This is a genomic window from Leptolyngbya sp. NIES-2104, assembly GCF_001485215.1.
Taxonomy (GTDB): domain Bacteria; phylum Cyanobacteriota; class Cyanobacteriia; order Leptolyngbyales; family Leptolyngbyaceae; genus Leptolyngbya.
Window position 1 is genome coordinate 4,812,862 of sequence record NZ_BBWW01000001.1, and the last position, 461,373, is coordinate 5,274,234.

434 protein-coding genes, 2 tRNA genes and 1 riboswitch (2 of these 437 cut by a window edge) are annotated in these 461,373 nt (G+C 47.3%); of the genes, 232 read left to right on the plus strand and 204 right to left on the minus strand.

Annotation, left to right across the window (positions count from 1 at the left end):
- Positions 1-565 carry the 3' portion of an aminoacyl-tRNA hydrolase gene (pth, locus tag NIES2104_RS23145; RefSeq protein WP_059000603.1) on the plus strand. Its footprint begins 50 nt before the window's first position, so the window shows 565 of its 615 coding nt (coding positions 51-615); its start codon lies off the left edge, out of view; it ends in the stop codon at positions 563-565.
- Complete coding sequence (locus NIES2104_RS23150; protein WP_059000604.1) at positions 559-822, plus strand: DUF3146 family protein; 264 nt, start codon at positions 559-561, stop codon at positions 820-822. Before pth ends, NIES2104_RS23150 begins: the two co-directional genes overlap by 7 nt.
- A 192-nt stretch (positions 823-1,014) precedes the next feature.
- Here the strand turns inward: NIES2104_RS23150 and pyk are convergent, their stop codons facing one another.
- On the minus strand, positions 1,015-2,796 hold the full coding sequence (gene pyk, locus NIES2104_RS23155; protein WP_059000605.1) for a pyruvate kinase: 1,782 nt from the start codon (positions 2,794-2,796) through the stop codon (positions 1,015-1,017).
- A 382-nt stretch (positions 2,797-3,178) separates the two neighbouring features.
- Between pyk and NIES2104_RS23165 the strand changes: the two genes are divergently transcribed.
- The 6 genes from NIES2104_RS23165 (at position 3,179) to NIES2104_RS23190 (ending at position 9,814) form a co-directional block, all read left to right on the plus strand.
- The gene (locus NIES2104_RS23165; protein WP_059000607.1) at positions 3,179-5,440 is read left to right on the plus strand and encodes an amylo-alpha-1,6-glucosidase; all 2,262 of its coding nucleotides are present in this window, start codon (positions 3,179-3,181) and stop codon (positions 5,438-5,440) included.
- A gap of 277 nt (positions 5,441-5,717) precedes the next feature.
- Positions 5,718-6,632 (plus strand): macro domain-containing protein, encoded by a 915-nt coding sequence (locus NIES2104_RS23170; RefSeq protein ID WP_059000608.1) that lies wholly within the window; start codon positions 5,718-5,720, stop codon positions 6,630-6,632.
- A gap of 69 nt (positions 6,633-6,701) precedes the next feature.
- Entirely contained in the window at positions 6,702-7,982 is a 1,281-nt protein-coding gene (locus NIES2104_RS23175; protein WP_202815109.1) for a hypothetical protein, read from the plus strand.
- A gap of 77 nt (positions 7,983-8,059) precedes the next feature.
- On the plus strand, positions 8,060-8,398 hold the full coding sequence (locus NIES2104_RS23180) for a DUF433 domain-containing protein (protein WP_059000609.1): 339 nt from the start codon (positions 8,060-8,062) through the stop codon (positions 8,396-8,398).
- On the plus strand, positions 8,392-8,742 hold the full coding sequence (locus tag NIES2104_RS23185) for a DUF5615 family PIN-like protein (RefSeq protein WP_059000610.1): 351 nt from the start codon (positions 8,392-8,394) through the stop codon (positions 8,740-8,742). Before NIES2104_RS23180 ends, NIES2104_RS23185 begins: the two co-directional genes overlap by 7 nt.
- Before the next feature lie 283 nt (positions 8,743-9,025).
- Complete coding sequence (locus NIES2104_RS23190) at positions 9,026-9,814, plus strand: DUF1028 domain-containing protein (RefSeq protein WP_059000611.1); 789 nt, start codon at positions 9,026-9,028, stop codon at positions 9,812-9,814.
- Positions 9,815-9,818: 4 nt separating this feature from the next.
- On the opposite strand, the gene NIES2104_RS23195 is transcribed toward NIES2104_RS23190, so the two are convergent.
- From NIES2104_RS23195 to NIES2104_RS23210, 4 genes are all read right to left on the minus strand, one after another.
- Positions 9,819-11,114, minus strand: a complete 1,296-nt coding sequence (locus NIES2104_RS23195; RefSeq protein WP_059000612.1) for a response regulator — start codon at positions 11,112-11,114, stop codon at positions 9,819-9,821.
- A 72-nt stretch (positions 11,115-11,186) separates the two neighbouring features.
- Positions 11,187-12,305, minus strand: a complete 1,119-nt coding sequence (dprA, locus tag NIES2104_RS23200) for a DNA-processing protein DprA (RefSeq protein ID WP_059000613.1) — start codon at positions 12,303-12,305, stop codon at positions 11,187-11,189.
- 35 nt (positions 12,306-12,340) lie between these two features.
- Positions 12,341-12,982 (minus strand): DUF2301 domain-containing membrane protein, encoded by a 642-nt coding sequence (locus tag NIES2104_RS23205; protein WP_059000614.1) that lies wholly within the window; start codon positions 12,980-12,982, stop codon positions 12,341-12,343.
- A gap of 94 nt (positions 12,983-13,076) precedes the next feature.
- On the minus strand, positions 13,077-13,424 hold the full coding sequence (locus NIES2104_RS23210; RefSeq protein ID WP_059000615.1) for a single-stranded DNA-binding protein: 348 nt from the start codon (positions 13,422-13,424) through the stop codon (positions 13,077-13,079).
- A gap of 73 nt (positions 13,425-13,497) precedes the next feature.
- On the opposite strand from NIES2104_RS23210, the gene rfbB reads away from it, so the two are divergent.
- Positions 13,498-14,523, plus strand: a complete 1,026-nt coding sequence (rfbB, locus tag NIES2104_RS23215; protein ID WP_059000616.1) for a dTDP-glucose 4,6-dehydratase — start codon at positions 13,498-13,500, stop codon at positions 14,521-14,523.
- 93 nt (positions 14,524-14,616) lie between these two features.
- Positions 14,617-15,291, plus strand: coding sequence for an FHA domain-containing protein (locus NIES2104_RS23220; RefSeq protein ID WP_059000617.1), 675 nt, complete (start codon positions 14,617-14,619; stop codon positions 15,289-15,291).
- Here the strand turns inward: NIES2104_RS23220 and NIES2104_RS23225 are convergent.
- From NIES2104_RS23225 to NIES2104_RS23240, 4 genes are all read right to left on the minus strand, one after another.
- On the minus strand, positions 15,288-16,766 hold the full coding sequence (locus tag NIES2104_RS23225) for a CoA-acylating methylmalonate-semialdehyde dehydrogenase (RefSeq protein WP_059000618.1): 1,479 nt from the start codon (positions 16,764-16,766) through the stop codon (positions 15,288-15,290). The two genes, NIES2104_RS23220 and NIES2104_RS23225, sit on opposite strands and share 4 nt — an antisense overlap.
- 77 nt (positions 16,767-16,843) lie before the next feature.
- A complete protein-coding gene (locus tag NIES2104_RS23230; protein ID WP_059000619.1) occupies positions 16,844-17,155 on the minus strand; it encodes a hypothetical protein in 312 nt (103 codons plus the stop codon).
- Positions 17,118-18,713, minus strand: coding sequence for a cryptochrome/photolyase family protein (locus NIES2104_RS23235; RefSeq protein ID WP_082690068.1), 1,596 nt, complete (start codon positions 18,711-18,713; stop codon positions 17,118-17,120). Before NIES2104_RS23235 ends, NIES2104_RS23230 begins: the two co-directional genes overlap by 38 nt.
- A 63-nt stretch (positions 18,714-18,776) precedes the next feature.
- Entirely contained in the window at positions 18,777-19,718 is a 942-nt protein-coding gene (locus NIES2104_RS23240; RefSeq protein WP_059000620.1) for a transglutaminase family protein, read from the minus strand.
- Positions 19,719-20,021: 303 nt separating this feature from the next.
- Here NIES2104_RS23240 and NIES2104_RS23245 point away from each other — a divergent pair, with 303 nt between their 5' ends.
- From NIES2104_RS23245 to NIES2104_RS23265, 5 genes are all read left to right on the plus strand, one after another.
- Positions 20,022-20,507 (plus strand): allophycocyanin subunit alpha-B, encoded by a 486-nt coding sequence (locus NIES2104_RS23245; RefSeq protein WP_059000621.1) that lies wholly within the window; start codon positions 20,022-20,024, stop codon positions 20,505-20,507.
- Positions 20,508-20,661: 154 nt separating this feature from the next.
- The gene (locus NIES2104_RS23250) at positions 20,662-20,994 is read left to right on the plus strand and encodes a hypothetical protein (protein WP_059000622.1); all 333 of its coding nucleotides are present in this window, start codon (positions 20,662-20,664) and stop codon (positions 20,992-20,994) included.
- Positions 20,995-21,007: 13 nt separating this feature from the next.
- Positions 21,008-21,394 (plus strand): hypothetical protein, encoded by a 387-nt coding sequence (locus tag NIES2104_RS23255; protein ID WP_059000623.1) that lies wholly within the window; start codon positions 21,008-21,010, stop codon positions 21,392-21,394.
- Between the two features lie 222 nt (positions 21,395-21,616).
- Entirely contained in the window at positions 21,617-22,174 is a 558-nt protein-coding gene (locus NIES2104_RS23260; protein ID WP_059000624.1) for a DUF924 family protein, read from the plus strand.
- Positions 22,175-22,197: 23 nt separating this feature from the next.
- A complete protein-coding gene (locus tag NIES2104_RS23265) occupies positions 22,198-23,370 on the plus strand; it encodes an esterase (RefSeq protein ID WP_059000625.1) in 1,173 nt (390 codons plus the stop codon).
- Positions 23,371-23,577: 207 nt separating this feature from the next.
- Here the strand turns inward: NIES2104_RS23265 and NIES2104_RS23270 are convergent, their stop codons facing one another.
- Both NIES2104_RS23270 and NIES2104_RS23275 read right to left on the minus strand, forming a co-directional pair.
- Positions 23,578-25,464, minus strand: a complete 1,887-nt coding sequence (locus NIES2104_RS23270) for an ABC-F family ATP-binding cassette domain-containing protein (protein ID WP_059000626.1) — start codon at positions 25,462-25,464, stop codon at positions 23,578-23,580.
- 130 nt (positions 25,465-25,594) lie between these two features.
- The gene (locus tag NIES2104_RS23275) at positions 25,595-25,915 is read right to left on the minus strand and encodes an HU family DNA-binding protein (protein ID WP_225895278.1); all 321 of its coding nucleotides are present in this window, start codon (positions 25,913-25,915) and stop codon (positions 25,595-25,597) included.
- Between the two features lie 89 nt (positions 25,916-26,004).
- Here NIES2104_RS23275 and NIES2104_RS23280 point away from each other — a divergent pair, with 89 nt between their 5' ends.
- The 4 genes from NIES2104_RS23280 to NIES2104_RS23295 are packed head-to-tail and all read left to right on the plus strand — an operon-like array spanning position 26,005 to position 29,507.
- Positions 26,005-26,568, plus strand: coding sequence for a Uma2 family endonuclease (locus NIES2104_RS23280; RefSeq protein ID WP_225895279.1), 564 nt, complete (start codon positions 26,005-26,007; stop codon positions 26,566-26,568).
- Between the two features lie 31 nt (positions 26,569-26,599).
- Positions 26,600-27,964, plus strand: a complete 1,365-nt coding sequence (locus NIES2104_RS23285; RefSeq protein WP_059000629.1) for a glycoside hydrolase family 76 protein — start codon at positions 26,600-26,602, stop codon at positions 27,962-27,964.
- Positions 27,961-28,641 carry a GDSL-type esterase/lipase family protein gene (locus tag NIES2104_RS23290; RefSeq protein WP_059000630.1) on the plus strand — a complete coding sequence of 227 codons (681 nt, stop codon included), beginning with the start codon at positions 27,961-27,963 and terminating at the stop codon, positions 28,639-28,641. Before NIES2104_RS23285 ends, NIES2104_RS23290 begins: the two co-directional genes overlap by 4 nt.
- Entirely contained in the window at positions 28,638-29,507 is an 870-nt protein-coding gene (locus tag NIES2104_RS23295; protein WP_059000631.1) for a 50S ribosomal protein L11 methyltransferase, read from the plus strand. Before NIES2104_RS23290 ends, NIES2104_RS23295 begins: the two co-directional genes overlap by 4 nt.
- Here the strand turns inward: NIES2104_RS23295 and NIES2104_RS32475 are convergent.
- A complete protein-coding gene (locus tag NIES2104_RS32475) occupies positions 29,485-29,631 on the minus strand; it encodes a hypothetical protein (RefSeq protein WP_192843621.1) in 147 nt (48 codons plus the stop codon). The genes NIES2104_RS23295 and NIES2104_RS32475 overlap by 23 nt on opposite strands.
- Before the next feature lie 135 nt (positions 29,632-29,766).
- Between NIES2104_RS32475 and NIES2104_RS23300 the strand changes: the two genes are divergently transcribed.
- The 5 genes from NIES2104_RS23300 (at position 29,767) to murI (ending at position 37,147) form a co-directional block, all read left to right on the plus strand.
- Complete coding sequence (locus tag NIES2104_RS23300) at positions 29,767-30,747, plus strand: ABC transporter ATP-binding protein (protein WP_059000632.1); 981 nt, start codon at positions 29,767-29,769, stop codon at positions 30,745-30,747.
- Positions 30,748-30,884: 137 nt separating this feature from the next.
- A complete protein-coding gene (locus NIES2104_RS23305; protein WP_059000633.1) occupies positions 30,885-32,036 on the plus strand; it encodes a WD40 repeat domain-containing protein in 1,152 nt (383 codons plus the stop codon).
- A gap of 369 nt (positions 32,037-32,405) precedes the next feature.
- Positions 32,406-33,785, plus strand: a complete 1,380-nt coding sequence (locus NIES2104_RS23310) for a cation:proton antiporter (RefSeq protein ID WP_059000634.1) — start codon at positions 32,406-32,408, stop codon at positions 33,783-33,785.
- A gap of 519 nt (positions 33,786-34,304) precedes the next feature.
- Complete coding sequence (locus NIES2104_RS23315) at positions 34,305-36,161, plus strand: N-acetylmuramoyl-L-alanine amidase (protein WP_202815110.1); 1,857 nt, start codon at positions 34,305-34,307, stop codon at positions 36,159-36,161.
- Between the two features lie 143 nt (positions 36,162-36,304).
- The gene (gene murI / locus NIES2104_RS23320) at positions 36,305-37,147 is read left to right on the plus strand and encodes a glutamate racemase (RefSeq protein ID WP_059000636.1); all 843 of its coding nucleotides are present in this window, start codon (positions 36,305-36,307) and stop codon (positions 37,145-37,147) included.
- Between the two features lie 20 nt (positions 37,148-37,167).
- Here murI and NIES2104_RS23325 read toward each other — a convergent pair whose 3' ends face one another.
- Positions 37,168-38,094, minus strand: a complete 927-nt coding sequence (locus NIES2104_RS23325; RefSeq protein ID WP_059000637.1) for a DUF4351 domain-containing protein — start codon at positions 38,092-38,094, stop codon at positions 37,168-37,170.
- A 181-nt stretch (positions 38,095-38,275) separates the two neighbouring features.
- On the opposite strand from NIES2104_RS23325, the gene sds reads away from it, so the two are divergent.
- Positions 38,276-39,247 carry a solanesyl diphosphate synthase gene (gene sds, locus NIES2104_RS23330; RefSeq protein WP_059000638.1) on the plus strand — a complete coding sequence of 324 codons (972 nt, stop codon included), beginning with the start codon at positions 38,276-38,278 and terminating at the stop codon, positions 39,245-39,247.
- A gap of 234 nt (positions 39,248-39,481) precedes the next feature.
- Complete coding sequence (locus tag NIES2104_RS23335) at positions 39,482-40,744, plus strand: glycosyltransferase family 1 protein (protein ID WP_059000639.1); 1,263 nt, start codon at positions 39,482-39,484, stop codon at positions 40,742-40,744.
- A gap of 59 nt (positions 40,745-40,803) precedes the next feature.
- Here NIES2104_RS23335 and NIES2104_RS23340 read toward each other — a convergent pair whose 3' ends face one another.
- The 3 genes from NIES2104_RS23340 to hpxZ all read right to left on the minus strand — a co-directional run bounded on the left by NIES2104_RS23340 (position 40,804) and on the right by hpxZ (position 41,930).
- Positions 40,804-41,160 carry a DUF86 domain-containing protein gene (locus NIES2104_RS23340; protein ID WP_059000640.1) on the minus strand — a complete coding sequence of 119 codons (357 nt, stop codon included), beginning with the start codon at positions 41,158-41,160 and terminating at the stop codon, positions 40,804-40,806.
- A complete protein-coding gene (locus tag NIES2104_RS23345) occupies positions 41,141-41,479 on the minus strand; it encodes a nucleotidyltransferase family protein (RefSeq protein ID WP_059000641.1) in 339 nt (112 codons plus the stop codon). Before NIES2104_RS23345 ends, NIES2104_RS23340 begins: the two co-directional genes overlap by 20 nt.
- 85 nt (positions 41,480-41,564) lie before the next feature.
- Positions 41,565-41,930 (minus strand): oxalurate catabolism protein HpxZ, encoded by a 366-nt coding sequence (gene hpxZ, locus NIES2104_RS23350; protein ID WP_059000642.1) that lies wholly within the window; start codon positions 41,928-41,930, stop codon positions 41,565-41,567.
- Positions 41,931-42,030: 100 nt separating this feature from the next.
- Between hpxZ and NIES2104_RS23355 the strand changes: the two genes are divergently transcribed.
- A complete protein-coding gene (locus NIES2104_RS23355) occupies positions 42,031-43,116 on the plus strand; it encodes a DNA topoisomerase IB (protein WP_059000643.1) in 1,086 nt (361 codons plus the stop codon).
- Positions 43,117-43,189: 73 nt separating this feature from the next.
- Positions 43,190-44,383 carry a bifunctional sterol desaturase/short chain dehydrogenase gene (locus NIES2104_RS23360; protein ID WP_059000644.1) on the plus strand — a complete coding sequence of 398 codons (1,194 nt, stop codon included), beginning with the start codon at positions 43,190-43,192 and terminating at the stop codon, positions 44,381-44,383.
- A gap of 55 nt (positions 44,384-44,438) precedes the next feature.
- Here NIES2104_RS23360 and chlG read toward each other — a convergent pair whose 3' ends face one another.
- The 3 genes from chlG to NIES2104_RS23375 form a co-directional block, all read right to left on the minus strand.
- A complete protein-coding gene (gene chlG, locus NIES2104_RS23365) occupies positions 44,439-45,431 on the minus strand; it encodes a chlorophyll synthase ChlG (protein ID WP_059000645.1) in 993 nt (330 codons plus the stop codon).
- A gap of 7 nt (positions 45,432-45,438) precedes the next feature.
- Positions 45,439-46,536, minus strand: a complete 1,098-nt coding sequence (locus NIES2104_RS23370; RefSeq protein ID WP_059000646.1) for an ArsA family ATPase — start codon at positions 46,534-46,536, stop codon at positions 45,439-45,441.
- A 94-nt stretch (positions 46,537-46,630) separates the two neighbouring features.
- Positions 46,631-46,885 (minus strand): cytochrome b6f subunit family protein, encoded by a 255-nt coding sequence (locus NIES2104_RS23375; RefSeq protein WP_339375194.1) that lies wholly within the window; start codon positions 46,883-46,885, stop codon positions 46,631-46,633.
- Positions 46,886-47,131: 246 nt separating this feature from the next.
- Here NIES2104_RS23375 and NIES2104_RS23380 point away from each other — a divergent pair, with 246 nt between their 5' ends.
- Positions 47,132-47,872, plus strand: coding sequence for an SH3 domain-containing protein (locus NIES2104_RS23380; protein WP_059000647.1), 741 nt, complete (start codon positions 47,132-47,134; stop codon positions 47,870-47,872).
- 497 nt (positions 47,873-48,369) lie between these two features.
- Here NIES2104_RS23380 and NIES2104_RS23385 read toward each other — a convergent pair whose 3' ends face one another.
- Complete coding sequence (locus NIES2104_RS23385) at positions 48,370-48,990, minus strand: superoxide dismutase (RefSeq protein WP_059000648.1); 621 nt, start codon at positions 48,988-48,990, stop codon at positions 48,370-48,372.
- 271 nt (positions 48,991-49,261) lie between these two features.
- Positions 49,262-50,464, minus strand: coding sequence for a M20 family metallopeptidase (locus tag NIES2104_RS23390; protein WP_059000649.1), 1,203 nt, complete (start codon positions 50,462-50,464; stop codon positions 49,262-49,264).
- Positions 50,465-50,600: 136 nt separating this feature from the next.
- Here NIES2104_RS23390 and NIES2104_RS23395 point away from each other — a divergent pair, with 136 nt between their 5' ends.
- The 4 genes from NIES2104_RS23395 to glgP all read left to right on the plus strand — a co-directional run bounded on the left by NIES2104_RS23395 (position 50,601) and on the right by glgP (position 54,014).
- Positions 50,601-50,861 (plus strand): hypothetical protein, encoded by a 261-nt coding sequence (locus tag NIES2104_RS23395; RefSeq protein WP_059000650.1) that lies wholly within the window; start codon positions 50,601-50,603, stop codon positions 50,859-50,861.
- Positions 50,854-51,192: a type II toxin-antitoxin system PemK/MazF family toxin gene (locus NIES2104_RS23400; RefSeq protein ID WP_059000651.1), complete on the plus strand. Its 339-nt coding sequence runs from the start codon at positions 50,854-50,856 to the stop codon at positions 51,190-51,192. The genes NIES2104_RS23395 and NIES2104_RS23400 overlap by 8 nt, the downstream gene beginning before the upstream one ends.
- A 77-nt stretch (positions 51,193-51,269) precedes the next feature.
- Entirely contained in the window at positions 51,270-51,584 is a 315-nt protein-coding gene (locus tag NIES2104_RS23405) for a helix-turn-helix transcriptional regulator (protein ID WP_304608009.1), read from the plus strand.
- Between the two features lie 210 nt (positions 51,585-51,794).
- Positions 51,795-54,014, plus strand: coding sequence for an alpha-glucan family phosphorylase (gene glgP / locus NIES2104_RS23410; RefSeq protein ID WP_059000653.1), 2,220 nt, complete (start codon positions 51,795-51,797; stop codon positions 54,012-54,014).
- A 194-nt stretch (positions 54,015-54,208) separates the two neighbouring features.
- Here glgP and NIES2104_RS23415 read toward each other — a convergent pair whose 3' ends face one another.
- Together NIES2104_RS23415 and NIES2104_RS23420 are read right to left on the minus strand one after the other, a co-directional pair.
- Positions 54,209-55,033, minus strand: a complete 825-nt coding sequence (locus tag NIES2104_RS23415; protein ID WP_059000654.1) for a hypothetical protein — start codon at positions 55,031-55,033, stop codon at positions 54,209-54,211.
- 110 nt (positions 55,034-55,143) lie between these two features.
- Positions 55,144-56,001: an MBL fold metallo-hydrolase gene (locus NIES2104_RS23420; RefSeq protein ID WP_059000655.1), complete on the minus strand. Its 858-nt coding sequence runs from the start codon at positions 55,999-56,001 to the stop codon at positions 55,144-55,146.
- A gap of 136 nt (positions 56,002-56,137) precedes the next feature.
- Between NIES2104_RS23420 and NIES2104_RS23425 the strand changes: the two genes are divergently transcribed.
- Together NIES2104_RS23425 and NIES2104_RS23430 are read left to right on the plus strand one after the other, a co-directional pair.
- Positions 56,138-56,371, plus strand: coding sequence for a hypothetical protein (locus NIES2104_RS23425; protein ID WP_059000656.1), 234 nt, complete (start codon positions 56,138-56,140; stop codon positions 56,369-56,371).
- Positions 56,358-56,786 carry a type II toxin-antitoxin system VapC family toxin gene (locus NIES2104_RS23430; protein WP_059000657.1) on the plus strand — a complete coding sequence of 143 codons (429 nt, stop codon included), beginning with the start codon at positions 56,358-56,360 and terminating at the stop codon, positions 56,784-56,786. The genes NIES2104_RS23425 and NIES2104_RS23430 overlap by 14 nt, the downstream gene beginning before the upstream one ends.
- A gap of 6 nt (positions 56,787-56,792) precedes the next feature.
- Here NIES2104_RS23430 and NIES2104_RS23435 read toward each other — a convergent pair whose 3' ends face one another.
- A complete protein-coding gene (locus NIES2104_RS23435) occupies positions 56,793-57,644 on the minus strand; it encodes a DNA adenine methylase (protein WP_059000658.1) in 852 nt (283 codons plus the stop codon).
- Positions 57,645-57,778: 134 nt separating this feature from the next.
- On the opposite strand from NIES2104_RS23435, the gene NIES2104_RS23440 reads away from it, so the two are divergent.
- The 3 genes from NIES2104_RS23440 to NIES2104_RS23450 are packed head-to-tail and all read left to right on the plus strand — an operon-like array spanning position 57,779 to position 60,026.
- Positions 57,779-57,979 carry a DUF751 family protein gene (locus tag NIES2104_RS23440; RefSeq protein ID WP_059000659.1) on the plus strand — a complete coding sequence of 67 codons (201 nt, stop codon included), beginning with the start codon at positions 57,779-57,781 and terminating at the stop codon, positions 57,977-57,979.
- 45 nt (positions 57,980-58,024) lie between these two features.
- Positions 58,025-58,411, plus strand: a complete 387-nt coding sequence (rbfA, locus tag NIES2104_RS23445; protein WP_059000660.1) for a 30S ribosome-binding factor RbfA — start codon at positions 58,025-58,027, stop codon at positions 58,409-58,411.
- Positions 58,383-60,026 (plus strand): glycoside hydrolase family 3 N-terminal domain-containing protein, encoded by a 1,644-nt coding sequence (locus NIES2104_RS23450; protein ID WP_339375195.1) that lies wholly within the window; start codon positions 58,383-58,385, stop codon positions 60,024-60,026. Before rbfA ends, NIES2104_RS23450 begins: the two co-directional genes overlap by 29 nt.
- Here NIES2104_RS23450 and NIES2104_RS23455 read toward each other — a convergent pair.
- Positions 60,003-60,476, minus strand: coding sequence for a Tab2 family RNA-binding protein (locus NIES2104_RS23455; protein WP_059000661.1), 474 nt, complete (start codon positions 60,474-60,476; stop codon positions 60,003-60,005). The two genes, NIES2104_RS23450 and NIES2104_RS23455, sit on opposite strands and share 24 nt — an antisense overlap.
- 251 nt (positions 60,477-60,727) lie before the next feature.
- Here NIES2104_RS23455 and NIES2104_RS23460 point away from each other — a divergent pair, with 251 nt between their 5' ends.
- The 3 genes from NIES2104_RS23460 to NIES2104_RS23470 are packed head-to-tail and all read left to right on the plus strand — an operon-like array spanning position 60,728 to position 64,716.
- Positions 60,728-61,384: a hypothetical protein gene (locus tag NIES2104_RS23460; protein ID WP_059000662.1), complete on the plus strand. Its 657-nt coding sequence runs from the start codon at positions 60,728-60,730 to the stop codon at positions 61,382-61,384.
- A gap of 49 nt (positions 61,385-61,433) precedes the next feature.
- Positions 61,434-63,335: a P-loop NTPase fold protein gene (locus NIES2104_RS23465; protein ID WP_059000663.1), complete on the plus strand. Its 1,902-nt coding sequence runs from the start codon at positions 61,434-61,436 to the stop codon at positions 63,333-63,335.
- A gap of 4 nt (positions 63,336-63,339) precedes the next feature.
- The gene (locus NIES2104_RS23470) at positions 63,340-64,716 is read left to right on the plus strand and encodes a DUF1802 family protein (RefSeq protein ID WP_059000664.1); all 1,377 of its coding nucleotides are present in this window, start codon (positions 63,340-63,342) and stop codon (positions 64,714-64,716) included.
- Between the two features lie 114 nt (positions 64,717-64,830).
- Here the strand turns inward: NIES2104_RS23470 and NIES2104_RS23475 are convergent, their stop codons facing one another.
- From NIES2104_RS23475 to NIES2104_RS23495, 5 genes are all read right to left on the minus strand, one after another.
- Positions 64,831-66,165, minus strand: coding sequence for an ABC transporter substrate-binding protein (locus NIES2104_RS23475; RefSeq protein ID WP_059000665.1), 1,335 nt, complete (start codon positions 66,163-66,165; stop codon positions 64,831-64,833).
- Between the two features lie 83 nt (positions 66,166-66,248).
- Positions 66,249-66,965, minus strand: a complete 717-nt coding sequence (pgl, locus tag NIES2104_RS23480) for a 6-phosphogluconolactonase (RefSeq protein WP_059000666.1) — start codon at positions 66,963-66,965, stop codon at positions 66,249-66,251.
- Positions 66,966-67,043: 78 nt separating this feature from the next.
- Positions 67,044-67,418 (minus strand): HEPN domain-containing protein, encoded by a 375-nt coding sequence (locus NIES2104_RS23485; protein ID WP_059000667.1) that lies wholly within the window; start codon positions 67,416-67,418, stop codon positions 67,044-67,046.
- On the minus strand, positions 67,415-67,738 hold the full coding sequence (locus NIES2104_RS23490; RefSeq protein ID WP_059000668.1) for a nucleotidyltransferase domain-containing protein: 324 nt from the start codon (positions 67,736-67,738) through the stop codon (positions 67,415-67,417). The genes NIES2104_RS23485 and NIES2104_RS23490 overlap by 4 nt, the downstream gene beginning before the upstream one ends.
- 35 nt (positions 67,739-67,773) lie before the next feature.
- Positions 67,774-67,956: a hypothetical protein gene (locus tag NIES2104_RS23495; RefSeq protein ID WP_059002035.1), complete on the minus strand. Its 183-nt coding sequence runs from the start codon at positions 67,954-67,956 to the stop codon at positions 67,774-67,776.
- A gap of 227 nt (positions 67,957-68,183) precedes the next feature.
- Here NIES2104_RS23495 and NIES2104_RS23500 point away from each other — a divergent pair, with 227 nt between their 5' ends.
- From NIES2104_RS23500 to NIES2104_RS23540, 9 genes are all read left to right on the plus strand, one after another.
- Positions 68,184-71,252 (plus strand): AAA family ATPase, encoded by a 3,069-nt coding sequence (locus tag NIES2104_RS23500; RefSeq protein ID WP_059000669.1) that lies wholly within the window; start codon positions 68,184-68,186, stop codon positions 71,250-71,252.
- Between the two features lie 70 nt (positions 71,253-71,322).
- Entirely contained in the window at positions 71,323-71,499 is a 177-nt protein-coding gene (locus NIES2104_RS23505; RefSeq protein WP_059000670.1) for a 50S ribosomal protein L32, read from the plus strand.
- 91 nt (positions 71,500-71,590) lie between these two features.
- A complete protein-coding gene (locus NIES2104_RS23510; protein ID WP_059000671.1) occupies positions 71,591-72,190 on the plus strand; it encodes a sulfite oxidase-like oxidoreductase in 600 nt (199 codons plus the stop codon).
- Positions 72,191-72,234: 44 nt separating this feature from the next.
- Positions 72,235-72,798 (plus strand): 3'-5' exonuclease, encoded by a 564-nt coding sequence (locus tag NIES2104_RS23515; protein ID WP_059000672.1) that lies wholly within the window; start codon positions 72,235-72,237, stop codon positions 72,796-72,798.
- Positions 72,799-72,916: 118 nt separating this feature from the next.
- On the plus strand, positions 72,917-73,177 hold the full coding sequence (locus NIES2104_RS23520) for a YkvA family protein (RefSeq protein WP_059002036.1): 261 nt from the start codon (positions 72,917-72,919) through the stop codon (positions 73,175-73,177).
- A 36-nt stretch (positions 73,178-73,213) separates the two neighbouring features.
- Positions 73,214-73,756 carry a hypothetical protein gene (locus NIES2104_RS23525; protein WP_059000673.1) on the plus strand — a complete coding sequence of 181 codons (543 nt, stop codon included), beginning with the start codon at positions 73,214-73,216 and terminating at the stop codon, positions 73,754-73,756.
- Between the two features lie 36 nt (positions 73,757-73,792).
- Positions 73,793-73,975, plus strand: coding sequence for a YqaE/Pmp3 family membrane protein (locus NIES2104_RS23530; RefSeq protein WP_059000674.1), 183 nt, complete (start codon positions 73,793-73,795; stop codon positions 73,973-73,975).
- Between the two features lie 24 nt (positions 73,976-73,999).
- Positions 74,000-74,371 carry a phage holin family protein gene (locus NIES2104_RS23535; protein ID WP_059000675.1) on the plus strand — a complete coding sequence of 124 codons (372 nt, stop codon included), beginning with the start codon at positions 74,000-74,002 and terminating at the stop codon, positions 74,369-74,371.
- Positions 74,372-74,584: 213 nt separating this feature from the next.
- Complete coding sequence (locus NIES2104_RS23540; RefSeq protein ID WP_059000676.1) at positions 74,585-75,622, plus strand: aldo/keto reductase; 1,038 nt, start codon at positions 74,585-74,587, stop codon at positions 75,620-75,622.
- Position 75,623: 1 nt separating this feature from the next.
- On the opposite strand, the gene NIES2104_RS23545 is transcribed toward NIES2104_RS23540, so the two are convergent.
- From NIES2104_RS23545 to NIES2104_RS23570, 6 genes are read right to left on the minus strand one after another with little or no spacing between them, the layout of a single operon-like run.
- Entirely contained in the window at positions 75,624-77,126 is a 1,503-nt protein-coding gene (locus NIES2104_RS23545; protein WP_059000677.1) for a GMC oxidoreductase, read from the minus strand.
- A gap of 10 nt (positions 77,127-77,136) precedes the next feature.
- On the minus strand, positions 77,137-77,745 hold the full coding sequence (locus NIES2104_RS23550; RefSeq protein WP_059000678.1) for a heme-copper oxidase subunit III: 609 nt from the start codon (positions 77,743-77,745) through the stop codon (positions 77,137-77,139).
- Positions 77,742-79,430: a cytochrome c oxidase subunit I gene (ctaD, locus tag NIES2104_RS23555; RefSeq protein WP_059000679.1), complete on the minus strand. Its 1,689-nt coding sequence runs from the start codon at positions 79,428-79,430 to the stop codon at positions 77,742-77,744. Before ctaD ends, NIES2104_RS23550 begins: the two co-directional genes overlap by 4 nt.
- Positions 79,431-79,442: 12 nt before the next feature.
- Positions 79,443-80,387: a cytochrome c oxidase subunit II gene (locus NIES2104_RS23560; protein ID WP_059000680.1), complete on the minus strand. Its 945-nt coding sequence runs from the start codon at positions 80,385-80,387 to the stop codon at positions 79,443-79,445.
- Positions 80,384-80,986 (minus strand): DUF2231 domain-containing protein, encoded by a 603-nt coding sequence (locus NIES2104_RS23565; RefSeq protein WP_059000681.1) that lies wholly within the window; start codon positions 80,984-80,986, stop codon positions 80,384-80,386. The genes NIES2104_RS23560 and NIES2104_RS23565 overlap by 4 nt, the downstream gene beginning before the upstream one ends.
- Positions 80,983-81,483: a DUF2231 domain-containing protein gene (locus NIES2104_RS23570; RefSeq protein WP_059000682.1), complete on the minus strand. Its 501-nt coding sequence runs from the start codon at positions 81,481-81,483 to the stop codon at positions 80,983-80,985. The genes NIES2104_RS23565 and NIES2104_RS23570 overlap by 4 nt, the downstream gene beginning before the upstream one ends.
- Positions 81,484-81,817: 334 nt before the next feature.
- Between NIES2104_RS23570 and NIES2104_RS23575 the strand changes: the two genes are divergently transcribed.
- Positions 81,818-84,091, plus strand: coding sequence for an S-layer homology domain-containing protein (locus tag NIES2104_RS23575; protein WP_059000683.1), 2,274 nt, complete (start codon positions 81,818-81,820; stop codon positions 84,089-84,091).
- Positions 84,092-84,199: 108 nt separating this feature from the next.
- On the opposite strand, the gene NIES2104_RS23580 is transcribed toward NIES2104_RS23575, so the two are convergent.
- The 3 genes from NIES2104_RS23580 to NIES2104_RS23590 form a co-directional block, all read right to left on the minus strand.
- Positions 84,200-85,342, minus strand: coding sequence for an IS4 family transposase (locus NIES2104_RS23580; RefSeq protein ID WP_059000684.1), 1,143 nt, complete (start codon positions 85,340-85,342; stop codon positions 84,200-84,202).
- 144 nt (positions 85,343-85,486) lie between these two features.
- Positions 85,487-87,040, minus strand: coding sequence for a bifunctional pantoate--beta-alanine ligase/(d)CMP kinase (locus NIES2104_RS23585; RefSeq protein WP_059000685.1), 1,554 nt, complete (start codon positions 87,038-87,040; stop codon positions 85,487-85,489).
- A gap of 40 nt (positions 87,041-87,080) precedes the next feature.
- Entirely contained in the window at positions 87,081-87,467 is a 387-nt protein-coding gene (locus NIES2104_RS23590) for a hypothetical protein (RefSeq protein ID WP_059000686.1), read from the minus strand.
- A 158-nt stretch (positions 87,468-87,625) separates the two neighbouring features.
- On the opposite strand from NIES2104_RS23590, the gene NIES2104_RS23595 reads away from it, so the two are divergent.
- From NIES2104_RS23595 to NIES2104_RS23615, 5 genes are all read left to right on the plus strand, one after another.
- On the plus strand, positions 87,626-88,723 hold the full coding sequence (locus tag NIES2104_RS23595; protein ID WP_059000687.1) for an alkene reductase: 1,098 nt from the start codon (positions 87,626-87,628) through the stop codon (positions 88,721-88,723).
- Positions 88,724-89,415: 692 nt separating this feature from the next.
- On the plus strand, positions 89,416-90,276 hold the full coding sequence (bchL, locus tag NIES2104_RS23600) for a ferredoxin:protochlorophyllide reductase (ATP-dependent) iron-sulfur ATP-binding protein (protein ID WP_059000688.1): 861 nt from the start codon (positions 89,416-89,418) through the stop codon (positions 90,274-90,276).
- Between the two features lie 88 nt (positions 90,277-90,364).
- Positions 90,365-90,772, plus strand: a complete 408-nt coding sequence (locus NIES2104_RS23605; protein WP_059000689.1) for a DUF5331 domain-containing protein — start codon at positions 90,365-90,367, stop codon at positions 90,770-90,772.
- Between the two features lie 12 nt (positions 90,773-90,784).
- A complete protein-coding gene (locus NIES2104_RS23610) occupies positions 90,785-92,188 on the plus strand; it encodes a ferredoxin:protochlorophyllide reductase (ATP-dependent) subunit N (protein ID WP_059000690.1) in 1,404 nt (467 codons plus the stop codon).
- Positions 92,189-92,528: 340 nt separating this feature from the next.
- Positions 92,529-94,190 carry a transglutaminase family protein gene (locus NIES2104_RS23615; protein ID WP_059000691.1) on the plus strand — a complete coding sequence of 554 codons (1,662 nt, stop codon included), beginning with the start codon at positions 92,529-92,531 and terminating at the stop codon, positions 94,188-94,190.
- On the opposite strand, the gene NIES2104_RS23620 is transcribed toward NIES2104_RS23615, so the two are convergent.
- On the minus strand, positions 94,191-95,057 hold the full coding sequence (locus NIES2104_RS23620) for a phosphodiester glycosidase family protein (RefSeq protein ID WP_263971021.1): 867 nt from the start codon (positions 95,055-95,057) through the stop codon (positions 94,191-94,193).
- Positions 95,058-95,142: 85 nt separating this feature from the next.
- On the opposite strand from NIES2104_RS23620, the gene NIES2104_RS23625 reads away from it, so the two are divergent.
- Genes NIES2104_RS23625 through NIES2104_RS23635 form a run of 3 tightly spaced genes read left to right on the plus strand, consistent with a single transcriptional unit; the run spans position 95,143 to position 97,017 of the window.
- A complete protein-coding gene (locus tag NIES2104_RS23625) occupies positions 95,143-96,054 on the plus strand; it encodes a pentapeptide repeat-containing protein (RefSeq protein ID WP_059000693.1) in 912 nt (303 codons plus the stop codon).
- 25 nt (positions 96,055-96,079) lie between these two features.
- Positions 96,080-96,364, plus strand: coding sequence for a hypothetical protein (locus tag NIES2104_RS23630; RefSeq protein WP_059000694.1), 285 nt, complete (start codon positions 96,080-96,082; stop codon positions 96,362-96,364).
- Positions 96,365-96,393: 29 nt separating this feature from the next.
- On the plus strand, positions 96,394-97,017 hold the full coding sequence (locus NIES2104_RS23635; protein WP_059000695.1) for a hypothetical protein: 624 nt from the start codon (positions 96,394-96,396) through the stop codon (positions 97,015-97,017).
- Here NIES2104_RS23635 and NIES2104_RS23640 read toward each other — a convergent pair.
- Positions 97,014-97,787, minus strand: a complete 774-nt coding sequence (locus NIES2104_RS23640; RefSeq protein WP_059000696.1) for an ABC transporter permease — start codon at positions 97,785-97,787, stop codon at positions 97,014-97,016. The genes NIES2104_RS23635 and NIES2104_RS23640 overlap by 4 nt on opposite strands.
- On the minus strand, positions 97,788-98,696 hold the full coding sequence (locus NIES2104_RS23645) for an ABC transporter ATP-binding protein (RefSeq protein ID WP_059000697.1): 909 nt from the start codon (positions 98,694-98,696) through the stop codon (positions 97,788-97,790).
- Between the two features lie 199 nt (positions 98,697-98,895).
- Here NIES2104_RS23645 and NIES2104_RS23650 point away from each other — a divergent pair, with 199 nt between their 5' ends.
- Together NIES2104_RS23650 and NIES2104_RS23655 are read left to right on the plus strand one after the other, a co-directional pair.
- Complete coding sequence (locus tag NIES2104_RS23650; protein ID WP_059000698.1) at positions 98,896-99,432, plus strand: phycobiliprotein lyase; 537 nt, start codon at positions 98,896-98,898, stop codon at positions 99,430-99,432.
- A 128-nt stretch (positions 99,433-99,560) separates the two neighbouring features.
- On the plus strand, positions 99,561-99,806 hold the full coding sequence (locus NIES2104_RS23655; RefSeq protein WP_059000699.1) for a hypothetical protein: 246 nt from the start codon (positions 99,561-99,563) through the stop codon (positions 99,804-99,806).
- A gap of 94 nt (positions 99,807-99,900) precedes the next feature.
- Here NIES2104_RS23655 and NIES2104_RS23660 read toward each other — a convergent pair.
- The 9 genes from NIES2104_RS23660 to NIES2104_RS23700 form a co-directional block, all read right to left on the minus strand.
- A tRNA-Leu gene (locus NIES2104_RS23660) sits at positions 99,901-99,982 on the minus strand.
- A 63-nt stretch (positions 99,983-100,045) separates the two neighbouring features.
- Positions 100,046-100,381 (minus strand): hypothetical protein, encoded by a 336-nt coding sequence (locus tag NIES2104_RS23665; protein WP_339375199.1) that lies wholly within the window; start codon positions 100,379-100,381, stop codon positions 100,046-100,048.
- Between the two features lie 63 nt (positions 100,382-100,444).
- Positions 100,445-101,929, minus strand: coding sequence for a 2-succinylbenzoate--CoA ligase (locus NIES2104_RS23670; RefSeq protein WP_059000700.1), 1,485 nt, complete (start codon positions 101,927-101,929; stop codon positions 100,445-100,447).
- Complete coding sequence (locus NIES2104_RS23675; RefSeq protein WP_059000701.1) at positions 101,914-102,846, minus strand: o-succinylbenzoate synthase; 933 nt, start codon at positions 102,844-102,846, stop codon at positions 101,914-101,916. The genes NIES2104_RS23670 and NIES2104_RS23675 overlap by 16 nt, the downstream gene beginning before the upstream one ends.
- Positions 102,843-103,742, minus strand: coding sequence for a 2-carboxy-1,4-naphthoquinone phytyltransferase (gene menA / locus NIES2104_RS23680; protein WP_059000702.1), 900 nt, complete (start codon positions 103,740-103,742; stop codon positions 102,843-102,845). Before menA ends, NIES2104_RS23675 begins: the two co-directional genes overlap by 4 nt.
- A 103-nt stretch (positions 103,743-103,845) precedes the next feature.
- Positions 103,846-104,571 (minus strand): triose-phosphate isomerase, encoded by a 726-nt coding sequence (tpiA, locus tag NIES2104_RS23685; protein WP_059002038.1) that lies wholly within the window; start codon positions 104,569-104,571, stop codon positions 103,846-103,848.
- Positions 104,572-104,685: 114 nt separating this feature from the next.
- A complete protein-coding gene (locus NIES2104_RS23690) occupies positions 104,686-106,956 on the minus strand; it encodes an FG-GAP-like repeat-containing protein (protein ID WP_059000703.1) in 2,271 nt (756 codons plus the stop codon).
- A gap of 383 nt (positions 106,957-107,339) precedes the next feature.
- Positions 107,340-108,140, minus strand: a complete 801-nt coding sequence (locus NIES2104_RS23695) for an SWIM zinc finger family protein (protein ID WP_059000704.1) — start codon at positions 108,138-108,140, stop codon at positions 107,340-107,342.
- A gap of 4 nt (positions 108,141-108,144) precedes the next feature.
- The gene (locus tag NIES2104_RS23700) at positions 108,145-111,213 is read right to left on the minus strand and encodes a DEAD/DEAH box helicase (RefSeq protein WP_059000705.1); all 3,069 of its coding nucleotides are present in this window, start codon (positions 111,211-111,213) and stop codon (positions 108,145-108,147) included.
- Positions 111,214-111,568: 355 nt separating this feature from the next.
- On the opposite strand from NIES2104_RS23700, the gene NIES2104_RS23705 reads away from it, so the two are divergent.
- On the plus strand, positions 111,569-113,719 hold the full coding sequence (locus NIES2104_RS23705; protein WP_059000706.1) for a polyribonucleotide nucleotidyltransferase: 2,151 nt from the start codon (positions 111,569-111,571) through the stop codon (positions 113,717-113,719).
- A gap of 199 nt (positions 113,720-113,918) precedes the next feature.
- Here NIES2104_RS23705 and NIES2104_RS23715 read toward each other — a convergent pair whose 3' ends face one another.
- Complete coding sequence (locus tag NIES2104_RS23715; protein WP_059000708.1) at positions 113,919-114,605, minus strand: Nif3-like dinuclear metal center hexameric protein; 687 nt, start codon at positions 114,603-114,605, stop codon at positions 113,919-113,921.
- Positions 114,602-116,152 (minus strand): metallophosphoesterase, encoded by a 1,551-nt coding sequence (locus NIES2104_RS23720; protein WP_263971022.1) that lies wholly within the window; start codon positions 116,150-116,152, stop codon positions 114,602-114,604. Before NIES2104_RS23720 ends, NIES2104_RS23715 begins: the two co-directional genes overlap by 4 nt.
- 306 nt (positions 116,153-116,458) lie before the next feature.
- Between NIES2104_RS23720 and NIES2104_RS23725 the strand changes: the two genes are divergently transcribed.
- The 4 genes from NIES2104_RS23725 to NIES2104_RS23740 all read left to right on the plus strand — a co-directional run bounded on the left by NIES2104_RS23725 (position 116,459) and on the right by NIES2104_RS23740 (position 120,586).
- Positions 116,459-118,177, plus strand: coding sequence for an iron uptake porin (locus tag NIES2104_RS23725; RefSeq protein WP_059000709.1), 1,719 nt, complete (start codon positions 116,459-116,461; stop codon positions 118,175-118,177).
- Between the two features lie 135 nt (positions 118,178-118,312).
- The gene (locus NIES2104_RS23730) at positions 118,313-118,759 is read left to right on the plus strand and encodes an Rrf2 family transcriptional regulator (protein ID WP_059000710.1); all 447 of its coding nucleotides are present in this window, start codon (positions 118,313-118,315) and stop codon (positions 118,757-118,759) included.
- Between the two features lie 35 nt (positions 118,760-118,794).
- Positions 118,795-119,763: a cysteine synthase A gene (gene cysK, locus NIES2104_RS23735; protein WP_059000711.1), complete on the plus strand. Its 969-nt coding sequence runs from the start codon at positions 118,795-118,797 to the stop codon at positions 119,761-119,763.
- A 106-nt stretch (positions 119,764-119,869) separates the two neighbouring features.
- Positions 119,870-120,586: a J domain-containing protein gene (locus tag NIES2104_RS23740; protein ID WP_059000712.1), complete on the plus strand. Its 717-nt coding sequence runs from the start codon at positions 119,870-119,872 to the stop codon at positions 120,584-120,586.
- 68 nt (positions 120,587-120,654) lie between these two features.
- On the opposite strand, the gene NIES2104_RS23745 is transcribed toward NIES2104_RS23740, so the two are convergent.
- Positions 120,655-121,560 carry an aldo/keto reductase gene (locus NIES2104_RS23745; protein WP_082690070.1) on the minus strand — a complete coding sequence of 302 codons (906 nt, stop codon included), beginning with the start codon at positions 121,558-121,560 and terminating at the stop codon, positions 120,655-120,657.
- Positions 121,561-121,655: 95 nt separating this feature from the next.
- Positions 121,656-122,000 carry a hypothetical protein gene (locus tag NIES2104_RS23750; RefSeq protein WP_263971023.1) on the minus strand — a complete coding sequence of 115 codons (345 nt, stop codon included), beginning with the start codon at positions 121,998-122,000 and terminating at the stop codon, positions 121,656-121,658.
- Positions 122,001-122,089: 89 nt separating this feature from the next.
- On the opposite strand from NIES2104_RS23750, the gene NIES2104_RS23755 reads away from it, so the two are divergent.
- Positions 122,090-123,310, plus strand: a complete 1,221-nt coding sequence (locus tag NIES2104_RS23755; RefSeq protein ID WP_059000713.1) for an FGGY-family carbohydrate kinase — start codon at positions 122,090-122,092, stop codon at positions 123,308-123,310.
- A 100-nt stretch (positions 123,311-123,410) separates the two neighbouring features.
- Here the strand turns inward: NIES2104_RS23755 and NIES2104_RS23760 are convergent, their stop codons facing one another.
- Together NIES2104_RS23760 and NIES2104_RS23765 are read right to left on the minus strand one after the other, a co-directional pair.
- The gene (locus tag NIES2104_RS23760; protein ID WP_059000714.1) at positions 123,411-124,280 is read right to left on the minus strand and encodes a 6-carboxytetrahydropterin synthase; all 870 of its coding nucleotides are present in this window, start codon (positions 124,278-124,280) and stop codon (positions 123,411-123,413) included.
- A gap of 69 nt (positions 124,281-124,349) precedes the next feature.
- Positions 124,350-124,940 carry a Uma2 family endonuclease gene (locus NIES2104_RS23765; protein WP_059000715.1) on the minus strand — a complete coding sequence of 197 codons (591 nt, stop codon included), beginning with the start codon at positions 124,938-124,940 and terminating at the stop codon, positions 124,350-124,352.
- Here NIES2104_RS23765 and NIES2104_RS23770 point away from each other — a divergent pair.
- The 4 genes from NIES2104_RS23770 to NIES2104_RS23785 all read left to right on the plus strand — a co-directional run bounded on the left by NIES2104_RS23770 (position 124,932) and on the right by NIES2104_RS23785 (position 128,446).
- A complete protein-coding gene (locus NIES2104_RS23770; protein WP_059000716.1) occupies positions 124,932-125,120 on the plus strand; it encodes a hypothetical protein in 189 nt (62 codons plus the stop codon). The two genes, NIES2104_RS23765 and NIES2104_RS23770, sit on opposite strands and share 9 nt — an antisense overlap.
- A 262-nt stretch (positions 125,121-125,382) precedes the next feature.
- Positions 125,383-125,697, plus strand: a complete 315-nt coding sequence (locus tag NIES2104_RS23775) for a hypothetical protein (protein ID WP_059000717.1) — start codon at positions 125,383-125,385, stop codon at positions 125,695-125,697.
- Between the two features lie 18 nt (positions 125,698-125,715).
- Positions 125,716-126,489: a HEAT repeat domain-containing protein gene (locus NIES2104_RS23780; protein WP_339375201.1), complete on the plus strand. Its 774-nt coding sequence runs from the start codon at positions 125,716-125,718 to the stop codon at positions 126,487-126,489.
- Between the two features lie 127 nt (positions 126,490-126,616).
- Positions 126,617-128,446 carry a polysaccharide deacetylase family protein gene (locus tag NIES2104_RS23785; RefSeq protein WP_059000718.1) on the plus strand — a complete coding sequence of 610 codons (1,830 nt, stop codon included), beginning with the start codon at positions 126,617-126,619 and terminating at the stop codon, positions 128,444-128,446.
- Positions 128,447-128,735: 289 nt separating this feature from the next.
- On the opposite strand, the gene NIES2104_RS23790 is transcribed toward NIES2104_RS23785, so the two are convergent.
- The 4 genes from NIES2104_RS23790 to NIES2104_RS23805 all read right to left on the minus strand — a co-directional run bounded on the left by NIES2104_RS23790 (position 128,736) and on the right by NIES2104_RS23805 (position 133,090).
- Complete coding sequence (locus tag NIES2104_RS23790) at positions 128,736-130,844, minus strand: TIGR00300 family protein (protein WP_059000719.1); 2,109 nt, start codon at positions 130,842-130,844, stop codon at positions 128,736-128,738.
- Positions 130,845-131,335: 491 nt separating this feature from the next.
- Entirely contained in the window at positions 131,336-131,812 is a 477-nt protein-coding gene (locus NIES2104_RS23795; protein WP_059000720.1) for a hypothetical protein, read from the minus strand.
- A complete protein-coding gene (locus NIES2104_RS23800) occupies positions 131,809-132,186 on the minus strand; it encodes a nucleotidyltransferase family protein (protein WP_059000721.1) in 378 nt (125 codons plus the stop codon). Before NIES2104_RS23800 ends, NIES2104_RS23795 begins: the two co-directional genes overlap by 4 nt.
- Before the next feature lie 37 nt (positions 132,187-132,223).
- Positions 132,224-133,090 carry a D-alanyl-D-alanine carboxypeptidase gene (locus NIES2104_RS23805; RefSeq protein WP_225895280.1) on the minus strand — a complete coding sequence of 289 codons (867 nt, stop codon included), beginning with the start codon at positions 133,088-133,090 and terminating at the stop codon, positions 132,224-132,226.
- 99 nt (positions 133,091-133,189) lie between these two features.
- On the opposite strand from NIES2104_RS23805, the gene NIES2104_RS23810 reads away from it, so the two are divergent.
- The 7 genes from NIES2104_RS23810 to bioF all read left to right on the plus strand — a co-directional run bounded on the left by NIES2104_RS23810 (position 133,190) and on the right by bioF (position 139,432).
- The gene (locus tag NIES2104_RS23810) at positions 133,190-133,864 is read left to right on the plus strand and encodes a Uma2 family endonuclease (protein WP_339375202.1); all 675 of its coding nucleotides are present in this window, start codon (positions 133,190-133,192) and stop codon (positions 133,862-133,864) included.
- A 102-nt stretch (positions 133,865-133,966) separates the two neighbouring features.
- A complete protein-coding gene (alaS, locus tag NIES2104_RS23815) occupies positions 133,967-136,588 on the plus strand; it encodes an alanine--tRNA ligase (RefSeq protein WP_059002045.1) in 2,622 nt (873 codons plus the stop codon).
- A 32-nt stretch (positions 136,589-136,620) separates the two neighbouring features.
- Positions 136,621-136,851, plus strand: coding sequence for a hypothetical protein (locus NIES2104_RS23820; RefSeq protein WP_263971024.1), 231 nt, complete (start codon positions 136,621-136,623; stop codon positions 136,849-136,851).
- 22 nt (positions 136,852-136,873) lie between these two features.
- The gene (locus tag NIES2104_RS23825; protein WP_059002047.1) at positions 136,874-137,713 is read left to right on the plus strand and encodes an alpha/beta hydrolase; all 840 of its coding nucleotides are present in this window, start codon (positions 136,874-136,876) and stop codon (positions 137,711-137,713) included.
- Positions 137,710-138,057 (plus strand): DUF1823 family protein, encoded by a 348-nt coding sequence (locus NIES2104_RS23830; RefSeq protein ID WP_059000722.1) that lies wholly within the window; start codon positions 137,710-137,712, stop codon positions 138,055-138,057. Before NIES2104_RS23825 ends, NIES2104_RS23830 begins: the two co-directional genes overlap by 4 nt.
- A 12-nt stretch (positions 138,058-138,069) precedes the next feature.
- Positions 138,070-138,285: a hypothetical protein gene (locus tag NIES2104_RS23835; protein WP_059000723.1), complete on the plus strand. Its 216-nt coding sequence runs from the start codon at positions 138,070-138,072 to the stop codon at positions 138,283-138,285.
- Positions 138,275-139,432, plus strand: coding sequence for an 8-amino-7-oxononanoate synthase (bioF, locus tag NIES2104_RS23840; protein ID WP_059000724.1), 1,158 nt, complete (start codon positions 138,275-138,277; stop codon positions 139,430-139,432). Before NIES2104_RS23835 ends, bioF begins: the two co-directional genes overlap by 11 nt.
- On the opposite strand, the gene NIES2104_RS23845 is transcribed toward bioF, so the two are convergent.
- From NIES2104_RS23845 to NIES2104_RS23865, 5 genes are all read right to left on the minus strand, one after another.
- Positions 139,402-140,895, minus strand: a complete 1,494-nt coding sequence (locus tag NIES2104_RS23845; RefSeq protein ID WP_059000725.1) for a gluconokinase — start codon at positions 140,893-140,895, stop codon at positions 139,402-139,404. The two genes, bioF and NIES2104_RS23845, sit on opposite strands and share 31 nt — an antisense overlap.
- A gap of 60 nt (positions 140,896-140,955) precedes the next feature.
- Positions 140,956-141,744: a superoxide dismutase gene (locus NIES2104_RS23850; protein ID WP_059000726.1), complete on the minus strand. Its 789-nt coding sequence runs from the start codon at positions 141,742-141,744 to the stop codon at positions 140,956-140,958.
- Between the two features lie 468 nt (positions 141,745-142,212).
- The gene (locus tag NIES2104_RS23855; protein ID WP_059000727.1) at positions 142,213-142,602 is read right to left on the minus strand and encodes a DUF2267 domain-containing protein; all 390 of its coding nucleotides are present in this window, start codon (positions 142,600-142,602) and stop codon (positions 142,213-142,215) included.
- A gap of 76 nt (positions 142,603-142,678) precedes the next feature.
- On the minus strand, positions 142,679-143,854 hold the full coding sequence (locus tag NIES2104_RS23860; protein WP_059000728.1) for a hypothetical protein: 1,176 nt from the start codon (positions 143,852-143,854) through the stop codon (positions 142,679-142,681).
- Positions 143,855-143,870: 16 nt separating this feature from the next.
- Positions 143,871-144,068 carry a hypothetical protein gene (locus NIES2104_RS23865; protein ID WP_059000729.1) on the minus strand — a complete coding sequence of 66 codons (198 nt, stop codon included), beginning with the start codon at positions 144,066-144,068 and terminating at the stop codon, positions 143,871-143,873.
- A 177-nt stretch (positions 144,069-144,245) separates the two neighbouring features.
- On the opposite strand from NIES2104_RS23865, the gene NIES2104_RS23870 reads away from it, so the two are divergent.
- The 3 genes from NIES2104_RS23870 to NIES2104_RS23880 all read left to right on the plus strand — a co-directional run bounded on the left by NIES2104_RS23870 (position 144,246) and on the right by NIES2104_RS23880 (position 148,233).
- Positions 144,246-145,481 (plus strand): alpha/beta fold hydrolase, encoded by a 1,236-nt coding sequence (locus tag NIES2104_RS23870; protein WP_263971025.1) that lies wholly within the window; start codon positions 144,246-144,248, stop codon positions 145,479-145,481.
- 59 nt (positions 145,482-145,540) lie between these two features.
- Positions 145,541-147,352: an aspartate kinase gene (locus NIES2104_RS23875; RefSeq protein ID WP_059000730.1), complete on the plus strand. Its 1,812-nt coding sequence runs from the start codon at positions 145,541-145,543 to the stop codon at positions 147,350-147,352.
- 545 nt (positions 147,353-147,897) lie between these two features.
- Complete coding sequence (locus NIES2104_RS23880) at positions 147,898-148,233, plus strand: hypothetical protein (protein ID WP_059000731.1); 336 nt, start codon at positions 147,898-147,900, stop codon at positions 148,231-148,233.
- A gap of 48 nt (positions 148,234-148,281) precedes the next feature.
- On the opposite strand, the gene NIES2104_RS23885 is transcribed toward NIES2104_RS23880, so the two are convergent.
- Positions 148,282-149,400 carry a sensor histidine kinase KdpD gene (locus tag NIES2104_RS23885; RefSeq protein WP_082690071.1) on the minus strand — a complete coding sequence of 373 codons (1,119 nt, stop codon included), beginning with the start codon at positions 149,398-149,400 and terminating at the stop codon, positions 148,282-148,284.
- A gap of 886 nt (positions 149,401-150,286) precedes the next feature.
- Between NIES2104_RS23885 and NIES2104_RS23890 the strand changes: the two genes are divergently transcribed.
- The gene (locus tag NIES2104_RS23890) at positions 150,287-152,215 is read left to right on the plus strand and encodes a nucleoside-diphosphate sugar epimerase/dehydratase (protein ID WP_225895281.1); all 1,929 of its coding nucleotides are present in this window, start codon (positions 150,287-150,289) and stop codon (positions 152,213-152,215) included.
- Here NIES2104_RS23890 and NIES2104_RS23895 read toward each other — a convergent pair whose 3' ends face one another.
- Positions 152,216-153,154, minus strand: a complete 939-nt coding sequence (locus NIES2104_RS23895; RefSeq protein ID WP_339375205.1) for a universal stress protein — start codon at positions 153,152-153,154, stop codon at positions 152,216-152,218.
- Here NIES2104_RS23895 and NIES2104_RS23900 point away from each other — a divergent pair.
- Positions 153,142-153,933, plus strand: coding sequence for an IS5 family transposase (locus NIES2104_RS23900; RefSeq protein WP_058997871.1), 792 nt, complete (start codon positions 153,142-153,144; stop codon positions 153,931-153,933). The two genes, NIES2104_RS23895 and NIES2104_RS23900, sit on opposite strands and share 13 nt — an antisense overlap.
- A gap of 148 nt (positions 153,934-154,081) precedes the next feature.
- Here the strand turns inward: NIES2104_RS23900 and NIES2104_RS23905 are convergent, their stop codons facing one another.
- Entirely contained in the window at positions 154,082-156,358 is a 2,277-nt protein-coding gene (locus tag NIES2104_RS23905; RefSeq protein ID WP_263971026.1) for a DEAD/DEAH box helicase, read from the minus strand.
- Between the two features lie 183 nt (positions 156,359-156,541).
- On the opposite strand from NIES2104_RS23905, the gene NIES2104_RS31945 reads away from it, so the two are divergent.
- Positions 156,542-157,654 (plus strand): hypothetical protein, encoded by a 1,113-nt coding sequence (locus NIES2104_RS31945; protein WP_156427031.1) that lies wholly within the window; start codon positions 156,542-156,544, stop codon positions 157,652-157,654.
- On the opposite strand, the gene NIES2104_RS23920 is transcribed toward NIES2104_RS31945, so the two are convergent.
- On the minus strand, positions 157,651-158,646 hold the full coding sequence (locus NIES2104_RS23920) for a glycosyltransferase (protein ID WP_059000736.1): 996 nt from the start codon (positions 158,644-158,646) through the stop codon (positions 157,651-157,653). The two genes, NIES2104_RS31945 and NIES2104_RS23920, sit on opposite strands and share 4 nt — an antisense overlap.
- Positions 158,647-158,764: 118 nt before the next feature.
- On the opposite strand from NIES2104_RS23920, the gene der reads away from it, so the two are divergent.
- Positions 158,765-160,129 (plus strand): ribosome biogenesis GTPase Der, encoded by a 1,365-nt coding sequence (der, locus tag NIES2104_RS23925; protein WP_059000737.1) that lies wholly within the window; start codon positions 158,765-158,767, stop codon positions 160,127-160,129.
- Between the two features lie 3 nt (positions 160,130-160,132).
- A complete protein-coding gene (locus NIES2104_RS23930; protein ID WP_059000738.1) occupies positions 160,133-161,113 on the plus strand; it encodes an energy-coupling factor transporter transmembrane protein EcfT in 981 nt (326 codons plus the stop codon).
- Here the strand turns inward: NIES2104_RS23930 and NIES2104_RS23935 are convergent.
- Both NIES2104_RS23935 and cutA read right to left on the minus strand, forming a co-directional pair.
- A complete protein-coding gene (locus NIES2104_RS23935; RefSeq protein ID WP_059000739.1) occupies positions 161,110-161,592 on the minus strand; it encodes a GNAT family N-acetyltransferase in 483 nt (160 codons plus the stop codon). The genes NIES2104_RS23930 and NIES2104_RS23935 overlap by 4 nt on opposite strands.
- Positions 161,589-161,921: a divalent-cation tolerance protein CutA gene (gene cutA, locus NIES2104_RS23940; RefSeq protein WP_059000740.1), complete on the minus strand. Its 333-nt coding sequence runs from the start codon at positions 161,919-161,921 to the stop codon at positions 161,589-161,591. The genes NIES2104_RS23935 and cutA overlap by 4 nt, the downstream gene beginning before the upstream one ends.
- 45 nt (positions 161,922-161,966) lie before the next feature.
- Between cutA and NIES2104_RS23945 the strand changes: the two genes are divergently transcribed.
- Genes NIES2104_RS23945 through NIES2104_RS23955 form a run of 3 tightly spaced genes read left to right on the plus strand, consistent with a single transcriptional unit; the run spans position 161,967 to position 164,313 of the window.
- A complete protein-coding gene (locus NIES2104_RS23945; protein ID WP_059000741.1) occupies positions 161,967-162,641 on the plus strand; it encodes a hypothetical protein in 675 nt (224 codons plus the stop codon).
- Complete coding sequence (locus NIES2104_RS23950; RefSeq protein WP_059000742.1) at positions 162,638-163,345, plus strand: 4'-phosphopantetheinyl transferase superfamily protein; 708 nt, start codon at positions 162,638-162,640, stop codon at positions 163,343-163,345. The genes NIES2104_RS23945 and NIES2104_RS23950 overlap by 4 nt, the downstream gene beginning before the upstream one ends.
- Positions 163,342-164,313, plus strand: coding sequence for an aromatic ring-hydroxylating dioxygenase subunit alpha (locus NIES2104_RS23955; RefSeq protein ID WP_059000743.1), 972 nt, complete (start codon positions 163,342-163,344; stop codon positions 164,311-164,313). The genes NIES2104_RS23950 and NIES2104_RS23955 overlap by 4 nt, the downstream gene beginning before the upstream one ends.
- 399 nt (positions 164,314-164,712) lie before the next feature.
- On the opposite strand, the gene NIES2104_RS23960 is transcribed toward NIES2104_RS23955, so the two are convergent.
- Together NIES2104_RS23960 and NIES2104_RS23965 are read right to left on the minus strand one after the other, a co-directional pair.
- Positions 164,713-165,687 carry a cysteine synthase A gene (locus tag NIES2104_RS23960; protein ID WP_059000744.1) on the minus strand — a complete coding sequence of 325 codons (975 nt, stop codon included), beginning with the start codon at positions 165,685-165,687 and terminating at the stop codon, positions 164,713-164,715.
- A gap of 93 nt (positions 165,688-165,780) precedes the next feature.
- Positions 165,781-166,422: a bifunctional 4-hydroxy-2-oxoglutarate aldolase/2-dehydro-3-deoxy-phosphogluconate aldolase gene (locus NIES2104_RS23965; protein ID WP_059000745.1), complete on the minus strand. Its 642-nt coding sequence runs from the start codon at positions 166,420-166,422 to the stop codon at positions 165,781-165,783.
- Positions 166,423-166,568: 146 nt separating this feature from the next.
- Between NIES2104_RS23965 and NIES2104_RS23970 the strand changes: the two genes are divergently transcribed.
- Positions 166,569-167,561, plus strand: coding sequence for a DUF2382 domain-containing protein (locus tag NIES2104_RS23970; RefSeq protein ID WP_059000746.1), 993 nt, complete (start codon positions 166,569-166,571; stop codon positions 167,559-167,561).
- Positions 167,562-167,806: 245 nt separating this feature from the next.
- Here NIES2104_RS23970 and NIES2104_RS23975 read toward each other — a convergent pair whose 3' ends face one another.
- Genes NIES2104_RS23975 through ntrB form a run of 3 tightly spaced genes read right to left on the minus strand, consistent with a single transcriptional unit; the run spans position 167,807 to position 170,925 of the window.
- The gene (locus tag NIES2104_RS23975; RefSeq protein WP_082690073.1) at positions 167,807-168,649 is read right to left on the minus strand and encodes an ABC transporter ATP-binding protein; all 843 of its coding nucleotides are present in this window, start codon (positions 168,647-168,649) and stop codon (positions 167,807-167,809) included.
- Positions 168,650-168,671: 22 nt separating this feature from the next.
- Positions 168,672-170,066, minus strand: coding sequence for a CmpA/NrtA family ABC transporter substrate-binding protein (locus NIES2104_RS23980; RefSeq protein WP_059000747.1), 1,395 nt, complete (start codon positions 170,064-170,066; stop codon positions 168,672-168,674).
- A gap of 10 nt (positions 170,067-170,076) precedes the next feature.
- Entirely contained in the window at positions 170,077-170,925 is an 849-nt protein-coding gene (gene ntrB, locus NIES2104_RS23985; protein WP_059000748.1) for a nitrate ABC transporter permease, read from the minus strand.
- Between the two features lie 19 nt (positions 170,926-170,944).
- A riboswitch (cyclic di-AMP (ydaO/yuaA leader) is annotated at positions 170,945-171,101 on the minus strand.
- 447 nt (positions 171,102-171,548) lie between these two features.
- Between ntrB and NIES2104_RS23990 the strand changes: the two genes are divergently transcribed.
- The 3 genes from NIES2104_RS23990 to NIES2104_RS24000 all read left to right on the plus strand — a co-directional run bounded on the left by NIES2104_RS23990 (position 171,549) and on the right by NIES2104_RS24000 (position 173,649).
- A complete protein-coding gene (locus NIES2104_RS23990; RefSeq protein ID WP_059000749.1) occupies positions 171,549-172,379 on the plus strand; it encodes a hypothetical protein in 831 nt (276 codons plus the stop codon).
- Between the two features lie 68 nt (positions 172,380-172,447).
- Positions 172,448-173,407, plus strand: a complete 960-nt coding sequence (locus tag NIES2104_RS23995; RefSeq protein WP_059002052.1) for a DUF1350 family protein — start codon at positions 172,448-172,450, stop codon at positions 173,405-173,407.
- Positions 173,408-173,430: 23 nt separating this feature from the next.
- Entirely contained in the window at positions 173,431-173,649 is a 219-nt protein-coding gene (locus tag NIES2104_RS24000; RefSeq protein ID WP_059000750.1) for a hypothetical protein, read from the plus strand.
- Here the strand turns inward: NIES2104_RS24000 and NIES2104_RS24005 are convergent.
- Complete coding sequence (locus tag NIES2104_RS24005; protein ID WP_263971027.1) at positions 173,606-174,487, minus strand: ion channel; 882 nt, start codon at positions 174,485-174,487, stop codon at positions 173,606-173,608. The two genes, NIES2104_RS24000 and NIES2104_RS24005, sit on opposite strands and share 44 nt — an antisense overlap.
- Positions 174,488-174,648: 161 nt before the next feature.
- Positions 174,649-176,016 carry a glycoside hydrolase family 76 protein gene (locus tag NIES2104_RS30975; RefSeq protein WP_072218124.1) on the minus strand — a complete coding sequence of 456 codons (1,368 nt, stop codon included), beginning with the start codon at positions 176,014-176,016 and terminating at the stop codon, positions 174,649-174,651.
- A 158-nt stretch (positions 176,017-176,174) separates the two neighbouring features.
- Here NIES2104_RS30975 and NIES2104_RS24015 point away from each other — a divergent pair, with 158 nt between their 5' ends.
- The 4 genes from NIES2104_RS24015 to NIES2104_RS24030 all read left to right on the plus strand — a co-directional run bounded on the left by NIES2104_RS24015 (position 176,175) and on the right by NIES2104_RS24030 (position 180,193).
- Positions 176,175-177,131: an esterase family protein gene (locus tag NIES2104_RS24015; protein ID WP_059000752.1), complete on the plus strand. Its 957-nt coding sequence runs from the start codon at positions 176,175-176,177 to the stop codon at positions 177,129-177,131.
- A gap of 5 nt (positions 177,132-177,136) precedes the next feature.
- Positions 177,137-178,867: a phosphatidylglycerol lysyltransferase domain-containing protein gene (locus NIES2104_RS24020; RefSeq protein ID WP_059000753.1), complete on the plus strand. Its 1,731-nt coding sequence runs from the start codon at positions 177,137-177,139 to the stop codon at positions 178,865-178,867.
- A gap of 57 nt (positions 178,868-178,924) precedes the next feature.
- Positions 178,925-179,416, plus strand: coding sequence for a pentapeptide repeat-containing protein (locus NIES2104_RS24025; RefSeq protein ID WP_263971028.1), 492 nt, complete (start codon positions 178,925-178,927; stop codon positions 179,414-179,416).
- Between the two features lie 474 nt (positions 179,417-179,890).
- Positions 179,891-180,193 (plus strand): hypothetical protein, encoded by a 303-nt coding sequence (locus tag NIES2104_RS24030; protein ID WP_059000755.1) that lies wholly within the window; start codon positions 179,891-179,893, stop codon positions 180,191-180,193.
- Here NIES2104_RS24030 and NIES2104_RS24035 read toward each other — a convergent pair.
- Together NIES2104_RS24035 and NIES2104_RS24040 are read right to left on the minus strand one after the other, a co-directional pair.
- Positions 180,176-182,473 (minus strand): hypothetical protein, encoded by a 2,298-nt coding sequence (locus tag NIES2104_RS24035; protein ID WP_156427032.1) that lies wholly within the window; start codon positions 182,471-182,473, stop codon positions 180,176-180,178. The genes NIES2104_RS24030 and NIES2104_RS24035 overlap by 18 nt on opposite strands.
- An 18-nt stretch (positions 182,474-182,491) precedes the next feature.
- Complete coding sequence (locus tag NIES2104_RS24040) at positions 182,492-183,256, minus strand: Uma2 family endonuclease (protein ID WP_059000757.1); 765 nt, start codon at positions 183,254-183,256, stop codon at positions 182,492-182,494.
- Positions 183,257-183,410: 154 nt separating this feature from the next.
- Between NIES2104_RS24040 and NIES2104_RS24045 the strand changes: the two genes are divergently transcribed.
- Positions 183,411-185,819: an S-layer family protein gene (locus NIES2104_RS24045; RefSeq protein ID WP_059000758.1), complete on the plus strand. Its 2,409-nt coding sequence runs from the start codon at positions 183,411-183,413 to the stop codon at positions 185,817-185,819.
- Between the two features lie 115 nt (positions 185,820-185,934).
- On the opposite strand, the gene NIES2104_RS24050 is transcribed toward NIES2104_RS24045, so the two are convergent.
- From NIES2104_RS24050 to NIES2104_RS24065, 4 genes are all read right to left on the minus strand, one after another.
- Positions 185,935-186,231, minus strand: a complete 297-nt coding sequence (locus NIES2104_RS24050; RefSeq protein WP_202815112.1) for a HigA family addiction module antitoxin — start codon at positions 186,229-186,231, stop codon at positions 185,935-185,937.
- 100 nt (positions 186,232-186,331) lie between these two features.
- Positions 186,332-186,577: a type II toxin-antitoxin system HicA family toxin gene (locus NIES2104_RS24055; RefSeq protein ID WP_059000760.1), complete on the minus strand. Its 246-nt coding sequence runs from the start codon at positions 186,575-186,577 to the stop codon at positions 186,332-186,334.
- A complete protein-coding gene (locus tag NIES2104_RS24060) occupies positions 186,570-186,803 on the minus strand; it encodes a type II toxin-antitoxin system HicB family antitoxin (protein ID WP_059000761.1) in 234 nt (77 codons plus the stop codon). The genes NIES2104_RS24055 and NIES2104_RS24060 overlap by 8 nt, the downstream gene beginning before the upstream one ends.
- A 55-nt stretch (positions 186,804-186,858) precedes the next feature.
- A complete protein-coding gene (locus NIES2104_RS24065) occupies positions 186,859-187,677 on the minus strand; it encodes a carbohydrate ABC transporter permease (protein ID WP_059000762.1) in 819 nt (272 codons plus the stop codon).
- A 175-nt stretch (positions 187,678-187,852) separates the two neighbouring features.
- Here NIES2104_RS24065 and NIES2104_RS24070 point away from each other — a divergent pair, with 175 nt between their 5' ends.
- The gene (locus NIES2104_RS24070) at positions 187,853-188,548 is read left to right on the plus strand and encodes an aldehyde oxygenase (deformylating) (RefSeq protein ID WP_059000763.1); all 696 of its coding nucleotides are present in this window, start codon (positions 187,853-187,855) and stop codon (positions 188,546-188,548) included.
- Between the two features lie 144 nt (positions 188,549-188,692).
- Positions 188,693-189,712, plus strand: coding sequence for a long-chain acyl-[acyl-carrier-protein] reductase (locus NIES2104_RS24075; RefSeq protein ID WP_059002053.1), 1,020 nt, complete (start codon positions 188,693-188,695; stop codon positions 189,710-189,712).
- 106 nt (positions 189,713-189,818) lie between these two features.
- Here the strand turns inward: NIES2104_RS24075 and NIES2104_RS24080 are convergent, their stop codons facing one another.
- Positions 189,819-190,217, minus strand: coding sequence for a hypothetical protein (locus NIES2104_RS24080; RefSeq protein WP_059000764.1), 399 nt, complete (start codon positions 190,215-190,217; stop codon positions 189,819-189,821).
- A gap of 187 nt (positions 190,218-190,404) precedes the next feature.
- Here NIES2104_RS24080 and NIES2104_RS33590 point away from each other — a divergent pair, with 187 nt between their 5' ends.
- On the plus strand, positions 190,405-191,292 hold the full coding sequence (locus NIES2104_RS33590; protein ID WP_072218125.1) for a cyclopropane-fatty-acyl-phospholipid synthase family protein: 888 nt from the start codon (positions 190,405-190,407) through the stop codon (positions 191,290-191,292).
- Here NIES2104_RS33590 and NIES2104_RS24090 read toward each other — a convergent pair.
- The 3 genes from NIES2104_RS24090 to NIES2104_RS24100 form a co-directional block, all read right to left on the minus strand.
- Positions 191,272-192,258 (minus strand): hypothetical protein, encoded by a 987-nt coding sequence (locus NIES2104_RS24090; RefSeq protein WP_059000765.1) that lies wholly within the window; start codon positions 192,256-192,258, stop codon positions 191,272-191,274. The genes NIES2104_RS33590 and NIES2104_RS24090 overlap by 21 nt on opposite strands.
- 84 nt (positions 192,259-192,342) lie before the next feature.
- The gene (locus tag NIES2104_RS24095) at positions 192,343-193,797 is read right to left on the minus strand and encodes a glycosyltransferase family 2 protein (protein ID WP_059000766.1); all 1,455 of its coding nucleotides are present in this window, start codon (positions 193,795-193,797) and stop codon (positions 192,343-192,345) included.
- Between the two features lie 317 nt (positions 193,798-194,114).
- The gene (locus NIES2104_RS24100; protein ID WP_059000767.1) at positions 194,115-194,543 is read right to left on the minus strand and encodes a peptidylprolyl isomerase; all 429 of its coding nucleotides are present in this window, start codon (positions 194,541-194,543) and stop codon (positions 194,115-194,117) included.
- A gap of 70 nt (positions 194,544-194,613) precedes the next feature.
- Between NIES2104_RS24100 and NIES2104_RS24105 the strand changes: the two genes are divergently transcribed.
- The 3 genes from NIES2104_RS24105 to NIES2104_RS24115 all read left to right on the plus strand — a co-directional run bounded on the left by NIES2104_RS24105 (position 194,614) and on the right by NIES2104_RS24115 (position 196,626).
- A complete protein-coding gene (locus NIES2104_RS24105) occupies positions 194,614-196,128 on the plus strand; it encodes an NAD(P)/FAD-dependent oxidoreductase (RefSeq protein ID WP_263971029.1) in 1,515 nt (504 codons plus the stop codon).
- Positions 196,129-196,219: 91 nt separating this feature from the next.
- On the plus strand, positions 196,220-196,420 hold the full coding sequence (locus tag NIES2104_RS24110) for a type II toxin-antitoxin system HicB family antitoxin (protein ID WP_059000769.1): 201 nt from the start codon (positions 196,220-196,222) through the stop codon (positions 196,418-196,420).
- Complete coding sequence (locus NIES2104_RS24115) at positions 196,417-196,626, plus strand: type II toxin-antitoxin system HicA family toxin (protein ID WP_059000770.1); 210 nt, start codon at positions 196,417-196,419, stop codon at positions 196,624-196,626. The genes NIES2104_RS24110 and NIES2104_RS24115 overlap by 4 nt, the downstream gene beginning before the upstream one ends.
- Before the next feature lie 52 nt (positions 196,627-196,678).
- On the opposite strand, the gene NIES2104_RS24120 is transcribed toward NIES2104_RS24115, so the two are convergent.
- From NIES2104_RS24120 to NIES2104_RS24130, 3 genes are all read right to left on the minus strand, one after another.
- Positions 196,679-197,155: a TspO/MBR family protein gene (locus NIES2104_RS24120; protein ID WP_263971030.1), complete on the minus strand. Its 477-nt coding sequence runs from the start codon at positions 197,153-197,155 to the stop codon at positions 196,679-196,681.
- 72 nt (positions 197,156-197,227) lie between these two features.
- A complete protein-coding gene (locus tag NIES2104_RS24125) occupies positions 197,228-199,156 on the minus strand; it encodes a hypothetical protein (protein WP_059000772.1) in 1,929 nt (642 codons plus the stop codon).
- 132 nt (positions 199,157-199,288) lie between these two features.
- Positions 199,289-200,209: a glycosyltransferase gene (locus NIES2104_RS24130; RefSeq protein WP_059000773.1), complete on the minus strand. Its 921-nt coding sequence runs from the start codon at positions 200,207-200,209 to the stop codon at positions 199,289-199,291.
- Positions 200,210-200,378: 169 nt separating this feature from the next.
- Here NIES2104_RS24130 and NIES2104_RS24135 point away from each other — a divergent pair, with 169 nt between their 5' ends.
- Positions 200,379-202,265 (plus strand): PAS domain S-box protein, encoded by a 1,887-nt coding sequence (locus tag NIES2104_RS24135; RefSeq protein ID WP_059000774.1) that lies wholly within the window; start codon positions 200,379-200,381, stop codon positions 202,263-202,265.
- A 19-nt stretch (positions 202,266-202,284) separates the two neighbouring features.
- On the opposite strand, the gene NIES2104_RS24140 is transcribed toward NIES2104_RS24135, so the two are convergent.
- Positions 202,285-205,509: a glycoside hydrolase family 15 protein gene (locus NIES2104_RS24140; RefSeq protein ID WP_059000775.1), complete on the minus strand. Its 3,225-nt coding sequence runs from the start codon at positions 205,507-205,509 to the stop codon at positions 202,285-202,287.
- A gap of 290 nt (positions 205,510-205,799) precedes the next feature.
- Here NIES2104_RS24140 and NIES2104_RS24145 point away from each other — a divergent pair, with 290 nt between their 5' ends.
- From NIES2104_RS24145 to NIES2104_RS24165, 5 genes are all read left to right on the plus strand, one after another.
- Positions 205,800-209,933, plus strand: coding sequence for a filamentous hemagglutinin N-terminal domain-containing protein (locus NIES2104_RS24145; RefSeq protein WP_059000776.1), 4,134 nt, complete (start codon positions 205,800-205,802; stop codon positions 209,931-209,933).
- Positions 209,930-212,347, plus strand: a complete 2,418-nt coding sequence (locus tag NIES2104_RS24150) for a CHAT domain-containing protein (protein WP_059000777.1) — start codon at positions 209,930-209,932, stop codon at positions 212,345-212,347. Before NIES2104_RS24145 ends, NIES2104_RS24150 begins: the two co-directional genes overlap by 4 nt.
- A 40-nt stretch (positions 212,348-212,387) precedes the next feature.
- Positions 212,388-213,086, plus strand: a complete 699-nt coding sequence (locus NIES2104_RS24155; RefSeq protein WP_059000778.1) for a DUF928 domain-containing protein — start codon at positions 212,388-212,390, stop codon at positions 213,084-213,086.
- Complete coding sequence (locus NIES2104_RS24160) at positions 213,083-215,557, plus strand: CHASE2 domain-containing protein (protein ID WP_059000779.1); 2,475 nt, start codon at positions 213,083-213,085, stop codon at positions 215,555-215,557. Before NIES2104_RS24155 ends, NIES2104_RS24160 begins: the two co-directional genes overlap by 4 nt.
- 82 nt (positions 215,558-215,639) lie before the next feature.
- Positions 215,640-216,758 (plus strand): response regulator, encoded by a 1,119-nt coding sequence (locus tag NIES2104_RS24165; protein ID WP_059000780.1) that lies wholly within the window; start codon positions 215,640-215,642, stop codon positions 216,756-216,758.
- 4 nt (positions 216,759-216,762) lie between these two features.
- Here NIES2104_RS24165 and NIES2104_RS24170 read toward each other — a convergent pair whose 3' ends face one another.
- Complete coding sequence (locus NIES2104_RS24170; RefSeq protein WP_059000781.1) at positions 216,763-218,064, minus strand: AAA-like domain-containing protein; 1,302 nt, start codon at positions 218,062-218,064, stop codon at positions 216,763-216,765.
- A gap of 422 nt (positions 218,065-218,486) precedes the next feature.
- Here NIES2104_RS24170 and NIES2104_RS24175 point away from each other — a divergent pair, with 422 nt between their 5' ends.
- A complete protein-coding gene (locus NIES2104_RS24175) occupies positions 218,487-219,779 on the plus strand; it encodes an AAA-like domain-containing protein (protein ID WP_059000782.1) in 1,293 nt (430 codons plus the stop codon).
- Positions 219,780-219,954: 175 nt separating this feature from the next.
- Positions 219,955-222,651: a methyl-accepting chemotaxis protein gene (locus NIES2104_RS24180; protein ID WP_072218240.1), complete on the plus strand. Its 2,697-nt coding sequence runs from the start codon at positions 219,955-219,957 to the stop codon at positions 222,649-222,651.
- On the opposite strand, the gene NIES2104_RS24185 is transcribed toward NIES2104_RS24180, so the two are convergent.
- Positions 222,648-222,908 carry a hypothetical protein gene (locus tag NIES2104_RS24185; RefSeq protein ID WP_059000784.1) on the minus strand — a complete coding sequence of 87 codons (261 nt, stop codon included), beginning with the start codon at positions 222,906-222,908 and terminating at the stop codon, positions 222,648-222,650. The genes NIES2104_RS24180 and NIES2104_RS24185 overlap by 4 nt on opposite strands.
- Positions 222,909-223,041: 133 nt before the next feature.
- Here NIES2104_RS24185 and NIES2104_RS24190 point away from each other — a divergent pair, with 133 nt between their 5' ends.
- Positions 223,042-223,671 carry a nitroreductase family protein gene (locus tag NIES2104_RS24190; protein ID WP_059000785.1) on the plus strand — a complete coding sequence of 210 codons (630 nt, stop codon included), beginning with the start codon at positions 223,042-223,044 and terminating at the stop codon, positions 223,669-223,671.
- 33 nt (positions 223,672-223,704) lie between these two features.
- Complete coding sequence (locus NIES2104_RS24195; RefSeq protein ID WP_059000786.1) at positions 223,705-225,216, plus strand: FAD-dependent oxidoreductase; 1,512 nt, start codon at positions 223,705-223,707, stop codon at positions 225,214-225,216.
- On the opposite strand, the gene NIES2104_RS24200 is transcribed toward NIES2104_RS24195, so the two are convergent.
- The 7 genes from NIES2104_RS24200 to NIES2104_RS24230 form a co-directional block, all read right to left on the minus strand.
- The gene (locus tag NIES2104_RS24200) at positions 225,213-225,599 is read right to left on the minus strand and encodes a DUF3037 domain-containing protein (protein ID WP_059000787.1); all 387 of its coding nucleotides are present in this window, start codon (positions 225,597-225,599) and stop codon (positions 225,213-225,215) included. The genes NIES2104_RS24195 and NIES2104_RS24200 overlap by 4 nt on opposite strands.
- The gene (locus tag NIES2104_RS24205; protein WP_156427033.1) at positions 225,577-226,359 is read right to left on the minus strand and encodes a HipA family kinase; all 783 of its coding nucleotides are present in this window, start codon (positions 226,357-226,359) and stop codon (positions 225,577-225,579) included. Before NIES2104_RS24205 ends, NIES2104_RS24200 begins: the two co-directional genes overlap by 23 nt.
- A 72-nt stretch (positions 226,360-226,431) precedes the next feature.
- The gene (locus NIES2104_RS24210) at positions 226,432-227,022 is read right to left on the minus strand and encodes a class I SAM-dependent methyltransferase (protein ID WP_059000788.1); all 591 of its coding nucleotides are present in this window, start codon (positions 227,020-227,022) and stop codon (positions 226,432-226,434) included.
- Positions 227,022-227,753: a PIG-L deacetylase family protein gene (locus tag NIES2104_RS24215; RefSeq protein WP_059000789.1), complete on the minus strand. Its 732-nt coding sequence runs from the start codon at positions 227,751-227,753 to the stop codon at positions 227,022-227,024. The genes NIES2104_RS24210 and NIES2104_RS24215 overlap by 1 nt, the downstream gene beginning before the upstream one ends.
- On the minus strand, positions 227,741-228,940 hold the full coding sequence (locus tag NIES2104_RS24220; RefSeq protein ID WP_059000790.1) for an acyl-CoA dehydrogenase family protein: 1,200 nt from the start codon (positions 228,938-228,940) through the stop codon (positions 227,741-227,743). The genes NIES2104_RS24215 and NIES2104_RS24220 overlap by 13 nt, the downstream gene beginning before the upstream one ends.
- Positions 228,941-229,151: 211 nt before the next feature.
- The gene (locus tag NIES2104_RS24225) at positions 229,152-230,447 is read right to left on the minus strand and encodes a glycosyltransferase family 2 protein (protein WP_072218126.1); all 1,296 of its coding nucleotides are present in this window, start codon (positions 230,445-230,447) and stop codon (positions 229,152-229,154) included.
- A 280-nt stretch (positions 230,448-230,727) separates the two neighbouring features.
- Complete coding sequence (locus NIES2104_RS24230; RefSeq protein WP_059000791.1) at positions 230,728-231,000, minus strand: GlsB/YeaQ/YmgE family stress response membrane protein; 273 nt, start codon at positions 230,998-231,000, stop codon at positions 230,728-230,730.
- 339 nt (positions 231,001-231,339) lie between these two features.
- On the opposite strand from NIES2104_RS24230, the gene NIES2104_RS24235 reads away from it, so the two are divergent.
- Together NIES2104_RS24235 and NIES2104_RS24240 are read left to right on the plus strand one after the other, a co-directional pair.
- Positions 231,340-231,786, plus strand: a complete 447-nt coding sequence (locus NIES2104_RS24235) for a response regulator (protein ID WP_059000792.1) — start codon at positions 231,340-231,342, stop codon at positions 231,784-231,786.
- A gap of 121 nt (positions 231,787-231,907) precedes the next feature.
- Positions 231,908-235,183, plus strand: a complete 3,276-nt coding sequence (locus NIES2104_RS24240; protein WP_059000793.1) for a PAS domain S-box protein — start codon at positions 231,908-231,910, stop codon at positions 235,181-235,183.
- Here NIES2104_RS24240 and NIES2104_RS24245 read toward each other — a convergent pair whose 3' ends face one another.
- Complete coding sequence (locus NIES2104_RS24245; protein WP_059000794.1) at positions 235,184-237,151, minus strand: amylo-alpha-1,6-glucosidase; 1,968 nt, start codon at positions 237,149-237,151, stop codon at positions 235,184-235,186.
- A 159-nt stretch (positions 237,152-237,310) separates the two neighbouring features.
- On the opposite strand from NIES2104_RS24245, the gene NIES2104_RS24250 reads away from it, so the two are divergent.
- From NIES2104_RS24250 to NIES2104_RS24260, 3 genes are all read left to right on the plus strand, one after another.
- Entirely contained in the window at positions 237,311-238,054 is a 744-nt protein-coding gene (locus tag NIES2104_RS24250; RefSeq protein ID WP_059000795.1) for a sucrose-phosphate phosphatase, read from the plus strand.
- Positions 238,055-238,063: 9 nt separating this feature from the next.
- Positions 238,064-238,687, plus strand: coding sequence for a Holliday junction branch migration protein RuvA (gene ruvA, locus NIES2104_RS24255; RefSeq protein ID WP_059000796.1), 624 nt, complete (start codon positions 238,064-238,066; stop codon positions 238,685-238,687).
- A gap of 170 nt (positions 238,688-238,857) precedes the next feature.
- Positions 238,858-239,466: a hypothetical protein gene (locus NIES2104_RS24260; RefSeq protein WP_059000797.1), complete on the plus strand. Its 609-nt coding sequence runs from the start codon at positions 238,858-238,860 to the stop codon at positions 239,464-239,466.
- Positions 239,467-239,541: 75 nt separating this feature from the next.
- Here the strand turns inward: NIES2104_RS24260 and dnaG are convergent, their stop codons facing one another.
- Positions 239,542-241,446, minus strand: a complete 1,905-nt coding sequence (gene dnaG / locus NIES2104_RS24265) for a DNA primase (RefSeq protein ID WP_059000798.1) — start codon at positions 241,444-241,446, stop codon at positions 239,542-239,544.
- Positions 241,447-241,580: 134 nt separating this feature from the next.
- Here dnaG and NIES2104_RS24270 point away from each other — a divergent pair, with 134 nt between their 5' ends.
- Positions 241,581-242,183, plus strand: a complete 603-nt coding sequence (locus tag NIES2104_RS24270; protein ID WP_059000799.1) for an HD family hydrolase — start codon at positions 241,581-241,583, stop codon at positions 242,181-242,183.
- Between the two features lie 169 nt (positions 242,184-242,352).
- Here NIES2104_RS24270 and NIES2104_RS24275 read toward each other — a convergent pair whose 3' ends face one another.
- The gene (locus NIES2104_RS24275) at positions 242,353-243,891 is read right to left on the minus strand and encodes a SagB/ThcOx family dehydrogenase (protein ID WP_059000800.1); all 1,539 of its coding nucleotides are present in this window, start codon (positions 243,889-243,891) and stop codon (positions 242,353-242,355) included.
- Positions 243,892-244,141: 250 nt separating this feature from the next.
- Here NIES2104_RS24275 and NIES2104_RS24280 point away from each other — a divergent pair, with 250 nt between their 5' ends.
- On the plus strand, positions 244,142-244,675 hold the full coding sequence (locus NIES2104_RS24280; RefSeq protein WP_059000801.1) for a pentapeptide repeat-containing protein: 534 nt from the start codon (positions 244,142-244,144) through the stop codon (positions 244,673-244,675).
- Here the strand turns inward: NIES2104_RS24280 and NIES2104_RS24285 are convergent.
- The 4 genes from NIES2104_RS24285 to NIES2104_RS24300 form a co-directional block, all read right to left on the minus strand.
- Positions 244,672-245,517: a hypothetical protein gene (locus NIES2104_RS24285; RefSeq protein WP_156427034.1), complete on the minus strand. Its 846-nt coding sequence runs from the start codon at positions 245,515-245,517 to the stop codon at positions 244,672-244,674. The two genes, NIES2104_RS24280 and NIES2104_RS24285, sit on opposite strands and share 4 nt — an antisense overlap.
- A gap of 100 nt (positions 245,518-245,617) precedes the next feature.
- Positions 245,618-246,955 (minus strand): ATP-grasp enzyme, encoded by a 1,338-nt coding sequence (locus NIES2104_RS24290; protein WP_059000803.1) that lies wholly within the window; start codon positions 246,953-246,955, stop codon positions 245,618-245,620.
- Positions 246,956-247,157: 202 nt separating this feature from the next.
- Positions 247,158-247,970 carry an O-methyltransferase gene (locus NIES2104_RS24295; protein WP_059000804.1) on the minus strand — a complete coding sequence of 271 codons (813 nt, stop codon included), beginning with the start codon at positions 247,968-247,970 and terminating at the stop codon, positions 247,158-247,160.
- Positions 247,971-249,200, minus strand: a complete 1,230-nt coding sequence (locus NIES2104_RS24300) for a sedoheptulose 7-phosphate cyclase (protein ID WP_059000805.1) — start codon at positions 249,198-249,200, stop codon at positions 247,971-247,973.
- A 268-nt stretch (positions 249,201-249,468) separates the two neighbouring features.
- Here NIES2104_RS24300 and NIES2104_RS24305 point away from each other — a divergent pair, with 268 nt between their 5' ends.
- Positions 249,469-251,094 (plus strand): gamma-glutamyltransferase family protein, encoded by a 1,626-nt coding sequence (locus tag NIES2104_RS24305; protein WP_263971031.1) that lies wholly within the window; start codon positions 249,469-249,471, stop codon positions 251,092-251,094.
- Positions 251,095-251,297: 203 nt separating this feature from the next.
- Here the strand turns inward: NIES2104_RS24305 and NIES2104_RS32480 are convergent, their stop codons facing one another.
- Positions 251,298-252,647, minus strand: coding sequence for an N-acetylmuramidase family protein (locus tag NIES2104_RS32480; RefSeq protein WP_059000807.1), 1,350 nt, complete (start codon positions 252,645-252,647; stop codon positions 251,298-251,300).
- 239 nt (positions 252,648-252,886) lie between these two features.
- Positions 252,887-253,750 carry a tRNA (5-methylaminomethyl-2-thiouridine)(34)-methyltransferase MnmD gene (locus NIES2104_RS24315; protein ID WP_059000808.1) on the minus strand — a complete coding sequence of 288 codons (864 nt, stop codon included), beginning with the start codon at positions 253,748-253,750 and terminating at the stop codon, positions 252,887-252,889.
- 55 nt (positions 253,751-253,805) lie between these two features.
- On the opposite strand from NIES2104_RS24315, the gene NIES2104_RS24320 reads away from it, so the two are divergent.
- On the plus strand, positions 253,806-254,078 hold the full coding sequence (locus NIES2104_RS24320; protein ID WP_059000809.1) for a hypothetical protein: 273 nt from the start codon (positions 253,806-253,808) through the stop codon (positions 254,076-254,078).
- Positions 254,079-254,091: 13 nt separating this feature from the next.
- On the opposite strand, the gene NIES2104_RS24325 is transcribed toward NIES2104_RS24320, so the two are convergent.
- Positions 254,092-255,153 carry a fatty acid desaturase gene (locus NIES2104_RS24325; RefSeq protein WP_059000810.1) on the minus strand — a complete coding sequence of 354 codons (1,062 nt, stop codon included), beginning with the start codon at positions 255,151-255,153 and terminating at the stop codon, positions 254,092-254,094.
- A gap of 157 nt (positions 255,154-255,310) precedes the next feature.
- On the opposite strand from NIES2104_RS24325, the gene NIES2104_RS24330 reads away from it, so the two are divergent.
- Positions 255,311-255,562: a hypothetical protein gene (locus NIES2104_RS24330; RefSeq protein ID WP_263971032.1), complete on the plus strand. Its 252-nt coding sequence runs from the start codon at positions 255,311-255,313 to the stop codon at positions 255,560-255,562.
- A 196-nt stretch (positions 255,563-255,758) separates the two neighbouring features.
- Here the strand turns inward: NIES2104_RS24330 and NIES2104_RS24335 are convergent, their stop codons facing one another.
- A complete protein-coding gene (locus NIES2104_RS24335) occupies positions 255,759-256,010 on the minus strand; it encodes a hypothetical protein (RefSeq protein ID WP_059000812.1) in 252 nt (83 codons plus the stop codon).
- Between the two features lie 168 nt (positions 256,011-256,178).
- Between NIES2104_RS24335 and NIES2104_RS24340 the strand changes: the two genes are divergently transcribed.
- Complete coding sequence (locus tag NIES2104_RS24340; protein ID WP_225895282.1) at positions 256,179-256,400, plus strand: helix-turn-helix transcriptional regulator; 222 nt, start codon at positions 256,179-256,181, stop codon at positions 256,398-256,400.
- A gap of 209 nt (positions 256,401-256,609) precedes the next feature.
- On the opposite strand, the gene NIES2104_RS24345 is transcribed toward NIES2104_RS24340, so the two are convergent.
- Both NIES2104_RS24345 and petH read right to left on the minus strand, forming a co-directional pair.
- The gene (locus NIES2104_RS24345) at positions 256,610-257,257 is read right to left on the minus strand and encodes a restriction endonuclease subunit R (RefSeq protein WP_059000814.1); all 648 of its coding nucleotides are present in this window, start codon (positions 257,255-257,257) and stop codon (positions 256,610-256,612) included.
- A gap of 87 nt (positions 257,258-257,344) precedes the next feature.
- Positions 257,345-258,583, minus strand: coding sequence for a ferredoxin--NADP reductase (petH, locus tag NIES2104_RS24350; RefSeq protein ID WP_059000815.1), 1,239 nt, complete (start codon positions 258,581-258,583; stop codon positions 257,345-257,347).
- A gap of 511 nt (positions 258,584-259,094) precedes the next feature.
- Here petH and NIES2104_RS24360 point away from each other — a divergent pair.
- The 4 genes from NIES2104_RS24360 to NIES2104_RS24375 all read left to right on the plus strand — a co-directional run bounded on the left by NIES2104_RS24360 (position 259,095) and on the right by NIES2104_RS24375 (position 265,307).
- Positions 259,095-260,105 (plus strand): phosphoribulokinase, encoded by a 1,011-nt coding sequence (locus tag NIES2104_RS24360; protein WP_059000817.1) that lies wholly within the window; start codon positions 259,095-259,097, stop codon positions 260,103-260,105.
- Positions 260,106-260,620: 515 nt separating this feature from the next.
- The gene (locus NIES2104_RS24365; RefSeq protein ID WP_059000818.1) at positions 260,621-261,340 is read left to right on the plus strand and encodes a hypothetical protein; all 720 of its coding nucleotides are present in this window, start codon (positions 260,621-260,623) and stop codon (positions 261,338-261,340) included.
- A 121-nt stretch (positions 261,341-261,461) separates the two neighbouring features.
- Positions 261,462-264,530, plus strand: a complete 3,069-nt coding sequence (locus tag NIES2104_RS24370; RefSeq protein WP_059000819.1) for a valine--tRNA ligase — start codon at positions 261,462-261,464, stop codon at positions 264,528-264,530.
- A gap of 318 nt (positions 264,531-264,848) precedes the next feature.
- On the plus strand, positions 264,849-265,307 hold the full coding sequence (locus NIES2104_RS24375; protein WP_059000820.1) for a hypothetical protein: 459 nt from the start codon (positions 264,849-264,851) through the stop codon (positions 265,305-265,307).
- On the opposite strand, the gene NIES2104_RS24380 is transcribed toward NIES2104_RS24375, so the two are convergent.
- Positions 265,304-266,533 (minus strand): O-antigen ligase, encoded by a 1,230-nt coding sequence (locus NIES2104_RS24380; protein ID WP_059000821.1) that lies wholly within the window; start codon positions 266,531-266,533, stop codon positions 265,304-265,306. The genes NIES2104_RS24375 and NIES2104_RS24380 overlap by 4 nt on opposite strands.
- A gap of 209 nt (positions 266,534-266,742) precedes the next feature.
- Complete coding sequence (locus NIES2104_RS24385) at positions 266,743-267,621, minus strand: YaaW family protein (RefSeq protein WP_263971033.1); 879 nt, start codon at positions 267,619-267,621, stop codon at positions 266,743-266,745.
- Positions 267,622-267,676: 55 nt separating this feature from the next.
- Between NIES2104_RS24385 and NIES2104_RS24390 the strand changes: the two genes are divergently transcribed.
- The 10 genes from NIES2104_RS24390 to NIES2104_RS24435 all read left to right on the plus strand — a co-directional run bounded on the left by NIES2104_RS24390 (position 267,677) and on the right by NIES2104_RS24435 (position 278,224).
- Complete coding sequence (locus tag NIES2104_RS24390) at positions 267,677-268,720, plus strand: NAD(P)/FAD-dependent oxidoreductase (RefSeq protein ID WP_059000822.1); 1,044 nt, start codon at positions 267,677-267,679, stop codon at positions 268,718-268,720.
- A gap of 107 nt (positions 268,721-268,827) precedes the next feature.
- A complete protein-coding gene (locus NIES2104_RS24395) occupies positions 268,828-270,540 on the plus strand; it encodes a ShlB/FhaC/HecB family hemolysin secretion/activation protein (protein ID WP_059000823.1) in 1,713 nt (570 codons plus the stop codon).
- A 42-nt stretch (positions 270,541-270,582) separates the two neighbouring features.
- Positions 270,583-271,746 (plus strand): DUF4336 domain-containing protein, encoded by a 1,164-nt coding sequence (locus NIES2104_RS24400; RefSeq protein WP_059000824.1) that lies wholly within the window; start codon positions 270,583-270,585, stop codon positions 271,744-271,746.
- Between the two features lie 526 nt (positions 271,747-272,272).
- Positions 272,273-273,697 carry a protein translocase subunit SecD gene (gene secD, locus NIES2104_RS24405; protein WP_059000825.1) on the plus strand — a complete coding sequence of 475 codons (1,425 nt, stop codon included), beginning with the start codon at positions 272,273-272,275 and terminating at the stop codon, positions 273,695-273,697.
- On the plus strand, positions 273,694-274,656 hold the full coding sequence (secF, locus tag NIES2104_RS24410) for a protein translocase subunit SecF (RefSeq protein WP_059000826.1): 963 nt from the start codon (positions 273,694-273,696) through the stop codon (positions 274,654-274,656). The genes secD and secF overlap by 4 nt, the downstream gene beginning before the upstream one ends.
- Positions 274,657-274,667: 11 nt before the next feature.
- Positions 274,668-275,075: a hypothetical protein gene (locus tag NIES2104_RS24415; RefSeq protein ID WP_059000827.1), complete on the plus strand. Its 408-nt coding sequence runs from the start codon at positions 274,668-274,670 to the stop codon at positions 275,073-275,075.
- A 37-nt stretch (positions 275,076-275,112) separates the two neighbouring features.
- Positions 275,113-275,883 carry a hypothetical protein gene (locus NIES2104_RS24420; RefSeq protein WP_059000828.1) on the plus strand — a complete coding sequence of 257 codons (771 nt, stop codon included), beginning with the start codon at positions 275,113-275,115 and terminating at the stop codon, positions 275,881-275,883.
- A 50-nt stretch (positions 275,884-275,933) separates the two neighbouring features.
- Positions 275,934-276,389 (plus strand): DUF4385 domain-containing protein, encoded by a 456-nt coding sequence (locus NIES2104_RS24425; protein WP_059000829.1) that lies wholly within the window; start codon positions 275,934-275,936, stop codon positions 276,387-276,389.
- Between the two features lie 29 nt (positions 276,390-276,418).
- Positions 276,419-277,333 (plus strand): phosphorylase, encoded by a 915-nt coding sequence (locus NIES2104_RS24430; protein WP_059000830.1) that lies wholly within the window; start codon positions 276,419-276,421, stop codon positions 277,331-277,333.
- Between the two features lie 24 nt (positions 277,334-277,357).
- Entirely contained in the window at positions 277,358-278,224 is an 867-nt protein-coding gene (locus NIES2104_RS24435) for a polyphosphate kinase 2 family protein (RefSeq protein ID WP_059000831.1), read from the plus strand.
- Positions 278,225-278,343: 119 nt separating this feature from the next.
- Here NIES2104_RS24435 and NIES2104_RS24440 read toward each other — a convergent pair whose 3' ends face one another.
- A complete protein-coding gene (locus NIES2104_RS24440) occupies positions 278,344-278,814 on the minus strand; it encodes a hypothetical protein (RefSeq protein ID WP_059000832.1) in 471 nt (156 codons plus the stop codon).
- A 311-nt stretch (positions 278,815-279,125) separates the two neighbouring features.
- Here NIES2104_RS24440 and NIES2104_RS24445 point away from each other — a divergent pair, with 311 nt between their 5' ends.
- Positions 279,126-279,911, plus strand: coding sequence for an RNA polymerase sigma factor SigF (locus NIES2104_RS24445; protein ID WP_263971034.1), 786 nt, complete (start codon positions 279,126-279,128; stop codon positions 279,909-279,911).
- 68 nt (positions 279,912-279,979) lie between these two features.
- On the opposite strand, the gene NIES2104_RS24450 is transcribed toward NIES2104_RS24445, so the two are convergent.
- Genes NIES2104_RS24450 through NIES2104_RS24460 form a run of 3 tightly spaced genes read right to left on the minus strand, consistent with a single transcriptional unit; the run spans position 279,980 to position 281,795 of the window.
- Complete coding sequence (locus NIES2104_RS24450) at positions 279,980-280,696, minus strand: hypothetical protein (protein ID WP_059000834.1); 717 nt, start codon at positions 280,694-280,696, stop codon at positions 279,980-279,982.
- Between the two features lie 15 nt (positions 280,697-280,711).
- Positions 280,712-281,038 (minus strand): MgPME-cyclase complex family protein, encoded by a 327-nt coding sequence (locus NIES2104_RS24455; RefSeq protein ID WP_059000835.1) that lies wholly within the window; start codon positions 281,036-281,038, stop codon positions 280,712-280,714.
- A gap of 34 nt (positions 281,039-281,072) precedes the next feature.
- Positions 281,073-281,795, minus strand: coding sequence for a pyridoxine 5'-phosphate synthase (locus NIES2104_RS24460; protein ID WP_059000836.1), 723 nt, complete (start codon positions 281,793-281,795; stop codon positions 281,073-281,075).
- Between the two features lie 420 nt (positions 281,796-282,215).
- Here NIES2104_RS24460 and NIES2104_RS24465 point away from each other — a divergent pair, with 420 nt between their 5' ends.
- The 5 genes from NIES2104_RS24465 to NIES2104_RS24485 all read left to right on the plus strand — a co-directional run bounded on the left by NIES2104_RS24465 (position 282,216) and on the right by NIES2104_RS24485 (position 289,588).
- Positions 282,216-282,893 (plus strand): cytochrome b N-terminal domain-containing protein, encoded by a 678-nt coding sequence (locus NIES2104_RS24465; RefSeq protein ID WP_059000837.1) that lies wholly within the window; start codon positions 282,216-282,218, stop codon positions 282,891-282,893.
- Positions 282,894-282,958: 65 nt separating this feature from the next.
- Entirely contained in the window at positions 282,959-285,565 is a 2,607-nt protein-coding gene (locus NIES2104_RS24470) for a chloride channel protein (RefSeq protein WP_059000838.1), read from the plus strand.
- A gap of 173 nt (positions 285,566-285,738) precedes the next feature.
- Positions 285,739-286,980: a BMP family protein gene (locus NIES2104_RS24475; RefSeq protein WP_059000839.1), complete on the plus strand. Its 1,242-nt coding sequence runs from the start codon at positions 285,739-285,741 to the stop codon at positions 286,978-286,980.
- A gap of 61 nt (positions 286,981-287,041) precedes the next feature.
- Positions 287,042-288,553, plus strand: coding sequence for an ABC transporter ATP-binding protein (locus tag NIES2104_RS24480; RefSeq protein ID WP_059000840.1), 1,512 nt, complete (start codon positions 287,042-287,044; stop codon positions 288,551-288,553).
- 9 nt (positions 288,554-288,562) lie between these two features.
- A complete protein-coding gene (locus NIES2104_RS24485; RefSeq protein ID WP_059002056.1) occupies positions 288,563-289,588 on the plus strand; it encodes an ABC transporter permease in 1,026 nt (341 codons plus the stop codon).
- Between the two features lie 46 nt (positions 289,589-289,634).
- Here NIES2104_RS24485 and NIES2104_RS31005 read toward each other — a convergent pair whose 3' ends face one another.
- Positions 289,635-290,747, minus strand: coding sequence for a M23 family metallopeptidase (locus NIES2104_RS31005; RefSeq protein WP_072218127.1), 1,113 nt, complete (start codon positions 290,745-290,747; stop codon positions 289,635-289,637).
- 449 nt (positions 290,748-291,196) lie between these two features.
- Between NIES2104_RS31005 and pgeF the strand changes: the two genes are divergently transcribed.
- Both pgeF and NIES2104_RS24500 read left to right on the plus strand, forming a co-directional pair.
- Positions 291,197-291,952, plus strand: a complete 756-nt coding sequence (gene pgeF / locus NIES2104_RS24495) for a peptidoglycan editing factor PgeF (protein ID WP_059000841.1) — start codon at positions 291,197-291,199, stop codon at positions 291,950-291,952.
- Positions 291,953-292,210: 258 nt separating this feature from the next.
- Positions 292,211-292,957, plus strand: a complete 747-nt coding sequence (locus tag NIES2104_RS24500) for a hypothetical protein (protein WP_059000842.1) — start codon at positions 292,211-292,213, stop codon at positions 292,955-292,957.
- A gap of 46 nt (positions 292,958-293,003) precedes the next feature.
- Here the strand turns inward: NIES2104_RS24500 and NIES2104_RS24505 are convergent, their stop codons facing one another.
- A complete protein-coding gene (locus NIES2104_RS24505) occupies positions 293,004-293,732 on the minus strand; it encodes a hypothetical protein (RefSeq protein ID WP_156427035.1) in 729 nt (242 codons plus the stop codon).
- A gap of 320 nt (positions 293,733-294,052) precedes the next feature.
- Here NIES2104_RS24505 and NIES2104_RS24510 point away from each other — a divergent pair, with 320 nt between their 5' ends.
- Genes NIES2104_RS24510 through bcsA form a run of 5 tightly spaced genes read left to right on the plus strand, consistent with a single transcriptional unit; the run spans position 294,053 to position 304,282 of the window.
- Positions 294,053-295,627: a carbohydrate porin gene (locus NIES2104_RS24510; RefSeq protein ID WP_156427036.1), complete on the plus strand. Its 1,575-nt coding sequence runs from the start codon at positions 294,053-294,055 to the stop codon at positions 295,625-295,627.
- 41 nt (positions 295,628-295,668) lie between these two features.
- Positions 295,669-297,984 (plus strand): tetratricopeptide repeat protein, encoded by a 2,316-nt coding sequence (locus NIES2104_RS24515; protein ID WP_059000845.1) that lies wholly within the window; start codon positions 295,669-295,671, stop codon positions 297,982-297,984.
- Between the two features lie 17 nt (positions 297,985-298,001).
- On the plus strand, positions 298,002-299,228 hold the full coding sequence (locus tag NIES2104_RS24520) for a glycosyl hydrolase family 8 (RefSeq protein ID WP_059000846.1): 1,227 nt from the start codon (positions 298,002-298,004) through the stop codon (positions 299,226-299,228).
- A gap of 50 nt (positions 299,229-299,278) precedes the next feature.
- Positions 299,279-301,720 carry a cellulose biosynthesis cyclic di-GMP-binding regulatory protein BcsB gene (locus tag NIES2104_RS24525; protein WP_225895283.1) on the plus strand — a complete coding sequence of 814 codons (2,442 nt, stop codon included), beginning with the start codon at positions 299,279-299,281 and terminating at the stop codon, positions 301,718-301,720.
- Between the two features lie 6 nt (positions 301,721-301,726).
- Entirely contained in the window at positions 301,727-304,282 is a 2,556-nt protein-coding gene (bcsA, locus tag NIES2104_RS24530; protein WP_059000848.1) for a UDP-forming cellulose synthase catalytic subunit, read from the plus strand.
- A 49-nt stretch (positions 304,283-304,331) separates the two neighbouring features.
- Here the strand turns inward: bcsA and NIES2104_RS24535 are convergent, their stop codons facing one another.
- The 3 genes from NIES2104_RS24535 to NIES2104_RS24545 are packed head-to-tail and all read right to left on the minus strand — an operon-like array spanning position 304,332 to position 307,617.
- On the minus strand, positions 304,332-305,567 hold the full coding sequence (locus tag NIES2104_RS24535; RefSeq protein WP_059000849.1) for a sugar ABC transporter permease: 1,236 nt from the start codon (positions 305,565-305,567) through the stop codon (positions 304,332-304,334).
- Complete coding sequence (locus NIES2104_RS24540; RefSeq protein WP_059000850.1) at positions 305,564-306,391, minus strand: ATP-binding cassette domain-containing protein; 828 nt, start codon at positions 306,389-306,391, stop codon at positions 305,564-305,566. The genes NIES2104_RS24535 and NIES2104_RS24540 overlap by 4 nt, the downstream gene beginning before the upstream one ends.
- A 47-nt stretch (positions 306,392-306,438) precedes the next feature.
- Positions 306,439-307,617, minus strand: coding sequence for a sugar ABC transporter substrate-binding protein (locus NIES2104_RS24545; protein ID WP_059000851.1), 1,179 nt, complete (start codon positions 307,615-307,617; stop codon positions 306,439-306,441).
- 489 nt (positions 307,618-308,106) lie between these two features.
- Here NIES2104_RS24545 and NIES2104_RS24550 point away from each other — a divergent pair, with 489 nt between their 5' ends.
- Positions 308,107-308,481, plus strand: a complete 375-nt coding sequence (locus NIES2104_RS24550; protein ID WP_059000852.1) for a DUF4870 domain-containing protein — start codon at positions 308,107-308,109, stop codon at positions 308,479-308,481.
- 190 nt (positions 308,482-308,671) lie between these two features.
- Here the strand turns inward: NIES2104_RS24550 and NIES2104_RS24555 are convergent, their stop codons facing one another.
- Positions 308,672-309,406, minus strand: a complete 735-nt coding sequence (locus NIES2104_RS24555) for a DUF561 domain-containing protein (RefSeq protein ID WP_059000853.1) — start codon at positions 309,404-309,406, stop codon at positions 308,672-308,674.
- A 79-nt stretch (positions 309,407-309,485) separates the two neighbouring features.
- Here NIES2104_RS24555 and NIES2104_RS24560 point away from each other — a divergent pair, with 79 nt between their 5' ends.
- From NIES2104_RS24560 to NIES2104_RS24570, 4 genes are all read left to right on the plus strand, one after another.
- Positions 309,486-310,007, plus strand: coding sequence for a GNAT family N-acetyltransferase (locus NIES2104_RS24560; RefSeq protein WP_059000854.1), 522 nt, complete (start codon positions 309,486-309,488; stop codon positions 310,005-310,007).
- A 75-nt stretch (positions 310,008-310,082) separates the two neighbouring features.
- Positions 310,083-310,283, plus strand: a complete 201-nt coding sequence (locus tag NIES2104_RS31960) for a hypothetical protein (RefSeq protein WP_156427037.1) — start codon at positions 310,083-310,085, stop codon at positions 310,281-310,283.
- A 245-nt stretch (positions 310,284-310,528) separates the two neighbouring features.
- Positions 310,529-311,761 (plus strand): efflux RND transporter periplasmic adaptor subunit, encoded by a 1,233-nt coding sequence (locus tag NIES2104_RS24565; RefSeq protein ID WP_059000855.1) that lies wholly within the window; start codon positions 310,529-310,531, stop codon positions 311,759-311,761.
- An 11-nt stretch (positions 311,762-311,772) separates the two neighbouring features.
- Positions 311,773-314,970: an efflux RND transporter permease subunit gene (locus NIES2104_RS24570; protein WP_059000856.1), complete on the plus strand. Its 3,198-nt coding sequence runs from the start codon at positions 311,773-311,775 to the stop codon at positions 314,968-314,970.
- A gap of 72 nt (positions 314,971-315,042) precedes the next feature.
- Here NIES2104_RS24570 and NIES2104_RS24575 read toward each other — a convergent pair whose 3' ends face one another.
- The 3 genes from NIES2104_RS24575 to psaK form a co-directional block, all read right to left on the minus strand.
- A complete protein-coding gene (locus NIES2104_RS24575; RefSeq protein ID WP_059002057.1) occupies positions 315,043-315,855 on the minus strand; it encodes a Uma2 family endonuclease in 813 nt (270 codons plus the stop codon).
- 53 nt (positions 315,856-315,908) lie between these two features.
- Entirely contained in the window at positions 315,909-317,108 is a 1,200-nt protein-coding gene (locus NIES2104_RS24580) for an acetate/propionate family kinase (RefSeq protein WP_059000857.1), read from the minus strand.
- A gap of 134 nt (positions 317,109-317,242) precedes the next feature.
- On the minus strand, positions 317,243-317,503 hold the full coding sequence (gene psaK / locus NIES2104_RS24585) for a photosystem I reaction center subunit PsaK (RefSeq protein WP_072218128.1): 261 nt from the start codon (positions 317,501-317,503) through the stop codon (positions 317,243-317,245).
- Positions 317,504-318,446: 943 nt separating this feature from the next.
- Between psaK and NIES2104_RS24590 the strand changes: the two genes are divergently transcribed.
- The 6 genes from NIES2104_RS24590 to NIES2104_RS24615 all read left to right on the plus strand — a co-directional run bounded on the left by NIES2104_RS24590 (position 318,447) and on the right by NIES2104_RS24615 (position 329,258).
- Positions 318,447-319,505 (plus strand): response regulator, encoded by a 1,059-nt coding sequence (locus NIES2104_RS24590; RefSeq protein ID WP_059000858.1) that lies wholly within the window; start codon positions 318,447-318,449, stop codon positions 319,503-319,505.
- Between the two features lie 41 nt (positions 319,506-319,546).
- Positions 319,547-319,924, plus strand: a complete 378-nt coding sequence (locus NIES2104_RS24595; protein ID WP_059000859.1) for a response regulator transcription factor — start codon at positions 319,547-319,549, stop codon at positions 319,922-319,924.
- A 3-nt stretch (positions 319,925-319,927) separates the two neighbouring features.
- Positions 319,928-320,437, plus strand: a complete 510-nt coding sequence (locus tag NIES2104_RS24600) for a chemotaxis protein CheW (RefSeq protein ID WP_156427038.1) — start codon at positions 319,928-319,930, stop codon at positions 320,435-320,437.
- 75 nt (positions 320,438-320,512) lie between these two features.
- The gene (locus NIES2104_RS24605) at positions 320,513-323,299 is read left to right on the plus strand and encodes a methyl-accepting chemotaxis protein (protein ID WP_059000861.1); all 2,787 of its coding nucleotides are present in this window, start codon (positions 320,513-320,515) and stop codon (positions 323,297-323,299) included.
- Positions 323,300-326,191: a hybrid sensor histidine kinase/response regulator gene (locus NIES2104_RS24610; protein ID WP_059000862.1), complete on the plus strand. Its 2,892-nt coding sequence runs from the start codon at positions 323,300-323,302 to the stop codon at positions 326,189-326,191.
- A 196-nt stretch (positions 326,192-326,387) separates the two neighbouring features.
- Entirely contained in the window at positions 326,388-329,258 is a 2,871-nt protein-coding gene (locus NIES2104_RS24615; RefSeq protein WP_059000863.1) for a methyl-accepting chemotaxis protein, read from the plus strand.
- A 145-nt stretch (positions 329,259-329,403) separates the two neighbouring features.
- Here NIES2104_RS24615 and NIES2104_RS24620 read toward each other — a convergent pair whose 3' ends face one another.
- Complete coding sequence (locus NIES2104_RS24620; protein ID WP_059000864.1) at positions 329,404-329,910, minus strand: pyridoxamine 5'-phosphate oxidase family protein; 507 nt, start codon at positions 329,908-329,910, stop codon at positions 329,404-329,406.
- Positions 329,911-330,044: 134 nt separating this feature from the next.
- Positions 330,045-331,466 (minus strand): NADP-dependent isocitrate dehydrogenase, encoded by a 1,422-nt coding sequence (locus NIES2104_RS24625; RefSeq protein WP_059000865.1) that lies wholly within the window; start codon positions 331,464-331,466, stop codon positions 330,045-330,047.
- 287 nt (positions 331,467-331,753) lie between these two features.
- Here NIES2104_RS24625 and NIES2104_RS24630 point away from each other — a divergent pair, with 287 nt between their 5' ends.
- The 5 genes from NIES2104_RS24630 to NIES2104_RS24650 all read left to right on the plus strand — a co-directional run bounded on the left by NIES2104_RS24630 (position 331,754) and on the right by NIES2104_RS24650 (position 336,768).
- Positions 331,754-332,434, plus strand: a complete 681-nt coding sequence (locus NIES2104_RS24630) for a response regulator transcription factor (RefSeq protein ID WP_059000866.1) — start codon at positions 331,754-331,756, stop codon at positions 332,432-332,434.
- On the plus strand, positions 332,431-332,922 hold the full coding sequence (locus NIES2104_RS24635) for an adenylyltransferase/cytidyltransferase family protein (protein WP_059000867.1): 492 nt from the start codon (positions 332,431-332,433) through the stop codon (positions 332,920-332,922). Before NIES2104_RS24630 ends, NIES2104_RS24635 begins: the two co-directional genes overlap by 4 nt.
- 16 nt (positions 332,923-332,938) lie before the next feature.
- Positions 332,939-333,655 (plus strand): GUN4 domain-containing protein, encoded by a 717-nt coding sequence (locus tag NIES2104_RS24640; protein WP_059000868.1) that lies wholly within the window; start codon positions 332,939-332,941, stop codon positions 333,653-333,655.
- 191 nt (positions 333,656-333,846) lie between these two features.
- Positions 333,847-335,274: a GAF domain-containing sensor histidine kinase gene (locus tag NIES2104_RS24645; protein ID WP_059000869.1), complete on the plus strand. Its 1,428-nt coding sequence runs from the start codon at positions 333,847-333,849 to the stop codon at positions 335,272-335,274.
- Between the two features lie 84 nt (positions 335,275-335,358).
- Positions 335,359-336,768, plus strand: a complete 1,410-nt coding sequence (locus NIES2104_RS24650) for an IctB family putative bicarbonate transporter (RefSeq protein ID WP_059000870.1) — start codon at positions 335,359-335,361, stop codon at positions 336,766-336,768.
- A gap of 219 nt (positions 336,769-336,987) precedes the next feature.
- Here NIES2104_RS24650 and holA read toward each other — a convergent pair whose 3' ends face one another.
- A complete protein-coding gene (gene holA / locus NIES2104_RS24655) occupies positions 336,988-337,974 on the minus strand; it encodes a DNA polymerase III subunit delta (RefSeq protein WP_059002059.1) in 987 nt (328 codons plus the stop codon).
- 130 nt (positions 337,975-338,104) lie between these two features.
- On the opposite strand from holA, the gene NIES2104_RS24660 reads away from it, so the two are divergent.
- The 3 genes from NIES2104_RS24660 to NIES2104_RS24670 all read left to right on the plus strand — a co-directional run bounded on the left by NIES2104_RS24660 (position 338,105) and on the right by NIES2104_RS24670 (position 341,944).
- The gene (locus tag NIES2104_RS24660; RefSeq protein WP_059000871.1) at positions 338,105-338,887 is read left to right on the plus strand and encodes a DUF1868 domain-containing protein; all 783 of its coding nucleotides are present in this window, start codon (positions 338,105-338,107) and stop codon (positions 338,885-338,887) included.
- A 116-nt stretch (positions 338,888-339,003) separates the two neighbouring features.
- Positions 339,004-341,046, plus strand: a complete 2,043-nt coding sequence (locus NIES2104_RS24665) for an iron uptake porin (protein WP_225895284.1) — start codon at positions 339,004-339,006, stop codon at positions 341,044-341,046.
- Position 341,047: 1 nt separating this feature from the next.
- Positions 341,048-341,944, plus strand: coding sequence for a hypothetical protein (locus NIES2104_RS24670; RefSeq protein WP_059000872.1), 897 nt, complete (start codon positions 341,048-341,050; stop codon positions 341,942-341,944).
- A 33-nt stretch (positions 341,945-341,977) separates the two neighbouring features.
- Here the strand turns inward: NIES2104_RS24670 and trpD are convergent, their stop codons facing one another.
- Complete coding sequence (gene trpD, locus NIES2104_RS24675) at positions 341,978-343,015, minus strand: anthranilate phosphoribosyltransferase (protein WP_059000873.1); 1,038 nt, start codon at positions 343,013-343,015, stop codon at positions 341,978-341,980.
- A 243-nt stretch (positions 343,016-343,258) separates the two neighbouring features.
- Here trpD and NIES2104_RS24680 point away from each other — a divergent pair, with 243 nt between their 5' ends.
- Positions 343,259-344,368 carry an EAL domain-containing protein gene (locus NIES2104_RS24680; protein WP_082690076.1) on the plus strand — a complete coding sequence of 370 codons (1,110 nt, stop codon included), beginning with the start codon at positions 343,259-343,261 and terminating at the stop codon, positions 344,366-344,368.
- Positions 344,369-344,414: 46 nt separating this feature from the next.
- On the opposite strand, the gene NIES2104_RS24685 is transcribed toward NIES2104_RS24680, so the two are convergent.
- Entirely contained in the window at positions 344,415-344,594 is a 180-nt protein-coding gene (locus NIES2104_RS24685; RefSeq protein WP_059000874.1) for a hypothetical protein, read from the minus strand.
- Between the two features lie 334 nt (positions 344,595-344,928).
- The gene (locus NIES2104_RS24690; RefSeq protein ID WP_059000875.1) at positions 344,929-345,633 is read right to left on the minus strand and encodes a DUF4230 domain-containing protein; all 705 of its coding nucleotides are present in this window, start codon (positions 345,631-345,633) and stop codon (positions 344,929-344,931) included.
- Between the two features lie 155 nt (positions 345,634-345,788).
- On the opposite strand from NIES2104_RS24690, the gene clpS reads away from it, so the two are divergent.
- Both clpS and NIES2104_RS24700 read left to right on the plus strand, forming a co-directional pair.
- Complete coding sequence (gene clpS, locus NIES2104_RS24695) at positions 345,789-346,112, plus strand: ATP-dependent Clp protease adapter ClpS (protein ID WP_339375214.1); 324 nt, start codon at positions 345,789-345,791, stop codon at positions 346,110-346,112.
- A complete protein-coding gene (locus NIES2104_RS24700) occupies positions 346,109-346,396 on the plus strand; it encodes a DUF2103 domain-containing protein (RefSeq protein WP_059000876.1) in 288 nt (95 codons plus the stop codon). Before clpS ends, NIES2104_RS24700 begins: the two co-directional genes overlap by 4 nt.
- On the opposite strand, the gene NIES2104_RS24705 is transcribed toward NIES2104_RS24700, so the two are convergent.
- Positions 346,397-346,717, minus strand: a complete 321-nt coding sequence (locus tag NIES2104_RS24705; RefSeq protein WP_059000877.1) for a hypothetical protein — start codon at positions 346,715-346,717, stop codon at positions 346,397-346,399. It abuts the gene before it with no gap.
- Positions 346,718-346,856: 139 nt separating this feature from the next.
- Here NIES2104_RS24705 and NIES2104_RS24710 point away from each other — a divergent pair, with 139 nt between their 5' ends.
- Both NIES2104_RS24710 and NIES2104_RS24715 read left to right on the plus strand, forming a co-directional pair.
- Complete coding sequence (locus NIES2104_RS24710; protein WP_059000878.1) at positions 346,857-347,774, plus strand: histone deacetylase; 918 nt, start codon at positions 346,857-346,859, stop codon at positions 347,772-347,774.
- Between the two features lie 50 nt (positions 347,775-347,824).
- Positions 347,825-348,340 (plus strand): hypothetical protein, encoded by a 516-nt coding sequence (locus NIES2104_RS24715; RefSeq protein WP_059000879.1) that lies wholly within the window; start codon positions 347,825-347,827, stop codon positions 348,338-348,340.
- A gap of 182 nt (positions 348,341-348,522) precedes the next feature.
- Here NIES2104_RS24715 and NIES2104_RS24720 read toward each other — a convergent pair whose 3' ends face one another.
- On the minus strand, positions 348,523-349,224 hold the full coding sequence (locus tag NIES2104_RS24720) for a response regulator transcription factor (RefSeq protein WP_059000880.1): 702 nt from the start codon (positions 349,222-349,224) through the stop codon (positions 348,523-348,525).
- A gap of 334 nt (positions 349,225-349,558) precedes the next feature.
- Between NIES2104_RS24720 and NIES2104_RS24725 the strand changes: the two genes are divergently transcribed.
- The 8 genes from NIES2104_RS24725 (at position 349,559) to NIES2104_RS24760 (ending at position 356,337) form a co-directional block, all read left to right on the plus strand.
- Positions 349,559-350,176: a CPP1-like family protein gene (locus NIES2104_RS24725; protein WP_059000881.1), complete on the plus strand. Its 618-nt coding sequence runs from the start codon at positions 349,559-349,561 to the stop codon at positions 350,174-350,176.
- Between the two features lie 6 nt (positions 350,177-350,182).
- Positions 350,183-350,794 (plus strand): DUF4129 domain-containing protein, encoded by a 612-nt coding sequence (locus NIES2104_RS24730; RefSeq protein ID WP_059000882.1) that lies wholly within the window; start codon positions 350,183-350,185, stop codon positions 350,792-350,794.
- A complete protein-coding gene (locus NIES2104_RS24735) occupies positions 350,794-351,858 on the plus strand; it encodes a DUF4350 domain-containing protein (protein ID WP_063270215.1) in 1,065 nt (354 codons plus the stop codon). The genes NIES2104_RS24730 and NIES2104_RS24735 overlap by 1 nt, the downstream gene beginning before the upstream one ends.
- 40 nt (positions 351,859-351,898) lie before the next feature.
- On the plus strand, positions 351,899-352,270 hold the full coding sequence (locus NIES2104_RS24740) for a hypothetical protein (protein WP_059000884.1): 372 nt from the start codon (positions 351,899-351,901) through the stop codon (positions 352,268-352,270).
- An 87-nt stretch (positions 352,271-352,357) separates the two neighbouring features.
- The gene (locus tag NIES2104_RS24745; RefSeq protein WP_059000885.1) at positions 352,358-352,609 is read left to right on the plus strand and encodes a hypothetical protein; all 252 of its coding nucleotides are present in this window, start codon (positions 352,358-352,360) and stop codon (positions 352,607-352,609) included.
- 84 nt (positions 352,610-352,693) lie between these two features.
- Positions 352,694-353,455, plus strand: a complete 762-nt coding sequence (locus NIES2104_RS24750) for an Rpn family recombination-promoting nuclease/putative transposase (RefSeq protein ID WP_059000886.1) — start codon at positions 352,694-352,696, stop codon at positions 353,453-353,455.
- A 104-nt stretch (positions 353,456-353,559) separates the two neighbouring features.
- Positions 353,560-354,966 carry a Rieske 2Fe-2S domain-containing protein gene (locus NIES2104_RS24755; RefSeq protein WP_059000887.1) on the plus strand — a complete coding sequence of 469 codons (1,407 nt, stop codon included), beginning with the start codon at positions 353,560-353,562 and terminating at the stop codon, positions 354,964-354,966.
- A gap of 69 nt (positions 354,967-355,035) precedes the next feature.
- The gene (locus NIES2104_RS24760; RefSeq protein WP_059000888.1) at positions 355,036-356,337 is read left to right on the plus strand and encodes a hypothetical protein; all 1,302 of its coding nucleotides are present in this window, start codon (positions 355,036-355,038) and stop codon (positions 356,335-356,337) included.
- A gap of 39 nt (positions 356,338-356,376) precedes the next feature.
- Here the strand turns inward: NIES2104_RS24760 and NIES2104_RS24765 are convergent, their stop codons facing one another.
- The 8 genes from NIES2104_RS24765 to NIES2104_RS24800 all read right to left on the minus strand — a co-directional run bounded on the left by NIES2104_RS24765 (position 356,377) and on the right by NIES2104_RS24800 (position 365,542).
- Positions 356,377-358,029, minus strand: a complete 1,653-nt coding sequence (locus tag NIES2104_RS24765; RefSeq protein ID WP_059000889.1) for a WD40 repeat domain-containing protein — start codon at positions 358,027-358,029, stop codon at positions 356,377-356,379.
- A complete protein-coding gene (locus NIES2104_RS24770; RefSeq protein WP_059000890.1) occupies positions 358,029-358,961 on the minus strand; it encodes a hypothetical protein in 933 nt (310 codons plus the stop codon). Before NIES2104_RS24770 ends, NIES2104_RS24765 begins: the two co-directional genes overlap by 1 nt.
- Positions 358,962-358,966: 5 nt before the next feature.
- The gene (locus NIES2104_RS24775; protein ID WP_059000891.1) at positions 358,967-359,227 is read right to left on the minus strand and encodes a hypothetical protein; all 261 of its coding nucleotides are present in this window, start codon (positions 359,225-359,227) and stop codon (positions 358,967-358,969) included.
- Between the two features lie 11 nt (positions 359,228-359,238).
- Positions 359,239-361,398, minus strand: a complete 2,160-nt coding sequence (locus tag NIES2104_RS24780) for a peptidase domain-containing ABC transporter (RefSeq protein ID WP_059000892.1) — start codon at positions 361,396-361,398, stop codon at positions 359,239-359,241.
- Between the two features lie 5 nt (positions 361,399-361,403).
- The gene (locus tag NIES2104_RS24785; protein ID WP_072218244.1) at positions 361,404-362,687 is read right to left on the minus strand and encodes an HlyD family efflux transporter periplasmic adaptor subunit; all 1,284 of its coding nucleotides are present in this window, start codon (positions 362,685-362,687) and stop codon (positions 361,404-361,406) included.
- Positions 362,688-362,760: 73 nt separating this feature from the next.
- Positions 362,761-363,030 (minus strand): CTB family bacteriocin, encoded by a 270-nt coding sequence (locus tag NIES2104_RS24790; protein WP_059000894.1) that lies wholly within the window; start codon positions 363,028-363,030, stop codon positions 362,761-362,763.
- A 172-nt stretch (positions 363,031-363,202) separates the two neighbouring features.
- Positions 363,203-364,006 carry a glucose 1-dehydrogenase gene (locus NIES2104_RS24795; protein ID WP_059000895.1) on the minus strand — a complete coding sequence of 268 codons (804 nt, stop codon included), beginning with the start codon at positions 364,004-364,006 and terminating at the stop codon, positions 363,203-363,205.
- A 138-nt stretch (positions 364,007-364,144) separates the two neighbouring features.
- Positions 364,145-365,542 (minus strand): DUF2252 domain-containing protein, encoded by a 1,398-nt coding sequence (locus tag NIES2104_RS24800; protein ID WP_059000896.1) that lies wholly within the window; start codon positions 365,540-365,542, stop codon positions 364,145-364,147.
- A gap of 136 nt (positions 365,543-365,678) precedes the next feature.
- Between NIES2104_RS24800 and NIES2104_RS24805 the strand changes: the two genes are divergently transcribed.
- Positions 365,679-368,177: an HAD-IC family P-type ATPase gene (locus tag NIES2104_RS24805; RefSeq protein WP_059000897.1), complete on the plus strand. Its 2,499-nt coding sequence runs from the start codon at positions 365,679-365,681 to the stop codon at positions 368,175-368,177.
- A 132-nt stretch (positions 368,178-368,309) separates the two neighbouring features.
- Here the strand turns inward: NIES2104_RS24805 and gmk are convergent, their stop codons facing one another.
- The 3 genes from gmk to NIES2104_RS24820 form a co-directional block, all read right to left on the minus strand.
- Positions 368,310-368,876 (minus strand): guanylate kinase, encoded by a 567-nt coding sequence (gene gmk, locus NIES2104_RS24810; protein WP_059000898.1) that lies wholly within the window; start codon positions 368,874-368,876, stop codon positions 368,310-368,312.
- A gap of 119 nt (positions 368,877-368,995) precedes the next feature.
- On the minus strand, positions 368,996-369,259 hold the full coding sequence (gene remA / locus NIES2104_RS24815) for an extracellular matrix/biofilm regulator RemA (RefSeq protein WP_059000899.1): 264 nt from the start codon (positions 369,257-369,259) through the stop codon (positions 368,996-368,998).
- Between the two features lies 1 nt (position 369,260).
- Entirely contained in the window at positions 369,261-369,932 is a 672-nt protein-coding gene (locus tag NIES2104_RS24820; protein ID WP_059000900.1) for a Uma2 family endonuclease, read from the minus strand.
- A gap of 119 nt (positions 369,933-370,051) precedes the next feature.
- Between NIES2104_RS24820 and NIES2104_RS24825 the strand changes: the two genes are divergently transcribed.
- The 4 genes from NIES2104_RS24825 to NIES2104_RS24840 all read left to right on the plus strand — a co-directional run bounded on the left by NIES2104_RS24825 (position 370,052) and on the right by NIES2104_RS24840 (position 373,923).
- On the plus strand, positions 370,052-370,300 hold the full coding sequence (locus tag NIES2104_RS24825; protein WP_059000901.1) for a hypothetical protein: 249 nt from the start codon (positions 370,052-370,054) through the stop codon (positions 370,298-370,300).
- Positions 370,301-370,365: 65 nt separating this feature from the next.
- On the plus strand, positions 370,366-371,175 hold the full coding sequence (locus NIES2104_RS24830; RefSeq protein WP_059000902.1) for an A24 family peptidase: 810 nt from the start codon (positions 370,366-370,368) through the stop codon (positions 371,173-371,175).
- 34 nt (positions 371,176-371,209) lie between these two features.
- Positions 371,210-373,642, plus strand: a complete 2,433-nt coding sequence (pheT, locus tag NIES2104_RS24835; protein WP_059000903.1) for a phenylalanine--tRNA ligase subunit beta — start codon at positions 371,210-371,212, stop codon at positions 373,640-373,642.
- Between the two features lie 11 nt (positions 373,643-373,653).
- A complete protein-coding gene (locus tag NIES2104_RS24840; RefSeq protein ID WP_059000904.1) occupies positions 373,654-373,923 on the plus strand; it encodes a YciI family protein in 270 nt (89 codons plus the stop codon).
- A gap of 211 nt (positions 373,924-374,134) precedes the next feature.
- Here NIES2104_RS24840 and NIES2104_RS24845 read toward each other — a convergent pair whose 3' ends face one another.
- Positions 374,135-374,863, minus strand: a complete 729-nt coding sequence (locus tag NIES2104_RS24845; protein ID WP_059000905.1) for an SDR family NAD(P)-dependent oxidoreductase — start codon at positions 374,861-374,863, stop codon at positions 374,135-374,137.
- An 88-nt stretch (positions 374,864-374,951) separates the two neighbouring features.
- Here NIES2104_RS24845 and NIES2104_RS24850 point away from each other — a divergent pair, with 88 nt between their 5' ends.
- Positions 374,952-376,076: an AbrB family transcriptional regulator gene (locus NIES2104_RS24850; RefSeq protein WP_059000906.1), complete on the plus strand. Its 1,125-nt coding sequence runs from the start codon at positions 374,952-374,954 to the stop codon at positions 376,074-376,076.
- Here the strand turns inward: NIES2104_RS24850 and NIES2104_RS31010 are convergent.
- From NIES2104_RS31010 to NIES2104_RS24935, 19 genes are all read right to left on the minus strand, one after another.
- On the minus strand, positions 376,011-376,292 hold the full coding sequence (locus NIES2104_RS31010) for a hypothetical protein (protein WP_156427040.1): 282 nt from the start codon (positions 376,290-376,292) through the stop codon (positions 376,011-376,013). The two genes, NIES2104_RS24850 and NIES2104_RS31010, sit on opposite strands and share 66 nt — an antisense overlap.
- A gap of 4 nt (positions 376,293-376,296) precedes the next feature.
- Complete coding sequence (locus tag NIES2104_RS24855) at positions 376,297-376,572, minus strand: hypothetical protein (RefSeq protein ID WP_059000907.1); 276 nt, start codon at positions 376,570-376,572, stop codon at positions 376,297-376,299.
- A gap of 157 nt (positions 376,573-376,729) precedes the next feature.
- Positions 376,730-377,422 carry a response regulator gene (locus tag NIES2104_RS24860; protein WP_059000908.1) on the minus strand — a complete coding sequence of 231 codons (693 nt, stop codon included), beginning with the start codon at positions 377,420-377,422 and terminating at the stop codon, positions 376,730-376,732.
- Between the two features lie 102 nt (positions 377,423-377,524).
- Positions 377,525-378,640 carry a peptide chain release factor 1 gene (prfA, locus tag NIES2104_RS24865; protein WP_059000909.1) on the minus strand — a complete coding sequence of 372 codons (1,116 nt, stop codon included), beginning with the start codon at positions 378,638-378,640 and terminating at the stop codon, positions 377,525-377,527.
- A 91-nt stretch (positions 378,641-378,731) separates the two neighbouring features.
- Positions 378,732-378,965 (minus strand): 50S ribosomal protein L31, encoded by a 234-nt coding sequence (rpmE, locus tag NIES2104_RS24870; protein ID WP_059000910.1) that lies wholly within the window; start codon positions 378,963-378,965, stop codon positions 378,732-378,734.
- 36 nt (positions 378,966-379,001) lie between these two features.
- A complete protein-coding gene (gene rpsI / locus NIES2104_RS24875; RefSeq protein WP_059000911.1) occupies positions 379,002-379,409 on the minus strand; it encodes a 30S ribosomal protein S9 in 408 nt (135 codons plus the stop codon).
- A gap of 3 nt (positions 379,410-379,412) precedes the next feature.
- A complete protein-coding gene (rplM, locus tag NIES2104_RS24880; protein WP_059000912.1) occupies positions 379,413-379,868 on the minus strand; it encodes a 50S ribosomal protein L13 in 456 nt (151 codons plus the stop codon).
- Between the two features lie 153 nt (positions 379,869-380,021).
- Positions 380,022-380,843: a tRNA pseudouridine(38-40) synthase TruA gene (truA, locus tag NIES2104_RS24885; protein WP_059000913.1), complete on the minus strand. Its 822-nt coding sequence runs from the start codon at positions 380,841-380,843 to the stop codon at positions 380,022-380,024.
- Position 380,844: 1 nt separating this feature from the next.
- Positions 380,845-381,195, minus strand: coding sequence for a 50S ribosomal protein L17 (gene rplQ / locus NIES2104_RS24890; protein WP_059000914.1), 351 nt, complete (start codon positions 381,193-381,195; stop codon positions 380,845-380,847).
- An 8-nt stretch (positions 381,196-381,203) separates the two neighbouring features.
- The gene (locus NIES2104_RS24895) at positions 381,204-382,142 is read right to left on the minus strand and encodes a DNA-directed RNA polymerase subunit alpha (RefSeq protein ID WP_192843623.1); all 939 of its coding nucleotides are present in this window, start codon (positions 382,140-382,142) and stop codon (positions 381,204-381,206) included.
- 96 nt (positions 382,143-382,238) lie between these two features.
- Positions 382,239-382,634: a 30S ribosomal protein S11 gene (rpsK, locus tag NIES2104_RS24900; RefSeq protein WP_059000915.1), complete on the minus strand. Its 396-nt coding sequence runs from the start codon at positions 382,632-382,634 to the stop codon at positions 382,239-382,241.
- 64 nt (positions 382,635-382,698) lie between these two features.
- Positions 382,699-383,082 (minus strand): 30S ribosomal protein S13, encoded by a 384-nt coding sequence (gene rpsM / locus NIES2104_RS24905; RefSeq protein WP_059002062.1) that lies wholly within the window; start codon positions 383,080-383,082, stop codon positions 382,699-382,701.
- 93 nt (positions 383,083-383,175) lie between these two features.
- Positions 383,176-383,289: a 50S ribosomal protein L36 gene (gene rpmJ / locus NIES2104_RS31015; RefSeq protein WP_071596180.1), complete on the minus strand. Its 114-nt coding sequence runs from the start codon at positions 383,287-383,289 to the stop codon at positions 383,176-383,178.
- A gap of 80 nt (positions 383,290-383,369) precedes the next feature.
- Complete coding sequence (gene infA / locus NIES2104_RS24910; protein ID WP_059002063.1) at positions 383,370-383,603, minus strand: translation initiation factor IF-1; 234 nt, start codon at positions 383,601-383,603, stop codon at positions 383,370-383,372.
- Positions 383,604-383,710: 107 nt separating this feature from the next.
- Positions 383,711-383,914, minus strand: coding sequence for a hypothetical protein (locus NIES2104_RS24915; RefSeq protein ID WP_059000916.1), 204 nt, complete (start codon positions 383,912-383,914; stop codon positions 383,711-383,713).
- 59 nt (positions 383,915-383,973) lie between these two features.
- On the minus strand, positions 383,974-384,639 hold the full coding sequence (locus tag NIES2104_RS24920; RefSeq protein ID WP_059000917.1) for a hypothetical protein: 666 nt from the start codon (positions 384,637-384,639) through the stop codon (positions 383,974-383,976).
- A 6-nt stretch (positions 384,640-384,645) separates the two neighbouring features.
- A complete protein-coding gene (locus NIES2104_RS24925) occupies positions 384,646-385,383 on the minus strand; it encodes a DarT ssDNA thymidine ADP-ribosyltransferase family protein (protein ID WP_072218130.1) in 738 nt (245 codons plus the stop codon).
- 151 nt (positions 385,384-385,534) lie between these two features.
- On the minus strand, positions 385,535-385,795 hold the full coding sequence (locus tag NIES2104_RS24930) for a type II toxin-antitoxin system ParD family antitoxin (RefSeq protein ID WP_059000919.1): 261 nt from the start codon (positions 385,793-385,795) through the stop codon (positions 385,535-385,537).
- A gap of 89 nt (positions 385,796-385,884) precedes the next feature.
- Positions 385,885-387,582, minus strand: coding sequence for an ATP-binding protein (locus NIES2104_RS24935; protein WP_059000920.1), 1,698 nt, complete (start codon positions 387,580-387,582; stop codon positions 385,885-385,887).
- Positions 387,583-387,710: 128 nt separating this feature from the next.
- On the opposite strand from NIES2104_RS24935, the gene NIES2104_RS24940 reads away from it, so the two are divergent.
- From NIES2104_RS24940 to NIES2104_RS24960, 5 genes are read left to right on the plus strand one after another with little or no spacing between them, the layout of a single operon-like run.
- Complete coding sequence (locus NIES2104_RS24940) at positions 387,711-388,001, plus strand: type II toxin-antitoxin system Phd/YefM family antitoxin (RefSeq protein WP_059000921.1); 291 nt, start codon at positions 387,711-387,713, stop codon at positions 387,999-388,001.
- Complete coding sequence (locus NIES2104_RS24945) at positions 387,994-388,263, plus strand: type II toxin-antitoxin system RelE/ParE family toxin (RefSeq protein WP_059000922.1); 270 nt, start codon at positions 387,994-387,996, stop codon at positions 388,261-388,263. The genes NIES2104_RS24940 and NIES2104_RS24945 overlap by 8 nt, the downstream gene beginning before the upstream one ends.
- A gap of 55 nt (positions 388,264-388,318) precedes the next feature.
- A complete protein-coding gene (locus NIES2104_RS24950) occupies positions 388,319-389,629 on the plus strand; it encodes an aminopeptidase P N-terminal domain-containing protein (protein ID WP_059000923.1) in 1,311 nt (436 codons plus the stop codon).
- A gap of 4 nt (positions 389,630-389,633) precedes the next feature.
- Complete coding sequence (locus NIES2104_RS24955) at positions 389,634-390,269, plus strand: Uma2 family endonuclease (RefSeq protein WP_059000924.1); 636 nt, start codon at positions 389,634-389,636, stop codon at positions 390,267-390,269.
- 5 nt (positions 390,270-390,274) lie between these two features.
- Entirely contained in the window at positions 390,275-390,532 is a 258-nt protein-coding gene (locus tag NIES2104_RS24960; protein ID WP_059000925.1) for a TIGR03643 family protein, read from the plus strand.
- Here the strand turns inward: NIES2104_RS24960 and NIES2104_RS24965 are convergent.
- Together NIES2104_RS24965 and NIES2104_RS31965 are read right to left on the minus strand one after the other, a co-directional pair.
- A complete protein-coding gene (locus NIES2104_RS24965; protein WP_059000926.1) occupies positions 390,527-394,951 on the minus strand; it encodes a PAS domain S-box protein in 4,425 nt (1,474 codons plus the stop codon). The two genes, NIES2104_RS24960 and NIES2104_RS24965, sit on opposite strands and share 6 nt — an antisense overlap.
- A 61-nt stretch (positions 394,952-395,012) precedes the next feature.
- Positions 395,013-395,162, minus strand: a complete 150-nt coding sequence (locus NIES2104_RS31965) for a hypothetical protein (RefSeq protein WP_156427041.1) — start codon at positions 395,160-395,162, stop codon at positions 395,013-395,015.
- Positions 395,163-395,200: 38 nt separating this feature from the next.
- Between NIES2104_RS31965 and glpX the strand changes: the two genes are divergently transcribed.
- On the plus strand, positions 395,201-396,238 hold the full coding sequence (glpX, locus tag NIES2104_RS24970; protein WP_059000927.1) for a class II fructose-bisphosphatase: 1,038 nt from the start codon (positions 395,201-395,203) through the stop codon (positions 396,236-396,238).
- 309 nt (positions 396,239-396,547) lie between these two features.
- Entirely contained in the window at positions 396,548-397,834 is a 1,287-nt protein-coding gene (locus NIES2104_RS24975) for a glutamyl-tRNA reductase (RefSeq protein WP_059000928.1), read from the plus strand.
- A 256-nt stretch (positions 397,835-398,090) separates the two neighbouring features.
- On the opposite strand, the gene NIES2104_RS24980 is transcribed toward NIES2104_RS24975, so the two are convergent.
- The 3 genes from NIES2104_RS24980 to NIES2104_RS24990 all read right to left on the minus strand — a co-directional run bounded on the left by NIES2104_RS24980 (position 398,091) and on the right by NIES2104_RS24990 (position 400,664).
- A complete protein-coding gene (locus NIES2104_RS24980) occupies positions 398,091-398,831 on the minus strand; it encodes a hypothetical protein (protein WP_059000929.1) in 741 nt (246 codons plus the stop codon).
- Between the two features lie 76 nt (positions 398,832-398,907).
- Positions 398,908-399,585, minus strand: a complete 678-nt coding sequence (surE, locus tag NIES2104_RS24985) for a 5'/3'-nucleotidase SurE (RefSeq protein ID WP_059000930.1) — start codon at positions 399,583-399,585, stop codon at positions 398,908-398,910.
- On the minus strand, positions 399,585-400,664 hold the full coding sequence (locus tag NIES2104_RS24990; protein WP_059000932.1) for an ATP-dependent 6-phosphofructokinase: 1,080 nt from the start codon (positions 400,662-400,664) through the stop codon (positions 399,585-399,587). Before NIES2104_RS24990 ends, surE begins: the two co-directional genes overlap by 1 nt.
- A 79-nt stretch (positions 400,665-400,743) precedes the next feature.
- On the opposite strand from NIES2104_RS24990, the gene era reads away from it, so the two are divergent.
- Positions 400,744-401,676 (plus strand): GTPase Era, encoded by a 933-nt coding sequence (gene era / locus NIES2104_RS24995; protein ID WP_059000934.1) that lies wholly within the window; start codon positions 400,744-400,746, stop codon positions 401,674-401,676.
- A 256-nt stretch (positions 401,677-401,932) separates the two neighbouring features.
- On the opposite strand, the gene murA is transcribed toward era, so the two are convergent.
- Positions 401,933-403,318: a UDP-N-acetylglucosamine 1-carboxyvinyltransferase gene (gene murA / locus NIES2104_RS25000; RefSeq protein WP_059000935.1), complete on the minus strand. Its 1,386-nt coding sequence runs from the start codon at positions 403,316-403,318 to the stop codon at positions 401,933-401,935.
- Positions 403,319-403,488: 170 nt separating this feature from the next.
- Here murA and NIES2104_RS25005 point away from each other — a divergent pair.
- A tRNA-Leu gene (locus NIES2104_RS25005) sits at positions 403,489-403,572 on the plus strand.
- A 96-nt stretch (positions 403,573-403,668) separates the two neighbouring features.
- Here the strand turns inward: NIES2104_RS25005 and NIES2104_RS25010 are convergent.
- Positions 403,669-404,325, minus strand: coding sequence for a hypothetical protein (locus NIES2104_RS25010; RefSeq protein WP_059000937.1), 657 nt, complete (start codon positions 404,323-404,325; stop codon positions 403,669-403,671).
- 102 nt (positions 404,326-404,427) lie between these two features.
- The gene (gene mdh, locus NIES2104_RS25015) at positions 404,428-405,390 is read right to left on the minus strand and encodes a malate dehydrogenase (protein ID WP_059000938.1); all 963 of its coding nucleotides are present in this window, start codon (positions 405,388-405,390) and stop codon (positions 404,428-404,430) included.
- Between the two features lie 263 nt (positions 405,391-405,653).
- Here mdh and glgX point away from each other — a divergent pair, with 263 nt between their 5' ends.
- The 3 genes from glgX (at position 405,654) to NIES2104_RS25030 (ending at position 408,484) form a co-directional block, all read left to right on the plus strand.
- Positions 405,654-407,780, plus strand: a complete 2,127-nt coding sequence (gene glgX / locus NIES2104_RS25020; RefSeq protein WP_059000940.1) for a glycogen debranching protein GlgX — start codon at positions 405,654-405,656, stop codon at positions 407,778-407,780.
- 104 nt (positions 407,781-407,884) lie between these two features.
- On the plus strand, positions 407,885-408,112 hold the full coding sequence (locus NIES2104_RS25025; protein WP_059000942.1) for a DUF433 domain-containing protein: 228 nt from the start codon (positions 407,885-407,887) through the stop codon (positions 408,110-408,112).
- Positions 408,113-408,115: 3 nt separating this feature from the next.
- A complete protein-coding gene (locus NIES2104_RS25030) occupies positions 408,116-408,484 on the plus strand; it encodes a DUF5615 family PIN-like protein (protein WP_156427042.1) in 369 nt (122 codons plus the stop codon).
- A gap of 10 nt (positions 408,485-408,494) precedes the next feature.
- On the opposite strand, the gene NIES2104_RS25035 is transcribed toward NIES2104_RS25030, so the two are convergent.
- A complete protein-coding gene (locus NIES2104_RS25035) occupies positions 408,495-409,535 on the minus strand; it encodes a D-alanine--D-alanine ligase family protein (RefSeq protein ID WP_059000946.1) in 1,041 nt (346 codons plus the stop codon).
- 307 nt (positions 409,536-409,842) lie between these two features.
- On the opposite strand from NIES2104_RS25035, the gene NIES2104_RS25040 reads away from it, so the two are divergent.
- Positions 409,843-410,808: a TauD/TfdA family dioxygenase gene (locus tag NIES2104_RS25040; RefSeq protein WP_059000950.1), complete on the plus strand. Its 966-nt coding sequence runs from the start codon at positions 409,843-409,845 to the stop codon at positions 410,806-410,808.
- A gap of 7 nt (positions 410,809-410,815) precedes the next feature.
- Here the strand turns inward: NIES2104_RS25040 and NIES2104_RS25045 are convergent, their stop codons facing one another.
- Complete coding sequence (locus NIES2104_RS25045; protein WP_059000952.1) at positions 410,816-411,676, minus strand: alpha/beta hydrolase; 861 nt, start codon at positions 411,674-411,676, stop codon at positions 410,816-410,818.
- Between the two features lie 435 nt (positions 411,677-412,111).
- Between NIES2104_RS25045 and NIES2104_RS25050 the strand changes: the two genes are divergently transcribed.
- The 6 genes from NIES2104_RS25050 to NIES2104_RS25070 all read left to right on the plus strand — a co-directional run bounded on the left by NIES2104_RS25050 (position 412,112) and on the right by NIES2104_RS25070 (position 416,271).
- On the plus strand, positions 412,112-412,810 hold the full coding sequence (locus tag NIES2104_RS25050) for a DUF1003 domain-containing protein (RefSeq protein ID WP_059000954.1): 699 nt from the start codon (positions 412,112-412,114) through the stop codon (positions 412,808-412,810).
- Positions 412,811-412,821: 11 nt separating this feature from the next.
- Complete coding sequence (locus tag NIES2104_RS33595; protein ID WP_263971035.1) at positions 412,822-413,097, plus strand: cadmium resistance transporter; 276 nt, start codon at positions 412,822-412,824, stop codon at positions 413,095-413,097.
- Positions 413,098-413,302: 205 nt separating this feature from the next.
- Complete coding sequence (locus NIES2104_RS33600; RefSeq protein ID WP_263971036.1) at positions 413,303-413,548, plus strand: cadmium resistance transporter; 246 nt, start codon at positions 413,303-413,305, stop codon at positions 413,546-413,548.
- A gap of 239 nt (positions 413,549-413,787) precedes the next feature.
- Entirely contained in the window at positions 413,788-414,726 is a 939-nt protein-coding gene (locus tag NIES2104_RS25060) for an XdhC family protein (protein WP_059000955.1), read from the plus strand.
- Positions 414,727-414,747: 21 nt separating this feature from the next.
- Entirely contained in the window at positions 414,748-415,329 is a 582-nt protein-coding gene (locus NIES2104_RS25065; protein WP_059000957.1) for an L-threonylcarbamoyladenylate synthase, read from the plus strand.
- A 126-nt stretch (positions 415,330-415,455) separates the two neighbouring features.
- Positions 415,456-416,271 carry a DUF2993 domain-containing protein gene (locus tag NIES2104_RS25070; protein WP_059000959.1) on the plus strand — a complete coding sequence of 272 codons (816 nt, stop codon included), beginning with the start codon at positions 415,456-415,458 and terminating at the stop codon, positions 416,269-416,271.
- Here the strand turns inward: NIES2104_RS25070 and pstB are convergent.
- The 4 genes from pstB to pstS form a co-directional block, all read right to left on the minus strand.
- Positions 416,268-417,074: a phosphate ABC transporter ATP-binding protein PstB gene (pstB, locus tag NIES2104_RS25075; protein WP_059000961.1), complete on the minus strand. Its 807-nt coding sequence runs from the start codon at positions 417,072-417,074 to the stop codon at positions 416,268-416,270. The genes NIES2104_RS25070 and pstB overlap by 4 nt on opposite strands.
- Before the next feature lie 42 nt (positions 417,075-417,116).
- The gene (gene pstA / locus NIES2104_RS25080) at positions 417,117-417,992 is read right to left on the minus strand and encodes a phosphate ABC transporter permease PstA (protein ID WP_059000963.1); all 876 of its coding nucleotides are present in this window, start codon (positions 417,990-417,992) and stop codon (positions 417,117-417,119) included.
- Between the two features lie 27 nt (positions 417,993-418,019).
- Complete coding sequence (gene pstC / locus NIES2104_RS25085) at positions 418,020-418,976, minus strand: phosphate ABC transporter permease subunit PstC (RefSeq protein WP_059000965.1); 957 nt, start codon at positions 418,974-418,976, stop codon at positions 418,020-418,022.
- A gap of 106 nt (positions 418,977-419,082) precedes the next feature.
- Positions 419,083-420,198 (minus strand): phosphate ABC transporter substrate-binding protein PstS, encoded by a 1,116-nt coding sequence (pstS, locus tag NIES2104_RS25090; protein WP_059000968.1) that lies wholly within the window; start codon positions 420,196-420,198, stop codon positions 419,083-419,085.
- A 466-nt stretch (positions 420,199-420,664) separates the two neighbouring features.
- Here pstS and NIES2104_RS25095 point away from each other — a divergent pair, with 466 nt between their 5' ends.
- A complete protein-coding gene (locus tag NIES2104_RS25095) occupies positions 420,665-421,015 on the plus strand; it encodes an RNA-binding protein (RefSeq protein ID WP_263971062.1) in 351 nt (116 codons plus the stop codon).
- Positions 421,016-421,322: 307 nt separating this feature from the next.
- Here the strand turns inward: NIES2104_RS25095 and NIES2104_RS25100 are convergent, their stop codons facing one another.
- Complete coding sequence (locus NIES2104_RS25100) at positions 421,323-421,832, minus strand: DUF937 domain-containing protein (protein ID WP_263971037.1); 510 nt, start codon at positions 421,830-421,832, stop codon at positions 421,323-421,325.
- Between the two features lie 167 nt (positions 421,833-421,999).
- On the opposite strand from NIES2104_RS25100, the gene NIES2104_RS25105 reads away from it, so the two are divergent.
- The gene (locus tag NIES2104_RS25105) at positions 422,000-423,601 is read left to right on the plus strand and encodes a GTP-binding protein (RefSeq protein WP_059000971.1); all 1,602 of its coding nucleotides are present in this window, start codon (positions 422,000-422,002) and stop codon (positions 423,599-423,601) included.
- Positions 423,602-423,885: 284 nt separating this feature from the next.
- Here the strand turns inward: NIES2104_RS25105 and NIES2104_RS25110 are convergent, their stop codons facing one another.
- The gene (locus NIES2104_RS25110) at positions 423,886-424,377 is read right to left on the minus strand and encodes a rhodanese-like domain-containing protein (protein WP_059000973.1); all 492 of its coding nucleotides are present in this window, start codon (positions 424,375-424,377) and stop codon (positions 423,886-423,888) included.
- 108 nt (positions 424,378-424,485) lie between these two features.
- Positions 424,486-425,334 carry a M23 family metallopeptidase gene (locus tag NIES2104_RS25115; RefSeq protein WP_263971038.1) on the minus strand — a complete coding sequence of 283 codons (849 nt, stop codon included), beginning with the start codon at positions 425,332-425,334 and terminating at the stop codon, positions 424,486-424,488.
- 74 nt (positions 425,335-425,408) lie between these two features.
- Here NIES2104_RS25115 and NIES2104_RS25120 point away from each other — a divergent pair, with 74 nt between their 5' ends.
- From NIES2104_RS25120 to trpB, 3 genes are all read left to right on the plus strand, one after another.
- The gene (locus NIES2104_RS25120; protein WP_059000975.1) at positions 425,409-426,110 is read left to right on the plus strand and encodes a class I SAM-dependent methyltransferase; all 702 of its coding nucleotides are present in this window, start codon (positions 425,409-425,411) and stop codon (positions 426,108-426,110) included.
- A 256-nt stretch (positions 426,111-426,366) separates the two neighbouring features.
- Positions 426,367-426,975 (plus strand): hypothetical protein, encoded by a 609-nt coding sequence (locus NIES2104_RS25125; RefSeq protein ID WP_059000977.1) that lies wholly within the window; start codon positions 426,367-426,369, stop codon positions 426,973-426,975.
- A gap of 41 nt (positions 426,976-427,016) precedes the next feature.
- Positions 427,017-428,252 (plus strand): tryptophan synthase subunit beta, encoded by a 1,236-nt coding sequence (gene trpB, locus NIES2104_RS25130; protein ID WP_370561224.1) that lies wholly within the window; start codon positions 427,017-427,019, stop codon positions 428,250-428,252.
- 70 nt (positions 428,253-428,322) lie between these two features.
- Here the strand turns inward: trpB and NIES2104_RS25135 are convergent, their stop codons facing one another.
- From NIES2104_RS25135 to NIES2104_RS25160, 7 genes are all read right to left on the minus strand, one after another.
- On the minus strand, positions 428,323-428,796 hold the full coding sequence (locus tag NIES2104_RS25135; protein WP_059000980.1) for a hypothetical protein: 474 nt from the start codon (positions 428,794-428,796) through the stop codon (positions 428,323-428,325).
- A gap of 76 nt (positions 428,797-428,872) precedes the next feature.
- The gene (locus NIES2104_RS33725; protein ID WP_304608010.1) at positions 428,873-429,904 is read right to left on the minus strand and encodes a hypothetical protein; all 1,032 of its coding nucleotides are present in this window, start codon (positions 429,902-429,904) and stop codon (positions 428,873-428,875) included.
- Positions 429,834-431,609, minus strand: a complete 1,776-nt coding sequence (locus NIES2104_RS33730) for a hypothetical protein (RefSeq protein WP_304608011.1) — start codon at positions 431,607-431,609, stop codon at positions 429,834-429,836. The genes NIES2104_RS33725 and NIES2104_RS33730 overlap by 71 nt, the downstream gene beginning before the upstream one ends.
- Positions 431,610-431,651: 42 nt before the next feature.
- On the minus strand, positions 431,652-432,218 hold the full coding sequence (locus NIES2104_RS25145) for an HdeD family acid-resistance protein (RefSeq protein WP_059000982.1): 567 nt from the start codon (positions 432,216-432,218) through the stop codon (positions 431,652-431,654).
- 166 nt (positions 432,219-432,384) lie between these two features.
- Complete coding sequence (locus NIES2104_RS25150) at positions 432,385-432,849, minus strand: hypothetical protein (RefSeq protein ID WP_192843624.1); 465 nt, start codon at positions 432,847-432,849, stop codon at positions 432,385-432,387.
- A 242-nt stretch (positions 432,850-433,091) separates the two neighbouring features.
- Entirely contained in the window at positions 433,092-433,700 is a 609-nt protein-coding gene (locus NIES2104_RS25155) for a DUF3611 family protein (RefSeq protein WP_059000984.1), read from the minus strand.
- A gap of 7 nt (positions 433,701-433,707) precedes the next feature.
- Positions 433,708-433,908: a hypothetical protein gene (locus NIES2104_RS25160; protein ID WP_156427043.1), complete on the minus strand. Its 201-nt coding sequence runs from the start codon at positions 433,906-433,908 to the stop codon at positions 433,708-433,710.
- Between the two features lie 82 nt (positions 433,909-433,990).
- On the opposite strand from NIES2104_RS25160, the gene NIES2104_RS25170 reads away from it, so the two are divergent.
- Positions 433,991-435,147 (plus strand): IS3 family transposase gene (locus NIES2104_RS25170; protein WP_156427044.1). Its coding sequence is split into 2 segments (ribosomal slippage): positions 433,991-434,255 and positions 434,255-435,147, totalling 1,158 coding nucleotides; the frame shifts between segments, so codons are not numbered across the junction.
- A 91-nt stretch (positions 435,148-435,238) separates the two neighbouring features.
- Here NIES2104_RS25170 and NIES2104_RS25175 read toward each other — a convergent pair.
- From NIES2104_RS25175 to NIES2104_RS25195, 5 genes are read right to left on the minus strand one after another with little or no spacing between them, the layout of a single operon-like run.
- The gene (locus NIES2104_RS25175; protein WP_082690079.1) at positions 435,239-435,637 is read right to left on the minus strand and encodes an alpha/beta hydrolase; all 399 of its coding nucleotides are present in this window, start codon (positions 435,635-435,637) and stop codon (positions 435,239-435,241) included.
- A 15-nt stretch (positions 435,638-435,652) separates the two neighbouring features.
- Complete coding sequence (locus NIES2104_RS25180) at positions 435,653-436,261, minus strand: alpha/beta hydrolase (RefSeq protein ID WP_082690080.1); 609 nt, start codon at positions 436,259-436,261, stop codon at positions 435,653-435,655.
- A 56-nt stretch (positions 436,262-436,317) separates the two neighbouring features.
- Positions 436,318-437,379 (minus strand): lipase family protein, encoded by a 1,062-nt coding sequence (locus tag NIES2104_RS25185; RefSeq protein WP_082690081.1) that lies wholly within the window; start codon positions 437,377-437,379, stop codon positions 436,318-436,320.
- A 26-nt stretch (positions 437,380-437,405) separates the two neighbouring features.
- Entirely contained in the window at positions 437,406-438,332 is a 927-nt protein-coding gene (locus tag NIES2104_RS25190; RefSeq protein ID WP_059000995.1) for a YihY/virulence factor BrkB family protein, read from the minus strand.
- 10 nt (positions 438,333-438,342) lie between these two features.
- Entirely contained in the window at positions 438,343-441,975 is a 3,633-nt protein-coding gene (locus NIES2104_RS25195; RefSeq protein WP_059000997.1) for a hypothetical protein, read from the minus strand.
- Between the two features lie 214 nt (positions 441,976-442,189).
- Here NIES2104_RS25195 and NIES2104_RS25200 point away from each other — a divergent pair, with 214 nt between their 5' ends.
- The 4 genes from NIES2104_RS25200 to NIES2104_RS31970 all read left to right on the plus strand — a co-directional run bounded on the left by NIES2104_RS25200 (position 442,190) and on the right by NIES2104_RS31970 (position 445,358).
- Entirely contained in the window at positions 442,190-442,717 is a 528-nt protein-coding gene (locus NIES2104_RS25200) for a response regulator (RefSeq protein WP_263971063.1), read from the plus strand.
- 195 nt (positions 442,718-442,912) lie between these two features.
- A complete protein-coding gene (locus tag NIES2104_RS25205) occupies positions 442,913-443,305 on the plus strand; it encodes a response regulator (RefSeq protein WP_059000999.1) in 393 nt (130 codons plus the stop codon).
- 63 nt (positions 443,306-443,368) lie between these two features.
- Positions 443,369-445,051 carry a mechanosensitive ion channel family protein gene (locus tag NIES2104_RS25210; RefSeq protein ID WP_202815113.1) on the plus strand — a complete coding sequence of 561 codons (1,683 nt, stop codon included), beginning with the start codon at positions 443,369-443,371 and terminating at the stop codon, positions 445,049-445,051.
- 151 nt (positions 445,052-445,202) lie between these two features.
- Positions 445,203-445,358 (plus strand): hypothetical protein, encoded by a 156-nt coding sequence (locus NIES2104_RS31970; protein WP_156427047.1) that lies wholly within the window; start codon positions 445,203-445,205, stop codon positions 445,356-445,358.
- A gap of 309 nt (positions 445,359-445,667) precedes the next feature.
- Here NIES2104_RS31970 and NIES2104_RS25215 read toward each other — a convergent pair whose 3' ends face one another.
- The 3 genes from NIES2104_RS25215 to NIES2104_RS25225 form a co-directional block, all read right to left on the minus strand.
- Positions 445,668-446,729, minus strand: a complete 1,062-nt coding sequence (locus tag NIES2104_RS25215; RefSeq protein ID WP_059001004.1) for a response regulator transcription factor — start codon at positions 446,727-446,729, stop codon at positions 445,668-445,670.
- 313 nt (positions 446,730-447,042) lie between these two features.
- The gene (locus NIES2104_RS25220) at positions 447,043-447,408 is read right to left on the minus strand and encodes a ferredoxin (RefSeq protein WP_202815114.1); all 366 of its coding nucleotides are present in this window, start codon (positions 447,406-447,408) and stop codon (positions 447,043-447,045) included.
- A gap of 59 nt (positions 447,409-447,467) precedes the next feature.
- Entirely contained in the window at positions 447,468-448,586 is a 1,119-nt protein-coding gene (locus tag NIES2104_RS25225; RefSeq protein WP_059001006.1) for a GTP-binding protein, read from the minus strand.
- A gap of 91 nt (positions 448,587-448,677) precedes the next feature.
- On the opposite strand from NIES2104_RS25225, the gene cysS reads away from it, so the two are divergent.
- The 4 genes from cysS (at position 448,678) to NIES2104_RS25245 (ending at position 454,831) form a co-directional block, all read left to right on the plus strand.
- Positions 448,678-450,102 carry a cysteine--tRNA ligase gene (cysS, locus tag NIES2104_RS25230; protein WP_059001007.1) on the plus strand — a complete coding sequence of 475 codons (1,425 nt, stop codon included), beginning with the start codon at positions 448,678-448,680 and terminating at the stop codon, positions 450,100-450,102.
- A gap of 94 nt (positions 450,103-450,196) precedes the next feature.
- Positions 450,197-451,636 carry a TldD/PmbA family protein gene (locus NIES2104_RS25235; protein ID WP_059001010.1) on the plus strand — a complete coding sequence of 480 codons (1,440 nt, stop codon included), beginning with the start codon at positions 450,197-450,199 and terminating at the stop codon, positions 451,634-451,636.
- Entirely contained in the window at positions 451,633-452,964 is a 1,332-nt protein-coding gene (locus NIES2104_RS25240) for a TldD/PmbA family protein (protein ID WP_059001012.1), read from the plus strand. The genes NIES2104_RS25235 and NIES2104_RS25240 overlap by 4 nt, the downstream gene beginning before the upstream one ends.
- A gap of 184 nt (positions 452,965-453,148) precedes the next feature.
- A complete protein-coding gene (locus tag NIES2104_RS25245) occupies positions 453,149-454,831 on the plus strand; it encodes a hypothetical protein (protein ID WP_059001015.1) in 1,683 nt (560 codons plus the stop codon).
- Here NIES2104_RS25245 and NIES2104_RS25250 read toward each other — a convergent pair.
- Positions 454,815-455,183: a hypothetical protein gene (locus NIES2104_RS25250; protein ID WP_059001017.1), complete on the minus strand. Its 369-nt coding sequence runs from the start codon at positions 455,181-455,183 to the stop codon at positions 454,815-454,817. The genes NIES2104_RS25245 and NIES2104_RS25250 overlap by 17 nt on opposite strands.
- 201 nt (positions 455,184-455,384) lie before the next feature.
- Here NIES2104_RS25250 and NIES2104_RS25255 point away from each other — a divergent pair, with 201 nt between their 5' ends.
- The 4 genes from NIES2104_RS25255 to NIES2104_RS25265 all read left to right on the plus strand — a co-directional run bounded on the left by NIES2104_RS25255 (position 455,385) and on the right by NIES2104_RS25265 (position 458,899).
- The gene (locus tag NIES2104_RS25255) at positions 455,385-455,636 is read left to right on the plus strand and encodes a TM2 domain-containing protein (RefSeq protein ID WP_059001019.1); all 252 of its coding nucleotides are present in this window, start codon (positions 455,385-455,387) and stop codon (positions 455,634-455,636) included.
- Between the two features lie 65 nt (positions 455,637-455,701).
- A complete protein-coding gene (locus tag NIES2104_RS31025; RefSeq protein ID WP_072218132.1) occupies positions 455,702-455,884 on the plus strand; it encodes a hypothetical protein in 183 nt (60 codons plus the stop codon).
- Positions 455,885-455,939: 55 nt separating this feature from the next.
- On the plus strand, positions 455,940-458,285 hold the full coding sequence (locus NIES2104_RS25260; protein WP_059001021.1) for a cation-translocating P-type ATPase: 2,346 nt from the start codon (positions 455,940-455,942) through the stop codon (positions 458,283-458,285).
- A gap of 185 nt (positions 458,286-458,470) precedes the next feature.
- A complete protein-coding gene (locus NIES2104_RS25265; RefSeq protein WP_059001024.1) occupies positions 458,471-458,899 on the plus strand; it encodes an FHA domain-containing protein in 429 nt (142 codons plus the stop codon).
- Between the two features lie 68 nt (positions 458,900-458,967).
- Here the strand turns inward: NIES2104_RS25265 and NIES2104_RS25270 are convergent, their stop codons facing one another.
- A complete protein-coding gene (locus NIES2104_RS25270) occupies positions 458,968-459,330 on the minus strand; it encodes a type II toxin-antitoxin system RelE/ParE family toxin (protein ID WP_059001026.1) in 363 nt (120 codons plus the stop codon).
- Entirely contained in the window at positions 459,320-459,532 is a 213-nt protein-coding gene (locus tag NIES2104_RS25275; protein ID WP_059001027.1) for a hypothetical protein, read from the minus strand. Before NIES2104_RS25275 ends, NIES2104_RS25270 begins: the two co-directional genes overlap by 11 nt.
- 331 nt (positions 459,533-459,863) lie before the next feature.
- Here NIES2104_RS25275 and NIES2104_RS31030 point away from each other — a divergent pair, with 331 nt between their 5' ends.
- From NIES2104_RS31030 to NIES2104_RS25300, 5 genes are all read left to right on the plus strand, one after another.
- Positions 459,864-460,043 (plus strand): HNH endonuclease, encoded by a 180-nt coding sequence (locus NIES2104_RS31030; RefSeq protein WP_263971039.1) that lies wholly within the window; start codon positions 459,864-459,866, stop codon positions 460,041-460,043.
- A 34-nt stretch (positions 460,044-460,077) separates the two neighbouring features.
- A complete protein-coding gene (locus tag NIES2104_RS25285) occupies positions 460,078-460,494 on the plus strand; it encodes a type II toxin-antitoxin system HicB family antitoxin (RefSeq protein WP_156427048.1) in 417 nt (138 codons plus the stop codon).
- 11 nt (positions 460,495-460,505) lie between these two features.
- A complete protein-coding gene (locus NIES2104_RS25290; protein ID WP_263971040.1) occupies positions 460,506-460,850 on the plus strand; it encodes a type II toxin-antitoxin system VapC family toxin in 345 nt (114 codons plus the stop codon).
- Positions 460,851-460,938: 88 nt separating this feature from the next.
- Complete coding sequence (locus NIES2104_RS25295) at positions 460,939-461,148, plus strand: type II toxin-antitoxin system HicB family antitoxin (RefSeq protein WP_059001031.1); 210 nt, start codon at positions 460,939-460,941, stop codon at positions 461,146-461,148.
- A gap of 132 nt (positions 461,149-461,280) precedes the next feature.
- Positions 461,281-461,373, plus strand: partial view of a PH domain-containing protein gene (locus tag NIES2104_RS25300; protein WP_192843625.1) — the start only. 330 nt of this gene lie beyond the right edge of the window; the window shows 93 of its 423 coding nt (coding positions 1-93); it begins with the start codon at positions 461,281-461,283; the stop codon falls past the right edge of the window.

The following is a 461,373-nucleotide window of genomic DNA, read 5'->3' on the forward strand; positions in this document are numbered from 1 at the left end:
CGGCAGCAAATACGAAAATACTCGTCATAACATCGGATTTCTCGCAGTCGATCGCTTGTCAAAACTTTGGCAAATTAACCTTTCTGAAGCCAAGAAGTTTCAGGGAATTTTCGGAGAAGGCATGAGTCCGGCGGGTAAGATTCGCTTGCTCAAACCGACAACTTATATGAATTTGTCTGGGCAATCGATTCGGGCTGTGATCGATTGGTACAAGATTCCGCCCGAATCGGTGATGGTGATTTATGACGATATGGATTTGCCCGTCGGACGTTTGCGAATTCGATTATCTGGCTCAGCCGGTGGGCAGAATGGCATGAAATCCGCGATCGCACATCTCGGAACACAGAATTTTCCCCGATTGCGAATCGGGATCGGAAGCGCCAAAGCCAGCGAGAAAGATGCGGTATCTCATGTATTAGGCACGTTTGCGCCGCAGGAAAAGCCTGTGATTGATGAAGTGCTCGACTTGACCGTAAGCGCGATCGAACTCAGTCTGAAGCAGGGGGTTGAAAAAGCGATGAGTCTTTATAACAATCGAAACGTAGAGCCGAAGTCTGAATCGTGAGCAAACGTTTACCAGAAACTACTGCCCATGTCCGCATTCTCCGTCAGTCCTGGCAGCAGGGCAGCATCGAAGGAGAAGTGCGGGCGAATGAGTATGAGTGGCAGTTTCACTGGCATTTTCGACGCGGATTATTAAGCATTCAGCCGTCTTTGGGGCGGGCGTTGATCAAGGAACCGCTGGGACGATTTCTTGAGGCGAAGGACTATCAGCTTGAACCGGGTGGAGATTATTCCTTTACGATTCGGGCGGATTTGTAAGGCGGTATGAATGCGAACACCGAGAGTGCAGCGAAGCTTGCAATTTTGTGTTGACCCGATGATGTAGAGCAATTATGGAAGTTGCCAAATAAAAACAGGGAATAAACTGTGGGGCAGGCATCTCGCCTGCTTTTGGCGGCGGGCAGGATGCCCACCCCACAATGATTCAACTATTTCAGCAACCTACATTTTTTACACAGACAATGCCGCATCGGTTTGATTGGCTCCGCTGCTGCCAGAGTAAACCAATCCTCGCTGCATATCGAGTGTCACAATCTCACCATCGCGAATCACACCCGTGGCATTTTTCACACCAACCAGCACGGGAATTCCTAACCGAAGACCAATCACTGCCGCATGACTCGTTAGACTGCTATCTTCAGTCACGATCCCCGCTGCCTTGCGAATCGCGTCAATATGTTCTGCATTCGTACTCGGCGCAACGAGGATTTCGCCCGAATGGAATTGACGAATTTCTTTCAATGTCGAAGCGAGTCTTGCCCGACCGCTCACTGACCCTTGACCGATCCCCACACCCTTTCCACGAACCGCAGTCACTACTTCTACTTTGATCAAGTCTGTTGAACCTGCAACCCCTTGAAGTGTTCCAGCCGTTAAGACCACAAGATCGCCTTCAGAAACTAAGCCTTTTTCTTGTGCAACATTCAGCGCGGCTTGGAAGGTCTGACCTGTAGATGGCAGATCCAAAACTAAGAGCGGTTTCACACCCCATACGAGTTGAAGCTGGCGGGCAACATCGACGTGCGGCGTAATTGCCAGAATCGGAGTTCTTGGACGGAATTTCGACACGTTACGGGCAGTCGCTCCGGTTTTCGTCAGCGACATAATTGCAGAAGCATCAAGTTGAACGGCAATGTTTCCGACCGCTTGACTGATCGCATTTGGAATCGATCGACCATTATTTTCCAGCAGTTGCTTGGAATGTTCCTGCTCGATCCGAACCGCGATCGATGCCATTTGCGAAACGGCTTCGATCGGATATTTCCCGACTGCTGTTTCATTCGACAGCATCACCGCATCGGTGCCATCTAAAATCGCGTTTGCCACATCGGAAATTTCTGCACGAGTGGGGCGCGGACTGTGCACCATACTATCGAGCATCTGAGTTGCGGTAATGACCGGAATTCCAAGACGATTCGCGGTTTTGATTAGTCGTTTTTGCAGAATTGGCACATCTTCGGCAGGCAGTTCCACACCGAGATCGCCACGCGCCACCATCGCGCCATCGGAAATCGATAGAATCGCTTCCATTTGTTCGATCGCTTCGTGCTTCTCGATTTTGACGATCACCGGAACCGACTTTCCAGCACTCGAAATCAGTTCTTTAATCTCTAAAACGTCTTGAGGATTGCGGACAAAGCTGAGAGCAACCCAATCGACACCTTGATCGAGTCCGAAGACCAAATCTTTACGGTCTTTGTCGGTGAGAGCTTTGATCGATAGATAAACACCGGGGAAGTTTACCCCTTTATTGTTCGAGAGCGGACCTCCAACGACGACCCGGCAATGGAGCGATTTCGTCGCCCGATCGATTTCTTCGACCTTCATTTCTACTCTGCCATCATCGAGCAGAATCGTCGCACCTTCGGGCACTTCTTCGGAAAGCAGATCATAAGTGACCGAACTCATCTCTTGATTTCCGGGAACAGGGCGGCTTGTGAGCGTAAAGCGATCGCCTTTATTTAAAATAATCGAGCCGTTCTCGAAGCGTCCCAAACGAATTTTTGGACCTTGTAAATCCTGCAAAATTGCGACGGGTTGATTGAGTTCAAACGAGACTTGGCGAATCAGACGAATGCTGCGGAGATGATCATCGTGGGTGCCGTGAGAGAAATTCAGGCGTAGCGTGGTTGCCCCTGCTTCGATGAGATCGCGCAAGACATCCGGGCTGCTCGTAGCAGGTCCGATCGTGGCAACAATTTTCGTGCGACGGTGAGAAGATGGCAGTGGCATTACTGTGAACAACCTAGAGTCAAATAGTGATCGAACCTGCATTCAAAGCAGCAAAGCGACGACCAGCCGACTGCTGATCGCGGGCATTTGGGATACTACCACGTTTGGGCACAGGGCAGAATCGTTTTTGGATAGAGATTATCGCAGCTTTGTAAGCAAAATGTTACGCGAATTGGCACTCGAAGATCGAGGGGTGAATGTAAGAGAACTTTGACTTATGGATTCGACTTAAAAAGAGATCGATCGTAATAAAAGAAAATCAATCAGAATCGTTTGGAACCTCCAAAATACTGAGCGCATCATCGTTAAAATAGTTACGATTTATATTTCGTTTGAATTGTTTAAACTTCTCAACCCCGCTCCTCTAGTCCCCATTTGACCAATGACTTCAGATCTGCTTGAACTCGACGGAAGAAAGTTTGTCCCAGCCGACCAGATGCCCATTCCCGATTGGGCTTCGGTTTTGAATGAGCGCCCTCAGCCGATTTTGACGCTCAAAGATGATGATATGTTTTTGCTAACCGATACGTTTGGCAATATCGGTGGCTCGTCAGATGAAGGACGCAGCAGCGGTTTAGGACTGTTTTGCAACGATACCAGATTCCTCAATCGCTTGGAATTGCAGCTTGATGGACGATCGCCAATTTTGCTCAGTAGTACGGCGGAGAAAGGGTTTGTGCTGTCGGTGCTGTGTACCAATCCGAGACTTGACGATCGCATTCCCGCAGAAACGATCGGGATCAAACGCGAGTTAGTTCTAAATGGCGGATTGTTTGAAGAGATCGAAATCGCGAACTATAGCACTGAGCCTGTCGAATTTGAACTCAGTCTGAGCTTTGGAGCCGATTTCATTGACCTATTTGAAGTGCGTGGATTTGGGCGAAGTCAACGAGGCACGATTCTGAGACGATTGCCCTCAGAGCCAAATGATGTTGATGATGTCGATTCGTTTGTGGCGGTTGATGAATTAGGACAATCGCCAATGGAATTAACATTGGCTTATCAAGGGTTAGATGGTTCGATTCTGGAAGCTCGTATCGATTTTGTTCACTATCAGCCGGACACGCTAAAAGGTTACACCGCTGTTTGGCGGCTCAAGTTTCAACCGCACGAAAAACAGACCTTTGGCTATCGATTGCAGCCTTTAAGCAATGGTCGCCCAGTTTCTAAAGTGAGTGCGCCGATTACGTTATCTCAAGCGAAAGCAGCAGAATTTGCAGAAGAGCAACATTGGCGGCAACAAGTGACGCAGATTCGATCAGATAAAACAACGTTCAACCGAGTGATCGAACGTGCAGAACAAGACGTTTACCTGCTGCGGCAAACTTTCGGAAAAAATAAAGCCTTGTCTGCGGGAGTTCCTTGGTTCTCAACTTTATTCGGGCGAGATTCGATCATTGCTGCCTCGCAAACTTTGTTACTTGATCCGCAGATTGCACGAGAAACGCTGACAATTTTGGCACATTATCAAGGCAAGATTGACGACGAATGGCGTGAGGAGCAACCCGGCAAGATTCTGCACGAAATTCGATTCGGAGAAATGGCGCGTTGTCAGGAAATTCCACATACGCCGTATTACGGAACCGTCGATGCAACGCCACTTTGGTTGATGCTGTATGCGGAATATTTCTCTTGGACAGCGGACTATGAAACGCTCGATCGATTGTGGGGTAATGCCCTCGCTGCAATGGATTGGATCGATCGCAATCTGAAAGAAACCGGATACCTGAGCTATCAGCGTAAGTCGAAGCGCGGATTAGATAACCAGGGCTGGAAAGATTCTGGGAACTGTATTGTCGATCGCAAAGGCAAACTTGCTCAAGGTGCAATTACACTTTGCGAAGTTCAAGGCTATGTCTATTCAGCAAAAGTTCGATTGAGCCAAATTGCTCGAATGAAAAAGCGGATTGATCTTGCCGATCGCTGGGATGAAGAAGCTCGCGATCTCAAAGTTCGATTCAATCGCGATTTCTGGATGGAAGATCAGGATTTCTGCGCTTTGGCGCTCGATGGTGATGGAAATCCGGTCGATAGTATTACCTCGAATCCGGGACATTGTTTACAGCTCGGAATTTTTACGCCAGAGAAAGCTTACAGTGTGGCGGAACGGTTACGTGCTCCAGATATGTTCAACGGTTGGGGCATCCGGACATTGAGTAGCTTATCGCCTGCATACAATCCGATGGGCTATCACGTTGGATCAGTGTGGCCTCATGACAATACGTTAATCGCGATCGGGCTTCGTTCTCTCGGTCTAATCGATCAAGCCTTGGAACTGTGTAAAGGCTTGATTGATATGACGCGACTCCAACCGTATCAGCGCCCGCCCGAATTGTTCTGCGGATACGATCGCACCGATGACAATGAACCTGTCCAGTACCCAGTTGCTTGTACTCCGCAAGCTTGGGCAACGGGCAGCGTTTTCCAACTGGTTCACATGATTGTGAATTTGGTGCCCGATGCACCGGGGAACTATCTACGGGTGATTGATCCAGCTTTGCCGGAATCGATCAACTATCTTGCGTTGAAAAATCTGCGAGTCGGTCCGACATTGTTGGATCTTGAATTTGAGCGATCGGGGTCTTCAACCTCCTGCCGCGTCTCGAAAAAACGGGGAAATCTGCGGGTCGTTATTGAAGCGTAGGTAACAGTTCCAAGGGAGCGGTAGAAAATAGGCTGAAGTTTTCCGTATATTCATCCACCTGAGCGTACTATACGGAAAGATTTCCACATATCATTCCAAAATCGTGTAATATGCCGAAAATATTCTGTGTATTATGCCGATTTGGAACGATATGTAGAAAGTTTCCGTGTAATAAGAGTTAGACCGCCCGTAATCCTTTGAAACATTTTTTACAGTCATCTTCTGGTAGTAAAAATGAGATTAGTTTATTATTTAGTCGAGCAGCACTTTAAGCAGTGTGTATAATTTAGAACAAATTCTCAAAACCCACGCAGTTGCAATGGTGAAGCGCGGTCTTTTTCATAGAGTTATTTTAGGATGCAAGAAAAAGCCATTTAAAGTTTTCGTTAGTACATTCATTGCTTATGCCGCTATCTGGACTCTTCTAGATCCCCTTCTCAGTATGGTGTCATCAGCACAAAAATATTTTTCAGGAGAACTGAAGTTTTTTATTCTAGTACTTGTCAGCAGTTTAATTGGGCTAGGTAAAACCGCATTGCCAGGAGAAATAACGCTCCAATATGCTAACTCAACAATAAAAGTAGTTTTTGATGACTTATTTGCATCTGATGGGTTCAAGGTAGTTCCCGTCAGCAGATACTTTCATGAAATAGAGGTGATACCTACAAGTTTACAGAACAAGATTATCCAAATGTTTGTACAGTCTGCGGAAGGCTCAAAAGGCTCTGAGGCTTATGAAAAAAGCTTGTCTTCTGCTCTCCAAAGTACTAAATATGAAGAAATATATAGACCTGCTACAAATAGAGAAGAAAAGTACTATCCACTCGGTACAACAATACCTCTTGGGCTTAATGGAGATGACTATCTACTATTTGCTCTCACTGACACCGAATTGAAAGGTTATATTCCTCATGACAATTGTAGTGTTTCTAAAATGTGGGTCGCTCTAGAGATCTTTTGGCAGAATGCAAGAATTCATTCGCGTGGTAGCTCTTTGAATATACCGTTGATAGGCAGTGGAGTAACTGGTATTAGATTAAACCAAAATCAAATTCTTGAGCTAAATCTACTATCGATCGCAAATGCTATTGAAGAAGGAGGCAAGATAACTACTGAAGAAATCAGAATAGTTCTTCATTCTAAATATATGGAAATTATTGACTTAAACGATTTTCAAGATTTATGGAAGTGAAACATATTATACTGATTCGCTTTTCTAAAAACTGCTCATCATCAATCTAGAAACTGTGTCAAAAGTATCATGATGCCAACCGAAGATCCTTGGGAAGAAAATAGCTTTCAGGCAAATATGTTCGCGGACAACGCTGAAAATGGCTCCACAAATGCTGATGATGAAGAAATAGTTGAAGAAGAACTGCTAGAAGACGAAGAGCCATTAGAGGATGAAGATTTATTGGAAGGAGCCTCTAAGGAAAGGAAACGTTCTCGAACCTCAAGAACTTACCCTGCTGGATCGTTCGCTGATTCACTGGAGCTTGGCGCAGCAATCTACGAACATGCTGGAAATAGAGTCCGCCGTTTAACATTGCTTGAGAAGATCGGACGTTCTCCGACAAGTGGTACTACTCGGCAAATGATCACAACTTCGGGTAAGTATGGGATCACTAAAGGATCGTATAACGCCGAATACTTAGAATTGTCTTCAGAGGGTCAGATAATCTTTGATAATTCCAAGTCTCCTCGAAATGTTCTTCAGGCGAAATTTACTCTCGCAATTGATCAGATTCCTCCCTTAAAGAAGCTATATGGTGAATATGTTGGAAAGCGCTTGCCAGCACAGGAGGTAATGCGAGACTTCCTTAAAGAATCTGGAGAGCAAATTGATGATTTCAAGGAATGCATTGATTTCTTTATTGTTAACGTTAAGGATTTAGGTCTTCTCCGAACTATAGGAGGAGCAGAAACACTGATTCCAATAGAACAGGCACTTGAAGAGCTTCCAGGTCAATATATTGAGCGTAATTCTCAGCCTGTCATAACTCAGAAAATGGATTCGGCTTCTGAATCAGAAAATGCAGAAATGCCTCATTCTTCTGTTTGGGATAGCATTTGCTTCTACATTACTCCGATTGGAGATGAAGACAGCGAACAAAGAAGGCACTCTGATCTATTTCTTAGTTCGCTAGTAGAACCAGCGGTTTCTGAACTTAACTTGCGAGTCATTCGTGCTGATAAAATTGGTCAGCAAGGGCTAATTACAACGCAAATTATAGAACACGTAAGAAGATCTCGTCTCGTAATAATTGACTTATCTTTTTTGAATCCGAATGTGTTCTACGAAATGGCTCTTCGTCATGCATGTAAGCTGCCAGTTGTTCACATTATTAGAAAAGCTGATCAAGTACCTTTTGATGTGAGTCAAAGCCGCTGCATCATAATTGACAATACTGACATATATTCCTTCGTTCCAAAAATCCAGACTTATCAAGCAGAAATTGCGACTCAGGCTCGGAAAGCTCTTGAAGATCCTGAGCATCGCGGGAATCCTATTACGGTCTTTTATCCTGAATTCTGGAAGTAGCGTGGATAGGGTTGATCGATATGCTTTGAAGTAGACGAGGGTTTGTTACTATCGAAGTATTGAACTCAATTATGCTTATGACATTGACAATAGTGGCTGAATCTGCTCCTCTACAAGCGAATGAAGATGGTGTAATTCTTATTGGAGGAACTCGTGTAACCCTAGATACTGTGGCTGCTGTCTTTAATCAAGGTGCAACAGCAGAAGAGATTACTTACCGTTATCCCTCTCTGAATCTAGCTGATGTCTACGCTACGATCGCCTTCTATCTGAAGCATCAATCGGAAGTAGAATCCTACTTACAACAACGACAGCAGAAATCGCAAGAAATTCGGGAAATGAATCAAGCCAGGTTTGACTCGCAAGGCTTGCGTAATCGTCTTCTTGCCCGCAGAACTGAGCAGGAAGCATGTTGAAATTTCTGGCTGATGAAAACTTCGATAATATGATCGTTCGAGGATTATTTCGGCGTAATCCAACACTTGATATCATTCGTGTCCAAGATGTTGGACTGTCAGGCAAAGATGATCCAGCAATTTTGGAGTGGGCTGCACAAGAAGGGCGAGTTCTACTTACTCACGATGTCGCTACGATTACTCGCTATGCCTACGATCGAGTTAGGGAAGGGCAACCCATGCCAGGAGTTATCGAAATTAGCACAGATGCTCCCATCGGTCGGGTTATTGAGGATGTTCTTGTATTGATAGCGTGCAGTCAGGAGGGAGAGTTGGAAGGGCAAGTTCAGTATCTCCCGTGGTGAAGCGGTCTAACAATCCCAATGCAGCGGACGAGCAAAGTCTTCGCGCTTCGTTTCTAGCTCCCTCATCGCCGCTGATTGGGAACGTTATATGATGTTGAAAATTTTTCGTGTGAACCTCACTTTGCTCGATCGCTCAAATTCGAGATCCTCAACTTCCTGGTGCGTCTCAGAAAAACCGGGGAATTTTCGGGTCGTAATTGAAGCGTAGATAACAGTTCCAGGTGCGCGATCGATGATATCAAGGGGTAATATCTCCACATTATTCTTAGTGATTTAGGACTCTATGACATTCTCGATCGTAGCTTGGGACTCACAAACGCAAATGACCGGGATTGCTGTAGCGACGAAACATCTAGCAGTCGGATCGCTTGTGCCTCATGTGAAAGCTTCTGTGGGTGCGATCGCAACACAAGCTCAGACTAATCCCTTACTCGGAATTCACGGCATTCAACTGTTAGAACAACGAATCGCCAGTGAAGGAACAGCGAACGAAATCACTGTCGAAGACATTATCTATTTACTGCTAGAGAACGATCTAGAAGCAGACGACCGCCAACTGCATTTAGTCGATCACAATGGGCAAACCGCCGCTTGGACTGGGAAAAACTGCGTGGATTGGGCGGGACATTTGACCTTTCCAGAGTTTTCGGTAGCTGGAAATATGCTGGTTGGTGAGCAAGTGCTCACCGCAATGGCACAAGCGTATCAAGCAAAAGCAGGCATGGAGTTTTCAGAGCGACTATTGCAAGCGTTGGAAGCGGGAGAACGAGCAGGCGGCGACAAACGCGGCAGACAGTCGGCGGCAATTTATGTGATGAATCAAGACGTGTATCCACATCTTGATTTGAGAGTGGATCATCATCAAGACCCGATCGCACAGCTACGATTTTTGTTTGAAGAGTCCCGCAAAGATTACTATCAATCGTTCCGTCAAACGATGCCGTCTCAATGTCTTCGTACGCATTCAGTTACGGCGAATGAATTGGCGAAACGCATTCAAGATGTAATTCGCAAAAAGTCGAACTTTAAAGCGATCGAATCCCCTTTAGAAATCACAGAGCCGCGTCGTTAAAACATTACAGGGGAAGCTCGATCATGAATTCTGTGCCCTGACCTGGAGCAGAATTGCAGGTGAGGCTTCCTCGATGTCTTTCCACAATGATTTGATAAGCGATCGCGAGTCCCAGCCCGGTTCCTTTTCCGACTGGCTTTGTGGTAAACGAGGGCTTGAACATTTCCTGCTGTACTGCTTCGGTCATTCCAATTCCGTTATCTCGAATCCGAATCGCGATCGCTGCTGATTTCAGTTCAGTCACGACATGAATTTGATTTGGATTGGTGACGATTTCAGCGTAAGGTTTTCCTCGATTGGATTCATCGATCGCATCGATCGCATTCGCTAACAAATTCATAAATACCTGATTTAGTTGCCCTGGGTAACATGAAATCGGTGGTAAATGTGCATAGTCGCGAATAATCTGAATCGCGGGACGATGCGAATTCGGTTTAATTCGATGTTGTAGAAGCAGGAGAGTACTATCTAAACCGTCTTGAATGTGAAGTTCGATCGTATTTTCATGATCACTCCGGGAAAAAGTTCGCAGCGATCGACTAATGTGAGCAATCCGATCCGTTGCCACTTTCATCGTCGCGAGCAGTTGAGTTAAATCCTGTGTGAGAAAGGGTAGATCGATTTCTTCAGCATCTTGAACAATCTCAGCAACCGGATCAGGATAATAACGGTGATACAAATGCAAATGGCTGATTAAATCCTGAACATATTGGTCTGCATGAGCGAGATTACCAGAGATCGAATTCAGTGGATTATTGATTTCGTGCCCGATTCCCGATACCAATTGACCGAGCGTAGACATCTTTTCTTGGTGGATTAATTGCAATTGAATTGCTTGCAAATCATTTAGCGATCGAGACAGTTGCTCGGTTCTTTCTGCTACTTGTTGTTCTAGCTGATCATTGAGGTTTTTTAGCTGTCGAGTTTGTTGGCGCAGCTTTAGATGAATTTGCACACGAGCAATCACTTCAGTCTGCTGAAAAGGTTTAGTAATATAGTCAACCGCGCCCAGGTACAAACCTTTGGCAATATCTTCGACATTAGAAAGCGCACTCATGAAGATGATTGGAATGTCTTGAGTTTTGGGATTGGACTGAATGCGATCGCAAATCTCAAACCCATCCATTCCCGGCATTACCACATCTAATAGAATCAAATCCGGTGATACTGTCTCTAGTTGGCTTAATGCTTCTTCGCCGCTTTTTGCAACTAAGGTGTTGTATCTCGCCAACACCTCGACCAAAACCTGCGCGTTGGTTGCGTTGTCGTCCACAATCAAAATGAGACTTTGTGCTGTCATGCCACCCAAAAAGGAATAGAGCAACGTCAAAATTGTTTGAGCGTTGAAAAACTGTGCCTATTGTAGAGGGACTTACTGGATTTGGTAGCGCATTCCTGGAACTTGTGTGACCAGTCCGAGCAATTCCAACTGCATTAAGGAACTGGATACCGCTGCCGTTGGCATTTCTGCGGTTTGCACGATTAGATCGAACGGAGCGGAGGGATGATTCGATTGCTGAGCGATCTCATAAATTGCTTCTAACACGGTTGCAAGTTCGGGCGCTAAATCGATCGTCGGGATCGATAGCTGATTCGCCTGATCTAACTCTGGAATCGTTCCCAAGTGTGCCATCAATTCGGATTCGCCCAAAATCATCTGCGCTCCTTTGCTAATCAAGTCTAAACATCCTGCCGATCGCGGATTATCCAAACTTCCTGGAAGTGCATACACGTCTCGCCCGTATTCGTTTGCTAGAGTTGCCGTGATTAATGCTCCTGATTTCGTCGGGGCTTCGATGACTAGAACAGCGCGAGACAGAGCCGCGACGATGCGATTCCGACGAGGAAAGTGAGTGCGATCGGGCTGTGTTCCCGCTGGATATTCGCTCAATGCTAATCCCGTTTCTAGTAGCTGCTGATACAAACAGCGATTCTTCGCAGGATAGACCAAATCAACTCCGGTTCCAAGAACTGCGATCGTATTACCTCCAACATCTAAGCAACTCCGATGAGCTTCCGCATCAATCCCATCTGCTAACCCAGACATCACCGTAAATCCATGTTGTGCCAGCGTTGTACTAAGTTTGCGGGTCCAACGTCTGCCATAGTCTGAAGGTTCGCGAGTGCCCACGATCGCAACGGCGCTTTGGCGATCGAGATCTCGCAGTAATTCAACTCGTCCGCGATAGTAAAGCACCGGAGGCGGATCAGGAATTTCAGCGAACAACTGAGGATAATCAGAATCAGCCGGAGTGAGAAAATTCTGGGATTCGTGGTCTTTGAAAACGCGATCGACGTTGAGCTTATCTCGATGCTGACAGATTGCAATCGCGCTTTGCTGACCAATTCCTTCAACGATTGCAAGTTCTTCCGGTGTGACTGTCCAAGCTGCTTTTAAGCTACCCAATTCAGCGTGAATTCTTTTTTGTAAGATGGCTCCGACACCGGGAATTTTTGACCAAGCCAACCAAAATGCGCGATCGTCACTCAAAGAACTATCCTCAAAGCAATAGTTTTAGTATTCCCTTATGTCGTAGCTTTTGATTTAGCGGTTGTTTTCAAATACTCAAACACACTCTTATCACCGATGTCGGGTGGAATCGGTTGAATCAGTTTTCGGATTGCAAACACCAGAAATAAAGCTGACCAAGCTGCTAATAAAGCTTTTTCCCATAAAATCGGCAACCATCCGACCAGATGCCCAAGGAGTAATAATGGAACGATCGGAGTGAGTAACTTTGTCTCAAATCGATCGGAACAAAACGCCTCTTTGAAAAAGATTCCGGTCAATGAGGCAAACGTAAATCCAGTTCCAAGAATCCAAATCGGATGCTGATAAACATACAAAGCCATTGGATCAGAACTTACAAATAAAAGCGCGATCGAAGCGAGTCCCCCGATCATCCAAAATGCTTGAAGGGCTAAATGCAGTGGTTTCACATAGATGTGAATGGTAAATAAACTCACTCCTAACGCCGTCCAGAACACGAAGTAGAGCGGCGTGATCCAAAACGTATTTTGTAACAGAACGAGTCCGGTTGCGATCGCAAAACTCAAAGCTGCGATCGCTAAACCCCCTCGATAAAGGAGCACACCTTGGCGATCGTGATCATCGATCGTGAATGATCCGAATTGTCCTTGATATACGATCGGCTCTTGAGTTTGCATAGAACAATCGAAAAAGCGACTCTTCTATGCTACTCCTCAGCCTTCTAATCTTCGAGTGCTTGAATTGCCAGCAACAATTCTTCTCAAACATTTTCTAACGCAAACTTCGCACCACATAATCTGGTAGTGATTCCGCATCAGCCGAATCTTTGAAGGTGATTAACTTGAGATAATTCGTTTCATCTCCTTCACCTTTGCCATTCGCCCGCGAGAACCAGATCGCCGCTCCAAACTTGCGATTCTCCCCGCTCCGACGAGTGTAAACATGACCACACCAAACCACTTTAGTCACGCCATGTTCATCCTGACTAATCGGAGTTGCCCCAATCTTTGACCAGTCGAATTCCTTGTAGTTTTTTAAGGGGCGCTGCCAGTTCGGGGGATTGCTGCCTGCTAGCACTTTAAGGACAATCAGCAACTCTTTCAGGGTGTCATCGTTCATGGGAGTCAATTAGTAAGTTTGATCTATAGATATTATGCTACAAATCTTCGAGCAGTGATTCTAAATCGATCGTATGACACATTCAAAACGGTTGCTCGTGACAGGTGGCGCGGGATTTATTGGCACGAATTTTGTTCAGTACTGGTGTGGAAAGTACCCAGACGATCGCATTGTCGTTTTAGATGCGCTTACGTATGCGGGAATTCGAGGGAATTTAGCTTCATTAGAAAAACGAGAGAACTTTCGATTTGTGCATGGGAATATTTGCGATCGCGCTTTGGTCGATTCGCTGTTAGCAGCCGAGCAGATTGATACGATCGTGCATTTTGCAGCAGAATCACATGTCGATCGATCGATTTCTAGTCCTGCTGCTTTTGTGCAAACCAATGTCATCGGCACGTTTACCTTACTTGAAGCCTTTCGCCACCATGCAGAAACATGCTCTACAGCAAAATTTCTCCATGTTTCAACCGATGAAGTTTATGGTAGTTTAAGCGCGAACGAGCCAGCTTTTACAGAACAAACTCCATACGCCCCGAATAGTCCTTACTCTGCATCCAAAGCAAGTAGTGATCACTTTGTTCGCGCATTTTTCAAAACTTATGGTATTCCAGCTTTGATCACACATAGTTCTAATAACTATGGAGCTTATCAGTTTCCTGAAAAATTGATTCCGTTGATGTGTATCAATATGCTGACGGGGAAGCCTTTACCGATTTATGGTGATGGGTTAAATATTCGCGATTGGCTCTATGTTGAAGATCATTGTCGTGCTTTAGATGCTGTGATTCAACGCGGTCAAATCGGAGAAACTTACAACATTGGGGGCGGGAATGAAATTACGAATCTTGAGTTAGTCAACGTGCTATGTGAGTTGGTGAATGAACTTGCAGCGGCATTACCTGTGCGTCCTTGTCAGAAATTGATTACCTCTGTGCCGGATCGACCCGGACACGATCGACGATATGCGATCGACATCACCAAAATCAAAACCGAATTGAACTGGGAGCCGATCGAGCAAATCGAAACCGGATTACGAAAAACGGTTTTGTGGTATCTCACGCATCAAGATTGGTGGCGATCGCTGCGTTGTGATTGAGATCAAGATCTTCACAGTCGCAGAATCTATCTTTTGAGGGAAATCTAGGGGCAATACATAGCCCCGATTGCATCCTGATTTGAGGAAATCCTCATGAAGCAAGAATTTTACAGCCCCGATGACCGCGCCTCGATTCTTTCTGCTGCAAGTCAATCCCCCGATGCGCTGGCTGGTTTTTGGGAAGAACTCGAAGTCGAACTCGATGCGGAAAATCCTGAAGAACAGCAAATCGCAAAAAGTTCGACTTTAACGATCGAGCGCGATGCCCAAGTCACGATCGAACCGCCGCCCGGAATGCCCGATGCTAAACCCCGCTACGTTCAAGGGGTCGTGGTGGGCAAGCAAGTCTATTTAGTGACGAACTTGCTCAAGCAGGAATCGATTACGCTAAGACAGCCGCAAATGGTTTGGACGATCGGACGAAATCGATCGGCGGCTCTTCCCTTACAAGACCGTAAGCTGTCCCGTCGTCATGCGGTGATTCTTCATCAGCCAGATGGGTTTCACTTTATCGATCTCAACAGTATGAACGGGTCTTATATCAATGGCGTAAGAGTTCAACAACGCCAAAAACTTCAGGATGGAGATTGTATCTGTGTGGGTAGCACTCGCTTTTTCTTCTTTTTCAGCGCTCAAGAACGAGTGACCGAAGCCCTGCATCCTGAAGTATTGGCGCGATTGAATAATGCAGAAACGCGGAACGGCGAATTTATTGACTTCTCAGAACTAAACGAAGAGATTTCATTCAATCTGAATAAAGTTGATTAGAACTGTCGTGTCCAATCATGCCAGCGTTCGACAATCACTTTCGTTTGCGTGAAAAACTCGATCGCGTGCCATCCCTGCCCGTGTAGATCTCCGAAAAAGCTTTCTTTCCACCCACTAAACGGAAAGAACGCCATCGGAGCCGCAACCCCAATATTGATGCCGATGTTTCCCGCTTCAGCTTCGTAGCGGAATTTTCTCGCGGCTGCACCACTGGACGTAAATAAAGATGCCATATTGCCGTATTGACTGCGATTCACAAGCGCGATCGCATCGTCGATCGTTTCTAAATGAATCAAGCTTAGCACCGGACCAAAAATCTCAGTATTCGCAATCTCTCCTACTGGATCAATGTTCTGCAAAATTGTCGGGCGAACAAAATAACCGTTTTCATAGCCCGAAACTTTCGGCGATCGACCATCCACTAAAACGGTCGCTCCTTCGGTTTCAGCTTGTCCGATAATCGTTTCGATTCGCGTCTTACTTTGATCATTGATCACCGGACCCATTTGCACCCCAGAATCAAGCCCGAATCCGACTTGTCGAGTTGTTGCTGCTTCTGCGATCGCATCCGTAAACGTCGTCTTTGCACTTCCGACCGTAATCGCCACCGATGCCGCTAAACAACGCTGCCCAGCACATCCAAAAGCACTATCCGCCATGATCTTCGTGGTCATCGTAATATCCGCATCCGGCAGCACAATCACCGGATTTTTGGCTCCCCCTTGACACTGCGATCGTTTCCCATTCGCCGCTGCCCGACTATACACATATTTCGCCACCGGACTCGATCCGACAAAGCTAATGGCTCGAATCGTTGGGTGATCTAGTAAAGCATCAACGACTTCTTTTGCACCATTGACTAAGTTCACCACACCTTTCGGTAAGCCTGTTTGTTCAAGTAGGTGAAAGATTTTCTGCATGGTTAAAGGAACACGTTCAGAAGGCTTGATGATGCAAGTGTTACCACACGCGATCGAATACGGCATAAACCAAAACGGAATCATACCCGGAAAGTTAAACGGCGTAATGATTGCCGTCACGCCTAACGGTTGGCGGATCATGTGTTCATCAATGCCACGGGCAATATCTTCGGAGTTGTAGCCCTGCATCAAGATTGGAATTCCACAGGCAACTTCAACATTCTCGATCGCTCGTCTCATTTCGCCTTTTGCTTCTGCGATCGTTTTTCCACATTCGAGCGTGATTGTTTGGGCAATGTCTTCAAAGTGTTCTTCGAGCAGAGCTTTGAGCTTGAACAGATATTGAACGCGCTCGGTAGCGGGAGTTCTTCTCCAGGTAGAGAAAGCCGTTTGAGCGGCAGTGGTAGCACGATCGACTTCAGTGGCGGGAGAGAGCGGAACTTTGCTGAGAACTTCGATTGTGGCGGGATTAATGACTTCTAGATAGGTTTCAGCAGTTGGAGTAGACCATTCACCGTTGATGTAGTTTTGAACGATCGAAGCAGGTTGCGTCATGGGATTTCCTCACTCTGATATCGATCATAATGTGCCGAGTCAAATCTCTACATCTGACACACGATCGTTTACCAGTGTCAGACATTCTGATGTCCGCGCCACTGGAGACTGTTTTGGTTAAGCTGCTCTAGATAGGAATCGGGTTGAGCGATGATCAGATTGGCAAGTGCGATCGCATTTTCTAACTGTTCTTCGCTTAATTGTTGGTAGGCTGGAATGCGTTTGCGCTCTAGAACTTCATACCAGCAGCGATCGAATAGATTATCCAGAATAATCCGCTGAAAACAATGATTGTATCGAACCGGAAACTTTCGAGAGCTTGCTAAATCTGGAAGCACCCGGTTTGTTAGTTCAAGATACTGATTGCGAAGCTGTGTCAGGCGATCCATGAGCAACGGGAGTCGAAGGAAGACGATATTCAGTATGTAGATTCTCGCTTCTCCATTGTTCTGCCTGTTGACGGATTAGTCCTAGCTCTTCGGACGAGATACGCTCTAAGTTCGCCATGATTTGAAACATTCGATGATTCTGTTTTAGCTTGTCATAGTGACGCGCTAGAAAGTCCCAATACATCAAGTTAAACGGACAAGCATCTTCGCCGGTGCGACGTTTCGGATTGTAGGCGCAAGACTTACAGTAGTTGCTCATGTTATTGATGTAATTTGCGGAAGCTGCATAAGGTTTTGATGCCATCATTCCTCCATCTGCAAACTGTCCCATGCCAATCACATTCGTTTGCATTACCCAGTCATAGCCATCAATAAATGCAGTGTGAAACCAATCCTGTAATTCTTGTGGTGAAATGCCTGCAATCAAAGCAAAGTTATTGAGCACCATCAATCGCTGAATGTGGTGAGCATATCCCGTTTCCTTCACTTGCTTCAAAATGTGGTTGAGACAGTTCATCTTAGTTTCACCTGTCCAATAGAAACCCGGAAGCGGATTTGTGTGATTGAAATAATTACGATCGGGATAATCCTCACCCATGTAAACATAGACCCCGTGCATATATTCACGCCATCCGATGATCTGTCGCACAAAGCCTTCAATGCTATTCAGTTGCCACTTGTCGCGATTGTTGTAGTAAGCTCGCTCGGCAGCTTGCACCACTTCTAACGGATGGATTAACCCAATATTGAGATAGGGCGATAACATTGCGTGCCACATCGTTTGTTCACCTGTGACCATTGCATCCTGATACGGACCAAACTCAGACAATCGAGTTTCGATGAAAAAGTCTAGAACTTGCAAAGCTTGTTTGCGAGTGACTGCCCAGGGAAAGGGTTCAATCTCCCAATAGCTTTGACTTTCTTTGAACAATGGAGAGTTTTTAATCCAGTCAATCACTTCTTGAGTGATGCTATCTGGCTCAAACCAGAGTGCTTCAGGCAAAGTGAGCTTACCTTTTGGGGGTTTGCGATTTTCTCGATCGAAGTTCCATCGCCCCCCAATCGGTTGATCACCTTCCATCAGAATGTTAAATCGCCGCCGCCCCTCGCGATAGAAATCCTCCATCACAAGCCGTTTACGAGTTTTCGCCCAGTCTTCAAACTCTTGATCTTCCCAGATGAATCGATTGTTCTGCGTGAATGTCACTTTGCAAGGAAATTCGATCGATTGAATCAGTTTTTTAAACGGTCGATCGACCGGAGACATGATTCGCAGTTCTGTAATCTGATGCTGTTCAATCCAATGCAGTAGCGGCGTTTGGAAATCGATCGAGGCAGTGTACTCAACAATCCAGCCCACTTGCCGCAGTTCTTCGGCAAAATGACGCATTGCTGACCAAACTAAAACCAGTTTTTGCAGATGATACGGGAGCTGTTGAGCGTGATTCAGTGACTCAACGAAAAAAACAGGCGTATTTTCTCGATCGCTCTCACAACTTTGTAGTGCCGATTGTCCCGTCCAAAGGTGGTCGCCCAGTACCCAAACTCCAGTTTTCATCTTCTGCCTTGTCAATTGCCACAGGTCATCCTATCGCAACAATTACATCAAGCAAAGAAATAACTATCGTCCCTCTTGAGATACAACCATCGGAACAGAGGGTGTTGCTTCAAATTCAGGCACCATTCCCAGCTTGCGAATCGAAACGTTTACATCCATTCCTAGATAATCATCCGATTCCCCAAACCAAGAGCCAGACAGGGGAATCACTTGTCCGGGATGACGTGCGATCGCAACTCGAATCAGATCAAATCCTGCTGTGATTCGATTCGTCGGGTCGTACGCTCTCCACCCTGCTCCTGGTAAGTAAACCTGCATCCAAGCATGAGTCGCTCCCGATCCGGTCATGCCAACATCTCCGCCATCGAGTGCCGAATCATAGAGGTAGCCACTAACAAACCGACACGCTAACCCCAATCGGCGTAACGCTTCGATCATCAGCCAGGCATAATCTCGGCAAGTTCCCGACTGTAAGCGTAAAGTTTCCGCTGGATTCTGTGTTCCTTCGGCTTCGCGTGCTTGATACGTCAAGGTTGTATTAATGCTATCCATCATGCGTTGCAGAACATCCAGCGTATTATCTTGATCGCCTGCAACAAAGCGTTTTGTCCAAGCAGCAAGGCGACCTTCTGGATCTTCGCTGTGGGGACGGATGAAGCCTGAAAGATCATTCCATTCGTCGGGCGTGTACTGGACGGGGATTTCTTCAGCGCGGAGATCGAGGGGAAAATCTGCGATCGCAGGAATGCCAAAGTGCTCTCCTCGAACTTGATAGGTCACGATCAATTCTTTCGCAGGTTCATTAAATTCCAGCAGTGCCACATTGTTCGAGAGCGTATCCATCATCCAGCGGGTTTTGCAGGGAATGTTCGTCTCTAGCGAATAGTTCAAGATCCGTCCACCGTAGCCGCTACTGGGTAAGAAAATGGCTCGATGTTCGCCAAAAGTAACAGGATTGCGATACCGATAAGTCGTGATGTGCTCTAAATCGTAAATAATACTCATCTCTTATACGGTGAATAACGCCTGTAATATCTGGAGTTTAGCGAAATTTTTCAGACTCAGATTTCCCAGTTGTCCAGAAATGATGAACATTTGAACCTCGATCGAGGTCGTATCCATCTGTCATTTGCTGCTCTGCGCTTCAAACGATCACCTGGTTCGGCTCAAATCGTGCTGACCCTAGCAAAATCACCGAAACACGACGAAATGTAACAATTTGTCAAGACAAATGAGAAAACCCCCTTTCGCATCGTGCCCGAAACTCGGTAAACTACAGAAGAATTCTGAGATACCGCAATTAACAACATGAGCGTAGTTAGCCAAGTTATCCTACAAGCCGACGACGAGCTTCGTTATCCAACGAGCGGCGAACTTACCGGGATAAGAGAATTTTTTCAAACCGGAGAACAGCGGACTCGTATCGCTGGCATTCTGTCTGAGAGCGAAAAGAAAATTGTAGAACAAGCCAGCAAACAATTGTGGAAGAAGCGTCCTGACTTTATTTCTCCAGGCGGTAACGCTTACGGAAATCGAGAACGGGCGTTATGTCTGCGCGATTATGGCTGGTATTTGCGTTTGGTGACGTATGGGGTACTGTCTGGCAGTACAGACGTGATCGAGAAAATTGGTCTGATCGGAGCGCGGGAAATGTATAACGCGCTCGGTGTTCCGGTTCCGGGAATGGCTGAAGCAATCCGCTGTCTCAAAGAGGCTTCGTTGGGTCTGCTGAGTGAAGCAGATGCGGCTGAAGCGGCTCCGTATTTCGATTTCATTATTCAGGGAATGTCGTAGGGCATTCAATTCAAATCGATTCCCCGTAGTCTACGGCAGACGATCGTGAAATTCTCGCGGCGTTTTCGTAGACTACGGGGAATTTTGTATTTCAGTGATCGCACGAATTCGGTTCTGTTAAAATTTCGACCACTCACCTTATGTAGCTTCAAAGATGAGCGATCAAGATTTTCCCGAATTCCCAGAACTACCGAATCGTTGGCAAGCGATCGACATCGACAAAATCTACCGCTCCAATGAAGGTCGGCTTGTCTCTTTTAGCCAAGCTCAAATCGAACTGGGTCTTCTGTACGATGCGCTCGGCAAGCATTTGAGAGCAATCAATAAAGGATTAGTTCCTACCAAGGGAAATAATGGGCTGGTTCCCTCAGAAGAACAAGATTACGATTTCAAGTTCAAAATTTTGGGTAAAGGTGGCGACCGCAGATTTCACGCCAAAATTGTAGAAGACATTCTTCATTTTTCAGGCAAAATGACCACTCATTAATGAGAGAACGATCGTGACGACTACACTTAAAGCTCATCCAATTTGGCAAACGCTTACCGAAGCCCTCACACAAATTGACCCTCACCAAGTCGCTCACCAACACCTACAAGATTGCGAAGCCGAAATTCACGGCTACTGGGACGAAGCCGATCAACTCTACGAAACCATCCGCTTCAAACAGCTTCCCATTCCTCAACTCATCAGCAGTTCTCTTGGCATCACTTCCAACTTAACCGCTGATCAACACTGGCTTCAACTCAAATACGCTCTAACCATCCCACCCGCCTCAACTGTGGGAGAGCTTGTTTTGATTTTGGATGACACTCTAGAAATCATTGATGAGAATTGGCTGATTGATGTGCAATCTCCCTACGTGATTGCGATCGCGCAAAACGATTAGGATTGTGCGATCGAGCTGACCTCGAAGCGATTACGCAGCGATACTGAAGCAATTCGCACCTTTGCTACTTCGGTCGTTTGCTTACAGTTCATTTCCAGATCGTGCCTTGTCTCCGCAAAATAACGCAAGATTCCCAGCCTCTGAGGATTGTTAACCTTTTCCTAAAGACTCTCGCTGATCATTATTATCCGAAATTTCTCGGAGAGAATTTGGAGTAAAAACATGAACGCTACTGAAGTTTTATCGTTTTGGTTCGGGGACAAGTTAGAGATGCGGAAAGTGTGGTTTGTCAAAAATTCGGACTTTGATACAGAAGTTCGATCGCGTTTTCTCCCCCTTTACGAGCAAGCCGCATCCGATCAATTCGATGGCTGGATCGATTCACCCGAAAGCTGTTTAGCGTTGATCATTGTGCTCGATCAGTTTCCGCGCAATATGTTTCGGGGAACTCCTCGATCGTTTGCCACTGATTCCAAAGCGTTGAAGATTGCGAAACGTGCGATCGCCCAAAAATTCGATCAACAAGTTCCCCCAATTCAGCGGTTCTTTTTCTACCTGCCGCTCGAACACAGTGAAAATCTGGATGACCAAAACGAATCTGTCCGGTTATATGAGCAATTTAGGGACAGCCCTGAATTAAAAGAAACTTACGATTACGCGATCCGACATCGAGATGTGATCGAACGATTTGAACGGTTTCCACACCGCAATCAAATTCTCGATCGACCCTCGACCCCGGAAGAAATCGAGTTTCTGAAGCAGCCTGGATCGTCGTTTTAACCCCGTTCTAAGTAGAAAATCCCATGAATATCGCCGCTGAAACGATCCCCACACTTGAGCAAATCAATCAGACTAAATCTGCGATCGATGCTCACATTCAATCTCTCAATCAAAATCCCGATCGTAGAGATGGTGCACTTCCGTATTATTTATTTCACGAACCCGGTCGCCCGATTCGCGGCACTGTGATGATTTTCCACGGATTTAGCGCCAAGCCTCATCAAATGTGGCGATTAGCGGATTACCTCTTTCAGAATGGGTTCAATGTGTATCAACCCTCGATCGCGGGACACGCTTTGATCAATCCCGCGAAAAACTGGTGTCAAGTCGATCTCAAACCTGAATATGCAGAACCGTTAAAAGCGAAAGTTCAACAAGATCCGGTGCTGCAAACATTTATCCGAAATTTTGCAAATAATCCAGCAGCGACAAAACCTGGATTCATGCAGCGGATGAGCTTAATGGCACGATTGGTCATGATTGAGCCGCAATTGCTCGACATTGTGAAATCGATGGAGATGAGTGACGATCCAGACTTCGATCGCTATTTCATTTCTTCCCATTTACGCTATCTCACCGAAGCTCAAGCCAGATTAACCGAACTCGATGCCATGCCCGGAAATCTTTACACGGTTGGGTTATCGGTTGGGGGTGCGGTGGCATTGGGATTAGCGGCATCACGTCCCGATCGCATTCGGGGAGTTGTCGCGTATGCGCCGCTACTGAAAATTTACGGTGAAGAGCGGCGGCGATATGTGAATCTGGCGGGTCCGTTAGACATTAGCGAGTCGGGGTGGGACCCGAATCTGAGATTTCCGATCGGATGCTTGACCGCTGCCGATCGCTTTGGAAGTAGCGTTGTATTGAGTGATGAATCGGTACGATCGCTCTTTAACATTCCATCTTTCTTAGTCCTGACTGAGAACGAAGATGCAGCGGATATTGATACCACGGTGGACTTTTATCAACGCATTGGCGGAGAAGGTGAAGGGCATCGATTCTTTCTGTATCCCAAAGAAGATCTGGTGCCGCATCCGATGGTTGATCCAACTGAAGTGAGTCAGAACATGAGCAATCGATTTTGGCAAAGCTTGTATCAGGAAACGTTTCGGTTCTTGAGTTCTGGACGGGTGAATACGAGCAATTTAGGCAACATTGAACAAGACTTGAATTTACCGATCGTGCCTTCGGTTTAAGAGAATGTTTGAAAAGTACAAAAAGTTTCTTCGCTTCGATTGCGTCCCGCCCTGAAATGAATTTCGGGCTAACCGTGGAAAGTCTACTGAAGTAGACTGAGAGCAAGTTTCAAGCTCTTAGTCCATTTCTAATGGACTTTCGCCGATTAGCCCGAAATTCATTTCAGGACGGGTAATGCAACGGACGAAAACTTTTCAAACCCTCTTTTATCCATCAATTTCAGAGAGTTCCATCCATCGAATCGTCGAAGTTTCGATCTGTTCCTCTAAGTTAGCTAACTGCTCAGAAAGTTTCTGAACTTCACTAAATCCGGAAGGCGGATTGCGGTAGAGCTTTTGCTCGATCGAACTCTTTTCCGATTCCAATTCAGGAATTTTCACCTCTAATGTTTCTAATTCACGTTTCTCTTTAAACGATAATTTCCGAGGCTTATTAGAAACAGATTTCACTGCCACAGGTTTCGATTCTGCGGGCTTTTCTACGGCAACTTCTTCATCTTTCTTGTAATCGAGATAGACCGAATAATTTCCGGGATATTCGCGAACGTTTCCGCCTTCTTCAAGCGCGAAAATTTTATCAACTGTTCGATCGAGAAAATAGCGATCGTGCGACACCACAATCACACAGCCGTTAAAATCCTCCAAATATTCCTCTAACACTGCCAACGTTTGCACATCTAAATCATTTGTCGGCTCGTCTAGAATCAGAACATTTGGCGCACTCATCAAGACTCGAAGTAAGAATAAACGCCGTCTTTCTCCACCCGATAATTTATTAATCGGCGCATATTGTTGATTCGGTGGAAATAGAAATCGCTCCAACATTTGAGAAGCAGTAATCACTTCACCATCCGCAGTTCTAACGAGTTCTGCAACATCTTTTAAGTATTCGATTACGCGTTGATTCTCATTCACGTGGAGATCTTCAGAATGCTGATCAAAATAGCCGAAATGAATCGTACTACCCGTGTCGATCGTTCCAGCATCTGGCTCCAATCTTCCGGTAATTAAATTCAGTAAGGTTGACTTTCCTGCACCATTTCCGCCGATAATTCCAACGCGATCTTCGGGATTGAAATTGTAGGTGAAATCTTTGATCAAAATGCGATCGCCAAATCCTTTCGTCACATGATCCAATTCAACAACTTTCTTTCCAATGCGCCGTCCTGCGGTTGAGATTTGCACCTTAGTCTGAGATTGTTTGAACTCAGTTTCCTGCATTTCATGAACGCGATCGATTCTCGCTTTCTGTTTAGTGCTTCGAGCTTTTGCCCCTCGTTTGAGCCATTCTAATTCTCGTCTCAGAACACCTTGATGTTTTCGCTGTGAACTCGCTTCAGAGGCTTCTTGAGCGGCTTTCTTTTCCAAATAGTAGGAATAACTGCCGTTGTAGCTGAACAAATCGCCTCGATCGAGTTCGATAATCCGATTTGTCACACGATCGAGAAAATAGCGATCGTGCGTCACCAACAACAACGCGCCTCGAAATCGGTTGAGATAGCTTTGCAACCATTCGATCGAGAGTGCATCTAAATGGTTCGTCGGCTCATCCATCAACAAAACATCAGGCTCTGACAGCAATGCAGTCGCGAGTGCAATTCGCTTTCGATAGCCGCCTGATAACTGTTTCACCTGAGCGCTCAGATCCTGAATTCCTAACTTGCTTAAAACAATTTTGGCTTTTGTTTCTAATTCCCAAGCATTCAGCGAGTCCATTTTCTGAGTGACTTGAGACAATCGCGCCATTGCTGCGTCTGAATTGCCGTGTGCCATCTGTTCAGAAAGTTGCTCATACTCCCGCACGAGTGCCATCTGTTCACCGCTATCAACGAAAACCTGCTCTAGAACGGTTTTCTCTGGGTCGAGATCAGGGTCTTGCGGTAAGTAAATAATTCGGCTGCCAGACGCTTTCGTGAGTTCACCACTATCGATCGATTCCAGTCCGCCGATCATTTTCAGCAACGTTGACTTACCCGATCCATTTGTGCCAATCAGTCCGACTTTCTCGCCTGCTTCTAGAGTGAAACTGGCATCGTGCACAATTTCCTTGATGCCGAAATCTTTTTTAACCGATCGTAGCGTTAGAACACTCATGATTGATGAAACGAAACCCGCTCATCAACGGTAGCACTGATTGAGAGTAGGGAGTGGGGAGTGGGGGGATGGGAAGAAATACTAGAAATCTCTCCCTATCCCAGTTCTTGACTCCCTACTCCCCACTTTCTTACTCTTCTGGTGCAACTCGGTCTTTGAATCCTTTTCCGGGCGCAAACACGGGCACTCGTGTTGCCGGAATTTGGATCGCGGCTCCGGTCGCTGGGTTACGACCTTCACGGGCTTGACGTTCCCGCGCTTCAAAGCTGCCAAATCCCACGATCGTCACTTTATCCCCACTTGCCACCGTTTCCAAAATTGTATCGACCATTGCGGTCAGGATAGCGTCTGCTTCTTTCTTGGTGACGCTTGCTTTAGAAGCGATCGCGTCTACTAATTCACCTTTGTTCATCTGTGTGTCCTCACAATGATTCGCTGCATTGTAGTGCAAGATTTTCCAAAGTTCAATCGTACTATGCGAATTTCCGACACAGCGTATGATTAAAAAGTGGCATTTAGCGATCGACGATGCTCCTTGCAATGTTCGACCTTAAACCGATTATCGATTTGACCGATGACCAGTTCTACCAACTCTGTCAGATCAATTCTGATGTCAGATTTGAGCGCGACGCAGCAGGAAAAATCTTGATTATGTCTCCCGCTGGTGCAATCATTTCAAATCGTAATTGTGAGATTGGCTCAGAGCTTGAACTCTGGAATCGTCAAGCACAATTAGGCATTTGTTTTGGTGCTTCGACTGGCTTTGGACTGCCCAATGGAGCGGTTCGAGCGCCTAGTCTCACTTGGCTCAAACAATCTCGCTGGGATGCTCTGACACCAGAGGAACAAGAAAAATTTCCGCCCGTTGCCCCCGATTTTGTTCTTGAATTGATGTCGTCCTTCGATTCACTCGAAGAAACCCAGGCACGACTGCGAGAGTATATGGAAAATGGTGTTCGGTTGGGATGGTTGATCGATCGTAAAACCCGACGAGTTGAAGTTTATCGATCGAATCAACCCGTAGAAGTCTTAGAAAATCCAGTTTCGCTCTCAGGCGAAGATGTTTTGCCCGAATTTGTGTTGAATTTGGCGATCGTTTGGTAGTGTCGATCCTGGAACATTCAAGGATTCAAAAATGGTTGTACCCGCAACTTGTTCTCCAGGAATTGCCGCAGGTATGGCGGCGTTGCAGATGTTTTACAACCCAGGAACGGGACTCTGGGACACCACAAACTGGTGGAATGCAGCAAATGCACTCGAAGCCACGATCGAATATTCACGCATCACCGATTCACGCACGTATCGCAGCAATATTTACAACACGTTTTACCAAAAGCCGAGATATAAGAATTTCATCAATCCGTGGTTTCGCGATGATGACGGCTGGTGGGCGATCGCTTGGATTCGGGCATATGATCTCACAAGCGAACAGAAGTATCTAGACCAAGCCAAGCTGATCTTCTGGGACATGACCACAGGTTGGGATAATGTTTGCAGTGGGGGTCTGTACTGGCACAAGCGCGAATTAAATTATAAGAATGCAATCACGAATGGATTACTACTATCGGTTGCAGCGAAGTTAAATCTACGTGAACCGAATGATAAACGCTATCTAGAATGGGCGCAAAAGATTTGGAAGTGGTATCAGCAAAGCGGAATGATTAATGATGACAATTTAGTAAATGATGGTTTAGATAGCAATTGTCGCAACAATGGAAAAACAATCTGGACATACAATCAAGGAGTTTTGATTGGTGCTCTGGTGGATTTGTATCAAGGGACAAAAGACCCGGAATTATTGAAACAGGCGGAAGCGATCGCAGATTCATCGATCACAAAACTCGCCCGCAATGGAATTCTCCGCGAACCCTGTGAAGAGAACAACGATTGCGGCAATGATGGACCCCAATTTAAGGGAATTTTTATCCGAAATTTGGCAGATTTATATCGTGTCAGTCCGAAGTCAACCTATCGCGCATTCATCGAAAGAAATGCAGAATCGCTCTGGGCAAATCGGAATGAACAAAATCAATTCGGTTTGAATTGGGCAGGCTCGATCGATAAAGCGGATGCCACTCGACAAACGAGCGCGATCGATGCGTTGAATGCTGCGATCGCGCTTTCCACTGCCAATACATTTTCTCCCTCAACTTCATTCATTCAACCAGTCGCTTCTTCGCTCTCTGGAATTACTCAAACGAATGAGGATTTTATTCAGTTCAACGTTCCAGTTGGATGCTCTGGTCGATATGATCTATCGTTGCGATATGCAGCTCCAACAGGTGCGAATCGGTATGTTTACGTGAATGGGCGGAGTTTAATCGATCAAGAATCGTTTCCGGCGACGGGCGGATGGGATCAGATGCGATCGCTAAAAATCGAAAATGTCTGGCTCAATGCCGGAGAAAATTCGGTTTCTGTGATTTTTAATTCGAGTAAAGGTAGCAAGAATCCTTTATTTCTGGATACTTTATCGATCGATGTTTCTCGCAAAAGATGAACGTAATTAAAAAGCTTGGAAAACGTTTAGATCAATTCAAATCTTTGAGCATTTACGGATTTGAATTGATTCAAGAGCGAATGACGGATTGGGCACAGTTGCATCGTTATCATCAAGCGAATGCTGAATTGAGAGAAGAAGTCGATCGCGTTATTTTTTTCGGTGATTCGATTACTGATTGTTGGGATTTGCCCGCTTATTTCCCGAATCAATCTTATGTGAATCGTGGCATTTCAGGGCAGACAACTCCTCAAATGCTGATTCGGTTTCGTCCAGATGCGATCGCGCTTCGTCCTCAAATTGTCGTTCTTTTAGCTGGAACGAACGACATCGCAGGCAATACAGGTCGAATGACAATCGAGCAAATCCAGGATAATTTAATGTCGATCGTTGAACTCGCAAAATATCATCAAATCCGCATGATTCTGAGTTCAATTCTTCCAGTTAGTGAATTAAGTTCTGTGACTCGTTCTCCTAAAAAGATTCAAACACTGAATCATTGGATTGAGCAATATTGTGCAGCGAATGACTGTATCTATTTGAATTATTACAGCCAAATGGTGAATGATCGAGGATTTTTACAGTCTCATTTATCCGATGATGGTTTGCATCCGAATGAAGCGGGTTATAAAATCATGACTCCACTCGCAGAAGCCGCAATTCAAAAAGCAAAATGATCGAACTTAGCTTAAATGCCACCGAGGAAGCGATCGATTGGATTCGCTCTTTGTTGGCGACTGTCAATTTCATAGGCGATCTTCAACTCGAAAAAGCAGAATTACCTTGGGCGTTTCAAGTTCGATTCTATTTAAACGATCGCTCAAAAATCAACCAGATTGAATCTGCATTGTCATCGTTATACCGAACAGGAATGACAACAGAGTTAGAAATGTCGATCGTTGAAGAAACGAAACATTCAAGCACGATTCACCAAGTCGGTAATTTCGTCATTTCAAATGGAAACTATCAAACTCAACCGAATGAGATTTTTCTAAATATTCAAGAAAGTTTGGCATTTGGAAGCGGATTTCATCCAGCAACAATTCTCAGTTTGCGCTTAATTGAACGTCACGTTACGCCAAACTTAGAAATTCTCGATCTCGGTTGTGGCTCTGGAATTTTAAGTATCGCGATCGCAAAATTAGGAGCACAAGTTTACGCGATCGATAATGATGCGATCGCCGTTGAAGCCACTCGAAGGGCAGTTCGTAAAAACTCAGTAAATGTCCGAGTCGAGCAAGCCAGCCTTGGAAAAGGAAGCGAACTCGGTCACTGGATGGGCGGCGAAGTTGGAGAAATTCAATCGATCGAACCTGCTGAAAATTTCGATATCATCGTCGCGAATGTATTCGCTCGAATCATCCTTGATCTGAGCCAAGATTTAACTAAAGCACTTCGATCAGATGGACGATTAATTCTCGCAGGATTCACGATCGAATACGAAGCAGAACTCATCGAAACGCTTTCAGAATTTGAACTGATCGATCGCGAACAAACCGAAGACTGGATCGCACTGGTTTTTAGAAAAAGAGCGGCGGGATAACCTCGATCGGAGCCGGAAGCATTTCACCCCGAAAATCGAGCAGTTGAACCAGGAGCAAATACCCCAAACCCAACGCTAAAGAAATAATTCCAGTCAATATCGCAACGAATTTTGAACGAGTCATAAACGAGAAAACATAAAGCGCCTAACCAAAGTTTACAGAATTTTAGAATCGGTGCGAGAGAACGATCGCAAAAAATGCTGATGCGGGAATCGTAAGGAGTGATTAAATGGCTACTCAGTAGAGATCGAGGTACTTATGGATTCTGCTGTTGCATCTCGCCTTCAACTTCCGGTATTCGATCGTTCGATCGCGCTTCAAACTTATGAACTCAGTAAAACCTATCGCACTGGGTTCTGGATGAACAAAAAAGTAGGATCGCTCAATGGTGTCAGTCTCACCGTATACGAGGGCGAAACCTTCGGCTTGCTCGGACAAAACGGAGCCGGAAAAACTACATTGCTCAAAACCTTGCTGGGAATTGTCCGCCCAACTTCTGGACGCGCAACCGTTCTAGGCGAACCGTTGGGCGATCGTGCTGTAAAACAACGAATCGGATATCTGACCGAAAATCCCTATTTTTACGATTACCTTACAGGTTGGGAAGTCCTGAATTTCACCGGAGACCTATTTGGAATAGCGCGATCGCAACAACGTAAGCGCATTCCCGAACTGCTCGATCTAGTCGGTCTTGCTCAGTCCGCTGCGAAGAAAAAACAACTGCGGCAATATTCCAAGGGAATGCTGCAACGAATCGGACTCGCTCAAGCATTGATGAATGATCCGGATCTCGTCTTTCTCGATGAGCCGATGTCAGGGCTTGATCCGCTCGGACGTTACCAAATGCGGGAGATTATCCTATCGCTTAAATCACAGGGCAAAACGATTTTCTTTAATAGTCACGTTCTATCAGATGTGGAAAAAATCTGCGATCGCGTGGCTCTCCTCGCCCAAGGTAAACTAATCGCGATCGGCTCAATGCAAGACCTCCTTGGAACCGCTGAGCATTACTGCGTCACGGTCAAAGGTGGAAGACCAGAGATGCTGCATCAGTGGATTCCGAACTTAGAATTTCAGGACGGACTCTGGACAGGACAGCTTAATGGACAGCCAGAAGATCTGCTGGGAAGTCTGCGATTGATGAATGCTCAACTGATCTCGATCGAGCTTGCCCGTCCATCGCTCGAAGAATTCTTCGTGCGCCAATTGAAAGAGCGCGGCATTCAATCCAGTAGCTGATCGCGGGCTTTCTTGATGATCTCAGTGAATCTAAGGAGCATTCACAGAAACTTTATCTAGAGATCATCAAGAATACCGTGGAGATAATGAGGCTCAAAGTGAACACTGACAGTGATCCCCACTGGTGAGGGCAAGCCATGTTCCACAATGCCTCGATCGATGAACTGCCTGTTTTGTTGGATCGCATTCCAGCTTCTCCCGATTCGCTTCGTGATGCTGATGATTGGCTCGATGATGAGATTCTCCCTTTAGAAAAATCCCTTGATGCAGACTGGATTGTCCAGCCCTTTCAAAAACCGATCCCAAGCCTGCGATGTCTTCAAACGCTAAAGTTTGATCACCCAGTGCGACGGATTTTAATTCATCAAGAAATTCTTTTCACGGTTGGTTCTCCAACGCGAAACAGTCCCCCTGAAGCCACAAACACCATTCAGGGTTGGAACTGGCAGACGGGCAATCACATTTTTGCTTTCACAGGTCACACGGCTCCGATTCGCATGATCGCACTTAGCCAAGACGGAAAAACTTTAGTCAGCGGCAGCGAAGATCAGACGATCAAGGTTTGGAATGCGCTCACAGGCGAAGAATGGATGACGCTTGAGGATCACACCAGTCCGATCACAGCGATCGCACTCAGTCCCGATGGCAAAACTTTAGTGAGTAGCGGCTGCAATCAATACGAGAATCGCGATCGTCAATTGCGGATTGTGAATCGCGATCGTGCCCTCCGAATTTGGAACCTGTCTGAAGGCAAAGTGACTCATACATTGCCCTGTATTACTGATGTTCCGATGTTGAGCATGGGAGCCAGTGGAAAAGTGCTTCTGAAGTATGAACAGCAACTAGAAGCGGTGAACGTGGAAACGGGAAGACCGATTCCAAGACTCAATACTTTGAAAGAGTGCGAACAGATTTTGGCGATCGCTTCAGATTGGGAAAACGTGGCAACGATCGTCGATCGACAAGTCACCATTCGCCAACTTACAACCGGTGAAGTGCTGTCTCGAATTCCGCTGAACTTATACGATCGTTCGATTCAAGTGTGTGCACTGAGTCCTGATGGAAAATGGTTCGCGGCTGGATTTGCGCGAACCGAGATTCATTCGAGACACAATAGCTATCTCACTCGGCGGAATATTTTGCGTATTTGGGATACACAGACTGGACATCAGGTGATTTGTCTCGACGAATCAGAGTTAGGACAAGGAATGTGGCAATCGATCGGGTTTGGTCAACAAGGACTGTTGATCACGAGTGTTGGAGCTTGTCTAAAAGTTTGGCGGTTTTGATTCGATGTCTAAGAGGGTGTTTGAAAAGTATATAAAGTCTATTCGCTTCGATTGCATCTCGCCCTGAAATGAATTTCGGGCTAACCGACGAAAGTCTACTGAAGTAGACTGGGAGCCAGTTTCAGTCTTTTAGTCCTTTTCAAAGGACTTGCGCCGATTAGCCCGAAATTCATTTCAGGGCGGGATGTGGCAACGAACGACAACTTTTCAAACATCCTCTTAGAGTTCTCGAACTCTTTTACAAGCGGCACCGTTCAATCGATTCACAGTTGATTGAACGGTGCGATCGAGCGATGAAACTTGATCGCTTTGTAATAAACGTTAAGAAGTTTGTACGATAGGGAGGATTTTCGGTGACTTCCCCTACGTATGATCAATTCCCTTTCTTGGTTTTATCTTCCGCCGCCACTGTTAGCAGCCGCAGAAGCGGAGAATAGTTCGCTTGTCCTGGCTGGCGTTCTGCTCAGTCTCGTCGTGGTTTATTTCGCGAGTAAGATCGGCGGTGAAATTTGCGCTCGGCTCGATTTGCCCTCGGTTTTGGGTGAACTTGTTGCGGGTGTAATTGTCGGCGTGTCGGCACTGCATTTACTCGTATTTCCCAGTGCTGATTTTGATGCCAGTCGATCGCTGGTGATGCAAGCTTTACAAATGACCGCTCATCTTAGCCCCGAATCGCTCAATCTCGTGTTTGAAACGCAGAGTGAAGTGATCTCCGTCTTAGCAGAAATCGGTGTAGTGATTCTGCTGTTTGAGATTGGCTTAGAGTCGGATTTGAAAGAACTGATGCGAGTCGGTTGGCAAGCTGCGATCGTGGCTTGTGTCGGGGTAGCAGTTCCGTTTGCGCTTGGTACAGCCGGATTGATGACGATCTTTAATGTGCCACCGATTCCCGCAATTTTTGCCGGGGCAGCCTTGACCGCAACTAGCATCGGAATTACGGCGCGAGTGTTGTCTGAATTGCAGCAAATTAGTTCAAAAGAAGGGCAAATCATTATCGGTGCAGCGGTGCTCGATGATGTTCTTGGCATTATCGTGCTGGCAGTCGTCGCAGGATTGGCAAAGACAGGAGAAGTGCAAGTCTCTGAGGTGGTTTATCTCATTCTGAGTGCTGGCGTGTTTCTGATCGGAAGCTTGTGGCTGGGACGGTTGTTGAGTCCGTTGTTTGTGACACTGGTGAATGAGTTGAGAACTCGTGGGCAGTTGCTCGTGAGCGCTTTGATTGTGGCGTTTGTGCTGGCGGATATTGCAGCGGTGATTCAGTTAGAAGCGATTCTGGGTGCGTTTGCAGCGGGATTGATTCTAGCGGAAACCGAGAAGCGGGCAGAACTCGAAGCACAAATTAAGCCGATCGCAGATATGCTCGTGCCTGTGTTCTTCGTCGTCGTGGGTGCAAGAACCGATGTCAGTGTCTTAAATCCGTTTGATCCAGCGAATCGCGAAGGTCTGATTATGTCGGCTTTCCTGATCGTGGTTGCGGTCTTGGGGAAAGTCGTGACAGGCTTCACTGTGTTTGGTCAACCGGGACTGAATCGATTAGCGATCGGGGTTGGCATGATTCCACGGGGTGAAGTGGGTCTTGTCTTCGCGTCGTTTGGGGCAAACACTGGAATTCTCTCGGATGCGTTGCAAGCGGCGATTATCGTCATGGTGATTCTGACCACGTTTCTCGCGCCGCCATTATTGCGAGTAGTTTTTCCTCAGACTGACTCCGTACCTGTACCGGAGCTAAGTAGCGTAGATGACCTCTGAGCAAAAAAGTATGTTGAAGTTCAGGCATCCGTACTAGAATGCTCTAGCCCAAACTCAAAAAATATTCGATTCTTTGGGTTTGGGATGCCGTTGTTTTACGTTCTAAATTTTATGCAGCCGCTATTCCTAAGAAATTCGATCGCAGAATTGAGAAACTCGATCGCGTTTTTTTACGTCCCCGACATCAAAGGACATGACATTTTTCTCAAATAAATCGAGCAAATTTTCCAGATATCAGGAACGAGCTTGCGGAGATTAGGTCAGTCGATCCAATACGCTTGATTTTGCTTCGATTCTTTGAGAAATAACTGTTGAATATTTGTGATGAATATCAGCTCAAATCCTTGTGATTAGCTGAACGGATATTCATCGATCGTGGGTGAGAGAGGACGTAGATTCGGTTTTGATATCTAGATTCACGGGGCAAAATCCAATCATTTTGCTGCCTGAATTTGATTATCAAACGGCTTGAAATGAATGCCGAAAATAGCGGCTTGACGCATAACAAGGAGAGAAAAGTTGGAACGCGGTCTTCATTCTACCAGTGCAAAAAAGACGAATAAGAAATTTAATTTGCGATCGTACTTTTTGCTCTGCTCATTCTATTTTTTACTCTTTACTTTTCCGGCTCAAGCGGCTCGATTACAGTCTTGGCGATTGAGTCCCACCCAAAATCAGCTAGAGTTCTTCACCGATGATGGAGTCCAACCGAGAGCGCAGCTTCTCAGTGATCCGACTCGCTTAGTAATCGATTTACCCGGTGTCACCTTCGGACGACCCCAAGTGATCGAAAATTACAGCGGTGCAGTGCGGGCAGTTCGTGTCGGACAGTTCGATCGAGAAACGACCCGAATTGTAGTTGAGTACGCGCCCGGATACACCGTTGACCCCAGTCGCATCCAGTTTCAAGGTAGAGCAGCGAATCAGTGGGCAGTTCAATTGCCATCTCCGAGTTTTTCCGGCGTTGGAACTCCTCCCGTAACACAACCGCCTGTTACACAGCCCCCGCTGACAAGACCCCCGATCACGCAACTCCCGCCCTCGACTGGAAGAACTTTCGTTCAGAGCCTTCAAGCGACTGGAGATGGTTTCTTTCTCAGAACCACGGGCGGCACTCCAGAAGTGCGATCGCTTCGATCCGGCGATCGTCGCCAAATGATCATCGATATTTTCAACTCGACTCTTTCCCCGAACCTATTCCCGCGTGATCTTCCGGTCAACGTAAACGGCGTTTCTCGTGCTCAGATTACTCAATTTGATCCGAACACGGTTCGATTAACATTGACGCTCTCACCGGATGGCGGAAATTGGCAAGCCAGCGCAAGTCCGTCTGGCGGCTTGATTGTTCTGCCACAAACTGTCGGAGGCACTCCAGGAACACCGCAACCGCCAACGGGACAAACTGCGATCGTGCAATCGGTTGAACTTGATGCCAATCGTCAGTTAGTCATCCGAGGAAATCAGCCGCTGAACTATACCACGGGCTGGGATCGGGCGACGAGTTCATATCGCGTGTTGATTCGATCGGCACGCACCGATGCCAACTTTAGAGGACCCCAACTTCCCGCAGGCAGTCCATTAATCCAAGCGCGAGTCAGACAAGACGGAAACGATGTCGCGATCCTGCTCACGCCTGCTTCTGGAGTCCAGTTTGGCGAAATTGTGCAAACCGCTCCGCAGCAATTGACCCTACCCTTACGCCGTGGATTGTTCCCCGTCGTTCCTCCCACGACTCCAACCCCAATTCCAAACCCAATTCCAAACCCTACGCCTACTCCGGTTCCCGTCCCCCCACGCCCCACTCCCACTCCGGTTCCGCGTCCTCCCATTCCGAACGGTCGGCTTGTGGTTGTGATCGATGCTGGACATGGCGGACCTGATCCGGGAGCTGTGGGCATTGGTGGCATTCAGGAAAAAGAAATCGTGCTCGATATCAGTCGGCGCGTACAAGCGACGCTAGAGCGATCGGGTGTAACAGTCGTGATGACTCGGAACGCAGATATCGATTTGGATCTCCAACCGCGTGTGGACATTGCCCAGCGTGCGAATGCTACCGTTTTTGTAAGCATTCACGCGAATTCAATCAGCCTAAGTCGTCCAGACGTAAATGGATTAGAAACGTACTATTTCCAAACGGGATTAGAATTAGCGCGAACCATTCACCGGAATGTTCTACAAGGAACAGGTATCGAAGATCGAGGCGTTCGGAGTGCGAGATTCTATGTCTTGCGTCGAACGACCATGCCTTCGGTTCTCGTCGAAGTGGGATTTGTCACCGGGCGCAATGATGCCGCTCGTCTGAGAGACTCTTCCTATCGTCAACGCATGGCAGACTCGATCGCTCGTGGCGTTCTCGAATACTTGGGACGACGTTAACCCTGACATCCTCCAATCTGGTCTTGAGCCACTGAGCAAGAGCGCATAGACTGTAGTGAATGTTAGAAGACTGAAGCTGAATGTCAGGGTGCGAATCGCTTCAGTCTTCTGACTTCTAACGTTCTGGTGTGAGGATGGAAAAAATGATCAATTCAGCAGAGAACTTCGGTACCCCGAATGGCTCCGATCCGATCGGGCTTTTCGATAGCGGAGTCGGTGGCTTGACGGTGCTGCGAGAAATGTATCGCCAACTGCCGAATGAATCCCTGTTGTATTTCGGAGATACTGCCCGTGTCCCGTATGGAACGCGATCGCAAACTGAGATCGTCCAATTCGTGCGGGAGATTCTGCATTGGATGGTCGAACGCCGCGCCAAAATGGTGATCATGGCGTGTAATACGAGTTCGGCTTTAGCGATCGAGATCGTGCGCCAAGAATTTCCCGACTTACCAATTTTGGGCGTGATTCTTCCGGGTGCGAGTGCTGCGGTCAGACAAGGAAAACGAATTGGTGTAATTTCGACTCCTGCAACTGCTGCGAGTGATGCGTATCGTCAGGCGATTCTTGAAGTTGATCCGACGGCTGAGGTGTGGCAGGTCGGCTGTCCTGAATTTGTGCCCTTAATCGAGCAAGGCAGAATTCATGATCCCTATACGATCGAAGTCGCTCAAAAGTATCTCAAGCCGCTACTCGATCAAGACATTGACACGCTGATTTACGGCTGTACGCACTATCCACATTTGGCTCCGGTGCTCACCTCGATCGCGCCAAAATCATTACAGTTCATCGATCCCGCCGTGTCTGTTGCGAAAGCTGCCGCTCAAGAATTGGAAATCTTGGGATTACGCAATCTGAAATCTCCCACACCAACTCAGTTTTATGTCAGTGGTGATCCTCAGCCGTTTGTAGAAGTGGCAGAACAATGGCTTGGATCTCGCCCGATCGTGCAACAAGTCGCACTCTCCGAATCTGTAGCGGTGGGATAAGAATGATTGGAGCAGTGCGATTATGAATGCGTTTGTAGCCACTGTTCCAGATCTTCTGGATTGTTGAACTGAAGAAGCGCGATCGCTAATTCATCGAGTTTCACGATCGATAGCTGTTGAATTTGGGCTTCGACAGACTGAGGCAGCGTTTCAAAGCGGGATCTCAGAAGCATCAGAATAAGAGACGCTTTTCCACGCCGTTCACCCTGTTCAATGCCCCGTTCAATGCCCTGTTCAATGCCCTGTTCAATGCCTTCAGCGCGGGTTCTGCGCTCCCATTCTAGATAGACCTGCGAAAGTGCCACTAAAAAGCGCTCCTCTTCTGCTTCAACGTTTGCGGTTACTTCTATACTAATCCGCCATCGCACTAACAAATCGAGAGCAGCCGCTCGTTTTGGGGTCGTCTCAGGCAATAGAAGCAATTCTTCAATGGCTTGCTCTTGAGTGGTTCCTTTTCCCAAAAGTCTGAGCCACAAAGTTTCTTCTGTCACTGGAAGTTCAGCGATATTAATTATGCCTGTTCGCCAACCCCGATCGAACGTATAAATTCCGTCTTCTCCCGCCAGTTCGCCACCAAAGTCATCGAGGAGTCGATCGGACACTGAAGATGCCAAAATCCACAATTGCGGCAAATCAGCATCGGGAAGAATGCGATCGACAGTACGATTTAGGTCAGCATGAAGCAGATAGAGTTTCATTGCACAAGTCCTTACATCGTGACTGGATGGCGGATTGCGGAATGGCTCAAACAGGGATTTTGTCGTACTTAACTGTGCGAGTTGTCCGAGTTCAGCGGGATTGAGTTGACTTGGATCACTTGGCTCAAAGTAGATATCGATGCGGCGGGCTTCTCCGGGGACATTTCGATCGATCGTGACTCGTCCATAAGGTGATAACAGCGTCTCGAATAGCTGTTTAGAAAATTCGTCGAAGGGCTGGCGGGTCATGAATCGAATCAGAAAAACCGCTCTCTACTTTATCGTGATTCGAGAAATTGATTGAATCTGCTTGAAATGCCTCAATCTGAGAACGCGGAATATTTCCTCCCCTAGAATTGCGGATTTATGAGTAAAATAAGGTCACAAGCCGTAAAAAAACTTAACCTATAGCTTCTGAGTCGGCAATTACATGACCTCAGCCACATCCCTCTTTTCTCCGGTAGAAGCGGATCTACGTTTACTTGCCGAGAATCTTAAAAATCTCATCGGTGCGCGTCATCCCATTCTTTACGCTGCCGCAGAACACCTGTTTAGCGCCGGAGGAAAACGCATTCGTCCCGCGATCGTTCTCTTAGTTGCCCGCGCCACGATGCGAGGACAGGAAATCACTCAACGCCATCGCCGCCTTGCTGAAATCACGGAAATGATTCACACGGCGAGTTTGGTACACGATGATGTGATTGATGAATCAGAGATGCGGCGAGGATTGCCTGCGGTACATAGTCGATTTAGTACTCAGGTGGCGGTCTTAGCCGGAGATTTTCTATTCGCTCAATCCTCTTGGTATCTAGCGAATCTCGAAAACATTGAGGTGATTAAACTTCTGTCCGAAGTGATTAAGGATTTTGCTGAGGGAGAAATTCAGCAGGGTTTACTTCGGTTTGATACGGGATTAACGATCGAGTCTTATCTCGAAAAAAGCTATTACAAAACTGCTTCTTTGATCGCGAATAGCTCGAAGGCGGCGGCGATTTTAAGCAATGCGTCTGATGCTGAGGCACAAAAGCTTTATCAATACGGACGGCATTTAGGCTTGGCATTTCAAGTGGTCGATGATATTTTCGACTTTACGAGTTCGGCGGAAGGACTTGGAAAGCCTGCGGGATCGGATTTGAAGAGCGGAAATCTTACGGCTCCGGTGCTGTATGCCTTAGAAGAGAAGCCGTATTTGGAAGAGTTAATCGATCGAGAATTTGCCCAAGAAGATGATCTTGAACAAGCTTTAGCACTGGTTCGAGATAGTAAAGGCATTCAGCGAGCAAGAGACTTGGCGACTTATCATGCCAAAGCAGCGATCGATTATCTTTGTGATCTGCCTCCTTCTGAGTCAAGACAGGCGCTAATTAAGCTGACCGATTATGTGTTGAATCGATCGTACTAAGATTCAGAGTTAGAATTTATGACTTTAGGCAGGAAAACCTGCCTTTTTTATTGCCAGAAATCTACCGATAGATGGAGTATTTTTTGCTTCATCACTGTCTAGTTATACAAAATTGATGTGCGATTTATAACTCGTGAAGGATGAGAATTGCTGAGTTTACTTTTACAGTTAATATAACAGTTGTGAAACTTTACATTTCTTAGCACTCATTTATCGTGATTTGGTAATCGAAATATGGCTATCTCAGGTCAGCGTCCTCGGATCGCATTAATTTCAGTACATGGTGATCCCGCGATCGAAATCGGTAAGGAAGAAGCGGGCGGACAGAATGTGTATGTGCGTCATGTGGGTGAAGCGCTCTCGCGTCAAGGCTGGCAAGTGGATATGTTCACTCGCAAAGCTGATGTAGATTTGCCTGAGATAGTTCAACATACGCCAAATTGCCGCACGATTCGCTTAGTTGCAGGACCTCAAGAATTTATTCCACGCGATGATTTGTTCGGATACTTGCCTGAGTTTGTCAAAAATTTCCAACAGTTCCAAGCGGAATTAGGCCATCAATATCCGTTAGTGCATACCAATTATTGGATGTCGTCTTGGGTCGGAATGACGTTGAAAAAGCTCCAAGGCTGCAAGCAAATTCATACTTATCACTCATTAGGGGCGGTTAAATATCAAGCGGTTTCTGCAATTCCAATGATTGCAAAAACGAGACTGGCAACTGAAAAACTATGTTTAGAAACAGCAGAACGGATTGTCGCTACCAGTCCTCAAGAACAGGAACATATGCGATCGCTGGTTTCCCAATACGGCAACATTGATATCATTCCTTGCGGCACAGACATTGAGCGATTTGGCAGAGTTTCTCGTGCGGAAGCTCGTCAAGCTTTGGGATTGGATCAAGATGCAAAAATCGTGCTGTATGTCGGACGGTTCGATCGACGAAAAGGAATCGAAACGACTGTCCGCGCTGTGGGGCAATTAAAACACGAGAATTTGAAGCTGATTATCGGTGGCGGTAGTCGTCCGGGGCACAGTGATGGAATGGAGCGCGATCGCATCGAAGGCATCGTGAACGAATTAGGATTACAAGACATCACGCTGTTCCCTGGTCGGTTAGGACTGGAAGATCTGCACTTGTACTACGCAGCCGCAGATGTTTGTACTGTACCAAGCCACTATGAGCCGTTTGGACTCGTCGCGATCGAAGCAATGGCAAGTGGAACTCCGGTTGTCGCTTCAGATGTCGGTGGCTTGCAGTTTACGGTGATTCCTGAAGTGACTGGATTGTTGGCTCCACCGAAGGATGAGGATGCGTTTGCGATCGCGATCGACCGAATTTTGGCAGATTCAGCGTATCGCGATCAATTGGGGCAAGCGGGACGCGATCGAGTCGAAGAGATGTTTAGCTGGGATGGAGTCGCTTCTCAGCTAGGTAAGCTGTATCAGCAAGTCTTGAAAGTGCAGACAAAAGCGCCTGCTGCTGTGAGTGCGTAGTCACTAAATCGCTTCAAACATTGGAAACTCTAACCTTGAAAAGTTGGAGTTTTCAGCGTTTATAGCTCATCTGGTACTGGAGGGATCAATTGCTCTAGCTGAATCAATAGGGGCGGCAGTTCTACATGAATAATTGCCCACAATCTTTCTTGATCGACCTCATCGTATCGATGAATCACAATACTGCGTAAACCGACAATTTGCTGCCAGTTGATTTGTGGATGAGCTTGTCGAAATTCATTAGAAAGCCTCCGGGTTGCTTCTCCCAAAATTTCAAATTGCCGCTCTACTGCGCTGATGAACAGGACGCTGCTGAAGTATTCTTCGGGAGTTAGATTTTCGGTAAAGGATTGAATATGGCGAATTGCCTGAGCCATGTCCCAAACTGATGCGATATCACGATTCCCTGATGGCATAAATCACTTGTTGAGTTTTCAAAATTTCATGTCGTCTGAACGGATTTTTCAGATATTGCTTATGAACAAGATCAACATCACGTTTAAATAAAGCTTCAATTTCCTCCTGCATCTTGATGTAGCTATTCAGAGTCAAATCACGATCGAGCGCAAAGGTGACTAAAACATCAATATCGCTGTCTGGACGAAAATCGTCGCGCAGCACTGAACCGAATAGCGCGAACTCGGTAATTTTCCAGCGATCGCAATACTCAGCAATCTGCTCCGGAGTTGCTTTAATGCGATCGCTGATCCAATCCTGCAATTTGACCTTTGACATCGCCTTGTCTATTCGTGAATGTATAGTTCATCTCTATCCATTTTAGAAGTTTAAGAAGAATTATGATGCTCTAAAATGCTTTGGTTCAAATCGATGAAACGTGAGCAGCAACCACTCGCCAGCCGTCCGAAGTTCGCATCCAAGTTTGGCTTTGTCTTCCAGTTTTGTTTGCTCGTACAAATTCTGTATTCGCTGTAGCAAAATCTCGCCCGTAAGTGGTGATTACTGTATTTTTCAAAATCCGATCGAGTCCAATCGCCGATCGACTGGCGCGAAATTTTACGATCGCGTCATATCCATATAAATTCTCAGTCGCGCCATATCGAATCGTGTGCGGACTCTGCCAAAAAAGCTGATCCAACACCGCAACATCATTACTTATTAACGCTTTCTCATATTGTTCAAACACAGCGATCACTTCTGCTAATACTTCAGGAAGATTGATTTCCATAGCCTTTTCTTCTCAACCTTAAAGACTATACTCTCCTGTAGATTTCAAACGACGTGAAATTCGATACGGTTTAACTCATTAGAATCCGTTAATTGAAATTATGAATTTAGCTGTCGAAGAGCTTCCGATTGAAATTCCATCTGATCCGATCGAGTCGGCTGAAGCGGTCGGGTTGCAGTATGTTTCCGATGAAATGCCGGGAATTCAACGAAAGCGATCGGGCAAAAGTTTTCTCTATTTTGCGCCAAATGGCGATCGGATTAAAGACGAAAAAACCATTCAACGAATTAATTCTCTTGCGATTCCGCCTGCTTATCAGAAGGTGTGGATTTGTCCGCTAGAGAATGGACATTTGCAGGCGACTGGACGAGACGCGAAAGGAAGAAAACAATATCGCTATCATCCACTTTGGCGATCAATGCGGGATCAAACGAAATTCTCTCGAATGATCGCGTTTAGTCAAGCATTACCTGAGATTCGCCGTCGCATCGAGCATGATTTAGCGCTACCTGGATTGCCAAAGCAAAAAGTGTTAGCGACGATTTTAAAACTCATGGAATTGACGCGAATTCGAGTCGGAAACGAAGAATACGCGAAAACGAATGACTCTTACGGCTTGACAACGTTGCACGACGACCATGTGAATGTTTCTGGCTCAAAAGTTCACTTTGAATTTCGGGGAAAAAGCGGAGTTGATCACGCGATCGACATCAAAGATAAACAACTTGCAAAGATCGTAAAGCGCTGTCAGGACCTTCCAGGACAAGAGCTTTTTCAATATTTAGATGAGAACAAACAACCGCAAGATATTAAGTCAAACGATGTTAATGATTACCTAAAAGAAATCACTGAACAAGACTTCACCGCAAAAGACTTTCGCACATGGTCAGGTACAGTTTTAGCCGCATCTCATCTAGCAGAGATTGGAAAATTCACGTCTCAAACTGCTGCGAAGAAAAATGTCACTCAAGCGGTTAAAACAGTTTCATCTTATCTAGGAAATCGTCCTGCGACTTGCAAAAAATATTACATTCACCCGAATGTTTTAGAAGCCTATCTTGATGAATCGCTACACGACATTGCAGAAAAACATAGCTCGATCGTGATCGATGACTGCCATGCGCTCCGAGTCGAGGAACTGATCGTCGTCGCTCTATTGACTGAAACCGCAGACGATTCCAACTAAAACTCGATCGATTGAAACCCCAGAGTCACGGTAAAGTAGGAAAGGTTTTATTAAGAAGCATTACATCGGGTTCATGGATTTGCGATTTCTGGACAATCAGCTACTCGTTCAATGCCTCCTCGGAATCTCTGCGATCGTCTTAGCAGAACTGATACGGGACGCTTATCACCTTGCCGGACACTACTGGCAACCCTTGAGAAAATTCCATAATCTGCACCACAAAGCGTATCGCCCCGATTTGACGATCGCGAATTTAGAAACGTATCAACGAGCGCAGCTTTACAATGATGTTCCAGAAGCGATGGCGATGTTTAGTGCGACCACGCTAATGGCAGGACTCACTCAAATGCCGGGATTCTGGCTTGGATCGCTCTATTCGCTGGTGTTTCTGATTCCTGCACTGGCGCGATCGCAAGGTCTGTTACTGCAAACCGATGTCACGCACAAACAGGGTGATTTAGTCGATTTGCCCAAACCCTGGATTGTGAATCGCACTTATCACTGGCGACATCATTTCGATGAGCCGAACGCTTACTTCTGCGGTCATTTTACGATCGTCGATAAAATGCTAGGAACCAGTTTGTCGCTCAAAGATAAGACGGTGGCGATTACGGGCGCGTCGGGTGCGCTCGGTCAGGCGTTAGTGGCAGAGTTGACCAAACAAGGCGCGAGAGTGGTAGCACTAACGACCCGCGATGATGCCCAATTTGGGTCTAAGGTCGAGGTGTTACAGTGGCGAATTGGAGCCGAGGAAGAACTGCGATCGCGCCTTCAGAAAGTCGATATTTTTATCCTTAATCATGGCGTGAATGTGTACGGCGATCGTTCTCCTGAAGCCATTCAAAAATCTTATGAAGTGAATACATTTTCGACTTGGAAACTAGCGGAACTGTTCTTAGAAACGGTGACCGAATCTTCGCACAAAGCACTTAAAGAACTTTGGATTAATACCTCAGAAGCAGAAGTTAATCCTGCATTTAGTCCACTGTATGAACTTTCAAAACGGACGCTAGGCGATCTCATTACGATGCGTCGATTGGATGCGCCTTGTATTATTCGGAAGTTGATTCTGGGTCCCTTTAAGAGCCAGTTGAATCCTTACGGGGTGATGTCTGCACCGGGAGTGGCTTGGGCGATCGTATCTCTTGCAAGACGCGATTTTCGTGACATTATTGTGACGATTAATCCGATTACGTATGCCCTGTTTCCGATTAAAGAGGCGTTGCAATCCTTGTATTTTCGGATGTTTACTCGATCGAGTTCCTGACAAAAAAGCCCTCAGAATTCTGAGGGCTTAAAAGTTTTTCAATTTCAAAAAAACTCTACACACCTGCATGTCCGAGTGCCAGAGCAGTTACGAGCATTCCAAATACCAAGAACGGTTGGGCACTCGCTTGATACTTAACATCGTTTTGAATGGGGTTACGCAGAAAATACATATCCTGAAATGTAATCTGCGGAATAATCAACAAAATCAGCAACGTTGCATAGAGATTTTGTCCGATCGACATCAAATAAGCCGCAACGCCCCCCTGAAAGACATCAATCATCGCAACACAAATCCAAGCCGCTGTGGAAACTCCAAAGATGACAGGCAAAGATTTCAAGCCCAATGCTCGATCGCCTTCCACGCTCTTAAAGTCATTGACGATCGCAATTCCCAATCCGGAGAAACTATAGAACAGCGTCAATAAAATAATCGTTGGGGTCAATTCCCCAAACAGCGCATGACCCGTCCACCAAGGAATCGCGATATAGCTTGCACCGAGCGCATAACAGCCCAGCCAACCGTTCTGTTTCAGCTTCAGAGGCGGCGCAGAGTAGATGTAAGACAGGAATGAACCGACGATCGCTAACACGGTAATCGTCGGAAACTCATGACCCGCCCAGCGATCGAGCACATACGCTAATCCAATTCCACTCAGGAGCAGCAGCCAAATCTGTACCACTACTTGCGGTAAGGAAATTGCACCAGAAGGAATCGGGCGATAAGGTTCATTGATTGCGTCGATTTCTCGATCGTAGTAATCGTTCAGAATCTGCGTATAACCCGTCAGCAAGGGACCCGCCAACAGCATACAGGCTGCCGATTTTAGCACATCCTCTAAAGCCCAGTGATAGTTACCCGATGAAGCCGCACCGCATAAAATTCCCCACATCAGCGGAATCCAGGTAATCGGCTTCATCAGTTGTAGGCGAATCTTCCAAATCGAGGATTCCTTCACGTCAGCCCCTTTCATACCGAGAAGCTGACGAGTTTTGGCAGAACGGTTTTCTGCTTCGGAGTTCGTTGTGAGGTCAGGAGAATCTGTCATAAACCTGTTAAAAAGAAATAATGAGATAGCCGTCTTGGAATTTTGCGCCGGTCACAGGTTGTCCCCGCAGTGCCGCAGGTAAGTCGATGTTTCGTCGCTGATCGCCCGCTTCGATCGTGATTTCAGTTCCGTATTGGGTGAGCTTGACTTGCTTTTTATCAAATCCTGGCAAGAACAAGCTGACTTTTCTTTCAGCTACGTTGATCGCGATCGGGCGAGGCGCTTCAGTGGTTCGATCGAAGTCTGGCAGGGCATCGATCATCGGTTGCCAATCGTTCACAGGCTGAGTCGGAATCGTAGAAACGCTTAACGGTTGGAACGTTTCATCTAATCCAGCCGCATCCGTCGATCGATTCAAAATTACGCCCGCTACGGTTAATCCGACTTGTTGAGCGCTGCCCCAAAGAAATTTCGCGGATGCGATCGCGCTTTCATCCTCAGTGGTGACTAAATAAGCCGCCATCTGTTTCGGATCGTTGACCGCTCGTTTACCTTGTTCTAACAAGTCATTCACTTGTCCAGTCGGTTGAGCGAAGTTATCTCCAGCAAAATTCACATTGTTGAACACTGCCGCCGCCACAGGTTGAATGAATGGCGAAATCGTTTTGCCTAAATCCGAATCGATGAACAATTGACGGAAGCGACGAATATACCAGCTTGCGACTTCAGCCGTTCCGATCATTCGCAGCGTGTTTTGATCGCCTGTTCCATCGTAGACGATCGCATCATAGCGATTACTCTGATTGAATTCCCGCAGTGCATTCAACGCCAGTAATTGATCCAATCCTGGAAAAATGCCCAATTCCTGACCGAACACATTCTTGAAAAAGGGAGTCCGGAGATATTGCGCCTCCAGCTTTTTCACCTCATCCCAACTGCGCTCTAGTAGCGTGGTCGTCTGTAGCTGAGCTGCGCTTAAATTGGGCGCGATCTCTTGTGGATCAACTCCGACCGAAGTTCCTAATACCAAATCGAACGCTGGACTTGAATCCTGTCCAACGAGCAACACCCGCTTACCCTGGCTTGCCAACTTTTTCGCGGCTGCGATCGCGATCGTGGTTCGTCCAGTGCCGCCTTTACCCAGAAACGTCAATATAAAAGCCATATCCAATATCTGATCAATTGAGGGAGTCAGAACGCGACAAATCAAGAACGAATCCTTGATTCTCGAATCCTCACTCCCCTATGGTATCGACCGATTAGTCGTACTGTTCGAGTTCGTCTTCAAAAAACCAAGTTGAATACTTGTCATCAAACTGAACGAGCATTCCGATCCCCTTACCGTCAACCACTTTGAATTGACGCACCACGCCGACCGCACCGAGCTTTTTAATCACTTCTTGAGACACACGATCGCGCAACCGACGAACGCGAACTTTTTGACCGATTTCCATTACCATTTCTGCTACTTGACCATCCTGAAGTGTACCAGAATGTTGCAGCGTATTAAGCACACGTCAAGCTAGAACACCGCGATCGAGGGGTGATCCCCCGCATGGGTCAGCCCTCAATCGAACTGTCAAGTGTAAGAACACGATGAAATTCAAAGGCTGACTGTCACCGGATTGTTAGGACTTCTGAACGCAAATCGGGGAACGTTAGGGCAAGCTACAAGAGTAACGATGGAAGTACAGAAATTTGAAGCTTCCTTGATCACCTGCCTAAATTAGCCCTGAACTGGATCAGCGTGAGGCATCACCATGTCGGTTGACATTAAATCTTTTTTAAGTTCTCCTCTCAAGGTTGGGGCTTGTCTCACCGCAACCGTCACCCTAGTTGGCACTGTGTACGCGCTGACGTATCCTCGATCGATGGTCAAACGTGCAGAGTCGGCTCAGATGGTTCAAGCAAACCGCTGTACGACGGTGGTGTTCGACGACAAACCCCCGCTGAATGTGCGACAAAGCCCGATCGAGCAACCGGGTAACGTTGTTGCCTCACTGAATAACGGCGAAGTGCTGACCGTGGTTGCAGAACAAGACGGTTGGCTGAGAATCAGTGCTCCGACCGTGGGCTGGGTCTATGAGAAATTGACGCGAAAAACCTGTGACAGTGATCCACCTGCGGCAACGCTGGTTCGGAGACGAATTAATGATCCCGTGTTGGCGACGCTTCCCGATGAGCCAGGAACTCAACTGTATCGAGAGGCAATATCTCAATATCAGAGCGGCAATTTAACCGGTGCGATCGCGTTAATGCGATCGATTTCAGCCGATAGCGCTGCCTATCGCCATGCCCAAACTGCTTTGAAGACAATGCCTCAAAGCTGGGATCAGGCAGAAACGAAATATGAGACGGCTCGTGCCGCCGAGAAACAAAGTCGCTGGGGTGAAATTCTCGTCATTGCCACTGATTATCCAGATATTCGGCATTGGCGAGAGAAGTTAGCGCCGATCGTGAAAAAGGCAACCCGAATGCACCATTTCACGACGAATAATTAATTCAGAATCAATCTCATTTAGATGTGCCAGTCGTATTTACAGCGGCTGGCACATTGCTTTTAGAGAGTATTTGAAACGTCTTTGTTTGTTGCAACACCCCGCCCTGAAATGAATTTCGGGCTAACTGTGGAAAGTCTACTGAAGTAGACTGGGAGCCAGTTTCAAGTCTTAGTCCATTTCTAATGGACTTTCGCCGATTAGCCCGAAATTCTATTTCAGGGCGGGGTGTTGCAACGAACGACACTTCTCAAACATCCCCTTAACAGCATGAGTCACCGTCAATCATTGAACGGGGCGCTTTTTGTCTTATTTGCTATTCCGCACCAGTTCGTAATTTAAATAATAAAAACCGACAGTCTTCCTGAGAAATCTGTCGGCCAGTCGTGTGTTCCCTGTTGATGACTCGGCTAAAGTTGAGTCTTCTACAGTATGTCTGTGGTTAATGATACCTTGAGTGATCGAGATCACACAAGTCTGTGATTCTGATCACAGCCAGCCTAGTTTCCGCTCATAGCAGCATCAAAGCGGCGATTAATTTCTTCCCAATTCAAGACATTCCACCAAGCATTGAGATATTCCGGACGACGATTCTGATATTTCAGATAGTAAGCGTGTTCCCACACGTCGTTCCCCATAATCGGCGTATGTCCTTCTGTAAGCGGGCTATCTTGATTCGGAGTGGAAACCACTTTGAGATCGCCTTGATTGGCGCGAACTAACCAAACCCAACCGCTACCAAATCGCTTTGTGCCTGCGTCGTTAAATTGCTGCTTGAAAGCATCAAAGCTACCGAAGGAATTATTAATCGCTTCGGCGATCGCGCCATTCGGCTCTCCGCTGCCATTCGATCCCATAATTTCCCAGAACATGGTGTGATTGACGTGACCGCCTGCATTATTGCGAACTGCCGTCCGAACATCTTCAGGCAATTGGTCGAGGCTGGTGACGAGTTCTTCAACCGACTTGCTTTGCAGATCGCTGTATTTCTCGATCGCAGCGTTCAAATTGTTCACATAAGCAGCATGGTGCTTATCGTGGTGAATCTGCATCGTGGTCGCATCAATGTACGGCTCTAGAGCGTCATAAGCATAAGGCAGCGGTTTCAATTCAAAAGCCATGAAAAATCTCCCAAATGAGTTATCAGAAAACTTGTTTGCTGTTTGTGTCGTTTCAGCTTTGATTCTTAAATCATAATCAGAATGACTATGAGTTGCATTAGTGTTAACCGTACAAAAACCGAATTAAAGGTACGATCGCTCTGTTCTAATGCTTCTTCAATACTGGAAAAACTCAGCAGAGCTTTTCTCTACACTTGGGCTTAAATTATTGATTTCTGTTCTCATTAAGTGAAATGCAATAAAAAAGGGGCTTTTCGCCCCCGTCATCGTTCTAATTCTGTTCTACACATCGAACGAAAATTTCTACCCCCATACCAAGCGCTGTTTCATCAAAATCAAACTTGGGATGATGATGCGGATAGTCGAGTCCGATTTGAGAGTTTGCGGAACCGAGGAAAAAGTAGCATCCTGGAACTTCCTGCAAAAAGAAGGACATATCCTCGCCGCCCATCGTTTGACAGTTGGGAACCACACCGATCGGGGATTCGACCACGGTTTCAGCCACCAATCGCACTAAATCCGCGATCGCGCCATCGTTAATCACAGGCGGATACAACGATTGGTAATCCAACTCATACGATGCGCCATGTGCCTGACAAATGCCCGCTACAATCTGCTCAATCCGCTGTTTGAAGTATCCGGCATAATTCGGGTTGAAATAGCGTACCGTCCCTTTTAACTGCGCTGAAGCGGCAATCACATTACAAGCGTTTCCAGCGTGAAATGCACCGACGGTTACAACCGCAGATTCGATCGGGTCAACATTTCGAGCCACGATCGTTTGCAGCGCGTTCACGATTTGAGAACCGACGACAATCGAATCGATCGTTTGTTGTGGAATTGCACCGTGTCCACCTTTACCGAGAATCACTAACTCAAACGTTTCGACTGCTGCCATTAATGCCCCCGTCCGAACGCCAACGGTTCCGAGCGGCAAGTTATTCCACAAATGCAGTCCGATAATCGCATCAACATCAGGATTTTTCAGCACCCCTGCTTCGATCATCGGTTTCGCGCCGCCCGGACCTTCTTCGGCAGGCTGAAAAATGAATTTGACAGTGCCGGAAAAATCGCGATGCTGAGACAAATAATATGCGGTTCCAAGCGCGATCGTAATATGCCCATCATGTCCGCAAGCGTGCATCATGCCGTCATGCTGCGACTTATACGGCACATCATTCTGCTCTTGAATCGGGAGCGCGTCCATATCGGCTCGAATCGCCAACACCCGACCCGGACGATTTCCCTCGATCGTGGCAACAATCCCAGTTTTAGCAATCCCTGTTTCGTGCGGAATCTGCCATTGTCGCAGCTTTTCAGTAATAAACTCAGCCGTTAACGCTTCTCGAAAGCCGAGTTCGGGGCGTTGGTGTAATTGTCTGCGCCATGTAACCAGTTGGGCTTGCAGCGATCGAATTTCTAATCGAATCTGCGATAAGTCAACCGAAGGCGAACTAATAAACGTTGAAACCATAGTGATTAGACCCTTTGCAATGCGTCAATCTATTGTGTGATCCCAAAGAATTGATGTCGATTCAACTTGTGAGATCTCCACTATCGCAAATTTGACCACAAGAGCGAAAATGGAGTTAATGCGTTCTATCGTTACTATGACCATTGAACAGATTTTAGAGACTTTGCCTCATCTAAGTTTTGACGATCGCAATAAGGTGCTCGATAAGTTGTCTGAGATTATTCAATCAGAATCAATCAAATCGAAAGAACTTCAAAAACAGCAGATGAGACTTGCTGCTCTAGAAGCGATCGAGGATTATCTGCCAGGAAGCGATCTTCTAGCGTTTGATGAGATTGAAGGAGAAGACTTCTACGATTACGAGAATAAAGGTTCTGAGTTAACTAATCATGCGTAGAGGCGAGATTTGGATTGCGAGACTTTCGCCCACAGAAGGTGCAGAAATTGGTAAAACTCGTCCGGTTGTAATTGTCAGTGATGATTTAGTTGGAGTGCTTGACCTTAAAGTTGTTGTGCCAATTACCGATTGGAAAGAGCGTTTTGCCAAGCGAAATTGGATGGCTCGATTAGAGCCTTCTACAGAGAACGGACTAACGAAAGTCTCAGCGATCGATGCGTTTCAGATTCGCTCAGTTTCACAAACAAGATTAGTAAATCAAATCGGCATTCTTTCTAACATCGAAATGGATGCGATCGCGAATGCCCTGATCGCCGTACTCAGTCTGTAACCTGCAAGAATTCTTCACATCCTTCTCTGAACAAAGCGCAGTAACGATCTCGTCTTTGAAAGCTACGTGATTTACCGATGTTGCTATCTACAACCATTTACGAACGCGATTCGCTTTGCCAAAATCTCCACATGGGAAAAGCAGGAAAGGCACTACGGCAAGTACTCTCGACCTATGGGATCAGCCAAAATCGATTGGCGGTCACAATGGGAATCAATCGATCGACTGTGCATCAGTGGGTCAACGAAATCAGTGATCCCCTGGCTGAAGCGGTCACACACATGATCAAAGCATTGCGCGAAATCAACAGTACCGCTGCGGAAGACTTTATCGATTTGTATTTAGAACGGCAATCGTCACAACCCGCCTCGGAGCCTGAAGACAATCTGTAATTCTCCGTCATCTATCGTTAAACAGTGCTAGAAAACGATAGGACAGGACTTGTGTAAAACGGGTTACAATCCAATCGATCGCAGTTTGAGCATTAGTCTCTACTCTGTACACCTGCGGATTCTGATCGTTTCGGGATCAATTAAGCTGCAAAATACGCCCCTGAATGCTCAGAATTCATCGTTTAAGAAAAGCAAAGAGATCTTCAACCTATGACCTATATTTCAACTGTCAATCCGGCTGACAGACTGAGTGCACGTTTACCCCAAGCGCTTAAACCTCTGGCTGAAATTGCTTATAACTATTGGTGGTGCTGGACTCCGGATATGATTTCGCTGTTTCAGTCGATCAATCCTGACGAGTGGGAGCGATGCGGGCACAATCCAGTTGCACTCTTGGAAACGATTAGCTTCGATCGCTTAACTCAATTGGCTTCTGAACCGAACTACATGGGTCGGCTCAAAGCACTTTCTGAACAGTTTACCCAGTATGTGAATTCAGCTGATACTTGGTCGAGTCGTGTTGCGCCTCAGATTACACGAGAGCACCCGATCGCGTATTTCTGCGCTGAATTTGGACTGCATGAATCGCTGCAAATCTACTCCGGTGGTCTTGGTATTCTTGCTGGGGATCACTTGAAATCCGCTTCAGATTTGGGCGTTCCTCTGGTCGGTGTGGGGTTGCTCTATCGCCAAGGCTATTTCCGCCAAAAACTAAACCAAAGCGGTTGGCAAGAGGATTACTACATTAACAATCCGTTCGATCGCTTACCGTTGCAATTGTTAACCGATGCGAATGGACAGCCGCTCGTGTTTGAAGTGCTGGTGCGGCATCGGAACGTCAAAGTGCAGGTTTGGAAAGCGCAAGTTGGGCGAGTCAGCTTGTTCTTGATGGATACCGATCGAGAAGATAATGATCCCATCGATCGCTGGCTCACGGGTCACTTGTACGGCGGTAATCAAGAAACCCGGATTGCTCAAGAAGTGATTCTCGGAATTGGTGGCGTTCGGGCACTCGAAGCAGTTGGAATCGAGCCAGCCGTTTACCACTTGAACGAAGGACACGCGGCATTCTGTCTGCTCGAAGTGTGTCGTCAAGAGATTGAGAAGACGGGCAAATCGTTCTATGACATCGAAAAGTCGGTGCGCGATCGCTGTGTGTTTACGACTCATACGCCTGTTCCCGCAGGTCATGACGTGTTCTCAGCCGACTTGATGGATTCGTTCTTTGCGAAGTACTGGGGACAATTAGGACTCTCGCGTGAACAATTCTTAGCATTGGGCGCACGTCGATTAGGTGATCCTTGGGAACCGTTCGGGATGACGGTGCTGGCACTCAGATTATGTCGATCGGCAAACGGGGTGAGTGAACTTCACGGAGAAGTGTCACGCAAAATGTGGACTGTTCTCTATCCCGAAAAGAGCGAAGATAATGTTCCGATCGGGTACATCACGAATGGTGTTCATGCTTCGACTTGGACTTCTGCGATGATGGCAGATCTCTATCGCAAGTATTTAGGCGAAGACTGGACAACAAAAGTTCTTGATCCCCAAACTTGGGCGAAAATCGACAATGCTCCCGATGAGGAGATTTGGTGGAGACATCAGATTCTGAAAGAAAGATTAGTCGCGCACACTCGTCAGAAAGTGAAAACTTCGCGGCAGAATCGTGGGGAAGATTGGGGCATGATCGAAGCGGCTGATCATCTGCTTGACCCGAAGATTTTAACGATCGGCTTTGCTCGTCGTTTTAGTCCTTACAAACGCGGTGATTTGCTGCTGAGAAATGTTGAAAAAGCATTACAAATCTTCAGCAATGATGAACATCCCGTTCAGATCATTTTCTCTGGTAAAGCTCACCCTGCCGATGAAGAAGGCAAGCGGATTATTCAGCGAATTATGGAATGGTGTAAGACTCACTCCAATGTTCGCGATCGCGTTGCATTCATCGAAGATTACGACATGCACACGGCTCGAAAACTCGTCCAAGGTGTTGATGTGTGGCTGAACAATCCGCGCCGACCTTTGGAAGCGTCTGGAACCAGTGGGCAAAAGGTTTGCTTTAATGGCGGACTGAACTGTAGTGTGCTCGATGGTTGGTGGTGTGAAGGGTACTTAACTGATGCCAATGGAAAGCCGTTAAATGGTTGGGCGATCGGGGAAGATGCTCACACGAGTGATCAAGCGTTGCAAGACAAGATTGATTCTGATTCACTGTATGACCTGTTGGAGAACCAAATCATTCCGCTCTACTATGACCAGGATGAAAATGGTGTTCCGCATGGTTGGATTCAGATGATGAAAGCTTCGATTAAGACCAATTGCCCCGCATTTAATACGCATCGCATGATCGCGGATTATGTGGCACAGGTCTATGCTCCAGGAATTCAGGCGAATGTGCCGCTGACTTTGGCGAAAGTGCCTCAGAGTTAGTTCGATCATTATTGACTTAAACCCGCTCAACTCCTATTAATTTAGAGTTGAGCGGTTTCTTTTGCAGAATATGAAGCAAGCCAAGGGAACACAGAGTAAAGTTCTGGCGTGAATGCCTGAGCGAATAGAAGGCGGTGGTCATTCACGCCAGAGATCTAGTACTAAGTGTGACTAAGCAGCAAGTAGCAAAAACGCTAATTGCACCAGTCTTTTGAGTTTCCAAGAACAGAATAATTGACAGCAAGAGTAGTGAATTCCACATCAGGGTATTGATTGTCACCAAGAACAATCGATTTTCCGGATCTTTTTAGCGAGATATTTCTTTGAAGCTCCACGTTAAGCTGAGAGCCTTTTATACGTATACCTTCTTTTCCTACTAAGAGGTTGTGCCCGTTCGCCAATTTCATCTTTAGTTTATCAATAGAAATAACGTTATCGCTAGGACGGAAAGAGACTTGAGCAACAACCTTGCGAGGTCCGCTGCGTACTGTTAATGTTGTTCCTTCCATTGTGAAATCCCAAGAGCCACGATGAATTTGTACTTCATTATCGCAAAATTGAAGAGTACCCGTTCCATAGGGATCATTGAAAGCTCCAGCCAAAAGCCATTGCCCGTCCGACGTTGCAGGTGCTTTCATTCCAATAATCACAGTACCATTGATGGACAACCCAACACTATGACCATGCAATATATTGCCCCCTACATCCAGAAATAGAATATCTTCGGTTAGATGATGAGTCCAAATTGCAGATTGTCCTTGATTGTACGGTTTAGATCTTCGCTTCTTTATAGTTTGTACACTAAGACGACCAGCACTTTTGTCAGTGTGATGCGATGAGCAGAGTAATGCAATTCCCTCGGCTTTATGCTCACAAGCATCTTTATATGGAGGATCAAAGTGTTCATATTCGTACGGCAGCTTCCCGCAAATTACACAACCATTGCCGCATTCTTGCCGCACTACTCGTTTAACGGAATCTGGAATATCTCGCTCAAGACCATATTGATTCACACTCATGAATATGCTCGTTTCTCTATAGCATCACGTTAGCTATTCATGAGTTTATCGGGAATTTACGTAAATTGACGTATGATACTGTATCAAATAATAGAGGCTTTCAAGCTCATTCACCTTTTCATTTCGTTCACGTCTTTGTACGCCAACTTTTCCTCAGAAAGCATTTTAAGCTCGATCGCATCATGACTACAAAATAATCGAACTTCATTCTGATGGTTCGATGCTAATTTGCGAAGTCGGTCTTGATTGAGCAATCGCGCTTTACGATCGACTTCCATCATCCATTGATACGCTTTCAGTCCCGGAGTACATTTTGGATTCGGCTGCATTTCATCGCGGTAGAAGTAAGCATCACCTGCATGAAGGAGCCAACCTTCGAAAGTGTTGATCGCAATTCCTGCATGACCTTGTGTATGTCCAATCAGCGGAATAAATAAAATCTCTGGCGGCAGTCCTTCTAGCTCTCTGACCGCTTCAAATTCAAACCACGGTTCGCCATTCGGAGTGTAAAATTTCCAAGATTTTACTTCATCCCATTGTTTCGGACGATAGCGACGGTGTGAGATAAACCCTTCTCGATGTTGCACCGCATCATATTCACTCTGCATCACATGAACGGTTGCATTGGGAAAGTCTTCTAAGCCGCCTGCATGATCAAAATCAAGGTGAGTGAGAACAATGTGTCGGACATCTTGAGGGGAGAATCCTAGCTCTTCAATTTGGTTGATCGCGCTATATTTGCGATCGAATTGAATGTTATTAAACGTGACAAAAAACGGACTCAGGCGATTAAACGGTGCTTCAATATCGCGCAACCCGAAGCCTGTATCAACTAGAACTAATCCTTGATTCGTTTCAATCAGTAAACAGTGACAAACCAGATGCGATGTGATGCCACGACTGAAGCCATCCATCAATGCGCCCCCGACCGGACACATACAGCCACAGTTGAGATGATGAATTCGCATATCAGCCCTCTAGGTCACAACTGATCGAATCCTAGAGAGAATGCGATCGCTTTCCGTCTTTCTTATGAGAGATAACAAATGTTCAGCGCATTAAGTGATATCATTGCTATCATAATTGCAAAGTTAAAGAAAACGTATGGCAAATTTGATTGTCCGAAATATTGATGAAGCGATCGTGAAAGCACTCAAAAAACGAGCTAGTCGCAATGGTGTGAGCGCTGAAGCTGAACATCGCAAAATTCTAGAACAAGCATTGCTGCACCCTCAGAGAAAGTCTTTCTCAGAAGTACTGCATCAGATTCCGGAGGTAGGCAATGATTCAGATTTCGAGCGAGTTCAAGATGTGCCGATCCGCCATGTATTTGATTGATACAAACGTCATTAGCGAACTACGCAAAAAGAGCAAAGCAAACCCTAGTGTCCTGAGATTTTTTCGCCAAGCTGTTGACCAAGAAGCGTATCTCTACCTCAGTGTCATCACGATCGGTGAACTGCGTCGAGGCGTTGAACTGATTCGACATCGAGGCGATCAGCGTCAAGCAGAGATGCTAGAAGCCTGGTTGCAGACCGTTGTAGAAGACTATGCCGATCGTATTTTGGATTTTACTGAACTTGAAGCTCAGGTCTGGGGAAGATTGTGTGCGCCCAATCTTCACAATGTGCTAGATAAGCAAATTGCTGCAACTGCTCTCACTTGTAGCTTAACCCTGGTCACTCGCAATCTAAGCGACTTTGCAGATGCAGGAGTTCCACTACTCAATCCTTTTGAATCTATTGAGAATTGATTTCAATCAGTAATTGGTCACTAGCACTTCTGTAATTTTGCCGCGCTTCTCTGGGTTGCAGTTAATGTTGCGAGTGGCATAGATAGTATGAATGTTGAATTCCTTGTATAGCTCTTGGATAAACGGACAATCTGAGTTTGAAAGCATCACTTTCACACCTCGATCGCTCAGTTCTCGCATTACATCGCGCAATTGAATCTGCTGAGCTTCACTAAATGAGTAACGATTGTAAGCAGTAAAGCTACTGGTCGGACTCAGCGGATAATAAGGGGGATCAAAGTAAACGAAGTCTTCGGAGCTTCGAGCATATTGCAGCACTTGATCAAACGCTCCGGGTTCAATTTTTGCCGTTTGAAGCGCGATCGAGTCTGCTTTTAAAATTTGTGGATCATAAATTGCGGGCTTTTTGTAGCTCCCGATCGGTACATTAAAATGCCCTTTAGAATTCTCGCGGTACAGTCCGTTAAAGCAAGTTTTATTTAAGTAAATCAATCTAGCAGCGCGATCGATATTGTTCCCTTCGTAGAACCAATCATCATTTGGCGCAAGCTGGGCGCGGACTTGATAGTAATGATCAGGGCTATGGTGTTGATGATGGTGCTCTAATCGATCGATGAGTTCCTCAACGCGATCGCGTACACAGCGATAGACATTCACTAGCTCTAAATTAATATCAATTAATAAAGACTGTGAAGGCTGGAGATGAAAGAAAATTGCTCCACCTCCCACAAACGGCTCATAGTAATTTTGGTAACGTTCCGGGAAATGAAAAACGTACTGCGCGATCAACTGACTTTTTCCGCCCGCCCACTTAATAAACGGACGCGGTAACACCGGGGACTGTACTTGAGTAATCATGTTTTTATTTAACACCTAAAATACATTTGATCTGATCAGTTTAAGTATTACAAAAATTACAGTTTGATCAGGTTTCATAATTAATCGGCTCCCAGTTCTCGATATGATGGAATGGCGTTTAGAAAATAACCCTTATGATTCAAGACCTTTGGAACACCGTTTCTAAATATCCCAAGTTTGTCATCGGTGTCGTGCTGGGTGTGATTTTGAATGCGTTTGCGCCTCTGGTGCCGATGTTCAAACGTCCTTTAAGCGCGATCGCACTCGTCGGAATTCTCGTCGGGAGCTTTGCGTTTGTGTCTTTTACCTTAAAGGCAATGCTGGGCTTGAATTAGCGCCTGTTAGAATAAATCTTTTGTACTGAATAGGACGGGCAAGGTATGGCGACAGATCGAAGACAGGCTCGTGTCGCAGAATCGATTCGACGCGAAGTGAGTCAGATGCTATTGAATGGCATCAAAGACGATCGCGTAGGAACCGGAATGGTGAGCGTCACGGATGTTGATGTTTCGGGCGATTTGCAGCACGCCAAAATCTTTGTCAGCATCTACGGTGACGACGCAGCCAAAGCCGAAACAATGGCGGGTTTGAAGTCGGCGACGGGTTACGTTCGGAGCGAACTGGGTCAGCGAATTCGATTACGCAGAACACCAGAAGTGATCTTCATTGAGGATAATTCGCTGGAGCGAGGTGATAAAGTTCTAGGGTTAATTAATCGCCTCAGCCAAGAACGTAAACATGATGAAGACGTTTCTCCCGAATCTTGATGCGTTGACGTTACCGCAGCAAGTGGCTCAAATGGTCGTTGTGAGAGCTTCAGGCTTTTTGTTTGACCATGAGATTCAGTATCCAGTCTGGGAGCCACCTGCGGCGAGGTTACGTCACTGGGTCGAAAAATTGGGAGTGGGAGGTGTGATTCTCCTGGGTGCAAGTGCGGGAGAAATCGCGCTCAGAACGCAGCAGCTTCAATCCTGGGCAGCGGTTCCTTTATTAATCTGTGCCGATGTCGAAGAAGGAGTCGGACAGCGATTTTCTGGGGCAACTTGGTTTCCACCGCCCATGTCGATCGCTGAAATTGCCAAACGCGATTTACCCCTCGCCTGTCACTACGCGGAACAGATGGGACGGATTACGGCAGAGGAAAGTTTAGCGATCGGCTTAAATTGGCTCTTGTCTCCTACCGTTGATGTGAATAACAATCCAGACAATCCGGTGATCAATGTCCGGGCATTTGGCGAGACTCCAGAGATTGTCAGCGAACTTGCAGTGTCTTTTATCCGAGGGGCACATCAGCACCCGATTTTAACCACTGCAAAACATTTTCCGGGTCATGGTGATACGTCGATCGATTCTCACCTCGAATTGCCTGTGATTTTGCACGATCGCGATCGCTTAGAGAAAATCGAATTTCCTCCGTTCAAGGCTGCGATTTCAGCGGGTGTCGATGCCGTGATGAGCGCTCATCTGCAAATTCCTGCACTTGATCCGAACTATCCCGGCACACTCTCTCAGAAAGTTCTCACCGATGAACTAAGACACAATCTTGGGTTTGAAGGATTAGTCACAACGGATGCGCTGGTAATGGGCGCGATTACGAATCGATACGGAACCGAAGAAGCCTGTGTGCTGGCAGTCGAAGCGGGAACCGATATTTTGATGATGCCACTAGAGCCAGAGAAAGCGATTACAGCCGTATGTGCAGCGGTGGAAAGTGGGCGGATTTCTCGCGATCGCATTCAAGCCTCAGTTGAAAGAATTTGGAGAGCAAAACAGAAAGCTTGTGCGATCGAGATTCCCTCCAAAGAAGGTCACGCCTGGGAAAATCCACCCGAACCCGTTTTACAAACGAGCAACTTAACTGATTCGATTGCTCAACCGGAAGCTTTATCTATCAATGCTGATTTGTTGAGACAATCGATGAGATTCCACCATCCCAACCCGTCTCGATTAGCTTCTCTTAAAAGTGTTGGTCGCAATTTAGTGATTGTCGATAGCATTCTCGATTGTGATTTTCTCGGTCGAACCGCTCCTGCGATCGCATTTCCTACACAGTTTGGATTTACTCAGGTTGAAATCGTCGATCGACATACTCCGTACATTGATTTAAACAATCGCGATTCAAGCCCAACGCTATTACAGCTATTTATTCGAGGAAATCCCTTTCGCGGCATTGCTGGATTAACTCAAGCGGCACAAGATTGGTTTACCTATCTATTGAACACCGATCGATTATTTGCGATCGCGCTTTACGGCAGTCCTTATGTGCTCGATCGATTTATTCCCAGTTTGCCGTCTGATGTTCCTTATGTCTTCAGCTATGGACAAATGCGATCGAGCCAAGCGATCGCATTAGAAACACTATTTCAATCCCGGACTTCTTAACAACCAAAATCCGGTGTAAGTCATTCCCGAATCATCCGGCTCAACTAATAGAAAGTGGAGTCGATCGCTTTCTTTTTTGCGCTGTTCAAACAACTGAGCAGCGCTTCGCACTTCCGGATCTTCAAACGTTGCGACAATCCAGCGATCGACTTCTCCTGCATTCAAAATCAATCCATCGGGCGCACCTGCGATCGCATCAAGTGACACGGGCTGATTTGCCTTCAACCATCGTGCTAACTGCATCGATCGTCGTCCCCCATCGATCACGACTCCTGGAATCTGAACTGTCGATGCGATGCCTAAATTGATTGGGTAGAGGGCTTCGGGCATTTCGACGATCGGGATCGTGCGATTGGCGATCGACTCGACTAAATCACTCGATCGAAGCGATGCAAAGCGCCATTGTTCTCCCCACAAATTTTCGGGCAACGGCTGAGGAGGATTTCGCATAAATTAGCAGAATGCAGAACGAACTCTATTCTATGAGATTTACGGTGTCAGCAATGTTGCGGAGATGCGATCGTGAAACCACGCAATTCTCAAAATCGGTGCAGACACTTTTTCTCTACTTGATAATTTCCATACGATCAAACATGAGTTTTTTACGTTAATTCCTTTTTTTGACCGGGCATTCTGGGAAAGAACAATCAATCTTTCGCTTAATACGTAAGTACTCTGCTTAGCCTCGAAGGAGACAGACGATGGCGTTACAAGAAACGGAAGCCCAGGCAAAAACTCGCTTTTTGCTGGCGTTGTGGGATGCAAACGATCGACAATCCGAAATCAAAAAAAGCGCGTTGTTCGGAAAGTTAAAGCGTGCAAAAGAAAAGCCTTCTGACTATGAGCCGATTTATCAAGCATTGATCGAGGCAAAGGCGATCGAGGTCGTCAGCACTTCGGTTAAACTCACTTCGATCGGTCAGCAACTTTTAGCAGACGGCTTGAAGGCAGAGGATTTTAAATTTGACGATCGTGCAACCAGCGTAAAAACAGCGAATCCTTTACTGAGATGGATTCGACGAAATTGTTTGGCAAGTGCGCCTGTTACGAATGGCAACGGGAAGAAAAGCGCGATCGCATCGTACGAGGAATTCAAGCCTGTGGCGTTGGAAATCTACGATCGATTGAATCGTGATTACAACCTCGATAACTTAGTGCCAATTTATCGAATTCGGCGGGAAATTGGGGAACGAGTTGAGCGATCGGATTTCAATGAGTGGCTTTTAGACATGCAGGCGAATGACATTCTTCAGTTATTGATAGGCAGCGTGGAAGACAGCGCCCCAGACAAAATTGAAGATTCCATAACGACTAAAGTGAACGGGCTTCGCTGTTATGCCAAGCTTCTTAACACCTGATTTAAGCGTTTCGATTTCTAGTTTCTCATTCTTCAGTGTAGGTATTGAAATGTCCGTAACAGACTTAGCAAACCATTCGCCCTCCGCATTGTCCGATCTCCACAACCTGATTGCAAGCCACAATCCATTTGATCGATCTCCTGTTGTCAGAACTCACGATGTCTGGGAGCAAAAATTCCCTGATGTTCCTTCGATTAATGGTCACATTTCTGATGCAATTTTTCAGGGAATTGAGCAGATTCGTCTAGGGCAACGCTCGGTTTTGGGGGTCACGATTACCGCTGAGAAAGGTCTCGGCAAGAGTCATCTGATTAGCCGATTGCGGCGACGCTTCAAAGAGGAAGGCACATCCTTCTTCGTTTACATGAGTGAAACAGACTACAGTGATTTAAACCGGATCAATAGTCAATTTCTCAGCACACTTGCCTACAGCCTTAAGCAGTCTGGCAGTCAAGGCGTGATGCAATGGCAAGAGATAGCAACCTTCTTGGTTAACCAGGCATACAACACTGATCGCTCACCAGAGTACATAATCAAACAATTTCCCGGTGCGATTGCAAAGCGTCCTGCTTTAGTTGACCAGTTGACAGCTAAAATCTGTCAACTGAAACCAGACATTCGCGATCCGTATGTTGTCCAAGCCATTCTCTGGACGCTCTCGCCAGACCGCGGTATTTTTGCCATTAACTGGTTGTCTGGCAGTGAATTGACCCAAACCCAAGCAGATGCAATGGGCTTACCTGTTGTTAGAGAAGAAGATCGAGAATCTAGAGCCTTGAATATTGCTAGTCAAGTTCTTGATCTCGTTGGCGACTATCAAACGACTGTTATCTGCTTTGATGAAGCAGAACCGAAGAACACAAACGCCAAGGGTCTTTCAACACCACAAGTCGTTGCATTACTAGCTAAGGATCTTTACAGTAAGCTCAAACGTGGCATTCTGATGCTGTCTGTTTTGCCAGACACATGGACGCAACAAGTGAAAGTAATGCCTCAAGCCGAATCAATTGCAGATCGAATCGGAGAAAAGTATTTTGATTTAAAGTATCTCAATTCTGATCACGTAATTGATTTAGTGTCTACTTGGTTGAAGCTGTTCTACGATGCAAAAGGCTTCACTCCACCTACTCCAACTTATCCATTTGACGAAAACGAACTTCGCGATCTTGGCAAAGAACGTCCGATCGCACGTAGGGTTTTGAAATGGTGCTGCGAGAACTGGGAAGTGCCCGGAGCGGGCAAACCTCCTATTGATCCGCCTGATTCTCTTCATCAAGTCGAAGTTGCTTTCCAGGAGCAGATGTTGGCTCTAGATCGCGATCTTGATGACTACTTAGAAGACAGCGGGCTAATTGGTTATGCGCTGCTCGTCGCCTTTTGGAGTTTAGAGGGTCAGAAAGTCGGACAGGTAATGGTCGAAGAAGTTCAAGATATTGAGGTAACTTCTGCCGACCAAGGATATCTTGACTTCAGAATCGTAGGTCAAGACAACGGAAAGACTGTGAAAATTGGAGTGTGTGTCCTTCAGGAATCTGGAGCAAGGTACGTCAGCGCTGCTCTAAAACGGTTGATTGACTACAAGAAATTTGATTTGACTCGTGGTTGTCTTGTTCGCTCAAAAGCTGTAAGGGAGAATACACATGGTCATCAGCACCTAAATAGACTTTTAACAGAGCTAGGCGGAGAGTGGGTACTTCTGAAGCCAAAAGACATTCAAGCACTTCTCGCGGTCTCATTTGTCTTTGCCGCTCATGAAGAATATGAGTTCGAGCAAGAGCAAGTCTTTGAATTTATGAGACAGCGAAAAATTGCTGAGAGCAGTTATCTCGTTCAAGAAATTCTCAGTGATCCATCTGGTCAGATTCCTCATGATGCGATCGACGAAGACCAATTCATCACCTCCGGTAGCCCATTTGCTGAAAGCAGTGTATATAGCGAGGTATTCGCGTAATCTCATGATTGGAACTACACTTCTCGCAACTGCGCTACGCCTGCCTCATGAGGACTGGCAAGCATTGACACAAGGACGAGCCATTGCAACAATGCCCTGGAACTTTATATCTCCTGGACAATCTTTTGCCCTCTGTTCTGATGACTTTCTAAGAGCAAATAATTTCAAAGCAAGATTTTGGGCGAGATGTGAACTGTGTCAGAGCATTGATCGCCTTGATCAACTAGATATGTTATCTAAGTTGACGATGTGGACAAAGCAAACCGTAGAGAGCAAACTAGCAGAACGAGGTTTCTTTTTTCTCGCCTACTTGCGGGTTTATGAATTATCCGAACCTAGCGAAGTAAGCACAACAACTAAAGGTGATTTCTTACCTTTGAGAACGCCAATCACACTGGTAAATTCTTTACCTGTTATTAGCGATCGCACTTTTGCCCAACGCAAACACCAACTCGAAAACCTAGAACCGCCAGAGCATCCAGAACTAGAAGCCTTACATTCCGCGATCGCTCAACTCACTCCAACCAATTCAGCCGCCATTCATCTCGAACAAGATTTGAAATGCTTTTTAGGTTGGGCAGACAGCGCGACCAAGGATTTCCTGAACTCAGACAAGACATGGATTCGGGAAATTGCTAGGGCGGGTAACTCTAGTGATGGTGACTATTTCGAGAAACTTGTCCGCAAAAGCTTTATTGAATTAGGCTTTACCAACTCTCGGAACAATCCAAAAATGAGCCTTGATCCAGACGTTACTGGAGGAGCAGGCGGCATTGATTTCTTCTGCGATGCACCTTATCTCATTATTGGTGAATGCAAAGCTAGTAAACACAAAAAAGTAAACGACAACAAAGAAGGAGCGCCTGCACAACTGATGAAATACGGAGGCACATATCTAAGCACTGCTGAGTTTGACAATTGCATCAGAATTATCATGGCTCCGGGAGAACTAACCGAGTACGCTGATCGAACAGCAAACGGAAACAAAATGAACGTTTTACAACCAGAAACACTACAGCGATTAGTAGAACTCAAGCAAGCTTATCCGGGAGCAATTAATCTTTGGGAACTAAAATCATGTTTGGCTCAGGCTCCCTTTAGTCAAGCAGCAGATGACAAAGTAAACGAATTTATTGATCGGATTCAACTTGAAATCAAAGTACGATCGCGCATCGTTCAACTTCTACAAAATAGAGCACCCCAAGAATTAGGGCTTGAATTCATCTGGGGCATTTACGAAGCAATTGATCCGCCTCGATCGCTGACTCAAGACCAATTAAAAGAAATCCTGATTGAACTGTCTTCGCCGTTAACTGGATTCATTGGACGTAAAGAGGGCGATCGCTTTTATTTTCTCCGTCCGCTGATGCTCGAAACCTGATTCGCGATCGCCCTCTCAACGCAGTTAACAGCGGCAACTCCGTCCAATCTCTAAAATCTGAGCGTGGAAGGTCTACCGCTGTTGCAGCTATGAAGTCGAAGACGCAAAAATCGACTACCTCGGATTCACTTTACCGATCGTTTTCAGCTTGCCGTCTGGTTCAACCGTCCAGACATCATAACTACCGATCACATCGCCAGCTTCATCGATATCAACATTTCCACTTGCACCTTGATAGTTAATGTCCTTCCCTTGCCGCAGCAACTCTAATCCTTTGCACACATCCGAAACTTCCTCACCAGGACCATTCGTGACCTCGCGCAATTTATCCTTGATCGCTTCACCCGTATTTGCTTTTGCGGCTTGGGCTGCTAAAACCAAGATTGCTGCTGCGTCCCAAGCGTGAGAAGCATACGCCGCTAGTGGGCGTTTTTGCTTTTCTTGCCACAGTTTGGTGAACGCCGCTAACCCTTCACCACTCGCACCTGGAACCGTTCCTAGTGACCCTGCAAGAATCGATTGTCCATTTTGTCCCTTTCCGACTTTATCGACAAAATCTTGAGAGTACACGCCATCGGTGAGTAAGAAAGTAGAATTCTGGCTTCTTCCTTGTTCATACGCTGATTTCACAATTAAGCTTCCAGTGTCCGCATAGAGAACGGCTGCAACGGCTTGAGGATTTCCGGTAAATGCAGCGGCGGCTTCGGTCTGAAAGGTCGTTGCTTTGGGATCATACCGAGTGGGTTTTCCTGCATTGGTGACCTTGCCACCTAGCCCTTCAAACGCTTTGACAAATTCACGCTCAAACCCGACTCCGTAATCGTTGTTAATCACGATCGTGCCTGCGGTCTTCAAATTGCGCTCACTTGCTAATTTTGCCAACGCTTGCGCTTGATAGGTATCGGGTGGCGCAGTTCTTGCCCAGTAGCCTTGGAACTTGCCTTCTTTCGCTTGTTGTGTAAATACAGGACTCGTACTTCCGGGCGAAATCAGCACGACTTTGTTGCGAACTGCGATCGGTAAAGCAGCAGTCGAAACACTACTTGCGAATGATCCGACGACACCCGCAACTCGTTCGCGTTCTGCCAGTCGAGTCATGCCTTCTGCGCCTGCGGCAGGATCGGTCTGATCATCGACTTGGACGAGCGTTACAGGTTCACCATTGACACCACCGCATTGATTCACGGTATCCACCAGGATCGGAACAGCGGCGACCATTTGCTGTCCGATCGAGGCGAGATCTCCAGTCGAAGGGAGGAGTGACCCAATCTTTAAGCCTTTGGTGGCAGTGGGGGAGGCGTTGCCAGCGGGCGTGCTTGTTCCGCCTTGTCCGGTGGGGGGAGCAGCTTCTTGACAAGCAGCCGCCAGCAATCCCACTGTGAGAGTCACGACTGCGAGAGACAAAGCGCGTCCGATTTTCAGACGAGTTGGGGAAGCCAGGTTACTCATTAAAGGTCAACTCCTTTAGAACGATCGAGAAATCGAGGGACAGTAAGAGCAGATTGTAAACCTAAGTCTCTCGATTTTTTGCATTATTTCGCAAAGTTTGTCGATCGTTCGAGTAACCACCAGAGTTCGCCTTGCGGGTTGATTAGTCTTGCGGGGTAAGTCTCTGTGTCTGCTTCGTCTGCAAAAATCTGAGTGAGTGCATGGTATTTATTTGCACCCGCTACGAGGAAAATTACGGCATGAGCAGTGTTGATTAGCGGCACAGTGAAAGTGATACGGGGATTTCCGTCTTTGTCGCCCACGGTGATGAAGCGATCGCAGACTTGCAATGCTTCAGTGTGCGGAAACAGCGAGGCAGTATGAGCATCATCGCCAATTCCGAGCAAGATCACGTCAAATGCGGGAAATTCTCCAGGCTCTGATTTGAAAAAGGATTGCAATTCGGCTTCGTGTTTTTGGGCGGAAATGGCTGGATCACCGTCATCGGTTGGCATCGGGTGGATATTTTCAGGAGGAATCGGAACACGATCGAGCCAAGCGAGTCGAGCCATCCGTTGATTGCTATCAGGATGATCAGCGGGAACATAGCGTTCATCGCCCCAGAAAATGTGTAGTTTGTCCCAGGGTAAATTTTGCTGTGCCAGCTTTTCGTAGAGCGGTTTTGGAGTGCTGCCGCCCGCGAGTGCGATCGTGGCAATGTTGCGAGATGCGATCGAGCTTTGGAGTTTTTCGAGGACGAGATCGAGAGCGCGATCAATCAGGGTAGGCAAATCAGCGAGAACTTCAACGTGTGGATTCATAGGAGGCTTGTAATTCTTCTCCGTCAGAATAAGGGAAGAATCTTGAAATCTCTGCTGTCTTTAGATCGATGTAAGAAATCAGCCAAGCCGACTTTTTGCCATTTCTAAAAATGCTTCTGCTTGCTGAATTTGTTCGATCGCGTCTGCTTGTGTCAACTCCTGATCGATGTCGTAATCACCCTGAATTCGAGCGTGTTCTGCTGTGATTAAAGCCTGATGAAATTCTTTTGGAACTTCACCGGATCGAACAAACTGCTTGCCAAATGCTGACAGAACTCCTGCATGAGTTGAAAACGATAGCCCTCTTTCGACTAGCAGCGCTTGAGCAGCGTAAAACATCGCGTAGTAGGCGCGTGAAATTGCAAAATCAGACAATCCTTGCTGTTGAAGAACTTGAGCAGCTTGAAGACTTCGGTCTGCTTTGTCTAAAAATTTCTGTTGCTCAGGAATCATACTAAAATCCCCTCGCGGCGAACAGTTAGGAAAAATGGCGATTTCTCCTGTTCGTAGCGATCGAGAGAGACAAACCCTAGGGAAACTAAAACTGTCTTTTCCAGACAAAGATCAGTGATAAATTCGCTAGTCCGTTGAATCTCTTGCATCACGTTTAATGGCGCTTTGAGAACAACGAGAACATCAATGTCTGATTCATCTGTTGCACTGTTTCGAGCTTGCGAACCGTACAGGACAAGACGGGCTAATCGATCGCCGTATTCCTGCTGCAAATACTGTCGAAGCTGCGCCAAAATTTCGGGTAAATCGGGGTGAGTCATAAACGTACGATCGACAACCGCACCCCAATTTTAGGCTAATCAGTCGAAGGCAGACCAACAGGCGGACGCTCGATTTCACCCTCGCTGTAGCCGAGATCGTAAAAGCTGGCGGCTTCTGGATCATGCTCTGGGGGTTGCTTCGATCGACCCGCCCAAGCATCTTCTTTTCCACGATCGAACCATTCTTGTTGCAGCATCAATGAATCAGTTTCGTTCATTAGAAGCGACTCCAGAAACGCTAAATGATACACTTTAGAGCCTGTGAGTCTTTGCAGCATCTCTCGATAGGCTCATGTGATCGAGTTGAAACTAGGGCGAAAAACTTCTGGTAAACAGTCGATCGAGCAAATCTTTTTAGCAAAATCGTTCATCTTGCGATTACACTCAATATACGAGTGCTAGTGTACTTTCGTGCATCAGTACTGACCGTTTCGCCATTGTCGCGATGATTCCGCAACGACTCACACTCCGCCATTTTTTAAGCTACCGGGAAGCCACACTCGACTTCCAGGGGCTTCATACTGCGTGTGTGTGCGGGGCGAATGGAGCAGGAAAGTCTTCGCTGTTAGAGGCGATTTCTTGGGTGCTTTGGGGCGAAAGTCGCGTCTCTTCAGACGATGATGTCATTCACATGGGCGCGAAAGAAGCTCAGGTAGAATTCATTTTTCAGATGCACCAGCAAACGTATCGAGTGTTACGAACTCGGCAACGGGGGCAAGGCGTATCGCTCGAATTTCAGATTATGCAGGGCAATGGCTTTCGATCGCTAACCGCAAAGGGGATTCGATCGACGCAGCAACTCATTCTCACGCACCTGAAACTCGATTACGAAACTTTCGTGAATTCTGCCTATTTGCGTCAGGGTCGAGCCGATGAATTCATGCTGAAACGTCCCGCTGACCGCAAACAGATTTTAGCGGACTTATTGAAGCTACATCAGTACGATGAACTTTCTGAGCAAGCGAAAGATAAATCGCGCCAGTTCAAAGGACAAGTCGAACTGTTAGAGCGGAATCTAGAATCGATTCGGGAGCAGTTACAACAGCGAGACGCGATCGCACAAGAACGCACCGAACTCGAAACCGTTCTTGAACAGATGCAGGCTCAGCAATCGGCAAATCAACATCAACTGCAACAATTCCAAGCCGTTCAACATCAGCGACAAACTTGGCAACAACAACTCAGTTGGCAGCAACAACAACAGCGCAATCTCAACCAGGACTGTCAGCGATTGCAAAAAGAGCGATCGCAAACCGACGAACAGCGCCAAACTTTAGAATATCTCTTACAGCAAGAAAGTAAGATTATTGCTGGTTATCAGCACTGGAAAGCGCTGCAAGCTCAAGAAGAGCTATTTTCAGCAAAGTTTCAATCGCATCAAGTCGCCCAATCTCAGCGGCAACAATTCGAGCAGCAGTATTCTGAGAAATTACAGCATCTACAAAATCAGCTTCAGAAAGTTCAAGCGCAAGAAATTACGCTGCAAGAACAATTACAAGAGTTGCAGAAAGCATTGAGCAAAGAAGCCGATGTTGAATCTGCGATCGAGCAATTGAACACAGCACGACAAGAACTTCAGAGATTGGAGCAACTCCAGTTACAAGCCTCACCGCTTCTTCAGCGTAAACAACAAATTCAGCAAAAGCTCGATCGCTCTTTTACACGTCTTTCTGCTCGATTGGAAGAACTCCGCACGTCCGCACGTCAACTACAAACCCAACAGCAACGTCAGCCCGTTTTACAAAAAGCTGCGATCGAGGTTGCAGTCAAAATCGATGAACTCGAAAAGCTCAGAGCCTATCAAGATCAAGTCCGCGAAAAAGGCTTAGAGCGTCGTAGCTTTATGGAACAGTTGCAAGCTCACCAACGGAACTATGAAGCTCAACTCGCAGAGATTGATCACAAGATTCGGATGCTCGAACAAGAACGAGCAGCAACACTCACCCAAGCCGTTGAAGGAAATACGATCGTTCAAATCAAGCACCACGATTTTCCGCCTTGTCCACTGTGCGATCGACCTTTAGACGAACATCACTGGAGATTAGTTTTAGAAAAACAACAGTCTCAGAAAGAAGAAATTCTCTCTGAAATCTGGGTGATTCGCGAACAGTTAACGACTTCAGAACGTGAGATTCAAGTCTTACGAGATGAATACACCAAAATTGAAACCCGATTGGCTCAATACGGAGATACCTTAGAACGACGCGGACAGCTACAGGAACAGCTACAAAATACTGCGGATGTTCAAACACAGTTGCAGCGAATGAACACTGAAGCGCTCAAACTCGATGAGCAACTGAAGACAAGAGCCTTTGAGCCAGAATTGCACGAAGAACTCAGCATTCTCGATCGCAGTTTGCAGCAATTGAACTACGATGAGCGCGATCATGCGTTGGCTCGTGGAAGTGTCGATCGCTGGCGTTGGGCAGAGATTCGTCAAGCAGAAATCAAACAAGCCAAACGCAGACAGGCGAATATTCTGCACCGTCAGCCGACTGTGAAAGCGCAGATCGAACAATTAGAACAACAGCACGATCGCTTTACCGCCGATCTAGCACGAGGATTGCAGCAGTGCGATCGACAAATCGAAGAAATCGGCTACAACCTAGAGCAACATAACGCAATTCGATCGGCACTCCGACAAGCGCAACCCTGGCAACTTCGCTATCAAGAACTTCAGCAAGCAAAACAACACTATCCACAAGTTCAACATCGCTTACATGAACTGACACAAACCTTGCAAGCCAGATTCACTGATCTGCAAACAAGCACGCATCACTGCCAAGAACTGATTCGCGCTCTAGAGAAAACTCCAGATCTCAGCACCCACATTCAAACACTAGAACAGCAAATTCAGCACCATCGAACAAAACTCGATGAACACCTCGCAAAACTTGGACGACTCCAACAGCAGCAACAACAACAAGACCTGCTCAGCCAACAATTCGAGGAGATTAATGCTCAACTCAAAACTGCTCGTCAACAATGCCGTATTTATCAAGAACTCGCTCAAGCTTTCGGTAAAAATGGCATTCAAGCATTGATGATCGAGAACATTCTGCCGCAGCTTGAAGCGACCACAAATCAAATTCTGTCCCGCCTCAGTGCCAATCAGCTTCACGTTCAATTCGTCACCCAGCGCAATCGCAAATCAAAAACGGCGAAAGCGATGGAAACGCTGGATATTCTAATTGCAGATGCGTATGGGACTCGACCGTATGAAACGTATTCGGGTGGCGAAGCGTTTCGGGTGAATTTTGCGATTCGGTTAGCACTCGCGAGATTGTTAGCTCAACGATCGGGAACTGCACTTCAAATGCTGATCGTCGATGAAGGCTTCGGCAACCAAGATCAAGAAGGATGCGATCGCTTAATTGCCGCGATTAATGCGATCTCGTCTGAGTTCGCGAACATTCTCATCATCACCCACATGCCGCACTTCCGAGAAGCCTTTCAAGCCCGCATCGAAGTCACCAAAACCGAAAACGGCTCCGAATTAATGCTGTGTTTATAATCAAATTCTTGCAATCTACGCGGACTCCTTTAGAATAGAAAAGCTGTTTAAATTGACGATTGCCGAAATTATGGCTGTTCCTAAGAAGAAAACTTCCAACGCCAAGCGTGATCAGCGCAAAGCAACCTGGAAGCGTAAAGCAAACCTGCAAGCTCAACGCGCTCTGTCGCTGGGCAAATCGATTCTCACTGGACGGGCGAAAGGTTTCGTCTACCCAACCGAAGAAGAAGACAGCGAAGAAGAGTAATGAAAATGCGTGATTCCGTCGCATGAGAGAGTCACGCATTTTCTTTCTCCTGATCCATACTTAAAGTGAAGCCTTCTAAGGAGTCACTGGAATGATAGGCAAGTTTTTCAAAAAGCCAGGAGCGGAATATGGCGATCGTGTTCCTCCGGGTCAGAAATTAGCAACCGGATTTCCCGTTCTGACCTACGGACCTACGCCAGACATCGATCGTGCAACTTGGCAGTTTCGCGTCTGGGGACTCGCTCAGGAGAAGACTTTTTCCTGGGATGATTTTATGGCGATGCCTCAGAGCGAATTCACTGCTGATTTTCACTGTGTCACTACCTGGTCAAAGCTCGATGTGAAGTGGATCGGGGTGAAAGTGACTGATTTCATGAAGTCGATCGATGTCGATCCGAAAGCGGTGCACATCATGGAGCATTGCTACGGAGGGTATACGACAAACATTGCACTGGATGATTTTGTGCGCGAAGAGAACTTTTTTGCTCATACGTTATTTGGTGAACCTTTGCCCGCTGATCATGGGGGTCCGCTACGGTTAGTTGTGCCTCACTTGTACGCTTGGAAAAGTGCAAAGTGGATTAATGGCTTAGAGTTTCTATCAAAAGAAGATTTGGGATTTTGGGAGCGCAATGGTTATCATCACCGAGGCGATCCCTGGAACGAAGAACGCTACAGCGGCAGATTTTAAGCAATTTGTGGGGCGGGCATCTTGCCTGCTCCTAAACTAAGACGATGAATCTCACTCAATTTGACTACTATTTAGTACTAGATTTAGAAGCGACTTGCTGCAACCAAGAAACAATCAAACGCCATGAGATGGAGATCATCGAAATAGGTGCGGTGATGGTTGAAGCAAAAGATCTCACAACGATCGATGAATTTCAAACCTTTATTAAACCTGTCCGAGTGCCGATTCTGACGGAGTTTTGTCGATCGCTCACTTCAATCACACAGTCCCAAGTCGATCAAGCACCGGGATATGTGGAAGCGATCGCACTTCTGAAAAAATGGCTCTCGAACTATCCCAATGGTGTGTTTGGCTCTTGGGGCGACTTTGACAATACCCAATTCAAGAAAGATAGTCGATATCACAATGCACCTTTTCCAATTGCTTATCCGCACATCAATCTCAAAAAGCAATTTAGTAAAACTCAAGGCTTATCTAAACGATACGGAATGTCAGAAGCTTTGGAGCTTGCCCGAATCAAACTAGAAGGAACACATCATCGCGGCATTGATGATGCTCGGAACATTGCGAAACTACTTCCATTTATTTTGGGTAAAGAACCGATCTAACCGTAATTCGGGTGAGTGCATCAGAGGCGTAGAACCGCACCGAAATAGAGGTTTCCCACACCAGACAGCGCTACCTGGATTTGCGATGATGAATTTGTCGATTGAAAGCGCACCTCAAATGAAAAAGTTCATCGGTCAACCCCTCTTCAACTGGTACCGCAAGCTGTTACGGAACTCGAAATATCGCTGGATTGTGATTGTGGGTAGCTTACTTTATCTGGTAAGTCCGATTGATTTTGCGACTGATATGATTCCGGTTTTGGGTTGGATTGATGATGGTGTGATTGTGAGTATCCTTGTGGCTGAAGTTTCTCAGATGGCTGTTGAGAAATTGAAGCAGCGCAAAGCAACTTCAACCGAAGAAGCGGTTACTCCCTAAGTCGATCGTCAATTCTCATTTTCAAACAGGTGAATTATGTCTAATCCGATGAAAGACCGCCTCAAAACAGATTTTCAAACGATCAAAACTGAAGGCGGAACTCGCACCAGTCGCATTCGCGAAATCATTCAGACTGCTGCAGCTCAGACCTTGACCGAACTGAAAGAAGGTGCGACTGAAATTCGATCGACTGCCAGTCAAAGTGTTTCCTCGGTTGCTCAAACGCTCAATGATTCAGAGTCTTCTGAAGCTCCCAAATCAGTGTTTAACTCGCTGCGGACTCGATTGATGGTTCAGCTTTTGAATCTTGATACCAAACTCTCGATTCAATATGGCGATGCCTTTGGCACACGGGTACGTGACCGTTATTCCACAATCAAGCAGCGCTTCGGATTGTTCCAAACCTGGTACAACAACACTAAAGCGAATGCAGAAACCGTTGGAAGTACCCCGATCGAGCAAAAGCAAGCTGAGATTGCACTGAAAGCCGCAGAGCAAGGAACGATTGTTGCCCGCAAAGAACAGCAAATCCGGCAACAAGTGAAAGAACTGATCAGTGCAGCAGTTTCAAAGCGCTAAAGTCTGAATTTTACCAATTATCAAGAGGTCAAACCTATGTTACTTCGATACCTTCTCGCGATTCTTCTGCCTCCCGTTGCGATTTTCTTTACCTATGGCTTCAGTTTTACGTTACTCGTTAGCATCGGTCTGACGCTGTTAGGTTGGGTTCCGGGCATCATCCACGCAGTTTGGGCAGTCTCGAAGCACCAAGAAAAACTCAACGAATCTGCTAGTTAACTTATTCACCACGGAGAAAACACTATGCTTAGCTATCTGTTAACGATTTTCACAACGGCGCTCGCGCTCTTGGTTACTGATATTGTCATTCCTGGAGTCACGATCGCATCTTTTCCCGCTGCTTTGTTAGCTGGTGTCTCGATCGGATTGGTCAACGGCTCGGTCAAGCCTGTGTTGTCGTTGCTGTCGTTGCCGATTAACCTCTTGACGCTTGGAGCATTCTCTCTGATCGTGAATGGACTGTGCTTCTGGTTGGCTTCTGTGTTTGTTCCAGGGTTTGCCGTTCATGGTTTCCTGGCATTCGTTCTGGGTCCAGTAGTGCTGTCGTTTGCAACCACGTTCCTGAGTAAGTACTTTGCTGAGAAAGGAATGGGTCAGTTGCCTGCTAAACAGTAATTTGAGTTAAATCAATTGAGCGATCGTACTTTTTGTACGATCGCTTTTTTACTGCAAAAATCTCAGTAGACAATTGCTTAAGCTTTTCGTTCATTGCATTCACCATTATGAGATTGTTTCAAGAGGTTCGATGGTACACTAGTAGATCAGTTTTTTATCTGCTTGTACCGCTCGGATAATTAAATTTCTTCGTCAGATAAAGCAGCAATTCCTATGCAATATCATTCTCTTGGTGAAAGTAATCTCAGCGTTTCTGAAATCTGTCTTGGAACAATGACTTTCGGACAGCAAAACACGATCGAAGAAGCGCACCAACAGTTAGACTACGCGATCGACCAGGGTGTGAATTTCATTGATACCGCAGAAATGTATCCGGTTCCACCGCGTGCTGAAACTTATGGAATTACAGAGACTTATATCGGAGAATGGTTGAAACATCAGCAGCGCGATCGCGTCATTGTTGCGACAAAAATCATTGGAGCAGGGCGCGGCTTCAAATGGGTTCGCAGCGGAAACAATCACGTCGATCAATCCAATATTTTGCAAGCTGTGGATGATAGCTTAAAGCGGCTCCAAACCGATTACATTGATCTCTATCAAATTCACTGGTCAGATCGATATGTTCCAATTTTTGGTCAGACTGTCTTTGATCCAGAACGAGAGCGAGGAACAGTACCGATCTCTGAACAGTTAGCAGTGTTTGATGAATTGATTAAAGCAGGCAAAATTCGCTACCTCGGTGTGAGCAACGAAACGCCTTGGGGCATTACCACATTTAGCTATCTAGCAAAACAGCTTGGACTTCCTAAAATTATCACGGTTCAAAATGCCTACAATCTACTCAATCGGGTGTTTGACTCTGCTTTAGCGGAAGCCTGCTATCGAGAGAAAGTGAGCTTGCTGGCTTATAGTCCACTCGGATTTGGATTATTGTCTGGAAAGTATGTTCAAGGTGATCCAGGACAAACTCGGATCACACTGTTCGATCGCTTTGCTCAACGTTATCTGAAACCCAGAGTCAACGAAGCAGCAGAAGCATATGCAAAAGTGGCTCAGCGGTTTGGTTTGAGTCCGGCTGAGTTAGCGATCTCATTTGTTCGCAGTCGCTGGTTTGTAGGAAGTACGATTATTGGAGCAACCACGCTAGAGCAGCTAAAAGAGAATATCAATGCGGCTCAGGTCGAACTCACACCAGAGATGTTAAAAGCGATCGACGAAGTTTTTACAGCATTTCCGAATCCTGCGCCTTAATTTATTTCAGGCGTTCAATTAAATGCTCTCCCACTCGTAAAGCATTTGCAATCACTGTAAGTGCAGGACTGATACTAGAATTCGATGGAAAGAAACTACTATCAACGACATAAAGGTTGTCCACTTCATGAGCGCGACAGTTCAAATCTAACACCGAAGTTTTTGGATCTTCTCCAAATCGGCAAGTTCCGCATTGATGCGCTACCACTTGAACAGGCATATCACTTCGAGGATGTGACACGCGATTGAACATACCAGGATGCAGTGATTCAACTTGTTTCAAGGTATCAATCCATCGATAAACTAATCGATCGTGCGCTTCGACATTACTTTGCGTAAAGTCAATGTGCAGCTTATCGCCCACAAATCGGATACGATTGTTCGGGTTTGGTAAGTCTTCCGTTTGCAGCCACCAACCGAGCGATCGAGTTGCCAATTGTCGAATTCCTACACTCGGTAACAATCGCGAAATCGCAGAAAACACCGGAGGCGCTTCAGTAAAGATTACATCGCGCAAAATGCCGCCCGCATTCTGGACGTGTCCCATTGGATAGTGATAGTGCTTGTCACCCCAATAGAAGTCATTGACGCTAACTGTTCGCTGAAACAATGCAGAATTTGGATCGGTGGTCAGTTGTACAACGACTGATAATTGCTGTTTCATTAAGTTGCGACCGACTTGATCCGAACTGTTAGCGATACCGTTCGGGTGCTTTTCGTTTTGCGATCGCAATAATAACGCCGCTGAGTTAATCGCTCCACAAGATAGAACAACGATATCACCCAAAAATAGATAAGACTGATCGCCGATTTTAGCTTGAACTGCTTTAATCGCTGTTCCTGAAGGATTCGTGTGCAGACAAACCACATGAGCCGAGGTTTTCAGCGTCACGTTCTCGTATTTCAGAGCAGGTGTGATTCCGGTATCTTCTGCATCGGTTCGACCTTGATCGCCTAACCCGATCGGTAAATAAGCCGGATGAATGTCCTGCTTTGAAAGTCCATCGACGACGGTTTGAATGTGCGATTCGTGTTCAACTGGGGGAAAGGAATAGTCTTCGCTGTGAGCGGGTTCGGTGGGATCATCGCCTAGCTTGCCGTGAACTTGATAAAGCTTTTCGGCTTCTGTATAGTATGGCTCGAAATCAGAGTACTTTAAGCCCCAAGCGGGAGAAATGCCGTCTTGATGTTGAACTGTCTCGAAATCTCGATCGCGCATTCGCATCAACACGCCGCTATAGATTTTCGTATTCCCCCCGACACAATAGCTAGTTTGTGGGCGAAATGGCTCTCCGTTCTCGTCGTACCATTGTTCTGGCGCGTGAAAGGTTTCTTTCTTGAATAGTTCAATATCTTGAGCTTCAGAACTTTCTCGCAGCGGAAAAACTCCTCGTTCTAGAATCAAAATCTTTTTACCCGTAGGAGCAAGCTTACGCGCTAGAGTTCCGCCTCCTGCGCCTGTTCCAACAATAATCACGTCATAGTACTGATCATCGACAATCATTGCACTGCTCCTACTGCCAAACGTAGATCAAAACGTACAAAATAATCCAAATTACATCCACAAAGTGCCAAAACAATGATGTTGCTTCGACTCCAAAATATCCGCTGTCATAGTTACCCGGAATAAACGATCGACCTAACATGATCGTTTGCAGCAGGATTCCGGTGAACACATGCAAGCCATGAAATCCAGTTAATAGATAAAACAGTCCGCCAAAAATACCGGATGTGAATCCAAAACTCAGATTGCTCCATTCGATCGCTTGACCGTACAGGAAGTAGCCCCCCATTGCCATCGTCGCCAGCAGAAAAAATCGGAAGCCCCAAAGCTTTTTATCGTGCAAATAGCGCTCAGCGACATAGATCACAAAGCTACTGGATACTAAAATGATCGTATTAAATTGCGGATCTTTCGTATCTAGTCCGCTGACTCCAGGCGGATACCAATCAGGAATCGTGGTTTTGTAGACAATGTAGCCTGCAAAAAAGCTCAGAAAGATAACGGTTTCCGATAGCAGGAACACAATAAAGCCGAACTTGCTATTTTCTGCGGCTTCATGTGCTTGTTCTTCACGAATATCAGCTTCTCTTGATTGAGCGATCGAACTCTCTGTCGTCATGTCGTAACTCCATCAGCAGGAACAGCTTCAGACTGATTTTCGATTAACGGTTCATTTCTGCCATATCCATACGGCGGCGAAATCACCGTCGGAATCTCTTCAAAGTTCTCGACCGGAGGCGGCGAAGTCGTCAGCCATTCAAGCCCGATCGCTTTCCACGGATTGTTCGGTGCTTTTTCGCCCTGAATCCAAGAACTCACCATATTGAGAATAAACGGCAGCGTGGACATTCCGAGCAAGAATCCACCCAAACTTGCCAATACATTCCACAGCGCAAACTCTGGATCATACGAAGACACCCGACGCGGCATTCCCATCAATCCCGAAAAGTGCATCGGCAGAAAGCACAACCAGGTTCCAGCTAGAGTCAGCGCAAAATGAACTTTCCCTAGTCCTTCGTAATACATTCGCCCGGTCATTTTCGGGAACCAATGATACAAACCCGCATAGATTCCAAAGACGATCGCGCCATAAATCACATAGTGAAAGTGCGCGACGACAAAGTAAGTATTGTTGACGTGAATATCGATCGGCACTGATCCCAACATTACCCCAGTAATGCCAGCAAATACGAAGTTCACTAAGCCACCCATAGCAAACAACATTGCTGTATTCAGTCGTAGTTTTCCGCCCCAAATCGTTGCTACCCAAGCAAATACTTTGACTCCGGTTGGAACCGCCACGAGCATCGTTGTGAACATAAACAGCATTCGCATCCATCCAGGAGTTCCACTCGCGAACATGTGATGCACCCACACCGTTGCACTCACAACCGTGATCAATACTGAGGAAACAGCAACGACGCGATATCCAAACAATGGCTTCCGAGCATAAACTGGAAACACTTCTGAGAAAATCCCGAACACAGGCAGCACCATCACATACACGGCTGGATGCGAATAGAACCAAAAGAAGTGCTGATACAACACAGGATTACCACCGCGCTCTGGAGCAAAGAAACTCGTTCCAACGGTAAGATCGAGCAATAACATCACTGCACCAGCAGTCAAAGCAGGCAATCCATAAAGCTGAATCAACTGGGCGGCTAACACTGACCAGACAAAGGCAGGAGTCCTAAACCAGGTCATACCCGGCGCACGCATCCGAAAGATTGTGGTGACAAAGTTCACTCCGCCCATAATCGAAGACACACCGGAAATCGCGATCGCTAAAATCCAGAGCACCTGACCATTGATCAAATTTCCGGTTGGATTCTGTAAGCTCACAGGTGGATATGCCCACCAGCCCGATTGGGACGGACCACCAGGAACGAGAAAGCTGGCTAACATCAGAATTCCAACAACTGGAATCAGCCAAAATGACACCGCATTCAATCTAGGAAACGCCATATCTCGTGCCCCGATCATCAACGGCACGAGATAGTTACTGATTCCTACTAACACCGGAAATGTCCAGAGAAACAGCATGATCGAACCGTGCATCGTGAACAATGCGTTATAGATAGTCCGATCGACTAAATTTGCCTCCGGTGTAACCAGTTCCCCGCGCATAATCATCGAGAGCAATCCCCCGATCAAGAAGAACACAAACGCAGTCACAATGTACTGAATCCCAATCACTTTGTGATCAGTACTAAAGGTGAAAAATCGTTTCCAGTTGTCAGGCGCACCGGGATAGGGTTGCTGGCGAGCGACATCGATCGCTTCAGTGGGAGCATTCGTCATAACGGATCTTTCCTATGCGGGAGGGCTGCTTGGTTCTTGTTTCGGTGCAAAATTCACCACAGGCGGCGGAGCAGGCGGAACCGATTTCCAACCTCGAACTAAAGTTTTTTCACTGGCTCGGTTGTATTCCGCTGAAGCTGGGTTAAAAGCTGGTGTTGGTGTTTGTTTTGCGGCGTTAGCTAACCAGCGATCGTAGTCTTCTGCGGACTCCACGACCACATCCGCTTGATTCGCTGCAAAGTAAGTTCCACTGTAGAGTGAATCGCGCAATCGATACTTACCAATCCGAATTGGAGTGAACTCGAAGTCGATCGTTTTATTCGGAATTACATCTTGCTTTAATCGAAACGCAGGCACATAAAAGCCATGTAGCACATCATCTGAATGTAGAGCTAATCGAATTCGATGATCGACTGGCAAATGTAGCTCTGTGCTTGTTACATTTTCGGGATAGCGGAACACCCAAGCCCATTGTTTTGCAGTCACATCAATTTCTTCGGTGGGTAGCTGCGGTTTGACTTCATCGAGTGGGACTGCCAGAGCCGATTTCATCTCGATCGGGTTGTGTAGATGTACTAGCTCCACCGGACCTCGGATCGCCATCGTATCGTAGATTTGATAGCTATACGTTGCGATCCAAATCACTAATCCAAGCGGAACCAAAGTCCAGATAATCTCGATCGCAGTATTTCCCTCGATCGACGGTCCATCCCCGTCATCATACTTTGCGGCACGCTGGAACAGCACCGCATACAGCAGCACTAACGTAATTCCCAACAAAATAAAGGTTCCAATGCCGCTTAGAATGCTGAACAGTTCATCGTAGAGTTTCGATTCTGCCGAAGCTTGAGGCGGCAACCAAGAGGGAGCTTGTCCTGCGACCCAAAAACTAGCGATCGTCAAAAAAGCAACAAAAAGGCTAATCGTCAGAACTGCGCGAATGTTGATTGTTCTCATAGCCGAAGATCCGGGTTTTCGCCTGCTTGAATCAATTGATCAGCGGTCGTATGAATCCCAAATTCACCGCCCAAATGTGCGCCTAAAGTTCCCTGCAAGAACATAATGCCAAAAATGACTAGTCCAACTGCGACATAGCCCCATTGCACCTGACGCGCCATATCTTTACGCCAAACGAATCGCTGAAATCCCCGCCAAACGGTCATTCCCACAATTAAAGTTAGCAGTACGATACCCCCAATACCATGCCAGACCATCGTATCAAGCGCCTGCAATCCCCAAGCACTTTTCGCATCGGGAATCGGATCAGCCAGAATCATTTCATAAAACCCTGAAGCGACTGTGAAAAACGTCACCACAGCCGCACCTAGCATGTTGTACCAACCGACATCGAACAATCCCGATCGCGTTGCTGGAATGGCGAGATACTTGAACACAGGCTTTTCCACCGGGAACAACACCGCAACGATATCAAATCCGATCGCCACAATGAACAATCCCAAAGTCAAATGCACTAAATTCGGATGAATCGGAATCACATACGGCAAATGATTTGCTCCTAGATCCATCTGTTCTAGCAACTTAGTTTCAGGGGTCATAACGTTCCTCCTCTCGTCGCTTCGACAACTGGAACAGAATGCAGCCCATACACCCAGACTAATAAATCACCCAGATAAGTCTGAACAATCACCAATCCCACCAGCGCCACACTTGCAACTAAGTACGGCACCGGTAATCGAGGTTTGTTCTGCGATCGGATCACATACCGCCATCCGGTGATCCCCGCCAGAATTCCAGACAGTGACCAGCCGATCAGCGTATGTAAATTAAGTGTCGAAACTGCTGAGCTATAAGGTTCAGCCAGTCCCGCCTCCACCTGACCAAAGATTACGGCAATAAAAATCGCGATCGTTGCAAAAAAGAGATTCCACCAACTTACCTCAGCGAGTTTCGGATTGCGGGTAAAGTAGCCGACAATATCGCACACAAACGCGAACAACACCATTGCAATCACAAAATGCACCACGATCGGATGAATTGTGTCGGGATACGGGAGATTATGCTCATTGAGCGCGGGTAAAAGTGAATCAAACATGAGTCATTAAAGGGGGCAACTACGACTAAGTTAGGGGATGATTCAGAGTTTGGAGAGCGCTCTACAGTAATGTTTTAATCTTTGATGCTCTGTAAAACTGACTGAGAAACTACAATTCACCTAGAGTGTACCGCAGGGAATAGAGCCAGAAAATCCATCTAGAGAAAGGAAGAAAAAATCGATCGAAAATATTCCTCCGTTCAAACTTTTCTCACAGATTGATGCCCGATTCGATCGCGAATGAGTATCATGAATTACTTTTATTAGACACTTCCTGGAATCGCACGCTGATTTTCTGTTGCATTCGTAGATTACCTATTCACGTTCAAACGTTATGGTTCAAGCAGGCTCTCCCATTCTTTTTGTCAATCCCAGTAGCGGCAACGATAGCGCGAATGGTTCTCAAGCATCTCCCCTCAAAACAATCACTCGTGCCCTTCAACAAGCGCGATCGGGAACAACAATTCAATTGGCTTCTGGAACATACGACACCACGAGCGGCGAAGTTTTTCCGCTGACCGTTCCCGCAGGGGTCGTGATTATCGGAAACGAAGCCAGTAAAGGCAGCGCGATCATCATTCAGGGTGGCGGCAGCTATCTCAGTCCCACTTGGGCAGGGCAAAATATCACTCTGCGAATGGAAACGAATGCTCAATTGCGCGGTGTGACCGTAACAAACCCGAATACACGCGGAACGGGCGTTTGGGCAGAGTCAACCGCGCCTTCGATCGCGAATTGCACTTTCACAAAATGTAATCGCGAAGGCTTTTTCGCCACCGGAACTGCAAACCCAATCATCACCGATTCTGTTTTCACTCAAAACGGTGGCAACGGCGCTTCATTCTCTCGCAATTCTAAAGGTGAATTTCGGCGCAATCTGTGTCAAAACACTGGATTTGGTCTTGCTATTAGCGACAATGCTGCACCTTTAGTGATTGAAAACAATCTCACCCAAAATCGATCGGGCATTGTGGTCAGTAATGCCGCTCGTCCGGTGTTGCGGGGAAATACGATCGCTCAAAATACCGAAAGTGGTTTAATTGTGCTGGCGAGTGCCGCTCCGAATTTGGGTAGTTCTCAAGATCCTGGCGGCAACACGTTCCGCGACAATGGCACGCTCGATGTCGAAAACGCAACGAATCCCCAAATTACGATCGTTTCCGTCGGCAATCAACTCAATGCGTCGCGAGTTCAAGGTGCGGTTGATTTTGTGGTAAGCCAGGTTCCAACCCCCACTCCGACTCCAATCCCCGCACCGACTCCAACACCTGCACCCATTCCAGCCCCAACACCTACACCTGTTCCAGCCCCTAGTCCAACACCTACACCCATTCCAACCCCCACCCCGACTCCTTTACCGCCTCCGATTCCGGTTCCGCTTCCCACTCCGACCCCTACGCCCACTCCAGCCCCAACTCCGACTCCTTCCCCTGCACCGACGGCGGGTCTAACAGATATTCGCGGACATTGGGCAGAAGCATTTATTCAATCCCTAGTCAGTCGCAATCTGATTACAGGATTTCCAGACAATACCTTTAAGCCAGAAAACTCTTTAACTCGCGCTCAGTTTGCCGCAGTCGTCGCGAAAACCTTTAATCTCCCGCTCAAACAACCCGCGACGAATTTTTCTGATGTGCCTTCAAACTTTTGGGCAGCCGAAGCGATTACGAAAGCGAACCGAATGGGCTTTATCACCGGATTCCCAGATGGCACGTTCCGCCCTGGATTGAATCTCACTCGGACTCAAGCGATCGTGGCTTTAGTCAACGGCTTAGGACTCACCGGAGGAACGCCACAACTATTGGGACTGTACAGCGATCGCGCTCAAATCCCCAGTTTTGCCACCGAGAAAGTCGCGACCGCAACCCAACGCCGTTTAGTCGTGAACTATCCGAACGTGTCGCAACTTCGACCACTACAGGAACTGACTCGCGGCGAGGTGACAGCGTTTATCTATCAATCGCTGGTCGCACTGAATCAAGCACAAGCGATCGCATCGTCTTACATTGTGAATCCAGATGCAGCGAATACTGCATTCGTTGATGTGACGAATCACTGGGCAAAAGATTTCGTTCTGGGTCTATCCGGTCAGAACTTTATTCAAGGATTTGCAGATGGCACCTTTAAGCCGGATGCTCCGATGACTCGCGCTCAGTATGCGACCTTGATTGCGCGGGCGTTCAATCCAGCAGCGAGACGACCCGGAATCAGTTTTCCGGATGTTGGGAATGATTTCTGGGCGAGAACTGCGATCGATCAAGCGTATCGTGCGGGTTTCATTTCGGGCTTCCCGGATGGCACTTTCAAGCCGAATCAGAATGTGACTCGATTGCAATTGGTACTATCGCTGGTGAGTGGATTTGGTTTGACTCCTGCAAATTCTAGTTTGCTGGCAGTGTTAGACGATCGCAATGCGATTCCGCAGTCCTTTCAAGATCGCGTTGCAGCAGCAGTTCAGGCGGACATTGTGGTGAACTATCCGAATCAGAAACAGTTCAATCCGAATCGGGAAGCGACTCGTGGCGATGTTTCAGCGATGGTTTATCAAACTTTGGTGCGCGATGGACGAGTTGCAGCGATTAATTCGCCGTACATTGTGACCGCTTAAAAAGTCGATCGAGCAGCGATCTAATCACTGCTCGTATCGATAAACTCAGGAATTCTTTGATTCAAAAAAACCGCAGAAACAAAACTGGCTTAAGGGGTGACAACGAAGCTAGAGAGCAGACTGAATCAGGGAAATGGCGTTGAGACCTCGCTGAAAGAAAAGGCGTTTTTGCGGCTTGAGTGCCATCAGTTGACCTGCCAAGGTTGACCACAAATTCAAGGGTTCAATCCATAACTTGCCATACAAGCCAATCCAGAAAGCACTGTGACGCTTTGTTGTCCGCTTTGGCTCAGTCACACGAGCGACGTAACGCTGCACTTGTTTTTTGCGAATGCGCCGCCCTTGTAGGGTCGAGATCGAGTAGGCAATGGCAATCAGGACCAGCAGGGCAGTAAAACGCCCGAAATCGGCATGACAATCTTCGAGGTGATAGCCGCCGGATTTGTAGTCTTTGAACAGGGGTTCAATCGAGAAGCGAGTGGCATAAGCGTTGAGCGTTTGTTCGGCATCGACGAGATTAGTCAGAAGATACCAAGCATCCGAACTCGATTGACGGTGGGCACGCTTTTGGCGCAAGACTAAATTGTGCTTGCCGAACCCGCGATTTTGCGTCACTTGAATTTGCAGATATTGCTCGGTGATTCCGGGCGTTTGCGGCAAGTCATCAAGGCGCGTAAACCTGCTGCTGTCGTCTGGTTTGACGGTCGTACTCTTCGGTAAACGGAACACGAATTTGACTCGCTTTTCTACACACCAAGCCGCCAGTTCAATGCTGTGAAACTCACGGTCTCCGAGCAGAATGAAGCGATGCTTTTTCAACAGATGAAACACAGGGCGTAACACTCTTCGTTGTTCAACAAGTGAACTCTGTCCTTGCTTGTTCAGCCACATCCAGTGCAATGGAATCGCTCGCTTATTGTACACAAGACTCACCATGATCAAGTTATGGTCTTGCCATTGGGTACGGTCAATCACCAGATGAAGTGGTTTGCTCCGGGGATGATGTCGCTTGACCCACTGCTTGACAATCGGAAACCAGATCGCTTGCGGAGTCAGTTGCGGCAAGCTCAAGAATCGTTGAATGTTTCGTCGTCTGCTCTCAAATAGAATCGGTTGCGGAAATAGAGTGGCTAAGCGTTCAATCGTAATTCTGCGCTCTTTGTGCAACAGTTCGACCAAGATTTCTAGCGTCACAAATTGCGTCTGGGTTAATTGCGATTGTAAACAGGTTTGATAGAATGAGGGCAACATATTTTAGATCGATGAGGTGAAACAATTGGAATCACCTCATTTTTTCTGTCTCTCGATACTGCTATCCGGCATCTTCTCTACGGTTCAGCTGCGTTGTCACCCCCTAAGCAAAACTGGTTTCTACGGGTTTTAATGATTCTGAAATTACATCGAAACCGGAGCCGTTTTTTCTTGATACAAGCTAACAATCCGATCGAGCACTTCTGTCACACTCAAATCATCTGATTGAATCTCGATCGCATCTGTCGCCTTCCGCAATGGTGAAATTGCACGAGTACTATCTTTACGATCGCGCTCGAAAATCGCTTGCTCTAATTCCGCTAAACTCACTTCAGCCTGTCCGAGATGCTTCAAATCAAGCTGTCTCCGCCGCGCCCGCTCTTGAATTGATGCCGTGAGATAAATTTTCACCTCCGCATCCGGGAACACATGAGTGCCAATATCGCGACCATCGACCACGATCCCGCCCCGACGACCGTAATTTTGCTGCTGTTTCACCAGCGCTTCTCGCACCGCAGCTTGAGCCGCGATCGTTGAAACATGCGCCGTCACCTCCGGAGTGCGAATCGCTTGTGTCACATCTTGACCGTTCACAAACACGATCGGAGTCGCAGTATCGGTCTGAAAATCGATCTCACATTGATGTGCTAATTCTGCGACTGTCGGTTCATCGTTGAGATCCGCGCCCGATTGCAGCACAAACCAAGTGAGCGCTCGATACATTGCACCCGTATCGAGATAAAACAAATTCAATTCAGTCGCGACCGCTCGTGCGACCGTGGATTTTCCCGCACCCGCAGGACCATCGATCGCAATCATCGGACGACGATCGCGCAAGGTACAGTTATCAATCAGGCGGGTTGAACCTAGCCGCGCAGCTAGAGCCAACAACCCTTCATCGGTCACAGTTTCTAATGATTTCAACGTCATCGGATCAACAAGTTCGATATACTCTGGTCGCAGGTCAGGCACTTTTTCGAGTTCCTGCTTCACTGCCTGAACTAAGGTAGCACTTACACGCTCTCCGGATCGAAACAGTTTTTCAGCTTGTGACAATCCTCGATAAAGCGCAGTCGCCTTTAATCTTTCTTCATTAGAAAGATACTGATTCCGGGAGCTTAGTGCTAAACCGCTTTCTTCCCGCACAATCGAGCAAGGAACGATCGCGATCGGCAAATTCAAATCTTTCACAAGTTGCTGAATAATCGCCAATTGTTGCGCGTCTTTTTGCCCAAAATAAGCGCGATCGGGCTGCACAATATCGAGCAGTTTGGTGACGATCGTAGCGACCCCTTCAAAATGTCCCGGACGAAATGCGCCACAGAGTCCAGACGTTAGATCTTTTGGGGGCTGAACTCGCGTCGGAGTGGGGGGATCAACGCCTATTTCTTTCGGGCTAGGGGAAAAAATCGCATCGACTCCCGCCTGTTCACAGAGAATTCGATCGCGTTCTAACGTCCGAGGATAACGATTTAGATCTTCATTCGGTCCAAATTGCAGCGGATTGACGAAAATACTTACAACCACGATCGCATTTTCCTGACGCGCCCGGTCAATCAGGCTCAGATGCCCCTTGTGCAAGGCACCCATCGTGGGAACAAAGCCGATCGACGATTCCACCGTATCCGTCGCGATCGAGTGTTTCCGCTGTAACTTCAAATAGCACTGCAATCCCGCGACAGTCGTAAACAGGCGCACAAGTCATCCATCCCTTTAATACAATCTACTTAAGTTTAGATTAGGGATCGAAAATCTTCTCCTGCATCGGCTGACAAAACGGTTCGACTCCAGTTTGAATCACATAGATCGCGACCGGAACCGCTAAGCGCATTGGCAGATCGGTTTTCGCCACGATCGCATCCATTAATTTCCCAGACAAGCCATCCTCTAAGTCTTCTTTGATCTCCGCCTCACACAAAATATGTCGCCATCGTTTCGCTAGTCCCACGATCCAGCCTTCATTTTCTTCGGGAAGCTGTCCCGATCGGATCGCTAGAGAAATTGCGGCATCTTCAAGATCGCCATCGCAATCCTCAATCACATCCAAGGCTGAAAGTGCATTCGGATGATCTCCAAGCTGTTCGCGAAACAGTTCGAGGTCTTCGGGTGACACGATGATCGACATGAGACAAACCTGAAACGTACAGATTGTTCGATCGTATCACTCCAGGAAATCTGGAGCGACAAAACGCAGCATCAGTAGTCAAAGAAATTCTGAGATTTTTCACCGTCAAAAATCGTTTGTCCTAGAGTGAAAGGCAGTTGTTTCAAACTTTGGAAATTATGACCCCTTCACCGATGTTGCTTAGCCCTTTTCAGCTTGGCGATCTCACGCTAAAAAATCGTGTAGTCATGGCTCCAATGACGAGAGCGAGAGCCGGAACAGACCGCATTCCGAATGCGCTGATGGCAGAGTACTACACGCAGCGATCGACGGCTGGACTCATCCTGATAGAAGCGACTTCGATTTCTCAACAAGGACTCGGCTGGCTCAATACTCCAGGAATTTACACCGATGCTCAAACCGACGGCTGGAAATTGGTGGTTGAGACCGTTCAAAATCAAGGCACTCCGCTATTTTTGCAGCTTTGGCACTGTGGACGGTCATCTCATAGTAGTTTTCAGGAAGGAGGACAGTTACCCGTCGCACCGTCTGCGATCGCGATTGAAGGCGAGGAAATTCACACTCCGAATGGCAAGCAACCGCATGAAGTGCCTCGCGCTCTTGAAACCGATGAAGTCCCGCAGGTGGTTGAGGACTACCGTAAAGCCGCAGAGCGAGCGAAACAGGCTGGATTTGCAGGAGTCGAGATTCATGCGGCAAATGGTTATTTGATTGATGAGTTTCTGCAATCCAAATCGAATCATCGCAGCGATCGCTACGGTGGCAGTATCGAGAACCGCTATCAGTTTCTCAAAGAAATCGTGGAAGCGATTCTTACGGTGTATCCATCGGAACGAGTCGGAGTCCGGCTTTCACCGAATGGAGCTTATAACAGCATGGGTTCTCCTGACTATCGAGAAACCTTTCTCTATGTTGCAAGCCAATTGAACGCTTACAAGTTGGCTTATTTACACCTTTTGGATGGGTTAGCGTTCGGCTTTCATGAACTGGGAAGCCCGATGACATTACCGGAGTTTCGACAAGTGTTTGATCAGCCGTTGATGGGAAATTGTGGATATACTCAGGCAGATGCTGAAACTGCGATCGCGAATGGCTCAGCGGATTTGATTTCGTTTGGACGACCGTTTATTAGCAATCCAGATTTAGTTGATCGCTTTAAGAACGGCTGGGAGTTAAATCCATCATCGGATATGAGTCAGTGGTATTCGTTTGGCGCAGAGGGCTACATCGATTTTCCAGCTTATTCAGCAGCTTAGAGAGAAGGTCTAGAGTCGCGCTTTCCCCGTGAGGCGCGATTTTTTGTGCAAAAGTTTGATGATTCTTAATAGATCATTCCTTCAACCCAGATAGTTCAGTTTCATTCAAAGTCCCCCAGAATGGAGGATTTAGGAGGCACAAGCCGACCAAAATGAAGCGACTGATTTCCATCGATCGAGCCAAATCAACAACCACAACCCGCACAAAACACCCATTTCAAAGGCAATACAACGTCAGTTCGATGAATTCCTTCGCTCCGTTGTTCACTCGCCCCGAAATAGAATTCGGGGCTGACAGTGCGAAGTCCCTTCAGGACTGCAAGCTCTGATTTCATGCGCCTTTAGCCCACTAAAGGGGGCTTCGCACGATTAGCCCCGAATTCTATTTCGGGGCGAGGGTCGAATCGAAGCGGAAAGACTGCTCGAACTTACGCCAATACTGAAAATTTTTGTTTGTTTTTTGTTCTGTTTTCTATAAAGTTCAAAACCTAAATTCATATCTAACTGTTTCTTACTCGTTGAGCAGCGATCTCATTCAATTCCTATTCAAAAACATTTTTTTCGCCTACCTCTCTTTATTTATCGATGTAAACTCTTCTTTCAACCCCTAGGCAGAACTCTCAAGATCAACAACAATGCAAACAGAGACGTAACCGCGCTCATCCCTTCAGAAGACGACAGGAGACCCCAGAGTGAAACTCGCAGTTTACGGAAAAGGCGGCATCGGCAAATCAACCACAAGCTGCAACATCTCAGTTGCCCTTGCCAAACGCGGTAAAAAAGTCCTGCAAATCGGTTGCGACCCGAAGCACGATAGTACTTTTACCCTGACCGGATTTTTAATTCCCACGATCATCGACACGCTGCAAGAAAAGGACTATCACTACGAAGATGTCTGGGCAGAAGATGTTATCTACAAAGGCTACGGCGGAGTAGATTGCGTTGAAGCCGGAGGACCGCCAGCGGGTGCGGGCTGCGGTGGCTACGTGGTTGGCGAAACCGTCAAACTACTCAAAGAACTCAATGCCTTCGATGAGTACGATGTGATTTTGTTTGATGTCCTTGGTGACGTGGTTTGTGGCGGATTTGCTGCGCCGTTGAACTATGCAGACTACTGCATGATCGTGACGGACAATGGCTTCGATGCGTTGTTTGCCGCGAATCGGATTGCCGCTTCGGTGCGCGAAAAAGCTCGAACTCACCCGCTGAGACTGGCTGGACTGATTGGAAATCGCACCGCAAAACGGGATTTGATCGATAAATATGTCGATGCGGTTCCGATGCCTGTGTTAGAAGTGTTACCGCTAATCGAAGACATTCGAGTATCGCGGGTTAAAGGAAAAACATTGTTCGAGATGGCGGAATCTGATCCTTCACTGAACTATGTGTGTGACTACTATCTGAACATTGCTGATCAGATTTTGGCGAATCCTGAAGGGGTCGTGCCAAAAGATGCTCAAGATCGCGAACTGTTCTCGCTGCTGTCAGACTTTTATCTCAATCCGCCACCGACGAAAACGGCTGACCAAGAACTCGATCTGATGATGGTCTAAAGAAACTCTGAAGGGTAATCGATAAAGCAGTCAAATCGCGTTATGTGATTAGATTGAGGCTGACTTTATCGTTATCTTGATTTGACTTGTGAACATTGATCAACTGCGTCGATCGCTTAAAGATCGCTGGCTCGATTACTACGAAGAAAACCGCGCTTGGATTACTCGTTTATCGATTTGGGTGAGTTGTGACGGACAACGGCGACCGTCATCGAGCTTTATTCTGGGCGCACTCTCCACGCTAGAACCCCGACTGATCGATCTCTTGCCGCTGATTGTCGATTTGAGCAGTCATCCCGATCGCATTGTGGTCGCCCTTGGACTGAACTTTGATCCTGACCAAGAACTTGCCCAGATCAAACAGTTAAAAGCCGACACTCCGAAATACCTCCCGGCAAGCGCCACCCCTGAAGTAAAACCGCGTCGTCCGGCTGAAGTCGATGAAGCCTGTGAAGGACGCATCCGCACTGATCGATCGCCTCGTCCACCTCGTTAAAAATCTCTAATTATGACCCTCGCTGATTCTCAACCCCAAGCTTTGCAATTCGAGTGTGAAACCGGAAACTATCATACGTTTTGCCCGATTAGCTGTGTCGCTTGGCTTTATCAAAAAATTGAAGATAGCTTTTTCTTAGTCATTGGCACAAAAACCTGTGGTTATTTTCTCCAAAATGCAATGGGGGTGATGATTTTTGCTGAACCTCGATATGCAATGGCGGAACTCGAAGAAGGCGATATTTCTGCTCAGTTGAATGATTACAACGAATTGAAGCGACTGTGTGAGCAGGTGAAACGCGATCGTAATCCGAGTGTGATTGTGTTCATCGGAACTTGCACCACTGAGATCATCAAAATGGACTTAGAGGGCTTAGCTCCGAAACTCGAATCAGAGATTGGAATCCCGATCGTGGTTGCGCGGGCGAATGGTCTTGATTATGCCTTTACTCAAGGTGAAGATACGGTTCTTGCAGCAATGGCGCAACGCTGTCCCACCAAGGCTCCAACTGGTGAAACCGAGAAAGAAGAACGCAATGCGATTCAGAAGTTGATGAACTTTGGACGCAAGCAGGAAGAGATTAAACAAGAAGAATCGGAATACGTCGATCACACGCCGCTGGTTATGTTTGGATCGGTACCTGATCCGATCGTGACTCAACTCACTTTAGAACTGAAAAAACAAGGTGTGAAAGTCTCTGGTTGGCTGCCCGCAAAACGCTATACAGACCTTCCAGTGATCGAGGAAGGCTACTATGTTTCGGGTGTGAATCCGTTCTTATCGCGAACGGCGACGACCTTAATGCGGCGACGGAAAACGAAACTGATTGGTTCACCATTTCCGATCGGTCCTGATGGCACTCGTGCTTGGATCGAAAAAATTTGCTCGGTGTTGAACATCGAGCCGAAAGGATTAGAAGAGCGGGAAGCGAAAATTTGGGAAAGTGTCGAGGACTATTTGAAGCTCGTTCGCGGTAAATCTGTGTTCTTCATGGGCGATAACTTGCTGGAAATCTCTCTGGCGCGGTTCTTAATTCGCTGTGGCATGACTTGTGAGGAAATTGGGATTCCTTACATGGACAAGCGCTATCAAGCCGCAGAACTCGATTTCTTAGTGAAAACCTGTAACGAAATGGGCGTAAAGGTTCCGAAGATCATTGAGAAGCCAGATAACTACAATCAGCTTCAGCGCATTCATGAGAGCAAGCCTGATCTGGTGATTACTGGAATGGCTCACGCAAATCCGTTGGAAGCTCGTGGAATCAGCACGAAATGGTCAGTCGAGTTTACCTTTGCCCAGATTCATGGGTTTAGCAATACTCGTGACATTCTAGAGCTTGTGACTCGTCCGATGCGGCGTAACACTGCGCTGCAAAGTATGGGATGGGAAAAGCTTGTAGAAGAGGCGAAGGTTTAGAAACCGTTTTAAACCTCCGCTCAGATCAAACACGGAATGTTTAAAATAAACTCTGTTCCTTGTCCGGGAGCAGGGTTTATTTCGATCGAGCCTTAATGTTTCTCCACAATGATTTGATGAGCGATCGTCATTCCTAGTCCTTAAGCCAACAGCCCAAAAACGGGACAACGAGGATCAAACGCAGAGGCAGTCTCCTAAAAATCGTCGTCTGCCTTAAAATTTCCTCAACTTTTTTCTACCTAACCGGGAATCTCACGAATCTCGCTGGATGCGATACATTCATCCGTGCAGAGTTTTACTAAGATCAGAGGTATTGATTTTATGGCGATTGATACTCTGAATGTTTGACTCTGGCAATTCCGTCTTGACAAAACCACGATCGATTCGACCGATCGGAGCCTATGCGCTTTATGGTTTAGCTGTTTGGTACGATCGCATTGTGGCACTCGATACGGTGCGCGGCTTCCTGCTGCAAATCAATCCAACCAATGACAATACGATCGTGCTCAATCCCTGTCACACCGATCAGTTCATTGATGCGAAAGGCTTTGCGATTTGGGAAGATACGATTTGGTTTACAAAAGACAATAGCGTTTACTTCTGTACGTTTGATCAATTAGAGCCGCAGTTATTCATCTCTCTGCCTTATGATGCCGATGGTGTTGGCGTTTGGAATTCTACGATTTATGTGACTTCTCAAAAGTTAGGCTATATCGTCATTTACGAGCGGCAAACCAAACGGAAGATTACTCAATTTCCATTGCCCGGAGTGGGACCCACGAATCTGACAATCCGTGGAGAAGAATTGTGGTTATGCGATCGCATTGAAGAAACCGTCTATTGTCTTGATCGTGCAACCGGAGAACTTCAGTTTAGTATGCTGACTCCATTTGTGAATCCAACCGCGATCGCTTTCCTGAACGAACCAAATACAGATCAATCAACGCTGTATGTATCGTATTCAGGCGAGGAAGCTTACATCCGCGACAATCCAAATGCTGATCCGAATTTAGAGTTAACGTATCGCGATCGTACTTTTATTCATCCGCTGTATTTTCGCTATTATCCTGAAGAGCGCTACACGTTATCGAGCGGCTATTTACTCGAAATGTCATACGTTGAGGAATTACTACCGCTCGATGAAGTGGAAGTTCAGGATTTAGAATGGCGCATTGCACTACCGACAGAAACACATCGTCAAAAGATCCGCAGTGTCGAATCGATCGGGCTTCCGTTTACTGAAGAGATCCAAGAAGGTCAACGAGTCGCCGTGTTCAAATTTCCTTCGCTTAAGTCTCAAGAGCGACACGTTTTCGGCTGGAAAGCTCTGATCGAAGTTCGAGGCATTAAATATCAATTTGACTTTGATGATGTCGATAAAGCTCCGCCGCTGACTTCTGAATTTCGCGATCGCTATCTGGTCGATGATGATGAATTAGCGATGGATACTCCTGCCATTCAGCAAGCGGCAAAAGAAGCGATCGGAACCGAGACGAATCTACTGAGGAAAATGCTCAAGATTCGGAATTATGTTTACGATCGTTTATCCTACGGCATTAAACCGCACATTGATTCACCTGATGTTGTGCTTGAGCGCGGAACTGGATCTTGTGGTGAATACGTCGGTGTGTTGTTAGCGTTGGCGCGATTGAATGGCATTGCGTGTCGAACGGTTGGACGATATAAATGTCCGGCATTTGCCGATCGTCAAAATGTGCCGCTCGAACCCGATTACAATCACGTTTGGATTGAGTTCTACGTTCCCGGATATGGTTGGTTGCCGATGGAATCCAACCCCGATGACATTGTTGAACGCGGACCGTATCCGACGCGGTTCTTCATGGGCTTACCTTGGTATCATGCCGAAATTGGTAAAGGGATTTCATTTGAATCGTTGAGGCAGAACGGCGTTCCGTTAGGGGATGTGATGGATATCTCGATCGGGGATCTCGCACTCAATCACATTCGATTCATGATTCTTGAAGAACTACCACCGTTATAGTTAGTTCTTTGGCGCAAAGAATCCCAACTGAGCCGCGATCGGGCGTTCCCGCATCGGAATTCTTGATTGAATCGGAGCATTGAGCACCTTTGCGCCAGTTGGTGTCTGAACTGCCAACGTCACTGATCCGCCACCGTCCAGGTTCAGAGCAGTTTCAGCACCTAATCTCTCCAGATACTCTGACATTTCCACATAGGTTAATCCCTCGCTGTACTGCAACTGTTTGCCATCGACCAGGATGAGCCAAAGTGTTTTGCCGGATTTATCGATCGCAATCACCGTTCGAGAATAGGGCTTATCTTTGGGCGCAATGTGCGGCGGTGGCGGTACAGGTTTTCCATCTTTCATCAAGAAATCATTGCCTGCTACCGCTTGCTCAGTTTCCTTGGGACAAAATCCACTTTGCTCAAATCGCACCCGATTCTGCGGCAGAAAACAGACCGTTGACCAGCCTGCCTGCGGTGGCGAGTAGGTATTTCCGTTTGAAGTGACTTGTCCTAGATTGTTCACAGATTGACCGATGTGCGGGTAAAAATCCCAGGGCGTTTCTTCACGAAAGGGATTGAAAAAATTCGCGTTAATTCCAATTTGAAGATCAAATTCATCCACGAATTCGGTCACAGTTCGGGCAACGGTTTCTAAACCTCTCGGAGACAGAGCAACAACACCGGGAGTCACAAAAGGACGAATACCAGGAGTCGCAAGATCGATCGCGATTTGATGTACCATCAGCGGACGCGGATCAGATAAAGCTTTCCGTTCGTATACGATTCCCGGAAACAACGATCGCATTTCATCGGTTCGGGGCGGTCGAGAAAATTGCGATCGACTATAAAGCGCGATTGGAATCATCAGCAGAACCAACACAAACAGACTCACTATTTTTCTAAAATTTGCTCGATCGCGTTGCAGCATCGCTATAACTTAAGTGTGCGCGACAGTTTTCCTGAGTATGACCCATTTTATTAATCGTGATCTAAGAAATCGATCGTTTCGGAAAAAGAATTTTGCATTAACGAATTTTCGCGGTGCAGATATTCGCGGCTGTGATTTTACAGGTGCAATCCTCAGCGGCTCTGATTTTGCAAATGTGAAAGCAGGCTTATCGATGCGGCAGAAAATTTATTTAGGAGTGTTGATTAGCGCGATTCTCCTGTTTGCTGGGGATGTGATGGCGCGATTGTTCTTTAACACGATCGGGCAATCGCCTTTAGATTTCACCACCCCGTACGTTCCCCTGTTTTATGGACTGGTGAATCTAGCTGGAATCACTTCTGCGATCGCTGCACTTAATCCCAAAACTAACTTAGGCAGAATTCTGACGATCGCAACAGGTGTCTTAATCGGTGCGATCTTAGGATTTGGGGTTGGATTCTTTTATCCTGGATTGCTATCACACGTCATCTTTCCACCCAATCGATTCATTCCCAGTAACCAAGAATGGTTCAATCAGATTCTGTCGTTTCTCGACGAGCGAAATACAACCGTTGCAGGCTTCATCGCAGTATTCGGTGCCGCAATCATGTTACTGTTTTCGCGCAGTCAAAGACGTAACAGTTTCAAAGTTGGGGTGAGTGTTTTAGGAGCGATCGCGAGTTACGTTGCGACATTTTTTTGGGTGACGATCGCGAATGCGTTCCTGATAAATCAAAATTCTACACTTGGCATTGTATTTAGCGTTGTTGCAATTATTTATCTAGCATTAACATTTATATCCATCAACCGAATCATCTATGAATTACAACATGCAATCGGAACTTCGTTTCGTGGGGCAGAACTGACTCATGCTAGATTCGAGTATGCAGATTTACGAAATACGGACTTTTCTCAAGCGATCGGATTTTCACCGTATGAGATAAAGTAAGAAAATTCAATCTCCACATTGAACAATGGAACTTTTGCTTTTAGCGGCTTCTATCATCATTACAGGTATGGTTTTCCTCTGGCTTGTACGGGTAATCAAAGCCACCTTGAGAACTGCTTTATTGATTGCCGCGATCGTCTTTGCACTGCAATTTTTTGGCATCGGCAGCGATCGTATATTGGCTCAAATGCAGCAAATCTTTCAGTCTCTTTGGCGTTTGATTCCTGGACAGCAATCTTTTAATCTCGATCGCGCAGTGTATCAAATCACTCAGGCTGCACAGTCTATCTTAGAACAATTTTCGAGCTAGAACTGACTAGAAGATCGTCTTTTCAAACCATGATTCAAGCAATCTCTAAACAAATCAATAACCTGAACCAAGTTCGTGAGAAATTCGGATTGCAGCGGACACAGAGCGACCAATTTTTTACAGAATGGACAGAGCATTTACCCGGACTGTCATCTGCTGAAAAAGAGCGACTCGACCAAATTAAGCAGCGCTATGAATATCAGCGATCGAATAATCGTCTACTTGAAGAAACAATCAAATTGCTCGTTGTTTCTCCGCTGTTGGATCTTGCTGGATTCTATGAACCGCCTTTTCAACTGAGTACTGAAACTCCAGTCAGCTTCGAGCTAGAAGATAGACAAGAAATATTACAAGGGCAAATAGATATTCTTGTGCTGCAACAACGATTCTGGGTACTTGTCATCGAAGCGAAACATACCAAGATCGAAATCGAAGTTGGGATTCCACAAATGCTGACTGATATGATGGGAAATCCGAATCCCGATCGCGCTGTTTTTGGACTGGTCACAAACGGGGTCAGCTTCGCTTTTGCAAAAACACGCCAACAAGAATATGACTTGTCACGAGTCTACTCATTGTTGCCGTGTCGGAATGAATTGTATGAAGTGCTGCAAATTCTCAAAACGATTGGTTCAGCGATTCAGCCCGATTAATACCCGCCCAACTTGCCGCGTCGTTTGGTTTCGCGTTCTGACCAGCGAAACAGCACCATCCCGATCGCGAAATACACAATCCCGTTCAAAAACGCCGCACCAAGCGCGACCCAATCTAATCCCGACTGCCGCGCCATCAAATCCCGCATCACGCCCGCGCCCGTCGTCATCGGAATCAAATATCCCAAATATCGCTGCAAACCTGTCCAAGTCTCAGTTGGAATCGTCAACACAAACAGCAATGAGAAGTTAAGAATTCCGGCAAGCTGTTGAGCGGTTTTAAAGATCAGAGTGAGACTCCCGATCGCGAATGCTAACCCATACGCACCCAGAATCACAGTGATTAATGGCAGAACTAATACTGGAGAAAAAGCAAGCCATCTTCCAGTGATTGCCATGATGAATAGAAGTACGATTCCAATCACAACAAATTGAAAAACAAGATCAGAAACGGCTCTCAGTAGTAAAGTCTTTCTAACATTGAACGGCGAAATGAATAATTGCTCTAACGTTCCGACCTGTGCTTCTCGCTGCAACGTTGCATTCACACCATTCATGATGAAAATGATCAGCGACCATAAAATATAGCCAACAATTACAGCATCTAAGCGATCGCCAAATCGAACCGTTCCACCTGCAATATATCCAACGCTGAGAAATAGTCCATAAAAGGTCACGGTCAACGCAATCACACCACCAAAAATCTCATGTGCGTACCGTTTATACTGAATCCAACTCCATTTGAGTTGTGCCAAAAATAATTCAAACATCTATTTCTTCACCAACTTCAAGAACACATCGACCAAATTCGCCTGATCCTTTTCGACTCGGATGATCGTCATCGGCTTCAGAATTTCTAACGCTTGATACAGCCATTCAGTTTGTCGAACAAAAACCGTTTTGCCTTCGATCGCAGCATCGATCGCGCTTAATTTACTGATGCGATCGCTGTCTAATTCCTGCTCTAAGTCAATCCGATAAGCATCTCCAGAAAACTGCTGAATCAATGTCTCTGTTCGCTCTTGAACAACAATTTCACCTTGCTTGATAATGGCAACGCGATCGGATAACTCCTCAGCAATATCTAATTGGTGCGTGGTTAACAAAATTGCCCGTCCTTCTGAAGCAATTTCTCGCACAAGTCGTTTCACTGTTTGAGTCGCTTCCACATCCAAACCTAATGTCGGTTCATCAAGTAAAAGTAACTGCGGTTCGTGAATCAGTGCAACTGCGATCGCTAACTTCTGCTGCATTCCGCGAGAAAGATTTTGCACGATCGTATTGCGTTTCGGGATTAATTCAAATCGCTCTAACAAACTCTTGGCTCGTTGTCGTGCGACATAGCCACTCAATCCCCGCAGCACCCCAAAATACTCTAAATTCTCCTCCGGAGTGAGTCGCCAATAGACATTTCGATTGCCTTCGAGAACGGCTCCGACTGACTTGAGCGCGATCGAATGACGATGCGGATCGCGTCCGGCAATTCTCACCTGTCCTCGATCGGGCAAAATCAACCCCGCAATCATCTTAATCGTGGTCGTTTTCCCCGCTCCATTCGCACCCAAAAACGCCAACACCTCGCAGTTAGCGATATTAAATGAAACATTTCTCACTGCCTCAACGGTCTTTCCCCCGCTTCGGTACGTCTTTTGTAACTGCTCAACTTCTAGAACTTGCATCAATCTACACACTGCAAACTGTTTCCATGATGACAGACCGACTCTTCTATCTGTGGTCTGTTGCTCATCGCCTCATTTCTCAGTATATTAAAATTTGTTAACTTGTTCTTGATTAATTCCTAGGGAAGTGTTTCAAACTCCATCTTCCAACGTATAAATTTTGTAGCTACTATTTACTCTCTCGAAGGAGCGGTGTTCTGTGACTGTATCTGTACTTTCCTCCAAAGCGGACGACCAGTTGATTGCAGCATTTTTCCAGCAATCCGAAGGGCAATGGCGATCGGAGCGTCGCTATTACACACTGCCTGACGGTGAAGCAAAGGAAATGGTCAGCCTCATTACCATCCAGTTTTTGGAGCAAGGCTCACCTGAATTGATCGAACTTGCACGCCTGCATGGACTCGAAGACGAAACTTCGATGACCTGTGGTGCAGCCGTGACTTGGGACAGCGAGAATACCGTCTCCGGTCGCACAGAATCCAAAGGATCGACTTTGTTTGGCGTAATTGGCTCGGTGTTGTATCGCGATCGCGGTTTCGCCACGTCCAAACCTGTAACCGCAGGCTTCTACTTCAACAACCCCGATACGCTCTGCCTCAGAACCGAATACAAAGGCTCAGTGTTTGAAGAAGAGTTAAAACTCATCGGTGGCAAATATCGGACTCGTCAAACAATCATTTCTCGCGCTGGCGAACAACAAATGATCGGACAGTACCTCGAAAAACGGATTGCTTAAGCAGTTCAGCAAAAGTAAAGAGCGTTTTTCTCAGCGAAAGGGATGTAGTTTGCATCCCTTTTTGACGTTTTAGGCTCCTTTAGTGCAATAACAGCTACAGTGAAATTAGCTTCAATCCAAACGCAGCGATGAAAACAATCGAAACGATCATCACTATTACCCCAAACCAGGAATTCAAGATTCAGCTACCTGAGAATTTACCTGTTGGAACGTTCAAAGTACTGCTCGTGATTGATGAAGCATCTGTTATTCCGACTGAACAAACTGAAGCAATCTCGTTTTTAGAAGCGGCTGGAGATTTGATCGGATCTCTAGAAGGATTGCCCTCTGATTTATCGACGAACAAAAGCTACTTTAAGGGATTTGGTCAGTGATAAAACGTCCCTTGTTGTTAGATACAGGCGTTTTAGTTGCATTATTGAGTCAGTCTGACCAGTTTCACCAACGGGCGATCAAAGCGGTTAAAAATGCGGATGAAAGGACTTGAACCTTCACTTCTTGCGAAACCAGAACCTAAATCTGGCGCGTCTACCAATTCCGCCACATCCGCGAACGATATTCATCATAACAGGAGAAAGGAGAATTGCTTCATCCTTTCTCCGGGGATTTCGAGTTAGGGCAGACTGCCGAGACTGAGGGGGATAAGATTGCCTTCGACGGTAAAGCCGAGCAGCATCGGTTCTCCAGAATGAATCGGTTTTCCAGTGAGGGCGCAGCGATCGTCGGTTTGAGCCGTTGCGGACAGAGTTGCTCGGACATCGGCGGCTGAAAGTTCGGGGGAATAGCTGCCCGATCGCTGTTGCACATAGTTCCACAAAATATCGCGAATGAGCGCTTGATAGCCTTGATTGCCGGAAAGTGCTTTAAGCTCCTCCTTCAACTCACGTTCTAAACGGATGCTCGTCACTTCCATTTCCGTTGTGCTGGTGCGAGTTAAGGTGTGCATCATGAGTCTCCTTAGATAAAGTGGACAGGTTTATAATACAAGTGTAGTATGTGTGCCCGTCAACTGTCACAGATGTTCGGATAATTTGATGATTTCTTCGATGCGATCGCGAATAATTTTTCCCTGAGCCGTTCGCGGAATTTGGTTGACTTTGATCCAGCGCTTCGGATGTTTGAAGGAGGCGAGACGCGATCGCAGTTCGGTTTTAATCTGGTCGATCGTAATCGTTTCTTCACCCGGCACAAAAATCGCTGTAACGCTTTGCCCCCAGACTGGATCGAGCGTTCCTAAAACGTGAATATCTTGAATTAAATTAGTCGATCGTACTGCTGCTTCAACTTCGGACGGGAAAATATTTTCACCACCGCTGATGATTTTATTGCTGGCGCGTCCGATTAGGTGCAGGAATTGTCGATCGTCAAAATAGCCCAAGTCATCGGGATCAAACGTCGGCTCAGGTAAAAAATTTGGATAGTAACCAAGCATGAGTGATTTTGCTTGAATCCTCAGTTTTTGATTGGCGATCCGGGACGGATCAGCTTTGCTGCACGTAATCTCCGCATGAGGCAGAACGCGCCCACAGCCTTCGATGCCGCTCAAGAAATCCGCAGGTTTGAGGGTGGCAATTTGAGAAGCGGTTTCCGTCATGCCGTAGGTTGGGGCGATCGGTAAGTTTCTCGATCGAGCCTCTTCAAGCAAATCAGACCACGCAGGCGCACCCCCTAACAAGATTGTTTTGAATTTCGCTAACCAATCCGCATGATTCATCAATTGTTGTAGTTGAGTCGGAACCAGCGAAATGAAAAAGTCTTGAGGATCGAATTGAGTGTCTAAGGTTTTCCAGGATTGCGTGATGAATCTGCCATCGGTGAGGAACGATCGCATAAATTGCATCAGACCGCTGACGTGATAGAGCGGCAGAACACAGTAGGAATGAATGCGATCGGTTTCAAAATATTGGCGAAATCCTTGCACAGATGCGCTGAGTGTTTCCCAATTGTGCATGGCAAATCGAACGTTTCCCGATGTGCCACCTGTTGGAATCATGATCAAATTTGAAGCGAACAGATGACTACTGAGGTTCTGTGAAATTCTCCGCTCTAGTTCATCTTCAGTCCCCTTCAGTGGACTTCGCACTGTTAGCCCCGAATTCCATTCCGGGGCGGGTGAATGCGATAAACGATCCGTCTCAAACAACCCTGGAACCAATTCCAATGAACGATCGATCTCAAACAACCCCGGAACAGATTCCAACGAATGATCGATCTCAAACAACCCCTCAGATTCACCCCAAACCAAACTCGGTTTAACGAACTCCAAAACCTGCCGCCACTCAGACCCACCCCAATCGGGATTACATAAAAACACATGACACGGAGCCGAACAAGCCGCAACAAATCCCGCCAAAAACTGAACCGGATCGCGATCGCACAACACAACATTCGGCTTCTCAAACTCCAACACTTCCCGATACCGAAGTTTCGCCAACTTCACTAATCGATCGCGCTCAGCAAAATCAAACTTCGCTAACCGACTTAGAAGCTGTTCCATAACTTCTCAAAGTCTTCACTGTTCAACTCATCAAACCAATGATTTGTTCCATATCCCACGGCTCGTTTACTCAATTCTGCCGCAAGTTGCAATCCCATTTGTCGCCCGATCGCAGTTTCAAACACAGTCGAAAAAACGGTATCAATCTGATTTTGCTGACAGAATTCACGCAGCTTTGAAGGAAATCCAGCGATCGCAGGTTTAATCACAAAAATTCCGCGCCATCCTCGATCGTAACAATCTCGCAGTTGTTCCAGACTTGCAACCGATTCATCTAATGCGATCGAAGTTCGATATTGCTGACTCAATTTCAGCATTGTTTCAAATTGATCGACTGGCATTGGCTGCTCTATAAATTCAATGTTGTAAGAATCGCAAAACTCTAACCACTGATGCGTTTCAATTTCATTTAATCCCATGTTTGCATCAAGTCTAAGAATTGCTCCTTCTGGTAATTCGTTTAACAATGATTCAACCGTTGCAATTTCGATTTCGATTGGTGCAACTGCAATTTTCACTTTAAACGTTCGATACCTCTGCCCCCAAAGCAATTCCCAATCCTCTACTTTTCCCAATAATCCACTGTGTCTTTGCTCTTCAAAGTCCCCCACTCGTGAGGGATTTAGGGGGCTTTCCAGAGCAGTCTCAAATCCAAATTGACACGCCGGAAAAGAAATCGATCGAATCCACTCGAAATCGATCGTTTCTGGAGCATTTCGGCAAAATGCGATCGCATCCCCGATCGACTCTGACCCGAACCATTCAAGCGGCGCAATCTCTCCAAATCCAACGCGCCCAGATTCATCTTCCAATCGTACTAAAATCCCCTCTCGTACCACCCAAATGCCGTGATGTGTTTTGAGCGGTTGACGAAATTTTCGTTGATAAGGACGATACTCAAATCGAAACTTTGTCACGCTAAGAGAAATCCTAATCCAAACAGCAATCCATACCAGAAATGTAATTTGACGGCAATTAATCGACACCGTAAAAGTTTATGTGGCTGATCATACTGTGAACCAATCGTATGACATAACTGTTTCGCAATTGGAAGACTCAGTAGTGATAATAGAGTCCAGAACGGAAACACTTTCAGAATCACAAACAAAATCGTCAACGCGTAAAAGCTGCCACAAACCCACGGTAATAATTCAGCCGATCGCTTTGCTCCAAGTCTAACCACCGGAGATTTTTTCCCGATCGCCGCATCATCTTTCACTTGATTAAAATGCGAACAAAACAGGACTAAACTCGTTGCAATTCCGACCCCGATCGATGCCGCAAAATTCACATTCGACCAAGCTTGCGTCTGACTATAATAAGCCGCTCCAAACGCCAAAGGACCAAACGCCACAAAGCACAACAGCTCACCTAACCCTTTGTAGCTCAGTCGAAATGGAGGACCTTGATAGACATACCCGATCGCACAACACGCCAGAATCAACCCAATCACCGTAAAATCTCGTTGCCAAAGCGCGATCGACAAAATTCCCGCCAGTCCCGACAACAAGAAAAAATTCGCAATCCAAAACACAAGCGACTTATTTCCCGTGATATTCACCACCGAATTCGCTTTATTCACATCGACTCCCGTTTCCGAGTCGAACACATCATTGCTCAAATTTTCCCACGCCAAAATCAAGATCGCAGACACCAGAAACGTGAAGAAAATCACTGGATTGAGCGATCGAGTTTCCGCGTATGCCACCATCGACCCGACCCAAATCGGCATAATCGCCACACTATACATCGGGGGTTTAATCGCGGCGTACCATAATTTCTTTTTAGAAGACTCAACCGATCGCGGGGTCATCCAACTCGCTCCAACTGAAACACTGACGAACGCTCAGATTTCAGTGTCTCATTCGAGTTTGAGCAAAATTGCGATCGGTTATAGAAACGTTACAGATTCTGACCTACTGATAATTCACAATCCGCGCAAATCCTTTTGGATCAAGACTTGCGCCGCCCACTAATGCACCATCGATTTCCGGCTGCGCCATGATTTCATCCACGTTCTCAGGCTTCACCGAACCGCCATACTGAATCGTTACATTCGGATTCGTTAACTTGCTGCGAATCAAACCGATCACGCGATTTGCCTCGATCGATTCACACGTATCGCCTGTCCCGATCGCCCAAATCGGCTCATAAGCAATGACTAAATTCTCTTGGTCAACGCCTGCTAAACCCTTCTCTAACTGCTCAAAAATGACGGCTTCCGTTTCACCCGCATCCCGCTGCGCTTTACTTTCACCCACACAGAGAATCGGCTTCAATCCGGCTTTCTGAGCCGCTTTCAGGCGTAAATTGACCGTTTCATCCGTTTCACCGAAAAACTGTCGCCGTTCACTGTGTCCAATCACCACATAGCGCACGCTCAATTCCACCAGCATCGATGCAGAAATTTCGCCAGTAAATGCCCCTGATTCCGCCCAGTGAACATTCTGCGCCCCGACCTGAATCCGGCTTCCGTGCAAATTCTCTGACAACACTGCTAAATCGGTAAACGGCACACACAGCAAAATCTCTCGATCGTCCGGTGTCTCCTCCAACAGAGGCATAAATCCTTGCAAAAACTCCAGCGTTTCTGCCTGAGTTTTAAACATTTTCCAATTGCCAGCAATGATAATTTTTCGCACGGTCACTTAGCTTCAAACGGATAAATTGCATTCTCCAGTCTACGGCTTTGCGGGACAGTTTCGCGCAACCAAAGAATCGGAAGCCGTTCATTTTTGCTTCCGATTCACTGAATTCTAGAGCGCTAACGCTTTCGGACGAATCCGAATCTGCCACCCCGTATCAACCGTTGGAGTCGCTTCGCCTGCGGTAATCTCCGTACCATCGACTAACCAGATCGCATCTCCACCATTCACCCGATTCCGCCAAATCAGATCGGCTTTGTTATCGCGATTCGTGTCTCGTGCTGCGACGATTTCCCAGTTCACGTCGGCAACCGTCGGAATCAGCGCGCCAGTCGAAACTGTTGCACCATCCAGCAGCCAGATTGCATTTTCGCCCGATGTCCGATGCCGCCAGACAATATCGGCTTTTCCGTCTGCATTAAAGTCACAAACATCCGCAATCTGCCAGTTTGCATCTGGAGCCGACAGTAATCCTCCACCTGCAACCGTCGCACCGTCCATTAGCCAGACGACGGTTTGTCCAGAATTTCGCTGCCTCCAGATAATGTCCGCTTTACCGTCTCCGCTGGTATCGCGTGCCGCTACGAATTCCCAGTTTGGATCAGCCAGCGGAACGAGTGCACGTCCTTCACTCACGGTGCTGCCATTCATCAACCAAACAACAGAGCCACCAGAGTTAGAATTCCGCCATGCGACATCGGCTTTTCCGTCATTGTTGAAGTCTGCAAAATCAGAGATTTGCCAATCGGTCGAAACGACACCAATCGATCGTCCATCGATCACATTAAAGCTGTTCATCAACCAAACGACGTTATCACCCGATAAGCGATTTCTCCAGAAGATGTCAGCGGTTCCGTCATTGTTGAAGTCACGTGATCCAATCACTTGCCAGTTGGTATCTGCTACGGACGCAATGCTTTCGCCTCTCAAGACATTTTTGCCATCCATCAGCCAGAGCGAGTTACCTCCTGTGATGGAATTGCGCCAGAGCAAATCAGTTTTACCATCTGCGTTGAAATCGCGAGTGGAGACAATTTCCCAACCAGGATCGGTCGCTCCCGGAGCACTCCCATCTACCACCTTGGTGCCATCAATCAGCCAAATCGCGGTTTCATTTGAATTGACGTTTCGCCAGGGAATATCGACTTTGTTGTCGCCATTGAAATCAGGAATGGCACAATCGTTGTCGCTCATTCGGGTCAGCAAAACGTTTTTCGTTGAATTCTGAGGACTACGATCGGCATTTGTCGGAGTTCCAAGGCGAATCTCGATCGTTTTATCGCTCACGGTCGGAGAGTTAATTAGTCCAGTCAGTGTGACGCTGCCTGTAGTTTGTCCAGGTGCGATCGTAATTGAGCCTGGAATGTTGTAATCCGTTCCCCGAAGTGCCGTGCCCGTAAATTCCAGCGGAATCGTGACTGTTTGCGTGGTGGCGACATCGATCGTAGCTGTCACCTCAAACGTTCCCGTCGGCTTGATGACCCGCGTCGTTGAAGGAAATTCAACCAGCGGTCTGTACGGTCCGTCAAACGTGTTGATTTGCAGATTGTTGAGTTCGTGGAAGTTGGTGGAACCTCCGGTCGATGCTGCAAATCCAAACTTGAAGGTACCGGGTAAAGCTCCGTTGGTGGTCGTCACATTGAAATCTGAAATGACTCGCTCGTTCGAGGTCAGGGTGCCATCGCCGTTGAGATCGAATGAAACCGAGAGCAAGCCCGTATTAGATAAATCAACACCAACTCGCCGACGTGCTTCAGGGCGAGTCGTACTGGTTGAATCGATCGTAGCTCCGCCAGGAAGTCTGCCTGTGGTCGTGATGAATGGATAGTTTAATCCTTCTCGACCGCGAACGGTAATCGATTGAGGCACACGATCGGCACTGGCAATTCCACCTGATCCATATCGATTAACAGCGAAGTTGCCAAATTCATCGAAGCCAATACCCAAGTAACCTCCGACGATTCCTGGTCCGACTTCTCCCGGAGTAGAATTCGAGGAATATCCCAAACTGCCACCCACGCCGCCAGCCGTTGTAGGATTGGCGCTACCGTCGATTAGAAAGAAGCTAATTCCATCTGCTCCAGGACTACTGCCACCATAGGAATAAAGATCGAACTGGACGGAAAGACCCGATGCAGAGTTGAGGGGTTTGTCATAGATGACAAAGGAGCCTTGATTCTGAGTGTTGTTGGTGAGTCGGAGTGCACCATTACCAGGGGTATCTGTACCGCCGCCAGGGAGTCCACGAAATGAGGCGGAACTGCTACCGCGAGCAGTCAGAATCGGAGGAAGTGCAGTCGATCGACTGGTGCCAAAAATCCAATTGAATTGTTCGACATCTGCATTCCTAAAAGATTCAGTTAAAATCCGTTCTTGTACCATGATTTACTCAGAGCAAAAAGTTTCGTACCCTTTCTAATTACCATTCTTGTTGACTTTGCTCTACCGGGTTCCGTGAAAACCGCGTTGAATTTTCAAACAATCCATGCAGATGTAAGTATCACTTCATACACGCTTCACAGAGTCGAGAAATTCCCGAAACTGTGCTGCAAAATATGGATGATTCAGGTTTGAGAGAATAGACTGGATTCTGCTCTCAAAAGAATTTTAAGTACTACGGTATAAATCGCAGCACTGCTAAAAAATATCAAGCTAAACCAGTGATGTAGTTTCAAGAAAATATAGAGCCTTACTTATTCCTACTATTTTGATTCGCTAAAACTGCAACGTTTTCTTAATACAAAAACCATCAATTTTACGATCGATCATCCCCCGATCGCCATTGCCAATTTAACCGCTTCCATGCTGACCGTTTGATAAACCAATTTCAGCGTTTCCATCGCAACTTGGTTCGCAGGCGGTTCTACTTTGATGGGAAGTGCTCCGAGTACATCGAGCACCGTTTCACTACTGGGTGGCGGCGTAATCACAATGAGCGAAGGTTCGAGTTGCTCAGTGTAAATCCAGAATTGATCAGGATTGAGCGGTGTTGCAGGACGAACGATCGCACTTGTTGCAGTCGGTTCTTCTCCTGAGCTGCGAATTTGTCTCAGAGCATTGATGATTTCGTCTTTAGTGCGTCCACGCAGTTGAAAGATCACGAACGGATCTTCTCCGAATTGATCACCCAAAAGATAGTAAACAGCCCCGATGTGTTTACAAGGATTGGCTGGATCGGGACAACTACAGCGGCTATGAATGCTCGATTTGTCGAAGGGAAATAGGCTGAGTCCATTCGCGGTGAAGACATCTTGAATGTTTTGTGGCATTTCGCCTGCAAGCAGTTTGGCAGAAAAGATGGCTCGTTCTGCCATTGTTTCAATCACATAGCTCCATTCTTCATCGGTAAAGCGATCGAGCGAAAAGGTCACTTCATAAGGTTCAGGTGCCGTTCCTTGCACTTTCGCAGTTACTTTTGCACCTTTGAACTCGATGCTTAATACATTTCCTTGACGCGCATAGTTTCGCGCTCGTGCTAACCGCTGTGTGAATCCAATGCGTTCTAGAACTTCGATCCATTGTTCGACCCACCATTCGCGACTCGGTTGAGCATAAGCATCACTCATCGGTTTAGTCCTCAATCACTGCACTACGATCGAGCAAGAGCAAATCTCTTAACTGATCGGTATTCAAGTCTGTTAGCCAGTTTTCACCTGTCCCGACCACTTGTTCTGCTAATGCTTTTTTGCTCTCGATCATGTCGTGAATTCGTTCTTCTAAGGTTCCGGTACAGACGAATTTGTGCACTTGAACATTGCGCTGCTGACCAATGCGGAAAACGCGATCGGTTGCTTGATTTTCAACCGCTGGATTCCACCACCGATCGTAGTGAAACACATGATTCGCACGAGTAAGGTTTAATCCAACTCCGCCCGCTTTGAGTGACAGAATAAAAATTCTCGGAGCTTGCGGATCGTTTTGGAATCGATCGATCATTTCTTCGCGCTGTTTCTTCGGTGTGCTGCCATAAAGGAAAAGCGTTTCCCGTCCTAATTGTTGTTCCAAATGCGGTTTGAGCAGCTTACCCCACTCTGCAAATTGCGTGAAAATCAAAGCGCGATCGCCTTCTGAAACGGCTTCTTCTAACATTTCTTCAAGTCGTTGCAGTTTCACCGATCGATTAGATGGAATTGTTTCTTCTTTGTTAAATAATGCGGGATGATTGCAAATTTGTTTGAGCTTCGTGAGCAATGCAAGAATGATTCCTTTACGCTGAATGCCTTCTGCGGCTTCGATTTGGGCGAGAGATTGATCCACGATCGCTTGATACAATGCGGCTTGCTCAGCAGAAAGTCCACAGTAAACGGGCATTTCTTGCTTTTCGGGCAGATCTTGAATGATAGAGCGATCTGTTTTCAATCGGCGCAGAATGAACGGTTGGGTTAGAGATCGTAATGTTTGCAGCGAAGTAGTATCACCGTAACGCTCGATCGGAATCGCGAATCGTCTCTGGAAAAAGTTCTTCTGTCCTAAATAACCTGGATTGAGAAAATCGAGAATTGACCATAGTTCAGTTAACCGATTTTCGACAGGGGTTCCAGTCAGTGCAATTTTGAATTCTGCTTCTAATTCTCGAACAGCTTGGGATTGTTTAGCTTCTGAATTTTTGATGTTCTGTGCTTCGTCTAGTGCGATACCTTGCCAGCTAACAGAGGTAAGGGTTTTAACATCACGTTGAACAAGTGGATAGCTGGTGAGAACTAAACCGCAATTCGCGATCGCAGTTTGAAACGCTTTTCCCTGCAATCGTTTATCACCATGATGTATCAATACTTTAAGTGTTGGTGTAAACTTTTTAACTTCTCGCTCCCAATTGCCTAGAACTGAAGTTGGACAAACAAGAAGCGTTGGTTTCTCTAAAAGCTTTTGTTCTTTTAAATACATCAAGAATGCGAGAAATTGCGGAGTTTTTCCCAGTCCCATATCGTCCGCTAAACACGCTCCAAGCCCCCATTTTTCTAGAAATGCTAACCATGAAACGCCGCGTAATTGATATGGTCTGAGTTCGCCCTGAAACGCTTTGGGTGTTTTGATTTCTTCTGGTGTTCCAGTTCCGGTCAGTGTTGTAACTAACTCTTGTAGTGCGCCTGATGCCTCAAAGCTGACCACCGGAAGTTTCTCGATCGTTTGTGTATCCCCGGTACTAATCCGCAACGCATCTTCAAGCGATAGTGTTGTTTGATCTTTTCTCGCTGCAAAAAACGATTGCGCCGATCGAATATCGGATTGCCGCAGTTCGACCCATTCGCCGTTAATTTCAACTAAAGGTGAATTCTTAGCAACTAAGCGATCGAATTCTTTTTTACTGAGACTCTGACCGCCGATCGACAATTCCCATTCAAAATTCAATAGACTCTGCAATCCGAGCTTGCCCTTCTTCTGTTTAGTTGGCGTGGATGCTTTGATTCGCAAGCCTAATCGATTCGCCAGTCCGCCCCGATTTGCCAAACTCGGCGGCAGAAGTACCCCAATTCCACTATCTTGCAAGCGCCAAACCACATTCATCAGAAAGTCATAAGCCTGAGTGGGATCGAGTAAACAGGCTTGCGGTCGGGCTTCTTGCAGACTGGGTTCAATCAATGGATAAAGGCGCGATGCTAGTCCCAATCCCATCAATAATGTTTCTTGAGGTCGATCGATGATTCGTCCCTCGTGGTGCAATTGCTCAACAGCATTCCGCCAAATCATCGGAGCATTGATCGTGAACTCTGGATCATCGATCGCTTGCAATAAGTATTCAATCTTCCAGCTTTGGTAACTTTCAGCAGGTGGAATTAACTTCAAACAAGCTCGAAATTGTGCCTGACTTTTTTGCAGCGGTGCTTTCCAATTTGATAACGAGATCGACAACGTTTTCGAGTCGGTTTCATTCAACGTTGATGATTTCGTTCCGAGTCCTTGTATCCAGGTTTGCAGCAGGGATTGCGATCGCGGTAACGTGACTGATTTGCGAACTTGAGAATCAATCAATTGATTGAGAAAATCATTCAGCAGATCTTGAGGCTCGATCGGCAAATCAAGCGCAAATTCTTCGCCATTCTGATACAACCGACAAACTGAAGGCATTTGACGCACAAAATGACGCAATCGAGTTTGATCGGTTGAGCTGTCTAAGAGCGCTTCCCACTGAGCAAGATTAGGGAGAAACTTCGATCGAGCTAACAAATCCAACGCCCATCGCGCCCCATGTGACCAAAACCGCAAATCGCCGCCCATGAACGAATCATCGCCCAAAGCACCCAGCGGCAACGAGTTTAGAAATTCAAATGCTTCAGAAGGATTGAGCCAAAGCCCTTCCACCTTCCACGGATACAGCACCCATTCGGAAATCGGAGTTGCAGATAACTGGGGCGCTTCTCCGTCGATCGGTAACGCCAAAACTCGTGTCGTCGAATTCTCCAGCGTCGATGTGCTTTTTCGTCCCCGTTTTGGAGCTTCAGACTTCAATCCTGGCAATTTCAGCCCCAACGGTTCTAGAAATGCGAGAAGTTCCGTTTGATTCATCGCGTAGGGATGAAGCGGAACCGCTGGAGAAGCAGAGATCGATTCCAATCTGCGCCACATTTCTCCCCACAAAAACAAGCCGCCATTCTGCGACTCTGCTGCTTGCGCGAACCATCCACCGTGTAAAACTGCCATGCCAATCTACTCGAATAAAAGCAAATCTATCCAATTTTGGGCAAGCCACCTCTGATCTTCTGAGAAGTTGAATGATCTCGACCCAAATTTCTGTAAAACTTAATCCCACCGATCGCGCTTTTGATAACGCGAATTGAACAATCTTTCTAATTCGTGAAGCAACGTAACAAGCTGTATAAATCCTGCCGATTCATTTCATTCTATCGCGATCGCTCAAAGGATGATTTCCCTAGTCTCTCTGAGATTTCACGCCTTTTGTACTCTTCGAGTTCTAGAAATAAAAAAGCAGCAAAAAGTATATCAGTGCTACGATTGCAAGAAGCAGAAACAAAGAGAAGAAAGGAAAATATACTTCATGCAAGAGTTCGAGAAGTCAATATCCTTCGATGGAAGGGATATTCGACTCAAAGTAGGCTTGTTAGCACCCCAAGCTGGAGGAGCAGTTTTAATCGAGTCGGGAGATACGGCAGTTCTAGTGACTGCGACTCGTGCGAAAGCGAGAGAAGGGATCGATTTTCTCCCCTTGCTAGTCGATTATGAGGAACGCTTGTACGCAGCCGGACGCATTCCGGGCGGATTCCTCAAGCGCGAAGGTCGTCCCCCTGAAAAGGCAATCCTCACCAGCCGTTTGATTGATCGACCGATGCGCCCGTTGTTCCCCTCCTGGTTACGGGACGATATCCAAATCGTGGCAACCACGATGTCGATGGATGAACGAGTTCCGCCGGATGTGCTCGCGGTAACTGGAGCTTCGATCGCGGTTCTCCTCGCAAAGATTCCGTTTAATGGTCCGATGGCGGCAGTGCGCGTGGGATTAGTCGGAGACGATTTTGTCATTAATCCGACCTATAAAGAGATCGAATCCGGTGATTTAGATCTCGTTGTCGCAGGCTCTCCCAATGGCGTGATCATGGTCGAAGCAGGCGCAAATCAGCTTCCTGAAGCCGACATGATCGAAGCGATCGATTTCGGTTATGAAGCGGTGCGCGATTTGATTCAAGCTCAGCGCGATTTCATTCAGGAACTCGGAATCGAACTGGTGCAAGAAGCCGCCCCAGAAGTTGATCAAACGCTAGAAAACTTCATTCGCGATCGCGTTACTGCTCCAGTCAAAGAAATTCTGGCGCGACTGGAAAAAGATCGAACTGTTCGCGATGCTGCACTCGATGAAGTCAAAGCTTCACTCGTTGCCGCGATCGCAGAATTGCCCGACGACGATCCGGTCAAAGTCGCAGCGGCAGCCGATGCCAAAGCAGTGGGTAACACCTTCAAAGATGTGAACAAAACGCTGATGCGTCGTCAAGTCGTCGAGGACAATGTGCGGGTTGATGGTCGTCAGCTTGATGAAATTCGTCCGATTTCTTGTCGGGTCGGCGTTCTGCCGCAGCGCGTTCACGGGAGCGGGGTGTTTAATCGGGGACTGACTCAGGTTTTATCGATCGCAACGCTTGGCAGTCCGGGCGACGAGCAAGAAATGGATGATTTGCATCCCGACACCGAAAAACGCTACCTGCATCACTACAACTTCCCGCCCTTCTCGGTCGGTGAAACTCGTCCGATGCGATCGCCGGGTCGGCGCGAAGTCGGTCACGGTGCTTTAGCAGAACGCGCTCTAGTTCCAGTTCTACCACCAAAAGAACAGTTCCCTTACGTGATTCGAGTCGTCTCGGAAGTTTTATCTTCCAACGGTTCGACCTCGATGGGTTCCGTTTCTGGTTCGACGCTGGCACTGATGCACGCAGGCGTTCCGCTCGTCAAACCTGTAAGCGGTGCAGCGATGGGACTGATCAAAGAAGGCGAAGAAATTCGCATCCTCACAGACATTCAGGGGATTGAGGACTTCTTAGGCGACATGGATTTCAAAGTCGCAGGCACCGACACCGGAATCACAGCACTGCAACTCGATATGAAAATTTCTGGGTTGCCGATGAATGTGATTGCCGATGCGATTCACCGAGCAAAACCCGCCCGACTGCATATCTTGGGTAAGATGCTCGAAGCGATCGACCAACCGCGCCCCGAACTCTCTCCCTATGCGCCTCGCTTGTTGACGATTAAGATCGATTCGGATCAGATCGGCATGATCATCGGACCGGGTGGTAAAACGATCAAAGGCATCACCGAAGAAACCGGAGCCAAGATCGATATTGCTGAAGATGGAACGGTGACAATTAGCGCGATCGAAGGTGAGAAAGCGAAACGGGCAAAAGCAATCATCCAAGGCATGACGCGCAAGCTGAGTGCGGGTGATGTCTATGCGGGCAAAGTGACGCGAATTATTCCGATCGGTGCGTTTGTGGAGTTCTTGCCTGGAAAAGAAGGCATGATCCACATTTCGCAGTTGGCAGATCATCGAGTCGGTAAGGTTGAAGATGAGGTCACGGTGGGCGATGAAGTGGTCGTGAAGATCCGCGAAATCGATAACCGGGGTCGAGTGAATTTAACTCGATTGGGGATTCATCCAGACGAAGCTTCGGCAGCACGAGAAGCTGCGGCAGCGAAGTAAGGTGCTCTAACTCCTCTCTCTGCGGAAAGGGGAGCAAAAATTTTGGAAAGAGCGATCGTTGATTCAATTCGACGATCGCTTTGTTTTAACGTGAGTTGATGAATTTTTTCGCTGCGTTGTTTTCTCGCCCCGAATTTCATTCCGGGGCGAGACGGAATCGAAGCAAAAAAACTCGTCGAACTAACATTGTTCTAAAGATTCAAGCCGAAATCACTTGTAGCTTTGTCCAACGTTCTCGCAAGACTCCCGACAATGCTCTTAATCCCCAGTGTTCACATCGACGATGCCCGACTTCGATCACATTCATTCTGGTTTCTAACACTGCGGGTTTTGCAGAGACTCGAAATTGTCCAGTGATATAGAGGTCTGCACCTTGGTCTGCTGCCGATCGCACTAGTTCTTCATTCATTGCCCCTACGATCGCAATTTTGCTAATCTTTTCCCGATGAGCAATTGCAGGTTCATATCCACCAAAAATGTCTCGAACTTGTCCAGAATAGCGATCGAAACTCTGCAGCGGAATTTCTCCGATCATTCCAATCGATCGCCCTGCCTTTTCTCCAAAGGGTTGCACATTCCTGAGAGACAATACTTCTGCTAATCGTGGATTAAATCCCAATGTCAACCGTTCATCAAAGGCTAAATGATAGTAAGTCACACCGATATCGAGTTCAGGATCGAGTTGCCAAGGTCGATGAATAAATAAACTATCAATGCGATGATTCTTAATCCAGCGATCGACATTCGGAATCGGTTCTAACATCAATCCCAATCGTTGAATCAGTTGATCGCTTTGTCGATAAATTCCGCCTCGCTCATCTTCAGAGTATTGCTCCACTTGAAAAAAGCGATCGAGAAATTCAATCAATTCTTGCTGCCTCATCATCCAATCACAATGGGATCAAGTGCTCGATCGTGCCACTGTCGCTTCGACCATTCCGACACATAAGGGCGCAGAATCAACTTCACTGGATCGTCTGCGGTGACATCAATTCTTAGAAACGAATACGGTCGCTGCTTGTTGCTTCCTTGTCCGGTTCGCCCGACAAATAACTGTGATTTTGCAACAATCTTTTCCTCTAAACCATCCCGCTCTGTGATCTCTGCGCCTTCTTCTCGTTGTCGTCGCAAACTATAGCCACTTCCACCACACACAACCCAATTGATATTCGAGTCTGCATGTCCTGTGTCTACCGTTCTGAGGTACTCAAAACAATGAGCGTGACCGTTGAGCACGAGATCAACGATCGGGCGACCTTTGGGATCAATCTGCTTTACGACATCATCAAACACTTGCCGCAATCGATATCGAACGGCGAAAGTCTGCGCCTGATACCATTTCGTTGCCTCGGTCACATACGGCGGATGATGAAAATAAATGATTCGTCCTCGCACTTCAGGATCTTGCCAAGATTGAACTAATCGATCGCGTAACCAATCCAATTGCTCATAATCGACGGTCACATTTGCTGAAGGATTGAGCTGTTTCTCAATGTCGATCTGAATCTCCTCAAGCTGCTGCAACTTCACGCGAATATCATCCGCTTGATCTGATTGTTCTGGCTCAGATACATCCATTCGACCCATTTCTAACACTAGCTGTTGCTTCTCTTGTTCGATCGCGTCACGCTGCTCAATGAGTTTTTGTCGATCGCTTTGATCGGTCGAAGGCAAAACTGGCTCATTGATCGTATTAGAATCGAGTGCAAAGAAATCAATCCCACCATAGCGAAACGTGTAATACCGATTCGGCAGGCGCGTAAATGATCCCGGTTCGTACTTCAAACAGCGTCCGGTCGAAGTTTCTGCGGTGTAATGTTGATCCAGATGTGCCGCGAGTTTCCCTTGCTGATCTGCCGTCGAGAGCAGATCCATAAAAGCTTGAGCGAAAGCTCTTCCTTGATACGACCCATGAAAGCGAATATCGAAATCGATGCGCGATCGTAAAACTCGTCGAACCGGATAAGAAAGTTGTGCTAACACGCCGTAAAAAATCGGCAAATCATAATAATCATGATTTCCTAACACAGGTAGAAATGGCAGATTAAACACCATCTGATCAAATGTGATGTTCTTCGGGTTCTCGCCGCCTACAATGAATTCCCGATACGGCTCAATAAAATTCTGTGGGTAAAACTCGCTTGATCCCACCAAATACACCACGTCGCCAGTATGCAACACAAAGCGACACTCCTCACGATGCGGCAACATCTGTTCTGTGATTCTGCGCTGAGGAGAATGTCCTGGATGTCGTCCTGAGCCGCTATCGCCAATCACCAGAAACGAAAAGGCTTCTTGCTCTTTCGCGTCATCGATCGCTAATCGAGTCTGATCAATGCCACGATCGATCACTTTCGGATTGCGCCATCTCACTCGCTCCTGCATTTTCTCAATCTTGAGTGATGTCGCTGGATCTGAAACGAATCTCATCATGCGCGTCTAACCCTTCTTCACGAAACTGATTTTATCGATCGTGTGCGATCGATGGCATCGCCTTCAGAAAGATTTTGCCTCTGAGATTCGGCTGAACTCAATGAAGATTCTGTAAAGAAATTCATGTATTGCAGATCACAACAATCGACACAAGCCAATCGCATCCGTAGATTTATTTATGATTGAAATTTTCGATAGGTTCAGCCCAAAGATTGTACTAGACTATACTGTTGAAGACGTTGTACTCTGCCCTTAGAAGTAGACGCTTAACGTTCTTTACTCGATGGTGTGAATACGGAAGTGATCATGGCTAATCAATTGTTGAAATCGCTGCTGGTAAATCCAGTACTGCTCAGCGCAACGCTGACTGTCTCCGCTACGATCGGTGCTGCTGGACTGGTAAGCGCATCTGAAGTCAAAACTGAACCGACTCAAACAATTCCCTCTCTCGATCAGGTCAACGCTTACAGCAACGAAGGAACCGTCTCAGCAAATGACGCTGGACAAGTCACTTCAGTTTCTCAGCTTTCTGATGTCCGCCCGACCGATTGGGCATTCCAAGCACTTCAATCGCTGGTTGAGCGCTACGGCTGTATCGCGGGTTATCCCGATCGGACTTTCCGAGGCAACCGCGCTACAACTCGTTTTGAATTTGCGGCAGGTCTGAATGCGTGTCTCGATCGTGTCAACGAACTGATCGCAGCATCCACCGCAGACCTCGTTAAAAAAGAAGACTTAGCCACCCTGCAAAAACTGCAAGAGCAATTCGCAGCAGAACTGGCAACGATTCGCGGTCGCGTTGATTCGCTCGAAGCCCGCACCACGACTTTAGAGAAGCAACAATTCTCTACCACCACCAAACTGCAAGGGGAAGCAATCTTCGCAGTCTCTGGCGCACAAGGCGACTTCAAAGCAGTGGGAACGACTCCCGCTGGTGGAGCTGCGGCACCCTTCGGAGCAGGCACCGTAGACGATAACACCACCTTTAGCAACCGGGTTCGTCTGAGCCTGAGAACCAGCTTCACGGGTCAAGATACTTTAGTCACCCGGATTCAAGCTCGGAACATTACAGATTTCGGTGTTGGTAGCGCAGCGGCTCCAGGCGCAACCGGAACCAACATGGCTCGCTTATCCTTCGAGGGTGGCGGTGCCAGCGGTAACGCTGCGATCGTTGATAAATTGTTCTACCGCTTCCCGATCGGTCGTGGTGGAAACATCACCCTTGATGCGATCAACGGTGAGTTTTACAACAACGTCAACAACTTCAACCCCCTGTTGGCAAGTGATGGACAAGGCTCGATCTCGCGCTTTGGTCGCTTTAACCCGATCTACCGTCAAGGTGCTTCACCCGGTGTGGTCAGTGGTGCGGGTGTGACTGCAAACTTGCCTTTGGGTAATGCCTTCACCTTATCGCTCGGTTATATCGCCGATGAAGCTCAAGATCCCACGGGCGCTCGTGGTGTGTTCAATGGCTCGAATGCAGCACTCGCTCAGCTTGCGTTCCGATTCGCTCCGGGTGCAGAAGTCGGTTTCACCTACGTTCGCGGATACGATCGAGGCGGTAACGTCGCAACCACTTCCGCAACCGGTAGCCGTTTGTCCAACGCTCCGTTTGGTGGCGGTGTTGCGACCTCGACCGATAACTTCGGGATTCAAGGAAGCTTCCGCATCACGCCGAACTTCGTGTTATCGGGTTGGGGTGGTCTGACCAAAGCCAATGCGGAATCTGGAGTGTTGGCAGGTTCAGAAGCAGATATCTTGAACTGGGCAGTTTCGCTGGCGTTCCCTGACCTGGGTGGTAAGGGCAACTTGGCTGGGGTAATCTTCGGGATGCCGCCGAAAGTCACCAGCAGCGACTTGGCAGACGATCCGGATACCTCGTTCCACCTGGAAGGTCTGTACCGCTTGCGTTTGAACAACAACATTTCGATCACCCCTGGCATTATCGTGATCTTCAATCCTGAGCACAACAATGCCAATGACACTGTTTACGTCGGTACAATTCGGACGACTTTCTCGTTCTAATCGAATTTCAACTTGAATTATCAGCCTCGCAAGTTGCGGGGCTTTTTTTATGACGTTTAGAAAACCTACAAAACCCTAGTGAGAAACCGGAGTATACTAGAAGAAAGCCTGTTAACCTGATCCCAGAGAACGCCCGTGGAGATTTCCTGTAAGAGTGAGTACGCTCTATTAGCACTAATCGAACTCGCCGTCGTCTATGACAGCGGCGAACCCCTGCAAATTCGTCAAATCTCGGCTCAGCAAAACATTCCCGATCGCTATCTTGAACAATTGCTGGCAACGTTACGCCGCGGTGGAATTGTGCGATCGCAGCGGGGAGCCAAAGGCGGCTATCTCCTAGCGCGGGAACCCTGGAAAATCACCTTGTTCGATGTGTTAGCGTGTCTTGAAGGATTCGACCATCAGCCGATCGATCAGGAAACAGCTTTGAAATCTGGTAAAACCCTAGAAGGGTCAATTGTCTGTGAGATCTGGCAAGAGGCGAACGATGCGGCGAATTCGGTGTTTCAGAAATATACGCTGAAAGATCTGCGAGAACGCCGTGATGCCCGTCGTCAGCTTGATTTCATGTACTACATTTAGATTTCTCGATCGCGTTTTTTACCCCCATTCGTCTTATGCGTATTGCTCAAAATGTGACCGCTTTGATTGGACATACCCCACTCGTCCAACTGAATCGTATTCCTCAAGCCGAGGGATGTGTTGCCCGCATCGTGGCAAAGCTCGAAGGGATGAACCCGTCCGCCTCGGTGAAAGACCGCATCGGGATCAGTATGATTTTGGCAGCAGAGCGTGAAGGATTAATCTCGCCCGGAAAAACAGTATTAGTCGAGCCGACTTCTGGAAATACCGGAATTGCGCTCGCGATGGCGGCAGCGGCAAAAGGCTATCGATTGATTTTAACAATGCCAGAAACGATGAGTTCGGAACGACGCGCCATGCTGAGAGCGTACGGAGCCGAACTCGAATTAACACCGGGAATCGAGGGTATGGCAGGCTGCATTCAACGAGCACAGCACATTGTCGATACGACCCCGAATGCTTATATGCTGCAACAGTTCCGCAATCCTGCGAATCCTCAAATTCACCGCGAAACGACCGCCGCGGAAATTTGGGAAGACACCGAAGGTGAAGTTGATTTCATCGTCGCGGGGATCGGTACGGGTGGAACGATTACCGGAGTTGCGGAAGTGATTAAGCAGCGCAAACCGAGCTTTAAAGCGATCGCGGTTGAACCCTTAAATAGTCCGGTGCTTTCTGGTGGAAGACCTGGACCTCATAAAATTCAAGGGATCGGAGCGGGATTTGTGCCGCCTGTGCTGAATGTGAATTTGATCGATGAAGTGATTTCTGTCTCGGATGATGACTCGATCGCATACAGTCGTCGATTGGCGCGGGAAGAGGGCTTACTGTCTGGGATTTCCAGCGGTGCGGCACTCAAAGCTGCGATCGAAGTCGGCAAGCGTCCCGAAAATCTGGGCAAGCTAATTGTGATGATTCAGCCGAGCTTTGGTGAACGCTATCTGAGTACAGCGCTCTTCCAAGATCCGGAATTAACGATGCCTGCTGCGATGCTGAACGGCTAAGCGTTTGGGGAGCTAGGGAAAACCGTAAAAAGGTAGAAATGGGTTGACAAAAAACCGATCCTCTAGTGCCTAGCTCCCAAACCAATTCGCCTTTTAGAATGGCAGAATGGCTACTCACACTCTTACCCACTACCAAATTCTCGACCTTGATCCGACTGCAACTCAAGCAGAGATCAAGCAAGCTTATCGACGGTTAGCGAAACAGTTCCACCCTGATAGCAATCGTGCAACCGCAAGTCACGATCGCATTTCTCGTATTAATGCGGCATACGAAGTGTTAGGCGATCCGCAGAGTCGTCGATCGTATGACCAGCAGTTGAAATATTCTGAGGCGGGTTACTCTGAAGCAGAACTGCGATCGCGAAGAGAGCGAAACGAAGCCGCCCAAGCGAAATATCGACAGCAGCGAGAAGCAGAACAGAATGCTGATAATCAATTGAAGCTTTGGCTGAAACTTTTTACGTCAGTGAATCGCATCCTGAATCAAATCATTCGTCCGCTGAAGTCGCAAATCAACGAGCTTGCGGCTGATCCATTTGATGATGAATTGATGGAAAATTTCCAGGCGTATTTGGAAGAATGTCAGGAATTACTGGCAAAGGCACAGCAGAATTTTCGATCGATTCCGAATCCTCCGAGTGCTGCCGGAGCCGCTGCGAATTTGTATTACTGTTTGAATCAGTTGAGTGATGGCATTGATGAGTTAAGTTATTTCACGAATAACTATGATGATCATCATCTGCGGAACGGGCGGGAATTGTTCCGGATTGCAGATGGACTGCGGAAGGATGCACAAGCAGCAGTTCGGGAAATTCCGCGTTGATTTGAATTTAGGAAGAAATTGTGGGTCGGGCATCTTGCCTGACCCTTTTCTGTTGGATTTCTAAAACATCAAACCTGCGCGATCGCATCTTCCACGATCGCAATTTCCATCGGATCTAACCGCACCTGTGTCGCCTTCACCGAATCTGCAATACTTTCTGGTTTACTTGCACCCGGAATCGGAACAATACAAGGCGATTTTGACAGCATCCACGCCAAAATCAAACTGTAAACTGAGAGTTCTTTCTCAGCCGCTAAATCTGCAATACCAGAGAACTGCTTTAATTGACTCACTCGACCAGAACCACCGAGCGGACTCCAAGGTAAAAAGGTAATGCCTTCGGACTCACAGTATTCGAGTACGCCATCATATTCGGGGTTGCGATGCCAAGGATTGTACTGGTTTTGTACCGAGACAATTTCAACCACATCCCGCGCCCGTTTGATTTGATCTACGCTGAAGTTTGACACGCCCACGTAGCGGACTAATCCTTGATGCTGAGCTTCTTTAGCAGGGGTGAGCGCGTCTTCGATCGAATAATTCGGATCGGGCGAATGATATTGCCAAATGTCGATCGGTTTATTGCCACCTAAAGCTTCAAAACTTTCGCGAATCGTTTGCCGTAAGTGATCGGGGTTGCCGTTCTGTGTCCAAGCTCCATTCGGGCGCATTAATCCGCCTTTTGTGGCAATCATCACTTGGCTTTTATCACCAGAGTATTGTTGAATTGCTTTATAAATTAGTTTTTCATTGTGATGCTTATCGGATTCGTCGCGACAGTAGGCATCGGCTGTATCAATCAATGTGACACCGAGTTCTAAAGCTTTATGAATCGTCGCGATCGATTGATCTTCCGATGGGCGACCGCGGATTGACATCGGCATTCCACCTAGCCCGATCGGAAAGACCATTTCGCGTGTGATTCCCAGTTCTCTTAAATGGGGCAGTGACATTACTTTGTCCTGAGTTTCCATAGCAATACCTCTAAACTGATCCTCAGTAAAACGGTATTGACCAGGTTCCTACGTCCTACCCAAGAAAGAGTTCGGAAGTAACGAAGTTTACAATTCTAAAGTAATCGTTCAAACTCATTCTTAAGCGAATGAATATCTGCAACTCGACTCACAAGGAGGCTTTCTTTTCCAGCATCTTGAAGGCGATCTTTCCAGTGATGAATGAGGTCAGAATTGTTCATCCAGAAGTTCACAACTGTTCCTACAACTTCGTCTAGATGCCACTTGTGGTGAGGGCTAACCGTTTCAACAGAATGAATTAAAGCATCGAGCGTACATTCAAATGTCGAAACGTATTCGACTCCGGTAGATTGATTTTTTTCAAGAACGTTTTGTTGTTGATTGAAGAAAGACAAGATTGGAGAGACTCCAACAATATCAAAGGTATACATCAATACCATTTCTCCTCAAAACTGAGTTTATTTTTGAACGCTATTTTAGGAAGATTGAATTCGATTTGAAAAGATTTGTTGAATAATCTTAACGACTTATGGATCTATTTCTCGGAATCGATTTTGGCACCTCTGGAGCAAGAGCGATCGCAATTCATTCCAACGGTGATCTAGTTGCTCAAACCAGTGTGAAAGCTTCTCAACATTGGGATCAAATGCTGTGGCAACTTCTAGAAGCATTGTCGATCGAGGTTCGATCACGCTTAGCTCGAATTGCAATTAATGGAACCTCTTCAACGGTTTTATTATGCGATCGTGCTGGAGTTCCAATCACTGAACCTTTGATGTACAACGATGCTCGTGGTGCAAGCGTGCTAGACCAAATTCGCAACATTGCACCCGAACAACATACGGTCATAAGTGCGACATCGAGCCTTGCAAAGTTACTATGGTGGCAATCGAACTGTGAACTGTTTTCTAAAGCACAGTACTTTCTTCATCAAGCAGATTGGTTAGCATTTCTACTGCATGGACAGTTAGGAATGAGTGACTATCACAATAGTTTGAAGCTTGGTTATGATGTAGAGCGATTCGAGTATCCAGACTGGTTGCCTCTGCGAGAATTGTTGCCGATCGTGGTAGAACCCGGAAGCGCGATCGCACCGATTCAAAGCGCGATCGCTCAACGATTTAACATTCCGCTAACTTGTCAAATTTGTGCGGGAACAACTGATAGTATTGCTGCTTTTATTGCGAGTGAAGCGAAAGAAAGTGGGGATGCTGTCACTTCGCTCGGATCAACATTAGTTCTAAAGTTACTGAGCGAGACTCGCATCGATCGATCAGAGTTTGGTATCTACAGTCATCGTTACAAAGATAGATGGTTAGTCGGTGGTGCTTCTAATACGGGTGGCGCAGTGTTGGAGCACTTTTTTACCTCGAATGAACTGCGGGAATTGAGCGATCGTATTCCCGATCGTGAAAGTCCACTCGATTACTATCCGTTGTTGCAACCGGGCGATCGATTTCCAATCAATGATCCAACCCTTGCTCCTCGACTAGAACCAAGACCGGGCGATCGAGTCGAATTTCTCCACGGTCTGCTAGAGAGCATGGCGAGAATTGAAGCGCAAGGATATCGACTGCTGGAATCTTTCGGAGCGACACCCTTAAAGCGAGTGTTGACCGCAGGGGGAGGAGCAAAAAATCAAGCTTGGACAGCAATTCGGCAACGTCACCTTGGTGTTTCGGTGCAGAGTGCGACTCAAACAGAGGCAGCTTATGGAACCGCTTTATTAGCAATGCGAGGATTGATTTAATCGACGTATCCAAGACCCCGAATTATCAAGCCGCATTCAAAGTTCCCTTTAAAGAACAGTCCACCTCAAAACTTTACAGAGATGGACTGCTCTAAATCAGCTATACCTTTGCGAATGCAGGTTCACGCATCGAAAGTGCGATCGAATCGGTCGCGCTGGCACCGTAAACCTCACAGGAATTATTCGGGCTTTCAATCAATTTCACTTTGTACAACTGTGCACCAATTTGCCCAATCGGATCTTCCAGCAGATCGCGAATGTGAACAGCAATGTTTTCAGCAGTGGGCACAACTTTCTCGAAATATGGAATATCTTTATTCAAGAATGTGTGATCAAACGGTTCTACTACATAATCATCAACTGCTTTCTGAAATGCAACTAAATCTGCAATCATTCCTGTTCTCGGATCGATTTCACCTTTGATTGTGACTTCAAGGTGATAGTTATGACCGTGACCATTCGGACGAGCACACTTACCGTAGATTTCACAGTTTGTTTCGTAGCTTAGATCTGGACGAGCGAGACGGTGAGCGGCGCTGAAATGAGTACTAATGGTGAGGTAGGCTTCCATATTGTTTCCTAGATAATCTGCCCAAAGTTCGGGATGTTCGTACAGTCGGATTTTGACGATCGGTAAGTGCGATTCCAGTCGTTTCCAGATCGATCGTGCAATATGTTCAGTGGTCGGAAGCGTTTGCTGGAATTCGTCCCAAGCGTCATTCAGGAAGGAAAAATCAAGCTGACTCGTCACTTCGCGCTTGATTACGTGCTTCACATCAGACAGGTTTAGCACCATTCCATACTCGTCAAGATCTCCCAGCATCGAGACATACAGCACATAATTGTGTCCATGTCCGGGCGACCGACTACAGGCTCCGAATCGCTCGACGTTCTCCGCTTCGCTCAGTTCGCTCAAGTAGTACCGATGACTTGCCGAAAACTGAGCACGGCGATCGATGATACATTTCATAGATTAGGGTTAGGAGTTTAAAAAACTTCACACTCTTCTTAGGATACGCGCTCTGGGTTTGGATTGGGTTTAAATTTGCGATGGGTTGAGGATTTGATTCACCGTGAGCGCAAACGCAGGCACGATCTGAGATTGCAATCGGTCATCGCCGCGGTGGACTTGATCTTCGTACTGTCCGTTGTCCCAAATGCAGAGTGTGACTTGCTGGTCTTGTGGGTCGATAATCCAATATTCAGAAATGCAGCGGGCAGCGTATTCTGTGCGTTTGTGGCGATAGTCTCGGTCGCGATTGGTTGTGCCCGGAGAAACGACTTCAATGACGATCGCGGGAGATGGCATTTCGTGGGTAATGGTCGATCGAGTTTTGCCGATCAATGCCGCATAAGATTCTTCAGAATGAACAATTAGATCGGGGAGTCGGCATCTTGCTTGTCTGCCAGAGACTTCGATTTCAGTATCTTTGTAGGCAATCAGTTCGATCGGGAAATGCTTGAGAAGTTCAAACAAAATACGTTTAGCAATATCGTTATTTTGCTGTGATTCGGGCGGCATTTCAATGAGTTCTCCATCCACAAGTTCGTGTCGGGTATCTGTCCCATCGTCGTAAGTCAAATACTCTTCAAAGGTTAGTCGTTTTGTTTGAGATCGAGTTTGAGTCATGAGATTTCCGCACGCCGATCGAGGTGGTCTTATTCTATCGCAGGAGTTCTGAGCAATCAGGCTGCACTACAAGCAATTCGACGGTACCGCGCTCAAAGCATGACAGAACCAGAGAACTTGCAGATTGCTGGAGAAGATTTCGCGATCGCTTATCAAGCTTTACTGAGTCAGCGACGTTAAGGGGCCGCATTCCGAATGATTACTTCAACGCGGCGGTTTTTCTGACGACCTTCAGGATCATCCGAGCCATCCGATTTTGTGTTCGACGCGATCGGTTGCGTTTTGCCGAATCCTTTTGGAACTAAGCGATCGCCCCGTACCTGAAAGTTCTGAACTAACGTGTTTCTATCTTTGGGTTAGCCAAGCTATTTCGATCGAGGGAATTTTAGAATTTGCGATCGGGCTATCTTCAGAACCATAGCGAATTCTGAGAGTAAACATTATGTCAAACGAAAAAGATTTATCCTCGCCAGCGTCGGCAGAACCCGGAAGAGGTGCAGCCGGAAACGATCATTGGGCAGTTCAAACGGCACAGCCAACCGATGTGAATCCGCCTGATGAGCGAATTCCCTCTGGTGTCAATGTTGAGGAAAACATTCATAATCTCGAAGCCGCAGTTGATGCAGAAGCAGATACTGATTTGAAAACCACCGATGGCTATGTGATCACAGAATCCGGTCAAATCAATAACTTTGCGGTTGAACCTCCGATGTATTACGAAGACAACAACGGAAATCGCGTTGATTTACCCGATTAGTCAGATGATTTGATGCGAATGAGCGGCGGAAGTGGGGTTGCTTCCGTCGTTTTTATGGGCAGCGATCGCGATTCGCGCAATTCTGCCACAATGAAATCAGAACTTTTAAGATTTGTGAAAATTATGAGCTTGAGTATCGAGCAGATTACCCAAAACCTGGAAAGCGAAAATAGTCGCGATCGTATGATTGCCTTGGCAAACCTGCGAGATATTCCGGCTGAAGAAGCGGTGCCGCTGATTAAAAAAGTGCTGAACGATGAAAGTTTGCAGATTCGATCGATGGCAGTTTTCGCACTGGGGATCAAGCAAACTGACGAGTGTTTCCCAATTTTGCTCAACATTCTCGAAACTGAGAAAGATTATGGAATTCGAGCCGATGCCGCAGGAGCATTAGGTTATCTCGAAGATATTAGAGCGTTTGAGCCGTTAGTCCGAACATTTTACGAAGACACAGACTGGCTCGTGCGGTTTAGTGCAGCGGTCGCTTTAGGAAATTTGAAAGATCCCAGAGCCAAGGAAGTGTTGTTGCAAGCGTTGGACAGCGAAGAAGTGGTCGTACAGCAAGCCGCGATCGCAGCCTTGGGAGAAATTAAAGCGATCGAGGCTGTCGAGGCTATCTTGCAATTTGCTCAATCCGAGGATTGGCTCGTTCGACAACGACTTTCAGAAGCGCTAGGAAATTTACCCAGCGAGAAAAGCGTTTCAGCCCTGCGCTATCTGGAAAAAGACAATAATTCCAATGTGGCAGAATCGGCACGAATCTCATTAGAGCGATTAAACGGAACAATTTAACCGGACGGGCAGCGGGTTAGCGAGAAAAAGATTGACAAGCCTCCCTCTAATTGTGTAATTTGCATGACTTAGAGACGGCTGATCGATCGAGTACATATTTAGCAGTGACCCTAACCCCACCTTCACCATGAAATTGTCGCCTTGGAATCGTCTCCTGAGCTTCTCAAAGCGGGTTGCTCCTCGATCGTACCGGAAACGTTTCGCGCTCTCGTTGCTGTCTTGTGCCGCTACAGTCTCGATCGCGGCTTGCTCAGGAATCAATACGACTCAGATGACCACGCTCACGCCCCCATTGCTGAACGTGGCTGAGAAGCCGCCCACCCTGCAATCGAGTCTGAATGTCGCGATCGCGCCTGTCTGCGCTCAAGGAACTCAAATTGGGTATCAAGCCGCGACCTCTGTTCCATCTGATTTCAAGCCTGTAACCTTTAGTGCTGAATCTCAACGGTTTGCAGAAGCGTGGAAAACCGAATTTGCTGAGGTTCCTTCTCCCCAAATCAATCCTCGTGCGCGATTGGCGAAAGTGCCGATCATGATGTATCACGACATCATTGCTCAGAAAGAAGTATTTTTTGATGTCACACCCGAAGAACTAGAAGCACACTTCAAACTGATTCAGAAAAATGGACTGACTCCGATCAGTTTGGATCAGCTAGTCGAACATCTCAAAACTGGAATTCCATTACCGCCGAAACCGATCGTACTTACCTTCGATGATGGCTACCTAGGACATTACAAGTATGTCTATCCTCTGATGAAGAAGTACCGCTACCCGGCAGCATTCTCGATTTATCCAGCCAAGATCGATAAACCGAGAGGTCGTCCGGGCATGAATTGGGATCAGGTCAAGGAAATGGCGGCTGATCCGTTAGTGACGATCGCATCTCACAGCGTCAATCATCCCGCCGATTTGCGCGAGGTCAAAGATGATACCAAGTTAGCGTTCGAGATGACCGAATCGAAACAATCGCTAGAAACGAATCTCGGCATTCCGATTAAATACTTTGTCTATCCCGAAGGCAAGAATGATGAACGGGTGCAGCAAGCCGCGATCGCAGCCGGGTATCAAGCCGCTTGGACGATGAGTGATGAAGCGAATCTGTTTGCAGCGGAATCTGAAAATCTCTTCAACATCTCACGAATTGGACAATCGCAAATTGAGAAAGTTGTAGAAGTTGCGAGTGGAGGTCCGCCAGTCGCATTTATTCAAGACGGGCTGAACTTCAGCGCTCCTGTGGAACTCACCAAAACGACGATCGGGAAAGTGCCGTTAATTATGGCAGCAGGTGGAAAACCGACGACAATCCATGCCAAGACGCGGTATCAGGTTGGCGAAATCATGCAGGGAACACCCGCGATCGCAGCCGTTGACGGTGGCTTTTTCTCGCTAGAAATGCTCGACTCAAATAAAATGATCGGTCCTGTGATGAGTGGTTACTCTGGAACATTTGCGGCGGCTCCTCAAGGGTCGTTAAAAAAACTCGAAGGGCGACCGCTCGTTTTAATTAGCGATCGAACGATTAAATTTGTTCCGTTCGATCCACTCAAACACAATACTCGTGAAGGCATCACAGAAGAAATGAGCGATGTCAAAGATGCCTTTGTTGCAGGAGCGTGGCTCGTCAAAGATGGTAAACCGCAATCAGCGGAGACGTTCCGGGGATTATTTGGATTTGATGCGGAACGCGATCGAGCGTTTTGGGGAATTGATCAAGCCGATCGTCCGTTAGTCGGCGTGTCCGGTGATTATGTGAATTCGGTGGCACTCGGTGAAGCGTTATCGAAAGCAGGCTTGAAAGAAGCCGTCATGCTCGATTCGGGTGCAAGTGCTTCTTTGGTGTACAAAGGTGAGTCGATGATGAGCTACACACCGCGCCCAGTGCCGCACGTTGTGGCATTGATGCCGCCGATTCAGACAGATTCAACGACCTGTCAGACTGCTGCGGCAAAACCTTAAACCAACGTGAGTTCGATCAGTCTTTCCGCTTCGATTCGACTTCGCCCCGGAATGAAATTCGGTGCTAATTGTGCGAAGCCCACTAAAGGGGGCTAAAGGCGCATGAATTGGAAGGCTTGCAGTCCTGAAGGGACTTCGCACTGTCAGCCCCGAATTCTATTCCGGGGCGAGTAAACAACGGAGCGAAGGAATTCATCGGACTGACGTTAAACCACTGTGTCGCATTTTTGAATCGAAAAAGTCAAAAGGAGAAGCGATCGCTCTAAAACGATCGCTTCTCTTAAATTCGCTAAACAGTTTGTACAACCTGGTAAGGATTAGTCAATTTATCAAGCTGTTGTACTAACAAGCTCAAGAACAATCCAACATCGGTGACGACTCCAACCGATTCGACCGAACCTCGATCGCTTAATTTCGTCACAACCGCTGGATTGATATCCACACAAACCATCTTCACACCGGATGGAGTCATATTACCAACCCCGATCGAGTGCAGCATCGAAGACAACATCAAAATCATGTCTGCGCCTTCGATCAAACGAGCATAATCTTGCTGAGCTTCGATCAGATCCATCTTCGTATCCGGTAACGGTCCGTCATCACGAATCGATCCCGCTAGCGAGAATGGAACATTATTCTGCACACATTCGTAAAGGATGCCGTTCTTGAGAACACCCGCTTCAACTGTTTTAGCAATGCTGCCATAGCGCCGGACAGTGTTGATTACTTTCAAGTGATGGCGATGTCCACCCCGGACGGAAACACCGCGCTTCATATCAACACCGAGCGAAGTTCCAAGCAGCGATTGTTCCATGTCGTGAACTGCGATCGCATTTCCACCCAAAAGCGCCTGAACATAGCCTTCTCGAATCAATTTTGCTAAGTGCTCACCGCCGCCTGTATGAATCACCACAGGTCCCGCTGTAACGACCACACGACCGCCTTGATCCCGAATCTGCCGCAGTTCCCAAGCAATTTGCTCCACGACTAATTCGACGCGCCGTTCGCTCGATACACCTGCACCCATAAAGCTAAACTCTTGAGTGTTGCGCTGATCGCGAGTGGAAGCTTTCCGAATCGTGCGAATTCCTTCCACACCAACGACTACACGATCGCTTGTTGTTAAATCCCGCAGTAACTTACATTGAGCACTCTTACCATCTGGAGCAACCGCGATCGCGCCATCCATTCTTTGTCGATCGACTCTCACCCATTGGCAATTCACCCGAACTTCAGTCGGATAGATCGTCGTCACATAGAAGTCATCCGGTGCAACTCCATCTTGGATCACTGCTTCTAGTTCTGCATCACAAATTTCTTGCGGGCGCGGCAATGCACCTAGATCAATCAACTGCGACATGATCGTTTCCATCACATCATGAGACGGAGCCGTCACTTTCACTTCTGCCGATGAAGTACTTTGTCGCTGTGTGCCTAAGTTGAAGTTCAGAACTTGGAAGCTTCCACCCGCTTCAACAATCACATCAAGCGCACGATTGATCACACCCGAATCGAGTAAGTGACCTTCAAGTTGCACAACGCGACTTTCGATCGTGGCACTTGCATGAAGTTCAACGCGAACAGGCTCAGTCACCCGTAGCGTTAGACATTTCGCGGCTCCTCCAGCTTTGAGAAACTCTGTGAGCGGCGTTTCTAACACTTCAAACCCTGCATTCGACAACTGTTGCTTCAATTCTTTGCTGGCTTTGTTCATGATCACAATGTGATCAATGTTCACCGCATTACAAGCAAAGTTCGCCGCATCCGGTTCGGCGATCGCGATTCGTTTTTCTGCTGGAACCCGCATTTCGATCAATCGATTCGAGTACGCATCAAATGCAGGCGGATAGTACAACAGATAGCCATCTTTGAGCGGACAGAAACAGGTATCGAGGTGATAAAAGCGATCGTCCATCAATCGCAGCGAGAGCACCTCAACATCGAGCCATTTTGCTAAATACGGATGCGAATCGAGTTCTGATCGGAAACCGTATCCTGACCAGAGCCAGCGACCTTCGCGATCGAACAGTGCATCACCCGCGCCTTCAAACGGCAACTCTGGCGGCAATTCATGAACGGTAAACCCATTGTTCTCAAACCAAGCTTTGAAGTACGGTTCTTCGCCTTGCCGCTCTTTGTGATAGAACCGACTTAACACGGCTGTATCACCGAGAACCAAGCCAGCATTCGCCGTGAATACCATATCTGGTACGCCTTTTTCCGGCTGTACAAGATCGACGATCGCATGTTGCTTGATCAGTTCATACAATCCTTGCCATTGTTCCACAGCGCGATCGCGGGATGACTTGTGAATGTTGCCTTCCATCCAGGGATTAATCACATAATCCACGTCGTAATGGTCAGGCGCACACATCAGAATCCGAGTCGAGGAGGTCATAGAGAAAAATCTGGGTAAATGTGTAGTCTAGGCAATTCAACCTAGTGGAGTTTGATCCGGTGAGTTGTATCGAGCAATACGGGCGGGGGCTGACATCCGATCCATTGTAGGGAAAAGGAGACGCGATCGGACGGGTAGTAAACTTCCGAGTCAAGGTTTGAAAAGATTTCGTCGGGAAGAATGAGATCGTTTTTAAACAACAAAAAACCCAGTAGCGCGACACCACTGGGCTGGTAGCTGTGAAAGTTGATACTCTCTAATGAAATGACTTATGTGCTAATCATCTCAGGCTGCCTAGATTTCCTCATCTGTAGATTCACGGGAATGTATCCTAAAGAACGAGAAGGATTTTGGATCGGCTCAGAGAGAATCCGTATTCACACGGTATACTTTCGCAGTCAATTTGAAGATGATTGAAAGCTTTGCGATAAATTGCGGATTCGCAACGCAACTGAAATCCTAATTCACTCGCTACTTAAAGCAAGATATTCTCAAGCGCCCTGACTTCTCAGAAAAGCTGCAAACGCCGCTAATTCAGCTCGAACCTGGGAAAACAGATCTGGAACTGCTTCAACTAAAGGCTGAATACGCTCTGCCTCAAATTGCTGGGTGTAGAGGTGACGAACGATATGACGAAACCTACGATATTCATCCAAAACAACTCGATTTGCTTCAGAAATGACAGCGGGACGAACTTCTTCAACTTCGTTTACCATCTGAATCAGTAACATTTGATGCCAGTTGTTTCCTTGCGGACGTGTGCGATCGATCATTGCCGCAATCAACTCAAACAACCGCTCTAGTCCGTTGTAGAAACCGTGCAAGTTTAGCGCCACGCTATCAATGTAAAGATCATCCCCAGATTGCTGAAATCGCCGCCAACTCTGCTGAGTGCGATCGACAACCTGTTCAATTTCCTCTAGCTCTGTGATGATGCGATCAGCAAGCTCTAAAAGAATCTCACTCAAACCACAACTCCTGTGCGCTCGATCGCTTGCTTCACAGACGAACGACAAAACGGATCAGTCGGATCAACGAGATCAATCTCGAAATCCGAGTCAACCTCGTTTAGAACTCCAACTGCTGTATAAAACCGCTCTGGTGCAATTCCCCAAACTGCGAGATCAATGTCTGACCAAGGCGTATAACGGCTTTTATCGGTTAGGGAGCCAAAAATCATTACTTGTTCTGCTCCAAACTGTTCTCTGAGAATTAACGCCAATTTGGGCACTAATTCCCAGGCTTTTTGCCAATGCTCTTCTGCAATTTGGAGATTTATTCGCTTGGCGGGATTATAGTGACGTAACTCCTCAGAGGTTAAATCTAACGCTGTCTTCGCCATATGCGTCCTTGCGTACTTAGCACCTATTATAGGTGGGCTACTCACATCGATCGACTTGTGCCAGTTGCAGCACGATTTGATCGACCGCGGTTGCCAATGATTGCCCGGATTGTCCGGGTTGATTCACTACAATGCTAAACGCGATCGTGCCATAACTCGGATTATCTAAATACCCAGAGAGTGCTCTCACGCCACGTAAGGTTCCCGTTTTGCCGTGAAGATTGCCCTGAACTAAGGTATTGCGGAATCGATTTCTCAGCGTTCCATTCACGCCCGCGACCGCTAACGATCGATGAAATAATTCGTTTCGCGGATCAGTAAACATTGCTTCTAACAAGGTCACTAATGCAGCAGGGGTGACGCGATTGCTGCGAGACAGTCCTGAACCATCAACCTGAGCATAAGTATTTGCATCAATTCCTAAATTTGTGAGAGCGCTTCTGATCGCAGATTGACCCCCAATGCGGCGACGAAGGGCATCGGCTCGATCGTTGTCGCTGTAACGATTCACAACCGTTAGCCAGTTCTGAAAATTAGATGGAGCGCGATCGGCAAGTTGAAGAGCGGCGGCAGTCGTTAACAGCTTGACATTCGAGGCGGGAATTAGAGAAAGATTTGGATTGTGCTGGTAGAGAATGGTCGATTTCTCGATCGGTTTAATCACAATGCCCCAACGTGCTGAACGAAATCTAGGTTGTTGAATAATACGATCGATTCTTGTTGCTAAATCACGTGCACAAACTGTAGAGACTGCGGCTTGAGGCGTTTGAGCAGTGGCAACCTCCGGGTGACTCCAGAATCCTAGACTGATACTCGCGATTACCGCAGTTGCTTTAATCACTTGTCGAGTTTGAATGAGAGCGTTTTTGTCAGACCTTCGCATCATGCTAATCGTAGAATTCACTGAGCGTTTCCGTAGCAGAATTCTTCCTGCCGCGATGCAATATATCACAGGAGTGAACCACGATCGCGATCGATAAAAATCAGCATTTGCGTTGAGATATTGGAAAATAAAGAGGCTGAATGGGCAAAAATTATGCTTCTAGAACTCAAGCGAATTGAAGTTCCACCAGGGCAGCGAGTCTTATTGCAGGATGTCTCATGGCAAGAATTTGAGCGAATTCTAGAAGACTTGGGCGATCGCCGTGCAACTCGAATCGCTTATGAAAACGGGATTTTAGAAATTATGACACCTTTGCCCGAACATGAAGCCAACAAAGAAGTGATTGGAGATTTGATCAAAGCACTGCTTGAAGAATTGGATTTTGAATTTCTCACATTGGGATCAACCACGTTCAAGAATCAGCAAATGCTCAAGGGAATTGAGCCAGATCAGTGTTTCTACATCCAAAATGAATCCAGAGTTCGAGGCAAGAAACGCCTAGATTTGAGTACTGATCCACCACCGGATCTCGCGATTGAAATTGATCTAACTTCTCGGACTCACCCAAGTATTTATCAAGAGTTGGGAGTTCCGGAGCTATGGCGATTTGAAAAAGGACAACTCCAGATCAATGTTTTGCGGAATGATCAGTATGAAGTTTCAGAGCGTGGGGAAATTTTTGCAGCGCTACCGATCGCACAAATCATTCCACAGTATCGAGAGCAGAGCAACATCATCGGAAGAAATGCAGCCTTGAAAGCATTCCGACAATGGGTAAGACAGCAAATCGAATAAACAGCGATTTTGAGCTTCAGTTTTGCCAAAATGCCAGCCAATCTAGCGAACCTGCGGCAAGATAAGATAAATAACGCAATTGTTAAATTTCCTTGGACTTCAATGGCTACTCCTCTTAGCGGCGCTCAAATTCGGCAAACGTTTCTCGATTTCTTCGCACAGCGCGGACATCAACCGCTACCGAGTGCGTCGCTCGTGCCTGAAGATCCAACCGTATTGCTCACGATCGCGGGAATGCTTCCGTTTAAGCCGATTTTTCTCGGTCAGCGTCAGGCAGAGTTTCCGCGCGCAACGACTTCGCAAAAATGTATCCGCACGAATGATATTGAAAACGTAGGACGAACGGCGCGACACCATACGTTCTTTGAAATGCTGGGGAATTTTAGCTTTGGGGATTATTTCAAGTCGCAAGCGATCGCTTGGGCGTGGGAATTATCGACCAAAACGTTCGGCTTACCTCCGGAGCGCATTGTTGTGAGCGTGTTCGAGGAAGATGATGAGGCGTTTGCGATTTGGCGTGATGAAGTTGGAATTCCAGCACACCGAATTCAGCGGATGGGTGCAAAAGATAACTTCTGGAATTCGGGTCCGACGGGTCCTTGTGGTCCTTGCTCTGAGTTGTATTACGACTTTCATCCGGAGTTGGGAGACGATCAGATTGACCTCGAAGACGATACTCGATTCATTGAGTATTACAACCTGGTGTTTATGCAGTACAACCAGGACATTGACGGGAACTTAACTCCGCTTCAGAACAAAAATATTGATACTGGAATGGGCTTAGAGCGGATGGCGCAGATTCTGCAAAAAGTGCCGAATAACTATGAGACGGATTTGATTTTCCCGATCGTACAAACCGCCGCTAAAATCGCTGGAATCGATTACGCGATCGCAGACGACTCGACAAAAGTATCGCTCAAAGTAATTGGTGATCATGTTCGTGCAGTCGTTCACATGATTGCAGATGGCATCACCGCATCGAATGAGGGACGTGGCTATGTGTTGCGGCGTTTGATTCGTCGAGTCGTGCGTCACGGGCGCTTGATTGGAATTGAGCAAGACTTTACACCGGAAGTTGCAGAGAGTGCGATCGCGCTTTCTGAGTCGGCTTATCCGAATGTGCGACTGAAGGAAACGGTTGTTAAATCAGAATTGAAGATCGAAGAAGAGCGCTTTCGTAAAACGCTCGATCGCGGTGAAAAACTGCTCGAAGATATCTTGAGCAAATCACCCAAACACATCTCAGGAGCAGAAGCATTTGAGCTATACGACACTTACGGTTTTCCGGTTGAACTGACCGAGGAAATTGCAGCGGAAAAAGGCTTAACTGTTGATATAGAGGGCTTTGAAGCTGAGATGGAAAAGCAGCGTCAACGGGGACGCGATGCCCATCAGACGATCGATTTAACGGTTCAAGGCACACTAGACACCTTAGCGGCATCGCTGCAAGAAACTGAATTTATCGGCTATAAACAACGATCGAGCCAATCAGAGATTCAACTATTGCTCGTCAATGGTGAAACTGTCGATCGCGTTGAATCGGGTGCAGAAGTGCAAATCGTTCTGAACCAAACGCCGTTTTATGCGGAATCTGGAGGGCAAATTGGCGATCGAGGCTATCTTTCCGGTGATGATTCGGTGATTCGGATCGAAGATGTGAAAAAAGAATCGGCTTTCTTTGTTCACTTTGGACGAGTCGAGCGTGGAACAGTTAGAGTCGGCGATCTCGTCACGGCTCAAATTGATTTATCCTGTCGTCGTCGTGCGGCTGCAAACCATTCTGCAACTCACTTACTGCAAGCAGCACTCCGCAGGATTGTCGATGAAGGAATTTCTCAAGCGGGATCATTAGTAGACTTCGATCGCTTACGTTTCGACTTCAACTATTCCAAGCCATTAACCACTGAACAACTGCAACAAATCGAAGAACAGATCAATACCTGGATTGCAGAAGGACATCAAGCGGAAATTGCCACGATGCCGATCGCAGATGCAAAAGCGAAAGGTGCGATCGCAATGTTCGGTGAGAAATACGGCGATGAAGTTCGCGTCATCGACTTCCCAGGCGTTTCGATGGAACTCTGTGGCGGAACTCATGTCAGCAACACCGCAGAAATCGGATTGTTCAAGATTGTTTCAGAAGCGGGTGTTGCTGCGGGAATTCGTCGGATTGAAGCGATTTCTGGGGCATCGGTTCTAGAGTATCTCAATGTTCGCGAAGCAGTTGTGAAAGAGTTAAGCGATCGCTTCAAAGTCAAACCCGAAGAAATTTCTGATCGGATTACTGCACTGCAAACCGAATTGAAGAACACTCAGAAGCAGTTAGAAACCGTGAAAGGACACTTAGCGATCGCAAAATCGGATCAATTACTGTCTGAAGCTGAGTCCGTTGGAGAGTTCAAAATTCTGGTGGCTCAGCTTGAGGGCGTTGATCCGACTGCCTTACAAAAAGCGGCGGAACAATTGCTGCAAAAAGTTGGAGAAGGCGCGATCGTTTTAGGTTCAGTCCCCGAAGCAGGGAAAGTCAGCTTTGTGGCGGCGTTTAGTCCGGCGGTGGTGAAGAAGGGACTGCAAGCGGGGAAAGTAGTGGGCGCGATCGCGAAAATCTGCGGCGGTGGCGGTGGTGGTCGTCCGAATCTTGCACAAGCAGGCGGACGAGATACGAGCAAGCTACCGGAAGCATTGGCAGAAGCGAAGCAACTGTTACAGACTGGACTCAGCTAAATTACTATACGGCTTGGTTTGTCGATCGAGTCGTGGCATTACTACCTGGAGGATACTTCGTGGAAATCCAAGAGCTAAAGGCTTTAATTAAAGAAAGTGTTCGAGAAGTCATCCGAGAAGAAAGACTGAGCTTATGTCAGGCTCTAATTCCCTATGTGAGTGACGAAGAGCAGCAAGAAATTGAAGCAGAGTTTGGTTTGCCCGACGATGATGAAGATGAATGGGTTCATCGAATTGGTGCAAGAGGGGATATATACAAGTAATCTAATGTTATTGTCTCTTGCAATGAAAACGAAGTGGCTTTGGAACGGGTTGACGAGCGGATTGAAAATTTACGCGATCGTATGTTTCGTTCTCTTTCTCATTCAGTCCCGCTTTATTCTCTTCCCGAACCGAACCGTTTACAAAACACCGCTAGATCTCGGTTTGCCTGCTCAAGAAGTGTGGGTTCCGGTGAAAAACTGGCTCGGTAAAACGGAGCGCATTCATGGCTGGTGGCTTCCGGGTCGCGATCCAAAGTTAGGCACAGTCCTTTATTTTCATGGCAATGGTGGAACGCTGGGCGGGGTTGACCAGATGGATCGGATTCACAAGCTCGGATTCTCAGTGTTAGTCATTAGCTATCGAGGATACGGTAAAAGTGAAGGCGGATTTCCCTCAGAATCGCAGGTGTACGAAGATGCTCAGGCGGCTTGGAACTATCTAACAAAAGATCGTAAAATTCCACCGGATCAAATCACGATTTATGGCTATTCGATCGGAGGCGCGATCGCGATCGATTTAGCGGCGAAACATCCCGACGCGAGAGCGCTGATTGTTCAAAGCTCGTTTACATCGATGACAGAAATGGCATTGTTACAAAAGCAGTTTCGATTGTTTCCGATCGAACTCATTTTGACTCAGCGATTTAACTCGATCGACAAAGTGCGATCGCTAAAAATGCCCGTCATGTACTTCCACGGGGATGCAGATGAAATTGTTCCAGCCCGCATGAGTCAAGCGTTATACGATGCCAGCCCGAACCCGAAACAATTATTATTTATTCGAGGCGCGAATCACAACGACGCAGAATTTACAATTGAACACTTGGAAGCGATTCGGAAATTTGTGCAACAAAATCCATGAGTGATTTACCACCACTAAACACCGCCACGATTTGGGCAATTCTCAAAGATACGATCGACGACACCACCGCGAATCGTCTAGTGTGTCACCACCTCGGTTATGACGATGGAACCGTTGACCCGCAATGGTTAGAAGCGTATCCTGAACCACCGAATTTTATTGAAAGTCGTCCTGCGGTCGTGAAATTAACGCGATCAATTCCGCCTGAAAATAAGCAACTCCTGAAAGAGCAGCTTGGATTTGGTGGCTATACGATCGATGAACTGGTGCCCCGAAAAACTCGACGTGCAACAATGGCGAACTGGTTGCTAAGCTACATGCAGCAGAATCAAATTCCACTTTAGGAGACGGATATTATGGGAATCGAACGCCGAATGTCGAGAGCGATGTTTCTCCCTGCTGAAACGGTTCAACTGCGTCAAGTGTGCTTTACGCCTGGGAAAGTCTATCAACCTGGTCGATACATTGCAGGCGAACTGCCCGATGTTGCATTTGAAATGGGTTTAGTGGATAAATTGCCTCCAGTACGCGGTAAGAGTGCAGAAATTCGTGAGCAACCGGATGAAGAATGATCCTTATGCTTGGATAGAACAATCGTTAAGCGCAATCGATCGGGCTGGCTGGCATCGATCCGTTAAAACCATCGATCGTCCGGGTGCAGTGATTCAGATTGCTGATCGTACTTACTTGAATTTTGCAAGTAATGACTATCTAGGACTAGCAACAGACGATCGATTAATCAATGCTGCCATCGAAGCCACTCGGCAATATGGTACAGGCAGCACAGGATCACGCTTGCTCACGGGACACAGACCTTTACACCGAGCATTAGAAACCGCGATCGCACAATTAAAACAAACCGAAGATGCGATCGTGTTTAGTTCCGGATATCTAGCAAATTTAGGCGCGATCGCTGCATTAGTGGGAAAACGCGACTTAATCTTATCGGATCAATACAATCATTCCAGCTTGAGAAATGGTGCGATTGTCAGCGGTGCAACGATTTTGGAATATCGGCATTGTGATATTGCAGATCTACAGACTAAGTTAGAACAACAGCGATCGCACTTTCAAAGATGTTTGATTTTGACCGACACTGTGTTTAGTATGGATGGTGATCTCTGTCCACTGCCTGAGATTTTAGAGTTAGCCGATCGATTTGAGTGCATGGTGCTGGTTGATGAAGCTCATGCGACTGGAGTATTGGGTGCGACAGGTGCGGGATGTGTCGAACACTTCGGCTGTACAGGGCAGGCGATTGTGCAGATGGGAACTTTGAGCAAAGCATTAGGTAGCTTAGGTGGGTATGTTGCTGGATCGGCTGCGTTGATTGATTATTTGAGAAATCGTGCTCCGAGTTGGATTTATACAACGGGATTATCTCCGGCTGATACGGCTGCGGCATTGTGTGCGATCGAGCTAACTCAAACAGAACCGGAACGTCGATCGCGACTTTGGCACAATGTTGCTTATCTCAAATCCAAGCTATCAGACTTCGCATTGTTACCTTCAGAATCTCCAATTCTCTGTTGGCAGTTACCTGATGTTCAAACTGCGCTACAAACTGCACAGTCATTACAGAATCAAGGAATTTTTGCGCCTGCGATTCGTCCTCCGACTGTTCCGACTAGTCGAATTCGGATGACGGTGATGGCAACGCATACAGAAGAATCACTCGATCGCTTAATTCAATCTCTCGAAAACTCTGGCTCTAACTGATAGTAAAGTCGTTGATAGCGCTCAAATAGCTTGTGATACTGCTCAGAAAATTGCAGATTAGGAACATGTCGATCGCGAATCCGAATCATCGATCGAACCTTTTCTAATTGATCAATTTCCTTCATGGCATACATCGCTAACACAGCCGCCCCAAATCCACTCGCTTCAAACACCTCCGGAACAAGCACTTCGATGCCAAATAGATCAGCCATCATTTGCAACGAGATCGCCGATCGAGCAAATCCCCCCGATGCCAAAATCGTCTGGTTTGCTTCAGTTAAGTCACTCAATACCGTTGTGATACTGTAAGCCGCGAATAGAATCCCTTCTAGCACAGCGCGAATAAAATGCGATCGCTCATGTCGCATCGATACCCCGAAAAACACTCCTCGTGCATCTGCATTCCAATAAGGCGCACGTTCTCCAGAAAGAAACGGTAAAAATAATAGTCCTTCGGCTCCCGGTGGAATCGATGCAGCAAGTTCGATTAAGCGATCGTAAGCATCAGATTCTTTACTTTCAGGCAGTCCGAACTGATCACGAAACCAGCGTAAAACAATTCCACCATTGTTCGATGCGCCGCCGATCAGCCATTGATCTTCAGTGATAGCATAGCAAAATGTTCTCGCTTGCGGGTCAGTCATTGGTTCAGAAACAATTTTGCGAACCGCGCTACTAGTTCCGATCGTAATGGCAACTTGATCAGATGCGATCGCGCCTACTCCAATATTTGCTAATACACCATCACTTGCACCTATCACGACTGGAACATCTGGATCAAGTCCCATCATTTCGGCATATTGCGCTTTCATTCCTCTTAAAATGTGCGTTGACGGCACAATCTCGCTTAATTGATCGGCTCGAATCTGCGTGAGTTCTAGAGCGTTCTTATCCCAAGCTAACGTTCTGATATTAAATAATCCAGTCGCAGAAGCGATCGAGTAATCTACGACATAGTGTTCAAACCATTGATAGAGGACATACTCTTTAATTGAAATGAACTTAGCAGCATTACGAAAAAGTTCAGGTTCACAGTCTCGCATCCAAAGCAACTTTGTCAGCGGAGACATCGGATGCAAGGGTGTTCCAGTATTTTGATAGATAGAAATTCCGTTTGAGCTTTGCTTTAATGCTTCAGCCTGTTTGATACTGCGAGTATCTGCCCAAGTGATACTCTGTGTTAACGGCAGATGATCAGCACCCATCACAATCAAACTATGCATTGCAGAACCACATCCCACCGCAGCAATGTCACGACTCGATAACTTTGCTTGCTGGATTACTTCTTGTACCGACTCCAGCACAGCAGTAAAAATAACAGTCGGATCTTGTTGCGCGAATCGAGGGTGAGGAGAAAGTAACGGATACTCTCGACTTGCAATGCTCTTGACTTCGCCTGTTGATGAAACCGCGATCGCTTTTGTGCTAGTCGTACCGATATCAATTCCTAGATAGTAGTTCATCACGTTTCGCGAAATTTGAGCAGTCCGACCAAGTTCGATCGGACTTTCATTTTCTCATGCTTAACTGCTTTGCTGCGAAGCCTGGAGGCGACGATTAATTTCACTCCAGTTCACAACATTCCACCAGTTATTGAGATAGTCCGCCCGACGATTTCGGTAGCGCAAATAGTAGGCATGTTCCCAAACATCATTTCCCATGATTGGATAACTGCCTTCACTGATCGGATTGTCTTGATTCGCAGTAGAAACGATTTGCAGTTGTCCTTGAGGATTTCGCACAAGCCACACCCAACCGCTACCAAACCGATCGCTGCCTGCTTGATTAAATTGCTTGCGGAAGCTCTCAAAGTTGCCAAACGTTTGATTGATCACTTGTGCGATCGCGCCTGTCGGTTGTCCTCCGCCATTCGGACTCATAATTTGCCAGAAAATCGTGTGATTCAAATGCCCGCCCGCATTGTTCCGCACTTTCTGACGGATGTTCTCTGGCACTGCATTGAGATCACGCAACATTGCTTCAATGCTCAATTTCTGTAAATTCGGCTGATCCTTCAAAGCACTATTGAGGTTATCTACATAGCTTTTGTGATGTCGATCGTGGTGAAGTTGCATTGTTTCCGCATCGATCGCTTTACTCAAAGCATTTGCGGGATAAGGCAAGGGAGGCAATTGAGCAGGTGAAGCACTGAGTGTCCGATCGACATAAGCAACCGGACGATCTGCAACCGGAGATGGAGTTGGACTGGGAGTTTGAGATACCGCTGTTTCATTCGGTTGACAAGCAATCATCAAACAACCGAGCAAAAATGCGGTTGCGAATGCGATCGGGCGCTTTAAAGATCTCACCATATTAAGAGAACAAAATGTCAATTTTCAAAGTAATTGTCGCTAAAAAATCTATCGATCGAATCTAACTTGCGCTAGAGGTAATAACGATTCATACAAAAACCCTGCCTTAATTGAAGTCAAAGCAGGGTGATTTGCGAATCGCTAAATTAGGCTAACGTTTGAGAAGTGTTGTTTCCTGCGTCAGTCCGCCCCGAATTCCATTCCTATCGTGTGTACACAAGTCGATTGATCGGTCATCGCCGAAATCTTTCGCCCCCTAAATCCCCCACGAGTGGGGGACTAAGAGTAGAGCAGATTACTCCAGTTAAAAGAATTGCTTCAATTCAAAGTCCCCCAGAATGGGGGATTTAGGGGGCAGAAGCCGCCTAAAACGAGGCGATTCAGACTTGTGTATATACAATAGAAGTTCCATTCCGGGACGGGTAAGCAACGAAGCAAAGAGACGGATCAAACTCGCGTTAACTCTAACTATCGTTGTGCGACTTCTACAAACAGTTCATCATAGTCCTTAGCAAAATTCACCCGGACATCTGCGAACTCTCCAGGGCTAACCGCTTGACTCAGAACCGTCATTACTGTTCTTGCATAGGTCGCCGCTGCTTCAATATCAACGCCTCCTCTGTTAGCAACACGAGTGTAGAACTCTTCAATCTTGAAGTTGTCGCCCATTTGTCCTTCGCGTCCGCGTAGACAGTCTGCTAATTCTGCTGGAAGTTGCGCCGCTAAGTTACTGGCTTCATCACCCAGTAGTCTTTCGCGCACTGTTTCCAACACAGCTTTCGTGGCTTTGATCGCAGAATCGCGATCGCTAAATTGTCCCGAATCCTTTACTGATTTAATAAATTGATCGTAGTTCATGGTCTGGCTCCCAAAGATGTACTGTCTTTAATGGTCGTAAGTTTGTCAAAAGATGAATCTACTTTTTGGTTGAAGTTTAGTAGCGGAAGACGGCTGCGATCGGAGCTGAAGATGGCATTCGATCGGGTTCAACTGCATACACAGTTCCACCGTTGAGAATCGTTTGCAGTGCGGCTGCATCTAACAAGTCTTCATCTTCCGGTTGAGCTTCGTTATGAATCTCAATTTCATTCGTATCGGGGTTGAATCTGCCCCACCGCTGAACCCCGACCGGAACAAATAGCTGATCAATCCGCCCGTAGTAGGCGGCTGGAACCGTTTCTTCGACCTTGGTTGAAATCAAATCGGTGCTTGACAGTTCGTGATAGTTATTCACGGCTCTTTCTTGCTCTTGAGCAAACAAAGGTTCAACGATCGACCAAGCTTGCTCGTGCAAAAAGCCTAAACTATCATCTTTCACATTTCCGTGAATGCCTTCCTCTACAAGCTTCGGATAGGTATTCGCTTCCCGATAGATCGGCATCAGATAATCGACACAAGCGAGAATCAAAGGCGCACGTTTTCCGTTTAAGAACCCGTGCAAAGCTTCATCGATCGCATGGAAAAATTGACTGTAATCCTTTTTCACATCATCGCGATCGGGTGCGCCTTGACCGTGAAAAACACCCGTTCCACTCGATGAGTTATTCGGGTTTGATGCACCGCTAGACGTGCCAATGCGGAACTGTCCTTGCTGCTCGCTTTCGTCATATTGCAAGACATCATCCATGTTCTTTGGTAAGCCTGGAACATGAACTTCTCGCATGTGATCGCGATCGCCTTCAAACAGCTTGACCAGTTTCTGACTCAGTTCTAGAACATAGAATGTTCCATCGCCGTTCAGCAAAGGTAACAATGGCTTGAGGTGAAATTGATCGGTAACAACGACTAATTCAAATAGGTCACGCGGAACTTTGTAATAGCGATAAAACCCATCAGTGACAAACAGAGCAAAACCGCGATCTTGTTGTTGCCAAAACTCTTCTTGATTGTCGATCGCTTCTAAAGCCGGACGCAAAAACTCATTCGCTTCGTCTTCTGAAAGTCCAGTCTCTTGAAGCTTTTGAATCGCTTGTCGAGTCAGATTCTTAAATCGAATTTCATTTTGTCGGGTTTCAGCACCCGCTACTATGGTCGGCATGTAGATCGAAATACTCCAGCTTTTCGGCTGTTCGATCAATGCCTTTACTGTTTCAACTGTTAAAATGCTCACGAAAACCTCCAAGGAACTAGGATTGCTTCTGATCGTTTTCCGTTGGTGCTTCGGTGGGTCGCTCAAATGCAGCCTCATTAACCGGAGTGAGATCTTGATCGTCGCGGGTATAATCCGCTTCGGTTGGCGTATCGCCGGGATTCGGATCAATTTCGCCGTTCTGATTCGTATTTGGTTTTGTGGTGCTGGTTCTGTGACTGTTTGACTTCGCCATGATGTTTTCTCTAATACGGTGTACCTCTATTCAACTAACGTTCTGATAAGCGAAATCCATCAAAAGAATGGTCAATGTAAACTTTCGTATCTACCTCTAAGGTATGTTTCAAAGAAGCGAGACACCCCCATCTACAGAGGGTAATTTTACCGATCGCATTGCACAGTAGAGGGAGTAATGAAGCCACCCGTTCCCATGATGCAGCCGCAATTTCCAAGACAACAATTTCACCTGTTTGTGGATCAGTTCAAGATTGACCTATGGGAGTTTGGCAATTTAGCTTGGGTGTTTGCCATTGTCGATCGAACATTGACCGCGTTCAGAAATGGTCTTCCAAATGCGGTGGATTTAGTTGAAATCTTTGTAGTAGCACTCCTAGCATTTGGGTGGGTGCTACTCAGTCCCAACTCGGAAACAATGGTGTTGAACCTCTACGATCGCTTTCAGCCCGTTTTTTCATTCACTCCTGCAAGCCCGATACCCCCGTCGATCGAACGACTACAGCGATTCGGCTATCAGCAAGCTTTATCCTGGCGCGGTTGGAAGGTTCATCACACCGTTTTTCCAAATCCGAGAAGCGAAGTTCCCATCATTTTTGTGCATGGGTTTGGTGGCTCGATCGGACATTGGCGGCAGAACATGTCAGTGTTATCGAAGCATCACAGTGTATATGCGATCGATCTACTTGGATTTGGCGCATCCGAAAAGCCAGATATTCACTATTCGATCGATCTTTGGACTGAGCAGCTTTATGAGTTTTGGCAGTCTTGTGTCGGTAAGCCTGTGATTTTGGTGGGAAACTCGATCGGGTCACTGATTTGTGCGGTGACTGCTGCAAAACATCCTGAAATGGTGCGGGGCGTGGTGATGATTAGCTTACCGGATACTGCCAGTCATCAGGAAATGATTCCAGCTAGACTTCGCCCGATCGTGCAAGCGATCCAAGATGTTTTTACCTCGCGCTGGCTGCTGTATCCGTTGTTTTTCTTGCTGCGTCATCCTCGGATTGTTCGTCACTGGGCATCGTTTGCATATGCCGGTCAAGAAGCGATTACCGATGAACTGTTAGAAATCCTGTCAAAACCTGCACAAGAACGGGGATCAGCGCGTGCGTTCTGCGCGATTCTCAAAGCGATGACCCATCCGAAATTTAGTCCGAGTGTGCGATCGATTCTCAGCCATATTCGCACTCCAGTGTTATTGCTCTGGGGCAAGCAAGACCGAATGATTCCGCCTGATTCTGCGCGGCAATTTCTGAAATACAATCCAAATCTGAAGCTCATCGAGCTAGAAGATGCGGGACACTGCGCTCATGATGAATGTCCAGAACGAGTCAATGCTGAACTAATCAACTGGATTCGCTCTGAAATTATTCAATCATCTTCACGTCCTAGAGTCCTCTTACCCTCATAGAAGCTGTAAAATCAAATTTGATCTTTGGGTTCAGGTGAACCGATGTTGGGAGCGGGGAAATGGCGCTAATCGTTCAGAAATATGGGGGAACTTCGGTCGGTACGGTCGAACGCATTCAGGCAGTAGCACAACGAGTCAAGAAAACCGTAGAAGCCGGAAATTGCGTTGTAGTCGTGGTGTCTGCAATGGGAAAAACGACCGATGGACTCGTGAAACTGGCAACTGAGATTTCTCCAAGTCCGAATCGGCGCGAGATGGATATGCTGCTTTCAACGGGTGAACAAGTGTCGATCGCGCTTCTGAGTATGGCACTCCAAGAAGCCGGACAGCCTGCGATTTCTCTAACAGGCGCTCAAGTTGGAATTATTACCGAATCGCATCATACTCGCGCTCGAATTTTGAAGATTGAAACCGATCGCATGGAGCGACATTTACAGCGCGGTGAAGTCGTCGTTGTAGCTGGATTTCAAGGCGTAAACAGCACCGAAGATTGGGATATTACCACACTCGGACGCGGTGGATCGGATACGTCAGCGGTCGCATTGGCGGCAGCATTAAAAGCGGATTTCTGCGAAATTTACACGGATGTTCCTGGTATTCTCACGGCTGATCCTCGTTTGGTCGAAGATGCTCAACTAATGAGCGAGATTACCTGTGATGAAATGTTAGAGCTTGCGAGTTTGGGCGCGAAAGTGCTGCATCCGCGTGCAGTCGAGATTGCGCGAAACTATGGAATGCCGCTCGTAGTGCGATCGAGCTGGACGGATGATCCTGGTACTTGGGTGCGATCGCCCAAACGCCAACCCCGACCACTCGAAGGCTTAGAAATTGCACGTCCAGTCGATGCTGTCGAATTTGATACTGATCAAGCCAAAGTTGCATTATTACGAGTTCCCGATCATCCAGGTGTTGCCGCTCGATTATTCGGTGAGATTGCCTCGCAAAAACTCGATGTTGATTTGATTATCCAGTCGATTCACGAAGGCAATTCTAATGACATTGCCTTTACCGTTGTTAAAAATTCTCTCACTCGTGCAGAAGCAGTTGCAAATGCAATCATTCCAGCATTGACCGCTGGACATTCGATTTCGCCTGAACTGGCTCCCGATGTGATGATTCAGCAAAAGATCGCGAAGGTGACGATCGCAGGTGCAGGCATGATCGGTCGTCCCGGTGTAGCGGCTCAAATGTTTTCAACCTTGGCGGATGCGGGCATCAATATTCAAATGATCTCGACTTCGGAAGTGAAAGTGAGCTGTGTGGTCGATGAAGTAGACTGCGATCGTGCGATTGCAACTCTGTGTGAAGCCTTTGAGGTTTCCCAATCGGGCATGAAAACGCAAGATGCGATCGCGCCAACTGCCGTTGCGGTTCGGGGGGTGGCGCTGGATCTCAAACAAGCGCGAGTGGCAGTCCGTCACATTCCCGATCGACCGGGGATGGCGGCGAAAATTTTCCAACTGCTGGCAAGTCACAATATCAGCGTCGATATGATTATTCAGTCGCAGCGTTGCCGGATGATTGATGGTGTGATGACGCGGGATATTGCCTTTACGGTGGCGCAAATGGACGCAGAAGGAGCAAGACAGGCTTTGGAAGCAGCGCGATCGGACATTGGATACGGTGAAGTTGTGGTCGATAGTGCGATCGCAAAAGTGAGTATTGTCGGTTCTGGAATGGTCGGACAGCCTGGGATCGCGGCTCGGATGTTTGAGGCGCTATTTAAGAAGGAGATTAATATTCAGATGATTGCGACCTCTGAGATTAAGGTCAGTTGTGTAGTGGCAGAAGATCAAGGTGTGATGGCACTTCAGGCGATTCATGCTGCTTTTGAACTGGCGGGAACTCAGCGAATTCAGGTTTCTGCGTAGCAGGATGCTGTTTCAGAGGATGTTTGAAAAGTTGTCGTTCGGTGCAATGTTCCGCCCTGAAATGAATTTCGGGCTAATCGGCGCAAGTCCTTTGAAATGGACTAAGAATCTGAAACTGGCTCCCAGTCTACTTCAGTAGACTTTCCACGATTAGCCCGAAATTCATTTCAGGGCGGGAGGCAACCGAAGCGAAGAAACTTTTTATACTTTTCAAACACCCTCTCACACCAATTCGAGCATTTAATGCAACAGATCGAACGATCATCGTTCCACCGCAAAATCCCTGTAGAGACGCGATTAGGAGCTTCGCTGCACCTTCGGTGTTCGCATCTCTACGTCGTCGGGTAAACGCGAAATCCGTCGGGTTGATTGCATCGCTATCACACCAGATTTCTGTCTTTAGTTAGAAAGTATTGCAATTAGCTTTACTATTCTTAATCATAAGGTTACTGTTTGTAAACAAGTCTCAGAATCCTCTGTCTGCGTTTTGGCTTTCATACTCACCCAGTTGATTCTGATACCCAAGCAAACCCTAATTTACGAGAATGATGAAAGTTAAGCAATTCGCTCCCGTGTTTGTCGCTCTAGTCAGTTGTCTTCTCTTCTTCGTCATTAATCTTGCTGCGCCTCGGAGTGCTGCAAGTTCTCCTCAAACGCATTACCTGATCAAGCCTTTACACGCCGATCGAGTCCTTTATGTGCAACCTCGATTAGCACTCGGCAATCTAGCACCCGACTCGCTCATGAGTGCATTAGACGAAATCTCACAGCAGTACACTGTTAAAGGCTCCAGATTGTACACTCGGCATGTCAATGGTCGGGAGATTCCTGGAATGTTGGTGTTTACTGAACCGATGATCGCTCAGGTTGCAGAAGAGTAAGTAACACCCAACTGATTTGATATCAAATGACGTGGGCGATCGCTTGCGTCATTTTTGCAATGGAATCTCGATCGTAAAAGTCGTTCCCACTTGCAGTGCACTTTCAACGGTGATTTGCCCATTCAATCGATCGACGCATTGTTTCACGATCGCGAGTCCGAGTCCGGTTCCCGCAATCTGAGCGGTATTCGAGGCACGATAAAATGATTGAAATAATCGAGATTGTTCTGCGATCGGAATTCCAATTCCAGAATCTTGAACGGTTAACGTGAACTGATGCGGCTTGATCGACAATCGACACTCAATCTTTCCACCTGCTGGAGAGTACTTAATACTATTCGAGAGTAGATTCACAAGAATACGCTGAAGTAGGTTCGCATCAGTAACAATCAACGACTGATCTGCTATCAATCTGATTTCATGGCGATCGCTGCTCATCTGTGCTTCTTCGACACATTCTGCACAGGCTTGCACCGGATCAATTTCGCTCATCACTGGGGCGGCTTGTTCTCCTCGACTCAGGACGAGAATGTCATCGAGCAGTTGTCCCATTTGCTGTACTTTCGATCGCAGTCGGCGAAAATGTTTCTGTTTGCGCTCGATCGAGAGCTGCTCATGATCGAGTAAATCGATCGAGGTCGCCATCACTGCCAACGGCGATTTCAATTCATGTGCTGCATCTGCTAGAAAGCGCGTCTTCTCGGCTGAATCACTTTCCGGAGCAGGTGGCTCAATGTTGCGGCTCATCGTTGCAAATCCAAGCGGCTGATTGCTAAACGGATCGCGCAGTAAAAACCATTGACTTTCAAACCACATCGGCTCAGAGTCTCGCAACATCGAAAACTGTCCGCGCCAGTGTCCGCACTCTAGCAGTTGAGGCAAAACGGTTTGATTCCAAAGCTGCTGCATCGATTCGCTGAGCATCGCTGCAAACGGTAAGGTTTCAGTAAAACTTAAGATCTCTCTGCCACTAGGATTGAGACAAAGCCAATCTCCCTCGATCGAAATGGCTCCGATCAAATCGGTGCTCTGTTGTGCGATCGTCGAAAACCAGCCCGATTCGATCCAGGACAAGTCCGTTTGTTGAGATGAACCGACCTGAACCGTTGGACACTGTATATTAGCCGAGAGCGTACAGACCTTCGTTGCTTGATGAGTAGACTTCATTTCAGCCTTCCTCGCTGTCACATCACAGGGAACCGAACCCAACGAAACCACGTTCGTTAAAAGGCTCAGTATTTTCTATTAGCTAGTTTCCCCCGTTGCAAGCCTTTATCCGTACAATCGCGGTTCTCTTTATTAATTCTTTATTTTACGGTGCTATCGATTTCAGTTGCCAATCAAAATAAATCTGTCCTTGCGATCGCTCAAAATTTCTCCGTATTTCACACGCAAGTCGAGAACGATCGTGCCTACATTGCGTGTTTCACGCAATCCTGATCCGTATGTTTAGCCCAAAATTGGGATGAGTGAGGTGACTTTTAAAGTTTTCTTGCATACATAAAGGGTGAAGCTGAATAAGTGATAGCCGTATGATCTCGTAGAAGGTCAAGGTTAAATTTGCGTAATTCAACGATTCGCGATCGTTGAATGATTCGCATAGCGTAGATGGAAACCTTACCAGTTCTCTCTAATTCTACGGAGTAAATGATCCTTTTCTTGAGTTTGCTCGACCGTGACCCTCTACATTTTGTGAACTTAGACTTAAGCAAAGTTTATCTTGGGTTCACACAATAGCTTGATACTTACTCATTTCTTTAAGCACCGACTCCTTAAAAAGTAGTATTTTCACTAAGAGTCTACGTAATATTTGTTAGTAATGAGTTTTTATCTCATTGCGTAATATACGGTACTTAGACACTTAGACCCAGGGATCTCTACCATCTTTCAGTTCATTACAACACCAGGGCTGTCCTGAAATCGCGGTCATCATCTACCCCTTTCCCTTCCGACCCGATTTCAACGATTAGACGCGACTGATGTAGGAACGAGATTCTCTATGCGTGCGACCTTTTCTATTTCTTCTACTCTGCTTCGGCTCTGTCAAACAAGCGTGCCCCTGAAAACGATCAAAGCTGTTTTGGCTTTACCGAGACGATTGCGACGCTATCTATTATTCGCGATCGATAGCGCCATTTTTCTGATTGCTACCTGTGTCGCTGTCAATCTCCGATTTGAAGAACTGCCGTTCTTAGAACAGATCCAGCATTATCAAGATGCACTTGTTCTCGTAATCCCAGTGAAATTTTGCACCTTTTATTTTCTGGGAATGTATCGTCCTCTACTGCGGCATACCGGGGCGGAGGTGTTGTGGTTAGCGTTCAAGTCGGTGACCTTAAGCGAGGCGGTTTTGGTGGCGATTAGCTGGCTCGTGAGTGCGCCCGTTCTGCCCCGATCGGTGCAGATTATCTCCGCTCTCATTACCTGGATTGGTGTCGTTGGCATTCGATTTTCAGTGCGGCAATTTCTCGTTCTGGTCGATACTGCACCGAAACTCACGCAAAAACTTCCCCGCCGCGTTCCGATTCCCGATGAGTTGAAACCCCAGCGAATTATTGTCTATGGGGCGGGATCAGCGGGGTTTCAGCTTTCACAGGCGTTGTTGCGCGAATCGGCGTATGAAGTCGTAGCTTTTATCGATGACAATCCTGAGATTCATGGACGAATGCTCGATCGCATTCCGATCTATAGTCCCGTGATGCTGAGAGCCTTGATTGATCAGCATCAAGTCACGATGATTCTCTTAGCGGTTCCATCGGCAAAACCGCATGAAAAACGCCATATTCTCCGGACGCTGAAAGGATTGCCAGTCAAAGTCAAAACTGTGCCATCGGTGCGCGAAATCGTAGCAGAACGAGTGTCGATCGGGCAAATTCGCAATGTCGATATTTCTGACTTGCTAGGGCGCGAGGAAGTGCTGCCTGATCCAAGTTTGCTGCGCGTGAATATTACGGATAAGTGCGTTTTGGTTACGGGTGCGGGTGGCTCGATCGGATCAGAACTCTGTCGCCAGATCGCTCAGCAGAATCCGAAATTATTGGTGCTGTATGAGTTGAACGAATTTGCGTTGTACTCGATCGATGCAGAACTAGCGGAAACCTATCCAGACATTCCCCGCAAAGCTCATTTGGGATCGGTGACGGATGGCGATCGACTAGCTGAAGTGTTTCAGAGATACGAAGTCGAAACGGTTTATCATGCGGCGGCTTACAAACATGTTCCACTCGTCGAGGGCAATGCGGCTCAGGGCATCATTAACAATGCGTATGGCACAATGGTCACGGCGCAGACTGCCGATCGCTGTGGAGTCGATACCTTTGTTTTGATTTCGACAGATAAAGCCGTTCGTCCGACGAATGTGATGGGCGCAACTAAGCGAATTGCAGAACTGGTGTTACAAGCCTTGGCTGCCAAACCAGAGACGCATACGCGATTTGTGATGGTTCGGTTTGGTAATGTGTTAAACAGCAATGGTTCTGTCGTGCCTCGATTCAAACAGCAGATCGCAGCCGGAAAGCCGATTACGTTGACGCATCCAGAGATGACCCGCTACTTTATGTCGATTCCAGAAGCTTCACGCTTGGTGATTCAAGCGGGAGCAATGGGAGAGGGCGGCGATGTGTTTCTGTTAGACATGGGCGAACCTGTTCGCATCTATGATTTAGCCGTGCAGATGATCGAACTGAGTGGACTGGTTCCGGGTGAAGACATTGAAATTGAGATCACAGGGCTGCGACCGGGTGAGAAGCTGTATGAGGAACTGCTGATTGGTGGGGATGCGATGCCGACCAATCATCCGAAGATTTTTGCAGCACGAGAAGCGATGATGCCTTGGGAAAAGCTAGAACCATTGTTAGATCAGCTTTTTGTGACGGCATATCAGAAGAATCCAGTGAAACTACGATCGCTGCTCAAAACCCTAGTTCCTGAGTACGCGCCCGCTGTGAAATCTGCTTCTTCGGTGGTGCATCCTCACAATTGACTAGCGCGGTACAGGAAAAAACAAAACAGGGTGCATACTTCGTCGTAATAGTTCTGCGGCAAAACTTGGAACCGAGATGACTCCGCGATTTCCATTATTCGATGAAATCGCGATCGCGCTGACATCTTTTTCTTGTGCGGCTTGTAGAATTTGCGTGATTGCGTTTCCGCGTCGCAGTTCGATTTCAGCGTTGATGCCTGCGGCTTGTAGTTGCGCTTGAGTGGGTTTCAACGTGTCCGCAATGAGTCGCTGTTCTTCAGCCGCTGACAGTTCATATCGCCCACCCTCATCGAGCACGCGGCAGAGATAGCAAGTTTGAGCGGTTCCGGGCTGAGCATGTTTCGCAATTTCAGCCACCGTATGCTTTGAGGCTTGACTGTCATCATACGGAACTAATAATCCTCGAAAAAGATGATGACAGCGTAAGTTGAGTTCTTCAGTGGTCAGGGCAGAAATCAATTGGGGGCGAACGGTCATGAGTGGAATCGTCGATCGCGTAGACAGTTCTGCGGTGGTACTGCCGAACAATTTTTCTGTGAATAGATTGCGGCTTTGCGTTCCCATCAGAATCACATCGCAATTGTATTGGTTCGCTGTGCGAAGAATGACATCGAGTGCGCGTCCCGCTTGAACTTCAGTTTTGACATCAATGCCAGAAGGAACCGTTTTTAGAGCAGTCGCAAATTGGGTTTGAGCGCGATCGATTTTTTCGGCATCCGGTTTAGGAACACCGACCTTTTCACCGAAGGGCACAACGTGGAGAAACACAATTTGCTGCATTCCACTTGCTGCGAGTTGAGGCACAAAGTTGACCAATCGTTGGAGTCCGTCGCTAAGAGGGTGTTTGAAAAGACAATCAAGGGGGTAAAAAAGCTCTCCGGTTATACGCTGTAGATACATAAAACACACAGCACCGAGAGAGCAACATGAGTAAATCATATCCGAGTAATTTGAGCCATGCTCAATATGAACTGTTGCGAGATTTGCTGCCCGAAGCAAAACCGGGCGGACGACCGCGAGAAGTGGATTTGTGGGAAGTCCTGAATGCGATCTTCTACATTCTGGTTGAAGGGGTGCGTTGGAGATCGTTGCCTGGAGACTTTCCGGCATGGCAAACCGTCTATACCTACTTTCGCAACTGGCGCAAAGATGGAACCTGGATCAACGTTCATGATTGTCTGTATCGTTGCAGTCGGATTGAACAGGGACGGATGCCCAGTCCATCGGAAGCCGTGTTGGATAGTCAGTCGGTGAAAAGCGCTGCGGGTGTCCATGAAGCCGTGGGCTTCGATGCCGGAAAGATCATTAAAGGACGCAAGCGATTTATCACCGTCGATACGCTGGGACTGGTTTTGCGCGTGTTTGTGACTGCTGCTAGCACCCCAGAACGCGAGGGCGGCAAAACGGCGCTGCAACGAGTCCGAAAACAAGGCAAAGCCGTATCTCGATTGCACACGATCTGGGTCGATGGCGGATTTGATGGCGCACCGTTCATGCAGTGGGTCATCAGTATCTGCTATTGGCTTGTCCAGGTCGTCTTACGTCCTGAGCAAACCAAAGGTTTCGTCTTGCTCAAAAAGCGCTGGGTGGTGGAGCGGACAAACGGTTGGATCATGCACTGTCGTCGCTTAGTGCGAGACTATGAGCTACTGCCGGAAACTTCGGAGACTTTTATTTATCTGGCGATGATTCGCATCATGGTGAGGCGTTTGGCATAAAATTTGACCCGATTCAACTTTTAAAACACCCTCTAAAGTCGGTACAAATTAAGATCCGCTGAAACATAAGAGGATGATCGACGCGCTGTTCTCCTTTACTGTGCAATATCGCGGGCGTTCTCACAAGTCGATCGCACGACATCAAGACTTAAAACAGGTGTCTCAAGCCTTCCAGGTCTAGATAATCTTCAACGAAACTCTTCCTCAACAGTTCAGGCGAAATAAACTCGTCGTATTTTTGCAGCTTCAGAATTTCTTCAGCGTTGATCAAATCTTCCGCACTTAATCGACGATGTGACAACGATCGCAATTCATTCTCCAAACTCTCAACCTTACATTTACCCAATCGCACTGTAATGAAATAAGGCGACCTAGCTCTCAAACTTTTCAAGCCTAAAGCGTCTTTGACATAAAACCGCAAAAATCGCTCTGAGGTGCGAAACGCGATCGTCCCTATCCAAGGAAAAATACAGCAAAACTCTTCATCTAATACTTGAATCGGATTTTGCAACAGTCCCGTTGATTTCGCCAATTCTCTTGCGTCTTGTAAGCGTTGTTTTGCGCCTGGTTGTAAATAAGAATAAATCGTTGTTTCTTGTAAGACCTGTTTCATTCGCTGAAGGACTCGTGAGTGAATTTCTCCTGTATTTCCGCGCCATGAACTTGATGTGACTGATTTCTTACTGGGTTCAACCACGATCACCTTTTTCTTTGCGTTCACTTCGATGACTTCCCAGGTTTGTCCTGCCAGTGAAAATCGATCGCCCTCCATCGGTGGAACGATAATACTCCCGATCGCTTTTCCTTTGTGCTTGACTAAATACTCTTCTGTGTCGGGAAAGATTGCGTAGAACTTGAAATTGTTAATCAATCTTTCGGCAGCAATTCCAACAATTAAGCCACCTTCGGGCGTTCGTTCTAGATGATCAATTTCGATTAGATAACGCAAAAAAGATCGAAAATCATCCTGAGAAATTGCGGCAAACGGCGGCAACTTGAGGACATTTTGAGCGATCGCGCTCGGTGACAATTCTCCTAATGATGCCAGTGTGCTCATCGTTTGGTGGTAGAGCAAGCTGAACGGATAGCGCATGATTTGAGCAGGTTCGATCCATTGTTCTTCTAAATAAAGTTGAATAATTGCGATCGATTGAAGTAACTGCCACGGAATTTGTTCAGGTAAGATTTCTTCCCCGGTTGGCTTGTCTTCAGCGCAAATGAATCGCATTTCTGCGGTGTCTCCTCGTCTTCCCGATCGTCCTAATCGCTGTAAAAAGCTGGCAACTGAAGACGGCGCTTCGAGTTGCAAAACGCGATCGAGATGTCCTAGATCGATTCCCATTTCAAAGGTCACAGTCGCGGCTGTCACTGCCATTTTTTCTGGATCGCGCATGGCTGCTTCTGCGGTTTCTCGCAGCGCTGCCGAAATACTGCCGTGGTGAACGTGATAGATATCCGGTGCGCCTTTCGCTTGAGCAATTTCTCTGAGAGCCGCGATCGCTTCCTCGGTCGCCGTTCGACCATTCGCAAAAATTAAACTTTTCCGCCCCTCAGTTTGGCGATACAAATATAAATGATAAGGATTGAATACTTTGTCGCGACTGTCCCCTTTTGCACGCACGATCAAACCCGGATCATAGAAATGCTCGATCGACAATTGAATCTTTCTCGCTGCTCCAGAAATTTTAGGGGTAATGACAGATCGAGAAGTGTCTGCCTGTAACCATGATTCCGCTACCGAATAATCGCCAAGCGTCGCAGATAGCCCAATTCGCCGAGGCTCATTCCCTGTAAGCTTTGCAAGCCGTGAGAGCTGACAGAGGATCTGACAACCTCGATCGCTCCCCACAAACGCATGAACTTCATCAATAATCACAAATCGCAAGTCACCAAAGATACGATCGATTTCTGCACTTTTATTAATCAGCAAACTTTCGAGTGATTCGGGGGTAATTTGCAGAATCCCCTGCGGGTCAGCGAGTAGCTTTTTTTTCCGACTTTGCGCCACATCTCCATGCCATGCCCAAACCGGAAAATCTGCATACTGTAAGAGATCCGTTAATCGATCGAACTGATCATTGATCAAGGCTTTAATCGGGCTGATATAAATTGCGCCAACGGTTCGAGCAGGATTTTCATGCAGCAAAGTCAGCACCGGGAGAAACGCCGCCTCAGTCTTCCCGGATGCTGTCCCTGCTGCAATAAGCAAGTGATTGTCTGTTTCAAACAAAATCCGGCAAGTTTCTGCTTGAATCGGGCGTAAATCAGTCCAGCCTTGTTTGTAAATATACTCCTGAATAAATGGAGCTAGTCGGTTATACGGATTCTGCATTTCACGTTTCAATCCTGGTGTATCGCCTACTTTAATGCTGAAATTCGCGATCGCAACAGTAATTTTCCACGATGTATCGCTCCACTGTGCCAATACAGAATCTGTCTGGTGTTGAGTTGAGTGCTTGCCCCCCACTTCGGTACGGTTTGGCTGTCTAAAGCTTCTCTATCCGCTTTCCAAATACCCGAAGATAGACAATTTCTGATTCCCCAGGTGTGAATCATCGGTGCCTGCCGCACTCGTATTGTGACCTTTTACTAAAATTTGGAGATGAACGTGAGCAAACTGAAACAGATTGCCATCATTGGCGTGGCAACAGTCCTCGCAGGATCAGCCCTTCCTACGATCGCTCAGTCTGTCAAGAAGCCCCTCAAAGCGACTCCGACTGAGCCTGCTGCTTCTCCAACCCTGACGACTCCTTCGACTCCGATGCTGGCTCCAGTCTCCGCACCCGTAACTCCAACCGCATCGCCCCTCAATTCTCAAATTAAACCGATCGAGACTGGCTCAACTCCCATGGCTCCGGCATCCCCGACGATGACCACTCCATCGAGTTCGACTCCGTTGATGACCACTCCGACAGGTTCAACGCCTTCGACCAGCCCAATGAAGCCTACGGAGTCAACTACTCCCGCTTCCCCCACGTCTTCAGATCCAGTGAAGCCGACCGAATCCACAACCCCAGGAACGACTCCGATCGTTCCATCGGCAACGCCATACACCCCGACAACGCCGGAATCTACGACGACTCCGACAAATGTCCCGATCGCGCCTAGTTCTCCCACTACACCGGATTCGACCACACCTTCGACTCCAACAACTCCAGAGTCTACGACGACTCCTTCAACTCCAAGCACCACCCCAGATTCGACCACACCTTCAACTCCGACCACGCCGGATTCGACGACTCCTTCGACTCCAACGATTCCAGAATCTACGACTCCTTCGACTCCGAGCACTACACCGGACTCGACCACACCTTCGACTCCGACTGCTCCAACCACCGCGCCGATTCCAACCACGCCAACACCGACTGAGCAATCTACCGCTCCTGGTACTCCGACCACAGCGAAAACGATGGTGCTCGAAGAAGAAACCCTCACAGGAATCACAGAAACGACTTTACCAACCACAGGGAATGCTCCTGCAAAGTTCACGTTACCGATCGAGGTTGCAGTGGTACAAGAACCGAGCGTCACCAGCGACACGCCGATCACCGATAAAAGTTCGAGAGATCTAGCGGCTTGGGGTGCTGCGGTGAGTGCGTGTTTGCAAGACAAACCTGCATTTGTGCGGGTGGTTGAAGATCAGAAAGTTCCATTCATGATCAATGGAACCGAAGGTAAGATCCGACTGAATGCAAATGGTAAGCCTGTTTGTCCGAGCTAACGGGAACTGAGTTTCTTTTGCACTTTTGAAACCAGTCGCTTGATTGTGAGAGTAGCCAAGCGCGATCGCGTTAAAGATGCGATCGTGGCTGGCTGTTTCTCTTTGTGATCGAAAAACTCGTTCAATTCGCTTAAGATCACTTGCCAGCGATCGAGAATGTTAGGCGATCGATATTCGTCGAAAAAGCTGCTTGGAAGTGGCGATTTTGGATTGTCGATCGCTTTTAAAATTCGCTGTACATCGAATTCGGTTGAATAGCCTGCGATTTTGTAACAGTTAAATCCAGGATCTAAATAGTCAGAGAGTCCACCATTCACGCTCGAAAACACTTGACAACCACAAGCCATCGCTTCCATCGGTTGCAGTCCGAATCCTTCACTGACTCGCTGTTGTGCCCAATATTCCGCAGAGTCGTAAAGGTAGACTTTCGTGCAGTTGAACGCTGTGGAGAGACTATCGACAAAACCAGTGATTACCTCGACTTTGCACTGTTGCTTAAGTGCAGGAATCAATTGATTTAAGAGATACTCAGAAGACTTTCGCGTATGAACTAGAACATCAATATCGCGGTTCAAGCCTAAAATGCTGAACTCATCTGAGATTTGATTGGGAAGATAGTAGATCAATGAATTCGGCGATAGCTGTCCCCAGTAGCCTAATGTATTGCGGCTGACCGTCACGATCGGGGTACTCGGCGGCAATGTAAAACCATAACCGGAACTATGCGCGTGATAGATCGCGTGATGGTACTTCAATCGTTTAGCTAACTTCGCGACATCAAAGCCCCAACTCATTACGAAGATGACATTGCTTAAATCTGGTTGCCCAAGCACATCGTCGAGAAACAACGTATCTTTTTCGCGCTGTTTGTAAGTCACCACTTTTGCGGAACAGATTTGTTTTGCCAGTTCAAAGGCTTTCAGTTCTGCGAACAATCCGCCACAGGCAAAACGTTTTCCAGTTCCAGGCAGCAAAAAATACAGCGATCGCATCTTTACATTCCCCGTCGAGTGTCGGTATTCTACCCTGCGATCGCAACAAATTTTCTGGGATCAATCATGACGCGCTACAATGGGAAGCTGCTTCAGTCAATCCCCCTCCGCGAAAATTATGTCATTGCCGATCGTTGCCATTATTGGTCGCCCAAATGTGGGCAAGTCTACGCTCGTGAATCGTCTGGCTCAAGTCCAAGATGCGATCGTGTTCGATGAACCGGGTGTCACCCGCGATCGTACGTATAAGCGAGCATTTTGGCGCGATCGTGAATTTCAAGTCGTGGATACGGGTGGATTGGTGTTTGATGATGACACTGAATTTTTGCCGTTGATTCGAGAGCAAGCAATGGCGGCATTGTCGGAGTCGAAGGCGGCGATTTTTGTGGTGGATGGACAGACGGGACTGACGCAAGCAGACCAAGAAATCGCGCAGTGGTTACGGCAGCAACCTGTTCCGGTGGTGCTGGCGGTGAATAAGTGCGAATCGCTCGATCAGGGTCTGATTCAAGCGGCGGAATTTTGGGAGTTGGGATTGGGTGAGCCGTATCCGGTTTCGAGTATTCACGGCAGCGGGACAGGAGATTTACTCGATCTGGTGGTCGAACATTTGCCGCCGACCGATGAGATCGAAGATACGCCTGAAATTAAAGTCGCGATCGCAGGTCGTCCGAATGTCGGTAAGTCGAGCTTGTTAAATGCGTTTGTGGGTGAGAATCGCTCGATCGTCAGTCCGATTTCAGGAACGACCAGAGACGCGATCGATATGTTGGTCGAACGCAATGAGAAGCAGTATCGATTGATTGATACGGCGGGAATTCGTAAGAAAAAGAATGTCGAATACGGTCCTGAATTCTTTGGAATTAACCGGGCATTCAAAGCAATCGATCGATCGGATGTAGTGCTGCTGGTGATTGATGCTTTAGATGGTGTGACCGAGCAAGATCAGAAGCTGGCAGGACGAATTGATGACGAAGGGCGCGGCTGTGTAGTGATCATCAATAAATGGGATGCAGTCGAGAAAGACTCTCACACCATTTATGAATATGAACAGCAAATCCGCGATCGCTTGCATTTCGTAGAATGGGCGGAAAGCATTTTTATTAGTGCGAAAACAGGTCAGCGTGTCGAAAAGATTTTTGAACTTGTCGATCGTGCCGCAGAACAACACAAGCGCCGAGTTTCAACTGCTGTGATCAATGAAGTGCTTGAAGATGCGCTTTCCTGGCACACACCACCGACGACACGACAAGGGCGACAAGGAAAAATCTACTACGGCACTCAGGTGAGTACGGCTCCCCCCACGGTTGCGCTGTTTGTGAACGATCCGAGCTTGTTTAACGACAACTATCGAAGGTATATCGATCGTAAATTCCGCGAATCCCTCGGTTTTCAGGGAACACCGCTTCGGCTACTGTGGCGGGGTAAGAAAGTGCGGGAAGCCGAACGCGGTAGTAACGCGAATCGGGCAACTAAGGTCTAAGTCATGGATTTATTGCGATCGCTGCCGTTGGGTTTGTATCTTGAACAGCCGATTACCTGGATGCACCGACTCGATCCACGGGTAAAACTCGCGTGGTTGATGAGTTTTCTAGCAACTCCCTTACTGGCAAATGCAGAATGGCGACTGGCTCTAGTGGCGGTTTTGATTCTGTTGACGATCGCGGCTCGAATTCCGCTGCGGGTATGGCGGCAACAAATGGGTTGGCTGTTGTTACTGGCGATTTATGTGTTCTCGTTAGTGGCGATCGCTCCGGATGGTTTGAGCGTTGAACCTCGTCCGAGACTGCCTGAGAACGAAATCGCCTTTGTGCAGCAACCGAATACGATTCCAGAACCTGCGCCGTCTCGCCCCTGGTACAATCCATTTCAACCTCAACCCAAATCAGAAACAGTCAATCTGCTGAAACGACCGGAATTAAAGCAACCGACTGGATATCAGTATGTAGTTTTTCAGAGAGGTCCAATTCGGGTCACTCGTCGATCGATGGATCTTGCCATTCGCGTCAGCACTTTATTGTTCACCCTGATCTACAGTACGAATTTATTTTTACTCACGACTGCACCCGAAGAAGTCACCGCAGGCTTGGAAGATTTGATGCGTCCGTTGCGGCGATTTGGTCTTCCGGTGACTGAGATTGCATTGACGTTAACGTTATCGCTGCGATTTATTCCGCTGGTGCTAGAAGAATTTCAGAACTTGATTCGATCGATTCGGACTCGTGCGATTAATTGGAAGAAATTAGGATTTCGTCGGACGGCACAGATTGCATTGTCGATCGCGGAACGATTATTGCAAAATTTGTTACTCAGAGCCGAACAGATAGCAAGTGCAATGAAGGTTCGAGGATTCACCAGTCCGAATCGACACCGAGTGGAATGGCATCAATTGATTTTGAAGCGATTAGACTGGATTGCGCTGATGATCTTGGGCGGATTTTGGGCGGCGCGAGTCGTTTTGGGTTAAATTTTTCGTCCTAAGATAATCACATCTCGATCGCACTCCCACGATCGGGCCACCTGCGGCAAATAACCCCATTGTTCAAAGCCGAATTTTTTCAATAGAGCAACACTCGGTAAATTCTCAGCAAACGCGATCGCGAGTAAGGTGTGAATTTCCAGAGTCGGACACTGTGCGATCGCGTGAGTTAACAAGGTTTGTCCGACTCCTTGCCGCTGAAAATGTGGGGATACATACAAGCTAATTTCAGCCGTTGATCGATACGCTTCCCGTCCGTAGAACATTCGCAATCCAAACCATCCAGCAATCATTGATTCTTGCTCTAACACCCACAAGGGATAACGGCTCGAATGGCTATGAAACCAGGCTAAACGGCTTTCAACGGTGACAGGTTCAACATCAGCGGTAATTGTTTTTGTGGCAACCGCATGATTGTAGATTTCGACGATCGCGGGGAGATCGGATTCAACAGCGTTTCGGATCATTCGGATGTGACTTGTTGAGAAATCCAGTTTAGGTAGGGGTGCGAACCTGCCACGATTGGAAGCGCGATGATTTCGGGCACTTCGTAAGAATGGAGTTCGCGAATTTTCGCTTCAAGCTCAGAAAAGCGATCGAGATCGGATTTGATCATCAGTTGCCATTCTTCAGCTTGCTCGATTTGGTTTTGCCAAGTGTAGATCGATTGCACCGGGAAGAGTGTTACACAAGCCGCTAACTTGAGTGTGATTAGCGATCGGGCAATGTGTTCTGCTTCTGATTTTGAAGCAGCGGTGACAAGAATTACGCCATACTGTTGAATTTCCTCAGTCATTGCCTCGTTAAAATAAAGCCATTGATTTCAGTTTATCGTGACGTTATGAGCAAAAAAATTCTATTGGCACTCGTTTGGATTGGGTTTGTCGGGTATGCGTTTACACTTGCACCACCTGATCAACCGGATACGTTTGATCTGATTAAGAATCTATCTACTGGAAATGTTGCAGGGATTAACCCGCTGATCGTGGCACTGTTCAATATTATGGGTGTGCTACCGATGGCGTATGGCTGCATCACGTTTCTGGATGGTCGATCGCAGAAAATTCCCGCTTGGCTATTCACGACGTTTTCTTTTGGTGTGGGTGCGTTTGCATTATTGCCTTATCTGATTTTTCGTCAACCGAATCCAACCTTTACCGGACAGAAGGACTGGTTTCTGAAGTTACTTGATTCGAGAATTACCGGAGGCGCGATCGCACTCGGTGGCATTGGTTTATTTATCTATGGTGTGACCAATGGCGATTGGAGTAATTTTGTGCAACAGTGGCAAACGAGCCGATTCATTCATGTGATGAGTTTGGATTTTTGTCTATTGTGTGCACTGTTTCCGGTTCTGTTGCAGGATGATATCAAACGCCGTGGTTTAGAAAATTCTCAAGCGTTTAAGATTCTGTCATTTGTTCCATTCTTCGGAGCATTGATTTATTTAGTCTTGCGTCCACCGACGATCGAACAATCAAACGCTGTTTCTCCTGAGCAAGTTCCCGCGACATGATTTGGCAGAAACCCCCGGAGCACTTGAACTTAGGACAGTTCGACGTGCATATTTGGCAAGTGAATTTAGACGCGATAGCTTCGCTACACGGGCACGCGATCGCAGTTTCCGAAGATTGGCTTTCAAGCGATGAACGATCGAGAGCTGATCGCTTCAAATTCGAGCATCTCAAGCAGCGATTTATTGCAGGACGTGGATTTCTGCGATCGCTGCTTGCCCGCTATTTGCACACCAATCCTGAAGCATTAGAATTTCAGTACGCATCACACGGCAAGCCGTTTCTCAAGGATTCAGCAATTCAGTTTAACTTGGCACATTCTGAACATCTTGCTTTGTATGCAGTGACACTCGATCGAGCAGTTGGCATTGATATCGAGCACAGGCGGACCGTCGATCAACTTGAAAAGCTAGTACAGCGATTTTTTCGACCTTCCGAAGCTCGGACGATTGAGGCAGAGCCGGAATTGTTCTTTGAGTATTGGACATGCAAAGAGGCGTTTTTGAAAGCAACTGGAACCGGGTTATCGAAGCTGCAAGAGTTGGAAATTGATCGAACCCGATTGAAAACAATTCCAAGAGAAGCGCGATCGCAACAATGGCATCTTGAAAAAGTTCCGATTAACGATCAATTTGTAAGTGCGATCGTAGTTGAGAAAAATTGTTCTAAGCTCGAATTGAGCTACTTTCTGGAGCAAAGCGAATGATCGATACGGTGTTGCTAAATGATTGGTATCCGGTAGCGCGATCGAGTGAACTAGAACCCGGAACGGTTCGATCAATTCGATTGTTTGAAACAGATCTCGTGCTCTGGCGTGGAGAAAATACATCGGTGATGGCATGGCTCGATCGCTGTCCTCATCGCAGTGTCAAACTCTCGGCCGGAACCGTCGAAGCAGATACTTTAGTTTGTCCGTATCACGGTTTAGCGTTTGATGCGACGGGTCACTGTGTCAAAGTTCCAGCCCATCCGAACTATGTTCCACCTAAACAAGCTTGTACAAAGAGCTTTCCAATAATCGAACAGTATGGAGTCATCTTTGTTTCATTAGGCAATCCCACTGTTGAAGTCGCACCGTTTCCAGAATGGGACGATCCAAACTATCGAACCTATCTCAGCGGGGGACATCGATTTCGCTGTAGTGGATTAAGAGCGATCGAGAATTTTCTAGATGTTGCACATTTACCCTTTGTTCATGCTGGTATTCTCGGTGTTCCAGATCAACCCGCGATCGAAGACTATGAAGTCAAAGTGATCGACACTGGAATCTATCTCAAAGACATTCAAATCTGGCAGCCTGACCCAGATGGGACAGGTCAACCCGGCGTTGCGCTCTATGATTATTGGACACTTCGACCGTTAGTGGTGGCACTGAAAAAAGCGCGATCGGATGGACAAACAATGGTATTACTGTACTGTGTTACACCCGTTTCCGAAGAAGAATGCATTGGCTGGATGTGGGGCGCATTGAACTACGCTCATGACATTCCTGAAGCGGATCTCGTTGCCTTTCAGGACACTGTAGTTTTGCAAGATGTCGCGAACTTAGAATCTCACAACCCCAGACGGCTACCGCTTGATCCGCAGGCAGAATTTCACTTACCCAGCGATCGAGCTTCGTTAGCTTATCGAAAATGGCTCAAACAGCTTGGGGTAACTTACGGAACGATGTAAAGAATTCTCTCTTAGAGGATGTTTGAAAAGTAATCGTTGTTGCCGCAACCCGCCCTGAAATGAATTTCGGGCTAACCGGCGCAAGTCCATTGAAATGGACTAAGAACTTGAAACTGCCTCCCAGTCTACTTCAGTAGACTTTCCACGGTTAGCCCGAAATTCATTTCAGGGCGGGAGTCAAACGAGAGCGAAGAGACTTTTTATACTTTTCAAACACCCTCTTAGGATGCAAGACAGTCTCATCCTTTATTCGGTGATGTCAAATGCGGTTTGTACTGCTCTGGGATAACATCGATCGCTAAAATCAATGTCAATTCGATGGTTCTCTGCGTTGTTCACCCGCCCCGGAATAGAATTCGGGGCGAGACAGCATCGAAGCAGAAAGACTCGTCAAACTTACTAATCCGGCAACAATCCTTTCGCTGCTAACCATTCACGGTTATATAACTTCGATTGATAGCGACTCCCACCATCACACAGAATCGTCACGATCGTATGTCCGGGTCCCATCTGTTTCGCCAGTGCAACAGCGGCTCCAACATTGATTCCGACTGATCCACCTAAGAACAATCCATCTTTTTCGAGCAGTTGGTATAAGACTCGGAGCGCTTCTCGATCGTCAATCCGAATCGCATCATCGGCAGGTGCGCCTTCCATGTTCGCAGTCACCCGACTGTTTCCAATCCCTTCGGTAATCGAGCTTCCTTCAGACTTCGTTTCTCCAGTTTTGACATAGCTAAACAATGCACTCCCCATCGGATCAGCCAGAACACATTTAATGTTTGGATTCTTTTCTTTGAAATACATCGAAACGCCCGCATACGTTCCCCCGGTTCCGGTTGCGGTTGTCCACGCATCAATTTTTCCATCAGTCTGTGCCCACATTTCCGCCGCAGTGGTTTCATAGTGAGCGCGACGATTGGCTAAGTTATCGAACTGATTTGCCCAGATTGCATTTTCCAGTTCTGACGCGATGGTGCCGGACAGTCTCACATAGTTATTCGGATCTTTGTAGGGAACAGCAGGAACGGTACGAACTTCTGCGCCTAATGTTCGGAGTAAGTCGATTTTCTCTTGTGATTGAGTTTCAGGAATGATAATGAGGCATTTGTAGCCTTTGGCATTACAAATGTGTGCAAGTCCGATTCCTGTATTACCTGCGGTTCCTTCAACGACGGTTCCACCCGGTTTGAGTAACCCTTGGCGTTCTGCTTCTTCGATGATGTAAAGGGCAGCCCGATCTTTCACAGAGCCACCTGGATTTAAGAATTCTGCTTTACCAAGAATTTCGCATCCGGTTTCATCACTGAAACTATTGAGGCGAATTAATGGAGTGTTTCCGATCGCGCCGACAAATCCATGCTTAATATCCATGCCTAGTTATCCTGTGAGTTCCCTATTGCCATTTTGACGGATTGTGACGCGATGTGGTTTGTCGATCGCGTTTTCTACCTAAAGCCTGAGTGCTCAAGGGTCGGATCGCAAACGATTCATCAAAGTTTGAATCTGTTGTTGAATCAACGACCAATTTCCTGATGCGATCGCTGATTTTGAAAATAAACTGCCACCGATTCCAACTGCGATCGCGCCCGCTTGAATCAGAGCGTGAGCATTATCAATGGTGACTCCCCCGGTTGGAATCATCGGAATCTGTCTCAATGGTGCTTTTAGTGCCTGAAGATAATTTTCATAGCCAACAGATTGAATCGGAAATACTTTGACGCAAGACGCTTTTGCATTCCAAGCAGTCATAATTTCGGTCGGAGTTAATGCACCCGGAATGATCGGAACTTCTCGACGTTTCGCGATCGCGATCAAATCAAAATCCGTATGTGGCATAAAAGCAAATTGTGCGCCTGCCGCGATCGCATTTCTCAAATCCGCAACAGTAAGAACGGTACCAACCCCGATCGTACAATTCGGAAACACCGATTTCAAATGTGTGATTAATTCCGCAGCACAATCACTGTTCCAGGAAATTTCGAGCAAAGACATACCGCCCTCGATCGCGGTTTTTGCGAGTTGCGTCCCGATTTCTAGGTTGGGAGCGCGGAGAATTGCGATCGCTTTTTCTTTTTTAATTAAGTCTAACCAGGCTTGATCGTTCATTAGAAAATGTTTTGTTTTTCTAGTTCCAGGGAAATTAATTCTAGCTGATTTCTCTCGTTAGAAAGAGTCGTTTCGGTCATTAGAAAGAGGGAAAAGAAAGCTTAACTTTCTAAAGTAAAAAGGTCACCAAACTTGGAGATAAAAAGATGGCTTTATACAGAATTAAAGATTTCGATCCCGACTACCGCAATCATTTTGATGGCGACGATGTAAAGGATTTGGATCTGTACAGCAGCGAAGAGAAAATTGGTTCGGTTAATGATGTGCTCGTTGACGAAGACGGACGCTTCCGTTACCTCGTGATCAGCACTGGCGCTTGGATCTTCGGTAAGAAAGTCTTGTTGCCGATCGGTCGTGCTCAGATCGATTACAATGCTCGTCGCGTTTATGCTCAAGGTTTGACGAAATCTCAAGTTGAACAACTGCCTGAATTCACCGATGATCTGAAAATGGATTATCACAAAGAAGAAGAAGTGCGGAACGTGTACCGTTCTGGTGCAACGACGGGTATGGCAAGCGGTATGGCGGCTGATCCTTACACCACTGCCCCGATCGAAAGCTCGGCTGCTCTGGATGCTGAAGGAACCGCATACACAGGTTCTTCGATGGGTGCTGATACTCCGATGAGTGCAGCTTCGATGAGCGGCGTGGAAACGGGTGCAGCAGCAGCGGCTCCGACCTACACCCCAGATACTTATGACTACGACTTGGATCGCGATCTGTACAAGATGGATCAACATGACGATCGCATTCGCTTGTATGAAGAGCGCCTGATCGCGAACAAGCGCCGCATGAAAGCGGGTGAAGTCACAGTTGGTAAGCATGTTGAGACTGAAACAGCGCGGGTGAGTGTGCCGATCGAGAAAGAGCGCGTTGTTGTTGAGCGGGTTGCTTCGACGGATACGACTGCGGTTCCGGTGGGTGCAGATGCCTTTAATGAAGGTGAAGTTGCTCGGATGGAAGTCTACGAAGAAACGCCTGACATTCACAAAGAAGCGTTTGTGCGTGAAGAAGTCCGCGTGAAGAAGGTGGTTGACCAAGATGTCGTTAGCTCTGAAGAGCAAATCCGCCGTGAAGAGCTGGATATCGATACTCAAGGTCGTCCGGTGATTGATGATGGATCGGTTCGCAAGGTGTAATTGAGCTTTGTCGGATTAGATAGAGCTTTGAAACCCTCTGGAGTGATCCGGAGGGTTTTCGGGTTCAATTTAACGCGAATTCGATGGGTTATTCACGTCGAACGAAGTCCACGGGCATGGGACTGGAGAGAAAGCATGATGCGGCTTCGTAGTCCCTCTTCAGGGACTTCGCACTGTTAGCCCCGGAATTCGGGGCTAACTTCCAACGAAGCGCAGAAATCATCAAATTCACGTTTTACAAACGTCTACTCATCCGATTCAAAGTTGGAATCCAAAAAGTTCAACGCATGATTTCTCAGTTGATAGTACTCAGGAGAATTGCGAATCTTAGCTCGATCGCGGGGATGAGCAAACGGAACCTCCAGAATTTCGCCGATCGTGGCTTCGGGTCCATTCGTCATCAACACAATGCGATCGCTCATGTAAATCGCTTCATCTACATCATGCGTAATCATCATCACCGCTTGCCGCTGATTCTCCCAAATTTCCAAGACTTGCCGCTGAAGTTTGCCACGAGTTAACGCATCTAACGCACCAAACGGCTCATCCATTAAAAGCATCTTCGGACGGGTTGCTAATGCGCGGGCAATTCCTACCCGTTGCTTCATCCCGCCAGAAATTTCATCAGGATACTTATCAGCAGCAGCCGTGAGGTTGACCATTGCGAGATGTTCACTCACGATTTGCTTTTTCTCAACGGGTGAAGCGTCTTTTAGAACTTCGTCGATCGCGAGTCGAATATTTTGGCTTACGGTCAGCCAAGGCAGCAGTGAATATTGTTGAAACACCATCATTCTTTCGGCTCCAGGCTTGCGAATTTCTCGACCTTCGAGCCGCACTGATCCCGATGTTGCGTTCTCTAATCCCGCTACAATCTTCAGCAACGTAGACTTACCACAGCCAGAGTGACCAATGATCGAAATAAATTCACGATCGCCGATCGTAAAGTTGATGTCCTTGAGAATCACCGTTTCACGGTCGCCCGTTTTATAAGCTTTGTGCACATGACTAATTTCCAGAAATGCTGGAGTCGAAACCGCAGGAGAAACGGCTTGAGCGCGATCGTTAACCATGTTGAACTGAGACATGAGGAATTCCTCTACGATACTGCTAAGAGAGATAAATGTTTGTCGATCGACTCACCCGAATATCGAAGCTGTTGAGGTATCCGACCGGATCACTCGGATCAAAAGCTTTCTTATCAATAAATGCTTCAGCAGGTTCGACTTTGTAATCGTCACTCGGACAGGCAATCCCTAATTCGGCAGCAACTTCGCGATAAATATCGGTTCGCCAAGCTCGGTTTGCCAGATCCTCGGCATCTTTGGGAATTTCTTTAATTTGTCCCCAGCGGGCAGCTTGCGTCATCAACCAAACACTGCGCGATTGCCACATAAACGTGGAATGTTCATTTGCGACTTGTGGAACTTCTTTCGGCAAGTTAAAGAACAATGTCGTCGCATCCGATTTCACGATACGATCCTTGCCGTCAAAGCCTCCATAGTTGTACTCACCCACGATCGCAGGTTTTGTAAGTTTCGGTTTTGCTCCGGTGTACGATCGACCAGAAATAATCTTGGCAACTTCCTCGCGATTTTCATCACAGTAGCGACAGGACTCGATCATCGCTTTGAGCAATGCCCGATAGGTTTTCGGATTCTCATCGATGAATGATTGCATTACACCGAGTAAGCGATCGGGATGTCCATTCCAAATCTCTCGACCCTGAGCAAAGGTAAATCCAATTCCTTCATTGCCAGTAATAGCGCGAGTATTCCAAGGTTCTGCCACCATGTAAGCTTGCATGGCTCCGATTCGCACATTCGTCACCATCTGCGGTGGCGGAATGATGATCACGCGGAACTCTTCTAAAGGATTAACACCCGCAGCAGCAGCAACATACCGCACAAAGTATTCATAAATCGCAGAACTAAGAACGACTGCCCAAACACGACGTTCTGAAGGTAGCGCCTCAAAGTAGCGGCGAAAGTCTTGTCCGAATGCTTCTAAGTTACCGTTGTACTCGAACCAGGGACGCAATCCCGCATCCCACATCGATCGATTCATCGTCATCGCATTGCCATGATGATGAATCGTCATCCCTGCACACATCGGCGCATGACGCGCTCCTTCCGCCCCGATTCGAGCATTTGTAATCGCACCCGCAACCACAGGCGAAGCATCTAATCGACCGAATATCAAACCATCGCGAGAAGTTGCCCAGCTTGCTTCACGGCTCAATCGCACATTCAAACCATACTTGCGAAAAAAGCCTTTTTCCCAAGCGATCGCAAACGGCGCACAGTCATTTACCGGAACATAGCCGATCGTTAAATTCGGCTTCTCTAATTCGCTCGATTTAATTACCGGAGTAATCGACATCGCCGCTTCAGACAGTCCTTGAGGTGCACGATTCGCATTAATCGCACACGAAGAAAGTGAAGTCGCGATCGCAGAAGCACCCATGCCCGCAAGAAATTCGCGGCGAGTCCATTGATTCGTCATCGGTTTACCTCTACGATGCGCGACGGCGATGAGTCACCCAGACTTCGATCTGAGCCAGAGCAAAATCAAGTAACAATCCGGTTAGTCCGATCACTAACACAGCTAAAAACACCGAACTAAGATTTAATCGGCTCCATTCGTCCCAGACAAAGAAGCCGATTCCCACACCTCCTGTAAGCATTTCAACAGCAACAATGACAAGCCAAGCCACTCCCAGACTAATTCGCAAGCCTGTGAAGATGTACGGCAAACTAGCAGGGAGAACAATCTTGAGTATCCGTCTCCAATAAGGCATTTCCAACACTCGCGCCACGTCTAGATAGTCTTTTGGCACACTGGCGACTCCCAGAGCGGTGTTGATGATGGTTGCCCATAGAGAAGTAATGAAAATCACGAAAATCGCGGAAGGATCAGCTAAGTTAAAAATCGCTAATGCGATCGGTAGCCAAGCGAGCGGTGAAACGGGTTTGAAAATCTGAATCACTGGATTAAGAGTCAGCATCGCCTTTTTAGACATGCCGATCAAAAATCCGATCGGGATCGCTACGATCGCGCCCAATCCAAACCCCAGTAAGACTCGTCTTAGGCTTGCTAACAACAGCCATCCTAACCCCAAATCACCCGGACCTCGACGGTAAAACGGATTGAGAATATAGTCCAAATTTGCCATCAATGCTTCCGGGGGCGTGGGCATCAATTCATGTTTGTTTAGCGCAATGATCCACCAGAGTGCAATCACTCCAGCGAAACCAAGAGCGGGATAGATAAAGCGATCGCTTGATACGATCGGTTTTGCCCGGCGCATTGTAGCCTGACCGACAGCAGCAAATACCGCTGCTAAATTGAGTTGCGGGATCATAGGGTCTGGTTCTCCAGAGTCAAACTCTCAACGTGCCGACGGAGTTAGCTGACGGGCGAGGACTGAGAGATTGTCCCCGGTTGGATTGCTTAGAAGGTGTCTAAGTTCACAACCGTAAGCCCCGATTAAACTGGTTCCTCCGCTTCAGAAGATTCTGAATTAGGCTGACCGACTCGAATTAGTAGAACTTTAGCATTGAGGTGCAATTTTGAACAATCTTTCTTTTGAAATATTGAGGATTGAGCGATCGGGTTTCATTGAGTAGAAGGACTTAGCGGGTATTTGAAAAGTATGACCAGCCTTTTCGCTTCGTTGCTCACCCGCCCTGAAATGAATTTCGGGCTAATCGACGAAAGTCTACTGGAGTAGACTGAGAACGGATCTCAAGGTCTTAGTTCATTTTTAATGAACTTGCACCGATTAGCCCGAAATTCTATTTCAGGGCGGGATGCGGCAATGAACAAAGACACTTCAAGCATTCTCTTAGCAACGATCGAGTTTTTTCCAACAACAAACACTACCCAAGCGGGCACTGTGTGATCAAGCAACTGCCTCCAAACTGGAATAGAGCGCATCAATCAAAGCAACATTGAGCGTTCGACTACTCACTTTTGGAGTTCATCATGGAAGTTTCGACTTTTGAATTGCTGGTGAAGCGGATTGCTCCGAGAATGGCACTCCCGCCCGTACAGCAGCCCGTCGCTCGTCGTGTGGTTCAAGGTTATTTTCTAACCGTTTCTAACTTGGAATCGATCGATCTAAGATATCGCCTAGAGTTTCGCATTAGCTTACCGGACAATCTGACTCAAGCCGACGCGATGACCCGACTGCTCGAAGGAAATACCGTTTTAATCATTGATATTGCAGGTGCAAACACGGTACTGACCCTCACTCGCGTTGGTACCACTGGACGGTATGTAAGCCAAGAATTTATCATTCCAGCCCAGAAAACCGCTTCGATTCAGTTGTTGCCCGATGTCGCTCGATTCGCAGCGCAAGATAATCCGATGTTGGAAATTCGCGGATTTGTGTCGCTGTTGTTGCCGCGTGTGTTTGGCGGAACCCCGATCGAGAATGTGCTGGGTCGCCCTCAAAGTCCTCGCCCGGTTCGCGTGTTGCTCAATGCTGAAGTTCGCGGCACGTTTTTACCGAATGACTTTCCTGCAAATTCGGCAAGCACCGACTTTGATCAAATCAATTACTCGCTGGCACTCGCAAGCGGTCGCGCTTTGAATGAACTGACTTCTGAGCCGCCTCGGATTCTGGTGCCGGGAAGTCCGATCGGAGTCGAAATTGCACCGGGTGCGATCACGATGACTCCTGTCGCTTCAGAGACTGCGGACTTAGGCGCAATGCTGGCTGGAATGCTCACCAATGGCAATGGTGCCAGTCTAGAGTCGCTCAATCGATCGCTGTCTGAGTTGGATTTGCCCATCACGATGAAAAAACTGTAGTTTTGCTCGATCTCATGCCCCTTGGGTTGGCGGTGATTGCCGTCAACCTTTTTTCTGGAGAACTGCGAATGATGACTTTTAAACCGTTGTGCCATAGTTGGGTTGCGCTGCATCCTGAACCGAAAGGAATTGTTCAATTTATTGGCGGTGCATTTTTTGGCTCGTTTCCGACGATCGCTTATCGATATTTGCTCGAACAAATCTTCGAGGCTGGCTATTCTGTGATTGCTTTGCCGTTTCGATTTAGCTTTCGGCATTGGTCACTTGCGATCGAGCTTTTGAAAGAACAAGAGACGCTTAGACCTGAACTGATCGCACTCGCGAAGCATTTGAACTATGATCACACCGTCTATGAAGACAAAACGAATTACTCCTGGATCGGTCATAGCTTGGGCTGTAAATACATTGCATTGTTAGAACTCTTAAGCGATCGACAATTAACGGGTATGGATGCGAAGCAGATTCGAGAAATCGAACAAGCGATCGCACGTTTTTCAATCTATTCCGTCTCGATTAAAGGTCAGCCTTCCCTGTTACTTGCTCCGGACATTTCCGATACTGAAAGTGCAATTCCGATTCGAGCTTTAGCACAGTTACTCGATAAGCTAAAACTAGGGGTGTTACCCACTCGCGCTCAAACTCAAGACTTGATCGAACAGAGTCAGTTGTTTAATTTAACGGGATTAATCTCTTTTGATCGAGATACGATCGCGGGCAGTGTTACCCAACCCTCAGCTAAAAATGATGTACTGTGGTTTCTCACTCAACTCAAACAGCGGCGTTATTCTCTATTGCACCAAGAACTATCTGGTAAACATTTAGAACCTGTTGGAATTCGGCTAGGTCGCTGGATTGTAGACTTTAACCCATTGGATAAATTTGCAGAATTGATCAGCGATCGACCATTAGAAACCGTTGTGATTCAATTTCTCGATCGACTCCAACAACGTCAGCAGAATATCGTACAAACCGCACCAACGGAGTCGGAAGAATACGCTATCGTTTCTACGCTCGATCGTCGATACTAAAGAGTAGAGCCGTTTAACGTCCTATGTCTCCCCTCGCTTCATCTTGTACAGGTTCGATCAGCGTTTTGTTAAGCGATCGACAAACCGCAATTCAGCATTGTGAATCAGCAGAGTGTTCACAGGAAAAACTTCATGCAAAATCTCATAAACTCTGTACGGTGGTCGAAAACGGTCGCGTGGTCGTTCGTCCGGTGGCTGCTAAGGAATCGGTTCAGTATCGTGAAAATGCTTGTAATCAATAATTCGATGACCCTCTGGCGTTCGATGAACGAGATCGATAAAGCGGTAATTCCATAAAATTTCTTGCGGCGCATACACATGTCGATCGTGTAACACCTGCGCTACTGTTTCATCGATTCCACTTAGCATCACTTGAATCAGACAATTCGCTTCTACGAGTGATTCTGGAGTCATGCCATAAAGCGGACTATTTTCATCGATCGAGTGCACCACCAACCAAGTCAAAGCAAATGCCGGACTCTGACTTCGCACGAGTGCTAGATCATGAATCCGACGAATGTAGTGACCTTCTGAGGTCATCTCGTCACGCAAGAGGTAGACGCGCATTTGAGCTTCTAGAATTTGATTACGACGCTTATTTGCCGCCCGGAAACAAAGAGTCGGGACTCCTTCATGCGGTGCGATCGTTGCCACTTCGCTAAAGGCAACTCGTGCAGTTGGGCGGGAGAATCGAGCAAACGTAAATCCGGTAAGAATCGCGATCGCTAACAGCGAAGACACAGCCTCGATCGTCATAATCGACTGAGCATAGTACGTTTTCGGGTACATGGCGCCGTATCCGATCGAGGCAAAGGTTTGAACGCTGAAAAAGAAGTGATCCCAAAACGATCCCGGTGTCGCATTTGCAATACAATCGCCACCTAAAAGGTACAGAATTGCAAATACAACATTGATTCCTAAATAAGTCGCGATGATAATGCCGAAAAATCCCTGCCAAGGAACAGTTAGCACAAGATGATAGGGATCACGCCAGTAGGAGTACCACGCATTCAGTCCAACAATTTGAAAGCGACCGTCCTCGACGTGGATTTTAATGCGGCGAGGGCGACGTTTTCTCAATCTTAAAAGTCCAGTCTTAAGGAACGATCGCAGGTTCATATGAGGTTAGATATAGCAAAGGTGTGAGGTATGAGGTGTGAGGGGTGAGGTCAAATTCATTCACCGCTTAGGTTCGGAGATTGAGAACGTCCTAACCGTTCTGCGTACCGCTATAATCTGAATTAACGGATTATAAGCTGATCAAGATTCAACCAGTTTCGACTTCCTTTTGATTGATTAAAAATGATAGAAACTGTATTGTTTCCAGCTTTGAGCGCAACATTTGGAATCGTGGTCGTGTTCCAAACTGTCCAGTTTCCAGTGCCAGGAAAAATCTGAGCATTTACGATCGCTCTTCCATTCACAAAGATGAATCGCGTCGCATTTCCCGCTGCCGCCGCGTACCGCATTACTAAATCAAACCGTCCCGCTTGCGGCAAAGTGAAATTAAAATCGACCCACTGCCCGTCTTTGTTCCAGTTTGCAATGTAGCCCGCTCCTTCGTATCCGGTGTAAACGGCTTCTAGCACCAAACTATGTAGAACTGCTGTCTCAGCTTGCAACACGATCGGGCTTCGACTCGCCACGATCGACGCATTTAGCGCATCCATCGCAGCACTTTGACGCGCTGCATCTGCTGCATCAAATTTCTGCCCCCAACACAATCCAAATTGATTTCTCGGATTGCGACACTGCTCCCAGATTGAATCCGCATTGCGAAGAATGAAATCCCGGTAAGCCAGCTTATTCACGGCGCGGTAGAGATCCGACAAGTTCCGCATGAAAATCCCTTTAAATTGCGGTCCATCAAGTCCACAATTTGGCTCACAAGGTTCACGGAGCACGCCATTTGGAGCGAGAGATTTCGTTGCCGCATCAGCAATCGATTGCGCCACGGTTAACAGCGATCGATCATTCGTACATTTCGACAAATCGATCAGCGCTCCCAAAATCACGCCTTGGTTGTAAGTCCAAGTTGGCTGACCATTGTTCTTACATTGATCATTCAAACCATCATTGATCAGATTATTTTGATTGATCATTCCGGTTTTGCGGAACCAGTTCCAGGTGCGATTTGCCCAATCGAGATAGCGCTGATCCTTGGTTCTAAGAAACAATCGAGCCGCGATCGCTAAAAATAGCTCATTCGCGATCGCGTTCTTATACTTGTGTTCTTTATTCCACCAAATCCCGCCGCCACAAGTGTTATCCCAACCTTTGGTCATGTCGTTAAAGATCACCTGCGCCATGTTCAAATAACGCGATTCTCCAGTCAGGTCAAACGCTTTAATCCAGGTGAGTGCCCACCAACCCTCATCATCGTAAAATTCATTTAAGAAATTGTTACGTTTGTTCTTCTCAAATGTATTAAAAATATTGGTGCGATAAGTAAGCGAATCGGTGAACGTACAATAATCGATCGTAGTCTCTAACACGTTTGCACTATTCCACCAGCCTGTCGTGTTCCAAAGTCCAGTTGCAGTGTTATAGAACGTTTGCAGCGTTGCCATTCCTGCATCTGCTCGTTCTCGATAGGTTGCAGCACACATTTGTATCTTCCAATCACATTACGTGTGTTATAACGCAATCATTCAGATTTGCTCTCCGCCTGCACCAATGCAATTTTCAAAAAAGCAATTTAAATTACGCCCTTCCATTGTTTTCCTCAAGTACTGTAATTAAAGAAAGTGACTGTTCGCTTTTACACATGCCACTCACATTTAAACCAAAAGTTAAACGAAAGCGTTTTCAAGCGACAGTTTTAAGTTTGTCGATCGTACTCGGTGCGATCGCTGCGGGTGCCTATTGGTATGTTTTCGTGCTCGGTGCTCCTCAACTTGATGCTCCTCCCGTTGAAGAGATTGCTGGACTGAAGTTTCAAGTCAAAAGCTTTTACAGCGAAGCGATGGGAGAACAACGGCGATACGGCGTAATTTTGCCGCCTGGATATGAAAAACATTCCAATCGTCGCTATCCCGTGATCTTTCTGCTTCACGGTGGACATGGAGACGAACGCGATTATTACGAAAAAGCAGCAATTACTAGCACCTTAAAAACGCTGTATAACGAGAAAAAATTACCCGCTGCACTGATCATCATGCCGGACGGAAACGACGATCGCGGCACGAGTCCATTCTGGGATTCAGATTATTTCGATGGTGAGCATGGCAAAGTTTCGACTTACATTGGCATGGATCTAGTCAAAGAAATCAGGCAGCAATTTCGCACGATCGAGGATTCACACTATTGGGCGATCGGTGGCTTATCATCTGGCGGTTGGGGTGCGTTTAACATTGGATTGCGACATGTAGAGCGCTTTACAATTTTCTTCAGTCACACCGGATATTTCATCGATAACAGCGGACCTCAGAACAGCCCGCAGATTTTTGTTGAGCAGATTCCACCAAATGAACGCAAACGCATTCGAGCCTACATGGATGCTGGCGAAGCAGATGAAAAATATCTCGATGCCACCCGCGATTTTCACAAAGTGTTGACCCAATTAGGAATCTATAACGAATTCTATGTATTTCCCGGTGGGCATGGAATTGTCGGACAAAATGTGGGGTGGAATTACTGGAGAACACATCTCGCCGATTCGCTGAGCTTTGTAGGTCGCCAATTCCATCACGTCCAAACTCAGAAAAACCATCGCCACTTTTGAGTCTCATGCAGCAGGAATCTCCCAAACTCGGCTGGAATCGCAAACGCCCGGAAACGCTCGATCGTAAAACTCGAATTGGGGTTTGGTCAGCCGCCGTCCTAACTGGAATCATGGGACTCGTCAATCTCTGGTCTGCGGTGGCTCCAAGCTATCCAGAACGAACCGTTTGGCTAAAACATTTCTTTCCGTTCTCTGTTCGAGTCGGAGGTCACTTATTTGCAGCTTTAGCCGGATTTATTCTATTAACATTAGCGGCGAACTTATTGCGGCGAAAACGAGTTGCTTGGTATATCACTGTTGGATTACTGCTTGTGTCGATTCTGAGTCATTTGATTAAAGGCTTTGATGTTGAAGAAAGTATTCTCGCGACTGTTCTACTTATTCAGTTATTCATATTGCGAAAAGCTTACACGGCAAAATCCGATCGACCTTCGATCGCGCAAGGTATTCGCGTTCTGATTGCAGCGATTCTATTCACCCTAGCGTACGGCACGATCGGCTTTTACATTCTCGATGGCTACTTCAGCATCAACGGAGTGCCTGTGAATTTCAGTTTCACCGAATCGATTCTGCAAACGCTGGCGATGTTTTTCACGGCGGATAATGCGGGTTTGGAACCGAGACGACGCTATGCAGACTTTTTTGCGAATTCCATCTATGCAGTGGGTGCAATCACGCTGGCGTATGCGTTACTGATGTTATTGCGTCCAGTTTTGCTGCGCGATCCCGCAACATTAAGCGATCGACAAAGAGCACGTCAAATTATTGATCAATTTGGGAAAACTTCACTAGCACGATTATCTTTACTGCCGGATAAGTCGTACTTCTTCAGTCCTTCGGGCAAAAGTGTCGTGGCGTATGTTGCCAAAGGTCGAGCCGCGATCGCGCTGGGTGATCCGATCGGGCATCCGGATGATCTCAAAGAAGCGATCGTGTCTTTTCAGCAATTTTGCTATCGAAACGATTGGTTTCCCAGCTTCTACGAAGTGCTACCAGAGACTTTGTCGCTCTATCAATCGATGGGATACCGTTGGGCACAAATCGGAGAAGAAGCAATCATTGATCTCACCACGTTCAATCTCAAGGGCAAAGCTAATCAAGACTTTAGAACGGCAATTAATAAATTGACCAAAGCGGGCTATCAATTGCAGGTGTACGAACCGCCGATCGATGAGGGACTTTTCACCTTATTGAAGCCCGTCAGCGATGAATGGCTGAAATCGAAGCAGGGATCAGAAAAGCAATTTTCGATCGGATGGTTCGATCGAGACTACTTGAGCACTTGTCATATTGCAGTCATTTACAATGCAAACGGTAAGATCATTGCCTTCTCGAATTTGCTCTCTGGCTATAACCGCAAAGAAGTCACGGTCGATTTGATGCGCCACCTGAACGATGCCGAAAAAGGCACAATGGATTTCCTATTCGCGTCGATGATGCAGCACTTCCAGCAAGCAGGCTATGAAAGTTTTAACTTCAGCTTATCGCCATTAGCGGGAGTCGGTGAAGCTCCGGATTCGCTGCGCGTCGAAAAAGGACTGCACTATTTTTTCGAGCATCTCAACCAGTTCTACAATTTCAAGGGATTGCATCAATTCAAAGAAAAGTTTCGTCCCCGTTGGGAGCCGCGTTATCTCATTTATCCGAGTTTAACCGTTCTCCCTGATATTGCAGTAGGCTTAGTTCGAGCCGATTCGGGCGATCGCTTACTCGATTACCTCAAACCGGATAGCTAAGCCACCAATGCCTGATAGAATTACGAAGTGTAAAGCAGAGTCAGCGATCATATGCGAATGTGGCGAGTTCTTTTCGGATTTCTTCTTGCGGTTCTATTCATGATTGGACTGTCGCAACCTGTTGAAGCAGCGAGTTCTGGAGCAATTCGTGCGATCGATGATTTCGCGGCGCAGACCAAAGACTATTCTGGACAGAACCTCGTTCGTGCAGAGTTTAGCAATGCAAGACTTGCAGGCAGCGATTTTCACGGTGCGGATTTGCGTGGAGCGGTGTTTAGCGGTTCAGACCTGAGCAAGTCAAACTGGAAAGGAGTCGATTTTGGAGACGGCATCGCTTACATCAGTGATTTATCCGGTGCGGATTTGAGCGATGCGGTGATGACTTCTGCAATGATGATCGGCTCAGTGTTCAAGGGCGCGAATATTACTGGGGCAGATTTTACCTATGCGGTGTTAGATCGATCGCAAGTCGTCGAACTGTGTAAGACTGCCAGCGGTGTGAATCCGAAAACTGAAATCAGTACTCGTGAATCGTTGGAATGTCCTTAGAGTGAGTTTGAAAAGAGTGAGTTTGAAAGCCTTTTCACTGCGTTGTTCACCCGCCCCGGAATGGAATTCGGGGCTAACAGTGCGAAGTCCACTAAAGGGGACTAAGAGGGTATTTGAAAAGTATAAAAAGCTTTTTCGCTTCGATTGCCTCCCGCCCTGAAATGAATTTCGGGCTAACCGTAGAAACTCTACTTCAGTAAACTGGGAGGCAGTTTCAGGTTCTTAGTCCATTTCTAATAGACTTTCGCCGATTAGCCCGAAATTCCATTTCAGGGCGGGACGTAGCAACGCACGACAACCTTTCAAACATCCTCTAAAAGCCAAAATTAACCTCTTCAGTCCGTTAAAACGGACTTCGCACTGTTAGCCCCGAATTCCATTCCGGGGCGAGGCAGAATCGAAGCGAAAGAGCTTTAAAGCACTCCCAAGATCAATGATCTATCCTGGAGATAGTCCTGCGATCGCACTTTTACTATGTTGAAATCGATTCTCGCTGCTAGTGTTTTATTCGCGACGCTGCCAACCGTCAGCCTTGCGGCTCCATCTCAATCCGCTCAAGCAACGCCGCAACCCACGACCGAGGAAATCTATCAAGCCTGTACGCAAAATCGGGCTGAAACCTTGCCCAATCCCTTTGTTGATGTTTCTCCAAGAGACTGGGCATACAAAGCGGTGTTAACGATGCACTATTGTGGTGCGTTTCGTCGGGCGGCTCCGCGAAGCTTGTTCGAGCGTCCCCAACAGCCCGCACCACAGCCCTCAGTTCCGCAATCGTGATTTACGCTCGGTATAACAGGTGACATAGCTCTGAAGCTGTTGTTTTCGGAGCTTTCCTGCTTCACCGGGTTCAGGATACTTTGCCACTAGCTGACGGGCAGTCTCAATGCGATCGACTTGAGCCAGTAGCCGAACCGTTTGGATATAGGCATCAATCGATCGCGTTTCTTTGCTGTTGAAAATCGCCACGGCTTGATCAAGAATTGCGATCGCGTCTGAAGTTCGATTCCGACTGAGATAAGCCTGAGCGAGTCCAGGCGCGATCGAGAGATACTCATCGGCGGATTGGTTCGCATACATTAATCCTGCGGCTTGTCGAGCAATGTCTAACTGTCCGACTTGCACTGCTGAAATCACTAGATTGCTAATGTTCGTCTCTTTGTAAGCTGCTTTCGGAATCTCTTGAAATGTTTTCCAAGCAGGTTCAATCTGTTCTTCGTTGAGAAACTCTTGAGCGAGCAGAGCCAGAATGTAGTTCGGAGCAATGCCTGTGTTCGGATTGATTGGAATCGTTTTTGCTGATTTTACCGCAGTTTGACGAGCCGTTTCAGCCGCTTGTTCTTGTCCGACTTCAATGTATCCGCGTGCGATCGCACCATAAGCTACCGCTTTCAAGTTCGGAGCCGTTAAGCTTTCTGCTGCTTTCGCCGCCAGCGCAAACGCCGATGGATCTTGTGCTCCAATCTGCATTAAAGTTTCAACTCGTGGAGAACGAATTCCATAACTATCTTGCAGTGGAAGTTGTTGAGCAAGAGAAAGCGCTTTATTGACGTTTTGTTTTGAGTAAGCCACTGCAAATTGCTGTAATACTCGGAGTCGCTCTTCTGGATCAGTGTTTGGAAACCGCTGAATCGTGGATTCGATCGCGTCTAATGCTTTAAGATTTTGAGCGATCGGAATTACATAAGCACGGGGTGAAATCAATCCTAAACTCGCAAGCCGTCGAAATACAGTCGTTGCTTCTGGAACATAGCCTTGCTGGAACGCGATCGAAGCGAGAGAAGCGCCATCATAGATATAACCGCCATCGGTCGTGTTCCAATTTTTTTGAATCGTTTGAATGAATTGGGCGATCGCTTGATTTGATTTCTGAGTTTGATTGCGTTTGCGGTATTCTCCAGCGATCGCTAGTAAATGATTGGCTCTCAGTTCCGGTGTATTGAGCAATGGAACAATGCGATCGGGGTTTCCACCTGCTTGAAAGTAAGCTTGAAGGGCACGAGGCGCATCAAAATCGAAGCTTGGAGTCTTGATTAAATTCCAAGCGTAAGTGAGAAGCTTTGGATTGTTAGAAATGGCTGCTAATACAAGATAGCGATCGTCTTCTGGAAAGCCTGGATTTTTAAGAATCGTATTGAGATAAGGTTGAGCTTTATCGGGGCGTTTTAGTTGCAGATACAATCGAGTGATGTCTGGATTAATTTGAGTAGCTGGAGCGAATTTTGTGACTCGATCGACGATTTGTAATGCTTTTGCAGGTTGATTTGCTTCAAGATAAGACTGCGCTAGAGCGAGCGGAACTGTAACTTGGAACAAAGTAAGATTCTGACCCGGTTGCATTGTCGCTACGATCGCGCTTTCAACCTGACCTAACAAGGCTGAAATTTTCGGGGTTTGCTTGAGTTCCGAAGCGGTGACCAGCAATCCACCCAATTGAGACGTTCGCGATCGAGCATTCGATTGCTTCAGGCTCGATTGAATCGATCGAGTTAAAACCGTAGTTGCTCGGTCGGGTGCTCCTAATTGCTGATAGTATTTAGCCACTGCCGCCATTAATCGATACTTAATTTGTTGATCAGAAAGCTGATCAATCCGAGCCGCAAGCTTATCTAAGATACCGAGCAACTGTGATTTCTCACTTGGCTTTGAAATTTGGGTTAGCAAAACATCGAATTGTGCTGATGTTGGAGAATCAGGACGAACCGCAAACGGTCTGCCGATCAACCAGCGATCGAGTGTACTCTGCACAATTGGATTCTGCGCTACCGGAGATTGAGCAATCTCATTCAATTCAGCAAAGGCACGAGAAACGGAATTTGTCGCAACGATCGCAGGTAAGGGTTGATTCGGGTAGGGAATTCGCCGCACAATGTCTTCTGCGAACACTTGAGGGCAGCTTGAATTGACTTGACCTTGGGCGGGGACAATGGGGAGCGAAGTCGTCAAAAATAGACTGAAAAGAGAAATAAAGAGTAAGCGTTGCCTTTGGCACACGTAAGCGTGTTCGCGCATATCAGGAGATTCAAAGCGAGTAGTATCTTTGAATACGATAAGGCTCACAATGTTTCCAGACGAATGCTAATCCAATTCACCGCAGCGGTCACTATCGAGTGTGCCGAAGGCATCGCGATATCGCTGAAGCATTTCCTCTAGTTCGTCTGCACGTTGGCGTTCTTGTTCTGCACGTTGGCGTTCTTGTTCTGCACGTTGGCGTTCTTGTTCTGCACGTTGGCGTTCTTGTTCTGCACGTTGGCGTTCCTCGTCGCGCTGGGCAGCGAGTTCAACTGGAGTCAAAAAGCGATCGCCATTCGGTGCGTACAGATTCAGAGTGGTGTCATCCACAACAAATCGCACTCCTAATCGTGGACTGATCCACTCTTGAATTTCAGGAATTTCGACCAAATGCTGATCGACTCGTTGTGAACCGACAAGCTCGTTGCGCTCCGGATCATAAATGTAGTACTCTTCGACTCCATACTGCTGATAAAACAACAGCTTGCGAGACATTTCTGTTGCTGTATTGCTCGGAGATAGAATTTCAAAGACGACTTGGGCTGGAATGTTGTCTTCTTTCCATTGTTGATAGGAACCTCGATCGCCTTTTGGTCTGCCAAACACAACCATTGTATCCGGAGCTTGACAGAGCCGATTGTTTCCCTCGACTGGATACCACAACAAATCGCCAGCAATAAACACATTTGGATCGGAAGCGAAGATAATTTCTAAATTCTCTTTGATTGTAACAATCCAGCGAAATTGCTTTGTATTATCGGACATCGGCTGACCGTCAGACTCTGGGTAAACAACTTCTGAGGAGGCAGAAATTCCAGGTTGTACCACCATGATGTGAAGTGACCCCCATCTTGCAAGTTCTTTCAGCGTAACATAGCTGCTCGTTCTCGCTTGGCATTTTCGATCGACATTCTATTTCTCAGGGTTTTCTGAAACAAATAAGTCGGGCACATTAGGGCTAACCCTATTCACTCCAAAACAACCTATGTGGCGATCGCTTTTGTATCTCAGCTTGATTGGAGCTTGCATCACTCTCTTCAGTGAGGCACAAGCGCAGATTGTTCCGGACGCAACTTTGAATACTCAAGTCACATCAAACACAATTACAGGCGGCACTCGATCCGGGAATAATCTATTTCACAGCTTCCGCGACTTTTCAGTTCCGACCGGCGGTTCAGCCATTTTTGACAATGCGATCGAGGTTGAAAATATCTTTAGCCGCGTCACCGGAGGAAACATCTCTAACATTGATGGCGTGATTCGGGCAAATGGCACTGCAAATCTATTTTTGCTCAATCCCAATGGCATTATTCTCGGCAGTCAGGCACAACTCAACATCGGTGGTTCATTTATCGGCACAACAGCACGAGCGATTCAATTTGCGGACGGTAAAAAGCTGAGTGCAGATCCAAGTGAGCCGCCTTTACTCACGATTAGCGCGCCTGTTGGCTTACAGATGGGACAACAACCCGGAGCAATCCTAATTCAAGGTCAAGGTCACTCGATGCAAATTCCGAGTACTTTTGCTCCCGTTATGGGTGCTGGACAGGAAACAACTGGATTGCGAGTTAATCCAAATCGCACCTTAGCGCTAATCGGGGGTGAAATTAACCTAAATGGCGGAATTCTCAGTGCTCCATCCGGTCACATCGAGCTAGGGAGTGTTGCCGATGGTGTTGTGAACTTCACGCCGACTCAGTTTAGCTATGCTGCGATCGCATCATTTCGAGACATTCGACTGACCGATAGAGCCGCGATCGATACTACAGGTTTTGGGAATGCGACTGTACAACTTGTAGGGCGCAAAATTGCAATCAACAATGGTTCGATCGCGCTCATCGTAAACCAATCACAGCAACCCGGCGGCAATCTGAGGATCATTGCTTCAGAAGCAGTAGAGCTATCCGGTCGCTCATCGACTAATCTAGAATTCGGCAGTTTCTTAGTGAGTGATGCCTTTGCTGGATCAAGTGCAAATCTCAGCATTACGACTCCTCGACTTTCCATGTTCGATCGTGGAATCGTGCTTGCTCGAACATTCGCGCAGGCAAGCGGAGGCAACATCAGCATCAATGCTTCAGACATTCAAATCGATGGCAAGCTTGACAATTCGCTTTCACTGCACAGCGGCTTTCTCCCGTCCGCAATGGGCAGCAGTAATATGGGCGAGTTTGTGCTGGCTGTACGTCAGCTTAATTTAACCAACGGTGGCTATATCAATGCGTCTACTTTGGGCAGCGGCAGCGGGGCAGGGGTGAGAATTCAAGCCGATACGGTTCAAGTGGATGGAGTCAATTCGCTTGGACAATCGAGCATCATCGCAGCAGCGGCATTTTCGAGTGGCAATGCTGGCAACTTGACGATCGAGGCGCGGCAAATTGGTGTCACCGATGGCGGCACTGTGAGTACTGCGACTTTCTCAAGCGGTAAAGCTGGAAACGCAACGCTCAACGCCGCAGAATCAATCACCATTACAGGTCGAATCATTCCCAGTCTGTTTTCAACGACCGATGGCGTGGGTTCATCAGCAAATATCTTACCGCTTGCAGTCCGGCAACTGATTGGACTTCCCGATCGACCCAGCGGAGATTCAGGCGATGTGATCATCACCACAAATCAACTCACCATCAGAGATGGGGGCGAAATCAAAGTAGACAATCAAGGAACAGGCAATGCGGGAACTATCCGCATCAATGCAAATTCGATCGACCTCAAGCATCGAGGTGCAATCACAGGTGAAACCACTGCTGGAGTCGGAGGCAACATTTCGCTAGAAGCGCGATCGCTACTATTACGCGATCGTAGTTCGATCACAACGACAGCGGGCGGAACCGGAAACGGCGGCAATATCAACATTCAGGTTCCAGTGATTGTAGGGCTTGAAAACAGTGATATTGTTGCAAATGCGATTCAAGGTCGAGGCGGCAATATCAATATCACGACCGAAGCACTGCTAGGATTGCAATATCGCGATCGCTTAACTGCCGACAATGACATTACGGCGAGTTCCGAATTCGGACTCAGTGGCACTGTTCGAGTGAACAATCTTGGGGTTGATCCAAGCAATGGTTTAACTGAGTTAGCAACCAATCTAGTCGATGCCAATCAACAAGTCGCAGAAGGTTGTTCAACGCATCAAGAAAGTAGTTTTGTAGTGACCGGAAGAGGAGGCATTCCGCAAAACCCAACCGAGCAAGTGAACTTCGATCGACCTTGGGTGGATTTACGTGATGTTGCCATTAGTGGTCGATCGACTGTTCCTTTCACTCAGCCTAAGCCATTACTTGAAGCAACTTCCTGGTATCGCAATGCTCAAACTGGAAAAATCGAACTGATCGCTGCTCAGACAATTCAGCCTAACTCTCTTCCTACTTGTGTTGGGATTGCGCCTTAACATCCTCTGTTCTCGATCTCAAGTTCCAAATTTGAGCAAACTCAATGCAGCACTATTGGATCTAGCGTACTGCTTTAAGTTACTTCAATTGATGAATACTACAGATTGGAGTCCTTCATTCTCCAATTAAGGTTGGAACTCGATCGTATTCCGTATGGTGACTCTGGATCGCATCCCAAACATCAACTTTCTGCTGTAAATTCAACCAGAGCCGATGCCCATTGCCAAACGCTCTCCCAATGCGAATGGCAGCATCGACCGTAATCGGCTCTTCACCTCGAATAATTTCATCCACTGTCTCTTGGGAAAGTCCCAACACTTCAGCAAACTGAGACTGACTCATCTCAAGCTCATCCAACAGATCTAAAATCACTTCTCCTGGCTGAACAGGTCTTGCCTTTCTGTCATTCATGAGAGTTTGTGAATCATTCATAACCTGAGCTTAGTGAGCGTTCTTTAAATTCAACGTCATAGACACTACTAGAAAGCCACAATCAACACTGAATTTGCGCTTATTCGCTGGTGTAGAAATAAAGAAATAGCTCTTCTTCAGGAATATATTGGCTTGCTTGTCGAAGAATTGTCCTACAGGTTCCGGTATCGAGTTGCTTGTGATTGGGAACGATCAGCGTTTCGTTTCCCGTCTCTCCAACCCGACGCAGTTTAATGTGGCTTCCTTTCTGACTTTTGACCTCAAATCCAAACGATTCAAGAATTGCAATCACATCTGCCGCAGACAACCGTTTCAGTTTAGGCATACTGCGGCACTAGCTCGAACGTCACAATGATTGAAGGTTGAGCCACAACTTGTAACTGATTCAAATCCTCATCTTCCAGGTATAAAGCAATAGCTTCGCTCAGATTTTGCATGATTTCATCCAAAGTCTGTCCTTGAGTCACGATCGCAAATTCCTCACACTCTGCAACGTATCCACTTTGATCACCGGGATAAACAGTTGCGTGAATTTTTTCTCGAAGAGTCATCGATGCTTGCAAGAATTGGATGAATTTAGCGTAGCACTTGAATCTTAAACAGGCTCTAATTCTTAATTCCAGTCGTCGCAATTCCTCGAATTAGTTGACGCTGACCGATCGAGAAAATGATCACGATCGGAATCGTCGCAATCACGATCGCAGCCATCAACAATGTCCAACTATTGGTAAACTGCTCTTGAAAACTCGCTAACGCTAACTGCACCGTTCTCAATTCCGGTCGCGTCGTAAACACTAGCGGCTTAAACAAATCGTTCCATTCCCCGATAAACGTAAACAGAGATAGCGTCACTAGAGCAGGACGAGACAGCGGTAGCATCACTTTCCAGAGAATCGATAAGCGATCGGCTCCGTCTAACATCGCGGCTTCTTCAAGCTCGATCGGAATTCCCTGGAAAAATTGCCGCATCAGAAAGATTCCGAAACCGTTGACCGCAGTGGGCAGAATTAACGCGCCATATGTATTAATCAAGTGCCCCCATTTCAGCACGAGAAAAATCGGAATCACCAAAATTTGAAAGGGAATCACCAACGTCGCCAGCACAATGAGGAGAATCGCTTGCTTGCCCTGGAATTTTAATCGAGCGAGGGCGTAACCTGCGAGAGCGGAGGTGAAAATTTGGAACAGCGTCACCGCGATCGCGACCCCGATCGAATTTGCAAACGCCAGCAAGAACTGTCCCCGTTCCCACGCTTCGCGATAATTTTCAAATGACCAACTTGGAGAATTGAGGGAACTTCCCGGCGGCTTAAACGACGTAATAAGTACCACAACGAGCGGCAGCAGTATCACTCCTGCCCCGAAAAACAGCAAACTCAGGCTGAGTGCGCCTTTTAGACTGGGAAACTGCTCTCTATCCTCCATCCCAAACCCCTAAAGAATCGGTCATTTTAGCGCCTCAATGCCCTCTAGTGCAGATATTTTATCGATTCTTAGCGTCAACCTCAACCGAAGACGGTAAAGTGAGGAGGGGAAAGAATGGAAAAACCGTACCCAAATCTAACCCTAATTGTTGTCATGACCAGGAGAAATCGGATCTATGCCCCAACTTGAGGCGACCCCAGAGATTGACTTCCACAGTGAACAATACAAAGATGCCTATAGTCGAATTAACGCGATCGTCATCGAAGGCGAAGAAGAAGCGCATTCTAATTATCAAAAATTGGCAGAACTCATGCCCGATGACACCGATCAGTTAATGAGTCTGGCACGCATGGAAAACCGCCATAAAAAAGGCTTTCAAGCCTGTGGCAAAAATCTAAGCGTTGAGGCAGATATGGATTTTGCCCGCGAGTTTTTCTCCGAGTTGCACAACAATTTCCAGGTTGCCGCAGCCGAAGGAAAGATCGTCACCTGTCTTTTGATTCAATCGCTGATCATCGAATGTTTCGCGATCTCGGCGTATAACATCTACATCCCGGTTGCGGATGATTTTGCTCGCAAGATCACCGAAGGCGTAGTGAAAGATGAATATCTGCACCTCAACTACGGCGAAGAATGGCTCAAAGCAAACTTCGAGGCATCGAAAGCCGAATTGGAAGAAGCAAATAAAGCAAATCTTCCTTTAGTGTGGAAAATGCTGAATCGGGTGGATGCAGATGCTTCGGTGCTCGGCATGGAGCGCGAAGCGTTGGTCGAAGATTTTATGATTCAATACGGTGAAGCGCTGACGAATATTGGCTTTACGACCCGTGATGTTATGCGGATGTCGGCTCACGGATTGGCAGCGGTATAAATGCGATCGCTCACACAAATTTCAGACGATGGACTCTGGAATCCCTTGTGTCCATCGTCGATTTGTGGCATTTTCTCTTTTAAATTCGTTTACTTGTTTCGTTATCCATTTCGCCGCCTGGTATCGGGCTTCTTCATACGATCGATGTTTGGTCTAATTGGTCATCTTACAAGCTTGGAACACGCTCAGTCGGTTGCACGAGAGCTAGGGTATCCTGAATACGCGGATCAAGGGTTAGATTTTTGGTGTAGTGCTCCGCCTCAGATTGTCGATACAATCCGGGTCAAAAGCATTACAGGTCAAGAAATCGAAGGGCGTTACGTTGAATCGTGCTTTTTGCCGGAAATGCTGGCAACACGTCGAATTAAAGCTGCGACTCGCAAGATCATTAATGCGATGGCTCACGCTCAGAAACACGGCATCAATATCACTGCATTGGGCGGATTTTCTTCGATTATTTTTGAGAATTTCAATCTGGCGCAGATTCGCCAAGTGCGAAACGTGATGCTGGAATTTGAGCGATTTACGACAGGAAACACGCACACGGCTTATATTATTTGCCGTCAGGTCGAGCAAGCTTCTAAACAGTTGGGGATTGAATTATCGCAAGCTACCGTAGCGGTCTGTGGGGCAACGGGTGACATTGGTAGCGCAGTGTGTCGCTGGTTGAATTCCAAGACCGATGTGGCGGAATTGCTGTTGATTGCTCGAAATCAGGAACGATTACAGGAACTCCAAGCAGAATTGGGACGCGGTAAAATTCAAAGCTTAGAGGAAGCCCTACCGCAAGCCGATATCATTGTTTGGGTTGCTAGTATGCCAAAGGGTGTGGAGATTGAACCAACTCAGTTGAAACAGCCTTGTTTAATGATTGATGGGGGCTACCCGAAGAACTTGGGCAGCAAGGTGCAGCATCCAGGTGTGACTGTTCTCAATGGTGGCATCGTGGAGCATTCGCTAGATATTGACTGGCGGATTATGAGCATCGTCAATATGGATGTTCCGGCACGTCAGTTGTTTGCGTGTTTTGCAGAATCGATGCTGTTGGAATTTGAGAAATGGCACACCAATTTTTCATGGGGACGCAATCATATCACCGTGGAAAAAATGGAACAGATTGGTGGGGCATCGGTGAAACATGGGTTTCGTCCATTGTTGATTTAATTGTTTTACCGCAAAATCCGGGTAGAGACGCGATCGATCGCGTCTCTACGTTTGGGTTAACGATCAATCGATCGCGAAAAATTTCATTGTTGTGCCGCCGCGCATCTCAAAATTTCAACACCTCATCGAGCAAATCTCTTGCCGCCTGCGCTTTCGTCAATGCTGACTGATGATCGCTGTGAGCACGAACTAATTTCGTCAGTCCACCGACTCCGGTTTTGAGTTGTTCTAGATCTTCGCCACTAACTAACTCTCCATCGAGCATTCGGAGCAATAACGGTTTAATATCTCCGACTTCTTGCCGAACTTTTTGCAGTTTCTCAACAGTACTCAGCAAGGTTTTCAGCGAATTCAAGATTTCATCAATGTCTTGACTGTCTTTTGCTCCATTCGACGCAGCTTCAGGTGTAGTCTCGACTTCTACCGCTTCTAATTCTTCTACAGGTTCTAACTCTTCATCGGGAGTGGCTTCGGAATCGGCAATTTGCGCTTTGGTACGTGGCATCTGTGTGATCTCAATGATTATCTATGTGCGATCGATATCTAATTCTCGATCCAGTTCATTAAAACATTAGAGCTGCTTTGAGAATAAATTTCATCATTAGATTCACAAAATTGATCTCTATTTCGGTAGATGTGTTGAGAATGTCGATCGCGCTAAATCTTCCGAGAGTTGTAGTGAGGAAGTTGCTGTGCGTCGATCGCTTAAATTTCTGAGTGTTCTCGCTGCGCTGACGGTGGTTGCAGCCCCCATTCCCAAAATTCACGCTCAAGATGCTGAAAAGCCTGGATTGGGGAGTCCTGCGGTTCCTTATGTTCCCACGCCTGAAGAAGTCGTGATGGGAATGTTAGAGCTTGCGAATGTCGGACGCGATGACGTGGTTTACGATTTGGGATCGGGTGATGGCAGATTAGTGATTACGGCGGCTCAGAAGTTTGGAGCCAAAAAGGGAGTTGGAATTGAGATTAATTCGGGATTGGTGAACAAAAGTCGCGAGAATGCGAAAGAAGCGGGAGTTGGCGATCGCGTTCAATTTCTCAATCAAGATCTCTTTCGATCGGACTTCCGAGAAGCGACAGTCGTCACGCTTTACTTATTGCCGCGAATCAATCTAGAACTGCGTCCGAAGCTTTTGAGCGAACTCAGACCGGGAAGCCGCGTTGTGTCTCATGCCTTTTCGATGGGCGATTGGCAGCCGGACAAGCGAGTGACGGTAGATAATCGCACTGCCTATCTCTGGATTATTCCGGCACAAGTTGAAGGTGCTTGGACAGGAACGCTTTCGACGCAATCGGGACAATCAATTCCTTATCGAATGCAGATTAAGCAATCGTTCCAAAATGCAAGAGCGACCGCAGAAATCGGAGGCACAACGGTGAGTTTGCCGCAGATTAAGTTAGTGGGCGATCGCTTATCGTTCGAGCATCGTCAGAAAGTGAATGGTCAAGAGATGCGCGTTCGTGTGAATGCTCAAGTGGTGAACAATTCACTACAAGGGACGGCTGAAGTGTTGAGTGCAAATTCAACCGAAACCTTTGCAATGACTGGAACACGAGCTTCAACCAATCAAGGCGGATAAATCGATCGTGCCTGCAAAGTTGCCCTCTGGCGTGATCAAATTGCTGGTGACAATTCCTCGATCGAAGCTGATTGTGCCTTGGGTGTTAGCTAAGACTGTTCCGAAGTCTTGAACGAACTGCGGGAGGTTTAGAGTCGTTCTAACGGTTCCTAGACCTCCTGACGTGTCGATCGAGGCGATTCCATTTGTAAATGTCACCGTTCCAGAGCCACTTAGAGCATCTGTTACCGTTTCGGTCGCTAATGTAGATAAATCAAAGTTTGTGGCAAATGATCCAAGCGGAGTCGGAATGCTGAGAGTCGCTTGCCCATTATTGAATCCGATGTTTCCACTAAGAGCATTAATCGGCACTGCGATTTCTTCACCCTGTGACTGAGGAACGAGATCGAGAATGACTAGACCGTCATTGAAGTTCACCGCCCCAGGAATGCCGTTAAACGTGAAAGGAAACTGATCTTGTTCGCGAAAGTCGATCGACGAAAAATAGCTCCCTAGCGGTGTGGTCAAATTCGTGACTAAAGCACCATTGCCGAACTCGATCGTGCCATCGATCGCACCAAACGGCGTTGGAATATCAACATCTAATTTGCCATCTGAAAACGGAACATTACCTGAAATGCTTTTAACAATGCCATCAGCAAAGCTGCTCACCGATTGCGAAAAAGAAGCCGTTCCGGTTAACGTTCCAGACGGTGTGGTGAGATTGCTCGTTACATTGCCTTGATCGAAGACCAGTGTACCTTGAAGCTGCTCAAGAGCCGTCGAAAGATCGGTTGTCAGTTGTGAAATTGAAACGGTATTATTTGTTTCTCCGTTTGGAGTATTAAAACGACTGGTTAACTGTCCATTGTCAAACGTCAAAGTACCGCTGGACTGCCTCAGGGTGGGGAGACTCGGAAAAAGTGGAGCCGCGATCGACAACACTTCAGCCGTAAGCGGTGTAGCTAAAGTAGATGAATCTAACATGCGGAGAAGTTAAAGCCTGCGTCTGTACCTTATCAAGGCGATCCCGCGCAGATCTACCCCTAAAGATGTAGATCAAACCCAGGCTTATTTTGCTTCTGGTAAGGCATCATTCGATCGACGAGTCACAATCCACTCTGTGTTACCGACAATGTGATCATAGATTGCCGTAATTGCAATCACGCTCTTGAACACACAGTAGAACGGAATAAACAAACAATAGACCCAGAAATCTTTTGCTGATTGCTTCACTGAATCCGTTCGCACAATCCAAGCCGCTAAGGTTTGCAGCGGACCACTTGCCAGCGTCAAAATTGTCATTGTCCAGATGTATTCCGGGGCAATATTGGGGGCGTTAGAACCTGTCAACGCTAGACTAAACGTGATTGGAAACGCTTGTAAGGCAATGAAGTGGAAGCCTGCACTATAGACCAAAAGTAATGTCCAATAGAACTTTTGCCACCCATCGAGGCGCATCGTTTTTAGAATTGTTCCTTGATATTTCAGAGTCACTTCTAGCCAGCCTTGCGCCCATCGTTTCCGCTGGAACCAGAACGATCGCACATCCACAGGCGCGAGTTCAGTAACAACGATCGTGGGATCATGCACAATGTTATGCCCGCTTAGCAACGTTCTGAAGCTGGCATCAATATCTTCGGTCAACATCCGCGACGAAAACCCGATGCGCTTTAGAACCGAAGTTCTCCAGTAGCCATTCGCACCACAAAACACGCCCGTATCTACCAATAGAGACTTGGCAGGGTGACTCACTCCATAGATACATTCAAACTCCACCGCGATCATCCGCGTCATGAAGTTCACCTCTTGATTCCGAATCACGTTACGCCCTTGCACTGCACTGTATCGGTAATTCGACAACCAGCGCCATGCACGAGTAAAACAATCTCCCTGCGGATGATGGTCAGCATCTAGGATTCCGGTGATTTCGCCTGTAACGATTTCTAGGGCTGCATTAATGTTTTGCGCTTTCGATCGACTTCCCTCAACGCAAATCAATTTCAACGCCGGATATTGTTCTGCCATCCGCTCTAAGCGATCTTCCACGGAGAGCCGCTCCGGTCGGTTATACGCCAGAATCACCTCTAAACCGTCTTCAGGACGTTCCACCGTCTCTAGAATGTGTTCCAGCGTTTCAAGAATAATCTGCTGCTCATTGGGCAAATACGCCGCCACAATGAGCGAACATTTGGGAATATCACCTGGCGATCGCAATAATGGATAAAGCGGCTGAGTCCGAGGAGAGCGCATAAACCGCTGCACGATTCCGAATCTTGGCATCTTGGACACATGACCCCGCCGATACGTCAGCGCGGTAGACACTGCCTCACCGATGACCACGATCGAGGTCACGAGATACAAAACTGGAATCAAAATGTGGAGAAACGACAGATCCCAGCCATTTTCCAAGATGAAGTAATACAGCACTGTGGGCAGACCGATCACGACCAGGTGCGTCAAAATGATTTTGTCGAGGATCGGACCGAAGAGGTGAACGGGCTTGTGCAGCAGTCCCTTACGCATAACAGTTTTTTAACAACCTAAAAGGGTTCTTCATAGATAGAAACCATGTGTTACAGAAGTTGTCAAATCCACGAAGGAGTAAAATTCGCGATCGAAGTCACTCAAAGCCTTTCTAGAGCTACTTTGAAGCAGACTCATAAAAATGCTTAGGATGTAGAGCCGTTCTGATGTTTGATTTCTCTCGTAAACGGACAAATCCGGATCACGAGAGAACTTCACAAAGTTTCGGACAGATTACGGAATTTTGACAAACAAAACGGCTTTGCGAACAAAAACTTTTGCCACAAAGCCGCTAATTTTACGATTGATCAGTTTTACTAACCGATTTCGACCAATTGGATATCAAAAACTAAATCTTCGCCTGCCAAGGGATGGTTGGCATCCAAGGTAATGTCTGCTTCAGAAATATCTGTCACCACAACCGGAATCGTTTCACCAGAGGGCTGCCGAATCTCTAACTGCTGTCCGACTTCTGGGTGCATTTCTGGAGGCATTTGAGCGCGATCGACGACGACCACCATTTCTTCGCGATGCTCTCCGTATGCTTGCTCGGCGGGAATCACTTCGGTTTTTTGATCTCCCGGACTCATTCCGACCACTGCTTTTTCAAAGCCTGGGATGATATTGCCATCTCCGATCGTAAATTCTAAAGGGTCGCCATTCGAGGATGAATCGAATACTGTACCGTCATCGAGCTTGCCTGTGTAGTGAACGCGGACGGTATCGCCTAATTTTGCCTGTGCCATAGTGAACTCTTTCGCATCGACAATTTACTTTAACAATAATGATTAAAAATGGAAGAACTCTAGGGTAGAGATGATGCAGAATGCGGACGTGATTGTGATTGGAAGCGGAATTGGAGGACTCGTGGCGGGTGCGCTGTTAGCTCGATATGGAAAATCAGTGATGGTCTGCGAAAGTCATACAATTCCAGGGGGAGCCGTTCACAGTTTTTCTCGGCAAGGGTTTCACTTCGATTCAGGAGCATCGTTTTACTGTGGATTGAGCGACCCGAATTCTGTGAATCCGCTGCGTCAAGTGTTAGATGTCTTGGGCGAAACGGTCGAGGCTGTTCGTTACGATCCGTTTGGGCATTATCATTTTCCCGATGCGACGCTGCCCGTGTATGGAAATTTGGAGAAATATCGATCGACGATTTCGCAAATTTCACCGCAAGGCGCGATCGAGCTAATCGAACTCGAAAAACGCTTTCTCAGTCTTTACGAGGGCTTGCGAGGCATTCCCACGTTGGCACTCAGAGCCGATTGGAAGTTAGCCCCGATTCTGATCAGTCGCTATCTGCCATCGCTCCTCAAACTGTTACCGAATCTCGGAATGATTCAAGCTTCGGTGGGTGACTTGATGGATCAGACTGTTCGTGATCCTTGGGTGCGGCGATTGCTCGATTTAGAATGCTTCTTGCTCTCTGGATTGAAAGCACATGGCACGATCGCGCCTGAAGTTGCGTTTATGTTTGGGGAAAGAACGCGATCGATCATTGATTATCCGATCGGTGGAAGTGGTGCGATCGTGGATGCTCTAGTTCGTGGGCTGAAAAAGTGGGGCGGCACACTGAGATTAGGGACGCATGTTGAGAAAATTCTGATTGAATCTGGCAGAGTTCGCGGCGTTCGATTGCGAAATGGAGAAGAATTAGCAGCCTCGATCGTGATTTCTAACGCCACAATTTGGGACACTTATACTCAGCTTTTAGAACCGAATGATCTTCCAAATGCTTATCGTCAAACTGCGCTGAAGACCCCTGCGATCGATAGCTTTATGCACCTGCACTTAGGCATCCGAGCAGACGGATTAGAACATCTCACTGGACATCATGTAGTGGTACATGACGATCGAGACATTACCGTCCCTGGAAATACCTGCATGATCTCAATCCCGTCCGTGTGGGATGCAAATCTAGCTCCTGAAGGACATCATGTGATTCATGCCTATACATTAGAACCGTTTGAAGGTTGGGCGCGGGATTCGGGATATGAAGAAAAGAAGAAAGAGCGATCGCAATCATTGTTTCGAGCAGTTGAGAAGGTTATTCCAGATTTATGCGATCGCATTGTTCTAGAACTGATTGGAACACCGTTAACTCATGCTCGATATTTGCGACGGTATCAAGGAACCTACGGGGCAGGAATTCCAGCCGGACAAGGCTTGTTTCCGAGTTGTCACACGCCGATTCAGAATCTTTATCGAGTCGGAGATAGTACGATGCCAGGAATTGGAGTACCTGCGGTTGCGGCTTCTGGAATTCTTTGTGCAAATACGATCGTTGATCCAAATCAACACTTGAATTATTTATTTTGCAAGGCGGATTGAAAAATCAATTGACAAAATATTCATGTGTAAAGCCGCATAGCCAGATACGCTAAGATCGACACTGCAAGCTTCTTCAGCACAGATTAAAGGTATGAAAATCAAAGCAGTTATTTGGCAAGAAGATGATGTGTGGTGTGCTTCTGTACCTGCTCTCCCTGGTTGCCATACTTGGGGAGAGAGTTACGAGCATTTATTAGAGATGCTTGAAGATGCGGTTCAAGGCTGGTTAGAAGTTGCAACTGAACGAGAAGAACTTGAGCCAGAAAAGCGATTGATCGAGCTAACTCTATGAAATCAATTTCTGGCAAAACGCTTTGTAAGATTGTTGAGCGAAATGGCTGGGAGCTAAAGCGAGTCACTGGTAGCCATCATATTTACGCTAAAGAAGGAAGCGATATTATTCTTTCTATTCCTGTTCATAGTAATCGAGATTTACCGAAAGGCGCTTTGAGAAGCATTATGAAAGATGCTGAACTCGCAGAAGAAGATTTGGAATAACGGTTTACTCATTGAACAAGATCGCTTGCTATTTAATTAAGAGCAACCAACATTAGATGGATTCAGGATTGAAATCAATGAGTTCACGAGTGGCATAAGTCCCGATCGGACTCCACAACAAGTAAGGCACCAACAACACAGCCGCCAGCGGAGAAATGGGAAAAACCACGATCGCTAATCCATATCCCAACACCGCGCCCAACCCGCCGATCACAGTCCCGATCGCTAAACTCTGAAGCCGTAACGTAACCGGAATATAAGCAACTGTGACCACTTCCACAAGCAGGTAGAATCCTAGAATCAACCAAGTCTTGAAGCTTCCTGGATCGGCTCTCCACACGAGCCATGCAGAAATCGCGCCACAGGTAAAAATCACCGTCCAAATCACCGGAATCGCAGGCTCAACGATCGCTAACCAGCGCGGCAAATCCAACCGTTTCACCCAGCGAATGTCTTCTTTAGGTCGAATGAGAAAGCTTCCCAGTGACACCAACAGGGTGACGATCGCAATCATGATTCCAGCGTTCAATGAATGATTCCTAACTCTGCGCCTTGACGATAACGAACTAATCGTCAGCGCTTCTTGTATCCACAGGCAGAACTATCCACCGACATGAATGCGAGGACGGTACTGCGGGTTCTTTTCCGCTTTGCGTAATACTTCACGAGTCAGAATCGCGATATCACCCTCACCTAGTAGAATAAACCGCATCAAATACTGAATCGGATTACCTTCGATCCAGCCGAAGTAGACGTGTGGCAGTCTACCCGTTTCATCTCGAATCGCCAACGCGATCGCCGCGATCGCATTCGGGACCGCTGCACTTCTCGCCCGCAAAATCCGGTATTGTCCCACCTGAGCGCCTCGAACTTGAATCGTATCTGAGAACTGTGACGCATCTAAGATCTGAATTTCGAGAAACAGAATGGTTTCATCGGCTGGAATGTGAGTATCTTCGCGTACCTCTTGTTCTTTGAGAAAATACTCACGCTCATCGCCCGAATTAATGCGATTTGCAACCAGCCGCACGGCATGATGATTTTCCTGCGCTAGAAACTGTTGTGACACTTCATCAAATTCCACTCGTTCGGCTCTGAGTTCCGTTGATCGCAACACCCGCGAAATCAACGAAGTCACAATAATTGCACCAATAAACATCGAAGCAATCCGAATGCCTTCGGGTCGTTCGATGATGTTGACGATCGTTGTATAGATGAACACTAACGTAATAACACCAAACATAATCGTCAGTCGCTTCGATCGACGATTTCGAGTCGAGAGCGTCACAGCAAACGCAGCAGAACTCATTAGAACTAAAACCCCGGTCGCGTACGCTCCACCTTGAGCTTCAACGTTCGCCTCGAAAATGATTGTGACCACAAACGCGATCGCAGTGTAGATCAGCACTAATGGACGAATCATTAATGTCCAACTCGGAGCCATTCCATAGCGCGGTAAGTATCGAGGCACAATGTTTAACAGTCCTGCCATCGCAGAGGAACCCGCAAACCATAAAATCGCGATCGTGCTTAGGTCATAAACTGTTCCAAACCCATCTCCTAAGTAAAGATGAGCGAGATAAGCAAGCGCCCGCCCATTCGCTCGACCGCCTGCTTGAAACTCTAGGGGTGGAATCAGCAAAGTCGTAATCAGACTACTGGTAATGAGAAAGAAACTCATGATAATTGCAGCAGTCGCCAAGAGCTTGTGAGTATTGCGAATTCGACCAGTTGGAACTTCTTCGGTATCCGATCGCCGACCTCGCACTAACGGCATGACTGCAACACCCGTTTCAAATCCAGAAAGTCCCAAAGCTAATTTTGGAAACAACAAAGCAGCAATCCCGATCATTAACACCGGATTCGAGTGCTGTGCGAATAAAGCTTGTCTCCAGTTGCTAATCACAGAGAGATTCTGAAAGACTTGAACTGTGCCAACAGAGATCGTTACTAAGTTCAATAACAAGTAAGCTCCGACCAAAAAGACAGCAATCCCGATCGCTTCTTGGAAGCCTCTGAGAAAAACTGCTCCTAATAAAGTAATCAATACCAGTGTGATTGCGACGCTCTGACTATGCAGAAAGTCAGGAACAAAGGGATTTTCAATAATATGCGCTGTCGCGTCCGCAGCAGAAAGCGTGATTGTGATAATAAAATCAGTGGCAACGAAGCCGAGTAAACACAGAACAAAGAGCTTTCCTTGCCAGCCTGGTAGTAGATGTTCAAGCATCGCGATCGAGCCTTCTCCATGCGGACTGATCGCCGCGACTCGTCGATAGATCGGTAATGCTCCAAATAGTGTTAGCAACACGAGAATCAAAGTTGCGATCGGAGAAAGTGCGCCCGCTGCTAATGCTGCAATTCCTGGCTGATAGCCCAAGGTCGAGAAGTAATCCACCCCAGTCAGACACATCACCTGCCACCAAGGTTTTCTTATATGATGCTTTTCTGCCTCGCTACGATCGGCGTTCAGTAGCCATTGAGCAAACTGCTTGCGATACTGTTTCGGCGGAACGATCGGACCAACCATGAAGTACTCCTAAAGACCTAGAAAGCCGATGCCAACAAGATATTAATATTAATTGATCACGCTACACAGTTACACATCACCGCGATTCAGCATCACTATCCAAAGTTAAAGATTTCTCTAGATCAAAGGGGTTCAACTGCGATTCAGAAATGATTTTGCATAGTTGTAGAAGATTTTTGGACTGCATGACAGCCAGGACTTGAGCGAGAAAAACTCTTTGAGATAACCATTCGACTCTGGAATTTGAGCCAGTCGATCGAATCCCGATCGTCCAGCAATTTGCCCGTATGAATGGGAAAATAGCTGATCCGTAAACGCTTTAGTTTGGGGAAATCGTTTTCTCAAATGGTAGGAAGTTTGAATATTCGTTTCTGCGTGGAGATAAGCAGTATCTTTGCGAGACTCGTAAGAATTCGATCCGTGAATCCGGTGAACTGCGAGTTCTGCTGCTAACAGCAATCCAGGAGCTAAATGAATTGCTGACAGTCTGAGAAAATTATCGGCTGAAATCCGTAACGATTCAGGCATTGGTAAAGTTTGCTGCAAGATTTCTCGACGAAAACATAGACCACTAGTAGCGGGAAAAATCGGACGCACGGGCTGACCGGTTTGAATGCTCGATCGAAAATCAAACGCCCCAAAGTCTTTCATTTCATGGTTCGGTGGCAGCGCTTCACCGACCGCATCCACCCGCTTCAATCGATGAAACATCCAGCCTGAATCGGGATATTTCTCAAATGCTTCAACGATCTGAGCGGCTTTTTCTGGAAAACAATAGTCATCTGCATCTAAGAAACAAATCAAATCTCCATGACTTGCGGCAAATCCAGCATTAAACGCCGATCCCTGACCTCCATTGGGTTTGAACACCGAGACAATACGATCGCCATATTTTGCAATCGCATCGCGTGACTGATCTTTAGAACCATCATCCACGACGACAACTTCAACGCGATCGTACGTTTGATTCAAAGCGCTATCGATGGCTTGAGAAACGTACTGCTCATAGTTGTAATTATTAATCAAAATACTGACAAGCGGGGATTGATTCATACGGATTTAACTCAGGTCAGATTTGCATTCGGTATAGATGCCAGTTGCCTCCACAAATATATCCGGTGAAAGGTGAACATCAATACAGTTTTATAACGGTTTGCTTGCAATTCACGCGGTCTTTAGGCAAAAGCTTAGAATAATTGAGCGCCTTTCTCGTTTTTTTCTCATGTCTTCCGAAGAGATATTCGATCGCACTTTAGTTTTAGAAGCGATATTCCAGCAGCGAACGCGCTTTATGGCGATTTTGGCGATCGATGGTACCGTTCTGGATGTGAATAATTTCTGCCTTGAATTTACTGGCGTGTCGCGAGAGCAGGTCATCGGAAAAAAGTTCTGGCAAGCTCCCTGGTGCGATACTTTGGTCGTCACTCAGAAATTAGTTCAGGAAGAAATTGGTCACACTCTTCGTACTGGAACCGTGATTCAAGGAGAAGCAGAATATACGATCGCGGATGGCAGTGTGAGATATGGAACTTATGCGATTACACCGTTAAAACAGAATCATCAAATCACGCATTTGCTCGTGGAAAGTGAAGATATTACCGATCGTAGACAGCACGATGTGACGATTCAACAACGACTTTTAGAGCTTGAAACGATCTACGACACTGCCCCGATCGGCTTATGTTTTCAAGACACGAATTTGAGATATGTGCGAATTAATGGCACTCTTGCTGAGATTAACGGTGTATCGATTGAAGATCATCTAGGACGCACCTTACACGAAGCGATTCCTGTCGTTGCTGATGCGCTAGAACCGATTTTTCGCCGCGTTCTGGAGACGGGAGAACCTTTACTAAATCAAGAATTGCGACTGGCAACTCAGGGACAGCCCGATGTGTTACGAGATTGGCTGGCGAGTTATGTTGCCGTAAAAAATTCTAGCGGTGAAGTGTTGGGTGTGAATGTGACGGTGCAGGAAATGACTCAACTGCGGAGAGCCGAAGCGGATCGCGATCGCTTTTTCACTTTATCGCTCGATATGTTAGCGATCGCAAATTTCGACGGGTATCTGCTTAAAACAAATCCCGCTTGGACAGAAATACTCGGTTGGTCAGAAGCAGAACTCACGAGCCAACCTTATCTTAATTTTGTGCATCTAGAAGATGTCGAATTGACGATCGCCGAAGCCCAACGCTTGAGTGAAGGACAGCCCGTGATCGAGTTTGAGAATCGCTACCGATGCAAAGACGGCTCTTATCGCTGGCTATCCTGGACGGTCGGATCGTTTCCTGAAGAACAGCGGTTGTATGCTGTGGCGCATAACATTACGGAGCGCAAACAGATCGAACTCGCACGCTTGCGCGTCGCAGACGAACGAGAAGCACTATTACGTCAAGAACAAGCGGCACGGGAAGCGGCGGAAACTGCCAACCGGATCAAAGATGAGTTTCTCGCGGTGCTGTCTCACGAATTAAGAACACCGCTAAATCCGATTTTGGGCTGGTCGAAACTGCTTCAGCGCAATGTAACTGATCCAAATCTGATGCGAGGACTAGAAACGATCGAGCGCAATGCCAAACTACAGGTGCAATTGATCGATGATTTGCTGGATGTCTCGCGAATTCTGCGGGGCAAATTAGTGCTGCATCAAACTCCAGTTTCTTTGGCTGCGGTGATTCGAGCCGCACTGGAAACTGTTGAACTGGCAGCACAAGTCAAATCGATCGACATTACGATCGAGATGGCTCCCGACCTGGGAACTGTGCTCGGAGATGCAGGACGATTACAGCAAGTGGCTTGGAACCTGCTGACGAATGCAGTGAAATTTACTCCAGAAGGTGGAAAGATTACAGTTCGATTGGCGAGATCCGAATCAATGGCATTTCTACAAGTTAGTGATACTGGAAAGGGAATTTCGTCAGATTTCGTACCGTTTGTGTTTGAGTCGTTTCGACAGGAAGATAATGCTACAACTCGGAAATTTGGGGGATTGGGTTTAGGGTTAGCGATCGCACGTCAGCTCGTGGAAATGCACGGGGGCACGATTAAGGTGGAAAGTTTGGGAGAGGGACAGGGCGCAACGTTTACGGTGATATTGCCGTTAAATTGATGTGAATTCGATGAATCATCTACTGTGAATCATCTCCCAACTGAGTCAAGAACTGCATCGCTTTCGCGACAAAGCTGGCACAATCGTACGGTGAAGTTTCATAAAACGATCGCCAAGCCGAACTCTTAAACTCATCATAGCGATCGCGGTGTTCTGGATGGTTGTCTAACCAAGCAAGTCTCACCGCATGACCGATCAGAACATCCATCACAATGTATTCCTCGACTTTGAAGTCTGGGTTGCGTTCTGCGATCGCGTTGAGTTCCATCAAGGCTTCAACATTGACTTGGCGATATTCTGGAGCTTGAATCTTGTTCAATAAATGCTCAATCTTTAAGGCAAAGTTCTTTTCGCCTGCGGTCATTTCCGTGGTGAGAAATTCACTTTCTAATCGATTCCGCCGTTCTAGTTTGTCGCCAATCACTAGACCTTTACAGTGGTGCAATAGCTTCCAAACGCTCGGATAAAAGTCTTTCGGAACGCGATTGAGTGCGCCGTCTAACTGCCGTTTGCGCCACCAGTTTTGGGAGGCAGGTTCGATCTCAGCTTTATCAACCAGGATGACCCAATCGATCGCACGATTCGGCAGTTTCACCTTCAGCGATTCTTGTTTGAACAATGCTTTATTCAAGTCTGCATAGCCGACTACAATTTCACGCAGACGGGTTTTAATCTCAAACGGGCTTAGGCTCATTAGTTTCTCATAAGCCTCATCTTGAGTGAGATCCAACTCTCGTGCTAGATCAGTCGTAATCAACAAGATCAAGTAACCGACTCGCAATGTGAGCAATCCTTTGAATAGATTCGGTTCACCTTTGATCAGTAAGCTGAGATAGATAATGACTTCCTGAGTTAGAACGCGATCGCGAATATCTTCCCGGCAAAACTCGCGAATTTTTTCTAAGACCTCAGTGTGCGGTAGTGGCTGCACGATCAGAGAATCTTCGCTATAAGCACGCCCGATCGCAATCTGTTTCTGCCTGACGATGATGTCTGTGACCGCATCCGATAGACCCACATCAACCTTATCTAGCAACCCTGCACAACGCCGTAAAATGCTCCAGTAAGGCGATCGAGTAGAATCCCCTTTACTTGCTCTGGTGTACAGTTCATTTAGCAAATCTCGAACAGTTACGGATGAATTTGCTCCGGATAGTCCAGTTTCAAACTCTAGACCCTGCAAGCGAGTTAACATCGCTAATAGTTCAACTTGCTCATACAAGTTTTCAGACGATCGCAAACTATCGAGTAGCACTTGAACATCAGTTTCATACTCTAGCTTGAACTCTTGAGAAATACTGAGCGGATGAGTGCGATCAGGGTCAAATGCTAAATGATAGCAAGACACACCCACCTGAGCCACTGATCTTGATTCAAACTGAAAATCGTGCAGCGAATCAATGCGCTCAGTTCCAGCCGTTCGCACAAACTGTTTAAGCTGTCCTAACTGAACTGGAATTTCTCCACATCGTCCTGCTTGAAGCTCTTGAACGAGATCGAGTAAGGCTTCTCGACCGAGTTCGTACATTTCTTTTGTGAGGAGTAGCGTTACGATCGGTCTTCCTAATTGTTGCCAGTGACGCTGAATGTAAGAGAGTTCACTTTTAATGTTTGACACTAAAAAGTGATAGTCCAAGGTGAGATAAAACCGTTCGGGTTCGAGGAATGAGGGGAGAAATACGATCGTATCTCCCTTGATTCTGTAAACTCTGGCGGTGGTTAGACTCCGCATTCTGCGCTGTGGTCGTCCAGTCAGTGAGAGTTTTTCATTTCGTCCGACTTGAGTATAAGCAGCAGCAAGCTCTCGTGCATGACGCACAGAAATTGGCTCAACTTGTTCCAAAGTTTGTGTCGTGACGTTATTCGCTTCTAGCTTGACTTGTAGCGCTTCATCTTCCGCGAGTAAAGCAATCTGAATCGTCGCTTTTCGGCGTTGTCCTCGGCGCAGATATCGCCCACACGGATCAATGTCACCCACCGAGATCAATCCTTCATGCAGCATTTTTGCCAGCAGATACAAGCTCTGTGCCCAAACTAACGGAATGTTTTCGTTTGGAATGCGTTTTTGAGTATGAGGATTCGCTTTTTCAGCTTCAATTGCCTTTTCTGGAACAATGTACAATTCTGGCAGCAGCTTTACACCATCGCGCTCAACGGTCAGTGCATCTAAGCGATCGAGATAATTCTGCGCCTGAGTGCGATCGCCGCGAAAAATTCCATCTAATGCAAGATAAGTAAAGAAAAGCGGCCATTCACACTCAACATGTTCAAACTGCTTCAATTCAAATGGTTCATAGTGCAAGCGCGTTGTATCTTCAATCACGGTCTGATGTCCATCTCGTAAAAATCGCTTACAGCCATAGCGACCTTCTAAGAGATCAACAATCTTGTTGCGAGTTCGATCGACGAGTTCAATATCTTCGACTGCAAAGGCGGGAAATGCGATCGCGCTTAACAATGCCGCATCGACTTCTTTTGAACTGGATTCCCGTGGTAGCAACGATTCTAAAGTGGTTCGACAGCGAGCAATCTCATCCGGCAGCACATGAATCACCGAATTCTGTCCGCCTTGTGTTCCAAATAGATTTAATCCATTCATCGCTTCAAGGGCTGCTTTCGCCATTCCCACAGAGCTACCATTCAATTCTGGATTTCCGTGATTGATCTTGTTGCCCCGCTCCCAGATGCCATAATCTGGAGTGCGATACGTGCGACCGATGTAGTAAATCAGGTTTTGAACAAAATTCACTTCATCGATTGTGTATACGATCGACAATCCCGAAGCTGTCATCTGTGCCAACATCAACAAAAACACTGAAGTAGCATCAAGCTGCAAATGTCCCCATTCATCGTCACCGACCACCGTTGAGCCGGTTGCAGTATCGTACTTTGCATGAAGCGCTTCTAGAGGATTTTGGCTCTCTTTGAATTTCTCCACTTTCTGTGCTTGCTGCATCATTGAAAACAACAAACCGCGCATCAATTTCACGACGCTGTGTTCTAGCTCGTAGGTGCGCCCGCGATCGTCGTCTAATTTCCGATATGCCAGTGCCAGTCCCCACACTGCCAGAATGCTGTAAACGTTGTCTCGTACCCAAGCATCTGTATAATCTCCATGAGCATTCACCGCTGTACTCGCAGGCAGTAAACCAGAGATAGGATTCTGACGGCTCAGGATAATCGATCGAACTTCTTCGTAATAGCGATCGAGCCGAGTTGCGAGATCAAGTGCTGGAGTTGCCATAGAAATGATCCAGGGTGGGGAGTGTGGGTAGTTTACAACCGTTCAGGGGGTGGATCTGAAGATCTTAACCGAAGTCGATCGCATTCGCTGATTTTCCGTTTGATCTGACAGAGCTTCAAACTTCCGCCATTTATCTTGTATCGACTCAGCATAAACAACGATATCGCTTTAAAAGATGACTTTTGTTACTTTTCCCACCTTGTAGTTTTTCCGGTTTTTAACGGATAAAGGCTGTAGGAAGTGCTTGTGTGTAAACTGACACACCCGAAAGTACACTGCCCCCTGTTGAGATGAACCGTTCAAAACTGAGAGACATCTTACTAAGAAACTCTGGGATCGCGCTGTTTGCTCTAACTCAGCCTGCGATCGCTCAAGTGATTCCAGATGCAACGTTACCCAATCCATCCGTTGTCGAAACTCAAGGAACACGATCGAGCATTATTCAAGGTACTGAAATTAACGGCAATCTATTTCATAGTTTCCGTGAGTTCTCGATTCCGACAGGTAGTTCTGTTTTGTTTGACAATGCGACTGGAATTCGGAACATCTTTACTCGCGTCACTGGTGGGAATATTTCCTCGATCGATGGTTTGATTCAAGCAAACGGAACTGCGAATCTATTCTTGCTCAATCCGAATGGAATCCTGTTCGGTGCGAATGCTCGATTGAACATTGGGGGATCGTTTACGGCGAGTACCGGGGATCGATTGGTGTTTGATAACGGGGAATTTAGTGCGACGAATCCAGAAGCACCACCACTGTTAACAATCAGTGCTCCAGTCGGATTGGGAACCCCTAGAACAGGAAGCACGATCGCGAATCAAGGACAGCTTACTGTTCCTGGCAGTTTTACTCTACATGCGGATCAATTGCAGGTAGACGGACAGATCAATGCAGGAAACGATCTAATTTTGCGATCGAACAATGCCATTTCTAGTAATGCTCAGTTCAACACAGGTAGCAACTTTTGGATTGAGGATTTCAATGGTGGTTTAGGCACATTGATCAGCTCTGGAGGTTCCCGAATTCGATCGCTGGGAGATGTTAATTTCGGTAGCTACCAAGGCGCTTCTCTACAAATCTTAGCAGGAGGATCAATCAGCATTCCCAACGGCATTCAGATTAATAATTCAGGCAGTGGAAGTGTTGAAAATGTAACTTTATCAGATGGATCGAATGTCGCGATCGGTCTTCAGGCAGAACCGACGATCGACATTCGAGCAGGGGTAAAACCAGAGATACTGAACCTGAACGGGAATGCGACCCCAACACGAGCAGATATTCAAATCGGCAGAATCTCGATCGCTGATAGCTTCGGAAATTCACGCATTGGCAGTACGCTGATTACGAATCAGTTTGAGCCGAATTTAGTGCTTCCTGGTGACATTAATTTAACGGGTGGAATTAGTGCGATCGCAATCTTTGCAAATGGGTTGAATCTTGCGATCGACAGTCGTAATCATGTGAACTTTAATAATATTCTCCTGGGCTTCTCTATCTATGAGAATGGCGGAAACACAAAGATTCTAGCTCAGGGTGATGTGTATGTTCCTTATATTGATAATGCTAGTAACTTTAAGAATGGCGGAAATATTACGATCGATGCGGGTGGGACACTCAATTTACTTGAAGGAGTCATCACCGGTGGGCGACAAGACGGCGGAAATGTTCAACTGAGTGCAACAGGGGATATTGAGCTAGGTAGCATTCAAACATTGAGCGGGTTTGGAAGCGCGGGCAGCGTTCAGATCAACAGTCGTGGAGGTGCGATCAATGCAGGTAACGTTTCAGCTTTTGCAGATCTATCTGGTAGAAATGGTAGTTCTGTCACACTGAATGCAGCAGGAGATATCAACGTTCAGAATGTTGGAACGTCTGGCGGCTTTGCGGGTAACAGTAGCGGTGAGATTCAGATCACGAGTCAGAACGGCAATATCTATCTGACGGATGGAACGTTGTTTAGCGCGAAATTTGGGTCGGGGACTTCGGGAGATATTCGTCTCAATGCTGGACAGAATGTAGAAATTAATCAAGGCGATGTTACTTCTAGCATTATTTTTGGCTCTGGTGGCAGAGCGGGAGATTTGTCGATCAGGGCTGGAAATTCAATTTTTCTCAATCAAACTGCACTATCGAGTTCGACTGGGCTAGAAAGTTTAGCGATCAGTCATAGCTATGGACTGCGACAACTTAGCTTTGGAGATAGGAGCTTTTATCCAGGGTTTGGCAATGCGGGGAACATTCGATTAAATGCAGGGCGAGACATCGTTGGAAGAGATAGCGCAGTCTACAGCACCGTGGTCGATACCAGTGTGGGCAATGCAGGACGCTTAGAGATGACAGCGGGTAACACTGTGATTTGGCAAAGAAATCCAGGACGCTTTGGATATCCAGGACTTTATGCCTTTAGTCGAGGGCAAGGGAACGCAGGCGACATCACGATCGATGCGAATTCCCTCAGTTTGTTTGGTGCAGGGATTGAAACGGGTGTCTCGTTTCAAGCGATCGGAGAATCGGGCAACATTACAATCAATCTGCGGGACAATCTACTCATGAATGGTGGAGCAGATTGGTATTCACTGATAAGCACCCAAGTTAAGCCCTCAGGCTTTCCGGTCGAAGCACTTGGCACAAAAGGAAATATCACCATTCATGCAGGTTCTATCACAATGCGGAACCGAGGCGAAATCTCGTCGGGAGTGGGTGATACGAATGGTGGAAGATTTGCTGAAACGATCTTAGCAAAAGGCAATGGCGGAAATATTGACTTAAACGTGCAAGGGGACATTGATCTCGATACAAGTTCGATTAGCAGTCAGGTGTTTGCGAATGGTAGCGGTACTGCTGGCAAGATCGAGATCGATGCCCGATCGATCTTCATGCGACGATCTGCGATCGCTTCAGGGGTCGCAGGAGAAGGGGGTGCAAACACGATTCAGATCACAGCACAAGAGGCGATCACTCTAGACCTTTCAGATATTACTTCCGCTGTGCAACCAGCCGCGATCGGGCGAGGACAAGACATTGTTCTCACGGCTCCCTCGATTCGCTTGAGCAATGGTGCTCAGATTAATACGCTAACTTCAGGAAATGGCGATGCTGGAAATGTCTTTGTGAACGCGGACACGCTCACGATCGCAGGCGTGAATTTAGAAGGTTTTCCGGTCGCACTGTTTAGAGCGCCTCCACCTTACTCTTTCGGCTCTGATATCTCAACGACTGCGCCCCCGTTTGTCGGCGGAACTCAGAGCGGCATTTTTAGCAGCACAAATACCCGTGCAAGCGGTGGAAATATTCGGATCACTGTACAATCTCTGACCGTTCGGGATGGTGCTGAACTCGATGCCATTACGACTCGCAGGAATGGTCAAGGCGGAGTCATTCAGATTACTGCAAATCAAGTGAATCTTCTAGATGGTGGAAGGTTAAGCGTTTCGAGTACGGCGCAAGGTGCAGCAGGAACAATCCAGATTAATACCGATCAGATCCAGATTCGCGGAGATGATCCATTTTTCTTGGCACGTGCAGAAAAATTCAACCCGACTGCGATCGATTTCTACGGCAAACCCAGACGGGGAAGCCAGTCGGTGAGTGGAATTTTTGCCAGCACATCACCAGGGTCGAGTGGAACGGGTGGAACCATTGCGATCGACACGGGCGATCTAAAAATCTCCGACAATGGGCGAATCTCGGTCGATAGTCAGGGAACTGGAGACGGTGGAAGGATTCGGATTGATGCGGGCGATGTGTTACTCGATCGGGGAAACATTGTGGCGAAAACGGAAAGCGGCGAAGGTGGAAACATTTCACTCACAGCACAGAACCTTCTCAGATTGCGGCGTAACAGTCAAATTTCTGCTACTGCAAACGGGACTGGAAACGGTGGCAACATTGATGTCACGGCAAATGGTTTTATTGTGGCAGTTCCGAATGAGAACAGTGATATTACTGCGAATGCGGTTCGGGGAAGAGGTGGAAACATTCAACTCACAACCCAGGGAATTTTCGGCATCTCTCCGTCTGCTGCTCTGACTGAGCTGAGTGATATCACCGCGAGTTCTGAGTTTGGTTTAGACGGAACTGTGAAATTGACGACATTGCAACCTGAGCCACGTGAGCAAGTCCAAGAGATCCCCCAGCTTGTGGATACCTCGAATCAGATTGCTCAGACTTGTTCACCTCGATCAAGAGCCAATAGCTTTGTTGTGACTGGAAAAGGAGGTCTTCCGCCTGATCCAACTGAAGCGTTAAATACCACAGAGATTTGGAACAATTCGGGAACTGCAATCGCTTCTACACTACCAGAATCTAGCGAAGTGATTGAAGCAACGCACTGGGTCAAAAATGCGGATGGCTCGATCGCGCTTGTTGCTGAAAAGACCGTTCAGCCGACGGTTCCAACTTGCGAAGGGGTGAAACCATGAAGCGATTTTTAGTGTGCTTTGTCTTGGGTTGGTTGATGGTCTTGGGAATCAATCGATCGACGTTTGGGGTGGTGAAGTCGTTTGAATCGTATCGCTCATCGCATTCACCCGCCCCGGAATGGAATTCGGGGCTAATCGAACGAAGTCCACTGAAGGGGACTGAAAGCCGAATTGCATCTCTTCAGTCAGTTTCAACTGACTTCGCACTGTTAGCCCCGAATTCTATTCCGGGGCGGGTCAAAAACGCAAGCGAAGAGACTGACTACATCTCCCAATCTTTTTCTAACGCTCAAACCCTCGATTCACAAGCCCAACAATTTCTAGAACGCGGAGATGCCGAAAGCGCTCTCAAATCCTGGCAACAAGCCGAAATTCTCTATCGAAAAATCGATCGACGAACCGAAGCATTAGGCACCCAATTAAATCAAGCCAAAACGCTCCAAACTCTGGGAGCATTTCGCCGCGCCAAATTGCTATTGATGGAGATCCAAACTTCATTAATGCAGCAACCAAACACCGCTTTGAAAGTCAATGGCTTACTGACACTCGGCAATATCTTGAGATTAGTCGGAGAATTCAAACAATCTCAAGCAGTCTTAGAACAAAGCTTAGCGATTAGCACTGAACCCGCAGACATTCAATCAGCACAGTTTCACATCGGAAATACACTCCTTGCACAGCAGCAATTAGAAGCAGCTCTTGATCGATTTCAACAAGCCGCGAAACAATCAGGTCATGTTCAGATTCCGGCTCAACTCAGACAGATTAAGCTGTTATTGCAGCTCGATCGACATTCTGAAGCAGAAAAACTCCTGCCAGCAATCCGATCAAATCTCGAATCTCTTCCACTAAAATCTAGTACCATCTACGCCCGAATTGAATTCGCGGAATGTTTGGCTAAATTCACTCCCACTTCAGCAGTAGAACAATTCGCGATCGCAATCCATCAATCTCAGAAACTTAGCAATCCGCGCACAGAATCTTATGCGATCGGTCGATTAGCCCACCTCTACGAACAAACGAAACAATGGCAAGAAGCACAACAACTCACACAGAGAGCACTAAAGATCTCAGAGCAAATTAACGCGCCTGATATCTTGTATCAATGGCAATGGCAATCTGGCAGACTGTGGAATAAATTAGGCGATCGACAATCTGCAACGATCGCTTACACCGACGCAGTTAAAACACTCGAAAGCCTGCGAAATGATTTAGTTTCAATCTCGTCTGAGGTGCAGTTTTCATTTCGCGAACAGGTTGAACCTGTGTATCGTGAATTCGTCGATTTGCTACTTCAGCAAAGTTCTGAGGCGAATTTGATTCAAGCGCGACAGGTGATCGAATCCCTGCAACTCGAAGAACTCAATAACTTTTTCCGAGAAGCTTGTCTGACTGCGGTTGCTCGTCAGATTGATCAAGTCGATCGAACTGCCGCAATCTTCTATCCGATTATTTTGCACGATCGATTAGAAGTGATTGTTTCCTTACCGAATCAATCTCTAAAACATTATTCAACCACGCTACCTCGTGCAGAGATCGAATCAAGCATTGATCGAATGATTCAATCGATGCGATCGACTTCGTTTGAATCTGAACGATTAACGATCGCTCGAAAACTCTACCGCTGGTTGATTCAGCCCGTAGCGAAAGATCTTGAATCTGTTCAGACTTTAGTTTTTGTCCTAGATGGCTCACTTAGAAAGGTTCCAATCGCGGCATTGCACACCGGAGAGCAGTATCTAGTCGAGAAATATGCGATCGCGGTTACTCCTAGTCTGGAATTGTTCAGCCCTCGACCACTGCCTAGAGAGAATTTAACCGCATTAGTTGCAGGACTGAGTGAAGCCAATCAAGGAGCAGTCGCGCTACCAGGAGTTCAGCAGGAGGTCATTCAAATTGCCAATAAAGTCAGTGCAACAGTGCTGAAAAATCAGGCATTTACGAACCAAGCGTTGAAAGAAAAACTCAAAACAAATCCATTCTCGATCGTGCATTTAGCAACCCACGGACAATTTAGCTCTTCCGCTGAAAATACTTATATTCAAACTTGGAATGGGCGATTAAACGTTGACGATTTGCGATCGCTCTTAACTCAGCGAGATGTGCCGGACTCGTTGCCGATCGAACTCTTAGTGTTAAGTGCGTGTCAGACTGCAGAAGGCGACGATCGAGCAGCACTAGGAATTGCAGGGGTCGCCATTCGATCAGGGGCACGAAGTACACTCGCTTCACTTTGGATGGTCAACGATCGTTCGACTGCAAGCTTTGTGACTCAGTTTTATCAAGGCTTAATTCGCGATCGACTTTCCAGAGCCGAAGCAGTTCGACAAGCTCAGTTAGCTTTACTCAAAACCCCAGAATATAACCATCCCTATTACTGGGCAGCATTTACGCTGATTGGCAATTGGTTATGAAACCGACGCTATCAAACCTAAATTTGGAGAATAAACGACGATGAACTTCAGCACAACTCTAACGACTTTAATCGTGTTCTCTGCGTTATCTGGTCAAGCTCAAATCGCGCTGGCAAGCGCATTTGATCCTCCTCCTGGACAAGGAGAACCTGGAAGTACAGCGGGGGGTGCTTCTCGTCCTTCTCGACCCACTTGTCTTGACTCAGACACGTTTACCGTTTTTGCGCCTAAAACTTATCTTGGCTTAACGACTCAAGCCCGTCCGACCTTCTGGATTTATTTGCCATCTGGTCGGGCGAAAATGTTGGAGTTTAGTGTTTTCGATCGACAACGCAAAGGAATCTATCAAACTCAAATCGCGATCGAGAACAAAAGCGGACTGGTGAAAATTACTTTACCTGAAACCGCACCTGCTTTAAACTTCAATCAGTCGTACAATTGGACAGTTGCTCTAGTCTGTAATTCCAAGCGTCGGACTGAAGATTGGGTGATCGGGGGTTGGATTGCGCGGCAAGCTCCAACGGCTGAACTTCAACGAGAATTTAATCTCGCACTGACCGATCTCGATCGCGCTAGGCTCTATGCTCAATCCCAATTTTGGTATGATGCAATCTCATTGTTGATTACTTCAGATCAGTCAAGTTCTAAAGCCTTTAAAGATCTGTGGTCATCAACGATTCAAGCTGCGGGATTAGACACAATTGATAATCCACACACTCAAACAATCGTGAATCGATGATACTGCGATCGAATCGAATTCAATCCTTTCTCAGGGCTTCTAAACTCGGAGCAATCGCAGTCGGAATCTCAGGTGCAACGATCGGACTTCAATGGACAGGTGTATTTCAATTGTTAGAGTGGGCAATGCTTGATCAGTGGTTTCGACTGCGCCCGCTCGAACCGATCGAAGTTCCGATCGTATTTGTCACGATTTCAGAATCTGATCTGTCTCAGCTCCAACGCTTTCCCGTGAGCGATCAAACGTTGTCGATCGCCATCGAAACAATCAAGCGTCAGAAGCCAACGGTGATCGGGTTGGATCTCTATCGCAATCTTCCAGTAGCACCAGGGCACGAAAAACTTTTGCAGACGTTTGCTTCGACTCCGAATCTGATTGGAATTGCCAAAGCGGTCGGAGATGCCAGCGGAGATTCAGTAGAGCCGCCTCCGATTTTGCGCGATCGCGATCAGGTGGGAAATAGTGATTTGGTGTTAGATGCAGATGGCAAGATTCGTCGGGGTTTAATCTCAATCCAGCGCCAGGGTAGAACGCGACTCGCTTTAGGAACGAAGTTAGCACTGTTTTATCTCAAGTCAAAAGGGATCGAACCGAAACGGACAGCAAGCGGTGAGGTTCAACTGGGGAAAGCGCTCTACCGCCCAATTTCATCAAATGTGGGTGGGTATGTTCGGGCGGATGTGGGTGGATTTCAGATTTTGTTGAACTATCTCAGACCCCGGAAGACGATTCCCAGAGTGTCAATCAATGATGTATTAGAGAATCGAATTTCGCCGGAATTAATGCGCGCTCGCATTGTTCTGATCGGCTCGACCGCTGAGAGTGTGAGCGGCGATCGCTTTTATGTGCCGTACTCGATGCAGCCGAAAGAAGCTTGGTTTGGTATGGAGATTCACGCCAATCTGACCGCTCAGTTGATCAGTGGCGCGATCGACGGACGCACTCCGCTTTCAGAACTACCAGAAGCTTTAGAATGGCTCTGGATTTTGGTTTGGGGCAGTCTTGGGACGGTAATGGGTTGGCGGCTTTATCTTCGTCGGGTTGTGCTGTTAATCCCGATTTTCGTCTTACTTCTTGCTGCAACTTCTTATAGCTTGTTCTGGTTGGGCTGGTGGGCGATCGTTGTTTCCCCGTTGGTTGCTTTTATGGCGGCTGGATCACTCAGTCGAGGTTATTGGGTGTGGCGCCAGTTAAAAGACGCGAATCAAGCTTTAGAACTCAAAGTGTTAGAGCGTACTGAGGAACTTCAGAACAAGAACACTGCACTTGAACGAGCGAAACTTGAAGCTGAAGCGGCAAATCAAGCGAAAAGTACATTTTTAGCTTCGATCAGCCACGAGCTACGAACCCCTCTAACAGCGATTTTAGGATTTAGTGAGCTATTAAAGTACTCAACTCGGCTTAACTTAGAAGAACAGGAAAACATTGCAATTATCAATCGTAGTGGGTTACATCTACTGGATTTAATCAATGATGTTTTGGAACTAGCGAAAATTGAAGCGGGATCTGTTCAGGTGGAGTCTGAAAGCACAGATTTGATTGAATTGCTGAGAACGGTTGAAAGCGTGATTCGGGGAACTGCGATCGCAAAACATCTCACGTTCCAAACCGACTACGCGCTAGATTTACCGCCTCTAATCAAAACAGATTCTCGCAAACTCCGTCAGATCTTGATCAATCTCTTGAGTAATGCCGTGAAGTTCACGGGTCAAGGAACAGTGACGCTACAAGTAAGAGCGATCGAGAATCAACTGACATTCCGAATCATTGATAGTGGAGTAGGCATCGCACCGAAAGAACTCGATCAGCTATTTCAGCCATTTTTCCAAGCGGAAGCCGGACGAAACTTGCAAAGAGGGACGGGATTAGGATTATCAATCAGTCGGCGATTCGCTCAGTTAATGGGCGGCGAAATTGCAGTCGAAAGCCGTCTTGGGCAGGGAAGTACGTTTACAGTGACCCTGCCATTTGAAACCGCGATGGTTGCTCCCACCTCGTTCGATCCGCTCAATTCTGCCTCCAAAACAACCTGGACTCTTTCTCCGGATCAATTGCAAATCAGGGTATTAATCATTGATGATAGTCCTGAAATTCGTCAATTTCTAGAGCAACTGTTAGAGCGAGTCGGCTTTGACGTGCGATCGACTCGAAGTGGAGCCGATGGACTCATACAATGGCAGATTTGGCAACCTTCCCTAGCATTAATTGATCTACAGCTACCCGATACAGATGGTTATACGATCGCGCAGCAAATTCGCGCTGCGAGTCAACAGCGAGAGATTGACGAATCTACCATTTATGGTGATACGATTCTGATTGCCCTAACTGCAAACGTTTTCCACACCGATCCATCCGCCATCTACACTGCCGGGTTCGATGATATTGTTTGGAAACCCTTTCGCGAAGCAACACTGCTCACCAAGATGGCTCAGCACTTGGGGATTTGCTATCAGGATGAAGGGAAATTGTGAACATCTGAACCGATTTAACTCTTTCCCGTTAAAATAACCTCTAGCATCGCTCAGAACATCAATTTGTGCCCGGTTACCTCTTATGCCTCCGATCCCAGTCTCCTCGCAAGTCCCTGAAACCATTTGCCTGTCACCTGTGACAGATTACTACATTCGCAAACTGATTCAGCAGAATTTTTCTCAACTGGTATCGCTTCAACCGGCTCAAGGACTGGAGACAGATCTCGGTCGTAGCTCGATCGCACTCTTTAACCGACTCACTTCGCTTCATTCTAATGTGATGTCGATCGCGCAAACGCTCGATACTCTAGTGCTTCAACATCAAACGCTACGGACTCAAGGCGGTAGATATCAATCAGAACTCAAGCAAGTCGAAGCACAAATCCTTCATTGCTTCGCACTCAAAAGAACTCAGACGATTGCTGAAGCGAAAATATTAGTAATCGATGACACTCCTGAAACATTACGCTTGCTCACAACAACGCTCAGTGAACAAGGCTATGCGGTTGAGCAGCTATCGAGTGGAGCAGCGGCACTAAAGCACGTTCGCGATCGACAGCCTGATTTGATCTTGCTTGATGTGATGATGCCCGGAATCGATGGCTACGAAGTGTGCGAACGATTAAAGCTCGATCCCCAAACCTGTCACATTCCCATCTTGTTTCTTAGTGCAGTCGATGATGCGCTAAATAAAGTGAAAGCCTTTGATCTCGGTGGCGTGGATTATGTGACCAAACCGTTTCAGCTTGAAGAAGTGTTAGCCCGAATTGAATATCAACTGAAACTGTATCAGCGATCGAAACAACAACGAGAAGCAGGACAAACCTATCAAAACTTTTTTGAAAATGCCGTTGAGGGAATGTTCCAAACGACGCTCAACGGGCGCTTTCTGCGGGCAAATCAAGCATTAGCAGAACGACTCGGCTATGATTCACCGCAAGATTTGATCGATTCAGTGCAAGACATTGCAAGACAGCTTTACACGATTCCGCAACGTCGATCGCAGTTTGTTCTTTACCTTGAACAATACGGACAAACCGAAGAGTTTGAAGCCGAAGTGTTTTGTAAGAATGGCGATCGGATTTGGATTCGTGAGAAAGCGCGGGCTGTTCGGGATGCGGAAGGTAATTTGCAGTTTTATGAAGGCACCGTTCAAGATATTACAGAGCAGAAGCGGTTAGAAGCAGTACAGGGAATTTAGCAGGCTACTCCAAATAGTTGCTGAAATACTGCTGATAAAGCGGACAGCGAACAATCAATTGATTGCCCTGTCGCTTAATCAGTCCTAAACTCTCTAGCTTATACGTTGTAATCGTTCCTAGCGGAGCCGTAACCGTATTAGACAAGATTGCCTTAAACGCATCGATCAGATTCGGATGCTGTTGAACTCGATTCCACAATCGTTCTAAATCAGTGTGATAGATACCTCTTGGTGTCGGTGCTGCTTCGAGCAATTCTGCGATCGACCAATCCTGCTGAAGCCAATAAAATGCAACCTGAAGCAAATAGGGATGTCCCCCCACGAGTTCAGTCAATTGATGCCGCTCCTCAGAACTCAATTCTAAACCGTACTGTTGAGCGAGGGTTTGAACTTGCTCGATGTTCAGTTCGGGAAGCTCGATCGGTAAACCCACGTTGAACGGCGATTGATTTAGCTTCAGCGGCACATACAGTTCAGTATTGTGCACCACAATCAATCTCAGTTTCTGCCAAGTTCTATTCTGAGCGGCTGACTCGTGCCAAATGCGAAACAACGGTAAAACATCTTGAGCTAATTCAGGATATTCAAACAGCAATGTGACTTCATCGAAAATCAGGAGAACTCCAGCCTCAATTCTTGCTAACAAATACATCTGAAAATAAGCATTACAACTCAGCTTACTTCCACTTTCTTCATCCCAATACTCGTCTAACTGTGGCTCTAAGTTCAATTGCCGACTTACCAACACACAGAGCCATCGCAAAAAATCATTCAGATTACTAAACAATCGTCGATCGGCACTCTGCAAATTGAGCACGACCGGAATCAATCCATTTGATTCCGCATAAGCCATCAATCGCAGCACCAACGAGGTTTTACCACTCTGCTGGGGTGCTTTAATCCGAACTAATCCACCGGGTTTGAGAATCTCACGATAAGCTAAAGCCTCGATCGCTGATCGCTCGATGTAGAACTTTGAATCGATCGACAAAGGACCTCCCGGAAACTCGATCGCGATCGGTGAAGCAATCAAGGGAAAATTTGACAAAGAATTAGCAGGCGAATCTAACTCTGCCAAAATCAAGCGGACATTCTTTTTTGTTACCTTGCGTCCCAGTGCATTCGACAAACTCTGCCAAAGCTGAAAGCCAACCTCCTTTACATAGTCATAGTCATAGCCTGATTCCGTCGCAATCTCGCGATATCGTTTGCCTTCGAGCGATCGCAGAAACACAATTTCCTGAACATAGCTCAATTGATGAGGTGATAAAAGGTCGTTGACTATTGAAAGCACCGATTGAGGCATGATCAAAGAGAGTTGCTAATCTGTAACGCCGTCACTTGACCTAAATTCTGGATCACTCGCTTTGAGATGTCTAGTCTTTCTGGTGAAGTTCCTGCTTTTCCTCTGAGTTGAATGATTTAAGGTGCGAATCACCTACTTTTTACCCTACGAATCCCACCTTCGATTTTCGTGATCTCTAGGCATAATGCTGAGTGTGAATCCATCCTAATTTTGATTCGCCTGCGGAACGAGTTAGATGAGATTGCACTTATTCATTTTCAGGCAGTTGACGAATCTGCTTTCTGAAATAAGGAAGCAGATTTTTCTGTAGAGTGCGCGATTTAGCGGATTTTGTTTATTTTACTCAGAGAGATGAAGTGTCGAAGCAAATTTTCCCTTACTGTAGGGATTAAATGATGTGAGTTTTCGGAAGATGGGCTGCAATGAGTGAGTATGAGTATCAAGTAGGGGGAAGCTTGCGGCAAGATGCACCGAGTTATATTGCTCGTAAAGCCGATTTTGAGCTTTACTCAGCACTCAAAGCAGGTGAACTTTGCTATGTGTTCAATTCCCGCCAAATGGGTAAATCCAGCTTACGAGTGCAAGTAGGACAACAGCTTGAACAGTCTAATGTTCGCTGTGCTTACCTAGATATGACCTGCATCGGAAATGAGCAGGTGACTGCGCTGCAATGGTATCGGGGAATTGCCGTTGAACTGCTACGATCGCTCAATCTCTGGCACACGGTTGACTTCAAATCCTGGTGGCACGAGCACGAAGAGATTGCGATCGCTCAACGCCTCTGTCTGTTTCTTGAAGAAGTGCTGCTGGCTCAGTTTCCCAATCAGCAAGTCTTAATCTTTGTCGATGAAATTGATAGTACCTTGAGCTTACCGTTTCCGGTGCACGACTTTTTTGCGTTGATTCGCTACTGTTACGATCGACGCTCGACCCATCCAACCTTCCGCCGTTTGAACTGGGCATTGTTCGGGGTAACGACTCCCTCAGAACTAATTCGCGATCGCACTCGAACTCCATTTAACATCGGTCGTGCGGTCAAACTTGAGGGCTTTCAGTTTCATGAAGCCTTGACGCTAACACAGGGTTTAGTCGGAAAAGTGAGTCAGCCTGCTGCCATTCTCAGAGCAATTCTCGATTGGACAGGAGGACAGCCGTTTCTTACCCAAAAGCTGTGTCAGAAAGTGGTACAACTCAGTTGGGAAACGCCGAAAGGCAAAATTATTCTACCCCCCGGTACAGAGTCGTTTTGGGTCGCTCAAGTGATTCGGCAACATCTTATCGAAAACTGGGAGGCACAGGACAATCCGGAGCATTTAAGAACAATTCGCGATCGCATTATACATCATCCTCACGCCGATCAATTGCTCAATCTCTACCAGGCGATTCTGCATCAAGAGCATACAACTTGCACCAATTCAATGAATGAAACAGCGCTCATTTTATCGGGTCTAGTTGCAACTTTAGAAGGAAAACTTCAGGTTAAAAATTACATTTATCGAGAGATTTTTAATCAAACTTGGTTAATCGAACAGTTCAATCAAGTTAACGCTGTGCAGACAATTACTTGTGATTTAACCGCAGAAATTGAAGCATTAATTGATCCGAACTGCGATCGCTCAGACTGGCTGAGACAGGCGATTTTAGAGAAACTACAGCGAGAAGGAAAGCTGACAGAAACCGATTACTGCGAGATCCAGAGCCGAATCAATTTCTAATCGCAAAAGTGGGATCTTTTGCTGTAATTCTGCTAGAAAGTGGGAAAAGAAGGCTATTTCAAAAACCACTCGACATCACAAGCCAAATTCGTCACAATGCTCCTCAGTAGTTATCACTGAGAGAATAACTCAACCTTTTTTGAATTCATGTTATTCGGGAGTGCAGCAACTTGTGATGAAGATTCAATCCGCTCAGCGTCCGATTTTTCCTGAATCTCCTTTAGCCGAGGTCAATCTTCCCCGCAACCTTTCAGCATCGAATCGTTTTTTATATCGCTTTAAAACCTTCAGCTTCAGAAACCAAGTTGCTACGATCGCGCTTCTGTTCGCAACCCTGCCAACATTAGCGGTGGGAGCGATGAGCTATCATTTACTCGATCGTTCGATCACTGCTGCTACCGAAACCCAGCAAACGACTGCAAAACTCGCAAGTCATTCCATTCAAAGCTATCTCAAACAACGACAATCAGAACTACAAGCGATCGCGACCTTACCGATTCTAAATGATTCGAGGATTTGGAGTAGTCTATCACAAGAAGATAAAATCGCTGCATTTAATCGTGCAACTCAGACCTATCAAGCGTTTAGTCATCTCGCAGTCTTTGAACCTAATGGAACAGTCTTGCTGCAATCAAAGCCGCAATCGATTTCCAACCAAGCGAAAGAATCCTATTTTCAAACAGCACTTAAATCTGACAATGTTAGCCTGAGTGACCCGATCGAGATTGAGGGTCAATCAATTGTTTATTTCAGCGCTCCGATCAAAGATGTCGCAAACGGTAAAACGATCGCCGTTGTGAGAGCAACACTTCCAACTCAAACTCTGGTTGATGTTTTTCCTGCAACTTATAGCATTGTCGATCGCTCAAATCGTTTCGTCATTGCGTCTGACCAGAATCGCGCTGCAATCACTACATTTTCCGATTCAACCAGTCTAGAAAGCCAGTTTTGGACGAATGAACAAACACAACAGCGGCTCTTTCTCACTCAAGTTCCAGTTAAAGCGATCGATCAACTTCCAGCTCTCAATTGGCGATTGATTGTGAGCACAACGGCTGACCAGGTTTCGGAACCCTCGCGGCTGTGGTTATTGCTGCTGAGTAGTGGAACTGCGGGAGTGTCAGGACTCTTAGCCATTGTTATCGCTTATCTGATCACACATCGGCTCACGATGATGAAACGTCGCTTACCCAGGCTTTTAGAAGGTGATGTCACAGTCCGAATGAAAACAACTGGTACCGATGAAATTGCATTGCTCGGTCAAGCGATCGGCCAAATGGCAGAAACACTCTCAACTGCTAATCAAGAACAATCGAATCACGTTCAGCGGCTACAACGATTTCATCAAGCCGCATTCAACATTCGCAATGCACAAGGCTTTGATGAGATTGTTCAAACCGGGGTTCAAGAAGTTCGTCAATTGTTGAAGGTCGATCGTGCAGTCGTGTATCTATTCGATCAGAATTGGCAAGGCACGATCGTCGCTGAATCTGTCTCATCTGAATTTCCAGCGGCACTCGGTGCGAGAATTGCTGATCCTTGTTTTGCTGAACGCTATATCGAGAAATATCAAGCGGGTCGAGTTCACTCGATCGCGAACCTTGAAGAAGCAAATCTCGATCCTTGCTATCGAGGACAGTTAGAACCGTTTCAGGTTAAAGCAAATCTCGTTGCTCCGATGTTGGTTGAAGGTAAGCTGATGGGGTTGCTTGTTGCTCATCAATGTCGCGCCCCGCGTCAATGGAAAGCTTCAGAAACTGATGTATTTGTTCAGGTTGCCTTACATCTTGGGTATGCGATCGAGCAAGTGAATCTAGCAGCAGACCGTGAAACCGCACTTGCTCAAGCTGCTTTAGTCAAAGAGCGTCAACAGCAAAAAGACCTTCTAAGAACACAACTTCTAGAATTGATGAAGCAAGCTGAGAAAGCTGCCAGCGGTGATTTAACGGTTCGAGCTAGAGTCAATGACGCGGAAATTGGAACGGTTGCGGATTTCTTCAATGCGATCGTTGAGAACTTGCAGCAGGTTGTTCAACAGGTAAAACAGAGTGTACTTCAGGTGAATGAGTCGCTGTATCAACATGAAAGCGCTGTACGATCGCTGTCTGAAGATGCGCTAAAACAAGCTGAGGAAACTCATTTAACACTCGATTGTATTGATCAGATGGTGAAATCAATTCACACAGTCGCAAATCACGCTCAACAAGCCGCAACGGTGAGTCAAACTGCCGCGCAAACTGCGGAAGCGGGAGAATTTGCGATGAGTGAGACGGCTCAAAGTATTGCTGAACTGAGACAATCGATTAGTGAAGCAACCAAGAAAGTAAAGCGACTCGGTGAATCGGCTCAGCAAATCTCAAAAGCAGTCTTGCTAATTAATCAAATTGAGATGCAAACGAATGTTTTAGCAATCAATGCTGGGATTGAAGCGAGTCGAACCGAGGGCAATCATGGATTTACGATGATTGCAGAAGAAGTAAGCGCCTTAGCGGGTCGAGCATCTGCGGCAACCCATGAAATTTCTCAACTGGTGCGAACGATTCAGCAAGAAACGATCGAAGTCGTAGACGCGATGGAAAAGAGTACGGCTCAAGTCGTGACCGGAACTCAATCGGTAGAATCGGCAAAACAAAGCTTAGAGCAGATTTTGCAGGTGTCGCATCAGATTGATCAAATTGTGCATTCGATTTCAGAAGCCACCGTTTCCCAAGTCAGCACCTCGAATACCGTAACGAACTTGATGAATACGATCGCTGAAGTTGCAAAACATACCTCAAGTTCGTCGCTCGAAGTGTCTAGCTCACTTCGAGAAACGGTCAGTGTTGCCAAGGAGTTAGAAGAATCGGTGCAAACATTTAAGGTGAGTGTTTAGAGCTTGCCTTCAAATCGGGAATACCAAACGATAGTTCCAACAATATTAACTCCCAGGGCAATTCCTCCAGCAACCCAACCGAGATTTGGATTATAACTACCTCGACTGAGGGTCGTCATCCATTGATGTGTTTGTTCTGAACCGATCAATCGATCGGCAATAAGAGGAAACAGATACATCAATGCTGCCCCGACAATCAGCCAGATTGCCATTGAGATCAGGAGAAAAATTGTTTTTGGTAATGATTGACTGCCCATTAATTTCTACGATCGACATCTATCGCTGAGCGTATCACAGTTATCGAATTCTACAAGCTTCCCTCTCTAAAGAATGAGGGCATCAGAATTGACTTCAACCACGATCGACGGATAGCATTTCTGGAAAGTCGATATGACTCAAGCCCCTACTTCTGATCCATTAGTCGATAAAATCGTCGAAACGCAGTACCCGATCGAATCTATTCTCCAAAATCGCTGGAGTCCATTGGCGTTTTCTGATCGCTTAGTTGAGCCTGAAAAGCTGAGAAGTGTGCTCGAAGCCGCAAGATGGGCAGCTTCTTCGTACAATGAGCAACCGTGGAGCTTTATTATCGCCACAAGAGACAATTCGGAGGAATTCGATCGCTTATTGGGTTGTTTAGCGGAAGGCAATCAAGAATGGGCGAAAAGCGCTCCAGTCCTGATGATTTCGGTTGCGAGGCTCAACTTCGAGCGCAATGGTACAGAAAATCGCCATGCGTTTCATGATGTGGGAGCCGCCGAAGCAAATTTGGCGACTCAAGCGACAGCACTTGGACTATATGTTCATCAGATGGCAGGCTTTGATGTTCAGAAAGCGAAAGCGCTCTACAGCATTCCCCAAGGATATGAGCCTGTCGATGCGATCGCGCTTGGATATCCAGGTGATCCGCACAGCTTACCGGATCGACTTCAGCAACGACTGTCTGCACCTCGATCGAGAAAACTGCTAAAAGAGTTTGTCTTTACCGGAAACTGGCAGCAGTCTTCGGATCTGATGTAACGTATGCTGTAAGAAAATGCTGGAAGTCGATCGATGAATTCAACTCCGAAAGTGGTTGTCGTGGGTGCGGGATGGGCTGGTCTAGGAGCGGCTCACCATCTAGCTCAACAAGGATACGCAGTTACGCTACTAGAAGCGGGTGGATATCCGGGTGGACTGGTCGCAGGCTGGAAAACGGCGCAAGGTCGATCGGTGGAAGCGGGAATTCACGGCTTCTGGTATCCGTATCGCAACATTTTTGCACTGGTCGATCGATTAGGTTTAAAGCCTTTCACCGATTGGACTCGCTCTTCGCAATATTCCCCAGCAGGCTTGGAAGTTGAGTCACCGATTTTCCAGCAGGAACCTCGACTGCCAACGCCTCTGGGCACGTTTTTGTACACGCGATTTAAGCGATTGCCACTGAGCGATCGACTGTCTGCGCTGCCGTTGCTGTATGCGGTTGTAGATTTTGATAATTCTGATGAAGCATGGCGACGATACGATTCAGTCACAGCGCGGGAACTGTTCAAACAATTCGGGGTTTCGGCTCGATTGTACAAAGATTCATTTGAGCCGATGTTACTCGTGGGATTGTTTGCGCCTGGGGAACAATGTTCAGCCGCCGCAGCCCTCGGAATGTTGTATTACTTTATCCTGGCACATCAACCCGATTTCGATGTGGTTTGGTGTCGTGGAACAGTAGGAGAGCAGATCTTTCGTCCTTGGGTGGAACAGATTGAGCGATCGGGCGGACGAGTGATGACGCAGCGACGGGTGAGCGATGTGATTTTGCAAACTGAAGGTTCAACACCTCACGTGAGCGGAGTTGTCTGCGGTGAGGAAGTGTTTGAGGCGGATGCTGTGATCTTTGCAGTGGGTGTGACTGGAATGCAGAAGATTGTTAGCAATAGTCCTACACTGCGGCAGTTTCCTGAGTTTTGTAACTTGATGAATTTAAACGCGATCGATGGCTTGGCGACGCGGTTGTGGTTCGATCGTAAAATTAATGTTCCTTTGCCCTCGAATGCCTGCTTTGGGTTTGATAATACGACGGGCTGGACGTTTTTTGATCTCAATGCGCTCCATGATGAATGGAGAAATGAACCTGGTAGCGTGATTGAAGCGGATTTTTATCATGCGAATCAACTGTTACCGATGGATGATGCAGCGATTATTGCGAAAGTTCAGCGGGATTTAGCGGTCTGTGTGCCTGAGTTTCGGACGGCTAAAGTGATCGATAGTAGTGTAGTCAGACTTGCGAAAGCGGTGACCCATTTTTCACCGGGAAGCTATCAATCGATGCTGCCTGGAACTACGAGTTTTGGAAATGTCTTTATGAGTGGGGATTGGGTGATTACTCGACATGGTTCTTGGTCGCAGGAGAAAGCTTACGTTACTGGACTTGAAGCGGCGAATCGTGTGATTAATCAATTCGGTCTTGGTGTGCCTGCTTCGATTATTCCGGTTGAAGCGGATGAACCTCATATTAGGCTGGCGCGTGATGCGAATCGTACCGTGAGAGATTTGGCAAGTCGCTTTCTACCGTCTGTGTGGTTGCCTTAGTGTCGCACCATCTTATCGAGCAAATGTTCTAGAACGGCGGTTAGATCTTCACATAATCCTGTATGTACCCTAGAGGTTTGAATGATGGTGCTGCGGGGTGCCACTAACCAATGAAAGCGTTCTCGATCGGGTAATTGTCCGATCGCGCCTGCGAGCTTGCCTCCCTCACAAATGATTGGAATTGCTGCTAGATGTTGTTTTAGCATTTCCAAATCGAAGTTCGGAGCGATCGCGAATAATCGAGCTTCATCGAGTTCAATTCGTGCCTGTAAAAATCTGCGGCTTGCACAAGAAACAATCACCCCGACATTGATAAATTCTTCGCGCTCAACCTTGGGAACGACGCGAACGATCGCATAATCATAGGTTAAGGGTTCGGGCACGAATCGCCTCCTCTAAGAAAACGTGCGGTTGCTCTAAGCGAGTGACCAAATACTCAATATACGCGCTCCGATGTCGATCGCTCTGTTCAAACGGCGTATTTTGCACCAACCAACTCTCCGGAATTAAGTCTACAATTTGCGCGATCGTTTCTGGTGTGAGCTGTTTGATCATGGTTTGCTCGATTGTTTCAAGCTCGGCTGCAAATCGCAGCAGGACATGATCTTTAATGGCTGGAAAGCGATCGCGACTTCGCTGGAGATAGTTTGTCCAAGTGTGATGAAAATACAATGCTGCTCCGTGATCAATCAGCCATAAATTTCGATGCCACATCAGAAGATTGGCATTTCGAGGGGTACGATCGACATTGGTAATAAACGCATCGAACCAAACAATCTGAGAAGCAAGATGAGGATCGACAGTTCCAGCGATCGGATCAAAAGTGACAGAACTGGGTAGATAATCAAGCGCTAGATTTAATCCTGAACTCGATCGAATTAGATCTTGAATTTCAGGATCAGGTTCAGTCCGCGCCAGATCAGGATTGAGTTCGACAAAGACGATTTCGGGAACAGGTAGCCCCACGACGCGAGCAAGTTCACCGCCAATCAGTTCTGCAATTAAAGATTTTTCTCCTTGACCCGCCCCCCGAAATTTCAGCACATACATGCCCTCATCATCCGCCTCAACGATCGCAGGAAGCGATCCGCCTTCTCGCAGCGGTGTAACGTATCGGGTGGCGGTCACTGTTCGCAAATTCATAAATGATCGAACCCTGTTTGAGCCAACATTCTGATTGTAATGAATCGTAGATGTGGCATATTGATGGGCAATCTAACATCGCTCAAATAAATCAAGCCGATATTGTTCTTCACGCTTTCCAAATAAATGTTTGAGATGGGTCGGCGATAGATCAAGAAATGCCTCATGCACTTCATCACCGCTGAGCGGATAGTCTTTCGCATAAAGTATCCAGTGCACTAGCAATAGATGTCCACCCGGTTCTAGAGCATTCAACATCTGCTGCTGTGCGGTTTTTAAATCCTCTAAGCTCAGATAGTAACCCACCTCAGAAATCAGGATTAAATCAAACTGTGCATCGGGAAAGTCTCTTGGAATCTGCATGATCTCGAACTGAACATGCGGCAAATGTTGACAGCGCTGAATCGCTCGATCTTGAGCAATTTTAGACACATCGATCGATAAAAGCGAATCTGTTCGAGCCGCGAGTTTTTCCGTTAATACCCCGATCGAGCCACCAATTTCAAAAGTCGATCGATATCGCGGTTTGGGCAGTGCTGCGATCGTGGCTGCATATTTCTCCGCCTCATAGTCGCTAGTTTCAAACTTCCACGGGTCAGGGTCTTCTTGATACAACGCATCGAAGTATTCTGGCTGGAGTGAATGTGGTTGTGATGGGTTCATCAGATTTCCTCAAAAAACAGTTCCCAAGGTTGTGCAAAATTGCTGAGCAGTTCAGCGGTGAGTCGAAATCCTTCAGGGTCATCATTGATCAAATCTGTCGTTTGAGAGCGATATTGTGCGATCGCATTCTGTTTTAATGTTCCGACCTCTGCTGTATCTAATCGCCATCCAATGACTTTCGCAGTTGTCGCGACAGTTCCCCGTTGTTCTGGGTCCCAATCCCAAATCGGATACTCAATGATGCGGGGGGAAAAAGATAGGCTTTCAATCGCTCGATCAAACAGTTGCCAAGTTGCTCGATGATCTGGGTGAGGATCACAGCGCCAAGGTAAAAAAATAGTTGTTGGAACGGTAGCTTGAAGATAAGTTCTCACTTGCACGATCGCCAAATCAATGTGATTCTCAATCAAGCTATCTGGAAGCCGTAGAAAGCGAACATTTTCTGATTCAACGCCCAAAATCCTCAAAGCATTAATCGTTTCTTGTTCGCGTAACTGACGCAAAATTGGTGCAGGAAATTTGCGCGATCGAGGATGCGACATCGTTCCATCACTCACCACTAGAACTTGAACCGGATAGTGATGCGATCGCAATAAAGCAATTGCCCCTCCGCACCCTAATGTTTCATCATCAGGATGCGGTGCCACAATCAAAACCCGACCCGGATCAATCGTTGCAATTGATTTCAGCGGAAAGGAGGTTGCGGTGGTGAATGCTGCTAGATCTGCCATAGTTGATCAACTGAGTCGGAGTGAGACAATACATACTGTCCAACATTCGCGATCGCAGCATCGAACGCAGGTTGTCGCAGATACAGCGTTAAATCACGATTCATTCGGTCGATCGCAGTTGGGGGAAGCAATCCGCGTGTTCCAACCGATCGCTGCACCAGTTGCATCACATCTAGGCAAATTTGTTCGATCGCAGTCCGTACCATGTTGGCGTAAGCGATTAGTTTGATTGAATCCGGTTGAACTTGATGCGGCGAACCAGCGAATATCGGCGCATAGTTTGCGATCGTTTCTGCTGCACCTTGTAGCCAAAGATTTCCGCTCTCAAGTGCGATCGCCATTTTTCCGAATCGCTCTTCTTGATAGGGATCTTGAGTTCGTTCTAGACTGTGCAAAAACTGTCGAGCTTCATCGAATAGCGCTTCGGCTCCTCCTAACTGAACCGCCGCAAATCGAACGACACCTGTCGTTAACCAAGGTTGGCGATAGTAATCGTTTGGTTGACCAATCAGCGCGGTTTTCGGAAGTTCAACTCCGGTAAAATCAACTTTATAGCTTGCCGTTGCTCGCATTCCTGACGGCTGCCACCAGGACGGATCAGCGATCGTAGCAACTTCATCCATCGGAACAATACACATTTGCCAGCGACCATCGGGTAATGTGCCATTCACAAAAGGTCGATCGACATATCCAGATCCAGAGGCAAACGTTTTACAACCTTCTAACCGATAGTTACCGTTATCGAGTGGAATAATTTTCAAACTGTCTGCATCTTCCGCATTCCAAACTCCGAAAATTTTATGTCGATCGCGAACATCTGCCGCATAGCGATCAATTTGATTGGGTGTTCCAAAGGTTTGAATCAGTTGTACTGCATTGACGTGACCTTCATAGATTCGCCCGATCGCTAAATTCCCACGTCCAATGATTTTTAGGAGTTTCAATAGTTCATCAGTTGTGTTCGCATCAATGCCTAGCCCCAATCCACCCAAAGCGCGATCGAGCGGAACTGCAAGTAATCCTGTAGCAGCAATTTGCTTAAATTCCTCAGCAGGGAAAGCGCCTACGTGATCAATTTTGGCAGCATTGTGACTTGCAAATTTTGAAATTTCAGCAGCATGAAACAGTGCGTCTTGAATCGAGGTGAGAGACATTCGGGGAGGAGGAGAAATAGTGCTTTGTTTCATGATTAGTAGCCTTAACAATAATTCTATTTAAGTAAGCAATGACAGTTCAGAGGACATTTGAGAAGTATAAAAAGTCTTTTCGCTTCGATTGCCTCCCGCCCTGAAATGAATTTCGCGCTACCCGTGGAAAGTCTACTGAAGTAGACTGGGAGCCAGTTTGAGGTTCTTAGTCCATTGAAATGGACTTGCGCCGATTAGCCCGAAATTCATTTCAGGGCGGGTTGCGGCAACAACGAATACTTTTCAAACATCCTCTAAACAATGACAGTTCAGAAGTGCGAGAAGTCTGTTTAGCGCAATGCAATTCGAGTCGGAGCTGTTGAATCGCTTGTTCGATCGAGACTTTTGACCATCGCTGTGACCAAATTTGTTCTTGCTGTTGACGGTGTTCGATCTGCTCCATCAAGAGTCCGAGGGTTTGCGGTTGAGTAAGTTGTGTTTGCAGCCAATCCGCAGTAATTCCCAACTGTTGAGCCATCGATTGAACTTCGCGATCGCTCGGTTGATGTCCACAGAGAATCTTTTCCCAAAGCAGTCGGAGTTGATAGCGCGATCGCAATCGTGCTGCAACTTCAGTACCCGATTCGACCAAAAACGGCTGGTGCTGTTGTCCCATTGCTGTCCAAACACTCAACTGATTTGCTAATCCTAGCTCTGTGCGTCCGATCTGTCGGGCTGAAGTCGTCACACGCACTTTGGGACTATGCCGAAATCTTGCATTGACTCGCTGCAATGCTTTGTAGAGTGCAACATCTTCGGGAGTTCTCACCAGCGGCATTCCTCCTGCCTGAGCGTAGATCTCCGCTGTCACTGCGAAACTTGCACCGTAATGCTGAAAGTGTCTGGGTGCAGGATCATCAGGATTGGGATCAAGATAGCTCTCTAGCTCAGCAATCAGCGATCGATATCCAACTTCGCGTAAATGACAAGCTCTCGTATAGGGTGCTAACTGAGCAAGTCCAACCGGATCAAGCATAATTCTGCCCCCGACCGCATCTGCACCGTTTGCAATCTCTTCTAAGATTGCAGCGATCCAGGTGGAACTTACTCGCGAATCTCCATCGGTCGAAGCAATCACACCGCGTTTTCGTCCGAGTTGGCTCAGGCGGCGATGTGCTTCATTCATCAACAGTTGCCGAACGCGACCGATATAAGCCTCTTGAGGTGGAAGTGTTCTTTCAACGATGTGTAAATTCAGATCTGAGTGATGTTCAGCGAAGCGATGAGCGATCGCAGCAGACGCATCACTACAATTGTTTGCCAGCAGAATGATTTCGTAGCGATCGCGCTCAAAAACATAACCGTTGAGATCAGTTTGCTTAGCTAAAGCGCTCAATGTTGTCGCTAACGTTGCTGCTTCATTCCGAACAGGAACAATGATGCAGACTTCGCACTGAGGCAAAGGTGGCGTATGAACCAGAAAATCTTCCGAAGCTGAAACTACATGAGCATCAACCGCTTTGATAGGGCTAGTTTGCATCGGTGTGGTTGCTCCAGCCAGAGACATATAGAGGGATGCTCGATCGCCAAAATAATCGGTAGGCTTGATTCATTGAAACGCCACATGTAAAGTTCTCTCAGTAGAGACAATTGTGTAGTTTTTCTTAAAGATCTGAGATCCATCGACTGAGAGAACCTCAAAGGCTGGAATGTCTCTCGCAAGATAGAATTTTTGACTTTCTACGCAATTTGATCATAAAAGTGACCGCCTGTAACAATACACAAGCGGTCACTTTGCTTAATCATAATGAGTTGGCATAGTCAGATTAGATCAATCTGTTAAACCGTTAGTAAGCACCACGGCGAGTTACTGCATAGTAGATAAACAGGGCAACCAGCGCACCCAAAACTGCAACTACAATTCCACCGATGCTCAAGCCTGTTGAAGCCAATGCAAAGGTTCCAGTGGTCAAGAAGCTATAGAGCGTTCCACCCACGAATGCACCGATTACGCCTAAGATCAGGGTACCGAAGATACCGCCGCCTTGACGACCAGGGTAGATAGCTTTTGCGATCGCACCTGCAATTAATCCCAACACAATCCACGCAAGAATATTCATTGTCTTATCTCCGTTTGTTGTTTCTGTGTTTCTGAATAAACAGTGAACTATAGACGGTGAACCGCTCTGACTGAGAGAAACTGAATGTTGCTCACTGCGGTTGCTCGATGTGTTTAGAATAACGGCTTGGTTTTGTGTTTGCGATCCATCTCTAGATCAGATTCAGCCTTAGTCGAAAAGAAGACATTGATGACACGTAAGCCTTCCTTTCGGCTGAGTCAGGATAGGTGAGATCCAAGAACAGCACTGGAATCCCTCGTTTCATTACTTCTTGAGAGAGTTATGCTTATTTATTAAGATATGTTAGAAGATTAAAGATAATTCCTACTTCTAATAGCCATGTTTAAAATTGCGATCGTTGACGATAACGAAACTTGGTGTTTTGTTCTAGCTAATTTTCTGCAACAAGAAGGCTTAGCTGTAGAAACATTCTCTGATGCTCGTAAATTTTTAGCTGTCGCAGCACAGTTTGATTTAGCTCTGGTCGATTTTTCGATGCCCGCTCCCATCTATCGACCTGAAATCGACGGTGCTATCTTAATCGAGCAGATCAAAACACAGATTGAAAATCCTCCAACTCTACTATTGATTTCCAGTTTCTTTACACCGGACATGGTTCAGCACAGTCAAGCGATTTGTGAACATGCTGATGCCTGTTTGAGTAAAAGTCTGGGGTTGGAAGGACTCCTTGCTGAACTACAAAAATGGATTCCTCAGAAAGAGCAGATCGACCTTCAGAGACGTGACTTCTCTCTTATGGTAGACGACAGTAAAACCAACCTCTGATAAATGTAGCAAAAGCTTCCTATCGATAGGGTTGGAATTGTACATCGACCCGCAAACTTTAGTAGGATTAAACATGACAATCTTGGAACTTTGACGTTTTTACTGCAAGGATGAAGTCTCGATGACCGATAGCTTTCAAAATACTCCTGTTGTATCCAACGATTGTCTGTTCTATAACTTTACTGGGGCTGTCACTGAAGCATCCTTGCTGCAAGGTCAAGAGGTTAGTCAGCAGATTTTAGATAACAGCGATGACTGTATCAAGCTGCTAGACTTATCAGGACAGCTCTTGTTCATGAATAGCGGTGGACAAGCATTACTGGGGATTCGAGATTTCACGCCGCTGATGAATACAGCATGGGTAGACTTTTGGCAGGGAGAAGATCGGCAATCGGTAGAGAAGGCGATCGCCATTGCAAGATCAGGCGGAGTCTGTAGTTTTCAGGGTTATTGTCCGACTCAAGACGGCACACCAAAGTGGTGGGATGTGAAAGTTAGCCCGATTCGGAACACAGCGGGTCAAGTCGAACGATTGCTGTGTATTTCACGAGACATTACCCAGCGTAAACAGATCGAGCTTGAACGCCAACAGGCAGAAGAGCGCCTCTCTGCGATTTTTTCACGCGCCGCTGTTGGACTGTCCGAAATTTCGCTCGATGGCAAGTTTCAGCAAGTCAATGATGAGCTTTGTCGAATTTTAGGTCGATCGCGATCGGAAATTTTGGCAGTCGGTGTAATCGATGTCACGTATCCCGAAGACATTGCAAAAAGCTTGGAGCAGCTTCAGCATTTAGTAGCAACTGGGGAAAAAATCTCACTCGATAAGCGCTATGTTCACCCCGATGGAACGATCGCTTGGGCAAATAGTAGTTTGACTCGCTTGGATGATGAGCAGGGGCTTCCACGGGCAGTTTTAGCAGTGACAGTCGATATTAGCGATCGTGTTCGCGTCGAAGAAGAACGCCAACAAGCGGAAGCGATTATTCGTCGTGCGGCTGAACTCAATGCGTTCCGGGTGTCGCTAGCAGATGCGCTCCGTCCTTTGGCAAATCCGGTCGAAATTCAGGAAACGGCAAGTCGAATTCTCGGTCAATATCTGGGCTTGAATCGGGTGGTTTACTTCGAGGTGCAGGATGACGACTATTTAGTTGAGCGGGATTATGTTAATGGAGTGAGATCGATCGCGGGTCGATATCCAATGTGTTCATTCGGCGAGGAGCTTTTAGTAGAATTTCGTCAAGGACACTCGATCGCTTCGTCTGATGTTGCCTCTGATTCGACGCTTTCCGCAGCGCAGCGATCGATCTATGCAGCGGTTCAAAATGCGGCTCATATTGGCATTCCATTGATTAAAGATGGTGAGTTTGTCGCGGGTCTTGCAATCCACAATGCGACACCGCGAACTTGGACATCGGATGAGATTGCGTTAGTAGAAGAAGTGGCAGAGCGAACTTGGGCAGCGGTTGAACGAGCGCGTGCGGAAGCAAATTTGCGAAAATCAGAAGAGAAGTATCGGACTTTGTTTGAATCGATCGATGAAGGATTTGCCGTTTGTGAACTGATTTTCGATGCTCACGGCAAGCCTTGTGATTATCGATTTTTACAAGTCAATCCAGCATTTGCCCAACTCACAGGACTCTCAGAAGCCGAGGGCAAAACAGCGCGGGAACTCGTGCCCAATATCGATGAAGATCCGTGGATTGAGATCTATGGAAATGTGGTGTCGTCTAGAGAATCGGTGCGAGTTGAGCAACAATCGATCGCGCTAAATCGCTGGTTTGACGTGAATGCGTTTTGTGTGGATGATCTTCAGCCGCATCGCTTTGGATTGCTGTTTAGTGAGATTAGCGATCGTAAACGGATCGAAGCGGCTTTACGAGATAGTGAAGTACAGACTCGAAACATTCTCGATAGTATCAGTGACGGCTTCTTTGCGCTCGATGATCAGTGGCGGTTTACCTATGTCAATCAAGCAGCGGAACTGCTCACAGGTCGGCTTGTGAGCGAAATATTGGGGAGTAGCTTTTGGGACGAATTTCCTAGTGTGATTGGGACTGAATTTGAAGTACTCCATCTGCGGGCAATGCACGATCGCGTTTCTGGATCGGTGACTGCGTTTTATCCTGATCACGATCGCTGGTATGAGGTGAGTAGCTATCCCGCCGAAAACGGCATCATAATTTATTTTCGGAATGTGAGCGATTTGAAGCGGGCAGAAGTCGAAAGAGAGCGATTATTGCAGCGAGAGCAAGCTGCGCGACAAGAAGCAGAACGTGCCAATCGCATCAAAGATGAGTTTTTAGCGGTGCTGTCTCATGAACTGAGAACACCCCTCAATCCGATTTTAGGTTGGACAAGGATGCTGCAAACCGGGCGATTAGATGCGGTGAGAAGTCAAGAGGCATTAAATACGATCGAGCGAAATGCAAAACTTCAAGCTCAATTAGTCGAAGATCTGCTTGATCTGTCTCGAATTCTACGCGGCAAGCTGGCTCTGAACATTTCTCACCTTAACTTAGTGCTCCCGATTCGATCTGCGATCGAGACGGTTCGATTTGCAGCCGAAGCAAAACAACTCCAGATTCACACAATTCTCGATCCGAATGTTCCATCTATCTCAGGTGATGCGTCTCGATTGCAGCAAGTCGTCTGGAATTTGCTTTCAAATTCGGTGAAGTTTACAGATGCTGGCGGACGGATTGAAGTGCGATTAACACAAGTTGGTTCAATGGCTCAAATCACCGTGAGTGATACAGGTCGAGGCATTTCACCTGAATTTTTACCGCATGTGTTTGAGCATTTCCGGCAAGAAGATGGATCAACGACGCGGCAATTTGGCGGGTTAGGATTGGGACTTGCGATCGTGCGCCAAATCACGGAGCTACATGGTGGAAATGTTCGAGCAGAAAGTTTGGGCGAGAATCAAGGCGCAACTTTTACAGTTGAGTTACCGATTGTTCAGCAAAAATGCTCTGAATCGATTGAAATGAGTCAATCCCCAGTCACTGACATTCACTTAGATAACATTCATATTTTGCTAGTCGATGATGATACAGATACCCGTCACCTTCAGACTTTTGTGTTGGAACAAAGTGGTGCAAAGGTAACGGCTGTTGCTTCTGGAATTGAAGTTTTGCAAGCCTTGGATCAGGTCAAACCACATATTCTAGTCAGTGATATTGGAATGCCTGAGATGGATGGTTATCAGTTGATGGAGCAGATTCGATCGAGATTTGCCGAACAAGGCGGAACCATTCATGCGATCGCGCTTACTGCGTATGCAGGGGAACTCGATCAACAGAGAGCACGACAAGCTGGATTTCAGGCTTATTTAACAAAACCTGTGGAACCGGAAACGTTGGTTAATGCGATCGTTCATCTGCTGGAACCGCATTAGTTAACCGATCGACATCCAAGCTCTCAGCACTTCCGCCACTGTCCAAGCCTGCGCGATACATCCATGCGGCTTCATCGGTGCATCACCATCAAAAATCTCGCTGAGGCTTCCTAGTCCTCGATCTCGTAAATGATTCGCCATCGGTTCAAGAAATTCTCTCGCTTTTGCTGGATCGTTGTACACCCGATAATGTGCGATCGCATACGCCCCCATCAACCAACCCCAAGCCGTCCCCTGATGGTAAGCTCCATCGCGTTGCAGCGGATCGCCTTCGTATCGTCCCCGATAGTTGCTATCACGCGGATCAAGCGATCGTAACCCGTAAGAGGTGAGCAGCGATCGAGAACACGCATCAACCACCCCCTTTTGCTGGTTTTGATTCAGTGGACTTTCTGGAAGTGAGACAGTGAAAATCTGATTCGGACGCAGAGAAGCATCATTGCCATCAGGCGTGTCGAGAACATCGTAACAGTAGCCCGTATCGGCATTCCAGAAGCGTTCAAATCGGGCTAGAACTCGTTCCGCCATCGCATCATATTCGCGATAAGGTTTGCCAATCCGACGGGCGAACTTAGCAATGATACGGAGCGCGTTGTACCAGAGTGCATTGACTTCGATCGGTTTACCAATCCGAGGAGTCACAACCCAATCACCAACCTTGGCATCCATCCAGGTCAATTGTGTTCCGGGTTCTCCGGCATAGAGTAAACCATCGGCAGAATCTAAGTGAATGTTGTAGCGAGTTCCACGACAATGCCAATCGATGATTTCTGCCAACATGGGAAATAAATCATCGAGAACATCATGATCATCAGTGGCGTTGTAATAATCGAGAATCGCAACAAAATACCATAAGGTAGCATCAACGGTATTGTATTCGGGAATGATTCCAGCATCAGGAAAACGATTCGGTAGCATTCCTCGATCGAGATATTGAGCAAACGTGTAGAGAATCGATCGAGCAATTTCAACTCGTCCAGTCGAGAGCGTCAATCCGGTTAAGCTAATCATCGTATCCCGTCCCCAATCGCTAAACCAGGGATAGCCCGCAATGATCGTTTTACCATTAGGCGGACGATTGACGATGAATTGATCCGCAGCTAATACGAGTTGACGAATCCAAGGTGGGGAGGTTTCAACCTGTTTCACGCGATCGAGTCGCCAACAATCGAATAATCGCTGTTCGTGATTGCGCTGCGATCGAAGTGCGGTTTCTCCATGTAAATTTGGATTCGCTTCGGTGCTGGTGACAAATGTAAGAGATTGTCCGGGGTAAAGCGTGTCTTGAAAAGTGGCGATGTGGAGATGATCTTCTCGATCGCTTAGTCCTCGTTCTCGTTCTGTTGCTAAATCGAATCCATAGTACCAATCGTGCGTTGGAGTAACTGTTGCCCCACGACAGAAGAGATAAAACGGAGTTGCTTCAGGATAAGCGGAAACTTGCAAACCATGATCGATCGTTTCAGTTTCCATCTTCCAGCCATTGCCCGAAGTACTACCGTGATAGTCCCGATAGTTTACAAATACTTTGAACGTTAGTGTTAGTGGCTGTGTTGCTCGTTGTAGTTGATAATGCACATAGGTTGTATTTTCTCCCTGTTGCATCCAAATTCGTTTTTCTAAAATCGCATCGCTGCAAGCATAGCGCCACACTGGAACCGTTCCTTCGAGAAAAAAGCGCTCAATATGGCGATATCCATGCGGTCCGACAATTCCATCTGCCCAGCGATTTGTGCTGAGGGGGTAGACATCTTCCCCGTAGCGAATCGATTCATCGAGCTTCGTGGTGAGGAGTGTTCGATCGAGCGGCGGTTTCAAAGCGGCGATCAAGAGTCCGTGATAACGACGAGTAAGCAGACCCGCGATCGTCCCAGAAGCGAATCCCCCAATTCCGTTTGTGACCAGCCATTCTCGCGTTTCGGAGGTTGGCAGGATGCCACAGGTTTCCCGCCCAAAATCAATCACCATAAAAAAAATCCAGCCAGTCTACTGATTCTAGAAGACTGACACACCCACGATCGCTTTTTTGCCATAAGAACTTCAGATTCACCGGAGAGTCAATCTTGAGAATTAGGTAATTTTTTTGATTGCGATCTAAACTCAGACAAAACTTTGGGGAGATCGAAAGTGACGCAGATTCTTTTTGTCACAGACTTAGACCATACGCTGGTGGGCGATGACTTTGCACACGAGGAACTCAATGAATGGCTGTTAAAGGCAAGAGAAACGGGAAGCAAAATCGTTTATTCCACAGGTCGATCGCTGATTCGATATCGAGAACTCGCGGCTGAAGCTCCTTTATTTGAGCCGGATTTGCTGATTGCATCGGTCGGAACCGCGATTTATTCTCGGCTTGAGGGTGAACCGGATGCGGGATGGCAGGAGAAATTAAAGACGGGATGGAATCGCGATCGTGTCATGGCAGTGACCGCCCATTTCTCGGATCTCGTTCCTCAAGCGGATTCTGAACAAAGCGCTTTTAAAGTGAGTTTCTTTTTGACCGAAGAAGTGGCGATTTGGCTCCTTCCGCAGTTGGAGACTTTACTAAAGCAACAAGGTTTAGATGTGCAATTGCTCTACAGCAGTGGACGCGATTTAGACATTTTGCCGCGTCATGCCAATAAAGGATCGGCTTTAACCTTCGTGCGTCAAACGTTGGGATTTGAGCCAAATCAAACGATCGTCTGTGGCGATTCTGGAAACGATATTGCGCTGTTTGCGGCTGGCTCCGAACTTGGAATCATTGTCGGCAATGCTCAACCCGAATTATTGTCCTGGCATCGCGATCATCCGACTCCGAATCATTACTTGGCGAAATCTCATTGTGCGGCTGGCATTCTAGAGGGGCTACAATACTTCGGCTTTCGCTAAAATGAAGAAATGATAGGTTATCTCAAAGGCACGATCGCATCGATTCAAAAGACGAACAATCGCGTCACCTTGACGTTAGAGGTGAATCAGATTGGCTATGATTTGCAGGTGGTGCCCCGTTTACTACAATCGCTTCCGTCAGAAGGCGAAGAAGCGCAGATTTTCACGCATTTGAATGTGCGCGAAGATCAGGTGACTTTATTTGGATTTGGATCAGCCGCCGAGCGCGACCTGTTTCGCCAGTTAATTAGCGTGAGTGGAATTGGTCCTCAGTTGGGCGTGGCACTGCTCGATACCTTAGGCTTGCAGGACTTGGTGCAAGCGATCGTGTCGGGTAACACGCGCTTACTGTCTCGTACTCCTGGTGTCGGTGCAAAAACAGCAGAACGAATTGCCCTAGAACTAAAGACGAAACTAGCCGAATGGCGGCAACAGTCCGGTATTGTGGTGACTCCGGGTGCAGGTCCCGCTGCGAACATTCTCGAAGATGTGGAAATGACGTTGTTAGCCTTGGGCTATACGGATCAAGAGATTACCCAAGCGCTTCAAGCCGTCGGACAAAATACAGCATTGTCAAAATCGGGAGATACTGAGGCTTGGATTCGACAGGCGATCGCATGGTTGAGTCAGTAATGACGTGCGACTCCAAGCTTTAAATTCTTTAATTTTTATTCAACATAATTTTCTGTAAATACCCGTATATTGAATCCAGCACAAAGGCGAGAATGTTTTTTCGTCTGCATGAGTTGTGCGGGTTTGAGAACTAAAGTGTTTAGACGGCTCTCATCAATAGGAGTAACGCAATGAATCGATCGACGATCGCAGCTTCCGCCCTGGTACTCGGTTTAGGCATGGTACCGATGGCATCTCTGTCTGCCTTGGCAACCCCAATCCAAATTAGTCAAGCCATTAAGCAACCGCTACCCCCCACTTCTGCACCTGTTAAAACGCCTGCACCCGTTTTGCAGTTTGGATTACAAGATGGCGCACCCTTAAAGCTCAAATTCAAGCGAACGATTTCATCGAAAGACTCGAATCTGGGAGAGGTAGTTGATTTTGAAGTTGCTGAAGATGTCTTGGTTGGAAATCGGGTTGTGATTGCGAAAGGCGCACCTGCTAAAGGCAAAGTGACGAAAGTGCGCGGTGCTGGGATGTTGGGTCGAAAAGGAAAGTTAGAAATTGCTGTTGAAGAAGTGACGCTGGTTACGGGTGAAAGAGTCGCGATTCGGGGCAGTCAGCAAGCGGGTGGGGGACATGCAGGCGGCATTATTGCGGTCGCGGCGGTGATCAATCCGCTGGCACTGCTCTTTAAGGGAAAACAGGCAGTGTATGAGGCGGGAACAGAGGTTCCTGCGTTTGTGGATGGTAATTTTGCGCTGAATCAGGCGAGGTTTAAAGCGATCAAGAAATAGCGATCGGCTTTAATGCACCTGTGGGGTAGGTGTCCTTACCTGCCCGGACGGGCAAGATGCCCGTTCCACACCACATTAATCAACCGCAATCGGGGATTGCACCAAATCAACAAAACTCACCTGACGTAATCGATCGAGTTCTGCAATCCGCTGTTTCTCAACGTACGCTTTTTGCTGATAGAACTGTCCGAGATCCGGTGTTGTACTCAGATCCGTTTTTTCCCAAAGATCAAGGAAATGCCGATAGCGCTTTTCACACATTACCCGTTCAATTCCCGCTGTTGCCGATCGAATCACTAACGGTGCTCTGAGAATATCGCGCTTCGTTTTTTCATCGAGTTCAAACAGCGAAAACACCTGAGACATTTCACGTGGAAAATCGTGAGTGCGATCGCGCAATGCCTCAAATAAGTCACCATCAAGATTGTCCTGCTCGATGTCGCAGATTTGCCGCCACAGGAATCGATGATGTGACAGGCTGAATTCTAGATCTTGGGCATCGATCGCGGTTCTCAGTTGGGCGCGAAATTCGGGTGCGTGAAGATAGAGCCGCAATAACTGAGATTCACATTCTTCGAGTAGATTACGATCGCTGGGAGTTTGCCATTTCTGCGATCGACCATGCCACCGCTGCCCTCGAACTTGGAGCCGTAAATTCTCTTCGATTTGCTGCGTTAATCGACTGTTCCCCTGGCTCAGAAGCTCTGCACAGTAATGAATGTAGTGGGTTCTGAGTGAAGGGTTAGGCAGATTACCAAGCAGAGATACGATCGCCATTACTGCTTGTTGGAATTGATCAGATTGCTTTAGGTCTTGATTGAGGATCGCTTGTTCAATCTGCCAATCGAGCCACAATGGAGAACGATCGAGTAAGTTGTGATAGTCCTGTGCAGGATGATTCTTGAGATAGTCATCTGGATCTTTGCCATCGGGAATGTTCAGAATCCGAAGCTGAACTTCTCCTTGGTAAGCGAGATTTGCAATTTCTCCGATCGCTCTTTCTGCTGCTTGAACTCCCGCACGATCGGCATCAAAGTTAAAGACAACTCGCTTCGATTCGGTGTAGCGCAGTAGCTGTTTCACTTGCGCCACACTGAGAGCCGTTCCGAGAGAAGCAACTGTGTTGGTAATGCCAGCGGCGTGAAGTGCAATCACATCAAAATAGCCTTCAACCACAATGGCTTGATCTTGTTTCGCGATCGCGCTTTTTGCTTTGTCCAATCCAAACAGCGTCTTTCCTTTATCAAACAAATCGGTTTCAGGAGAGTTCAAATACTTCGGCTGTTCCTCGCCTAAAGTCCGTCCACCAAAGCCAATCACGCGACCTTGCGAATCATGGATTGGAACCATCAAACGGTTACGGAAGCGATCGTAATACCCTTCTCCCGATTTGCGCGGAATTAACAATCCGGCTTTCTCGACCATTGCAACCGGGTAGCGTTTTTGCTCGACTAAATACTTACAAAGCGTTTCCCAACCTGCGGGAGCGTAACCGAGTTGGAACTGTTGGATGGTGTCGGAAGAAAGTTTGCGATCGCGTTTCAAGTATGTCAATGCTTCCGCACCTTGAGATTGCTGCAACGCATGTTCATAAAATTTCGCTGTAATCGCCAGAATTTCGTATAGTTGCTCTCTAACCGATTGTTGCCGCTGGAACTCTTGACGGTCTTCTGCTTGCAGCGTTTGAACTGGAACTTGATATTTATTTGCTAAATCGAGAACAACTTCGCTAAAGTTGCGTTTGCCTAACTCCATGAGAAACTTGATCGTATTCCCACCTGCACTGCAACTAAAGCAGTAGTAAAACTGTTTGCTGGGACTGACCGAAAAGCTCGGAGATTTGTCATCATGAAACGGACACAAGCCCACAAAATCTTTGCCCTGTTTCTTCAAGACAACATGTTCCGAAACAACGTCTACAATATCCGCACGTTGTTTGACTTGCTCGATCGTATCCGGGTGCAGGCGTGGAACGTTCATGATCAACCTTCGGCTGGTACACCTATTCTAGCGAGAGAATGAAATTCTTGGAAACGCTGTAAATAGGTTTTGCTTTGTTCATTCTACGCTATCCCTAGCGTTTGTCCAGCAAGTTTAGCACTCAGGAATTTTTCATGCAACTCACGATCACCAGACTCCAAGCGCAAATCCAATTCATCGTTGAAATCGATAAGCTGAAACACGTTTTACGGCAGACGCTACTGATGGACAAATCCAGACGTGAAAACGATGCAGAGCATTCTTGGCACCTAGCGATGATGGCGATCGTTCTTTCCGAATATGCTGATCCGCAAGTTAATTTACTGCGCGTTCTCAAAATGGTACTAATTCACGATTTAGTTGAGATCGATGCGGGAGATACCTTTTGTTACGACGCGATCGCAGTTCAAGATCAAAGCGATCGAGAACAAAAAGCCGCTGATCGATTGTTTGGAATGCTGCCGGAGAATTTAGAACAGGAATTGCGATCGCTCTGGGAAGAATTCGATGCGAAGGAAACCTTAGATGCACAGTTCGCGACGGCACTCGATCGACTTCAACCGCTACTGCACAATTACTATACCCAAGGCGGCACTTGGAAAATGGCGAATGTGACGGAAGCGCAGGTGAGAAAACGAATGGCTCCGGTGTTGATCGGTTCTTCGGTGCTGGGTGAGTTTGTAGAGGAGTTGATTCAGGATGCGATTCGGAAAGGATTTATTTTGCAGTTTGATTAACGCTAGTTCGACAAGTCTTTCCACTTCGATTCCGTCTCGCCCCGAATTCCATTCCGAGGCGGGAGTGAACGAAGCGGGGGATTTCAAAATACGCTAGTTTCCCGATCGCACAATTAAATTTGAAGAATCGCACAATTAAATTTGAAGATAACAGTCATAACTCGATCGTTCATCGCTGTCTCGAACGCGAAGCGCGGTGCAAGCATCGACCTAATGCCGTAATATACAAAACCGCTTCATCCTGTGGAATTCCCAACACTTCATTCACTTGATCATCAAAAAATCCACCAATTCCACTTGCACCTAGTCCCAGATGACTTGCGGCTAAGTTCATGCGCTGTCCTAAATGTCCCGCATCCATGTGTAGATAACGGTAAACTCGATCGCCATACTGCTCGATCGCATTTCTCAAATCTGCGGTGTGAAACACGATCGCACTCGCATCCCGCCCTAAATCCTGTCCTAAACACAGAAAATGCAGTTCACGCCGGAAGTTCTTAAATCTGATCTGACGTAGTTCCTGAGCTTTGGGAGCGTAGTAATAGCAACCATCTTCGAGATCAGTCACACCCGAAACCGCGACAAAGGTTTCAACTAGGTTCAGATCGAAGTAATCGGGAGAACGATCGAGGTTTTGCTCGATGTAGTGCTGCGGTTGATAAGCGAAATCTAAAACGGCTTTGAGTTCACCGATCGGTAAAGGCTCACCGCTAAACGCACGAGTCGATCGACGATGAATCATCGTTTGTTCGAGTCCATGCAAATCGTGCTCCCAATCGATCGGATCACAGAAAGTCGAAACCCTGTGACAGAACGGAAAATTAAACTTATCCGAATGTTCCGCAGCTTCGGGAACTTTCCAATTGACTTTCGCATTTGGATTGTGCGGAATCTGGGTTGCTTGATGAAAATAGCTCAACAAGCCGCCATCGGGAATTCTCGGATAGTCTAGTTTGGGTGCCGTTGGCAGTGCGGTTCGAGCAAGGGGAAGATTTTCGCGAATCTGGGTTAAATCTGCGATCGGTAACACTGCGATCGCGCCTTCTTGCTCTGGATCAAAATAAAGCAATTGATTGAGTGCTTCATCGGCAAATCCACCAATCAGATGAGAGCGAAAATCCGTCATCGCACAAGCTAACTCAATGTTGCCGATCAAATGTCCGGTATCAAGAAAAATTCGGCGGTAGGCTCGATCTTGGTAGCGCCATACTGATCGGAAAAACACCGCAGAAACCACGATCGCCAATTGCGTATCTTCTAAAACCGGATTCCAAAGACAGGCTGACTGTAGTGAAGTCCAAACATCCGATTCCCAGAAATTTAGCAGCGTGTGAGTTCTCGCTTGATAATTGTAGAGTCCTGCCGGAAGCTCCGGAGTGCCACGAGAAATTAAATATACTTCAGCCGGGTATAGCCCACCCGCAGACGGAGACGATCGCAGATAATGCGGTTCGCCACTCGTTGGAATCGCGCCCGTCAGCCCATAGCTACAAACCAACAGCTTAGAGAGCCGCTGCCACCAACCATCGCGGTTTGGATCTTCACTGAGATACGGCTTGAGATCGATCGACGTGCCAAACTTGTACGACTTGAACGGGATCGGCTGTTCTTCCCAGTTCAGCGCTTGGCTCTTGGCGTGAATCGTTTCCGGGTCGTATTTGGTGCGTTCGTGATAATGTTCAGCGATCGACACTTGCAAATCCGGCATAATTCTTGTTTAGGCTGCGTACTATCTTTTGATATTGACATGAGAATGGATTGGGGGCTAGACATCCACACAACAATTTTTGAAGTAATTTTTGAAGCAATAGAGGCACATTGACGCACTGTATTCTCTTTAAGTTCAGCAGATTTTTACCTGATCCCTAAAGAAAACATTAAGTATCTTTAACTCTTTCCCATTCTTCTTTACGTTTCTACATAGGTGAAGTGTGAGACAGGCGGATTTTAGGACGAAGATGAACACGATCGCGGCTAAAACTTTGATCGCCAGATACAACCAGGGAGAACGAAATTTTGAAAATCATAACTTAGAACAAGCCGATTTTTTTGAAGCGATGTTAGCAAACATTAACTTGGCTGGGTGTTGCCTCAATCAGGCTTATCTCCCTTACGCCAATTTACGACAAGCAAATTTGAGCACCGCACAGTTAGAGAGTGCAGAACTCAGTGATGCTCAACTGCATCAAGCGAATTTTACTAATGCTAATTTAGAGCGGGCAGCTTTGCTCAGAGCCGATTTGAGCTTAGCAAACTTCAGTGGAGCGAATTTAAGTGAAGCAAACTTGAGCGGAGCAAATTTAGTCAATGCAAATCTGAGCAATGCCGATTTGAGCAATGCTGATTTAAGCCGTGCGAACTTACGGCAAGCGAATTTGCAGGGTGCGAATCTCAGCGGGGCAAATTTAGCGCGATCGACTGATTTGGACTTAACCGGCGCGATCGTTGATGCGTTTACCATTTACCCCGATGGACATCGCCAAAGTGATTAATCTCCAGTCACAAAGGCTTGCATTTTCCATTCGCCGCCTTCTTTGCCAAAGATCACTCGATAGCCCACTGGACTGTAAGCATACCGACTCGCAACAAATCCACGCCGATCGCCCGATAAAATTACAGGTGTCCAACCGTTCGGATTATCAAGCCGGAAGGTTTCGGATTTCTCTTGCTCAGAGGCGTTCTGAAAAGTGGTGGTGTCGTACTTCACGATCTCATTGGTCAACGTGGCGATCGCAGGAGAATTCCCGTCAGGACGCGATCGCACATTGACATTCTGACCGACGACCACAATCGCAGAAAACGCATCCAGATCAGTAGAACTAGGCTTTAATGCACTTTGGAATTGTTGAAACACAGTCGGGCAGGAATAGCCGCTGGCTTCTTGAGAACAGCCTAAAGCGAGGGCTTTTTCGAGCGATGTCCAAAACGAAGATTTGGGATTTTCGGGATTGAGATAGTTGATCGTCCGTTGTGCTCCAAAGCTGAATTTTGTCTGTGGAGTGACAATGCTGCGAATGTATTTCGCATCGCGATCGCGTACCGCTTGCTTTGTACGATCGAGGAACTTCACAAATTCGGGAGACTGCACCGATTCGTCTACTAACGCGATCGGTAATCGAGCCGGATCAGGACTCGGAGCAGTGGAAACCGGAGGATTCAGTTTCTCGATCGTTGCAGGTGGAGTTGAAACGGTCGGCTGAGGCTGTTCAACTTGCGGAGCAGCGCTTTGAGGTTCGGGACGAAGATAAGAGACAGCCGCGATCGTAGAACTCACAGCAGCGGTCAAAACGACGACTCCAGACAAAATCAAGGCTTTGGTTTTCATATGCGTCATTGCCTGGACTGAGACGAATTAGGCAATGTCCTCTTATAAAATAGATTCACGCACAGATTGAATGTTTCCGGATGTCTTGTTAACGAACGATTTGAGTGTATTAATCACCGCCTGGCTCAACGAGTTTACCAATGTTAAAATCGATGCGTACCCACCCTTTGAGGTGATGTAAATTATTGAGCAGTAACAATGGAATCTGCCAATGATGCACCATCAGAAACGGGATCGGATCAGAGGTTTGCAGAATGGCATCTTTTCCGCTCAGGATCGTCTGTAAACGGTGTTGCAATCGATCAAAGGTGATTAGTCTCCAAACTTCGTGATAAGTCCAGTAAGTCGGCTTACTCGTTGGCAGGGGTTGAATCGGTTCTACGGTTAAGGGTTCACCTAAGTAAGCATTGGCAACTTCGGGATGATTGTAGAACATCGTGATTGCAGAATGGGTTCGGGGATTACATTCGATCGCATAAACTTCACCCGTCGAACGTTCAATAAAATCAAATGAAATCTGTCCAGAAAGGTTCAATGCTTCGACGAATGTTGTGATCCAAGCTTGAATTGCAGCATGTTCTACTTGCTCATAGTTCACCTGAAACGCCGAAGATTTTGCACAACAATGCAATCGCACTTTACCATCGCGCACAGTGCTATGGGTGCAGTACTCTTGCCCAGTAATGAACTCTTGTAAGATCCAAGGATTCTCATCACTAATCGGCAAAGTTGCTAAGTGTGCTGCCATTGCTTCTTTTGATTCTAATGGATACTTAGTCATATCCAATCGATGCACCGAATTGTAAGCAATGCTTTTGAGAATGTATTGGCTTGAGTCAAACTCGAAATCGAGAACTTGCTGCGGATTCGTGATTTGATAGGTTTTCGGAGCCGTGAGATTTAGCGATCGAGCTTTTTGACTCAGTTCAAATTTATCATCTAGTAGCTGTGTGATCCCCACATCAAAATGGAATACCTCACAGTATTTCGACAATTCCGGTTTTGCTAATGAACAATAGTAGCTCTCAACTGGGCTAGTAACTGGAACAAAGAAATCAATGTTTTCCCGCTGCACAATCTCAACTAAGGCGTTGATAAATGCTTCTGAGTTTTGCTTAGGTGCGGGAACAGTGTAAAAGCGATCGACTGCATTTGAAAATCGATGTCCTGTGAGCCAATATTTCTCGGTTTCAACTAGGACGACAGAATGACCCGCAGCGTGAAACGATCGAGCAAGCTGTAAAGCTTTCGTCATCTTGCCGCCTGTAATCAGGATGCGTTTCGGAGCGTTAGATTTAGGAGTGGTCGATTTCTGAAATTGTCCGATTAGAAAGGCGATGAGCACGATCGTTAAATTAATCGGCAGCGCGATCAATAATGCTGTGAGCGTCAGTATATTTTGTAATGCTGCGATGAGCTTAGATGGAAGAGACTTAGAATTTAGCATGGTAAAACAGCCGTAGATGGAGGCTTTTCGTTTGAAGGCTTCTCGTTCGTTGCAGCAGCCCGCCCCGGAATGGAATTCGGGGCTAGTAGAACGAAGTCCACTAAAGGGGACTGGTGTTTCAGGTTCTTTAGTCCTGAAGGGACTTCGCACTGTTAGCCCCGAATTCTATTCTGGGGCGGGTGAGCAACGAAGCAAACATCTCCTAAACTCGTCGAATCAATGTCACCCCATCACGCAATGGAACTAACACCTGTTCAACCCGTTCATCCTCTGCCACCACTCGATTAAACTCTGCGATCGCAGCTCCATTCGTCGATCGCTCACTCAGATAAGGCTGTCCCTGAAGCAGCGTATTATCCACACAGATAAACCCATCCGGTGCTAATAACCCTTCATCAAGCAGCAATTGAAAGTATTGAACATACTCCCGCTTATCCGCATCGATGAACACGAAATCAAACGATTCACCTTGATCGGCGAGTTGTTTGAGAGTCTCGATCGCAGGCGCTAACCGAATCTGAATTTTTGATCCATGCAGAGACTGATCAAAGAGATTCTGAGCAAAACTCGCAACATAATCATCAACCTCACACGCTACCAGAATTCCATCATTCGGTAATGCTTCCGCCATTGCTAACGCGGAATACCCGGTAAACATTCCAATATCGAGAATGCGACGGGCACGAGTCATGTGAACTAACATTTTAAGGAACTGTCCTTCCACATGACCCGACAGCATTTCTTGCTCTAAATGGCGGACGGTTTCACCATCAGAAAAACGCTGATCCCAAGGTTCGCGCTGTGTTTTTTGGGCGATCGCTTTCAAATCTTTCGATTCAGACGTTGTACAAGCATTCACATACTCTTCCAGCCCGATCGCTAAATCTAAAGCTTTCTGCACTGATTCAGTGGCATCTTCTGAATGTTGCAATTGCTCGATCGCGGTTTGCAAATGAGCGGTCAAAATTCCAAGCGGTGTAATCGGACGAGCGACAGGCGGCGTAATCGTTGTCATCTAGTTCGCGCTCCCGATCAGTTCACTGCTACCCACATAGGCATCAATTCCTGCACCAGCACGCGGATAGTCCGCACACAGGCGTTTGTGATCTGCGATCGCGCTTTCCAACTCTTCACGAGTCAAATCATTCACAAAGTAGCAAGTTCCAATCGGGCGCGGCATTGCGGCTCTTAAGAATCCATCGCGGGTCAGCATGATCGATTGTGTTGCTTTCCACATCAGATCAATTTCCATCAACGGGTGATCTAATGCAAGTCCCAAACGACTCATCAAACCGAGAATACGATCGCGATCGAGTGCTGAAATGTAGCCGCGTTTTTCAGCGATCGTGGCTGAAATTGCCATGTCAATGTTCACCGCATGACCGTGTAACAGTGGAATTTGGGGAGCGAGTTCGAGCGTCGGACTCCAAGTATGACCGTAAGCAATCACTCGATCGAGCATCAATTCATGCAGATTCGGAGCTTCTAACTCCAGCATGGTCTTGATCGATTCGTAGTTTACTCGATGTCCAATTTGCTTCAATTCAGCATCATTGCCAACGAATCCAAAATGGTTGTAAAGCAACTCCTCACCATGCTGTTCCAATAAGTTGAAAACTTCCTCATTGGAAACAACAGCAATTTTCACCAACTCCGCCATACCATTTCGGATTTGATCAACCGGCAATGTTTTGAGAAATGAAAAGTCGAGAATCACCTGTTTTGGTGGATGATATGCCCCCAAGCGATTCTTCAATTTGCCGTGATTCACTGCAACTTTGATCGCCACACCTGCATCAATTAATCCGATCAAAGTAGACGGAACTCGGATGTAATTTGTGCTTCTTCGATACGCAGAACAGGCGAAGCCCGCCACATCTAAAACCAGTCCACCCCCAATCACCAGAACTGGTTCCTTGCGCTTCAAATTAAAGTCGCAAAACGCATCCGTAATCTTCAGAAACGTGTCGATCGTTTTTGTAGGTTCCGTAATCTCGATCGCAAATACGGTTAAATCAATTTCATAGTATTCAAAATAAGATCGAAGCTGGTCGCCATAGAGTCGATCGACATTGTGATCGACCACGGCTAAACAACGCCCCAGAGTGCGATAATTGTCTGCCAATCCTGAATTACCGACTTCAAATAACCCTTCAATCAGATCCAAATTAAACTCGATCTTTTCGTATCCTTCCAAATGGAATGATTGATCCGTTACTTCTACTTTTGCCTGAACAGAACTCATAGCTTTCTTTCCGTAAATTGTCCAAATTGCCAACACAAACTCGCTCGTAAATCACATTACGAACTACGTCAATAAATTAGTAAATCTCTAAGTTTGTGTTAGAAACCGCAACCGACTAAATAAGATCAACCGAATCGACTTGGCGGACTCCCAAAACATGAAGTGCCGTGAAATTTGAATCATGTATTAGCCGCACCGTAAACTATCAGTAGAGTAATAATCTGCCCGATCGCTTAACAGTGCCTAAAGGAGTAGAAAGGAGTACGTCTTGAAGACTAATTCTGAAGAAAGATTTTCTATCGCAGAACAGATTGACCGTTATCCTTACGCTGCAAAGCGTTACGTCGTAATGGGAACCCAAGGAGCAGTCGCGACGAGTCAACCTTTAGCAACGTTAGCAGGAATACAAATGCTGTTAGCAGGTGGCAACGCGATCGATGCTGCGGTTGCGACTGCGATCGCGCTCACGGTCGTCGAACCCACCTCAAATGGCATTGGCTCTGATGCTTTCGCGCTCGTTTGGGATGGAAAACTTCACAGCTTAAATGCCTCCGGTCGAAGTCCGCAGAATTTACCAATCCAAAGCTTTCTCGATGCGCCAAAGATGCCCAATTTAGGCTGGGGAACGGTGACGGTTCCCGGTGCAGTTTCAGCGTGGATCGCGCTGTCTAAGCGTTGGGGAAAGCTCCCGTTTGAACAATTGTTTGAACCTGCAATTCGTTACGCGGAACAAGGCTTTCCCGTGTCTCCTGAAACTGCAAGAGCTTGGAAACGAGCCGAACAGATTTTTACTAAACTCTCTGGAGCCGAATTTCAACCGTTTCAATCTGTGTTTTTTCCAACAGGTCGCGCTCCTCGTGCGGGCGAAGTTTGGAACAGTCCGAATCATGCGAAAACATTACGATCGATTGCTCAATCTCAAGGCGAATCCTTTTATCGAGGCGAACTCGCAGACGCAATCGCACAATTCGCAGAACAGACCGGAGGATTTCTCGATCGCACTGATTTAGCGAATCATCAATGTGATTGGGTTGATCCGATTTCAACAAACTATCGAGGTGTTACCGTTTGGGAAACGCCACCCAACACACACGGTATTGCTACCTTAATTGCATTGAACATTCTAGAAGGCTTTGAACTATCAAAATACCCGCGTGATTCAGTGGAGAGCTTTCATCTGCAAATTGAAGCGATGAAATTAGCGTTTGTGGAAGTCGATCGACATGTTGGTGATCCGCGATCGATGCGCGTTTCTCACACTGATTTACTCGATAAAGCTTATGCCGCCAAAAGAAGACAATTGATCACTAATACAGCATTATCTACTATCACTTCAGGACTTCCGAAAGGTGGAACAGTCTATTTAGCAGCAGCAGACCAAGATCTGATGGTATCATTTATTCAATCGAACTATGCTGGCTTTGGTAGTGGAATTCTCATTCCGGGTACAGGAATTGCACTACAAAATCGTGCTAGTAACTTCTCAACTGAAGCAGGACATCCAAATCAAGTTGCACCTGGCAAACGTCCTTATCACACGATTATCCCAGGATTTCTAAGCATCGAAGATCAGCCGATTGGTGCTTTCGGTGTAATGGGTGGCTTTATGCAGCCTCAAGGACATTTACAGATGGTCGTGAACTTGGTGGACTATGGCATGAATCCGCAAACTGCTCTAGATGCTCCTCGCTGGCGATGGGTTGCAAACAATCAGGTACTTTTAGAGCGATCGATTTCTTCTGATATTGCGATCGCACTTTCCGATCGACACCATGCCATTCAAATGACTGCTGAACCCAGCGCTTTCGGTCGAGGACAAGTCATTCTCAAAGACAACAATGTTTTGATTGCAGGGTCAGAATCGAGAGCGGATGGATGTGCGATCGCGCTTTAGTTCTAGGGTGTGTTTCAGAACTCTTTGCTTCGTTCATGTCCGCCCCGGAATGGAATTCGGGGCTAACAGTGCGAAGTCAGTTGAAACTGACTGAAGATGCTGGATTTGGCTGTTAGTCCCCTTTAGTGGACTTCGTTTGATTAGCCCCGAATTCCATTCTGGGGCGAGTGAGCAACGAGAGCGAGAAGGCTTTAAAACACACTCTAAGCCGCATTTCGCCAATAGTTATAAGCTTCTGCTAGCTTTTCATCATAGCGATTCACTCGGTAGCTTTCACCGTTATACCGCAGTGCAAATCCTGCCCAATCGCGGTTAATCAAAAAGCGATCGAGCCGATTGCTCTTAATAAAATTGAACATTGCCGTGAGTTGTTTCCCTTCGCTCTCGTGCATATCCCGCACAAAAGATTCCACATCACGATAGCCCGCAGCACCATGATTAAAGCCCATAATTTGTCCCAGTCCCCAAGAAGCCGATTTCAATGCTCCGGCTCGATTCAAATTCGAGGCTCGATAGATTCGATCCCATTCTCCCGCCCCACCGATATAAAGGGCACGATTCCAAACAGGGCTTGAAATATCACCGTCACTCTCATCGAACTGTCCATTGGTAAACTCTGAAAACCAATGAGCTTCAAACAAAATCTTCGGTCTACCATCGCGCAAGAATCCTGATCCAGCAGCTTCTACATCAACCACGGCGCGAACTGCCGCCACTTCACAGCCAATCGATCGAGCAACATCAATAAAATTTTGGGATGTCAACTGTCGAATTGGACGAGTCACCGGAATTCGAGGAATCGCAGGCTCTAGTAGCATCAGTGCCGCGATCGGGGATAGCTCATTCGAGTTGAATCCATACGCTCTAGAGAACTCAACATATCCCGCCTGAGTTCGACCGCCCCAAAGTCCGTCGATCGGACCCGGATTGTGTCCCATTGCGTCTAATCCTTGCTGAATTTGGCGCGTGAGACGTTGGTCGGCTGAGATTCGGCTCATTTGCCAGGTGAAGACATCCGACGCGATCGGGCGTAATCCAGTTGGAATGGCTTGAGTCGGCGGAGCAAATCGAGGTCCAGACGGGGCTGGAGTTGGGGTTGCAGTAACGGGTGGACGCGGCGTTGGAGTGGGTGCTGGGGTTGGGGTTGCAGTAGCAGGTGGGCGTGGTGTGGGAGTGGGTGCCGGGGTTGGGGTTGCAGTAACGGGTGGACGAGGTGTAGGGGTTGGTGTGGCGGGAGGTTGAGCAATTGTGGGAGGTGTCGGGGTAGGGACTGGAGTCGGTCGTGGGGGTGGGGTTGGCGTAGTGGGACGAGGTTGGATTCCGAGCAACACTTGAGCCGCACGGGGACTGATTACATCTGCTTGTAGTCGATTTCGGGTTGCAAAGGCAGTAAAAGCGCTTTGAGTTCGGTTGCCCCAAATACCGTCTACAAGTCCCGGTTGAAATCCTAATGAAGTGAGTCGCTGCTGAACTTCTCTCGTTAAGTTCTGATTGTTGCGAACAGTCGTTAGTGCGACGATCGCAGTTCCTGATGCAATAGTATTCAGATTCATAAGATTTCACCCCACGCTATTAGCACTCTAGATTGTAGGCACGTTTCTCTTCTTTTCTTTAGAAGATTCTACGTATTTTCCAGAATTGCTATACAAACTGTTACGACGCTACCCAGAGAGTGTTCTCTATTCTCTAGGTTTGCTAGCTAAGATCCGCCAAGTGACGAATACGGTGATTGCCACAAAGCTCCAAAATACAACCGCATCCTGCCAGTTTTGCAAAAATCCAATGTGATCGCTCATTTAATGTTCCACCGTCTGCGCCAACTTGAGGTTGATTCTACCGTGCTCGATCGCTGTTCTTGTTCATGTCGTTCTAAAATTTCTTCGGCTGCGTCGTGCAAAGTACGATCGCGATAAGGAATTGCCGCACGAGTATTCAAATGCTCTTGTTCCATCTGCGATAAAGGTTGCAAAGTTTCAGCACTCCAAGCCGCGATCGTGCCTTGCGCCCAGTCATGCGGCAGGTGCAATTCTCCGAGCGGAATCGTTCCAATCTGTAATCCTGCTTCGATCAATGCAGTGCGAACCGATGCCGATCGCGAATAAGTTGCAAGCTTGCCATCGGGTGCAAGACATTGAGCTACAAGCTTAAAAAATTCCACCGTCCAAAGCTGAGGACAGCGACGCGGTGAGAATGGATCAAAGAAAATTGCATCTGCTTGAAAGTGATTTAACTGTTGAATGGTTTGTCTCGCATCTCCGATTAGCAATTGTGCTTTGAGGTGATTGTCTTGATAAGAATGCTGTTTAGCAAGGGATTCTAGAACGGTTTGAACATCAGTTGACCAGTGTTGTAGAAGTGGTGCAGCACCGATCGGAACAGTTGGATCAAGTTCTAAGCCATAAATTTCGATGTTGCAGGTTGGATTAATTTTGCGAATCACCTCGATCGCTGCTGCGGTGTTATATCCCAATCCGTAGCAAACATCTAAGAGTTTAATTTCAGATTGCTTTGCTCTTTGCTGTAAGTCGATCGCGTCTGAGAATTTTTGAAAGGCTTCTGTTTTCGCGCCTTGGTAGCTGTGAAATGCTTCTCCAAATTCTTCAGAAAAGAATGTATAAGACCCGTCACGCGTTAATTGTGGAATCCAATCTGGCATACATACTCAATAGCGCTTGCTTTATTCTAGAAGTAGCGTTAGTAAAAATAGAACTGTGTTTAAAGTTGTAACTCGTGATGTCGATCGAGAGTTCGATCGCTGGATTGATGCCCTCGAATTTGCGAAATCCCTGATGCCTCAGTGCAAATGGTTTCAGGATGTGCGGATTTTCGAGAAAGGAAATCTAGTCTGGGTGTATAGTCGATCGCATAAATTTCCACAGTTTGTGGGTGCGGGAGTATACGATCGACTCGCGAAACGATTTCTACTAGAGACCGCTGTAGACGAAGGTTTGATCGACATGAAAGAGGAACCCACAGAAGAATGAGTTCCCCTAAGCATTACCGAACGTGAGGCGATTGATAGTAAATCTTTGATCCATTATCTGCCACAAAATGACAGGCAAAATAGGATTTAAAGAAGCTCTTCGAGATCGGCTCATTCGATTTCCGATAGTACCCACCCAAGACAGGTTTAATCGCTTCTGTCGCTTCTCTCAATCGATAGTGCGGCATATTCGAGAAAATGTGATGTGCAACATGAGTACCAATATCATGATGAATCGGATTAAAAATTCCGTAATCACGATCGATAGTAGACAATGCACCTTTGAGGAAGTACCAATCTTCACCCCGATACCAAGGAATATCATCTTCGGTATGGTGCAAAAATGTCACCAAATCCAACCAAATCACAAATACAACATATCCACCGAGATAGTACTTTAGCAGAAACAGAAATCCGAATTGGAACGTTAATGCTGCTAAGAATCCAACCATTGCAAGCAAACAAACTGTACTCACAATAATGTCATTGCGCTCGGATGGCTTAAACAGTGGGCTACTCGGCATAAAGTGAGAGCCTTGTTTCCCAGGCGATCGACGAAATAGATACAGCGGGTAAGCAATCAGCGGCAAATAGAACCGCATCAGCTTTTCTAAAAATCCCATTTCTGCATATTTCGCTTCTGTCACCGGATACCAACTCTCATCAGTATCAATGTTGCCAGTATTCGCGTGGTGCGTCCGGTGGCTAATTCTCCAACCATGAAACGGGACCAAAATCGGAGAATGCGACAAATGACCGATCAAATTATTCAACCATTTGTGTTTGGAAAATGAGCCATGTCCGCAGTCATGCCCAACCACAAATAAAGCCCAGAACATCGTGCCCTGAGCAAACCAGAAAATCGGAAAAAACAACCAGGAATCGAGATAAGCCGCGATCGCAATTAATCCTGCAATGATGCTGATATCAAGAAAGAAATAAAAGAGCGATCGAGCAGTGTTCGGTTCAAAACAGCGATCGGGAATTGCTGATCGAACATCTTTGAGCGTAAAGGGTAGCTCCTCACGGGTATAAACGTCTGCAACCGGGGTAGACGGGTTCGGATAAACTTGCACGTAATTCTTCTAGCGAAACGATATGTAGCCCGGTCATTTTACCGTTTCATTGCAGCAAGTGTAACAGTATGTTTCGAGAATCGAAATTAGGACTCAGATTTACCAGGTATAGTTGAAATGACTGTAGCTCTGGCAAAACGCGATGAACTTTTACACAATGGTTTTGAAACGTAGCTCAGATTACTGGGTTGCGCTCTGTCTTGAAAATGGAATTGTTGGGCAAGGTGAAACGCAAAATCAAGCGATCGACAAACTGAAAGAAGCGATTGATTCCTTCCAGTCTGTCTACGAAACTGAGCCAAACATTTATCTCTCACCTGTCCCAATTCAAGAACTGCACGAATTCTTGGCATTAGAAACAAACGAGCCACCAACAGAAAGCTACGAACTACGTGCGGTTTATGCCTAAAAATGTTCCGTCACTCAAGCCAAAGCAGTTAATCAAAATCTTAGAGCGTTCGGGCTGTGTATTTCATCGCGAGGGCAAAGGCGATCATCGGCTTTATGCCGTGAGCTTGAAGAAGAAACTAGAATTGTGCCGATCGATATGGGAGCGAAAGAAATGTCTCCGGCATACGTTCTGAGAATCCTTCGGCAATTTGGCTTTACGGATGAGGAGATTGAAGAGATGATTCGTTAGCTCGATCGAACACCACAATAAATTCCCGATCCGGCATCACCTGACGCAACACTCGTAGATGTCCATCTGCATCAGTGCGAGTCCGAAACCGTCCGACAATAGTACGCTGCATATTCGGAAGCAGGCAGACGATCGCCCAATTCGTCAAATATCGCTCTTGATAAGTTCTCGCACGATCGTTCGCCGCAGAATCATCAAACTCAGCGTTGTATGGCATGATTTATTTACCTCAATTTGGGGTGACGCGATCGATATCTCTTGGCAGGGTTCGCGATCGCGCATCAACTATTGATTCACTTAAATAGCTTATCAGGCTACGAGTGATGATTCAAGGTTCAACCCAAAGAAAGTTTGGAAGCCTTCATTTTTTGAGCAGTGTGAATTCGTGGGAAAGATTCGTTGGCGATTACGGGTGGTCATGGCAGACCGAAAAATGACCAATAAAACACTGGCTCAAATGATGAACATGAACCCAGTGAGTATTTCAAAATTGAAGAATGCCGATGATATGCCAGCGATCGGTGGTGAAACACTCGCAAAACTTTGTGATGCCCTTAATTGCACCCCTGCCGATCTAATCCAATACGTCCCCGATTCAGACGAGTAATCTAAACTCTTCAGTCCCCTTCAGCGGACTTCGCACCGTTAGCCCCGAATTCCATTCCGGGGCGGGTTCGCAACGAGAGCGAAAAAGCACGATCGACCTAAATCTCAACTTACGATCGTGTTTCCTCACAAATCGCTTTCATCCCCGAATTCCATTCCGGGGCGAGTTCGCAACGAGAGCAAAAAAGCACGATCGACCTAAATCCCAACTTACGATCGCGTTTCCTCACAAATCGCCTTCATCACCTGCAACAACTGCTCCACCTGATCGGGATACAACATATTAAACGTCGGAAACAGCGTATAAGGCGGCGGCTCTCCCTGCTCGATCCGCACAAACTGATAATTCAATCCATTCGTCGTTAATCCCCACACAGCTTGCTGTTGCTCCAATCCCGTGAAAGCATACGTCAAAAGCTGCGGTAGTCCTTCTGAAGCCTCTAAGCTGCTATTCTTTGCCTCAACAATCAGCACCCAAAACACATTCATCTCGCGCTGATCTCGCATCCGTTTCGCAGCGAGAATATCCATTCGCCCTTTAATCAGCGTGTCTTCATCCTCGACCTCAATGCTAGAAATTCCCACTTCTAAATCAAGCCGAATTCTAGGATTATGAAATCCTGCAAGCCACATCAAAGGCGACAGAAATAAATACTGAATCTGACCTTCAAGAATCTTGCCTTCCCCGTAATAGGTAATAAAATTCTCTCGAATCTGTGTTAGCTTCTGGCGTTCTGATTCGGTTAATTCTTCCAACGTCAATAGAGAGGTGAGTTTCTGACCCACACGAAGTTGCAGTTTCAGAAGTCGATGAACTTGGTCTAGAGTCAAATTACTGGCATCAAGCGCGATCGTCATTTTTCAATCCCGATTCATCCTCAAATCATATCGCACAAAAAAACCGGGAGAATTCCCCCGGTTTCGCTTCAATTCAAAACATCGAAATTAGTACGTTTCAACGTGCCAACGTCCCGCTTTCTTCATCGCACTGCGGAACTCTTTCCACTCGACCCCTTCTTTTGCCGCTTCCGCACCGAGAGCCGCATCAATGCCGTCCTCCATGCCCTTCAGACCGCAAATATAGGTGTGAGTCTTCTCATCCTTCATCATCTTGTACAATTCCGCCGCATATTCAGCTACACGGTCTTGAATGTACATTCTGCCGCCGTCTTTATTCTTCTGCTCACGGCTAATTGCATAGGTGAGACGGAAGTTATCCGGATACTTGCTTTGGATCTCTTCAAGCTCTTCCTTGTAGAGAATGTTTGGAGAAGTTGGAATTCCGAAGATCAACCAGGAGAAACCGTTGAACTGATATTCAGGGTTCGCTGCTTTCTCGTTGTCCTTGAACTGCCGCCACAAGTAAGCCCGCATCGGAGCGATCCCCGTTCCGGTTGCCATCATGATCACATTGCGATCGGTCTCTTCCGGCAAGAGCATTTCTTTTCCGGTCGGACCCGTGATCTTCACTTCTGTACCCGGTTCCAAATGGCACAGATGGGTAGAGCAAACACCGTACACCGTTTCACCCGTCTCCGGATGTTTGTACTCTAGCTGACGAACACAGAGCGATACCGTTTTGTCATCCACATCATCGCCGTGGCGAGTCGATGCGATCGAGTAAAGACGCAATTTCTCCGGCTTCCCGTTCTTGTCAGTTCCCGGTGGAATAATCCCAATACTTTGACCTTCTACGTAAGTCAGATCGCTGCCAGAGATGTCAAATTTGAGATGGCGAACGGTTCCAATTCCGCCTTCACCCACCAATTCGTCATTGGAAATACACTTTCCAACTAACGGATTGTTAGGCTTGTAAATGTTGACTAGAACGTCTGCGTGTTTTTTAACCTTAGCTTGTGTCATGGGCTTTGATTCTGGTGGGTTCGCAGTAGCATTTTCCTGCTTCACGGCAGGTGCTTTCTGTTCAACAGTAACGTTTCCAGACCCATTGCCGTTTGCCTCTAAAGGCTGAATGCTCACAATCTTGCCGCCCAAGCGAGTAATCCGCTGCATGAACTCATTCATGCGGTTGTAAGGGACATTGATAAAAGTGCTGCCACTCTGCCGAATCGGGTAATTCTGTTGATCGGTTGATTCGCTTTGGCGCAACCCGACCACTTCATACCGGAAGACACGGCTCCCAGATGGGGTGTTCGCAGCACCCGACGCGCTGGAATAATACATCGCTCTCTTGTTTCTCCGACCTAAATGAACTTAAAACTGTGCTGCAAGTTGCCCGTTTAGATAAATATGCAACGTTTGGGGATCGATCGCAAATTTACCCAACTGTCCTTACTTGTAATGAGAAGCCAAAATAATCTCCGTTCTTACTTTACAGAGGCTTTTGGGGGATCGATCAAGTCAATTGTGAAGCTGAAATTAATCTTTGCGATCGCGATCCAAATCCTTGCAGTACAAACGTATATTAGCTTAATAATTTTTTTAGCTCTTGTACGTGGGATCGTGATTTGGTAGAATCCCCTTAGCTGATAGTACTAAATACTTACGCTATACCTTAAGCCTTGACTCGCGCTTGCAGGATAGTTTTTTGCAGCAATTTATTGCAGCGAAATTCTGTGACCGGGAAAGGCACGATCGATTTTGTCGATCGAGTTATGGAAGCGAATTTCGATACAGCCTGAATCCTGGCTGACCCAAAAAACCGTCGTTGACTTTTTGTTTTTAGAGGAAACTTATGACCAGTAAGCCAGACCGCGTGGTTCTGATTGGCGTTGCCGGAGACTCCGGATGCGGAAAATCCACGTTTCTGCGCCGAATCACAGATCTGTTTGGGGAAGATTTCGTCACTGTGATCTGCCTGGATGATTACCACAGTCTGGATCGGAAACAGCGCAAAGAAACGGGCATCACCGCACTCAATCCGAAGGCGAATAATTTCGACCTGATGTATGAGCAAATCAAAGCGCTCAAGAACGGAGAAACGATCGATAAGCCGATTTACAACCACGAAACCGGAATGATCGATCCGCCCGAAAAGGTGGAGCCGAATCATATTGTCGTGATCGAGGGCTTACATCCGCTCTATGACCAGCGTGTTCGTGATTTGATCGATTTCAGCGTCTATCTCGACATCAGCGATGAAGTCAAAATTGCCTGGAAGATTCAGCGGGATATGGCTGAACGCGGTCACAGCTACGAAGATGTTTTAGCGCAAATCAATTCGCGTAAGCCTGACTTTGATGCCTACATCGATCCGCAAAAAGAATTCGCGGATGTGGTGATTCAAGTGCTGCCGACGCAGTTGATTAAAGACGACAAAGAACGGAAAGTGCTGCGCGTTCAAATGATTCAGCGCGACGGCATCGAAGGGTATGATCCGGTTTACCTGTTTGATGAAGGATCAACGATCGATTGGACTCCGTGTGGTCGTAAGCTCACCTGTTCGTATCCCGGCATCAGAATGCACTACGGACCCGATGTGTACTACAAGCATGGTGTTTCCGTCCTCGAAGTCGATGGTCAATTCGACAAGCTCGAAGAAGTGATCTACATCGAGCAGCATTTGAGCAAAACTTCAGCGAAATACAACGGTGAAGTGACTGAACTCTTGCTGCAACACCGTGAGTATCCCGGTTCTAACAACGGTACGGGCTTGTTCCAGGTGTTGACGGGCTTGAAGATGCGGGCGACCTATGAGCGCTTGACCAATCAAGTTGGCGCAGCAAAAATTCCTGCGAAGGTCTAGAGCCGGATTGTAAAAGGATTGAAGGGAGGTGCGATCGTACCTCCTTTTTCATCCCAAGGTGGTGCAGGCATCTTGCCTGCTCTTGGAGGGTGTTGAAGAAATATAAAAGGCTCCTTCGCTACGTTCTGCTCCCGCCCTGAAATGAATTTCGGGCTAATGGTGGAAAGTCTACTGAAGTAGACTCAGAGCTAGTTTCAGGTTCTTAGTTCTTTTCAAAGGACTTTCGTCGATTAGCCCGAAATTCATTTCAGGGTGGGAATTGCAACGAACGACAACTTTTCAAACATCCTCCTGGGTTTGGGCGGACAAGCTGTCCACCCCAGATTAGAAATCAATTGGTAGAGTTAATCGATCGTATTAATTCTGCTTGGGATCACCTGATATTACTGACCCCGGTTTCACTTATAATGATTCCCTAAGAATCAGCCATTTAACATACTGTACCTATCCGTTGAGCCAGTTCTTCCGGTGGTTCGCAAGCTGTAATTCTATAAATTCGTTGAGGTAATGGCGCGATGGCAACCAGCCGTGGAAATCAAACCAGTCGTAGGGCAAATAATCGACGCACTGCGGCAAAGGTGACAGAAACACCAGAAAACGCGGCACCGACTGCGACCGAATCCCCCGCAGCAGAACCCACTCCGGAAGCTTCAACTCCAGAGGCGATCGGGCAACCGTTACCGACTTTGACATCCAAGCCGAATCAACCAGAGAAAGCCGAGCAACCAGAAGCGTTGCCGGTTTTGGAAGTTGACCCCGTTTCGGAAACTAATTCTTCCACCGTATCCACAGAATCAACCCCAGAGGAACCTCTCATGAGTAATTCAGAAGTGATTGAAGCGACGGCAACCCCCGTAGAAAACAATGGGAGCGCACTTGAGATCATTAGCCTCTCTTCTATCAATCGTCCGGTGATGTCAGATGATTTTGAAGTGGCAGGCACGATTCAATCGGCGGGAATTCGCCCGATCGAAGCGAGCCACATGGAAGTCTACGGCACGATTATGAATGGTCGTCCGGTGTCATCGAGCAATCTGAAAGTGGCTGAAATGCTTCCGGGAAACCGTCCGATCTTTTACAGTGATTTTCATTCGGTTGAAGGCTCAGAAACGTTTGGGCGACCTGTGATGCTGAGTGAACCCGGATTACTTGCTGCGGCGCAACACATGGGAGGTCGTCCCGTTTTTTCTAACGACATCGATGATGCGGCGAATTTGATGGGCTTCATCGATTAAGAATTTAGGCTCGATTCAAGGTTGTGGGTGCTTCTGAGAAGGAGTGCCCATTTTTATCGGCATCTCACGCAGAGAACCGTTTATCATAAGCTAAATGTCCCCAACCTTCTAGAAACTTCTCATGACTGCCACTCTTCCCACTCAATACAACGCCGCCACGACTGAAGCAAAATGGCAGAAGTTTTGGGAGGAGAATCAGGTCTTTAAGGCTGATCCGAATCAAGCTGGTGAGCCGTATTGTGTAGTGATTCCGCCGCCCAATGTCACGGGTAGTTTGCACATGGGTCATGCCTTTGAGAGTTCGCTGATCGATGTGTTGATTCGGTATCAGCGGATGTTGGGCAAAAATACGCTGTGGTTGCCAGGAACGGATCACGCCAGTATTGCGGTGCAGACGATTTTAGAGCGGCAACTCAAAGCGGAAGGGAAAACCCGTGATGATTTGGGACGGGAACAGTTTTTAGAACGCGCTTGGAAATGGAAAGCGGAATCGGGCGGCACGATCGTGAATCAACTCCGTCGCTTAGGGGTATCAGTGGATTGGTCGCGTGAACGGTTCACGATGGATGAAGGACTATCCGCTGCGGTGTTAGATGCCTTTGTCAAACTGCACGATGAAGGGCTGATTTATCGCGGTAATTATTTGGTCAACTGGTGTCCGGCGAGTCAGTCCGCTGTATCGGATCTCGAAGTTGAGAATAAAGAAGTAGACGGAAATCTGTGGCATTTTCGCTATCCGATCATGGGCGAGGATGGCTTTATCGAAGTGGCAACGACTCGACCGGAAACGATGTTGGGTGATACAGCGGTCGCAGTGAATCCGAATGACGATCGCTATAAACATCTGATCGGCAAAACCCTAATGTTGCCGCTCGTTTACCGCGAAATTCCGATCATCGGTGACGAGCACGTTGATCCGAGTTTTGGAACAGGTTGCGTGAAGGTGACACCCGCACACGATCTGAACGATTTCGAGATGGGTCAGCGTCATAAGTTGCCGTCGATCAATGTGATGAACAAAGACGGCACGATGAACGAGAACGCTGGAGAATTCCAGGGACAAGACCGCTTTGTGGCGCGGAAAAACCTGGTCAAGAAGATGGAAGAAGAAGGCTGTCTGGTCAAAGTCGAGCCTTATAAACATACGGTTCCGTACAGCGATCGCGGAAAAGTGCCGATCGAACCGCTTTTATCGACTCAATGGTTTGTCAAAATCAAACCGCTGTCTGATTTTGCTCTTGCCTCTTTAGATGAGCAAACTTCTCCAAAATTCGTGCCGGAACGCTGGACAAAAGTGTATCGCGATTGGCTCGTGAGCTTGAAAGATTGGTGTATCTCGCGGCAATTGTGGTGGGGGCATCAAATTCCGGCTTGGTATGCGATTAGTGAAACGAACGGCGAAATTACCGATTACACGCCGTTTATCGTGGCGCGATCGCAAGAAGAAGCGCGAAAAAAAGCGATCGAGCAATTTGGCGAAAATGTCCAAATCGAACAAGATCCAGATGTTCTCGACACTTGGTTCTCATCGGGATTGTGGCCCTTTTCCACACTAGGCTGGTCAGATACCGAAGCCGAAGATTACAAGCGCTACTATCCGACTGCAACGCTAGTAACCGGATTCGATATCATCTTCTTCTGGGTTGCCCGCATGACGATGATGGCGGGACACTTCACCGGACAAATGCCGTTTAAGGATGTCTACATCCACGGATTAGTGCGGGATGAGAACAATAAAAAGATGTCGAAATCAGCGAATAACGGCATCGATCCGCTGATTTTGATTGATAAATATGGAACCGATGCGCTGAGATATACCTTAATCCGAGAGGTCACTGGAGCGGGTCAGGATATTCGGATGGCGTACGATCGCAAAACCGACGAATCCGAAACCGTCGAAACCTCACGCAATTTCACTAACAAACTATGGAATGCGTCGCGGTTTGTAATGCTGAATTTGGATGGAAAAACACCTGCTCAATTAGGTGAACCAAACAACTTGGAATTAAGCGATCGCTGGATTCTCTCCAAGTTCAATCAACTCGCTCAAGAGGTGCGAAATTACCTCGATAACTATGGATTCGGTGAAGCCTCAAAGAGTCTCTACGAATTCATCTGGGGCGATTTTTGCGATCAATACATTGAACTTGTCAAATCGCGCCTACAAGATCCCAATGCTCCGACTCGTCTCGCCGCCCAGCAAACTCTCGCTCATGTGTTGGAAGGAACGCTCAAACTCCTGCATCCTTTCATGCCGCACATCACCGAAGAGATTTGGCACACCCTGACCCAAACCCCTGAAATCGATCGCAATTCACTTGCGCTCCAGAGTTATCCAATCCCCAATACAACCCTGATCGATCCGAATCTAGAACAACAGTTTGAGTTAATTCTCAACACGATTCGCACGATTCGGAACCTCAGAGCGAGTGCCGAAATCAAACCGGGTGCAAGAATCCGAGTCGCGCTCTCGACTGAGGACGATCGAGAAAAGCAGACGCTGATTCGAGGTCAGTCCTATATCAAGGACATGGCGCGGGTCGAAACGTTGTCGATCGCAGGCACAAACGAAACTCCGAAACCGACAAACGACGCAGAACAGCCCGTTCTAGCGATCGCACTTGATACCGCTGGCAACTTCATCGGCAAACATCAAAAGATCCTCCTCTCGCTGCTGCTCATTGGCTCGATCCTGTTCGCGCTCAAAGTCGCGTCCGTTGTCCTTGATTCGGTTCAAGAAGTTCCACTTCTTGCATCGTTGCTGGAAATCGTGGGAATCGTTTACACTATCTGGTTTGCGAAAACGCGGCTGTGGGATACAAGCGATCGACAAACTTTCCTCAAGCAAGTTGATCAGTTTAAAGCCGAGGTCATTGGAGAACCGAAACCACTCGCGATTGCACCCGTTCAAACCGAGCCTGTTGATGATGCTCAAACGATCGTCGGAGTCACTGGAACCGTCAGAATTTCGATTCCACTCGCCGGATTGATCGACCTTGAAGCGCTCAAAGCTAAGACTGAGCGGGATTTGAAGAAAGTTGAGGCAGAGATTCAGGCGCTCAGCGGTCGATTGAATAATCCGAAATTCGTCGATAAAGCGCCGCCTGACGTGGTGCAATCGACGCGAGATGCTTTGGCAGAAGCAGAAAAGCAGGCAGAAATTCTGAAATCGAAGCTCGATCGCCTATAAGTTTATCAATTCTTAATTTTGTCATCAGAGATGCTGGATTTTGGCATCTCTTTTTTGTAATTGTATGAGGGAACCGCCTCAATGATTCCGATAGAAAACGAAGAGGCTATACTGTCTTGATAGGTACGTACAATAGGGCGCAACCGGATAAAAACCGAAGCCGTTCGATCGTAGTACAGATCAGGTCAGTGCATCTACGGGCGATAGAACAGGGATACAACGGTATATGTTGTCAAAACTCTTGGACAGCCAGCGAAACTGTCCTGTAAATGCCCCTGATCATCGTTCCCACCGAGACGACATCGAGAGAAAAAGTTAATGCTGCACTTGGCGCAAGTTCAAAAAAAAGGCTATCTAGGCAAGGCAGGATTGCGCTTACTGGCTGCTCAAAAGTCAGAGCACATTTGGACGAAACTACCTGAAGAGGAAACGGTACTTTCCGCTGAGGCAAATGCTTACAGTGATGGACTGCTCGTGCTGGTCGAAATCTCCAGCAGCAATCAGATTTTAGATATTCGCGAAGCCAAAGATTGGGTGATGGACTTGGTGCAGTGCTACTTGACGTATGGGTTTACGCCTAGCTCGTTGCAGCAGGAGAAAGAGCGCTCAGAACAGTGGCGGCAGTCATTGACGCTAGAACAGCAAGAATTAGCGCGAACAAAGATCGAACTTGAGGCACGCCGAGAACAAATCCAAGAACTCGAAGAAGAACTCAAAAGCGAGAAGAAACAGCTAGAGATGCTGATGTCGCAGGTGAAATCTCAGAACCAGGATTAGTCCTGCATTTTCCAAATTCCTGCCAGCAGTATCCAGCCCATGAGATTAATCCGGGCATCAAACAGCGGCACATCTAAGAAGCTGAATAAGGTGCAGGCAAAGAACGCGATCGAGAACGTGAAATAGATGCGCTGATGTTGCGATTGGAGTTTGCGCCAAGTGAATACACTTTGAGCCAAAATCCAGCCGACTAATCCGTATAGCATCAAGGCTGCGGGCAGTCCGGTTTCAGAAGACAGCATGAAAAAGAGATTGTGCGGATGACCCATCCAAAGCTGCATTTGCTCGGTATACAGTTTTGAAAAGCTGCGGAATCCCCAGCCTGTCAACGGTCGCTGTTCGGTCATCGACCAGGCAAATTTCCACTGAGTCGATCGCAGTTGATTCACCGGACGATCACTGTACATTTGATCGTTCAATCGCGCCCAAAAAAATCGCGGGACAATCACTCGAAGCGGTGCAGCGATCGGTTCTGGAGCAAATGCGGCTCCTGCCATTAAGCCCGCAATTCCGACAACACCTGCAACGATTTTTTTCCACCCGTGATACAGCGCAAACGCTAAACCAGCCAGAAGCGAGATCGCCCAAACATTTCGAGAATTCGTCAAAATTAAGCCGATCGCATTCAAGCAAAAGATCGCGCCTAGAATTCGCTGACGTTGATCAATCCATAACCCTAGATTGAGAATGAATACGATCGCGTAATAGCTTGCCAGTACATTCGCGTAAGTGAAGACCGAAGACATTCGCCCTAACGGTTCTCCACCAGGACTAATTGTTAATTCAATCAATCCCCACAAAATCGAAGGCGATCCCCCAACGTTGAAAAATAATTGCACCAATCCAATCAGCGTGACCGGGATCGAGGTCAGTACCCAAATCCAAGCGATTTGCGTTAACTGTTTGGGTGATCGAATCAGTTCACTTAATCCAGCAAACGTCACAAAGAACGGCAGAAAATTGAACAAACCGAGAAAAGCATTGGTGCGATCGAGGGCAAATCCCGCTGCCACAATCATCACCAATCCCAAGACCGCAAATCCTCGATTCACTGGTTCACGACTGAGACTAGAGAACCGTTGCTGCCAGATATCGAGCGCTGCCACTAGAACTGGAGTACAGCCCAAGAATGCACTAAACGGCATCAGAAATAATCCAAATTGAACCAGAATCCAGGGGCGTTGTAGCGACGGATCAGGATGAGATTGCAGGCGCAGCGTCTTCATTAGAGGGTGCTTGAAAAGTATAGAAAGTCTCTTCGCTTCGATTGCCTCCCGCCCTGAAATGAATTTCGGGCTAATGGTGGAAAGTCTACTGAAGTAGACTGGGAGGCAGTTTCAAGTTCTTAGTCCATTTCAATGGACTTGCGCCGATTAGCCCGAAATTCATTTCAGGGCGGGGCGTTGCAACGAACGACAACTTTTCAAACATCCTCTTAAACGGGTTCAAAGCAGTCCGATCGCGTTAACCGAATTTGAGCCAAAGCGAAAATGATTGGAATCACGCGCCCGTAATTTGTGGCGATCGCTCTCCAGCCCAAATCTGCCAGAAACCAAGTCCACAATGCCGATCCCAAAAAGGCAAACGCTGCACGAGTCGCCCCATATCGCGCCGTTGCCATCGTCATCCCTCGTTTTGCTAATTGCAGCGAAACCTGAGTTTGAATCTGAGTTGCAGCGACAATTCCACCTTGTGCGATCGCTTGTTGTGCCATTTGATAACGTGCAAAGTGCAGGGCAAACTGTCGCGCAATCTGTTCTAGCAAAAGAGGCTGTAGTAGGGTATTCACCGCTAAGGCACCTCCGCCTTTAGCCACGAGCGACATCGGATTCTTCTGCAAAGACAGCGGTAATTCTTCAGCAAGACCCGTATCGATCAGCGCATTTTTCACTCGTCGGGTCAAAGCGGTTTGCTCGGACACAGGAAGTTGCTTCCAGGCGCGGTTTAATAGACTGAGGAAGATTTCAGCTTCTAAATCGGTCGTAGACATTGATCCCGTGTAGGGCAATTTCAGATAGCGGCAGACTTGGATCAGAATTTGGCGGTAGCTCACTTGTCCGGTTCTACGGCGGAGGACTGTGATACCATCGGCTGCGAGGAAGCGGAATCGCTCATCGATCGCATCGAGCCAGTCTTCCCGCGATTGGCTTTGTAGATCGATCGGGTCAGTCGCGTTGACGTAATCCAGCGGGTTGAACTTCGGACGAAATAGAATTTCTGTCAGTTCGCGTAGTTCATCATCTGTCGCCAATTCCAAAGCGGCTCTAAACTCATCCACTGGTGGTCTTCCTCCCGATGCTGCTTCCAGATTCATTCTACATAAGCTAGACGACACATCGGATATTACTTGTTTCAGGATTTCTCAAAGTATGCTCGATTCCCAATTTGATATCGCGATCGTGGGTGCCGGGATGTCCGGTTTAACCTGTGCTCAGATGCTCCACCAAGCAGGCTATAAGGTGGTTGTGATCGACAAGTCCCGTGGTTTGGGTGGAAGAATGGCAACTCGCCGTTTGCAGGGAACGCACGCGGATCATGGCGTTTGTTATCTCAAGCCAAAATCCGCTGAGTTTCAGGACTTGTTGAATCAGTTGGTCGATCGCAAAATCATTCGCGTCTGGACGGATACGATTCACGAATTGGATGAAGGCAGAATTCAACCGCCACAAAAGCGAGCTTCGTGTTACGCGGCGATGAATGGGATTACGATGATCGCGAAATTCCTCTCGATCGGCTTAACGCTGAGATTGAACCATCGAGTCGAACGCATCGAAGAGCAGAACGGCTGGAATCTTTACTGTGAATCGGGCGAAGTGATTTCAGCGAGTGCGGTGATTGTGGCGATTCCGGCTCCACAGGCGGCGATGTTGTGTGGAACGTATATTGAGCGGTTGACCTCGATCGAGTATTCGCCGTGTATTAGTGCGATCGCGGTTTATCCGACCGAGCGACAGGCGGATGTGGAACGATTGGATTGGAAAGCGATCGTGTGTCTGGCAGATTCAGATTTAGGCTGGATTGGTATTGATAGCACAAAGCAATTGAATCCGGGACAACCTGCGATCGTGATTCAAAGTAATGCAACGTTTGCCGCACAACATTTAGAAGATCTTGATTTGCAGCAAGTCGGAGAGCAATTGTTAAAACGGGCGGCAGAAGTAGCAGAACCGTGGTTTACCAGTCCGGAGGTGCTGCAAGTTCATCGCTGGCGGTATGCGTTTCCGATTAATCCTGTTTCTGAAAAATTCTTAGCTGCGACGACTTCTAATCCGATGATTTGCACCGGGGATTGGTGTGGTGGAAATCGGGTTGAGAATGCGTTTCATGCTGGGCTTGCGACTGCGAATCATTTAAACGGGCAACTCAGCAACCAGCCGCTACCTAAACAGTTTTGGACACAAATTAGTGGGTAATTTCTCTAAATTTTGAATTTCCCTAATGGATAATCGCAGACCTGTGATTTAACTATACAAGGGCGTGGTTTCTTATGCTCTAACGTGTTATGGACGGGTAGTACAAAATGGTTTTCCGATCGCTGTTTCAAGCTGTTCTACTGTTCGGTATTTTTGCCCCGGTTGCTTCGGTGGCTCAGCCCGTTGTGCCAATTCCGCCTCAAGATTTGCCGCGCCCTTTACCGCCGCAACCTTCCCCAGAGCCGCAAATTCCAACCCCGCTTCCGCCTCCGGATCAATTGCTGCCTCAGCCCATTACGCCGCCTTCAACGATCGAGACTCCAGGCAATATTCCCGATACGATCCAGGTCAAACAGTTTGATGTGGTCGGTAGTACAGTATTTAGCGCGAAAGATTTTGAGCCGATCACAAAGCCGTATCTGAATCGAAATGTTTCGTTTGCGGAATTATTGCAATTACGATCGGCGATCGCTGAACTTTATATCAAAAATGGATATGTCACGTCTGCTGCGGTATTGCCGCCTCAAGTGCTCACCGGGGGCGTAGTCAAAATTCAAGTGATCGAAGGCTCGATCGAGCAAATCAATGTAATTGGCACGCGTCGCCTGAATCCGGCTTATATTCGGAGCCGCATCGGGCTTTCTGTGCAAGCGCCGTTAAATGTAAATCGCTTGCTCGAAGGCTTACGACTTTTGCAACTCGATCCGCTGATCGCTTCGATTTCAGCCGATTTGCAGGCGGGAACCCGTCCTGGAACCAGTGTTTTACAAGTGACGATTACGGAAGCGAAAACATTCTCGGTGACTCCAACGCTCGATAATGCTCGATCGCCGAGTGTTGGATCGTTCCGTCGCCAACTTGAACTGTCACAGGCGAATTTACTCGGTTTAGGAGATGGGCTGAGAGCGAGTTATACCAATACTGACGGCAGTAATGGAGTTGATTTGAGCTATACGGTGCCGCTCAATCCCCGAAATGGAACGTTACGGCTTGCGTATGGCAGTACTCGGAGCCGAGTGATTGAATCGCCGTTTGACGTTTTGGATATTCAGGCGCGATCTCGCTACTACGAATTGACGTTTCGCCAGCCGATCGTGCAGCGTCCGACCAATGAATTTACGTTAGGGCTAACGTTCTCGCGTCAAGAAAGTGAGACAGAATTAGGTATCGATAATATTGGTCCGTTTCGGTTGTCGCCGGGAGCCGATGAGCAAGGTCGAACGAGAATTTCAGCGCTGCGATTTTTTCAGGAATATGTACAGCGTAGTGAGCGACAAGTTTTCGCCGCTCGATCGCAGTTTAGTTTTGGTTTGGGCTTGTTCGATGCGACGATCAATGATCAGGCTCCTGATAGTCAGTTTTTTACATGGCGCGGACAAGCTCAATGGACAAGGCTGTTAGCGCGGGATTCATTATTGTTAGTGCGGGGCGATTTGCAGTTAAGCGATCGTACTTTAGTGCCGTTAGAACAGATCGGTATCGGCGGCGTGGATACGGTTCGCGGCTATCGGCAAGATGCGCTCCTGACCGATAACGGATTCTTGTTCTCATCGGAAGTGCGGTTGCCGATTTTGCGATCGGGACGTGCTTTAGTTCAAGTCACACCTTTTATCGATGTGGGAACCGCTTGGAATCGCAGCGGGGCGAATCCAAATCCAAATACTTTGGTCGGGGCGGGATTCGGATTTTTGTGGCAGCAAGGGGATGATTTTTCAGCGCGGATTGATTTTGGATTTCCGCTGGTGTCGATCGAGGGCGAAAGACGCAGCTTGCAAGAAAAGGGCATTTATTTCTCGATCCGCTATAGTCCATCGTTCTAGATTTGGTGCGACACTAGATCAGATTTGGCGGACGGTTGGGACATGGTGCAAGACAGTCAGAAAGAGCGATCTTGGTTTTATTGGTTTACGGTGCCGATTTATCCGTATAGCCAACGCCGTACGATTCGACGGGAAGTAGTCAAAGACTCGGTTTGGGTCTTTGAGCAGCTTCAAGGCGTTTTCTATGTGGTTACACCGATTCGGATGACCGTTGTAAAACTCGATGCGGGTGGGCTTTTGGTGTATGCGCCTGTGGCTCCGACGATCGAGTGTTTGCGATTGCTAAATGAAATTGTTTCCGTTCACGGAGATGTTCAATACATCATTTTTCCAACTGCTTCCGGTTTGGAACATAAAGCATTTGTGCCGCCGTTCGCTCGAAAGTATCCGAATGCTCAAATTTATATTGCACCGGATCAATGGAGTTACCCGGTTAATCTGCCGTTGTCGTGGTTAGGATTTCCCAAGCATCGGACGCATTTACTCGATGGTCGATCAATTCCGTTTGGCGATCAGTTTGAATACGCGAAACTCGGTCCAATTCGGTTGGGATTAGGACCGTTTGAGGAAATTGCGTTATTCGATCGACGTTCTAAAACGCTGCTCGTTACGGATTCTGTCCTTTCCGTTCCAGAAGTCGCGCCCGAAATTATCCAGATCGATCCGTATCCTTTGCTGTTTCACGCTCGCGAGTCTGGAACCGAGCAGATTGAAGATACTGAAGCAAATCGCCGCAAAGGATGGCAGCGAGTCGCATTGTTCACGTTTTATTTTCGTCCTAGCGGGTTGGATATCGCTGATTTAATCCCATCGGTGCGAGAAGTGGTTAAAGCACCGGATCGATCGAAGAAAGCCTTTTTCGGCTGGTATCCGTTTCATTGGAAATTGGGCTGGCAGCGATCGTTTGAGGCGTTACGAAAACATCGATTGATCGTGGCTCCGATTTTGCAGCGATTGATTCTAAATCGTGAACCGCAGATCGTGATTGATTGGGCAGAAAAGGTTGCGAGTTGGGACTTTGAGCGGATTATTCCTTGTCACTTGGATGCCCCGATCGATGCTAATTCTCAGGAGTTTCGCGCTGCATTCAGTTTTTTAGAAAAGGATGGCAGAGCTTTACCGGATGAAGACTTTGAACTTTTGAAAGAGATTGAGAAAGGCTTGATCAAAACGAAAGTAACTCCACCTGCGAAAGAGAAGTTGTAAGAGGGTGTTTGAAAAGTATAAAAAGTCTCTTCGCTTCGATTGCATCCCGCCCGGAGCTAAACCTCTGGGCTAATCAGCGCAACCCTGCTAAAGCAGGCTCAAGCGCAAGTTCTGCGGCTCTTAGTCCCGTTCAGGGGGCTTTCCTCGGTCAGCCCGGAGGTTCAGCTCCGGGCGGGTGAATGCAACAAACGACGACTTTTCAAACACCCTCTAACTAAGCGTGAATTTGGTGGTTTTTTTCGGCTTTGTTACTCACCCGCTTCGTTGTCAGCCCGCTCCGGAATAAAATTCGGGGCTAACAGTGCGAAGTCCCTTCAGGACTGCAAGCCTTGTAATGATTCGCATTCAACCCCCTTCAGTGGGTTTCGCACGATCAGCCCCGAATTTTATTCCGGGGCGAGTCAGCATCGAAGCGGAAAGATTTATCGAATTCACACTATCTCGCAATACTCGATCGAATTCGTATCCTCTGCAACGTCCTGCAAAGAAAGCGCTATCATAGCCTTTGTCATAACACCGAACGGCTATGGGACGGCAGCGAGGATTACTTCTATTAATTTTAGTGTTGGTGCTTGGCTCGATCTATATCATCTTTGATCAGCGCCATTTTCCAGCATTATTGGGCTTGGATTTACGCGGTGGATCGCAAATCACGATTCAGGTTAAGCCTACCGCAGAAATACAGAAAATTACATCACAGCAGCTAGAAGATGTACAGCGGGTGATCGAAGGTCGGATTAACGGTTTGGGCGTATCGGAACCCCTCGTGCAAACAGCGGGCGAAGATCAGATTCTCGTTCAGTTGCCGGGTGTCAACGATCCAGAACAGGCTGAGCGAGTTTTGGGCGGTACAGCACAGCTTGATTTTCGGGCACAAAAGGCGGGAACCGAAGCAAGACTTCCGATCGAACAATCAATCCGTCAAGATCTCCTCAAGAAACAGGACGAACTCCGTAAATCTGGGGACGAAAAAGCGATCGCTGAAAATCAAGCGGCAATCAAACGCAGCAATGATGCGATCGCGTCTCTGTTCGATCCGCCTGCGCTCGTGGGTAAGAACCTGAAAAATGCTTTTCCTGAATCCGCTCCAGGCTCGAACTCGTTTAGCGTCGGATTGCAATTCGATCAAGAAGGCGGCGAGAAATTTGCTCAACTGACGAAAACTTTGGCGGGAACAGGTCGATCGCTCGGAATTTTTCTCGATAACGGTTTGATCAGCTTTCCAAGCGTTGGAGCCGAATTTGCTCAAACCGGAATTACAGGTGGCGGGGCGACGATCACGGGACGATTTACCGCTCAAGAAGCGACCGATTTAGCCGTACAGCTTCGCGGTGGTGCTTTACCGCTTCCGGTTGAAGTCGTAGAAAACCGAACCGTCGGCGCAACCCTCGGACGCGATAGTATTCAGAGCAGTATTTATGCGGGAATTGGCGGATTGCTGCTGGTACTCGGTTTCATGATCGTTTACTACCGTTTACCGGGCGTGATTAGTGCAATTTCGCTGATCATCTATTCGCTATTGACTTACGCCGGATTCAAACTGCTCGGTGTGACCTTGACGCTGCCTGGAATTGCTGGATTTATTCTCAGCATTGGGATGGCGGTCGATGCGAACATTCTAATCTTTGAGCGGACTCGCGAGGAATTGCTGGCAGGAAAAACGCTTTATCGATCGGTAGAATCCGGTTTCTTCCGCGCTTTCTCCAGCATTCTCGATAGTAACGTCACAACTGCGATCGCTTGTATCGCCCTGATCTGGTTCGGTTCAGGACTGGTCAAAGGATTTGGTGTCACCCTACTGTTAGGGGTTGCCATCAGTATGTTCACGGCTGTCACCTGTAGTCGAACACTGATGATGTACGCGATCACATTTCCGGGACTTCGCAAGCCTGCATGGTTCTGCCCTAATCTTCCAAAAGCTAAACAATCGATCTCGGAGACCACCTCATGAAACTGAATGTGATTCGTCAAAGAGGATTGTGGTGGACGATTTCTGCAATCTGTATTCTGGCAGGCATCATTGCAATGGTGATTCTGCAAACCCAAATCGGTACGCCGTTGCGTCCAGGGCTGGACTTCAAAGGTGGAACGCGGCTTCAGGTTGAACTCGATTGTAGTGTGCCTGGAAACTGCGATCGACCGATTAGCCTAGATGCGATTCGTGAGGTACTGAAATCTCAGGAACTAGGCGATGCCAGTATTCAAATCGTCGGGCAGGAACAACGAGCGGCATTGATTCGGACGAATACGCTCAGTGTCGATCAGCGCACCAAACTTCAAGCAGAACTCGAATCGAAAATCGGAAAGTTTGATGCCAAGAAAACGCAAATTGATACGGTTGGACCGACGATCGGTAGACAGCTTTTTCAATCGGCTCTCATTGCATTGATCGTGTCCTTCGCAGGAATCACGCTCTACATGACGTTCCGTTTTGAGTTGGACTACGCAATTTTCGCTATCATCGCGCTTTTTCACGATGTTCTGATCACGGTTGGTTTCTTTGCGATTCTGGGACTGACACCGCTCAGAACTGAAGTCGATAGTTTATTTGTCGTGGCGCTGTTAACGATCGTGGGTTTCTCGGTCAATGACACGGTTGTAATTTACGATCGCGTTCGTGAAACGATTCAACTTAATCCGGGTCGTCACATTAATGAAATCGTAGACGATGCGGTGAATCAAACTTTAACGCGATCGATTAACACGACGTTAACCGTATTACTAACGCTGTTTGCGCTCTTCTTGTTCGGGGGTGATACGCTGCGAAACTTTGCTTTGGCGCTGATTATTGGTTTTACGATGGGGGCATATTCAAGTATCTTCATCGCGAGTTCACTGTTAGCGCTGTGGCGAGAAAAGCGGGGGCGGGCATTTGCGCCTGTGAAAACTGCTGAAGTCAGTAGTGATTAGGTTAGAAGCGTATGACACACCCGGATTTTATTGATCCGTCTGAACTTGATCCAAAATTCCAAGCCGCCGTTCAACGACTGCACCGGATGACGGTGATCGGACGGTGGCTGGTTGTTTTGGGATTGTGGTTGACGATCGGCGTTCTCAGTCTTTGGGGATTGCGCTACCCGATTTCGCTGATGATGCAGTATTTCACTTGGGCAGCATTGCGGCATGGACTGGCGGGAAATCTCGCAGCCTCGATCGGGTTAGGGATTTGTGTTGGAATGACACTGAGCGTTTTGATTTGGCAGAGTCGCAATATTCTTTTTGGTTTGCCCACCGATGAGCGTCAGCGTCTTGAAAAAATCGTTCTCAAAATTCGCCAACAAGGTCAAAGCCATCCGCTTTGGAGATGGATTGAACCGAATAAAAAATAATTGGCTACCGTAAAGAGAGTGTGTTTCAAGAGGGAATATGCAGCGCTCTGAACGTCATTCGCCATTTACGGCATTTCTGCAAGTTGCCACGATCGTTTCAATTTTGGCAACGATCGCGGTCAATGCCATCTCAAATATCTATCCATTAAGAGAACTGAATATCGGTCAGATTGCGAACACGATTCTTGGAGGTGTACTCGTCACGCCAGCCAATTATGCTTTTGCAATTTGGGGTGTCATTTACCTTGGATTAATCGCTTTCGGAATCTATCAAGTTTTACCTTCACAGCGTTACAATTCGTATTTACTGAAGTTACGCGCTCCAATCATTTGGTCATCTGTTTTCCAAATCGTTTGGGTATATCTTTTCCAGTTGCAGCAATTTTGGCTATCGGTTGTTTTCATGTTTGGGATTCTGTTGAATCTGATTGCTGCTTTCATTTGGTCTAGATTTCCAAAGAGCCGTCAAGAAAAATGGTTTGCTCGGATTCCGATCGCGATTTATCTCGGTTGGATTAGTGTTGCTTCGATCGTGAATGTTGCCTCTGCACTTTATGCGTCTCGGTGGAATGGATTTGGTATTGATGCAACGATCTGGACAGTATTAATGATCCTGATTGCGACGGTAATTTCAGCAGTGATCGCAATTCGATACGGTGATATTGCGTTTACAGGCGTAATTATTTGGGCGTTGGTTGCGATCGCAGTTCGTCAATTTGCCCAATCTGCGATTCTCATTACTGCGATCGGAAGCGCGATCGTGCTTATCCTTCTGCTGATTTTTAGAAATCGTTCCCGTGGTGCATGACGCGCATCAGTTCGCCTGATTGAATTAAACGCAGAGTCGGAATTTTCAAGATGGCGTTTGATTACTCGATCGATTTCACCCAAATCAATTTCCGAGAGCATCCAGAACTGTACCGCGTTGGAAAAGGCGAACAAGGCGTTTTATTGGTGGAACCCTATAAAAGCGAAATTCTGCCGCATTGGAGGTTCAAAACGCCGGAGATTGCACAAATTTCCGCCGATAAAATCTACCAGCTTTTTCAGGAATACAAAGCGCAGGGTGATTTTGTTGGGATGGACATGGCGCGAAAATTTTTGCAGATGGGATATACGCGATCGCGACGTTACGCCAATCACAAATCCGGTCGCAAGTATGGTACGGATAAAACTGTTTTACCGCGTGAAGAAGACCCGATCAAAGCTGAATCCGCCAAGATTTTTTATGAGAAATGGCAGCAAGCAAAACTTGACCCGGAATACATGACGCAACTCAGAGCACATCGCGATCGCTACGAAGATGTGAAATAGTTAAGAGTGTTAATCGGTGCTCTTTTACTATGTCTGAACATCTGTCGCTGTTGGAAAATCCTGGAACCTTGTGGCAACGCACGATCGAGCAAACGCAACACGCTCTTTCTTGTGGTGCACTTCTGTCAATTCCAACCAGTCAGACTTTCATCGAGCAAGCAGGAGCTAGATTTCTCGTTCGCATCGTGACAAATCTGATTCGTAAAGAAGTTGCTGATTTGAAGCAGAAACAAGAAGAGATTGCAACTGGAAAACCGATCGATCCATTTCTACCGTACGATCGCGATTTATTTGTTGTTGATATTTCTGATACTCACGTCTGTCTACTCAATAAATTTAACGTTGTCGAAAATCATCTTTTAATCATTACCCGCGCATTTGAAGAGCAAGAATCGTTATTAACCTTCAGTGATCTCGAAGCGATGTGGGCGTGTTTATCTGAAGTAGAGGGTTTAGCGTTTTATAACGGCGGATCTGTTGCGGGTGCAAGTCAGCGCCACAAGCATTTACAACTCGTTCCCTTTCCGTTTGTTCAGAATGGCGATCGCTTACCGATCGATCCATTAATCCAATCTGTGAACTCCTTTGAAATTACCGTCATTCCTGAATTTCCTTTTACTCATGCCTTTAAGAAGCTCGATCGTATCAACACACCTGATCAACTTCTAAAGTGCTATTCCGAACTTTTAGAAGTGGTGGGAATTGATTCTCATCAGCCGATACAAACGGCTCCGTATAATTTCTTAGCGACGCGGGAATGGATGATGATTGTGCCGCGATCACAAGCTGAATATCGTGCGATCGCCGTGAATTCTCTTGCTTTTGCGGGTGCGCTGCTTGTCCGAACTCCTGAGCAACTCGAAACCCTAAAACAATTACGTCCGTTAAATTTTCTAAAGAACGTTGCGGTAATGTCCTCAACTCGTGAGGCTGATCATAATTAAGGGATAGACTCCGCGAGAAATCCCATGAAACTCGATCGATTTATCGTTCCACCGAACCAGAAGATTAAGCTAAAAGATTACAGTCCAGCTTATACAAATGGCTTGAAAGATAAAGCCGCTGCTCAAGCTGAACTCCAGGAAGGTGTGCAAAAACTTGCTAAATATCAAGACATTCTTTATGCTCAAGACTCTTATGCGTTGCTTGTTGTATTTCAAGCAATGGATGCAGCCGGAAAGGACAGCACGATTAAACATGTCATGTCCGGTGTAAATCCCCAGGGTTGCCAGGTTTTCAGCTTCAAAGCGCCATCTTCAGAGGACTTGGATCACGATTATCTTTGGCGTTCATTTAAATCTTTACCAGAACGTGGAAGAATCGGAATTTTCAATCGCTCTTATTACGAAGAAGTTCTTGTCGTGCGGGTTCATCCTGAATTACTTGCCAAGCAAAAGTTACCCAAAGAAGCACAAGGCGATGATATTTGGAAAAAACGATTCAAGCAGATTAATCACTTTGAAGAGTATTTAGTAGACAACGGGATTATTGTCTTAAAGTTCTTTCTGAATGTGTCAAAAGAAGAACAGAAAAAGCGATTTCTTGATCGAATTGATTTGGATGAAAAGAATTGGAAATTCTCAGCCTCAGATGCAAAAGAACGGCAGCATTGGGATGAATACATGCACGCCTATGAAGACCTGTTTAGCCATACCAGTACTGATCATGCTCCTTGGCACATTATTCCAGCCGATCACAAATGGTTTACTCGTTTAGCAGTTTCTAATATCATTGTGGATAAACTAAAATCGCTAAACCTGTACTATCCAAAAGTCAGTGAACAGCATCGAGCAGAGTTACTCGAAGTTAAAAAAGAGTTAGAGCACGAGAAGTAATTTCGCTGTGTAAAGCGTCAAGGAGCAATGCAAAGTCTTAGATGAATCTGCATTGCTCCTTGATGTTTTAGAGCGTTTTTAGAGATTCCCACACCAGAAGTGCAAGAACATCGATCGCATTAAGCGTCTTTTTCAGCTTTTGCAGCAGCACGCTCGATCTTGTGGCTAAACGTGATCAGCGCTTTACCCAAAGTATGCACCGGACCCTTCACGCCGCGTCCAGTTTCATCGCCGATCGCGTTTGTGTGCTCACCGAGTTTTTGCAGTGCTTCTACAATCTGGCTGGCTTCGGTCTTCTTCGCTTTCAGTAGTTTCTTCAACTCCTTTAGAGAAGCAGACAATTCCTTGATGTTGTCTTCTTTGTGACCCTTGAGAAAATCTACCCATTCATCGATCGAATCGATCGCTTCTTCGGATTCAACCTCAGTAGCATCACTATGTAGAATTTCCGTCAAAGATTCAATATCAGGAGCATTATCGAGATCGTTTTCAACGGCTGCTGAATCTGATTTCTTTGCAGTTTTTTGCTCCTTTTCAGCTTCAGAAGAATGCTCTTCTTTTGGCGAAGTTTTTTCGTTTTTAGTTGCCATAGTTCTTGCTCCTTCTATGTTTCAGCAAAGTTATACGAATAAAAATAGAGTCGATTAAATTCATTTCCCTCTGCCAAAAGAAGCGATATAGATCACACTTTGGACAGAGTGCAATCACACTAGAAATATGACGCAGATCACAGCATAAAATTGGCTGAAATGCCCTCTCTAGAAGGGCTTAATAATTTGCGTGTTTCTGCCGAATTCATACCAGAATAAACTCGATCAGTACCGTAAAACGACGATGGTTTTAGACAGTCTCTCTACAGAAAATAGGCTCAACGCTGATATGAACTTTGACCTTGTGGTAGATGATGGCAACTCAATCTTCTTTACGCTCTCGTGGGATGGAACTTCTGGTTTCGTATCACCAAAAACCCTCGGTGAGACTCCGCAATCAATTGGTACAGATGAATGCTGGTTTGGTTCGCAAGATTGCTCATCGGGTGAGTCATCAATGTGCGGAACCTTACGAAGACCTCGAACAAATTGGATACTTAGGACTGATTCGGGCGATCGAGCGGTTTAACCCGAATCAAGGTTGCGCTTTCAGCTCGTTCGCGGTTCCTTATATCCGAGGTGAAATGCTTCACTTCTTGCGCGATCGCGCTGGAACCGTCAAAATTCCCCGTCGCTGGCAGCAACTGAACAAAGAAGGGCAACGAGTCCGCGAACAGCTTACAGAGGCTCTAGGTCGCCAACCCAGCGACGATGAGATTGCAGATGTGTTGAAGGTTTCGGTGAACGAATGGCGTGAAAGCAAACTTGCGGCGAAGAACCGCTTACCGTTGAGCTTAGATGCCACAGTTTGCCAGCAATTAGATTCGCCAATGACTTTAGGTGATACGCTTCCCGATGCGCGATATCAAGCGCTACAAGTGCTAGAAGAAGACCGCCAACAGTTGCAGCGGGCATTGAACCAGCTCGAAGATAAAACACGAGAAGCGATCGAGTATGTCTTCCTACACGATCTGTCGCGCAAGGAAGTTGCAGAACAGATCGGAGTCAGTCCAATGACTGTAACTCGTCGTATTCATCGCGGCATTCAGCAAATGGTTGGACTGCTCCATCCTCAAGTCATGCAGAGCGATCCCTAAGTTCCTAACCAATTTTCCATTCATCTATCAAGTCGCCGAATTGAAATGATCAGTTCGGCGTTTCTTGTTTATCGACCCCCGATCGCAGGTTCTGTCTGAACGATTGGAGTCAGTAACGTTACGCGATCTCTTCTTACCAACATCGCTGCAAATCCTCGATCGCTCAAAATCTGCAAAATCGAATCCGCAACACCACGATCGGTCGTCTGCACTGCTAAGAGATAAGGGCGCTGCTGAAATGAGACCAATCCAATATTGCGATTCAAGACTTGCTGAACCTGAGAAGCCACTTCAGGACGATTGTAATGATTGACGATGACTGCAAAGCCGTCTCCGAGTCGCTGAGGACTGAAGCCTCCGGAGGTCGTGGCAGATTCGACCTGAGAGCGGACAGCTAAGGGTTGAACAGGTCGCGGTTGAACAGATGGCACCTCATCTCTAGCAACCTGACCGCCACCGGGAGGAGTTGCCACAAATGCCCGGAGCCGAACGGTGTCATTGAGATAATTTGCCCAAGACTTCGCGGTATCTGCATCTTGGTAGCCGCCCACTCGTGTCACCGTTTCGCCGAAATAGTTGCAAACCGTCACATCAGCAGTACGAGAGACGACGCTGCGAACCCGCGCTTGAGAATCTGGAGTGCGGGTCACAATCAGCAAGAGGAATTCATTCGATCGAGGAGCCTGACAGTTCGGGAGTTGCGCTTGGGCTGAAGCAATATTCCCAAGGGCAAGGGCGACTCCAGTGAGACCTGTAAAAACCGATTGAAGCGTCGTCTGAGGCATAGAAATTAAGGGGGACTAAGAAACAGCTTCCAAAGACCCCAGCGGGTTCGGAATCGCTTCCGATTGCTGGTACTCTCCGGTGATGACATATTCTAGTCGCAGCTTTAGCCAAGTAATAAATTGTTTGTTGGTCGAGACGATCGCGACACAAGGACGGGGACATTTGGCTTTGATTTCTGCCATTTCGGGTGCTTCAAGGAAAGCAGGTTCTTTGATCACCCAAAAATCGATTTCTCTGCCTTTGTCTTTGTAGTCGCGATACCGTTCTTTTAGAACCTCATCTATCGGTTCTTCTTCCAGCAAAAATTTCTGGCTTGCCAAAACATAGTGATAAGTCGTCATATTGATCAGTCCTTTTTCAAAAAATCCGGAAGGGTTAGAGTTCGCCGCGAATGGCTTGTTTCATTTCTCTCACCGCTCGTTCTAAACCAACGAGAACGGCGCGACTAATGATCGTGTGTCCAATATTCAATTCTTCCATGCCGGGGAGTCGTGCGATCGGTTGAACGTTCCAATAGGTCAATCCGTGTCCGGCATTAATTCGGAGTCCAGCCGCGATCGCAATTTCACACCCCTGCGCCAGAATCTCTAATTCCTTCGCTTGTCCTTCTTCGGAATATGATCCGGCATATTGTCCGGTGTGCAGTTCGATGAATTTTGCACCTGTGGCAGCGGACGCTTCAATTTGTTCAAAATCAGCATCGATAAAGAGACTGACTGGAATTCCTGCACTTTGCAGCGTTCCAACCACTTCAGTCATGCGCTGGAGTTGTCCCGCGATTTCGAGTCCGCCTTCGGTCGTGACTTCCTCGCGTTTTTCAGGAACGAGGGTGACGTAATCGGGTTTGATATCGAGTGCGATCGATACCATTTCATCGGTCGCAGCCATTTCTAGGTTCAAATGAGTGCGAACGGTTTGACGCAGAAGTTGGACATCGTGATCTTGAATGTGACGGCGATCTTCGCGTAAGTGAACGGTGATGCCGTCAGCTCCAGCAAGTTCGGCGAGGACGGCAGCGGCAACGGGATCAGGCTCAACCGTACGGCGAGCTTGGCGGATGGTTGCGATGTGGTCAATGTTGACACCAAGAGTAGGCAAAGTTCGGCTCCCAAAGCTTCAGGCAATTATTTTATCGCGTTCGTTTCAGGTTCTGCGTTTAGCGGATGTTTGAAAAATGGTCGATCGTTGCCACATCCCGCCCTGAAATGAATTTTGGGCTAATCGACGAAAGTCCTTTGAAAAGGACTAAGAAACTGCAACTGGCTCCGAGTCTACTGAAGTAGACTTTCCACCATTAGCCCGAAATTCTATTTCAGGGCGAGACGCAATCGAAGCGAAATGACTTTTTATGCTTTTCAAACACTCTCTTAGATAGAGTGAAGCGCGATCGAGAATCCGTATTCTGAAAAAAGATTGCAATTCTTAATCGAAGAAATTAAGAAACATTTCTAAGATCGTTGAATTTCGTTAAAATTTGCTTAACGAAACGATACAAATACTCACCCATCGAGCCTCGTTATGCTAAATCCTGCCTTTATCCTGCGACGGTTATCGACTGTTCTTGCCGTTTCGATTCTCACGCTTACCTTGGTCGCTGCAACTTCTGGAATTTTGATTGCGTTTTATTACATTCCGACAGCGGGCGGCGCATACGATTCTCTGCAACAGATTGATACAGAAGTTCCTTATGGTTGGCTGGTTCACACCCTACACAATTTGTCGGGCAACTTCGTGATCGTATTGGGTCTTGTGCAAATCGTCGTAATGTTCTTGGGTGAGCGGTTCCGCCGCAGTTGGTTAACGGCTTGGATTAGCGGAATTTTCTTTACGCTGAGCGCGATCGGTCTAAGCTGGACGGCAATGATTCTCAACTGGAATCAACTCGGTTTCTGGCGGCTCAAAATCGAATTGGGCACGATCGAGGCGATTCCCTTCATCGGTGCAACTTTACGCGACATTATCACGGGTGGATCAGTTGGAACGTTGACGGTCGCTCATTTGTACACGCTGCATAGTTATGTGGTTTCGTTAGCGGCACTCGGATTATCGATCGTGCATTTAGGCGCGTTGCTGTTTCAAGAAAAAGAGATGCAGGCAGAAAAAGTTGCGACTCCTGTGGTTAAACCTGTTCCGCAACCAGAAATTGAACAACAGCCTGCACTTGCAACGGATTCGGAAGTACAATCCCCTATCTAGAGGAATTTCAATCGTCCCAGTCTCGGATACGATAATTCTGCATCTTCGTTCCTCAGAGCCTCAACATGCGGCTATCGAGATTTAAATTGAGTGCGGTGTCACCGAAGCAACTCGCAGTTTTTGAGGCGTGCTTAATCGGATTCGTATCAGGATTGGCGGCGGTTGCTCTCAAGCAAGGAGTCGGCTGGCTTGGTCAGTGGCGATTACAAACCGCGACGATTTATCCTGCTTGGATTGTCCTACCGGCGATCGGCATTTTGGCGGGATTGTTGGCAGGGTGGATCATTGAACAATTCGCACCCGAAGCCGCAGGAAGCGGAATTCCTCAAGTCAAAGCGGCTTTGGGTGGCGTTTCGAGTGCTTTGAATGTGAGAGTGGCGATCGCGAAACTCGTCACCACGTTACTCGCACTCGGATCAGGTTTAAATTTAGGACGGCAAGGTCCAACGGTTCAAATCGGAGCCGCGATCGCAGCGCAGTTAAGCGATTGGGTTCCGACTTCTCCGATTCACCGCAGACAATTGATCGCAGCGGGAGCGGCGGCGGGATTAGCGGCGGGATTTAATGCCCCGATCGCTGGTGTTTTATTCGTTGTCGAAGAGCTTTTACAGGATGTCTCAGGGCTGACTCTGGGAACGGCAATCTTGGCATCGTTTGTGGGTGCGGTGGTATCGAGACTTTTAGGAGGAAACGGATTTAACGGCACTCCATACGGAATCGAGGTTATGACGAGCTTCAGTGTCGAATCGATTCCGATCTTTTTGCTGGTGGGAGTGGTATCGGGACTGCTTGGATCGCTGTTTGTTCGGGGAATTCTGTTTAGCTTAAAAGTAAACAGCAAGATCTTGAATTGGAGTTTACCGTTTCGGATTGCGTTTGCAGGGGGACTTTCTGGATTAGCGATCGCGATTCTTCCGGGTGCTCTCCGCGATGGTGCCAGTCTTCAAGAAGTTTGGATTACGGGTGAATGGGGTTGGCGAATTACTGCGGTCATTTTCATCACCAAATTTATTCTGACTCTAGTTGCATTTGGGTCAGGTGCGCCGGGTGGATTGTTTGCGCCTTCGTTGATTTTGGGATCTGCGCTCGGTTATCTCATTAGTTTTGCGGCTCAGAGTATTGAAAATGCTGGAGTTCCGCTCGGTTTGGATCTGAGTGAATCACTGACCACAACCGCAGCACTGACGGGAATGGGAGCATTTTTTAGTGCGGTGACTCGTGGACCAATTACCGCGATCGTCATTGTCTTCGAGATGACCACGGATTTCAATATTGTTCTACCGTTGATGATTGGATCTGTGACCGCTTATTTAGTTGCAGAAAGTACATTTAGTGGGTCGATTTATAAACATTTATTGGAATATCGAGGAATACAACTGCAATCAAATCCAGAAATGGAAACGCGGTTGTCTGGTTTGATTGCGGAAGATTTAATGCAGCGACGAGTCGAAACGTTATCGAGTCAGATTAGTTTAGATGAAGCAATTCAGGCATTTTCTCGATCGCATCATCGCGGCTTTCCCGTGATTGACAATGGAATCTTAGTTGGAATCGTAACAGAAACAGATTTATCTCACATCACTGAACGCTGTTTAGATCACACTCAGCCTTTGAGTGAAATCATGACTCCCAGACCTGTGACTGTGCATCCTAAAGATCCGTTAAGTCAGGTTTTATATTTACTGAATCGCTACAAGATCAGTCGCTTACCTGTGATCGATCGTAGAAAATTAGTCGGCATTATCACCCGCGCTGATATCATTCGAGCCGAATCCGATAAGCTCTCGAACTCGACCCAAATTGGACCGCAACCAGAGCCGTCTTACGTGGTTTATCAAACTCGCGCACCAGAAACCGGAAAAGGTCGGGTATTAGTGCCGATCGCGAATCCTCAAACCGCAGGACGACTCTTACAAATGGCAGCCGCGATCGCACACGATCGAGAATACGAATTGGAATGTTTGCAGGTTATCCCGATCGCCCGTCATCGCAATCCTGCCGAAACCGCCGTTTCAACCACAATCAGCCGCAAACTTCTCAAAAAAGCCGCCCACTTAGGAAAACAATGGGATATTTCCGTTCATACTCAAGTTCGCGTGACTCATGAGATTTCCCAAGCGATTCTCGAAACCATTAAAGAACGTCACATCGACTTGATCATCATGGGCTGGAACGGTGAAACCTCGACACCCGGACGCATTTTTGGCAATGTCGTCGATACGATGATTCGTCAAGCCAGTTGCGATGTCGTCCTCGTGAAATTTGGCGAGGGAACGACCCTCGATCGCTGGCTCATTCCCACCGCAGGCGGTCCCAATTCTCGCCAAGCAATTCAACTGATGCCTGCGATCGCACAATTATCGAATCACCCAGAAATCTGCTTGTGCCAAATCCACCAACCGCAGCGGGACTTACCTGATCCGAATTCGCTCAATCAAGCCATGAAGTATTTGAGTGAAAAGATTGCTTGTCCGGTCGAACTGATGCCCGTTTGCGCGGATTCTGTTTCTGGTGCGGTCATCGATCTCGCTCAAAAAGATCAGTGTGATGTGATTGTGTTAGGGGCGACTCGTGAGGGATTTTTGCAGCAAGCGATTCAAGGCAATATTCCTGAAGCGATCGCTCGCCGCTGTGATTGCACCGTTGTCTTAGTTCGGGGCGCAATTTCGTAACAGTACAAATAAATTAAAAATTTCTGCAATTCCCTCAATTTTTAGCGAATCTTGATAATTTGATGTGGCTTGGAATACATTTTACGATCGCCCGAATTCGTGATAATCCGAGCATCAAACACTTGTTTGCCTCGCTCCCACACCTCACCGTTTTGTTTTAATCACTGCAAAATATGACACAGTATTGGCTTTCTCGACTGCTCCGACAAGCTGGATTTGCAATTGCACTAGGCTCGATCGTGGGAGCTTGCGGAACCGGAAACACCCCAAACCAAACCGCATCTTCTCCAGGAGCAACAGGCGGCAGCGGCGATTTCGTTGTGGGAATGATCTTAGTCGGACCCCGAAACGACGCAGGCTGGAACCAAGCACACTTTGAAGGCATCGAAACCGCAGTCAAAAACGTACCTGGAAGTAAATTAGAATTCGTCGATAAAGTGAACCCTGCTGATCGCCCAAACGTCAAAGGGTCTCAAGTTGCCGATGATCTGATCGCAAAAGGCGCGAAGCTCGTTATTTTCAACTCTGACGACTTTAAAGACGATGCCCTCGAAACTGCGAAAAAGCATCCGTCCGTCAAAGTAATCCACGCTTCCGGTGACTATGCCTGGAAAGAAGGACAGAACTTTAAGAGCCAACCTAACCTGACTAACATCATGGGACGGATGGAGTTCGGCAAAATGATCGCAGGTTGCTCGGCGGCATTAGGCAGTCAAACCGGAAAAATCGGCTATCTTGGACCGCTGATCAATGACGAAACGCGGCGTTACAGTTCTGCTGCATTCCTGGGTGCGAAATATTGCTGGGAGAACTATCGTAAACGCCCTGCTGCTGACTTGAACTTCAAAGTCACCTGGATCGGTTTCTGGTTCAACATTCCAGGCAAAACGCTCGATCCGACAAAGGTTGCAGATGACTACTACAACGGCGGCTTTGATGTAGTCATGAGCGGAATTGATACCCCTGAAGCAGCCGTTCAAGGGAAAAAAGCAGCCGACGCGGGTAAGCCTGTGAAATTCGTTCACTATGATTTGGAAACGGGATGTACGCTTGCACCTAACATCTGTTTAGGTGTGCCGTTCTACCGTTGGTCACTGCCCTACACAGATTCAGTTCAGAAAGCCAGATCGGGCAACTATCCGAGCGAATTTGTCTGGTCTGGTGTAGATTTCCAAAATCTGACTTCACCGCAGAAAGGCATGATCGGCTTCAATTCAGGACAAGCATTGGGCGAGAACAAGAAGTTTCTCGATGAGTTTGTCAAGGGAATGGCAGACGGCAGCATCAATCTCTACAAAGGTCCGATCAAATTCCAAGATGGAACCGATTTTGTCAAAGCGGGAGCAACCGCAACCGATCAGCAAATTTGGTATATGCCGCAGTTATTAGCGGGAATGGAAGGTCCAAGTAAATAGAATGAAAAGTGGTTCGTAGTCGATACGAACCACTTTTTCTTATTGCTATGTGAAAGAAAGTATGCGAATCGAACTTCAAGGGATTACAAAACGCTTTGGACAAGTTCTCGCGAATGACGATATTTCAATGATCGTCGAAGCGGGCAGTATCCACGGATTGTTGGGCGAAAACGGTGCGGGAAAAAGCACGATCGTGAAAGTTCTCAGCGGCTTTATCAGTCGAGATTCCGGTAAGGTTCTCTTCGACGGAAAACCCGCAAACGTGAAAACTCCAGCCGATGCAATGCGATCGGGTGTCGGGATGTTGCACCAAGACCCGCTCGATTTTCCGCCGTTAACTGTGCTCGATAATTTTATGGTTGGTCGTGGCGAAGTCTTGTCTAAAGGGCTGTTCTCAGGCTTAAAGTTCGTGAATCCCGATCGCGCTCGTCAAGAGTTTCGTCGCTTAGCTCAATCGCTGAATTTTTCACTTAATCCGAACAGTCGAGTTTCTGATCTCACAGTCGGTGAGCGTCAACAGCTTGAAATCATTCGTTTACTGTCTCTCGGTGTTAAAACGCTGATTCTCGATGAGCCAACGACTGGAATTTCAGCAGATCAAAAAACCGCATTATTCAATGCAGCGAGACAGCTTGCTTCAGAAGGGAAATCTGTGATCTTCGTGTCGCACAAGTTAGAAGATGTCGAAGAATTGTGCGATCGCGTTACCGTGATGCGTTCTGGAAAAGTCGTCGGAAACGTCGATATTCCCTGTCCTGATTCAGTTTTAATTGATCTGATATTCGGCAAAGAACTTGCTCCACCAATGAAGCCTGTCACCCGACAACCGGAACCGATGTTGCAGTTAAACAATGTGGTCGTGAAAGACGATCGCTTAACTTTAGATCTGGGCGATTTCACAGCATACAAAGGCGAAGTAATCGGGCTTGCAGGACTTGAAGGCAGTGGACAGCAACTTTTATTACTTCTCTGTGCCGGACTGCTCAAACCTCTATCGGGAACAGTAACGATCGCTCAATCCGATATGACTCAGAAGCCATATTCGGACTATCTCAAAGCTGGAATTGGCTACTCTCCAGCCGATCGCTTAAGAGATGGTCTAATCCGAGGACTCACAATTCACGAGCATTTCATCCTCAGAAATCCATCGCAAAAGCTAATGGTTGATTGGAAGGGAAGCCACCAGAAAACCGTGGAAGCGATCGCAACTTTTAACATTCGAGGCAAATCCAATTCACAAGTCGAGCGGCTCTCTGGCGGCAACCAACAACGCACGCAGTTAGCACTATTACCTGTACCGCTGAATTTATTGTTAATGGAACATCCGACGCGTGGACTAGACATTGAATCTACGCTGTGGGTTTGGCAGCAATTGATTGCCCGCTGTCAGACCGGAACTACGATTCTATTCATGTCCTCAGATTTAGACGAAATTATGCAATATAGCGATCGAGTTCTCGTCTTCAGCGGCGGGCAAGTCTCTGCACCGATTGAAGCCGCAAAACTCACCGTCGAAAAGCTCGGACAAATGATCGGCGGACGATTTGTTGAAGCAGAACCCGCAAGCATTTAGGAAAGTATGATGCTCAATCGAACCCTCACTTATCAAGTTGGCGCGATCGTCTTGGCTCTCGTCTTTACGATGATCATCATTTTATTCGCGGGGGCATCCCCGATCGCAGTTTTCACCGAGATTATCTCCGGCGCATTCGGCACACCAGGACAGTTCGCCCGTGTGATTGCTACTCTCGCACCGCTCTTAATTTGTGCTTGCGGTTTGTTATTCACGTTCACCGCAGGACTCTACAACCTGGGCATCGAAGGACAAATCGCTTTTGGTGGAATTGCCGCAACCTTCATGTTGCGATTGACGCAGGACAATTTACCGCCTGCCGTTGCGCTTTTTCTCGCAATTTTGGCAGGTGGAATCGGTGGAATGCTTTGGGGATTGTTTGCAGGCGTTCTAAATATCTATGGACGCATTAATGAAATCTTTGCGGGCTTGGGTTTGAACTTCCTTGCGGACGGAATCGCTTTATATCTTGTATTTGGACCTTGGAAGCGTCCGGGTGTGGCATCAATGAGCGGAACAGAACAGTTTCCCGAATCCCTCTGGTTGCCTACGTTTGGAAATACGGATGCCAGTCCGATCGCGTTATTGCTTGCGCTGATTTCGATCGCGATTACGATCGTCGTTCTCGGCAGAACTCACTTCGGCTTAAAACTCCGAGCCGTCGGGCAAAATCTCCGCGCTTCTTACGTGTTAGGAATTCCCTCAGTTCGCCAACTCTTAAGCGCTTTTGCCATTTGTGGAGCTTTCGCGGGCATTGCTGGAGCGCTTCAAGTCGTCGCTGTTTTTCACCGCTTGATTCCGAATATCTCTAGCGGATTAGGATTTTTAGCGCTACTGGTCACATTACTAGCTGGACTGAATGCTTGGCTGCTGTTACCGATCGCGTTCTTCTTTAGTGCGCTCAACATCGGTAGTTTGCAGCTTCCACTCGATCTGAGCTTGGAATCTTCTCTAGCAGGAGTCATTCAAGGAACGCTAGTCCTGTTCGTGATTCTAGGCAAAGGATTCAGCGAATGGAAGCGAGTGGCAAGATAGCGATCGCTAGAAAGATTTCTGCTTTTAGCGATCACTTCAATCTAAACTACTGGGGTGCTTGAGCCTGTTGCTGTTGGGTTTGCTGAGTCACTTGCATCGACTTCGTCAACTGAGCGACCGCTTGTTCCAGCGACAATCCTGCATCCTGAGCAACCCAACCTCCCTCTGGAGTCTGCTGACGGAACTCAAAGTGCAAGTGCGGACCCGTGGAATTTCCGGTGCTGCCCACTCGACCGATCACCGTACCCTGCTTCACGACATCTCCAGGCTTGACGAAGATTTCCGACAAGTGAGCATAAAGGGTTTGCTGCGATCCGTTCGTGTGTTCAAGCGCGATCGCTAATCCATACCCACCAAAGAAATCCGCCATAATCACGCGACCCGTCAACGCCGCCAGCACCGGAGTTCCCATCGGTGCACCTAAATCAGTTCCGGTATGTAGCCGCTGATCTCCAGTAATCGGATGAATCCGCCATCCAAACACCGAAGTAATCGCACTCGGAATCGACAGCGGGAAGAGCAAGCGCACGTCCCCATTTCCTGGAAGACCCAAGGGGCGAATCGTGCGATTGAAATAATTTTGAACAAACGACGGAGGCACGATCGAAGGCGGTGTCCAACTCGAAGTCGTGGTCTGAGTCGCTTCTGCGGTCACTTCTGGCTGAGTCGGGTTGAACTTCGGACGCATCACTCCAGAAATCGCCTTGGAAACAGTGTTCGCGATTCCAGTCGTTTTAGGCGGAGTGGTCGTGACTTTCGTCGGTGTGGTATTTGAATTGCGCTTCTCAATCACGATCGAGCTAGGTGGCTCATAGTTTGGCGCAGGACTCGCAGCGGGAGAAGGTTGCACCAGCGACGATTCAGAAACTGGAGAAGACTTGGGAATTTCGATCTGAACGGGCGGAGTCGGATCAGGAGTCGCTTTTTCCGGAGTCGCAGGTGCAGATGCTGGAGTTGTAGAAACAACCGCTGCACTAGGAGCAGGTGGAGTTGGCTCAACCGCAACCGGAGAAGGTGAAACAACTGGCGAAGGCGAAACAATCGGGGAAGCTTGTGCCAGCGTCATTCCACTACTAAAAACACCCAAACTACCGAGGCATCCCAACCGTCTGAGTAACTTTGTGCGTCGGGGTCGAATTGGGTTAGGTCGCTGCGTCATAACTGTAGTATCCTCTCTCAGGCTTGCTCGTATTCACTCGTCGATGATGACTCTGACTAAGTTCCGTTCGATCTTCGGGGGATTTCTTTACACTAATTAACCATATTCCAGTGACATAGTACCGGGTTTTCGGTACAAATCCGGGACGAAGACGGGCTTTTTATTGAATTCACATAATTCAATTCCAAGATTTCTATGAATCGATTTCGTTTGCCATGATGCCAAAACTTCGGTCAGTGAAAACACTTTCGTGGAAATTCGCCAGATGAATTGAGAATTCAAGTAGAATCACTGAACTCCAGAAGATTCAAGCCTCGTAATCTCTTGGACAGGATTGAATGACGATCGCAAATCAAATTCACGTAAACTTCACTTTTACCCTGACCTCCGTACACGAATGCTGCAATAAACCGTTACGATAGCAGCTAGTAAATTCGCGGATGCCCCTTATGCACGATTGGCACTGGCAAACCTGGAACGATCTGCCGTACCTCACTTGCAGCCTTCTAGAATCTTGGCGACACGGCTTCTTCACACAGCAGTTTTCGCCTCGATCGCCGTTTGAATTGACCGAAGTGCTCAATCCAAATGCTGACGCATACCGAGTTCATCAAGTGCATGGGAACGTTGTTCTATCACCGTTTGAATTGGAAAATCCTTACGATCGTGAAAATTTCTCTCAAGCCGATGGACTAGTCAGTGGGAAATCTCAGCAAGCGGTTTGGGCGTGTAGTGCCGACTGTACTCCTGCTTTGATTGGCGATGTGAAAACTGGAAATGTGTCCGCTGTTCATGCAGGTTGGCGCGGGACTTCACAAAAAATTGTGCCTGTTGCGATCGCGAAACTTCAATCTCAAGGCAGCCGACTCGAAGATCTCAGAATTGCACTAGGTCCGGCGATTTCTGGTGAGGTTTATCAAGTTTCGCATCAAGTCGCGCTAGAAGTCGGAGCCTCGATCGATCCCAATCCCACGCTCGATCGATTAATGAGTTTGCCAAATTCGCCGATTTTGGAAGATGCGACTCCAGGACGATCGCGCTTAGATGTGCGGCGGGTAATTGCGATTCAACTCGAACAGATGGGAATCACCTCGGAGCAAATTGCGATCGCACCTCATTGCACTTATCAAGATCCAGCGAATTTCTTCTCTTACCGTCGGGCAAAGCTCAAAAAAGTTCAGTGGTCGGGCATTGTTAGCAGATAATCATTCTGTTTCTTGAGAACTCAGGAAAAACTTGTAGTCCAGCAACAAAACACAACCGCATTTTTACAGAAACTTTTCGGTGATTTGGCGACTCTTCATCAGATTTACACCTGTTTTGCCTTGTGAAGCGATTAATGTGAATAGTGATAGGTAATACTCAAACTCGTAAAGCCGCGATCCGGTTCAAAGGTTTCGAGAAATACAAGATTCACCTATCGAAACACGGTTTTCGTCACCCAGATACTCAGAACTTCACCTATGTCTTCACTCGGAAAGTTATTCGTCCCCGCTGCGCTTGCTGCTGGTACAGTCTTCTCAGCTTTCGCCATTCCTCTGTCACTCTATGGCTCACAGCCTTTATCCATTCAGTTCAAAGAAGAGCGCGTTTTTGAAGGACAACTCAGAGATATTGCTAACTCTTATCTAGCACTGGCTGGCATCTTAAGCTTAGGTGCAAGTTTTACGACTTGTGCCGCGATCGCTTGGAAATCCTCCGCTCATCAAGTCAAAGAAGCCGAAGATCAACGCTTCAAAATTGAGCAGCAACTCAAACAAAAAGAAGCTCAACTACAAGAAGCACTCATGTCTGATGCTTATCTTTCGGATTCTGGGCTGAGGTATTTTCTCGATGAAGACGCACCTCTCCATTCACCTACGCCCGTATCGGCTCAACCTGCACTGTCTCCGATGCCGATCGCTTCTAAACCTGCTCCAGTTCCGACTCGGTTACAGACTGCCGCACCGCTTCACGCTGCTCAACCCTTTTTAGGATTTGCTCGTCCCGTCGCTCAACCGATTCCGATGAGCAATTCCGCTGTTGAGGGAGATGCGATCGCGAAAATGCAGCACCTCCAAACCCAGCTACAGCAAATCATGTCTGAGATTGAAACGATTCAATCAACTCTCCGCGTTGAACCTCCCTCGAATACAACCCAGACCACGCCGCTCAACCATCTTGCACAACGGTTCCAAGCCCTCGATCCAACTTGGACAGTACAAAGATAATCTCAGAGCGCAACTCGGTTATTTCCTAGGTTGCGCCCTGATAGGCTTATCTCATCCATGCTTGGGTGGGCAACTCAGCGTCGGTCTGTGATTTCGTCTCTTTCGTTTGATTGATCGATTGAACTGCGACTTTTACAACCGTTTGAGCAGGTTTTTCCGAAGCGATAATGTTTCCTCTGGGTAGCTCGATCGATAAAACCTGCTCGGCTTGTAGATAGCTTCTTCCATCCGCTGTGAACTGGATGCTAGTTCCCTGATTTCCCGTAGCAGTGGACTGTGATTGAATCCCGATCGAATTCTCTGTTGGTTCAGTCACCGCTAAGAATCGGACTTGTTTCTCCGGTTCAGATTTGAGATTCAGCGCTTTAGCAGTCTTTTGCCAAGCTTCTAATTTGTCTTGCTGCAAAAGATTGAGCGAGGTTTGCCATTTTCCTTGTTCGACCTTGACTTCTGTTTGCGCCAGAATCGAATAGGACTGCCCAGATTGAGAATTGGGCTGCAAATTTCGGATTGCTTGAATGGTCAATCGAGTTTGATTTGGCAAATTGCTACGACCTGTGACTTGGTAAATACCCGGATCACGAGTGGATTCAACCTGCATCGAAAGTTCGGTTTTAGCAGTTTGGCTGTAGAAGGGAATGGCAGTACAGCCTGTACAAAAGACCAGAACTGCAATCAGTGTGCTACTGGCACAGAGTCGAAGAATTTTTTGGAAGCCTTTCATCGTGAATTCTCGTAAGGGATACGGTGAACGATCGCAAAGTGGGTCGCTCACATTAGTCATTCCCTGACCAGCGAAAGCGGTTCACACCTGAATCCAGCGAGCTAGTTTCACGGCTGACATAAATAGATGTATCGTTTTTTACTAGTCAGGCTAAAAATATTAGTAGCCGAAAGATGAAGATTCAATTCGGGTTTTTGCGGGAACTCTAGGCACGATGATTGATTTCGGTCACAGCATCCGGGGTCAATTCCTGAGAAGCCTAATACTCTAGTAAAATTCACTGCCTCTAACTCAGTAATATTACTAACTTAGGTTCTATCTACTTTGTTCCTGGCACTTCAAGAGTGTCTATCGAGCCATAACAGTGTGATATGTCAGATATAACCCGGTTTGCCAAATTCAGTTCTCTTCTATCCTGTGTAGTGACCTCAGCGATCGCGGCTTTATTTGCAGGTCTGAATACGGGAAAACCCGCACAAGCGAATCCCTCAGACCAGAGCGCTGCAACTAAAATCGCTGCGGTGTCTCAACCGAACCTGCCTATTGAGCGATCGCAGCCCATGATTCAATCGGAAGCTGACCTCATCCAGCAGCTATCTGGGCAGGCAACATCCGTAAAACCCGTTACTTCTCAAACTCCGAGCTTTGCGCCACCGACAGCAGCATCACCGATCGTGCTTCCATCTACTCAAGGTATTGAGCGATCTCCGTTAGTTGCATCTACTCTATCGGCAACGGATGTCAAAGTTGGAACTATTCCTGTTCAGCAGCGCTTTACGGCTCCGGTTTCTACGATCAGAGGTCTTCGTCCCGACGCGATGAAAGAATCATCCAGTTTTGAAGCTGCACCGACCGAAATCGCGCTCAATGCCTCTCACAGTAAATCGGATCTGATGGCTCAATCCGGTCGTAATGCAGATTCACTCACTCGCGATCGCCCCTTTCTCCGCAGTACCGCGCTTACTCCGCCAAATCTTACTTTTCAGGGTGTTTACTTATATCAAGGCGATCAGACTTCAGCGCGGGCGAGATTATTTGGTGTCTATCCGCTCACTCCAAATGCACTAGTGGGTGCAACGCTTGATCTGACAACAGGTAGAGCTTTCACGGATACTCCAGACAATGGCTTCAATATCACGGAACTTTACTTCGCAACCTCGCCGCGTGACCTTCCGAATTTGCGATTTGTCGTCGGTCAGATTGATTTGACCTCGTACTTCGATCGCAATAGTTTCGCTAAAGATGGAGCAAGTCAGTTTTTTAATGCCGTTTTCCAGACCAACCCTGCTCTAAGCGCGACCGGAATTGCTTCACGACCAGGCGCATTGGTGAATTTCAGCCTCACTGACAACATTGAAGCAAAAGCAGCGGTGTTCTCATCTTCAAGAGGATTGGGTGATTTTGCTCTTGATGGATTTGCAGGTGAATTAGGGATTCGTTACGGCAACTTGATTGTCCGTGGAACCTATGCAACCGATCGCGATTCTGGCTCGGATAGCGGCTTCCAGGAGGTCTTTCAAGTCAGTCGAGGTGAAGGACAAACCGGATTACTTCGAGGCGATCGAGAACAAGCTTATGGCGTGAACGCTGAGTTATTCATCCCCAGCTTAAGAATGGGACTCTTCGGACGCTATGGACGCTATAACAATCTCGATTTAGGCGAAGGCGGGGACACATTCAGCGCTGGCATCACCTTCTTAGATTTGCTTACACGCGACGATCGCTTAGGGCTTGCCTACGGTCGTGCACTATCCAATGACCAACTTCGGAGGCAAAGTGGTATCGACAATCCCGATGTCTTGGAATTGTTCTACGACTTCCGGTTATTGCCCAATCTGCGGGTTGGTTTCTCGATTCAAGAGCGCAATAACTTCTCCGAAACGATCGCGGGCGTTCGCGTGAAAACAGAATTCGATGTGACCCCCAGAAGCAGACAGACCCAGTGATTTCTCTCGATCCCATGAACACTCGCAAACACCCGGCTAACATGGTTCGCATAAAGCAACAGTTCACCCTCTCTCTGTGTCTCGGCTGGCTTCTCGTCGGGACTCCGCTGCTTACCGTTGCAGAGATGCAATCTGCGATCGCTCAATCTCAAACGATTCCTGCTGATGTACGGGAAGCTTATACGCTCCTTGGTAAAGGTTGGGTCGATGATGCGATCGCAGCATTCAGGCAATCGATTCAACGGTATCCAGACTCGATCGAGGCAAAGTTAGGACTGGCGATTTCTTTTCGTCGAGCAGGGCGCGATGGTGATGCCTGGCAAGCTTACCAACGGGTACTACAGCAAGATCCGAACAATCCATTAGCGCTGAAAACGATCGGTATCTTGGCTGGCTTTAAACCAGAGTGGCAAAAACAGGGGATTGAAGCACTCACAACGCTACTAAAGCTCAATAGCACAGACTCAGAAGCTCGTGCCCAACGCGCTTTATTGTATGGCTATCAAGGGCGGTTTTCTGAAGCTTTAGCAGACTACGAGATTGTTTTGCAAGCGAATCCAACACCAGAAGTGCTGTTAGGAGCCGCGCAAATTTACACGTATGCGGGTGATTCACAGAAAGGTCTAGAACTGTTTGAACGCTACCGATCGCGAACGAATACACCTATCACTGGAAATGCTGCGATCGCTTACGCTCGTGCTTTACGTACATTGGGAAATTCTACTCAAGCGATCGCACTTCTAGAAGGACAACTTCCAAGACAAATCAACGCTTTTGGGATTCAAGTACGATCAGAACTGTCGCAAGCTTACTTAGCAAATCGCCAATCTACGCAAGCCTTAGCAGTCCTTGATCCATTACGCGATCGCCCTGATTCTCGTCTACCTCTAGCCCGCGCTTTGAATGAATTAGGTAGACAAGAGAATCGCCCCGAACTGGTTGCACAAGCTGGATCGCTCTACCGTCAAGTGCTCAATGAAACTGCAAATCCTTCTCCAGTTCTGCTACGAGAAATTGCAGATGTTCTAAGCGGAATTCCAAAAGAGCGTAAAACAGCCCTGCAACTTTATCGTCAACTAGCTCAACAACAACCTGAGAATCAAACATTAATCATTCAGAAACTCGCTCTAGAAGCTCAACTCGGAACGCTAACAGAGAGTGAAATCCGTCAGCAACTCAGACCAATTCTGCAATCAATCCCGAATGAGCCAGCACAACAATTCGCGATCGCTCAAGCATTAGTTCGTCTAGAACCCGATCCCGAATTCCTCCCTGTCTATGAACGATTGATTCGGAGTGGAGTGAACGAACCATTCTTAAATTTCCGTCTTGCTCAGCTTCTCATCGAACAGAACGAATTCGAGGCAGCAAAAGAAGCTTTAGCTCGATATCAATCAACTTCGGTAGGTTCACGCGATCGCGCTTCTGAATTATTACTCGCAGAACTCGATCGCAAACAAGGCAACCTTGAATCTGCTGCAAAACGCTATGAAGCTCTAATTTCTGATGATGTGAGTGCTGATTTGAAATCGGGTGCAATTCGTTCTTTAGCCGGACTGAGACTCGCCCAAAATCGATTTGATGATGCACTGAAATTGTACGATCGCTTAATCGCTGACAATCCTGAAGATCTACAGCTTCTACTCGGTCGTGCCGCAGTCGCTTATCAAGCTAAAAAAATCTCTGAAAGCGAAGCCGAAATGGTACTCGCTCGATTCCTGCAATCGCGACCATCCGAAACTCCGTCAGAACTCTACACGCTCGTTGGCATTCTACCGAGCGATTCAAGTCGTGAGCCATTGTACAACGCACTGATTGAAGCTGACCCAACTAATGTTCCTGTCCAAGTTCGCTTGATTCAACTCCTCGCAAGCCGCGATCCGAGACAGGCTAGAGCACAAGCAAACCGACTCATGGCAAGAATTCGTCAAACCTCAACGGACGATCGCTCAAACGTCTCGCTGCTTTTCCTCAAAGCCCAACTCGAACAGACCCTTGGAAACTCCGATCGCGCCGAAGATGCGTATCAAGCCATCTTGAAAGTACAGCCAGAAAATCTAGATGCCCTTTCTGGTCTGGGTGGTGTGCGATTCCAGCAGCGTCAGTTTTCCTCTGCTTCTAGTCTATATTCTCAAATTCTAGAGCTTGATCCAGACAATCGAATTGCACTGCGATCGCTTGCTGAACTCTCAGCCGCTCAAGGTCAACCGCTCGCTGCATTAGATCAATTTGAACAACTCAAGATTCAACAAGTAGAGCAAGGAACATCAGACCCCGAACTAGAGCAACGTATCCAGAAAGTTCAAGAAGGAATGTTGCAACAACGCGGGTTTCAACCTCCTTGGGAGCGCTATTAACTTTGGTGGTGATCAATATGTTGCGCTTGCTTGTACCACTGACAATTGCTGGATGTATTGGACTCGGAGGATTAGTTTCCTGTGCGGCTCCACCTCAACGCTCGACTTTTGTAGCAAGTGTTGAGACAGCCGATCACAGTTCATTACTAGCTGAAAGTTGGACAGCTTATCGCAAGCGGTTCATTCAAGCCGATGGGCGCGTGATCGATTGGGAAGCAAATGGACGATCGACTTCCGAAGGTCAAGCCTATGCAATGTTACGAGCGGTCATGGTAAATGATCCTGAAACATTCGCGATCGCGCTTCGATGGGCAGAAACGAACTTACAGCGACGAGACAAAGCCAACCAGCCGATTGATTCTCTGTGGTCATGGAAATGGGGACAGAATGCGAATGGTAGCTGGGGCATTCTTGATGCAAATGTTGCTAGTGATGCTGATATTGATGCGATTACTGCGTTAATTTTGGCATCGAGACGGTGGCAGCGTCCCGATTATCTCAAGCTTGCGCGTACCAAGTTAAAAGATCTGTGGACACACGCGACCATCACATTGCCCGTCGATGGAAAACGGTATTTACTGCCGGGAGCGATCGCGCTTTTTCAACGAAACGAGAAGCTCAAAGCGAATCCATCGTACCTTGCCCCTTATGCCTTTCGCCTCTTTGCCCAAGTGGATTCAGAGCGCGATTGGCTCAGTCTCGTAGACAGTAGCTATCAGATGTTAGAGCAATCCTCGAAAGTCTCACCTGTGGACTTACCGAGCGATTGGATTGCCGTTGATCCAAACACCGGAGCGTATACCGCGCTTGATTCAGGCAGTCCACTGATTACCCAATATGGATTCGATGCCAGCCGAGTTTGGTGGCGGGTGGCGCTTGATGCCGCTTGGTTTGGAGAACCGAGAGCCAAAGCCTATCTCCAGGCAAATCTTGGTTATCTCAAACAGATGTGGCAACGCGATCGCAAAATTCCCGCCAAGCTCGATTTGCAAGGTCGTCCGCTCGTGGACTATGAAGCCACCTCACAATACGGAATGTTGTACGCTGCTTTCCGCGTGATCGATCCTGCGATCGCACAGGAAATTCTCACTCAAAAGCTATTGCCCTCCTACCGAAATGGATTCTGGGATAACGATTCCGCTTACTACTCTCAGAATCTCGCCTGGTTTGGTCTGCTCCCTCCAAACCATCTAGCAACTTACCTCACTGAACCTACTCAAGCCGCAAACGTATCCCTTCCATGAATAAACGGTTTTCAGATCAATCTTCTCATCCACGTCGAGGCTCTAAAACAATGCTGACACGTACTTTAGTCTTATGTTGTGCTGGATTAGTAACCGGACTCGCGATCGTGCTGCTTCATGCCCAACACCCGATCGCAGTTTCCGCTCAAGGCATTCAAAAGCAAGAAGATCAGCTCATTCGAGACTTCAAGCTACCGAGCACTCCTGCCGAAGCGCCGATTTACCGCCCACAAGCGCCAGTGTATCAGCCAGAACCTGAACCAGCAACCGTCGAAGCAGTGAGCGAACCGAGTGTCGCTCCCGTTGAACCTGTTGCCTCAGAAGCACCCACACCGCAACCTGAGAAGAAAGCTGAGATATCCAAACCTCAGAACGCTGCACCTATGAGTCAGTATGTTCTGCAATTTAATCGGAGTCCAGCGATCGGAAACCGTTTCCGCCTACAAGGAACATACGCAGAAGCGCGCATCGGCTTCACCCGCCCGAAAAATTGGAATGTGAAATCTGCTAAAGCAGTGATTCGATTCCAGCATTCTCCAGCAATCATCTCCGACAAATCTAATCTGATTGTTCGGGTGAATGATACGAGCATTGGCAGTGTTCCGATGAACCTGAAAAATGCTCAGATTGGAGAAGCGATCGTCAATATTCCAGCAAATCTTGTTCAGGACTATAACGAGATTACGATCGTGGCTCAGCAGACGAATTCTGCAACCTGCGCGAATCCGGACGATAAAGTGCTGTGGTCAGAAGTGCTGCCTGATTCAAAAGTAATTCTTGACTATCAACCCCAGTCACTGGCTCTTGATTTCAGCCGCTACCCGTTCCCGTTCTTTGACAATCTTGGGTTAGATACGCCTCGTCTAAACTATCTTTTGCCTGCTCAAATTAATGAGGCTTGGTTAACGGCAACCAGTCGTTTTCACACGCATTTCGGACGGTTGGCTGACTTTCGATCGCTCGAAACCAGCCTGGTAAAAGATACGAAAAAATTCGAGTGGAACGATCGCTTAGTCATCATTGGAACGCCTCAAGATCAGCCAACACTCAAATCGCTGAAGTTACCTCTGAACATTGCGAACAATCAAATCTTGGATGGTAGCAAAAATGCACTTCCTGAGAATGTTGGTGTGCTGATGCTGACAACTCTAAACAATGGCAATGTTCCAGTGATTGTTGCTTCTGGAAACGGAGCGGAAGGCGTTGCAAAAGCGGTTCAGTTTCTAGTTCAACCGAACAGCAGTCAGATTGGCTCTGGACAAGTGGTTTTAGTGCGTGATGTGGCTGAAGTTGCGTCACCCAATTCACGTAGTTGGGAGCGCTATCTTCCACTTCAAGACTCATTCCAACTCAGCGCTTTGAAGGGATTGGACAACAAACCTTTCAAAGATGTGACTGTACGTGGAACTTCTGCACCTCCTGTACAGTTTCAATTCCGATCGATGCCTGACGATCGAATGCTGCGGGGCAGCTCAATGAATTTGAAATACAGCTATAGCGCTCAGGTCAATTCTCGGAAATCATCGGTTTCTGTCCGAATTGATGGGGTCACGATCGGGAGCAAAAAACTGACTTCAGAAAATGGCGGAAACAATGAATTGCTTAACGTTGATCTGCCACCGAACCTAATTAAGTCGGATTCTGTGATTGATGTCGCTTTCGATTTGTATCCAAGAGAAACCGTCAAATGTGGTCAAGTCGGTGATCAACAGCTTTGGGGAACGGTTCACAGCACAACTGATTTCAACTTGAAGCGTGAGAATTCAGTTGAACTACCAGATCTGAAGCTTTTGACGACAGGTTATCCATTTGCTGCACCTCAAGACTTGTCAAAGACCGCGATCGTCGTTCCTGATTCTCCGACTGAAGCAGATGTGATGACCGTTCTGAAGTTCAGCGAACGGATGGGACGACTCAGCCAAGCTAACTCAGTCAAACTTGATGTATTTACGGCATCGAATTTACCTGAAACTGTGAAGAACGATCGTCATTTGGTTGCAATTGGAGTGCGCGATCGTTTTCCAATCAAAGAAATGCTCGAAGCGAATTCTGGATTCCGCATCATGGACGCTTTCGCACGGGAATCCGGCAAAGATCAGATTCATGCTTTACCGGATCAAGGTGGCGTGATCAAGAGTATGCTGTCACCTTGGAACCGCGATCGCACTATGGTTGCTTTGACTGCTCAAACCGACTCAGGACTTAAACAGGTGCAAGATGTTCTGAGCAATGATCTTTGGTTCTATCAACTGAAAGAAGACACCGCACTGATTAGCACCAATCAAGTGAATCCATCACCCTATGATTCCAATGCTTATCAGATGCAGTTTCTCAATCAATCAGAGCGGCGGCGAATTGAAAATACGACTGCTCTGAGCAAAGCGAGACAGCTCTTGCAAGAACAGTGGTATCTTCTTCCGATCGGCATTATTGCAAGTTCCCTCTTGTTGTACGGAATTGCTCAGATCCTCCTCAAGCGCGTTGCAGGGTAAATCGTTATGACAAATTCAACTCCTTCAAAACGGTATCGGAGCAAAGGACAGCGGGTTTTAGCTTGGTTTGTCGATTTGATTCCGAATTTCTTCGATCGACTTTTCCAAAAAAACAGCCCTTCTCAGCTTGTTGTGCTTATGGGCTTACTTTTAGTTCTGTCTGTCCCTCTGATTGTGACCCCGCTCGAAATTTGGCAGCAGGGAATTGTGGCTGTGATTTTAGTCGGTTTGGGTTGGGCAGTCACAGATATCGAACACAAGCACGCAAAAGGACAAACCAGCGAGTATCTGCACCTGTTCATGGTATGGCTGAGTTTGATTACAACTTTTCGGTATCTGTACTATCGAACAAACTACACTCTAAATCTCACCAGCGGATGGCTTGATGCAACTTGTAGCGTTTTGCTGTTTTTAGCAGAACTCTACGCGATCCTGACATTAGCGCTGGCGTTCTTTCAAACTTTGAAGCTAAAAGAGCGGAAGGCGGTTGATCTCTCAACTGTTCCTGAGCATCAGTGGTTTAAGGTTGATATCTACATTCCAACTTACAGCGAGGATGTTGAGATTGTTCGCAAGACAGCACTCGGAGCATTAGCGATCGACTATCCCGCCGACAAAAAGAAAGTGCACATTCTCGATGATGGTCGAGCCGAAAAGTTTCGAGAGAGACGGGAACAGTTGCGGCAGATGTGCAAAGAACTCGGCTGCACGTTGCTGACTCGTGATAACAATGATCACGCAAAAGCTGGGAACATCAATACGGCGCTACGTCGAACAGGTGGCGACCTGGTTCTAATTCTCGACTGTGATCATATTCCGGTTCGTCATTTTCTCAAAGATACCGTTGGATTTTTCTACAGTCCTAAAGTCTCGCTCGTTCAAACCCCGCACTGGTTCTACAACCCTGATCCGTTTGAGCGGAACTTGCAAACAGGCGGTAAGATTCCGGTCGGAAATGAGCTGTTCTACAAAGTACTACAGAAAGGAAATGACTTCTGGAACGCTGCTTTCTTCTGTGGTTCTGCGGCGGTTGTGAGAAAGTCACACTTGCTAGAAGTAGGCGGCATTGCAGTTGAAACCGTGACTGAAGATTGTCATACTTCACTGCGCTTGCATTCTTTGGGGTATGAGTCGGTTTACTATGACAAGATCATGGTGGCGGGACTGGCTCCAGAAAAGTTCTCAGCTTATGTGGGTCAACAGATTCGCTGGGCGCGGGGAATGGCGCAAATTCTTCGACTTGAAAATCCGTTATTGAATCCGAAGCTGAAATTGTCGATCGGGCAACGAATCTGCTATTTCAGTGCAACTTCTCACTTCTTCTACGGATTCCCGCGATTGATGTATGCGCTGGCTCCCGCGATGTTTCTCGTCTTTGGAATTAATCCAATTCGAGGTTTGGGACTGGAAACTCTAGCGTATGCGCTTCCTCACTTTTTTGTCTCAACCTACGCCAACTACATCACGTACAAGAACGTTCGCTTCTCTTTCTGGAATGAGATTTACGAATTTGCAATGTCGTTTCACGCTGGAATTGTGACAATGTTGGCGGTGTTTAATCCGAAGCTAGGAAGCTTTAACGTAACCGATAAAGGTTTGTCTGTCACTAAGCGAAGCTTTGACTGGGGATCAGCAAAAGCGTTGATGATTGTGGCGCTGTTAGTTACGGCTGGAGTTGCCGCAGTCCCGTTCTGGTTGATTCTGCGACCTCAAGACTCAGAAGCTGTGTTAGTGAACATGGTTTGGAGTTTCTTTAACTTGATTCTGATTGTGTCTGCGTTATTGGTTGCACTGGAACAACCGCAGTTAAGACGATCGCATCGTCTCGATCGTAAATTGTCCGCAACGCTCTACACAAATGGTGCAGTCGTTCAAGGTCGCACCCAGAATGTGAGTGAAACAGGTTGTCAATTAATCGTTGATCACTGGGCGGATTTTCTCGAAGATGCTGAAATTGAATTGATTGGGGATTACGGCGCGAGAGCGTTTGTTAAAGGGCAAATTATTCGCGTCGTTCCAGTGCATGAAACGCAATCCTTGTTATCGATCGAGTTTGTTGATTTGACTCGTGCTCAACTGGATGCGCTCAGCGTCGTGATTTATTCCGATGTGCGTGAGTGGTATTCGCAGCAACGGGAAAACGTTGATGATCCGCTGCAATCTTTCAGGTTTATTGTGGGCAGTTTGACTCGATCGTTTAAGCAACGCAAGCCTGAAGCGACCAACATCGCGAGAGTTCGTAAAGAAATTCGCGCTCATGCTCAGTTGTATTGGCGGGGGCAGTTTTACTCAGGGGTAGCAACTCGGATTAGTAACCGTAGTCTGCAATTAGAGATTCAATCAGATGCGATCGAAGATGTGAGGCTTCTGAGCTACTATCAACCGCTAGTCGGTGTTCTCTTGAGCCAAACTGCTGATGAATCTTTGCCGAATCGATTGTTAGCGAAAGTTGAGCAGATTGATTTTATGGACGATCGGACAGTGATTGAGTTACGCTTCCCGGATCAAATCATGCAGCGACAGGAAGACAAAATTAAACAGCTTGTCGATACCTTGAATTAAAAGCTTACAAAAAGACCTTGATTGAATACCAATCAAGGTCTTTTTTTGTTTATTTCCCGCGTACTGGATTCGCTCGACGAACTATGGCATCTGCGGTGACAGCAAGAACGAGAACGGCTCCTTGAACAATGTTTTTGATGCTCTGATCTTGATTGAGCAAATCAAGTCCGTTGTCCAAACTTCCGATGACTAATGCGCCAAGGATAACTGCCCAAATCGAGCCACGACCGCCAAATAAGCTAACACCCCCGATGACCGCAGCCGCGATCGCATTTAGTAACAAAGTTGCACTGATCTGAGTCGCAACCGCTGTACTGCGTGAGGTCAACATAATTCCTGCCACTGCCGCTAAAGTGGATGCCAGAGTAAACACTGCCATTTTCATCGCAGTGACATTAATTCCAGCGCGTCTTGCGGCTTCTTCATTTCCACCGACTGCATACAAGTGACGACCAAACGGCGTTTTGCGTAGAATCAGCCAGAATGCAAGAACGATTCCCAGCGAAATCATCACCGCTTGAGGCACACCTTGATAGGTCTGGAACAGGAACACAATCAGGAAGATACCTGCGAAAATTCCTGAAATTTGGGCAATCAAGGTGGTTGGGCGTTTTACTGGAAGTCCGGCTTTGACACGGCGTTGACGTTCGTACCAAACCCCGATCGCATAAAGAGCAGCAACCACGATCGGTAATCCCCAACCCATGATCGGACTTAAATAAGTTGGAGCCAGAGCGCGAATTGCTGGATCACGAACAATCAGCGTCGTTTGCCGTCCGAGTACCAAGAGCAAAAATCCGGCATACCCGATCGAGCCTGCCAACGTCACAATGAACGATGGAACCCGCAAGATAGCAATGAAAAATCCGTTGATCAAACCAATGACTGCACCTGTGACAAGTGCTGCCAGAATCGAGGGAACTGCACCCCAGTTCTGATACACCGAAACCGTTGCCATGACTGCGGCACAGGCTTGTGCAACTGCGGCTAAACTTAGATCGATTTCACCGAGTAACAGAACCAATACAGCCGCAGTACTGAGAATGCTAATGACAACGATTTGCTGGGTGAGGTTGGTTAAGTTTCTGGCTTGGAGGAAAACACCGCTGGTTGTTAGCTGAAAGTACAGCGTGATTAATGCAAGGGTGATGATGACCGGGATAAATCCTAAGTCGCCTCGCATTAAAGAGCGTAAGTTAAAGGATGCTTTCGTAATGTTTGACTTTGGATCGCTCATCTCGGCATTAACGGCTGAGCGATCGTCTTCTTTCGTGTTGGTTTTCATACGAGATCTGGGGAAGAAATGGCAGGATCGCGGTATTCTGCGCCAGTGATGGCAGCGACGACTTGTTCTGAAGTGGAATTTTTGATGTCAAACGTAGCGGAGCGTTGACCGAGACGCATGACGACTGCGCGATCGCATACATCAAATACATCGTGCAAATTATGAGAGATGACGACCACACCCAGACCTTGCTGTTTTAATCGCAGGATCAGGTTCAGAACTTGCCGAGTTTGAGCAACACCGAGCGCGGCAGTCGGTTCATCGAGCAGGACGACTTTCGGCTGACGGAGAATCGTTTTTGCGACCGCAATACATTGGCGTTGTCCACCGGAAAGCGTGGCAACTGGACGACGAACCGAAGGGATTTTGACCTCAAGGGTTCTTAAAACCTCGATCGTGCGGCGTTCCATCTCAGTTTCGTCGAGGGCTTTTAGAAAACCAGGAATCACCCAACGGTAGGCTTCTCGACCTAACCAGAGATTTGCAACTACGTCTAAGTTGTCACAGAGGGCTAGGTCTTGATACACCGTTTCGATGCCAAGACGAGTGGCATCTTGGGGCGATGAAATTGTGACAGGTGCGCCATCAATCAGAATTTCGCCAGAGTCAGGAACGTAAGCCCCGGACATCGTTTTGACGAGCGTTGATTTTCCGGCTCCGTTGTCACCGACCAGACCCACAACTTCGCCCGCATAGACTTCAAAATCAACATTTTTTAGTGCTTGAACACCACCGAATGACTTGTTAATGCTGCGGAGTTGTAGACGGGGAATAGAGCGATCGACAGAGGTTTCGCTTTGAGTCGGTAAAACTGAATTGTTCATAATTACTGTGCTGATAGCGGGGTGATGGTGAGATCACCCCAGTTTCATTAGCCGCGACAGATACCCGTCGTGTCGCCTGTGAGTCCATTACAGACTTGTTCTCGCTTCAGGTAGCCATCGGCTAGAACCGTCTGTTGAATGTTGGTTTTATCGACTGCGATCGGGGTAATTAACGCGGAGGCAACTTGTCCCCCAGATTTCAGAGCCGTTTGACCGTTGACGAGGTTGCCGGGAGTCGTACCGTTACTCAAAGCCGCGACTAATTCTGCGGTGGCTTGGGCTTCTTTTGCGATCGGCTTGTAAATCGTCATGGACTGATCGCCCGTGAGAATGTTCTGGATTCCCGTTAGGGTGGCATCTTGCCCAGTCACCAGAATTTTGCCATCGAGTTTTTGCGTTCTCAACGCAGCAATCACGGTGTTTGCCATGCCATCGTTTGCAACATAAGCGGCTTGCACATTATTTTTCTGCTGCGTCAAGATGCCTTCCATGATCGATTGTGCTCTGCCGTTGTCCCAGTTTGGGGTGTACTGGTCAAACACGAGATTCAACTGTTTGCTATCCACTAAAGGCTGCAATGCTTTCAATGCACCTTCTCTAAATTGCAGGGCGTTGTTATCGGTTTGAGAACCGTTGATCATGACTAAGTTTGCACCCGGTTTTAAACCGTACGCACCTTTCTTGAATTGATCCGCGATGTATTGTCCTTGAAGTTCGCCAACTCGGACGTTATCAAATGAAACATAGTAAGCGACATCAGGATCTTGAATTAAGCGATCGTAGGCAATCACTGGAACTTGACTTGCCTTAGCTTTTTGTACAATAACCGATGCTTTATCACTATCTTTTGGGTCAACTACGAGAATGCAGGCACCTTTCGTTAGGGCTGCATCGGCTTGGTTTTGTTGAGTGTCGGCATCGTTATTCGCGTTGGCGTATTGAATCGTTGCGTCAGGAATTCGAGCTTTGATTTCCTTTTCTAGAAGTGGTCGATCGTAGGCTTCGTAGCGAGCGGATGAATCGGATTCAGGCAAGAGAATGCCAATGTTTTTACAACCTTTTGCGGCGGCAAATCGGGTGTCTGCGTTTGTTGCAGTCGGATTATTCGCAGCGTTTGGATCATTGGCAGTGGGGTTTGCACCGTTATTTTGATTGCTACAGGCGGCAAACACCACCACGCTCATGAGTGGCAAGAATTTGAAAGTTAGATTTATAAAACGGTTCATTTCTGTTGTCCTAGAGTCGAGTCATGTGTCGAAAAACAAGGTCTGATTCTAGCGATCGGTCGCAATTTGGAGGAGGGATTTTAACAGCAAAAGCTCGCTACTTCAGACGATAAAATAGAGAGAACACCGTTAAATTTTGTATAGAAATTCCCTTTGAAAAAATAGCGATCGCTTAAAGCTAGAAATGTCCTCGTTGGGAGCGATCCCCATCTATTTGACATTAGATTTTCTTGATTAAATGCTGCCTCTATCGGCAGAATGAGGAGAAAAATGAAGTCGAATATTCTTTAGATTTTCTAAATATTTTGATGAGAAAGTTCGCCTAAACGGTAAACCGATCCTGAAATTGCGTCAGGAATTCTTCAAATTAATCTATCTAAAGGAAAAGACAGCAACATTAGACAGTACGGTAAACTGCACTAATACAGGCATCGATGTGAAGGATACGATCGAGACTGTAAAGAGAAAGCACTATAGGAGAAATCCAGAATGCAAACCACTTTTGACTCTGGCAAGCGCCGCTTATTATCCTGCTTAAGTCATGGCGCAATTTTCTTTAGCACAACGATATTTTCGTTTGGGGTTCCGTTTGCGGTGAATCTGCTGACTGACGATCCGATCGTCAAAGCAAACGCCAAGGAATCGATGAACTTTCACCTGAATGTTTGGTTTTGGGCGATTGTGATTGGTGTACCGATCGGGATTTTGTCGTTTCTGACGTTTGGACTCGGTGGAATTCTGTTCTTCCCGGTGGTTGGACTCGGATTTTTGCTGCATTGGGGATTGACGGTTTGGGCACTGGCGCATTGCTTTACGAATCCAGATGAGCCGTTTCGTTATCCGTTTATTTTCCGATTGTTCTAAGGATTTGGGAATTTGTGAAACCGTAACGATTTTGATTGATCGTTACGGTTTTTTGTTTTGAGGATGAGAGCAACCATTTACTGTGTCAATTATTTTGGTTGCAGTTGAAGCATTGTCGTTTGTTGCATCACCCGCCCCGGAATGGAATTCGGGGCTGACGGTGCGAAGTCCGCGCTCCGGGGACTAAAGGCTAGACGTTGACGGAAGCACGATCAAGGGATTCAACGAGCGATCGGACAACGGCGATCATGGCGATTTCGCTGTCGAGTTTGTGGATTGCGCTACCGACACCGACACCGGAAGCACCAGCGGCGATCGCTAACGGAGCAGTGACGCTGGACAAGCCGGATGCACAGAGAACGGGAATGTCGATCGCACGAGAAATTTCGTAAGCGGCTGCTAGGGTTGGAGCGGCTTTCTCGATTAAGCCCAACGTGCCGGAATGGACGGGAGCCGAAGAAGTTCCGCCTTCGGTTTGAATCAGATTCGCACCCGCTTTCACAAGGTCTTCTGCTAATTGGACTTGCTGATCTAATGGCAAAATGTGGGGCACAGTCACCGAAAGCGTCACGGTTGGCAGAAGGGCGCGGGTGGCATGAGTTAGCGCCAAAACTTCTTCGGATTCAAAGCGACGACCTTGAGCGTAGAAGCTGTCAAAATTGCCGATTTCGATTAAGTCCGCGCCTGCTTCCATTGCCATGACGAATTTTTCGGGTTCAACGGCAGACACGCAGATGGGTAAGCTGGTGAGTTGTTTCGCCATGCGGATCAGGTCGGCATCAGCGGCGATATCGATAAAGGTGGCACCACCGCGATCGGCAGCTTTGATTACCATTGCGACGTTATTGGCATCAAAATTGTTTAAGCCGCTGATGATTTTGAGGGCGCGACCTTGAGTGAGAGCAGTTTGTAGCGTAGAAATCATGGTGCTTCATTTAGTGTGAAATGAGTACAGATCATTGTGCCAGCATTGGGAAATCCGAGCTAGAGGAGAATGCGATCGAATGCAAGAGTTAGAGACGAAACGCCTGTGGTTGCGCCCTTTCAGGTATGAAGATTTAGATCGCTTGGCGGAAATTTTTGGCGACTCGGAAACCATGCAGTACATTTCATCGGGAACGAAGACGCGATCGCAACTAGAGGCAGGCTTTCCCGCGAAGTTGGAACGATTCGATCGGTGGGGCTTTGGAATGTGGGCGATGATTGAGAAAGAGAGTCAAATCTTGATCGGTCGCTGCGGATTCATTTATCTCGATGGAACGCCTGAAGTGGAGCTAGGATACACGCTGAATAAGGCTTACTGGAATCGGGGATTTGCGACGGAGGCATCGATCGCTTGTCTGCGATTTGGATTTGAACAGGCGGGACTCGATCGAATTGTTGCCATTGCTCAACCTGAGAATATTGCTTCTCAGCGCGTGATGCAAAAAGTTGGAATGACGTTTGAAAAGAACGCCCACTATTACAAAACTGACGTTGTGTATTACGCTATCTCAAAGAATGAGTTTCACGCTTTGCATGGATAAATTAATTCTTTTGAGTTTTGGTGTCGAAGAGTTTGATGTCGAAGAGTTTGATACGGTCAAACTTTATCGGACAGCGTGACATTCAAAGTGTCAGCGGGAGGCTTAGAAAGAGTTTTGGAATTGCTCGATCGCTTAAACATTAAAGCTACGTTTTTTGTCACAGCAGATTTTGCGATTCATCATCCTTCGACGATGCGGAATTTACGAATATTCGGGGGTATCAACTGCCGGGATATATCAAAGCGCGATCGGGAAAAGGAATGCTCGATCGCTTAGAGAATTATTTGATTCGGATACGATCGCTCGGTACGTTTGCAATCTCTTCTGAACTTCAGGCAAGCTTAGATCCGAGTAATTTGTTTAAGATGTTTTGATGCCTTTATTTGAGGCTCCATATCGCACTTAGCATTTCGAGCAAAGCTCACCCTTTGTATTGCTCGAACTACCTCCGATGGCGCAGATAACAAAGCAGTTTGTGACTTAGCGTAGAAGTCTTGAAGGCTTGCTTGGAGAGTGTGTTCATGGATGTTCCTAGAGTGCGTCATCCGCGTTCGGAAAAGAGAAATCGACTGTTGATCGGATTAGGATTATCAGCCTTGTTGGTTGGGGGAACAGGTGCATTTTTCTTTGTGCGTCGTCCCACTTCTGCACCTCAACAGGTTGCAACTTCGACACAAACGGTGAGCATTGCACCCGTTCAACCTGCACGAATTTCGCGCACGATCGATGCGACTGGAACGGTTGCCGCTAGAGATTTATTGCCGATCGCACCAGAGGCTTCTGGCTTGCAAGTTCAGCAAGTGTTAGCAAATGAAGGGCAGACAGTTCGAGCAGGGCAAGAATTGGCGATTTTGAGCGGTGATGTTTTAAGAACACAACTGAATCAAGCTCAGGCACAATCTACTTCAGCACAAGCTGTTTTGGGACAAAGACAAGCGACCTTACAACAGCAACAAGCAACATTAACGGAAGCTCAGAGTAATTTAAGACGCTATCAGCAACTCGCGCAATCGGGGGCAATTAGTCAGGCGGATCTAGAACAACGTGCGACTGCTGTTGCCACGACTCAAGCTGCGGTTTCTACGGCTCAAGCGGGAATTGGACAAGCCCAAGCAGACATTCAAGCGAGTCAAGCTGAAATTCAACGATTGCAAACTCAGCTCAATCAGACGATCGTGCGCTCTCCAACCAATGGTGTGATTGCTGAAAGTTTAGCCAAGGTGGGCGATGTTGCTTCGACAATGAATCCATTGTTTCGACTGATTCGTGAGGGTGAGTTAGAACTGCAAATCAAGCTACCGTCTACTCAATTGCCACAAGTTCGAGAAGGTTCACCCGTTAAAATCGCATCCGATGCCGATCGACGAATTAATGTCCAAGGTACGGTTCGCGAAATCGCTCCATTGATTGATCCACAAACCCGACAAGCGACGGTTAAAATCAATCTCCCACAGAATTCTGCTATTCGTTCCGGTCTATTTCTCCGCGCCGCAATTACAACCCAAACCGCTCAAGCGTTAGTCATTCCATCGAAAGCGGTGTTGCCTCAATCGAGTGGAGGATCGACTGTGTTTGTGTTACAGCCAGACGGAACCGTGCGATCGCAAATCGTTCAAACGGGAGCGACTCAAAGCGCTGATCCGAACAATACAACCGTTGAGATTGTTCAAGGATTAAATGCAGGCGATCGAGTCGTCGTGGCGGGGGCTGGATATCTCAAAGATGGCGATCGTGTCACCGTTGCTCAACAATAACTGTTAAAGGTATGTCGTTTAATATTTCTGCTTGGTCGATTCGCTCCCCGATTCCTACAATTGTTTTATTTGCTGTCCTAACGCTGGCGGGACTGGTCGCTTATCCATTTCTCGGCATTGATGAAAGTCCAAACATTGATATTCCTGCGGTCAATGTGACGGTCGTTCAGCCCGGAGCCGATCCGAGCGAACTAGAATCACAAGTAACCAAACCCGTTGAAGATGCAGTTGCAGGACTCGGTAACATTGATGAAATTACTTCGACAATTACAGACGGGTCTTCGGTCACGCTGATTAACTTTGTGTTGGGGACAAATAGCGATCGGGCAACGAATGACGTGCGAAACGCGATTTCGCAAATTCGTCAGAACTTGCCGCAAGATATTAATGAACCGATCGTTCAGCGATTAGATGTGGCGACGGGCGGACCTGTTGTAACTTATGCAGTGGCATCTCCTCAGCGATCGGTGGTTGAACTGAGTAATTTCGTGGATCAAACGGTTAGTCGAGCATTACTCGCGGTTCAGGGAGTTTCGCAGGTCAATCGAATTGGGGGTGTTGATCAAGAAATTCGGGTGGAGCTTGATCCGACTCGATTGCAAGCAGATGGGTTAACTGTTAATCAAGTTAATGATCAAATTCGAGCCTTCAACATTAATCTTCCAGGTGGACGGAGTAACCTAGGGGGCAGCGAACAAACGATTCGGACGTTGGGAAGTGCGCCGAGTGTTCAAGCATTGCAGAACTATGAAATTACTTTGCCGAAAGGTGGATTTGTGCCACTGTTAAGTTTAGGAACTGTGACAGACGGAACCGCAGAACCCAGACAATTAGCACGATTGAACAATCAGCCTGTCGTTGCATTTTCAGTGTTACGCAGTAATGGAAGTGTTCTAGTTGCGGTTGAAGAAGGGGTGCGAAAAGCAGTCGAGGACTTACAGAAAACATTGCCGCCTGATATTCGGTTGCAGTTGATCAACAATGTTCGAGCGAACTATATTCGAGAGTCTTACTCAGCGTCGATCGAGTCCGTTGTTCTGGGTGCTGTGCTTGCAGTTGCGGTGATTTGGTTGTTTTTGCGCGATCGACGTGCCACGTTGATTACGGCAGTTGCCCTCCCACTTTCGCTGATTCCAACTTTTGCGGTGCTCAAAGCATTGGGCTATACGCTGAACAATATGACGCTGTTGGCGTTGGCGTTAGTCGTGGGGATTTTGGTCGATGATGCGATCGTAGAAATCGAGAACATTGAACGCCATATGCAGATGGGAAAATCTCCGTTTCGGGCATCGCTCGATGCTTCAGCGGAGATTGGACTAGCAGTGGTGGCGACAACGATGTCGATCGTCGCTGTGTTTGGTCCTGTGGCATTTATGACGGGTGTAACTGGACAGTATTTTCGCCCGTTTGGATTAAGTGTTGCTGCCTCGGTATTGTTCTCGCTATTAGTTGCTCGAATGGTCACGCCTTTGATGGCGGCTTATTTGTTGAAAGGACATGGAGAGCGAAAACGCAAAAAACCTCGATCGCTTCCGTCAAATGGCACGGCTGCGAATGTGATGTCTCCGTTTGTTCCCACTCAAGAAGCAAGAGGTGGAACCACGACGCAACCGGAACGGCAAAGACGCGATCGCTTAGCGGAAGCGTATGAACCGATTTTGAAATGGGCATTACGCCATCGAATGCTAACTTTGGGCGCATCGATTCTATTTGTAATCGGTAGCTTTGCGTTAGTTCCAAGTTTACCGTTCGGATTGTTTGGAACAGTCGATCAAGGACTCTCAGTAATTTCGTTAGAGTTGCCGCCTGGAGCGACTTTGAATGATATCGATCGCGCTACTCAACAATTAACTTCACGTTTGCTAGAAAATCCGAATGTCAGCGCAGTTCAGACTGATCAAGCGGTGAACACATCTACGCTCTATGTTCTGCTCAAATCAAAAGAAGAACGGAACGTTTCACAGCTTGAGTTTGAGAATCAGGTGCGTCCATTGTTTGCTCAGATTCCAGGAGTGCGGCTAAGCTTTTCGGGTCGAGGATTTGGTGGCTCAAAAGAATTATCGGTTGTGCTGAAAAGCGAAGATGCTCAAGCGCTCAATCAAGTTGCAAGCACTCTAGAACAACAGATGCACCAAGTTTCAGGGTTAGTCGAAGTTTCATCGAATGCAAGTCTATTAAAACCTGAAGTGTTGATTCGTCCTGATCCTGCTCGTGCGGGCGATCAAAATGTATCGGTTCAAAGCATTGCTCGAACAGCTTATGTGGCAACTTTGGGCGATAGTGATGCAAATCTAGCGAAATTTAATTTGCCCGATCGACAAATCCCCATCCGCGTTCAACTCGCGCCTCAGTTCCGTAGCGATATTGATACGATTCGGAACTTACAAGTCGCAAGCCAAACCGGGAACTTAGTCGCACTGCAAACGGTAGCGGATATTGAGTTGGGCAATGGTCCGTCTCAGGTTCGACGATATAATCGATCGCGCCAAATTTCAGTTGATGCTAACTTACGCGGAATTGCTCTTGGTGACGCGTTGCAGAAAGTGAATGCGTTACCTGCGTTGAAAAATTTACCCGCAGGAGTCACCCAAGAACGAATCGGAAACGCGAAAATCATGGGTCAACTGTTCGGAAACGTGGGAGCCGCATTAGGAGCCGCAGTGATCTTTATCTATGTAGTGCTTGTTCTGCTGTTTGGAGACTTTTTGCATCCATTAACTATCATGGTGGCGTTGCCTTTTTCATTGGGTGGGGCATTCTTCGCATTGCTGATCACTCACAAAGAATTGGGATTGTATGCTTTGATTGGGATTGTGTTGCTCATGGGTCTAGTATCGAAGAATTCGATCTTGCTCGTTGACTATGCACTCCTCAATCAGAAAGAAGGAAAATCAACCTACCGAGCCGTACTCGATTCGGGCGTGGCGCGATTGCGACCGATTTTGATGACCACGATCGCAATGATTGCCGGAATGTTACCGATCGCGCTTGGAATCGGTGCCGGATCAGAGCTTCGTAGCCCGATGGCGATCGCGGTCATTGGTGGATTGACGACTTCAACGCTGCTAACTCTTGTGGTTGTGCCTGTGATCTTTACGTATATCGATGGCTTGCAAGAGCGATTAAATCGAACGGTCTTCCGTCGAGCCGTCGATCGACAAGCGGAAGAGCAACCAGAGCGAGAAATTGATCCCGCACTGCGACGATAGCTAGGATGTGCTGAAAGTCAAGGCGATCCAGGAATCGGATCGAAGGAACTCTAAAGCATACCCTAATGTGAGCTAATTGGGGTCAATTCCTAACTCTCGTAATTTTGCAGCAAGTCGATCGGCTCGTTCTCTTTCCTGTTCCGCTCGTTCTCTTTCCTGTTCCGCTCGTTCTCTTTCCTGTTCCGCTCGTTCTCTTTCCTGTTCCGCTCGTTCTCTTTCTTGTTCTGCTCGCTCCTCACCCGCCAAAAGTAGATCCCCCTCGTTACTCCACCAACGCAGCCAAGGGAATGTTTGATTTAGATAAGTGCCACGCCAGATTCCCAGTTCCACACCCAAAGCTGTAATCGAGTACCGACCTTGCGAGTTTGGTTGTAGTTGTTGATACCGATTTCCGATCAGTTCATACACTTCAACCGATGCCTTGTCAACTTCGTAAATGGCATAGAAAGGAATCCGAATTGCTTGTTCGTATACCCAAAATTTTCCAGCCTTTGAACCATCGCCAGCAAATGGGGAAGTCGCATCACGTTCTTCTGAACCATCACCGGAGACAAACTCGATCGCGATCAGCGGCGCGATGATTTCTTTCCACATGACGTACGATCGCCGTCGTTCCCCATCGAGAAGCGGGGAAACGTTCGGGACGTAGAACCAATCGGGCGCTTCTGCTCCCCGTTCGGGCGGATCAGTGAGTCGCCAGTAAATGCCGCAATCTTGCCCGATCGCATACTGACCATCCGGGTGAATCGCATCCAAAATCGGGGTGATGGAGCTTGTGAGTAATACACTTTGAGGATGTTCTTGGAAGTTTTTCACGAACGTACCATCGGATTCGGGCAATTGTTTGTGATCCGGCAGAGTGAGCGGGGATTGGGCAAGTGTCATGGGAAAAACTCCACAGAAGAAGACCAGCCAATTTTTATTATAGAACAAATAGTCTACCGAGCAAGCTTCCAACATTCTTGCGCGATCGCCCAATCTTCTTCAGTGTGAATCACTAAAATTTGCACTTTCGAGGAGAGTGCTGCAATGTTTTGATCGACAGGTGAAGCTTGGTTTTTACCTTCGTCGAGTTCAAGCCCCAACCAGCGAAACGCTTCACAGGTGCGCGATCGTATCATTGCAGAATTTTCACCGACTCCTGCCGTAAAGACGATCGCATCTAATCCTTCTAAGCTTGCAATCATGGCTCCAATGTTCGATCGTAGTCGATGAATATAAGTTTCAATCGCTAGTGTTGATCGTTCTGTTTCTGCATTAACGACTTGACGTAGATCGCTTGAAACTCCTGAAACTCCAAGTAATCCCGATTGTTTGTTGAGTAGCTTTTCAACTTCATCGATCGAGTAATGATCTTCTCTCATCAAATACAGCACGACACCCGGATCAATTGACCCCGATCGACTTCCCATCATCAAGCCTTCGAGCGGGGTAAAGCCCATTGTGGTATCAATGCTCTGACCATTCCGAATCGCTGCCGATGAACAACCATTGCCTAAATGACAGGTAATTAACTTTAAGCTGTGCAAATCTTGCTCTAATAACTGAGCCGCACGATTTGCACAGTATTGATGACTAATGCCATGAAAGCCATAGCGCTGCACCCCTTTTTCGTACCACTCATAGGGAATTGGATAAAGACTCGCAGCAGCAGACAACGTTGAATGAAACGCAGTATCAAACACTGCAACTTGAGGAACATTTCCTAAGCTTTGCTCGATCGCTTCGATGCCTTGCAGATTTGCAGGATTGTGTAGTGGAGCAAATCGGGCAAGATCCGCGATCGTATCTTTCACGGTTTGATCAATACGAACACTCTGACGGTAGGACTGACCCCCATGAACAATTCGATGTCCAACTACATCCACTTCATTCGAGTGCTGAATGACTTTTGTGTCACCTTCGGAAAGCGTTTTTAGGAGTTGTAAGGTGTCGGTTGCTTGATCGCTCGAATCGATCGTTTGTTCAATCTTCTTTCCGTTTGCTTTAATCTTGAGAAGTGCTTTTCCGGCTTGGGCTGTCCAATCGATTTGAGCTTCCCAAAGTGGAGCAGGGGGATCGTTTGGTAACGGCTCTGTGAGTTCGTAGAGACAGCTTTTTTGGCTACTTGAGCCAGCGTTGAGAACGAGAATTTTCATCCGTACGCCTCCAAATTTACCCATTGAAGCGAATCGATCCGAATCGTCTCATCCTCCGAATCACATAAAAAAGCCAAAGAATGACTTCTCTGGCTGACAATCTTTGAGTAAAACCAATTGAGTACAGACAAGGGTTAAAGAACGCCCATGTTTGACAAGCCGAGAATCACACCTGCACCAAGAATGTGACCGAAGCAAGTGCTTCCAATTACCGCAGGCAAGCCGAAGCCACCGAACATGTTCGAGGATGGCATCGCAGGCGGCGCACTCGGATTCTTGATCGTGAACTTCGCAAACGCGATCGCCAACACGTTACAGACGATCATCACCGCTGCTACGTTCGGACTCCATTCCAAAGTTCTCGGCACAACTGCCAGCATCGTAGAAGTCAACACTTTTGTTTCTCCTCTTTTTCTGCAACACAATATTTTGAATAGTGAATTTCTACCAGAAACACTAATCTCACGGCGGAAATCGCAGTAATAGTTAATGTTTCTATGCAGTCTGAAACAAAGTGCTCAGAATCCTGAGAAGTACACTTAAGCATCTACGTAAAGTCTGCGATTCGCGTCGATTAATGTCTAAATAAAATACTGAGTTTCAATTAATACATTTAAAGCGCAAATCATAGATTTTTATCCATTGATTTCTAATCTTAGAGAGAAGCGATCGCTGTATTCTCGCTCACAGCTTTATAGTGAGTAAAAAATTCATACAAATGGCTCAGATCACGCAAAAGTCAAGAAAGGTGGGAAACTTCAGGTGCGATCGCATTACTTTAAAGTAGAAAAATCGGTATATCCTATTACATTCAGTACGAAAAACCTACAAATGTTACTTGATTATTTGGTAAAGTTACCAGTAATCTAATGATGACTCGAAATACTGAGGGTTTTAACTCTGGTTCTCTAAAATATCGCAATCACGATCATAGTTAGACCAAACCGATCTCGAAATCGTTTTCGGCAGTGTCGTTAGGAGGTTAATACCCAATTTAGTGAACAGAGACAGTCACAATACAGATAGGGAAAACATGGGTTTTTCGCTCAGTAAAGTATCCGGAAATCAATATCGAGGTTACGAACTGTCTCTATTGTAGGTGGTTCGGATTTTTGTGTTTGGAAGTGGGAACTTAAGTATGAGGAAATTCCTCTATCTTCATCAAGTTTCTATTAAGATGACACGAGGGTTCACACTACTGATAGGCTTCCTATAAGTGAGTTGCCGCCAAGTTTTCCGCCGATCGTCAGATAAATTTGTCGAATCAAGATGCGCCTGCAACCTGTATAGAAACGCACTTTATCGATCAAAAACTTCGCCTAATGTTTATGGTTAGTTATGGTTAGTCACAGACCGTTTCAACGCCTTCAACCCATGCCGTTGTTGGCACAATTGATCAGCCGCCGCGTCGATGGATGTTTGCAAATTATGAGCGCGTCAACGTCCTGGTTGCTCTACTTGGACGAAGGCAAACTCGCCTTTGCAACCAACTCGGTGCAGCCGTTCGATCGACTCGATCGCGCCCTCGATCAACTCAGCGATCGCGTTCCGTCGCTGAGATTGCTCGATCGATCGCAGTTGCGACAGTTTGAAGCGGCTTCTGGAAACTATCCGGCAAATAGCGCAGATTATCAAGCCATTCAATGGTTGCTCGATCAACGATTTATTGAACTATCAAGTGCACGGGAACTGATTGAATTAATTGCGATCGAGGTGCTGAAACCGTTTCTCACCGTAACTGAGGGCATCTACGAAGTCATCGCGAAATCGAGTTTTCTAGACTATCCGGATCTGTGTCAATTAGACTTACGCCCGATCGTCGAACGCTGTCACATTGAACTGCGACGAGTTGCAGCGCCGAAAGCGACCAGTCCTGATGCCGCGATCTCTTTACCGAGTTCGGTTCCGAGCGTTCCCACTGCCACAGCCAGACCACTTAGCTTTGCGCCACCTGTGGAACCTGCACCGACTAAAATTTCAGTTCCAGCAAATTCGACTCCTGCGGCTCCTCCTGCTGTCACCGCTCCAACCGCACAGTACAAAATCGCTTGTATCGATGACAGTCCAACCGTTTTACAAGCGATTAGTACATTCTTGAATGACTCTAGCGTGTCGGTGATTATGATTAACGATCCGGTGAAAGCTTTGATGCAAGTGGTTCGGAGTAAGCCCGATATCATTTTGCTCGATGTGGGAATGCCGAACTTGGATGGCTATGAACTTTGTTCTTTGTTACGTCGGCATCCAAACTTTAAGCAAACTCCGATCATTATGGTGACAGGACATACCGGATTCATCGATCGAGCGAAAGCAAAAATTGTCGGTGCCTCTGGGTATCTGACGAAACCTTTTACCCAATCGGAACTGGTGAAAACTGTGTTTCGATATCTCAGTTAACTAGACGATGGAATGCCCCTTTCTACCTGCTGTGAAATGTTATGAGCCTAACTTTAATGGGAACGGTTTTAGTCATTGAAGATACGCCCTCGGAAATGGAGCTGTTGAGCCACTATTTACGCGAAAGTGGCTATAGTGTCATCGGACTCGTCTCTGCCAAAGATGCGGTCAATAAAGCGATCGAAATTAAGCCCGATGTAATCATCACGGATGTGGTGATGCCGGGAATGAGCGGGTTTGAACTCTGCCGGAGTTTGAAGAAAAATCCCGAAACTCAGAAAGTGCCGATCATTATCTGTACCTCGAAAGGACAGGAAATCGATCGACTCTGGGGAATGCGACAGGGTGCGGATGTGTACATTACGAAGCCGTTTACACGAGAACAACTGATTCGCGCTGTGCGATCGGTCGGAGGATAACCCGTGGATAACTCAGTATTGACCCTAGCCACCACCCGTCGAGGCGAAATCGCGCCTCAAAATCTGGGAGAAAGCTATCTCAAGTTTGAAGTCGGACAGAACACCCAAGTCGGACTGCCGATGAAACAAGTTCAAGAAGTGATGGTGCTGCAACCTCGCTACCTCACCCCAATCCCGAATATGCGACCGGGGCTTCTGGGATTGATGCACCGTCGAAGTCGCGTTCTTTGGGTGATGGATCTCGCGATGCTTCTGGATGTCGGTAGGCTCGATTACAGTCCTCAGCAATACGATATTGTAATTTTGCGAACCGGATCGATTTCGGTTGCCGCAGCAGTGAAACGAGTCGATGGAATTGCTTGGACGCTTCCTGATTCACTGCAACCCGTTCCGAGCCATGTGACAAAAGGACTGATTCCTTATTCCCGTGGTTGCCTCCTACAGGCTCAAGATGTGATTTTTATGCTGGATGGTGAAGCGATTTTACAAGCTCCATTACTCCAGCATTCTTAGTGATTATGCTCTATTCATCAGGCGCTCTATGGACTTTCTCATCTACCTTCACTACCCGTTTAAGAACTTTGACTTATGGTTGACCAACTAAACACAGCCCAACGGGATCAACCCGTCGAATCTGCTGTGATCGAATTGCCCTCGAAAGCTACGATCGTGAAACGTCCGCCCGTGAATCAGGTTCCGGCGATCGCAGCTTTAAGACGATTAAGCCTGAGAACAAAAGCGACCGTTCTCGCGATCGCGATTGGGACGTTGCCTGTGATTGGAATTGGTGCGATTGCGTATTCTTTTGCGAATCGTTCGATCACAAAACAAATCATTAGTGCTGAAGAAACACTCGCAACGACTCTAAGCCAGCGGGTGACGAGCTTTATGGCAGAGCGCACCGCAGATATGCAAGTTCTGTCTACGCTGCCAGTGTTGACGGTTCCAAACGTGCGTGATGCGGTGTCTCAAGATGAGAAGCGAGGTTTGCTCGAACGATTTGTCGAAGCAAATACGGTTTATGACAGCGTGGCACTGTTTGACCTGAATGGAAATGTCGTGTTTCAGAACGATCGTACAAATATTCCATCTCAAGGTGATCAAGACTATTTCCGCTCTGCATTACAGTCAAATCGCGTTTCGATTAGTCGTCCCGTTCGGGCAGAGAATGGCGAGTATGTGGTCTATATTACGGCTCCGGTACAGGAAAACGGCTCGAATCGTCGCACCGGAATTCTGCGTGCGGTGATGCCAATTAAAAGTTTGGCTGGAGAGCTACAGAACTATAACCGAACAGGTGCAGAGTTCAGCGTTTTAGATGCGAGTAACCAAATCTTTCTATCTTCGCAGGAATCTAAAATCGGACAGATTGCTTCTTCGGTGTATTCGCAGTTCTCGGAAATGCAATCGCGTCGATCGCTTAATTCCCGCGTGATCAATAGCAAGATCGGCAATGATACCGAGCAGGTTCTCTCCAGCTTTGTGCCCTGGACAGGACGCGATCGCTTACCCGATCTTGGCTGGGATGTGGTGCTTTCCGTTCCGACTGAAACCGCGTTTGAACCGCAGCGACAGTTATTGTGGACGTTCTTATTAGGAACTGGGGCGGTGGTCGTTCTCACGGGCTTGCTGGCGAAATGGTTAGCCGATCGTGCCACTCGTCCGATTTTGGCAGCGACGAGTGCGGTGAAAGAATTGGGAGAAGGCAAGTTAGACACTCGTGTCGCGGTGAGAGGTGAAGACGAGATCGGCGTGTTGGGCAGCAATATCAACTCGATGGCGGGACAGTTACAGACCTACGTGGGTCAGCAGACTGAAAGTGCAGAACGCGCCCGCTTACTCAATCAGATTGTTGTGAAAATTCGTCGATCGCTGTCTCCTGATGATATTTTCACTGCCAGCGTTGATGAGATTCGCGAATTTATGAAAGTCGATCGCGTCGTGATTTATCGCTTTGCTCCAGACTATTTGAGCGGTACGATTACAACCGAATCCGTTGCACCGGGTTGGACAAAGGCATTTGGTAAGATTATTAACGATCCGATGGAGGCTTCACTTGTCGATCGATATCGCGATGGTCGCGTTTGGTCGATGGAAGATTTGCGGAAAACGAGTCTGACCCACTGCCACTGTGAAATTCTGGAGCGCTTGGAAGTTCAGGCAAATGTTGTCGCTCCGGTGCTACAGAACAAAGAACTGATTGGGCTAATTTGTGCTCATCAATGTTCGGGTCCGCGTCAGTGGAAACCGGAAGAAATCGATTTCTTCGGACAGTTAGCGGCTCAGATTGGATATGCACTCGATCAGGCACTCTTACTGCAACAAACCGAAGAAGCGAGAAAAGCCGCCGAGTTACTGTCTGAAGAACGTCAACAGCAGAAAGAAGAATTGCAAATGCAGTTAATCGACCTACTGAGTGATGTTGAAGGTGCAGTGGACGGTGATTTAACGGTTCGGGCAGATGTGACCGCTGGAGAAATTGGAACCGTTGCCGACTTCTTTAATTCGATCGTTGAAAGTCTGCGTCAAATTGTGACTCAGGTGAAATCTGCCGCCGTTCAGGTGAATGATTCGCTTAATTCGGATGAACAAGCAATTCGACAACTTTCTGAAGAAGCGGTCAAACAAGCCGATGAGACGACGAACACCTTGAATTCGGTTCAAACCATGGTGCGATCGATTCAAACTGTCTCGAATAGCGCTAAACAAGCGGCACACGTCGCTCGTGAAGCTTCTTCGACCGCTGAAGCAGGCGGGATTGCGATGGAGTTGACCGTACAGAATATTCTCGGACTGCGAGACACGATCGGCGAAACTGCGAAAAAAGTGAAACGCTTGGGTGAATCTTCTCAGCAGATTTCTAAAGTCGTTTCGCTGATTAATCAAATTGCGATGCAGACGAACCTTTTAGCGATTAATGCAGGAATCGAGGCAGCAAGAGCGGATGAAGGTTCTCAAGGGTTCTCTTTGGTCGCAGAAGAAGTCGGGGAATTGGCAGCACGATCGGCAGCCGCTACTCGCGAGATTGAACAAATTGTCGCGACGATTCAGCGTGAAACTTCAGAAGTGGTCGAAGCAATGGAGCAAGGCACCTCTCAGGTCGTGGAAGGGACGCGACTGGTGGATAATGCGAAACAGAGTTTAGAGCAAATTCTGTCTGTGTCGCGACGGATCGATGATCTGGTGCAATCGATTTCAGATGCTACTGTGACTCAGGTACAGACTTCTGATGCGGTCACACAGTTGATGCAGGAGATTGTGGAAGCAGCGGGTCGCACTTCTGCGGCTTCCTTGGATGTGTCGCGATCGCTGCGGCAAACCGTGGGCGTGGCGAAAGAGCTACAGGAATCAGTGGGCACGTTTAAGGTGGGCTAAATGAAGCAAGATAGAGAACTTGAAATTCGCCGTCAGTTTCTCGACGAGGCGCAAGAATATCTCGATACGCTCGATGCCACGATTTTAGGTGTGTCGAATCATCCGATCGAAGCATCAAAAGCAAATGCGGCACTCAGAGCAGCGCACTCGATTAAAGGGGGTGCGGGCATGATGGGGTTTCAAGTTCTCAGTGAGCTTGCCCATCGGCTCGAAGACTCCTGGAAAGTGCTGAAGATCGATAAATCGGTCACGGTCACGCCGCGATTAGAGAATTTGCTATTAGCGGCGGTGGGCTGTTTGCGGCAGGTGGTGGAGTTCGATCGCGATTCACTCCAGCGTCATCAGGCTTCTTGTGTTGACGCGAACTGGCTTTCGGTCGAAGCGTATCCGGTGTTTGATGCGCTGCATTCGGAGCTAGGCGATCCACAGGAAGAAAATGCTGCCTCGGTGCTTTCTCCGGAGGACGGTCAGGACATTGTACCGCTGTTGTTTGAAACTGAAGTTGAAGGCTGTTTACAGCGATTGGAAGCCGTGTTAGCAACCCCAGAGCAGCCTTGTTTGCGTGAGGAAGTTTCGATTCTGGCGCAAGAGTTAGGCGGATTGGGTGAAATGCTGCAACTGACGAACTTCATTCAGCTTTGTCAGTCGGTTTCACACCAAATAGAAGATGAGAGTGCAGATACGATCGAACTTGCCGAAAGTGCTCTCAAATTCTGGCGCACTGCTCAAATGTTTGCGATCGCAGGTCAGTACGATCAGATTCCGATGTCGATCGATGGCTCAGTTCCAGAGCTAACTGATTTTGCCGAAACGCCTTCTGTCCTTGAACCGAGTATGGGAGATTGGTTTACCGAAGCGCTCGATAGTATCGACGAAGAAGGCTACACCGATTTTCAACCGATTCCGGCTCCGGCTCGATCGGCTCCACCGGAAGCGCAAGTCACCGATTTCAAAGTACTTGAAGCGGAACCCGACCCTGTTCCCGTTGCAGAAAATGATGATGCGACGGTTCGCGTTCCAGTGCGGCAGTTGAATCAACTGAATGATTTGTTTGGGGAATTAACCATCGATCGCAATGGGTTAGATCTGTATCTCAAACGGATGAGAACATTATCGAGAACCTTACACGAACGGGTGCAAGTTCTCGACCAAGTGAACTCTAAGTTACGGACGGCATACGATCGCGTCACCCTAGTTGGACAAAGAGCGCTAACCGATGGATCAAATCGTCGAGCGGGCTTTGATGCGTTGGAACTCGATCGATATGGCGACCTGCACTTGCTTTCTCAGCAGGTGATGGAAACGATCGTGCAGCTTCAAGAAGTCACCGAAGACATTGATCTGAGCTTGGATGACACCGATCAAGCTGCTCGGAACTTGAACAAGACCGCGAAACAAATGCAAAGTGGTTTATCGCAGTTGAGAATGCGCCCGATCTCGGACATTCTCAACCGCTTTCCACGAGCATTACGCGAATGGTCATTACAGTACGGCAAGCAGATTCGCTTTGATATGGGCGGGTCAGGGACATTGATCGATCGTAATATTCTCGAAACCCTAAGCGATCCTTTGATGCACCTGTTACGTAATGCGTTTGATCACGGGATCGAATCTCCGAATGTGCGGGAATCACGCGGCAAATCCCCGGAAGGGATCATCGAAATTCGAGCCGCAAACGAGGGCAATCGCACCGTGATTACGGTGCGAGATGATGGCGAGGGAATTCCGATCGACAAAATTCGCGATCGGGCTGAACAAATGGGACTTGATCCGGTTCTGCTTGATGCTGCTCGCGACGAGGAACTGTTATCGCTGATTTTTGAGCCTGGATTTAGTACGAGCAGTCAAGTGACGGCTTTATCCGGTCGCGGTGTCGGCATGGATGTAGTTCGTAGCAATCTTAAACAAATTCGAGGCGAAATTAGCGTTCACACTGAAGCTGGAGTCGGCACAACGTTTACATTGTCTGTTCCATTCACGCTCTCGACGGTCAAAGTATTGCTCGTTGAAAGTGCAGGAATATTACTTGCATTCCCGACGGATGTCGTTTCTGAATTGTTCTTGCTGCAACCGCATCAAGTCATTCAAACACCCGGTAGTGAAGTGCTGAACTGGCAAGATCACATGGTGCAACTGGTTCGACTTCAAAAATGGTTGAGATTCAACTGTCCGCGCATTCCTCACGGATTTGAAACACCGCCGACGATCGCATCTCAAAGCGTGATCATTCTCGATCAAAATCCACAATGGTTTGGCATTCACATCGATCGCTGTTGGGGTGAACAAGAAGCAACCATTCGGAAAGTCGAAGGCAACTTATCTTTACCGACTGGATTTAGTGGCTGTACGATTCTCGGTGATGGGCGCGTCGTGCCGCTGGTCAATGTTGCGGAACTCTTGCGGTGGATCACAAGCTGTGAGCGATCGGAGGCTCAACCCTCGACAGAAAACGCTTTCCGGGATCAACTTAGAGCCAATTTAACTCAGCGCCCTGAACTTCCTGGAAGCTCAACGCCAACGGTATTAGTTGTAGACGATTCGATCAATGTCCGGCGATTCTTAGCACTCACGCTAGAGCGATCGGGCTACCGAGTCGAGCAAGCAAAAGACGGACAAGACGCGATCGAGCGACTTGAAGCAGGTTTATCTGTCCAAGCGGTGATTTGCGATATTGAAATGCCTCGACTCGATGGCTATGGATTTTTAGCAAAACTGCGATCGGATGGTCAACTTTCACAGCTTCCCGTCATGATGCTGACTTCTCGCAGCGGCGAGAAACACCGGAAACTTGCGGAGAATTTAGGCGCGTCCGCTTATTTTTCAAAACCATATAATGAACAAGTTCTACTCCGAACGCTGGAAAGTATGGTTCAATCGACTGTCACTGTTTAATTGTTTCGCTTGGCGATTTAATCTGGAAAAATTGTCAAAGAAAACGCTTGAATGGTGGCAGAATCCTCTTTAATAACTGAAGAACGTCTGTTCGATTGTCTGGGTTAAACTTCACTTTCAAATTGAAATGACAACCCGGTTTAACCCCGATCGACCACACGTTCTTGGAGTGAAAGTTACCCCGCGCCATCCCTCTATGTTAGACACCCCTCCCGCTTCAATCGCCGCTCAATCTCGTTCTACTCCCGCTCGATCGAATTGGTTTCACAACTTATCGATCGGTAAAAAACAACTCGTTGCGCTGCTCGTTTGTGAACTCATCCCGATTATCGGACTCGGCATCGGTTCTACGATCGTGCTTACGAACAGTCTTCGCACTCAGTTACTTTCACAAGCCAAGTCTGAAGTTGCTGTCACCGAAACCAACTACAACATCAAAATCAATCAGATGGGTTTCGGATCACGCGGACAGTCCGACAATCCTACAATCATTACCGCTGCTAAAAACCATCAGCGCAACGAGAATCTTGCTGCCGATTTGCAATCACAGCTACAACAGATTTTGCAAAACGAAGTGAAAGCAAGACGCATGGAATATGCAACCCTCGTCGGCAAGGATCTTCGTATTATTGCAAATGCGAACAAACCTCGATCGAAAGAAACCGTCAACAATTCCGATCTCCTTCCACTGATTCAACAAGTGCTCAAAGACGGGCGACAAGTCAAAGCTAGCAGCGTTATCAGTTGGGAGGAACTCAGCAAAGAATCGCCCCCTTTACCCGATGGATTTGCTAAACAAGATGCACTGATTCGCTATGTTGTGACTCCGGTACGCGATCGCGATAATTCCGAGATCATCGGGGTTCTCGTGTTTGGGGACATTGTGAACCGCAAATTGCCGATCGTTGAAAATACCCTCAACGCCTTTAGCGGTGGCTATAGTGCTGTTTACTTCCGTCGCAATGCGAATGACTTCGGATTAGCAACCGCACTCAAAAAAGAGAGCAATCAGCAAACCCAGATTGATCCTGCGCTCCCTGATTCCGAACTTCTCAAATCTGCGATTGATGCCAAAGGTGAATCTGTGACGAAACGGATTGATCTCAATGGACAAATGTACACCGTTGCAGCGAAAGCGATTCCGAATCGGATTGTCGAAACACCGGAGGGAGCTGTCCCCGTCATTGATGAAAATGCAAGTGCGGTGATTGTGCGGGGCACCCCTGAACATTCGCTCAATGAATTGCTGCTTAAAAGCATTCAGCAAGAAGCGATCGTATTTGCCTTAGCGATCGCTGCGATCATTCTTTGGACAACAATTTTCCGGCGAATTGTCCTTAAACCGATTCAGGAACTTCAGCAAACTACAGAAGCATTTGCAAATGGCGATCGCAAAGTGCGTGCTCAGATTTTCGCGAAAGATGAAGTTGGACAGTTAGCGATCGCGTTCAATCACATGGCGGATAGTATCAATGCTTCCGAAGTGTCTTTAGCAAATGAAGTTGCCCGTCAAGAACAACAAACGCGGGAAGTTCGAGCACTGAGCGAAATTACGGTCAGAATGCGTCGATCACTTGATCCGAATCAGATTTTGCAAACCGCAACGGATGAAGCTCGAAACTTTCTGAAGCTCGATCGCATTGTGGTTTACCAATTCATACCAAGCACTGTTAATGGAAAAGTGATTGCTGAATCACTCGAAAATCAGAACTTCAGTGTGATTCGCAAAGAAATCGAAGCTCCATTAGGATTCGATCGATTTGAACAATACAGCACTCAATCCGCTTGGGTGATCAAAGATGCTGAGAAGGAAATGAACGATCGCTATCGTCAACAACTCGCAGCATTTCAAACGAAAGCGGAAATTGCAGTGCCGCTGAGACAAGACGATCGTATTATTGGGCTAATTTGCGCTCAGAGTTGTGAACATGAGCGCGAGTGGCAATCTTCCGAAATTACCTTTTTCACGCAGCTCGTCACCCAGATTGGTTACGCTCTGGATCAATCGAAACTGCTGCAAGAACGTCAATCAGCCCTTCAAGATGCCGAAGTCCGTAAAAGCTCGATTCAACAGCAAATCATTCAACTCTTGAGCGAAATCCAGCATGTTTCCGGGGGCGATCTCACCGTTCGTGCCAATGTGAGCGCAGATGACCTCGGAACCGTTGCGGACTTTTTCAATGCAGTCGTCGAAAGCTTGCGTGATCTCGTGCTCAAAGTGAAACACACTTCTACCCAAGTCAGCGATCTACTCAGCCAGAACGAAGATGAGGTGCAGCATTTAGCTCAACAAGCTCGTCAACAAGCGCAAGAAACCACACGCACGCTAGATTCAGTCGAGCAAATGACTTTGTCGATGCAATCGGTAGCTGAACGTGCCCAACAAGCCGCGATCGTGGCACAAAACGCTACTAACGCTGCCAAATCGGGCGAAAGCGTGATGGATTCCACCGTAACGAGTATCTACAGCCTCAGAGCCACTGTAGAAGATGCGACGCGCAAAGTAAAACAGCTAGGGGAATCTTCCCAGCAAATCGGGCGCGTGGTGTCTTTGATCAATGATTTAGCCACTCAGACCGATTTACTCGCGATCAACGCCAGCATTGAAGCGACTCGTGCGGGTGAACATGGTCGCGGATTCGGGATTGTGGCAAATGAGATTGGAGAGTTAGCTTCTCGATCGGCAACGGCGACCCGTGAAATTGCTGCGTTGATTGAGACGACACAGCAACAAATTACCGAAGTGGTCGAAGCCATGAATCGGGGAGCAACTCAAGTTGTTGAAGGTGCTCATCTTGCCCGAAATGCGAAACAGAGTCTAATTCATGTCGTTCAAGTGTCCGAACAAATGGATAGCTTAGTGAATTCGATTTCTGAGGCAATGGTTTCTCAGGCGAATACGTCACAATCGGTCACAGAATTGATCAAAGAAGTCGCGCAGGTTTCGTCTCTGACTTCTGATTCATCGGTGCGAATGTCGAAAGCGCTGCGGCAAACGGTAGATGTCGCGGAAGAATTGCAATCGTCGGTAGGAATGTTCAAGGTGCAAATGGGCGATCGAGAATAATTTGCCATGATCTTAAAGACACGTTAACTCGATGAGATCTTTTCGCTCCGTTTCTGAGTGTTTCGCCCCCTAAATCCCCCAATTTTGGGGGATTTAGGGGGCAGAAGCTGCAAACAACGTAGCGAGACGATCCATCGAATTCACCCTAAAGACGATCGATTTTTTTATTCTCGGTCAAATCTTCTCGATCGCCTGTCGTCGCCGCTTTCACAAATCCAACTGCTTTCGCCACCCAACCCGCTGGAGCATCCCAATATTCCGCTTTTGTTGCTGTTATCTTCAACAGCGCAATATCCGGCTCTTCCAACTCTTGAGGAAACCAAGCTTTCAAAGCAGGCTTCCAGAGCTGTTCCATCTTGGCTCGATCGCGCACGAGTTCCGCTGTTCCTGACAGTGAAACATAGCGCTGTTTATCTGGAGCCGAAAAGCTGAGATTCACTTGATGATGTTGATTCACTTCAACGACTTTGTGCGAACTTGCGTAGGTGAAGAACCACACATCGCCATTTTCCTCAATTTCTTTGTTGCTTGCCATCGGACGACTGCGAAGACTGCCATCTTCATCGATCGTCGTCATCATGCAAAATTCAATGTCCTTGATCAGGTCAACTAGCTTTTCGACTGATTGATCAGTATCGGTTGCGATCGTCATGGTGCAAGTTCCTTTTCGATGTCCGCTAACACGATGCCGCAATCGAAACAATCCTGCTTAGTCCCTGAGAAAGGCGTTTCACTCTATCGATTGTTAGATTCACGGCTCATCTCACTAGACAAGCCGTGAATGAGTTAGAAGTTCCGAATGATTGCATCTGCAAATTCAGAACATTTCAGCGGTTGATCGACCGGAGGTTCCATCAATCGTGCTAAATCGTAAGTGACTTCGCGTTGCTCGATCGCTTTTCCTAATCCGTTTTTAATCAAATCCGCTGCTTCTTGCCAGCCCATGTATTCGAGCATCATTACACCGGAGAGAATCAATGAACCGGGATTGACTCGATCGAGTCCTGCGTGTTTCGGTGCGGTTCCGTGGGTCGCTTCAAAGATGGCAGAAGAATCGCCAATATTTGCACCTGGAGCCATTCCTAATCCACCTGCGATCGCGGCAGCAGCATCAGAAATATAGTCCCCGTTCAAATTCATCGTTGCCAGAATTGAATACTCATCTGGACGGGTTTGAATCTGTTGGAAAATACTATCGGCAATCCGATCGTTGACCATGACTTTCTCTTTCCATTGTCCGTTGCCGTGTGTTTCCCCAATGGAATTGAGAACAGTCTCTACTTCTTTGCAAATCGCAGCTTGCTTATCGGGAGTCATCGCACTGTAACCAGGATCGATTTGACGGGCATTTTCTTCGATCGACAAATCCGGATTCTTTTCTTTGTTGCTGAGAATCCAAGATTCGCGCTCAGTGACACATTCCGAGCGAAACTCAGTTGTCGCTAATTCATAGCCCCAATCCCGAAACGCGCCTTCGGTGTACTTCATGATGTTGCCCTTGTGAACTAATGTCACGGTTTGCTTATCTTTGGGCAATCGAAGCGCGTGCTGAATGGCTCGACGGACTAATCGCTGAGAGCCTTTTTTACTAATCGGTTTGATCCCAATTCCAGCATCCAGTGGAATCTGCTTCTTACCATGTTCTGGAGTGCTAGGAATCAGATCTTCGTTGAGTAGTTTGATTAAGCGATCGCCAATCTCACTTCCCTGCTTCCACTCAATGCCGAGATAGATATCTTCGGTATTCTCTCGATAGATAATCACATCCAATTTTTCTGGATACCGATGCGGTGAAGGCGTTCCAGCATAGTACTTACAAGGACGCACACAAGCATACAGATCAAAAATTTGACGCAATGCAACATTAAGCGATCGAATCCCGCCCCCGATCGGAGTCGTCAACGGTCCTTTAATCGCCACACCAAATTCGCGAATCGCTGCTAACGAATCTTCAGGTAAATATTGATACGTTCCATACTGCTCACACGCTTCATCACCCACATAGATTTTGAACCAGGTGATTTTCCGCTTTCCGCCATATGCCTTCTCAACTGCCGCGTCAAACACCTTTTGCGAAGCGGGCCACAGGTCGATCCCCGTCCCATCCCCCCGGATAAACGGAATAATCGGATCATCAGGAACGATCGGCGATCCATTCTCAAACTGGATGGTGGAACCTGTGGTCGGAGGTGTAATTTTTTCGTACATAGTCGAATGATTCTCAAGTAGGATAGGTTGGGCGATGCGGTAGATAGGCTACCAAATTTTGTGGTGTGTTGTTTCACACGGGTGAATAGAACATAAAGATAAGTCTGGGATTTCAGAACAATCAATCACTGGGATACCATGATAAGGGGAAATTTTCGGTTAACCCGTTGACCTAATTGGGTGAACGGGTTGGATGAGTTGGTTTTTCGGTTTCGGGCACGCCACAGCGTGAGCCGAAGGCAACGCAGAATGGAATGAGTTGATCGTCTTAAGCTCTGGAGACGTGCATGAAGAAGATTTTGATTGTGGATGATGATACTGCGCTGAGAACTGCTTTGATTCGGTATTTGGAAAAACGGGGTTATGCCGTTCGCGATGCTGCTTCTGGAACGGAGGGATTAAGTTCGTTTGAACAAGATCCACCTGATTTAGTGGTGTCCGATGTGATCATGCCGGAAATGGACGGTTTAGAATTTTGTCGCCGTTTACGATCGCTCAGAACCGGACAACTGGTTCCCTTTATTTTTCTGTCCAGTCGGGGTGAGGTCGAAGATCGGGTTCAAGGACATTCGATCGGAGCCGATGACTACCTGATCAAGCCATTTGAACCGAGAGAACTCTTAGCGAAAATCGAAGCGCAACTAGAGCGATCGCGCCGAATGCACTCAGAGATCATCCGCCTGATGCAGCAGTCTGGAAGCAGTACTCCAGAACCAAAATCGACTTTGACGACGGTTCCTTTACCCCTTACGCCCGCCGAAGAGAAAGTGTTTTGGGAAGTGATCCAAGGTCACACCAATAAACAGATTGGTGATCATCTATTCGTCAGCCCTAGAACCGTTCAAACGCATTTGAGCAACATTCTGAGCAAACTGCAATTAGAAAATCGATCGCAGCTAGTTCGCTATGCGTTCGAGAAAGGCTATCGGCTCCCGACTGAGACGGTGCCGAGCGAAGAAAACGCATGAGTGTGTATTCATTGACCGAGTTGCAGCAAGCGATCGAGAATTATCCCGATCGTTGGCGACCGCTCGTTCTCACGAATGGGTGTTTTGATCTCTTACACTGCGGTCATGTGCGCTATCTCAATTCAGCGAGGCAATTGGGACGCGCTTTAGTCGTGGGTTTAAACAGCGATCAATCAATACGAATGATTAAGAACGATCGCATTCCGCCACGTCCGATCATTCCTGAGATAGAGCGGGCGGAAGTGCTATCAGCCTTGAGATCTGTCGATGGAATCGTGATCTTTTCAGAAAAAACTGCTTGTGAACTGGTTGAAGCGCTTCACCCTGAGATCTATGCTAAAGGTGGCGACTACAATTTACAAACCCTGCCCGAAGCCTCGATCGTGCAGTCTTATGGCGGACAGGTTCGATTGATTGAAATCGAAGTGCCGTCTTCCACCACTGCGATCGTCGATCGGATCTTGAGGGGCGACTCCCGAAACCCTTAACACCCTGACGGTTTACATGACTAATTTAGAGACTTCTTCAGCCCTCGATCTTCCCAATAGCATCGCGGCTCTCCAACTGAAGCTTCGATCTGACTCCGAAAAGGTGCAACTCCAAACGATCGACGAACTTATCGCGCTCGGTGAAGATGGCTTGCCCGCGCTGATGGAATTTCTGTTGGATCAGCACGAACCCGGTCGAGTCACCGCAAAAATTTATCAGTCTTTATATGATTCTCAAGTTCCTAGAGTTCTAGAGTTTCTTCAGCAGCATTTTCCGACTGGAACGGTGCCGCTGAAGTCTGAAAGAAATATCGATTACACCGAACTTCAGCAGCTTCTTGCACAACAAAAATTTTTAGAAGCCGATCGCCTCACGATTCAAAAACTCTGTGAACTGGCTGGCGAATCAGCGGTCTTACGTAAATGGCTTTATTTCACAGAAGTCGAGCATTTCCCAACCACGGATTTACATACGATCGATGCGCTCTGGTTAGCCCATTCTGATTATCAGTACGGCTTTTCAGTCCAGCGTCAAATCTGGCTCAGCGTCGGGAAAAAATGGGAAAAGCTCTGGGCAAAGATCGGCTGGAAAGCCGGATACACTTGGACACGCTACCCGAATGAATTCACCTGGAGCCTCGACGCTCCAAGGGGACATTTACCGTTATCGAATCAGCTTCGTGGAGTCCGTGTGATTGCGGCTTTATTGAATCATTCCGCTTGGGATAAGTAATTGTCCGGAGTCTCATCAGGGGTCATCTTCTCGATCGCTTAAACTTCCGTAATCTCCCGTGTGCGCGGACGTTGATCCAGTCTCAACTCAGGGCAATCTTTGTATAGTTGCAGACGGTTTGGCGGGTATGAATTTCATCACACTCAGGTCAACCGTTCTCTAAGTTCTTTAAATCGAGGATAGGGGTTGGAATGGGAATCCCCGAAAACAGGCTCTTTTGTCGATTAGATGGGTTAACGACTGCCGCCCGTGAGCAGCAGCGATCGTTGGTATTGACGGAACTCGGATTGCTCGATTCCGAAATTGTACCGATCTTTGAAGAAGCGACTCAAACCGTGGCTCACTCGATTGGGGCACCGATTAGTTTGCTCGGTTTGATCGATCAGTCGCGTCAGTGGTTTAAGTCCGCTGTCGGTCTATCGCGTTTGGGGATCATGAATGATTTGGCACTCTCACGCCAATTACCGCGAGAAGAATCCTTCTGCGTTTATGTTGTCGATAGTCAACAGGTTTTAGCGATCGATGACACACTGGATCATCCTGCATTCGCGAATTCTCTTCTGTGTCAACAGTACGGAATTCGGGCGTATCTGGGTGCACCTTTGCTGACGGTCAGTGGAGACTGCATTGGGTCACTCTGCGTGATGGACTCTCGCCCCCGTAATTTCACAGAACGGGATGCGGAATTTCTCATGCTGACGGCTCGTTTAAGCATGAGCGAGTATGAACGCCTGCAATTACTCAAATCTCAGGGGGCGGGTACTCCAGTCCCCACGATTCAGCCTCCAGTTCCGATCGCTGCGAACCCAGTGAAGTTTGAACTGCTTGCCCAATTGACTCAGGAGTTACGTACGCCGTTAACTTCGGTCATGGGAATGGCAAGCGTCCTGAACCGTGAAATTTATGGACCGCTGACCAGTAAACAGAAGGAATATCTCGACATCATTCACCACAGCGGACAGTACTTATTGTCACTGGTGAAGGAGATTCTGGAACTGTCGCAGCTTGATGATAGTAGTCGAGCGTTGAACTTGGCTTCGATCGATATCGAGATGCTCTGTCAACAAGCGATCAGTACATTAGAACAAGCCGCCAACCGTCGTGAGCAGCAGATTCGCCTCTCAGTTGAACCAGGTAATCGAATTTGGCTACTCGATAAAGAGAAAATCCGCCAACTGCTCTATCACCTGATGTTCAGTGTGATTCAATCCTCGAATACAGGAAGCATCGTTCGACTGCACGTTTCTCAAAAGAGTAGCGGATTGCGTCTGACCGTTTGGGCATCGCATCCTTGTTTAGGAGATGGACTGAGCGGATTCGGGGAAATGATGACTCCACAGACGAGCGCGATCGCAGCAACCTACGAAGCTCCTAGCAGCAATGGTAATGGTCATCGTGCCGGAGCGGGATTGATGCCCGTTGCGGCTGCGCTGAACGCCGCGAAATTCACCGATCTCGATGATTCTCCAGAAATTCCCGATGCGGATGCGGTTCGGAAGAATCTCGGCTTGCTCCTGAGTCGGCAACTCGCAGAAATGCACGGCGGACAGATTCTGATTCAAGGCGCATCAGAACCGGGATATCGCTATGTGATTACGCTGCCTCGATTAACCCAATAACCTTGTCAAAAGACCAAGATCGCGGATAATAGCCCTAGCCCATTCGCTAGGGCTTTTTGCTTTAGAGCATAGGAAAATTCGCGTATGAATTCGGTTTGGCAACAGGTGACCTTAACGACACTCCCGCTACGAGAATGGCGATCGGTGAGTTATGTCTATCAATGGGTCGTAGGATCGCTCTCTAGCTGGCGACAACAAAGCTGGATCATGCGACACGGAGATGCGATCGCGGCTCTTTTGATTAGTCTCGTCTTCGCGCTTTCTCCCTTTGTTGCCACGGATTTGATCGGCTGGATACTGGCGACCTGCATTCTGTTTTGGTTGCTGTTGACCGTTTCCGATACTGATCCACGGGCTGGATTTACCCCGATTCATTTGCTCGTGATGCTGTTCTGGGGAATTGCCTCGATCGCGGCTGGACTTTCCCCGCTTAAACGGCTTGCCTTTGTGGGACTCGGAAAGCTTTCGCTGTATTTGATGTTTTTCATTCTGATGGCGCGAGTTCTGCGATCGGCAAAACTGCGATCGTTCTGTATCACTGCTTTTCTTCTGACTGCTTTAGCGGTCAGCACGTACGGAATTCAGCAAGCGATTTTTGGGGCGGATGCGTTAGCGACTTGGGTTGATCCAGAATCGCCCACGGCACAATCGACGCGGGTGTATAGCTATTTGGGGAATCCAAATCTTTTGGCGGGTTATCTGATGCCTGCGGTGTGGCTATCATTTGGGGCGATTTTTGTCTGGAAGCGATGGATGCCGAAACTTTTAGCGATCGTCATGTTCGGTATGAATACGGCTTGTTTGCTTCTGACTCAGAGCCGAGGCGCTTGGATTGGATTTGTGATTGCGGGCTTGGTGCTGGTGGTTCTGCTGCGGTATTGGTGGAGTGCTTACCTACCGAAATTTTTACGAGTCTGGGCATTGCCCCTGATGTTTGGAGGATTAGCAGGCGTTTTTGTGCTGGGCTTTCTTTTTGTTACGCCGTTTCGCTATCGAGTTGGCAGTATTTTTGCCGGAAGTGGGGACAGTAGTAATGCGTTTCGGTTGAATGTTTGGCGATCGGTATTAGATATGATTCGCGATCGACCGATTTTCGGATTTGGTCCGGGTGATCTGGTGTTCAAAAGGATGTATCCGCTTTATTCGGCTGCGCGATTTAGTGCGCTGAGTGCTTATTCGATTTTGCTAGAAATTACGGTCGAAGCTGGGTTAGTCGGATTGACGGCATTTCTATGGTTATTGCTGGTTGCGTTTAATCAAGGATTTGTACAATTGCGGCGATTGAGAGCGATGGGTGATCCGGATGGATTCTGGCTGATTGGGGCAATTACGGCGATGGCGGGAATGATGGGGCATGGAATTGTTGATACGGTTTGGTATCGCCCAGAGGTTAGCGTTTTGTGGTGGTTGAGTGTGGCGTTGGTTGCGAGTTTCTACGTGCCAAGTGGGGAAGGAAAAACGGTTCAGACTCCGGAATTGGCAGCGGATTCTTGACAAATCTGATTTAACCTCGGTTCGATCGGTCTTTCCGCTTCGATTCGACCTCGCCCCGGAATGAAATTCGGGGCTGACAGTGCGAAGTCCCTTCAGGACTGCAAGCCTCCAATTCATGCGCCTTTAGCCCCCTTTAGTGGGCTTTGCACGATTAGCCCCGAATTCTATTCCGGGGCGAGTGAACAACGGAGCGAAGGAATTCATCGAACTGACGTTGATTTAACGACGCTGGAAAATTTGACACAGTTCGATCGCTTTTGTTTGCAGCGCGATCGTTTCATCACTCCCCCGCTTCAGGCTGTATTCCAAATCCAGCAACAGCGGCAGAACTCGTTGCAGTTGTGCGACTGATGTGGAGGCAAGCTCTTGTTTGAGAAAATAAAGCTGTTTGGGGTTGTTCAATTCCGCAGCTTTGGCGATTTCTCGATCGTCTCGTTCTCCTGCTTCCTGCATTAACTTAATCCACAATCGCAATCGAAACTGTCCCACCAACGTACTGACAATTCGCAGTGCAGGTTCATTCTGTCGCAAGAGATCAGCAACTAATTCCAGAGCTTCAGCCGTTTTTCCTTGACGAATTGCGGCAAGTAATTTTAGTGAACTTTGAGTGCTGGCGGTCACGAGCGGTGCGATCGCAGTTTCATCGAGCGGCTTTTTTCGATCGCCTGCAAACACTTTGAGCTTTTCGAGTTCAGACTGAAGCTGGCGAGTATCATTGCCGACCGCTTCGGTCACATAATCGATCGCGCTTTGTGTCAGCTTCAAATCCAATTCCTGCGCGACTCGCTGCACTTGTTTCGCGATCAGTTCCGTTTTCCAGGGCGGAATTAACGAAAATTCCTGAATCGTTGCGTGAGTCTGTAAGAGTTTTGTTGATTTTAAGCGTCCATCTGGTTTAGTTGAACTCGTTAGTAAAAGCGTTGTCGTTTCGGGCAATGCGGAAATCGTGCGATCGAGTTCTGTCAGCACTTCCTCTGGGCAACGTTGCGCTAAAGTCGTCTCTGCCAGCCAAACAAATCGATTCCCCGACCCAAATGGGGGAGTCATGGCTTGATTTAAGGCTTGTACGATCGCATCACCTTGATCTGATGAAAATTTATCAAAATTAAAACTCTCCCACATCGGGTCAACTGTCTTTTGCTTCAAGGCTTTCACCGCTTGAGCGATCGCGAAACTATCTTCACCCCAATAAAAGTAAATCCCCATACCGAACTCCGCGTCTCCCTGCCCTAGAGTAATCATTCATCGTAAATCTCTCGGAGTAGGATGACACTTTACCGTTAGATTTAAGAATGGATTTCTAATTTATCGATTTACGGCGCGAGGCGATCGCACATTGGACGAGAATTATCAAACTTTCCTCAATCGGGTGATGCGGCTGACGCTGCCAGACACTTACAAGTCTCAGGTGCAGCACATCCAAGAGTCTCCAAAGTTCCAGCGCTCGAATGGCGTATGGCTTCCGACTCCTTTTCCAGGCTACACGGTGATTACGCCGCCGGGACAGGAGGACGGCAAAAATTTGGGCATCTACGAGTCTCTGCAACGCTACCAGAAGCGGATTGCGGAAACGCTAGGAGATGAGATGTTTGCGCCGATTCCGGCTGAGAGTTTTCATGTAACGGTTGCGGATTTGATCTGGAATGGAGCGTATCTCCATGCGGCGAAATCTCCAGGGTTTGATGATCGATTGCGCGATCGGGTGGCGAGTAGCTTCCGTCAGTGTCAACCGATGGGCACTGAGCAGTCCATTCGCTTTCAAGTGGTCGGATTGATGGTGATGGCGCGAGCGATCGCGGTTTGTCTCGCTACAACGGACGTGATGGGCTATGAGCGGATTTTGAAACTGCGTCGATCGGTTTACCAAAATCCGGATTTGATTGAAATCGGCATCGAGCAGCAATACTATTTCACGCCGCACATTACGCTGGGATATTTTGGCAAAGTATCTCCGGATCTCGATCGTGAACGGTTAAGTCAAACGTTTGATGAACTGCATCAGGAATGGTTAGAGAACTATCCGGACAATGAATTTTGGATTCATCAGGCTGAGTTTCGCAAGTTCAACAACATGGCGGAATACGTGCGAAATCCAGATTGGGCAACGTTTCAGTTCTGAGAAGAAAGGATTCGATCGCAGAACTTGATCGAATCCTCTTAATACTGAAAACAAAAGTGCGATTTTATACGGCGCTGTGGGTATAAGGGGAGTGCAGCACTCAGAGCATATGGACGATGACCGAGCTTGGAGCGATTGCCTTTGGCAACAGCGAAGCTACCGCGCTTCCCCCTCAACAGCCCCCGCTAATTTCCCAGAGAAAGACGTTTCAGAACTCAGTTCAGTCCGTCACTTTACCCGTTAGCGCCACCGTGACCGCTCCCGAAACCGAGCGATCGCCAGAATTTAGCATTGTAAAATCTGACACTAAAGAAGTTCAGTCGGATCTCGATCGAGATTCGGCTCACGTCGATCGTGCGGGTTCGACAAATCTCCCTGATTCGATTCTTCCCGCTTCGGTTCTTCCCACTTCGGTTCTTCCCGCTTCGATCTCAGCCCGCCCCGGAATGGAATTCGGGGCTAACGGTGCGAAGTCCACTAAAGGGGACTACAAGCCCGATAAGACTTTATCTTCAGTCCCCTTCAGTGGACTTAGTCCTACTAGCCCCGAATTCCATTCCGGGGCGGGTGAGCAACGCAGTGAAAGAACTCACGTCGATCGACTTTCCACCACGACTCCGGAGTTTAGTTCGAGCAACAATGAAGCATCAGACGGAATGGAGCAGGTTACTTCTGTTTCGCAGCTGTCCGATGTTCAACCCACGGATTGGGCATTTCAGGCACTTCAAAGCTTAGTTGAACGATATGGCTGTATTGCAGGCTATCCAGATCGAACCTTTCGCGGCAATCGGGCACTGACTCGGTACGAATTTGCGGTGGGATTAAATGCTTGTCTTGATCGCGTTCAAGAATTGATTAACGCTCAGAGATCGGATGCTGTCACCCGGCAAGATTTAGATGCTCTCCAGAAACTTCAGTCTGAATTCTCGACAGAACTGGCAGAAGTTAAAGGTCGAGTCGATTCTTTAGAAGCTCGGACTGCAACATTAGAGAAAAATCAGTTTTCAACAACGACGCGATTGTTTGGACAAGCGATCGTTTCTACACAATTGAGCAACAAAGCTGATATCGATTTATTTCTCAGAGATGGCGTACCAGAGCGACAGGCAGAAATCAAACCAACATTAACAAACAATGTTCAAATTTCGCTTGCAACTTCGTTTAGTGGGCGCGATTTGCTGTTGACCACGTTACAGACGGGAAATTCACGATCGAACGCCCCGAATCTGTTCACCAACATGGCGCGGCTCTCCTATGAATCCGAGCAGGAGAATCAGATTGCCATCAGTGATTTATCGTATCGGTTCCCAGTTGCGGATAATTTCGGAGTTTTGATCGGGGCTTCGGGTGTGAATCCCTCGAATGTGTTTCGGGGCATCAATCCGCTGGAAGGTTCAGGAGAAGGAAGCCTTTCGTTACTCGGTCAGCGCAACCCGATATTAGCGATCGGTAACGGAATCGGCGGGGTCGGATTCGATTGGCAGATTAATCAGCGACTCAGTTTGCAGGGAGTATACAGCGCTGAATTGCCCGCATTTGCAGGAGATTCTGATACAGGTGGACTGATCGGAGGTCGGTATGTCGCTGGGGCACAATTGACGATCGCGCCCACGGATACGATCGATGTCGGCATTCACTATTTATTCTCCCGCTCTCCGGATGGCTTCCTTGGAACTGGAATCGGTGATTCACAACTCCTTTCGCCGTTTGTTCCAACGAACAGCGCTTTTACCACTCATGCGATCGGGGGAACTCTCGCTTGGCGATTGAATCCGAAAATTACGATCGGCGGATGGGGTGGATGGACAAGCTCAAAAGCGATCGCCCTTTCTGGATCAGTTCAAACCACAAATTGGATGGTCTTCTCTGCCTTTCCTGATTTGTTTGTGCCGGGAAATCTCGGTGGAATTCTTTTCGGACAGCCGCCGAAGATCACAGCCAGCACGTTACCGGATGGATATAATTTTCCTCGGTTCAGTGACACAGGGAGCAGAGGCGGACAACCCGATACCGCGTTGCATTTAGAAGCATTCTACCGCGCCAGATTGAACGCATTTCTTGACATCACACCTGGCGTTCTCGTGATCTTCAATTCCAACCACAACACAGCAAACGATCCGATCGTGGTCGGTGCTGTTCGAGCTACTTTCCGGTTTTAATATGGTGAAATTCATTTTTGCGATCGCTTCTCTCCCTGTCGGATTTGCCCTTTCTCTTAATCTTGTCCCATCTGCCTCGGCTCAAGTCGTGATCCGAAGTACGGGAGTAGTCACGGGAACAGTCGTTCCGCCTAGCCAAAACCCGAATTTTAACCAAGGTACGACTAGAGTAGATGTGGATGCACAAGGGCGCTTTTTCAGAAACGGGCAGCTTGTCTATTCCGCTCAAGACTTTGATCCGCGCCTTGTTCAGACGGATGGTAATGGTCGTTACTGGGTCGATTTTCGTGGAATTCTGATCGTCTCGACCGATGGCACTCTCACTTCTCCGGTTCTTTCTAACGGCGAACTCGAACCGATTCGCCGGAATCACAATGCTCCCACTCGATTTCACGGAACGATTCAAGACGAATTAGTCGTACGCGGGAAATATGCCGGAATTGCTACCGATCCAACGACAGGATTGCAGTATCAAGGCACATTCGATATTAGTGGACAAGGACCGCGATACAGCGATCGTAATGGGGGCACGAGTCCGACCGTATTCGATTTTCGATCGCACTACAATTTCAGAGCGAATCCCCAAATCCCGCCCCGTCCTACGGTGAATTCTTTCCGCATTGATGCGATGCCTGTTCGATTAACGGTCACGATTCCAACAGATTTAGCACCGATTCAATTGCCTCCTGTCGCACCGGGCGACTTACCAACCCCGATCGTGCCTCCCGTCGTTCCACCAGTCTCAAATCCTATCTCTCCTCTTCCAATCAGTCCTGATGCCGATCCGGGCGGCATTCTCAGCACGAATCAAATTCAACAGGTGAGCCGTGTTGTGTTGGAAGGTTCGCAAGCAAAACCGCCGCAGATTGGACCTAGTAGCCGAATTCTGTTGAGATAGCGCGAGTTTGATGAGTCATTGCGCTGATTAATGTCAGCGCAAGAATTCCACAAGTTGCGTTAGTTTCTCCCAGGCTGCACCAGATTTCAGAATTTCTCTTGCTCGATCGATACCCTGTTCATCAGAATCCACCGCTTGCCCAACTCGTAAAGCGAGTGCTGCATTCAGCGTTACTGCGTCCTGTTGTGCCTGAGTTCCCTTTCCTTGTAAAACTGATCGCAAAATTTCCGTATTGACCGAAATATCTCCACCGCGTAGAGCACCGATCGGAGCTTTTTTCAATCCCAACGCTTGCGGATCGATCGCAGTTAATTCGACCCTTTGATTGTTCAAGACTGCAATATCAGTTAAATCACCCAGTCCAGCTTCGTCCAGTCTTTCTCGTCCATGTAGCACGATCGCGCTTTCTTTCCCCAATAGCTTTAACGCTTCCGCCATTGGTTCTAACAATGCAGAGTGATACACCCCAATCACTTGTCCAGTCGGCTGCAATGGATTGACCAACGGACCTAGTAAATTAAACACCGTCCGCACTTTCAAAGTTCGCCGCATCGGAGCTACCACTTTTAGCGCAGGATGCCAGCCGGGAGCAAACAAAAACGTTACCCCAACTTCCTGAACTGCCGCTTGAATTCGTTCCGGTGGCGCACTCAAATTCACGCCTAATGCTTCGAGCACATCTGCCGAACCGACCAAACTTGAAGCCGATCGATTCCCATGTTTTGCCACTCGTAGTCCTGCCGCCGAAGCCACAAATGCCACCGCAGTCGAGATATTGAACGTCGAAGAGCCATCGCCCCCGGTTCCACAGGTATCGATTAAGGGAAACTCCGGACGATCGATGAATTGCGCTTGAGACTGTAACACTTTCGCCATTCCTGCCAGTTCTGCGGCTGAAATCCCTTTCATCTGCAACGCCATCAGAATCCCGCCAGAAATCACCGGAGGAATCTCATCATTGAGCCAACCTTGCATTAGTGTAGAAGCTTGCGGCATCGATAAAGAGTCACGATCGAGAAGCTGCTGGAGCAATTCAGACCATTGCGCGGTGTCTACAGCTAGAGAAGTCATAGGTCAGGGCAAAAAAAGAACGCTGTAAAAAATGATCTCATGCAATGGATTTCTTGCGGATTTTTCATCGAAATTGTGGAAATTAGATGAAGCGATTGGTTGAAATAGCAAGTTTCAAGCCGTATTTGATACCGTAGAAGTGCGGAACTTATTTTAGACGGTCAGCGGATTAACCAGCGCGATCGTCTCTTTACAATTAGGGCATCACCATCGCATCTGTCCAAACGCGAAGGGTCTTCTTTTGTGCAAATTACTCCTCAATTCAATCACTCGCTAAAACTGATTGTGCAGCCGAGCGATCGAGAAACTTATTTGGTGCTATATCAATTAGGCTTCAGAAAAATCGCGATCGTTCCACAATTGCTCTACCGTACAGTGAACGAATTTGAACTATCGAATCTGTTCGTGTCTCTCTCGGAGCGAATTTCAGATCAGGCGCAAGCATTATCGCGGTATGTCGTGACACGATCGCCGCTCGATGCCGCCCCGTTACTGAGTGAATTTCTCAATGCTCAACCGCTGCGTCAAATGACGATGCTGGTGAAACACGCCTGGTTTTTTCAGGTGTTGGCGCAACAACAACTCTTTTTTAACTATCAGCCGATTTTTGATCTTAATTCCGGTCGGGTGGTTGCTCATGAATGTCTCGCACGCGCTCAGGATGACCAAGGACAGCTATTTAATGGGCAACAGTTAATTGATGCTGCGCTGACGATGAATCTGACCCGCGAGTTTGATAACTTAGCTCGATCGAAGTGTTTTAGCGCTCTAGCACAGTGGAATCAATCGGATCGTCCGATCTTTTTTATCAATGTTTTACCCAATGCGATCGCACATCATCCCGAATCGTTAGAGCATAACTTCCAACAAGTTCTCGATCTCGGTCTGCACCCGAATCAAATCGTGTTTGAACTGACCGAAGTTGAAGCGTTGAGCGATCACCCGAATTTACCAAAAGTGATCGAGCAAATTCGGGCGGGTGGATTTGGATTAGCGCTAGATGATTTGGGGAGTAACGTCGCGATCGATCATTACTGTACGGAACTGCGACCAGATGTGATTAAGCTCGATCGACGATTGATCGATGGCTGTAGTCGCTACGACATGAAGCAAGTCATGGTCAAAAGTTTAGTTCGCGTTGCACAAGAACTGGGCATCACGGTCTTAGCAGAAGGCTTAGAAGCGGTGGAAGATATCGAGTTTTGTCGTGCGATCGGCGTGAATCTCGGACAAGGGTTTGGACTGGGTAGACCGAGCCGAAGACCGATCGGGGCAACCCAGCAAACTTATCGATCGCCGATTTCTTTTCCCTCAAACCACACCAGCAAAAATCTTGTCCAACCTCTAACGTGAATAGAAATCCCAGTAAAACCAGAAATTCTATTCACAAAAAATCGAATTATCGACGAGCGTAAATGCCAGGGGCATACGCCTCGATCACTCTGCCTGTTTTCGAGCAAGTGATCATTAAATAATCACAATCGCCGCATTGTGTCCGGGTTAATTGATCCGGCTGAATATGAAATCGTTCGGCATGATTGCCACAGTTTGGACACCGAACGGCTTGAATCACCTGCATTTTATATTTCCTCAATACGATCGCTAAATCCAAATAAAATTTAGAGCTTTGAACAGATACAATTCGATTGGTAATTTGTATTTATCGCTACCAAATCAACGGTTGATTCACAAATTACAGAATTGAATTGATTTCTATTATGAACAGTAAAAATGCTTACTGCACTCAAAGTTCATGTTTATTTTAAAGTTCACAAAATGGGGGATCACCTATCTACAGTGTGATCCCCGGTTTAATTGCTGATCTAGGTCGCTAATCGATCGCGAATTAAAAATCGAGTTTGTTGAAGATAATTTTGTTAAGAAAAGTTAGAGAATTTGCTTTTCAATTCAACTTAAGAAGCTGAACATTGCTGTGAAGTAACAGGTTGAGGCTCTACAATCACCTCTTTGATGCCAGAAATGCGAATTAAGGAAGACACCGCTAATTTTGCTCGATCGTTGGCTTTCTCTAAAATTCCATCCGAACAAGCCGCAAGCTGAATTTTCTTCAGTGCTTCTTCCTGCGCTAATTTCTGCAAATTCGGGGCGACATCAGGACCTAAACCCAGTGGACCGCGATTGTAGTCGTACACGCTCGATCGAGCGACATCAATCTTTTTATCTAAAATTTTCGGGGCAGGTAATCGTAATCGAACAGTTTCGCCTGTTACTTGTACGCTGTCCGGTGTCAGAGCGCTCAAATCCACCCCTGCTCGGACTTCTCCGCGTGCAATGTATAAAAGCTTCGTTGTTCCAATTACCACACCCCCGATCGCGGCATCCTGCTGAGCTGGCACAACTGCTTCCATTGTAAATACAGCCGTTGTGAGTTCGCTGGCTTGACGGACTTGCTGAATCACGACCGATCTCGTTTCGACTTTGGGTTCTGGCGGTTTCGCATCAATTAGCCCGCGCAATTGGTCAAAGAATCGATCTCCCGATCGCAAAAATCCTACAACCAGAACCGCTCCTAAGAGCAATCCACTTCCGGTCAACATCAAACTAATATTCTTAAACACGCTACCGACTCCCGGTTTCTGGCGGTTTTTTCTTCGCATGGTTTGACCCAACGCCGCAACAGCCTTTTATTTAAGCAGAAAACTCCGTAATTCGAGTGTAGTACAAGATTACGGTTTGAAAATCGAGCGACTTGGTGAAGACTGAATTAGAATTTGATAGGAAATTTTGTGAATTCCAGCCCCTGTGACGCGCTATGACGAGTGTTTTTAAGAATTCCATTTCAATGATGGCGGGAAGCGTTACGACTCCTGAGAAAACCAATCAGACGACTCGCCAAACGTATCCAAACTATAAAGTGATCGTGCTCGATGACGATTTCAACACCTTCGAGCACGTCGCGAAATGCTTGATGCAGTACATTCCAAAAATGACGAGCGATCGCGCTTGGAAGCTCACCAATCAAGTGCACTTTGAAGGACAAGCGATCGTTTGGACAGGTCCGCTCGAACAAGCCGAACTCTATCATCAACAGCTAAGTATCGAGGGCTTAACGATGGCTCCCTTGGAGAAAGCATGAAAAACGATCGAGGGCGGCTCGTTCTCACGCATTCAACCTATATTCCGGGTCTGATTTCAATCCTTGAGAAGCTCGTTCAAATCGAGGGAATTCAGACTGTGACTCCGGCAGTGATCGGATCAGTCCGCTCTCATTCTCCTCAATTTAAATTAAAAATTTCTGTGCCGATTCGGGGCGGGTTTAAAGCGATCGCTCGTCAAGGTAAATCTGTTCAAGAGGTTTTCATTCTCACGACGCTCGAACAGGAGCAGCTTGAAAGCGCGATCGCTCAATGTTTGAAATGATTATTCTGCTTGCTGCTGAGTCGAAGCAATCCGGTGAAGCGGCAGGCTCAACGCACAGGAGAAAGTCAGTAAATACGAAATCACTGCTGTCCATTTGAGGCTCAGCATAAAAGTTGTCCAGTCGGGAGAAATCCACTTCTGTGCTCCAATCGCAACACAATGTACAATCCAGTAGGCAAACGCCATCGAAAACAAAACTTCATCAGCAATCTCAGAATCTTCAGTTTTTGCTTGTTTTTGGTGCAACACAACATAGAGTCCGAAGACGCTGGCAAAAAACGAAGCAAGGTTCAGATAGTCGTGCCAATTAGAATGAGCCATGATTGCGGGTATAAGACAGCTTTAAGTCACGAATCAGTCTAAAGGATGAAACGCACCAACCTCCAGAAAGTCTTACAAACAGCAATATTTGAGCGATTTTTTTAACAAAACTACAGACAGAAATCAGCCGATTTTTTGCATGAATTTGCCCTTTGTTTACCACCCTAATTACGTTGTACCCCTGCCACCGGATCATCGCTTTCCGATGGAGAAATTTAAGAAACTTTACGAGTTACTTTTAAGCGATCGCATTGCCGACCTCGATCAATTTCACATTCCCGATCTACCCTCCCAAGCTTGGATCGAACTCGTTCACACGCCCGATTATGTGAATGCTTACTGTTCTGGAACGCTCGATCCAAAAGCACAACGCCGCATCGGTTTACCGTGGAGTCCTGAGCTTGTCAATCGAACTTGTACCGCCGTTGGAGGCACAATTCTCACCGCTCAGCTTGCCTTGAAATCGGGGTTGGCGTGTAACACCGCAGGCGGAACCCATCATGCGTTTCCGAGCTATGGATCGGGATTTTGTATTTTTAACGATTTAGCGATCGCGTCTCGCGTTCTCCAAAAATTAGGATTAGTCGAAAAGATTCTCATCGTCGATCTCGATGTGCATCAAGGCGATGGCACTGCGCTAATTTTTCAATCTGATCCAACTGTGTTCACTTTCTCGATGCACTGTGACATAAATTTTCCAGGAACAAAGCAACAAAGTGATTTAGATGTGCCTTTACCTGAAGGTATGGAAGACGATGAATACTTACAAACTTTGGCGCAGTATCTTCCTGATTTACTTTCTGAAATCAAGCCAGATTTAGTGCTGTACGATGCGGGAGTTGATCCGCATTTAGGCGATCGATTAGGCAAGCTTGCACTGACCGATTCCGGGTTGTATCGACGGGAAATGCAGGTGTTAACGACTTGTATTTCGCAAGGGTATCCAGTGGCTTGTGTGATTGGGGGCGGGTATGCCGAGGATATGGACGCGCTCGTTTATCGACATTCGATCGTGCATCGGGCAGCGAGTGAAGTCTTTCAACAGTACAGATTGTAGTTACTTAGTTTTATCTATGGGCAATCTAGAAGTGTTTCTAGGTCAGACAAATGAAGCGATTTCTAAGATTTTGCAGTTGGTTCGTCGCCGCGTCCCTTGCTATTGCAGGTATTTCAATCCTATTCACTCCAAATATCGGTAGCGGGCTGATGCTCGTGTTGATCGCACTGATTCTTTCCCCTCCATTTGGTCGAATGGTTGAGCGATTCGCATATTCCGCGCTTTTTCGAGCCATTGCGATCTTCTTGATTCTGCTTATTGCGAGTATGGTAGCTCCCCCCGCTCCTGAAGTTGTTCGCTCCGTTCCACCTTCCCCTACCGCCGAATCTAAGCCTGATTGCATTCCTGCCAAAGGGTTGCTAAATGGCGGAATGAAACTGTATCTCACGGACAAATGCGAAAAGTCGTTTGCAACATTGCTGGGCGATGAAATCAAAGACGGAGAAAAATTAATCCGAATTCAGTTTCATACGGGAGAAGTCGAACTAAAGAATCCCGAAGCTGTAATGAAACAAGCGTTCGTAAGTCGAAGCGATCCAAAGTTTCCAAAAGAGCGAGTGGATTAATCAAACTTGCAATTATTTTGGTAAAGCGCTCAAAAATAGGGCGCTTTTTCGTTTCCTAATTTTCAGTTATTGCTAATTCTCTTGACGCTCACCATTCTTATCTTTTAGGTGTGATTAAACTAAAAAATCAGCATCAGTTATCAATTAAAACAAAACCGGGGTCATTTCCAACCCCAGTTTATTTAACTCACAACTGCTGGTGATTCAAACTTATAGCCGACCCCTCGAACCGTTTGAATCAGAGCAGGCTGGCTCGTATCAATCTCGATTTTTTTCCGAATCTGACCGATGTGAACATCCACGACCCGCTGATCGCCCACATATTCGTAATCCCAAACTTCCTGAATCAGTTCAGCCCGTCGCCAAACTCGACCCGGATGCGCCGCTAAGAAATGCAGCAAATCGAACTCCAACGCCGTCAACGGCACGATATCCTCATTCAGCTTGACTTCGCGACGAACCGGATCAATCATCAACCCACCAAACGCGAGACACTGCTGCTCTGCTGTTGTCACGATTCGTTGACGTTTGAGAATTGCTCCAACTCGTCCGCCCAGTTCCACCAAGCTAAACGGCTTCGTGATGTAGTCATCCGCGCCTTGAGCGAACCCACGAACCTTATCCGCCTCATCTGTGCGGCTTGTCAACATCAACACAAACACATTCGTCCGGCTCTGCATCTCTTGACACAGTGAATAGCCATTCGCATCCGGCAAGTTCACATCTAGAATCACCAGATCTGGATTGAACTGTTCAAACACCTGCATCGCGGATTTGCCATCTTCCGCCGATTCCATCTGATAACTTTGCTTGGTAAGGAAGCGATGAACGAGATTCCGGATTGCTGGATCATCATCCACGACGAGTATCTTGGCTGGAGCCATGACCATAACCTTGCGCTTAGAGTAAATTGAGAAGAAACAAAAGATTGAGAACGAACAGGGAAAACCCCTATTTCTGTCTTACACAGTCAAAACTTGTCATCAGCAATAGTATGCCTCAGGTTTTGAATAGAATAGCCTAGTTTGATGAAGTTTCCGCGAATTTACGGTCGAATCTAAAATCGAGGTGGGCTTTTAGATCGATCTCCACGGAGAGCATCCATAAAAAGTTCGATCGCAAAAACTCACTCAAGTCAGGGTTACATCGTCTACACTCTAGTTGTAATCCCCCACGCAGCTAGGTTACTCTTGGTAGAGAAGGTGGAGTCACAAGCCCATGAGCGCACAAAGCCCGTATGAAAAGTTAGGCGTTTCCGAAGGCGCGACGTTTGAAGAGATTCAGACGGCACGAACCCGGTTGATCGAAGAATTGGCAGGCGACCAGCGAAAAATTTCGGAAGTCGAGGCGGCTTATGATTCTGTCTTGATGGAGCGGTTGCGCTTGCGCCAAGAAGGAAAAATTAAAGTCCCCGATCGCATTCGCTTTCCTGAAAAATTGGTTCAGGCAACACCCGCAGAAACTCCCGCCCCGACTGCGAAATCGAATGAATGGCTGAAGAGTTTGATCGATCAACCCAGCGCTCAAGATATTGCATATCCAGCCGTGGGAATGGCGGGGTTGGGTACATTGGTGTATTTCTACCCAACTGACCAAGTGCTGCAAATTGCGATGGCACTGGCAACCGGGACAACTCTGTATTTTCTCTACCGCAAGGAACGGAAATTAGGTCGATCGATTCTTTTAGGAGTGGCGGGCTTACTCTTGGGATTCGCGATCGGTGGAGTGGTCTACACGTTCTTGCTTCCTTCTTTCTCGATGCTGCCGACAAATGAAGTTTTGATCAGTTTAGTGACTTTTCTGGTTTTATGGTTGGTCAGTAGCTTTACCAAGTAATTCCTGATGGCGGCTGAGCAATTTCAGAAGACCGATTTTAACTGGCAACTCCAACAATTTTTTCGGCAGGTGGGCGAGTGGATTGAGTTGAACTTTCCACAGATTCAGCCGCCGAATGTTCCTGATCCGCCGAATTGGTCATCCTGGTGGCTAGAAGCCATCTTTTGGACGATTATTGTGCTCTTTGTGCTGTGGTTAGGATTTCAGATTTATCTAGCAGTGCGATCGTATGTCAGACGAAATCAGGCGCAGATTGCGAAATTTCTCGATCGATCTGCCACCCTCGAAAAAGAACTCACGATCGCGCAGTGGGTCAGAACCGCTCAGGAATTTCAACAGCAGGGAAACTATCGAGAAGCATCGAGAGCGCTCTACATGGCGATGCTGCAACGGCTGAATGAAACGAAATTGATTCCGGGCGATCAAAGCCGCACCGATCGAGAATATTCGCGGCTCGTTCAATTGCTGCCTCAATCCGAATCGTATCAAATGTTACTTGAGATTCACGAACTGTTGTATTTCAGCAATTTGCCCATTTCGGCTGAAATGTTCGATCGCGTTCAGAAAGCGTATGGCAACATTGAACGGGCGACCGTTGATATGGCGAAAATGGCGTGATGAAGAAACTCGATCGACGTTTGGTATTCGGGCTGATTGCACTAGCGGTGATCATTGTTCTGACGCTGTTTATCGCACCGAGAAGCAACCGAATTACGAGCGGCTCTACGTTCAGTCGTGCTCCTGACGGTTACGGGGCTTGGTACGCCTACATGCAGCGGCAAGGAACTCCGATCGAACGCTGGCGCAAACCGTCTATTGATGAGATTTCCGGCACAGGTAACACGATGATTCAGGTTGATCCAATAGGTGCAGCATCGCTTGAACTGGAATGGGTCGAGCGCGGCAATACCTGGATCATTTTAGGCAGACCGAATTTACCTGCGACTCAATCGGGATTTTCTACACAGCACAAGAGCGATCGCGGTTTAGTCAAAATCGAAACTTCCAGACGACTCAAGGCTGACAAAGGAATAAAACGAGTGTTAGGCGATCGCTTTGGGTCGATCGTCTGGGAAGAACCTCAAGGCAAAGGTCGAATCATTTTCGCAGCGACTCCATTTCTCGCTGCCAACGCCTACCAAGATGAGCCTGGAAACTTCGCATTTCTCGCACAGTTAGCTGCTGGCAAAAAGATTTGGATCGATGAATACCTGCATGGCTATCGAGATGAAACCGCGAAAGAAGAAAGCACACAGACTTGGGTAGATTACTTGCTTAGAACACCGATCGCTATTTTGTTGCTGCAAGCGATCGTGATTTCAATCATTCTCATCTGGGCGAAGAATCGACGATTTGGACAACCGCAACCGCTCCTAGCTTCACGAGTGAATGATAGTGAAGCCTATACGCAAGCTTTGGCGGGTGTGTTGTACAAAGCGGGACGGAGCGAGTTTGTGATTGATGCGATCGGGCGGGAAGAGCAGTTGCAGATTCAGCGATCGCTAGGGATTGGGGGAAGATTGCTCGATCGAGAAGCATTGATCAATGCGTGGGTGCAGCAAACTGAAAGACCTGCCGCAGAACTGGCGCAACTTTTCCCAGAGAAACAGCGATTGAATGAGCAAGAGCTACTCAAGTGGCTGGCTCAAGTAAAAGAGATCAAGCAACATCTTCCGAGTTGAATGTGCGACTTGGGCTGTTTTGATAGAGTATATCGATAACATGGCTACCAATTTGAAATACAACTTTGTGGAATTAGAGGAGTCCAGCAAGAAGCATTGTATGTTTCAATTAAATGAATTAAAAGAAGTTCTTCTTGGTATTGCAATTCCGATTATTGTTGCTGCTAATGTATGTGCGATCGGAGTAATCGCAATCTATAAAATTCCCTACTCACTTCTACAGACAAATTTCCCCTTTATAGGTTATTTTATCTTTGCTATTGGCATAGCTCAGCTTATCTACATCATTCCTTTTACGATGTACCTCGCAAGAGAGCAACGATTTGCACTAATGAAAGGTACGATCGTTGGTGCAATTATTGTTGGGTTACTAAACTTAGCCTTTATTGTGTATGTAAGCCAACTTAGCTAGATTCTACTTCTCCTGAGCAGTCTACCCAGTATACAAATACAATTGTAGAAGACAGCTTAATTTTTTACTAATTTCTGCGAGGTAAGAATGCTAACCAGCGTCGAGGGCGTTTATCGTGATGGTCGCGTTGAACTTAAAGAAACTCCTAGTGATGTGCCTGAAGGGACTTCGGTAATCGTAACCTTCGCGAGAGCAGATGATATCGATTTACAGTCTCGTGGAATTGACAGAGCGCAGTCTGAAGCTCTACGTGCGAGTTTATCAACGTTTGTAGAGGATTGGGATAGCCCTCAAATGAGCATTTACGACGACTATGACGCATTCAAAGCTAACGATTAAGCAGGGCATTCCAGGATTGTCGCGATCGCAATCTAACTACTGAAACGAAGTAGACATCGCAGGACGTAAAATTTTACTGTTTCCATGTACGATAATACTTGCCGATTTCTGGCTGAAAACTTTTCTGCTGACTTCGCCAGTTGGCTACTGGGAAGGTCTGTCACCCTGACCGAAATTCAGCCTTCCGAACTCTCGCTTGATCCGATTCGCGCTGATGCAATGATTCTGCTTCAGTCAGATGAATCGATTCTTCATCTCGAATTTCAAACGCAACCCAAGCCGGAAATTCCGTTTCGGATGTTGGATTATCGGGTTCGAGGACAGCGACGCTTTAAGGATAAGCCGATGCGGCAGGTCGTTATTTATCTCAAGCCGACTAATTCTGAACTGGTCTATCAAACAAGTTACGTGCTGGGACGAACTCGACATGAATTTGATGTCATTCGGCTCTGGGAAGAATCCGCCTCGCTATTTCTGCAATATCCAGGACTCTTGCCTTTTGCCACGCTTGGACAAAGCGAAAGTCCAGAAGGGATGTTACGCCAAGTGACCCAGCTCGTGGATCAGATTGAAGATTTCACAACACAAGCGAATTTGAGGGCAGCCTCAGCGATTTTAGCCGGGTTAAGATTGAAGCAAGATGTAATTTATCGTTTGGTGCAGAGGGACATTATGCAAGAATCTGTGATTTACCGCTCAATTCAGAAAGAAAAGGCAGAGGAAATTGCGCTTAACCTGCTTCGAGAAGGATTTCCGATCGATGCCATCGCCCGTGGAACTGGATTATCGATCGGAGAAGTTCAACAACTTCAACAGCAAATGAATGAGACTCCACAGAACTTGTGAAAGATGATGTGCATGAAGCACCGTCTTCCAGATTGTTTCTAGTCCAATGTCGATACAGTTTCTTATAATTAAGAAATGTAAAGGTGACTTCAAAGGGCTGTCTCATGCTGATCAATCAAAAGCCTCAATCGACTGAAGCAACTGAACTTCCCGCAGGTGGAACTGATCCGACTCGGTTTGATTGGAAAGAAGCTTGGTATCCGGTTCACTATGTTCAAGATTTAGATCAGACGAAGCCCACGAAATTTACGTTGTTAGGGCAAGATTTGGTCATTTGGTGGGATGGGAAGGCGCAGCGTTGGAGAGCGTTTGAAGATCAGTGTCCGCATCGATTAGCGCCACTCTCAGAAGGCAGAATCGCAGAGGATGGACTGCTCGAATGTCCGTATCATGGTTGGGCATTTGAAGGAAATGGAAACTGCGATCGTATTCCCCAACAACCCGAAGGACTTTCTGCAAATGAATCTAAACGCGCCTGTGTTGCCTCTTATGCCACGGCAGAACGTCAAGGATTACTTTTTGTTTATCCAGGTCAGCAAAATTCAGAGCAGGTCAAGATTCCCATTATTGAACCGATGGAAAAATCACCTGATGAATGGGTGTGTTTGAATACCTTTCGCGATTTGCCTTACGATGCGTTGACGCTGTTAGAAAATGTGCTTGATGCGAGTCATGTTCCATTCACGCATCATCAATCAGTGGGCAATCGATCGAATGCTTCTCCGGTTGAGTTAGAAGTTTTAGAATCTGGGAAACAAGGCTTTACAGGCTTTTGGGAAGCAGGACCACGCAAAGGAACATTAGGATCACAACATACAAAGTTTATTGCTCCTGGATTGATGTGGCATGATTTGACCTCAAAGCAGTTCGGAAGAACAATGACAGTTGTTTATGCAACACCGATTCGTAAAGGTGAGTGTCGTGTGTTTGCTCGATTTCCGTTTAAGTTCGCTTCAAAGCTACCTAGCTTCTTTATCAAATTGACACCTCGATGGTATTCGCACATTGGTAACAATGCTGTTTTAGAAGATGATCAAATCTTTTTGCACTATCAGGAACGATACCTAGCAGCAAAAGGAGACAGTTCAAACTTTGCAAAAGCTTTCTACCTACCAACTCGTGCAGATTCGTTTGTTTCGAGCTTGCGGAAGTGGATCAATGATTTTGAAGCTGACCCATTTTCGGGTGAAGCATTGCCGCCGTTGCAATCGATCGATCAACTCCTCGATCGATATTCTTCTCACACGATTCATTGTTCCAGTTGTCGAACGGCGCTCGCTCGAATTCAACAGCTAAAATTCGCGATCGCGATTATTGGAATGCTCACTTGGGCGGTTTTGCCATTGATCTCGATCGTTCTTCAGCCGTCATCTTTGCCGATCGCCATTCTCGCCGCGATCGTGCCAATCATTTCAGGCTCTACTTGGCTTGTCCTGCACAGTCTAGAGCGCAAATTCTACAAGGGGCAGCGCATTCCAGCCAGAAACTTACCCGAAAAAAGACAGCGATGAATCCGCTGCCTCTAGTCACTCGTAATTCAAACACGGTGACGGATCGATTTGACTTGGAGGCGTAATTGTATGACCTTGCGTTTAGTCGAGCGGCTCAATGCTGTGAGACATCAGTACTTTGTGGGGCGTGAATCTGAGTGTCAACTGTTTCGAGATGCGATCGCGTCCCCGATTCTTCCATTTTCGGTACTGTATCTATCAGGCATGGGCGGAATCGGCAAAACAATGTTAATTCGGCAATTTGCTCAGATTTGCCGCAGTCTGAACATTTCTACAACTTACTTAGATGGGCGCAACTTTGAGTCATCCCCCCAAACTTTTCTGAATGCAGTGGGCGGGATTGGCTCTGCACGTCATGTCTTATTCATTGATAGTTATGAGCGACTTACTTCACTCGAAACTTGGCTGCGGGAAGAATTTTTGTCGCAGTTACCTGATCAAACTTTGATCGTGTTAGCCAGTCGAACTGCTCCGAGTTCTGCTTGGCGAACTGATCCAGGCTGGAACGCGTTATTTTATGCGATCGCGCTTCAGCATCTCAGTCCCGAAGACCGTCAGCTTTATCTTAAAAAACGATCAATTCCACCGTTACCAGAGATTGTTAATTTTACTCAGGGGCATCCTTTAGCGCTGTCATTGACAGCAGATTTATACATTCAAGATGAAGGATTAGTTTCAGATGCAAGTTTTAGTGTCACGCAGATATTGTTAGAGACATTTTTAGAAGAAGTTCCGAGTTCGGCTCATCGACTTGCTTTAGGAGCTTGTGCGATCGCGAATTCAACAACAGAAACCCTTTTGTCCGAACTACTCCAGCAATCCGATGTACATGAACTGTTTGAATGGTTGAGAGGACTTTCTTTTATACAATCTGAACGATTCGGATTAGTCCTCGATTCGGTAGCACGAGAAGCGATTATCTCCGATCTACGTTGGCGAAGCTATGATGTATGGAACCGTTTTCATCAACGAGTTCAGACCTATTGTACCGTTTCAGAACCCTCATTCACATTGAACCAATCAGAGTTTAATCAAGCGGTTTGGGATGCGTTTCGTCACTTTGTTCGTCCTGATGTGCTGCATCATAATCCCCTGTTACGATCGCGCTTAGTCATTGAGAAATCAACTCCAGACACTCGCATTGAAGTGTTGCGATCGCGCTTAAAAGAAGCCGCAGAACTTTTGCAAATGTCTCCCCGTGACGAGAAGCTTTATCGAACCTTGCATCGAACTTATCTCAATCCAGCACCGACCCAAGAACAAGCAGCGGAATGTTTAGATTTACCGTTTAGTACTTACCGCCGCTATCTGAAAGCAGGAATTTCTCGTGTTGCAGAGATCCTCTGGCAACGAGAGAGACTTGCAAGTTAGAGAAACTCACGTTTGGAAGCACTAACGATATTTGCGCTGTTAGTGCTTCCAAACACGAATCGTTTGATCTTTACTTCCGCTCACAACGCGATCGCGATCGATTGCAACCGATAACACCCAATCTTTGTGATCGTTCAATGTCTGAAGCAATTTGCGCTCCTGAATCGACCACATCCTTACGGTGTTATCAATGCTACCACTAACCAATCTTTGACCATCGGGGCTGACTGCGATCGAAACAACTCGTGCTGTATGTCCTTCAAAGGTATGAACTAATTCACCCGTTTGCCAATTCCATTGTTTAACTGTTTGATCCCAGCTTGCACTCATCAAAGATTGTCCGTCAGGACTAAAAGCTAGAGCACGAACTGCATCGTTATGTCCTGTGAGCGTTCTGATCGCTTCTCCGGTTTGAGCATTCCAAAGTTTGATCGTGCGATCGAGTCCAGCGGTCGCGATCGTTTTTCCATCAGGACTGATTACGACTGAGAAAATTCGATTTTCATGAGCGCGAATGGATTGTAAAACGGTTTGGGATGACAGTGACCATATCTTCAGTGTTCCATCTTCTCCCACACTGAAGAGCCGATCTCCGTAGGTCGCGATCGACCAAACTGGGCTACCGTGATCAAGCGTTTGAATTAGTTGATTCGTTTGTAAGTTCCAAAGTTTGATTGTGCGATCGCCACTTCCGCTAATCAGTGTTCGATCAGCAGTGAGAGCAAGCGATCGAACAACGTCTGTATGACCAGAAAGCGTATTCAGAATGGTTCCGGTTTCGATGTTCCAAACTTTAATCGTGCGGTCTTCACTGCCACTAATCACCGTTTGTCCGTCTAGCAGAACTGACCAAGCAGGAGAAGAATTGAGCGTTCTTGCTAAAGTGAGAGAATTCGATCGAACTGTGGATTGATTCGCAGGCTGTACAGGCGACTTAGACAAGTTTTGAAATAACAAAAATCCGACCGCGATCGTGCTAATCAAAGCAATCAAGCTAACTAAGATTTCAAGTTTGATCGGAGTCGATCTCGTTTGAGGGGCGAGTGTTTTCGCTCTTGATAATAGAATTTGCTCATAGTTTGCTGGCTGTAACGGGCTAACCTCAGCTTTTCGACCCCCTGAAGTACTCGCTAACACTTTTAGCGAAAGTTCTTCGAGATAAGAATCGAGCGCAGTTGTGAACGTTCCTGATACAAAGAGCTTGAATAATTTTTCTTGCTGTAGCGATCGACAAGTTTGATCGCGAAGGTCTTGAGGAATTGCAACTCCCATTCGAGCAGGTTGATACGTTTCATGATCTGGAATGATCACACTTTCTAATTGATCAGGAAGCGTCTGTCGATCGACAACGGTTGCCGCCCCTTTTTCTAAACAAGTAAAAACTACATCCAAGTACTCTGGCTGTAGTTCTCCCGCATAGTAGTAACAGATGAAATATGGCACATGGTTCCGCCCTAAATCATCGGCTCCATCATTGTAGAGCCAACCAAACAACGTCTGATCCGCAGCAATTCGAGATAAGTAAACGGCGCGATAGTTCGCTTCAGGTGGATTGTAAGCATCCCAATGTTGGTAAACAATTTGATCAATGAACGCCTGAAGAATTTCAGGCGGAATTGCAGCACTACTGAGCGCTTGAAATCCAACTTTAGGAAAGCTTGTATAGATCAGTTGACCTAAAAGAAGAAACATTAGAGATGGATTTTTTGTTCGTTAACGGGCACTTGATCTGGAGCGATCGTAAACAATCCGAGCGTAAATAACAACGCGATCGCGATCCCTAAAATACTGAGACTCGCGATCGCTAGTAGCGCTACTGACCTACGAAGAGTCGATGGAAACATTTGCTGTGACAGTGCAGATTGCGCTAAACCTGTTGCCAGATTGTGATTTGGCTGAAAGTGATGGTGCTTGTTCAACTGTGCAAGTAACCAAAGTAACGGATCGGCGGCTCCTCGTGCATTGAGAGCAGCAGTTCCCTGCATCGAAACGATCGGAATTGCGGAATAGAATCGCTGATAGTTTGCTTTGAGGGCATCGAGTCGAGTGATTAACGGCTGTAGATTTTGCTCGATTTGCAGTTGGGTCACCGTTCCGGATTCGAGTAAATCACACTTGGTTAAAACTAACGCAAACGCATAATTCAATCGCTGTTGATGCACGATCGACGCGATCGCAACGACTTGATCAAATAAATCCACTAAAGTTTGGGCGTATTCTCGATCGTGCAGGAGTGCAGGAGCGCTGATAAACACACAGCACCCATGAGATTTCAAGACAAGCTCCTGAAAATCAGGATTCCGAATGTGACACGCTTCGCCCGGAATATCCCACCAGCGAAACTTACATTGTGTTTTGACTCCGAAGACTTTTTGACGCTTTAGAGCAAAGTTAAAGTTCGTAATCTTAATTGTCGCAGGTGGATAAAGCCCTGTGTTTTGAACATGCAGCAGAATTTTCTCGATGTTCGATCGCACTTCTTGATCTTGAGATTCAAACCAAGACGCTTTCGGATGCTCAGTTGAATGTTCTCCTTGTAATTCTGTGTAGCTTCCAGCGAGAAAAACTGTTTTACCGACACCCCGTTCACCGATGCTCAGAAGGTTGAAAGTTTTAGCAGCCATAGTGGTTAAAAGAAGCGACGAAAGAGACTGAACAAGCGAGATAAACTACTAAAATCGCCAAAAAATGCGAATGTTGTTTGTCGAAATCGGTATCCGGTGCGCGATAACGATGAGAACTGGTTTCCTGCTCCCGTTTCGAGATTCGTTTGGTTTTCTCCAAAAGTCTCGATCGCAGTGTCTTGAAAAAAGAATCCCGGTTGTCGTCTAAATCCACCCGTTACCATTTCTTCTTGCTCTGTAGAAAGTTCATCTATTGGCTCAGACATTGTTTTGATTCCTAATACGATAAAAACTTCAAATGCTCACCGGATTGCGATCGCAGTTCGGTTGGAGAACCCTGAATTTTGACTTCACCTCGATCGAGCAATACAACCCAATCGGCTCGATCAATCACACTCGGACGATGAGTAATCATGATGGTGGTTTTGCCGCATCTTGATTTGAGTAAGCGATCGAGCACTTGAGCTTCACTCACCGGATCAAGCCCTGCGGTCGATTCATCTAAAATCAGCACTGGCGGATCAGTCACGATGCCACGAGCGATCGCGAGTCGTTGCCGTTGTCCTCCAGAAAGATTCGCCCCAAATTCACCCAAAACAGTTTGATATTGATTCGGCAAATGGCTAATAAAATCATCTGCTCCAGCAATTTGACAAGCTCTAACAATTTGCTCAAATGAAATATAAGGCGTTCCAAGCCGAAAGTTTTCGACAATCGATCGACTCCAGAAATGAGCGTCTTGAGGCACATACACGACTTGTTGCCGCAAACAATCGAGCGAAAGATCTTGTAAGTTGTAGTAACCGATCCGAATGTTGCCAGAATTCGGTGCGTAGAGTCCTGCAATCAGTTTTGCAAGGGTGCTTTTTCCGCAGCCTGAAGTGCCGATTAATGCGATCGCATTTCCTCCAGGCAAGCTCAGCGAAAAATTCTCCATCAAATCAACGCGACCTGCATGATGAAAATTTAATCGATGACAAACAATATCCGCCTCGCTTGAAAGTTGAGCAAACGGTTTCTGAGTCTGACTTTGAACTTCTGGAGTCGCATCGATCACTTCTGAAACGCGACTGACTGCAGTTTGCGATCGATAGTACTCATCAATCAATCCGAGAATTGCACTCATGAATGCTAAAACGTTCCCCTGCATTCCATTAAACGCTAACAATTGACCGATACTCAGTTCCTGATTAATCACCAGAGAGCTACCCAAGCCTAACAGTAAAACACTTCCAATCCGGCTCACCTGTTGAGTAAACGTGCTCGTCACAATCCCAATCTGCGTCGTACTAAAACTCAGATTTGCTAACCGCCCGAATCGACTTTGCAACTCTTCCCAGAATTGCGGAGCCGCGTTCGTCGATTTCATCACTAAAGCACCCTTAAACGTTTCAACTAACACCCCTTGATTCTCAGAAGATAGAACCAACAGATTTCGAGTTGCTTTTTGCAATGTCGGCAGAAAAGGAACAACCGAAACTGTCATCAAGAATCCGATAACTATCACTGCGCTGGTCAACTTCCAGCTATAAAACAACATAAAACCCAGCGAAATTAGTGCAATAAAAAACTGACTCGGTAACGCTACCACTACTTGAGACAGCAATTGATTAATCTCATTGATATCGCGCAATCGGCTGATAATTTCACCACTGCGGCGAGTTTCGTAATAGCTCAGCGGCAGTCGAAGGATCTTTTGTCCGAACTCTAGTACAAAGCCTAACTGTAATCGTTGACTAAAATGAGCAATCAGAGTCGATTGTAAGAGTTGTAAACTGCCACTAAACAAGCTCAGAACAATCACACTCACCACAACTACTGTAAGAAGCTGCGAATCTTGTCTGACTAAAACATCATCAGTAAGAATTTGAATCAGGAACGGACTTGCTAAAGAAAGCACCCCTAAGACAAGGTTGATTAGCAATGCACCGAGTAACATCGATCGATAAGGCAAGATTCGCCCAAAAAACCGACTAAACCCGCTTTTTTCCTCAGATTGAGCCTGCACCACACGATCGCACTCAGGCTCCAGAAGCAGCATAATGCCATTCCAAGCCGCCATCAGTTCTTGTCGATCGACATACCGCAACCCCAACGCCGGATCAGCAATCACAAATTTTCGCCCGCGCTTGCCGTAAAACACCACCCAGTGATATCCCTGCCAATGAATCACACCTGGTAACGGCAGTTCATTTAAGCGATCGAGAATTTGCTCGGACACTTTCACCGATCGCGTTTTAAATCCCAATGCTTCAAATCCGCGTCTGAGTCCTAACAACGTCGTACCAAGCTGTCCGGTGCCCACCGCTTCTCGACATCGAGCAATGCTCAATCCGCGTCCGTAATGCTTACTAATCGATGCAAGGCAAGCGGCTCCACAATCTTCTTCACTCAGTTGAGAGACACAAGCATATCCTTGTCTTAATGCAGAAACCATAGTTTTCAAAGATTAGAAATGAGCCGCGTCTTTCTCATCAAAAATTGCACCACCGTTTCTTGGCGCGAAATCACATCGACACTTCCTTCCATGCCCGCCTGTAACGGACACTGCCGCCGTTCATTCCCGACAAACGATCGAGCAGGTTCCATTGTCACCTCATAAGTTGCAGGTGCATTCTCAGCCGCAGGTCGAGCATCGGGAGCTACCGTCTTGATCACACCGTTCAAAGTGCCATAATCGGGAAATGGACAAGCTGAAACCCGCATTTGAATCGACTGCCCTAGTTTCACTTTGTCGATGTCCTGTGCCGCGATTTGAGCTTTCAGAACAAACGGAGCATTTTCAGGTGCAATAAACGCGATCGCTTCTCCCGATCGCACGACCTGATCTGCATTTCTCAAATTCAATTGCAGCACTGTTCCTGCAATCGGCGCACGAACCACACTTTGGTCAAAGCTGCGTTCAATCTGCTGGCTTTCTTTTGCAGTGCGATCGAGTTGTCGCTGTAGCTCAATTCGATTTTGCAGTAATTGTTCTCGCTGTTGGCGTAATGTTGCCAGCGTCGAAGCTCCTTTCGCCTGAATTTGAGCAATTTGCTCTTGTGCTCTCGCAATTTCCGCATCAGTTGGATTCAAAGCAGAACTTGCACGATCGACTTTTGCTTGAGCCACTTGAACCGCTGCTTCTTTCTCTTTCAAAGTCAACGTTGCAACGGCTCCCGATGCCGCTAACTGTCGAAACCGCCTGAATTCTTCCTGAGCTAGATTCAATGAGGCTCTCGCTTCTTGTACATTCGATTGTGCGGTCGTTTGCTGGTCTTGAAACAATCGCTGCTGACTTCTCAATTGTGCTTCTGCGGCTTGAATACTGCGATCGGTAACATTCGATTCGGCTGCAAGTTGACTATCAAGCGACTGAATCTGAGCATTAATTTGATTCAGTTGCAATCTTCCTTGTCGTAAATCGCCTTCAAGCTGGCTTTTGGTCGTCATCAAGCGAGAATCATCCATCCGAGCCACAATATCCCCTGCTTTCACCTTTTGGTTCTCTTTCACAGCAATTTCTTTGATCGTGCCCTCGATCGCAGATTGCACCAGCCGCAATTCTCCCGCAGGTCGCACCGTTCCGGGAGCTTTCACCGTCACGTTATATTTCAGCACCGTAGCCAACACAACTGCCGCTCCAAACACCATCAGCAACACGCCGCCCCCCGCGATCGCCCACGGACTAAGACGCGGTAGAAACTCGCTCTGACTCAGTGTTGGAACTTGAATCGGTTCTTCCATGTCAAGCTCCTGAGTGGATTGAGGAAAGATCCCTGAAGCTTCAGGGATCTTCATGACGAACAATCGATCGAACCTAGTAGACCATCAAGCCCTTCGGATCGAAGTTCAGTTGAAAGTCTTTCAGAGCGCTCGTGTCGATCGCGCTTTTCTCAGCAGTCACGATTTGCGAAACCTCACTTCCACTCGGACCCGATTTTGCATCCGCTTTGAATCCAAGCGATTCATTGTTGAAGTTAAAAGTTGTGTTGATTAAATCCTTCAGACTGATGCCACCCGACACGGTTTCTTGTTGTTCATCCGACAAATCGACGAACAATTCAGACTGCACAGTAACACGGTTCATAATAATGTTCCTCGTTGTTTGTGTGATTGCGTTGGTTGTTTTCCCAACTGTGCATAGTCTGTCCGATCGAGTTGCTCAGTCACCAGGTCGATCGATGCTCAGTTTTTGTTCAGTTTTTGAATAGTGCGATCGCTTGTACTCTCGAAGCCTATTTCAAATCCCGCAGTAAAGTCTAAGCCGACCAAGTTTCGCGGAAATCTGCATAGAGCGTCAGACCGCCATCAATGAAAAGAGTTTGTCCCGTGATATAAGCAGCTTCCTCAGATGCCAAAAATGCTGCTGCCGCTGCCATCTCCGACGCATATCCGGGTCTTGCCATCGGAATATGGCTTTCAACGACGGCGCGTTGTTCTGGATCGCTCGTCCAGCTTTCATTAATCGGGGTGATGGTCGCTCCAGGTGCGATCGCATTGACTCGAATTCCACGATTGGCATACTCTAACGCTAGCGTCTTCGTTAAGTTCCCCATGCCGCCTTTACTCATCGAATAGCTAAGATAATTCGGGCGCGGAATGATCTCATGCACACTCGAAACATTGAGAATCACCCCAGAGCGCTGTTGAGATAGAAAATGCTTTAGCGTTTCTCGTGCACACAGAAATGCGCCGCGCAAATTCACCCCAATCACTTGATCAAACTTCTCAGTCGGCAGTTCATGCGATGGAAAATCCGCTTGAATTCCAGCATTGTTAATCAAAATATCGAAGCTTCCAAAGGTTTCGATCGTCGAATTCACAATCCGCAGAATATCTTCTTCTTTGGAAACATCTCCTTGAACGAGCAGGGTTTTAATGCTGTGTCCCGCTTCGTTTGCTTGAGAAAGCGCGACCGTTTCGGTATGTTTCGCTTCTTCAGGCTTACTGCGATAGTTGATTGCGACATTACACCCTTCTTGAGCCAGTCGCCATACGATCGCTTGTCCGATTCCGGAGCTTGCGCCAGTGATCAATGCAGTTTTTCCAGCTAATCCTTTCATCGGTGCAGTCCTCTGGGCTAGGGTGATCGCGCTTAGACAATGATTGTGATACCAGCAAACATCACAAAGCCATATCGCTCTTAAGGTAGAACACAAATCTATGAAACTGATAGCACGAACAGAAGACCTATTCGACAGCTAAATCTCTACCGGAATCTGTCCCTGCTTGGCTGCTTGAATTAAGCGATCGTAATCTTGCTCAGTCTGATCCGCATACGCAAAAGCAAATGTCACCATCGCATCATCGAGTGCCTCACTGTTCCCGACATAACCAGCCAGCATCGCTGCATCGCCCGACTTTGCATGTGCCAGCGCCAATGCCCAACCGCACAGCACACCATAGTCTAAAAGACTTTTTGGGCGAAACTTGCCGGGTTCGAGCTTGATACTGCCTTTCATATCACGCAACTGCCGGACATAGTAGTGAATTCCGCCAGTGTCGCCCCAGCCTAGAAAAATATCAGGCGCACCCTGAATCAGCCGCTGTCCAATCACAACGCGCTCACCTTCATGACTTCCTAACTCTCGTCCCTTCTGAAATCGCTCTGCATAAGGAAGCAGCACCGAAGACTGTGCTTCTTTGACTTGTAGAAATAGGGGATCACCTTGATCCCTGCCTTCGAGATAAATAATCCAGCAGCGAGTTCCAACACTGCCCACGCCCACAACTTTACGAGCGACATCAATAATGCGATAGCGAGACAGTAAAAAGCGCCGCTCACTCCCGATCGAGGACAGATAATCTTGAATCAATTCTTCGAGCGATCCTCTGATAGATTGCTCCTGAATCAGCGTCTCAGTTCGCACAACTAGCGGTGGAGATTCAATGATCTGATGCTGGTCATTCACGAGTTCTGTGAGTTTGTCCAGGGTTTGTAAATGAGTGCATTCACGCGCTTTTTCCAGGATGCGGGCTGCTTTTTTGTGCTGTTCGTCGGGTAGTTTTTTGAGGAGTTCTGTCTCTTCGATCTGGGCGTACCACAAATCGAGATAGCTCATCTGAGCATACTCGTGGAGATGTTGACGGTAAGATTGCACGATCGAGCGAACCGCTGATTCACAAAGCTCACGATCGCCGTCGAGATGTCTTCCTGCTGCGATCGCGCTTGTGACTAATCGCTTGAGATCCCATTCCCACGCTCCCGGACAGGTTTCATCAAAATCATTGATCGCAAACACCAGATTCCGTTCGGCAGAAGCAAACACTCCAAAATTCGAGACGTGCATATCGCCACAAGCTTGAACACTGATATCTGTAGTGGGTGCGTTGGCAATATCCTGGATCATCACGGCGGCTGAACCCCGCAGAAAGGCAAACGGCGAAGCAAGCATCCGCTCGTAGTAAACCGGGATCAAGTCAGGCAGTCGAGTTTGGGTCTGTGCCTTGAGTAGATCAATCGGATCAGGACGATTCTGAGCAGGCTTGTACACTCCGAGATCGCGGCGTTTGACTTTTTGGCGCAGAGCTTTCCCAGCCGAGACGCGATCGTCGATCGATAGATTGGGATCAAGGACTGTTTTGTTTAATGTCTTCATAGTGGATTCAAATCGAAAGCAAATTGCAACATAAAAGAACCTTCGATCGCGAATGCCTTACGATTTTATCTGAAGCGAGATTACAGTAAAGCTCGATCGCTCTGATCCATTACAATCCTTAATTTGAATCATTCCTATGAATTCTGCAACTTTCCCATCTGGCTTGACTGATCAGGAAGCCGCGACTCGACGTGCAGCGGGTCAAGGCAACAATCTTCCCCAACAATCCAGCCGAACTTACACCGATATTTTGAGAGACAATCTTTTTACGTTTATTAATATTGTTCTGTTTTTTATCAGTATTGTGCTGATTTTGCTTGGACGCATCGATGATGTGGGTGTGATTGCGTTTGTGATTGGAACAAATGCGATCGTCAATATTTATCAAGAGATTCGCGCCAAGAAAAAGCTTGATCAAATTGCCGTGGTGTCTCGTCCGACCGTAACGATCGTGCGGGATAGCCAAGAAAAAGTGGTTGATCCGAATGAGATTGTGATCGGTGATTTGATAGTTGTGCGTCCGGGAGATCAGATTGTTGTCGATGGCAGCGTGACCGGGGAGGGCGAGATCAATATGGATGAATCGCTGCTCACTGGAGAATCTGATTTAATTACGAAACAAGCTGGAAAACCGCTGTATTCTGGAAGCTTCTGTGTGAGTGGAAAAGCATATTATCAAGCCGAAAAAGTTGGCAAAGATAGTTATGCAAATCAGCTTACGGCTGGAGCCAAATCGTTCCGACGAGTTCTAACCCCGCTGCAAAAACAAATCAATTTAATCGTGCGATTATTGCTCGTTGCAGCGATCTTCTTGTGGTTGCTGGCAGGCATTTCTCTAATTATGGGTCTGACTCCATTTGAGCGGAGTGTTGAGAATGCTGCCGTGATCGCTGGATTAGTTCCGAGCGGATTGTTTTTGATGATCACGTTGGCGTATGCGATGGGGGCGGTACGAATGGCAGACCGCAATGCGCTGATTCAACAATCGAACGCGATCGAGTCTTTGAGCCATATCAATGTGATGTGTTTAGACAAGACCGGAACCCTCACAGCAAATCGGATTCAACTTCAATCCCTGCAACCGATCGGGCTTTCTGAAACGGAACTGCGATCGCGTCTCGGAGATTATGCGGTAAGCGCTTCGTTTAGCAATAAAACGAATGATGCGATCGCTCAATCCTGTCCCGGTGAGAAACGCAGTTTAAAAGAAGAGATTCCCTTTGCGTCCGCTTACAAATGGAGTGCAGAAGCATTCGATCAAGGAGGTGTCTATGTCTTAGGTGCACCCGATGTTTTGAGTGCGGCTGTTCCGCTGACCCGTGAACTACAGCAAGCCATTCAAGCAGGCGCTGATCAGGGCTTACGAGTGTTACTTTTTGCTCATACACCAGACTGGAAACCGATGCGGGGCACCGATGCGAATCAGCCTCAACTGCCTTTGGGACTTCAAGCGATCGGACTTTTATTTTTTGGCGATGAACTGCGTCCCCATGTGCAGGAAACATTGAGCCGATTTCGAGCGGGTGGGATTGAGGTGAAAGTCATTTCCGGCGATAATCCCAATACAGTTGCCGCTCTCGCCATGCAGGCAGGTTTAGATTCTGATATCAAGCTGGTTTCTGGGCAAGATCTAGCGAACATGGACGATCTGGAATTTGCTCAAACTGCCGCAGAAACGACCGTCTTTGGTCGAATTACGCCGGATCAGAAAGCTCGATTAGTCAAAGCATTTCAGAGTCAGGGTAAGTATGTAGCAATGATGGGGGATGGTGTGAATGATGTTCCATCTCTGAAGCAGGCGAATGTCGGCATTGCAATGGAGAGCGGGAGCCAGATTACACGCGGCGTGGCAGATATGGTGCTGCTCAAAGACTCTTTTGAAGCATTACCTGATGCGTTTTTAGAAGGACAGCGAATTCGGAACAGCATCGAAGATGTCACCAAAATTTCGCTGGTTCGTATCTGTGCATTTGTGATTCTAATGCTGTCTCTGGTGATGCCCGGTATCATTTTTCCGCTCACGATCAAGCACAATGCGATTCTAACGCTGCTTACCGAGGGAGTCCCCACGCTAGGTGTCACGCTTTGGGCAAGACCGGGTAAACCACCGAAACAGGGGTTAATTCGATCCATACTCCCCTTTATTGTGCCTGCAATGTCGCTACTCGCGTTGTTTAGCTTGCTGATCTACATTGGCTATACTGTGCAGCAAATTACACCACTGCTGAAATTGCTAGATGGCGACATGCCACTAGGGGAAATTGCTCAGGTCATCACACCCGCAAAAATCTTAGGTGCTTTATTTGTGGCGCGAAATGCGCTGTTAGCGTTTCTTATTTTTTGTGGGTTGTTGTTGATTCTGCTGGTGAAGCCACCTACACGGTTTTGGACGGGAGGGGCACCAATCAGCGGTGATTTGCGATATTTGTTTTTGTCGATCGCAATGTTAGGCGTATTGATCGTGCTGCTTGGGGTGCCCGGATTACGATCGCTGTTTGATCTTAGACCATTGCTACCGATCGATTATCTCATCCTGGCGCTGTTCGCTTTTCTCTGGGCGTTGCTGGTACGAACCGCATGGCGCAATCGGTGGTTAGAAACCTTTTTACACATCGAATCTCGTTCTGAATCATGAGATCGCACAATCTCAACTCGAATCATCAACTTGCCGTGATTCAAGTGAGCCGAGTGGGTATCTTAAGGATCGCCCACTCAGGCGGTGTAGTGAAATTGACTGTACGCGATCGTGCTCAAGCCGTACGATGAATCAGCAAACGGCTGCTGGCTCAAATAGCGCTTGCTCGATTTCTGATAACGCTCGTTCTAAATCGTCATTGACCACTTGAATGTCAAACTCTCCGGCTGCATCCACTTCTTCCCAGGCTCGTTCAAGCCGCCTTGCGATCGCGGTTTCCGAATCCTGTCCGCGTCCACGAATGCGGGCTTCGAGTTCCACCATCGAAGGAGGTGCGATAAAGATCTGGAAAGCGCTCGGAAACGATTTGCGAATTTGGCGTGCGCCATCGAGTTCGATTTCAAGAATGACCCATTTTCCGTTGCGGATTTTCTCTTCGACGATTCGCCTCGGAGTGCCGTAGCAATTTCCGGCGAATTCTGCCCATTCGAGAAATTCTCCCTGGGCGACCATTCGTTCAAATTGCGGTCGTGTGACAAAGTGATAATTTTTGCCATCGACTTCTCCGGGGCGGGGGGATCGAGTGGTGACAGAGACGGAGAGAAACAATTCTTCGTGTCGCTGGATGAGCGATCGGAGCAAGGTTCCTTTTCCGACACCGCTTGGTCCTGTTAAAACAATGAGTCTACCCTTGCTCATAGCTGTCTATACCTGACGTGTGCGCTAGTGTTCCCAGATTTCTGATTCTGTGAGTATAGCTTGCAACTCGACTGAATTAGTTAACGAAAGGGTGAAGGATTGAAAGGTTTTTCCAGATTCTAGTCGCCAAGTCCACCTTTAGAGGCGAGAGATCGGTTGGCAACTGTCTCCGGTTGGATGGCGGAAAGCACGATATGACCGGAATCCATAATGATTACGGCACGAGTTCGCCGTCCATAGGTGGCATCGATCAGTTTGTCGCTTTCGCGGGCATCGGTGACAATTCGTTTAATCGGGGCGGAATCGGGAGAAACGATCGCAATAATTCGATGCGCTGAGACGATATTGCCAAATCCGATGTTGATCAGTTTGATTTCGGTCATGTTAGGAATTCGGGGGGATCTGATCGGGATCGATGCCGATCGATCTCAAATATTCTTCGAGTTGATGCGCTCTTTGGCGTTCAGTTTCAAGCGATCGTTCTAATCGTCTAGCTCGTTGGTCAAGCTCGATCGAACTCAGAAATGGTCTACCATCGGGTCGGTAAATGACGAGTTCTCGCCCCAATCGAAATTCAATTCCTAATCGTGGGCTTGTCCAACCGTTCATTTGTGCGGTCGGAGCCAAGATTTCTCCCTGACGAATCCAGCCTTTTAGCTCAATATCGTCAGGATCATATAAGTAATATTCTTCAATCCCGTGAAGCTGGTAAAACGCCAGCTTGTCTGCCATTTCCTGAGCGGTGTTGCTCGGTGAGAGGATCTCGAACACGACTTGAGGGGGAACGTTATTTTCTTCCCATTGTTTGTACGATCCGCGTCTGCCTTTCGGTCTACCGAATACGACCATTGCATCAGGTGCAGCCGACCCTGCCGATCGCGACTTGATCGGATACCAGAGCAAATCTCCTGCGACAAACACATTTGGATCATCTGCAAATAGAATTTCGAGATTTTCTTTGATTAGAACGATCCAGCGAAACTGCTCGGTATTATCGGACATCGGTTTGCCGTCACTGTCGGGAAAGCGAAGATCAGTTGTAGAGTCAATGTTCATCTCAGCCACCTCGACAACAAGACTTTCTATAATTTTAAAGTGAATTTCTCAATTTTTTGTACCAGTCGCGGTTTTTGACCTACGATACACTCAATCTGTCTCTGGACGAAGTTTGAAGAATGAATGCCTTAGTGAATGTTGATGCGACGATCGACGTGAATGAGAATGACTACGTGACTTATCTCGATCCGACTCTGATTCAATCAGCGCGGCTGATCTATGAAACGTATTTTGCGGTTCATCCGGATATCGATCGACCTTTGGGCGTGGCGATTAATCGAATTACTCATCGCGGCAAAATTATTTTCTCAGGTAAACCGATTCTGTTGCCGCAAGAGTATTTTATTCCGTTTGAACTGATCGAGTAGAAATAAGGGCGCGAATTTGGCTCGATCGAGTTAAATGAAAACTGCCCTGATGTCTGAAGCGATTTATGGATATTCTTGCGGTTCCTGCACTGGTTTTGGTGTTTTTTGTCGGAGCCTCGATCGGAAGTTTTCTCAATGTGGTGATCTACCGATTGCCTGCTGGACTGTCATTAATTTATCCGCCTTCTCGCTGTCCGCATTGTCTCACTCGCCTGAAAAAACGCGAGAATATTCCAGTGTTTGGCTGGCTACGACTGAAGGGAAAATGTGCTCACTGTAAAAGCCGAATTTCACCTAGATATCCATTGATTGAAGCAGCGACAGGACTTCTATTCTTAGTGGTCTTTCTGCGTTTCGATCTGTCGCTTTCAACTTTGGGATACTGGGCGTTTTTGAGTTGGCTTCTGGCGCTATCGATGATTGATTGGGATACGATGACGCTACCAAATCCGTTGACGCAATCGGGCTTAGTGTTGGGATTGGTGTTTCAAACTGCGATCGGCTTTTTAACAACTGGCATCGTCGGCGCAATTCAGGGATTCATCAGCGGTGTGATCGGTGCGATCGCTGGAATTTGGCTACTCGATCTGATAGCGATCGTGGGATCGATGATTCTGGGACAGCCTGCAATGGGAGCGGGAGACTCGAAGCTGATGGCGATGATTGGGGCTTGGTTGGGCTGGCAATTGATGCTAATCGGTGGATTTTTGGCGTGTTTGACAGGTTCGATCGTGGGAATTGTCGCGATCAAATCAGGGCGGTTATCCCGTCGTCAGGCGATGCCGTTCGGACCGTTTTTAGCATTGGGAGCGGGGATCAGTTTGTTTTGTGGACAGGCGATGCTCTCGAACTATTTACGATTGTTTGCGCTGTAGAATGAGGTTTGATTAGCGTGGTTGAAAGCGACGGATGCGTATCTCTCTGAATTGGTTGCGGGAACTGGTAGATATTTCAATGACTCCGGAGGCGTTGGCGGAGAAGCTGACGATGGCGGGGTTTGAGGTCGAAGATATTGAAGATCGACGCACCTGGGCAGATGGGGTTGTCGTCGGGAAAGTCTTGACGCGAGAACAGCATCCAAATGCCGATCGCTTAAGTCTGTGTACGGTTGATATTGGGGCTGAGAGTCCGTCTCAAATCGTTTGCGGTGCGGCAAATGTTCGGGCTGATATTTTCGTGGCAGTGGCAACTTTGGGCACGTATTTGCCGAATGTGGATTTGAAGATCAAGCCTGCAAAGCTTAGAGGCGTTGAATCTAAAGGGATGATTTGTTCGATGTCAGAGTTGGGACTGACAAAAGAATCAGAAGGCATTCATATCTTTGATGAGTCTGTGACTGGGGAATTGAAGCCTGGAATGGATGTTCGTCCATTGTTGGGATTAGATGATGCCATTTTGGATTTGACTTCGACCGCGAATCGGGCGGATGCTTTGAGCATGGTGGGAATTGCGCGAGAAGTAGCAGCGTTGACGGGTGGAACCTTGCGACTACCGGAACCTGCTGCACCTCAAGTAGAAGAGAAACGATCGCTATCGATTTCTATTCAAGATCCGCAAGCTTGCCCGACTTACATCGGAACAATCATCGAGAATGTCAAAATTGCACCGTCTCCTCTGTGGTTACAGCGTCGATTGTTAGCGGCAGGAGTGCGATCAATTAATAACATTGTCGATGTGACGAACTACATCATGCTCGAATGGGGACAGCCGCTTCATGCGTTTGATCTCGATAGTTTGATCAAAGTTGCAGGAACTGATCGGATCGAAATGGGCGTGAGATTTGCTCGATCGGGTGAATCAGTCAAAACCTTGGATGGTCAAGATCGCAAACTTCAAGAGCAAGCCCTGTTAATCACCGTAAACGACAAGCCGACGATGTTAGCGGGTGTGTTTGGGGGAGAGGAAACAGAAGTAAGTGACAGCACTCAGAATGTATTGCTAGAAGCAGCCATTTTTGATTCTGCGGCGATTCGGAAATCAGCGCGATCGCAAGGTTTAAGAACAGAAGCATCTGCCCGATACGAACGCGGTGTCAATTTGGCAGGACTCGAAACCGCGAGTCGTCGAGCGATCGAATTGATGCTCGAAGTTGCAGGGGGAACGGTTACGGCTCAAAATACGATCGATCATCGACCAAACACTTTAACCAGAACGATCGAGCTTCGCTTAGAGCGCGTTCGAGAAGTGTTAGGACTGACCGAATCCGATGAAAACTTCGGTGAACTGCAAGTGCGTGATGTTGAGCGAACTTTAAGCGCTTTGGGCTGTGAGTTGAAATCGAATGGTGCAGACACTTGGATCGTGACGGTTCCGCCTTATCGATATCGTGACTTAGAGCGTGAGATTGATTTGATCGAAGAAGTAGCGCGGCTCTACGGCTACAACAATTTCAGAGACACATTGCCCGCTGAAACGGAACTGGGATATTTGTCGATCGAGCAAGTGATCAAGCGCAAAGTTCGCGAAGCATTCCGAGCCGGGGGATTAACCGAACTGATTCATTATTCGCTGGGTAAACCTGGAGAAGAAAGACAGATTGTGCTGGCAAATCCACTGTTTACTGAGTATTCTGCTTTGCGGACGGATTTAGTGAATGGCTTGATCGAAGCATTCCAGTACAACTTAGAACAAGGAAACGGAGCATTGAACGGCTTTGAGATCGGTCATATCTTTGCTCAAGAAGAAGAACTGGTCGAATCTGAAGCGATCGGCGGAATTTTGGGCGGCGATCCGACTGGGGGTAAATGGATTCGAGGCGGTAAAGATCAACCGATGTCCTGGTTTGAAGCAAAAGGCGTATTAGATAGCGTCTTCGATCGCATTGGTTTAACTGTGGAATATCAGCCCGATCGACAAGACAAGCGACTCCATCCGGGAAGAACGGCTTCGTTATGGGTAAAAGGCGATCGTCTTGGAACTTTCGGACAGTTACACCCTCAATTGCGTCAAGAGCGCGGCTTACCCGATGAGGTCTACACATTCCAACTCGATCTTGAAGTCATCATTCGCCATCTTGAAACCGATGAAGCATTAGTTCCGGTCTTTAAGGCGTTCTCGACTTATCCCGCTTCCGATCGCGATATTGCGTTTTATGCGGCGCGGGATGTTGCAGTGAGCGATTTAGAGCGCACGATCGTCAAAGCAGGCGGAAAACTGCTCGAATCGGTGGAACTGTTCGATGAATATAAAGGCGATCGCGTTCCCCAAGGGCAGCGGAGTTTAGCGTTTCGATTGGTGTATCGGGCTGACGATCGCACTTTAAAGGATGAAGATGTTGATCCGGTGCATCAGAGAGTACGGGAAGCATTAACTGAGAAATTTCGGGTAGACCTGAGAAGTTAAGGAGTGAAATTGTGCCGAAGTATGTTTTGTGGGGAAGCTATTGCGAAGATGTGCTAGAGAAAAGAGCAGCTTATCGCCAAGCTCATTTAGATGGATTAGCTAAACAGAAAGAAGATGGTGTTTTGATCACCATTGGACCAACGAAAGATATTACTAAAGTGTTTGGAATCTATGAAGCGGAAAATGAAGCGATCGTGCGTCAACTGATCGAGTCTGATCCTTACTGGCAAAACCAGATTTGGACAGATTACGAGATCAAAGAATGGATTCAAGCGATTTAAACCTAAAACGACGTTAGTTCGATGAGTCTCCCCGCTTCGTTGCTGCCTCGCCCCGGAATGAAATTCGGGGCTAACCGTGCGAAGTCCCTTCAGGACTGCAACCCTCAGACTGATTCATCTTTAGCCCCCTTTAGTGGGCTTCGCACCGCTAGCCCCGAATTCTATTCCGGGGCGGAATAGAACCGAAGTGAAAAGACTCGACAAACTAACGTTAAAACGGCAGTTTTGAGCCGTCCCAAGAGAAGAATTCTCCGCTGTTCGAGTCTTCTAGCTTGTCGAGAACCTCTAATAGTTGTCGCACCGTTCGCTCTGTTGAAAATAATTTCTCAGGCGGAACACTACGCTGAAACGGTTTCGAGAGTCTTGTATCAGTTGTTCCAGGATGCAATGTCACCACGATCGCATTTGGACAAGTGCGCTTAAACTCGATTGCCGTAGTTCGCATGAACATATTTAGAGCAGCTTTCGAGGCGCGATATCCATACCAACCACCAATATGATTGTCTGTGATACTTCCAACCTTGGCAGAAATCGTTGCAAGAATCGCACGATCGCGATGTTTTAACAACGGTTGAACATGCTTCCCTAACAATGCGGCTCCAATACTATTAATTTGAAAGTATTTCGTTAGCTGATCTGCATTCAGATGCCGCAAACTTTTTTCAGGCTGCATGGTTCCATCATGGAGAACACCGACGCAATTGATCACGTAGTGTAGCTCTGGTGTTTCTGATTTGATTTTAGCGATCGCTTGTTCAATCTGTGTCTCATTAGTAATATCGAGCGGCAATCGAACTAGATTCGGATGCTCTAAATTGAACAGTTCACAGTCTGGACTGCGGTAAGTTGCATAAACGCGATCGACTCGTTCTAAAACCTGTCGCGCAAATTCTAATCCAATCCCTTGACTTGCTCCCACAATCAGCGCGGTTGTAACCATTGCATTTTTTCGCTCAAAATTGTTCCGAGTATACCATCGGAACTTAGATGAACTCGGTACAATGCGGTGTGAGTTTTCGGAAAACTACATGGCGCTGAATTCTGAACTGTCAAACATACAAGCCCGATCGCTGTTAATTGCGATCGAATTAAGCTTGGCACTCTTAATCGGCTTTGGATTGTTAGCGATCAGTTTAGGGAGTGCAGCTTGGATTCTAGGCGGAATTGCCGCAGGCGCGATCGTCTATTTCAGCTATCGACACCTTGATCCAACAATTCAACCCAATCGGAACGCTCGAAAAGCTGGACAGTTGATCGTGGGATTGTCGATCGGACTTTCACTTCCTCCAGATCATCTCAGCGGACTTGCATCTGAAAGCTTTATTTTGCTCGGATTGCCCTTCTTTCTCATGGCGGCAGGCGGCGCGATCGGATTGCTTTATGCCCGTGTAGAAGGCATTGATTTGCTCACTGGATTACTCGCTACGACTCCTGGAAATATTGGTGTCATGGCAAGTTTGGCAGCCGATTACGAGAAAAGTACCGCGATCGTGTCTCTGGTTCAACTGATGCGGTTTACGACAGTCATTTTTGCAATGCCGCTCATTGCAAATGTCGCACTCCCGAATGCTTCCACTCATGCGATCGCAAGCTTCATTCATCGAGCATTTACTGTCGAGTGGTCAACATTTGGAATCGCAGGCTTGATGATTACGATCGCGGTAATTGTTGTTCATTTTGCCACTCAGATCAAAGTTCCACTCGCCGCATTTTTGGGTGCGATCGTGGTGGGTTTAGGCTTTGAATTGCTCTCATTGTTCAATGATTTGTTTCAGATTAGCTTTCCGCTCATTTTTAGTGTGATTGGTCAGATTTTGCTTGGAATGACGATCGGGGAATACTGGGGCATCAATCCACGGTTGAAGCTCACAACTGTATTAAAAGCGATCATTCCTGTTGGATTAATGTTGTTTGCTGGACTGATTGCCGCCGCAGCTATTCATTACTTCACGCATCTCAGTTGGTTATCGTGTTTGCTGATGGCAGCTCCAGGTGGTTCTCCTGAGATGATTGCGATCGCGTTAACGCTTCAGCAAGACCCGGAAATTATTACGATCGCGCATGTGATTCGCCTGCTGACAATTAATCTATCCTTGCCCTTTCTGCTTGAATTTGCAGCATACCAAACGGCTCACCAACCCACTTTTAAATAGATTCAACTGATAACGGTAGTCCAACGTAACCAATTGTTCATCCTGAAGTGTGAATGATTCAGCAATTTCTAAAAAATCTTGATTCACCAGGGTTAATCTGGCGCGAAAATAGCCTCGATCGAACAACACACGCTCATCCACAATGTCGATCGACGAAACGATCAAACTTGAATTCAGCTTTGCTTTAATCTCGCTGATGTACTGGTCTAACTCCATGGTCTCAGGACGCTTTAAGTTGCGCTGAGTTGTACATTTCGTAGTAAGTATTCCACTCGAAAAAGTCGATCGAGTCTCCCAGTTCTCCCGCCTGAAACTTCTGATAGAACTGTTCTGAGGGCATCTGATAAGCTTCCTCAAACTTCTTTAAGCGTTCCTCTAGACTTTGTTTTTCTTTTGCAATAGAAGGACGTTGAATCTTTTTCTCCAAAAACTGCCGCTCTTCGTCAGATAAAGAGAGAATAATCTGCGCTAGTGATTCGACTAATTTCTGATTCATTCTGTCTCTCCTGAATCTCGCGCCTCAGTGAGCTTATTTTAATGGAAGAGTTCAGCAGACGCGCAAAATATGAGCGGAAGAACGACGATCGACCATTCGTTTAGCCAGGTCAAAAGCGCGATCGAAACTTTCCCAATAAACAAGCGACCCAATCCGTTTAAGCTGCACGACCTATTGCGGATAAGACCATTTCAAATAACTCAATTGCATTATTGCTACAGCCAACTGCACCTCGGCGACGTGCTTCCGCAATATGTTCAGGCGACCTAGAACCAGCATAAATAATAAATGGTGTTTGCTCTCCTAGTGACCTGAGTTTATCTAGAAGCGTGTATCCTGCCTGAGAATCGGGGGGTCTACCCATATCTGAGATGATGGCATCAAAGCGCCGACGACTTAGCTTTTCCAAAGCTTCTTCTGTTGATGTGGCTAATTCAAAACTGATCCCTAAAGCTTCAAGCGATCGCCGCTCATAAATATTGTTATTTGGGCGATCATCAACCCAAAGAATTCTTGATCGGCTGGCGCGTTTAGCAATGCGAGAGTTGACAGCTTCAGCAACCACATCTACAGCATCTTTTGCTCCTTGTGCCGCAGTTTCAGAAGTTGGAGTTTCGCCAGGTTTTGATATCGCAGCAGCAGCCAAAGCCGCCGCCGCTTCAGCTTGCTTTCTCTTTAAAGAAGCCTCAAATCCTGCTCCCTTGAGCGATAGCTCACCTAAGCCTGAAAAGAAATCGCTCAGATCTCGACCAAAACGAACTAAGAAAAATAAAAGCACTGCTGGATAGACCAACACGCTAAACAACTTTGTGATCGCATCGATTAACTTAACAACGTCATCAACACTCATTGTCTAGCTCAACAAAAGTTTTCAACTTAGCTTACAGCAATCGTCTGTAAATTGAGCGAGAGCATCCACTCCAGAAAGGAATTAAGCAGATTTTCAATCGAGCTACTTGACAGCCGCCTCATTCCCACTTTCAGCCGCCAATTGCTCTAAGCGCTCTTGTTGGTCTTGAGAGATGCAAGTTTCGATTACGTCTTCTAAGTCACCTTCCAACACAGGGTTTAGAGCGAAGTTCTGACCCAAACGATGATCGGTTACGCGATTATCTTTGTAGTTGTAGGTGCGAATTTTTTCCGATCGCTCTCCCGTCCCCACCTGCGATCGACGCATCGAAGTGACAGCCTCTTGCTGCTCCCTTAATTTAATCTCATACAATTTCGCCCGGAGAATTTGCATCGCTCGTTCCCGGTTCTGAAGCTGCGATCGCTCTTCGGTACAAAACACTCGAATCCCCGTCGGCTTGTGAATCAAATCGACTGCGGTTTCAACTTTGTTGACGTTCTGACCACCCGCGCCGCCCGATCGCGCCGTTTTCATTTCAATATCTTTCGGATCGATGTGAACTTCCACATCATCGACTTCAGGCATTACAGCCACAGTCGCTGTCGAAGTGTGAACCCGTCCGGATGCTTCTGTTACCGGAACCCGTTGCACTCGATGGACTCCCGCTTCAAATTTCAGTTTGCTATAAACGCGATCGCCCTGAATTTCCATCACGGCTTCTTTGAATCCGCCCAAGCCTTCTGCTAGTGATTCGCTCGCCATTTTGACGCGCCAACCTTGACGCTCCGCAAATCGCGAATACATTCTCACCAAATCACCCGCCCAAATGCTGGCTTCATCGCCTCCGGTGCCTGCCCGAATTTCCAGCATGATGTTCTTGTCGTCATTCGGATCGCTTGGCAGTAGGAGAATTTTTAATCGGTTTTCTAATTCTTGCAGCTTGGATTGGAGTTCTTCCACTTCCATCGCTGCCATTTCTTGCATTTCAAGATCGCCGCCGGATTCCTTCAGAAGCTGACGCGCTCCGGCTAAATCCGTCTCTGTTTTGCGCCAAAGCTCATAGGTATTGACCGTTTCTTCCAACGACGATCGAGATTTTGCCACGCGCTGAAACTCGCCCGGATCTCTTGCGATATCCGGGTCTGCGAGTCTCCGCGTCAACTCGTTAAAGGTTTGCTCAACCGAATTTAGTTTGTCAATTAGGTATGCTTCAGCCATGAGAATCGAGCCTCAAAAAATAGGAATTCGGTGAAAAGACAATCGCGGCAACTCAAAACGCGATCGTCGAATGAGTTTCAACCGAGTTGTCCTACTTTTGGTCGTCGCTCTTCTGGGATTCGCTCATGCCGTACTTCCGCAAGAAGCGCTCCACACGTCCCTCAGTATCAATGATCTTCTGAGTTCCGGTGAAGAATGGATGATTGCCTGACCACACATCAACGTGTAGTTCTGGTCTGGTCGAACCCACGGTCGCAACGTGTTCACCGTTACAGAAAACCTTAGCTTCGGGGTACCAGGTCGGATGAATGCCTTTCTTTGCCATTGTCTTTTCTCCAGCGTTCTATATCGATTGTAACAATTAGCGTTTCGAGAACTGGGGAGCTTTCCGAGCTTTGCGAAGACCGTATTTTCTCCGCTCTTTTGCTCTCGGATCACGGGTCAGGTAGCCTTCGACTTTGAGCGGCTTACGGTTTTCGGGGTCGAGTTCGCACAACGCACGAGCCACACCAAGTTTGATCGCGTCTGCTTGTCCGGTCAGACCGCCACCGTGAGCCGTTACTAAAATGTCGTATTCCCCCTCTAAACCGAGCGTTTCTAACGGCGCTTTTGCACCTGAAAGATACTCAGCATTGAACTGGAGGTAAAGATCACCGGGCTTGCCGTTGATCGTAATCGTTCCTTCGCCCGGAACGAGACGGACACGAGCGATCGCATTTTTACGGCGACCTGTGCCCTGATACATCACTCTGCCTTCTGTCGCTTGCATGGATTACTTCTCTCCCGGAATCGTATTGATTTCTAACACTTTGGGTTGCTGTGCGGCATGAGGATGATCAGTACCCGCATACACTTTCATTTTGGTGAAAAGCTGACGACCCAGTGAGTTCTTCGGCAGCATTCCTTTAACGGCTTGCTCGATGATGCGCTCTGGCAATCTGGCTTGCAGTTTTTCAAAGGATTCGGTTTTCATTCCACCCGGACGACCGGAGTGACGACGATAGACTTTTTGGCTAGATTTTTTGCCTGTGACCACGACTTTTTCCGCGTTGATTACAACAACGAAATCGCCTGTGTCCAAGTGGGGGGTGTAAGTGGGTTTGTTCTTACCGCGAAGTACCATCGCGATTTCAGTCGCCAAACGTCCGAGGCGTTGATCCGCTGCATCCACAACGTACCAATCGCGCTGGATTTCAGCGACCGGAGGTAAGTAGGTTTTGTTTTCCATGAGCTTGGGGTTTAGTGAATAGTTCGGGAACAGTCGATCGTAGTACGTCAAGCCGCTCTAAATCAATGGTGAGCCTTTTTAATTCTGTGGGGTAGGTATCTTGCCTGCACCCAGTCTTCAGCCCAATGTCAGGCAAGATGCCTGACCCACAATTTATTTGCTCAATACTAATTTCGGCTGTGAATCAAACCAGAGTTCTGGAGGAAAAGGCATCTCAGGATAGCCCACTCTCAGCAAGCAAAGTCCTTGAGGAGGAGCCGCATACCGCACTTCTTCGCGCCGTTCTTCAGTCCACAAGCGCGTAAAGTCCTGAACTGATCGATCGCCTCGACCCACTTCTACCAGCAGTCCCACCAGAAGCCGCATCATTCCATACAGAAATCCACTGGCTTGAACTTCGATATAGAGAAACGAATCTGCTCTCACACATTCCGCTGCTTGAATTTCCACCCAAGCATGAGGACGGCTCGAATTTGCCCTCTGAAACGCTGCCATGTGATGGCGACCAATCATCGGGTCTAATGCTTTCTGAATCTTAGACTCATCTAGCGGGGCGTGGTAGTAGTGCCAAGACAGAGATCGAGCAAATAGGTTCGGTCGTGCCTCGGTGTAGATCGTATAACGGTATCGCCGCCAGGAAGCGGAAAATCGGGCGTGCCAATCACTCGGAACTGCCGCCGATGCCCGAATCAACACATCATCAGGAAGTCGAGCATTGATCACATCCGCCCATCGGTGTGCCGGGATCACAGTCACCACATCGAAATGTGCCACCTGAGCCGCGGCATGAACGCCCGTATCGGTTCGTCCTGCCGCGTGAATCACTACCCGATGACCGACGACTGATGCGATCGCATCTTCAATCTCTTCTTGAACTGAGCGATGATTCGGTTGCCGTTGCCACCCGTAAAAGCGAGTGCCCACATACTGAATGAGTAGAGCGACTCTCTGGAGGGTCGGCTGAGCAGTTGCCATCTTAGGTCAATTCGATAATCGCCATTTCAGCATTGTCACCGCGACGACGCACCGTTCTCAAAATGCGGGTATATCCGCCTTTGCGATCGGCATATCGTTGAGGAGCTTGCTCGAACAAAGCGTGAACAAGCTGCTTATCGTAGATGTATCCCATCGCTTGACGACGAGCGGCAAGAGAGCCATCTTTCGCCAAGGTGATCATTTTTTCAGCTTCCGATCGCACTGCTTGAGCGCGAATTTTGGTCGTTTGGATTCGACCGTTGCGGATCAGTTCGGTGGTTAAAGCTCTTAACAGTGCTTTCCGCTGATCCGCAGGTTTGCCCAACATGGGGACTCTACAACCGTGACGCATAGCTTTTACTAGGATTTAGATTTTTCTTGCGGCAGGGTGATCCCTAACCGTTGTTGCAGTGCTTCGACGACTTCCTCGGCAGACTTTGCCCCGAAATTCTTTATTTCGAGTAAGTCTTCTTGGCTGTAGTCGAGCAGATCCGCGACCGAGTTGATTTGAGCGCGTTTCAGACAGTTGTAAGCTCTGACTGAAAGTTGTAGCTCTTCGATCGGGATTTGATTTTCGATCCGCTCATCGCTCATTCCATCATCATCCGAAGGCTCGAACGTAATGTCTTTGAGCGGGTTAAACAGATCGACCAGGATATTTGCCGCCTGACTCAGCGCTTCTTGCGGAGTCAAACTGCCATTTGTCCAGATTTCCATGATCAAACGGTCTTTTTCAGCCGTTCCACCTTGGCGAGCATCTTCGACGCTGTACTGTACCTTTCTCACGGGCATGAATACAGAGTCGATTTGCAAAAAGTCGAGCGCGGTGTCATCCGTGAACTTGCCAGCTCCCCGATATCCCTTGCCCTTCTCGATCTTGAACTCCATTTCTAAGGTGGCGTTCGGCGCGAGGGTTGCAATATATTGATCCGGATCAACAAGTTCCACTTCAGACGGCAAATCAAAGCTTTCAGCAGTCACGGTCGATTGACCTTGCACCAAAAGCCGACCGATTTGAGGCTGCGACGAATAGGTTCTGAACACCAGCTTTTTCATGTTCAGCATGATATCCAGCACATCTTCCCGAACGCCCGGAATCGTTGCAAACTCGTGAGTGACACCTGCAATCCTTACCGCCGTTACCGATGCGCCTTCTAAGTTCGACAGCAACACGCGACGAAGCGCATTTCCAACAGTAGTGCCTTGTCCCCGTTCTAGCGGCTCCAAAATGAACTTACTGTATTGGCTTTGATCCTTTTCCGTCGTGGTATCAATACATTCGACCTGAAACTGTGCCACGGAGTAGCCTCCCTTTCTCCTTGAGTGTGAGGGATGATCCCTCAATTTGACATCCAACCCGTTTCGTGCCGTCCATTATAGACAGCAAATTCACGATTAAACGCGACGGCGTTTCGGCGGACGACAACCGTTATGAGGAATGGGGGTGACATCGCGGATCAGGGTGATTTCAATTCCAGTGCCCTGTAACGCTCGAATTGCGGTTTCGCGTCCCGCTCCAGGTCCGCTCACCATCACTTCAAGCTGACGCATTCCTTGATCCATTGCGCGACGAGCGGCTGCTTCGGCAGCGGTTTGAGCCGCAAAGGGAGTTCCCTTCTTTGCACCTTTAAAGCCACTCGATCCCGCAGATGCCCAAGAAATGACTTCACCTTGAGTATCCGAAATCGTTACGATCGTATTGTTGAAGGTCGATTGAATATGAGCGACCCCACTGGGGATGTTCTTTTTCGCCTTGCGCGGACCCGTTTTCCGCTGCGGTTGTCTTGCCATGTCAAATCTCTTAATTTACGCTGCTACGTTCCTACAAGCGGTGCTTACCCGGAGGTAATGCACCTTATTTCTTACCTGGAGCCTTTTTCTTCCCGGCAACCGTCCGACGACCGCCCCGACGAGTCCGCGCGTTGGTTCGCGTCCGTTGACCCCGCACAGGCAGACCCATACGATGTCTACGACCGCGATAGCATCCGATATCCATCAATCGCTTGATCGACATCGATTCAAACCGCCGCAAGTCTCCTTCAATCTGATAGCCGCCTTCGACTGCTTCGCGCAGTGCAGCGACATCTGCTTCACTGAGATCCTTCACGCGAATGTCAGGATTAACTCCTGTTTTCGCGATGATTTCTTTAGACCGGGTGGGTCCAATTCCGTAAATATATCGAAGACCGATTTCCACTCGCTTGTCGCGAGGGAGGTCTACGCCCGCAATCCGCGCCACGTTGTTTCTCCCTAAACCATAGATAAACAGTCGAAAAGGTCTGCCGTTTTGGGTGCAATCCCCCTGTGCGGCAGACTCATACATGAAGCCTCGTTAACCCTGACGCTGTTTGTGCTTCGGGTTTTCACAGATCACCATGACGCGCCCTTTCCGACGAATGACGCGACATTTCTCACAAATTCGTTTGACTGACGCTCGTACTTTCATGCCCTATCTCGGCAACATTACAAACACAATATCCTAACAATTTTATATAACACTTGTCAAAGGGTTCTTTTGATGCAAGGCTAACGACCGCCTTTGTTTTTGAGACGGTAGGTGATGCGTCCTTTGGTCAGGTCGTAGGGGGTGAGTTCGACTTTGACGCGATCGCCGGGAAGGATCTTGATATAGTTGCGCCGAATTTTGCCGGAGATGTGTGCGAGTACGTTGAAGCCGTTGTCGAGGTCTACCCGAAACATTGCGTTGGGCAGCGAATCGACGACGGTTCCTTCCATTTCGATCAGGTCTTGTTTAGACAAGCGGCAATGTCCTCCAATGAGTGAATAGGGTCGGGGTTGCATTTTACCCTATTTGAGTGTAGATCATTCAGCCCTCGATCGACATTTTTTAGAGGACGGTCGAGCGATCAAAGAATGAGTTGCTTTAGCTGACTGACGGCTGAAGTAAAACTTAATTTACCGTTCTGCTCTTCAAGTCGGCTTTGTTGGTAATTGTTGTACATCTCATCACGTCGCTCTTCTCGTAAGTAGTGAATCAGTAGCCTTTGAACCTCTTGTTTCTCCTCAAACGACAGATTTTTAATCTTTTCCACTACGTCGTTAAAGCTCATAACGTAAATCCTTACGCTTCCCGTCACGCTAAACATAGTTTAAACTTTTAGACATGAAGTTATGAAAAAGGTAACTCAAGTTGTAAGGCACTTACCAAGCTTAAATAATACTTCCTGTCCTTCAGGGCACGTTCTATTTCTCCGCAATGATGTAGCGAAACGAACAAAGCCGCTGCTCTGGCTTGACAATTGAAAGATTTTTGAGGATTGAATGCGATATCAGAAAAGCCTTGATACTTGAATAATTGTTCAGCTAACGTAGAGTTACATGAGAGTGCAGTTAAGTACAGCCAATCGTAAAAAGAAGTGATTGGATTAGACGGAAACTCGTCATCAAAGAACCTGTAACCTATGAAATCTCCTGAGTTACGCAATCTCTCATCAGTTTTAGCTTCTCTACTGGAACAAGAGTATAAATCTTGATAAGGTCCACCATTTCTGAAAATTTTGCTACCTTGATAAGCGCACTCTACGGTGAGTCGTGCATTTTTCTTCACCAAGACTAGATTGAAGGCACTTAAAGAAACGCCTACTTCATCTACTGATTTTGACGATATTTCTAAAATCGGTGATATTCCTTCCTTTGCTGCGGCTTCGTGTAAAGCAGCAATCGACTTTTGGGCTTGAAGCTTTGACAATCCAGAATGCCACTGGAAGTCGATTGTAGCTTTCTTGACAAATGGAAAGCCGTTGAGATCAGGAATAAAGATAGGTCGTCTTGCCATAGTCAGTTAAAAAGAAATTTCGTTAGGGACAGAAGTATCAGCCTGAGAACTTCCTACATTTGCGTAGTGTGATTGCCAAGTTCTCCAATCTTGTCTAGGTTTGAAGTACTGTTGACTAGAGTAAAAAAATTGGGAATCTGAATTGCGGAGATAAGGTTCGCTTAGGATTCCGATATTCGTGGTGAGCCATTGCCTTCCAACGAATTCATTATAAAAGTGAACCGCTGATAGGTAGTGTGTAGGTATTGCCTCTAAAACCAGGACTTCAGATTGAGGATGTGTTGGATAATTGATTGGTATGTGCAAATCTTGACGTTGAATCCGTTCATAATCCGAAAACATCTGCAACAAGGACTGAGCTTGCTTTCTTGTTTCTATCAACGAATTTGAAATTCTAGTAGATGCTGCATTTTCAACGCAGAATGCACAATCTAATTCCCATAGAACAGATGCTTTTAGTAACAGAACAACCCAATTAGAAGGATTGTTGTGATTGTACTTGTAAAACATTCTATAGTTTGGAAAGCTGATGCTCAAGCAAATAGCTTGTCTACACCCATCCAAACGTTTAGAATCATTAAAAACTGGCTGATGCTCCACTGGAAGCTGTTCAAGTAAATACCGACCAAGCAATCCTTGCTGCAAAATGCTTCGTAAGTTTTGAATGCGTGTGAAATGTATGAGCGTGTTAATACCACGTTCATTGCAAATTCGATGTATTGCCAAGGCGTGGGGATGCGGCATAAATTAACAGCGATTTAGTATCTCTGTTAATTTGCCCATTACCGACAGCCACTTATCATCCGACTAGGCGGGTTTTCTAAAAGCAGTGTGCAGGCGTTTCAGTTGCTCATGCTCGAACAAGTTTACGGCTCGATCGCATCACAACGACTCATCATCGATCGCATCTCTGCTCAAGTCTCTCCAGAAGTTGATTCACAAAAGTTTCTCCATCCAGAGTCTCTCCACGTTCAAGTGCAGCAAAACCTTCATCGATTTTTGCCTGTGTTTCCTCAATCCATGCTTGCTCCTCCTGTTGGGCTTTCTTCAGCAATCGCAGCGCAACCTGGATGACTTCTTCAGATGTGCTGAATTGACCTGTTTCTAGAAGAGACTGCACGAGGCTTTCTTGTTCTGGTGTGAGTGTGATGCTCATATTTTTCGATCGCGCTTTTTCTCATGATACGCTCGATCTAAAGCAGACGATTGCTCACGATCGAACAAATTCAACAGCTACGATCGCAGCTAGAATCCTAAATCAGCCTTGGCAGCCTCAGCCGCTCGAAATACTTCCACGTCAGGGAGTTCTTCCCAAGCTGTGTCTCCGATCTCGCTGTAAAACGTTTCATCATAGGGGCGAGTCCGAACGACGACAGGCATCGGAACCGCATGACCGAGGATTAATGCTTGTTGTTTGGAGTCGAGTTTGGCAAGTACCGATCGCAAACTTTGCCCTCCAGATACTCCCGTAAAAATTGCATCAATATCTTTCTCATCATTCAGTAGTGCTGTGATGCGGGTTCCAATCTGTGACATGACTTCGTTATCAATGCCAGAGGGACGCTGATCGACGACTAGCAGCGTAACAAAGTACTTTCGCATCTCACGGGCGATCGTGCCAAAAATAGTTTGTCCCACAGTCGATGGATCGAGGAATCGGTGGGCTTCTTCGATCGTGATTACTAACTGTGTGGGTCGATCGCTAATTTCTTTCGTTTGCAAAAATCGCTCAGCTTTTCGGACATAAGCTTGGTGAATTCGTCGAGCAATAATGTTGGTCGCCAACATATACGATAGTAGATTCGACTGTGAGCCGAATTCGATCACGACGTGCTTTCCGCTCTCGATACATTCAAGGATCTGGCTGACATAGTTATGTGGGCAGCTATTCCGAATGTACTTTAGCTCATCTAAGCGGTTTAATTTCCGCTGAAGTGCCATGATTGAGGACTTACTACCCATCTTCGTTTCGCAAAACTCTTGGATTTCACCATTGCTCATTGTGAGAAGACGATTGATCCAAGCTTTGCCGAATTCGTTGCGGAGAATAATCGCGTTTTCTAGTGCAGCTTCAGATAGATTTAGCTCTCCACGGACTAGCATTAGATCTTCAACATCAATTTGATCATAGCTAACATAGAGTTCTTGAGCATCCCGAACGCCGCGACGCTTGGTAGAATCTGGATCGAGCGTGAAGATTTGCACCTGTCCAGGAAACAATTGTCGCAAGCCTTTTACAGTGCTGAACTGTTTACCTTCGCGGGTTGCTTCCCAGCCGTATTCTGAGTGCATATCGAAGATGAGATTTACCGCAGCTTGTTTGCGAACAATGCCTGCGAGTAACAATCGGGTGAGAAAGGATTTTCCAGTACCAGATTTGCCGAATACGCCGTTACTGCGTTCGACAAAGCGATCGAGATCTAAACAAATCGGCACCTCCATATCGATCGGTTGTCCGATCGCGAAATTGCGTCGGTGCGGATCATCTTCCCAACCGAATACGGCGCGGAAATCTCGCTCACTCGCGTCATACACTTGGCTGAAGTGGCTGGGAATCGTTTTGACGGGTAAAAGCTCGATTCCTTCACTCGAATTCGCTTCAAACGATGCCAGCTTTGAGGAAGTTTTCTTCTTAACAGGCTGATCCGTTGGAGTGAACATCAGCATCGGAGAAAGCTCGATCGTGCCGTAGGTTCCGCTACCTGCAATCACTTCTTGCAAAAATAAATTCGTTGGCTCTGGGGGATTAGCGATGATGCGCTGGCTGGAAGTTCCGAGAGAAACATCGGTCAGCATACAGAAAAAGCGCGATCGCGTTCCCTGCACGACTAAGAATTTTCCGACTCGCATTTCTTCGACCGACACATCCGGATGCAGTCGAACTTCTAATCCTTGGCTCAGAGATCCTTGAATCACTGACCCTAATGGCTTCTCTAGATCCATAACCCAGCCTAAAGCAATTGTTCTATCTTAGTGCAGCTTGAATCAGGTGTACTAAAATCACGAAGATTTGCACTGGAAGAAAATGCGATCGCACGTACAATTGAAGAACGATCGTTGGAACTTTAATCATGACTAAAGTTGAGGCAGAACAGGCACAAGCCCAATTCTCTGAGCTAATTTCTCGCGTCGAACGAGATAAAGAGAGAATTGTCATTGAACAATCCGGGCAGGCGGTTGGAGCGATCGTTAGCTACGAAGATTTAAAGCGTCTAGAAGCGTTGGAAGATGCAAAAGAAATTGCTGAAGTGAATCGCATTAAAGCAGAGAATGAACCGTTTGTCAGCTTAGAAGAAGTGGTGCAGCACTACAACGACCTGCATGGCACAGCGTTCTCGATCGAGGAACTCAAGCATGGCTGAACGGTTTGCGATTCGGCTATCGAAGTCTGCTGAAAAGTTCTTGTACAAACTACCCGCAAAACAGTTCAAACAAATCACGACGAAAATATTTTCACTTCAAATTGAGCCAAGACCGCAAGACTGCAAGCTGCTCAAAGGGCAAGAGGGTTTGTATCGTGTTGACCAAGGGGAATACCGAATCATTTACGAAATCACAGACGACACGATTGAAGTCTTTCGAGTGGGTAAACGTAACGATGACGAGGTTTACGAGAATCTGTAGCCATCTGTGATATGAGCATAGAATAGAGCATGTTTATCCTTTACGTTTTAGATTCATGCTCCATTCCGAATTTAAGCAACGCCGCGATCGCTTTCTGTCCAAAATCGGCAACGGAACTGCAATTTTCCGCAGTGCGCCGCTTGCCGTGATGCACAATGATGTAGAGTACAATTTTCGCCAAGATAGCGATTTTTTCTACCTTACAGGATTTAATGAAGCGGATGCAGTCGCGGTCTTTGCGCCTTGGCATGAAGAGCATAAATACATTCTGTTCGTGCAGCCGAAGGATCGCTTGAAAGAAACTTGGACTGGGTATCGGATCGGAGTCGAGGCGGCAAAAGAAAAGTATGGAGCCGATGTTGCTTATCCGATTACAGAATTGGATGAGAAACTCGCGCAGTATGTGACCAAAGCAGAACGGCTTTACTATCACTTTGGACGCGATCAGGGATTTAATAACCGAATTCTCAGACTGTGGCAGCGTTTCATCGCTCTGTATGACCGGAATGGAGTAGGACCAAGCGCGATCGAAGATCCCAGTTTCACGCTTCATCCAATGCGGGTTGTGAAGAGCGAATACGAACTCTCTGAGATGCGAAAAGCCGTGGAAATTGCGGCAGAAGCTCACAATCTCGCGCTAGAGATTCGCAAGCCTGGACTGTATGAATATGAAATTCAGGCGCAAATGGAGCATTTATTCAGGCTGCGAGGGGGTCAAGGAATTGCTTATCCGTCGATCGTGGCTTCGGGGCACAATTCTTGCATTCTGCACTACACGGAAAACGATCGACAAATGCAAGACGGTGAACTGTTGCTGATTGATGCAGGATGTTCCTATAACTATTACAACTCAGACATCACTCGGACTTATCCAGTGGGTGATAAGTTTACTGAGGAGCAGCGGATTTTGTATGAATTGGTGTTGAAAGCGCAATTGAGCGCGATCGAGCAAATCAAAGCTGGAAATCCTTGGAATCAGTTTCACGACACAGCAGTGCGAGTGATTACAGAAGGATTGATGGAGCTGGGTTTGCTGCAAGGAGATATCGAGGAAATTATCAAAGAAGAGAAGTACAAAGCTTTCTTTATGCACGGAACTGGACATTGGCTCGGTTTGGATGTTCATGATGCGGGAGCGCGGAAGATTGGTGAAACTTGGTTGAACTTCCAACCGGGGCAAGTGATTACGGTTGAACCGGGAATTTATATTCGATCGGACTTTGAACCTTTAGAAGGACAGCCTCAAGTGCCGGAGCGCTGGCGTGGAATTGGTATTCGGATCGAAGATGATGTGTTAGTGACTGAAACTGGAAACGAAATTCTTACAGCAGCGATTCCGAAATCGATTGAAGCAATGGAGCGATAAGGAGATGTTTGCACTCGTCTCACGCGATCGAATTGAACTTCCACCTGGTGCAGTGATGCGGCTTCTGGGAACTTGGCAAGATTACATCACTTTGAGTGAGCAACGAGGAGACGGATCGATCCCTCGAATGAAGTATCGAGATGGAGAGATTCTATTGATGTCACCGCTCCCGATTCACGGACAAGGCGTAAGTCTACTAGGCGATATCGTAAAAACAATTCTGGATCATTTAGGACAGGAATACAATGCTTACACACCTGTCACCATGACCTTGCCAGAAGCGTATGGAATTGAACCAGACATCTGTTTTTACATCGACAATTGGCAGATCTCGTCTGGTAAAGAGCGGATTGATTGGCAAGTTGATCCGCCATTTGATCTAGTGATTGAGATGGATGTTACTAGCTACAGTAGCGCGGATGACTATCTACCGTTCAAAGTACCAGAAGTGTGGATGTTTAAGAAAAAACAGCTTCGGATTTATGGCTTAGAGAATGATGCTTATATCCCTCAAGAACGAAGTCGCTTTTTCCCAGAGATGCCAATATTTGAGGTTGTTGCAGAATGCGTTCAGATCGCGTCTGAGCGCTCAACCAGTGCAGCAATTCGCACTCTAAGACAGAGATTGAATCGGGAGTAGAAACAATGAAACTACCAGAGTTAGATAGTGAAACGATCGATAGAATTCTCGAAATGGCTTGGGAAGATCGGACTCCGTTTGAAGCGATCGAACTTCAATTCGGACTCGATGAACAACAAACGATCGCACTGATGCGGCGAGAGATGAAAGAATCGAGCTTCAGAATGTGGCGTGAACGAGTCACCGGGCGGAAAACGAAACATCTGAAGCAGCGGGATTTTATCGAAGGACGATTTCGATCGCAAAATCAAAAAGGATCATAGTCGATCGCGAAATTTCGCCACTTCTTGAATTAAACGATCAGGATCGATCGGTTTGGCTAAATGTGCTTGAAATCCGGCTTGGAGTGCTCGTTGTTGGTTGAAATCTCCCGCATAAGCAGTTAAAGCGATCGCGTTTACGGTTCTGCCTTGATTGCGGATTTGCTGAATCAACATATAGCCATCCATATTGGGCATTCCAATATCGCTGACGAGCACATCAAAGCGCGATCGCATCAATTGAGAAAAGGCTTCAGATCCCGATCCTGCCATTGTGACTTGTGCCCCTGCTTGCTCCAAAACAAATGCAATAAATTCACGCGAATCCTGTTCATCATCGACGATCAACAATTGCAGTCCGTTGAGATCATTCGGATCTGTTTGATCGATTGATTCACTGATTCTAGATTGAACATTGATGAGCGGGAGCATCACCGTGAAAGTGGCTCCGAGTCCTTCACCGTCGCTGGTTGCGCTGACTGTACCACCGTGGAGTTCGACTAAATGGCGTACGATCGCAAGTCCCAATCCTAAGCCACCAAATTTACGGGTCGTAGCTCCATCTTCTTGCCGGAAGTATTCAAATACATGCGGAAGAAAGTTCGGAGAAATGCCCTTTCCGGTATCGGTGATTGTGATTTGGGCTTGATTGTTTACAGATTCAAGCCGAACAGTGACGCGCCCGCCTTGAGGGGTAAATTTCACAGCATTGGAGAGCAGATTCCACACGATTTGCTGAAGGCGAGTGGCATCACCCGATACTTCTCCCACTTCGGATAACTGCACATCAAGTGCTATCTGTTTACTCTCGGCAGCGAGTCGAACCGTCTCGATCGCGGATCGAATCATCATGACGACATTCACCGATCGAGCCGTTAGACTGAGTTTTCCTTGCAAAATGCGGGCAACATCTAACAGATCTTCGACGAGTTCAGATTGCAGTTGAGCATTGCGCTCGATCGTTTCTAGCGCATGAGCCGATCGCTCTGGGCTGAGGTTGCCCGTTCTGAGAATCTTTGTCCAACCGAGGATTGGATTGAGCGGCGATCGCAGTTCGTGAGATAGTACCGCGAGAAATTCATCTTTCATCCGGTTCGCTTGTTCGGCGGCTTCTCGTGCGGCTTGTTCTCGCTGTAACACTTGTTCGCGATCGCGCTCTAGTTCAACTCGATCGCTAATATCCGTTGAAACGCCAATCAATCCAATGATGTCGCCTACTTCGTTGCGCTGTGGTGCTTTGATGCTGAGAAAAGTGCGAACTCCGACCGTTTCTTCGATCGCTTCCATTTTGCCAGAAGTCAGAATGCGCTGATCGGTTTCCATAATTGGATCAATGTCTGCTGAAAACAGTTCTTGATCAGAGTGCCCTATTACTTCAACAGCAGATTTACCAAGAACATCGAGCGCGGCAGGATTCGCATAGACATAGCGTCCTTGCCGATCTTTCATAAACACTAAGATCGGTGTCGCTTGATTGATTAGCTCTAAAATCGCCGTTCTTTGTTCTAGTGCTTCCTCGATCTGCTTGCGCTCTGTGATATCAGTACAAAGATTGACGACTCCTTCAGCGGTCGGATAAATGCGATTTTCAAACCAACAATTCCAAGTTGGATAATAGTACTGGAACTGAACCGCAACGCGATCGCGCATCGCTCGTTGGACTTGATGCCAAAATTCTGTTTCAACTAAGTCCGGGAAAAGCTCCCAGAAGTTTCTCCCGATGATTTTCTCATAGGGTTGTCTCAGGCTTAGGGCTGCTTGAGCATTAAGGTAACTCACGTTCCAGTCAAAATCGAACATGACAAAATCCTCGCGAATACTCGCCAAGGTATCTTGTAATCGAGCTTCGACGGCTCGGAGTTTTTGCACAGCCCGATCGCGTTCTAGATACGCCCAGATTCGCGTGGTTAACTGTTGTAATAGTTCAATCTCATCGGTTCGCCATTGATACGGCTGATCATGATGCAGCACGATCGCGAACTGAATACCATCATCGCTGACAAAGGGAGCATTCAGAAATGCACGAACATTGATCGCTTGATATTGTTCTGCAAACGGAGCCGTCCGAGGATCGCTCACGACATCATCAATTACAACAGGATGACTATCGATCATGCGTTCCCAAAGTTCAAGGGCGGCGAATTCTTCCACGGGATATTCTCCCACTAAACTTGCTGCCGCTTGATCTCTACGCCAATCGTGATAGATGACTGCAACATCAATACTCGAATCAAACTTGGCAAACGCACAATTGGACACAGCAAAGAATTGACCAATTTTTTCGCTCAACACTTGCATCATCTCGGATTCGCTGCGTTCGATCGTCAACTCTTGACTGATTTCAGCTAAGAACACCGTATGCTGCTCACGTCGCTTGGTTTCGGTGATATCGGTCGAAGTGCCAAACCAGCGGAGAATGTTTCCTGCTTCGTCTTTGAACGGTTCAGCCCGAATTAGAAACCAATGATAGTCTCCAGTTTGATGATTTCGCATTCGAGCTTCAACGCGGTAAGTCGATCGCTGCTGAAACGCGATCGTCCATTCCTCATACACACGTGCTCGATCGTCGGGATGAATTACCGATTGCTGAATTCCTGGAGTCGCATTTTCTTCTAGAGTCAGCCCCGAAAATTCGATCCATTGCTGATTGACATAGCTTGTTTTTCCATCAGCATCTGTGACCCAAACGATTTGTGGCAACGATTCTGCCAACAATCGGAATTCAGCTTCTTGACGACAAACCGCGAGTTCTGCTTCTTTGCGATCGTGAACATCAAGCGCTATCCCGATCCAATAGTCGATCGCACCACTCTCATTACGAACCGGAGAAGCGCACGTGTATAACCAGCGATACTCTCCATCGGCTCGAAGGTACGGCACTTCGAGTTCATATTTATTGTGATTCTGCAACGAATCCATCCAAGCCGTATAAGTGCGATCGCGATAATTGGGATGAATTAAATCCGCCCACCCATATCCCTGCAATTGTTCTAGCGATCGACCTGTAAAATCGAGTCCCCACTGATTGCAATACTCGATCAAGCCGTTGGGATTGCTAACGTAGACAATTTGCGGTGAGAGTTCGGTCAAGGCGCGATATCGCGCCTCACTTTGACGAATTGCGGCTTCTGCTCGTTGGCGATCGGTGACATCCTGATAAATCACCATAATGTCCTGGACAGTGCCTTGATTGTCATACAGTGGAGCGGCGGAAACGCTCACATTCACGATCGCGCTATCCTGCTTCGATCGATAAGTTTCAACGCCGAAAAATGTTTCTCCCCGAACTACTGCGGCTCTAATTTTCTGACATTCTTCGAGTCGATCGGGTGGAACGATCGGAATCGGTTGACCTAGCACTTCTGCGGCTGTCCATCCAAAAACCTTTTCTGCGGCAGGATTCCAAAGCTTCACACAATTATCAGGTTCAATCACCACGATCGGTAACGGAGACGCATCAATCAGAGTACTCAAAGTGTGATTGGTGCGCTGGAGTTTTTCTTGAGTTTGCTGATTTTTCGCAAAAACGCGATCGCGCTCAAACACAATACTGGCAACCTGAGCGCCAAATGCCGCTACCTGATGTTCCCAGTCGCTCGGCATTCGTGCTTGATCAAAACACAGCATCAACGATCCAAGCGGTAACTGATCAATCCCCATGACAGGCTCAGAATGACACGCCAAAATTCCATGAGCGATACATAACTGTCGCCATTCTTCCGACCAGCGTTCATCGTGTTGCACATCCGTACACGCGATCGGCTGTCCTCGATAAACGGCTTCTCCACAAGTGCCAATACACAGATCATTAATTGGAGCGTCTTTCAGTCCCGCTCCGAATGAAGGCGGCAAACTCGGAGTAATCGATCGCGGAAAACTTTTGCGCTCCGCATCGGTCAGCAGAAAGCAGGCACGAATTCCGGGATTGAGTCGAGCGATCGCATCACACACGGCGCTCAGACACTCATCGAGCGATCGACCAGACGCAATCAATTCCAGCAGTCGATTTTGTTCGATTAACATTAACTGCGATCGTTCTGGGCGTTGAGTCGTCGCCGGACGAAGCGTAACGACCACCGCATAAGGTGTTTCAAACTGAAATAATGGAATCGCCTCGACTTGAAGCCAGATTAGATCGCCCGTCGGCTGATAAAAGCCCATGATGGCTTGATGCGGCTGTCCGGTTTTGAGCGCCACGCTCGACGGGTAATCTTCGGGCGGAAACGTTTTACCCGCTGCATCGATCGTTTGCCAAGGCGGATCAGTCGGAGTCGTCCCGATTAATTGCGTCGCTGTATATCCTAGAAGCTGTTCAACTCCAGCGTCACAAGCTTGCACTCGACCATCGGCAAGTTGAAGCAGCGTTCCCACTTGGAGAACAGAGGAGGTCGCTAGACTGCGGGCTTCTACTTGTTGAGTCATGATTTCAAGCGCATAGACAAACGAGCTAGCGCGATCGCAACTCGCGCTCCTTATCTAAGCTCTACCGAATGAGAGAAACAGTCATCTGTCTCACGAGTGAGGTACTGCAAATCGCGTCCGCTCTCAAAATCGCTTGACCAAACTTAATAAACCAGCGATCGCGAATGGAAAGAACCGCCTTTTGGTAGGATTGATAACTGAGATTGCCCATGAAAACGGCGATAAATCAGCAGTTGGAGGACTTATTTCGTGGAAAACACGCTTGGTTTAGAAATTATTGAAGTCGTGGAACAGGCGGCGATCGCCTCGGCGCGTCTCATGGGAAAAGGCGACAAGAATGAAGCCGATCGAGTCGCAGTAGAAGCAATGCGGGAACGCATGAACAAAATCTACATGCGCGGTCGGATCGTGATCGGAGAAGGGGAACGTGACGATGCCCCGATGCTGTACATCGGTGAAGAAGTGGGAATTTGCTCACAGCCGGATGCCGCAACTTTCTGTAACGTCGAGGAATTGATCGAAATCGACATCGCAGTTGACCCTTGTGAAGGTACGAACCTGTGCGCGTACGGTCAGCCTGGATCGATGGCAGTCTTGGCAATCTCCGAAAAAGGCGGCTTGTTCGCGGCTCCTGACTTCTATATGAAGAAACTCGCGGCTCCTCCGGCTGCAAAAGGCAAAGTCGATATTAATAAATCGGCAACCGAGAACCTGAAGATTTTATCGGAGTGCTTGGATCGCTCGATCGATGAATTGGTCGTGGTCGTGATGAAACGCGATCGACACAAGGACTTGATCAAAGAAATTCGGGAAGCAGGTGCACGAGTTCAACTGATTAGCGATGGAGATGTCGGCGCGGCGATTAACTGCGGTTTCGCTGGAACCAACATTCACGCGCTGATGGGCATCGGTGCGGCTCCTGAAGGGGTGATTTCTGCGGCGGCGCTTCGCTGTTTGGGCGCACACTTTCAGGGTCAGTTAATCTACGATCCTGAAGTGGTACAAACCGGACTCATCGGAGAAAGCAAAGAAGCGAATATCAATCGCCTCAAGGAAATGAACATCACCGATCCGGACAAGGTTTACTCTGCCGAAGAACTCGCATCCGGTGAAACCGTCTTGTTTGCAGGAACAGGAATTACTCCGGGCAACATCATGAACGGTGTCCGATTCTTCAAAGGTGGCGCGAGAACTCAAACCTTGGTTATTTCTAGCCAATCGAAGACGGCGCGATTTGTGGACACGATCCACATGTTTGATCAACCGAAGATCGTTCAATTGCACTAACTAGGATGTTTAGAGAGTGTGGAAAGTCTCTCCGCTGCGTTGCGCTCTCGCCCTGAAATGAATTTCGGGCTAATGGGCGAAAGTCTACTGAAGTAGACTAAGAGCAAGTTTCGAGTTCTTAGTTCATTTCTAATGGACTTGCGTCGATTAGCCCGAAATTCCATTTCAGGGCGGGGCAGGGCAACGACGAAGACTTTTCAAACATCCTCTAAAACCGGAACAAGGTGAGAGAGAATGAAAGAGAGCGTTGGCTTTCATTCTCTCTTCATCGTCCTTCACCTTGATTGATTTATTAGAGCGCTTTTTAATATGAACATTGCTGTTGTTGGGCTAACTCACAAAACTGCACCCGTCGAAGTTCGTGAGAAACTGAGCATTCCTGAACCCGTTTGTGATAAAGCGATCGCACAACTTTGTAGCTACCCGCACATCGAAGAGGTAGCCGTTTTGAGCACCTGCAATCGTCTGGAACTCTATCTCGTGACTTCTGACACGGAACAGGGAATCCGCGAAGTCAATCAATTTTTATCAGAACACAGTAAATTGCCGAGTTCTCGTCTGCGTCCTTATCTGTTCACGTTGCTGCATCAGGATGCTGTGATGCACTTGATGAGAGTGGCATCGGGACTCGATAGCTTGGTGCTCGGTGAAGGTCAGATTCTCGCGCAGGTAAAACAGTGTCACAAGCTCGGACAACAGCATCGCGGTATTGGGCGCGTTTTGAATCAATTATTTAAGCAAGGCATTAGTGCAGGAAAGCGAGTCAGAACCGAAACCAGCATCGGAACGGGTGCGGTGTCGATTAGTTCTGCTGCGGTGGAATTGGCACAGATGAAAGTCGATCAGCTTTCGGATCAGCGCGTGACGATCATCGGTGCGGGCAAAATGTCGCGCTTGTTGGTACAGCATCTCTTGTCGAAAGGCGCGACGAATATTGTGATCTTGAATCGATCGATGGATCGCGCTCGTGAACTAGCGAATCTGTTTCCGGATGCGCCTCTGCGACTATTACCGATCGCAGATATGATGGACGCGATCGCACAATCGGACATTGTATTTACGAGTACTTCTTCGACCGAGCCGATTCTCGATCGAGCGAATCTCGAACCCGTACTTGATCCGAATCAGCCGCTGATGGTAATTGATATTGCCGTTCCGCGAAATGTAGCAGCCGATGTGAACGAGTTGCCGACTGTTCGAGCGTTCAATGTCGATGATTTGAAAGCGGTAGTCGCGCAGAACCAAGAAAGCCGTCGTCAAATGGCAATGGAAGCAGAAGCTTTACTCGACGAAGAAGTGGAATCATTTGAGGCTTGGTGGCGATCGCTGGAAACGGTTTCGACGATTAGCTGTTTGCGCGATAAAGTCGAAGCAATTCGGGCACAGGAATTAGAGAAAGCCTTGTCAAGATTAGGAACTGAATTCGGCGATCGACATCGCGAAGTGATTGAAGCACTTACCAAAGGGATCGTAAATAAGATTCTGCATGATCCGATGGTACAACTGCGATCGCAGCAAGATATCGAGGCGCGACGACAAGCGATGGAAACGTTGGAACTGTTGTTTAATCTCGATCGACAACAGGCAGGGGTTTGATTTGGAGCGGTCTGTGAGCTTTTCAGACCTGTTGCCCTCACTCCAAGGCGTGTTTTAGAATCCTTCGCTTCGTTCACTCCCGCCCCGGAATAGAATTCGGGGCTAATCGTGCGAAGTCCGTTAAAACCGACTAAAGACGCTGAATTTATCTCTTAGTCCCCTTCAGTAGACTTCGTTCTGTTAGCCCCGAATTCCATTCCGGGGCGGACGGACAACGAAGCGAGAAGGCTTTAAACACACCCGATATGTCTCAACGTTACTGCGACACGGTTTGAAATCCCGTTTCTCTCAGAACCTCGGTGCCACCTTGCCGAACAATCAGCGTCGTTCCTGAAGTCGTTGGACGATCGCTAATCGGAGACTGAACCGCGTAAGTGTAATTGCCATTTTGCCAAGCCGTCACAACTACACCATTTCGAGCACTAGTCTTACCTTGGGTTAAATTGATACATTTCCCTTGGGCATCACAACCGCGATAGGTTGCATTGCCCGTATTATTGACCCCAGACCAAGCCTTTAGATTCCCGATCGTAATCGTCCACTGCCCATTTGTGAGCGTTTGTGAATCTGATGTAGGCGCATTCACCAGTTCCAGACTCGTCACCACGACCCCGCTCGTACCTTGCTCGTAAACGGGGCGAACTTTCTGATTGAGAAAGGCACTCTGATTGTCGCAGGTTGCTAAACTGGTCGGAGTTGCAAACCGCTGGCTATTCGCACCTTCGAGCGTCAGCGTACAGCTTGAATTCTTAAGTTTTAACTGTCTGACTGTTGCAATCTCTGGAAGATTGTTCGATCGATTACTTGTCGGATTAGCTGCGATCGCTTCGGTCTTTGTTGGAGTCGTATCAGGCTGAGATACTGTGTTACTCGTTGCAACTGTGGGGGTCGGTTCTTGAGCGGTTGTAGTTTGAGCGGCATTGGTTTGAGCATTGCCACAGCTAATGAGACTGACAGAACAAGATGCGATCGCAGCAAATAAAAGTAGCTTTTTCATGATGGTGAGTGCCTCTCGATGTGTGTTGTGAAGCCAGCTACAGCAACTCGAAAAGCAATTCCCGAAACAGAAAATACTAAACTTTCAACCGAGTGATCGCAATCTGACCTGATAAACAGATATCCACATCAGAACCTCGATCGCGCTTGCGGGCGGCATACTTACCACAGTAATAAAATTCATCACCTTCGATCCGAAAATCACTCGGTAGCGGCTGTGTACAAGGCTCACAGAAAATCATCTCAGGATCAGGTGCATCTGGTTCCACATACGGAAGATTCACATTCCAGTAAGTTCCTGTCTCATAAGGTCGATCGATTAATTCTTGCAATACTTTTGCAGCTAACTGAGTCGATCGATCCCAATCGACCGGAATTCGACCTTTCTTATACTGCGAAATTGCAATTCCTGGAATTCGGTGAAATGCTGCTTCTCGAACGGCTGCAACTGTTCCAGAAATATAAACATCAACGCCCAGATTGCCACCCGAATTAATACCAGATAAAACCAGTTTAGTATCGGGAAAAAGATAGTTCAACGCAAGCCGACTACAATCTGCTGGAGTTCCCCCGATCGCAAATTCTCGATCGCTGCGTTTCTCGACTCGAATCGGCTGCGTCGTCGTTACTTGATGACCACAACCGGAATAATGACCACTCGGAGCAACCAAAATTCCGGTTCCATTCATCGCCTGCATCAATGCACGAATTCCGGGTGCATCAATGCCATCATCGTTTGTCAAAATAATCGTCATCAGTCTCCCAAGTAGATCCCTAATCCGCGTGCAGTTTTCACCAGTGTACTTTCTGGATCAACCACACAATACCGCGCAATTGCATTCTGAATTGGAACATCGATCACTCGTCGATCGTGCCATCCCACCATGCGATCGAACTTTCCTTCTGCAATCAGATCCACTGCTGCAACTCCGAAGACAGACGCGAGTAAGCGATCGAGCGGTGACGGGGTTCCACCTCGCTGAACATGCCCTAGAACCATCACCCGCGTTTCGGCTCCATTACAAGCATGAATACTATCTGCTAAGTATTGTCCAATCCCACCATATCGCTGTTCTCCGTGAGCATGAACACAGCTAATCGCATCCCCCGATTCAGTTTTCACTGCTTCCGAAACAATGATCAATGAATAGTTCTTGCCTTGGGCTTGTCGCTCATCTAATCTGCGACAGAGATTGCTAATCTTGTAGGGAATTTCAGGAATCAAAATCACATCTGCACCGCCAGCAATTCCAGCACTAATCGCAATGTGTCCCGCATCGCGTCCCATCACTTCGAGAATCATCACTCGTGAATGACTCGCTGCTGTGAAATGCAATCGATCGAGCGCTTCGGTCGCAATGTTCACAGCGGTATCAAAACCAATCGATCGCTCTGTGATGTCAACATCGTTATCGATCGTTTTCGGAATGGTGACGAGATTCATTCCGCCTTGTTGTGCTAACTTGCGAAGAATCGCCATACTTCCATCGCCACCGATTCCAATCATCGCATCGAGTCCTAACATTCGATAGCCTTCGATGATTTCTTCAGAGCGATCGAGAATTTGTCCATCAGGCATCGGAAACGCAAACGGATTACCTTTATTGGTCGTTCCTAAAAAGGTGCCGCCGTGGGTGAGACTGCGATCGACTTTCTCAATTTCTAGCGGTGTAAACTCTGGGGGTCGTGCCATCAATCCATTCGTAGCGCGAGAAATTCCGAGCACTTTCCAATCGTATTCAGTCGCCCGAAACACAACCGCTCGAATTACCGCATTCAGTCCGGCACAATCGCCACCGCTGGTTAAAATTCCAATCCGTTTGACTTCGCCCATAATCTCATACACTGAATAAGCTGTGTGAGTGTATTACGATTCGCCAAACAGTATTCAAGATTACAGAATAGATTTAGGAATGTCAGAAGAAACAGACATTTATACCCCAATTCCTACGGCTCCAGAGAACTTTCGATCGGGCTTCGTTGGCATTATCGGTCGCCCGAATGTCGGCAAGTCTACGATCATGAATTTCCTCGTAGGTCAAAAGATCGCGATTACGTCTCCGGTCGCCCAAACCACCCGTAATCGATTACGCGGCATTCTCACCACTCCAGAAGCGCAAATCATTTTCGTAGACACTCCCGGAATTCACAAACCGCATCACCAACTCGGACAAGTGTTAGTCAAGAATGCTCAGAGCGCGATCAACGCGGTTGATGTGGTTCTATTTGTAGTGGATTGTGCGACAGAACTGGGTGGAGGCGATCGCTATATTGCAGAGTTGCTACACCAGACTGAAACCCCGGTAATTCTAGGATTAAATAAAGCCGATCAACAGACCGATGAACAATTTGACGATCGCTATCGGGAACTCGCTGCCGAACGAGACTGGACGATCGCGAAATTTTCCGCCCTCAAAGGCGATGGAATGGAAGAATTGCAGCGATCGATTATCGAAAATTTAGAACCTGGACCGTACTACTATCCGCCCGATTTAGTCACGGATCAGCCCGAACGGTTCATCATGGGCGAACTGATTCGAGAACAAATTCTGCTGCTCACTCGTGAAGAAGTGCCGCATTCAGTCGCGATCGAGATTGAAAAAGTCGTTGAAGAGCCGAAACTCACACGGGTCTTTGCGGCGATTAATGTGGAGCGTCCTTCACAAAAAGCGATTTTGTTAGGGAAAGGCGGCGGAATGATTAAATCGATCGGCACTGCTGCCCGTGAACAAATCCAGAAATTGATCGACGGTCAGGTCTATCTGGAATTGTTTGTGAAAGTGATGCCGAAGTGGAGGCAATCGCGGGTACGGTTGGCGGAATTTGGGTATCGGGTGGAGGATTAACGCGAATTCGATGATTTTTGCGCTCACGTTTCTATCTCGCCCCGGAATGGAATTCGGGGCTAACAGTGCGAAGTCAGTTGAAACTGACTAAAGACCTTCAACTCGACTCTTAGTCCCCTTCAGTGGACTTTGTTCGATTAGCCCCGAATTCCATTCCGGGGCGAGATAGAAACGTGAGCGAGAAATCTCAACGAACTAGCCATTAACCACTAATAGAAAACCCGCCAGCAATGCCAGCGAGTTTATCTAAATCAATCTACCCGACCATTTTCGATTCCACTGGAGCCGTCAGCACCGCATCCTCCTGACCGCGTTCAATCTTCGCGCCCAGTCCCCGCAACTTCGCCTCAATATTGTCATAACCCCGATCGAGATGATTCAATCCTCGCACCGTGGTCATGCCATTTGCCGCCAACCCTGCAATCACTAACGCCGCCGATGCGCGTAAATCCGTTCCCTGAACAGGCGCACCCGACAACTGAGGCACACCCCGCACGATCGCAATATTGCCTTTTAGACGAATATCCGCGCCCATTCGATTCAGTTCCGCCACATGCTGAAGGCGATTCTCGAACAGCGTTTCCGTAATCACACTATCGCCGTCTGCCAACGTCAACAGTGACATAAACGGCGCTTGTAAATCGGTCGGAAATCCTGGGAATGGCAGCGTTTCGATGTCGGTGCCTCGGAATGATCCAGCAGGTAGCACCCGAACGGTATCCGGAGCATCGATCGCGACTTTCACCCCGATTTCGTGCAGTTTTGCGATCGCAGCACTCAAATGATCCGGAACGACCGGAGACAGGCTAATTTCCGATCGAGTAATCGCGCCTGCCAGCAAAAATGTTCCGGCTTCAATGCGATCGGGCACGACCGAATAATCGACCTCATGCAGTTTTTCAACGCCATTGATCACGATCCGATTCGTTCCTGCACCTCGAATCTGTGCGCCCATCGCCCGACAGAAGTTCGCTAAATCCACGACTTCCGGTTCTTGGGCGGCGTTCTCGATGATGGTTTCTCCTTCCGCCAGAGTCGCTGCCATCATGATGTTTTCAGTCGCGCCCACGCTCGGAAAATCGAGATAGATTCTCGCTCCGGTTAATCGCTTCCGATTCCCACGCACATGAGCATTCACGACTCCATGTTCGATGATCACTTCTGCGCCTAACGCTTGCAGCCCTTTGACGTGCAAATCGACAGGTCGATCGCCGATCGAGCATCCTCCCGGCAATGGCACCTGAGCCACGCCTAAACGCGCCAAGAGGGGACCTGCGACAAAGAAACTGGCTCTGAGCTTACTGACAATATCGTAAGGCGCTTTCGACTGCGTAATCTCAGACGCATCCAGATCGAGAATGCCTTGGCTGTGAGAAACTTTCACTCCTAACGCAGACAGGATCTCACCAATTCGAGTGATATCGAGTAGCGAAGGCACATTGCGTAATCGACAAGTTCCTGAGCATAAAATCGAACCTGCCATTAACACAAGCGCAGAATTTTTCGCGCCGCTGATAGTGACATGCCCACTTAGGGGCTGTTTTCCCCAGATATGTAGGACGGGCTGATGGTCTTCCGGTGAAGATTGAGAATTTGACAAGCTGGGAGAGGGAGTAATGGGTCTGTCCTCCTGAGTAGGCATGTTTACAATCACTTCAAATTTGGTTTAGATTCTACCGGAAAGTTGGGAATTGTCCAGCATCGAAGTCAACGGCAACGAATCGATGCTCGTGAAACTCGATCGAAAAGATTGACATTCTGAACCCCTTACGTCACAATCAGAGATCGCGATGCCCAAACGAGTTCGCACCTGCGGGACTGGCGGAATTGGTAGACGCGCTAGATTCAGGTTCTAGTGTTCGCAAGGACTTCCGGGTTCAAGTCCCGGGTTCCGCATTTTCAAGAATGGATTGTTCTCAATCGGAGCAGTCCATTTTTATTTGGACAGTTCTACTTATGTATCGAGGATTCTCGATCGGGAAAATCTAATCTCTACAATTGTCCCGAAATTGGCTGACAGGTATTATTAACCGCTGTCGTGTTGACCGGAATCAGTTCATCGCGCTGCAAAATCTGATTATCAATGCCCAGAGCACGAACATCACAGATTCCAGTCGCGCCCGGAGCCACTAGCAACAACATGCCATCGACTCCACGATCGCGCAGTACTTTACCATTGTTAAATGTCACTTCAACGGCTGCGACCGTCGGTTCTAGAATTTCTCCATAGAATACGGCATGGCGCTGTTTGTCTTTGGTGTTCGTGCGCCCGACTCCGTATTCGATTAATTTCTTGGTATTCGCCGTTTTCGAGGCTTTGGTGAAGTAGCTGCCGCTGCTGACGAGATTCCATTCCATGCCGTTTCGTTTCGCGACTCGGTAACTCAGCATCGGTTGAGGTTTTTGGTCTTTCGAGAAGCGAATCGATCGATCATCTAAACAATTGCCGCGATAAAGAGCGACCATACCTTCTGACCATTTCCGCACCGTGAGCACCTGAAATTCTTTGGCTTCGGTCTTCGATTCATCAGGACAAGTGAACGGGCGACGAATCATTTCTTCTGGAGTCGCTGCGACGATCGAAACCGTATACCCGATCGGTGCAAGACACATCAAACCCACTAAACCACCTAGCCAGCGTCGAATCATGGTCAGTTCCTTAAGGCAACACAGATACAAAACTCTATGTGGTCTAGTCTCCCTCCTTTTTGAGGAAAACGTCTCTTTCTACGGGGGAGTTTTAAGAGTTGCCTACACTGTAGCCGCTAAAAGCTGATTTGCACGCTCGACATTTTCCCGCACCGATGCAGCAGAACGATGTAATGCTGCTTGTTCTGCCTCGGTTAAGTCCAATTCCAGAATTGTTTGAATTCCTTGACATCCCAATCGACACGGTACGCCGATAAAGACATCATTCAAGCCATATTCGCCCTGGAGGTAGGCAGCGATCGGTAACAGGCGGGATTTGTTGTAAAGGATCGCTTCGACCATCACACAAGCCGATGACGCAGGCGCATAGAACGCACTTCCGGTTTGCATCAGTTCTACAATCTCTGCGCCTCCGTTGCGAGTCCGATCGATGAGTTGCGCGATCGTCGATTCCGGCAACAGTTGATCGATCGGAATCCCGTTCACTGTGGAATATTTCGGCAGTGGCACCATCAAATCACCATGTCCACCGAGAACTGTCGCGCTGATATCCGCGATCGACACATCCAATTCCATCGCAATAAAGGTCTGAAATCGCGCCGAATCGAGTACGCCTGCCATTCCCATTACTTGTTTTGGTGGCAGTCCGCTGGCTTCCCAGGCAATGTGAGTCATGACATCGAGCGGATTGGTTACGACGATAAGCACAGCATTCGGGGAATATACGATCGCGCTTTTGACAGTTTCCCGGACAATCTTCGCATTTGTCCGCAGTAAATCATCTCGACTCATTCCCGGTTTGCGAGGAATACCAGCGGTAATCACAATGACATCAGAGCCAGCCGTATCTTGGTAATCGTTTGTACCGATAATTTGTCGATCGTGCCGTTCGACTCCTCGCGCTTCCATCAGATCGAGCGCTAATCCTTGAGGACGACCTTGAATCACATCGAGCAGTACCACATCGGCTAGATTCTTCTCAGCGACTCTTTGAGCGAGGGTGCTTCCAACATTTCCGGCTCCGATCACAGAAACGCGAAATTGGGTACAAGTCGGAGAAGCCATAAATTTGCCGCCAGTGCGATCGACATTAGTGTAACGCTCTCGAACTGAGTCGAGAGCGATCGGGTCGCGATTCTTTAGATTTCACAAGGCTTGTCACCCTTTTAGGTCAGTCACGTTGATGCAATAGACACTTCCAAAGACAGAACAGAAGCTTCACCCGTGGCAGATGGGATAGAGGAAAGGCAATGGTTAGAGTTGTCTTATTCACATTGCTTCAAGCAACTGGCTCGTTGAAGTTCTTATAAAACATCTAAAAAAAGCCTATGTACGCACCCATTTGGACGGGAAAAGTCTATCCGTTAGGCGCAGCCTGGGACGGAAAAGGAACTAACTTTTCGATCTTTTCTGAACATGCAACTGGTGTCGAAGTTTGTTTGTTCGATGCTCAAGGTGAAGAGCTACGGTTGCCTCTGTATGAAGGCGAGAATTTCCTTTGGCATGGTTATGTTCCTGGAATTGCGCCAGGTCAGCGATATGGCTTTCGTGTACATGGACCTTGGCAACCTGAACAAGGACATCGATTTAATGCAAACAAGCTTTTGATTGACCCTTACGCAAAAGCGATCGAGGGCTATGTTCAACAAGGCGAAGCAACCTTTAGCTACCGCTGGGATGATCCTGCCGCAGATTTAGGATTTTCTGAGTTAGATAGTGCTGATCTGATGCCGAAGTGCATTGTGGTGGATCAAGGCTTTAATTGGGAAGGGGATCAGCTTTTACAAACTCCCTGGAACGAGACAGTCATTTATGAGATGCACGTTAAAGGTTTTACTCAGAAGCATCCTGAGATTCCAGAACATCTACGCGGAACTTATGCAGGACTCGCACATCCAGCCGCGATCGCGCATTTGCAATCGTTAGGAGTCACGGCAGTTGAATTAATGCCTGTGCATCACTTCTTAGCTCATCCGGGTCACTTAGCGAGTAAAGACTTATCGAACTATTGGGGCTACGATTCGATCAATTATTTTTCACCGCATTCGGGCTATAGTTCTGACAAGACTCCAGGCGGACAGGTGCAAGAATTCAAAGAGATGGTGAAAGCTCTGCACAAAGCTGGGATCGAAGTTATTTTAGATGTCGTTTACAATCACACTGGCGAAGGAAATCACGCAGGTCCAACCCTTTCACTAAAAGGAATTGACAACAAAACGTACTACCGCCTAGTCGAAGGAAATGAGCGGTACTACATGGACTTTACCGGATGTGGTAACTCGCTCAATGTGCAAAGTCCTCAAGTGCTAAAGCTGATCATGGATAGCTTGCGCTACTGGGTGACAGAAATGCACATTGACGGCTTCCGATTTGATCTCGCTTCTGCACTTGCACGAGAACTCTACGCCGTTGATAACTTAGCCTCGTTCTTCGATATCATTCACCAAGACCCAATTCTGGCAGGTGTGAAGTTGATTGCTGAACCTTGGGACATTGGGGACGGCGGCTATCAGGTCGGAAACTTCCCGGTGCTGTGGTCAGAGTGGAATGGTCGCTATCGGGATGAAATGCGCGATTTTTGGCGGGGTCAAGATGGTAAGCTTGGTGACTTTGGCTATCGATTCACAGGTAGTCCAGACCTCTATCAATTAAACGGTCGCAGACCTCATGCCAGCATTAATTTTCTGACAGCACATGATGGATTTACCTTGCGGGATTTAGTCAGCTACAACGAGAAACACAATCTAGCCAACGGTGAAGATAACCGGGATGGAGAAAGTCACAATCGATCGTGGAATTGTGGCATCGAAGGCGAAACTGATAATGCGGAAGTGCTACGCCTCAGAGAACGTCAACAGCGAAATATGTTATCGACGCTGATGCTGTCTCAAGGGATTCCGATGATTGTGATGGGTGATGAAATGGGTCGCACTCAATCTGGCAATAACAATGCGTACTGTCAGGATAATGAGCTATCTTGGCTCGATTGGGACTTATGCGATCGCAATAAAGACCTGCTCAATTTCACCCGCGAATTGATTCATTTCCGCCAAGAACACCCCGTTTTTCGCCGTCAACGCTGGTTCCAAGGACAAGCGATTCACGGTTCAAGCGTAAGCGATATTGCTTGGTTTAATCTCGATGGCAACGACATGACCGAAGAGCAATGGGGTAACGGCTACTCGAAAACGATCGCGGTGTTCCTGAACGGAAACGAACTTCCCGATCGCGGTCCCAAAGGCGGACGCATTCGAGATAATAACTTCCTATTGCTCTTCAATGCTCACTGGGAAATGCTCGAATTTACCCTTCCCGCCCGCTTACGACAACGCAAATGGTCTGCTCTTATCAACACCAAAGAGCCGCGCTTTATCACCGAGAAGATTACCTTCTCAGGAACAAAGACGGTTCCGGTAATGGGTCGATCGCTGGTTGTTCTGCAATCGGGCATCTAAACTAAAGCGGGGTTTGTCAACGACAGATCCCGCCTGAAAAAATATTTGGAGTAGCATAAGAACGTAGAATAAAACGATCGTCTCCGATGCGAAACATACACAGTATGGAAATTGCCCCACACATTAACATTGATCCTGCTATTTGCGGCGGCGTACCCGTAATTACTGGAACTCGAATTCCTGTTGCGATCATCATTGGTGCTCTTGCCAGCGAAATGACCGAAACGGAAGTGATGGAGGACTATGTTTTAACAAGAGAGCAAATCAAAGCCGCACTTGCCTATGCTGCTGATATGGTGAAGCACGTTGAAGCTTTCCCCATCGGAGCTTAAATTGTGAACTTTCTTGTCGATGAAAATATGCCCAGACCACTTGCGGCGAAGATTGCCGAATTGGGATTTCAAGTTCAAGATGTACGCGACATTGGGCTGACAGGGCATTCCGATGATGAAGTGATGCAAGCCGCTATTGCGGCTGATGCAATCATCATTACAGCAGATCGTCGCTTTGCTGATCCACGTAGTTGGGCAGAAGCATTCACCGCAGGTGTCATCTTCATCAACTTACCAGGAGGAACATCGACGAAAACCATAGTTGCGAAAGTTCTCGACCTGCTTCAAAATCGTACTCCTGATTCTCTACTTGGAGCCTACACTACAGTAGAACTCAGACGTTCACTTTCTCGCCCGATTCGACCGCGTTAGTCACCTCAAACTATTCAAGAGCAAGTTGAATCAATCGATCGACTAAATTCGGATAAGACACTCCAGATGCTTCCCACATCATCGGATACATACTTGTTGCCGTGAATCCAGGCAGCGTATTGATTTCATTGATTAACACTTCACCCGTCGATTCCACATAGAAAAAGTCAACGCGACTTAAACCCGAAGCATCAACCGCCTGAAAAGCCTGCAATGCTCGTTCCTGAATTAAGCTCGTAATTTCTGCCGGAAGTTGAGCGGGAATCACATGGCTCGATTTGCCTGCGGTGTACTTCGTTTCGTAATCATAAAAGTCGCTATCAAACCGAATTTCACCCACCACCGAAGCTTTCGCTTGCTCATTTCCTAACACCGCACATTCGACTTCACGCGCCACGACTCCCGCTTCGACGATGATTCGTCGATCGTAACTCGCAGCACTATCTAACGCCGCTTCTAACTCTGCACGAGTCCGAACTTTCGAGATGCCAACTGATGATCCTAAGTTTGCAGGTTTGATAAAGCAGGGATAACCGAGTTCCGTTTCGATGCGATCGCACAATTTCGGAAACACACAAGGATTCGAGTAGATTTCCGATCGACTGACTCCCAAATATTTCACCTGCGGCAAGCCCGCCTGAGCAAACGCGGTTTTCATCGCCAGCTTATCCATCCCGACCGAAGACCCCAACACACTAGAACCGACAAACGGTTTCTGCATCAAAGTCAGCAAACCCTGAATCGTTCCATCTTCACCATTCGGACCGTGCAGAATCGGAAACCAAACATCGACTTGAGCCGCTTCAGACGGAAATTGCCAGAGATTCGTGGCGCTATCTTCACAGTCAATTGCACCTGATTCTAAAACCGATCGAGCAATATCGGGCGATCGCCATTGTCCGTCTTTCTGAATGTAGAACGGCATCAGATCATATTTCTCGGCATTGGCAGGATCGCTGAGGGCTTGAGCAATCGATCGAGCCGATGCGATCGAGACTTCATGTTCGCCAGAACGCCCACCAAATAGCAATCCTACTTTTAGCTTCGTCATAATCTGATCCCAATTTTCTTTTGAACTTTAGACCATTTAGTCGATCGCGTCTAGAGGACACGATAAGAGAACGTGCATCGGAACGCTTTCAGGAACATTAATACGAACTGGGTTGACGCTTATGTTGATTAGGTCTTAGGATTTTAACCGTAAAATACGGTTAATCTACCAATTTAATGTAGAATTGTGATGAACTTAAACAGAGTGGGCAATCGATCGCTCCTTTCGTTGCTTGTGACCGATGGCAACAAAGAAGCAGACCTAGTAATTGCCGCTCTACGGATACAACAGCTTTTGGAGAATTGACATGAGTAACAAATATATTGAAGTCAAACAAGTTTCTGGGTTTATTGGGGCTGAGATTAGCGGGGTCGATCTTTCACAGGCTTTGCACGATGATGCTGTTCGAGAAATTCGGGAAGCTTTGCTGAAGTGGAAGGTCATCTTCTTCCGCAATCAGAACATTGATCATGCCGCTCAGATTGCTTTTACGGCTCGGTTTGGCGAAGTCACTTACGCCCATCCGCATGAAGACGACCCGATCAAAGGGTTTCAGGAAATCATGCCCGTTGATCGTCGTCGCTTCGATCGCAAAAATGGCTTGCGGAAAACGAGCTACGAACATCACTGGCATACAGATGTTACAGCAGCCATTAACCCACCCGCAGCATCCGTTTTACGGGCTGTGAACGTTCCAAGCTTTGGAGGTGACACGACTTGGACAAATTTAGTGGCTGCTTATGAAGGTCTGTCTGCTCCACTCCGGGCATTAGCAGACACGCTCAAAGCTGAACATCGGTTTAATGCGCGATCGGATGTTCCTAGCAAGAGTAAGTTTGCTCAACGCATTGCGGCAAATCCACTCGTTTCGATTCATCCGGTCGTCAGAGTGCATCCTGAGACCGGAGGACGAGCACTGTACGTCAATCCTGGCTTTACCTCACACATTGTCGATGTCTCGCAGCAAGAGAGCGACTTGCTTCTAGAGCTATTCTTTAACCAAATCACAAAGCCCGCCTACACCACTCGATTTCGCTGGAACAATGGTGATATTGCATTCTGGGACAATCGCGCTACGGCTCATTTAGCTCCACAGGATTTAGATCATATTGAAGTTGAGCGCGTTCTCTACCGCACCACGATTACTGGAGATGTTCCCGTTGGAGTGGATGGATTTCGATCGCAAATCGTAGAAGGTGAAATGTTCAGCGCTAAAGTCCCGACAGTCTTGCAAGAAAGTTTCGATACAAAGCTCAGTACTCTGGTCCATTAAATCGGATTCAGCACACAGATTGTAGTCGGGTAGTTTGTTGAATTTGTCGATCGAGCCAACGTTCTAGATCAATCAACAGTTCCTCATAGTTAATATCATTGTGCGGAGCATGACGACTACCCGGATACTCGTGTCGTTCTTTATCCGATAACGTCAGTTGCTCAAAGAATGCCTGACTTCCTTCAGGATGCGCGACAACATCATCTCCGCCATGCAGAATCAACAATGGCACTTGTAAATTTGCTGCCTGAGATTCCACCCAAGCGATCGTCTTAAACAACTCAGAGCCAAATCGCGCACTGGCGATCGAATGCACGAGCGGATCTTGAGTGCAATCATTCAGCACTTCTCGATCGCGTGAGATTGCTTCGAGATCAATGCCGACCTTGAGCCTGAAACGCGGTGCAATGCGTGAGAATGTGTTTGCTAACCACAATTTGGTTGATGAAATGCCGTTTAGACCGAGTGCAGGCGCGATCGTAATGATGCCTTGTAGTGCAGTGGGAAACCGCAAACCATAGTCTAAAGCAATCATTCCCCCCAAACTATGCCCTAAAACAAAACGTGGACAATTTGAGCATTGTTCGTCGATGACCTGAAGAAAGCGACTCAGATCAGCGCGGTACTCAGACCAATCATTGAGATGTCCGCGCAAACCCGTCGATCGCCCATGTCCGCGTAAGTCGAGCGCATAAACGGTATAGCCAGCAGGAACGAGGTATTGAATAACATTGTTAAATCGCCCGCTGTGGCTTCCAAGTCCGTGTAGCAGAATTACGATAGCCTGAGTTTGATGCTGAGGCTGACAAGATTGATAGTGAAGTTTGAGTCCTCCAACGCTTTTGAAGAACCCTTGAGTGTGGTGCATTGTGAAAAATTTAGTTGTGTTGGGATAGTTGCCACATTGAATCACACGGAGTTAAAAAATCTTTGTCACTTTGATTACCAGAATTTAACGATTCTAAAATTGTTTGTGTTCCAAGCTACAAATCTAGTTCACTGGCTTAGAAATGGCTTGGAGTAACTGGCAATCCTTCGCTCTTTATCAATTCACATCACTTCAGATTATCGTTTTAAGAAATAAGAACGTTTGCTTCTATGAATTGAACCGCTTACAGTGAAGACATTGAAGACAAGCGGAGTTCAAAGCCGAATCAATCCACGATTCGATTGAGTCAAGGCACTTCTGCCAAACGTCTTCTCAAGGCTTAGCAATTCATTCAAAAATTGCTGAATGCTTGCTCAATGTGAGTGAAGCACAGGTTTAATCTGTCAGCCTTCAATTCTACAGAGGTTTTTTCCCATGAAACGTCCACAATCAAACCACTTGAATCAACAGCAATCAATCTTAGAATCGGCTCCCCCCAAGCCGACCCGTGGGCAACGTCTCGCCGATGCAATGGCTTCTAAAGTTGGCTCCTGGGCATTTATTGGAACCCAGAGCGTCATCTTGGCAGGCTGGATTGGAGCAAACTCGATTCCAGGTGCACCCCATTGGGACGAATCCCCCTTCATTCTGCTGAATCTAGTGTTTTCCTTCGCCTCGGCTTACACTGCACCGGTTGTGTTGATGAGTCAGAATCGCCAGTCTGAAGAAGACCGCTACTCTGCCATGATGAACCACAAAGTTAACTTACACGTGGCGCAAGAGATCGAGCGATTGCATCAGAAAATTGACGATTTACAAACACGGCAACTGACCGAGCTTTCTCAGCTATTGGAAAAACAGCCGGAAGCAATGTCAACTCAACGCGATCGACTACCAAGCAAAATTTACTTGGTTGCCCAAGCAAATCAGAACGGAGTTGCAAAAGACAATCGCAAGCCCAAAACGGTGTCTGTGTTGTTGCCTCAATCGGTGTTCAATGCTCAGACAACAGATACGGTTTTGCCGTCTCATCTGCAAACCAAGCAGAAGTTTGAGGTGTCGATCGACAATTGTGCGATCGCAAATTCGCTCAATCGAACCGTCATTAAAAACGGCGATCGACAACATTCTTAAGGTCAGTTGAAATGAACGAACTTATCACGGCAGTTTCTACGGGGATCACTGCATTCATCGCTACAAACTTAGACGACGTTCTGATCCTGCTGTTGTTCTTTTCTCAAGTGAATGCAAACTTTCGACATCGACACATTGTATCCGGTCAGTATCTTGGATTTGCAACATTAGTGCTAGTTAGCTTACCGGGCTTTTTTGGTGGATTGATGTTTCCGCAAGAATGGGTGGGACTGTTGGGAATTGCCCCGTTGCCTTTGGCACAGCGAAGCTGCTCGCGATTGGATTAAGCCGCTTACTGACACCAGAAGCCGACGAAACAGAAACCAGTCTGTCAGAAAAGACATCTCCTTTTTCTACATTAATTTCGCCTCAGACTTGTAGCATCGCTGCTGTAACCTTTGCGAATGGAGGCGACAATGTTGGAATCTATGACCCCTGTTTGCGAATTGTACTTGGGATAGTTTGATCGTCGTTTTAAGTGTGTTTTTCTCAATGGTCGGTGTGTGGTGCTCTATGGCTTATCAACTGACTCGAATTCCTGCAATTGCAGAAACGCTATCTCGCTACGGCAATCTACTAGTTCCATTTGTGCTGATTGGCTTGGGAATTCTGATTTTGATTGATAGTCATACGCTCGAAAATCGCGGTTTAGCAGTTCTAACACTCGTGATTACTGGAATTTGGACGCTGAAATTGATTGCGGCTCTCAATCTGACTGCAAAGAAGATTTTGGATTAATCAATGCTTTGACAAACAAGAATATTTGATTCTATTAGTGTAGTTTTCTACAGTTAAGCAAGGTGGATTAGAGCGTAGATTTGCTCTGATATCACTTTCCCTTCATGACATGGTGATACTGTATGAAACCTCTAAATAAACGATCGGGAGACGGAGATTTATTTCAGGCAGGCTATGGCAATGAATGATAACTTTTCAAATATCCTCTTACAATCAGTGCAAAATAGTTCTGTTTCGTTATGCCCGATCACTATCGTCAACTATTAGAAAAGATGCCTGCGGTGCTGGCAACGGTCGTTCAGATTAAAGGTTCTGTACCGCGTGAAGTCGGCGCGAAAATGATCATTACCGAAACCGAGATTTTCGGCACGATCGGGGGTGGAGCAGGAGAAGCGAAGGTGATTCGGCAAGCGTTAGAGGTGCTGGCAACTGGCGAAAAGCAATGGGTCGAGATTGATTTAACAGGCGCACCACAGCGGGAAACTCAAGGGATTTGTGGCGGAATCATGCAGGTGTGGTTGGAACGATGGGACAGCGATCGATACCGTTCTCTCATTCAGCAAATCTTGACGAAGCTCGAATCCGGGCAGACGGTCTCGATCGTGACTCCGTTCAATGCGGAACAATTCCCTTATCTATCTCGTGATTGTCCTGAGCAAGCTTTTATTGAAACGATCGAACCTGCTCCAACTTTATTAATTGTAGGCGCGGGACATTGTGGAATTGAACTCGCGAAAGTTGCGAATTTGATTGGATTTCAAGTGATCGTACAAGACGATCGAGCGAATTGGGCAAATGTCGATCGCTATCCCAACGCCAAAATTTTCAACACCCCAATCGATGAAACCGTAAATCAACTCGCAACACATACCCAACTCTACGCAGCCTTAGTCACACGCGGATATCAATATGATTTAGCAGCATTGAAAGCTTTAGTCGATCGACCGATTCCCTGTCGCTACATTGGAATGATCGGGAGTGAAAAGCGCGTTAGACAGGTGTTTCAATCATCGGAAATTTCTAGAGAGAAACTTCGATCGATCTACGCTCCGATCGGTTTAGATATCGGAGCCTTAACACCCGAAGAGATTGCAATCAGCATCAGTGCAGAATTAATTTTAGTTCGACGTGGGGGAACTGGTCGATCGCTTTCCCAATCGTTGAGAATGATAGACTGAGAGCCTCAATTTGAATCACCCATGCCACAAGTTGAATTTAAAACACTAATCGAATCGGTTCGCGCTGGAACGCATCTCGCAAGTTTTCCAACCGATACTGTTCCTGCTTTGGCTGCAAGACCCGATCGAGCCGAGCTAATCTACATCGCGAAACAACGTAGCCTTGATAAGCCTTTGATTCTGATGGCAAGCGAAATCGACGAGCTTTGGAACTATGTCAAAGGCAGCGATCGAGAATTAGAAGCCTGGAATGCGATCGCGAAACAATACTTACCGGGTGCATTAACTTTAGTGCTTCCCGCAAACGATCGTGTTCCTGCTGCAATGAATCCGAGCGATCCAACTACGATCGGTGTAAGAGTTCCGAATCATGCGATCGCCCGTCAAATTCTGGCAAAAACGGGCGCATTAGCTACCACAAGCGCCAATCGCTCCGGACAACCTGCACTGTTATCAATGCCAGAAATTGCAGCAGAATTTCCGGAGGTCATGGTCTTAGATGCAAACTCTACCGAAGTTGCATCAGGAACCCCTTCGACCGTGGCGAAATGGACAGGAGAAGGATGGCAAATTTTAAGACAGGGCGCGATCGTATTAATGTGACTCTCAACCCACAATCTTTCTTCAGTCCCCGGAGCGCGGACTTCGCACCGTTAGCCCCGAATTCCATTCCGGGGCGGACTCACAACGCAGCGCAACCTCTCCCCCAACGCACGATCGAGCAACTCAATGGACTTTTTCACTATTCTGCTTTCCACCTTACTCGGCATTCTCTCCCCCACCGGAATCGTCGTCGATCGCATTGCCGAATCTCAAATCCGTAAACAACTCGTCCGCGCCGAACAGCTACAAGTTCGAGTCGATAATGCTCCGAGTTATCAGATTGTTCAAGGTCGCGCCGATCGCATTCGCATCGCAGGACGCGGACTATTCCCCGTGCAAGATCTTCGCATCGATACTTTAGAGCTAGAAACCGATGCGATCGCGCTTCAACTTAAAACCCGCAGATTAGAAAAACCCTTACAGGCAGGCGTTCGGATAGTTCTAACTCAATCGGATATCGATCGCGCTCTCAAATCTCCCTTCGTCACCACTCGACTGAGAAACCTTGGAATTCGATTACTCCGTCGCGATGTCCGCCAAGTGGAACGCTACGACTTTCTCAATCCGCAACTCACTTTACTACCAGACAACCGCGTCCGATTCCAAATCGAGCTACAAGAACAAGGCGATCCCGCGAAACTAAAAATCGTTGCCGAAGCACAACCGCAAATCATTCAAGGTCGATCGCTACAACTGAACAATCTAAGAATCTGGGCAAATGGACAAGAAAGCCCTGAACCTGTTACAAGAGCGATCGCTAACGTGATTCGCGATCGTACTGATCTCCGACTCTTAGAATCCTCGAACATCACCGCTCGAATTCTCAACCTCAAATTTGCGCCCTCTCGTTTAGAAGCCGCGACCTTTATCCAAATTCGCAACCCACAAAAAAGGGAGGCACCAAACGCCTCCCCATCTCAGCCTATCAAACCTGCAAATTAGCCAAAACGACCGCTGACATACGCCTGAGTCGCTTGCTCTTGAGGACTTTGGAAAATGCGCTCAGTGCGATCGTATTCCACAATATACCCAGTTCTTTGACCTTTCGCGTTCGCTTCCACGTTAAAGAACGCCGTGTAATCCGAAGCGCGAGAAGCCTGCTGCATATTGTGAGTCACAATCACGATCGTGTAATTCTGCTTCAACTCTTGCAGCAAATCTTCTACTTTGAGAGTCGAAATCGGGTCAAGTGCTGAACAAGGTTCGTCCATTAGAATCACATCGGGCTGAACCGCTACCGCACGCGCAATACACAACCGTTGCTGCTGACCACCAGAAAGATCCGTCCCGTAAGCTTTGAGCTTATCTTTCACGTCATCCCAGAGTGCAGCTTGTTTTAGCGATCGTTCAACCAACTCATCCATGTCGCCCTTGTAGCCGAGCAGTCGAGGACCAAACGCAATATTGTCGTAGATTGTTTTCGGGAACGGGTTCGGCTTTTGGAACACCATGCCAATTTGCCGCCGCACTTCCACCGGATCAATCTCTGTCGCGTACAGATCCTGATTGTGATAGTAAATCTTGCCGTCGATATGGAACGACTTGATTAAATCATTCAAGCGATTAAAGCAGCGCAACACCGTACTTTTACCGCAGCCCGAAGGACCGATAAACGCCGTTACCGCATTTTTGGGAACCTCGATCGACACATCCCGCACCGCCAAGAAACTGCCGTAGTAAATATTCAGATTCTCAGTACGGAAGACCGACTCAGTTTGGCGAACGTCCTGAACTCTAGAAGTCATAAGTCAGATGAAAGATAAAGGATGGAGCGTTTCAAAAAAGATTTACCGACGTTTGATCACCATGCGAGACAGAACACTGGTAATCAGCACTAACAACACCAATACTAACGAACCCGCCCAAGCAAGTTCTTGTTGAGCCGGAAACGGAGAAGTCGCAAAATCAAACACCAACCGCGACATCGTTGCGATCGGTTCCCACAAGGACGTAGCCCAAAAGCGATTAAACGAAGCCGTAAATAGCACCGGAGCCGTTTCACCCGCTGCCCGTGCCAATGCCAGCATAATCCCGGTTGTAATCGCTGGAATCGCCGCTGGTAAAACAATCTGTAACGTGGTTTGTATCCGCGTCGAACCCAATCCGGTGGCTGCTTGCCGAAATTCATTCGGTACGGCTTCGAGCGCTTCCGCCGCAGTTCTCACGATCGTCGGCAACATCAACACCGCTAATGCAAATCCACCCGCCACCGCTGAGAAAGTTCCGGTGCTGAGAACGACGACCGAATACGCAAACGCTCCAATGACGATCGACGGAACCCCACTTAACACGTTCGTTAAAAAGTTCACCGCCTCCGCTAACTTCGTATCGCGTCCAAACTCAGACAGGTAAATCGCCGCAACAATGCCAAACGGGATCGCCATCAATGCCGCAATTCCAACGGTGAGAAGTGTCCCCACAAACGCATTTCCAAATCCACCACCCGGTAAGCCAGGAGCGGGGGGCAGTTGGGTAAAAACGCTCGGAGACAGTCGAGAAGCACCATTAATTAACACGTAAAACGTAACGGCTGCGAGCGGAATCAACGCCAGCGCAGCACAGACGAATGCCGCGATCGTCATTACGGAAGAGAACAACGTGCGGGGAGAACTCGGTTTGCGCTTTAAATCTCGTCCGGCAGACACAAATTCTGGAGAAGTCATACAAGTCCTTATCTAATTCGAGAGTGCCTAGAGCTTCATACTGAATCGGCGAACAATGAGTTCCGCCAGCACGTTCACGACAAGCGTTAAAAAGAACAAAATCAACGCCGCATACAACAAAGATGCGACTTGCAGTCCACTCGCTTCCGCAAACTGGTTCGCCAGCAACGATGCGACTGTGGAACCTTGCGACAGAATCGAGAACGATCGGATCGTGTCCACGTTTCCGATCACCATCGTCACTGCCATCGTTTCCCCCATCGCCCGACCCAGCGCCAACATAATGCCGCCCACAATTCCAGAGAACGCCGCAGGCAACAGCACCTTAAAGATTGTCTCCCACCGAGTGGCACCGAGTCCATAAGACGCTTGGCGCAATTCTGCGGGCACAGCGACCAACGCATCACGAGAAATCGCGGCAATAATCGGCAAAATCATAATCGCCAAAATAATCCCAGCCGCGTAGATTCCCGGACCCGCCGGAGGTGTACTAAAAATTGGAATCCAGCCGAAATTCGCGTTCAACCAAATCCCGAACGGACGCAGGACGGGAATCAGCACGAAAATGCCCCACAATCCATATACTACGCTCGGAATCGCCGCCAACAGTTCTACCAAGAACACGATCGGCTGTTTCACCCGTGGCGGTAAAAAATCTTCACTCAAAAATAGCGCCACCCCGATCCCGATCGGCACTGCCAACAACAACGCTAAAAATGAAGTGACTAACGTTCCATATATCTGAGTCAGTGCGCCGAATATGTCATCCTGGACGCTCCACCGACTTGTCACTAAAAAACTCAGTCCAAACTTTTGAATGGCTGGGAGCGCATCGGTTCCCACTTGTCCCGCAATCGTCAACAGCAGTACGCCAACTCCGATCGCAAAGGCAGCCGTCAGCCAAACAAATCCAGTATCAATCGAGCGATCCGCTTTTGAGCGTCGCCAAGACATCGGTGATGAGCGATCCGCAGACGTAGCCATAAGAAATGGTTGATGAAAGTGATGAAAACAATACCATGCGATCGCAGATCGACCAGAGCGTATTCTCCTGAATCCGGGTAAAATTCTCCGGTCGATGTACGATTTTTTACTTCGTTGCTACCTTGATCGTTTCAAGCGCTGAAGCCGCTTTCGTCGTAATCGTTTCTGGTAGCGGCAAGTAACCTAACTCGGTTGCAAACTTCTTACCGTTTTCGCCGTAAGCCCACTTGAGAAAGTCATTGAACGCTTTCGCTCTTGCTGGATCTCTGGGGTTTTCATACAGCAGGAGATACGTCAAACTCACGATCGGGTAAGCGTCTTTTCCTTCTGGATCAGGCACATTCACCGCGAAAGTCTCTGGAACGTTAACGCCTTCTAGCGCTTTTGCAGCCGCTTCAGGAGTCGGAGCAACAAAGGCTCCTGATTTGTTCTGTAAGCTCGCGGTCGGCAAGTTGTTTTGTTTTGAGAATGAGTATTCGGTGTAGCCGATCGCGCCTGGAGTCTGTTGAATCTGAGCGGTTACGCCCTCATTTCCTTTTGCTCCGGTTCCGGCGGGCCATTCTACAGTTTTACCTGAGCCGCCTTTCCAGTTCGGACACGCTTTCTCAACATGCCGGGTGAAAATTGCCGTCGTTCCACTGCCGTCTGAACGGTGTACAAAAGTCAGCGGTTGGCTGGGTACGTTCGGGTTATTCGCTTTGATCTTCGGATCGTCCCAGGTCTTGATCGAGCCATCGACGATGCCGCAGAGTGCTTCACGCGAGAGTTTCAGGTCAGGCACTTCTTTGAGACTGTGTGCCATCACGATGAACAATCCGGTGGACGGAACTTGAATCGCTTTACCTCGATCGGCAGGCACTTTCGCCCGATCTTCATCTTTAAGCGGATCATCGGTCGCACCGAAATCAACCGTCTGATCCAAGAAGCGTCGAACACCCGCACCACTTCCAACCGAGTCATAGCTGATTTGAACGTTCGGGTTTTGCTTGTTGTATTCCTGGAACCAGCGTTGATACACCAAGTTCGGAGCCGAAGCGCCTGCTCCATTAATCGAAATCGTACCGCCGCCCGCAGAAGGCGCAGAAGCGGGACTACTGCCACCCGTTGCACCTTGAGGAGGAGTGTTTGCGGTTTGAGGAGTACAGGCTGCCAATCCAAAGGTCAGGGCAGCGAGAGAGGAAAGAGATGCTCCTAACTGAGCTTTCTTCTGAAAAAACGCCATAAATAAAACGCAGGGCAACGTATGTAGGTATCTCCAATACGGTACACCTACAGACTTAAGGCAAGGTTAAGAAGGTATACTTTCTTCCCTCCCCTGACCGCTTGTTGCCTGCGCTACAGACAGAAATGAACGGATTCTTAAAAAATTTAGAATCTTCTCATTTCTGCATATAAACTCGTCCGGGACTAGAACAGCGCACGAGCACTGATTCCTATCTTTAAGATTCCCCAATAATGTAACGTTTTGTCAACTTTCTGAGAACAATTCTTTTAATTTTTATCGTTGTAAAAACCCTTCATCACGAACTGCCCCAAAGGTCTCATAAGAATTCACAGTGGGAATGATAGAAATTCCTATTTTTACAGGTAGACGAAAGGCGAATCTTGTGCTTCTCATTTCGAGATGAGTCTAGTATAATACTCTCAAAACAAGAGTTCGGCGACAGCTAAATGGCTGAGCGGTATTGATTTCTGCTCGATCGGCTTTCTCCGAGTTCGCCCCTCACACGAATGGTTTGGAGAGTAACGTGACTATTTATATTGGCAACCTGTCCTTTCAGGCGACTGAAGACGATCTCAAAGAAGTGTTTGCTGAATACGGCGAAGTCAGCCGCGTGAGCCTTCCGACAGACCGAGAGACAGGCAGAAAACGCGGGTTTGCGTTTGTCGAAATGGCGGACGATGCCCAAGAAGATGCTGCGATCGCGGAGTTGGATGGTGCAGAATGGCTGGGTCGAGAGTTAAAAGTGAATAAGGCGAAGCCGCGTGAGTCGCGCCCTGCCGGAGCCAAGAGTTTTAGTAAGGGTGGTAATTTCTAGAGACTAAAGAGCGGATGGATCTGAGGATCTATCCGCTCTTTTGGTTTTTTGGAAGTTTTGGGATGAGGGCGGATTTGCCTTCATCTATTGGAGTGTGTTGACGGCTTTTTCGCTTCGTTGTTCACCCGCCCCGGAATGGAATTCGGGGCTGACAGAACGAAGTCCACTGAAGGGGACTAAAAGCCAAGATTAGCGTCTTCAGTCCTTTTCAAAGGACTTCGCACGATTAGCCCCGAATTCTATTCCGGGGCGAGAGTGAACGAAGCGAGAGGTTTTAAAGCACGTCTTAGAAGGGGGAAGCAAAAACTTATCGCTGTTGGTTGAGAAATTGCCCAGCCATCCCCATCACATCGCCGACATCCACATCACCATCGCGATCGGCATCGAGAAAAGCGTTCAACACTGGATTTCCAGCGGATTGACCGCCTTGCTGTGCTGATCCGCTTTGGAGCAGATTGAGAACGAGCGGCACGAGAACAGGCAGCATCGATTGAATTGTTCCAGCATTCAATCCGGTTTGCTGTGCGATATTTTCAGAAACCTGTTGCTGTGCGCCTCCGGGAAAAAGAGCGCTGACGGCTTGTGGATTGCTGCCCAGTCCAGAGAATTGATTCACGAGGGATTGAACATGACCGCTGCCCTGACTGGCTTGCTGATTTTGCAGCGATGAGCGGACGTAACCGCCTAGGAGTGACATCACCGTTTGAGTGGTGTTCGAGTCGATGCCTTGGTTGCCAGCCACTTGCTGAGCAACTCCTAAGATGCTGCCGAGTTGATTTGTCGAGGCTTGCTGTTGCGGATTAGCGACCGCACTCATAATTTGATCAAAAAGACCCATAGAGTTGTGTTGATGATACGAGAGCGTTAACTTCCTGACGATAAAAAATCTTGCTGAGAATTTCAAGCGAAATTTTGAATCTGATCAGCGGAACACGATCGCATTGAATCAGACAGAATAGAGAAAAGTTGCTCTGAGCTTGAGTGATGCGCTTATCTCGACTGATTACGCTGGTGGTGGGTGTTGCAGTAATTTTGGGGTTGGTGATTTGGCTGATCGATTCGATCACCAGATTGAGTTGGGCGATCGCGAATCCGTTTTTGGCGAATTTAGTGATTTTTCTGGTGATTGTGCTGCTGGGTGTGTTGATTGCAGCCTTTACCTACTACTTTTTCTGGTTGCCGAGTCGATCGAGACGACGGAAGCGAATGCCGCCTCCAAACGTTTCAGAAGTGAAAACGGAAGCCGCTCAGGAGAATTTGCAAGCGGTTCGGCAACAAGTGGCGCAGATTCAAGATGAGATTGCCCGACGGGAATTGATTGCACGATCGAAACAAATCGAGCAAGATCTGGCGCGTCGAGAATTTCGTCTAGTCATTTTTGGAACGGGATCATCTGGAAAAACTTCGCTCGTGAATGCGCTGATAGGGCAAATTGTCGGGAAAGTGGGCGCACCGATGGGAACGACTGAAGCGGGCGCGACTTACCGGATGAAATTGCAGGGAGTCGATCGAGAAGTCATCATCACCGATACACCCGGAATTTTAGAAGCCGGAGTCGCGGGAACCGAGCGGGAAACACTAGCGCGACGATTGGCGACTGAGGCAGATTTGATTGTATTCGTGTTAGATAACGATTTGCGGCAGTCGGAATATGAGCCATTGCAGGCATTAACGCAGATTGGCAAGCGATCGATTGTGGTTTTGAACAAAGCGGATCTCTATGTTCAGGAAGATTTAGAGGCGATTTTGGCACGATTGCGGGAACGAGTGCGGGGAACGGTCGCGCTTGATGATGTCGTTGCGATCGCGGCAAATCCTCCGAGAATGCAAACCGAAACCGGAGAATGGCTTTATCCTGATCCAGAAATTACGGATTTAATCGATCGGATTGTTCATATTCTCAGGACTGAAGGCGAAGATTTGCTTGCAGACAATATCTTGATTCAGTCTCAGCGATTGGGCGAAGAAGCGCGGCGATTGATCGATGAACAGCGACACAAACAAGCGGAAAAATTAGTCGATCGCTATCAGTGGATCGGGGCAGGCGTGATTGCAGCGACTCCGATCCCGGTTGTGGATTTGTTAGCGACAGCAGCGGTGAACGCTCAAATGGTCGTGGAGATTGGGCGAATTTATGGGTGTGAAATTACGATCGACCATGCGCGTGAAATGGCGATTTCATTGACGAAAACGCTCGTAGGATTGGGTATTGTGCGGGGTGCGATCGAGATTGCTACAACTGCCTTACAAGTTAGTGTGGCGGGATTGATCGCAGGTCGAGCCATTCAGGGTGTCAGTGCGGCTTATTTGACTCGAATCGCTGGCAGAAGCTTTATCGAATATTTCCGCAATAATCAAAGCTGGGGGGATGGTGGCATTACTGAAGTCGTGCAGAAACAATTTCAACTGAATCGGCGCGATGAATTTATCAAAACGTTTATGCAGGACGCTGTGACTCGTGTGATTCGACCGTTGCAGCTTGAGATGAAAGCAGAATACGAGCCAGAACCGTTAGAAGAATTGAGAATGCCGGAATATGAGGAACTTCCGAGAGCAAAGGAAGATACGATCGACGACTGGAAGTAATGTCACATGAGATCGATGGATCGCCTTGCTTCGTTGTTTGCAGCTTCAGCCCCCTAAATCCCCCAAAATTGGGGGACTTTGACAGTGGCAGCATTTCCCCAATTCAATAATTTTTTCCACTCAAAGTCCCCCAGAATGGGGGATTTAGGGGGCGAAACACCGAAAAACGAAGCGGAAAGACTCATCGAACTAACGTTTACATGGAAATAAGAAAACTCCAGCCTCATGACAAGCTGGAGTCCCAATGTTCTAGCCAACGAACTTAAAAGAAGTCACACGATCGACTATGGTTTTTCAAAGTCGATTTCTTGACGCTCAAAGTGGTTCTTCACGTTGTCAACCACGTTGTACGCATTCTTGCCCGGCTCTGCACGAGTTTCATCAATGCCTTCGGTCGAACCCGCAACTTCCTTCCAAGCTTCTAAGCCGCCTTTGAGTTCAGCAATGTTCTTGAAACCAGCTTGACGCAGCAGTTTTGCAGCTTCACTCGTCTCTTGATCACTTGCACCGTAAACATAGATGTCGCGATTGGCTTCGTAGTTGCTCTTGGTCAGTTCGACCACTTCATTCATCGGAAAACAAATCGCACCCATGATGTGTCCGGAGTTGAAGATTTCGCGATCGCGGACATCAATAATCGTTAATCCAGGTTCGCCCCATTCCAGACGAGACTTCAAATCATGAACCGAAGATTCTGCCTTCAATCCAGGGGGAGTCGGGGTAACGTTTGGCAGAATTTCTTTAGCTTTTTCAATTGCATCTTCTACTTTAGACATAATAAAAACTTCCCGTAGAGGTCATGATTAATCTAACGGGAAGCGTAGAAGCGACTTATCTAGCTGCGGTCAGAAGCCTTTAATCGCCGCAGGGTAGATTAGCGAAACTTATTCAAATGTTTTTGTGCGCCAAGGAGTCGGATCAACAGCGGCTCCGTGAACGAATACGCCCCAGTGCAAGTGCGGTCCGGTTGCAGATCCAGTTGATCCGATCGCGCCAATTCGCTGTCCCGGTTTGACAAGATCACCTTCTTTCACATCAATCCGGCTCATGTGAATGTAGATTGATTCGACTCCCTGACCGTGATCGAGTCCAACACAGTTTCCATGCACTCGAAAGCCTTGAGATTCACGTCCTACTAAAACGACTCGACCCGCCGCGGGAGCCACGATCGCTGATCCATATCCCCCTGCATAATCAATGCCTCGATGATAGTAGTCTTTTGCAAACACACCATTGTAATAGCGCCGAATGCCATACCCAGAAGTAACTTCACCACTACTTGGACGAGCGAATTTTCCTGACCAAAGCTTTTCAGGAGACACGATCGCTTTAAACGCATCAATGCGATCGAACTCTGCATCGTCGCCGTTACTATCTTTTCCGGGTGGTAGCCAAATGCTTTGAGTCGGAAACGATCGATTTCGCAAGGTGACTGGGATTGTTTGGGTATCGGTTCCAGCGGCGATTTGAATTGAGAGACGACCGGGACGATCAAGCGGTGTGGTCGGTAAAAGAGTGCGGTAGCGATTATTGCCTAAATCGAATGCTGGATAATTCTTACCATTAAAGCTAATGGTTGGAGCAGTTTGAGCTTGAGTAATGACTGCGATCGTGTCTCCAAGCGCGGGAGATTGGGGCGTAATTTGAGCTTGGAGCGCGTGAGAGGGTCTAGAGAAAACGAGGAGGAGCGCAATGGCAATTCCAATGAGGGTAAAACGTTTAGTCAGGAACACGGCACTACGATTGATACAAAACTGACAACAGTTTACAGTTTGTTAGCGACGTGAACTGTATCGAGAGGCGTGGAATGTTTTGGAGAAAATTCGGGGCACTGGTGGCGATTTGGCTGTGTCTCAGTTTGCCTGCGTTGGCAGATGACTATCAGATTCGGACGAATCACGATCCGGATGGAATTGGTAAATTTTACATGGGACGTGAGATTGCCGAAGTAATGGGACATCAGGGCGCAGGATGGCTAGAACGATCGAGCCGCACTTCTGAAGAGCAACCCGAAAAAGCGATCGCGGCTCTAAATCTCAAACCCGATAGCGCGATCGCCGATATTGGAGCCGGAACCGGATATTTCAGTTTCCGAATTGCGCCACAAGTTGGAAAAGTGTATGCGGTTGATGTTCAGCCTGAAATGATCGAGATTTTGAACGATCTCAAAGATGAGAAAAAGATTTCAAACGTTGAGCCGATTTTAGGCACTGAGACTGATCCGAATTTGCCAGAAAATAGCGTCGATTTAGCATTGATGGTCGATGCGTATCATGAGTTTGAATATCCCAAGGAAATGATCGCGGGAATTGTGCGATCGCTAAAGCCTCACGGTCGAGTGGTTTTAGTCGAATACCGAGGCGAGAATCCATTTGTGTTTATCAAACCGCTGCATAAGATGACTCAAAAGCAAGCTCGTCAAGAAATGACCGCAGCAGGACTTAAATATGTGGAAACTCGAAATGGATTACCGCAGCAGCACATTTTGATTTTTGAAAAGGCAGGTTAGGGACTGTTTTGAAGCTTTCTCACTGCGTTGTTCACCCGCCCCGGAATGGAATTCGGGGCTAACAAAACAAAGTCCACTGAAGGGGACTAAAAGCCAAACGAAATCTCTTCAGTCCTTTGAAAAGGACTTCGCACCATTAGCCCCGAATTCTATTCCGGGGCGGACGTGAACGGAGCAAAAAAGCTTCAAACCACTCTAAGGAAACTTACCAAAGCTTTTACGCTTCAATAAGGCAAGTTAGACGTGAGCGGATACGATGAGAGCGTTAATTTTTGGGATGTTGCTGCTTGCGTCGCCTGCGTACGCAGCAGAACTCGACCTTGATCCGAAAATCATTCAAAACAGTCCAGTTTTACAACGCTGGCAAAAGCAGGTTCCGAATGTGACCGAAGAGATTAAAACCGATCCGAGTTTTCGCCCAAGAATTCGCGTCGGTTACTCTGCCTCAGAATTAAAAGTCGGAATCGAGGATTTGCGAATCGATCGCACAAATTTCACGACCAGTGCCACCTATCAATCTTCCAATTGGGGCGCAGATTTGCATTACTATGTGCGTCCGCTCGGAAGTTATCTCAATGTCGCTCCTGTAGTTGGGTATCGACACTTAAACACCGAAGGACAAACGATCGACGGTGCAAATATCGGCATCAGAGCATTATTCGTTTTATCTCGTGGCGGCGGCGCGGATATTAGCTTGACTCAAAGTTGGGTCGCTCCGTTTAGTGCAGATGAAACTGGGTTAACTACTTTATCGATCGGGTATGCACTCACACACAATCTGCGAATCTCCACGGAGTTTCAGAGACAAAATTCACCGATTCAAAAAGAAAGCCGGATCGGTATCGGCTTAGAATGGATGCCCTAGAATAAAAGATGTTCTGAAATATTGAAAGTGCGATCGTGACTATTACTCCGCTTCCCCCCAATCGTTCTGTTTCAATCGAAAACCGCCCCGATGCGCTCGGCAGATTCGGCAAATTTGGTGGTAAATATGTCCCTGAAACATTGATGCCTGCTCTAGCAGAACTCGAAGCCGCTTACAAACAGTACAGTCAAGATTCAGCCTTTCAAGCAGAACTGCAAGGGCTTCTGAAAGATTACGTCGGTCGTCCGAGTCCGCTCTATTTTGCCCAAAGACTGACCGAGCATTATGCAAAACCGGATGGAACGGGCGCACAGATTTATCTCAAGCGCGAAGATTTGAATCATACAGGAGCGCACAAGATCAATAACGCGATCGCTCAAGCTCTCTTAGCAAAACGTATGGGCAAACAGCGCGTGATTGCTGAAACCGGAGCGGGACAGCATGGAGTCGCGACTGCCACCGCTTGCGCTCGATTTGGCTTAGATTGCGTCGTGTACATGGGCGTTCACGATATGGAGCGGCAAGCGCTCAACGTATTTAGAATGCGCTTGATGGGTGCGGAAGTGCGTCCTGTTGCGGCTGGAACCGGAACGCTCAAAGATGCGACCTCCGAAGCGATTCGCGACTGGGTGACGAATGTTGAAACGACGCATTACATTCTCGGCTCAGTGGCGGGACCGCATCCGTATCCGATGATTGTGCGCGATTTCCATGCCATTATCGGTCAAGAAACCCGCGCTCAATGTCAGGAAAAATGGGGCGGCTTGCCGGATATTCTCTTAGCCTGCGTCGGTGGTGGCTCGAATGCAATGGGACTGTTTCATGAATTTGTGGAAGAATCCAATGTGCGGATGATCGGAGTCGAAGCGGCTGGACATGGTGTGGAAACGGATAAGCACGCGGCAACCTTGACCAAAGGACGAGTTGGAGTCCTTCACGGTGCAATGAGTTATTTATTGCAAGATGAAGATGGACAGGTGATCGAGCCGCATTCGGTGAGTGCGGGTCTGGACTATCCGGGAGTGGGTCCTGAGCATAGTTATCTGATGGAAGCAGGACGAGCGGAATACTATGCGGTCACGGATGAGCAAGCATTAGCGGCGTTCCAGAAGCTGTCTCGGCTAGAGGGAATTATTCCCGCGCTGGAAACCGCTCATGCGATCGCATATCTCGATGCGCTTTGCCCGCAGCTTTCCGGGAGTCCTCGGATTGTGATCAACTGTTCAGGACGCGGTGACAAAGATGTCTTAAGCGTCTCGAAAATTCTCAATCCCTAATTCAGTTTGCCCGTCTGGACTGTGATCCAGACGGGTTCGATCTATTATAAGGCTCGAACAAAGTATTTATTTAGAACTGCTCCAGTCCCATAAATCGACTTGAACTATCACCCGTCACAGCGTTGCAGGTGCTTGAGATGATTCGCGCATCAAACACTTCGATGCGGCAAGTTCCCGCTGTATTGTTCAGGACTCGCAAATTAGCAGATGAGTTAAAGCTCTGCACTCTCGTATTGAGGGTGAAACTATTGGGAGTGTTAGCGTCGTTGTCACGTCGGGAAATGACCCCCCGATATTGTAATCTGGCTCCTCGACCTGAAGGCTCTGTCATCTCTAGACTAAAGTTATTGCGCTCAAGGGTTAACCTTGTATTCGCATTTCGTCCTCTAGTAAAAGCAGATCCTTGTGCAACTCCTCGACCTTGAAAATTTTCTTGGGATGATGCGCTTGTCGGTAAATTTGGGGTGAGTTGAGCGATCGCGGGCAATGCGAAACTTACTGCGCCGAAAAAAAGCGTCGATCGGATCAAAGATTGAGATTTCATAGCTTCTCCGAATTGTAAGATTGAGATGAATCAGCCTCTCTGAAGGGTTAATCAGAGAGGCGATCGCAATGTTGTTCTAAACGCGATACTTCTCCAGTTCTCCAGGAGTAATCGTGTTCATCACGGTTTCGGGTGTGAAGTAACCGAGTGCTTGAATGATTCGAGCAATGCAGCCCGTCCATCCAGTTTGGTGACTCGCTCCCACACCTGCGCCATTGTCCCCGTTGAAATATTCGTAGAACAGAATTAGATCGCGCCAGTAAGGATCAGTCTGAAACTTCTCGGTTCCACCATACAGCGGACGATGACCTGCTTCGTTTCTAAGAAAAATACTGGTAATCCGTTCACTAATAGAGCTTGTTACTTCAAACAGGGTTGCTTGATGACCTGATCCGGTTGGATATTCGATTTTGAAGTTATCGCCGTAGTAGCTATAGAGTTGTAACAGCGATCGGATTAACAACAGATTCACAGGCATCCAAATCGGACCGCGCCAGTTTGAGTTACCGCCGAACATTCCCGAAGTCGAATCACCCGGAACATACCCGACTTTGTATTCTTGACCGCCATAGTTGAAGCGGTAAGGATTCTCCAAGTGATGGCGCGATAGAGAGCGAATCCCATAATCACTGAGGAATTCTGATTCGTCGAGCATATAGCTCAATACGCGCCGCAACTTGTGTTCATTCAAAATCGAAAGCATCAATCGATTGCGCTCACCCAACTGATTTGGGAGATGAACATTGTGCGTGAGTTCGGGATGCTGCATCATGAACTTCTGCGCGGCTTCTCTAAAATTGGGAAGTCGATCAAATGCTTCTTTTGGAAAGACTGCAACTGCCATCAGTGAGAGTAGACCGACGAGCGATCGTACTTTTAATCGCGTCGAGTGACCATCCGGGAAGTGCAGAACATCATAGAAGAATCCGTCTTCTTCGTCCCAGAGTTCGTCGTGATTGTCCCCGATGCGATCCATTGCTCCAGCAATCCACATCGTATGTTCAAAGAACTTGATTGCAAAGTCTTCGTACAAGGGATCATGCAGAGCAAGCTCGATCGCGATTTGAAACATTCGCTGACTGAAAAACACCATCCATGCCGGTGCCATCGGCTTGATCTAAGTGCCCTCCTGTCGGCAAAGCAGCACTACGATCGAATACGCCAATGTTATCAAGTCCGAGGAAACCCCCTTGGAAAAGATTGTTACCGCCTTCGTCTTTGCGATTCACCCACCAAGTGAAGTTAATCACCAGTTTAGAGAAAGCATATTTGAGGAAATCGATATCGCCAACTCCATTGTTGCGTTCGCGATCGCGGGTGTAAATTTCCCAAGTAGCAAAGGCATGAACCGGAGGATTAACATCACCAAAGTTCCATTCGTAAGCTGGAATCTGCCCGTTTGGATGGAGGTAATCTTCTCTGAGCATGAGCATCAATTGATCTTTGGCAAAATCAGGATCAATCAAGCTAATCGGGATCACGTGAAACGCTAAATCCCACGCTGCATACCAGGGATATTCCCACTTATCGGGCATCGAAACAATGTCATCATTCAGCATATGAAACCAATCATTGTTCCGAATGTGCTGACGCTCTTTGAGATTTGTCCAGGGAGTTACGCCGCGCTCTCGAAGCCATTGATCGAGATCATAGTAAAAGTATTGCTTCGTCCACATCATGCCCGCCAAAGCTTGGCGCATCACATTCGCACGATCGGCATCTTCCTGTACCGCAGGCGGAATCACGGTTGCATAAAACTCATTCGCTTCTTTGATTCGATCGGCAAACGCCTGCTCAAAGCCAATTCCAAAAGGATCGCCCATCTCGGTTGGATTGTACTTCGTCAAGCGCAGGTGAACCACCTTCGTTTCGCCTGCCTCGATCGTCATTTCGTAGTGCGGTGAAACTTTTGTGCCCCCATGATGCGGATTCACAGCGTCTTTCTGACCCTGCACAATGTAATTGTTGATGCCATCTTTGACATAGGGGCTTGCATTCGTGGAACCAAAGATCCGCTCATTGTTCGTTTCATTCTCTGTGAATAGTAGCGGAGCGACTCCATCACAGTAAAAATAGTAGTCACGAACATATTTATCGAGCAAACTATCGGTGACATGCGCCTGCACAACGCTGTTTCCAGTTCCCTCGATCCGAGTCATGACGGGCTTTGCGCCTCCATTTTCCCAAGACCAAGTATTCCGAAACCATAGCGTTGGTAGTAGATGAATCGGAGCCGCTTCAGGTCCGCGATTTGCAATGCTGATTCGGATTAAGATATCTTCGTTATCCGCTTTCGCGTACTCGACAAACACATCAAAATAGCGATCGTCATCAAAAATCCCGGTGTCCAAAAGCTCATACTCTAGCTCATAGCGATTCCGGTTCCGATTGGTTTCGATCAGATCCTTGTAGGGAAACTCAGACTGAGGATACTTGTACAGATACTTCATGTACGAGTGAGTTGGCGTACTATCGAGGTAGAAATAGTACTCTTTGACATCTTCGCCGTGGTTGCCTTCGCTGTTGGTTAACCCAAACAATCGTTCTTTCAAAATTGGGTCTTTGCCGTTCCAAAGTGCGATCGCAAAACAGAGCAAGTTATGGTTATCGGTGATGCCGCCTAAGCCATCTTCACCCCAGCGATACGCTCTCGATCGAGCATGATCATGTGGAAAATAGTTCCACGCATTGCCATCCGAACTATAGTCCTCGCGTACGGTTCCCCATTGCCGTTCACTGGTATAAGGACCCCATTTGTACCAATCCACTTTGCCCGTGCGGGTTTGTTTTAGTCTTTGATCTTCTGCGGTCATAGTTTTGTTCTCGATGTTTGAGTAGGTGCGTAAGCGATCAGACTACAAAGCGGTTCTGGCAACAGATTGACGGACTGCGAGAGCCGCAACCAGCAGAGAGATACCACTCATGAGCAAGCTAATTCCGACATACAGACCGATCAACCAAATTGCACTAAACGGAAAGCGATTCAGCACCATGATGCCGAGAATCAGAGTTACAATTCCGTTTAATGCAACCAGCCAGGACATGCGATGACCTGCTCGATTCGTAAATGCCATGATGATGGTGTAGATTCCTTCGACAATAAACAGCACACCGAAGGCGAAAGTTAATGCCAGCAATGCGGAACCTAAATTAAATAAGATGTAGCAGCCTGCGATCGCGTAAAAGATTCCTACTAATAGATTGAGCCAAAATCCTCGAACAGGCTTTGATTGAAACGATTGAACAATCATCACACCGCCACTAATCAGCGTAATCCAGCCGATCATCAGGGTGAAAAATGCTGAAGCGATCCCTGGTAAAACGATCGCAACAATTCCAAGAATGATCAGAGCAATACTCAGAGCAATGACCCAACCGGTTGATTTCTTGACGTTGACATCAAGCTGAAGATCTGGATTCATCCTGTGTAACCTCGCTTTTGCAAATGGTTTATGAGAAGAAAGAGCAATTCACTGTTCTTTCTGTTTAGAAATTGAGTAACAAAACTGATCGAGCGATCGCAGTTTGCAGGATGCTGCTTTTATAAGCTAGAGCAATACCATATGAAACTGATAGGATGCGGGTCAATCAGTTTTTTGCAGTCGCGATCGCGCAGGTTCCTCTTGCCCAACCCCATTCTTCGGTTCCAACCGAGACTTCGGAACCTGCACGGACGTTGCCTTGTCCTAAGTCCACTAGCGAAATTGCAGTCGCTCCTTGAAATGAGCCTCGATAGATGGGTTGCCCCTGGTCATTTTTGCGATCGAAGGTCAGCGGTGAAACTTGTGGCGGTTGTCCTGCTCTTGTCCAGGTAATTTGGGTGAAGCGACCCTCTGCAAATTTTGCATCATAGTTCCAGCCGTTGACCTTCGTTCCGGTGCAGGAGAACTGTTGAGCTGTCGTAGGCGGTTGAGGTGGCGTTGTTTGTTGAGGTGGCTGAGGTGGCGTTGTTTGCTGAGCCGTGTTGTCCTGAGAAGAGCAACTTACACCCGCAATCACAAGGCTAATTCCAGCTAGTCCAACGGCGATCGTTTGTTTGGTCTTGTTTGTCATTGATCGTTTCCTGAAGTAGGTTATTTGAAATTTCAAAGTTAGCTCTTGCTGTGGTTGAGATGCCCTGTGTATTCAGACGGTCTTATCGTGCTTTAAAGTTCTCTCACTGCGTTGTTTACCCGCCCCGGAATAGAATTCGGGGCTAACAAAACGAAGTCCACTGAAGGGGACTAAAAGCCAGGACGATTATCTTCAGTCCTTTGAAACACGTTCCAGAGTCCCCAGGATATACAACTGTAGTTCTAGTCAATATAAGAACTTCGATGCTGGCGAACTTGGTAAAGGAGCAGCATCGTGACCACTAGCCCAATCAATCCAGCGGCGATCGTATTCACCATCGCTTGAATTGCAATCATATTTGAGGGTGTGATCAATGTGCCTGCTGATCCAACAGTCGTACCCACCTGATTGGGAGTAACAACGGTTGCACCTTGAGGCAAAGTTAGCATCCTGATCGTGAGTTCTCCGACTCGAAATAGGGCAATTAATAGCGCGATCGACATACTCGCGACATTCACAACAATCCCGATCCTTAAATCTCGAATGACTTCGGATTTAGCAGGGCGCAGATCGCGGTCTTCTAGCTTACGAGCGAGTAGCGTGTAGCGAAAACACCAATAGATACTAAACAGTAGAATGAACAAGCACGCGATCGCCATCCACAAGCCTAATGAGAGCCTCCCGGTTTGCTGTCTTCCAGGCTGAAACAGCACATTCGCAACCACGACCAGAATGGGAATGAATCCTAGCGCACACTGCAAGCCAAAGCCAATCCAACCCAACCAGCGAAAAGAACGAGCAATCTGGCGAGGCGTTTGGCTTGGTGCTTCAGAATCAGAGAAGTTGAACATAGAATCGTTAAGGTTCTTTCGTTGTTGCTGTTTCGGACTCACAACGGCACAGCGGCTCACCCAAGATTTGCTGCATCATTGAGGTGACTGTCTGCAAATGGTTTCTTGCTCGATCGCGAGTGTTACTCACTCTCTGACCCACTTGAGCGATCTTTTTACCATCGAAGAACACTTCTGGAAGTGGATAGTTCTGGAGGAATTGCATCATCGAAACGGTGTTGTCTGAAGTGGAACAAAAAAACTGGACAGGTGAATAAGCTACACCCCTCAACCTCATGGTAGGAGTAGATATGAGCCAAAACAAACGTAAACAACACAGCGCCCAGTTTAAAGCCAAAGTCGCCCTCGAAGCGATTAAAGGAGAAAAGACAATCGCGGAAATCGCGAGTCATTACAGCGTTCACCCCACGATGATCCACAACTGGAAACGGCAGCTTTTGGACGGTGCGAGTGAGTTGTTTGAACGCGGTGCGAAATCGAGTGCAGTGGAGCCAGAAACGAGCGCCCAAGTTGACGAGTTATATCGACAAATTGGCAAGTTGCAAGTGGAGCGAGATTTTTTAGCCAACAGGTCGGCACGATTGGGCTTGCCGACCGAAAAGCCTTGGTAGATTCAGAGCATCCAGAGTTGAGCATTGTGCGTCAGTGTGAATTGTTGGGCATTGCGCGATCGAGTTTCTACTACCAAGCTTTGCCGCCGTCGGAAGAAGAACTGGCAATCATGCGGTTGCTCGACGAACAATACTTGGAAACGCCGTTTTACGGCAGTCGGAAAATGACGGTGTTTCTGCAATCGCGAGGGTACAACGTGAATCGAAAACGGGTGCAACGGTTGATGCGGGAGATGGGGTTGTATGCGATCTATCCGAAACCCAATACCAGCAAAGCCGATCCAGAGCATCGGATTTATCCCTATCTGCTGCGAGGATTAGCCATTACGAATGCGAATCAGGTCTGGTGTACCGACATTACCTATCTTCCAGGCGCGAAGGGACACTTTTACCTGGTAGCAGTGATGGACTGGTACAGCCGCAAAGTCTTGTCATGGCGCATCTCAAACACGTTAGAAGTGGCGTTTTGTGTGGAGGCATTGGATGAAGCATTAGCGGGTTATCCCAAGCCAGAGATCTTTAACAGTGATCAAGGCGCACAGTTCACGGCGACAGCGTTCATCGATTGTCTCCAAGCAGCTCAAATCAACATCAGCATGGATGGGCGAGGCAGATGTCATGACAACATTTTCATTGAGCGATTATGGCGGAGTTTGAAGTATGAGTTGATTTATCTCAAGTCATTCGAGAATGGACAGCATTTGAATCAAGAAGTGAAACACTGGTTTCAATGGTACAATCAAGTCAGACCACATCAAGGATTAGAATACAAGACACCGAATCAAGTGTATTGTAGTAGTCTAAAGAATGTGAACATGAAAGAAGCAAAAGCGTGAATTGAATCTAGATCAGTAAAGTTAGTAGAATTGAGATCTAGAACTGTAGCTTATTCACTATCTATTTCTTGTCCAACCCTACGGGTCCATCTCAGTCATCTTTTGCAGAAAGTACGATCGCAGATCTCAACGACTGTACGGGTTCAACGCGACGACGATTGTAAATCACTTGTCCGAGTTGATGTAATAGAAGCTCACCCGGTAGCGTGTTCAGAGTTCGATCTAAGGTGAGAAAGTTGACGTTCACTGGTTGATTAAGAAATCCTCGTAGAGCTTCTGGATCGGCTCCAGCTAGTCTAAGTTGAAACTGTCGTACAGGTACTAACTGACCTGTTTCAACGAATTTTTGCATATCTTCAACCGAAAAGGTTTCTTGAAAAATTCCATATTTCAAGATGACTCGTTCAGCGGCAAGCGTTGGAGTCGCGTAACTGAAGACTCCAGCACCCAATCCCACCATTAGAGTTCGTCTAAGCCACTTTGATAACATCGTTTTAGAGATAAGTTATGGACAGCTTGCAACGCGATCGAGAGTCGAAGCGGATGGACAATTACAAATCAGATTAAACAAAAATTCATTTGCTTCTAGAGCAGGAGGAATGCGCTGTGCAAGTGCATTGACACGGTTGTAAGCCCGTTCGACGCGAGGGAGCTGTACAGTCATTTCGTTGATCGGATAGTTACTCATTACTTCCAGGATTGAGATGCTTTGATTATTTCGATAAGAAGTGATTAATGCCGATCGCAAAGGTTGTAAGCTATCAGGAACCGTAATCGAACCGAGAGCGTTACTGAGTTGGAATAGCATAAAATCCGCGATCGTATTGTTAAAGTTGCGCTCACTCAAGGGACGAGGAATCGCAATCTCACGGGTTAACGTGGATCGGATTGCTTGGGAAGTATTGGGAATTCTGGCGAAAAAGCTTTGTAAAGTGGTTCGCTGGGTTTCACCTGTTTCGACAAATCTGCGGAAATCGCTAAATGGAACGGAGGTACGAGATTCGTTAAACACTAAAGTAACGGTGTCGATCGCACTAGCACGAGAACTCAAGGCAAGACTCATCGCTAGAAACACACCCATTCCTAAAATATTAAGCTGTATTCTCTTATGCATCGATTTAACTGCCGCTCAATCCAGCAATGTGATGAATGTTCCATCACAATACTGAATTAAAATATGAAACTTGTAGGACGCTCAGCGGCAGTTCGTTGGAAAGCTTGGAAGCTGATTTGTTTCAACCTGCTGACCAATTGACCTCGATAAAGGGATACAGCGTGGCTAGTCCCCATCTCGCCGCCCGCATAGTCTAAAAACACCCATTCTTGTCCAGCGTGGTGATATTCCTGATTTCGCAGATTGGAAGGAGGAACCATCGGCACAATATCAGCAAGATTGATGATTCGATAGTTATTTGGCGCGATCGTATTGAGATATTGCACAAAAGCGCGATCGCCCACTCTCGGAGCCGCATAGCTGTACAGACGAAGTTGATTTTTGAGCTTAGAATTTTGAGCTAAATCTGCTGTTGCGAGTGTTGCCAATGCTCCCCCTAGACTATGCCCAACGACGAAACAAGGTAATGCTGGATTCAGTTGATTTGCAACTTGGCGGACTTGCTCTGAAAGTTGCTCATAAAGCCGCAGAAAGCCGGTATGAACTCTACCTCGTTTCGTTCCAGCTTGTAGATAATCGCTCTGGGTTGCTTGAAAGTTAGCAATCCATTCTTTCGGGTTAGAGGTTCCCCGGAAAACAATCAGATTATGTTCAGAGGTCGTCAGGGCAAATCCGATAAAAGCTTGGGTTGGCTTTACAATTCGCTGAGTAATTCGATTGCCTATCGGACTAAGATTTCTCAATAAAGTAGTTGTAGCATCCAAGCGAACATTGAAGGTCGCGATTTGAGTGTATCGATCGAGTCGATCGCTATAACTGGGTAGACTGCGAATTGCACCATTAAACTGGGGATCGCGCCGTTTTTGCTCGAACTGTTCCATCCCGATTTGACTGCACTGAATCAAGATTCTGGAGATTGCGCGATCGTAAGCGATCGTAGGTGAAAGAGTGATTTGACCGCTTAGATCTTTCCGAGTGGTTGGACTATCATCTGCACCAAATAGGGCTTCGATTGTTCCATCATCGGTTTGTGCTTGTGCAGATTGGGCGACGATACTTGCTGAGAAACTAGCTGTCATGCTGCCTACTAAAAGCCTGCGTCGATTGAGTTTAGTCATGAAACATTTACTTAAGGTGAACAAGGTTATTGATTCAAATCCTGACGACGACGGCTGCCGAATAGATGCGCGAAAACATAGGACATCACACAGCCAAATAGAAAAATCTGACAGGTGAGAAAAATCCATAGCAACAAAATCATCACGCCACCGATCACACCATAAGACAGAAAATGGCTCCCGATCGAGATCACGCTATTACTCACTAATTGCTGAAGCCCAACCAGCAACGAAGCTACAATCAGCGCACCCAGCCACACATCGCGCCATGAAACATAGCTAGACGGTAAGGTTTTGTACAGAATGCAAATCGCGATCGCTAAAATCAAAAACGATGCACTCGTTTCTAATCCCCTTGTTAATTGAGATGGATCAATCTGAAGCCAAGAGACTGTTTCTTGAAACGTTGAGAACAGCTTCAAAATTCCCTTGATCACAATACTTGAAATCAATGAGGCAACTAACAGCAAAGCCGTTCCCAGTACTAGCACAAATGAGAATAGCTTATTTGCCACAAAGAAAAGCATCATTTTCGCGGGTGATCCCGATTCAGAAATACGACTCGACGATCGCCAAATCTTATTCACAGAACTTCTAAGAATGCCAAATACTGCACTCGCCGCCCACAGCAACACCACAAATCCGATGACTCCGGCTCCTACACTATTTTGATTGAGCGAAATCACAGTTCCTTTGATTAACTCATGCACCTCTGGCGGAAGGTATCGCTGAATGGCTTGTTCGATCCCTTGAAATGCTTCTGTTCCAGGTGCAATCAGTTTACCGATAATGCTAAGAATCACCATCAGCAAAGGAAACAACGAAAACAGCGCAAAATAGGACAGCGAAGCCGCCATTCCGGGACAGTTATCTTGATCCCACTTCAGCCCGGTTTGAATCAGGAGTTGAGCGGGTTTTGAGGGAATCAGCGTCGATCGGATATATTGCAGCATAGGACATCCTTCACAAAGTCATGGGCGCGATCGGTTCAATGTCTGGATTGTGTCCGCCGACTTGATTCGTACGCAGCACCCAAACTGATGCACCTTGTTCTAAAAAGGTTTTGACGATCGCATCACTCGCTTTACGTGGGAGCAGTGTCCGCCAACTCCCTAAACCCGTCCAAAGATTGCGGAGGGGATCATCTTCGAGCGTTGTCCCTAGCTTAAATTCGTTCGTTTCCCAATCAGAACGCGGTGAACCAAACGGCTGCAATTGTGAATTGAGTCTGTGCTTAACTGCTAAAAGCTGCTGATACTGTTTTGCTTGATCTGGATTCTGACTTAACCAGCGCTCTAAATAAGATTGGTTCGCAGCAATTTCATCCGAGAGCGATCGAATACTCGCAAATAACGCTTGATTCGCATCTTGAGCGCAATTGTTCGCAGGACCGACATAAGTTGCACCTGTTCCATCTCCGACCCGATATCGGGCGGTCATTGCTTCAAGCTGACGAATCATACTATCTAAGGGCGATCGCTGGGTTCCGTTCAAGAGGTCAAAGCGACCCGTAAACGGCTCGAACTTGACTAAAACATCACACACCGGACGCACACCCAGCCAGCCAAATTGTCGATCGCCCATGTAGCGCGACCAATGTACCGTTCCTGATGTTAAGCCATCGGTGTTATGGGTGTAGACCTGATAGTATTGAATGTCAAATCGTCGCTCATCACTGATTGGATCATGAACAACGGTTGCAACCCCGTAGGCAAAATGACCGAAAAAGATCGGAGTTGCTGCCGCAGGTTCTTTTTTATTGCCGCCAATGCCACCATAAACATGCAGTAATAAAGCGCGATCGCCAATTTTCCATTCGTCGATCGCGCTTTGATTGTTCTCAGATTGCCGATTTGCACAGAGAACCGATGAAATGTTGCCTTTTTGCTCGACTGCTTTTGCCCAGGATTCTTGTCGAATGTAGCGATAAGCAGCCTTGCTACCAAACACAACGCGATCGGGCTGAAGACGCAACAGCGATCGAGGTGCAAGCGATTGAACGACAAAGACCCCAGACGCATCTTTCGCACCGTAAATGTACCATCCTGTTTCGTTGAGGGGCGACCGTTCTAGCTTGTTCGCAGTGGAAGGAAGGCTACCATAGCACTGAGCGATGACCACTTCAGGTAAACGAACGGCTTCTTTCCATCCGTCAAAATCGCGAGATGCTCGGTTAAAGTGCGTCACCTGAAAACAATTGCTTCCGGCGATCGGGAATTCAAAGCGCACTAAGCCATAGTATCGTCCCGTAATTTCTGAAGGGGGGTGCTGAATGTACAAGGTTGAGCGATCGATCTCAACGGGATCTGTCAACATCACGATCAGATCATCGCTTGGGTGAGAGGCTGCAAGCGATTCGAGCGGTCCGACTTGTTGCCAGTGATTCACGCGATCGGGGTGAATTGTGCCGCCGTACTGACTGGAATAAGTTGCATTCACACTAAAATGCACATCGTGGGTAACGGCTCGAATCCATTGTTTGAGAGTCGGATCGTCTGCCCAACGCAGTACAACTTTTTTACCAATCAGTGATTCGTAGCCAGCAGGGGCATGATGCACTTCAAACCAAATTCCTCGAAGTTGACGACGCTCTGAGATCTGAGGCAGAATCAAACGACCCATCCAAGGCGCGATCGAGCGATACCAGTTTGAATCAACAGTTTGATCAAGCGGATAGTGCGTATAGTTGTTAAAATCTGCTTGTTTGTAGAGTTCGTAGTTGCTGATTGCTCTGGCGCGAGGAGGTGTATGAATGAGAAAATCCCCGTTCAGGATTGAGAGGACTTGATCGATCGTATATTCAAGATGGCTCTGTCCATTCTGTAGATACGCATTCGGGTCCATGATTCCACCCGGAACCTGATGCCCCATCGCACCCAGCGAAATCTCGCTGATCTTCCCTTTTCGTAAGGCTCGATTCCAGTAAGAGAGCGGGAACCATTTACGTCGCCCCGGAAACAATAAAGGACCTAAAGCAGCAACACTATCTTGATCCCCAACTAAATGGTATAGATGCTCTAACTTTAGAAAATTATTGTTCGCACTCATCACACCACCGAGCGAAATCACTTCAATCTCAGTTTCTAAAGCACGTCTGAGGTAAGGAGCTGCTGCGACCGACATTTGAGCGCCGCCACTATAGCCAATTAATGTAATCGGTGTGCCTTCTTTTGGTTGGTAGCCACGCTGAATCAAGCCATTATAGATGACCTGAGCAATGCCCTGATTGTAGATCGGACCATATCGCTTATCGGCGGAAACTGCCACAATCCAAGCGTTTCGGATATTGACCATCAATCCGAGCAGCGCCATTGGATTTTCCCAACGCATTCGATCGGCAAGTCGCCACACCCAAGATAAAGGTCGATCGCTAACTAAGGCTTGATTTCGCACCGAGTAGAGCATTAGTCCTCTCACTAGCTCCATTCGTTCCGGTAGCGCAGGATCGAGTGCAGTGAGAAAGTCCTCCACATCAGGCGTGTAAGCTTCTCCAGATTGACCCACACCATCCAAGTAAACGACATAGCGATCGACTTGCTTAGAAGCTTGGCTCACAGTAGTCTGAGAGAGTTCTTTAGTCTCTAGCTCATCTCCAAACCAACCCGCCCACCAGCCCAATGTCTCCAAAGGGGCTAACAATCCAGCAAAGATCAGCGCCACAATACCAATCCACGACAGATCAAATGTCCATCGCACCACACGTGGCAGGGTTGCATACCAGCTAAATAAACTGAGGCGAATCGGGCGCAAAAGGAGCGCAACGACAACAAACAGCAACACCATTCCAAACAGAATTAACCCCAAACGAATCGCTTGAGGAATTCCCTGAAATCGGTTCTCCATCCGAACGCCCAGCGTTTGTGTATCCTGAGTGGGAAGCTCGATCGTGGTTGTTCCACTCGTATAAAGGGGAGCAACAGAACCAACCTCGATCGCAGAATTTGAGGACAAAATTCTGGTTTCCAAGCCTGTCTGGACTTGCTCTCTTAAGCGCGATCGCTGTTTTACTAAATCCACACCTGCCACTTTGCGATCGAGCTTTTGTCCGAATCGTGCGATCGGCTGTCCGATTGTTCCTTGTAGCAGTTGCAGGACAATCCAACCCACTGCAACATGCGTAAACGCCGCTGCACCTCCGACCTGAGCAACCGCACTCACCGCAGTCACCATTTGAAGTAAATGCCAGACCGAAAGCACATTGAGAATCGGACTTCCCAGATGTGGTAATGCTCCTAAGAATCCAAACAACAGCGGGGTATAGCTCAATCCAAACGCTTCGACTAAATCCCCCCAGGAAATTCGTGCAAACCCAGGAAGTAAGCCAATCAACCAAGTGCTAAACACCAAAAACAGGAACCCAAACGCGAACAAAATCGCATTGAGCAGCAAGCTCAGTAGAAATCGAACGGGCTTGACTCGGTTTGCAAACAGAATCACACTTTGTCCAATTCCTAAAGAGAGTCCAGCACCCAGCACCACTAAAAGCGCGATCGCTTGTCCCTGTGGATTGCGAATGATTCGTGCAAAAGCATCCTGACTGAGATAAAGTGCACCGTTGATTAAATCGCTGAATGGATTGAGCAGAGGATCAGGCATAGTTTCATCTCTAGATGTCTCTTCGTCATCGATAGTTTCCTTGTGTCAGTAATCGTGAATGCAAAGATAGTTCGTTAGATCTCGGTGTGATTTAGCGAAGTCAATCTATGGATTTGAAGGGATACGCCATACACAATAAAGCAAGAAAATATGAAACTCATAGGATCGAAAATTCTCGCTTCTCTAACTTTCGCTTGAGTCAGATTGTCTTAATATAAGGGGGCAAAAAGGAGAAACAGGATTGGAGCTAGCAATCTGTAGAAAAACTGTGCAGAAACATGAAGGACAAATCTGGGTCGAAAGCTGTTTGGGTGAAGGAAGCACCTTTTACGTTACCGATCGCGCAGAAGGGGACTCCATGACTCAATCAAAGCGAATTTTAATTATTGATGACGAAGACGATATTCGGGCAGTCGTACAGGTTTCGCTCGAAGAGTTTGGCGGATGGCAAACGATTCCCGCTGCTTCTGGTATCGAAGGATTAGCGATCGCTCGATCGGAAGTTCCCGATGCAATTTTACTCGATGTTTCGATGCCAGATTTTGATGGCTATCAGGTGTTTGAAGCATTGCAGCAAAATGCTCGGACTCAAGCAATTCCAGTGATTTTCTTAACTGCGAAAGTGCTGCCAAGCGATCGACAACAATTTGCATCGCTCCAGATTGCAGGTGTAATTACAAAACCCTTTGATCCGACGCTAATCTGGCAAGAAGTTGGATTAATTTTAGGGTGGACAACCTGAACAATTGACCCTCTTGTCTTATGAGTTTCATATGTTTTTGATTTAGTCTACCAATCATGCCCTAATCTATCGATCTGCGGCGTTCAAAAATCAATTTAATCTAAGTTGCTATCGTGTTCCAAGCTGTTCAATGACCTTTCACCTGGAGTTGTCTGCATTGAATGCCGTTCTCTCTGGTGAGGCGGGAGAGAAATTATGTCTGACAAAACAATCTTGCTAATTGAGCCTGAAGCAAGTCTCCGAGCAGTTCTAGAAATTTCCTTGAGTGAACTGGGTGACTGGCACGTCAACGTTTCGAGTTCAATTCAGCAGGGCATAGAACAGTGTAAAATCACTCAGCCAGACGTGATTCTGCTAGACACTTCTACTCCAGAGATTGATGCTCTCATTTTTGTTGAGCAACTTAAATATCATTCAATGGCGCGATCGATTCCGATTTTGCTGATTACTGCCCGCGCCGACTGGTTTACATCCCATCAGTTACAAGCGATGGGATTCGCAGGCGCGATCGCAAAACCATTCAATCCGGCTACGCTATCCGCTCAGATTGTACACTTACTAGAAGCAAACCGCGAGGAGCGATCGTAGAGCAGGTAAATCTATCCAATGTTAAAGAACTATCGAGGTTTCCGCCTAAATAGGTCAGTCGTTTTGAAGTTGTTTCACCGACGGATTTGGGTGATTCTGAGTTTTGCGATCGTGCTCTTCTCGGTCGCGGCTCCGTCTCACGCTCAGCAACCGATTGAAGCGGGAAATCCGATCGATGGTTATCCGATTGTGCTTGATGGCAAAGAGCTATTTCGGCTGAAGCAAGGTGTGCCGGGGGTCGCATCTGCCAAAGAGCGATCGAGGCTCGTGAATGATCGCTTAGTTCAAGTGGCACAAGATGAGTCGGTATCCCCCACATCGATTCGAGTGGAAGAACAAGAAAGCGGCTCTGTGATTGTTGCGAGGGATACGGTTCTATTAACAGTGCGAGAAAGCGATCGCTTTGAGGATCAGTCTAGGCAATCTACCGCAGCGCAGAAAGTTCAAACGATGCAATCTGCGATCGAGCAATACCGCCACGATCGCAGTGTTCAGAAACTGAGTCAGGGGATTGGATTAACGCTGCTCAGCACGATCGGATTGATTGGATTTTTGGTGATGCTCCAGCGATCGGTGTCTCGCCTGCTCCTAAAAATCAAAGAAGCTCAACACAATCATGCACTGGATCTGAGCATCCAAGGTTTTCAGCTTCTTGGCTCTAGTGCGACAGGGTACCTCCTTACTAGTTTGCTTGGAATCTTACGGCTCGTTCTTTTACTCGGCAGCTTGTATCTCTATGTTCCGTTTGTGCTGAGTCAATTTCCAGCCACAAGAGCGATCGGGAATTCGATTTTGAGCGATATTGTCGATCGGCTAAACCAAGCGACAACTGCATTTGTTCAATATCTACCGAATCTGGTGATGATTGGATTGATTGCACTGTTTACGCATTACGCGACTCAGTTTATTAAGCTGGTGATTATTGAATTAGGGCGAGATGATGCTTATTCGTGGTTCTACCCTGAATGGATACAGCCAACGAATCGCCTCGCAACCCTGCTGATTGTAATCATTGCCTGTATTGTTGCTACGCCTTATCTTCCGGGATTTAACTCACCTGCTTTTCAGGGAATTTCGTTGTTTCTGGGTGCATTAGTGACGCTTGGATCATCGTCTGCGGTGACGAATGCGATCGCGGGCATTATTTTGATTTACACTCGTGCTTTCCGAACCGGGGATATTATTGGCATCGGTGAAACGATCGGCGAAGTGGTTGAAAAAACAATGTTTGTTACTCGACTGATCACGTTTAAGAAAGAAGTGATTACGATTCCAAATGCTTCAGTGCTCAATAGCAATGTGGTTAATTTCAGTGCTGTTGTTCGCATCCATCCAGCTTCACACAAACCGAATCAGGCTCTACTGCTTCACACTACCGTTACGCTTGGTTATGACATCTCCTGGCGCAAAATTCATGAGGTATTGATTCAAGCGGCAGAAACAACGATCGATGTTCTGTCCGAACCGCAGCCCTTTGTTTTGCAAACTGCCCTGAATGATTTTAATGTGAGTTACGAACTAAACGCGTATACGAATCATCCAGAATTAATGCCTAGAATCTATTCAGAACTACATCAGAACATTCAAGACTATTGCAATCAAGCAGGCATCGAAATTCTATCACCAGCTTACACTTCACTTCGAGACGGCAATCATTCAACAATGCCGATCGACTACTTACCAGAAAACTATACTGCTCCATCGTTTCAGATTCGCAGCCAGAATCAACAACATGAATCAGATTAACCCTTTCTTTAGAGTGGTTTTTGCTCTAGAATCCTGAATAGTGTACTGTTCCTTGCTCAGGGATTGATCATGTCGATCGCACTTCCCAAACTCTTGCTCTCCGTGGTTTCTCTGCCTTGCGGATTGATCATTGCATTGGCGATCGAAAATCATGTCTCAATTTTGCTCGGCGGACTGGCTCTTGGTTCAACCGTCCTACAATCAGCCTTTCCGCACTCCGACTGATCGACAACCGTTTCAAATCAATGCTCGCGTTACAGGCAATCGTAACACTGCCTATCAAGTTGCGGTTTTAGCGTGTGAGTAGTTGAATTTTCTGCGATCGAGAACTTGATACCAAATTGATCTTTGGCATTCTCGATCGCTTCGATCTAAGAGGATGTTTGAAAAGTAATCGTTGTTGCCGCAACCCGCCCTGAAATGAATTTCGGGCTAATCGGCGCAAGTCCATTGAAATGGACTAAGAACCTGAAGTTGGCTCCCAGTCTACTTCAGTAGACTTTCCACGGTTAGCCCGAAATTCATTTCAGGGCGGGAGTCAAACGAGAGCGAAGAGACTTTTTATACTTTTCAAACACCCTCTAAAAACACGCTCCGTTTATTAGAATCTAACCCATCAGCTTACTGCTACAAGTTCAGGCTGATTTGAGTCAGCAAGTTCTTGCTTCAACTGTTTTAGCAATCGAGCAAATTGATTCACATCATAGGATTCATTGCCCGATCGTTCTAGCCATTGCTCGATCGCTTGTGCCGTTTTTGAAGTCTGCATACAGCCAAACGTTCCCAATCCTCCTGCAAGGTTGTGGGCTTCTGTTTGCGCCGCAATTTGCTGCTGCACGGTGAAATTACCCAATCGCAGCGATCGCTCTGCTGCTTCAAGTACGGCAATGCGCTGCTCGATCGATAAACGAAATCGCTGAGTAATCTTCTCGATCGCAGCTCTGCCGCGTTCTGTATTTTGTCCGATCGCTAAAGCTGGATGAGTCGCTACGAGACTAAACTGTGGTGCTGCTTTTAACCGATATCCCAAACCATAAACGGTTTCAATAAAGTCATCGATCCCCACGGATTTTAATCGATGGCGCAAATCTTTAATTAAATTCGTGACTGAACCTTCAACTGGAGTTTCATCGATCGACCAAAGATGATCAATGATGGCGCTACGGCTAAGAATATGTTGAGGATGACGTAGAAAGAGTTCGAGTAGGCTGTATTCCTTGGCGCGTAGAGGAATGATGCTCTGCCTGTAAGTGACTTGAACTAAGGCGGGATCAAGACAAAGTTCGCCCCAGGTTAAAACGGGCGATGATCCCGCAGTTTCACTTCGACGAAGTAAGGCGCGGACTCTTGCTAAAAGCTGAGCAGACGTACAAGATTTCGCGACATAATCATCCGCACCCGCATCTAATCCGGCAATAATATCTTCGTCCGAATCCTTGACGGTGAGCATGAGAATCGGGGTTTGACATCCTCGATTGCGAAGCTGGTGACACAGTTCAATCCCATTTAGCTCTGGCAGCATCACGTCTAGCAAGATTAGATCATAACTCCAGTTTGCAGCGAGTTCTAATCCAGATAGTCCATCTGCGATCGCGTCAACGGCGTAGTGCTGAGCAGTAAGCGTTGCTGAAAGCAATTGGCTTGTATCTCGATCGTCTTCAATTAAAAGGATTTTCATAAGTACTTCCTCAAATCAACGGATCTTGACTTAAAAGTAGATTCGTACTAATTCGGGGGCTGGTCATTCCTTGATATCAACGATTAAAGCGAAGGTTCAATCAAGGAAGAGCGTTTCGCTAAAGATGACCCGAATCTCGTATTTTCTAGTTTTGCGTTGAATAGAGCCATCAGTAGCTTAATACAAGTCGTTGAATAACACTACATTTTTATAAAGTGTTAAACATCACAGAACTATCCAAATAGGTCAATGTATCTATCGTTAGAAAATGGCTGAAGTACGGGTTCGATTGTTATTTACCCAAACTGTATTGTTATGAATCATTTGTATGCTGTCTTCTAGCAATCGTTGAATTTTCCACTGTGATTGCCGAATCTCTGAGTGTTGCAGAGCGACAAACATAAGCGGGGTGAATGCGGGGGTGAAGTAAGCGATCGACGGGTTGATTGTTTTCTAAATGAGACTGTGCGATCGCGTTGACATCAGTCGGCTTGACTCGACAATACCAAATCTCATCGGGCAAAATTCGTACCGTTGCACCTAGGTTACATTGTCCTTGGCATTCAGCAGGCACGATCGCAGCATCGGAAGAACACTCTAAAAAAGCTGCCAGCACCTCGGCTGATCCCTGAGCAAGACAGCTTTGATACTGGCAGATTAAAACCTGTTTAGAGGACATTTTGGATTTTTGACGAAGGGTAAAGAAGGTAACTTCGTCTGTTATGCCCTAGATTGCCCTTAGCGACCGAAACCTTTGCCTTTATTTTGTGAGGAAGGGCATAGACAAGCTTCGACTTGCGATCGTAGTTCCGCATGATCTAACCCTTGTCCGATCAGCACCAATTGATTTTTTGGGGTGCCTTTCCACTCATCGTCATCGAGCGAGAACCGTTTACCGCTCAGATGGAAAATGTGACGCTTTGGACTTTCATCAAACCAGAGAATGCCTTTAGCGCGAAACACATTCGTCGGAAGCTGATTGTCTAAGAAATGCTGGAACTTCCGAATACTAAACGGTCGATCGCTCTCGAATGAGATCGAGGTGAAACCATCATTCTCTAAGTGATTTGAGTGATGGTGATGGTCGTGATCATGATCGTGGGCGCAATGACCGTGGTCGTGATCGCAACTGGAATGATCATGATGATCGTGGTCGTGGTGATCATGATCGTGATCGGATTCCGCATCGGGATCGAAGTATTGATCCGACTCGAACAATCCAACGCTTAATAATGCTGCTAACGGAACTTGTCCTTTCACAGTGCGGAGAATTCTTGCACCTTCTTTGATATCGCGAATCCGGACTTCGAGCGCATCGACATTCGCTTCATCAACTAAGTCGGTTTTGTTCAGCAGAATGATATCGCCGTAGGCAATTTGACTGTAAGCGGCTTCACTGTTGAACAAATCTAAGCTGAAGTTTTCAGAATCAACCACGGTGACGATCGAATCAAGACGAGTTAAATCGCGTAATTCAGTTCCCAAAAAGGTCAACGCAACCGGAAGCGGATCAGCCAGTCCCGTTGTTTCAACCACTAAATAATCGATTTTGTCCTGACGCTCTAGAACTTTATAGACCGCCTCTACAAGGTCATTATTAATGGTGCAACAGATACAGCCGTTGCTGAGTTCCACCATGTTTTTATCTTCGTCGGTCTGGATAATCAGCTCGTTATCGATGCCAATTTCACCGAACTCGTTGACCAAGACCGCCGTTTTCAAGCCTTGTTGATTCGTGAGAATGTGATTGAGCAAAGTCGTTTTACCGCTGCCCAAGAAACCTGTGATAATCGTAACCGGAAGCCCAGTTTTGGGCGCGTCCATCGGAGATTCAGACTGAGTGCTGACTGATTGCATAGCACGATCGCATCAAATATCTTTTCCCCATTATTGCTGATTAGAATCGATTAGGATGGGATATCGATCGTTATTCATTTGAAAGAATTTCATGGCTTTAGTCGTTTACAACACCTTAACCCGCAGCAAAGAACCGTTTGAGCCGATCGAATTGGGTCATGTGAAGATGTATTGCTGCGGTGTCACGGTGTACGACTTCTGCCATTTGGGTCATGCTCGATCGTATATTGTCTGGGATACGATTCGGCGCTATCTAACGTGGCGTGGGTATCGAGTGCGCTATGTGCAGAATTTCACCGATATCGATGACAAAATTCTGAATCGAGCGCGAGAAGAAGGATCATCGATGGAAGCCGTTGCAGAATTGAATATTCAGCGCTATTTCGAGGATATGCGGCGGTTGAATATTTTGGATGCGGATGCTTACCCGCGTGCAACTGAAACTTTAGACGGTATCAAGCGCTTGATTCGCGAATTGGAAGAGAAAGAATTTGCGTATGCGGCGGGTGGCGATGTCTATTACGCTGTTCAGAAAGATCAAGAGTACGGGAAGCTTTCGGGACGCAAATTAGACGAGATGCAGGCGGGTGCTTCGGGGCGTGTCGATGAAGTGGAATCGAAAAAGCGCTATCCGTTCGATTTTGCTTTGTGGAAGGGGGCGAAACCGGGTGAGCCTGCGTGGGAATCGCCTTGGGGCAAAGGTCGTCCTGGATGGCACATTGAATGTTCGGCAATGGTGCGAGAATTTTTGGGAGAATTGATCGATATTCATGTCGGCGGCGCGGATCTGATTTTTCCACATCACGAGAATGAAATTGCTCAATCGGAACCTGTCACGGGTCGATCGCTTGCGAATTATTGGTTACATAACGGCATGGTGAATGTAGACGGTGAAAAAATGTCGAAATCGCTTGGCAACTTCACCACGATTCGAGATTTGCTTGATGTGAAAGGGGTTGCTCCGATGGTGGTTCGATTCTTCGTGCTGCAAGCGAGTTATCGAAAGCCGATCGATTTCACCAAAGACGCGATTACCGCTGCTGAAAATGGCTGGAATACGTTGAAAGATGGCTTGCTGTTTGGGTTTCGGCTCGATGCCAAATTAGATCAGGCATTTGAACCTGTTCGCTCGATCATTGAAGAATTCCAAACCGCGATGGATGACGATTTCAATACATCCGGTGCACTAGCGGCATTATTTCCCGTTGCCAAAGAGTTACAGCGGCAAGGCAATATTTTGATTCACGAGGGCAAAACAGATACTGCATCTGAGGCGCTTCTCCCACAGTGGCAGACATTAGTAGAACTTGCGAAAATTTTGGGGTTAGAGGCAGAACCGGAAGTGCAAACCTCTGGTGAATTCTCAGGGGATCAGATTGAAGCGATGATTCAACAGCGAAAAGCCGCGAAAAAAGCGAAGAATTTTGCCGAAGCCGATCGCATTCGTAACGAACTTCAGGCACAAGGAATCACCTTAATCGATAAACCGGGCAACGAAACGATTTGGCATCGTTAAACTAAGGAATGTGCGTATAATGACTAATCTCCAAGGGTAGGTTTTTCCGTTGGAGAGTCGCGCTCTTTTGTCCTGAACTCATCCACATCGCTCCATGATTTCTGAACTTTCTCACTTCCTGAACGCGATCGATATTCCCGCTGATTGGGTGGGGCTTCGAGCCATGAAGGAAGCATCTACCACCCGCTCTGTTCGTGATGGCATTCCCGAAACTAATGGCTCCTCGCTAACTCAAGGCGTGATGGTCGAAGTTTTGGTAAATGGGCAAATCGGTTATGCAGCAACGAATTTGCTCAGTTTGGAAGGAATTCGAGCAGCGGCACAAAAAGCTTATCAACAAGCGATCGCGGCTTCGGAATGGAATATTTATTCGACTCCACTTTCCGCCCGTCCGAAAGTCGTGGGTCAATATGTTTCTCCGCTGATGAAACCGTTTGATGCACTCAGTCCGGGTGAGATTAACGAGCTTCTAATTAAAATTACTCGCGAACTGAAGGTTTCGGATCAAATCGTGCAAACAAGCGCAACCGCGTTGACGACTGAGGCAGAAACTTGGTTCGTGAGTAGCAATGGCTCAGAAGTGTATCAGCATTTCTTTCGCATTGGGACAGATTATTCTGCGACGGCTCAGGAAGGTGGCGTGGTTCAACGTCGATCGAATAATGGTTGGCTGGCAAGCTGCTATCAAGGCGGATTAGAGTATTTCATCACTCCGGATCTGTGGTCGCGAGTTCAGCAGATTGGAACGCAAGCGATCGAGCTTCTCACCGCTGAAGATTGTCCGAGTGAGACGACGACATTGGTTCTCGCACCGGATCAAATGTTGCTACAGATTCATGAGAGTGTTGGGCATCCGTTGGAACTCGATCGTATTTTGGGCGATGAGCGTAACTATGCAGGCGGAAGCTTTGTCAAACTCAAAGACTTCGGGAATCTGGTGTATGGTTCTCCATTGATGAACATTACCTTTGATCCGACGGTTTCTGGAGAGTTCGCAAGTTATAGCTTTGATGACACTGGCGCACCCGCAACCCGCGAATATTTGATCAAAGAAGGCGTTTTACAGCGCGGACTTGGAAGCTTGGAAAGTCAGGCGAGAACAGGCGTGAAAGGGGTAGCTTGTTCGCGGGCTTCGTCTTGGAATCGTCCGCCGATCGATAGAATGGCAAATCTTAACTTAGAGCCGGGTAACAAGAGCTTTGAGAAACTGATTGCAGGAATCGATCGGGGAGTCTACATGGAATCGAATCGCTCTTGGTCGATCGACGATCAGCGGCATAAATTCCAGTTCAGTTGCGAATATGCTAAACGCATCGAAAACGGCAAGCTCACGACAACTTTGAGAAATCCGAACTATCGCAGTATTACACCTCAGTTCTGGGGTGGATTGGTTGCTGTGGGTGATCGATCGACTTGGCAAATGTACGGCACACCAATGTGCGGCAAAGGTGAACCGAATCAAGCGATTACAGTCGGACATGGTTCTCCGATCGCAGTTTTTGCCGATATCGAAGTTTTTGGAGGGGGAGCATGACAATGTTAGAAACTAGCTTTAATCAATTAGTGGATGAGATCCGCAATCAGTTAAAGCCAGAGGAACAATTCACACTCACCTTAGAAAGTGAGCAAAGCCAATTTACAAGATTCAATCATGCTAAAGTTCGCCAAACGGGGACGGTCAATGATGGTAGCTTGCAGTTGGTATTGATGCACAATCAGCGGAGTAGTTACCGAGAGTTTCCGTTTACCGGAAATCTTGAAAGCGATCGACAAATCGCGAATGATGCGATCGCGGCACTGCGCGAAGAAGTTGCACAACTTCCAGAGAATCCTTACTTAGTGCTTCCTGCTGGCAACAATACGAGCCGTGAAGTTCATACAGGTCAATTGCTAGATTCAGAAGCGGTCGTTTCTACACTGATTCCGATCGTTTCAGATCTTGATTTTACGGGCATCTATGCGGCTGGATCAGTGATTCGAGCTTATGCCGATTCAGTCGGACAGAAGCACTGGTTTGCAACCGATTCTTATTCACTCGATTACTCATTGTTCACAGCGGATGGACAAGCTGTAAAAGGAACATTTGCAGGGTCAAATTGGAATGATGCAGCTTATAAAGCGAAGATTGAGGAATCGCGATCGCAGTTAGCCCGAATGGCTCAACTTCCGAAATCAATCCAGCGGGGACAGTATCGCACTTATCTTGCGCCTGCTGCCGTCGCGGAATTGATGACAATGCTCTCTTGGGGCGGCATTAGTGAAGCCTCTCATCAACAAGGCGGAAGCTGTTTTAGTGCAATGCGACGCGGTGAAAAGAAGCTATCTCCGAAGTTTACCTTAAAAGAAAACTTCAAATCGGGAGTAGTTCCAAGATTTAACGACCTCGGTGAAATCGCGCCCTTAGAACTATCGCTGATTGAATCCGGTGAATTGATCAATATGCTCACTTCATCAAGAACTGCAAAAGAATACGGACTTGAAGCGAATGGTGCAACGAGTGGAGAAGAACTGCGATCGCCCGAAATTTTGCCAGGGGATTTGAAACACGATCGCATTCTTTCAGCACTGGGGACAGGGTTGTATCTCTCGAATCTGCATTATTTGAACTGGAGCGATCGACCCACCGGACGTATTACCGGAATGACTCGGTATGCTTGTTTTTGGGTTGAGAATGGTGAGATTGTTGCCCCGATCGAGAATCTCAGATTCGATGATAGTCTCTATCAATTTTGGGGTGAGAACCTGATTGCGCTCACAAGCTTCCGAGAGTTTATTCCTGATGTGGGAACATACAGCCATCGTAATTTAGGTGGGCTTCTTGCTCCCGGAATGTTAGTCGATCGCTTCACTTACACTTTGTAGTCATCACACAGCCCGAACAATAGACCTCTATAAATTCGAGATGCCCAGCGAGTGGAAATCGGGGCTATGCAGACAAAGTGTACCGTCTTACTCAGTTCCCTACGGAGGGAAACCCTCCTTTAGGACTGAGCGCTTCGTACACTCGCAGCCATCTGATAGCGTTTCTCTTCCGGATCTTTTTTCAATGCTCATTTCGCGCATCCATCGATTTCTTATTCCGTCTGAACCAAAGCGCGCTCGCCGAGTCGCATTCTGGTTCAGTCTCTCTTTAGGCTTTGCGCTCTACTACGGCTTTCTTGTCCTGCAAAGAGCCTTTCGAGCCGAATACGTGGTACAGGATGATGCGCGAGAGTATGTCTTTTGGATGCAGCGATTTATTGATCCAGCCTTGCTACCGAATGATCTCATCGCTCAATATTTCAAGTCCATCACGCCGCCTGGATATGCTGCGCTTTATCAATTGATGGCAATGTTCGGAATCGAACCGCTTTGGCTGAGTAAAGTGCTTCCCGTTGGACTCGGACTAATTGCAACGATCTATAGCTTTGCAATTTGCTTGCGATTGTTCCCGTTTCCGATCGCTGCTTTTACCTCCACGCTGATTTTGAATCAAAGCTTATGGTTTCGAGATGATCTCAGTTCTGCAACCCCTAGAGCATTTGTAACTCCGCTCTTTCTAGCATTTCTCTATGCTTTGATTCGGAATCACAGATCGAGCCTAATTATTATCTTGATTCTCCAAGCGCTCATTTATCCACCGCTTGTCTTTATCACGATCGCACTTTTACTAATAAGACTTTGGCACTGGGAATCTGGAAAGCTGCGATTTCGTGCTGATCCGCTGGTTTTCATTGGAATTGCAGTCAGCGCGATCGCGTTAATTCCCTATGCGCTTTCCTCTGCGGAATTTACTCCATTGATTACGCGATCGCAAGCCTTGACCATGCCCGAACTGTATCCCGGTGGTAGACATCCTTTTTTCCATCCGAATCCTTGGCATTTCTGGCTCATTGGTGAACATAGTGGAATGATTCCGCCGTTGATGCCTCCGTTGATTTGGTTAGGACTGCTATTACCGATTTTGATGCGGTATCGATCGAGATTTCCTTTAGTCCAGCAAATTAACGATCGAATCTCAGTTCTGCCGCAAATTGTCTATGTATCTTTGGGGCTATTCGTAGCGGCTCACTTATTGTTACTGCGGCTATTTTTCCCAACTCGATATACGACTCATAGCTTCAGAATTGTCTTAGCGATCGCGGCTGGAATTGTGATCACCGTTCTACTCGATTCTATTCTCCGAGCTTCTCAGAACCTTGCAAAGCTCACTCTAGCTCTAATCATCGGGGTCGTGCTGCTGTTTTATCCACAACTTTCGAGCGGCTTCCCCAACACCAATTTCCGTGTGAGTAACAATGGAGCACTTTATCAATTTTTACGATCGCAGCCCAAAAATATTATGATTGCAACGCTTTCCGACGAAGCGAACAACATCGCAACTTTCGCTCAGCGATCGGTCTTATTTAGTAAAGAACATTCGCTACCCTTTCATCTCGGATACTACAATCAAATCCGACAGCGAATCAGTGATGTGATGCAAGCACAATACGGTTATGATCTGACTTTGGCAAAAAGCGCGATCGACCAATACCAAATCAACTTCTGGCTACTTGAGAACACAACTTTCACGCCCAAATTTCTCCAGAATGCAACTTGGCTTGAAAGCTTCCAACCTGCTTACACCACTGCACTGAACAACCTACAGCAAGAAAAATCTCTAGCATTTAGCAAACTCTCGCGCTGCTCGGTGTTTAATAGCGATCGATTCACACTCTTAGACGCTGCTTGTATTAAAACCGCTTCTTGATCACTGCGATCGTACCGAGAAAGACTATACACAAAGTTACAGCGACGATCGTTTCTTCAATCCTTGGCGACACGATCACAAAAAAATTCTGACCTTTGATCAACGCCGAGAAGCTAGACACACAGAACGGCATCAGATACAGGCGAAAAACCTGCCAAAAATCTTGACCTTGCGAGGAAACACTGAGTAACAAAGCTGTTCCGATTACGGCACTAATCCCGATCGAGTTCATCCAAATCTTCGGTGACGGATCAAAATAAAAATAAACCGTCACTAAGTACCAAATGAGATAGCACCAGAGAACTGTTTTATTCGGTTTGATGTTTTGAAAATACTGGATCAGGCGCTTCATAATGCAGTTCCAATGCCTCGAACATCATCGCATCGATCGTGCTTTCTCAACTGTTTCACGTACTACGTTAAAGTCCTAATACTTTGACCGAATGATTACTCCGTGTTTCTACGCTCTTAAGTGTAAAGTTTATGCACGTAACTCCTGATACTAGGGTACACTGCCAGCAGAAATGATGAGCTTCAAAAGGAAATTAAACACATGACAGGTAACACATCTAACGACGCAAGCAAAAAAGTTGCAGCAGGCGTTTGTGGCATTTTGTTGGGTGCACTTGGAGTGCATAAGTTTGTCTTAGGTTACACAACCGAAGGAATCATTATGCTCGTAGCTTGCTTCCTAACATGCGGCTTGACTGGGATTCTTGGTTTAGTCGAAGGTATCATCTACCTCACGAAGACCGATGAAGAATTCGTAAACACTTACGTCAAAAACAAAAAAGGCTGGCTCTAATTGCTCCTTAGCCTGATGTTGTGCGATCGACATTAGGCTACTCTTTACTCTCCATAATTTTCACAATGCAGAATCTTCCAAAAGCTTCGCGTCTCTTCTTATACAGCATTCTGGGAATGGGCTATTTTAATGCTTTTTCCTCGATCGACATGAACCCTTTTCTAAAAAACTATCTGATTCTCGTTCCGGTGCAAATCGGTCTTGTCATTTACTTTCTCTGGTTCCGTCGCGACACGCTTAGGGACTAAAAATCGAAACTTTTTGACCAATCCGGCAAAACATCTTCTACGCTCAAGAAAGGAGATGTTTTTTGATTCGGAGCGTTTGATTTTGTCTCAAACCGTTTTACCCCCTACAACTGAAACCACCGAAACCGTCACGATCGATGTCACCGGAATGAAGTGTGCCGGGTGCGTTCGAGCCGTCGAAAAACAACTCACCCAGCAACCCGGAGTCAAGTCCGCCACCGTGAATCTAGTCACAGAACTCGCCACAGTCGAATGTGACTCGTCGATCGATCCGGACACTCTCGCCGCCAAACTCACCGAAGCAGGCTTCCCCAGCCAACCCCGCACCGCAGAACAGTTCGAGACTCCCGATCTAGCCGAACGCCGACAAGCCGAAATGCAGCGGCAAACTCGACAACTCGCGATCGCATCGCTCCTTCTAGTCTTTTCTACGATCGGTCATCTCCACATCAATTTTCTCGAACTCAGTAACGTCTGGTTTCACTGCGGGTTAGCGATCGCGGCTCTCGCTTTTCCGGGTCGATCGATGATCGTAGATGGTTGGCAAGGTCTGCGCCGCAATGCCCCGAATATGAACACGCTCGTGAGTTTGGGAACGCTGACCGCTTTTACTGCCAGTTTCGTCGCGTTAATTTTCCCTCAGTTGGGCTGGGAATGTTTCTTCGATGAACCCGTGATGCTGGTCGGTTTCATCTTGCTTGGTCGAACCCTCGAACAACGGGCACGAGGACAAGCCGCCGCCGCTCTTCAGTCCTTAGCTGCCCTTCAACCTCGATCGGCAAGACTCATCGGCAAAAATGGCGCAACTCAAACCGGGATCGAAATCCCGATCGCGCATGTCCGCATCGGTGAATGGCTTCAAGTTCTGCCCAGCGAACAGATCCCCGTCGATGGCGAAATCGTGAACGGCGAAACCACGATCGATGAATCGCTCCTCACAGGCGAATCGATCCCCGTTCAAAAACAACCCGGTGATCTCGTCGTCGCAGGCACCCTGAATCAATCGGGCGCGATCGTGATTCAAGTCACCCGCGTTGGCAAAGATACGACCCTCGCACGCATCATCAATTTAGTCGAATCAGCTCAAGCCCGCAAAGCTCCGATTCAAAAATTAGCCGACACGATCGCAGGTTACTTTACTTACGGAGTCTTATCGATCGCGCTCTTCACGTTCTTATTCTGGGAATTCATTGGCACTAAGATTTGGACGAATCTACCGCAATGGACGATCGGGTTAGAACACGCTCACGATATGGGCATGATGGCGCATCCTTCCCCGATGTTGCTCAGTTTGAAACTCGCGATCGCAGTTCTCGTCATCGCTTGCCCTTGTGCCCTCGGACTCGCAACCCCGACTGCAATTCTCGTCGGTTCAGGAGTTGGAGCCGAACGCGGGCTGTTAATTCGAGGCGGCGACGTTCTAGAGCAAGTACATTATCTCGATACGATCGTCTTTGACAAAACCGGAACGCTAACCACCGGAAAGCCCGTCGTTACAGATGTAATCGGAAACGATAACATTCTCCAAATCGCTGCCACAGTCGAAAGCGGAACAAAACACCCGCTTGCCGCCGCAATTCTACAAGCCGCCAAAGATCTACCGCTTCTCCCTGCCCAAGACTTCTACACCGAGGCAGGATACGGCGTTTCAGCTAAAGTTGAACTCGATTCGGTTCAGCAGCAAGTTCTCCTTGGAACGGCTCAATGGTTGGAGATGAATCAAATCGCGATTCCCGAAACGCTGCGATCGCAATCTGATCAACTCGCTTCTGAAGGAAAAACGATCGTCTACATCGCGTCTCAAACCTCGATCGGTTTAATCGCCGTTTCAGATGCGCTCAGACCCGATGCGAAAAAAACGATCGGAGCACTGAAAAATCTCAACCTCCGAGTCTTAATGCTGAGCGGCGATCGACAAATTACCGCTCAAGCGATCGCGAAAGATCTCGGTCTATCCGATGTTCTAGCCGAAATCCCCCCAGACGGAAAAGCGAACACGATCGCCCAACTCCAAGCCGAAGGGCATCACGTCGGAATGGTCGGAGACGGAATCAATGACGCGCCTGCCCTCGCTCAAGCCGATGTCGGAATCGCTCTAAAATCTGGAACCGATGTCGCGATCGAAACGGCGGGAATCGTCCTAATGCGCGATCGACTCAGTGACGTGGTTGAATCAATTCGCCTCAGTCGCGCCACTTTCGCCAAAATCCAGCAAAATCTATTCTGGGCATTCGCCTACAACCTGCTTGGAATCCCGATCGCAGCAGGCATACTACTCCCGGCATTTGGAATTCTACTGAGTCCTGCCGCAGCAGGCGCATTCATGGCATTTAGCTCAGTCAGTGTCGTGACAAACTCTCTATTGTTACGACGCTTTTCAAAATCGTCACACGCACAATAATCGGTTAGATTAGGTGAGGTTTAAATCGATCTCCGATCGGTTTGATTGACTACAATAAACCTTCAAGAGTCACGAGTATCAAATAATGTCGGTACTCATACTGTGTTCCTCCGGGCAAGCCCGGTCTATCTTGTCTAGGTCAGTCAATTCTTTGTCGTTCACCCACCCCTTAAATTCGAGTGTCAATGCCCTCAGAACCGCATCAAAACCACCTCATCATTATCGAAGACGATAAAGGTCGCCGGGAGTTTGTGTTAGATGCCCCGGTTTATTCGATCGGACGCGATCCCAAATGTGATATTCGTCTAGTCTCCCAATTCGTCTCTCGTCGTCACGCCACCCTGCTCCAATTGCCTAACGAAGACGGTACACACTACTACCGCATCGTAGACGGCAACCTCAAAGGCAAACCGAGCGCGAATGGTCTACTGATCAACGGTCGCAAATTGCAACAGTGCGACCTCCGCAACCAAGACGAAATTGTATTTGGTCCACAAGTCCGAGCAATCTACTATCTACTGAAGCGCGATGCGGTGCTAACGGTTCCCCCTGACGAATTCGACATTACGTTAATCAGTCCGAACATGGTGGGCGATCCAGAAGACGACGATTAAGCGAACAGCGATCGTATTCAAGGAGAGAACTGCTGCGATCGCGAGATTCTTCTGATGAACTGCGATCGTTATTCCCCTCGACGCTTTAAGGCTGCAACGATTTCCTCAATTTCTGCTGCTGCAATCGCATCTTGATCTGATTTTGAATAGATTGTCAGTAAAACAATCTTGGCTGAGGAAACAACTTGATAAATCAGACGGTATCCTCCGCTTTTCCCTCTTTGAGCATCGCTGTTTCTGGCTCGAACCTTGAAGACTGTCACAGTGAGTTCAGCCAGTAAATCACCAGGCTGCTCTCCAGCTTGTAGTTGCTTAATAATCGGTTGAATGTCGTTTAGAATCTGACGATATCGTTTGAACAAGGGACGCAACTTTCGCTCAAACTCGCCAGAAAACTCAACCTCAACGATCGAGGATTCTTCATTCTCCACCTAAGCTCTCCCAAAGTTGAGCAATTGGCTTAGTTTGTCCCGTTCTAACGTCGTGAAGTGCTGACTGAATACTAGCTGCAATTTCTTCAGGAGTTGGATCAGAGTCGTCAATCAAGTCTGAGAGGACTTGGAGTAGTTCTCGTTTCTCGGAATCGGAGAGGGATTGTGCGATCGCAATGGCATCTTGAAGCTGTGGAGTCATCACACTTGAATCAGTTAAAGTCTCTTCAATTTTATACCTGCTAAGATTGCACGATTCATCATAATTCAGTGATGCTGATGACGACTCTCTTTAAGCCGTCAACACTTTTACCGAAGGGATTGCGAGTTCAGCAAGTCAATCATCTGACGCTGTTCAAATTTACAGATGAACTGGGTGAGCGGCTCTAAACTCTGCTTGATAAGAAAAAAGCGGACACGATCACGATCGAAGAAACTTTAGAGTTAGAAGCGATCGCAGAACTCGATGATATTTTCAGCTACATCAATGCGGTGATGGCTGCACGATCAAATGAGCATTCCTAGCTCACTCTATGAACAAGTGCGGCAGCGTGCCCAGTTTCAATGTGAATATTGTCAACTATCCTGAATTACTTAGCTCCGCCCCGTTGTCGATCGATCACATTCAGCCGCAATCTTTGGGCGGATCTGACGATTTGGATAATCTTGCTCTAGCCTGCCGTTGCTGTAATGAAAGGGGTTTAGAGTGCTAGATTGATAGACATATAGCTAAAAAATGGAGGTTTTATGATGGCTTCCAATTGGAATGTTCTGGTTGAAACAACCGAAGACGGCAAAGCGATCGCAACAATTCTAGAGTTGCCGACGTTAAGCGCGATCGCGGATACTCAGCAAGACGCGATCGATCTCGCACAGCAACTTCTAGCAGAGCGATTGACACACGCCAAAATTGTTCCGATTCAAATTGAGTCTTCTGAAGGTAAATCTGTACATCCTGCCCTAAAATCTGCTGGTATTTTCAAAGCCGCTCCCCAATTTGAAGAGGTGCAACGGCACATACAGGAATATCGCGATGAGTTGGATGCTCTGGATGAGGGAGAGTCTCCGATTGCAAAATTTGCTGGTATTTTCAAAGATGATCCTGATTTTGCTGAGATCGTCAACCAGATGAGAGCAGAACGAGAACAGCTTGATGAGGAGTAGGTTTCTGATAGATGGCGCTTTGGGTTCTAGATACAGATCACGTTTCACTCTTTCTCAATGGAGATCGAGCTGTTGCGACAAGACTAATTCGGGAATTGGCAGACTCAGCGATTACGGTCGTGACGATTCAGGAGCTTTTCAACGGCTGGGTTGGTCGGATCAATGACCCTGCTCAAGCAAACCAGCTTATTTCGCTTTATACAAAGCTCTGGAATACAGCCGAATTTCTCAAGACAATTAGAATTCTAAATTTTGATGCCGCTGCTGATGCTTGCTATCAAAATTTACTAAGGGATAAATCCTTCAAAAACGCTTGCAGAAAGATTTGCGAATTGCTGCGATCGCGCTTTCAGTGAACAGCACTATGGTGACTCGAAATTACCGCGATTTCTCGAAAGTTCCGAATCTGAGGATTGAAGATTGGACAGTTCAGGAGAAAAACTGATGCGGTATGGGATCGTCATCGAAAAAGGACAAACTAGCTACGGCGCTTACATTCCTGATCTTCCGGGTCGTGTGACGATTGGAGACGCGATCGAGGAAGTCAGAGCATTAATTCAAGAAGCGATCGTGTTTCACATGGAAGGACTCAGAGACGATGGATTGAGAATTCCTGAGCCGCTCTCGATTTCTGAATATGTTGAGGTGGGTTAGAGCGATCGCATTTCTTGGGTGCTTGAAGTGTATAAATGCAATCTTGTGGGCAACATAAAGGTGAACAGTCGTACATTCTTAGGTTGCATTATGAGCTACGTCGAGAAGAACCTTCTTCCTGGAGAGAAGATTATGTTTTCTACAAAGCGCCATTGGATAGTGTTTGCATCTCCAGCACTCTCTCTTTTATTATCACTATGGTTGCTGGTAGTTGGTGGAGAAGCC

What these genes read in the sequence shown, in the direction of transcription:
- NIES2104_RS24220 (WP_059000790.1), bottom strand. Translation starts at nt 228,940, where the DNA reads ATGAAACAAAGCACTATTTCTCCTCCTCCCCGAATGTCTCTCACCTCG.
- NIES2104_RS23305 (WP_059000633.1), top strand. Translation starts at nt 30,885, where the DNA reads ATGTTCCACAATGCCTCGATCGATGAACTGCCTGTTTTGTTGGATCGC.
- NIES2104_RS24100 (WP_059000767.1), bottom strand. Translation starts at nt 194,543, where the DNA reads ATGGCACAGGCAAAATTAGGCGATACCGTCCGCGTTCACTACACAGGC.
- NIES2104_RS23560 (WP_059000680.1), bottom strand. Translation starts at nt 80,387, where the DNA reads ATGAGAACAATCAACATTCGCGCAGTTCTGACGATTAGCCTTTTTGTT.
- NIES2104_RS24020 (WP_059000753.1), top strand. Translation starts at nt 177,137, where the DNA reads ATGCAGCAGGAATCTCCCAAACTCGGCTGGAATCGCAAACGCCCGGAA.
- NIES2104_RS24605 (WP_059000861.1), top strand. Translation starts at nt 320,513, where the DNA reads ATGGTTGACCAACTAAACACAGCCCAACGGGATCAACCCGTCGAATCT.
- NIES2104_RS23930 (WP_059000738.1), top strand. Translation starts at nt 160,133, where the DNA reads ATGGATTTATTGCGATCGCTGCCGTTGGGTTTGTATCTTGAACAGCCG.
- NIES2104_RS24595 (WP_059000859.1), top strand. Translation starts at nt 319,547, where the DNA reads ATGAGCCTAACTTTAATGGGAACGGTTTTAGTCATTGAAGATACGCCC.
- NIES2104_RS31005 (WP_072218127.1), bottom strand. Translation starts at nt 290,747, where the DNA reads ATGACGCAGCGACCTAACCCAATTCGACCCCGACGCACAAAGTTACTC.
- NIES2104_RS33600 (WP_263971036.1), top strand. Translation starts at nt 413,303, where the DNA reads ATGGTCGGTGTGTGGTGCTCTATGGCTTATCAACTGACTCGAATTCCT.
- NIES2104_RS25175 (WP_082690079.1), bottom strand. Translation starts at nt 435,637, where the DNA reads ATGTTATCAAAGTGGCTTAGACGAACTCTAATGGTGGGATTGGGTGCT.
- NIES2104_RS23655 (WP_059000699.1), top strand. Translation starts at nt 99,561, where the DNA reads ATGAAAACAATCGAAACGATCATCACTATTACCCCAAACCAGGAATTC.
- NIES2104_RS25065 (WP_059000957.1), top strand. Translation starts at nt 414,748, where the DNA reads ATGCCACAAGTTGAATTTAAAACACTAATCGAATCGGTTCGCGCTGGA.
- NIES2104_RS24800 (WP_059000896.1), bottom strand. Translation starts at nt 365,542, where the DNA reads ATGAAGACATTAAACAAAACAGTCCTTGATCCCAATCTATCGATCGAC.
- NIES2104_RS23295 (WP_059000631.1), top strand. Translation starts at nt 28,638, where the DNA reads ATGATCGAACTTAGCTTAAATGCCACCGAGGAAGCGATCGATTGGATT.
- NIES2104_RS23625 (WP_059000693.1), top strand. Translation starts at nt 95,143, where the DNA reads ATGACCCATTTTATTAATCGTGATCTAAGAAATCGATCGTTTCGGAAA.
- NIES2104_RS24925 (WP_072218130.1), bottom strand. Translation starts at nt 385,383, where the DNA reads ATGCCGCATCCCCACGCCTTGGCAATACATCGAATTTGCAATGAACGT.
- NIES2104_RS23535 (WP_059000675.1), top strand. Translation starts at nt 74,000, where the DNA reads ATGCTTAGCTATCTGTTAACGATTTTCACAACGGCGCTCGCGCTCTTG.
- NIES2104_RS23955 (WP_059000743.1), top strand. Translation starts at nt 163,342, where the DNA reads ATGATCGATACGGTGTTGCTAAATGATTGGTATCCGGTAGCGCGATCG.
- NIES2104_RS23880 (WP_059000731.1), top strand. Translation starts at nt 147,898, where the DNA reads ATGATGAAAGTTAAGCAATTCGCTCCCGTGTTTGTCGCTCTAGTCAGT.
- NIES2104_RS24590 (WP_059000858.1), top strand. Translation starts at nt 318,447, where the DNA reads ATGGTTAGTCACAGACCGTTTCAACGCCTTCAACCCATGCCGTTGTTG.
- NIES2104_RS30975 (WP_072218124.1), bottom strand. Translation starts at nt 176,016, where the DNA reads ATGTGTGCTGCAACCTATCGAGAACGAGCAGATGCAGGAATGGCAACG.
- NIES2104_RS25045 (WP_059000952.1), bottom strand. Translation starts at nt 411,676, where the DNA reads ATGCACCACACTCAAGGGTTCTTCAAAAGCGTTGGAGGACTCAAACTT.
- sds (WP_059000638.1), top strand. Translation starts at nt 38,276, where the DNA reads ATGACCTCAGCCACATCCCTCTTTTCTCCGGTAGAAGCGGATCTACGT.
- NIES2104_RS24920 (WP_059000917.1), bottom strand. Translation starts at nt 384,639, where the DNA reads ATGGCAAGACGACCTATCTTTATTCCTGATCTCAACGGCTTTCCATTT.
- NIES2104_RS24145 (WP_059000776.1), top strand. Translation starts at nt 205,800, where the DNA reads ATGAACCGTTCAAAACTGAGAGACATCTTACTAAGAAACTCTGGGATC.
- NIES2104_RS24280 (WP_059000801.1), top strand. Translation starts at nt 244,142, where the DNA reads ATGAACACGATCGCGGCTAAAACTTTGATCGCCAGATACAACCAGGGA.
- NIES2104_RS24210 (WP_059000788.1), bottom strand. Translation starts at nt 227,022, where the DNA reads ATGAACCCATCACAACCACATTCACTCCAGCCAGAATACTTCGATGCG.
- NIES2104_RS23220 (WP_059000617.1), top strand. Translation starts at nt 14,617, where the DNA reads ATGAAGCAAGAATTTTACAGCCCCGATGACCGCGCCTCGATTCTTTCT.
- pheT (WP_059000903.1), top strand. Translation starts at nt 371,210, where the DNA reads ATGCGTATCTCTCTGAATTGGTTGCGGGAACTGGTAGATATTTCAATG.
- NIES2104_RS23500 (WP_059000669.1), top strand. Translation starts at nt 68,184, where the DNA reads ATGATTCCGCAACGACTCACACTCCGCCATTTTTTAAGCTACCGGGAA.
- NIES2104_RS24230 (WP_059000791.1), bottom strand. Translation starts at nt 231,000, where the DNA reads ATGAATATTCTTGCGTGGATTGTGTTGGGATTAATTGCAGGTGCGATC.
- NIES2104_RS24130 (WP_059000773.1), bottom strand. Translation starts at nt 200,209, where the DNA reads ATGAATCAATCCCCGCTTGTCAGTATTTTGATTAATAATTACAACTAT.
- remA (WP_059000899.1), bottom strand. Translation starts at nt 369,259, where the DNA reads ATGACCGAAATCAAACTGATCAACATCGGATTTGGCAATATCGTCTCA.
- NIES2104_RS24135 (WP_059000774.1), top strand. Translation starts at nt 200,379, where the DNA reads ATGTCTTCCGAAGAGATATTCGATCGCACTTTAGTTTTAGAAGCGATA.
- glgX (WP_059000940.1), top strand. Translation starts at nt 405,654, where the DNA reads ATGTACGCACCCATTTGGACGGGAAAAGTCTATCCGTTAGGCGCAGCC.
- NIES2104_RS33725 (WP_304608010.1), bottom strand. Translation starts at nt 429,904, where the DNA reads ATGGCACCGGCATGGATGGTGTTTTTCAGTCAGCGAATGTTTCAAATC.
- NIES2104_RS24190 (WP_059000785.1), top strand. Translation starts at nt 223,042, where the DNA reads ATGACTCAAGCCCCTACTTCTGATCCATTAGTCGATAAAATCGTCGAA.
- NIES2104_RS25185 (WP_082690081.1), bottom strand. Translation starts at nt 437,379, where the DNA reads ATGACTAAACTCAATCGACGCAGGCTTTTAGTAGGCAGCATGACAGCT.
- NIES2104_RS23875 (WP_059000730.1), top strand. Translation starts at nt 145,541, where the DNA reads ATGGCGCTAATCGTTCAGAAATATGGGGGAACTTCGGTCGGTACGGTC.
- NIES2104_RS23355 (WP_059000643.1), top strand. Translation starts at nt 42,031, where the DNA reads ATGAATTTAGCTGTCGAAGAGCTTCCGATTGAAATTCCATCTGATCCG.
- NIES2104_RS24185 (WP_059000784.1), bottom strand. Translation starts at nt 222,908, where the DNA reads ATGGGCAGTCAATCATTACCAAAAACAATTTTTCTCCTGATCTCAATG.
- NIES2104_RS23630 (WP_059000694.1), top strand. Translation starts at nt 96,080, where the DNA reads ATGGAACTTTTGCTTTTAGCGGCTTCTATCATCATTACAGGTATGGTT.
- rplM (WP_059000912.1), bottom strand. Translation starts at nt 379,868, where the DNA reads ATGGAAAACAAAACCTACTTACCTCCGGTCGCTGAAATCCAGCGCGAT.
- NIES2104_RS24070 (WP_059000763.1), top strand. Translation starts at nt 187,853, where the DNA reads ATGCCCCAACTTGAGGCGACCCCAGAGATTGACTTCCACAGTGAACAA.
- NIES2104_RS24540 (WP_059000850.1), bottom strand. Translation starts at nt 306,391, where the DNA reads ATGAACAATTCAGTTTTACCGACTCAAAGCGAAACCTCTGTCGATCGC.
- NIES2104_RS24570 (WP_059000856.1), top strand. Translation starts at nt 311,773, where the DNA reads ATGTCGTTTAATATTTCTGCTTGGTCGATTCGCTCCCCGATTCCTACA.
- hpxZ (WP_059000642.1), bottom strand. Translation starts at nt 41,930, where the DNA reads ATGGAAATCAATCTTCCTGAAGTATTAGCAGAAGTGATCGCTGTGTTT.
- NIES2104_RS23340 (WP_059000640.1), bottom strand. Translation starts at nt 41,160, where the DNA reads ATGCCATCAGGGAATCGTGATATCGCATCAGTTTGGGACATGGCTCAG.
- NIES2104_RS24785 (WP_072218244.1), bottom strand. Translation starts at nt 362,687, where the DNA reads ATGGAAGAACCGATTCAAGTTCCAACACTGAGTCAGAGCGAGTTTCTA.
- NIES2104_RS24670 (WP_059000872.1), top strand. Translation starts at nt 341,048, where the DNA reads ATGGTGAAATTCATTTTTGCGATCGCTTCTCTCCCTGTCGGATTTGCC.
- NIES2104_RS23300 (WP_059000632.1), top strand. Translation starts at nt 29,767, where the DNA reads ATGGATTCTGCTGTTGCATCTCGCCTTCAACTTCCGGTATTCGATCGT.
- NIES2104_RS23970 (WP_059000746.1), top strand. Translation starts at nt 166,569, where the DNA reads ATGGCTTTATACAGAATTAAAGATTTCGATCCCGACTACCGCAATCAT.
- NIES2104_RS23235 (WP_082690068.1), bottom strand. Translation starts at nt 18,713, where the DNA reads ATGAAAACTGGAGTTTGGGTACTGGGCGACCACCTTTGGACGGGACAA.
- NIES2104_RS25220 (WP_202815114.1), bottom strand. Translation starts at nt 447,408, where the DNA reads ATGTCCTCTAAACAGGTTTTAATCTGCCAGTATCAAAGCTGTCTTGCT.
- NIES2104_RS24630 (WP_059000866.1), top strand. Translation starts at nt 331,754, where the DNA reads ATGAAGAAGATTTTGATTGTGGATGATGATACTGCGCTGAGAACTGCT.
- NIES2104_RS24760 (WP_059000888.1), top strand. Translation starts at nt 355,036, where the DNA reads ATGACCTTGCGTTTAGTCGAGCGGCTCAATGCTGTGAGACATCAGTAC.
- ruvA (WP_059000796.1), top strand. Translation starts at nt 238,064, where the DNA reads ATGATAGGTTATCTCAAAGGCACGATCGCATCGATTCAAAAGACGAAC.
- NIES2104_RS23715 (WP_059000708.1), bottom strand. Translation starts at nt 114,605, where the DNA reads ATGATGAGGCAGCAAGAATTGATTGAATTTCTCGATCGCTTTTTTCAA.
- NIES2104_RS24440 (WP_059000832.1), bottom strand. Translation starts at nt 278,814, where the DNA reads ATGGCAACTAAAAACGAAAAAACTTCGCCAAAAGAAGAGCATTCTTCT.
- NIES2104_RS24290 (WP_059000803.1), bottom strand. Translation starts at nt 246,955, where the DNA reads ATGCTAAATTCTAAGTCTCTTCCATCTAAGCTCATCGCAGCATTACAA.
- NIES2104_RS23670 (WP_059000700.1), bottom strand. Translation starts at nt 101,929, where the DNA reads ATGGAACAGCTTCTAAGTCGGTTAGCGAAGTTTGATTTTGCTGAGCGC.
- NIES2104_RS23610 (WP_059000690.1), top strand. Translation starts at nt 90,785, where the DNA reads ATGACCCTCGCTGATTCTCAACCCCAAGCTTTGCAATTCGAGTGTGAA.
- ctaD (WP_059000679.1), bottom strand. Translation starts at nt 79,430, where the DNA reads ATGACGAATGCTCCCACTGAAGCGATCGATGTCGCTCGCCAGCAACCC.
- NIES2104_RS23565 (WP_059000681.1), bottom strand. Translation starts at nt 80,986, where the DNA reads ATGACCCCTGAAACTAAGTTGCTAGAACAGATGGATCTAGGAGCAAAT.
- NIES2104_RS23885 (WP_082690071.1), bottom strand. Translation starts at nt 149,400, where the DNA reads ATGAAGTCTACTCATCAAGCAACGAAGGTCTGTACGCTCTCGGCTAAT.
- NIES2104_RS24790 (WP_059000894.1), bottom strand. Translation starts at nt 363,030, where the DNA reads ATGAACCGTGTTACTGTGCAGTCTGAATTGTTCGTCGATTTGTCGGAT.
- NIES2104_RS24720 (WP_059000880.1), bottom strand. Translation starts at nt 349,224, where the DNA reads ATGGCTCCAGCCAAGATACTCGTCGTGGATGATGATCCAGCAATCCGG.
- NIES2104_RS23990 (WP_059000749.1), top strand. Translation starts at nt 171,549, where the DNA reads ATGGAAGTTTCGACTTTTGAATTGCTGGTGAAGCGGATTGCTCCGAGA.
- NIES2104_RS23590 (WP_059000686.1), bottom strand. Translation starts at nt 87,467, where the DNA reads ATGTCGATCATCGTGTCACCCGAAGACCTCGAACTGTTTCGCGAACAG.
- mdh (WP_059000938.1), bottom strand. Translation starts at nt 405,390, where the DNA reads ATGGCTTCTCCGACTTGTACCCAATTTCGCGTTTCTGTGATCGGAGCC.
- NIES2104_RS31970 (WP_156427047.1), top strand. Translation starts at nt 445,203, where the DNA reads ATGTCTCAATTTTGCTCGGCGGACTGGCTCTTGGTTCAACCGTCCTAC.
- NIES2104_RS25145 (WP_059000982.1), bottom strand. Translation starts at nt 432,218, where the DNA reads ATGAATCCAGATCTTCAGCTTGATGTCAACGTCAAGAAATCAACCGGT.
- NIES2104_RS24750 (WP_059000886.1), top strand. Translation starts at nt 352,694, where the DNA reads ATGTACGATAATACTTGCCGATTTCTGGCTGAAAACTTTTCTGCTGAC.
- NIES2104_RS23230 (WP_059000619.1), bottom strand. Translation starts at nt 17,155, where the DNA reads ATGGATCGCCTGACACAGCTTCGCAATCAGTATCTTGAACTAACAAAC.
- NIES2104_RS24725 (WP_059000881.1), top strand. Translation starts at nt 349,559, where the DNA reads ATGAGCGCACAAAGCCCGTATGAAAAGTTAGGCGTTTCCGAAGGCGCG.
- NIES2104_RS24110 (WP_059000769.1), top strand. Translation starts at nt 196,220, where the DNA reads ATGAAAATCAAAGCAGTTATTTGGCAAGAAGATGATGTGTGGTGTGCT.
- NIES2104_RS25025 (WP_059000942.1), top strand. Translation starts at nt 407,885, where the DNA reads ATGGAAATTGCCCCACACATTAACATTGATCCTGCTATTTGCGGCGGC.
- NIES2104_RS25245 (WP_059001015.1), top strand. Translation starts at nt 453,149, where the DNA reads ATGCTCATTTCGCGCATCCATCGATTTCTTATTCCGTCTGAACCAAAG.
- NIES2104_RS23635 (WP_059000695.1), top strand. Translation starts at nt 96,394, where the DNA reads ATGATTCAAGCAATCTCTAAACAAATCAATAACCTGAACCAAGTTCGT.
- NIES2104_RS23450 (WP_339375195.1), top strand. Translation starts at nt 58,383, where the DNA reads ATGATGAAGACGTTTCTCCCGAATCTTGATGCGTTGACGTTACCGCAG.
- NIES2104_RS23835 (WP_059000723.1), top strand. Translation starts at nt 138,070, where the DNA reads ATGGGAATCGAACGCCGAATGTCGAGAGCGATGTTTCTCCCTGCTGAA.
- NIES2104_RS24915 (WP_059000916.1), bottom strand. Translation starts at nt 383,914, where the DNA reads ATGAGCTTTAACGACGTAGTGGAAAAGATTAAAAATCTGTCGTTTGAG.
- NIES2104_RS24180 (WP_072218240.1), top strand. Translation starts at nt 219,955, where the DNA reads ATGAAGATTCAATCCGCTCAGCGTCCGATTTTTCCTGAATCTCCTTTA.
- NIES2104_RS24380 (WP_059000821.1), bottom strand. Translation starts at nt 266,533, where the DNA reads ATGAAGACGCTGCGCCTGCAATCTCATCCTGATCCGTCGCTACAACGC.
- NIES2104_RS23390 (WP_059000649.1), bottom strand. Translation starts at nt 50,464, where the DNA reads ATGGTTTCAACGTTTATTAGTTCGCCTTCGGTTGACTTATCGCAGATT.
- rpmJ (WP_071596180.1), bottom strand. Translation starts at nt 383,289, where the DNA reads ATGAAAGTACGAGCGTCAGTCAAACGAATTTGTGAGAAATGTCGCGTC.
- NIES2104_RS23615 (WP_059000691.1), top strand. Translation starts at nt 92,529, where the DNA reads ATGTTTGACTCTGGCAATTCCGTCTTGACAAAACCACGATCGATTCGA.
- NIES2104_RS24775 (WP_059000891.1), bottom strand. Translation starts at nt 359,227, where the DNA reads ATGTCTGAGCCAATAGATGAACTTTCTACAGAGCAAGAAGAAATGGTA.
- NIES2104_RS24520 (WP_059000846.1), top strand. Translation starts at nt 298,002, where the DNA reads ATGTTGCGCTTGCTTGTACCACTGACAATTGCTGGATGTATTGGACTC.
- NIES2104_RS24090 (WP_059000765.1), bottom strand. Translation starts at nt 192,258, where the DNA reads ATGTTAGATTCATCTACTTTAGCTACACCGCTTACGGCTGAAGTGTTG.
- NIES2104_RS25295 (WP_059001031.1), top strand. Translation starts at nt 460,939, where the DNA reads ATGCGGTATGGGATCGTCATCGAAAAAGGACAAACTAGCTACGGCGCT.
- NIES2104_RS23205 (WP_059000614.1), bottom strand. Translation starts at nt 12,982, where the DNA reads ATGCAAACTCAAGAGCCGATCGTATATCAAGGACAATTCGGATCATTC.
- trpD (WP_059000873.1), bottom strand. Translation starts at nt 343,015, where the DNA reads ATGACTTCTCTAGCTGTAGACACCGCGCAATGGTCTGAATTGCTCCAG.
- NIES2104_RS24955 (WP_059000924.1), top strand. Translation starts at nt 389,634, where the DNA reads ATGTTTGCACTCGTCTCACGCGATCGAATTGAACTTCCACCTGGTGCA.
- NIES2104_RS23525 (WP_059000673.1), top strand. Translation starts at nt 73,214, where the DNA reads ATGTCTAATCCGATGAAAGACCGCCTCAAAACAGATTTTCAAACGATC.
- NIES2104_RS24105 (WP_263971029.1), top strand. Translation starts at nt 194,614, where the DNA reads ATGATGCAGAATGCGGACGTGATTGTGATTGGAAGCGGAATTGGAGGA.
- NIES2104_RS23280 (WP_225895279.1), top strand. Translation starts at nt 26,005, where the DNA reads ATGTTCGACCTTAAACCGATTATCGATTTGACCGATGACCAGTTCTAC.
- pstB (WP_059000961.1), bottom strand. Translation starts at nt 417,074, where the DNA reads ATGACTTCTAGAGTTCAGGACGTTCGCCAAACTGAGTCGGTCTTCCGT.
- NIES2104_RS25120 (WP_059000975.1), top strand. Translation starts at nt 425,409, where the DNA reads ATGTTTTGGAGAAAATTCGGGGCACTGGTGGCGATTTGGCTGTGTCTC.
- bcsA (WP_059000848.1), top strand. Translation starts at nt 301,727, where the DNA reads ATGACAAATTCAACTCCTTCAAAACGGTATCGGAGCAAAGGACAGCGG.
- NIES2104_RS24160 (WP_059000779.1), top strand. Translation starts at nt 213,083, where the DNA reads ATGATACTGCGATCGAATCGAATTCAATCCTTTCTCAGGGCTTCTAAA.
- NIES2104_RS23665 (WP_339375199.1), bottom strand. Translation starts at nt 100,381, where the DNA reads ATGATGCACACCTTAACTCGCACCAGCACAACGGAAATGGAAGTGACG.
- NIES2104_RS25235 (WP_059001010.1), top strand. Translation starts at nt 450,197, where the DNA reads ATGATTTCTGAACTTTCTCACTTCCTGAACGCGATCGATATTCCCGCT.
- NIES2104_RS23260 (WP_059000624.1), top strand. Translation starts at nt 21,617, where the DNA reads ATGAACGCTACTGAAGTTTTATCGTTTTGGTTCGGGGACAAGTTAGAG.
- NIES2104_RS23490 (WP_059000668.1), bottom strand. Translation starts at nt 67,738, where the DNA reads ATGACTCACCCCGATTTACCCGAAATTTTGGCGCAGCTTCGACAGTAT.
- NIES2104_RS25010 (WP_059000937.1), bottom strand. Translation starts at nt 404,325, where the DNA reads ATGATTCGACGCTGGCTAGGTGGTTTAGTGGGTTTGATGTGTCTTGCA.
- NIES2104_RS24385 (WP_263971033.1), bottom strand. Translation starts at nt 267,621, where the DNA reads ATGAATCTGGAAGCAGCATCGGGAGGAAGACCACCAGTGGATGAGTTT.
- NIES2104_RS25255 (WP_059001019.1), top strand. Translation starts at nt 455,385, where the DNA reads ATGACAGGTAACACATCTAACGACGCAAGCAAAAAAGTTGCAGCAGGC.
- NIES2104_RS24335 (WP_059000812.1), bottom strand. Translation starts at nt 256,010, where the DNA reads ATGCCATACAACGCTGAGTTTGATGATTCTGCGGCGAACGATCGTGCG.
- NIES2104_RS24045 (WP_059000758.1), top strand. Translation starts at nt 183,411, where the DNA reads ATGTGGCGATCGCTTTTGTATCTCAGCTTGATTGGAGCTTGCATCACT.
- NIES2104_RS23920 (WP_059000736.1), bottom strand. Translation starts at nt 158,646, where the DNA reads ATGCGATCGCTGTATTTTTTGCTGCCTGGAACTGGAAAACGTTTTGCC.
- NIES2104_RS24715 (WP_059000879.1), top strand. Translation starts at nt 347,825, where the DNA reads ATGAAGCGATTTCTAAGATTTTGCAGTTGGTTCGTCGCCGCGTCCCTT.
- NIES2104_RS23405 (WP_304608009.1), top strand. Translation starts at nt 51,270, where the DNA reads ATGTTGCTATCTACAACCATTTACGAACGCGATTCGCTTTGCCAAAAT.
- NIES2104_RS24235 (WP_059000792.1), top strand. Translation starts at nt 231,340, where the DNA reads ATGTTTAAAATTGCGATCGTTGACGATAACGAAACTTGGTGTTTTGTT.
- NIES2104_RS25100 (WP_263971037.1), bottom strand. Translation starts at nt 421,832, where the DNA reads ATGAGTGCGGTCGCTAATCCGCAACAGCAAGCCTCGACAAATCAACTC.
- NIES2104_RS24765 (WP_059000889.1), bottom strand. Translation starts at nt 358,029, where the DNA reads ATGTTTCTTCTTTTAGGTCAACTGATCTATACAAGCTTTCCTAAAGTT.
- NIES2104_RS24095 (WP_059000766.1), bottom strand. Translation starts at nt 193,797, where the DNA reads ATGCGTAAGGGACTGCTGCACAAGCCCGTTCACCTCTTCGGTCCGATC.
- pyk (WP_059000605.1), bottom strand. Translation starts at nt 2,796, where the DNA reads ATGCCACTGCCATCTTCTCACCGTCGCACGAAAATTGTTGCCACGATC.
- NIES2104_RS23850 (WP_059000726.1), bottom strand. Translation starts at nt 141,744, where the DNA reads ATGGTGAGATCTTTAAAGCGCCCGATCGCATTCGCAACCGCATTTTTG.
- NIES2104_RS23640 (WP_059000696.1), bottom strand. Translation starts at nt 97,787, where the DNA reads ATGTTTGAATTATTTTTGGCACAACTCAAATGGAGTTGGATTCAGTAT.
- NIES2104_RS23950 (WP_059000742.1), top strand. Translation starts at nt 162,638, where the DNA reads ATGATTTGGCAGAAACCCCCGGAGCACTTGAACTTAGGACAGTTCGAC.
- NIES2104_RS25260 (WP_059001021.1), top strand. Translation starts at nt 455,940, where the DNA reads ATGTTTTTTGATTCGGAGCGTTTGATTTTGTCTCAAACCGTTTTACCC.
- NIES2104_RS23540 (WP_059000676.1), top strand. Translation starts at nt 74,585, where the DNA reads ATGCAATATCATTCTCTTGGTGAAAGTAATCTCAGCGTTTCTGAAATC.
- NIES2104_RS24295 (WP_059000804.1), bottom strand. Translation starts at nt 247,970, where the DNA reads ATGACAACGATTACGCCGCCTGTCGCTCGTCCGATTACACCGCTTGGA.
- NIES2104_RS24645 (WP_059000869.1), top strand. Translation starts at nt 333,847, where the DNA reads ATGGGAATCCCCGAAAACAGGCTCTTTTGTCGATTAGATGGGTTAACG.
- NIES2104_RS23545 (WP_059000677.1), bottom strand. Translation starts at nt 77,126, where the DNA reads ATGATTGTCGATGATCAGTACTATGACGTGATTATTGTTGGAACAGGC.
- NIES2104_RS23690 (WP_059000703.1), bottom strand. Translation starts at nt 106,956, where the DNA reads ATGGTACAAGAACGGATTTTAACTGAATCTTTTAGGAATGCAGATGTC.
- NIES2104_RS33730 (WP_304608011.1), bottom strand. Translation starts at nt 431,609, where the DNA reads ATGACCGCAGAAGATCAAAGACTAAAACAAACCCGCACGGGCAAAGTG.
- era (WP_059000934.1), top strand. Translation starts at nt 400,744, where the DNA reads ATGTCAGAAGAAACAGACATTTATACCCCAATTCCTACGGCTCCAGAG.
- NIES2104_RS23900 (WP_058997871.1), top strand. Translation starts at nt 153,142, where the DNA reads ATGAGTAAATCATATCCGAGTAATTTGAGCCATGCTCAATATGAACTG.
- NIES2104_RS24625 (WP_059000865.1), bottom strand. Translation starts at nt 331,466, where the DNA reads ATGTACGAAAAAATTACACCTCCGACCACAGGTTCCACCATCCAGTTT.
- NIES2104_RS23455 (WP_059000661.1), bottom strand. Translation starts at nt 60,476, where the DNA reads ATGCGAAATCCTCCTCAGCCGTTGCCCGAAAATTTGTGGGGAGAACAA.
- NIES2104_RS24455 (WP_059000835.1), bottom strand. Translation starts at nt 281,038, where the DNA reads ATGACGACTTATCACTATGTTTTGGCAAGCCAGAAATTTTTGCTGGAA.
- NIES2104_RS23595 (WP_059000687.1), top strand. Translation starts at nt 87,626, where the DNA reads ATGACCCCTTCACCGATGTTGCTTAGCCCTTTTCAGCTTGGCGATCTC.
- NIES2104_RS24215 (WP_059000789.1), bottom strand. Translation starts at nt 227,753, where the DNA reads ATGGCAGATCTAGCAGCATTCACCACCGCAACCTCCTTTCCGCTGAAA.
- cysS (WP_059001007.1), top strand. Translation starts at nt 448,678, where the DNA reads ATGGCTTTAGTCGTTTACAACACCTTAACCCGCAGCAAAGAACCGTTT.
- NIES2104_RS24360 (WP_059000817.1), top strand. Translation starts at nt 259,095, where the DNA reads ATGACCAGTAAGCCAGACCGCGTGGTTCTGATTGGCGTTGCCGGAGAC.
- NIES2104_RS24475 (WP_059000839.1), top strand. Translation starts at nt 285,739, where the DNA reads ATGACACAGTATTGGCTTTCTCGACTGCTCCGACAAGCTGGATTTGCA.
- NIES2104_RS24940 (WP_059000921.1), top strand. Translation starts at nt 387,711, where the DNA reads ATGACTAAAGTTGAGGCAGAACAGGCACAAGCCCAATTCTCTGAGCTA.
- NIES2104_RS23775 (WP_059000717.1), top strand. Translation starts at nt 125,383, where the DNA reads ATGTCAAACGAAAAAGATTTATCCTCGCCAGCGTCGGCAGAACCCGGA.
- NIES2104_RS24270 (WP_059000799.1), top strand. Translation starts at nt 241,581, where the DNA reads ATGCAACTCACGATCACCAGACTCCAAGCGCAAATCCAATTCATCGTT.
- NIES2104_RS23550 (WP_059000678.1), bottom strand. Translation starts at nt 77,745, where the DNA reads ATGACGACAGAGAGTTCGATCGCTCAATCAAGAGAAGCTGATATTCGT.
- NIES2104_RS23575 (WP_059000683.1), top strand. Translation starts at nt 81,818, where the DNA reads ATGGTTCAAGCAGGCTCTCCCATTCTTTTTGTCAATCCCAGTAGCGGC.
- NIES2104_RS24370 (WP_059000819.1), top strand. Translation starts at nt 261,462, where the DNA reads ATGACTGCCACTCTTCCCACTCAATACAACGCCGCCACGACTGAAGCA.
- rplQ (WP_059000914.1), bottom strand. Translation starts at nt 381,195, where the DNA reads ATGCGTCACGGTTGTAGAGTCCCCATGTTGGGCAAACCTGCGGATCAG.
- secF (WP_059000826.1), top strand. Translation starts at nt 273,694, where the DNA reads ATGAAACTGAATGTGATTCGTCAAAGAGGATTGTGGTGGACGATTTCT.
- NIES2104_RS24930 (WP_059000919.1), bottom strand. Translation starts at nt 385,795, where the DNA reads ATGAGCATCACACTCACACCAGAACAAGAAAGCCTCGTGCAGTCTCTT.
- NIES2104_RS24635 (WP_059000867.1), top strand. Translation starts at nt 332,431, where the DNA reads ATGAGTGTGTATTCATTGACCGAGTTGCAGCAAGCGATCGAGAATTAT.
- NIES2104_RS24300 (WP_059000805.1), bottom strand. Translation starts at nt 249,200, where the DNA reads ATGAGTTCTGTTCAGGCAAAAGTAGAAGTAACGGATCAATCATTCCAT.
- NIES2104_RS23310 (WP_059000634.1), top strand. Translation starts at nt 32,406, where the DNA reads ATGATCAATTCCCTTTCTTGGTTTTATCTTCCGCCGCCACTGTTAGCA.
- NIES2104_RS24420 (WP_059000828.1), top strand. Translation starts at nt 275,113, where the DNA reads ATGCAGCGCTCTGAACGTCATTCGCCATTTACGGCATTTCTGCAAGTT.
- bioF (WP_059000724.1), top strand. Translation starts at nt 138,275, where the DNA reads ATGAAGAATGATCCTTATGCTTGGATAGAACAATCGTTAAGCGCAATC.
- NIES2104_RS24510 (WP_156427036.1), top strand. Translation starts at nt 294,053, where the DNA reads ATGTCAGATATAACCCGGTTTGCCAAATTCAGTTCTCTTCTATCCTGT.
- NIES2104_RS23785 (WP_059000718.1), top strand. Translation starts at nt 126,617, where the DNA reads ATGAAATTGTCGCCTTGGAATCGTCTCCTGAGCTTCTCAAAGCGGGTT.
- NIES2104_RS31965 (WP_156427041.1), bottom strand. Translation starts at nt 395,162, where the DNA reads ATGGGCAATCTCAGTTATCAATCCTACCAAAAGGCGGTTCTTTCCATT.
- pgl (WP_059000666.1), bottom strand. Translation starts at nt 66,965, where the DNA reads ATGAATCCACACGTTGAAGTTCTCGCTGATTTGCCTACCCTGATTGAT.
- NIES2104_RS23210 (WP_059000615.1), bottom strand. Translation starts at nt 13,424, where the DNA reads ATGAACGATGACACCCTGAAAGAGTTGCTGATTGTCCTTAAAGTGCTA.
- NIES2104_RS23175 (WP_202815109.1), top strand. Translation starts at nt 6,702, where the DNA reads ATGATGCCAACCGAAGATCCTTGGGAAGAAAATAGCTTTCAGGCAAAT.
- NIES2104_RS24545 (WP_059000851.1), bottom strand. Translation starts at nt 307,617, where the DNA reads ATGAACCGTTTTATAAATCTAACTTTCAAATTCTTGCCACTCATGAGC.
- NIES2104_RS24205 (WP_156427033.1), bottom strand. Translation starts at nt 226,359, where the DNA reads ATGAATTTGCGAACAGTGACCGCCACCCGATACGTTACACCGCTGCGA.
- NIES2104_RS32480 (WP_059000807.1), bottom strand. Translation starts at nt 252,647, where the DNA reads ATGAATCTGAATACTATTGCATCAGGAACTGCGATCGTCGCACTAACG.
- NIES2104_RS24950 (WP_059000923.1), top strand. Translation starts at nt 388,319, where the DNA reads ATGCTCCATTCCGAATTTAAGCAACGCCGCGATCGCTTTCTGTCCAAA.
- NIES2104_RS25125 (WP_059000977.1), top strand. Translation starts at nt 426,367, where the DNA reads ATGAGAGCGTTAATTTTTGGGATGTTGCTGCTTGCGTCGCCTGCGTAC.
- NIES2104_RS25105 (WP_059000971.1), top strand. Translation starts at nt 422,000, where the DNA reads ATGCGCTTATCTCGACTGATTACGCTGGTGGTGGGTGTTGCAGTAATT.
- NIES2104_RS24830 (WP_059000902.1), top strand. Translation starts at nt 370,366, where the DNA reads ATGGATATTCTTGCGGTTCCTGCACTGGTTTTGGTGTTTTTTGTCGGA.
- NIES2104_RS24125 (WP_059000772.1), bottom strand. Translation starts at nt 199,156, where the DNA reads ATGGTTGGTCCGATCGTTCCGCCGAAACAGTATCGCAAGCAGTTTGCT.
- NIES2104_RS23580 (WP_059000684.1), bottom strand. Translation starts at nt 85,342, where the DNA reads ATGTTGCCCTCATTCTATCAAACCTGTTTACAATCGCAATTAACCCAG.
- NIES2104_RS23505 (WP_059000670.1), top strand. Translation starts at nt 71,323, where the DNA reads ATGGCTGTTCCTAAGAAGAAAACTTCCAACGCCAAGCGTGATCAGCGC.
- NIES2104_RS24560 (WP_059000854.1), top strand. Translation starts at nt 309,486, where the DNA reads ATGCAAGAGTTAGAGACGAAACGCCTGTGGTTGCGCCCTTTCAGGTAT.
- NIES2104_RS23745 (WP_082690070.1), bottom strand. Translation starts at nt 121,560, where the DNA reads ATGGAAACTCAGGACAAAGTAATGTCACTGCCCCATTTAAGAGAACTG.
- NIES2104_RS24015 (WP_059000752.1), top strand. Translation starts at nt 176,175, where the DNA reads ATGCCACTCACATTTAAACCAAAAGTTAAACGAAAGCGTTTTCAAGCG.
- NIES2104_RS23395 (WP_059000650.1), top strand. Translation starts at nt 50,601, where the DNA reads ATGACCATTGAACAGATTTTAGAGACTTTGCCTCATCTAAGTTTTGAC.
- rpmE (WP_059000910.1), bottom strand. Translation starts at nt 378,965, where the DNA reads ATGGCAAAGAAAGGCATTCATCCGACCTGGTACCCCGAAGCTAAGGTT.
- NIES2104_RS23765 (WP_059000715.1), bottom strand. Translation starts at nt 124,940, where the DNA reads ATGACTCAAACTCGATCTCAAACAAAACGACTAACCTTTGAAGAGTAT.
- NIES2104_RS23870 (WP_263971025.1), top strand. Translation starts at nt 144,246, where the DNA reads ATGAAGCCACCCGTTCCCATGATGCAGCCGCAATTTCCAAGACAACAA.
- murA (WP_059000935.1), bottom strand. Translation starts at nt 403,318, where the DNA reads ATGCCTACTCAGGAGGACAGACCCATTACTCCCTCTCCCAGCTTGTCA.
- NIES2104_RS24025 (WP_263971028.1), top strand. Translation starts at nt 178,925, where the DNA reads ATGTGGCGAGTTCTTTTCGGATTTCTTCTTGCGGTTCTATTCATGATT.
- glgP (WP_059000653.1), top strand. Translation starts at nt 51,795, where the DNA reads ATGACCTATATTTCAACTGTCAATCCGGCTGACAGACTGAGTGCACGT.
- NIES2104_RS24745 (WP_059000885.1), top strand. Translation starts at nt 352,358, where the DNA reads ATGCTAACCAGCGTCGAGGGCGTTTATCGTGATGGTCGCGTTGAACTT.
- NIES2104_RS24620 (WP_059000864.1), bottom strand. Translation starts at nt 329,910, where the DNA reads ATGACGATCGCAACCGATACTGATCAATCAGTCGAAAAGCTAGTTGAC.
- holA (WP_059002059.1), bottom strand. Translation starts at nt 337,974, where the DNA reads ATGGGGATTTACTTTTATTGGGGTGAAGATAGTTTCGCGATCGCTCAA.
- ntrB (WP_059000748.1), bottom strand. Translation starts at nt 170,925, where the DNA reads ATGATCCCGCAACTCAATTTAGCAGCGGTATTTGCTGCTGTCGGTCAG.
- NIES2104_RS25240 (WP_059001012.1), top strand. Translation starts at nt 451,633, where the DNA reads ATGACAATGTTAGAAACTAGCTTTAATCAATTAGTGGATGAGATCCGC.
- NIES2104_RS24690 (WP_059000875.1), bottom strand. Translation starts at nt 345,633, where the DNA reads ATGCGAAGAAAAAACCGCCAGAAACCGGGAGTCGGTAGCGTGTTTAAG.
- NIES2104_RS23475 (WP_059000665.1), bottom strand. Translation starts at nt 66,165, where the DNA reads ATGAGTAACCTGGCTTCCCCAACTCGTCTGAAAATCGGACGCGCTTTG.
- NIES2104_RS24175 (WP_059000782.1), top strand. Translation starts at nt 218,487, where the DNA reads ATGAGTGAGTATGAGTATCAAGTAGGGGGAAGCTTGCGGCAAGATGCA.
- NIES2104_RS25290 (WP_263971040.1), top strand. Translation starts at nt 460,506, where the DNA reads ATGGCGCTTTGGGTTCTAGATACAGATCACGTTTCACTCTTTCTCAAT.
- NIES2104_RS24060 (WP_059000761.1), bottom strand. Translation starts at nt 186,803, where the DNA reads ATGACTCTTCGAGAAAAAATTCACGCAACTGTTTATCCCGGTGATCAA.
- NIES2104_RS23865 (WP_059000729.1), bottom strand. Translation starts at nt 144,068, where the DNA reads ATGGCGAAGTCAAACAGTCACAGAACCAGCACCACAAAACCAAATACG.
- NIES2104_RS24650 (WP_059000870.1), top strand. Translation starts at nt 335,359, where the DNA reads ATGAATTCGGTTTGGCAACAGGTGACCTTAACGACACTCCCGCTACGA.
- NIES2104_RS24525 (WP_225895283.1), top strand. Translation starts at nt 299,279, where the DNA reads ATGCTGACACGTACTTTAGTCTTATGTTGTGCTGGATTAGTAACCGGA.
- pgeF (WP_059000841.1), top strand. Translation starts at nt 291,197, where the DNA reads ATGCACGATTGGCACTGGCAAACCTGGAACGATCTGCCGTACCTCACT.
- NIES2104_RS23470 (WP_059000664.1), top strand. Translation starts at nt 63,340, where the DNA reads ATGATTGGAACTACACTTCTCGCAACTGCGCTACGCCTGCCTCATGAG.
- NIES2104_RS23995 (WP_059002052.1), top strand. Translation starts at nt 172,448, where the DNA reads ATGATGACTTTTAAACCGTTGTGCCATAGTTGGGTTGCGCTGCATCCT.
- NIES2104_RS23165 (WP_059000607.1), top strand. Translation starts at nt 3,179, where the DNA reads ATGACTTCAGATCTGCTTGAACTCGACGGAAGAAAGTTTGTCCCAGCC.
- NIES2104_RS24450 (WP_059000834.1), bottom strand. Translation starts at nt 280,696, where the DNA reads ATGCCTCAGACGACGCTTCAATCGGTTTTTACAGGTCTCACTGGAGTC.
- NIES2104_RS25050 (WP_059000954.1), top strand. Translation starts at nt 412,112, where the DNA reads ATGAAACGTCCACAATCAAACCACTTGAATCAACAGCAATCAATCTTA.
- NIES2104_RS23245 (WP_059000621.1), top strand. Translation starts at nt 20,022, where the DNA reads ATGAGCGTAGTTAGCCAAGTTATCCTACAAGCCGACGACGAGCTTCGT.
- NIES2104_RS24480 (WP_059000840.1), top strand. Translation starts at nt 287,042, where the DNA reads ATGCGAATCGAACTTCAAGGGATTACAAAACGCTTTGGACAAGTTCTC.
- NIES2104_RS24710 (WP_059000878.1), top strand. Translation starts at nt 346,857, where the DNA reads ATGAATTTGCCCTTTGTTTACCACCCTAATTACGTTGTACCCCTGCCA.
- NIES2104_RS24500 (WP_059000842.1), top strand. Translation starts at nt 292,211, where the DNA reads ATGTCTTCACTCGGAAAGTTATTCGTCCCCGCTGCGCTTGCTGCTGGT.
- NIES2104_RS23415 (WP_059000654.1), bottom strand. Translation starts at nt 55,033, where the DNA reads ATGAGTGTGAATCAATATGGTCTTGAGCGAGATATTCCAGATTCCGTT.
- NIES2104_RS24965 (WP_059000926.1), bottom strand. Translation starts at nt 394,951, where the DNA reads ATGACTCAACAAGTAGAAGCCCGCAGTCTAGCGACCTCCTCTGTTCTC.
- NIES2104_RS23530 (WP_059000674.1), top strand. Translation starts at nt 73,793, where the DNA reads ATGTTACTTCGATACCTTCTCGCGATTCTTCTGCCTCCCGTTGCGATT.
- NIES2104_RS24550 (WP_059000852.1), top strand. Translation starts at nt 308,107, where the DNA reads ATGCAAACCACTTTTGACTCTGGCAAGCGCCGCTTATTATCCTGCTTA.
- NIES2104_RS23465 (WP_059000663.1), top strand. Translation starts at nt 61,434, where the DNA reads ATGTCCGTAACAGACTTAGCAAACCATTCGCCCTCCGCATTGTCCGAT.
- NIES2104_RS24805 (WP_059000897.1), top strand. Translation starts at nt 365,679, where the DNA reads ATGAATTCTGCAACTTTCCCATCTGGCTTGACTGATCAGGAAGCCGCG.
- NIES2104_RS23780 (WP_339375201.1), top strand. Translation starts at nt 125,716, where the DNA reads ATGAGCGGCGGAAGTGGGGTTGCTTCCGTCGTTTTTATGGGCAGCGAT.
- NIES2104_RS23520 (WP_059002036.1), top strand. Translation starts at nt 72,917, where the DNA reads ATGAAAAAGTTCATCGGTCAACCCCTCTTCAACTGGTACCGCAAGCTG.
- NIES2104_RS23760 (WP_059000714.1), bottom strand. Translation starts at nt 124,280, where the DNA reads ATGAAATGTATCATCGATCGCCGTGCTCAGTTTTCGGCAAGTCATCGG.
- NIES2104_RS33595 (WP_263971035.1), top strand. Translation starts at nt 412,822, where the DNA reads ATGAACGAACTTATCACGGCAGTTTCTACGGGGATCACTGCATTCATC.
- NIES2104_RS23370 (WP_059000646.1), bottom strand. Translation starts at nt 46,536, where the DNA reads ATGGCTTTTATATTGACGTTTCTGGGTAAAGGCGGCACTGGACGAACC.
- NIES2104_RS24730 (WP_059000882.1), top strand. Translation starts at nt 350,183, where the DNA reads ATGGCGGCTGAGCAATTTCAGAAGACCGATTTTAACTGGCAACTCCAA.
- NIES2104_RS24485 (WP_059002056.1), top strand. Translation starts at nt 288,563, where the DNA reads ATGCTCAATCGAACCCTCACTTATCAAGTTGGCGCGATCGTCTTGGCT.
- NIES2104_RS25285 (WP_156427048.1), top strand. Translation starts at nt 460,078, where the DNA reads ATGATGGCTTCCAATTGGAATGTTCTGGTTGAAACAACCGAAGACGGC.
- NIES2104_RS23720 (WP_263971022.1), bottom strand. Translation starts at nt 116,152, where the DNA reads ATGATGAGATTCGTTTCAGATCCAGCGACATCACTCAAGATTGAGAAA.
- pstC (WP_059000965.1), bottom strand. Translation starts at nt 418,976, where the DNA reads ATGGCTACGTCTGCGGATCGCTCATCACCGATGTCTTGGCGACGCTCA.
- NIES2104_RS23345 (WP_059000641.1), bottom strand. Translation starts at nt 41,479, where the DNA reads ATGTCAAAGGTCAAATTGCAGGATTGGATCAGCGATCGCATTAAAGCA.
- NIES2104_RS23400 (WP_059000651.1), top strand. Translation starts at nt 50,854, where the DNA reads ATGCGTAGAGGCGAGATTTGGATTGCGAGACTTTCGCCCACAGAAGGT.
- pstA (WP_059000963.1), bottom strand. Translation starts at nt 417,992, where the DNA reads ATGACTTCTCCAGAATTTGTGTCTGCCGGACGAGATTTAAAGCGCAAA.
- NIES2104_RS24330 (WP_263971032.1), top strand. Translation starts at nt 255,311, where the DNA reads ATGGTTTTGAAACGTAGCTCAGATTACTGGGTTGCGCTCTGTCTTGAA.
- NIES2104_RS25205 (WP_059000999.1), top strand. Translation starts at nt 442,913, where the DNA reads ATGTCTGACAAAACAATCTTGCTAATTGAGCCTGAAGCAAGTCTCCGA.
- NIES2104_RS24820 (WP_059000900.1), bottom strand. Translation starts at nt 369,932, where the DNA reads ATGAACATTGACTCTACAACTGATCTTCGCTTTCCCGACAGTGACGGC.
- NIES2104_RS24080 (WP_059000764.1), bottom strand. Translation starts at nt 190,217, where the DNA reads ATGCCACGTACCAAAGCGCAAATTGCCGATTCCGAAGCCACTCCCGAT.
- NIES2104_RS23190 (WP_059000611.1), top strand. Translation starts at nt 9,026, where the DNA reads ATGACATTCTCGATCGTAGCTTGGGACTCACAAACGCAAATGACCGGG.
- NIES2104_RS24945 (WP_059000922.1), top strand. Translation starts at nt 387,994, where the DNA reads ATGGCTGAACGGTTTGCGATTCGGCTATCGAAGTCTGCTGAAAAGTTC.
- NIES2104_RS24040 (WP_059000757.1), bottom strand. Translation starts at nt 183,256, where the DNA reads ATGGTGGTACAACCTGGAATTTCTGCCTCCTCAGAAGTTGTTTACCCA.
- NIES2104_RS23830 (WP_059000722.1), top strand. Translation starts at nt 137,710, where the DNA reads ATGAGTGATTTACCACCACTAAACACCGCCACGATTTGGGCAATTCTC.
- NIES2104_RS25190 (WP_059000995.1), bottom strand. Translation starts at nt 438,332, where the DNA reads ATGCTGCAATATATCCGATCGACGCTGATTCCCTCAAAACCCGCTCAA.
- NIES2104_RS31030 (WP_263971039.1), top strand. Translation starts at nt 459,864, where the DNA reads ATGAACAAGTGCGGCAGCGTGCCCAGTTTCAATGTGAATATTGTCAAC.
- NIES2104_RS23695 (WP_059000704.1), bottom strand. Translation starts at nt 108,140, where the DNA reads ATGAGTGATGCTTATGCTCAACCGAGTCGCGAATGGTGGGTCGAACAA.
- NIES2104_RS24580 (WP_059000857.1), bottom strand. Translation starts at nt 317,108, where the DNA reads ATGAAAATTCTCGTTCTCAACGCTGGCTCAAGTAGCCAAAAAAGCTGT.
- chlG (WP_059000645.1), bottom strand. Translation starts at nt 45,431, where the DNA reads ATGACAGATTCTCCTGACCTCACAACGAACTCCGAAGCAGAAAACCGT.
- NIES2104_RS24430 (WP_059000830.1), top strand. Translation starts at nt 276,419, where the DNA reads ATGTCTGAACATCTGTCGCTGTTGGAAAATCCTGGAACCTTGTGGCAA.
- rbfA (WP_059000660.1), top strand. Translation starts at nt 58,025, where the DNA reads ATGGCGACAGATCGAAGACAGGCTCGTGTCGCAGAATCGATTCGACGC.
- NIES2104_RS24000 (WP_059000750.1), top strand. Translation starts at nt 173,431, where the DNA reads ATGTCTCCCCTCGCTTCATCTTGTACAGGTTCGATCAGCGTTTTGTTA.
- NIES2104_RS23440 (WP_059000659.1), top strand. Translation starts at nt 57,779, where the DNA reads ATGATTCAAGACCTTTGGAACACCGTTTCTAAATATCCCAAGTTTGTC.
- pstS (WP_059000968.1), bottom strand. Translation starts at nt 420,198, where the DNA reads ATGGCGTTTTTTCAGAAGAAAGCTCAGTTAGGAGCATCTCTTTCCTCT.
- NIES2104_RS23240 (WP_059000620.1), bottom strand. Translation starts at nt 19,718, where the DNA reads ATGAGTATTATTTACGATTTAGAGCACATCACGACTTATCGGTATCGC.
- NIES2104_RS24470 (WP_059000838.1), top strand. Translation starts at nt 282,959, where the DNA reads ATGCGGCTATCGAGATTTAAATTGAGTGCGGTGTCACCGAAGCAACTC.
- NIES2104_RS24260 (WP_059000797.1), top strand. Translation starts at nt 238,858, where the DNA reads ATGAATCGATCGACGATCGCAGCTTCCGCCCTGGTACTCGGTTTAGGC.
- NIES2104_RS24515 (WP_059000845.1), top strand. Translation starts at nt 295,669, where the DNA reads ATGGTTCGCATAAAGCAACAGTTCACCCTCTCTCTGTGTCTCGGCTGG.
- NIES2104_RS23425 (WP_059000656.1), top strand. Translation starts at nt 56,138, where the DNA reads ATGGCAAATTTGATTGTCCGAAATATTGATGAAGCGATCGTGAAAGCA.
- NIES2104_RS31025 (WP_072218132.1), top strand. Translation starts at nt 455,702, where the DNA reads ATGCAGAATCTTCCAAAAGCTTCGCGTCTCTTCTTATACAGCATTCTG.
- NIES2104_RS23270 (WP_059000626.1), bottom strand. Translation starts at nt 25,464, where the DNA reads ATGAGTGTTCTAACGCTACGATCGGTTAAAAAAGATTTCGGCATCAAG.
- rpsK (WP_059000915.1), bottom strand. Translation starts at nt 382,634, where the DNA reads ATGGCAAGACAACCGCAGCGGAAAACGGGTCCGCGCAAGGCGAAAAAG.
- NIES2104_RS24425 (WP_059000829.1), top strand. Translation starts at nt 275,934, where the DNA reads ATGGCGTTTGATTACTCGATCGATTTCACCCAAATCAATTTCCGAGAG.
- NIES2104_RS24170 (WP_059000781.1), bottom strand. Translation starts at nt 218,064, where the DNA reads ATGCCTCAATCGGTGCTTTCAATAGTCAACGACCTTTTATCACCTCAT.
- NIES2104_RS23945 (WP_059000741.1), top strand. Translation starts at nt 161,967, where the DNA reads ATGAGCAAAAAAATTCTATTGGCACTCGTTTGGATTGGGTTTGTCGGG.
- NIES2104_RS24700 (WP_059000876.1), top strand. Translation starts at nt 346,109, where the DNA reads ATGAAAAACGATCGAGGGCGGCTCGTTCTCACGCATTCAACCTATATT.
- NIES2104_RS23965 (WP_059000745.1), bottom strand. Translation starts at nt 166,422, where the DNA reads ATGAACGATCAAGCCTGGTTAGACTTAATTAAAAAAGAAAAAGCGATC.
- NIES2104_RS24795 (WP_059000895.1), bottom strand. Translation starts at nt 364,006, where the DNA reads ATGAAAGGATTAGCTGGAAAAACTGCATTGATCACTGGCGCAAGCTCC.
- secD (WP_059000825.1), top strand. Translation starts at nt 272,273, where the DNA reads ATGGGACGGCAGCGAGGATTACTTCTATTAATTTTAGTGTTGGTGCTT.
- NIES2104_RS24245 (WP_059000794.1), bottom strand. Translation starts at nt 237,151, where the DNA reads ATGGTGATTGATTTTGGGCGGGAAACCTGTGGCATCCTGCCAACCTCC.
- der (WP_059000737.1), top strand. Translation starts at nt 158,765, where the DNA reads ATGTCATTGCCGATCGTTGCCATTATTGGTCGCCCAAATGTGGGCAAG.
- NIES2104_RS23800 (WP_059000721.1), bottom strand. Translation starts at nt 132,186, where the DNA reads ATGGCGAAGACAGCGTTAGATTTAACCTCTGAGGAGTTACGTCACTAT.
- NIES2104_RS24065 (WP_059000762.1), bottom strand. Translation starts at nt 187,677, where the DNA reads ATGGAGGATAGAGAGCAGTTTCCCAGTCTAAAAGGCGCACTCAGCCTG.
- NIES2104_RS24990 (WP_059000932.1), bottom strand. Translation starts at nt 400,664, where the DNA reads ATGGGCGAAGTCAAACGGATTGGAATTTTAACCAGCGGTGGCGATTGT.
- NIES2104_RS23485 (WP_059000667.1), bottom strand. Translation starts at nt 67,418, where the DNA reads ATGATTCCTGAGCAACAGAAATTTTTAGACAAAGCAGACCGAAGTCTT.
- NIES2104_RS24610 (WP_059000862.1), top strand. Translation starts at nt 323,300, where the DNA reads ATGAAGCAAGATAGAGAACTTGAAATTCGCCGTCAGTTTCTCGACGAG.
- NIES2104_RS24665 (WP_225895284.1), top strand. Translation starts at nt 339,004, where the DNA reads ATGACCGAGCTTGGAGCGATTGCCTTTGGCAACAGCGAAGCTACCGCG.
- NIES2104_RS24615 (WP_059000863.1), top strand. Translation starts at nt 326,388, where the DNA reads ATGTTAGACACCCCTCCCGCTTCAATCGCCGCTCAATCTCGTTCTACT.
- truA (WP_059000913.1), bottom strand. Translation starts at nt 380,843, where the DNA reads ATGGCAACTGCTCAGCCGACCCTCCAGAGAGTCGCTCTACTCATTCAG.
- NIES2104_RS23335 (WP_059000639.1), top strand. Translation starts at nt 39,482, where the DNA reads ATGGCTATCTCAGGTCAGCGTCCTCGGATCGCATTAATTTCAGTACAT.
- NIES2104_RS24975 (WP_059000928.1), top strand. Translation starts at nt 396,548, where the DNA reads ATGAACATTGCTGTTGTTGGGCTAACTCACAAAACTGCACCCGTCGAA.
- NIES2104_RS24860 (WP_059000908.1), bottom strand. Translation starts at nt 377,422, where the DNA reads ATGAGTGTTGATGACGTTGTTAAGTTAATCGATGCGATCACAAAGTTG.
- NIES2104_RS23845 (WP_059000725.1), bottom strand. Translation starts at nt 140,895, where the DNA reads ATGAACTACTATCTAGGAATTGATATCGGTACGACTAGCACAAAAGCG.
- NIES2104_RS24195 (WP_059000786.1), top strand. Translation starts at nt 223,705, where the DNA reads ATGAATTCAACTCCGAAAGTGGTTGTCGTGGGTGCGGGATGGGCTGGT.
- NIES2104_RS24345 (WP_059000814.1), bottom strand. Translation starts at nt 257,257, where the DNA reads ATGACGATCGCGCTTGATGCCAGTAATTTGACTCTAGACCAAGTTCAT.
- NIES2104_RS24740 (WP_059000884.1), top strand. Translation starts at nt 351,899, where the DNA reads ATGGCTACCAATTTGAAATACAACTTTGTGGAATTAGAGGAGTCCAGC.
- NIES2104_RS23435 (WP_059000658.1), bottom strand. Translation starts at nt 57,644, where the DNA reads ATGATTACTCAAGTACAGTCCCCGGTGTTACCGCGTCCGTTTATTAAG.
- NIES2104_RS24315 (WP_059000808.1), bottom strand. Translation starts at nt 253,750, where the DNA reads ATGCCAGATTGGATTCCACAATTAACGCGTGACGGGTCTTATACATTC.
- NIES2104_RS32475 (WP_192843621.1), bottom strand. Translation starts at nt 29,631, where the DNA reads ATGACTCGTTCAAAATTCGTTGCGATATTGACTGGAATTATTTCTTTA.
- prfA (WP_059000909.1), bottom strand. Translation starts at nt 378,640, where the DNA reads ATGGCTGAAGCATACCTAATTGACAAACTAAATTCGGTTGAGCAAACC.
- NIES2104_RS24555 (WP_059000853.1), bottom strand. Translation starts at nt 309,406, where the DNA reads ATGATTTCTACGCTACAAACTGCTCTCACTCAAGGTCGCGCCCTCAAA.
- NIES2104_RS24030 (WP_059000755.1), top strand. Translation starts at nt 179,891, where the DNA reads ATGTTGAAATCGATTCTCGCTGCTAGTGTTTTATTCGCGACGCTGCCA.
- NIES2104_RS23265 (WP_059000625.1), top strand. Translation starts at nt 22,198, where the DNA reads ATGAATATCGCCGCTGAAACGATCCCCACACTTGAGCAAATCAATCAG.
- cutA (WP_059000740.1), bottom strand. Translation starts at nt 161,921, where the DNA reads ATGACTGAGGAAATTCAACAGTATGGCGTAATTCTTGTCACCGCTGCT.
- NIES2104_RS24240 (WP_059000793.1), top strand. Translation starts at nt 231,908, where the DNA reads ATGACCGATAGCTTTCAAAATACTCCTGTTGTATCCAACGATTGTCTG.
- dnaG (WP_059000798.1), bottom strand. Translation starts at nt 241,446, where the DNA reads ATGAACGTTCCACGCCTGCACCCGGATACGATCGAGCAAGTCAAACAA.
- NIES2104_RS23430 (WP_059000657.1), top strand. Translation starts at nt 56,358, where the DNA reads ATGTATTTGATTGATACAAACGTCATTAGCGAACTACGCAAAAAGAGC.
- NIES2104_RS24980 (WP_059000929.1), bottom strand. Translation starts at nt 398,831, where the DNA reads ATGAAAAAGCTACTTTTATTTGCTGCGATCGCATCTTGTTCTGTCAGT.
- NIES2104_RS24365 (WP_059000818.1), top strand. Translation starts at nt 260,621, where the DNA reads ATGGCAACCAGCCGTGGAAATCAAACCAGTCGTAGGGCAAATAATCGA.
- NIES2104_RS25225 (WP_059001006.1), bottom strand. Translation starts at nt 448,586, where the DNA reads ATGCAATCAGTCAGCACTCAGTCTGAATCTCCGATGGACGCGCCCAAA.
- NIES2104_RS23855 (WP_059000727.1), bottom strand. Translation starts at nt 142,602, where the DNA reads ATGAACTACGATCAATTTATTAAATCAGTAAAGGATTCGGGACAATTT.
- NIES2104_RS23935 (WP_059000739.1), bottom strand. Translation starts at nt 161,592, where the DNA reads ATGATCCGAAACGCTGTTGAATCCGATCTCCCCGCGATCGTCGAAATC.
- NIES2104_RS25215 (WP_059001004.1), bottom strand. Translation starts at nt 446,729, where the DNA reads ATGAAAATCCTTTTAATTGAAGACGATCGAGATACAAGCCAATTGCTT.
- surE (WP_059000930.1), bottom strand. Translation starts at nt 399,585, where the DNA reads ATGACGATTATTTTGACAAACGATGATGGCATTGATGCACCCGGAATT.
- NIES2104_RS24275 (WP_059000800.1), bottom strand. Translation starts at nt 243,891, where the DNA reads ATGCCGGATTTGCAAGTGTCGATCGCTGAACATTATCACGAACGCACC.
- NIES2104_RS24845 (WP_059000905.1), bottom strand. Translation starts at nt 374,863, where the DNA reads ATGGTTACAACCGCGCTGATTGTGGGAGCAAGTCAAGGGATTGGATTA.
- NIES2104_RS24415 (WP_059000827.1), top strand. Translation starts at nt 274,668, where the DNA reads ATGACACACCCGGATTTTATTGATCCGTCTGAACTTGATCCAAAATTC.
- NIES2104_RS24400 (WP_059000824.1), top strand. Translation starts at nt 270,583, where the DNA reads ATGGTGCAAGACAGTCAGAAAGAGCGATCTTGGTTTTATTGGTTTACG.
- NIES2104_RS23570 (WP_059000682.1), bottom strand. Translation starts at nt 81,483, where the DNA reads ATGTTTGATTCACTTTTACCCGCGCTCAATGAGCATAATCTCCCGTAT.
- NIES2104_RS25250 (WP_059001017.1), bottom strand. Translation starts at nt 455,183, where the DNA reads ATGAAGCGCCTGATCCAGTATTTTCAAAACATCAAACCGAATAAAACA.
- NIES2104_RS24055 (WP_059000760.1), bottom strand. Translation starts at nt 186,577, where the DNA reads ATGCCTAAACTGAAACGGTTGTCTGCGGCAGATGTGATTGCAATTCTT.
- NIES2104_RS24165 (WP_059000780.1), top strand. Translation starts at nt 215,640, where the DNA reads ATGCCTCCGATCCCAGTCTCCTCGCAAGTCCCTGAAACCATTTGCCTG.
- NIES2104_RS25040 (WP_059000950.1), top strand. Translation starts at nt 409,843, where the DNA reads ATGAGTAACAAATATATTGAAGTCAAACAAGTTTCTGGGTTTATTGGG.
- NIES2104_RS24155 (WP_059000778.1), top strand. Translation starts at nt 212,388, where the DNA reads ATGAACTTCAGCACAACTCTAACGACTTTAATCGTGTTCTCTGCGTTA.
- NIES2104_RS24390 (WP_059000822.1), top strand. Translation starts at nt 267,677, where the DNA reads ATGCTCGATTCCCAATTTGATATCGCGATCGTGGGTGCCGGGATGTCC.
- NIES2104_RS24435 (WP_059000831.1), top strand. Translation starts at nt 277,358, where the DNA reads ATGAAACTCGATCGATTTATCGTTCCACCGAACCAGAAGATTAAGCTA.
- NIES2104_RS23755 (WP_059000713.1), top strand. Translation starts at nt 122,090, where the DNA reads ATGGATCTATTTCTCGGAATCGATTTTGGCACCTCTGGAGCAAGAGCG.
- NIES2104_RS31010 (WP_156427040.1), bottom strand. Translation starts at nt 376,292, where the DNA reads ATGGAGTTAGACCAGTACATCAGCGAGATTAAAGCAAAGCTGAATTCA.
- NIES2104_RS24575 (WP_059002057.1), bottom strand. Translation starts at nt 315,855, where the DNA reads ATGACACTTGCCCAATCCCCGCTCACTCTGCCGGATCACAAACAATTG.
- NIES2104_RS24395 (WP_059000823.1), top strand. Translation starts at nt 268,828, where the DNA reads ATGGTTTTCCGATCGCTGTTTCAAGCTGTTCTACTGTTCGGTATTTTT.
- NIES2104_RS23740 (WP_059000712.1), top strand. Translation starts at nt 119,870, where the DNA reads ATGGCTACTCACACTCTTACCCACTACCAAATTCTCGACCTTGATCCG.
- NIES2104_RS25150 (WP_192843624.1), bottom strand. Translation starts at nt 432,849, where the DNA reads ATGACAAACAAGACCAAACAAACGATCGCCGTTGGACTAGCTGGAATT.
- NIES2104_RS24850 (WP_059000906.1), top strand. Translation starts at nt 374,952, where the DNA reads ATGGCGCTGAATTCTGAACTGTCAAACATACAAGCCCGATCGCTGTTA.
- NIES2104_RS23510 (WP_059000671.1), top strand. Translation starts at nt 71,591, where the DNA reads ATGATAGGCAAGTTTTTCAAAAAGCCAGGAGCGGAATATGGCGATCGT.
- NIES2104_RS24075 (WP_059002053.1), top strand. Translation starts at nt 188,693, where the DNA reads ATGTTTGGTCTAATTGGTCATCTTACAAGCTTGGAACACGCTCAGTCG.
- NIES2104_RS23725 (WP_059000709.1), top strand. Translation starts at nt 116,459, where the DNA reads ATGGCTAATCAATTGTTGAAATCGCTGCTGGTAAATCCAGTACTGCTC.
- NIES2104_RS25155 (WP_059000984.1), bottom strand. Translation starts at nt 433,700, where the DNA reads ATGTTCAACTTCTCTGATTCTGAAGCACCAAGCCAAACGCCTCGCCAG.
- NIES2104_RS23420 (WP_059000655.1), bottom strand. Translation starts at nt 56,001, where the DNA reads ATGCGAATTCATCATCTCAACTGTGGCTGTATGTGTCCGGTCGGGGGC.
- NIES2104_RS24375 (WP_059000820.1), top strand. Translation starts at nt 264,849, where the DNA reads ATGCTGCACTTGGCGCAAGTTCAAAAAAAAGGCTATCTAGGCAAGGCA.
- NIES2104_RS24735 (WP_063270215.1), top strand. Translation starts at nt 350,794, where the DNA reads ATGAAGAAACTCGATCGACGTTTGGTATTCGGGCTGATTGCACTAGCG.
- NIES2104_RS23360 (WP_059000644.1), top strand. Translation starts at nt 43,190, where the DNA reads ATGGATTTGCGATTTCTGGACAATCAGCTACTCGTTCAATGCCTCCTC.
- NIES2104_RS23290 (WP_059000630.1), top strand. Translation starts at nt 27,961, where the DNA reads ATGAACGTAATTAAAAAGCTTGGAAAACGTTTAGATCAATTCAAATCT.
- NIES2104_RS23960 (WP_059000744.1), bottom strand. Translation starts at nt 165,687, where the DNA reads ATGGATATTAAGCATGGATTTGTCGGCGCGATCGGAAACACTCCATTA.
- NIES2104_RS24150 (WP_059000777.1), top strand. Translation starts at nt 209,930, where the DNA reads ATGAAGCGATTTTTAGTGTGCTTTGTCTTGGGTTGGTTGATGGTCTTG.
- NIES2104_RS25160 (WP_156427043.1), bottom strand. Translation starts at nt 433,908, where the DNA reads ATGATGCAATTCCTCCAGAACTATCCACTTCCAGAAGTGTTCTTCGAT.
- rpsI (WP_059000911.1), bottom strand. Translation starts at nt 379,409, where the DNA reads ATGCAAGCGACAGAAGGCAGAGTGATGTATCAGGGCACAGGTCGCCGT.
- NIES2104_RS24755 (WP_059000887.1), top strand. Translation starts at nt 353,560, where the DNA reads ATGCTGATCAATCAAAAGCCTCAATCGACTGAAGCAACTGAACTTCCC.
- NIES2104_RS24640 (WP_059000868.1), top strand. Translation starts at nt 332,939, where the DNA reads ATGACTAATTTAGAGACTTCTTCAGCCCTCGATCTTCCCAATAGCATC.
- menA (WP_059000702.1), bottom strand. Translation starts at nt 103,742, where the DNA reads ATGACCCCGCGATCGGTTGAGTCTTCTAAAAAGAAATTATGGTACGCC.
- NIES2104_RS24535 (WP_059000849.1), bottom strand. Translation starts at nt 305,567, where the DNA reads ATGAAAACCAACACGAAAGAAGACGATCGCTCAGCCGTTAATGCCGAG.
- NIES2104_RS24050 (WP_202815112.1), bottom strand. Translation starts at nt 186,231, where the DNA reads ATGAATGACAGAAAGGCAAGACCTGTTCAGCCAGGAGAAGTGATTTTA.
- NIES2104_RS25180 (WP_082690080.1), bottom strand. Translation starts at nt 436,261, where the DNA reads ATGCATAAGAGAATACAGCTTAATATTTTAGGAATGGGTGTGTTTCTA.
- NIES2104_RS24705 (WP_059000877.1), bottom strand. Translation starts at nt 346,717, where the DNA reads ATGGCTCATTCTAATTGGCACGACTATCTGAACCTTGCTTCGTTTTTT.
- NIES2104_RS25070 (WP_059000959.1), top strand. Translation starts at nt 415,456, where the DNA reads ATGGACTTTTTCACTATTCTGCTTTCCACCTTACTCGGCATTCTCTCC.
- NIES2104_RS24685 (WP_059000874.1), bottom strand. Translation starts at nt 344,594, where the DNA reads ATGCAGGTGATTCAAGCCGTTCGGTGTCCAAACTGTGGCAATCATGCC.
- rfbB (WP_059000616.1), top strand. Translation starts at nt 13,498, where the DNA reads ATGACACATTCAAAACGGTTGCTCGTGACAGGTGGCGCGGGATTTATT.
- cysK (WP_059000711.1), top strand. Translation starts at nt 118,795, where the DNA reads ATGCGTATTGCTCAAAATGTGACCGCTTTGATTGGACATACCCCACTC.
- NIES2104_RS24285 (WP_156427034.1), bottom strand. Translation starts at nt 245,517, where the DNA reads ATGACGCATATGAAAACCAAAGCCTTGATTTTGTCTGGAGTCGTCGTT.
- NIES2104_RS23380 (WP_059000647.1), top strand. Translation starts at nt 47,132, where the DNA reads ATGTCGGTTGACATTAAATCTTTTTTAAGTTCTCCTCTCAAGGTTGGG.
- NIES2104_RS25060 (WP_059000955.1), top strand. Translation starts at nt 413,788, where the DNA reads ATGCCCGATCACTATCGTCAACTATTAGAAAAGATGCCTGCGGTGCTG.
- NIES2104_RS23825 (WP_059002047.1), top strand. Translation starts at nt 136,874, where the DNA reads ATGAAAACGAAGTGGCTTTGGAACGGGTTGACGAGCGGATTGAAAATT.
- NIES2104_RS25110 (WP_059000973.1), bottom strand. Translation starts at nt 424,377, where the DNA reads ATGTCTAAAGTAGAAGATGCAATTGAAAAAGCTAAAGAAATTCTGCCA.
- NIES2104_RS25195 (WP_059000997.1), bottom strand. Translation starts at nt 441,975, where the DNA reads ATGCCTGATCCTCTGCTCAATCCATTCAGCGATTTAATCAACGGTGCA.
- NIES2104_RS23790 (WP_059000719.1), bottom strand. Translation starts at nt 130,844, where the DNA reads ATGACCTCCTCGACTCGGATTCTGATGTGTGCGCCTGACCATTACGAC.
- NIES2104_RS25275 (WP_059001027.1), bottom strand. Translation starts at nt 459,532, where the DNA reads ATGACTCCACAGCTTCAAGATGCCATTGCGATCGCACAATCCCTCTCC.
- NIES2104_RS23325 (WP_059000637.1), bottom strand. Translation starts at nt 38,094, where the DNA reads ATGACCCGCCAGCCCTTCGACGAATTTTCTAAACAGCTATTCGAGACG.
- NIES2104_RS24115 (WP_059000770.1), top strand. Translation starts at nt 196,417, where the DNA reads ATGAAATCAATTTCTGGCAAAACGCTTTGTAAGATTGTTGAGCGAAAT.
- NIES2104_RS24935 (WP_059000920.1), bottom strand. Translation starts at nt 387,582, where the DNA reads ATGGATCTAGAGAAGCCATTAGGGTCAGTGATTCAAGGATCTCTGAGC.
- NIES2104_RS23515 (WP_059000672.1), top strand. Translation starts at nt 72,235, where the DNA reads ATGAATCTCACTCAATTTGACTACTATTTAGTACTAGATTTAGAAGCG.
- NIES2104_RS23460 (WP_059000662.1), top strand. Translation starts at nt 60,728, where the DNA reads ATGGCGTTACAAGAAACGGAAGCCCAGGCAAAAACTCGCTTTTTGCTG.
- NIES2104_RS23645 (WP_059000697.1), bottom strand. Translation starts at nt 98,696, where the DNA reads ATGCAAGTTCTAGAAGTTGAGCAGTTACAAAAGACGTACCGAAGCGGG.
- NIES2104_RS23285 (WP_059000629.1), top strand. Translation starts at nt 26,600, where the DNA reads ATGGTTGTACCCGCAACTTGTTCTCCAGGAATTGCCGCAGGTATGGCG.
- NIES2104_RS24825 (WP_059000901.1), top strand. Translation starts at nt 370,052, where the DNA reads ATGAATGCCTTAGTGAATGTTGATGCGACGATCGACGTGAATGAGAAT.
- NIES2104_RS25265 (WP_059001024.1), top strand. Translation starts at nt 458,471, where the DNA reads ATGCCCTCAGAACCGCATCAAAACCACCTCATCATTATCGAAGACGAT.
- NIES2104_RS24225 (WP_072218126.1), bottom strand. Translation starts at nt 230,447, where the DNA reads ATGTCTCTGGCTGGAGCAACCACACCGATGCAAACTAGCCCTATCAAA.
- NIES2104_RS24960 (WP_059000925.1), top strand. Translation starts at nt 390,275, where the DNA reads ATGAAACTACCAGAGTTAGATAGTGAAACGATCGATAGAATTCTCGAA.
- NIES2104_RS23250 (WP_059000622.1), top strand. Translation starts at nt 20,662, where the DNA reads ATGAGCGATCAAGATTTTCCCGAATTCCCAGAACTACCGAATCGTTGG.
- NIES2104_RS23495 (WP_059002035.1), bottom strand. Translation starts at nt 67,956, where the DNA reads ATGAACGAAACTGATTCATTGATGCTGCAACAAGAATGGTTCGATCGT.
- NIES2104_RS23385 (WP_059000648.1), bottom strand. Translation starts at nt 48,990, where the DNA reads ATGGCTTTTGAATTGAAACCGCTGCCTTATGCTTATGACGCTCTAGAG.
- NIES2104_RS23700 (WP_059000705.1), bottom strand. Translation starts at nt 111,213, where the DNA reads ATGGCAGTTTTACACGGTGGATGGTTCGCGCAAGCAGCAGAGTCGCAG.
- NIES2104_RS24465 (WP_059000837.1), top strand. Translation starts at nt 282,216, where the DNA reads ATGCTAAATCCTGCCTTTATCCTGCGACGGTTATCGACTGTTCTTGCC.
- NIES2104_RS23975 (WP_082690073.1), bottom strand. Translation starts at nt 168,649, where the DNA reads ATGTCTCAGTTCAACATGGTTAACGATCGCGCTCAAGCCGTTTCTCCT.
- NIES2104_RS25135 (WP_059000980.1), bottom strand. Translation starts at nt 428,796, where the DNA reads ATGAAATCTCAATCTTTGATCCGATCGACGCTTTTTTTCGGCGCAGTA.
- murI (WP_059000636.1), top strand. Translation starts at nt 36,305, where the DNA reads ATGATCAATTCAGCAGAGAACTTCGGTACCCCGAATGGCTCCGATCCG.
- NIES2104_RS24780 (WP_059000892.1), bottom strand. Translation starts at nt 361,398, where the DNA reads ATGGTTTCTGCATTAAGACAAGGATATGCTTGTGTCTCTCAACTGAGT.
- alaS (WP_059002045.1), top strand. Translation starts at nt 133,967, where the DNA reads ATGGCTACTCCTCTTAGCGGCGCTCAAATTCGGCAAACGTTTCTCGAT.
- NIES2104_RS23705 (WP_059000706.1), top strand. Translation starts at nt 111,569, where the DNA reads ATGCAAGAGTTCGAGAAGTCAATATCCTTCGATGGAAGGGATATTCGA.
- NIES2104_RS23980 (WP_059000747.1), bottom strand. Translation starts at nt 170,066, where the DNA reads ATGACGAATCAATGGACTCGCCGCGAATTTCTTGCGGGCATGGGTGCT.
- NIES2104_RS24770 (WP_059000890.1), bottom strand. Translation starts at nt 358,961, where the DNA reads ATGGCTGCTAAAACTTTCAACCTTCTGAGCATCGGTGAACGGGGTGTC.
- clpS (WP_339375214.1), top strand. Translation starts at nt 345,789, where the DNA reads ATGACGAGTGTTTTTAAGAATTCCATTTCAATGATGGCGGGAAGCGTT.
- gmk (WP_059000898.1), bottom strand. Translation starts at nt 368,876, where the DNA reads ATGAGCAAGGGTAGACTCATTGTTTTAACAGGACCAAGCGGTGTCGGA.
- NIES2104_RS23225 (WP_059000618.1), bottom strand. Translation starts at nt 16,766, where the DNA reads ATGACGCAACCTGCTTCGATCGTTCAAAACTACATCAACGGTGAATGG.
- NIES2104_RS25035 (WP_059000946.1), bottom strand. Translation starts at nt 409,535, where the DNA reads ATGACGAAGCTAAAAGTAGGATTGCTATTTGGTGGGCGTTCTGGCGAA.
- petH (WP_059000815.1), bottom strand. Translation starts at nt 258,583, where the DNA reads ATGTATTATTCCAGCGCGTCGGGTGCTGCGAACACCCCATCTGGGAGC.
- NIES2104_RS24565 (WP_059000855.1), top strand. Translation starts at nt 310,529, where the DNA reads ATGGATGTTCCTAGAGTGCGTCATCCGCGTTCGGAAAAGAGAAATCGA.
- NIES2104_RS23750 (WP_263971023.1), bottom strand. Translation starts at nt 122,000, where the DNA reads ATGGTATTGATGTATACCTTTGATATTGTTGGAGTCTCTCCAATCTTG.
- NIES2104_RS23180 (WP_059000609.1), top strand. Translation starts at nt 8,060, where the DNA reads ATGACATTGACAATAGTGGCTGAATCTGCTCCTCTACAAGCGAATGAA.
- NIES2104_RS23895 (WP_339375205.1), bottom strand. Translation starts at nt 153,154, where the DNA reads ATGATTTACTCATGTTGCTCTCTCGGTGCTGTGTGTTTTATGTATCTA.
- NIES2104_RS24855 (WP_059000907.1), bottom strand. Translation starts at nt 376,572, where the DNA reads ATGAATCAGAAATTAGTCGAATCACTAGCGCAGATTATTCTCTCTTTA.
- NIES2104_RS24140 (WP_059000775.1), bottom strand. Translation starts at nt 205,509, where the DNA reads ATGGCAACTCCAGCACTTGATCTCGCAACTCGGCTCGATCGCTATTAC.
- NIES2104_RS23185 (WP_059000610.1), top strand. Translation starts at nt 8,392, where the DNA reads ATGTTGAAATTTCTGGCTGATGAAAACTTCGATAATATGATCGTTCGA.
- NIES2104_RS23195 (WP_059000612.1), bottom strand. Translation starts at nt 11,114, where the DNA reads ATGACAGCACAAAGTCTCATTTTGATTGTGGACGACAACGCAACCAAC.
- NIES2104_RS24445 (WP_263971034.1), top strand. Translation starts at nt 279,126, where the DNA reads ATGATGGCAACTCAATCTTCTTTACGCTCTCGTGGGATGGAACTTCTG.